We start from the raw sequence: 451,427 nt of genomic DNA, 5'->3' as shown, positions 1-451,427 counted from the left end.
GGTAGGCGTTTCATTGAAGACGTCGATCTGTCCGCCCATCAGGCCGGTGACCATGTCGCCGGAGCTCTTGTACGGAACGTGCAGGGCGCTGGCGCCGGCCAGGTCCATCAGGCCCTGCATCGACAGGTGCAGGACGGTACCCGTGCCCGAGGATCCGTAGTTCAGCGTGCCGGGCTTGCGCCGCGCGGCTTCCACCACATCGCGCACGCTATGCCAGGGCGAAGACTGGGGCACCATCATCATCAGCGGCACGGCATAGGTGCCGCAGATATGGTCGAAGCTGTCCGGCGTATAGCCGGTGTTGCGGATGGCGGGTTGGATGGCCTCCGGCCCCACCACGCTCAGGCCGACGGTGTAGCCGTCGCGCGGAGCCCGTGCCAGTTCCGACATGCCGATGGCCCCGCCCGCCCCGGCGCGGTTCTCGATGACGACCGCCTTGCCCAGCGTATCGGTCAACGCCTTCTGCAGGATGCGGGCCATGATGTCCGAGGTGCCGCCCGGGCCGAAGGGCACGATCATGGTCACGGGGCGGGCGGGGAAATCCTCCTGCGCGCGCGCCGCGGGTGCCGCAAGGCCGGCGAGCGCCAGCAGCGCGAAAGCGATGGGCGCGGCGCGAAATGCGCGCGGCCGGCGGCGGGGTGGGGCGGGAAATGGCATGACGTTGTCTCCGTGGATGTTGTTGGTTTCAGGCCGCGGGGGCGGCCGGGCGCTGCGATGGCGGATGGACGCGCCGCGCGGGCGGCGCGCGCTCTCAATAGACGGTGCTGTCGAAGTGCCGGGCGAGATTCGGCCGTATGGCCTGGACGAAGGCGGTGGCCTGCCGCATCATCATTCCCATGTCCGAGGCCACCGCCACGAAGCGATAGCCCAGTTCGAGGAAACGCCCCACCACTTCGGGCGTCGGGCCGACGATGCCGCAGGGAATGCCCACGGCCTGGCTTCGGCGGGCGACATCCGCGATGACCGCGGCGACTTCCGGATGCGTGATGTTGCCGATGTGGCCCATATTGGCCGACAGATCGCCAGGGCCCAAAAACAGCGCGTCCACGCCGGGAACGGCGGCGATGGCTTCCAGGTTTTCGATCGCCCGCGGCGTTTCCAGCTGGATAACGGTGAACACGGAGTCGTTGGCCCGCGCGCCGTAGTCCGGCGTCGTGCCATAGCCGCTGGCGCGATGCACGGCGGCGAAGCCGCGTATTCCCTGCGGCGGATATTTCGAATGGGCGACCGCGAGCGCCGCCTGCTCGGGGGTATCGATGAAGGGAAACATCAGCGTGCCGGCGCCCATGTCCAGCGCCCGCTTCACGCGCACCGGGTCGTTGGCCGGCAGCCGGACGATGGGGCAGGCCGGCGTGCCGGCGATCGCCTGCAGGGTATACAGCGCCAGCGCATCGTCCACGGGCACGTGTTCCAGGTCCAGCAGGAGCCAGTCGAAACCGGCCCGGCCCATGGCCTCTGCCGTACTGGTGGCGCCGGACATCAGCCAGGTGCCGAGCGGAACCCCCGGTTGGGCGAGCCGCTGGCGGAAAGGGTTGGAGAGCAGGTCGGGCGTGGTGGCCATGGATGCAGTCCTGATGGATAGCCGGGGTGGCGTGGATGGGATCGCGAGCGATGCCGAACGGCGCGCGCGGTGAAGCGGGTTGCCGGTGCGTGCGGTCGCGGTACGGGGAATGGCGTTCAGTAGATCGGGGGTTCGGGGGTCGGCGCGCTGCCTTGCAGGAATGCGAAGTCGCAGCCTTCGTGAGCCTGGGTGACCTGCTCCTGGTAAAGCCTGGCGTAGCCGCGGGCGTAGCCGCGTTCCGGCGGCCGCCACGCGGCGCGCCGGGCCTGCAGCTCCGCCTGGGACACGTCCATGTCCAGCCGCCGCGCGCCGATGTCCAGCGTGATACGGTCCCCGGAACGCAGCAGCGCCAGCGGACCGCCCACGGCCGACTCGGGCGAGATATGCAGGACGCAGGTGCCGTAGTGGGTGCCGCTCATGCGCGAATCGGACAGGCGCAGCATGTCGCGTACGCCCTGGCGCAGCAGTTTCTTGGGGATCGGCAGGTTGCCCCATTCCGGCATGCCGGGCGCGCCGATCGGCCCGCCATTGCGCAACACCAGCACCGTGTCGGCGTCGACGTCCAGGCCGGGATCGTCCATGGCGGCGAGCATGGCCTCGTTCGAATCGAAGACCAGCGCGCGGCCGGTATGGCGCAGCAACGCGGGTGTCGCGGCGGAGGGCTTGATCACCGCGCCATCGGGGCACAGGTTGCCGCGCAGGACCGCCAGGGCCATGCCGGATTCCGGGCAGTCCGGCGCGGCGGGCACCACGGGGTTATCCGGATCGCGGATCACGTCGTGATCCTGGCATTCGATGCCGGCGATGTTGTCGCCCAGGGTAAGGCCTGTGACGGTCAGGGCGTCCAGCGACAGATGGGACCGCAGCTTGTTCAGCAGGGCAGGCAGCCCCCCGGCATAGTGGAAATCTTCCATCAAGCGATTGCCGGAGGGGAAGAGATTGGCAAGCACCGGGACCTGCCTGGCGATGGCGTCCAATTCATCGAGTCCCAGCTTCAACCCGGCCCGGCCGGCCATGGCCGGCAGATGGACCGCCGCGTTGGTCGAGCCGCCCAGGGCCATATAGGCGACCGCGGCGTTGCGCAGCGACTCCCCGGTCAACAGGCGCGAGGGCCGCAGGTCTTCCCACACCAGATCGACGATGCGTTGGCCGCAGGCCCATGCCATGCGCGAGTGGGCGGCATCCATGGCCGGAATGCTGCTGGCGCCGGGCAGGGACAAGCCCATGGCTTCGACAATGGCCGTCATCGTGCTGGCCGTGCCCATCGTATTGCACGTGCCGGGCGTGCGGGTCATCTTTGCTTCCAGCGCGATCCATTCCCGCTGCTGGATGTTGCCCGCCGCGTATTCGTCCCAGTACTTGCGCGTATGCGTACCGGCACCCACGGTCTGTCCTTGGTAGCGGTCGTTCAGCATCGTGCCGGCGGGACAGAAGATGACGGGCAGGTCCATGGACAGCGCGCCCATGACCAGGCCCGGTGTGGTCTTGTCGCAGCCGCCCATCAGCACCGCGCCGTCCAGGGGCAGGCTGCGCAGCAATTCCTCGGCCTCGATGGCCAGGAAGTTGCGGTACATCATGGTGGTGGGCTTGACCATGACTTCGCCCAGGCTCAGCGCGGGCAGTTCCAGCGGATAGCCTCCCGCCTGCAGGACGCCGCGCTTGACGGCCGCCGCGCGCTCGCGCAGATGGGCGTGGCAGGGCGACAGTTCGCTCCAGGTGTTCAGGATGCCGATGACGGGCCGGCCCATGAACTCATCGCGGTTCAAGCCTTGCTGCTGCATGCGCTGGCGATGGGCGAAGCCGCGGATGTTGTCCGTGGCGAACCATCGCTGGCTGCGCAGGGAGTCGAGGGTCTTGCGCGTGTCGGAGCTCATGCGGTTCATTCCATTCTGATGTTGGCGCGTTTGACCAGTTCGCCCATGGCGGCGTAGTCCCTGCGCAGCAGTGCGTCGAATTCGGCGGGTGTGGACGAGAGGATTTCGTAGCCCTGCGCGGTCAGATTGCCGCGGAACCCCGGGTCCGCGAGCACGGCGCCCATGTCGCGGGCCAGGCGTTCGACGATCTCCGTCGAGGTGCCGCGCCGCACCAGGATGCCGTTCCAGACCACCGATGTGGCGTCGGCGATGCCCGCCTGCGCCATGGTGGGAACGCCCGGCAGCAGGGGCGACGGTTTGTCATCGGCGATGGCCAGGGCGCGCAGCTTGCCGCTGTTCACCAGGGCCACGATCGCGGGCAGATTGTGGAACATCATGGGAACGCGGCCCCCCAGCAGATCGTTCAGCGCTTCCGGGCCGCCTTTATAGGGAATATGCAGCAGGCGTATGCCGGCACGCAGCTGGAAAAGCTCCGCCGCCATATGCATGGTGTTGCCGATCCCGGCCGAGCCATATTCCAGTTTGCCGGGACGTTGCTTCGCGGCGGCGACCAGGTCGGCCACGGTGCGATAGGGCGTCTGCGCGCCCACGACCAGCACGTTGGGCATGCGATGCGTCAGCGTGACCGGTTGCAGGTCATCCAGCGGCGAATAACCCATCGACGGATAGATGTGGGGATTGATCGCCAGCGTGCTGGTGGACCCGAGCAACAGCGTATAGCCGTCGGCGGGCAGCCGCTTTGCCGCGTATGCCGAACCGATGTTGCCATTGGCGCCGGGACGGTTTTCGATGATGACGGCCTGGTGCAGGCGTTCGTTCAGCGCCTGGGCGAAAGGGCGGGCGAACTGATCCGCGGCACCCCCGGCCGGATACGGAACGATAAAGGTCAGGGCCTTGTCGGGATAGCTTCCCTGCGCCAGGGCGGACCGCCCCGCGCCAAGGCACAAGGCCGCGGCGGCCGTGGCGGTGAATTCGCGACGATTCATGCGGTGTCTCCTGTCTATTTTTTATCCCTTGCCGACGGGATCCATCCCGTCGGCCGGCCGGAAGGTGCCGGTACCATACGATGCGAAAGGTACCGGTACCATTTCGACATCGAAGTCTATAATGCGGCCCTCACGCCGTCAAACCCGACGGCATTCAAGCGGGGGACGCGTTGGCTCGCAGCAAGGCATCGGCGCACGATACGGAACAGGACAAAGACCCGGCCGCGCATGCCGGCCGGCGGAAGATCGCCCCCTATACCATTCATGACGTCGCGGCGATCGCGGGCGTCGCTTCCATTACCGTCTCGCGCTTTTTCAATACGCCGGACAAAGTGTCGCCGGCCCGGCGCGCGCGCATCGAGGCCGCCATCGCGCAAACGGGATTCGTACCCAGCCAGGTCGCGATGGGCCTGGCGTCGGCGCGTTCCAAGGTCGTCTGCGCGGTGATCCCAAGCATCGCGAACTCGGTGTTTTCGGAGACCGTGCAGGGGATGTCGGACGTGCTGCGTTCGTCCGGCTACCAGCTGCTGCTGGCCAGCAGCAACTATTCGACGGTCGAGGAAGAAGGCGCGGTGTGTGCCTTCGCGGGTTGGCGGCCAGCGGGGATGATACTGACCGGCCCGGCCCATACCGACCGCGTGGATGCCATCCTGCGCGCCGCCGCCTTTCCGGTCGTGGAGACCTGGGATGTCAGGCCCAACCGGCCTTTCCACCAGGTCGGCTTTTCGCATGACCAGGTGGGGTACGACCAAGCCATGCACCTGATCGAGCAGGGCGCCCGGCGCATCCGGTTCGTCAGGACGGGCATGCCGGAGGACTTCCGCGCGCAGCAGCGCGCACTGGGATATTCGCGCGCCATGGCCCGGCACGGGCTGGCGGCCGACGTGGAAACGCCGGACGAAACCGATCCCTTCGAAGCCGGCGCACAGGCGATGGCGCGTTTCGCGCGCGCCGGCAGGCGCACCCGTCCGCAGGCCATCATCTTCGCCAATGACAACATGGCCGCCGGCGCCATCCTGGCGGCGCCGGAATGCGGCCTGGTATTGCCCAGGGACTGCGCGATCGTGGGCTTCGGCGACTTTCCCATCGCGAAACGGCTTACCCCCGCGTTGACCACCGTGCATCCGGGCCGCTACGAGATCGGCAGCACGGCGGCTCGGCTGGTTCTGAAATTGATCCAGCGCGAAGCGGACGCGGACACCTTGTCCAAGCCGCAGTCGCATCATGTCGCCACGCAGTTCCTGGTGCGCGCCAGTTCCCGCGTGACGGGCCGTACGCCGAAGTCGAGCGCATAGGCCCTAGAGCAGCCGCTCGGCCCGGAACGGCGTGGGATCGACGAAAGGCCGCGCTCCCTCGATCATGTCGGCGATCAGCCTTCCGGTCACCGGCCCCAGGGTGAAGCCATGGTGCGCGTGTCCGAACGCGAACCACAGTCCAGGGTGCCGGGGCGCCGGACCGATGACGGGCATCATGTCCGGTGTGCAGGGCCGGCATCCCATCCACGGCGCGGCGTCCACACGCGGTCCCAGCGGAAACAGGCCGCGCGCGAAAGGCTCGACCGCCGCCAATTGGCGTGGCGAGGGCGGCGCGTCGCGGCCGGCGAACTCCGCGCCCGTGGTCAGGCGGATTCCACGCGCCATCGGCGCCAGCAGGAAACCGTTGTCCGCGTCCAGGACGGGATGGCCCAGCCGCGCGTCGCCATCGGCGGCGTAATGCATGTGGTAGCCGCGCTTGACGGCCAGCGGAAGGCGGTAGCCCAGCCGGCGGGTCACCACGTCCGCCCACGGTCCCAGGGCCACGACCGCCCGCGGCGCGCGCACGGCGCCCTGATCGGTACGTACCTGCCATTCGCCTTCCAGCGTGGCGGCATCGCCGGTCAGGATACGGCCGCCCAGCGACTCGAAGTGCCGCGCGTAGGCGGCGACCAGCGCATGGGGATCGGACACCGACTGGGCGTCGGTATAGCGCAGGCCGCCCGCCAGCGAGGGGCTCAACGCGGGCTCCAGCCGGCGCAGCGCCTGGGCATCCAGCGCTTCGAAGCCGACATCGAATTCGCCACGCCAGCGTTCGGCCACGCGGATCTCCGCGTCGCGCGCGGCGGCGCGGCGGAAGACCTTGATCCATCCCGTGGGCCGGATCAATTCCCGCGCGCCGGCCGCGTCCGCCAGGCTATGGTGCTCCGCCAGGCAATGTTCGATCAGCGCGGCGTACCGCGCCGCGATGGCCGCGTGGCGCGCCGGATGCGAATGGCGCCAGTACCGGTACAGAAAGGGCATCGACCTGACGAGGCTGGCGGCGTGATAGCGCACATCCGGGGCGCGATTGCCGGCGTACCGGATCAGGGCGCCGAGATCGCGCGGAAATGCATAGGGATAGACGCCTTCGCGCTGGATCAGGCCGCCGTTGCCGAACGATGTTTCGGTACCCGGGGGCTTGCGATCGATCAGGGCGACCGACTTGCCGCGCATCTGCAAATGCGCGGCGGCGCAGACGCCGACGATACCCGCGCCCAGGACCAGTACGTCGAACTTCATCGCGCTATACCGCCGACACGCTGTTGGCGGGCGGCGCGCCGTCGATCAGCGGCGGCGTCGTCACGATGGATCGCAGCTCGGGCCGCGCGGGCTTCAGGGAGGAGACATCGGGCACGGGGCGGCGCAAGGTCTCGATGGCGGCGAATGCCTGTTCCATGGCCTGCGCCGCGGCCAGCAGCGCATGATCGCCGCGGAAGCGCCCGACCGCCTGCAGGCCGAACGGCATGCCGCGATGGTCGCGTCCGCAAGGCAGGGCGATGGCCGGATGCGTGGTCAACGTGACCACGTAGGTCAGCGCCAGCCAGCGGTAATAATTTTCCTGGCGTTCGCCGTTGATGGTTTCCGCGTACAGCTTGGTCCACGGAAAAGGCGAGACCGGCGTGGTGGGCGACAGTACCAGATCGTAGTCCCGGTACACGTCCTGGAAGCGCTTGATCAGGCGCGTTTGTTCGGCCTGGGCCCAGGCGCTGTCCTTCAGGCTCATGGCCGCGCCCAGTTCGTAGTTGGCGCGGGTGTTCGGTCCCAGGCTGTCCGGATCCTTATCGTAGGCCTCGCCCATGCCGGCGACGAAGGCCTCGGCGCGCAGGACATCGAAGCAGCGGTGCGCGTCGCCGAGTTCCATGTCGACGGGATCGCAGGCGGCGAAAAGATGCCGCATGGTGGCGATTTTTTCGCGGAAGACCGCGCGGATGCCGTCGTCGACCGCGCACACGCCGAAGTCTTCCGTATAGGCCACGCGCAGCGTGCCGAGATCCGCCACGCCGGGCCGCAGGAAAGACAGCGGATCCAGCGGGTAGCTGAGCGGATCGCCGGCATGCATACCGGCGCTGGCGGCCAGTTGCAGGCAGGCATCGGCCACGGTACGGCCCATGGGGCCGACCACCGAGATCGGCGTCCAGCCCAGGGGCTTGCGTACGCTGGGCACGACGCCCGGCGAAGGCCGCAAGCCGACCACGCCGCATTTGGCGGCCGGGATGCGCAGCGAACCGCCGGTGTCGGAGCCCGTGCAGACCGGCAACATGTCGCAGGCCAGCGCGGCCGCGGAGCCGCCCGACGAACCGCCGGCATTCAGGTTGGGATCGAAGGGGTTGCCGGTCGCGCCCCAAACCGTATTGCGTGAATTGGCGCCGGCGCCCATCTCCGGCACATTGGTCTTCGCCGTCACGATGGCGCCGGCACGCCGCAGGCGCGCCACCAGTTCCACGTCCTGCTCCGGCACATGGCCGCGGTAGATGGCCGACCCGTAGGTGGTCAGCAGCCCGGCGGTGGCTTCCAGGTCCTTCACACCCAGCGGCAGGCCGTGCAGCAGGCCCAGCGGCTCGCCCTGCATGACGGCGCGCTCGGCCTCGCGTGCCGCGGCGCGGGCCTGTTCGTAGGCGGTCGCGGTGATGGCGTTGACGTAGGGGTTGACCGCATCGATACGGTCGATGCAGGCCTGCAGCAGTTCGACCGGCGATACCTGGCGCGCGCCGATCAGCCGGCGCAACTCCACGGCCGATAGCGCGACGAGGGAAGAAGTGGACGTCATGGAAGGTTCCGGATCGGGTTCGTCAGTCTGCCTTGATGTTCGCGCGCTCGGCGATTTCGCGCATCTGCGGCAGTTCTTTCAGGATCAGGGCCTCGCCCTGTTGTCCGTTCTCGAACTCCGGCTCGAAGCCCAGCGCCAGCAGGTTCTTGCGTACGTCGGGATTGGCCATGACGTTGGCCAGGGCCTGGCCCAGCCTGGTCTTCACGTCGGCGGGCAGGCCGCGCGGCGCGGCCACCATCAGCCAGGTATCCATCGCGACCTGCGGATAGCCCGATTCGGCGAAGGTCGGCACATCGGGCAGGAAGGTGGAGCGCTGCGGGCTGGAGACCGCGATGGCCTTGACCTTGCCGTTCTTCAGCTGCGGCAGCGCCGCGGAGACCGTATCCACGGAAAACGGGATCTGGCCGCCAATCAGGTCGGCCATGGCCGGCGCGCTGCCTTTGTAGGGGACGTGCGTCAGCTTGATGCCGGCCGCGGCGGCGAATGCCTCGCCGACGAAGTTGGCTGTCGTACCGCTGCCGAACGAACCATAAGGGGTGTCGGCGTGCGCGGGATCCTTGACGTAGGCGATGAAGGATTTCAAGTCGTTGACCGGCACCTTCGGATTGGCCAGCAGGATCAGCCCGGTGCGTCCCACGATGCCGATGGGCTCGAAACTCTTGACGGGATCGTAGGGCAGGTCGCTGCGTACCGCCGGATTGATGGTGAAGGTGGTACCGGAGCTGACCAGCAGCGTATAGCCGTCGGGCGCCGAGCGCGCCACATACGATGCGCCGATCACCGTGCCGGCGCCGGCACGGTTTTCGACGATGACCGTCTGGCCCAGTTCCTTGCCGAGCGCTTGCGCGAGGACGCGGCCGCTCACATCGGTGGCGCCGCCGGGCGGGAAGGGCACGATCAGCGACACCGGGTGCGTGGGATAGCCGGTCTGCGCGGCGGCCGGCAAGGCGGGCGCGAGCAGGCAGGACAAGGCCAGGCCGGCGGCAATACACGTGGAACGCATGTTCATGATGGACTCTGTGGACGTAGGGTGGATGTAAGGGCGGTCCTGCGGGTCCGCCTCAGGTATCGGCCGGGCTCGACCTGCCCCGGCTCAGGAAACGATCGAATTCTTCGGGCGGTACGAAGCGCCCGCCGGTGGTCCACACCAGGTGCGTGGCGCCGCGCATGGCCTGCGCCAGGCCGCGCGATGCCAGGTAGGCCTGCCCGGCCGGCGTCGCGCAAAGCCGCGCCGGCCCGCTGAAACCCGCCGCCGCGGACGGTTCGATGCGCAGGCCTTCGCTGTCGTGCAGGCGCGCGAGGTCCGTGAAGAGGACATCGTCGGCGACGGTATAGACCCCGTCCAGCCGCGTCGCCATGACGCCTGCCGCCAGCTCGGACGCACGCGGCACCGCCAGTCCATCGGCCTCGGTGCGATTGCTCAGGCCCACGTCGTACACCGAAGGCGTGGCGCCGGCCCCCGGCAGTTGGCCTGATCCCGCCATCATGCGGACCAGGAAGCAGGGCGATTGGGTCGGCTCGGCGAAAAAGCAGTGCACGTGCGGGCCCAGCACTTCCTTCAGGCCGAAGGCGATGCCGCCTGGCGCGCCGCCCACGCCGCAGGGAAGGTAGACGAACAGCGGATGCGCCGCGTCCACCGCGATTGCCGCATCGCGCAGCTGGTCGCGCAAATGCAGGGCGGCTGCCGCGTAGCCCAGGAACAGCGATGAAGAACGCTCGTCATCGACGAAATAGCCATTGGGGTCGGCCTGTACCCGCGCGCGGCCCGCGGCCACGGCTTTTTCGTAGTCGCCCGCATGTTCGACCACCGTCACGCCGCGCGCGCGCAGCCGCGCCTTTTTCCATTCCTTGGCATCGGCGGACATATGCACCGACGTCCGGAATCCCAACGCGGACGCGATCACGCCGATCGCCAATCCCAGGTTGCCGGTGGAGCCCACGGCGACCTGATGGCGCGAGAAGCTGGCGCGCGCCTGCGGCCCGGCCAGGACGCGATAGTTGTCGCCCGCCTGTATCAGCCCCTCGCGCAGGGCCAGCGCTTCGGCGAATTCCAGGACCTCGTGCACGCCGCCGCGCGCCTTGATGGAGCCGGCCACGGGCAGATCGTGGTCGGCCTTGATCCACAGCCTGCCTTGGGATTCCGGCAGGCGCAGCGCCGCGCGCATGCCGTCTACCGGCAGCAGGGCGGACTCGATCGCGCCCGCCGTTTCGTGCAGTTCGGGAAACAGGACGGTCAGCAGAGGGGCGAAACGGTCGAAGCGCGCGCGCGCCTGCCGTACGTCTTCCAGCGTGAAGGGGGATGCTTCGTTCGTATCCGCGCCAGCGGGTCGCGTCCACAGCAGGGGCCGCCCCTGGCGCAGGGAGCGCACGGGCTCGGAATCGATGGCAGGTGGGGCGATCATGGCGGCGCGGACAGCGTTGCAACAAGGATGAAACAAGCCAATGCTAGGGGCGGTCCTCCCGTGCAGCAATATCAAGGTTTAGAATGTTTCGTTGCGAAAAACGCAATCCACATCGTCGCCCCAATTCCCCATCGGACCCATCCATGAACAATCAGGTTCTCCAAGGCACCGCGCTGCGGTATTTCCTGGAAGTCGTGCGCTCGGGGTCCGTGACCGAGGCGGCGGAGCGCCTGGACGTCGCGCCGTCGGCGGTCAGCCGGCAGATTGCCCGCCTGGAACGCGAACTGAACACCCTGTTGTTCGAGCGGCGCGCGCGCGGCATGGTGCCGAACGCCGCGGGAGAGGTGCTGGCCGCGCACGCGAAACGCATGCAGCAGGACGTCGAGCGGGTGGCCGGGGACATCCTGGCCCTGCGCGGCCTGCGCCATGGGAAGGTGCGGCTGGTCAGCACGGAAGGCTATGCGTTCGACTTCATCCCGTCCCTGATCGCCACGTTCCGGCAAAGCTACGCCGGCATCCGCTTTTCGCTGGATGTGTGTTCGCAGCAGGACGTTCCGCGCCGCATCCGCGATGGCGAGGCCGATATCGGCCTGACCTTGAGCCTGACATCCGAGCGCGACATCCGCGTCGAGCTGCGCACGCCCGCGCCCGTCCTGGCCGTCCTCGCACCCGATCATCCCCTGGCGGGCAAGCGCACGCTGTCGCTGGCGCAGGTGGCGGCCTACCCGCTGGCGCTGCCGGACCGCGATTCGACCTTGCGCCAGTTGTTCGATATCAGCAGCAGCCGCCAGCAGTTGCGCTACGAGCCGGTGTTCGTCAGCCGGCATATCGATGCCCTGATCAGCTTCGCCAGCGCGGGGGGCGGCGTGGCGTTATGCGGGGAGCTGCCTGTCCGTGGACGGCTGCAATACGGCAGCGTGATCGCCGTTCCCCTGCGCGACCGCGAAATGAACGAGCGTCACTTCGAGGTGCAAACCCTGGCCGGGCGCATCCTGCCGGATGCGTGCAAGGCCTTTCTCGGCCATATCCGCGACGCCGTGCGCGCAGCCTAGGCCATGGACTGCTGCTAGTCCTGCGCCGGCTTGCTCGGCCTGGCCGGCAGGCCATCGACCACGGTGCGTCCGAACAGGATCGCGGCATGCACGGCTTCGCCGGGACTCACCACGAAGCCGCCTTCCGCGAAGCGGGGCACCTCGTAGCTTTCGCCGGCCTCCGGCGAAGAGGCGATGCCGACCAGGATGGTCGCGGCAAACATGGGCGAGCCGTTCGCCACGGCCGGGGGCCGGGCGATCTTGGCATTCAGGCGATAGCCTTTGTAGACGGTATTGTTTTGAAGCATGTGGCACCTCGCCATTTCAAGTGAATCGCGTGGGCGCCTGGACGGCGCCGACGCTGAAAACAATAAAGCCCTCCGGCGGGAGGGCTTCATGCCGGAACGGAGCGTCCCGGGATGTGCATGCAGCGGCTGTTTCCGCCTTGGCCAGGGGGAATGAAACCGGTGGGTCGTTCGGGGATGAAGCAGGGGGCGGTGCCGCTACGCATGGCGTTCTCCTTGAGACGGACGGCATGTCTTCATGCCAGGACGGATATCAAGGAGAGGATTTGTCAGGTCGGTATGTCGCGGAACGGGGCAAAATCGCGGTGCTTGAATGTCTTCCATCGACTATGGGCACTGGCGCGGCCGGCGTCAACACAATTATCGAAACAGTTGTACCAGCCGGGCAGGGTGCCGGTACGGCACGCATCGTACTAGGGCTGAGGTAAACCCGCGGGCGGCGCGTGCTGGCCTTCTTCCACGGTACGGCGCGTTACCTGGGGAGCGAGAATCTCGATGAACGCATAGGCGTACGCGCGCAGGTAATGCTTGCGGTTGAGCACGATGAAGGTCGTGCTGGCGGAGAACAGGTGGTCCACATTGATTGCCCGCAGTCCGCGGTCGCGCTTGGGATCGAAGACAAGTTCCGGCAGGACGCTGACTCCCAGGCCTTGCTCCACATAGGCCTTCACGACATCGGCATTCGTGGCCTTGAGCAGGGTCGGGGCCTGCTTGCCCAGGCGTTCCAGGGTGTCGAGCACGACCGAGCCGGTCTGCGACGGTTCGTACATCACGATGGAATAGCGGGCGATATCGTCGAAGGTGGGGCGCGGCACCTTGAGCAGGGGGTGTCCCGCGGCCACCAGCAGCAACCGCCGATACGTCTGGAACGGGATGCCGAACAAGTCGCCCTGGAGATCCCCGGGCGAACTGAGAATGCCGATGTCGGCCTGGCCCGCGCGCATCGTATCGGTGATCTGGCGCCCGCTCTCCGGGCGTATCGTGATGTGTACGCGGGGATAAAGATCCGCGAACTTCTTCAGGATCACGGGAAGCCTGAACCTTGCCTGCGCGTGACTGGCGGCGATCGTCAGCGTGCCGCTGTCATCGGCGCTGTGCGCGTTGGCAAGCTGCCGTATATCGTCGATCTCCATCAGGGCGCGGCGTGCCCGTTCGATGATTTCCCCGCCTATCGGCGTGATCGCGGTCAGCCGGTTGCGCTGGCGCGTGAATATCGTCAGCCCCAATTCTTCTTCCAGCAACCGGATCTGCGTGCTGACGCTGGGTTGGGAGACATGCAGCAGTTCGGCCACGCGCGAGACTTTCAGGTCGCGGCGGGCAACCTCGGTGATGAAGCGCAATTGCTGGAGATTCACGGAATTCCCTTGCCTTCCGGACCGTATATTCCAGGCCCAGTATAGGTTTTTCGAATAGCTAATAATATATAAATATTATGATTTATCGGGGGCGCTTGCTACCTTCCCGTCACGCCTTCGCAACGGCACTTTGTTAGAGCGCGGGCGGACAACCAATCAGGGAAGGTATGGACACCACTATCCCCAGCCCGCGCGCGGTGCTGGCCGTCGACATCGGCGGATCGTTCACCGACGCCGTACTGATGGTCGGCGCGAAGACGCACACCACCAAGGTACTTACCACGCCGCTGCAGCCGGAATTGGGCGTGCTGCAGGGCGCGCGGGAAGTCCTGGCCAAGGCGGGGCTGCCTGCCAGCGAAGTCGCGCTCTTCATCCTGGGCACCACGCTGGCCACGAACGCGCTGATCGAACGCAAGGGCGCGCGCACGGCCTTGATTACGACCGAGGGATTTCGCGACGTCGTCGAGATCGGGCAGGAAAACCGCTACGCGCAATACGATATCTTCCTGGAAAAACCGGTACCGCTGGTGCCGCGCGACCTGCGCTTCGGCATACCCGAACGTATCGACGTCCACGGCAGGACGCTGTTGCCGCTGGACGAGGCCGCGGTGCGCCGCGTCGCCTGCCAGTTGCGCGAGGCCGCGGTGGAAAGCGTCGCTGTATCGTTCCTGCACAGCTACGTCAATCCCGAGCACGAAGCCAGGGTCGGGCAGATCCTGGCTCAGGAGCTGCCGGATCTCTGGATCACGCTATCTTCCGACGTCTGCCCGGAAGTCCGCGAGTACGAGCGGACCTCCACCGCCTGTGCCAACGCCTACGTCCAGCCGGTCGTGGCGCGATCGCTGGGCGAACTCGACCGGCTGATGCGCGAAGCCGGAATGGGCTGTCCCATTTACCTGATGACGTCCGGCGGATCGCTGACCTCGCTGGAATTGGGCGCTCGCCAACCCGTCAAGCTGGTGGAATCGGGCCCGGCCGGCGGCGCCATCCTGGGCCGCAGGATCGCCGAGCAATGCGGCGAGCGCCACGTGCTTTCCTACGACATGGGCGGCACCACCGCGAAGATCTGCTTCATCGACGAGTACACGCCGCAGCTCTCCCGGACCTTCGAATTCGGCCGCATGTATCGCTTCCTGAAAGGCTCGGGCCTTCCCATCCGGATCCCGGTGATCGAGATGGTCGAAATCGGCGCCGGGGGCGGCTCGATCGCGCACGTCGACACGCTCGGCCGCATCCAGGTCGGGCCGGACAGCGCGACGTCCAATCCCGGGCCGGCCTGTTTCGGGCGCGGGGGAACGCACCCCACGGTGACGGACGCGAACTGCGCGCTCGGGCTGTTGGATCCGGCCCGCTTCGCCGCGGGCAAGGTCAACCTCGCGCCCGGCGCGGCGCGCGCCGCCATCGCGCGCGACGTCGCCGATCCGCTTGGAATGGGCGCCGAGATGGGAGCATTGGCGATCAGCGAAATCGTCGCGGAGAATATGGCGTGCGCCGCCCGCGTGCACGGGATCGAGTTGGGCAAGGATATCGAGCGCTACACGATGATCGCCTTCGGTGGCGCGGCGCCCCTGCACGCGGTGCAGATGGCCGCCAAGCTGGGCATCGACCGCATCATCGTCCCGGTGGGCGCAAGCGTCGGGTCGGCGCTGGGCTTCCTCTGGGCCCCGATTGCCTACCAGGCACTGCGCAGCCTCTATCAGTCCACGGATGGCATCGACCTGGATGCGGTGAACCGTGTGCTGGAAAGCATGTACCTGGAAGCCAGCGCGGCCGTGGAAAGCGCCGCCCCGAAAGGCAGCCGGCTCGAAACGCGCTGTGTCGCGTTCATGCGCTACCGGGGGCAGGGGCATGAAATCCCCGTCACCTTGCCGTCCACCCAACTGACGCCGGCGCTGGCCAGCGGCCTGGCCGAACTGTTCGAACGAGAGTACCGCGCGCTGTATGGCCGCATCATCCCCGGCGTCGGGGCCGAAATCCTGACCTGGACACTGACCGTATCGACCGGCCAGGCGGCCACGCAGGACGAGGACCGCCGTCCCGCCGGGATACGCAGGCCCGCGCCCTCGGCCTATCGGCCCGTTTTCGACACGGCGCTGGCGCGCGCGGTCGACATACCCGCCTTCGATCGCGAGGCCTTGTCCGTGTCGGACCACATCGACGGACCGGCCCTGATCGTCGAGGACCAGACGACCACCGTCGTTCCCGCCGGTTTCACCGCCCGGGTCGACGCCCGCCACTATCTGATCATCGACCGCGACCGATCGTCGAAGGCACAGCGAGGTGAAGCATGAGCACCCAGGACACTCGTTCGGCGACTGCCCTTATCCGCAATCAGATCCTTTGGGATCGCCTTATCGCGGTGGTCGAGGAGCAGGCCCAGACCATCATCCGCACAGCGTTCGGCGCGGCGGCGCGGGAAGCGGGCGACGTTTCCGCCGGCCTGTTCCTGCCCGACGGGCGGATGATCGCGCAGGCCGTCACGGGTACGCCGGGACACGTCAATTCGGTAGCCGAGTCGGTACGCCATTTTCTCGTGGAGTTTCCCGCCGACGGCATGCGGCCGGGCGATATATACATCACCAACGATCCCTGGAAGGCAACGGGCCATCTGTTCGACATCACGGTGGTGACGCCGGTTTTCCGGGGCGACAGCCTGATCGCCCTGTTCGCCTCGAACACGCATGTGGTCGATATCGGCGGGGTGGGCGTCGGTCCCGATGCCACGCAGATCTATCACGAGGGCCTGTTCATCCCGATCGCCAAACTGGCCGATGGCGGTGTGATGAGCAAGACGGTGCTCGACTTCCTGCGCGCCAATGTGCGGGATCCGGTGCAGGTGATCGGCGATGTCTACGCGCTTGTGTCCTGCAACGAAGTCGCGGGTAAGCGCCTGGCCGGCATGATGAGCGAGTATGGCCTGGAGACGCTCGTGCCCTTGGGCGAACACATCATCGCGCAATCCCGTGCCGCGATGCTCAAGGCGCTCGCGGACTGGCCCAAGGGGACGTGGCATCACGAAATGACGATCGACGGCTACGAGTCGCCGATCCACCTGAAGGCATCGTTGCAGCTGACGGACGCCGGCATCGAAGTGGATTTCACCGGCAGCTCCGGCACCGTGCAGCGCGCGCTGAATGTGCCGAAGTCATATACCGACGCATACACCTCGTTCGGCGTGCGCTGCATCATCGGCGGCGAAATCCCGAACAACGCCGGCTCCTTGAGCGCCGTCAAGGTCACAGCGCCGGAGGGCTCCATCGTCAACGCGCTGCCGCCGTGCGCGGTGACCTCGCGCGCCATTGTGGGGATGATGTTGCCCGATGTGATCTTCGGTTGCCTGCGCCAGGCGCATCCCGACCGGGTGCCGGCCGAGGGCGCTTCCAGTCTGTGGAACATCCGCCTGGTCGGCGGCCAACCCATGGCCGGCGCGCCCGCGGAGGACTTCCTCGCCGGCCGCCGGTTTACCCAGGTGTCGTTCACGACCGGGGGAACCGGGGCGCGGCCCAGGCAGGACGGACTGTCCACCACATCGTTCCCCAGCGGCGTCCGCAATACCGCGATCGAGATCTCCGAGACCATGGCGCCGGTGGTGTTCTGGCGCAAGGAATACCGGCCGGATTCCGGCGGCCCGGGCACCTTCCGCGGGGGCCTGGGACAGATCGTGGAAGTGTCGCATGCCGAGAATGTGCCCATGATCCTGGCGGCGACCTTCGACCGCATCAAGTTTCCCGCCCGCGGCGCACTGGGCGGGCAGCCGGGCGGAAGCGGAAGGGTGAGCCTGAAGTCCGGCAAAACCCTCAACGGCAAGGGACGCCAGTTGGTTCCCGCGGGCGACCGTGTCGTGATCGAAACGCCAGGAGGCGGTGGGATCGGCGATCCCCGCGAGCGCCCTCGCGACGATGTCGAACGCGATATCCGTCTGGGGTTGGTGAGCCGGGAGGCCGCTGAAAAGATCTACGGACAGTAATTCCCCGCCATGTAGGTGGCGGCACGAAGTTATCCAGCCTACCCATATGGGCCCATGCGGGCCCGCCGGAGTCGACCATGCCTCGTTTGCTGTTGATGATGTTGATTTGCCTGTGCTGTATCCCTGTCGCCAGCCGGGCCGGCACGTATCCGGAAAAGCCCGTGACCATCGTCGTCCCGTATCCGCCGGGCGGGGGCGTCGACTTCGTGGGACGCCTGTTGGCGACGGGCCTGTCGCGGCTGGGCCAGCCCGTGGTCGTCGAAAACCGCGCGGGCGCGGGCGGGACCATCGGCGCCGCCTTCGTGGCGCATGCGCGTCCCGATGGCTATACGCTGCTGGTGGGCGGGACGGGACCGCTGTCGATCGGGCCCTTGCTGACCAAAAACCTGCCTTATTCCCCGTCGAAGGACCTGGATCCGATATCGCTGGTCGTCCTGATCCCGCAAATCCTGGTCGTGCATCCCTCGCTTCCGGTCAAGAGTGTCAGCGAGCTGCTGGCGCTGGCGCGCGCCAAGCCAGGCTCGCTGACGATGGGTTCCGGCGGTATCGGGACCGGCCAGCATTTGGCCGGCGCCATGCTCAACAGCCTGGCGCATGTCGATATACAGCACATCCCCTACAAGGGAACCTCGCTGGCGGTGAATGACCTGCTGGGCGGGCATATCGACATGATGTTCGCCGACCCGTCCGTCACGCCCATGATCAAGTCGGGGCAGTTGCGGGCGCTGGGGCTTACCACGCCCAAGCGGTCGCCCCTCATGCCGGATCTGCCGACCATCGGCGAGACGGTGCCGGGGTATGCCATGCAGAGCTTCTATGCCATCACCGCGCCGGCGGGCACGCCCGCGGATGTCGTGGCCAAGCTCAATGGCGCGGTAGCGGCGCTGCTGGCGGAACCCGATACCCAGCAAAAGCTGGCGGCGGAAGGGATGATCGCGGCGCCCAGCAGCCCCGCCGACGCGCGCGCCTTCATCGCGCAAACCACCGTCCATGCGGCTCAGCTGCTCGGTATCGACACCGCCGATGCGCCGCATACCGCCATCAATTCTCCTGCCAAAGCCCCATGATGAAGAACGATACGCTGCTCGTCCACGCCGGTCGCGACCCCCAGGCCCATCGCGGCATGGTCAATACACCGGTCTATCGCACCTCCACGGTCATCTTCCCGACCCTGGCGTCCTATGAAGACCGCAAGAAGCAGGGCGACAAGTTCGTGCGCTACGGCCGGCATGGCACGCCCACGACCTACGCGTTCGAAGAAGCCATGGCGCGCCTGGAGGGCGGGCATAAGAGCCGGGTCGTACCCAATGGCCTGGCCGCCGTCGTGGCCAGCCTGACGGCGTTCGCGCGCCCTGGCGGGCATCTGCTGGTTCCCGACAACGTGTATACGCCGGCCCGCCGCTTCTGCGAGGGGCGCCTGGCAAGCTGGGGGGTGCGCACGGAGTTCTACGATCCGCATCTCGGCGCGCGGATCGCAGAGCGGCTGACGGCCGATACTATCGCCGTCTATTGCGAGTCTCCCGGCTCACAGACCTTCGAGGTCCAGGATATACCCGCCATCGCCGCGGCCGCCCACGCGCGCGGTATCCCCGTGATCGCGGACAACACCTGGGCGACGCCGTATTTCCTGCGACCCTTCGAGCTCGGCATCGATGTCTCGATCCACGCCGCCACCAAGTACATCGGCGGGCATTCCGACCTGATGCTGGGTGTGATCACGGCCGGTGCATCCCATTGGGACGCCGTCCACCGCGCGGTCGACGACCTGGGCTATAGCGTGAGTCCGGACGATTGCTACCAGGGCTTGCGCGGCCTGCGGACGCTGGGCGTTCGTCTGCGCCAGCAGATGGAGAACGCGCTCGCGTTGGCACGCTGGCTGCAGGCGCAACCCGAAGTGGCCGGCGTGAACTACCCGGCACTCGAAACCCATCCGGATCACGCGCTGTGGCGCCGGGATTTCAGCGGCGCCGCGTCGCTGTTTTCGGTCGAGCTGCGGCCGGACTTCGCGCCGCGGCTGGAGAAGCTGGTCGACAGCCTGCGGCTCTTCGGTATCGGGTCCAGCTGGGGCGGGTACGAGAGCCTGATCAATGTCGTCAAGGCGGGCGGTTCCCGCTCCGTCACGAAGTGGGCGCCAGCCGGACCGGTGCTGCGCCTGCACGTGGGCATGGAGGATCCGCAGGACCTGATGGACGACCTGCGGCGCGGTTTTGCGGCGGCGTCGGCCTGATTCCGGGCCGGCGTCGCAGGTGTTTCACGACATGCATTCACTCCAACGGAGACTCTCCATGAAAATTTCGCAGCGCTATCGCGGCCTGTGCAGCTTTGCCGTCCTGGCGGTTGGCCTGGCCTGCGCGCCGCAGGCTCACGCGGATCGCCTGGCCGAAATCAAATCGCGGGGCAAGCTGATCTGCGGCACGCAGAACGCTTCCAACCCGTATGCGTTCCAGGACGCCGAGACAAGAACATATGTCGGCTACGACGTGGATATGTGCAAGGCGATAGCCAAAGGATTGGGCGTCCAGCTGGAACACAAGGCCCTGTCCACCGAAGCGCGCATCCCGGAACTGAAGATGGGACGGGTCGACATGATCGCGGGCTCCATGGCCTATCTGCCTGAACGGGCGGCGCAGATCGACTATAGCCTGCAGTACCTGCAGGACGACATTCGCCTCCTGGTCAAGAAAAAGTCGGGCATTACCAAGCTGGCCGATCTGGCCGGCAAGAAGGTCTGCACGTCCAAGGGATCGAGCTCGTCGGCGGTGGCCCAGCGTGTCCTGACCAAATCCACGATGTTGAACTTCCAGGACGTGTCCGCGTGCTATCTGGCGCTGCAAAGCGACAAGGTCGAGGCCATGCCGGGCGGAGACCTGGGCTTGATCCGCTTTCGCATCGAATCGGAAAAAACCGGGGACCCCACCGTGCTGCTGGACGAGCCGATTTTTACCGAGCATATGGGGCTGGTCGTCAACAAGGGAAACCCGGATCTGCTCGCCGCGATCAACAAGATCATCGTAGAGATGGACCGCAGCGGCCAGCTGAGCGCGATCTACGACAAATGGATGGGCTCGGGCTCGCCGTATAAGTTGGTGCGCGCCTTCAAGGTCGAGCCTGTCGATCTCCATCAGCAGTAGAGAAAAGGCGGGCCGGCCCGGCCCGGATCGCTATGCAATTCGACTTCGCGTTTTTGATGTCGCATGACGTCCTCTCGGCCTTGCTGCTTGGGGTGGCGACCACGCTTCGGCTATTCGCCGGCGCGTGGGTATGCGGGTTCTCCCTGGCCATCGTCCTGGTGGGCCTGGGCATGATCCCGCTGCGTCCGCTGCGCCTCGTACTGCGGATATTCATCGAATATCACCGCAATGTGCCGACCGTGGTCCAGATCATGGTCTGGTACTTCGGCATGCCGGATATCCTGCCGGAAGGGCTGCGGCTTTGGATCAACCATGGCAACGGCGAGTTTTCCTTCGCGCTCGTCGCGCTGTCGCTCAACGCCAGCGCGTATATGACCGAGGACATACGATCGGGCTTCCGCGCCATTCCCGCCGCGCAGCAGGAGGCCGCGCGTTCGATCGGCCTGAGCGCGTTCCGTGCTTTGCGCTACGTGACATTGCCGCAGGCACTGCGTATCGGCGTGCCGCCGCTGGTGAACCGTTCGCTGATCCTGTTCAAGGACACCAGCCTGGCGATGGCAATCGGCGTGACGGAACTCACGAATCAAACCCGCGCCATCGAAAACCTGACGTTCCGGGCATTCGAGGTCTTCGCGGTGGCGACGGCCTTCTATCTGCTGGTCTCGCTGCTGTTGATGACATTCGGCGCCTGGTTCGGACGTCGATATCCGCCCACGTTCGGAAGGTGAGCGAAATGCTGGAAATTATTCACAAGTACGGAATGCTGCTGCTGATCGGCTCATGGCCGCATGGCCACCTGGGAGGCATCGCGGGCACGCTGATCCTGGCGGGATTGGGCCTGACGCTGTCCTTTCCGGTGGCATTGCTATTGGGCCTGGCGCGCACGAGCTCGTGGCGATGGATCCGATGGCCCGCCAATGCCTGGGTCTATGGCTTGCGCGGAATACCGCTCGTCATGATCATTTTCTGGGCCTACTACCTGTTGCCGCTGCTGATCGGCGATGCGATTTCGCCTTTCGCGACGGCATGCAGCGCGATCGTCGTCTACGAGGCCGCCTTTATGGCGGAGATCGTTCGCGCGGGCATCCAGGGCCTGCCCACGGGCCAGACCGAGGCGGCGCGCGCGGTGGGACTGACGTACGCCCAGTCCATGATCCACGTGATACTGCCGCAGGCGCTGGTCAATATGCTGCCGTCCATCGTCAACCAGTTCATCTCCACGATCAAGGCCACGTCGATCGTCTATGTGATCGGTGTGCAGGAGGCGACGTTCGCGGCGCAGGAGATCAACAGCGTCGAGATGACGCATGCGCTGTACACCTATCTGCTGCTCGCCTGCATCTACTTCACCCTCTGCTACGGCCTGTCCTTCGCGACCGCCGCGGTCGAGCGGCATTTCCGCCGGCGGCAATCCGTGCGCGCCCCGGCGTTGGCATGAGACAAACAAGGGGATGACAATGATCGAATTCAAGAACGTCGGGAAATGGTACGGTTCCTACCACGCGCTCGACGACGTGTGCGGGACGGTGGCCGACGGCGAGGTGGTGGTGATCTGCGGTCCGTCGGGATCGGGAAAGTCCACCCTGATCCGGACCGTGAATGCCCTGGAGCCCATCCAGCGCGGCTCCGTATGGGTGGGCGGCAAGGACGTGCATGCCAAGGGAAGCGACCTGAACATGCTGCGTGCCGGCATCGGGTTCGTCTTCCAGCAGTTCAACCTTTTTCCCCACCTGTCGGTGCTGGAAAACATCGTGCTTTCGCCGATCAAGGTCGGGGGCATGACACGGCACGCGGCCGAGCAATTGGCCCGGGGGCTGCTGGAAAAGGTCGGGTTGGCCGGCAAGGTGAACGCGATGCCCGCCAGCCTTTCCGGCGGACAGCAACAGCGCGTGGCGATTGCGCGCGCGCTGGCCCAGCGGCCGCCGGTCATCCTTTTCGACGAGCCCACCAGCGCGCTGGATCCGGAAATGGTGGGGGAAGTCCTGGCCGTGATGCAGCAACTGGCGTCGGAGGGAATGACCATGGCCATCGTTACGCACGAGATGGGTTTCGCCCGGGAAGTGGCCGACCGGATCTGGTTCATGGATGCGGGCAGGATCCTGGAGGACGCGCATCCCCATGCATTCTTCGCCAATCCCACGCATCCGCGCGCCAGGCGCTTCCTGTCCGATATCCTGCGGCCCGGCGCGCAGAACGATGGCGTCGAGAGCATGCCGGCGCAGCCGGCCCTGGCCATGCGCGGCGCGTTGGCCTGATATCCCGATTTTCCCCGGCTTCCATCCAGACGTCATGCACCCATGAAAACTTTTCCGAAACTGGACGCTGCCGCGCTGAAAGCGGCGCTGGCGCGCGTCTCCGACACAATGTCCCGGCATCGCGCGGAGATCGCCCTGCTGGACATAAGCGAAGAGGGCCAGTTCTGCCTGGGCCATTTGCTGCGCGCCGTGAATGTTCCATATAGCCGCCTCGAGCTGCTCATCACGCCGCTGGTCCCGCGCAAGAACTGTCCGATTGTCCTGATGGGCTCGGACAACGGGATCGTCCAGCGCGCGGCTGAACGGCTGTCCGCCCTGGGCTATGCGGACATCAGCCTGTTCCCGGGCGGCGTCGCCGCCTGGGCCGCGGCCGGCGGCGAGGTATTCGTCGGGGTCTATGTGCCGAGCAAGGCATTCGGGGAGTGGGTGGAAGCCCATTTCGACACGCCGCATATCGATGCCGATGCGCTTGCCGGCCTGCAGCAGGCGGGTAAGGACCTGATCGTGCTGGATCCCCGGACGGAAGCCGAGCATGCGGCGGGCCACGTGCCCGGGGCCGTCAGTTGTCCCGGCGCGGAGCTGGTCTATCGATTCGGCGACCTGGTTCCCTCGGCGCAAACGCTGGTCGTGGTGGCTTGCGGCGGGCGCACGCGCGGGATAGTCGGTGCCCAGTCGCTGATCAACGCCGGCGTGCCCAACCGGGTTGTCCACCTTGCCGACGGGAATCACGGCTGGCGCTTGTCCGGCCGCGAACTGGAGCGGGGATTCGCCGGACGTACGGCGGTAACCGCCGCCGGCGTGGCGGCGGCGCGGCCTCGCGCGGAGGCGGTGGCGCGGCGCTTCGGCGTTCCGACGGCCAGCGATGACGATTTGAAGGGATGGCTCGCCAATCCGGCAAGGACCACCTTCGTATTCGACGTCCGCACCCCGGCCGAATACACCGGCGGACATCATCCCATGGCCCGCAATGCGCCGGGCGGGCAATTGGTGCAGGCCAGCGACCAATGGCTGGGGACCCTGGGCGCTCGCGTGGTGCTGACGGATACCGATGGCATTCGCGCGACGACGACGGCACACTGGCTTTTGCAGATGGGATGGGATACCTATGTGCTCGAGGCCGCGTCCCCACGGGACCTGCCTTCCGGGGCGGTCGACGCGGGCGAGCCATGTGTCGGCAGCGTCGGCAGCGTCGGCAGCGTTGGCGCGGACGAAGCGGCCCGGGTGCAGCGCGAGCTGCGGGGCTCGTTCCAGGCCGTCCCGGAGATCGATCCCGCGGCCGCCCAGGTCGCGCTGAATGCGGGCGCCGTCGCGGTGTCGCTGGATCGCAGCGTGGATTACCTGGCGGCTCATCCTATCGGCGCGATGTGGGCCAACCGCGCCCGGCTCGATCGGCTGGACGACGCGATCGCCCAGGGACGCGGCCTGGTGTTATTTTCGGATGACGGGCGGGTTGCCCAACTCGCCGCCTTCGACCTGCTGCGCAGGCCGGGGGGCAGCGAGGCGGACATCCGGGTCGTGCGAGGCGGTCAGCGCGCCTGGGTCGCCGCGGGACTGCCGGTGGTGGGGTCGGATGACGATGCCCTCCCGGCCGAGGATCGCATCGATTTCATGCAATGGGCGCCAGGCCGCCGGGCCGGCAACAAGGATGCAATGAAAACCTATTTGAACTGGGAAAAGAATCTGCTGCGGCAAGTCGCCGCTGATGGCTTTCGATTCGGTCTTGACAGCCAGGCCGCACCTACCGCGACGCGCTAGCGTCGCCAACTTCCAAGGACGTTAACAATGACGATTAAATCCGAACGCCAGGCCCTCGTACAGGAGACGATGGGGGACCTTGAACGCATTCTCGGCAATGGGCAACCGGACCGCGCGACGCTGGAGCGCATCAGCGCGCGCCTGCAGTCGCTGGCGGAGCGCACGGATCTCTTTCCCACGGAGGAGTTCCCGGAGCCCACCAAGGAATCGGGCGCGACGTCCTCGCGCTACCTGCTGGCGCAGCAACCCGACAGCAATATGACGCTATACATCAACGTCATTATTCCGGGCAAGTCGACCAAGCCGCACGACCACGGCACCTGGGCGGTGATCGTCGCGGTCAGCGGCGAGGAACTCAATCGCATCTATCGACGCGTGGACGACGGCAGCGATCCGGAACATGCGCGGTTGGAGCAGGTCCGCGAATATGTGGTCAAGCCCGGGTCGCCCATCAACTTCCTGCCCAAGGATATCCATAGCATCCACGTGGACGGCAACCAGACGGTCCGTCACTTCCACCTGTACGGCCAGCCGCTGGAAACGCTGACGGACAGGCTGGGCTATGACCTGGATACCGGCAAAGTGTCCAACTACAACAAAAACTACATGCGCCCCACCGTGGGTCGCGACGCCTGATGCCGGACGGCGCACACTGAAGGAGTGCTGACATGATGGATGTCTGGGGAAGGGCTTCGTCCTCGAACTCGGCCAAGGTGTTCTGGACGCTCGACGAGCTCGGTATCGCCTATACGCTACGCCAGGCGGGTGGAGAGTTCGGCGGCCTGGATACATCGAACTACCTGGAGATGAATCCGAACGCCCGCGTGCCCACGCTGGTCGATGGCAGCCTGGTGCTGTGGGAGTCGAACGCGGTCGTGCGCTATCTCGCGGCGCAATACGGTTCGGCAAGCCTTTGGCCGGTGGCCGCGCGTGAACGCGCGGTCTCCGATAAATGGATGGACTGGGCGTCGATCAACTTCGGCCCGGCGATGTTCGCGCTGCGCCGCGGGCTGAAAGGGGAGCCAGCCGCTGCCGACGTGAACGCGCTGCGTGCACGCGTCGACGGCCTGGCGCGGATGCTGGACCATGTCCTCAGCGGAAGTCCCTATGCCGGCGGCGAGCGGCTCGGTATCGGGGATGTGGCGCTGGGGCCGCATGTCCATCGCTGGACCTTGCTGGATACGCCGCCGGATCATCTTCCCGCGCTGCGCAGCTATTACCTGAGGCTGTGCACCCATCGTGCCTACAAGCGGCATGTCGTCGATGCATTGACATGACATGGCGCCCATGCCTTCCGCGGTTCCTTGCGGGCGGCGGGAGGCATGGAGGGTGCGGACCTGCCTAGCCGGCGATGACCGCCTCGCCGCGGATGACCGTTCGATAAAGCACGCGTGCCTGTTTCGGGTCGACCTCCGATCTGAAGTGCATGGTGCAGCGGTTGTCCCACAATACGAGGTCGCCGATCTTCCAGACATGCTTCCACGCGTATTTCTCTTGCGTCGCATGCGCCCAGAGACGATCGAGCAGCCGTTCGCTTTCTTCATTGCTCATGCCGATGATGTAGCTCGAAGGCCAATCGCGGCGGCGGCCAAGATAAAGGGCAGGGCGCCCGGTCACGGGATGCTTGCGCACCAGCGGGTGTATCGGGCCCGGCACTTCTTCCGGTGTGGTGGGCAGTTTCACGGTGGGCCGCAGGATGCCCGCGCTGTTGCGGCTGGCATCGTGCAGTTGCTGCCTGCCTTGGATGGCCTGTTTCAGGTCGTCCGGCAATTCCTCGTAGGCAAGGTATTGATTGTTGAAGCTCGTATCGCCGCCGCCATTGACGGGCAGCGTAATGGCGTACAGCATGCTGCCGGCCGGCGGTACCTCGGCGTAGGAGTTGTCGGTATGCCAGACCACTTCGTAGCTGCCCAGCGTGCCGTTATCCTTGACCGGATCGCCGTTCTCGTCCAGGTTGGAGATCAGCGATACCCGGGGATCGATCGCGATGCGCTTGCCGCCGACGGTAAAGCCGCCCGCGACCTGGAATTTGCGCGCGGCCGGCTCCTTGGTTTCGCCGAAGATCGCCGCGGCATCCAGGAACGTGGTTTCCGGCAGCGCCTGGTCCCGCCACAAAAGCACGAGATGTTCCGCCCACGCTTTACGCAGCAAGGCCTTGGTGGCTTCGGGTACGGGTTGAGAGAGATCGACGCCACGAATTTCCGCGCCCAGCGCGGCGCCGGTGGGCACGACCTGGACATGTTCAGGCGCGTTGACTTGAGGGTTGGCCATGGCTGGCTCCTGTTTCGGTTTAGATGGCCCGGGATCCGCCGCCATCGACGGCCAGGCATTGGCCGGTGATGTAGGCCGATGCCGGCGACCCAAGGAAATAAATGGTTTGGGCGACTTCTTCCACCGTTCCCAGCCGCTTGAGCGGAATGTTCGCGGTACGAGGCGCCAGGAACTCCTGAAGGCTTTTGCCGGGCGCCCACTTCTGCTGTCCCGCTTCCATCTGGCTGGTCAATATGCCGCCCACGCTGATCACATTGACCCGGATTCCGTCACCGGCCAGCTCCAGGGATAGGCTCTTGCTGAGATTGATGACGGCCGCCCAGGCGACGCCGGATGTGACGACGCGCGGCGGCGGCTGCCGTCCTTTGATCGATGCCATGTTGACGATGCTCCCGCCGCCTGCCTGCCGCAGCAGCGGCAGGAATGCCCGGGTGACGCGTACCATGCCGAGCAGCTTCTGTTCGAGGGCGGACCGCCACTCATCGTCGCTGATCAGCGAGAAACGGCCCGGCGGCAGATCCTGTCCGACCGAGTCGACCGCATTGACGGGCCAGTGGATGCCGTCCGCTTCGCGCTGCGAGGATTCGCCGGCGTTGTTGACCAGCACGTCCACCTGGCGGAATCGCGCGTTCACCTCGGCGGCGAAGGCCCGTACCGAGGCGTCGTCGCGGATGTCAGCGGTCCTGGCCAGTACGGGCGTGCCGTAAGCCGATTCCAGTTCGGCGGCGGCGAGCGCGAGCGGGCCGGCCTGGCGCGCGCATAGCGCCAGGGACGCGCCTTGCGCCGCGAACAGGCGCGCCGCGGCCAGTCCGATGCCTCGGCTTGCCCCTGTAATGACGACTGTCTTGCCGGTCAGAACGCCAGCCATGGTGTGTCTCCTTGCCGCGTCCGCCGCGCTATTGCCTGCCGTACTGCGTGACGTAGGAAAATCCCGCCTTGCGATGCACGCCACGGCGGATCGCGTCGACCGGAACGACGTCGGCGGGCGACACACTGGCGAAGTTGATGTCCATGCCGTAGCGCTCGACCAGCCATGCGGCCTTCTCCTGGGCGTTCTGCAAACCCAGCTCGAACAGCAGGAACTCGTTCTTTCCCAGGCTCGCGATCTTGTCCAGGGCGGCGGGGTCCGCCTCGAAGATTTCCTGGATCTCCGCGCTTTCCAGGTAAACCTTGGACACGCCCAGTTCGACGTCGCGCAGAATCTGTTCGCAGATCTCGTCGGCATTGAAGGGGATGTCGACGTTCTTGCGTCCCATCTCCGTCATGACGGGAAGCCCCATGTCCAGCGCGCGGCGGATCAGGTCTTCGCGGTAGCCCGTTTCCAGCGGCGGCATCGTGTCTTCGCTCATCTCCACACCGGCGAAACCCAGGTCGCGCACCGCCTGCAGGAATTCGTTGACCTTGTCCTGGATCACGGCGACCTGGAAAGGGATGCCGCCGGGTATGACCGGGATTCCGTGGTCGTTGTAGAGGGCGATTTTGCGTCGTATCCAGGCTTCGGAATGGCGGTCGATAAGGCCGGCGTGATCGGTCAGCTTGGCGTAGTCGATCAGCGATCCGGCCACTTCGATCAGGTCCTCGGTCTGCCGCAGCGGGATGCAGGTTTCCGACATGACGATCATGCTGCGCGTCCGCGGCTTGGGGGGCAGGCGAGGCACTTCCAGCATGTGATAGGCAGTTTGCGGCATGGTTTCCTTACTCCAACGTGATGTGGTTCTCTTTGAAAACTTTGGTCCATTTGGCGCTTTCGGCATCTTTGCGAGCGGCGAATTCGCCAGGCGTGTCGCCGACCGGGTCGGCCCCGATGTTCGCCAATTCCTTGCGTACGCCCGGATCTTCCAGCGCCTTGACGACGGCGTCGTGCATCTTGTCGATGACGGACCGCGGCGTACCGGCGGGAACGGATAGGCCGAACCAGACCGATATATCGAAGCCGGGCACGCCGGCCTCGGCGATGGTGGGGATATCGGGCATGTAGGGCGAACGGCTTTTCGTGCTTACGCCCAGCGCCTGGATCTGGTGATTGCGTATATAGGGAGAGGCGGCGGGCGTGTTCAGGAACATCGCCGCGACCCGGCCCGTCATCAGGTCCGTCACGGCCGGCGGCCCGCCCTTGTACGGGACATGAACCAGCTCCAGGCCCGTCAGCGACTGGAAATAGAGCATGGCCAGATGCAGCGATCCTCCCACCCCCGAGGACGCGTAGTTGTATTCGCGCGGGTGCGCCTTCATCAGCGCCATGAAGGCCCGCAGGTCCTTGACCTTCAGCGTCGGGCTGACGACAAGCATCTCCGACGTTTCCGCGATGATGGATACCGGCTCGAATGCGCGGTCCGGATCGTAGGCCAGGTTCTTGAATAGCGCCTTGTCGATGGTGTACGTGGTGTTCAGCGTAAACAGCTGCGTGTATCCGTCGGGCCTGGCATCCGCGACCAGCTTGGCGCCGACACGGCCGCCGGCGCCGGCCCGGTTATCGATGATGATTTGCTGGCCGAGGATCTCGCCCATCTTTCGCGCGACCACCCGCGCCACTCCATCGATGCTGCCGGCCGCGGGGAAGGGCACGATCCACCGTATCGTTTGCGCCGGAAAGTCTTCGGCGCCTCCCATTACGCCGCGCGCACAACCCAGCAGGGGCAGCAGGCTCAGGCCCGCGGCCGCGGCGAATTGCCGTCTTGAGATCTTCATGGTTGTTGTCTCCGCTCGTTGATCTTTGGTCGAACTATAGAGATTCGCGGAGATACTGAATAGAATATCAATAGGCTATCGAGTGATATGCAAAATCCATCATCTGAACGGGACCCGGCATGCCGAAGAAATCCGCGGAAAGGCTGGAGCGCCGCCACATCGAAACCCTGGTGATGGTCGCCAGGCTCGGGTCCATCCACGCCGCCGCGCGCGCGCTCGAGCTGCCTCAGCCGCAGGTGACGAATCTGTTGCGCGATGCCGAGCTCATCGTCGGCCATCGCCTGTTCGAGCGCAGCCATAAGGGCTGCACGGTGCTGCCCGAGGCACGCGATTGGATCGGCAGCGCGATCTACGCGGAAAAAGCCCTGGGTACGCTGGATACCCTGAATACCTCGCACCGGATGCGCTTAAGGCTGGGCTGCATTCCGCGCGTCACGCATGTGTTCGTGCCGGCACTCTTGAGCGAGCTGGAGGGCATGGGCGACCACTTCCAGCTGGAGATCCTGGAAGGCACTTCCAATCAGTTCCAGTCCTTGTTGATGGAAGGCGAGCTGGATTGCTTCATCGGCCGGCGCCCGGCCGCCATGGACGAAGCGGGGGATCGCTTCGCAATGGAGACCTTGTACGAAGAGGCCGTGGTCCTGGTGGCGGGCAGGCATCATCCGCTGGCGAAGAAAGCCCGCGTGGAGCTGCGCGACCTGGCGGGATACTCGTGGATCCTGCCTCGCTCGCACAGCAGTTCGCGCAAAACCCTGAACGATATATTCGCGCGCGAAGGCATCGCGGCACCGACGGCGATGATCGCGTCGCTGTCGTTCCTGTCGCATCTTCACCTGGTCGCGAAAAGCGACTGCCTGTCCATCGCGCCCGATCGCGCCGCGCGGGAGTTCGAGGATGCCGGTTCGATCAGTATCCTGCGCACGCCGTCGAATTTCGGCGAGTACGCGATCGTGATGGCGCACCACCACACCATCCTGGATCATCCGGGCTTCAGGGAGTTCGCCGCGGCGGCCAGGCGTGCCGCCGAACGTATCCGGACGCGGCGCAATCGCAGATAGGCGAGGGGGCTCGGGCCGGTAGACCAGCCCGTTGCGGCCGCGCCGGCATGGTCCGTCGCGGCCCGCCGGGGCCCTTAGGCCAGCGCCCGGCCCAGCAGATCCAGGGTGTGGCGGTTCGCTTGCGAGGCGGACTCGGGCTCGTAGGGCGGCTGGCCGCTACGGGCGAAGCCATGGCCGGCCTTCGGATAGACCAGTACATCGAGATCCTGCGCCTGCCGCTTGCGTTGCCGGATCTCGTCGGCGTAGCGCGCGGGAACGCGCTGGTCCAGCGCCCCGAAATGAAAGGCACTGGGACAGGCGATCGCGGCGGTTTCGTCGAAATACTCGTCCAGGTCGATGCTGTAGTAGCCGATGGATGCGTCGGGGGCGGCCCGGGCGGCCGTCAGGAATGCGATCTTCCCGCCCAGGCAGTATCCGACCAGCCCTACGCGGCCGTTGCTGGCGGGATGGCGCCGGATGTGTTCCATGCATGCGACCGTGTCCTGGATGGCGGCATCGAAATCCATTTTGGCGTACAGGGCCCGGCATACCTGCTGCGAGGCAGGGGTGTATTCGAGGTAGGTGCCCGGTGCCTGCCTCCAGTACAGATCGGGCGCCAGCACCAGGAAGCCCGCGTCGGCGAACTGCTGCGCGGTGGCGCGAGCCCACCCGTTCACGTTATAGGCTTCCGCCAGAAAGATGACGGCGCCATGCGCGCCCGTCCCGGCGTTGCGCGGTTCAACCAGCCAGGCCTGGAATGTTCTGCCATCCTGGGCGGTAATGTCGATAAAGCCAGCCATGTATGTTCCTCCTTGCCGCGGCCGATTATTGCCTGGATCCGGGTGCCGAAAACGTGTATCCGTCGCGCTTCAGCTGGTCGAGCAAGCCCTTTTCCCATTCCAGATAGCGCCGCATGGCGTCCTTGTTGCCCTGGCGCCGGTCGTGCATCCAATAAAGCGTGTCGATCCTGTCTTCCTGCGCCAATGCGTCTTCGTCGGCACCGGCGACCGCGTATCCCGCATCCTTCCACGCCTGCATGCCGCCACGCACAATGCGCACCTGCCGTTCGGGATCCGGCGCGGATTCCCCCAGGTCGATGGCGGCGAGCTCCGCCGCGCTGCCGTCGTGCGAGAACAGCACGAGCGAGCGTTTCCCTTGCAGCAATGCCCGCACCGGGCCCAGGTTCGCCCGGTTGGCCCAGATCGACCCTGCCGGATGCGCCTGCAGGTAGTCCGCGCTGCGGTCGAAACTGACCGCGACCGCCCCGGCACGCATGGCCAGCGCGGCATCCTGGGGACTGATGAACACCAGATGCCGCGCCTCCCGCATGGCCCCGGCCTGCGACTGCACCGTCACGCGGGCCGCTTCGTCGGCGCTTTTGCTGCCAGCGTTCCGCAGCGCTTGCGCCGCCGTATCCGGCTGGGGCGCCTGTCCGGCGTTGCCTTCGTAAACGAAGGTGTAGGCATCCCAGTTCATGCAGCGCAGCCAATGGCAGATGACCGCGGCGCGGGTTCCGTCCGTGTCGATCAGGACAACCCGGGCGCCCAGCGTGCCCAGCCATCGATCGGTGGCCTGCAGGAGTTGTCCACCCGGCGCATGGCGCGCGCCGTTGTAATGGCCTTCGGCGTATTCCTCCGCCGTGCGTACGTCCAACAGCAGGGTGGTCCGGGAGGAATCGGCGACCCATGCCTGGAGGGTGGGCTGGTCCAGTTGCGTGATCCGGTGGTCGTCGCGGATGCGCTTCGCGCGCTGGCTCGCGCGCCGTTTCGTTTCGTCCGTGACAAGCTCGTAGCCCTCGTGCAACCCCGCTTCCAGGGCCAAGCCCGCCAGCTTCCAGCCGTGATTGCCGTCGGCCAATGCCACGACCCGGTTCGGCACGCCGGCATTGATCAGCGACTGCGCCCCGATGATGCCGCGGGTTCTACCGCCGCAGGCGACCACGACCAGGGTCTCCGGTGACGAAACGATATCGTCGAATCGATACACCAGTTCCGCGCTGGGGCAACTGACCGCCCGCGGAACGTGGTTGGCCGCATGCTCGTTGACGGTGCGGGGATCCAGAATGCGCACGTCCGCCTGCTTCTCCAGCAGGGCGGCCAGTTCTTCGGGACGGATACGCGGCGTATGGAAGTGCTGTTCGACCCATTCCCCGAAGGCCTTGCTGGCGACGTAGACCCCTTGGAACAGCTGGTGGCCGGCATCTTCCCAGGCGGCGACACCGCCCTCGAACACGGCAACGTCGGTGTACCCGATCGCCTGCAGGCGGCGCGCCGCGCGCGCGGCAATCCCGCCGCCATGGTCCACCAGGATCACGCGGCAGTTTTTCCGCGGCACCAGCGTGGGCGCCTGGAGTTCGAGCACACTGTAGGGGATATTCACCGCCAGGAGCATGTGCCCCATCCCGAACTGGCCTTCCTCGCTGACGTCGATCAGGGCCAATTCGGCCCCATCGCTCAGCATGGCCGACAGATCGGACGGCGATACGGATCGCAGGGTTTCTTGCTCGGAAAGAGACGAGGGCATGCTCGGATAATCCTTGTGTGTCATGGATCGATCTTGATGTGGGCAGCCTGGATGACGTTCGCCCACATGGTCTGTTGTTCGTGCAGATAATGTTCGAACTCCGCCGGCGTTCCACCGACGGGTTCTACGCCGATCTCGGACAGCGCCTCCTTGACCTCGGGTTCCCGCAGGGCCTCGTTGACGGCCGTATTCAGGATCCGGACGATCGGATCGGGCGTTCCCTTCGGCGCCATCAGCCCATACCAGGAGGGCGCATCGAAGTTGTCCAGGCCCGCTTCCTTGAACGTCGGGACATCGGGCAGCGCCTGCAGCCGATGCGCGCCCGACACGGCGAGTGCCCGCAGCTTTCCGGCCTTGATCATGGGCACGACGGAGGAAGCGGTATTGAAGATCATCTGCACCTGGCCGCCGATCAGGTCGGTCACCATCTGCGCGCTGCCCCGATACGGGATATGCGCCATGTCCAGTCCGGTCCGCAGTTTGAATAGCTCGCCGGCCAGGTGCACGGAGGTACCCACCCCACCGGATGCGAAATTGATCTTTCCCGGGCGCTGTCGAACATAGTCCATCAGCGAAGCGAGATCGGTGGGCGGAAACTGCGGCGACGTCACCAGGATCACGGGGGTATCGCCGATGTGCGCGACGGGGACCAGATCGCGCAGCGGCACATAGGGCAGGCCGGGCATCAGCGAGGGGTTGATCGACAGGGTGACCTGGCCCAGCAACAGCTTCTGGCCGTTCGGTTCGGCGCGAATGACGTATTCGTTGGCCGGATTGGTGGAACCGCCCGGCTTGTTTTCGACGATGAAGGTTAGTTTGAGCTTCTCGCCCAGTTTGGCGCTGATCAGACGCGCCACACTGTCGCTGCCGCCGCCGGCGCTGAAGGGGACGACGACAGTGACCGGTCCCGCGGGGTAGGTGCCCGCGATTGCGTTGCCGGCGCCGGTGGATGCCACCATCAGCGTGGCGGCGAGGATGTTGTGAACGATACGTCGCACGATGCTTGTCTCTCTCCGTTCCAGGGCTTCGGCCCCTGTGTGGCTATGCGGGGCATCCTAGCATCGGCGCCGGATTGTTAATAATAGGGATTTATGAAATAAAATCAGGAAAACTTATAGAAAGGTCGCGCGATGAACATCCAGCAGCTCAGGTATATCTGCGAGGTATCCCGGCATGCGTTGAAGGTGTCGAAGGCGGCGGAGGTACTGCATACCTCGCAGCCCAATATCAGTACGCAAATCAAGCTGCTGGAGGACGAGCTGGGCATGACGATCTTCCAGCGGCAACGCCGCCGCCTGGTGGGCATCACCCCGGATGGGCAGAAGGTCATCGAACGCGCGCAGCGCATCCTGTCCGAGGTCAACGAGATCAAGGCGATCGGCGGGGAACAGCAACTGGAAAACAGTGGCACGCTGGTGATCGCCGCCAGCCACACGCAGGCACGATTCCGCCTGCCAGCGGTGCTTCAGCGATTCCGCGAGGGCTATCCCGACGTGCACATCAGTATCCGGCCCGAAAGCGGCAAGGCCATCCAGGACGCGCTGGTGGCGGGATCCGCCGACATTGGCATACTGAGTCAATGCAAGGATGGGGATACCGAGCTGGTCTACATTCCCTTCCAGACATACCAGCGCATCCTGCTCGTGAACCAGGGGCATCCGCTTTTGCGCAAGAAGAAGGTCAGCCTGCAGGACATCATCCAGCATCCGATCGTGCTGTATGAACCCTCGCAAACGGCCGAGACCTTGATGCGCACGCTCAGCCAGGTGCCTCCGCCCGGCCCCGCCTTGCTGAAGGCAACCAACGCGGATGTCGTGAAGGCTTATGTGGAACACGGCCTGGGCGTGGCCGTGGTGCCGGATCTGGTATTCGACCCCGCGCGCGACCTTACCTTGAAGGCCATTTCGGTAAGCCATCTGTTTCCGGCGAGTACGACCTATGTGGCCGTCAGCCGCAAGCATCATCTCAGGCGGTATGCCTATTCGTTCATCGAGACGCTGGCTCCCCAGGTGACGCGCACGGTGGTGGAGCGCGCGCTTACCGCGCGGCGGACCAGGCGTTACGCGCCCGGCACGTAAGGCCGCGATGGCCGCGCGATGTGCCTATTCGCCCGGCCGCAGCAGGCTCATGCCATAGGCCAGGCCCCCTGGCTGCCCGAAATTCGACAGGGTATCGAACAGGGCGGGCGCCCGATCCGCCGGCAGCCGATCGTGGACCAGATCGAAGAACTTCCGTTCCAGATGCTCCCACCGCATCGGGTTTTCGATGCTGCCGAATGCGTGGGGAATCGAATGAACGGCCTCGTGCCCGTCGTCGTCGACGATTTCCAGTCGCGCGGAGGTGCGCGTCTGCGTCGTATCGGCGATAAGCTCGACCTTGCCGGCCAGGGACTGCAAGGCCGGGTCGGATATCCTTTCGTCGCCGAAATCATGCATGGAGCCGGGATATCCGCTCAGGCCCAGGGCAATGCAGAAGCGCAGGCTGAATTTCGCCTCGGCCGATGTCCGCGCCGTCGCACGTCCCGCGATTTTCAATGCCAGCGGATGTATGTGGGCGCGGATGCCGCGCAGGCGCTGCGGGGCGCACTGGCGCGATAGCGCCCGCGCGGCATCGATGGCCGCGTGGGTCAATTGGCAGGAAGCATAGGGCTTGAAACTGTTCCTGGAAACTTCCCAGGGCGGTTCGGACAGGCCCTGGACCGCATGATCGAGTGTCAGTCCGTGGTCCTGGAGCAGTGTCTGGACCAGGCCGTCCGGTCCGTCCAGGATGCCGAGGGGGCCCTGCACGGATGCGTGGGCCAGATCGGCGGCCAGCACCGCATCGGATGCGGCCCGGCCGGCATTCAGCGGCTTGGCCATGGAGCCGAACGAACGGGTGAATCCCGTGGCCTGGGAGGCCGCGAGCGCGATCGCATGGGCTGCCGTGACGGGATCGAACTGCCGCGCATGCGAGATGGCGGCCGCGGCGGCAACGCGTCCGAGCACGGGCGTGGCATGCCAGCCCTGGCGCGTCAGCCGCTCGCCCAGGCCCTGGCTGCCCAGCCGCGCCCCGGCCTGGAAACCTACCGCGAAGCCCGACAGCAGGCGATCTTCGGCGATGCCGTGCGTTTCTCCCACGGCGAGCAGCGCCGCCCACAGGGGGCCGCTGCCGTGCAGAATGGAAGGCACATGGGTGTCGTCGAAATCAAGGATGTGCGAGAACACGCCATTGCCCAGCGCCGCATCCGCCGCACTGGCCTGGCCGCCCGTCAATAGCGTCGCCGCGCCGCGCCGGTTGTCCTGTCTTTGTTCCAATGCCTTCGCCACGGCGGCGGCCTGCGCGTCTCCGGCGGCACCGATACCGACGGCGAACCAGTCCACCAGGCATAGGCGGGCCTGGTCGACAGCGGAAGCGGGGACGTCCGCCACGGCCGTCCCGGCCGCGAATTCGGCGAACTGCCCGATAAGCGTGGTTGCGTTCATTGGCCGACCGAAATGCCTGCGGTTTTGATGATGGGTTCCCAGAACTCGCGGTGGGCGCGAATGCTCCTGGCGAACTAGTCCGGTGTCGAGTAGAGCGGGTCAGCCCCATTTTGCCGCAGGAACGATACGAATTCGGGATCCGTCACGATCTTCTTGATTTCGGCGTTCAGGCGTTGCGCGATCTCCGCAGGCAGGCCCGCCGGTGCGAGCACGCCGGCCCACACCGTGATGTCGCCCTGCTTGACGCCGAGGTCCAGGAGGGTGGGTACGTCCGGCAGGACGGCCGACCGCGCCGCGCCGGTCGTCGCCAGGGCTTTCAGCTTGCCGGCCCGGATCAGGGGAAGCGCCGATGGCAGCGTGGCGAACATGGCATCGACATGCCCGCCCGCGACGTCAGCCATGGCGGGGCCGCCGCCCTTGTAGTGCACGTTGATGATATCGAGGCCTTCGGACTTGCGGAAAACCTCGGCGGTAAGGTGATTGGTGCTGCCGGCGCCCGACGACGCGAATGCCACCTTGCCCGGCTTGGCGCGCGCGCGCTTGACCAACTGGGCGAAGTCTTCCTGATCGGACTGCGGGGTGACCAGTACCGCCGGAAAGTCGACCACCTGCGAAATGGGGGTGAACGACCGGTAGGTATTGTAGGTCAGGTTGTGGTACAGCACGGGACACACCCCGATTTCGTTCGCGGTAGCGAACAGCAGGGTGTAGCCGTCGGGTGCGGCGCTGGCCACATGGCCGGTGCCGATGGTGCCCGACGCGCCGCCCCGGTTCTCGACAATGACCGTCTGCTTGAGCGCCGCGCCCAGTTTCGTCGCCAGCGGGCGCGCGACGAGGTCGGCCAGTCCTCCGGGAGGAAACGGGACGACGAGCGTTATCGGCTTGGTCGGATAGGACAGCGCCGGGCCTTGAGGCGAGTCGGCGGTCCCGGCGGCCGCCGCGGCGAAGGCCGCCGCGCAGAACGCCGGGGCCATTGCACAAGCCAGTTTGGCGGATAGCTTCATTATGTCTCCACTGTGATGTGTTTTTCTTGTGTATCGGCAGGGGGAAACATATCAGCTCGCCCGCCAGCGGAATAATATTTGTTTATTAAGAAATATAAGAGACGGCTATAAGTCTTCAGGCCGTACGCGGATCGGGGCGTCCCGCCGCCCGGGGGGCTATTCCGCCCGCGCATAGGCCGATGAGATATCCGAATTGGACGCGTACCGGGCGCGCTTCCATACTCGATCGCTGGATCCCGCCTCCCGCGCCCAGCCTTTCATCGGACCCGCACGCCATGCAAGACACCGCTGCCGCCGCGGCCGCCTCGTCGATCGCGCCCTATATGGACATCGAGGCGGTCATCCGCCCGACGCCCCGCGCTGACGGCAAGCACATCGCCTACCTGAGCGACGCCAGCGGCACGCACCAGATATGGACTCGCCCGCTGGAGGGCGGGGCGGCCCGGCGCTTGACGGACATGGACGAGCCGGTGGGCACGCTGGCGTACAGTCCCCGTTCGCATGACCTGCTGTTCACCACCGACTGCGGCGGCGACGAGCGGCACCGGTTCTGGCTGCTGCGCGACGGCGATCGCACGCCCGTCGCCCTGACCGACGATCCCGCCACGGTGCACGCCTGGGGCTGCTGGTCGCCCGACGGCACGCATATCGCCTATAGCGCGAACGCGCGGTCGAAGACGGATATGGACGTGTACGTCATGGATGTGGCCACACGCGCGGCCACCCGTGTGCTGGTGGCGTCGGGCTATCGGGATGTGCTGGCCTATTTCCCCGACGGCGAATCGCTGCTGGTCAGGGATTGGTCGGGCGGCCCGCACGACCAGGTCCTGCAGCGCGTGACGATCGGGACGGGCAGCGTGGAGAACCTGCTGCCGCATACGGGGCGCGCGGAATACCGTGCCGCGCGCATGCGCCGCGACGGCAGCGGTTTCCACGTATTGTGCGACCAGGACAGCGACCACTTCCGCATCGGCTTCGTCCCGGCCGACGGCGGCGCGGTCCAATGGCTGGTCGAGGAAAGCGGCAAATCCATCGAGGCCATGGCCGTCGCGGGCGATGGCCATTTGGGCTACGTGGTGAACGACCACGGCTGGCATCGTCTCTGCCTGCGCGATGCGGCCGGCGGGCAGGACCGCCGCATCGAAGGGCTGCCGCCCGGGATCGCCGGTTCGCTCGCCTGGATCCCCGGCACGGATACCCTGGTTTTCCCCTACGAGGGCGCGCGCACGCCGCCGTCGATCTGGACCGCGCGGGCGGCCGACGCCCAGGCCGCGCCGCTGGTGGTATCGGACGCGGGCACGCTGTCGCCCGCGGGTTTCATCGAGCCCGAGGTGGCCCTTGCGACCAGTTTCGACGGCCTGGGCGTGCCCTGTTTCGTCTACCGGCCCGCGACGCCGCCGCCGCCCTCGGGCTATCCGGCGATCGTCATCGTGCACGGCGGGCCTGCCATGACCTGGTCGTCCAACTTCCGCGGCGACGTCCAGTACCTGGCCAGCCGCGGCATCATGGTGGTCGCGCCGAACGTGCGCGGCTCTACTGGCTACGGCCGGCGGTACCACGAACTGGACGACAAGTACCGCCGCATGGATAGCGTGCGGGACCTGCACGCGGTGCGCCAGTGGCTGGACGGCCGCGCCGACGTGGACCGCGACAGGGTCGGCCTGTTCGGCCGCTCATATGGCGGATTCATGGTACTGGCCGGGCTGACCGCTTATCCCGGCAGCTGGAAGCTGGGGGTCGATTTCTACGGCATCGCCAATTTCCATACCTTGCTGCAAACCACCGGCCCGTGGCGCCGCGACCTGCGCGCGGCCGAATACGGCGACCCGCGCGCCGACGCGGAACTGCTCGCCGAAATCTCGCCGATACACCGCATGGACCGCCTGCAGGCACCGCTGCTGATCGTGCACGGCATGGACGACCCGCGCGTCACGCCGGGCGAGAGCGAAATGCTTTATTCGGTCCTGCGCGGCCTGGGCAAGCCGGTGCAATACCTGCGCATTCCGCACGAAGGCCACGGCTTCGGGCGCCGATCGAACCGCCAGGCGGTCTTCGCCGCTTTCGAAGCCTTCCTGGACCAACACCTGTAGCTCCCCATTTCCCGACGCAAAGGACATCTCGATGACATCCCTGGACCAGCTCTTACCCTTTTTCGACGAGCACACCGGCGCGTTCGCGGCCTTGAGCGACAGCGTCTGGGAGACGCCGGAGATCGCCTACACCGAATTCCGCAGCGTCGCCGCCCACACCGAGACGCTGCGCCGGTACGGCTTCCGCGTCACCGAGGATATGGGAGGCATTCCGACCGCCGTGATGGGCGAGGCGGGCGAGGGCGGCCCGGTCATTGCCATCCTGGGCGAATACGATGCGCTGCCCGGCCTGAGCCAGGTGGCCGGCGCGACGGAGCACAAGGAAGTGCACGCCAATGGACACGGGCACGGCTGCGGGCACAACCTGCTGGGCTCGGCCTCGCTGATGGCCGCCGCCGCCGTCAAGGCGTGGCTGGCCAAGACCGGCAAGCCCGGCCGCGTGCGCTACTACGGCTGTCCGGCCGAGGAGGGCGGCGCCGCCAAGGCCTTCATGGTGCGGGCCGGCTGCTTCAAGGACGTGGACATCGCCATCAGTTGGCATCCGGCCGCGATGACCCGCGTGGACGAGGCCCAGTCGCTGGCGAACACGCGCATGGACTTCCACTTCACGGGCCGCGCGTCGCACGCGGCGGCCGCGCCGCATCTGGGACGCAGCGCGCTGGATGCGGTGGAGCTGATGAACGTCGGCGTGAACTACATGCGCGAGCACATGCCCTCGGATGCCCGTATCCATTACGCGATGCTCGACAGCGGCGGGATCGCGCCCAATGTGGTGCAGGCCAGCGCCAAGGTGCGCTATGCCATACGCGCGCGCGACCTGCCCGGGATGCTGGCGCTGAACGAGCGCGTCAAGAAGGTGGCGCAGGGCGCGGCGCTGATGACGGAAACGCACGTCGAATACAGCATCATGAGCGCGCTGTCGAACATGCTGCCCAACAAGCCGCTGGAAGCGGCCATGTACCAGGTCATGCAGCGGCTGGGGCCGGTGCCTTTCGATGCGCAGGACATGGCATTCGCCGCCAGCATCCAGGCTACGCTCAGCGAAGAGGACATCAGCGCCGCGTACCGGCGCGCGGGGGTGGAGCCGCGCGCCACGCCGCTTTGCGACTTCATCGTGCCCATCGAGGCCAAGGGCGAGCTGATGATCGGCTCCACCGATGTCGGCGACGTCAGCTGGGTGGTGCCGACGATCCAGGCGCGCGTGGCGACGCAGGCCATCGGCACGCCGGGCCATTCCTGGCAGGTGGTGGCGCAGGGAAAATCGCCCGCCGCGCACAAGGGCATGGTGCACGCGGCCCGCATCATGGCCGGCACGGCGCTCGAAGTACTGACCGACGAAACGCTGATGGCCAGGGCCAAGAAGGACCATCAGGAGCGGACGCAGCGCATGCCCTATGTGTGCCCGATTCCGGATTCGGTCAGCCCGCCGATACAGCCCCGGCCGTCCAAGGCTGCGTAAGTCGTCAACCATAGGCCATCGGCCATCGCACCGTGCCGCCGGCGGGGGGCACGCAAGCAGAACACGCCATCAAGGGGATTTCCATGGCAAGAAAATTCGGGGCCGGCGCGCTCCTTTGGATACCGGTACTGTTGCTGTCCGCGGCCGCGCAGGCCGCGACGCCGAAGTCGGCGCTGGTCATGGCGTGGAATATCGATGCCATCAGCACCTTCGATCCCGCGCAGATTGGCGAGGTGGTCACCGGCGAGCTGATGGACAACATTTGCGATTCGCTGGCGCAGTTCGATCCCAAGGATGCGTCCAAAGTGATTCCGTCGTTCGCGCAGAGCTGGGACGTGTCGCCCGATCGCATGCAGATTACCTTTCACCTGCGCAAGGGGGCCAAGTTTCCCTCCGGCAATATCGCCACGGCGCACGATGTGGAGCAGGGCATGCGCCGCGTTGTCAAGCTGGGCTTCGGCAATGCCGCCGCGCTGACCGAATACGGTTTCAGCAAGGACAACGTCGACCAGCGCATCGTCGCCACCGACGATGACACGCTGGTGCTGAAGCTGGACAAGCCGTATCCCACCACGCTGGTACTGCAGGCCATCGCGGCGAACCGCGTATCGGCGGTGCTGGACATGAAAACCATCATGTCCAAGGCCCAGAACAATGACATGGGCAACAAGTTCCTTACCACCAACACCGCCTGCATCGGCCCCTACCGCCTGGTCAGCTGGCATGCCGGCGAATCGGTGGTGCTGCAGGCCAACGATGACTACTGGGGCCCCAAGCCCGCCTTGAAGCGGATACTCATCCGCCATGTGGCGGAGCCCGGCACGCAGCGCCTGCTGCTGGAAAAGGGCGACGTCGACGTGGCGCGCGACCTGGGTGCGGACGACCTGGCCGCGATGGAGAAATCCAAGGACCTGTCCATCCGCAAGGTGCTCAAGCCGCAGCTGGTGCTCTGGACGTTCAATACCGCCGATCCGATCTTCGCCAATGAGAAGGTCCGCCTGGCCATGCGCTACCTGGTGGACTACGACGGCCTGGGCAAGACCGTCATGGCCTACATGGGGGTACCGCGGGCCAGCTTCGTGCAACTTGGCGCCACCGGCGCGCTGGACGCCAAGGCAGGCGAGCCTTTCAAGCTGGACCTGGCCAAGGCCAAGCAGCTGCTGACCGAGGCCGGCTACCCGAACGGCTTCAAGGCCTCGGTCTTGATCGGCACGCTGCCCTATGCATCGCCGGTCGCCGAAAGCGTGCAACAGAACGCGGCCAAGGTGGGGGTGACGCTGACGCTGGAACGCATGGCCAATAGCCAGTTGTTCAGCCGTATCCGCGGCCGCGAATACCAGACCGGCATGCAGGCGTGGCAAACCAGCGTCCCGGACGCCCACGGCAACGCCTCGCGCATGGTCTACAACCCCGACAACCGCGCCGAGGCCAAGCTCACCCAATATCCGGTCTGGCGTACGTCGTGGCAGGACAAGGGCATGAATGCGGAGGTCCAGGCCGCGTTGCTCGAAGGCGACCCCGCCAAGCGCAACGCCATGTACGCCCGGTTGCAGGAAGAGTGGATGCAGAAGGGGCCGATCGCCGTCATGTTCCAGACCTATGACGTGGCCGGCGTACGCAAGGAGGTCCACGACTGGACCTGGAACGGCTTTCGCGTCTATTACGACAGCGCGTCGAAGTAGGGGGGCGCATGACGACGGCAACGCCGCCACTCGCCGAACCGCAAGCTCCGCGGCAGCCGCGGCGCCCCGATCCCGTCCAGGCGCGCAAGCGCCTGCTGGCGAATGCCCGGGCCGCGGGCCGCACGCTGCTGTCGGTGTGCATCACGCTGCTGGGACTGGCCGCGCTGACGTTCTTCATCGGCCGGCTGCTGCCGCTGGATCCGGTCGTCGCGGTGCTGGGGGATAACGTCACCAAGGAAGCCTATGACGCGATGTACCACCAGCTCGGGCTGGACCAGCCGCTGATCGTCCAGTTCGGCTCGTACCTGCACGGCATCCTGACGCTGGACCTGGGCACGTCGCTGACCACCGGCAAGCCCGTGCTGCAGGATATCGCGCGCGTGTTTCCCGCCACGCTGGAACTGGCCAGCGTGGCGGTCCTCATCGGGACCGGGCTGGGCATTCCCGCCGGCGTCTTCTCGGCGATGTATCGCGATACCTGGCTGGACCACCTGGTGCGCGTCATCGGGCTGCTGGGCCATTCGACGCCCAATTTCTGGCTGGGCCTCATGGGCCTGGTGCTGCTGTACGGCACGCTGGGCTGGATCGGCGGGCCGGGACGCATCGACCTGGCCTACGAATTCGACCTGGCGGATGGCACCGGCTTTTACCTGCTGGACGCGGCGCTGTCCGGTAGCTGGGATGTCTTCGCGAATGTGTTCAGCCACATCGTCCTGCCGGCGTCCATCCTGGGATTCAGCGCCATGGCGTATATCAGCCGCATGACCCGCAGCTTCATGATCGAGCAACTGGGCCAGGAGTACGTGGTCACGGCGCGCGCCAAAGGACTGTCCTGGGCGCGTACCGTGTGGATACACGCCTTCCGCAATGTCGCCGTCCAGGTGGTCACCGTGGTCGCGCTGTCGTACGCCTTCCTGCTGGAAGGCGCCGTACTGATCGAAACGGTCTTCGCCTGGCCCGGCTTCGGGCGCTACCTGACCAATGCGCTGTTGGCCGGCGACATGAATGCCGTGGTCGGCTGCACCCTGTTGATCGGCCTGATCTTCGTGGTCCTGAACCTTCTTTGCGATCTGCTGTACCGGATCGTCGACCCTAGAACGCGGTGAGGCCCGCCATGCACACCAAGACCGGCGGCGCGCCGCCGCGCGCGCGATTCTCGGAATGGATAAGGGCGCCGATCCCGCGCTCGCCCTGGCATGCCCGCGTCCAGCAGGCATGGCTGCGGTGGCGCCGCCTGGCGGGCAATCCCCCCGCCATGATGGGCTTCTGCGTGATCGTGGCTTTCGTGCTGATCGCCATCCTGGCGCCGCTGCTGGCCACCCACGACATCTATGCGCAAAACCTGGCCGCGCGCCTGCAGGCGCCCTCGGCCCGGCATTGGCTGGGCACCGACGAGTTGGGCCGCGACGTATACAGCCGGCTGGTCTACGGCACCCGCATCACGCTGTACATCGTCGGCCTGACCGCGGTCATCGTCGCGCCCGTCGGCCTGCTGGCGGGGACCGTGGCGGGCTACTTCGGCGGCTGGGCGGATATCGTCATCATGCGCGCGGTCGACATTTTCCTGGCCTTCCCCAGCCTGATACTGGCGCTGGCATTCGTCGCCGCGCTGGGACCCGGCATCGAGAACGCGGTCGTGGCGATTTCCCTGGCCTCCTGGCCGCCCATCGCCCGTCTGGCCCGCGCCGAAAGCCTGGCGATACGCAAGTCGGATTTCATCGCGGCGGTGCGGCTGCAGGGCGCATCGCCGGCGCGCATCATCCTGGGCCACGTCGTCCCCATGTGCCTGACATCCGTGGTGGTGCGCGTGACCCTGAACATGGCGTCCATCATCCTGACCGCGGCGGGGCTGGGCTTCCTGGGCCTGGGTGCGCAGCCGCCCAGTCCGGAGTGGGGCGCCATGCTGTCGTCCGGCCGCCAGTTCCTGATGACGGCGTGGTGGATCGCCGCCGTCCCGGGCTGCGCCATCCTGCTGGCCGGGCTGGCGTTCAATCTATTCGGCGACGGACTGCGCGACATGATGGATCCCCGCAATGGCTGACACGCTGCTGGAAGTCGAAGACCTGAACGTGCGCTTCGATAGCGCGCGCCAAAGCCACCATGCCGTGCGCGGCGTTTCGTTCGCCATCGGACGCCAGAAGGTAGGCATCGTCGGCGAATCGGGCTCGGGCAAATCGCTGACGGGCCGCTCGATCATGAAGCTCGCCCCCAAGGCCGCGCGGATCGAGGCCGGCAAGATCAACTTCGACGGCATCGACCTGCTGGCCGCCTCGGAAAGGCGCATGCGCGCCGTACGCGGCAACCGGATCTCGATGATCCTGCAGGACCCGAAGTTTTCCCTGAACCCCCTTATGCGGATCGGCCACCAGATCACCGAGGCGTACCGGCTGCATCATCGCGCCAGCGCCGCGCAGGCGCGCGTCAAGGCGCTGCAGATGCTGGAATCCGTGGATATCCGCGATCCGGAGCGCGTGTTCCGGCAGTATCCGCACGAGGTCTCCGGCGGCATGGGCCAGCGCGTCATGATCGCCATGATGCTGATCCCCGAGCCCGACCTGATCGTCGCCGACGAGCCGACATCGGCGCTGGACGCGACCGTGCAGCGGCAGGTGCTGCGCATCCTGGACGACCTGGTCACGCGGCGGGGCGCGGGACTGCTGTTCATCAGCCACGACCTGAACCTGGTGGCCGATTTCTGCGATCGCGTGCTGGTGATGTACGCCGGCCAGATCCTGGAGGACATTCCCGCCAGCGCACTGCGCCACGCGCGCCATCCCTATACCCGGGCCTTGCTGGACTGCCTGCCGCGGCTGGACCGCAAGGTCGATACGCTGGCCACCGTGGCGCGGGATCCTGCCTGGCTGCTTCCGGTGCGGCCCGCCGGCGAGGGGCGCGCATGATACGGCCGGGGGAACGCATCGTCGAGACGATAGGCCTGCGCGTGGCGTTCGGCGAAGGCGAGGATGCCAGGACGGTGGTCGACGACGTCTCGTTCCAGGTGCTGGCAGGGGAGTCCTTCGGCCTGATCGGCGAATCCGGTTGCGGCAAGTCCACGCTGCTGCGTGCCATCGCCGGCCTGAATGCCGATTACCACGGCTCTATCCTGCTGCGGGACAAGGAAGTGGGGCGCGCGCGCGACAAGGCGGTCTACCGCTGCACCCAGATGGTGTTCCAGGACCCCTACGCGAGCCTGCATCCGCGCAAGATGGTGCAGCAGGCGCTGCTGGAGCCCCTGGTTATCCATGGCATGGACCAGCGCCAGGCGCGCGTCGACGAGGCCTTGCTGGCGGTCGGACTGGGCCCGGCATTCCGCTACCGCTATCCGCACGAACTGTCGGGCGGGCAGCGCCAGCGCGTCGCCATCGCCCGCGCGCTGATCATCGAGCCGGAAATCCTGCTGCTGGACGAACCCACGTCGGCGCTGGATGTGTCCGTGCAGGCGGAGATCCTTAACCTGCTGAAGACGCTGCGCGCGCAGCGCGGCCTGACGTACATCATGGTCAGCCACAACCTTGCCGTCGTCGCCCACCTGTGCGATCGGGTCGCCGTCATGGACCGCGGCCGCCTGATCGAGGAAATGAGCGAGGACGATGTCCGCCATGGCCGCGCGCGCGAGCCGTACTCCCGCGCCTTGCTGAACGCGAACATGCCATACCATGGCGCGGCGGCGGATAGCGCGGCCTAGGGCCTGTTGACACGGGAAGGAGCCCCGCGCCGGCAGGGTCCGGGGCGGCAGGCCATGCGCGGAACCCCAGCGGCTATGCCGCGGCGCCGATCCAGTCCTCCGACTGGCGCCGCGCCAGGCTGGCGCCGACGGCGGACCAGAACCGCTCGACCACGGGCCGGCTGTTCGCCAGCGAACGATAGATACGGATTTCGGCGTCCAGCGTCCACGAGCCATCGCCCGCGGCGACCAGCGTGCCGGCGTCCAGCTCGGCCCGGACCAGGCTTTCCGCGATCCACGCCGCACCGGCGCCGGTCAAGGCCATGGCCTTCAGCCCGGCCCCCACGGCGTTCTGGTAGACCGTTTTCAGCGGCAGCGGGCGCTGCGCCAGCACCTCGCGCAGCGCATTGCCCAGGAAGGCCGAGGGGCCGTAGCTCAGATAGCGGATGGCCGGCCCGTCCTTGCGTATGGCATGCACCGGTTTGCCGTCGCGATCCGGGACGCTCACGGGCAGGACTTTTTCGTAGCCCAGGCTATGGAAGGGGTAGCTTGCGGCATCCATGCCCAAGGGCACCAGGGGATGCGCGTAGGTAAGCAGGAAATCGCTTTCGCCGCTGGCCAGGCTGGCCACGTTCTCGGCCATCGGGGTATGGGCGTCGTTGAGCCGCCAGCTGAAACTGCCGCAGGCATCGCCCAGCGATTGCACCCAATTGGGGAAAAAGGTCAGGGACAGGGTGCTGAGCATGGAAAACGACAGCACATCTTCCACCACGGTTTCCTGGCGCCCGATCTCCGCCCGCGTCGTCTGCAAAAGATGCAGCAATTCACGCGCGCGCGGTAGCAGGTCTTCGCCGCTGCGGCTAAGCCGCACTGGCGTGACCGTGCGGTCGAACAGGCTGACCCCCAGCCACTGTTCCAGTTGCTGGATGCGCCGGCTCAAGGCCGATTGGGTGACATGCCGCAGGCCCGCCGCGCGCGAAAAGCTCTGCGTCTCGGCCACGCTCAGAAAATCAGCCAGCCATTTCAATTCCATGCTGCGCCCTTGGATTGCCCCGTCGAGCCGGATGGTGGACGCCACGGCCCGCGGAGGAGCCACAGGGCGTCCCGGAGCCGGGCCGCAGGGTTTCTTATCGGGTGATTATGAGCGACAACGCCGCCGTTGAACGCCAGGGTTAACCCGGCCCCGCGCGAGCGGTCCCCAGGCCATCTATAAGCTTTCCTCATTCAAGGATTGGGCGAATTGGATTGATCCGCCGGAGTGCCCTCCCTACAGTACCGCCTATTCCCCCATCACGAGGGGACGCGCTAGGAGGCCGCGACGATGCTGCGTTTCGATCCGAATCTTCGATGGATGTACACCGAGCTGCCCATGCTGGAACGGTACCGCGCCGCCGCGCGCGCGGGCTTCCAGGGTGTGGAGGTGGCCTTTCCCTACGAGTATCCCGCGCGCAAGATCGCCGGATTGCTGGACGAGAACGGCTTGCGGCTGGTGCAGGTGCTGACGCCATGCGACTGGGCCGCCGGCGAACGCGGCATCGCCGCCTTGCCCGGGCGCGAGGATGACTTCCGCCGCAGTGTGGAAACAGCCGTCGCCTACGCGATGCAGGTCGGCAAGCCCATGATCCACGCGATGGCCGGTAATGTCCCCCCGGGAACGGAACACGAGCGCTGCCGCGAGACCTTCCTGCGCAACCTCGATTACGCGGCCGCGTTGCTGGAGCGCGAAGGATTGACCCTGATCCTGGAACCCTGTTGCCGCGCGCGCTTCGCGGACTATTTCTACAGCCGTATCGAGCAAGGCGTGGCCCTGATAGAAGCGCTGGGCCGGCCCAATGTGAAGCTGTGCTTCGACACCTTCCATGTGCAGATGGAGGAGGGCAATCTCACCAATACGCTGAAGCAGGCGTGGCCCCACATCGGCCACATCCAGATCGGCAATGCCCCGGGGCGCCATGAGCCCGGTACGGGGGAGATCCATTTCCCCTTCTTCTTCGCGCAGCTGGAAGCGCTGGGGTGGGACCGCTGGGTCGGCTGCGAGTTCGAGCCCTCCGGCCCCACGGACGACTGCCTGGAGTGGGGTGCCCCCTACGGTATCCGCCGTCCCGCCTGAATCCGATGTCAACCTTTCCGCCGATGGATATCCCATGCTGACCGCCCCCGATAACGACCTGCTGACGCTCACCGGCCCGGACCAACCCATGGGCCAGTACTTCCGACGCTATTGGCAGCCTGTCGCGCTCTCGCGCGAACTGCCCGAACCCGATGGCCCGCCGGTGCGCGTGCAGGTCATGGGCGAAAAGCTCCTGGCTTTTCGCGATACGCAAGGACGGGTGGGGCTGGTGGAACCCGTCTGCCCGCATCGCGGCGCGGACCTGTACTACGGACGCAACGAGGACTGCGGCCTGCGCTGCGTATTCCATGGCTGGAAGTTCGGCGTGGACGGCAAAGCGGTGGACTTGCCCAATGTCGCACCGGATTCGAACTACCACAAGACCATGGCAATCAAGGCCTATCCGACCCGCGAATTCGGCGAGATCGTCTGGGCCTATATGGGGCCGCGCCCGGATGACGGACGGCTACCCGAGGTGCCGATGCTGGAATTCGGCACCTTGCCGGCCAGCCGCCGCTACGTGACCAAGAAGCGGCAGGAATGCAACTGGGCGCAAGCCTTGGAAGGCGCGCTGGACACGTCCCACTTCTCGTTTCTGCACATGCCGGCGCCGGGCGTGCCCTCCAATGAGAACGCCGACGCGCCGGCCGATGAAAGACGGCTGGCCTGGATCCGGCGCGATCCCATGCCGAAATTCTCGATCCTGGATCACGATGTCGGCTTCGTGGTGGGCGGCGCGCGGCGCGCCGACGGACAGGATATCTACTGGCGCACGGCCCAGTTCGCGCTGCCGTCGCACAGCACCACGCCGTCGACACTGCCCGGCGAAAACTACTTCGGCTACACCTTCGTGCCCATCGACGACCACGCGTGCTGGATCTACACATACGTGTGGAATCCCGAACGCGACCTGACGCAGGAAGAGATCCACCAGCTCAAGAGTGGGCACGGCGTGGTGGCGGAAGTCGATGAACACTTCATTCCGCTGCGCAACTTATCCAACGGCTACCTGCTGGACCGGCAGGAGCAGAAGCACAAAACCTATACCGGGGTGCGCGGCGTGGCCGAACAGGACGCGATGATCCAGGAAAGCCAGGGCCGCATCGCCGATCGCACGCGCGAGCACCTGACCGCGACGGACGCCGCCATCGTGCGCTTTCGCCGCACCCTGATCGCGGGGGCGCGCGCCCTGGCGCAGGGTATCGAGCCGCAGGCGCCCTGGCGCCACCAGGCCTACCGGCTGCGATCCGGCAGCTGGATCGCGGCGCAAGGGCGGTCGTTCGAAGACATCATGCAGGAACGCTTCGGCAGCGTCACCGGCCACATCGACCAGGCCTGCGCCTGAAACCGTCAATGCATTGCCGCGAACGCCCACAGAGGCGTCGCATCGTATTCACCCCGAGGAGACAACATGAAAACCCTGATACGTGGTCTTTGCGCCGGCCTGGCGCTGGCCTTCAGCGCCTGTGCCGCCGCGGCCGGCTATCCCGACAAACCCATCCGGCTCATCGTGCCTTATGCGGCGGGCGGATCGACCGACAGCACCGCGCGCCTGGTCGCCAAAGGGTTAACGGAGCGCCTGGGCCAGCCGGTGATCGTCGAGAACCGGGCCGGTGCGGGCGGCATGATAGGCCAGGACCTTGTCGCGAAGGCGCCGACGGACGGCTACACGCTGCTGTTCAGCGCGGCCGGGCCGCTGGTGGTGACGCCGCACGCGTATGCGAAGGTGCCCTATGACCCGGTACAGGCTTTTACGCCGATCACGCTTGTCGCCAAGGCGCCGCTACTGCTGGTGGCCAACCCCAAGCTGGGCTTCAAGACCGTGCAGGACCTGATCGATGCGGCAAAGAAGAATCCGGGCAAGCTTACCTACGCATCCTTCGGGACCGGCAGCGCCGCCCACCTGGCGGGCGAGTTGTTCAAGTCCCTGGCCGGCGTCGACATGGTCCACGTGCCGTACAAGGGCAGCGCCCCCGGACTGGTCGATGTCATCGGCGGCCAGGTCAATGTGATGTTCGATGTGCTGGTGTCGGCGCTGCCGCAGGTGCAGGCGGGCAAGCTCGACGCCCTGGCGATCACGCTCGCCCAGCGCTCGCAACTCGTTCCCAACGTGCCTACCATGCAGGAGGCCGGCGTAAAGGGATTCGAGGCGGGTACGTGGTTCGGCCTGCTCGGCCCGGCCGGTATGCCGCCCGATGTCGTGGCGCGGCTGGCGCACGCGACCGACCTGGTGCTGGCCGATACGGCATTGCAGAAGGAGCTGGTCGCGCAAGGCGCGGAGGTTGCCGGCGGTTCCTCCGACGATTTCCGCAAGTTCTTCCTGTCCGAATACGACAAGTGGGGGCATATCGCGCGCGCCGCCGGCATCAAGGCCGGTTGATCCGCAGCATTCATTACCGTGACCGGCATGACCATGGAATCCCGATTGAAGCTTCGCATCCGCGCCATCGCGCAGGAAGCGTCCGGCATACACAGCTATGAACTCGTGGACGATGGGGGCGGGACGCTGCCGCCCTTCAGCGCGGGGGCGCACGTGACGCTGCATCTGCCGTGTGGCCTGTCCCGCAGCTATTCGCTGACCAATTGCCCGGCGGAGCGCCATCGCTACGTGATTGCCGTGAACCGGGATACGCACAGCCGGGGCGGCTCGCGCTACCTGCATGAAACGGCGCGCGTCGGGCAGGCACTGCAGGCCGATCCCCCGCGCAACCTGTTCGAGCTGGTTGAAGAAGCGCCGGCGTCCGTTTTCATCGCCGGGGGCATCGGCATCACGCCCATACGCTGCATGATCCGCCGCCTGGAAACGCTGGGCCGAAGCTGGCGGTTGCACTACTGCGCGCGCCATCCCGGCGCGGCCGCCTATGTGGACGAACTGCGCGAAGACCCCCGCGTGCAACTGTATTTCGATGCGGGCGATGTGCCGCGGCGGCTGGATATCGCGGAGGCCCTGGCGCAACTGCCGGCCGACGCGCACGTCTATTGCTGCGGGCCGGGCGGGATGCTGCGGGCATTCCGCGAGCATGCCGCCGCGTTGGCGCCGGGGCGGGCGCACGCCGAACAGTTCGCGCCGGATGAGGCACCGGCCGCGGCGGGCGGCTATTCGGTCCGTCTGGCGCGCACGGGCCGCACGGTGCCGGTCCTGCCTGGCCAAAGCATTCTCCAGGCCTTGCTGGAGGCGGGCGAGCAGCCGCCCCACGCCTGCTGCCAGGGTGTGTGCGGCAGTTGCGAAACCGCCGTGCTGGCCGGCCGTCCCGATCACCGCGACCAGGTCCTGAGCGACACCGAGAAGGCCGCGGGCGCGAGCATGATGATTTGCTGCTCCGGGAGCCTGGACCCGGAGCTGGTTCTCGATCTCTAGCGCCTCCCGCGCGGAGGCTTTCATATCCCCCGGGGCGGCCGAGTGCCGCCGCGGGCCAGGATGCCACTCGACACATGAAGGAAGAATAGCCACCATGAAGGCGCATCGCATCGCGGTCATCGCGGGTGACGGCATCGGACAGGAAGTCATGCCCCCTGGCGTACGCGCCGTGCAGGCCGCCGCGCGGCTGCACGGTATCGAACTGTCGTTCGATGTCCACGACTGGGGATGCCACCAGTACGAACGCATCGGCACGTGGATGCCGTCGGACTGGAAGGCCCGGCTGGCCGGTTGCGACGCCATTTATTTCGGCGCCTGCGGATGGCCGGCGACGGTGCCGGACCATGTGTCGCTGTGGGAATCCCTGCTGCAGTTCCGGCGCGAGTACGACCAGTATGTCAACCTGCGGCCGGTGCGCCTGATGCCGGGCGTGCCTTGTCCGCTTGCCGGACGGCAGCCCGGCGAGATCGACTACTGGGTCGTGCGGGAGAACACAGAGGGCGAATACTCATCGGTGGGCGGCCGCCTGTTCCCCGGCACGGAAAGGGAGATGGCCTGCCAGCAGTCGACCTTTACCCGCAAGGGCGTGGATCGCGTCATGCGCTTTGCGTTCGACTTCGCGCGCGCCAGGCCGCGCCGCCGGCTGGCATCGGCCACGAAGTCCAACGGGATCGCCATCACCATGCCGTTCTGGGACGAGCGCTTCGCGGCGATGGCGGCACGGTATCCGGACATCGCCACGGAGCAGTATCACGTCGACGCCATGACCATCAAGATGGTGCTCGATCCGGCCCGCTTCGACGTCATCGTGGCGTCCAACCTGTTCGGGGATATCCTTTCCGATCTGGGGCCAGCCACCGCCGGCACCATCGGCATCGCGCCTTCCGCGAATATCGACCCGGAGCGCCGCTTTCCTTCGCTGTTCGAGCCGGTGCACGGATCGGCGCCGGACATCAGCGGCAAGGGCGTTGCCAACCCGATAGGCCAGATCTGGGCCGGCGCGATGATGCTGGAGCACCTGGGGCACGCGCTTGCCGCCGCCGATCTGCTGCGCGCCATCGAACGGGTACTGCGCGACGGACCGCGCACGCCGGACCTGGGCGGAAAGGCGTCGACCCAGGACGTGGGCGCGGCGGTTTGCGATGCCCTGGCCCAGGGTGCCGATGCCTAGCGAGCCTGGGACATGAATTCGTGCATGAAGTCCATCAGGCTGGTCGCGGCCGGCGACAGGCTGCGACTGCGCTTGGTGAACAGCGACACCTGCCGATGGATGACCGGATCGCGCACCGGCACGCCCGCGAGTCCATACGCGGTAAGCAGTGGCGTCGAATACGAAGGCAGGGCTGTCAGGCCGTGACCCCACTTGACCATGCCCAGCGCGGTCGTCAGATAGGACACCGAATGACGCGGATTCAGGGTCAGCGACTTGGACCACGCCAGCAGGTCGGCCTGCAGCCGCACGGTGAAGTCCAGCGGCAGGCTGATGAAGGGATGGGCCAGGGCCTGGGTCCAGGTCACGCGCTTGCGCCCCGTGAAGGGGTGGTCGGCGGGGCAAATAAGCTGGATGCGGTCCTGGAACAGGCGTTCCTGGACCAGGCCGGTTGGCGTCGGCCGTTGCGGCGCTATGCCGAAATCGGCTTCATCGGCCGCCACGCGGCTCAGGACCTGTTCGTTGGGCAGGTCCAGCATCCGCACCGCGATGGCGGGATAGCGCTGCCCGAAGGCGGCCAGGATCTGCGGCATCAGTGCCTGTCCATACAGCAAGGTGCACGCCACCACGACGCTGCCGCGCTGCCGTTCGTGCAGTTGCAAGGTGCTGCTGACGGCGGTATCCAGATCGTCCACCACCTTGACCGCGAGCGGATAGAACTCCGCGCCCATGGTGGACAGCTGCATGCGGCGGCTATTGCGGTCCAGAAGCCGGAAGCCCAGCTCGCTTTCCAGGTCCCGCAACAGCAGGCTGAGCGCGGACTGCGTGACATACAGGCGCTTGGCAGCCTCGGTGAAGCTGCCGGCGTTGACCACATTGATGAAGGCCCGCAACTGCTTGATGGTGATGTTCATGGGTAAGGCAGCTCCGTCTGTACGGCAGGTCATTGCATTCGACACCCGGCGTGCCCGCAAGCATGCCATTAATTCCACAAGGAGCAAGACGTGAAACTACTGAGCTACATGCATGAAGGACAAGCGGGTTGGGGCGTTCTCGACGACCGCGGGCAGGTCATGGACGGCATGGCGCTGACCGACGGCAAGTATCCGTCCTTGAAGTCGCTGCTGGCCGCGGGCGATGCCACGCAGGCGCTGCGTCGCGCTGGCAGCGGAGGGCCGCGCATATCCATGGAGGGCCTGCACCTGCTGCCGGTGATCCCCGATCCGGGGAAGATCCTGTGCGTGGGCCTGAACTACGAAGACCATCGGCGCGAAACCAACCGGGCGCCGACCGGCGAACCCACCTTGTTCCTGCGCGTGGCCAGTTCGCAGATCGGTCACGGGCAGGCCATCGTGGTGCCGCGCGCCTCGCGGCAGGTGGACTACGAGGGCGAGATCGCCATCGTGATCGGCCGTTCCGGCCGTCACATTCCGCCGGCGCGGGCATGGGACCACATCGCGGGCTATGCGCCGTACAACGATGTTTCCGTAAGGGATTGGCAGCAGCACACCACCCAGTGGACGCCGGGCAAGAACTTCGATTCCACCGGCGCCTTCGGGCCATGGATGACGACCCGCGATGAGATCGCCGACGGCGCGGAACTTAGCCTGACCACCCGGCTGAACGGACAAGTCATGCAGCATGCGACTACCGCGCAGTTGATCTTCGATATCCCGCGCCTGGTGCACTATGCTTCGAGCTTTACCACGCTGGAGCCGGGCGACGTCATCGTTACCGGAACCCCGGGCGGCGTCGGCTTCAAGCGCAACCCGCCCGTCTTCCTGAGTGCCGGAGACGTGGTGGAAGTGGAGATTGCGGGCGTCAGCTGCCTATCGAACACGGTGCGCGACGAGGAGCCAACCGCGCCGGCGTGAGCCGGCACCGCATGCGGTCGGACAGGCGGGCGGGCCGAAGGCCAGTTTCAGCGCAAGGCGCGATCGTCACTATTGAGGCGTTCGGAAAAGAAATCCAGGAATGCGCGGATCTTTTTCGGCATGCCTTTGCGGCTTAACACCATGGCGGTCGCGTGCATGGAAGGGCTTTCCCAGTTTTCGAGCACGCGCCGCAGCCGGCCGGCGCGCAAATCGTTCCCGCACATCAGATTGGGCAGCATGCACATGCCGACATGGCCAATGGCCATCTCGCGCGCGATCGAAATATTGTTGACCACCACCTTCCCATGGATGGTGGCGAAGCGGTGGGTCGCTTCGTTGCGCAGCGTCCAGATCCCGTCCAGGCGCTGTTGCACCGTGATAATGCAGTCGTGGCGGTGCAGATCGTCGACGGCCAGGGGCACGCCGCGGCGCGCCAGATACTCCGGGCTGGCATAAACCCCGCGGGTCAGCGTGGCCAGCCGCCGGTAGATCAGGTCCGTATCCTTGATCGGACCGAGCTGTATGGTCAGGTCATAGGGTTCTTCACGCAGGTCGACGGTGCGGCTGTTGACGTCCACTTCCAGTTCGATCTCTGGGTAGGCCTGGACGAATTCCGCCAATGCCCGGCCTATCCACGACATCCCGAAGTCGATCGGAATGCTGACGCGCAGGACGCCACGCATCTCGCTTTGCAGCGTCAGGGAGTCGTTGCGCGCCTGCTCCACTTCATCGACCACCCGGCGGCAATGCTCGTAAAAGCGCGCGCCGATTTCGGTGGTCGTCAGTTTGCGCGGGCCTTTCTTCAACAAGGCCGTGCCGACCTGGCGTTCCAGCTCGCTCAGCTTGCGGCTGATCGACGATTTGGGAAGGCCCAGCTCCGCGGCCGCGCGCGAAATGCTCTGCGCGTTCACCACTTCATAGAAAAGACGCAGCGAGTTGAGATCGAGTCTTTCTGCCATATCCGGAGAAGTGGAAAGGATGCCAGACAGAGGAGGCCGGACGGTCGGAGCGAGGAATACTCCGACGAAACAGCCTGGCCGGATAGCCGTTCATCGCGGATGAGACCACATCCGGCATGCCGCCAGCGTTCCACGGCTGGAACGCCCGTCCCGATTTCGCGGCTATCCCCAACCGCGGGCCTATCCTACCATTCACAGACTCACCGGGCGCCGACGGCCACGCCGGCGATCGCGGCGGGACAAAAATATAACGGAGACAAGCATGAACGGACGTGCACTATCGCGCCGGGCGCTGCTGCGGACCGCGTCGGCCCTGGGGCCGGCGGCCATCCTCGGCGTGGGGTCTTTGGTCAGTCCCGCGCGCGCCCAGGCGCCCCTCAAATGGGCCAACCTGACGCCGGGTTTCACGACCTTGCTGACCGACTATATAACGGTAAAGCAGCTGGCCAGGGCAAACGACCTGGTCTTGGGAAAACCCACCTCATATACCGCGGTCAGCACGTACTACAACGACTTTGTTGCGGGAAATTACGACGTGTGCATAGGCAGCTGGGATACGTTCGCCTCCCGCTACCTGGCCGGCGTGCCGCTGCAATATGTCTGCTCCGTCACGACGGGCAACATGATCAATATCGTGACCCGCGCGCAGGCGGTGCGAGGGTTGCAGGACCTGCGCGGCAAAACCGTTGCGGCGCCGCAATCGACCGGCACATACAGGATGATGCGGGCCGTCATGCAGGAAATCGACGGTATCGATCTGGAGAAAGTGGCGACGGTCCAGAACGTCGACAATCCCGCGGCGTCCGTTACCCTGGTCATGGCGAACCGTGCCGATGCGGGCCTGTCGTGGGAGCCCAATGTCTCGGCGGGGCTTCAGCGCATGCCCGATATGCGGGTGCTCTATAGCGCTGGCGAGGCGTTCCGCCGGAAATTGCACCTGGATCTGCCTTACTTCGGCGTGGCCGTTCGCAAGGATGCGATCGCCCGCGATCCGGGCTTGGTCGAACGCTTGAACCGCGCTTTCCAACAAAGCATCCAGGGCATTACCACGCACACGGACGAGGCGGTCAAGATCGCGGGCGGCAACTCCGGCGCGTCGCCGGAAGTCCTGAAGACCGCCATCGATTCGAGGCGGCTGGAGTTCAAGCACACCTCCATGCAAACCGAAGAGGGGCGTCGCTCGATACTCGTCGCCAATGAATTCCTCAAGCGCAGCGGCGCCTTGCCCGCGATGGTCGATAAGGAGTTCTTCGCATCATGAACCAGGTCGACATTCCCGCCGGGCAACGCGTGAAGCCCATTACCCGTCCCGCATCCATGGCAACCCGCGCGTCAACCCTGGCCCCCAAGCCGGAGAAGCGCGACCGGCGCGATCTGAAGGCCTTGATCTGCGTCGTCGTTCTGCTGCTGGCCGCGATGGAGGTGGCAAGTCGTTACGTGCCGGACTACATCATGCCGTCGCCCGAGGCGATCGCGAAGGCGCTGGCCGGACTTTTCGGCTCGGACCTGATCCACGTGGCGATCACGCTGGCGCGCCTGGCCGCCGCGATCGTCTTCGCCGCGCTGGCGGGCGTGATCGTCGGGCTGCTGATGGGAACGTCCAGGCGTGTCGGACCCTACCTGAAGGCGGTCGTCATTATCGATACGGGGATCCCGGCGCTGTCGTGGATGCTGCTCGCCGTGTTCTGGTTCAAGGACCCGGAGGCGCGCATCTTTTTCATCCTGGCGGTCATCCTGCTGCCGTTCTATGCGTTGAACGTCTACGAGGGCGTGAGGGCGCTTTCCACGGAATGGGTCGACATGCTGGAAAGCTTCCGTCCCTCGCGTTGGCAGATGCTGCGCTTCCTGGTGGCGCCGCACATCATTCCGTATATTTTCCTGACCACGAAATCGGTGATCGGATACGCCATCCGCATGGTGATCTTCGCCGAACTCGTGGCCTCGGCCGTCGGCATAGGCTCGCGCATGAGCTTTGCGCAGTCCACCTTTCGCATCGACCAGGTAATGGCGTGGACTTTCCTGCTCGTGATGCTGAACCTGGTGTTCCAATGGCTGGCCGGGTGCGCGGAGCGCCGCTTCCTGGGCTGGCGCAAAGAGGCGCAGGTGCGATGATGAACGATATCCGGAACACAATCATCGCCCTGCGGGACGTCGTCAAGCGTTTCGGCAGCCATACCGCCATCGATCACCTGACGATGGAAGTCCGCGAGGGCGAAACGGTGGCCTTGCTGGGCCAGACGGGCGCCGGCAAGAGCACGGTCATGTCGCTGCTGATGGGAACCGCCACGGCCGATGCGGGCTCGGTGCATGTGGCTGGCGTGGACCCGGCGCTGGACTTCAAGGCACTGCGCGGAAAACTGGCCGTGAGCTTCCAGACGGACCGGCTGCTGCCGTGGCGCACGGCACAAGAGAACGTCGAACTGGGGTTGCTGCTGCTGGATGTTCCGAAGAACCAGGCACGGCAGCGGGCGAGGGAATGGCTGACGCGCGTCAAGCTGCAGGACGCCTGCGAAAAGTATCCCGTCGAGCTGTCGGGCGGAATGCGTCAGCGGGTGTCGCTGGCGCGGGCGCTGGCGGTGGACCCCGCCCTGGTCCTGCTGGATGAATCCTTCAGCCAGCTCGACCACGTGACTTCGCAAACGCTGCGCCGCGATTTCGCGGAGATCATCAGGGAACAGCGCAAGACCTGCGTCTTCGTGACCCACCGCATCGAGGACGCCCTGGAAATCGCCGACCGCGTGCTGGTCCTGGCGGCGCCCGCGCGGGTTTGCCTGGAACTATCCATCGATGCCGCGCAGCGGGCGATCCCGGCGTGCATGGCCGACATGCACGCAAGAATCGAATACGCCATCGGGGGCCACGTCGCGCCCGGGCAGCCCGCGCCCCGGCGCGCTACCGAATCCGCGCACCAAGTCCCAGGCACTGAATCCGTCAGCACTGAAACAACAGCGAGTATCCGATGAACATGAACACTGAAGACATCATTGTCGAGCATGTCGAGGGTTGGTTGGAAATCACCCTCAATCGTCCCGAGAAGCTGAACTCCCTGCGCGAACAGACCGCGCAGGAAATCATGGATGTCCTCAACGAAGCCGAGTCGGCGCGCGGGATCGCCGCGGTAATCGTGAAGGGCAGCGACAAGGCGTTCTGCACCGGCATCGACACCAGCGAGTTCACCATTGCCGACAACGAATATTTCGACTTCTACCGCAAGCGGCGGCGCCTGCGCAAGGTCAACCGGCTGTTCCGCGAGTTGCCCACGTACTCCAAGCCCATTATCAGCGTCGTCGAAGGCTATGCCCTGGGCGGCGGCCTGGAGCTTGCCTTGGTCGGGGACCTGGTCGTGGCGGGGGCCAACGCCAAGTTCGGCTTGCCGGAGATCCGCCTGGGCCTGATGCCGGGAGGCGGCGGCACGCAGACCTTGCCGCGCCTGGTCGGGCCCGCGCTGGCCAAGGAGCTGATGTGGACCGGCCGACGCCTGAGCGCCGCCGAAGCGCGCGAGTACCGCCTGGTCAACCATATGACGGAGGCGGGCCAGGCGCTGGACAAGGCCCGTGAACTGGCGCGCACGATAAGCGGCAATGCGCCTTTGTCGGTGATGTTCACGAAGGCCATGATCGACCGCGGCATGGACCTGCCGCTGGCCGAGGGCATGGCAGCGGAAGGCGACGTGTCCTTCATGCTGTATTTCACGCGCGATCGGGCGGAAGGCCTGTCCGCCTTTCGCGAGAAAAGAGCGCCGGATTTCCGAGGAGAGTGAAAGCATGAAGAAAAGGGATATGGTGATCGCCGGCTACGCGGAAACGCCGGTCGGGTTCAAGACGGGACGCAGCGCCTACGACCTGGCCGGCGAGGCCCTGGATCAGCTGCTGGAACGCACGGGCATCGACAAGAATGAGATCGACGGGCTGTCGGTCACCACCGCCTTGTCCGAAGCCCAGAACCCGTTCTTCGCCGTCTACATGACCGAAGCGCTGGGCCTGACGCCGACGTGGCTGAACTATGGCGGCATGGGCGGCTGCTCCGCGACCGGCGGCGTGGCGCGGGCGATGTCGGCGATCCGCGACGGCATGTGCACCCTGGCCGTCGTCATGTCGGCCGACGCGCCCAGCAGCGACTGGCGCTCCAATTACGGCGCGTACCGCGGCGAGTTCCAGGATCCCCCCGGCGTCCAGGGCCCGCCCGCCAGCTTCGGCCTGCTGATGAGCCGCTACATTCATCAATATGGCCTGGATCCCCAGGCGCTGGGCAAGATTGCGGTAACGCAGCGCGCGCACGCGCTGCACAATCCGAACGCGCTGAAGAAGTTCCAGAAGCCGCTGTCGATGGAGGAATACATGCAGTCGCGTGTGATCTCCGATCCGCTGCGGGTACTGGACAGCGTGATGTTCTGCGATGGCGCCAACGCGTTCATCGTGACCAGCGCGGCGAACGCCAGGCGGCTCGGTCTAAGGAACATGGTGTATCCGGTGGCGTACGGCGAAGTCACGAACTTCAACGGTGCCGACCCGGTGGCCGACATCACCCAGACCGGCTTCGGCAGGATCGGCCCGGAGGTGCTGCGCAGGGCGGAACTCGCGCCCAAGGATGTGCGGATGTTCCAACCGTACGACGACTTCACCATCGCCGTCATGATGCAGTTCGAGGCCTTCGGCTTCTGCGAACGCGGAGAAGGCGCTGCCTATACCCTGCGCACCGACCTGTCCTTCGACGGCGAGCTGCCCTTGAATACAGGTGGGGGCCAGATCTCGGCCGGCCAGCCGGGCCTGGCAAGCGGTGGATTGAATCTGGCCGAAGCCGTGCGCCAGATGTTCGGCGAGGGCGGCAGCCGCCAGGTAAAGGACCCGTGCAACGCATTGGTCACCGGCATCGGCGTGATTCCCTACGGCCGCAACTGGGGCACCAGTTCGGCCATGGTCCTGGAGGCATGACTACCATGAACGACAACATAGCCGCGGGCTCGCCGGCGCGTCCCATACCGAAACAAGGCGTCTACGTGGACACCCAGCCGTTCTGGGACGGCATCGCGCAGGGCAAGCTGGTGCTGCAGTATTGCACCGTCGCCGGACGTTTTCAGCACTACCCCAAGCCGGTCAGCAGCTACACAGGCCGGCGCACCCTGGAATGGCGGGAAGTATCGGGGAAGGGCACCATCTATGCCGCCACGGTGGTACGCATTCCGGGGCCCGGCGTGGAGGGGCGCATACCCTTATGCGTCGCCACGGTGGAGCTCGACGAAGGCGTGCGCATCATCGCCAACCTGTTGGGTTGCGATCCCGCCGAGATGGCGGTGGGCAAGCGGGTCAAGCTGGCGGTCGACCATCTTGCGCCAGGGCATCCCTATCCGGCGTTCGAACTGGAATAAGGCGACGTCATGCGGCTCGAACAATTCCTGGCAGCGCATGCGCTGCGCTTTCCCGGCAAGACGGCGGTGAAATGCGGTGACCGGTCCCTGACGTACGCCGAACTGCTGGCCACCTCCCGGTCGCTGGCCGCGGGCATGCGGCGAGCGGGAGTAGGGCCGGGCGATCGCGTGGTGGTTTACCTGCCCAACTGCATCGAGATCGCGCAGGTGCTGTACGCCGCCTTCTGGCTGGGGGCGTTGGTCATTCCGGTGAACACGCGCAATACGCCACGCGAGCTGGCGTACTTCGCGCGGGATAGCCAGGCCTGCATGCTGGTATTCCATGCGGACGACGCGCCGGCCATCGACGCCCTGGGCGACGGGTTGCGCGGCCTGCGCCGCGTCGTCGTGGACGGTGCCGCGCACGACGCGCAAGCCCTGGCGACGCTGATGCGGCCGTCCGACGAGCGCCTGCCCGATGTGCCGCTGCATCCGGACGATGCGATGATCCTCTATACCTCGGGCACGACGGGCCAGCCGAAGGGCGCGATCCTGACGCACGCGAATTTCGTTATCGGCAATGCTTTCATCAACGCCGTGGAATGGGGCATTACCTCGGATGACGTCTTCCTCGTCACGACGCCGCTGGCCCACCGCACCGGTCTGGCGCGGCTGATGAACTCCATGGGCCTGGGCGCGACCCTGGTGGTGATGGAACGCTTCGATGCGCGGCAGGCCGTGGACATCATCGAGCGCGAGTACGTCACGGCCGCCGGCATGGTGCCCACGGTTGCGCGCATGCTGATGCCTATCCTGGAAGAACAGGCATCGCGCTGCGCGACCCTGCGCCACATCATCGTCACGGGCGAGGCCTTCCCGATCGAGCTCAAGCGCCGGATGATAGAGAGGCTGCCTGGCGCCCGGCTGCATTCCTTTTTCGCCATGACCGAAGTCGGATCGGTCACCGTCCTCAATCACGAGGAGCAGTTCACCCATCCCGGCTCGGTGGGCCGCGTGACGCCCGGCGTGGAAGTCAAGCTGGTCGACGAGCGGGGGCAGCGGGTGTCCGTGGACGACGTCGGTGAAATCCTGGTGCGCGCCGGCGAGGCCGGACGCTTCACGACCATGCGTGGCTACTACGGACGGCCCGAGGCGACCGCGGAAACCATCGTCGACGGCTGGGTGCATACCGGCGACATGGGCCGCTTCGATAGCGACGGCTATCTGTATATCGTGGATCGCAAGAAGGACATGGTGCTGAGCGGCGGCTTCAATATCTACACCAAAGAGGTGGAACAGGCGCTGGCCGAGCATCCCGCCGTGGCCGATGTGGCGGTGGTCGGCGTGCCGGACCCCATCTATGGCGAGGCAGTGGCCGCGTTCATCGAACTGTGCCCGGGCGCGACGCTCAGCGTGGAGGCTGTCCAGGCGCATGCGCGCGAACGGATCGCCAGCTACAAGAAGCCCAAGCATGTCTTCTTCGTCGAGGCGCTGCCGCGCAGCGGCGTCGGGAAAGTGCTGAAACGGGATCTGCGGGAAATCGCCCTGTCCAGAATGGTGCAAGCCGCATGACGCTCAGAACCGAAACCGACGGGCAGGCGGCTTTCCGCGCGGAGGTGCGGGCCTGGCTGCGCGAACATGTGCCGGCATCCTTGCGTCATGCGACGTTTCGTCCCTCGCCGGAACAGGCGATGCAATGGTACCGGACGCTGTCGCGGCGCGGCTGGATCGCCCCGCATTGGCCACGCGAACACGGCGGGATGGGGGCCACGCCGATGGAGCAGTTGATCCTGATGGAGGAGATGGCGCTCGCGGGCACGCCCGACATCCCCACCCAGGGGCTGAACCACATCGGACCGCTGCTGATCTCGCGCGGTACGCCCGCGCAGCGGGCGCGGCACCTGCCGGCCATCCTGGCGGGCGACGCGATCTGGTGCCAGGGCTATTCCGAACCCGGCGCGGGCTCGGACCTGGCCAGCCTGTCCACGCGGGGCCAGGTACGTGACGGGCACCTGGTCATCAACGGGCACAAGATCTGGACGACGTGGGGACATCATGCGGACTGGATGTTCGCGCTGGTGCGCACCTCGAATGAAGGCAGGCCCAGGGACGGGATTACCTTCGTCCTGATCCCCATGGCTACCTTCGGCATCCGGCGGCGTCCCATACGCACCATCGCCGGCGATGACGAATTCGCGGAGGTATTCCTCGACGACGTCGCAGTGCCGCTGGACAACGTGGTGGGTGAAGTGAACCGGGGTTGGGAAGTGGCAACGGCGGTCCTCAGCGAAGAGCGTCTGCGGATCGGCTCTCCGGCGCAGGCGCTGCGGGCCCGTGAACGGCTGCGCATGATGCTGCGCGCCGCGCCGGCGGCCCAGGTGCCGGCCAGCGTGCGCGAAGAGGCGGCGTTGGCCGAGGTCGAGGTGCAGGCCTTGTGCGCGGCTTACCTGGAGGCGGCCGAAGCCGCGCCTGGAGAGGCGCGGGAAGGCGGCGTGGACAGCGCCTATTTGAAGCTGCTGGCCACGGACACCGTGCATCTGCTGCTGGATCTGGCGCGGCGTGTCGCCGGCCCGGGCGCGGCGCTGCGCGATCCCTCGCGCCACGGCGAGGACCTGCTCGACGCCACGCAGATGTTCCTGCAGGCCCGCCGCCTGGGTATCTATGGCGGTAGCAGCGAGGTGCAGCGCGGCATTATCGCGACTCGGGTACTGGACCTGCCGGCCGCGGGGAGCAAGCGATGAACGGGGAATACGCCGCGCAGCTGCGGATGATAGGCGAGAGCGCCGCGCATTTCGCCGCCGGCCAGGGCGGCGCGGCGGCGGCGCGTGCCGTCCAGGAAGGCGGTACGGCGTGGGATATGGCCGCCTGGAAAGACATCGGCGCCCTGGGCTGGTTCGGCATCGCCGTGGGGGAAGAGCAGGGCGGCCTGGGCCTGTCCGCGCCCGCGGCAGTCGTGGTCGCCCAGGAGGCCGGGCGCGCGTTGATGATGCCGCCGGTGGCGTCGGGCATTGCCGTCGCGGCCATCCTGGCCCAGGCCGGCGATGCGCCAGGGCGGGTCCTGGAGGACGTGCTTGCCGGAAATATCCTTGCCGTGCCGGCACCGGTGGCGGCGGCTGAAGACGGGGCGCGCGGCGCCACGCTGGTCCCGGACGCGGGAAGGGCGACGCATTGGCTGCTGGCCGCGGAATGCGAAAGCCCTTTCGAGGCCCGGCTGATCGCCAGGGGCGCGCCGGGAACGCAATGCGAGACGCGCCCGGCCGTGGATGGGACCGGGCTGGCCGACATCCGGGTCAGCGCGTCCGCTTGGGGGGACGCGCCTGTCATGCTGGATCGGGCACACGGTCCGGCCGCATGGCGGGAGGGCCATCACCTGCTATGGCTGCTGGACGCTGCCTATCTGAGCGGCCTGACGGAAGCCGCGCTTGAGCTGGCGCTGGAATACATGCGGCTGCGCCGGCAGTTCGGTGTGCCCGTCGGCAGCTTCCAGGCCTTGCAGCATCGCGCCGCGATGTGTCATGTGGACGGCAAGGCCACCCGTGCCCTGGTCCACGAAGCCGCGCAGGCGTGGGGTGGGGCACGGCAGGGCTGGGCGGCGGCGGCCGCCTACCACCGCGCCGCGGCGTCCGCCCTGCGCGTGACGAAGGAAGTCATCCAATTCCATGGCGCCATCGGTTTCGCGGATGAGCACGACGCGGGCCTGTTTCTGAAACGCGCGATGACCGTGGGCGCGCGTCATGGACGGGACGTTCGTCAGGTACTGATGGGCGGGATGGAGTAATCCTCCGGGGATCCGGAGCACCCGTCCTTCGCGGTTGGCCTGGTGGCCAAGGCAACCGCGATTCCGCATCGGCGCTCGGTGCGCGGTGCGCCCCCATTCCGCGCCGCGCGCTGCCGGGCCCGGCCGATCTCAATGCGCCGCCCGATGGCCGCCGCCGGGACATCCCAAACCATTTTCCCCAGCATCGCCGCCTATGGGCGGCCCCGCTGCACGAACGGCGTCGTTTTCCGCTGATGCTTTCCCGTGGCCCCACCACGATTCCGCGAGCGAGTGTATGATATATTACGTACGATGTAAGATATAACGGTACAGACGATAAATTAGATTGGATAACTATCCCTTATCGCAACTTATCGTTGGTGATGCAGCCCGGAGATGCGCCGACAGGCGAGGGACCGCCGAGGCGCCTTCACCACGTACGGTTTTCCCATAGAGATTGCCCATGGCCATTACCGAACTGGACGTGCACGGCGCCGCCGACGCGTTGTTGCGCGAGGGCGAGCGCCCGACCATCGAACGCGTCCGCCTGAAACTGGGACGCGGGTCTCCCAATACCATCACTGGCTTTTTGAACACCTGGTTTGCCGGCCTGGGCGAACGCCTTGCCGGCGCCCGCGACGCCACGCTGCCGGACCCGGTGGCGAAACTGGCGCAGGAAGTCTGGCGCGCGGCGATCGAGCAGGCGCGGCGGCAAGCCGAGACGCATCAGTCCGAGGCGGCCGCCGAGCTGGCCAGGGAACGCGATCGCCTGGCGGCCATGGAGGAAGAGCTCCACCAGGGCCAGGAACGCTTGCAGGCCCGCGAGGCCGACCTGGAATTGGGTTTGCAGGCATTGCGCGAACAAGTCGTGGCGGCGCAGGACGCCGCCTACACCGCCACGGTCCGCTTGCAGGCCGAACAGCAGCAACTGGCCGGGGCGCGCGATTCGCTTGCGCAGGCGCGTGCCGAGGCCGAGTCCTTGCGCGGCCAACTCGTCGATATGCAGACGCATCAGGCGCGGTCGCTGGCCGACGCGCACGATAGGCATGCGGCGCAAGAACGCAGATGGTTGAATGACCTGGATGCGGAGCGCCAGCTCACCAAGCGACTGAATGCCGAGCTGGAGCGCACGCGGCAGGCGGCGGACCGCGATCGGCAGGCCGCGGAACAGGAAAGGCAGGGCGCGGAACGGCAGAGGCAGGCGGCCGAGCAGGCGCGTGGCGAAGCGCAGGCCCAGGCCGCGGAGCTGCAGAACGAGTTGCGCCGCGCGTTGCGGACGGAGACTTCGTTGCGCGAGGAACTGGCCGCCACGACGGCGCGCCTGGACGCGGCGGAGACCGCCGCGGGCGTGAACGAAACAGCCGCCGCGCGGCGCGAAGCCGATCTGCTGCGCCAGGTTCGGGACCTATCCGCGCAGTTGGCAGCCAGGGAGAAGCAACTGGACGAATGGGCCCGATCCCTGGCGCCGCGCCGGGCCGCGCGCCGCGATACCAAGCCGCAGGCCGGCTGATACGGCGCGGGTGCTTCGCCTGCCTTCTACCGATGGGTAATGAACTTGGTGACCAGATAGCCATCGAAGGTCTCGGCGCCGCCTTCGCTGCCCATGCCGCTGTCCTTGACGCCGCCGAACGGCATTTCCGCCGCGCCGCTGCCATAGTGATTGATGTTCACCATGCCGGCTTCCAGCGCATTGGAGGCCAGGGTCGCCGTCCTTAGCGACTCCGTGAAGACGTAGGAACTCAGCCCATACGGCAGGGCATTGGCCAGCCGTATGCCGTCCTCGAACGTATCGAAGGGCGCCACGGGCGCGATGGGGCCGAAGGGTTCTTCATGCATCAAACGCGCATCGGCCGCGAGGCCCGCGACGACGGTCGGCGCGAAGAACGATCCGCGCGTACCGATGCGGGCGCCGCCCGTCAGCACTTCGCCCTTGCGCTGCCGCACGTCTTCCATGAAGCCTTCCATCGCGGCGACGCGGCGGTCGTGCACCAGCGGCCCCATGTCCACGCCGTCCTCCAGGCCGTCGCCCACCTTCAGCGCGCGCGTGACCTCGACGAACCGCGCGACGAAGCGATCGTAGGCCTTGCGCTGCACAAAGAAGCGCGAAGGGGATATGCAGACCTGCCCCGCATTGCGCATCTTGAATCGCGCCAGCAGGTCGGCCGCCCGGTCCAGATCGGCATCGTCGAACACGAGGACGGGCGCGTGGCCGCCCAGCTCCATGGTCATGCGTTTCATGTGGCTGGCCGCCAGCGCGGCCACCTGCTTGCCCACCACGGTGGAGCCGGTGAAAGACACCTTGCGCACGATGGGCGAGCGGATCAGGTAGCCGGATATATCGGCCGGCACGCCCCACACCAGGTTCAGGCAGCCGGCCGGCAGGCCCGCGTCGTGCAGGGCACGCACCAGCGCGATGACGCCGCTGGGGCTGTCTTCCGGGCCTTTGATGATGAGCGTGCAGCCGCTGCCCAGGGCCGCGAAGACCTTGCGCGAAGCCTGTCCGATCGGAAAATTCCAGGGCGAGAACGCCACGCACACGCCCACTGGTTCGCGCTGCACGAACTGGCGCACATCCGCCTGGCGCGGCGGGATCACGCGGCCGTAGATACGGCGGCCTTCCTCCGCGTGCCAATCGGCGTGTTCGGCGCTCTTATCGGTTTCGGCCAGTGCCTCGGACAGGGGTTTACCCTGGTCCAGGGAGATATTGCGGGCGATCTCGCCGACACGCTCGCGCAGCAGGTCGCCGGCCTTGCGCAGGATGGCCGACCGTTCCAGGGGCGAGGTGCGTTTCCAGGTCTCGAATGCCTTCCGCGCGGCGGCCAGCGCCTGGTCCAGGTCTTCCGTGGTGGCATGCGGCAGGTGGCCCAGGACTTCGCCATTGGCGGGATTCGTCACGGGCTGCGTAGTTCGCCCGTCGGCGGCGATAAAGCGCCCGTTGATGTAAAGGGCCGGATGTTCGTACATCGTTGTGTCTCCTGTTGTTTCGCGGCGCCTGGAATGCGACGGGCTATGGTAGCAACGGCGCGACGGCGCCGATTTCTTTTTGGGAACGCCACCGTTCTCGTTTGGAAAAACCGGCCCCCCGCGGTGCCGCGGGCCGGATAGCGGGACGGCACGCAGGCGGGCGTGCCGCGGCGGGACCCTTGCCCGGCGGAGAACTGCGATGTTCCAAAAATTCAATGCGCCCGCCCGTGGCATGGCCATAATCTTGCGTGGTATCCGGTCCAAGGCCGGATGCCACGGCAGCCGGCGCAACGCGGCGCCGAAAACAAAACAAAATGGAGACATTCATGGGCCCGATCCGCAAGCTCAAGCACCTCTTTGCCGCCGTGGCGGCCGTTGCCGGCGTGGCGCTGGCACACCCCGCATGGGCCGACTACCCCGACCGTCCGGTTTCGGTCATCGTCGGATTCCCGGCGGGCGGCTCGGCGGACCCCTTCGCGCGGCTGTTCGGCCAGGAGCTTTCCAAGAAATGGGGGCAGCCCGTCGTCATCGAGAACAAGGCCGGCGCCAATGCCCTGATCGGTACCGGCTATGTGGCCAAGGCAGCGCCCGACGGCTATACGCTGCTGGTGGCGCTGGGCAACCATACGATGAATCCGGCGATGTACAAGGGCATGCAGTTCGACACGTCCAAGGATTTCGCGCCCATCGCGCTGCTGGCGCTGGCGCCCAACGTGCTGGTGGTTCGCAACAATTTCCCGGCCAAGGACTTCAAGGAATTCCTGGAGGTGCTCAAGCGCAACCCGGGCAAGTTCACGTATGCGTCTTCCGGCAATGGAGGGACACCCCATCTGGCGGGGGTGCTGTTCAGCCAGAAGACCGATACGTCCATCCTGCACGTGCCGTACAAGGGCGCGGCGCCGGCAATCGCCGACCTGATGGGCGGCACGGTGGATATGTCCTTCGCGACGCTCAGTTCGGCGCTGCCGCAGATCAAGGCAGGCAAGATCCGCGCGCTGGCCATTACCTATGACAAGCGCGTGCCGCAGTTGCCCGATGTGCCGTCGCTCGACGAACTGGGCGTGAAGGGCGTCAACATCGCGACGTGGTACGGCTTCCTGGCGCCGGCCGGCACGCCGCCCAAGGTGATCGAGAAGATCCATGCGGACCTGGCGGAAATCGCCGCGCGCCCGGCGGTGCGGGAACAACTGACGACCATGCTGGGATCGGTGGTCATTTCCGAAGGCCCGGCCCAGTTCCAGCAGCGCATCGACAGGGAACTCGGCGAATGGGACGCGGTGATCAAGAAGGCCGGCCTGGCGCTGAACTGACGCCCCGCCCGCGGCATGCCGCCGCGCCCGTGGCGCCGCCCTTGCGCGTCATGTTCCTGCCTGTGTTTCCACGATTTACGGTGAGAGGTCCGCGTGTCCATCCTACAGTTCCTGACCAAAGTGCATTTCGATTACGGTAGCCGGCGCGAATTGCCCGGCGAGCTGGCGCGCAACGGCGTGCGGCGGCCCTTGTTCGTGACCGACAAGGGCCTGATCGCCGCCGGGGTATTCGCCATGGCGATCGAGCCTTTGGGCGGGGCCGGCGACGCGCCGGTCTTCGACGATACGCCGGCCAATCCCACCGAAGACGCCGTCGAGGCAGGCCATGCGATGTTCGGCCGCGAACGCTGCGACGGCATCGTCGCCATCGGCGGCGGTGCCTCGCTGGACCTGGCCAAGGCGATTGCCGTGATGTGCGGCGATCCCGCGCCCTTGTGGGAATACTGCAACCGCCATCCCAAGCCACGGCCGGTAGCCGCCACGCCGCCGCTGATCGTGCTGCCCACCACGTCGGGCAGCGGCAGCGAAGTCGGCCGCTCCGCGGTCATCATCTTCCGTAACGGTATCAAGGCCGGCGTGGGGTGCCCCAATGTGGTGAAGGCCGCCATCTGCGATCCCGAACTCACGCTGGGACTGCCGCGCTATATGACGGCCGCGACCGGCATGGATGCCCTGACGCACTGCGTCGAAACCTTCTGCTCCCCGGTCGTCAATCCGCCGGCCGATGCCATCGCGCTGGACGGCCTGAAGCGGGTGTACGCCAATATCGAACGCGTGACCGCGGACGGCAGCGACCGCGACGCCCGCTGGCACATGATGATGGGCGCCCTGGAAGGCGCGATCTGCTTCCAGAAAGGACTGGGCGCGGTGCACTCGATGTCGCATGCATTGGGGGCGCTGAACCATCATCACGGTACGCTCAACGCGATCCTGCTGCCGCACGTGATCGGCTACAACCGCGAGTGGCTGGCCGGCAAATTGCCCGCCTTGCGCCAGGCCATGGGGTTGGCGGACGACGCGGACCTGGCACGGGTATTCCTGGACTTGAACAGAAGGCTCGGCCTGCCTTCGGGCCTGAAGGCGCTGGGCGTGGACCCCGCGATCTTCGATGCCATCGCCGATGCGTCGCTCGCCGACAACGCCCACAAGACCAACCCGCGTCCGCTCGCCAAACAGGACTATCTCGACTTGCTGGCGGCGGCGTACTGAGCGCCGCGCGGCTTTCAGGCCGCGGGGGCGCGCAGGACTTCCACCAGTTCGTCGACCGCCTGGTCGCGGTCGCGGTTGTGCCGCACGCAGACATACAACTGCCGCTCGGCCCAGTCGTCCTCCAGCCGCAGCCATACCAGGCCCATATCGACCAGGTATTTGCTGGCGATCGATTCGGGCAATACCGCCAGGCCCAGGCCTTCCTGCACCATGCGGCAGCGCGCCTCGAAGTTCGAGACTTGCAGCCGCACGTTCGGCGGCCGCGACACCGACTGATCGACATAGGCAAGGAACTGGTCGTAGGAATGGCGCGGGAAATAACCGACCAGGTCGTAATCGACGGCGTCCTCCAGGTGGACCGCCTTGCGGTCGGCCAGCGGATGGCCCAGCGGGACCACCAGGCCGACCCGGTCGCGGATATACGGATGGGACACCACGCCGGGCGCCGGGTGGCGGCCGTGATAGATGCCGATATCGGCCCGGTCTTCCGCCACCATGCGGGGGATTTCGTCGCTATAGCATTCCAGTAGATCCACGCTGACTTGCGGGTTCGCGCGCAGGTAGCGGCCGATCTGCGACGGCAGCATGACGAGAATGGGCGAGGGCAGGCTCGCCAGGCGTATCTTGGCCATGCCGTCCACGGCATAGCCCTCCACCGCGGCTTCGGCCAGGTGCAGGCTGCGCAGGATGGCCTTGGCGCGCTGGTAAAGCAGCATGCCCGCGGGCGTCGGCTCCACGCCGCGCCCGTGCCGGTGCAATAGCACGCGGTTCAGATGGCGTTCCATGTCGGCCACCCGCTTGCTGGCTGCCGATGTCACAAGGCTTTGGCGTTCGGCGGCCCTGGACAGACTTTTTTCCTCCACCGCCGCGACGAATATTTTCAGGGCTGGTATGTCCAGGCCGCTCATGTTGTGCTCCCCCACCGATATGCCGGCGATGGGCCGGCAAGGCGCACCAGTGTAGCCGCCGCCGCGTTTTCGTACCGCGTCGCGCGGGGGGCGTTTCCGCGCGCTTTGCGGGCGGAGCCCTCCGGCCTGGGTCACACACCGCGCGTACAATCCCTGTTTCCAAAAACCGCGGGAGCGATCGTGTACGGACGGTTGGTGGGCATTATCGGTATGTGCTTCAGTGGCGTCCTGCTGTCGCTGGGAACGACTAACATCGCGCGAGCCGCATCCTTCGATTGCAAAAAGGCGTCCGGCAAGGTCGAGCACGCGATCTGCGATGACCGGAACCTTGACTGGCTGGACCAGTCCATGGGGTTGCTCTATGCCGACGCGCGGGCGAGTTCGACCGACGAAGCCGCTGCCGCCTTGCGGCGCGACCAGGTCGAATGGCTGAAGGCACGCAATGCCTGCGTTGCGCTGCCGAATGGGGTGGACGATTGCTTGAAAGGGCAGATGCAAACGCGCATCGCCCAGTTGGATGACGCCAAGAAGCGCGCCCAGGCATCGCTGGACCGGGTGCTTGCGAAGATTCCCTCGGATCCTGTGGCCGCCGCGAATGCCTTACGCCGCTACCATGTGGGATTGAGCGCGGCCTGGATGCTCTATCTGCACAAATTCGTGCCGGCCGCCGGGGTTACCGCCGCGGAAGCGCGGCAGAACCTGAAAATCGCCCAGGCCGCGCTGGCCGATGAACCCAACGTGTCGGCCATCATGGAAGACATGGAGAAGGACAAGGGCGCGAACTCCGGCATCTATGTGCTGACGATGCTCAGGCTGCATATCGAGCGCGCGGGCTATGAACCGCCGCGAGCGCCGGTGCATTGCTTCATTTTCGCGCGCCAGGACGAAGCCTACGATGCCTTCGGTCCGTTCTACGGATCTTCGCAGGACGCCGCGGCGCCCATCTGCAGTCCGCAAGGAGACCTGTTCGAACAACCCGCCTGGAAGACGCTGGCGCAGGCGGTCAATCCGGCGCTGGCCAAGGCGACGCCGAAGCAGGGCACATTGCGTTTTTCGAGCTTTGCGCAGTGGAACATTCTGGCGCTGCGCGCTACGGTGTCTCCGCGCGATTTCCTGAAGCCGCCCAAGGGTGGGGCGAAGGACGCTGCCGGCGACAGCCCGGAGCAGCAGATCCGCGACTGGACCGACAACGATAGCTGGCCGCAAGCCCAGCGCGACCAGGCGTTGGCCGCGGTGGCGGCGACCGAAAAGGCGACGGCACAGTGGCTGCAGTCGCAACGGGGCTTGTCGCCGGATGAAGCAGCGAAGGCTGCCCATGCCATTGTGCAGGAATGGCTGGATCAACGCGTTTCCTACATGCAGGAAGCCGGGGGCGGCTGATTCGGGGCAGGCGGCCGTCGGGCGCTTGTTCCATGGCCCACCGGTCGCGGATATACGGATGGGACACCACGCCGCGCCGTCGTGCCGCGTCACGCGGGCGGTTCGCCGATGTGCCAGGCGCTCAGGGATGCCTCGATGCGTTCGACCTCGGCGGGCGTCATGCCCGCTTCGTCGTAATAACGCTGCCGCTGCGAGACCACCGCGCGCACGCGATCCAGGATGGCGCGCGCCGCGTCCTCGCCGCGCAGGCCGAAGCGGCGGTATTCGGTCAGGCAATTCTCGAACGAGCTTACCCGGCCCTGCGCGCCCACGTGCAGATAGTGGCGGGCCGACCCTTCCTGCGTGGTGACGTCGAAAAGCGGCGCCAGGCGATAGGTGTCGGCGTTCTCGTCCTTCAGAAAGCCGATGTTCTTCAGATGATCGTCGGTGTTGTGCACGGCGACATTGAGCATCATGCGGGCATACAGCTCCTGCAGGTCGCGCACCGGATTGGACGAAATGCGGCGGATGACGTCAGCCAGCCGCGCATAGGAAAACGTCGCCTTGCCGCGGGGCCCGTCCAGTTCGCGTTTGCCGATCGAGACCGACGGGCTGATCAGCGCCGCGCCGCTCAGGAAGTGCCGCCGCGCGACGACGGGGCTGCTGCCGTCCTTCGGCGGCAGCAGGTCGCGGTCGAAGCGGTGGGTCAGCAGGACCGCGCCCAGGTGGGTTTCGACCAGGCGGATGTGCGGCACGGTCAGCCCGATATCGCGGGCCATCCGCAGGTTCGCATATTCCACCCGCTGGCGGTCGTAGGATTCGCCCCGGCGCGGAAACTTGGCGATCCACATCTCGCCGCGGTCGTCGCGCACGATGGTCTTGGGGCGGGCGCCGCCGATGTCCCAGGAGCTGCCCAGCAGATCGCGGTAAAGCCCCTTGGGCTGGATACCCTGGTCGATGTCGGCGATCAGGTCCGCCAGAGAGTCGACTTCCGCGATTTCGGGCAGCCGGTACACCTTGCGCATATTGGGCGTCAGCAGGCGTGCGCTGAAGAAGAGGGCGCCCACGCCCATGCCGCGGCCTTTCAGCAGGACTTCGTCCTCCGGCACGCGGGCGCCGGCGTTGTCCATGCGCATGACGTTGCGGCCCCAGGCGTCCGGCGCGGCGTCGAAGATCGCACCCAGGGTTTCGTAGCGGCTGGTGGTGCTGAACGTGGTGGCGGAGTCCGCCAGCGGCAGGTTCAGCGGATCCAGCGGAAAGGCGCGCGGATCGTTCACATAGGAACGCACATAGGTGAACTGCGCGAAGAAGCTGTCTTCCCCGGCATCGTCCAGCGTCAGGACGCCGCACAGCACGGCTTCGCCGCGGATATCGACGTAGACGAAAAGCTCGCTTTCCACGTCCTTGGGCTTGCGCTTGCTCATGGCGGGCGAGGGCCTTAGAGGGTGTCCGGATCGGCGCGGTGGGCGTGCGGGGCCTTGCGCGAGCCTCGCGCCGGCCTGCGCACGGCATCCAGGCGCTGGCCGACCTTATCCCGTTCCGGATCGGCCAGCTGGAACAACTGCTCGCTGAAGCCGTACTGGAGCAGGGCTTCGAACAGGAGCGCGGCCGAGACGCCGCCATCGCCCTTTTCCAGCCGGACGATGGTGGAACGGGAGACGCCGATGCGCTCGGCCAGCGCGGCTTCGGTTTCGGCGCGGCGCAGGCGCGCGGTGCGCAGATTCGCGCCGACCTGGGCCAGGGCCTGGGCGGCGTCGAAGGTGGGCGCGATTTTCTTTTTCATGTATCAATAATAATACTTTTCATCGGATTATGTACTATTAATGATTCAAGGCCGCTTCAGCCGCTGACTCATTAAAAAGACATAAATCGCACAAATGTACTATTAATGATGCATCGTACCGGGTCGGGGCGCGCCGCTGCGGGCGTTTCGCCGCCGCCATGCGGCCCGCGCGATCATTGCGGCGCGATCTTCGCGTCCTTGATGACCTTCGCCCACTTCGTCGTTTCGGACTGGATGAATGCGGCGAACTCCTCCGGTGTGCCGCCCGCGGCCTGGCTGCCCGAATCGACGATGGCCTTGGCGACTTCCGGGTCCTTCAGTATCGCGTTCAATTCCGTGTTCAGCCGGTCGATGATGGGCCGCGGGGTGCCGGCGGGCGCGATGATGCCTTGCCAGTTGTACGACTCGTAGCCGGGCAGTCCGGATTCCGCCATGGTGGGCACGTCCGGCAGGACTGCCAGGCGGCGCGAGGCGGTCACGGCGATGGGCCGGACTTTATTGCCCTGGATGGCCGGCAGGGCCGCGTAGCCCATTTCGAACATCATGGTGATGTGTCCGCCCATCAGGTCGGTGGAAGCCAGGTTGCCGCCTTTGTAGGGTACGTGCGTGATTTCGATGTGGGCCTGCTCGGCGAACATTTCGCCGGACAGGTGGTGCGCGCCGCCCACGCCCGAGGACCCGAACGTCAGCTTGCCGGGCTCCGCCTTGGCCAGGGCGATCAATTCCCCCAGGTTCTTCGCCTTGACGGAATTGTTGACGCTCAGCACCAGCGGGCTGTTCTCGATCAGGATGACCGGCGCCAGATCCTTGGCCGGATCGTAGGGAATGCTCTGCATGAGGCTGGGGTTGACGGCCAGGGGGGCCAGGTTGCCCGCGCCGATGGTGTATCCGTCCGGATTGGCGCGCGCGATGAAGGTGGTCCCCACCACGCCGCCGGCGCCGGCGCGGTTCTCCACGATCACCGACTGCTTCAGCCGGGGTTCCAGCTTGGCCGCGATCAGCCGCATGCGCGTGTCCGCGAAGCCGCCGGGGGCGTAGGGGATCACGATGGTGATGGGCTTGGCGGGCCAGTCTCCGCTGCCTTGCGCGCCTGCCGGCGCGGCGTGGACGAGCAGCGTTGCGGCCAGCCCCGCGGCGGCCAGGATGTGTTTTGCGTATGCCTTCATTGTGGATGTCTCCCGTGGACGTCGAAGTCGTCATGCCGTGGTGTATTTATCGTCGTTCGGCATGCTGTAAGGATTGTGCCTGGAATTCACGGTGGCATCCCGCTTGCTGCCTCCGGCCCATCGCCGGTAGCGCCGGCGATCCGGAACAAACCATGGATTCAGGAGTACGCAATGGCTAAGGAATTGAAAGATGTATCGGTGGCGGTCCTGGCGGTCGACGGGTTCGAACAGGCGGAATTGACCGAGCCCTGCAAGGCGATCGTGGCCGCGGGCGGCCGCGCCGTCATCGTATCCAGCAAGCTCGACCCCATCCAGGGCTTCAAGCATACGGACAAGGGCGAGACGGTGAAGGTCGACCTGACGTTCAGCGATGTCGACGCCGAGCCGGAGAACTTCGATGGCGTCATGCTGCCCGGCGGCGTGGTCAACGCCGACGAGATCCGGCGGCATCCCAAGGCGCAGGACTTCGTGCGCCGCATGGACGCGGCGGGCAAGCCTGTGGGGGTGATCTGCCACGGCCCGTGGCTGCTGATATCCGCGGGCCTGGTGAAGGGGCGGACCCTGACGAGCTGGCCATCGCTGCAGGATGACCTGCGCAATGCCGGCGCGACCTGGGTGGACAAGGAAGTCGTGGTCGACCGCAACTGGGTCAGCAGCCGCAAGCCCGACGACCTGCCGGCATTCAACCGGGAATTTCTAGCGCTGCTGGCGAAGAGCGCGCACGCGCACCCCGCTTGACCGGCGTGGACGAGGCCGCGGGTCGTTGCGATGCCGCGGCCGCGGGAGCGCCGGCAAGGAAATGCAGCAGGCGCCTTTCGTCGGCATCCAGCCCGCGCGGCGCGGCCGGTGCCGCCGCCCGCGCGGGCAATTCGCCCGCCAGATAAGCGTCGACGACACGCGGGTGGATATAGCACTTGCGGCAGACGGTGGGGGTGTTGCCCAGCCGCTTGGCGACGGCCTTCACCACCTCTACCACGTTGCGCTTGGCTTCGGCCTGCGTGGTCCACGGCCGTTTGGCCAGCTCCGCCAGGGCCAGTACCGATCCGGCCCAGGTGCGATAGTGCTTGGCCGTGAAGTCCGCCTGGCCGGCTTCGCGCAGATAGTCGTTGACGCAGCCGGAATCCACCACCCGCACCTTGCCATCCGCTTCACGATAGGTGAAAAGCTCGTGGCCGGTAATCTCCATGCAGCGCTTCACCACGGAGGCGATGCGGCGGTCGTTGACCGTGACGTCGTGTTCGATGCCGCTCTTGCCCTTGAAGCGGAAGCGGATGCGATCGCCCGCGACCGTCGTATGCCGGCGGCGCAGCGTCGTCAAGCCGTACGAACCGTTGGCGCGCGCGTAGGCGGGCGAGCCGATGCGGATCAGCGTGGTTTCCAGCAGGCGTACCACCACCGCCACGACCTTGTCGTGCGTCAGGCCGGGCCGGCGCAGGTCGCGCTCTACCTTGCGGCGGATGCGGGGCAGGGCCAGGGCGAAGGAAGCCAGCTGCTCGTACTTGTTGGCATCGCGGACGGCATGCCAGGACGCGTGATAGCGGTACTGCTTGCGGCCGCGCGCGTCGCGGCCCGTCGCCTGGATATGGCCCGCGGCGTCCGGGCATATCCAGACGTCCGTATAGGCCGGCGGAATCACCAGCGCGTTGATGCGGGCAATGACTTTCGGATCGCGTATGCGCTTGCCGCGGGCATCGAAGTATTCGTAGGTGCCGCCGGCCACCCGCCGCGTGATGCCCGGACCGTTGTCGTCGACATAGATCAGCCCGGCGATGGCGCAGCATGCGTCCTGCGCGGGGGCAGGTTCGGATGCGGCGTTCCTGGGGGTCGGCGATTCGGATGTGGCGAGCAGCATGGCAGGTTCCATCGAGGCAGCCTCGCCGAGCAAGCCGCATGCCCGGCACGGATGGGCGCCGCCGTCTCCGGCGCCTGCTATCCGCGCGGCGCGTCGCCCGCATCCAGCCGCAGCGACGGCGGTCGGGCCAGCGCCCGCCCCTTGGCGACCGCGCGCAGGGCATAGGCGATGGCCCCCGAAAACGCTTCGTCGTACCAGGGATTCATGCCGCTGGTGGCGACGACGATGCCGTCGACGATGGCGCTGCCCCATACCCCGGCATCGCCCGCGCGCAGCCGGTGCGGCGCCACGGTGCCCAGCGTGTGCGTGTCCCCGCCCAGGCGCCAGGCGGTGCGGGCCTTGGCCCTCGCATACGCCGCATAGTCCGCGTCCCAGCCGTCGCGGTCGCCGACGGCGTGCTCCAGCAGGATCGCCTCTTCGAATGTCGCCTCCCAGGGTTGCAGGGCGGGGTTCATGATCACGATATACAGGATGCCGCTTTCCCCGACGGCGGCGTTGCCCAGCGCCGCGTCGATGGAGGGCAGCACCAGCGCGACGGCCTGTTCGGCGGCGGCGCGGTCGAGGAAGAAGGGAAAGCCGTCGTGGGAAGCCTGGGGGGAGGGAGATTGCATGATGTCCTCGTGGTCGGTGGCGCGCGGTGAAGCAAAGCGCATGCCTTGCGCATGCCCATGCCTGGATCGCATGAACCGTCCCCGCGTGTGGCGGGTCGTTTGGGCAGCGGAACGCTTGACCCGCTAGATTCCTTACTTTAAAGTAAGGAATCTAAGATTCTGGGAGCGCGCCATGACTTCCGCGACGATCACGTCGAAGGGGCAAATTACGATTCCGATCGATGTCCGCAATGACCTGGGCGTGGGAACCGGCGACAGGATTGAGTTCGTCCTGAACGAGACCTCGGGTCGCTACGAATTGGTGCCGGCGACGACGGCGGTGACCTCGCTGAAGGGGCTGGTGTCGAAGCCTTCCAAGCCGGTGTCGGTGGACGACATGAACGCCGCGATCGCGGCACGCGGGGCCGGCAAGCGATGATCGGTCTCGATACGAATGTACTCGTCCGATATATCGCTCAGGACGACGCCACGCAATCGGCAAAGGCGACCGCGCTGATCGAATCCCTGAAGGAAGACTCGCAGGGGTTCGTGACACACGTGGTACTGGTCGAGGTGGTCTGGGTGCTCTCCAGTCTGTACTCGGCGGATCGCGGCCAGATCGCCAATGTGGTGGAAAATATTCTTCGAACCAAAGTGCTCTCGGTGCAGAGCGCGGAAACGGTTTGGAAAGCGCTGCGCGTTTTCGCCTCTTCGAAGGCCGATTTCGCGGACTGCCTTATCGAGCGTGTCTGCCACGATGCGCATTGCGACTACACGGCAACGTTCGATCGCAAGGCCGCCAAATCGGCCGGACTGCGATTGATCGGGTAGCGCGTCCGGCGCCCATGCATGGGCTGCCGGCACCGGCGATTCATGCCAATATGGCTACCTGATTGCTGTTTCACGCGAGGCTAACCATCATGCTCGAACGCAAGGATCTGCGGCATATCGCCCAGGAGACGCTGCGCCACTACCAGGAACGCGCCGACGCCTTCCGGGCGGGCACGCAAGACCACGATGTCAGCCAGAACATCGCCGCGCTGCTCACCAATATCCAGGGCAAGCCGCCTTTCCGCATCCTGGATTTCGGTTGCGGGCCGGGGCGGGACCTGCGCGCCTTTACCGCCGCTGGCCACCAGGCCATCGGTCTGGAAGGGCTGGCGGAGTTCGTCGAGATGGCCCGGGCCGCCTCGGGCTGCGAGGTCTGGCAGCAGGATTTCCTGGCGCTGGACCTTCCGGCCGCATATTTCGATGGCATCTACGCCAACGCGTCGCTGTTCCACGTGCCGTCCCAGGAGTTACCGCGCGTGCTGGCCGAGCTGCGTGCCGCCCTCAAGGACGGCGGCGTGCTTTTCGCGTCGAACCCGCGCGGCAATAACGAAGAAGGCTGGAACCGCGGCCGCTATGGCGCGTACCACGACCTGCAAAGCTGGCGCCGATACGCCGAAGCCGCCGGCTTCGCCGAAATCACGCACTACTACCGTCCTACCGGCTTGCCGTTCGAGCAGCAGCCCTGGCTGGCCAGCGTTTGGCGGGTCAGTTAGCGAAATGCCGGTCGCAGACCGCGATGAAATGATTGATCGTGGGCGTGGACTTGTCCTCGCGCCATGCCAGCCCCACGGAAAGATCCGGGGACTGCTCGCGGAAATCGCAGTAGGTGACGCCCGCCAGCGGCAGCATCGATTGTGAACGCGGGACAGGGGCGAAGCCGCGGCCGGCGGCCACCAGGGCCAGCGAGGCATGCATGGTCCGCACCTCGAAATAATCCAGGGGCCGGACGTCGTGGCGATGGAAGAAATCGCGAAACAGGCTCTGGGTGCTGCGCCGGACATCATGGCTGGGATAGCCGATCATGCTGCGGCCGTCCAGGTTTTTGACGGAAACCCGGCCGTTGCGGTCCAGCCCCCATTCGGTGGGAACGGCCACGGCGTAGCGCTCGGAAAACAGCCGACGCGTGCGCAGCGAACCGTGATGGATGGGTTCGCGTACCAGGCCGATGTCGATGGTGCCCTCCAGCAGCCGGCTGACCTGTTCCGTGGTGGTGTATTCCACCAGGTTCACGCGCCGGCGCGGGTCGTGCGAGAAATAATCGCGCAGCAGGGCAGGAAGGAAGGTATAGGTGTGCGCGTGCAGCAGGCCAAGCGTCAGCGTCAGGCTGTCCTTGTCGCGCGCGGCGTTGACCACTTCGCGGCATTGGTCGACGTCGCGAAGAATGGCGCGCGCGTGCTCCAGCAGCGCCTCGCCCTCGGCCGTCAGGCTTACCGAACGGGTCGTGCGGACCAGCAGCCTGCTGCCCAGCTCCGCTTCCAGTGCCTGGATGTGTTCGCTAAGGGGCGGCTGGCTGATTCCCAACCGGCTGGCGGCCCGGCCGAAATGCGTTTCCTCGGCCACCGCGACGAAATACCGCAGACGCTTGAGGTCCATGATTGATCCGGATATGCCTATTAATCGACGGTCGAAACTGTATTAGACGCTAATAATCGCCGCCGATAAACTCTTGCTCACACGGTCTGACGAAAGACCGGATCGAGGCGAGGATGACATGCGAATTGTGAGATTGACGGGGGTGATCGGCGCGGAGCTGCTGGATGTGGACGTCTCCAGGGCGCTCGCGGCCGGGGAGGTGGCGGCAATCCGCCAGGCGCTGCTGGACCACCAGGTGGTGTTCTTTCGCGACCAGCAACTGACGCCGGAACAGCACATCGCCTTCGCGCGATATTTCGGTGAAATCAGCATGACGCCGGTCTACCACACGCTGCCTGAATATCCGCAGATCATGCCGGTGGTCAAGGAGCCGACGGACAAGGACGTCATCGGCGATACCTGGCATACCGACGAGACATACCATCCGACGCCGCCGCTGGGGTCCATTCTTTACGGGCGGGAAGTGCCGGACGTCGGCGGGGATACGCTGTGGTGCAATCTGTATCGTGCCTATGACACCCTGTCCGACGGGATGAAAGAGATGCTGGGCGGGATGCGGGCGGTGCACAGCAATAATTTCCTGTCCGCCAATTCCCAGGCGCGCAACGCCACGCGATCGACCAAACTGCGCGAAGACGTGGGCGTGATCGACAGCGTGCATCCGGTCGTGCGCACGCATGAGGAAACGGGGCGCAAGTGCCTGTTCGTGAACCATCCGTTCACGTATTCCTTCGAAGGCATGACGCGCGAGGAAAGCCTGCCGCTGCTGCAGTTCCTTTACCAGCACAGCGCCAGGCCGGAGAACACCTGCCGCTTCCGCTGGCGCCAGGGTTCGATGGCCTTCTGGGACAATCGCTGCACCATGCACTACGCCATCAACGATTATCCCGGGCAGCGCCGGGCCATGCACCGGATCACGATCCAGGGCACGGCCCCCAGGTAGACCCGCGCTTTGCGCGGCGAGCGCCCACGCAGAGGGGCGCACACATGTACAAGCCACGCCAGTGGCAACAAGGAGACAGCAAATGAAGCGACACGCATGGCTGGCCGCCGGGCTGGCGGCATGGACGTCGATGGGCGCTGCCCACGCCGGCGAGGGCGCCGCCAAGTGGCCCGCGCAGCAGGTAAACCTGGTCGTCGGCTACGCGCCGGGCGGTACCACGGACATCATCGCGCGCGCGGTGGCCAGCGTCCTGACCGAGCAATCCGGCCATCCCTTCGTGGTAGAGAACCGGACGGGCGCCAACAGCAATATCGGGGCCGAGTTCGTCAAGCGCGCCGCGCCCGACGGCTATACCTTTTTCGTGGGTTCCACGGCGAACGCCATCAACCGCACGCTCTACGCCAACCTGAACTACGACATCGCCGCCGACTACCGCGGGGTGGCCTTGCTGGGTACCGTACCCAACGTGCTGGTGGTCAATCCCAAACTGCCCATCCACAACGTGCAGGAGTACATCGCCTATGCCAAGGCGCATCCCGGCAAGCTGACCTGTGCGTCTTCGGGAACAGGGTCGGCCATCCATATGTCCTGCGAACTGTTCAAGATCCAGACCGGCACCCAGATCCTGCACGTGCCGTATCGCGGCAGCGGGCCGGCGATGACGGACCTGCTGGGCGGCCAGGTCGACTCCATCTTCGATAATCTGCCGACCGAACTGCCCAATGTGCAGGCCGGCAAGCTGCGCGCGCTGGGCGTCACCACCGCCCAGCGTTCGCCTTTCGCGCCCGACATCCCCACGCTGCGCGAATCGGGGCTTCCCGATTTTTCCGTGGAATCGTGGTTCGGCCTGTTCGCGCCCAAGGATACCGACCCAGCCATCGTCGACAAAATGAACGCCGCGCTGAACAAGGCGCTGGCCAACGCACGGCTGCAGGGCATCTACAAGCAGTCCGGCATTACGCTGCCGCCGCCGCCCAACAGTCCCGCGCAGTTCGGCACGTTCGTGCAAGGCGAGGTGACGCGGTGGGCCGACGTGGTCAAGCGTTCCGGGGCGCACGTGGATTGATCATGGCGCACAGGATCACGCTGATAACGGGCGCCAACCGGGGCATAGGGCGGGCCACCGCCGAACGCCTGGCGCGCGATGGCCATCATGTCATCGGGCTGGCGCGCCATGCGCCGGCGGACGGTTTCCCGGGCGAGTTCCACGAGGTCGACCTGGCGGACGCGGCCCGCACCGCGGAGGTGCTCGCCCGCATTACCGCCGCGCATCAGGTCGATCACGTCGTCAACAATGCCGGCCTGACCACATCCAGCACGCTGCAGGAAACCACGCCGGCGGAACTGGACCGCATCCTGGCACTGGGGCTGCGCGCGCCGATGCAATGCGCGCAGGCCTGCCTGCCGGGAATGATTGCCAAGGGCAGGGGCGCCATCGTCAATATTTCCAGCCGCGCCGCGCTGGGCATGGCGCGGCGCACCGCCTACGCGGGCGCCAAGAGCGGCCTGATCGGCATGACGCGCACCTGGGCGCTGGAGCTGGGCCGGCACGGTATTACGGTAAACGCGGTGGCGCCGGGACCGGTGCTGACCGAGCTGTACCGGAACAACAATCCCATGGACGAGGAGGCCGCCCGCGCGCTGGCCGAGCGTATCCCGCTGCGCCGCCTCGGGCAGCCGGAGGACATCGCCGGAACGATTGCTTTCTTCCTGTCCGACGACGCCCGTTTCGTGACGGGGCAGGTGCTGTACGCCTGCGGTGGCCTGTCCGTGGGCAGCGCGCCGATCTAGTCCGCCGTCTCGCACCGCAACCGGCCGGTGTCAGGGGCGCAGCAGCGCCACCAGGCCGAATAACCCGGCCAGGGCAGGGACGCTCATCAGCAGCACGAGCACGGCCGCGGTGGCGCCAACCACCGTCCACAGCGTGCGATTGGATCCCAGCGCGCGCGAACGGCGTCCGGTATGGCGCAGCAGGCGGACGACGAAAATCAATCCGACATTGCTCGCGACCAGGGCCAGGAAGGCGAAGGTGCGGGCGTAAACCTGCGTCTGGCCCTGCGCCAGCAGGACGGCGTACACGGCCAGTACCGCGATGGCCGCCAGAATGCCGGCCGCCACGCCCTGCGCCAGCGTGCGGTTCGACAGCAGGCGCGCGCCGGCTCGTCGCGGCGGAACGCGCATCAGGTCTTCGCGCGCCGGTTCGTTTTCGAAGACGACCGAGCAGACGGGGTTGATGATCAGTTCCAGGAAGACGATGTGGACCGGCGCCAGCATCGGCGGCCAACCCACGAAAACCGGGACCATGGCCGCGGCGATCATCGGGATATGGACGGCGACGGTGTAGCTGATGGCCTGGACGAGATTGGCGTAGATGCGCCGTCCCAGCCGGATCGCGAAGACGATGGGGGCGAAGTCGTCGCGCAGCAGGACGAGGGACGCCACCTCGCGCGCCACTTCGGCGCCGCGCAAGCCCATGGCGATGCCGATGTGCGCGGCCTTCAGCGCCGGCGCGTCGTTGACGCCATCCCCCGTCATGGCGACCACCTGGCCGCTTTGCCGCAGCGCGTTGACCAGCCGCAGTTTTTGTTCCGGCTTGACGCGCGCGTAAGTGTCGACGTGGCCGATGGCCTCGTTCAGCGCCGCGTCGTCCATGGCCGCGACTTCCTGGCCGGTCACGATGCGGGTGGCGTCGATGCCCACCTCGGCGGCGATCGCCCGCGCCGTGGAGGGGTAATCGCCGGTGATCATCACCACGCGGATGCCGGCCGCCCGGCATTCCGCGATCGCGCCCGCGGCCTCCGGCCGCACCGGGTCCAGCAGGCCGACCAGCCCCACGAAGGTGAACGCGAAGTCGTGCTGCTTGTCCGGCCAGCCGGCTTCGGCGTGGCGCGCCTTGGCCACGCCGAGCACCCGCAGTCCCCCGGAGGCCATCCGCGCGGCCTCGTCCAGGACTTCGCGGGTTTCCCGCGGATCCAGATGGCAGAGGTCGCACACCGCTTCCGGCGCGCCCTTGCAGGCCACGGCGTGACGGCCCGGCTCGCGGGTGCGCCATGCGTGCGACATGGCGGGCAGCTCCGGCGTCAGGGCGTATTCGTGATCGAGCAGCCAATCCGCGTGCAGCCGTCCGGTGCCGGCAAGGCCGGTGCGGCCGGCTTCGTGGAAGGCGATCTCCATGGGATCGACCGGTTCGATCTCGCTGGCGAGCACCAGGTACTCGATCAGCTCGTGGAATGCCGGCTCGATGCGTGGCGTCGCCGGGTCGACCACCTGTCGCTCGCCATGCGCGGCGAGCACCCGCACCGACATCCGGTTCTGCGTCAGCGTACCGGTCTTGTCCACGCACAGCACGGAGGTCTGCCCCAGGGTTTCGATGGCGCTCATGCGGCGCGTCAATACGCCTTCGTTGGCGATGCGGCGCGCCCCCAAGGCCATGAAGACGGTCAGGATCACGGGGATTTCCTGGGGCAGGATGCCCATCGCCAGCGTGACGCCGGCCAGTATCCCGGCCAGCCAGTCACCGAAGCGCCAGCGGTAGGCCAGGACCAGCATCAGGCACAGCGCGACGGCCACCACGGCGAAGCGGTTGACGAAAGTCCTGGTTTCCCGCTGCAGCGGCGAACGGGCTTCCTGGATGCCTGTCAGCGATTTGCCGATGCGGCCCAGCGCCGTATCGGCGCCGATCGAGTCGACGATCATCCTGCCCTGGCCCTGCACCACCATGGTTCCGAAAAAAAGCCGGCCGAAGGAATCATCCGCGTTCCGCGTCCCCGGCGGCACGGACTTGGTCACCGGCACGGACTCGCCGGTCAGCATCGACTCGTCCACGCTCAGTTCATGCGCCTCCGCCACCACGCCGTCGGCGGGCACGCGCGCTCCTTCGTCGACAAAAACCACGTCGCCCGGCACCAGATCGGCGGCGGAGACGAGCCGCCGTTGACCGTCCCGCAGTACCTGCGCGCGCGGGGCCGACAGCTCGCGCAGGGATTCCAGCACCCGGGCAGTGCGATGGCTTTGGAACACCGTCAGCAGGACGATGGCGACCACGAACACCAGCAGCGTCAGCGCTTCGGTGACGTCGCCCAGAACGAAATAGACGCTGCTCGCGGCAAGCAGCAACAGGAACATCGGTTCGGCAATCACGTCGCCCAGCGCGCGCAACCAGGTCCGCCGTGCCGCCGACCCGACGACGTTGGGCCCGTAACGGGCGCGCCGCTCGTCGGCCTGCGCGGTCGACAGCCCGCGCAGGCCATCGGCGGGAGCGGCCGGCGGCAGCCGCCCGCCGGGCAGGACACCGGCGTCGGAAGGAGGGGAGGAAGAGGTCTGCATGCGGGCACCGGTCGGCGCGCGCGCCGCGCGCTGGCCTTCAGGATGATCGTGGCCGGACGGCCGGGCGTTGACCTGTGTCAACTTGACCCATATCAATGAACGCCGGCGGCGGCACCGGTAGAGTGGGGGCATCTTTCTGGAGACCGATATGTACCGAAATATCCTCGTCGCCGTCGACGGCAGCACGTGTTCCGAGCGTGCGCTGGATCACGCCATTTCGCTGGCGAAATCCGAGCACGCCAGCCTGCTGGGCGTGTATATCGTGGAGTATCCCAGTTCCATGTACTCGTCCGCCTTCATCGATGTGGAGCCTTTCCACGACGCCATGGTGACCGAGGCACGGGCGGTATTGGACAAGGTGCAGGCGAAGATGCGCGACGCCGGCGTGACCGGCCAGGTAAAGATGGTGGACGCCGGTGTGCTCAGCGGCACCATCGCCGAACAGATCGAGAGCACGGCCAGTAGCGCCGGTGTGGATCTGGTGGTGCTGGGTACGCACGGCCGCCGGGGTTTCCAGCGCGTGATGCTGGGCAGCGTGGCGGAAAGCTTCGTCCGCCTGGCGACCTGCCCGGTGCTGCTGGTCCCGCATCGGGACTCGCCGGATTCTCCTCCGGCGCGGTAAGGTCGCTTAGAATCCCGGCAGTCAGGTGTCCGAGGTAATTTCGATGGCCGGTGAATTCATAGACGTTCTGCTGGTGGACGACCACACGGTGGTGCGCAATGGCGTCCGCCTGATGCTGAGCTCCGCCACCGACATCCGCGTTACCGGCGAGGCCGAGAACGCGGTGCAGGCGCTGGAGCGGGTCAAAAGCGCGGACTTCGACGTCGCCCTGATCGACATCGCGCTGCCCGGCAAGAACGGCCTGGACCTGCTGCAGTCGCTGCGCGCAGAACGGCCTGGCCTGGCCGTTCTGGTGCTGAGCACCTACGCCGAGGACATCTACGCCGTGCGCGCGCTGAAGCTGGGCGCCGCCGGCTACCTGACCAAGGACAGCCCGACCTCCACGCTGATCGACGCGGTGCGCAAGGCGGCCGCGGGCGGCAAGTACGTCAGCCCTTCGCTGATGGAACGCTTCGCCCTCATGATGGGAGGCGGCACCTCGGCCTCGCACGAGGCATTGTCCAATCGCGAGCTCGAAGTGCTGAAGATGATCGCCAAGGGCGAAAGCGTGACACGCATCGCCGAGGTACTGCATCTAAGCCCCAAAACCGTCACGACATACCGTGCCCGCATCCTGGAAAAAATGGGCGTTCGCAGCAATGCCGAACTGGCGCGCTATGCCGCCGAGAACGGCCTGCTGATGTGATTCTTTCAATCGGCCTGCGGGCCGGTTGCGCATTTGACACCCCGTGTAGGGGCCGTCCTACAAGAAGTGTCCATGGAATGCCGATATCCGGCATGCCCATCCGTCCGGACAATGCTTCTTCAAGCAAGGCATGCCTTTCACGCGCCTGTTCACGGCGCGCAGTCCGATAGGCGGCGCTTTCCCGCATCAGTTTCCGATCCTCCTCCCGCCGTCCGGCGGGCGGCATGGTCCCGTTCAACCCGCATTCCTGGAGAAGGCGCTTGCGCCTCGCGACATGGACGTCCTACGCCATTTCATCGTCAGCCAACCGCTGATCGCATTGTTCATCACGATTTCACTGGGTTACCTCGTCGGGAAGATACGTGCCGGGACTTTCGTCCTGGGAGGTATCGCCGGCACGCTGCTGGTCGGCGTCATCGTCGGCCAGCTTGGCCTGATCAATTTCGACCCCGCCCTTAAGACGGTGTTCTTCGCCTTGTTCATCTACGCGGTCGGCTTCCAGGGCGGACCGCAGTTCTTCCATGCGCTGAACCGGCGTTCGCTGAACCAACTGGTGTCGGCTTTCGTCATGTGCCTGATGGGTCTGCTGTGCGTGCTGCTGGCCGCATGGCTGTTCGGCCTGGATCGCGGGATGGCGGCCGGCCTGGCGGCGGGGGGATTGACCCAGTCGGCCATCCTGGGCACCGCCGGAGACGCGCTGGCACGGCTTGGCCTGCCTGCCGCTGTGACAAGCACCATGCAGACCAATGTGGCCGTGGGCTACGCCGTCTGCTACATATTCGGTTCGCTCGGGCCGATCATCATGGTGACGTGGTTCTTCCCATGGATCATGAAATGGGATATCCGCGCCGAGGCCGTCAAACTGGCCAGGACCTTGTCGGGCGGGCGGCTGGAACTGGAAGCCGGCCAGTTCGACGCCCTGCAGCACATCGTCACCCGGGTCTATGCGGTGGCCCCGGGCGACAAGGCGGTGGGAAAGACCGCCATGGCCATCGACGCCGAACTCTCGGATGCCGCCATCGAGGCCGTATGGCGCGAGGGAATGCCCCTGGATCTGAAAGACGATACGGTCATCCAGGCCGGCGACCAGGTCGCCGTCACGGGCCGCGCGTCGCTGATCGGCGCGATGGCCGGCATGCTGGGCGGAGAAATCGCGCCGCCGCGGCAGCAGTTGGTCGAAGAACGGCGCGAGATCATTCTGACCAACCCCGCGCTGTGCCACCGGGAGCTGGGCGATATCCATGACCATGCCAGTATCCAGTCGCGCCATGGTGTGTTCCTGACCGCCGTGCGGCGCATGGGCGAAGAGTTGCCCGTGCTGCGCAAGCTGACCCTGCAGCGCGGCGACGAATTGCATTTCGTGGGGACTCCCAAGGACCTGGATCGGGTCCAGTCCAGTCTTGGCTACAAGATCAGCGCGGGCGCCGTCACCGATTTCGTGTTCTTCGGGATAGGCATGACCCTGGGCATGCTGATCGGCATGATCCAGTTCAAGCTGCTGGGCGTGCCGGTGTCCATCGGCAGCGGCGGCGGCTGCCTGCTTTCGGGCCTGCTGTTCGGCTGGCTGCGCAATGTCCACCCGCGCTTCGCCGCGCTGCCCGTGGGGGCGTCCACTTTCCTGCGCGACTTCGGCCTGGCCGTGTTCGTGGGCATCGTCGGCATCACCGCCGGCCCGCAGGCCCTGGCGGCCATCAGGCAGTACGGCCTGACGCTGTTCTTCCTGGGCGTGGGCGTCACGATCATCCCGCAGATCCTTACCTTTTTCTTCTCGTACTACGTGCTGCGCATCCGCAATCCCATCGAGGCCCTGGCCTGCGTGGCCGGCGGGCGCAGCGCCAACCCGTCGTTCGCCGCGCTGCTGGCGAAAGCGGGCAATGCCACCCCGGTGGTCTCGTTCACCGTGACCTACGCCGTGGCCAACGTCTTCCTGACGCTATGGGGCCCGGTGATCGTGGCCCTCGTTTCCAAAAATGCCGCCTGACCGGCGGCCTATCCATCGCGTCGCCGCAGGCGCGGCGACACTTAACTTCCAATGGACGACACATCATGCTAGATCTGGATATCGCCAAGCTCTCTGCCTTGAGCCCGTTCGAACTCAAGGACCAGCTCGCTGCCGCCGCGTCCTCTGATGCCGAGCGGCTGATGCTGAATGCCGGACGCGGCAATCCGAATTTCCTGGCGACGCTGCCGCGCTACGCATTCCTGGCACTGGGAGAGTTCGCCATGCAGGAAGCGGCGCGTTCCTACGCCTACCTGGACAGCGGGTTCGGCGGCCTGCCCGAGGCGCGCGGCATCGTGCAGCGCTTCGAGGCCTACGCCTCGCACCACGCGACCGGCGAGGGCGTCATCTTCCTGCGCAAGGCCATCGCCTACGTGAAAGACCAGTTGGGGCTGGACCGCGACGCCTTCCTGGTAGAGATGGTGGCGGCCTTCCTGGGGTGCAATTACCCGACTCCGCCGCGCATGCTCCGGCATGTGGAGGAAATCGTCAAAGCCTACCTGGCGCAGGAGATGTTCGGCCCGATCCCATGCAGCGGCGATTTTTCGCTCTTCGCGACGGAAGGGGGAACGGCGGCGATGACCTACATCTTCCAGAGCCTGGCGGTGAACAAGCTGATCCGGCCTGGCGACCGGATCGCGCTGGCCACGCCGATATTTTCGCCGTACCTGGAGATCCCGGCGCTGGCCGAGTACGACCTGGATGTGGTCGACGTGCGCATGGACGAACATGCCGACTGGCAGTTTCCCGAAAGCGAAATGGCCAAGCTGCTGGATCCCGCCGTCAAGGTGTTCTGCCTGGTCAATCCCAGCAACCCGCCGTCGAACAAGCTGTCCAATGCGACGCTGGACGCGCTGGCCAGGCTCGTCGCCGACGCCCGCCCCGATCTCATCATCGTGACCGACGATGTCTACGGCACTTTCGCCGACGATTTCGTGTCGCTGTTCGCCCGCTGCCCGCGCAATACGCTATGCGTGTACTCGTTTTCCAAGTTCTTCGGCGCCACGGGATGGCGGCTGGGCACGATAGGCTTGCATCGGGACAATGTGCTGGACGCGGCGCTGGCCAGCCAGCCGGAGGACGAGAAGCAGGCATTGGCACGCCGATACAGCTCGCTGACGGCCGAACCGGCGGCGCTGCGCTTTATCGACCGCCTGGTGGCCGATAGCCGCGCGGTCGCGCTCAACCACACGGCCGGGCTATCGGTGCCGCAGCAGTTGCAAATGGCACTGTTCGCGCTGAACGGCCTGATGGATCGCGAGGGACGCTACAAGACGGCGGCCAAGCAACTGATACGCAAGCGCTACCAGACGCTGTATGGCAGCATGGGTATCGAGGTCCAGCGCGGCCCGAACGACGTCAACTACTACACGCTGATCGATCTGCAGGAGCTGGCCGGAAAGATCTACGGCTCGGCCTTCGAACAGTGGTTTGTCGAGCGCGATCTCGGCATCCGCTTCCTGTTCCGCCTGGCTGAAGAGACCGGTGTGGTGCTGCTGCCGGGCAACGGGTTCGAAGTCGTCGATACCTCGGCACGGGTATCGCTGGCGAACCTGACCGAAGTGGAGTACGCGTCCATCGGCAAGTTCACCCGCCAGGTGCTGGACGAGTACTTCAAGGACTTCGTGGCGGCCGTCGGCATGCCGGCAACCCTGGCCCCGTAGAGGGGCAGGTCGCGGCGGGCGGGTGCCAACCGTTACCCGTCCGCGCGCGCAGGGGCATAACCGCAAGGCGCCGCGCCGCACACGCATGCGGCGCGGCGCATTTATTTGCCGGGCGCATCTGGATGCGCCGGTGCCGGCACCCGCGGCGGCGCGGCGCGGACCGCCGGGACCTTGCGTACGACCAGGCCTTCGCGTGTGACCCCTTCGGTGATGGGCGGGTCGGTGTAGCGGGTTGCCGCCAGATAGATTGTGAAGACACAGCCCGCCAGCACGGCGGCCGGCCCCGCCATGAGGATCCAGGGCCACGGTTCGCGGTACCAGGGGCGGGGTGGCGGGACCGGGGTTGCTCTCATGGCGGGGCCTCCTGGCGGGCATGGCGGACCGGCAGGGCCGGATGGCAGGGGCTTGGCGGGCATCATTGCGGAATGAAGAAACTGGCGGCTTCGTCGGTGGCGGGCGCGGCGCCGTCGGTACCGGTGCCGCGCGCGTGGATGACGATACGATGGGCCCCCGGGGCGGCGCCCGCCGCCGGGGCGCGCGCGACGACCGCCACGATCTTGTTGTCCAGGGCGTCGACCCGTACGGTCGTGCTGCCGTCCGGCAAGGCCAGCGCCAGCCCGTCCAGGCCGTCGGCGGATAGCGCAAGCTGCACGGGCGAGCCCGATGTATTCATGAATTGCAGGCGGTAAACGTTCTCGATCATGCCGCCCGCGACCTCGCGGCCCAGCACGCCGCGGTCGCGGATGACGTCCATGCGCAGCGACGGGCGCAGCCACAACGCCGTCATCAGGGCGACGACCAGGCCGGCCAGCAGCGTTCCGTACACCATCGTGCGAGGGCGCAGCAGCCGCCGTATGGCGGCACGGCGCGAGAGCCCTTCGTCGACGGCGCGCTCGGATGCGTAGCGGATCAGCCCGGGGGCGTACTGCATCTTCTTCATGACGTCATTGCAGGCGTCGACGCAGGCGCCGCAGCCTATGCACATGTACTGCAACCCGTCGCGGATATCGATGCCGGTGGGGCAGACCTGCACGCACCAGTGGCAGTCGACACAGTCGCCCAGGCCCAGGGCGGCCGCATCGGCATGGCGGGAGCGGCCGCCGCGGGGCTCGCCGCGCCGCTTGTCGTAGGTGACGACGAAGGTGTCCCGGTCCACCATCACGCTCTGGAAGCGGGCATAGGGGCACATGTATTTGCACACCGACTCGCGCAAAAAGCCGGCGTTGCCCCAGGTCGCGACGCTGTAGAACACGATCCAGAACCACTGCCACGGCCCCAGCTGCAAGGTGAACAGGTCGTGCGCCAACTGCCGGATCGGCGCGAAATAGCCGATGAACGTACTGCCCGTCCACCATGCGATACCCAGCCACAGCGCGTGCTTGGCCGCCTTCAGCCGCAGCTTGCGGGCCGTCCATGGGCCCTGGTCCAGCCGTTGCCGGGCGGCGCGGTCGCCTTCGACCTTGCGTTCTATCCAGGCAAAGATCTCCGAATAGACCGTTTGCGGACAGGCATAACCGCAGAACAGCCGTCCCGCCAGCGCGGTGAACAGGAACAGGCCAAGCGCGGAGATCACCAGCAGGACGGCCAGGTAGACGACGTCCTGGGGCCAGAGGACCAGGCCGAACAGGTAGAAGCGGCGCGCGCCCAGGTCGAACAGGACGGCCTGCCGGCCGTCCCATTGCAGCCAGGGCAGGCCGTAGAACAGGGCCTGTGTCAGGAAGACGAAGACGATGCGCCAGCTGGCGTAGGGGCCGGTGACCGCCCGCGCGTAGATCCGGGCATCGGCGACGCTCATGGCTGGCCCGGCGTATTGGATTGCCGCCACACCCAGGCGGTCAGGATGCGGATCTGCGCCGGCGTCAGCACGCCTTCCTGCGCCGGCATGCTGTTGTCGCGGCCATTCAGGATGGTGGCTTCGATCGTGCGCTGCGAACTGCCGTACAGCCAGACGTCATCGGTCAGGTTGGGCGCGCCCAGGGCCTGGTTGCCTTTGGCGTCCGCCCCATGGCAGGCCACGCAATAGGTGCCGAATGCATCCTTGCCGCTGAACACCCGCGACTTGTCCACGCCCAGGCCGGACAGGGACCGCACGTAATCCGCGATATCGGAGGCGGTGCGGGCATCGATGACGCCGTTCCAGGCCGGCATGACGCCGTGCCTGCCCTGGGTGATGGTCTGCAGGATGGTCTCCGGCGACCCGCCGTACAGCCAGTCGCCGTCGGTCAGGTTAGGGAAACCGGGCGCGCCCTTGGCGTCCGAACCATGGCATTGGGCGCAGTTGTTCAGGAACAGGCGCTGGCCGATCTCCATGGCCCGGGTATCGCGCGCGATGTCGGGCACGGGCATGTTTTCGTAGCGGGCGTACAAGGGCCGCGTGGCCGCGTCCTGCGCGGCGCGCTGGCGCTGCAGGTCGTCGGCGCTGGTATAGCCCAGCGTGCCGCCGTAGTGTCCCAGGCCGGGGAACAGCACCAGATAACCCACGGCGAACAGGCACATCAACAGGTACATGACCGTCCACCAGCGCGGGACGGGATTGTTCAGTTCGGTCAGGTCGCCATCCCAGACATGCCCCGTGCTGGTCGGCTCGTTGGCGGGCGCCTTGCCCAGCCAGCGGCGCTGGGTGTACAGCAGCCAGAGGCACCAGACGATGCCGGTCATGGCGACGACGCCGACGAAATAACCCCAGACGGGCGTGGTGAAGTCACTCATGGCGGTTTCCCATGCCGGATTGCGGCGTCGTGCATTCGTCGGGCAAGGCGAAGGGCAGCAGCGCGGCGTCCCGGTTGGCGGCCTGGCGGCCGCGGGACCAGGCCCACGCGATGATGCCCAGGAAGGTGGCCATGGATATGGCCGTCACGATGGCGGTCAGATAGGCCATGGTTCAGTCTCCGTTGGCGGATGCAGCCGGCGCGGCGCTCTTGCGGGCGGCGACGCCCAGTTCCTGCAGATAGGCCACCAGGGCGTCTTCTTCGGTCTTGCCTTCCAGCGCCTTGGGGGCGTCGGCGATGTCCCGGTCGGTGTAGGGCACGCCCAGCTGGCGCAATGCCCGCATGCGGTCCGCGACGTTCTGTCCGGCCAGCGGTGCGGTGCGCAGCCAGGGGTAGGCGGGCATGTTGGATTCCGGCACGACGGCGCGCGGATCGCGCAGGTGCTCGCGGTGCCAGGCGTCCGAATAGCGCCCGCCCACGCGCGCCAGGTCGGGCCCCGTGCGCTTGGAACCCCACAGGAACGGATGGTCGAAAACCGATTCGCCGGCCGTGGAGTACGGTCCATAGCGCTGGACCTCGGACTGCAGCATGCGTACCTGCTGCGAGTGGCAGCTGACACAGCCTTCGCGGATATAGACGTCGCGCCCCATCAGGCGCAGGGGGCTGTAGGGCTGGATGCCCGCCTCGGCCTCCGTCGTCGAATGCTGGTGGAACAGCGGAATGATCTGCACCAGTCCCGCCATCGACACGACGACGACCGTGGCGACGATCATCAGGCCGATATTTTTTTCCAGCGTGTGGTGCGAAAAGAAGGATTGCTTGCCGGTGCTCATGGTCGATCCTTCAGGCGGCGGTGGTGGTGGCGACGGCCGGCTCGGCCAGCGGTACGGCGACGGGCTGCGGCGCGGGCTGCGGGATGGCGGGATCGACGGCGGTGGCCTTGCGCACGGTCATCCAGGTATTCCAGGCCATGACGAGCACGCCGGCCAGGAACATCGTCCCGCCCAGCAGGCGGATCAGGTAGTACGGGACGCGGGTCTTCAATTCCTCGACGAAGCTATAGACCAGCGTGCCGTCCGGGGCGGTGGCGCGCCACATCAGACCCTGCTGGACGCCGGCGGTCCACATCGCCGCGATGTACAGGACCACCCCCAGCGTGGCGACCCAGAAGTGCAGTTCGATGGCACGCACGCTGTACATGGTCTCGCGGCCGTAGAGGCGGGGGATCAGGTAGTAGAGCGAACCGAAGGTGATCATGGCGACCCAGCCCAGGGCGCCGGAATGCACGTGGCCGATCGTCCAGTCGGTGTAATGGGACAAGGCATTGACGCTGCGGATGGACATCATCGAGCCTTCGAAGGTCGCCATGCCGTAGAAGGACAGCGCGGTCACCAGGAACTTCAGAATGGGATCGGTGCGCAGGCGGTGCCAGGCACCCTGCAGGGTCAGGATGCCGTTGATCATGCCGCCCCACGAGGGCGCCAGCAGCACCAGCGAAAACGTCATGCCCAGCGACTGCGTCCAATCCGGCAGCGACGTATACAGCAGGTGATGCGGGCCGGCCCACATATAGGTAAAGACCAGCGCCCAGAAGTGGACGATGGACAGGCGATACGAATAGATCGGCCGGCCCGCCTGTTTCGGCACGAAGTAATACATCATGCCGAGGAAGCTGGTGGTCAGGAAAAAACCCACGGCATTGTGCCCGTACCACCACTGGACCATGGCGTCCTGCACGCCCGCGTAGGCGGAATAGGACTTCCACATCGTCACCGGCAGTTCGACGTTGTTGACGATGTGCAGGATGGCGATCGTCAGGATGTAGGCGCCGAAGAACCAGTTGGCCACATAGATGTGCTTGACCTTGCGCTTGACGATGGTGCCGAAGAAAACGATGGCGTAGGCCACCCACACCAGGGTGATCAGGATGTCGATCGGCCATTCCAGTTCCGCGTATTCCTTGCTGCTGGTCAGGCCCAGGGGCAGCGTAATGGCCGCGGCCACGATCACCGCCTGCCAGCCCCAGAACGTGAACTCGGCCAGCCAGCCGCAGAACAGCCGCGCCTGGCAGGTGCGCTGGACGACGTAATAGGACGTGGCGAACAGGCCGCAGCCGCCGAAGGCGAAGATCACCGCGTTGGTGTGCAGGGGGCGCAGCCTGCCATAGCTCAGCCAGGGGATGTCCAGGTTCAGGGACGGCCAGATCAGCTGCGCGGCTATAAGCACCCCGACGGCCATGCCGACGATGCCCCAGACGATGGTCATCAAGGCGAAGCGGCGAACGACGCCATAGTTGAATGTCGCCGTCGTTGGACTGTCACGCATGATTTGTCTCCCCCTTGGTTTCCGTGGCGCCATGATGGTGCCGGCCGCGGGGAACCGGCTTGACCTTGGTCAATCCCGGTGCGCGGGAATCGGCCGCCGGGGCGCCGTGTCGCGCGCGCGCGTCAGTCGTCGTCCGGCAGGCGGTCCGCGATGCCGTCGGTGTCGTCGTATTGCCCGGTCAGCACCGCCCAGGCCAGGAAGCCCCCGATCGCCGCGACGAACAGCAGGGACAGAGGCAGCAGCAATACCAGGATGGTCATGGCGTTCCCACCGCCGCGCCCGCGCCGCCTTCCGCCGGCGCGCCCGATGCACGGGACCGGGCCGATGCATGGCCGTCGATCCAGCGGCCATGCAGCCGCCACGCGTTGCCCGCCACCGCCAGGGACGACACCAGCATCGTGACCGCCGCCAGCCACGGCGTGACCCAGCCCAGGGCCGCCAGGGGCATCATCAAGAGATGGAAGGCCGCGCTGCCGTAGAGGTTCTGCATGGCCTTGCGCGCGGCCATGGCCTGGATGGCGCGGATGTCGGCTTCGTCGGCACAGGGCAGGGCGCCGATGGCGGCGTCGGCGCTGGCCATGACCGCCGGTACCGACATCGACAGCGCGCAGGGGCAGCTGATCACCAGCATCGCGACCGTGACGGGCAGGAAGCGGCCGGGGTCGAGCCAGATCCAGACCAGGCCGGTGGCGAACGTGGCGGCCAGTTGAACGGTACAGAACTGCGCCGCGCGGCGGTCGGCGTACAGGGTAAGCGTGGCACGCGTGCGCCGCAGCGGGTCGTTGCGGCCGCCTGCGCGCGACTGGCGCGCGCACAGCGCCAGGTAGCGCGCCGTCAGCAGAAAGGCGACGAACATCGTGACGGAATCGAAGTACACCGCGCCGTCCCCGGCGATCGTGGCGTGGACGCTGGGTACGAAAGCGGCCGCCATGCCCGTGGCCACCGGCAGGTCCATTCCGGGCCGCCCCTGCCATAGTCGTGTCGCCGCGCCGTGCCATAAGGGCCAGGCGGAATAGACCAGGACCGGCAGCGTCAGCGCCAGGCTGGCCCAGTTCATCAGCCCGATGGCCCAGTCCAGGGTCGCCAGATTGCGCGCCGGCAGGTCATCGTGGCGCACGTAGGCCGGCCACGCCAGCATCATGACCTGCATCATGACCAGCCAGGCCAATCCCAGCCGCAGCAGGGCGTGGCGGCGGACCTGGCGGTCCGCCGGCGACAGCCCGGCCGGGATGGAGAAGATGGAGTAGGGACGCATGGCTGCAGCGTACGCCGGCCGTCCGGCCGCGACCTTGACCTGGGTCAATGCGAGAACAGCACCGGGACGGTCATGGCTTCCATGATCTCCCGCGAGGCGCCGCCCAGCACCCATTCACGCATGCGGCTATGTCCGTACAGGCCCATCACGATCAGGTCGCAACTGTGGTCGGAAGCGGCATTGAGGATGGCGTTGCCGATGCCCACCTCGCTCGTCTCGCGGATCAGCATCCTGGGCTCGCGATAGCCCTGGGCACGGAACCAGGCCGGCAGGTCGTCGGCGACCGTCTGGCGCGCCCGCATGGCGTCGGATTGCGCGTCCAGCGTCAGGACGAAGGTCTCCTCGGCTTTTTCGATGAAGGGTGCGGCATCGGCGAGGGCACGCGCCGCCTCGCGGCCATGGTCCCAGCAGAACAGGATGCGATTGCCGACCGTGCTGTATTCCCCGGCGTAGGGCACGACCAGGACTGGCCGGCCCGCGCTCATGACGATGGTTTCCACCAGATAAGGATCGACGATGGAATCCGTGTCCGTGTTGTTGGCCTGGCTGAGGACCAGCAGGTCGGCGCAGCGCGCGTGCAGTGGCAGAACCTGCTCCGGGCGGCCGTCCGGCGTGCGCCATTGGGCCGCGACGTTGCCGGCGGCGTCGACCCGGCGATTGAATTCGGTATGGCATTTCTCGCGGTCCGCCGCGCGTTGCTGCAGCATGACCTCGTAGACCCCGCTGGGGATGACGCTTTCGTCCAGGGTGTCGCGCGGCCACACATAGGCGACGTATATGCCCAGGACCTCCGCCCCGAAGCGCTGCGCCAGCGCCAGGGTGGTGGCCGTGCGGGCCGGGCAGGCCTGGTCTTTCTCGATGTGCAGCGCGATGCGTTTCAGCATGATGGTTCTCGCTTTTGGATTTATCGTGTTTATCGACAGGCTCGCCCTCAGGCCGTGACCTCGGAGCGGATGGACAAGAGATTCTCGACGGCTCGCACGCCCGGCACCGACCAGCAGGCGCGCTCGGCGGCGGCCTTCTCATGCCAGGTGGAGACGTGGCCCTCCAGGACAGCCGTCTCGCCGCGGATGGCGACGTGGATGCCGGCCGCTTCCAGCTCCGCGTCGCGGCGCAGCGCGGCCTGTATCGTGCGTTCGACGTTGTCGGGACGAACCTGCCGCAGCAGTTCGATCTGGTTCGTAATCCCCGTCACCCCGGACAGCTTGCGTACCGCCATTTCCGCGGCCATGCGCTGGAAATGCCAGGAGACCCTGCCGGTAAGCGTCACCCAGCCATGCTGCACGGTGACCTGGATGTCCTGTTCCGGTATGCCGGCGCTCCATTTGATGATGGAAAGCGCGCGCTGGGCGATCTGGTCGTCGTCCACGTGCTTGTCGGCCGCCCGGCGCACGGTGACTTCGAGCGCGATCCCGCGCACGCCCCGCACCTTGCGGACGATGTGTTCGATATCGAACCGTTCCGCATAGGTGTCGACGTGCCCGGACAGCGTCACGATGCCGTTGGACGCGGAAACGCCGACATGCGCGGCATTCACGGCGGGGTCGGCCTCCAGCGCATCCAGCACCCGCTGGCGCAGGGATTCGTCGGCGTTTCTTTCTTCCTGATTCATGGTCTTGTCTCCCGGGGCGCCCGCCTGGCCGCTTTACGAAATCTCGATGCGGCGCGTGCCGTCGCCGGCCTTTTTCGGCAGCGTCAGCTTGAGTACGCCCTTGTCGTACACGGCCGTGACGTGGTCTTCATCGATGCTGGTGGCGAACGAGACGGCGCGCTGCATCTGGCCCCAGTAGCGCTCGCTGCGCACGACGCGATCGCCATCCTTGACTTCTTTTTCGGAGGATTTCTTGGCGGAGATGCGTACCTCGCCGCCGTCGATGTCGACCTGGATATCCTCCTTGTTCATGCCGGGGATCTCGGCCTGGAGGACGTACTCCTTGTCGTTCTCGGTGATATCGAGGTCCATGCGGGGGCCGTCTTCCGCCAGGCCGCGTATCGGGCGCAGGAATCCTTCGAAGGCGTCGGCGAACGGTTCGGCGGAGAAGGGGCTGTAACGAGTGAGTCGGCTCATGGTTTGCTCCATGTTGGGTGTAAAGGTTGGGCCGTCGCTACACGACGGTCAGATGGTTGACGACGGAGGTCACGCCCGGCACCGCCCATGCCGCCCGCTGCACGGCATTGCGTTCGTGCCAGCTGCGGGTCGTGCCCGACAGCGTCACTTCGCCGCCATTTACATGCAGGCGGATGTTGCCGGCTTCGACTTCGGCGCTGCGCCGCAGGGCCTGGTCGACGCTGGCCCTGATATCGCCGGACTGGACCCGGTGCCGCAATTCGATCAGGTTGGATACGCCGGTGACGCCGGCCAGCCGCCGCACGGCGCTTTCGCAGCCCATGCGCTGGTGGTGCCACTCCACCTCACCGCTCAATGTCACCCAGCCCCGTTCGACCTTTACCTTGACGGCGTCGGCAGGCAGGGAGGCATCCCAGGCGATAAGATCCAGCGCGCGCTTGGCCAGCTGGTCGTCGTCGGTGGGGCTGGCCGTGGGCGGGCGGACTTCGATTTCCTGCGCGATCCCGCGCACGCCCTTGACCCGCTGCGCCGCGCGCTCGGCGTTGTACTTTTGCGCGTAGGCGGAGACGTGCCCGGTCAGGGTGGCGATGCCATCTTCCACGGCCACGCCGATGTGGGCGGCATCCAGGCTGGGGTCGAACTCGAGTTCTTCCAGGACACGCTTGCGCAGTTCCGCGTCGTTCATGATGGCCTCCCGTACGGGGCTTCGCGATGAAGCCTTGCGTTCATACTCGTGCGAGACGCGCGGGTATGCCTTGACATTGGTCAAGTTGCATCGGGGATGGGAAACGGCCGCGGAACGAGCCCGTCGCGGGGCTCGTACTTAAGGACTAATCCGGGGCGCCGGGCGCCACGCGCACTACGATCCCCGCAGGATCGTCACGCGCAGGCCGGGACCGAAATCGCCGCCCGCCGGGCGCATTTCGAAGCGCAGGTTCAGTCCATGGTTGCGGGCGATGCGGCGGGCGATCGATACCCCCAGGCCGCTGCCGGATTCTTCGTTGCCGGCGGCCCGCAGGAAGCGGTCGCCGATGCGCGCCAGCACTTCCGGCGGCATGCCCGACCCCTGGTCGTCGACGTGGATGCGCGACGCGGTGAAGGACAGGCGCACGCGCGAGTGCCGCGGCCCATAGCGGACGGCGTTGTCCAGCACGTTGCGCAGCATGATCACCAGCGCATCGGTGTCGCCGGCGATGGGCAGCGGCGCTTCGCCGTTTTCGGGCCATTCGACCTCGATCTCGATATCGCGCCGGTTGGCGATCCACAGGCAGTCGCCGACCGCCTGCTCGGCCACGCAGCGCCAATCGATCTCGCCGCCGAAGCCCAGGTGCCCGACGCTATCCAGACGCGCCATGGTCAGAAGCTGGGCCACCAGGCGGTCCAGGCGTTCGAGCCCGCGCGTCACGCTGGCCTGCGCCTGGCGGCGCTGCGCGGGATCCTCGGCGCGCTGCGCCACATCCCATTGCGCGCGCAGCGCCGCCAGCGGCGTGCGCAATTCGTGGGCGGCGTCCGCCGTCAGGCGGCGCTCCTGTTCGATCAGGGAGGCCACCCGGGCCAGCAGGCCATTCATGGCCTGAACCAGGATCCTCAGCTCGCCGGGCGTATCGCGCAGAGGCAGCGGGCTGTCGTCGTCCGGATCCCGCCGTTCGAGGCGATGCGAAAGATCCCGGACCGGCCTGATCGCGCGGCGCACGGCGACGATCAGCAGGACGATCAGCACCGGCAGGCTGACGAGCAAGGGCAGGATTTGGCTGGCGATATAGGAGACGATCAGATCCTTGCGTTCGCCGAGCCGCTGTCCCACGGCCACGCGCGTGCCGCTGGCCGGATCGTTCAGGTAGAACAGGCGCCACGATACGTCGTCGACCACGCTGTCGAAGAAGCCCTCGCGCGTGCCGTTGCGGGGGAACTGCTGCGCTTCGGGATCGGCCACCAGCGGATCGCCCGCGCCACGCCACACGGCCAGGGACCAGTCCTGCAGCTCCGCGGCGCCGAGATCGCCGGGAAGCACCATCTTCAAGGGTTCGGGCGAGGGCGCCGCGTCCGCGGGCAGCAGCCTTGCCACCGCCAGCGCCTGCTGCGCCAGGCGCAGCATATCGGTGTCGTACAGTTCGTTGATTTCGTGTTCCGCGCGCCAGTAGGTACCGGCGATGGTCAGCAGCCAGGCCACGGGCGCGGCCACGAGCACGGCGACGATGAGTCGTTGCTGCAAGGTCATGAATCGATGTCCACCTGTCCCAGCGCGTATCCGGAGCCGCGCAGGGTGCGGATGATCTTGGGATGTATCTTTTTGCGTACGTGGTGCACGAAGACGTCCAGCGCGTTGCTTTCCACGTCCGCGTCCCAGTCGTAAAGCCTTTCGCGGATGAACTCCCGCGTGAGGACGCGGTTGGGATGGGTCAGGAACAATTCCAGCAGCAGGGCCTCGCGGCTGGAGAGGTCGACGCGGCGTCCTTGCCAGTACACCTCATGGGATGCGGGATGGTATTCCAGATCGCCATGCCGCCAGACGGGTTCGGGCTTGCCGGCCTCGCGCCGCGTCACGGCGCGCAGGCGCGCCGCCAGCTCGTCCAGCGCGATGGGTTTGATGAGGTAGTCGTCGGCGCCCGCATCCAGCCCGGCGATGCGGTTTTCCACCGCATCGCGTGCCGTCAGGACGATGATGGGCAAGGCGCGGCCGGCTTCGCGCCAGCGCCGCAGCAGGGCCAGGCCGTCCTCGCCGGGCAGGCCGAGATCCAGCACCACCGCGTCGTAGCGGACGACGCGCATGGCCTGATCGGCTTCCTTGCCGCTGCCGAACCAATCGACCGCATAACCGAGCAGTCGCAAACCGTTTTTTATACCGTCCCCGAGTAGCGGATCGTCTTCGATGATGAGTATTCTCATTCATATTCCTGGAGCCGCGAGCCTGCTCAGCTTAGCATCGCGGCGTCCGTTAATTTTCGATTAATGTTCGGCGCCTATGCTGCGCCGCACAGTATCGGAAACCATACATGCATTGCCTGGATATTTTGATGCCGCGGCGCAGGACACCACGTGGCGCTGGCGCATCGCCGACAGCGACGGTCGGGCGAGCGGATGCCGCCGCGCTGCACGTGCATCATTTGAACGACCCTTTGCGCGAGCGCGTCGAGTCCTATATCTGCCAGCGGTACCGGCAGCGATATGGGGCCAATATAACGGAATCGCTGCCGGTGCTCGTCAGCCTGCAGGCCGACGGCGAGATCCTGGCCGCGGCGGGCTATCGCGATGCCTATTTCCCGCTGTTCCTGGAACGATACCTGTCCGCGCCGGTGGAGCGATACCTGGGCGACGGCGGCAGGCCGGTGGCGCGCCATCGCATCGTCGAGGTGGGGCATTTCGCCGCGATGCGGCCGGGCGCCGGGCGGCGCCTGGTTCCCTTGCTCGCGATGCACCTGCACCAGCAGGGCTATGAGTGGGCCGTCAGCACGCTGACCTCGGAACTGCATCATCTGTTCTCGCGGATGGGGCTGGCGCACCGGTCGCTGGCGCTCGCCAGCGAGATGCGGCTGGATGCGGGCGAACGCGCGGACTGGGGCGACTACTACGCGCACCGGCCCGAGGTCTTCGCCGGGCACCTGAAGACCATACTCGAACGCTTCCGGGAGCACGGCGCATGAAGGTCGAGGATTTTTTCGCGCTGCTGGCCGATGCGCGGCGCGCGGCCGACACGGCGCTGGTCACGGAGGCCGGCGACCTCAGCTACGAAACGCTGAATCGCCGGGTCGAGGCCCATGCCGGGCGCCTGGCCGCCCTGGGCGGCGGCGCCGTGGCATCGCTGATGGACAACGGCGCCGACTGGGTGGTCCACGACCTGGCGTGCCTGCGCGCGGGCCTGGTGCATTTGCCGCTGCCGCCGTTCTTCACGCCGGCGCAGCTGCGGGCCGCCATGTCGGCCGCCGGCACCTCCACACTGGTAACGGGCGCTTCGATGAAGGACGCGCTTGCGGCGCTGGATCCCGGCGAGGGCGAGTCCTGGTCGGACACGCTGGGCGTGTATCGGCCGCGCCTGCCCGCCGTACCCGCACACCCGGGCACGGCGAAGATCACTTTCACGTCGGGATCGACGGGCAACCCCAAGGGCGTCTGCCTGGGCGCGCGGGAAATGCTGGGCGTGGCGGCCGGTGTCGCGGCGGCCACCGCGTCCCTGGGCATCCGGCGGCATATGACGGCCTTGCCGCTTCCCGTGCTGCTGGAAAACATCGCTGGCGTCTATGCCCCCTTGATACAAGGCGCGGCCATCGTCGTGCATCCTGGCGCCCGTGTGGGGCTGCGCGGCTCGTCCAGTTTCGATGCGGCGGCCTTTCACGGCGCGCTGCAGGCCTGCGGCGCCGAAAGCGCGATCGTGCTGCCGCAGATGCTGCGCGTTTACGCCGGCTGGCTGGCCGCGACCGGCGCGAAGGCGCCCGCGGGCCTGCGTTTCATGGCCGTGGGCGGGGCCGCCGTCGGGGCGCCGCTTCTGCTGCAGGCCCGCGCGCTGGGCCTGCCCGCCTATGAAGGCTACGGCCTATCGGAAGCCTGTTCCGTCCAGACGCTGAACCTGCCCGGCGCGGACAGCCCGGGATCCGCCGGGCGGCCGTTGCCGCATGCCGGCGTGCGCATCGCCCCCGACGGCGAAATCGAGATCGCCGGTACCCATGCGCTCGGCTATCTCGGCCAGCCCCCGGCGGCCGACGCATGGCTGCGGACCGGCGACCTGGGGCATATCGACGACGCGGGTTTCCTGCACATCGAAGGCCGGAAGAAAAACGTGTTGATCACCGGCTTTGGCCGGAACGTGTCGCCCGAATGGGTCGAGCTGCAATTGGCCGGCCAGCCCGGCATTGCGCACGCCGTGGTGCTGGGCGAAGGCCAGGCCGCGCTGGGCGCGGTCCTCTGGCCGCTGCCGGGCACCGATGACGCCACCCTGCAGGCCGGCGTGGACCGGGCGAACCGGCTGCTTCCCGATTACGCCCGCATCGGCGCCTGGATGCGTGCCCGCGCGGAGTTTTCCTTCGCGTCCGGCATGGCCACGCCGAACGGGCGGCCGCGTCGCGATGCCATCGCGGCCCGGCACGCCGATCTTTTCCTGGACGTACACCTGCACCCTTAGCCCCGAGCCATCATGCCGTTCTTCGAAAAACTGGTCAGCGATACCGGCGCCAGCCGCGACGCGCTGGTGCACACCCCCATCATCCAGGACTGCCTGCGCGGACAGGTCACGCTGCCCGCGTATGCCGCCTTCCTGCGCGAGGCCTATCACCATGTCCGGCATACCGTCCCGCTGATGCGGGCCTGCCGCGCCCGCATGCCGCCGCGGCTGGACTGGATGCACGAGGCGCTGGACGAGTACATCCAGGAAGAGCAGGGCCACGACGAGTGGATCCTGAACGATTTGCGCGCGCTGGGCGAAGACGCCGATGCGATCCGCGAGAGCGACCCGGGACCGGACACCGAGGTCATGGTGGCCTACGCCTATGACACGATCGCCAGGAACAATCCCGTCGGCTTCTTCGGCATGGTTCACGTCCTGGAAGGTACCAGCGTGGCCCTGGCCCTGAATGCCGCCGACCGCATCCAGCAAGCCCTCGGATTGCCCGCGGCCGCCTTCAGCTATCTGCGCTCGCACGGCACGCTGGACCGCGAACATACCCGGCACTTCGCCGAACTGATGAACCGGCTGGACGACCCCGGGGACCAGGCGGCGGTGCTGCACGCGGCGCATATGTTCTACCGCCTCTATGGCGCGATCTTCCGCGGCCTGCCGCGCGCGCAGGAAGGGAGCGCGATCCAATGAGGCCGACCGACGCATCGGTGGTACTGACCGGCGCGGCCGGCGGCCTGGGCAGCGCGATCGCCCGCCAACTGCTGAACGAGGGGGCGCGCGTGCTGCTGGTCGGGCGCACGGCCGAGCCGTTGCTGGCGCTGGCGCATGCGCTGGCCACGGGCTCTTTCGACCGGTGGCGCGTGGATGCCCTGGTCGTCGACATCGCCACCGACCAGGGCCGCGCCGCCCTGATCGATGCGGCCGCCGCCCGCCAGTGCAATGTGCTGATCAATAACGCCGCGGTCGCGGCATTCGGCAGGGCGCAAGACCTGCAGGCGTCGCACGCCCGGCAGGTCGTGGAGACCAACATCCTGGCGCCCATGCTGCTTATCGCGGGCATGCTGCCGCAACTGCTCTCCCGCAAGCAGGCGCAGATCGTCAATATCGGCTCGATCCTGGGCAGCCTGGGCGTGCCCGGATTCTCCGCCTATGGCGCCAGCAAGGCGGCGCTGCGCGTCTATACCGAATCGCTGCGGCGCGAACTGGCGGACACCCCCGTGCGGGTCCAGTACTACGCGCCGCGGGCGATCGACACGCCATTCAATTCGAACGAGGTGCGCGCGTTCAACCGGGCGACCGGCTCGCGCAGCGATAAGCCCGACACGGTGGCGCGCGACCTCGTGCGGATGCTGCGCGACGAGACGCCCCAGCGCTACGTGGGCATGGTCGAAGCCCTGGCCGTGCGACTGAACAGCCTTTTTCCCGGATGGATGGACGGCGCCTTTGCCAAGCACCGCCGCGCCTTGAAACCTTCCGACCCAACTCCCGGAGCCTCTTCATGATTCGACGTTTCCTACGGGCCGGACTGGCGGCCACCCTGTTGGCCGCCGCTACGCTGGCAATGAGCCTGCCGGCGCGGGCCGAGCCGGCCGACCTGGACCAGGGCATCCGCACGCTGCAGAACGACTGGGCCGTCATCCAGTACAAGACGCCGCAGGATGACCGCGCCGCCAAATTCGAAGCCTTGTCGCGGCAGGCCCATGCATTGACCGAGCGCTATGCCGCCCGGGCGGAACCGCACATCTGGGAAGGCATCATCCTGAGTTCCTGGGCCGGCGCCAAGGGCGGACTTGGGGCGCTGGACCTGGCGAAGCAGGCCAAGGCGGAGTACGAGACGGCGATGAAGATCGACCCCAAGGCCCTGGATGGCTCGGCCCTCAATAGCCTGGGCGTCCTGTACTACAAGGTCCCGGGCTGGCCCATCGGATTCGGCGATAACAAAAAGGCCGAGGCGCTGTTGCAGCAGGCATTGGCGGTGAATCCGAACGGCATCGATCCGAACTACTTCTATGCCGACTATCTCGTCTACAGGAACCGCAAAGCCGAGGCGATGCCGTACCTGGAGAAAGCGCTCAAGGCGCCGCCGCGGCCGGGACGCGAGCTCGCCGACGAAGGCCGCAGGGGCGAGATACAGGCGCTGATGGCGAAGATCCGTTCCTGACGGACCCTTCGCCGCCGCCGTTCGCGCGGTGTTGACCCATATCAAGGCGGGGGCGAGCGCGTCCGATAGAGTGGAAACAGGCAATCCGGCCGTGTGTGGACGCGGGCCGATGCCTTTTCCGAGGGGGCGCTATGTACGACAAAATCCTGGTGCCGGTCGACGGCAGCGAGACCGGCAGGAGGGCGCTGGAGCAGGCCGCCAGGCTGGCCACGCTATGCAAGGCGAAGATCCGCCTGCTTCATGTACTGGATACGCTGCTCTATAGCAACGGGTTCGAGCGGCCGGAGGTCTATGTGCATCAGGTGCATCCCTCCATGTTGCGTACGGGACATCGCATCCTGACCGAGGCACGGCATTTCCTGGAACAGCGCGGCGTGCCCTGCGATTGCCATCTGGAGGAATGCGACGACCGCCGCGTTTCCGAAATCATCGTCGACCACGCCCGGCAATGGGGTGCCGACGTGATCGTCATGGGCACGCATGGACGCCGGGGCGCCAACCGCCTGTTGATGGGCAGCGACGCCGAACTGGTCGCGCGCACCGCGGCCGTGCCGGTGCTGCTGGTGCGCCTGCTGGAATCGGAACAGGCGGCGCCGGCCGGGGCATCGGCCTGATACGGCGCTGCCGGATCAGCGGGCCGCGCTCGGCGGCACCAGGACGGCCGCGCCGACCAGGCGCCCGTCGCGCAGGTCGGACAGGGCGCGATTCGCCTCCGCCAGCGGATAGGCCGTCGTATGCATGCGGATCGGGGCGGTGCCGGCGAAGCGCAGGAATTCCTCGCCGTCCTTGCGTGCCAGGTTGGCGACGGAAACGATTTCCCGCTCTTCCCACAGCAGGCGATAGGGGAAAGCCGGGATGTCGCTCATGTGTATGCCGCCGCACACCACGCGGCCGCCCTTGCGCACGGCCGCCAGGGCCGCGGGGACCAGGGCGCCCACGGGCGCGAACAGGATGGCCGCATCCAGCGGCCGGGGCGGCATCTCGTCCGAGCCGCCGACCCAGCTGGCGCCCAGGTCCCGGGCCAGCGACTGCGCGGCCAGGTCGCCAGGCCGCGTAAACGCGTAGACCGTCCGGTCCTGCCACACGCACACCTGCGCCAGGATATGGGCCGCGGCGCCAAACCCGTACAGTCCGATATGCCGCGCATTGCGCGCTGCCCGCAGGCAGCGCCAGCCGATCAGCCCGGCGCACATCAGCGGCGCGGCCGCCACGGGATCGTGCAGTCTGGCCAGGGGAAAGACGAAGGCGGCGTCGGCCAGGGCATGCGTGGCGAATCCACCGTCGAAGGTATAGCCGGTGAACAGCGGCCTGTCGCACAGGTTTTCCTGCCCCTGGCCGCAGTACGGGCAGTGTCCGCAGGTATGCGCCAGCCAGGACACGCCCACGCGCGTTCCCGGCGCCGGCGCCGTCACGCCCGGGCCCAGGGCGTCGACGATGCCGACGATCTCGTGTCCGGGAATGATGGGCAATGCCGGATGCGGCAGATCTCCATCCACGACATGCAGGTCCGTGCGGCAGATGCCGCATGCCTCGACCCGTATGCGCACCTGTCCCGCCGCCGGCTGGGGCAGGGGCCGCCGTTCCTGGCGCAGCGGTTCGCCGCGCGCATGCAAGACCATCGCTTCCGCTTCCATATCGACTCCCGGACGGATGCCGCCGCAAAAAATAAGCCGGAAAACAACGATACCCAGGCTACCGCGCGAACGGTCGGCGTCGTTGACCTGGATCAACACCGCCCGGCGGCCTATGCGCGAAGGTAGGCCCATGAAGCGGGAGGGTGGGTCGAACCGGCGGGCGACCAACGGTCTGTCCGCCTGGATCGGGTCCGGAGAGGAATACAAGATGAGCATCAGGAATCTAAGGGCGCTCTTCCACCCCACTTCGGTGGCGGTGGTCGGTGCATCGGAACAGCCGTATTCCGTCGGCGCGCGGGTCTTTTCCAATCTGCTCGAGGGCGGCTACGGCGGCGCTATCTACGCGGTCAATCCCAAGTACTGCGTGGTGCGCGGCGTACCGTGCCACCGCGAGATCGCGGAACTGCCGGCCGCGCCGGACCTGGCCATTCTGTGCACGCCGGCGGCCAGCGTTCCGGGCCTGATCGCGCAACTGGGCGCCAAGGGCACCAAGGCCGCCATCGTGCTGAGTGCCGGGCTTTCCGCGCAGGGTGGCGCGGGGCAGCCCGATCTGCGCCAGGCCATGCTGGACGCCGCGCGGCCGCACCTGCTGCGCATCCTGGGCCCGAACTGCCTGGGCATGCTGACACCCGGCCTGGGACTGAACGCCAGTTTCGCCCCCACGATGGCGCTGCCCGGGCGGCTGGCCTTCGTGTCGCAATCCGGCGCGCTGGCCACGGCGGTGCTGGATTGGTCCAACAGCCGGAACATCGGCTTTTCGCACTTCGTCACGCTGGGCGATAGCGCCGATGTCGATCTGGGAGACCTGCTCGACTACCTGGCCGACAGCCCCGAAGCCAACGCCATCCTGCTGTATGTCGAATCGGTGACCGCGGCGCGCAAATTCATGTCGGCGGCCCGGCGCGCCGCGCGCAACAAGCCCGTGGTCGTGATCAAGTCGGGCCGGGTGCCCGAAGGCGCGCGCGCGGCGGCCACGCATACCGGCGCGCTGGCCGGCTCCGACCTGGTGTACGACGCCGCCATCCGCCGCGCGGGCATGCTGCGCGTGGACACCACGGACGAGCTGTTCGATGCGGTAGAGACCCTGGCGCGCGCACGGCCGCTGCGCGGCGACCGCCTGGCCATCATGACCAACGGCGGCGGCGCGGGCGTCATGGCGACCGACGCGCTGGTGCTCGGCGGCGGCAAGCTCGCCAGCCTGGAAGCATCCACCCTGCAAGCCCTGGACGCGGTGCTGCCCGCCACATGGTCGCATGCGAATCCGGTCGATATCGTCGGCGACGCGCCGGTCAGCCGATATGTCGATACCATCGATATCCTGCAGCGCGACCACGGCAGCGACGCGGTATTGTTCATCCATGCGCCGACCGCCATCGTCTCCAGCGAGGACATCGCGGCGGCCATGCAGCCGCATATCGTGGGGGCGCCGCGCAATGTATTCGCGGCCTGGCTGGGCGGCGACGCCGTGGCGCATGCGCGCAGGCGCTTCCGCAAGGCCGGTATCCCCACTTACGACACGCCGGAACAGGCCGTAGGCGCGTTCATGCACGCCGTGCAGTATCGGCGCAACCAGGCACTGCTGATGGAAACGCCGTCGCAGGACGGCCGCGCGGAAAACCGCAATGTGGACCTGGCCAGGACCGTCGTCGCCGGCGCGCTGGCGCAAGGGCAGACCCTGCTGCCGGACGCCGAGGCGAAGGCGGTACTCGCGGCCTACGGCATCCCTGTCCTCGAAACGCGCATCGCCCGCGATGCCAGCCAGGCCGCCGCGCACGCGGAGGAACTGGGCTTTCCCGTCGTGGTGAAGATCCTGTCGCCGGCGATTTCCCATAAGTCGGACGTCGGTGGCGTGGCGCTGGACCTGGACACCGCGGGCCACGTGCGCCTGGCGGTCGAGTCCATGACGCGCCGGGTCGCATCCCTGCGGCCCGACGCGCCGATCGAGGGATTCATGGTCCAGAAGATGGTGCGTCGTCCGCAGGCCCACGAATTGATCGTCGGCGCGGCGGTGGACCCCGTTTTCGGCCCCGTGGTGCTGTTCGGGCAGGGCGGTACCGCCGTCGAGGTGCTGGCGGATCGCGCCGTGGGCCTGGTGCCGTTGAACGAACCCCTGGCCCGGGACATGGTCTCGCGCACCCGGGTGGCCAGCCTGCTGGCCGGCTATCGCGACCGGCCCGCCGTCGACCATGAAGCGCTGTATCGCGTGCTAACGCAGGTGTCGCAGCTGATGTGCGATCTGCCGGAAGTCGAGAGCCTGGACATCAATCCCTTGCTGGCGGACGCCCAGGGCACGATTGCCCTGGATGTGCGCATGCGGGTGCGCGCCCATACCGGCGCCGCGGCCGACAGGCTGGCGATCCTGCCCTATCCCGCGGCCCTGGAACAGTGGGCGCAGTGGGGCGGCTCCACCGTACTTATCCGGCCCGCCAGGCCGGAAGACGAGGACTTGTACCGCGGCTTCTTTCTTTCGCTGACGCCGGATGACGTGCGTCATCGCTTCTTCGGCATGATCCGCCAGTTGCAGCATCGCGAGCTTGCCCGCATGGCGCAGCTGGACTACGACCGCGAAATGGCCTTCGTGGCGATCCGGCGAAGCGCCGAAGGGCAGGAGACCATGCTGGGCGAGGTTCGCGGCGTCGTCGATCCCGACAACGAATCGGCCGACTTCGCGCTGATGGTCCGCTCGGACCTGAAGAACCGCGGTCTCGGAACCCTGCTGATGACACGCCTGATCCAGTATTTTTCGGGCCGGGGGACTGGCCGGCTGGTCGGCACCGTGATGGCGGACAACAGCGGCATGCTGGAGCTGGCTCGCCGCTGCGGCTTCATCGCCGAACCGCATGGCCTGGGCGAGGAAATCCGCATCGCGCTCACGCTGAACGCGCCCGCGGGGACGCCGGAAAGACAGGATCCGGCGCCGATACCGCAGGTGGCCTGACAGGGAAAGGGCCCCGAGGGGGCCCTGGCCGGGGTTACTTGACGATGGTGACGGGTATCTGCGCCAGGTGCAGCGTCTTGGTCGTGATCGACCCCAACCACAGTCCGGACGTCGCGCCCAGCCCGCGCGAGCCCATGACGATCTGGTCGCATTTGTTCTGCTCGGCCATGGCAACGATGGTCTCCGCGATATGCCCCACCTTGATATGCGCCGTATATGGCACACGGGCGTCGTCCAGCATCGCCTTGGCCTTGGCCAGCATCGCCTCGCCTTCTTCCTGGTGGTATCTGTGGATCGTTTCCTTGTCGATGAACAGATGCACGGTGCCGGATACGATGGGGATCTGCACGTTCAGCAGATGCAGGGTCAACGGCTCGTACTGCTTCGTGTGCCTGATGACATAGGACAGCGCCCGCAGCGCGTTGTCCGAGCCGTCGATGGGGACGAGAATGCAGCTCATGGAATCTCCTTGGGGGGGCGGGCCCGGCGGGGCCGGGCATGGGGGATCGGGGGCGGCGAAGCGGGGCGTGCGGATCGGCCCCAACGCGGGCGGCTCAATGCGGGCGGTTCAATGGATCGCGACGGGGTCGTGTCCCGCCCCCGGGGCCGCGTTCCGCTCGGCGTCGTAGGCATTGCGCAGCATGCGCTCGGCAAGCGCCAGCGCGCGCAGCGCATCGTCGACGCTGGCGCCGGAGGCCAGCACGAAATGCACGGCCTGGGATGCCAGATGGGCGACGTCATACGGTTCTGCTTTCATGTCATGTCCTCCGTGTAGTCCTTGCAGTGTCGGCCGTGGCGCCGGCCTGCCGATTGACCTACATCAAACGGGATCGCCGCGGCGATGGCTACTAATGGCCGAGAACGTATTCGCCGGGCGCATCTCCAAGGACGGTGTCGGGGGGATAGGCGGGCGCGGGTCCCCTGGCGCCGGAATGCCGGGCCAGCCACGCTTCCCAGTGCGGCCACCAGGACCCTTCGACCAGCTCGGCCTGGCTGGTCCATTCCTCGGGCGGCAGATAGCGCGCGCCCTCGCGGCGCACGCTCCAGCGGAAATAGCGGTGCGGCCGGTCCGGCTCGCTGACGATGCCTACGTTATGGCCGCCGGAACACAGGATGAACGTCAGGTCGCGATGGTTCAGGAGGTGCAGCTTGTAGACCGATTCCCAAGGCGAGATATGGTCGCGCTCCGTGGCAACCGCCAGCATGGGAACCCGGATGTCCGCCAGCGCGACCGGTTGGCCGCGCACGCATAGCCGGCCCGCGGCCAGATCGTTGTTCAGGTACAGGTGGTGCAGGGTTTCGGTATGCATCCGGTAGGGCAGGCGCGTGATGTCGGCGTTCCAGGTCATCATGTCGGTGATCTGCAACTGGTGCCCCAGCAGGTAATCCCGTACCAGCTTGGACCAGATCAGGTCGCGCGAATTCAGCAGCTGGAATACCCCGGCCAGTTGCTTGCCGTCCAGATAGCCCTGCTGCCACATCAGGGCATCCAGGCAGGCGACGCCGCTGGGGCTGATGAACAGGCCCAGTTCGCCGGGTTCCTCGAAATCGGTCTGCGCGGCCAGCAGGGTGATGCTGCGCAATAGCGGCCGCCGTTCGTGTTCGCGGGCCAGCGCCGCGGCCCCGATGGCCAGCAGCGTGCCGCCCAGGCAATAGCCCACCCCGTGCACGCGCCGTCCCCCGCTATCCTGCGAGGACTGCCGCAAGGCGGTCAGCAGGCCGTCGTGGATGTACTCGTCCATGCCCCAATCTCGGGCCTCCTCCTTGGGGTTCTTCCATGACACGGCGTAGACGGTATGGCCATGGTCCACCAGGTAGCGGATAAGGGAATTGTGGGGCGACAGGTCCAGGATGTAGTACTTGAGCAGCCAGGACGGCACGATGACCACCGGCTCGCGCCAGGTATCGGCGGTGCGCGGCGCGTACCGGATCAGTTCGAACATCTCGTTGCGGAAGATCACCGCGCCCGGCGTGGCGGCGATCTCCTTGCCGACGCGATAGACCTCGCGGTTGCTGGCCGAGGTCCCCGGAGCGCAACCGGATAGCAGGTCGCAGGCGTCGGTCCAGAAGCGCCTGGCGCCATGCAGCAGGCTCATGCCCTGGGTCTGCGACATGGCTTCCAGGACTTCCGGATTGGCGAACCAGAAATTGCTGGGCGACATCGTGTCCAGCAACTGGCGCCCGATGAAATTCATGACCTTCTGATGATGGGGGGCGGCTCCGCTGACGCCGTGGGTGGCGGCATCCCAGCTGCTTTCCACCCGCTGGAAGGCCGAACGCCACTGCGCATAGGGCCAGGTGTTCCAGTCCTCATGGCGGAAGCGCGGATCGGGCCGCCGATGGTAGTGCTCGAACTGGCGGGCGGCTTCGGCCGGCGACTGGCAGGCCGCCTGCCACAGGGACAGCTGCTTGCCGGGCGAAATGGCCAGGTGCATGGCCCAGTCCATCCAATCGAGGTAGATCCCCAGCGGAGACACGCCGCCCACGGTGCGCGCGACGGCGGCATGGCTCAGGCGGTCCAGGCCGCGCCACGCGGGTTCGGCGGGCGGCTCCGGGCAATGGACGGACGCGTCCGCCGCGGGCAGGGCGGGGGCTTTCCGGCCGGGCCGGCGCGATGGCGCGAGCGGCGCCGCCGCCGTGGCGCCGGCAATCCCGGTCTCGTTCATCGGGGACAATTCCTTGGACATCGCGCCACCTTGCGGATCTGGATATGGCTCGATGCTAGGGCCGCCGCGGCGCGGGCGTATTGATATAGCGCAAGAGGGCCATCCGCCCCCGGCCAGCTTGACGCACGTCAACGCGGGGTGCCCCGGCGCGGTCTAGTGTGGCCGGATGCGGGCGGCCGATGGCGCAGCCCGCCGGCAAACCACGGAGGATCGGCCATGACGCAGAGAATCGCAATGATCACGGGGGGGATGGGAGGACTGGGCCAGGCCATCGTCTCGCGCTTTCACCAGGCCGGCCATCGCATCGTCGTGACGGTGTCGCCGGGCAACGACCACGCCACGGCCTGGCTGGAGGCGCATCGCCGCAACGGCATCGAAGTCAGCGCCTATCAGGTCGACGTGGCCGACTATGACAGCTGCGTGGCATGTATCGAACGCGTGCGCAGGGAAGTCGGCGATGTCCATATCCTGGTGAACAATGCCGGCATTACGCGGGATGCGACCTTGCGCAAGATGGCGCAAGCGGATTGGGACCGGGTCATCCGCACCAACCTGGATTCCGTCTTCAACATGACGCAGCCCCTCTTGGCCGGCATGGTGACGAACGGATGGGGCCGCATCGTCAATATCGCCTCGGTCAACGGCCAGCGCGGCCAGTACGGCCAGGCCAACTACGCGGCGGCCAAGGCCGGCATGCACGGTTTCACCATGTCCCTGGCCCAGGAAATGGCCAGGCATGGCGTCACCGTCAACACCATATCGCCCGGCTATCTGGCGACCAGGATGGTGACGGACATGCCCAGGGAAGTCCTGGAAACCAAGGTGTTGCCGCTGATCCCGATGGGCCGCCTGGGCCAGCCGGAAGAAATCGCCGCGCTGGTCAACTTCGTCGCCTCGGACGACGGCGCCTACATAACGGGGGCCAATCTGGCGATCAATGGCGGGCTCCATATGCAGTAGGAAATCCCCATCCTTTATCGCCCCGCGACGGATCGGCAAGGTCTCGCTTAGAATGCCGGTGACGCATGATGTGCCCGCTCGGCGGGCGCTCGACAGTCCACCCCAAGCCGGCGCAACGAGGCGAATGAAAGATCACATATTGGAAAGCCAGACGATGGATTGGCTGATCGGTTCGGCCACCGAAGCCATCGTTATCGCGGATACCGCGCACAGTATCGTTCTGGCCAATGCCGCCGCCGCCACGCTATTCGGCCATCCCGCCGCCGCCATCGTGGGGACCGCCATATCCGTCCTGCTTCCCGACTGGCCGGCGCTGGACGGCACGGCCGGTGGCCAGGATCCCGGCCCGGCGAAGGGCGAAGCGCGGGCAGGGGTGTTCGAATTGCCGGCGCGGCGCCACGACGGCAGCGCGTTTCCGGTGGAAATATGCGTATCGCCGCTGACCACCCATTGGGGGCTGCGGCTTTGGATGGTATCCATCCGGGATATCAGCTCGCGCAAGCAGGCCGAACAGGGCTTGCGCGATAGCGAGGCGCGGCTGCGCGCCGTCTTCGACACCGCGGTCGACGCGATCATCACCATCGACGACCGCGGGCGTATCGAACGCTTCAATCCGGCCGCCGTGCGCATCTTCGGCTACACCGAGGCCGAAGTCCTGGGCCGCAACGTGTCGATGCTGATGCCCAATCCGCATCGCGACATGCACGACGGATACCTGGGGAATTACCTGCGCACGGGCGAGAAGAAGATCATCGGCATCGGCCGGGAAGTGGTCGGCATGCGCAAGGACGGCAGCGTTTTCCCGATGGACCTTTCCGTGGCGGAAATGAACGTCGCCGGCAGGCGCATGTTCACCGGCATGGTCCGCGACATCACGCAACGCAAACTCGCCGAAGAGCAATACGCGCAACTGCTGCGCGAAGTCACCAGCGCCAACGAGGAGCTGACCAACTTCGCCTACATCGTTTCGCACGACCTGAAGGCGCCGCTGCGCGGCATCGGTTCGCTGGCGAACTGGCTGGTGGCCGACTACGCGGACCGCCTGGACGACGAGGGGCGCGAGCACCTGCGCCTGCTGATCGGCCGCGTGCACAGGATGAGCGGCCTGATCGACGGCATCCTGGAGTATTCGCGCATCGGGCGGATCAAGGAAGCCCGGGTGCGGGTGGATCTCGACGTCCTGGTGCGCGAGATCATCGACCTGCTGGCGCCCCCGGACCATATCCGCATCACGGTCGAGCGCCCGCTGCCGGTCATCGTCGCCGAACGCACGCGCATGCAGCAGCTCTTCCAGAACCTGATTTCCAACGCCATCAACTACATGGACAAACCGCAGGGGACCATACGCATCGGCGTCGAGCCGGCCGGCGGCCGCTGGCGATTCTCGGTGGCCGATAACGGCCCGGGTATCGATCCGCGCCACCACGAGCGGATATTCCAGCTGTTCCAGACTCTGGCGCCGCGCGATCGGGTTGAAAGCACCGGCGTGGGGCTGACCCTCGTCAAAAAGATCCTGGAGATGTACGGTTCGGATATCTGCGTGCAATCCGCGGTCGGGGCCGGTGCCACATTCCTGTTTACATTGCCCATGACGGGCGGGGACACGAACATAAACGAATCCGGAGTCAATACATGAAAACGCCTTCCAAGCCGGTATTGCTGGTCGAAGACGATACGGTCGACGCAATGACCGTGAAGCGCGCGCTGAAGGAAATCAATGTCCTCAACCCTCTGGTCCGTTGCGAGAACGGCGAAGAGGCGCTGGACTATCTTCGCGATCCGGCCAACGAGCGGCCCTGTATCATTCTGCTGGACCTGAATATGCCGGTGATGACCGGCATCGAGTTTCTTCATGTGATCAAGGCCGATGAACAACTGCGGCGCCTGCCGGTGATCGTGCTGACCACCTCGGAAGAGCAGCAGGACAAGGTCAACAGCTTCAACATGAGCGTGGCCGGCTATATGGCCAAGCCGGTCGACTACCGGCAGTTCGTCGAAATCATGCGCTCCATCGATCTTTACTGGACGATCAGCGAACTTCCCTGATCGACCGTGGGGAGGCGGCCGGCGCCGCTTCCCAAAGCGAACCAACATGGGCAACACCACTATCCGGGTACTGCTGGTCGAGGACGATGCGGTGGATCGCATCGCATGCCGTCGCGCGCTGTCCGCCGATCCGGTACACCGGTTCGAGGTCGCCTCGGCCGAGACGGGCGACGAGGCAATGCGCTACCTGCAATCGCATCGCGTCGATTGCATCTTGCTGGATTACCGCCTGCCGGATCAGACCGGCCTGGAATTCCTCGGCAGTCTGGCCGACGGCACGGGCGAGGTTCCCCTGCCGGTGCTGGTCCTGACGGGCGAAGACAGTACCGGCGTGGCCGTCGACATGATGCGCCACGGCGCGCGCGATTATCTGTACAAGGATACGGAGCGGCGCTATCTGCAGGCCCTGCCGGCCGCCATCGAGCGCATGCTGCGCGCCCAGCGGCTGGTGGAGGACAAGCGGCAGGCGGAGGCGATGTTCCGCACGCTGGTCGAACAGATCCAGGCCATTACCTATGTGCGTGGCCTGGACGGCGACGGCGCCCTGCGCTATATCAGCCCGCAGGTCGAAGCGCTGGGGTTTTCGGCCGAGGAATGGCTGTCCGATCCCGGTGTGCCGCTGGCCGCCATCCATCCGGCGGACCGTGCCAAGGCAGCCGCCGCGATCGCGCGCAGCAGCGCCGACGGCAGCCCGCTGCGCGTGGAGTACCGGATGATCGGCAAGAACGGCAGGGAATCCTGGTTCCGCGACGAGGCCGAAGTGGTCCGCGATTCCACCGGGCGGCCGCTGTTCCAGCAGGGCATCCTGATCGACATCACGCAAAGCAAACTGGCCGAGGAAGCGTTGCGTGAGTCGCGCGAGGCATTGCGGCGCCTGGCCGCCCACCAGGAAAACATCAAGGAAAGCGAACGCAAGCGCATCGCGCAGGAAATCCACGACGAACTGGGCGGCCTGCTGACGGGTATCAAGGCCCACGTTTCGGTGTCCCTGGAGCGCGGCGTGCGGGCGGGCGCCAAGGCCGATCCCCTGCTGGAAGAAGCCGGACGCCTGACCGAGGACGCGATCCAGGCCGTGCGCCGGGTCATCAACGATCTGCGCCCCAGCGTGCTGGACCAGCTCGGCGTCTGGGAGGCCATCGAATGGTACTCGGGACAGGTTGAATCGCGCTTCGGGCTGGTATGCGATTGCAGCATCGCGGAATCCGCGCTGCAGGCGCGCGTGGATCCGGACCGCAGCATCATGCTGTTCCGGGTGGTGCAGGAGTCGCTGACCAACGTCGTGCGGCACGCCGATGCCTCGCTGGTATCGGTGCATGCCGCGGCCAAGGACGACGTCGTCACGGTGGAGGTTCGCGACGATGGCAAGGGATTCGCGCCGGACAGGCCGGCCAACCACCATTCCTGGGGAATCCAGGGGATGCAGGAACGTACCCGCCACTTCGGCGGGCAGCTGACCGTCTCCAGCATCCCCGGGCAGGGCACGCGGGTTTCGCTGCGCCTGCCGCTGGAGCCCCACGACGCCGCGTGATCCGCTCCTAGCGGTAGACCAGTACCGGTATCGAGCAGTGCGTCAGCACCTTCTGGGTGACGCTGCCCAGCACCAGCGCCTTGACGCCGCCGTAGCCGTGCGAGCCCATCGCGATGACATCGCAGTTGGCTCGCCGGGCCGTTTCGATAATGGCTTCGTACGGCTGCTCGTGCTCGACCTGCACGACATCGCACGCCACCCCTTCGCGCTGGGCCAATTCCCGCGCCGTTTCCAGCATGCCGCGGGCGCGATCGCGCTGGTATTTGTCGTACTCATCCTTCACCCGTTCGATCTGCTCGGCCTCGGCCGATAGCATGTGGAAGGGTTCCGTTGCCGTGAACAGGGTCACTTTGGCCTGCATGTCGCGGGCCAGGGCCAAGGCATACCGCAGGGCGCGCGAGGCGCCTTCGGAGCCGTCGATGGGAATCAGCAGATGTTTGAACATGAGTAGCTCCAGGCGGGTTGACGGAGTGCGACTTCGCATACTTTCGCGCCGGGCGGGGCGCGGTTCCTTGATCTCCGTCAAGATGTGCGCCGCCTAGAGCCGCTGCGCGGGCGGGGTTTCCCGCCCCGGGCAGCTCGGGCCCAGCGGCGACGGCATCGACGGATCGGGACGGAATACCGTCAGCCCCTTCGCGCCGGCGTGCCAGGCGTGCAGGAACAGGCGGCCCACGTCGCCCGGGGTGGAATTCGCCGGCAGCGGCACCGTCTTCGAAATCGCGGCATCGACCCAGGGCTGCAGCGTGGTCAGCATGGCCAGATGGTCTTCAGGGCGGATTTCCGCGGATTGCAGGAAATGCGCGGGCAGGGGCGCGGCACGGCCGTTTTTCAGGCGCTGCCACAGGCGCCAGGCCGCGTTCTCGGCCACGACGGTGCGCGGCGCTTCCCGGCCAAGGTGCACCTGCCGGGTATAGCGCCAGGCATAGGGCGGTTCGATACCGCTGGAGCAATTGTCGAAGAACGCGACGCTGACGCTGCCGGCGGGGGCGAAGGACAGTAGATGGCTGTTGCGCAACCCGTGACGGCGGATCGCGGCCAGAACGTCCGGCGGAAAAGGGGGCCGTGGCGGCGCGGTGTCCAGGAAACTTTCCGGCCGGTAGCAGGGAAAGGCGCCGCGCTCGCCGGCCAGCTCGGCGGAGGCCAGGTAGGCGTGATCGCGCATGCAGCGGGCGATCTCCGCGGCAAGCGTCCGGCCTGCCTCGTCATCGTAGCGCAGCCCCATCATGAGCAGCGCGTCGCCCAGGCCCGTCATGCCGATGCCGATGCGCCGCTTGGCGCGAGCCTCGGCCGCGTGCTCGTCCAGCGGCCATCGCGTCAGGTCCAGCACATTGTCCAGCAGCCGGACCTGCACGCGGACCCGGCGGCCCAGTTCGACGAAGTCGTACACGGCGCGCGCGCTCAGGCCGAAGGGATAGTGCACGTAGCGCGACACGTTGATCGGTCCCAGCACGCAGCTGCCATAGGGCGGCAGCGGCTGCTCTCCGCACGGATTCGTGGCCCGCAGCGTCTCGATGGCGTGCAGATTGTTTGCCGCATTGATCGTATCGACGAACAGGATGCCGGGCTCGCCGCTGTGCCAGGCGGCGCGGGTCAGCCTGTCCCACACCTCGCGCGCCGGCACCGTGGCATGCGGCCGGCGGCCGTCGTCATCGGGCGCCGCGCCGGCCATGCCTGCTACGGATACCGGCGGCGACGGATGGCGCAGGGTCCAGGCCTCGTCGCGCTCCACCGCGCCCAGGAACGCATCGGTGGCGGCCACGGATACGTTGAAGGTCTGCCACCGCCGCCTTCCTTGCTTGGCATCGATGTACTCCAGCAGGTCCGGGTGGTCGCAGGCCAGCACCGCCATCTGCGCGCCGGGCCGGCCATCGGGATGGAGCTGGGCGCGGCAAACGGCGTCATAGCGGTCGATGACGCCGCACGGGCCGCCGTGCGTGGCGTTCTTCGGCGGTACCGGCGTGAAGTCGTAGCCGATGCCGCCGCCCATCGCCAGGGTCCGTACCGCGCGGTCCAGCGCGGGATCGACGGCGGCCGGGAAGGGCAGGCCCGGCATCGCGGCCGGCTGCACGAAACAGTTCACCATCGTGCCGTTGCGCGCGGTGCCGGCGTTGGCCATGATGCGTCCGGCGCCGATGGCGCCGCGCATGAAGTGATAGGCGTAGAGCGCGGCGTAGCCGTGCCGTTGCGATGCCTTTTCCACGGCGGCCAGCGCCGCGGCGACGCGCTGGAAAGTCGCCGCCCGGCTGGCTTCGCCGGGCAGGGCGTAGCGGTCGCGAAAGACCAGGTCGGAGAGCTCGGCATCGTCCGTCATGGCATCACCATCGGTGAAGCGTCGGAAGACCATCTTAGGTGGGACGTCGAGCGGCGCCTTGACGTGCGTCAAGACGGACCGGCGTGCCGGCTGTCTATGCTGTGACATCAGGCGCGGCTTCGATGGAGGCACATCATGCCCTATGCAACCAACGCGGATCTGCCTCCACCGGTACGGCACGCCTTGCCCGGCCACGGCCAGGACATCTACCGGGCGGCCTTCAACCATGCCTACTTGGCCCATGCCGGCGACCCGCGCCAGGAAGAGGCGGCGCACCGCATCGCGTGGGCGGCCGTCAAGCGTGCCTATGTCAAGGTCGGCGACGCTTGGATCGCCCGTTCCGATGCCTGAACACCCGATGCCATCCGCGGTCATGCGCCGTTCCAAGCCTGACCGCGCCCATCCGCAGGAGTCCGCCATGCCGGTTCAAAACAGTGAAATCGCCGCCATGTTCGACCAGCTGGCCGACCTGCTGGAAGTGTCGGGCGAGAATCCCTTCCGGGCGCGGGCCTATCGGCGGGCGGCGCGTACCGTGGACAGCCTGCCGCGCAACGTCGGGGCGATGATCGCCGAGGGCCAGGCGCTGTCCGAGCTGCCGGGCATCGGCAAGGACCTGGCCGCCAGGATCGCCGCCATCGTGAAGACCGGGCATTTCGATGTGCTCGACCGGTTCGCGCAGGCGATGCCGGGCGACGTCGGCAAAATGGTGGCGCTTCCCGGGCTGGGCCCCAAGCGCGTGAAACTGCTGTGCGATACCTTGCATATCCGCACGCTGGACGATCTGCGGCGGGCCGTGAAGGCCGGGCAACTGCGCGACGTGCGCGGACTGGGCGCGGCCGTGCAAAGCAAGCTGGCCAAGGCCCTGGAGCAGCCGGTGGCCGAGCAGCGTTTCAAGCTGTCGGTCGCCGAGGAGGAAGCCGAAGCCCTGGCCGCGCATTTGCGCGGCAACGGGCGGGTCGTGATCGCGGGTAGCTATCGACGGCGGCGCGACACCGTGGGGGATCTGGATATCCTCGTCACCTCCGCGCATGGCGCGGCGGTGGGCGACCGGCTGATCGCCTATGAAAACGTGGCCGAGGTCCTGGCCCACGGCCCGTCGCGCACGACCGTCGTCCTGCGCTCCGGGCTGCAGGTCGACGCCCGCGCGGTGCCCGGCGAAAGCTACGGCGCCGCGCTGCTGTACTTCACCGGCTCCAAGGCCCACAACATCGCCTTGCGCGCGCTGGCCAGCCGGCAAGGCTGGAAGCTGAACGAATACGGGCTGTTCGACCAGGATAGCGCGCGCATCGCCGGCGCCACCGAAGAGGGCGTCTACGAGGCGCTGGGCATGGCGTATATTCCGCCCGAGATGCGCGAGGACCGCGGAGAAATCGCGCTGGCGCAGTCCCGCTCGCTGCCGCGCCTGGTCGCGCTCGAGGACCTGCGCGGCGATCTGCACGTGCATTCGGACTGGACGGACGGCACCGCCGGCATCGCCGAGATGGCCGCCGCGGCGCGCGCGCGCGGCTACGCCTACATGGCCTTGACCGATCACAGCCGGCGCGTGGCGATGGCGCATGGCCTGCGCCCCGCCGACGTGGCGCGGCAGATCCGCGAGATCGATGCGCTGAACGCATCGTTCAGCGGGTTCCGTATCCTGAAGGGCATCGAAGTCGATATCCTGAAGGACGGCAGCCTGGATCTTCCCGATTCCATCCTTTCGCGCCTGGACCTTGTCGTGGCGGCCGTCCATTCCTTCCTCGACCTGCCGCGCGAGGCGCAGACCGAACGCGTGCTGCGCGCCATGCGCCATCCGTACGTGTCCATCCTGGCGCATCCCACCGCGCGCCTGATCGGCGAACGCGAGCCCTGCGCGCTGGACATGGATCGCATCACTTCGGCGGCCGCCCATTCGGGATGCATCCTGGAGATGAACGCGCAGCCGGGCCGGCTGGACCTGAACGATGTCCATGCGCACATGGCGCGCAGCAAAGGCGCCAGGCTCGCCATATCCAGCGATGCGCATTCGGTGCACGATTTCGCCTGCATGCGCTTCGGCGTGGACCAGGCGCGTCGCGCCTGGCTGACCGCCGCGGATGTCGTCAATACCCGCAGCCTGGACGCACTGCTGCCCTTGCTCAGGCGCAGGCACGGCCCCGCGCCGGTGGAAACACGCGGCGCGCGCCAGCGCCGCGCGGCGTAAATGGCGCGGCGCGGCCCGCCCGGTATGGCATGACGGCCCGAATGGCGGGAGGCCGTCCGCTCAGCGCTGCAGCAGCACGTAGGGCAGCCACAACGCCGCCAGGATAAGGGCCAGGCCCAGGCCGATGCGCGCGCCGAAGCGCGGGCCGCCACCGGCCAGGGCCGCGACCAGTTTGCTGATCGAATTCGTGGTGATCGCGAGCAGCACGGGCAGCACGATATGGCCTGGTTCGAGTGCCCCATTGGCGTAGAGGGAAAGTATCGATCCGGCCGCCACGTGCACGTCGGCGATGCCCGTGAGCGCGGCGATGACGTTCACCCCGGGCTCGCCCAGGCCGCTGTTGACGTAGACCACCAGCACCGTCACGCCCGTCAGCAGCACGGCGACCACGATGGCCTGGACAGGGTCGAAGGCGCGGCCTTCGGCGGCGGGCGCGGCCGCCTCCGTCTCGTCGCGATAGCGCAACAGGCTGACGACGGATACGGCGATGGCCGCGGCGAGGCCGCTGAACAGGGCTGGCGCCAGCGCGCCGAGGGCATAGGGGAAGACGGCCAGGACCACGGCGATCAGGAAGACGAAGGTGGCGACGTTGGAGAGCGACGCGCCCGATACGCATGCGCCGGACAAGGCCGGATGTTTCTTCGACCGGGCGCCCATCGTCGCGATCGTGGCGATACTCGAAATGAAGCCGGACACGAAGCCCGACAGCGGCAAGCCCAGGCGCGGGCCGCCCACGCGCAATCCCACATGGCCGGCCGCCTGCAATGCCAGGATCAATGTCACCAGGCCCCAGAGGCGGCGCGGGTTGACGCCCAGCAGCAGCGGTTCGGCGCGGTCGGGCATCAGCGGCAGAACGATCAGCGCCGCGCCGGCCAGCAACAGGCCGTCGCGCAGTTCGGCCGCGGTCAGCAACTCCTGGGAAAACCGGTGCAGGGGCTCGCGCAGGAACAGCAGGCCCGCCAGGACGACCGCGCCCGCCGCGGAAATCGCCGGCCGCTCGATGGCGTTGACGCCCAGCAGGTAAGTCGCGAACAGCGCGACTTCGGTGGTGATGCCGATGTCGCCCGACTTGTCCCGCAGATAGGACGCCACGCTGAGCGCGACGATCAGCACCGCGCCCACGACGACCAGGGCGGGCGCCAGCGCCTGCGCCAGCGCCGCGGTCACCGCCGTGACGGCGAAGCTGCGGATACCGGCATACCCCTGGTAGCCGCCGTCGCCCTTGCGCCGCTCGCGCTCGATGCCGATCAGCAGACCGCATCCCAGCGCGACCGACAGGCCGATCAACATTGTCCCGGTCATGCCGTCCACCCTGGAAAAGCCGGCCTTAGTCCCCCTGGAGGGCCGGTCCCCAAGTATCGCAATGTCCGGAAAGCCGCCGTTGACGCAGGTCAACGTGTCCCGCACCGTGCGGCCGGCCGGCAGCGGCGCCATCGGGGCGTTGCCTTGAATGGCGCCGCTGCCGGCGGGACGCACGGTCAGGCCGATTTCATCAAATGCTTGCCGATGACCAGCTGCTGGATCTGCGTGGTGCCTTCGTACAGGCGAAGCAGGCGCACGTCGCGATAAAAGCGTTCGACCTTGTAGTCGCTGATATAGCCCGAACCGCCGTGGACCTGCACGCCGCGGTCGGCGACGCGGCCGACCATTTCGGTGCTGAAAAGCTTGGCGCAGGCGGCCTGCATGCTGACTTCCGGATCCGTGGCGCCGAACGGCTTGGCGTCGTAGCGCCGCGCGGCCTCGCGCACCAGCGACCACGCGGCCAATAGTTCCGCCTGGCTGTCGGCCAGCATGGCCTGGACCAGCTGGAAGTCGCCGATGCGTTGGCCGAACTGCTTGCGTTGCTGCGCATAGGCGATGCTTTCGCGCAGGATGCGGTCGGCCATGCCGCAGGCGACGGCGGAGATGTGCAGGCGGCCGCGGTCCAGCACTTTCATGGCGGTCTTGAAGCCCTTGCCGGGCACGCCGCCGATGATGTTGGCGGCCGGCACGCGCACATTGTCCAGATTCACGTCGCAGGTCTTGGTGCCGCGCTGGCCCATCTTGCGGTCGGGCTTGCCCAGGGTCAGGCCGGGCAGGCCGGCGGGAACGATGAAAGCCGTGATACCGCCGGCACCCGGGCCTTCGGTTCGCGCCATCAATGTGAACGCCCCCGCGCGGGGCGCGTTGGTGATGAAGCGCTTGGTGCCGCTGAGCAGGTAGTCCTCGCCGTCCTTGACGCCCCGGGTCTTGATCGATGCCGCGTCCGAACCGGCGTCCGGTTCGGTCAGGGCGAAGGAGACCACCAGGTCGCCGCTGGCGATGCGCGGCAGGTAGCCGGCTTTCTGTTCGTCGGTGCCGTCCATCAGGATGCCCTGCGAACCGATACCGATATTGGTGCCCACCACGGACCGGAAGGCCAGGGCGGTGTGGCCCAGTTCGTAGGCAACTTCGCACTCCTGTGCCAGGCTCAGGCCGATGCCGCCGTACTCCTCGGGGATAGAGAGGCCGAACAGGCCCAGTTCCTTCATGTCGTTCACGATCCCGGCGGGGACTTCATCTTGGTCCTCGACCTCGTCCTCGGCGGGCATCAGGCGTTCCCGCACGAAGCGCTGGACGCTGTCCTTGAGCAGCTGGAAGGTCTCTTGATCGAGCGGCATGGCTTCTCTCCTTGTAAGCCACGTATTATTTTCCCAAGCCGACGGCTTGACAATCCCAAAGAATGCGAACAGTCTGTCAAAGCAGACTTGACAATAAACGCCTATCAATCACCCCATATGGACGCTCATTCCCTGGCGCTGTTCGTCGATATCGTGGAGGCCGGCAATCTCAGCCTGGCCGCCCGCAATATGAAAATGAGCCGCGCCAATGTCAGCTATCACCTGGCGCAGATGGAGAAATCCGTCGGCATGCAGTTGATGCGGCGCACGACACGCCGCGTCGAGCTGACCGAAGTCGGCCAGCGGCTTTATCGGCATGGCCGCGTCATCCGCGACGAAGTACTGGCCGCCCGCGAAACCGTCGCGGCTTTCGGCAAGGGCCTGCACGGCGCCTTGCGGCTGAGCCTGCCCACCGGTTTCGGGCATATGGTGATGTCGGACTGGCTGATCGAGTTCAAGCGCCTTTATCCCGACATTTCCCTGGATGTGTTGTTCGACAATCGGGTCGACGATCTTCTGCGCGAGGAAGTGGATGTGGCCGTGCGCGTCATGTCCGACCCCCCGCAGCAGATGGTCGCGGTCGAATTGGCGCAAGTCCGCTACGTCGTGTGCGCGTCCGCCGACTACGCGCGCGTCCACCCGCTGCCCTCGAACCTGGCGCAACTGGCGGACATGCCCGTGATTACCTCGGCGGTGGCCGGCCGCGACCTGCGCGTGTCCGCCTATCAGGGCGCCGAGCGGCGCGAACTGACACTGCACCCGACGCTGGCTTCGGAAAACTTCCAGTTCCTGCGCGAAGCCATCCTGGCCGGCCTGGGCGCGGGCCTGGTGCCGGACTATGTCGTCGGGCCCGATGTGGCGCAAGGGCGGGTGGTCACCGCCTTGCAGGACTGGCGCCTGAGCGTCTTCGGCACGCGCATGTTCCTGTTGCGCATGCCGGACCGCTACCAGACCCTGGCGACCCGTACGCTGGTCGATTTCCTGGTCGCGAAAGCGCGCGCATGGGCGGCGTAGGGGCCGCCATTCGCCGGATCCGGCACGAGGTCGCCGTCAGCCGCCAAGGTCACAGCGCCAGTTGCAACGGCGCGCCGTCGGCCGCCGGGACCGCGCAGCAGATCAGCGCTTCGCCCTGCGGCACGTCGAACTCCGGACGGGTCGGGTAGGCCACGGCTCCCTGCACGATACGCGTGCGGCAGGTGCCGCAGTTGCCTGCCCGGCAGCCGAATTCCGGTGCCAGGCCGCGCTGTTCGGCTACCTCCAGCAAGGAGCCGTCGCCCGCATTCCAGCGCGCTTCCTTCGCGGAATCCACGAAAATCACGGGCACCGATTTCGTGGCGGGCTGGCTTGCCGGCTGGGTGTCCGCCCGTGCATGCGCATCGCCCGTGCGCGCCAGTGACGATGCCCCGAAGGCTTCCGCGTGGATCCTGGCGTCCGGCACGTTCAGCGCGCGCAGTCCGTCATAGAGCGACTGCATGAACGCGGCCGGCCCGCACAGGTAGAAGTCGTAGTCGTCGAACGGCAGCCGCGCGCGCAGCAGGTCGATGTCGATGCGGCCGGATTGGTCGTAGTCCTCGCCCAGCCGGGCCTGCGTCGTGTCGCTGAGCAACCGGAAAACCTGGACATGGCCGCCGCCTTGTTCCCGCAGCACGGACAACTCGTCCGCGAACGCGCGTTCGGACATGCTGCGCGCCGAATGGAAGAACCACGTGGGCCGTACGCGCTGCTTGCGTTTGCCTTCGTAGACGATGTGCCGCAGCATCGCCAGCATGGGCGTCACCCCGATGCCGGCGGCCAGCAGCACGGCCGGGCGCTTTTCGGCGGCGTCGATCGTGAAGGCGCCGGCGGGCGCCCGCGTCTCGATGATGTCGCCGACCTTCACGTTATCGTGCAGATGCCGCGAGACGACGCCGTCGCGCTTCACGCTGATGCGGTAGGCGGCGTCGGAGGGCGCCACGGACAGGGTATAGGTGCGGGTCAGCGGTTTTTCCTGGCCGGCAGGCGTGATCCGGATCGGCAGGAATTGGCCGGCGCGGTGGGCGACGACGCCGGCGTCGTCGGCCGCCTGCAGATGGAAAGAACGCACGACGCTGCTTTCATCGACGATATGCGTCACCCGAAAGGGGCGCCAGCGATCGGCCGCCGCGGCGGCGCGCAGGCGTCCGGCAGCCTCGCTCCAGTCGCCCGTCAGCAGCGAGCTCGGCGAAGCGCCGTCTTCCTTCGTGGCCCAGCGCAGCGGCAGCGCCTGCTCGCGCCGGACGATGACGTCGGGGAAGAAGCGCCACAACCGTTCGGCGCCCTGGAAAGCGGCGATTTCCGGCGAGTCCACGATCACTTCGGCGCGGCCCGTCATCTGCAGCAGTTCGCCGGTGTCGAAGTCGGCGAAGGTCACCCCGGCCAGCGGATTGACCATGAAGTTGCCCAGCGTATTGAAGAACAGGTTGCCGGCGAAATCGGGAATGGTCATGCCGCCATCGGCGTCGAGCCGCACGAAGCCCGGCTTGCCGCCGCGGTGCGACACATCGACCTGCCGTCCCTGTTCGGGAAGATCCGCATAGGACGCGACAAAAAAGGCGTCCGAGCGGCCGATCAGGGCGCGCGCGCGCTCGTCCAGGGTGGAAAGCGTTTGCGGCGCGACCGGCGACGGCACGGCGGGGTCCCGCGTGAAGGCCAGGCTGCGCTGCTGGATGTAGCGGGGGCAGTTGCCGAAGCTGTGCACCACGTCGATATGGGAAATCCCCTGCGCGCCATGCCGCAGCACGCCGTTCATGCGATTGCGCCGGCGCGTGGCCAGGTCGATGCCCAGCAAGCCGATCGCGCTGCCGTGGGAAAGGCCGGCATCGGCCGGATCGGCGGGTTCCCGTGCAAGGGAAAGGTCCAGGCGACGAGGATCCGGCGAATTCAGGAACCCCGGCTTCCCCGCCCGCAGGGTGGCCCAGACGGCGCCTTCGGCGTCCACGCTACCCAGTACCACGAAGGGCAGCTGGGCGAAGAATTCGCGGTGCTGGTCGGGCATGTAGTCGCGGATGAAGCGGCGACCGACATCGTCCATTTTGGCCAACACGCCGATCTGCGATTGCAGGGCGAGTTCGCCGGCATGCCAGGGTAGGGTAGACATGGAAGCTCCTTTGTGTACGGGCCGGTCGCCACCGATAGGCAGGATCCCCGTTGCGCAGGCGGGGCGAGGCCGGAGGCGGGCCGGCCATCGCGGGGAAACGGAACGCTCAGGCGGCCAATCCGACCGGGGTCTTCTGGAAGTCGACGAAGCCGGGCAATGCTTCCACGCGCGCCAGCCATTCCCGCACGTTGCGGTAATCCGCCAGGTCGACGAAGCCTTCCGGCGCGCGGGCCGTGTAGCTGTACAGCGCCACATCGGCGATGGTGGGATGGTCGGCGGCGATCCAGTTCCTGTCGGCCAGCGCGTCGTCCATGCGCTTGAGGACGACGTGGGCGCGGGCGATGGCGGCATCCGCGTCCAACGTTGCCGCGAACACGGTCACCAGGCGCGCAGCGGCCGGGCCGAAGGCGATGTCGCCGGCGGCCACCGAGAGCCAGCGCTGCACGGCGGCGGCTTCGGCGGGCGATTCCGGCAGCCAATCGGTCTTGCCGAGCTTCTTGCTGGCATACACCAGGATCGCGTTGGAGTCGGGTACCGCCACGTCGCCGTCGACCAGGACGGGCACCTGGCCGAACGGGTTGATCTTCAGGAAATCGGCATGCTTGTGCGCGCGGCTGGCGAGGTCGACTTCGATCAGTTCCACAGGCTGGCCGATCAGCGACAGGAACAGGCGGGCGCGGTGGGCATGGCCGGAGAGCGGGTGGTGGTAGAGTTTCATGGCGGGTCCTTTGGTTGCGTTTTTCGCACGTAATGTCGTGCTGGAACGAATCATAGGAGGGCGCATTCCCACGAAAACCCCCCGCCGACAGAAGGCATTCTTCTTAAATTTGCAATAATCGCCACGAATCGACCTGGAAACCGCCAGGCAGGACATGGCGGCTGGATCGGCCCCCGAAACCGCCGGAGCGGACCCGTCAGCTCAATTGAGGGACTTGTCGCCCCGCAAACGGTCGATCGCCAGGTCCAGGAAGGCGCGGACCTTCTGCATCGCGTGGCGGCCTTCACGATGGATCACGTGGATCGGCAATGTCGGCTGCTCGTAGTCGGCCAGGACCACGCGCAGCTTGCCATCCCAGAGTTCGCCCGCCACCTGATAGGACAGCACGCGGGCCAGCCCCAGCCCGGCCACCGCGGCGGCGATCGCCGAGTCATTGGTCGAGGTCGCGAAGCGCGGGGTGAAGCGCAGCGGCCTGGTTTCACCTTCTTCCTGGAAGCGCCATTCGGCCAGCGCGTTGACCGCGGTGGTCTGGATCAGCGTGTGCGAAAGCAGGTCGGCGGGCGTGCGCGGCGTGCCGTGTTCCTGCAAATACGACGGCGATGCGCATACCACCCGCCGCACGCGGCCCACGGGGATGGCCTGCAGCGACGAGCTGGGCAGCTCGCCGATGCGCACGCCGACATCGACGCCTTCGTTGATGAGATTCACATTGCGGTCCAGGAACAGGCTCTGGACGTCGACCTCGGGATAGCGTTGCAGGTACTCGACCACGATGGGGGTGACGTGGCGCGCCCCGAACAACACGGGCGCCGTGACGACCAGATCGCCGCGCGGGGCGGCGTGCGTGCCCGCCGCCGTCAGTTCCGCTTCTTCGATCTCGTCCAGGATGCGCTTGCAGTTCTCGAAGTACGCGGTACCGGTTTCGGTGGGGCGAACGACGCGGGTCGTGCGCGTCAGCAGCCGCACGCCCAGATGGGCCTCCAGTTCGGTGATCACGCGGCTGACGACCGACAGCGACACATCGAGCTTGCGCGCGGCCGCCGTGAAGCCGCCGCTCTCGACCACGGTGACGAAGGTCTTCATGCCATGTAGCCGGTCCACGCGTTGCTCCGCAAAATTGGGGTCCGGCAAGTATATGCGCGCGTGGCGCGGCCGCTGTCTTAGCGGCCGCAGATATCCAGGATGGCCAGCATGTAAACCCGGATGGCATCGAGATAGTCGGGGATGTCCACCCGTTCGTCCGGCATGGTGTTGTACTTGCCGCCGGGTCCGCAAACGATGCCCGGCATTCCCAGGCGCTGGTAGAAGTGCGCCGCGTCCGTGCCGTAGAAGGCGGGCGGGCGCAGGGCGCCGGTCGGCTGGTCCGCATGGCGCACGGCACGGTAGGCGTCGTTCACGGCCCGCACGATGCGCGATTGCGGGTCCACCTGGAAAGGCAGCATGGTCGGCCGGTTATCGCTGCGGTTGATCGAGACGCTGGCGCGTATGCCGGGGAACATGCCTTCCATTTCGTCCAGCAGGCCGCGCAGGTCCGCCATGACGCCGTCTTCCGTCTGGCCGGGCGCATAGCGCGCCGATCCCTGTATGCGCACGAAATCCGCGACCTGGGGGGCACGCCATTCCAGCATCTCGCGGCCCAGCCCGCCGCGCATGACGCCTACGTTGGCGCGGTTGATGGAGCGGTGCTCCGGCCCGGCCGCGCCGGAAAACGTCATCGCATTGATGCGCGGCACCAGCCAGCAGCCCGCCGCGATGGCGTCGGCGGCCTCCTCGCGCTTGGACAGGTGACGCGTGCTGCCGGTTATCTCGATCACGAACACAAAGGACCCGGCATGCATGGTCAGCGCCTGGACATCCGTGGGCTCGGCATTGATGAAGTAATCCGCCGCCACCCCTTGCTCGATGGCGGCCACGCTGCCGATACCGCCTTGCAGTTCACCCACCACGTAGGTCAGCACGACATCGCCGGGCAACCGCACGCCCTGGTCGATCAGGGTCTTGACCGCGCAGTAGTACGCGGCATCGCCGGCCTTCATGTTCGAGACGCCGATGCCGTAGATGAAGGCGTCGTCGTACAGTCCGCCCCAGGGATCGACCGTCCAGCCCTCGCTGACGGGATTGGTATCCAGATGGCCATTGAACAGCAGGCTGGCACCGGGCCCCGCGCCCGTGCCGCGCCAGCGGCCGATGGCGTTGACGCGGCCGCCGGGCACGGGGGTCAGTTCGGCCTGCAGCCCGATGGCGTTCATGCGGTCGACCATGAACTCGGCGAGCTCGCGCTCGCCCGGCGTGGCGCTGTAGCTCTTGAAGCGGATCATTTGCGCCAGGAATTCCAGGCTGGCCTGCTCGTCCAGGGCGGCAATCAGTGCGGCGTGTTCCATGGCGGCTTATTCCGTGGCGTACAGCTTGCGTTCCAACCGCGTCAGGCGTCGCGGCCCGTCCGACTCCACCAGCACGGTCTCGCTGAATGCGAGTCCCTTGGCCGAGGTGTACATATGAAAAACCATGCCGGCCTGCAGCGTCCAGTCGGCATGCGGACCGAACACCCGCGTGAAGTCGCTGGAACGCACCGGCTGCTGCGAGTAATAGCCCAGCGTATAGCCCGTGATGTTCTCGTAGGTGTCGCGCAGGCCGGCCCGCACCACGCCGTCGCGCAGCAGGGCGTCGATGTCGCGCGCCGAAGCGCCCGGGACCATGGCGGCGATCTGCGCGTCCTGCAGCGCCGCCAGGCGTTCGGCGGTCTCGCGTTGTTCGTCGCTGGGCCTGCCCATGACGACGCTGCGCATCAGGCGCGCGCTGTAACCGCGAAAGCGCGGCACCAGTTCGATGTGCAGGACGTCGCCCGATTGCATCGGCGTGTCGTGCAAATGCCCGTGCAGGAAGCCCCAGCCCTTGCCGTAGGTGATCGGCCCGACGTGGCCGGGCAGGGCGCCCAGCTCGATATAGCGGCAGGCCGCGTAGGCCGCCAGGTCGCGGCCGCTCATTCCCGGCCTGGCGCGTTCCGTCATCTCGCGCATCGTCCGGTCGGCGATGGCGCTGGCCTGTTCGATGTGGCGGATCTCCAGCGGCGATTTGAGCAGGCGCAGTTCCCAGGGTACGTTGGTCATGTCCACGAAGGCCGCGCCGGGCAGCGCGGCCTGGAGCCGGCGGTAGACATCCACGGTCATGCCATGGCTGCCGAAGTCCATGCCCAGCCGCACGCCGGTGCCCCAGCGCCGCGCGATCTCCGTGGCCAGCAGCGCGACCGGGTCTTCCGCGTCGGCGTAGCCGACATGCTGGTCGAACCACGCCGTTTCCAGAAAGGGCGCCGCGTCCAGGCTGCGCAGTACCATCAGCGGCTCGCCCTCCAGGGGCACCAGGCACGCGCGGTAGTAGCTGATGGACCTTTCATAGCCGGTGAAGTAGGCCAGGATCTCGATATCGTCCAGCAGCATGACGTCGGCGGACCGCTCCCGCATCGACTGCCGCAGCCTTTCCAGGCGATCGAGAAACTCGGCGCGGTCGAAAAGCGGAATGGCGGCGGTCATGCTTGCTCCTTGCGTTGCAGGAAGTTGCCCGCGGCCAGCGCGGCGGCGGAGAAGACGATCAGCAGCGCGCTGACGGCGGCGATGGTCGGGTCGAGCTGGAACTGCACGGCGTTCCATATCCGCACCGGCAGGGTCTGCTGTTCGGGCGAGGACAGGAACAGCGCCACCAGCAGCTCGTCGAACGAGCTCAGGAAGGCGAAGATCGCCGCGGCGGCGATACCGGGCGCGATCAGGGGCAGGGTGATGCGCCGCAGCGCCACCAGCCGGCTTGCGCCCAGGCTTTGCGCGGCCTGTTCCAGGCGGATGTCGAAGGCCTGCAGCGTGGCCGAGAGGATGATGGTCGCGACCGGGATCGCCAGCGCGACGTGCCCGATGATCATGCCGGCCAGCGCCGGAATGCCGGCGGACGAAAAAAAGAAATACACCGCGATGGAGGTGATGATGTGGGGCACGATCATCGGCAGCAGCACCAGCGCATACACCAGCCGCTTGCCGCGGAAGTCCATGCGTACCAGCGCCAGCGCCGCCGCCAGGGCCAATAGCACCGCGCACAGCGTGGACGCCAGCGCCACGCCCAGGCTCAGCCGCAGCGAGGCCATCCAGCCCGGGTCCGACAGCACGGCGTCGAACCAGCGCCACGATATGCCCGTGGGGGGAAAGGACAGGTAGTCCGACGGGCTCGCGGCCAGCGGGAAAATGATCAGGATGGGCAGCACCAGGAAAAGTAGCACCACGGCGCCGACTATCCTGATGAACCAGCCGGGCATGCGTTCCTTCATCGCTGCTTCGCCCTGAAAAGATGTTCCATGCCCACCACGCGTTCGTACACGAAGAACGCCACCAGCGTCAGCGCGAGCAGCACCGTGGCCAGGGTGGAGGCGAACGGCCAATCGAAATAGGTTTCCACCTGCTGCTGGATGATCATGGAAATCATCGCGTCGCGGTCGCCGCCCATCAGCGCCGGGGTAATGAAGAACCCCAGGCTCAGTATGAAGACGATCAGGCCGCCGGCCGCCACGCCGGGCATGCTCAAGGGCAGGAAAATCCGCGTGAAGGCGGACAGCCGGCTCGCGCCCAGGCTGTGCGCCGCCCGCAGCAGCGAACTGTCGATGCCCCGCATCACGCTGTAGAGCGCCAGCACCATATACGGCAGCAGTACGTAGGTCATGCCGAGCAATACCGCGAAGCGGTTGTACATCAGCGGGATCGGCGCATCGACCGCGCCCAGCCTCACCAGCAGGCGATTGAGGATCCCATCGGTTCCCAGCAGCACCATCCAGGCATAGGTGCGCACCAGGATGCTGGTGAAATAGGGCACGATGACCAGGATCATCAGCAGGCCGGCCGTGCGCGGGCGCAGCGCGGACAACAGATACGCCAGCGGATAGCCCAGGACCAGCGTGCAAAGCGTGGTCATCAGGCCGATCTGGAAGGTGATCCAGATGATCTGCAGCCAGACGGGTTCGGCAAGCAGGCGCCCGTAGTTGGCCAGGCCGATACCGTGGTGCGGGCCGGCCAGGCTGCGCGCCAGCATGCCCAACAGGGGATAGACGAAGAAGATCGCCAGGAAGATCAGCGCGGGGGCCAGCAATAGCCAGGGACGGCCGCGCGGCGCGCCCGCATCTTGCGAGGCCGCCGTGCGCGCGATCCGCCCGGACGGTTCGTTCATGGCCCCCGTCGCATCCTGTCCGGACGAGCGGACGGGCGGGTTCATGCCGCCCTCGCATCGCCGGCCAGCAGCCAGCCGTCTTCGCGGGCCCATTGCACCTCGACCTGTTGTCCCGGCTCGAACAGCGGCGCGCCGTGGCGATTGGCCTCCTGCACCTGCAAGGTGGCGCCGTCGGCCGTGCGCACGAGGCGCCGGGTGGCATGGCCCAGGTAGATCAAATCGGCCACATTGGCCGGCAAGCGGTTTTCCAGGCCTCCCGGTGCGCCGGGCGTGGCCACGCGCAGCTTTTCCGGGCGCAGGACCAGCGTGGCGTCGGTACCCGCCCGCAAGGACGGCGTGCCGGGCACGGATGCGGTGCTGCCGTCGGGCAGGCGCACGATCGCGATGCCGTCCGCGCCAACCTCCAGCACCCGGGTCTCGATGAAGTTCGATAGTCCGACGAAATCCGCCACCCAGCGCGTGGCGGGCCGGTCGTACAGGTCGGACGGGCTGCCGATCTGTACGATGCGCCCGTGCTGCATCACCGCGATGCGGTCCGACATCGTCAGGGCCTCTTCCTGGTCATGCGTCACATATACGACGGTCGCGCCCAATTCGTTCTGGATACGCTTGATCTCCAGCTGCATGTGTTCGCGCAGCTTCTTGTCCAGCGCCCCCAGCGGCTCGTCCATCAGCAATACCCGGGGGCCGAATACCAGCGCGCGGGCCAGCGCCACGCGCTGCTGCTGGCCGCCGGACAGCTGGCGCGGATAGCTGCCGGCCTTGTCGGGCAGGTGCACCATGTCCAGTGCCTGGCGTACCAGGCGCTCGCGCTCGGCGCGCCCCACACCGCGCATCTCCAGCGGAAAGGCGATGTTCTGGCGCACCGTCAGGTGGGGAAAAAGCGAGTAGTTCTGGAAGACCACCCCCAGGTTGCGCTGGGCGGGCGCCATGCCGTTCATCGACTTGCCGTCGATCAGGATCTCGCCGGAGGTCGGATCGGTGAAACCCGCGATCATCATCAGCGTGGTGGTTTTGCCCGAACCGCTGGCGCCCAGCAGGGTAACGAACTCGCCCGGCTGGATTTCCATGTCCACGTCGCGCACGACGGTGGAGGCGCCATATTGCTTATGGACGGCGCGCAGCGACAGGCCCGCGCCGATGCGCGGCCGCGCGCGCGTATCCCCGGCCCCCGTGGGCGAGGGCGGTGGTTGAGTGTTCCGCATGATGGTGTCCCGACGCGCGCTCAGGCTTGCAGCACCCAGGCCTGCCAGCGCTTGCCAACCTCGGCAAGATTGGCCTGCCACCAGGCGTAATCCATGTCGAAGGAATGGTCGTAGTGTTCCGGCACGCTGGGCAGCTTCTGCGCATCCTCGGGCTTGATCAGCGGCAGGGCGGCGCGATTGGTCGGACCGTAGGCGATGTAGCGGGTCAGCTCAGCCTGCACCTTGGGCTGCAGCGCGAAGTCGATGTACTTCTGGGCGTTCGCCGCGTTGGGGGCGCCCTTGACGATGCCCAGTCCCTGGACCTCCCGCCGCGCCTGGTTCCATTCGATGGCCAGCGGCGCGCCCTTGTCGATCAGGTCCTGCGCGCGTCCATTCCACACCGCGCCCAGCACCGCTTCCTTGCGTTCCAGCAGTTGCGCGGAAATCGCGCCGGTTTCCCACCACTTGACCACGCCCGGCTTGACCTTGGATAGCGAGGCATACGCCTCGTTCAGATCGATCGGGTAGATCTTGTCCATGGGCTTGCCGGCGGCCAGCATCGCGAACTCCAGCGGCACCGAACCGGCCGACTGGCTGGCGATGGTGCGCGGGCCGGGCCAGGCTTTCAAGTCCCAGAATTGCGCCCAGGTGGTCGGGTGATGGTCCTTCGAGTAGGCCTGGGTGTTGTAGACCAGCACCGTGGCGAAATACAGGCTGCCCACGTAATTGGGCTTGCGTACCGCGTCGTAGATGTCCTGCGGCCGGGTGTAGGTCATCTTGTCGTAGGCCAGCGGCTGCAGGATGCCGTCGGCGTCGAAGGCCACCATGCTGGGCAGGCCGATGTCCACCACGTCCAGGCCGCCGCGGCCGGATTGCACCATCGCCCGTACCTGTCCCGCGCTCGCCGTCTGCAGGACGACGTCGATGCCGGTCGCCTCCGTGAAGGGCGCATGCAGGGCTTTCTTCATCGCGGCATCGTAGGCGCCGCCCAGGCTGCGCACGATGACTTTGCCGCGATCGGCCGCCCGCGCCAGGGGGGCGCCGAGGATCACGCCCGCCGCGGCGGCGCCGGTTTTCAGCAATGTCCGGCGCGTGCGCGAAAGCGACGGCGGGATCGTGGGTTTTTCGGTCATGGTACTTCCCCTTGTCGGTTTATGGACCCGCTCGAAACAACCGTCCGCCCGCCAGCGGGAGGACGGTGTCCGATCAGGCGTTCGCGCGCGCGCTGCCGGCCGCGTCGAACGTGGAGCGGTACGCGAACAGCGCGGCCGATCCACCCGTGTGCACGAAGACGACGTTCTGGTCGTCGCTGAACTTGCCGGCGCGGATCTGCGCGATCAGGCCGGCCATACCCTTGCCGGAATATACCGGGTCCAGCAGGATGCCTTCCAGTTCGGCGGCCAGGCGCACCGCTTCGATCATGCCCTCGGTGGGCACGCCGTAGCCCCCGCCCACGTGGCCGGCATCCACCATGACGGCCTCGCGGCGGATCGAATCCGCGGGCAGTCCCATGTAGTCGCGCGTCGCCTGTACCAGCTTCCAGACGTTGTCTTCCTGTTGCTGCTGCGCCGCGCGCACGCTGATGCCCATCACGGGAATACCGCTGTTGCTGGCCGCCAGGCCCGTCACCAGGCCCGCCTGGGTACCGGCGCTGCCCGTGGCGTGCACGACGCAATCCAGCCGCAGGCCCATTTCGAAGGACTGCGTCAGGAGTTCCTGGGCGCAGGCGACATAGCCCAGGGCGCCGACGGGGTTCGACCCCCCGCCGGGAATGACATAGGGCTTGTTGCCGCGCTCGCGCAGTTCGGCGGCCAGGTCTTCCATTGCCTTCTGCATGTTGGTGCCCGCCGGCAGGCGCGCGACGATCTCGCCGCCGAGCAGGCGGTCCAGCATTACATTGCCGGATTCTTCGTAATCCTCGCCGCCGTCGGCCACCCGGGATTCCAGCAGGATCTTGCATTGCAGGCCGAAGCGCGCCGCCGCGGCGACGGTCTGGCGGGCATGGTTCGATTGCACGGCACCCTGGGTAATCAGCGTGTCCGCGCCTTGCGCGAGGGCCTCGGCGACCAGGAATTCGAGTTTGCGCGTCTTGTTGCCGCCCGTGGCCAGGCCGGTGCAGTCATCGCGCTTGATGAAGATGTTCGGGCCGCCCAGATGGCGGGACAGATTGGGCAGGGGTTCCAGGGGCGTCGGGAAATGTCCCAGGCGTACACGCGGATAGGCGGCAAGATGCAGCATGGATGGCGATCGCAGCGAAAAGGAAAAGGGTGCCGTTGGACGGCGGTCTCGCGATGCTTGCCCGACAGCCCGGGCCCATGCACCGTATGCCTGGAAACCGCGTGGGCGGTGGGAAATGTCGCGCGTCGTCGAGGTTACCGGAGCGCCGGGCCGGGCGCCCAATGCTATATTTTCTGGCCCTTATGCTTTTTTTGCATGAGGCCCCGGTTGCATGCGGTCTACCTATGAAGCTGATCTGGCTGGAAGATTTTCTTGCGCTGCTGCAGGCGGGCACGTTCTCGCGGGCGGCGGCGATGCGCAACATCACCCAGCCGGCTTTCTCGCGCCGCATCCAGATGCTGGAGGACTGGCTGGGTGTCAGGCTGATCGACCGCGGCAGCGCGGGGCTGCGGCTGACGCCGCTGGGCGAACGCTACACGCACGAGTTCCGCGCGCTGTTGATGCAGGCCACCGAGCTGCGCAACCGGATCCAGTCGGAGCATCATGGCGTCCGGCGCGCCCTGGTCGCGGCCCAGCATACGCTGACGATCACCTGGCTGCCCGGTCTATTGCGCCTGGTGCAGCGCGAGGCTCCCGGCGTGGAGCTGGGCGTGGACTCGCAGGACCGGGGCGAGAGCATCGCCCGCTTCGCGTCCGGCGAGGCCCAGCTGCTGCTATGCCTGGAGGCCGATACCCCGCTGCAGGCATCCATGCCGCATACCGCGCGCCTGGATCTGGGCCATGAACGCCTCATCGCCGTCAGCGCGGCCACCGCGGCCGGCGCGCCCGTGCACCGTCCGCACGCGCGGCGTTCCGTCCGGCTGCTGGGCTATCCGGCCCATAGCTTCATGGGTACGATCCTCTACAAGCACTGCCTGCCGCCCCTGATGGACCGCTACGAAGTCCGCATCGTGCAGGAATCCGGCTTCGTTGCGGGCATCAAGGAAATGGCGCTGGCCGGCATGGGCATGGCCTGGCTGCCGGAACGCCTGATCGCGCGCGAGCTGGCGATCAAGGCCCTGGTGATGGTAGGGCCGGAGCTGCCCAGGGTAGAGGTCCCGGTCTCCCTGTATCGGGCGGGCCGCGTGCCGGAACACGGCGTCGTGGATGAAATCTGGGCGCTACTGCAAGCGCACTATCCGCCGGCGGAGCCGCGCGAAGACGGATAGGAATACCGTCAGGCCGACAGCCTGCCCTGGATTTCCGCCATGGTATTCGGGTGAGATCCTTCGCCGGATTCAGGATCTTTCGCGCCGGCGGGGCGTCGCGGGGAGCGCGGGTTCGGGGATCCATGCGCGGTGGATGGGCTGGTCGAGTTTCAAGGATCGCGCCTGGCCATGGCGGCCGGCGGCCACGCCGGGGTAAATGCGCTTGCGCCAAGCAAGGGGAGCTGCCTACCATGGCGTCCTTCGCACCTGTCCATCGTCCGTTTTATGTCCACGCCCTTGCCCCGTCTCCAACGCCAGAATGCCAATCGGGAGCGCATTCTGGGCGCCATACGCGAGGCCGCGATCTCCGCGTTCGACCAGCATGGCTTTCGCGGCACGTCCACCCAGGACATCGCGACGCGGGCAGGGCTGTCCAAGCCGCAGCTGCACTACTACATCGTGAGCAAGGAAGCGCTGTACCAGGAGCTGCTGCAGGACGTGCTGCACGGATGGTCGGCGGGCTTCGTTTTCGAGGACCCGAATTCCGACCAGCCCGCCGACGTGCTGCGCGAGTACATCCGCAAGAAGGTGGATTACTCCCTGGACTTCCCCGCGCTGTCGCGCATTTTCACGCGCGAACTGCTGGACGGCGGCCCGAACCTGGGCCGGTATTGGCCCATCGCCCTGGCGTCGATCAACCAAAAGGTCGCCGTGATCGAGAACTGGATGCGTACCGGCCAGATACGCCGCACCGACCCGCGCCTGCTGCTGATCAATATCTGGAGCATGACCCAGCACTACGCGGACTATGACATCCAGGTCCGCATCATGCTTGGCGTCGCGCCGGGCGCGCCGATGGACCGCGAGCCGATAGTGCGGTCTATCACCGATATGGTGCTTCGCTGCTGCGGTTTGGTGCGTGACTGAAACGGGCGTGGCTCCTCTCCCTGGGTAGAAATCTGGCATAGGGTTTGCTTATTCTGACCAAGTGGTCAAACCATTTAGTCAAAAACTGAGCAATGCCTGTTTCCGCCGATGCCTACCCGTTGAATCTGGTCGTGCGCGAGGTCACCGACCTGACGCCCGAGATACGCGCCTATCGCCTGGCAGCGGAGGACGGTGGCCCCTTGCCGTCATGGGAAGCGGGCGCCCACCTGGCGTTCAAGCTCGATGACGGACTGGCGCGGGCGTATTCGCTGTGCGGCGATCCGGACCACGGCGGCTGCTACGACATCGCCGTCAAACGGGAAGACCTGGGGCGCGGCGGCTCCCTGGCGATGCATCGCCGGGCGGGTCCGGGCGCGCGGCTGCGCGCCAGCCTGCCCCGCAACCATTTCGCCCTGGCGAGCGATGCGGGCTGCCATCTGTTGCTGGGAGGCGGCATAGGCGTGACGCCGCTGCTCGCCATGGCGCGCGTCCTGCATCGCGCCGGCCAGCGTTTCCAGCTCGCGGTGTTCTGCCGGTCCGAGCAGCACCTGCCGCTGCCGGCGGATTGGCGCGAGCAACCCTGGGCCGGTGCCGTGCGCCTGCATTTCGACGCGCCGGAGGCGCCCCAGAAACTGGACTTGTCGGCCCTGCTCGATGAGCTGCCGCCCGATGGGCACGTCTATTACTGCGGTCCGGAAGGGTTCATGCAGGCCGTGCGCGCGCGCAGCGGCCATCTTTCCGACGCGCAAAGGCATAGCGAATCCTTCGGCGGGGCCTTGCCTGCCGAGGCGGGCAGGGCCCCGCCGGCGTCCCCGTCCCCGGTGGAGCTGGTGCTGGCACGCCAGCAACGCAGCATTTCCGTGGCCCCCGGCGAGACGCTGGCGCATGCGCTGCTTGTCGCGGGCGTGGCGCTGGACACGGTATGCGAACAGGGCGTCTGCGGTTCATGCGTCACACGCTATCTGGATGGCCTGCCCGAGCATCACGACAGCTGCCTCGATACCGATGAACGCCGCGAATACGTGGCCCTGTGCTGCGCGACGTGCGCGTCGCCCACCTTGGTGCTGGACCTATGAACACGCCCGTGTACCTGCATGGCCTGCGCTTGCCCGCTTGGCTGGAGGCGCCCCGCGACGCCGCCGGGCTGACCGACATCTCCATCGCCGGCGGGCGTATCGCTGGCTTGTTGCCGAGCGCGCTCCACGCGCCGCAAGAGGCCTGGCAAGCGGCAGGTGCATTGGCCTTGCCCGCGCTGGTCGACGCCCATACCCACCTGGACAAGACTTTCACCCGCGCCCGCCTGGGCGATGTGCCGCCCGGCCTGTTGAATGCGATCCAGGCGATGATGCGTGACCAGTCCGTGTGGACCGAAACAGACGTGCGCGAGCGGGCCGGGCAGGGCCTGCAATGGGCCTGGGAGGCAGGCGTCGGCCGGCTGCGCACGCATTGCGACTGGCGCGAACCCACCGGCCGCGTGCCCATGGCCTGGCCGGTCCTGCTGGAGCTGGCGGAGCAATGGCGCGGCCGGATCGACATCGATTGCGTGAACCTCGCGCCCCTGCCTTACTACGCAAGCCGCGACGAGGCCTGGCGCCTGGCCCGGCGTATCGCGCGGGATGCGGATTATGCGTGCCTGGGCGCGTTCGTGCACACCAGCAACTGGCAGGCGGATGCGTTGGGGCATCTGGTGCGGGCCGCGGCCGATACCGGGCTGCGCCTGGACCTGCACGTGGACGAAGAGCTGGCGCCGGAGGCCGTGGGCCTGACCACCGTGGCCCGGCTGGCGCGCGAAACCGGCATGCAGGGGCGCATCGTATGCGGACATGCCTGTGCCCTGGCGGCCATGCCACGCGACCGGGCCCTGCGCATCCTGGATGACGTCGCCGACGCCGGCATCCGGCTGGTCTGCCTGCCGGCCACCAATCTCCTGTTGCAGGACGCGAGGACCGGCCATACGCCGCGCATGCGCGGGCTGACGCTGGTGCAGGAGGCGCGCGAACGAGGCATACCCGTGCTGCTGGCCAGCGACAACGTGCAGGATCCGTTCTGCGCCAGCGGCAGCTATGACCCGCTCGACGCGTTGGGCCTGGGCGCGCTGGCGGCGCAACTGGGCGACGTTTTCGACGATTGGTCGCAAGCCGTCTGCCGCCGCGACTGGCTCGACGCCGGCGCGGGCGCCCCGCTGCGCGCGGGTGACGCGGCGGACCTCATCGTTCTTCCTTCCTCCAGCCGGGCCGGTTTCCCGTCCCGCGCCTGGCCACGCCTGGTGCTGCGCCGCGGCGTGTTCGTTTCTTCCGTTTCCGCGGATATGCCGCGCGAAGCGCCGTATCCGCGAACGCCAGCGGACCACATCCATTGAATCCATAAGGGGAACTCCGTCATGTCCAAGTTTCGTCCCGTTCTTTCCGGCATCCGCATAGGCATGGCGGCGTGCGCGCTGTCGAGCGCGGCGCAGGCCGCGGACTTCACGTACATGACGAACTGGTACGCGCAGGCGGAACACGGCGGCATGTACCAGGCCCTGGCGCAGGGCCTCTACGAGAAGGCCGGCTTGAACGTCACCATCAAGATGGGCGGGCCGCAGGTCAATACCGTGCAGATGATGGCCGGCGGCCAGGCGGACTGCGTGATGGGTTCCAGCGACCTGCAGATGCTGCAGACGCGCGCCAGCGGCGTGCCCGTGGTGACTGTCGCCGCGTGGCTGCAGAAAGACCCGCAGGCATTGATCACACACGAGGACGTGACCCGCTTCGAGGACCTGAAGGGCAAGACCATCCTGATCGGCGGCGGCGCCTACCGCAATTACTGGCCCTGGCTCAAGGCCAAGTACGGGCTGACCGATGCGCAGGCGCGGCCGTATACCTTCAATATCCAGCCCTTCATCGCCGACAGTAACGCGGCGCAGCAGGCGTATATCACTTCGGAACCGTTCGCGGTGCAGAAGGCCGGCGTCAAGGCCAACGTGTTGATGTTCGCCGACCATGGCTATCCGGCGTATGCCTCCACGGTTACCTGCATGCAGGACACGGTGGCCAAGCGTGCGAAGGACATCTCGGCTTTCCTGCGCGCGACCGCCGAAGGCTGGAAGAGCTATCTCGCCGATCCGGCGCCGGGCAACGCGCTGATCAAGAAGGCCAATCCCAACATCACCGACGAGCAGCTCGCCTTCAGCCTGGCACGCATGCGCGAGACCCAGCTGGTGACGAGCGGGGACGCCGCCACCCAGGGAATCGGCACCATCACGCAGGCGCGTGCGCAGGCCAGTTATGACTTCCTGGTGCGTTACGGCTTGCTGGATACCTCCAAGGTCAAGGTGAATGACGCCTATGACCTGCGGCTGGTGCAGGCCATCCATGTCCTGCCCTGAGCCGAGCGCCCGGAGAAACGCCGACATGTCAGCCCTGCCCGCAACGCCACGCGCCGGCGCGGCGCCCGCCGCGCCCGCCATCGAAGTCCTGTCGGCGGAGATGACCTATCCCAACGGCACGCGCTCGCTGGAGCCGGTCGACCTGAAAGTCGCCGAAGGCGAGTTCGTGACGCTGCTGGGGCCGTCGGGCTGCGGCAAGAGCACGTTGCTGAAGATGGTCGCGGGCCTGCTCGAGCCTACCGATGGCCGTTTGCTGCTCTGGCGCCAGCCGGTTTCAAAACTGGCGTCGACCGGCCGGCGGCTGGCCTTCGTTTTCCAGTCTCCCACCCTGATGCCCTGGGCGTCGGTGGAGGCCAATGTCCGCCTGCCCCTGGACCTGGCGCGCATGCCGCGCAAACAGGCCGACGGGCGGGTGGCGGAGGCCCTGGAGCTGGTCGGCCTGTCCGGCTTCGCCCAGGCCTTGCCGCGCGCATTGTCCGGCGGCATGCAGATGCGGGTGTCGATCGCGCGCGCCCTGGCGACCGATCCCGACCTGCTCCTGATGGACGAGCCGTTCGGTGCGCTGGACGAGATCACGCGCATGAAGCTCGATTCCGATCTGCTGGCGCTCTGGCAGCGCAAGAAACTGACGGTGTTGTTCGTCACGCATTCGATCCATGAGGCGGTGTTCCTTTCCAGCCGCGTCGTGGTAATGGCGGCGCGGCCGGGCCGCGTCGTGGAGACGCACGCCATCGATGAGCCTTTCCCCCGCAAACCCGAGTTCATGGTCACCACCACGTTCAGCCGCTACGCGAAGACGCTGCAGGAAAGCCTGCTGCGCGCAAGCGGCGCCCATGAGGAGCGGATATGAGTACTGCCGCCGGCGCGTTCCGGTCTTCACGCAAACATATCGCTTACCCCCTCATGGTGGGCATCGTCCTGGTCGGCCTATGGCAAGCCTTGGTGTCGGCCCTGAAGCTGCCCGCCTACCTGGTACCGTCGCCGGCGCTGATGGTGCAGACGCTGTACGTCAACTGGCAGCCGCTGGGCCTGGCCCTGCTGTCCACCTTGAAGGTCACGGTGCTGGCTTTCCTGCTCGCCACGGTCGCGGGCGTGCTGATCTCGTTCGTATTCGTGCAGAGCAGGGCGATCGAGACGGCCTTGTTCCCTTATGTCGTGCTGTTGCAGGTAACGCCCATCGTGGCGGTGGCGCCGCTGATCATCATATGGGTCAAGGATCCGGTGCTGTCGATGGTGCTCTGCGCTTCGCTGGTGGCGCTGTTCCCCATTATTTCCAACACCACGCTGGGACTGCGTAGCGTCGATCCGGACTTGGCCAGCTACTTCAAGCTGAACCAGGCCACGCGCCGGCAAACCCTGCTGCGCCTGCGGATCCCGAGCGCATTGCCCTATTTTTTCGGTGGCTTGCGCATATCGAGCGGGCTGGCGCTCATTGGCGCCGTAGTGGCGGAGTTCGTGGCCGGTACGGGCGGGATGGGGGCGGGCCTGGCCTACCAGATTCTGCAAGCCGGCTATCAACTCGACATTCCGCGCATGTTCGCCGCGCTGTTCCTGATTTCCCTTGCCGGCATCGCGCTGTTCGCCTTGATGTCCTGGCTGTCGCGGCGCGCGTTGCGTAGCTGGCATGCGAGCGAACACGAGCAGGAATAGCCGGCCCCCTCTTAATTTGGAGTCATTCTCATGCTAGATGCGAACTCGGTCGCGCAGGCCTGCGCGGCGCTGCCCGGGCAGTTGCCGGACCTGGATTGGATCACCGAGCCGATCAAGGTGAACCGCTTGTCCAGCGATTTCGCGTGGTTCAGCCCCGTGCTCAAACGCACGCTGGCCGGCAAGCGCGCGGACCTGGTCGTGCGTCCCCGCACCGAAGCGGAAATCCGTCTGGTCGTGGCGGCCTGCGCTCGCGCCGGCGTGCCCATCACCCCGCGTGGCAGCGGTACGGGCAACTACGGCCAGTCGACGCCCCTGCAGGGGGGCGTGGTGCTGGATCTGAGCGCCTATGGCCAGCCGCTGTGGGTGCGCGGCGGCGTCGGCCGCGCCCAGGCAGGCGTGAAGTTGGGCGACTTCGACCGCTATGCGCGCGAACACGGCCAGGAACTGCGCTGGCTGCCCTCCACCTACCGCACGGCGACGCTGGGCGGCCTTTACGGCGGTGGGTTCGGCGGCGCGGGCTCGATCACCTATGGGCCGGTGGCGGCGATCGGCAATGTGCTGGGCGTGCGGGTGATGACCATCGAGCCGGAGCCCCGCGTGCTGGAGCTGCGCGCCCCCGATGCGCTGCTGCTGCATCACACCTACGGCACCACGGGGATCGTCCTGGAGCTGGAAGTGGCGCTGGCGCCGGCGCAGGATTGGCTGGAATGCATCGCGATATTCGATGATTTCGAAAACGGCCTGCGCTTCGCCGATGACGTGGCGCGTTCGCCTGGCCTGATCAAGAAGGAAATCAGCTTCCTGGGCGCGCCCATCCCGGCGTATTTCAACGCCTTGTCGGACAGCCTGCCCGAAGGCTGCCACGCCGTCATCCTGCTGGTGCACCCGGCGTCCGAACAGGGCATGCTCGAATGCCTGGCGCGGCGCGGCGGGCAGTTGTCCTATCGAAAGACGGCCCAGGAAGCGCAAGCCAGCGCGCGCCACCTGATCGAATTCACCTGGAACCACACCACGCTGAATGCCCTCAAGCACGACAAGAGCCTGACCTATATCCAGAGCGCCTTCGATCCGAACCGCTATGTGGAACAGGCACTGGAGATGGAGTCGAAGCTGGCGGGCGAGGTTCTCATGCACCTGGAGTTCCTGCGCAACCGCGAGGGGCAGCTGACTTGCAGCGGCCTGCAGATCATCCGTTATCGCTCCGACGAGCGCTTGCAGGAGATCATGCAGATACACCGGGACCATGGCGTCGGCATCAACAACCCGCACGTCTACATCGTCGAGGACGGCAAGCAGGGGCGCGTGAATCCCGACATCGTGGCCATGAAGGCGCGCATCGATCCCGATGGCCTGCTCAACCCCGGCAAGTTGCGCGGTTGGGAAGAGCATACCGCCCGGGCGGCGGCGCCTTCGGCTTGAGGGGAGGCGAGCCATGTCGAGATTGACGGTGCAATCCCCGGAGACGCTTTCCATGCATACGCGCGATGGCGTACGCCTGGATGCGGACGTCTACCGGCCGGTAGGCAAAGGGCCTTATCCGGTGTTGCTGATGCGGCAGGCCTATGGCCGACGCATCGCCTGCGCGATCTGCTACGCGCATCCCGCCTGGTACGCGTCGCAAGGCTATATCGTGGTGGTGCAGGATATCCGTGGCCGTGGGACTTCCGAAGGCGAGTTCCTGATCGGCGAACACGATGCGCAGGATGGCGCGGATGCGGTCGACTGGGCGGCCGGCCTGCCGGGTAGCAACGGCCGCGTGGGCATGTATGGTTTTTCGTATCAGGGCTACAACCAGCTGATGGCGGCGAGCGCGGCCGGGCCGGCCCTGCGGGCCATCGCGCCGGCGATGACGCCCTGGGATTCGCGCGAGGGTTGGGCCTGGAAGCAAGGGGCATTGCGCTTGCAGAGCACCCTGGGCTGGGCCACGCAACTGGCGTCGGAGACGGCGCGCCGGCGCGGCGATGCGCAGGCCTATGCCGAACTGATGGCCGCCGCGCGCGCCTTGCCCTTGAACGAAGCCGTCACCGCCTGGCCCCGCTACATGCGTCAGCATGCGGATCTTACCCACTACGCGCGATGGCTGGAGACGCCGGCCGACGATCCGTACTGGCAACGCATTTCCGCTGCCGCGCACGCAGCCGAGATCGCGGCGCGGCGGATACCCACCTTCTTCATCGGTGGGTGGCATGACCCCTACAACGAGACCGTGCTGCAGGCGTACCGCGACCTGAGCGCGCTCGGCGCCGGGCCCATGCGTATGGATATCGGCCCGTGGGCGCACTTTCCCTGGGCGCGCAAGACGGCCGGCGTGGACTACGGCCCGGATGCCGAAACCGATATCGACGCACGGCAGGTGCGCTGGTTCGACCGGTGGCTCAAGGACATCGACAACGGGATCGACGTCGAGCCCCCGATACGGTCCTTCGATCTGGGGCGTAAGTGCTGGCGCGTTTTCGACCGCTGGCCGGATCGCGTGTCGCGCTGGGCGCTGGCCGGCAACGGCCTGGCGGCGTTGCGCGTGGGCGATGGCCGCTTGCTGCCCGACGGCGAACCATGGCCGGAAACGCCAGGCCATGACAGCGTCGTCAACGATCCGTGGCGCCCCGCGCCTTCCGCCGGCGGACCCTACGGCACGCCGCCGGGTCCGGTGGACCGGCAGGCGGTGGATCAGCGTCCGGACGTCATGACCTTCGATTCCGCCCCGCTGGATGCGCCGTTGGACGTGGCGGGGAAGGTCTCGGCCGTTCTGTACCTGAGCTGCGACCAGGCCGACTTCGACGTGTCGTGCAGCTTGAACCGGATCCAGCCGGACGGCCGATCGCAAGTGATCGCCGATGGCTATGCGCGTGTGCGGGAGTGGCGGCCGGACGCGCCGGTGAACGTGGCGATGCATGCGGCCTGTGTGACCCTGCAGAAGGGAGAGTCGCTGCGCGTGGCGGTGGCCGCGTCGGCGTATCCGGCCTATGCGGTGAATCCTGGCACCGGCGCCGACCCGGCATCGGTGCCGGCCGTGCGGATGCCCATCACCACGCTGTCGGTCCACTATGGGCCTGGCAGGCAATCCGAAGTCCGGCTGATGCTGGGCACCCCCCTCGATGCAAGGAGTGCGCCATGACGGCCACGCCATCGACCTGCTCCGTGCCCAGCCGGCTCTGGGTGGAAATGACGTCTCCCCAGTTTTCTCGCCTGCCGGCGGACACGGTAGCCATCCTGCCGGTCGCGGCGATCGAGCAGCATGGTCCTCACCTGCCTGTCTACGTGGACGCCTGCCTGAACGCCGGCGTGGTGGAGCGCGCCATGTCTTTGGTGGCGCCAGAGGTTCCTGCTGTTTTCCTGCCCATGCAGGCCATCGGCAAATCGAATGAACACCAGGCGTTCCCGGGCACGCTGACCCTGCGCGCGGAAACGCTGATCGCGCTGCTGACCGATATCGGCGAAAGCGTGCACCGGGCGGGCCTGCGCAAACTGGTGCTGTTCAACTCCCACGGTGGCCAGCCGCAGATCATGGATATCGTCGCGCGCGATCTGCGCGTGCGCCTGGGCATGTTCGTGGTGTGCGCCGCGACCTGGAGCTTCGGCTGGCCGGATCGCGATGCCTTCAGCGAGACCGAGCGCATCCATGGCATCCATGGGGGCGGCAAGGAAACCTCGATGATGCTGGCGTTGCGGCCGGACCTGGTGCGCATGGAGCTGGCGGGTGATTTCACGCCCGCCAGCGTCGCCATCGAACAGCGGTACAAGCATCTGCGCGCCGAAGGCAAGGTCGGCTTCGGTTGGCAGGCTCAGGACCTGCATCCCGGCGGCGCGAGCGGCAATGCGCTGGATGCGGATGCCGGACGCGGCGCCGCGATCGTCGAGCATGCCGCGTCGGGCCTGGCCGAGTTGATCGCCGAAGTCCACGCCTATCCGCTCGATGCGATCAGGAGCATGCCATGACGTCGCACGATGATCTGATCGCCCTGGGCAGCGCCCGCGGCAACCAATGGCGCGTGTCGGCGACGCACGCCAGCCTGGTACGCGAACCGCGGCCCGCCAGACCCGTGCGCTTGCCTGCCCAGCCGCAATCCCTGACCGTGGATCTCGCGCGCAGCGCGCTGGTCGTGATCGACATGCAGAACGACTTCTGTCATCCGCAAGGCTGGCTGGGCGCGGTGGTCGGCGTCGATGTCACGCCGGCTCGCCAGCCTATCGCGCCGCTGGCCGCCTTGCTGCCGCGCGCGCGGCGCGCGGGCATGTCGGTGCTGTGGGTCAACTGGGGCAATCGTCCCGACCTCATGAACCTGAGCCCGTCCGTCGTTCACGTCTACAAGCCTTCGGGCCAGGGCACAGGCCTGGGCGATCCGCTGCCGTCGCGGCCCGATCGCGTGCTGGAGGCGGGATCGTGGGCCGCCAATGTCGTGGAAGAACTGCGCGTCGAAACGTCGGACATACGCGTCGACAAATACCGCATGAGCGGATTCTGGGACACGCCGCTTGACGCCATCCTGCGCAATCTGGGCGTCACGACCTTGTTCTTTGCCGGCGTCAATGCCGATCAATGCGTGCTGGCGACGTTGATCGACGCCAACAGCCTGGGCTACGACTGCGTCTACCTGGACGATTGCTGCGCGACGACGTCGCCGGATTTCTGCCTGCAAGCCACCCGCTACAACGTGCGCCAGTGCTTCGGTTTCACCGCCACGAGCACCGACCTGCTTCAAGGATAGCCATCGTGATTCCCAAGGCCATCAGAAAAACCATGGACCAATGTCCGGCTTATCGCATCTCGGCCGGGGACACCAACTACTTCGCCCTCATCTTCGATGGCGAAGGCGAGGGCTGCGACCTGGTCGCCGTGGTGGAGATCTTCGAACCCGGTGGCCGTACCCCGCCGAACGTGCATGCGCGCGCGCATGAGATGTTTTTCATCCTTGCCGGCGAAGGGCGGGCCTATGCGGACGGCGCCGTGCTCGATTTGCGCCAGGGCGACGCCATGCTGGTCAGGCCAGGGGCTCATCACGCGGTGGAAAACACGGGCAGCGGCAAGCTGTACTGCCTGACCGTGATGGCGCCCGACGAGGACTTCGCCGCCCTCATACGCCGCGGTGTTCCCGTCAGTTTGACCGAAGAGGACCATGCCGTCCTGCGCCGTGCACCGTCCGCACGCGCGGCGTTCCGTCCGGCGGCTGGGCTACCCGGCCCATAGCTTCATGGGCACGATCCTCTACAAGCACCGCTGCCGCCCCTGATGGACCGCTACGAAGTCGCATCGTGCAGGCATCCGGCTTCGTTGCCGGCATCAAGAAAACGGCGAGACGGGTAGGGATACCGTCAGGCCGATAGCCTGCCCTGGATCTCCGCCACGGTATTCGCGGTGAGATCCTTCGGGATCTCGGCGAACAATCTGTCTCGCAATTCCGGATTCAGGATCTTTCGCACGCGTCCCAGGACGCGCGGCGGCGCGGCGATAATCAGCCGGCCGTGCGGGTCGTTCCTGACGTGGCAATCCAGCTCGTGGACGAAGCGCGCCACGAACTCCTCTTCCGTACGGTCGTGAAGGTCGGGGGACTCTACCGCGCTGCGCGGGAAGCCCAGCGAGGCGGTCACGCGGCCCGGCCGGTCCGTGCCAAGTTCATGGGTGGACGCGGCGCTGCGCTCGTAGGCGGCGACGGTGCGCAGGCACAGGTTCGCGGCGTCCCCGTCGTTGCGCAGGATCAGTCCTCGCGCGCCATCGCACAGCGCCAGCCATGCGTGCTTGGGAATGGCGATTTTCCACATTCTCGATCTCCGGAGTTGCGGGTGGACGAAATTCATTGGGCAGAAACCTCCAGACAGTCAGCCCACGACCAGCCGGTTTACCACCGACGTCACGCCCGGCACCGACCAGGCGGCGCGTTGCGCGGCGTCGCGCTCATGCCAGCTCTGCACGCCCCCTTGCAGGGTGACCGCGCCGCCCGACACATTGAGGGTGATATTGCGGGATTCGATTTCGGCGCTGCGCTGCAGCGCACGGTCGATGCTCGCCTTGACGTCGACCGCCGACAGATGCGGCTTGATCGCGATGAGGTTGGCCACGCCGACCACGCCGGAAAGACGGCGAACGGCGCTTTCGCAGGCGGTGCGCTGGTATTGCCAATCCACCGTGCCGGACAAGGTCACCCAGCCGTTCTGCACCTTGACCTTGACCGCGTCGGGCGGCAGGCTGGCGTCCCAGGCGATGACATCGGCCGCCCGCTTGGCCAGTTTGCCGTCGTCGGTCAGGGCCGACGAGGGGACGCGGACGGCGATTTCCTCGACGATGCCGCGCACGCCCTTGACCCGCTGGGTGGCGCGCTCGGCGTTGTATTTCTCCGCATACGAGCCCACATGGCCGGCAAGGGTCACGATGGCATTCTGGACCGTCACGCCGATGTTGCGGGCGTCCAGGCTGGGGTCGAAGTCCAGTTCATCCAGGACGTGCCTGCGTAGTTCGGTGTCCAGCATCGCTTGCTCCTGTCACGGTCGTCATGGCGGATGCCATGGCCGTAATCTCGCGCTTTCGACCACGGCCATTCTTGATTTGGGTCAATCGGGGGCCGGGTGGAGGATCGGCGCCCCAGGTGATTCCGCCATAGGTAGCCATCCGGTCCCGCCGGCGCGGGCGGGCGGCAAGCAAGCCATCGAGGCCAGGACTACTTCCAGAAGATGTAGCGTTTCTCCAGCAGATTGACGATACCGAAGAACAGCAGGCTGGCCGCCGAGGCGACGAAGATGGCCGACCACACCTGGACGAAATCGATCTGCAGGACGGCCTGGAATATGGTCCATCCCAGTCCTCCGGTGGCGCCCAGCATCTCGGTGACGATGGCCACGATCATGGCCCGCACCGTGGACACGCGCATGCCGGCGGCGGTCAACGGTATGGCGGCCGGCAGCCGCAGCCGCCACAGGATCGCCGCGCGGTCGGCGCCGAAGCTGCGCATCAGGTCCACCGCGCGCTGGTCCACACGGTCCAGTCCCGCCAGGGCATGCAGGAACACCGTGAAGCCCACCGCCAGGGCCACCATGACGATCTTCGATTCCGGGCCCATGCCGAACCAGAGCAGGATCAGCGGCGCATAGGCCACCACCGGTACCGAGTTCAGCGCGGTGGCGATGGGCAGCACGACGCCGCGCGCGCGCGGGAGCATGGTCAGGATGATGGCCAGCAGGATGCCCGCGGCAGCCCCGAGCAGGAAACCGCAAACGGCTTCCATCACCGTCATGCGAGCCGCGGCCAGCAATAGGGCGTGCTGGTCCGCGACGGCGGCAAGAATGCGGCTGAAGCGGGGAAGCACGTATTCCGGCAGGTTCAGCAGGCGTGCGCACAGCTCCCACAGCACGGCCAGTCCCGCCAGTCCCAGCACGGCGCGCCGGGCCGCGCGCGTCGGCCTGGGCAATCTGATAGTCATAGCTCGGCCCTCCAGAAGACCACTTTATGCTCGGCCCAGGCCACCAGCCCATAGAAGGACGTGCCCAGTATGCCGGCCATCAGGATGGCCGCCCACAACGCGACGAACTGCTCGTTGTACATGGCTTGCAGCAGCAGCACGCCCAGCCCCGTGGTGTCGCCGAACCATTCGCCCGCGATGGCGCCGAGCAGGCTGAGCGTGCACGCCAGCCGCAGCGCGACGAAGATCTGCGGTAGCGCGGCGGGCAGTTGCAGGCGCAGCAGCAACTGCAGCGGCGTGGCGCCGAAGCTGCGCAGCAGATCCAGCTGGCGCCGGTCCACAGCCTCCAGTCCCTGCAGGGTGTTCACCGTGACCGGGAAGAAAGTCAGGTAGAAGGCGATCAAGGCCTTGGCCAGGATGGTGTTGCCGAACCACAGCACGACCACCGCGCCGAAGGCGATCACGGGGATGGTTTGCGAGATGATGAAGAGCGGGAATACCAGCTCGCGCAGCAGCCGCACGCGATGGAAGATCACGCCATTGACCACGCCGACGACCGCGCCGGCGGCATAGCCCAGCACGGTTTCGGACAAGGTGCGCAGGAAGCTGCCGGCATAGGTCGCGGGCAAGGCGGCGATGGCCTGCAGGATGGACGACAGGCTGGGCAGGTAGTAGGGCTTGATGCCGCCCACGCGCACGACCAGCTCCCACAGCACGCCGACGGCCACGATGCCGGCGGCGCCGCGCAGCAGCACGGCCGCCGCCGAGCCGGCGCGCGGCTGGCCCGTCTTCATGGACGCCGCTCCGCCACCGGGATGGCCTGCAGGAAGCGGCTATCGAAGGCCTTGGAGACGTCAACCGGCTTGCTGATCACCTTGTTGGTGAGCAGGAACTCCTCTGCCTTCTGCATCGCCGCCGGATCGATCCAGAACAGGCCTTCGGTCTTCGCCTTGCCCGCCGTCATCAGACGGTAGGCCTCGGTCAGCATGAATTCCTGGTGTGCCCGGTCCAGCGTGGGCGCGACCTTCATGACGATATCGACCGCGTCTTTCGGATGGGCCATGGCCTCGCGCCAGCCGCGGATGGAGGCTCGCAGGAAGGCCTTGACCAGTTCAGGCTGCTCCTGCGCCGTCTTGGTGGACACGATCAGCGTATCGCGAGGAAAGGTGATGCCGTAGTCTTCGGCCTTGAACATGCGCAGGTTCTGCTCGCCCACGCGCTGGCGAATCGTATAGAGCTCGTTGTACCAGGTGGCGGTCACCACATCGACATCCCCGTTGACGAAAGGCGTCACGCTGACCTGCTGCGGCTGAATATCGACCTTGCTGCGATCGACGCCCTGGTTGGCCAGCATCCCGAATAGCACGTATTGGGCGCCGGTGAACCAGGCGGTGACCTTCTTGCCCTCGAACTCTTTCAATGTCTTCGGGCCGTCCTTTTTCGTGACGAACACGAAGGGCGTGATCTGGTGCGACACGCCCACGGCGACAATGGGCATGCCCTTGTCGATCGCGGCCATGACGCTGTCGGTGCCGCCCGACAGGCCGAAGGTGTCGGCGCCGGTGGCCACCAGATTTTCCGTCAGCAGGTTCGGACCGCCGGGATTGATGGTCAGATCGATGCCTTCTTCCTTGTAGTAGCCCTTGGCGAGCGCGTAGTAGAAGCCGGCGAACTGCGTCTGCGGCAGCCACTTCAGCCGCAGCGTCGCCTTGACGGGTTCCTTGGCGGCCGGCGCGGCCAGGGCGGGCGCGGCCAGCCCGAACGTGGCCGCCCATGCCAACAGGGTAAACAAGCGCTTGGTCTTCATCGTTTTATCCCCTTGCGTTCAAAAAGGCCGCGTGCCCGCGACCGTTGTCCGGTGCATGATGCGTCGGTACCGGGTATCTTCGTAAGGCGTGGCGCAGTGCATGGTGCAGCGGTTGTCCCAGATGATCAGGTCGCCCTGTTGCCACTTGTGCCGATACGTGAATTCTTCGGAGATGGCATGCCGGTTAAGCTCCGCGAGCAGGGCCTCGGCTTCCTCTTCGGGCAGGTCGTTGATCTGCTTGACGATGTCCTGGCCGACGTACAAGGACAGGCGGCCCGTCACGGGGTGCGTGCGCACCACCGGATGCACGACGTCGGGCGTGCGCGCCTTCTGTTCCTCGCTCAGGGGCGTGCGGTCGGCGAAAGCCTTGCCGTAGTAGCCGGCGTAGGAATGCGTGGCGGTCAGGTGGCGTATGCGCGCCTGTATCCCGGCGGGAAGCGCCTCGTAGGCCAGGTGCATGCTGGCGAAAAGCGTGTCCGCGCCTTCGGGCGGGACTTCGACGGCGTAGAGCAGCGAGCCCATGCTGGGTTCGGCCACATAGGACAGATCGGAATGCCAGTTCCAGCCTTCCTTGTGGTTGCCGATGGGCTTGCCCTGTTCGGTCACGTTGGACAGGACATAGATCTCGGGCAACCCGGTGGTAAGAAACTGCTTAAGCACGTGGGTCATCAGGTCGCCGAAGCGGCGGCTGATGTCGACGTGGCGCTGGTTGCTCAGCGCCTGCCCGCGCACCAGGATCAGGGAGTGGCGGTCCACTTGCCGCACCAGCTCGTCCACGGCGGCGTCGCTGTCCGGCGTGGACAGGTCCAGTCCCAGCACTTCGATTCCAAATCCAGCATGCAGTGGGCGCGTCTGTAGCATCATGGGCCTCCAGTAGTGGCCGGGGCGTCCCGGCCGCATCAGAAAAGAACTGCTATCGCTTGTATGAGGGATCGTTGCGGTCCAGTTGCCGCACCAGCGCCGGCCATTCCCGTTCGCCGGCCACCAGGATGTCGCCTTCGTTGCGCCAGAACTGGCGCGCGGCTTTTTCGCACACGTCGTGGTCCGGCACGACGATGGGCCCCGCGCCGCCCGCCACCGCGGCCTGCATGGCGAGCTGGATGCGCGCGGCGCGTTCGAAGTAGTACAGCAGCATGAAGGCTTCGCCGGGCGTGCGCCCGAGCGTCAGCAGGCCATGGTTGCGCATCAGCATGACGGGGTGTCCGCCCAGGTCGGCCACCAGCCGCTGCCGTTCGTCCAGGTCGATGGCCACGCCTTCATAGTCATGGAAGGCCTGGTGGCCGTAGAAGCGCATGGCGAACTGCGACAAGGGCAGCAGTCCGTCGCGCTGGGCCGATACCGCCACGCTGGCATCCGAATGCGTGTGCAGCACGCACATCGCATCATGGCGGGCCTGGTGGATGGCGCCGTGGATCACGAAGGCGGCCACGTTGACCTCGTGCGGCGAATCGCCAAGCTTGCGGCCCTGCGTATCGATCAGCACCAGGCTGGAAGCGGTGATTTCTTCGAACAGCATGCCATAGGGGTTGATCAGGAAGCGGTCGCCCGGACCGGGCAGCCGCAGGCTGATGTGGTTGTAGATCAGGTCGTCGATCTTCAAGGCGGCGACCAGCCTGTAGCAGGCGGCCAGCGCCACGCGGGCTTCCCATTCCGCGGCGGGCATGCCGGCGGGGCAGGGCGGCGCGGCGCTATCCGTAGCGCGGCCGCCGCTCATGCCTGTCCCTGGGCCGTTCCGGCCGCGGTGAATGATTTCATGCTTTCTTCCTCGATGGCAGCCAGCAGCGTGCGCTTGAGTTCGATGAATTCGGGCGAGGTGACGATATCGGGCAGGCGCGGGCGCGGCAGGGAGACCTTCTGCTCCAGCTTCACACGGCCGGGTCGTGCCGTCATGACCAGTACGCGATCGCCCAGGAACAGGGCCTCGTCGACGTCGTGGGTGATGAACAGGATGGTACGGCGGTGCTTCTGCCAGACATCCAGCAGCCAGCGCTGCATCATGCTGCGCGTCAGCGCGTCCAGGGCCCCGAAGGGCTCGTCCAGCAGCATCAGGTCGCGCTTGAACATGAATGTGCGCATCAGCGCGACGCGCTGCCGCATGCCGCCGGACAGTTCGTGCGGGTACTGCTTTTCGAAGCCGGCCAAGCCGAACTCCGGCAGCATTTCCAGCGCGTCGCGGCGGGCGTCGGCGCGGCGCACGCCTTCCAGCTCCACGGCCAGGATGGCGTTGTCGATGACGCTGCGCCAGGGCAGCAGCAGGTCGCGCTGCGGCATGAACGACACCTTGCCCAGCAGATCGCGCGCGCGGCACGGTTTGCCCAGGAATTCCACGCGGCCGCCCGCATCGGGTTCTTCCAGCCCGGCGACGATGTTGAACAGGGTGCTCTTACCGCAGCCGCTGGGGCCCACGACGGTCACGAATTCGCCCGGAGCGATGTCCACTTCCAGCTGGCTCAGGGCCTGGACCGCGCCGAAGGTCTTGGATATCCCGGAGAGCGCCAGCAACGGTTGCGCGGCCGCGCGTCCTGGCGCGACGGCCGCCCGCGCCGGATCGGTCTGCGCGTGCGGTGCGGCGGCCCCGTCCGGCACGGGGGGAGACGCCTGCAAGGCGGATCGGATGGCGATGGTCATGGCGCTTCCTCTGTTGCAAGGTCCGCGAGTACGTCGGCCAGCACCCGCGCGCCGGCATGCAGGTCCTCGGGCTTGGCGTACTCGGTTTCGTTATGGGTGATGCCTTCGCGGCACGGCACGAAAATCATGGCCGACGGGCAGATGGCATGCAGGTAGCGCGCGTCATGGCCCGCGGCCGAAATCAGGTCGCGGTGCGGCAGCGCCAGCGCGTCGGCCGTCGTGCGGATCCGCGCGCGCAGGGTCTCCGGAAAGACCAGCGAATCCGCGGCCGACAGGCGCTGCACCTGCACGGCGCAGGGGCCGGCGTGTGCTTCGCAGATTGGCGCGACCAGGGCCGACAGGCGCGACAGCTCGTCGCTGTCGGGGTGGCGCAGGTCTATGGAAAACACGACCCCGCTGGCCACGACCGATGGCGCGCTGGGCTGGACGTCGAAACGGCCCACCGTGAACTTCACGATGTCCTGGCGATCGTGCAGCGCCGCCGCCAGTGCCTGCACCATGGCGGTGGCGGCCAGCAGCGCGTCCTTGCGTTCGGCACGGGTCGACGTGCCGGCGTGCGCGGCTTCGCCCTGCACGCAAACGCGGAACGTGTGCTTGCCCTGGATGCCGCTGACCACGCCGATGGGCAGGCCCTCGCGCTCCAGGACGGGCCCTTGCTCGATATGCGCTTCGATGTAGGCATGCACCGCGCCGCCCAAGGGCCGGTGCGGCAGGTGGCCCAGCAATCCCGACGCGGCGTCCAGGGCTTCGCCCACCGAGATGCCGTCGGCGTCGCGCGCCGCGCGGGTCTCGTCCAGGGTTCGCTGTCCGGCGAAGACGGCCGAACCCATCATGCCGGGCGCGAAGCGCGAGCCTTCTTCGTTCATCCAGGCCACCACATCGATGGCGCGGCGCGGCCGCAGGCCCGAGGCCTGCAGCGCCTGCACCGCCTCCAGCGCCGCGACGACGCCATAGACGCCGTCATAGCGGCCTCCGGTGGGCTGGCTGTCCAGATGGGATCCGGCAAGCAGCGGGGCCAGTCCGGCTTCGCTGCCCGGCCAGCGCAGGAAGAAGTTGCCCACCGCGTCGCGGCTGGCCTGCAGCCCCAGCGCGGCGCCCCAGTCCGCCATCAGGGACTGGGCCTGCGCATCCTCGGGCGACAGCGCCTGCCGATTGACGCCGCCCGCGGCGGTGGCGCCGATACGCGCGAGCGCGTCCAGGCGGCTCATCAGCCTCCCCGGATCGATCCAGGCGGATGGCGGTCGCGTGCGGATCGTCATGTCAGGACGTCTTCATGATCTGCGCGGGCGCGGAGCGCGGGTCGCGGGGCAGCCATTTGCCTTGCTCGGCGGTGGCGAGGAAGTCGGCGACGAACTGATTGAACAGGGCCGGTTCTTCGAGATTCAGCGTGTGGCCCGCCTTGGGCAGGACCAGCAGTCCGCAGGCCGGTATGGTTTTCTTCATGAAGATGCCCGGCTGCAGGCAGTGGTCGTCTTCGTCGCCCACGATCACCAGGGTGGGCAGCGTCATTTGCTTCAGCCCGGCCTCCAGGTCGTAGATCGAAGGACGGCGCGCCTGTACGCCGCGCATCGTGTTCGCGGATCCCGTGGCGTCGTGCTCGGCCAGCTGGCGCGCGAATTCCTGCCACCCGCGCGGATCCTTCAGCTGGAAAATGATGCGCGAGGCGGCCTCGGCATAGGTCCCGGCGAACACGGCGGAGCCCAGTTGCTCGAACTTGTCGGCGACATCGCAGGACACCTGGCGGAAGTACTCTTCGTATTGCTTTTCCGCGCCGTAGCCGGCGCCGGCCACCACCAGCGATAAGGCGCGGTCGGGATGGCGCAGGCCGAAATGCAGGACCGCGAAGCCGCCCATGGACAGCCCGACGGCATGGACCTTCTCCAGGCCCAGGCCATCCATCACATCCACCATGTCGTTGACGGCGATCTCCTGGGAATAGCTGTCCACCGACGCGGGCACGTCCGACGGCGCGTAGCCGCGGGCGCTGTAGGTAATGCAGCGATAACGGCGCGAAAAATAGCGCATCTGCTGCTCCCAGCTGCGCCAGTCGCCGCCGAACTCGTGGACGAACAGGATGGGCGTGCCGCTGCCCGCTTCTTCGTAGTGCAGCTTGTAGCCGTCGCGCGTGGTAATGGTGGGCATGCCTGGGTTCCTAGAAAAGATCGGTTGCGTGGGGCTGCCGGCGGGCCTGTTCGACCATCTCGGGCAAGAGCTCGCAGAAGCGGTCGGCCCAGGCCTCCGGCACGGTCAGGCTGATCTTGACGAAGCGGTCGCCGAAGCGCTTGGTGTGGTAGGTGCCCTGGCGGATCATGACGCCCTGCGTCTGGAAGGCGGCCACCAATGCTTCGGGCCGGATGCCGGCGTCCACCGTTTCCATCACCACCAGGTTGGCCTGCGACGGATAGACGGGCAGGTGCAGGCCCGGGATGGCGGCCGCGGCCCGCGCGACGGCGGCCTGGTTGCGCCGTTGCCGGCGCTGCACCTCGGGAAACCATTCGGCCTTGGTTTCAAGGCCCGCGATCGCGGCGCGCTGCGACAGCACATTGCTGCCCAGGTTGTTGGGCGGCGCGCTCGCAAGCTGTTCGATGATGTCGGGATTGGAAATCACCGCTCCCAGCCGCATGCCCGCCAGGCCCAGCCACTTCGAGAAGCTGTAGGTCATGACGGTCTTCTCGGGGTAGAAGCGATACGCCGGCGTATGCGCGTCGGCGAAGTGGAAATACGTGGCGTCGTGGATCAGGTAGGCGTCGACCGAGCGCGCGATCTCGGCAATCTCGCGGATCTCGTCCTCGGTATGGCAGGTGCCCAGCGGGTTGTTGGGATCGACCAGATAGATCGCGGCGGTATCCGGGCCTACCGCCTCGCGCAGCTGCGCGGGCGTCAGCTTGTAGTGCTGGCTGGCGTCGTAGATAGGCAGTTCAACGACGCGCGCGCCGGCCTGCCGGGCGAAGTGCATGGGCCAGGCCCAGCTGGGGTCCGTGGTGACGAAATCCTTGCCCGGCCGGCATACGTGGCGGCATACGCTGTACAGGGCCTGGACGGCTCCGTCCGTGACGAAAGCGCAGGCGTCCGGCACGCCCGCGTCCTGGACGATCAGGCGGCGCAGCGTTTCGAAGCCCGCCGGCGGCGCATAGGCGTGGTAATCGCCGCGCGTCAGCGCGTCCATCACCGCCCGCAGCACGGCCGGGTGCGGCTCGAAATGGTTGGTGTTCTGCCCCAGCCACATTAGGCCCGGCGTGTTGCAGAGACGATCGAAATAGGCGTTTCTCAGCTCGAAGCTGCGCATGGCCCGTTCTCCTCAGATGATGGAGCGGCGCGATGCGATGCCACCGTCGATGGTCACGATGGTGCCGGTGATGTAGCCGGCGCGCTCCGAGGCGAGCCAGACGATAAGGTCGCCAACCTCTTCGGCCGACGCCGGACGCTTGCCCGGGTACTTGTCGAAGAGTTCTTCCCATCGGCTTTCGTCGTCGTACCAGTCCAGGGCCCGCCGCTTCATCAGCTTGACCATGCGATCCGTGGCGACGGGGCCGGGGTTCACCCCCACGACGCGTATCCCGTCGTCCAGGCTGCGTCCCCCCAGCGCGCGGGTAAAAGCCATCATCGCGGCGTTGCCGGTGGTGCCGACGATGTAGTCCGCGTCCGGGTTCTCGCCGGAATTGCCGATGTCATTGACGATCACCCCGCCGCCGCGACGCTTCATGTGCGCATAGAGCTCGCGCGACAGCGTCACGTAGGAAAAGATCTTCATGTCCAGGCTGTCGCGCCAGATCTGGTCCGACAGCTTGTGCAGCGGGCCCGCCGCGGAATCGGCGGCGTTGTTCACCAGGATGTCGACCTCGGCGCAGCGCTGCGCCAGCGCCAGGGCGTTTTCGTTCACCGCCAGATCCATCGGGTGGATGTGGACGGTCACGTCATAGGCGTCCGTCAGCGCCGCGCGCGCCGCCGCCAGGCCTTCTTCCGAGCGGGCGGCCAGATGCAGGGTGGCGACGCCCTCGCGAGCGAAGCTTTGCGCGGTAGCCAGGCCGATGCCCTTGGAGCCGCCGGTGACCAGCGCCGATTTCCCTTTCAAGCCCAGTTCCATCTGTCCTTCCTGTCCGCTTGGGTGTCTGTGTGTGGATGCTGGCTTGCATACATTAAGTAGAGCCAGCACTGCAAATTCCGGTTCGGCGGGGGAACGATCTTTGCGCCGCCGTATCCTTGGCAATGCAACATCCATGCCAGTTTTTTGTTTAGGTACGGGGAGTTGAGCGGCTTTTCGTGCTTCAAAGCAGTGCACAACATGGTTCATGAACGCCACGATATCGTGCATACATGATGGTGGTTGTTGTATGCAAGAGTGGCTATAATGGCGCGGTGGCGAGTACAGGTCGACGTGTTCCGGTCGGCTGGCGCCGGTCGAACGACTGTCGATCGACAGAATCAGGGGCGGCCGCAGGCGCGGGCCGCGGCGGCCATCGGCCCTAAGAGCGAAGGATCTTCAGTGAACTCAGCACTCCTGGATCAGGAAGCGGCCCAGGCCGCCGAGAATGACGCGCCGGCCAGCCGGTCGGTGCGTATTCAACGGATACTGGAAAGCGAGATCTTCTCCGGTCATTTGGCGCCCGGCGCGCGGCTCGACGAGGTGGAACTCGCGGCCCGCTTCCGCGTGTCCCGCACGCCGGTGCGCGAGGCCCTGCGGCATCTGGCCTCCGCGGGCTTGATACAGATACGCCCCCGTCAGCCCGCCGTCGTCGTCGAGCTGCCCGCGTCGCGCCTGATCGAAATGTTCCAGGTCATGGCCGAACTGGAAGCCTTGTGCGCCCGCATGGCCGCGCGCCGGATCTCGGCGTCGCAACTGGCGGCCCTGAGCGCGCTGCATGATGAATTGATCGAATTGGCGAAGACCGACCGGGTAGCGGATTTCTACGAAGTCAACCGGCGCTTCCACGAGACCATCTACGAAGCCTCGCAAAACGAGTTCCTTGCCGAGCAAACGCGCGCCCTGCGCAATCGCATAGGCGCCTATCGCCGTCTCGTCACCCAGAAGCCCAGCCGCCGCGCTGCCACCCTGACCGAGCACGACGACGTCCTGCGCGCCATCGCCACCGGCAACGAAGAAGCTGCCGCGGACGCGATGCGCGGCCACGTGAATCTGCTGGGCGAGAAGCTGCTGGACTTTATCGCGCTCTTTCCCAAGAGCGGGCGGTAACGAGGTCGGGCGGCGCGACAGCGCCATCGGGATGGCAGCCTTCGGATGTGAGGCCGCGAGCCCGTCCGGCGCCGGTCATTCTTCCGCCTACCGATGTGCGACGTAGACCCCGCGCCGCCGTTCAATTTCGGGGACGATGAGCGTATCGTGGACATACGATGTCAGGCGCCGACCCGATCATTGGCCGGCTATCGCCGCATAACGCAGCGCCTCCCGAAGCGAGGTGGACATGCCCATGCGAGTCCTCCGGATACCTCTCCCTCGGGGGGTATCGCCGGCATTGTGCGAGACGGCACGCCTCGCATCTTTTAGCGAAGAGGGCGTGGCCGCCGTTCTCGCCTCCCAAAGCGCAATCCCCTGGATGATCCCGACCCCATCGCGCCCACGCCGGCGCGCGTCCGGGGCGTTGGCGGCTTGTGCTGGCGTCATGTCGTGGCGCCAGTCAGCTCGTATGCGGCGGCAAGACATGGTTCCTATTTGCGGGAAGTTCTTGTAGAGCCTCCGGGGATGTGTATCCGGAGCTCCGGAAGTGCAGGAGACATTCCATGAAAGATAAAGCGACAGAGACCCAACGACTGGACCACCTGTTTGCGAATTCCGCCGCGCGGATGGACCGTTGGCGGGACCTGAATGCCAAGGTCCAGGTCTGGGCGGCGGAACTTCGGGCGGGCAAGCGGCAGGACAGCACGCCAGTACAGGAAGCGCTGGCCGCCGTGCGTCCCATGGAAAGCTATTTCGCCTATCCGGGCGCGCACTTGCTCCGCATACTGGATGAACGGATAAGCGAAGGCGATGCGATGGCGGCCGCGCGGCTGATCCTGAGGATGAGCAATGCCTTGTTGTCGGGAAGGTATCGCTACGACAGCGGCGAATGGGAAGCCGCGGAGGAAACGCCCGAAGACGTCCCTGATCGCATGCCGCCGGGCCTGGGCGGGGGCGGCCCGCGGCGTCCGTACTTCGAAACGATGTTCGTGACGCCGGCGCCGGCTGCCCGGCTTGCCATGCTGGCACAGGAAATCCGTCATTTGCGGCGGCCCGACGACGCCATGATCTACGAGCCGGTCATGGTGGGCAGCCTGGAGGATGCCTGCCTGGCCGCTGTCCTGAATGGCAAGATCGAGGCGGTGGTCATCTACGATGGCATACCGGTCCCGTCCCAGCATGACGTGCCTTTGCTGCGGGACTTCCTGGATGTCTACAAGCATCTGGACACGTCTTCGACCGCGCCGCAGGAGGTCGGTGTCAGGCTGGCCCGGTTGCTCAAGGGTATGCGTCCGGAACTGGATATCTATCTGTTGACCGACAGAAAGGTCGAACAGCTGGCCGGCGATCGGGCCGCATCGATGATCCGCAGGGTGTTCTACGAGGTCGAAGAACCCATGGAGCTGCATCTGAATATCCTGGAAGGGATACTCGAGCGCTACGCCACGCCGCACTTCGACAACCTGAAGCGTTACGCGATGCGGCCCATCGGCACCTTCCATGCGCTGCCGATCGCGCGCGGAAAGTCCATCATCAAGTCCAACTGGATCCGGGATTTCGGCGAGTTCTATGGCTTGAACCTATTCCTGGCGGAGACATCCGCCACGACGGGAGGCCTGGACAGCATGCTCGAGCCCACCGGCAACATCAAGCTCGCCCAGGAAAAGTTCGCGCGCGCGGTGGGCGCGGACCATGTGTTCTTCGTGACCAACGGCACGTCGACTTCGAACAAGATGGTCTACCAGGCGGTGACCCGGCCGGGCGACATCGTCATCGTCGACCGCAACTGCCACAAATCGCATCACTACGGCATGGTCCTATCCGGCGCGCAGCCGTTCTATGTCGAGGCCTTCCCGATGATGGAGTACTCGATGTACGGCGCGGTGCCGCTGCGCACCATCAAGCAGGCACTGCTGGATTTGAAGGCGGCCGGCCGGCTCGACCGGGTGGCGATGATCACGCTGACCAACTGCACCTTCGATGGCCATATTTACAACACCCGCCGGGTGATGGAGGAGTGCCTGGCCATCAAGCCGGACCTGATCTTCCTGTGGGACGAAGCCTGGTTCGGCTTCGCCCGCTGGTCGCCTTTCCTGAGACCGCGTACGGCCATGGGCGCTGCCGCGGCGCTGGAACAGTGGCGCGACGATCCCGCCGCGCTGAAAGCCTGGGAGGCGCAGGCCCAGGAATTGGGCGAGGACCTGGATCCGAAAGATCCCGGCCTGCTCGACCGCAGGCTCGTGCCCGACCCCCGCAAGATCCGCATACGTGTCTATGAAACGGATTCCGTACACAAATCGATGTCGAGCCTGCGGCAAGGTTCGATCGTTGCCGTCCGCGACGAGGACTACAACCGTCATGTCTCGGCCTTCCGCGAGGCAGTGTTCATCCATGCCTCGACCTCGCCCAACGCGCAGATTATCGGCTCGCTGGACGTCGCGCGCCGGCAGATGGAGCTGGAAGGCTACGAACTGGTCATGCGGTCGATCGAAATCGCGCTGGCGATCCGAAGGGAAGTAGCGCAGCATCCGCTGATCTCGAAGTATTTCAGCGTGCTCGGTGCCGACCGGATGGTCCCGCGGGAGTTCCGGGAATCCGGCTTCGTCGACTACCTCGAACCGGGCGCCAACTGGTTTACCGCCGCGAAAGCGCTGATGGACGATGAGTTCTGCCTGGACCCGACCCGCTTGACGCTCGTATGCGGCACGGCCGGCTACGACGGCACGGCTTTCAAGAACCTGCTGGCGTCCCGCTACAACATCCAGCTGAACAAGACCTCGCGCAATAGCGTGCTGCTGCAAAGCAATATCAACAATACCCGCAGCGATGTAGCGCTGCTTATCAAGGTCTTGCTCGAGATATCGGAGGAGATCGAGGCCAGTCTGAAGGAAGAAGGCGATGCCGGGCGCGCCGCCTTCGCGGCCAGGGTCAAGAGCCTGATGGAAGACGTCCCGAACCTGCCGAACTTCAGCCGTTTCCACGATGGCTATCGCGACGATCCCGCCGGCGCCACGCGCGAGGGGAATATGCGAACCGCCTTCTTCGCGGCCTACAACGAGGACGAATGCGAGTACCTCCCGCTGGCCGGCAAAGCCTTGGATGACCGCCTGCGCGACGGGCCGGAACTGGTTTCGGCGAACTTCGTTATTCCCTATCCGCCGGGCTTTCCGATCATGGTGCCAGGGCAGATCATCGATGCCGACACGATCGAGTTCATGCGCAAGCTCGATGTGAAGGAGATCCACGGCTACAACGCCACGCGAGGAATCAAACTGATCAAGCCTACGGCCATCGAGCGGGTCGACCGGGCCAGCTAGGCCGCCGGATACGCCTGTCAGCCATGCACCCGGCCCCCGCGGCCGGGACCCTGTCCAGAAAATCAAGGAGAAATGGTCATGGAATGGTTCTTCGGCTTCCTTAAGGCAAATCCCTACATATTGTTGTTCTTCACGGTCGGACTGTCGGTCTGGCTGGGGCGGCTCACCATCAAGGGATATGGTTTGGGCATGGTGGCGGGCGCCGTCGTCGTCGGGGCGATCCTGTCGATCTGGGCCTCGACCTATGGCATCAAGCTGCAGCTGGACAACTTCGTTCGGCTGCTTTTCTACTATCTGTTCATGTACGGCGTCGGGCTGCGGGTCGGGCCGTCGTTCATCAACAGCCTGGGCCGTGACAGCCTGCGCTTTACCTTCCTGGCGGTGCTCGCGCCTGTCCTCGGCCTGGCGATCGTCGTCCTGGGGGTTATCTGGGCGGATCTGCCGGTGGGTGCGGCCGGCGGCATCCTGGCGGGCAGCCAGACGATGTCCGCGGCGATAGGCTCGGCGGAGCAAGCCATCGTTGACGGCGTCGTCACGCTGCCGCCCGGGACGACGCCGACGGCGGCTACCGGCATGATCGCGCTGTCCTACGGCATTACGTACATCTGGGGTACGGTGGGCATCATTCTGATCGTCAAATACCTTCCGCGCTGGTGGGGCCTGGACGCGAAGGGCGCCGCCAAGCAATATGAAGCGGAGGTGGGCGTAAGGAATGTCGACGAGGCCGGGTTGTCGGGCTACCGCGCCGGCGGATTGCGGGCATACCGGCTCGAGAATCCGGAAGTCGCGGGCAAGAGCATCAGGCAGTTTCGCGAAACCAATCCCGAGTACCGGGTAGCCAACGTCAGGCGTGGCGACGAATCCCTGGGCGCCGATCCCGAACTGGTCCTGCGACAAGGCGATGTCGTGGCGCTTGGCGGGCGCCTGGAATCGCTGACCGGGAAGATGGGATTGCTGGGCCCGGAAGTCCCCGACCAAAAGGCATTGAGCGTTCCCATGGACCAGGCCGAGATTCTCGTCACCTCCAAGGACGTCGTGGGCAGGACGCTCAAGTCCTTCCGCGACTCCGACATTGCCGGCCAGGTACAGCTGACCAAGATCGAGCGCTCGGGGGTGCCCATGCCGATAGGTCTGGAGACCACGCTGAAGCGGCGCGATGTGCTTTTCATCACCGGCCTGAAGCCGGCCGTGCAGCGGGCCGGGGAGATCTTCGGGATCGTGGCCCGGCCGAGCACGGCAACCGACTTGCTGACGCTGGCCGCCGGCATGATCCTGGGCTTTCTGATCGGCAAGATCGAGTTTCCCGCCTTCGGCAGCAAGGTGGGCCTGGGCAATGCCGGCGGCTTGCTGGTGTCCGGCATCGTCGTCGCATCCTTATCGTCGCGTCTGCGTTTTTTCGGCAGCACGCCCAATGCGGCGCGCAATATCCTGGAGGATCTTGGACTGGTCGTGTTCGTCGCCATCGTCGGCCTGAACGCCGGCTCGACGCTACTGGAACAATTAACCGGCGCAATCGCGCTGAAGATTTTCCTTGTCGGCTTCGTTGCCTGTACCGTGCCGCCATTCATCGTCTGGGCAATCGGCTACCACGTGTTCAAGACGAATCCCGCGGTATTGATGGGGGTGACGGCGGGGGCGCGCAGCCATTCCGGCCCATGTCGGGAGGCGGCGAAGGAAATCGATAGTTCCGTGCCCTGGATCGGATTCCCGGTGGCGTATGCGGTCTCCGGCGTACTCCTTACCATCTTCGGCTATTTCGCGATGGTTCTGGCGCACTAGGCGTTACATCACCGGCCAGGAGGCGCCATGTCATTGGACTGGATCGGGACGCTGCTGCGCGGATCGCCGGAACTCGCGATGTTCGTCGCCGTCCCGGTGGGCTATGTCCTGGGCAATATCAAATTCGGTTCGTTCTCCCTGGGCACCGTGAGCGGCGCCCTGATCGCGGGCCTGGTCATCGGGCAGGCCCACGTCGAGATCAACCGCGAGTTGCGCTGGAGCCTGTTCTATCTGTTCCTCTTCGCCAATGGCTATTCGGCCGGGCCGCAGTTCTTCCAGGCCCTCAAGCGGGATGGCCTCAAACCCATGGCCCTATCGATCGTGGTTACCGTGGTGGCCGTCGCCGTGGCCCTGGGGATGGGGCGCCTGCTGCGCCTGGATGCCGGCATGACGGCGGGCCTGTTCGGCGGCGCGCTGACGCAATCATCCGTCATGGGTACCGCGACCGGCGCCATCATGGACCTGCCGATTCCGGCGGACATGCAGAAGCTGCTGGCAAGCCATGTCGCGGTTGCCGATGCCTTGACGTATGTGTTCGGGGCGATCGGTCCCATCATTTTCCTCAGTGTGGTGGCTCCCAGGATCTTCCGCATAGACCTGCGCAAGGAAGCCGCCTTGCTGGAGGAGCAATACGGTATCAAGACCAGCGTCGAAGGCGTGCTTTCGGGGTACCAGAAGTTCGCGGCCAGGGCCTACCTTGTGCAACCCAACGCGGCCTTCAACGGCAAGCGCGTGGACGAGTCCGAGCACGCCTGTCCCGGGTATCGCTATTTCGTGGAGCGATTGCGCAGGGGGGACAGCGATATCGAGGTGCGGCCTGACGCCGTGCTGCTGCCGGGCGACGTGGTCGTCGTCCATGGCCGTACCGAAGCGATGGTGACGGTGGGACCGATGTTCGGCAAGGAACTGCACGAACCTTCGCTGCTGGATTTTCCGGTAGAGATTCTAAGGGTCATGATAACCAGCAAGGCGATCTGCGGACCGACCCTGAAGGACCTCGTGGAAGGCAAGATCCTGGATCTGCGCGGCGTCGGCATGCGATCGCTGACGCGTGGCGGCCAGGATATACCGTTCGGCGCATCGACCCGGCTGAACCGCGGCGACATCGTCGAATTGGTGGGGCCCATGCACGCCGTCGAACGGGTCGCCACCGAAATGGGGCAGCCATTGCGTCCTGCCACGTCGACGAACCTGTCCATACTGGGATTCGGCATCCTCATCGGCGCGCTTATCGGGCTGCCTTACCTCGACATCGGTGCCTTGAAGCTTACCCTGGGCGCCAGTGTCGGCGTCCTGCTGGCCGGTTTGCTGTTCGGCTGGCTGCGCACGGTACGACCCAAAATGGGAGAAATACCGCAGCCCGCACTGGACTTCATGATCACTTTTGGACTGGCGGCCTTCGTGGCGGGGGCGGGATTGCAGGCGGGGCCTGAGTTTGTCCGCGCCGTCAAAGAGCTGGGCGTGGGGCTTGTGTTGGCCGGCATGGCCGTCACCGTGACGCCGATGCTGGCGGCATTGTTGGTCGGCCGCTACGTGCTCAAGATGAATCCCTTGCTGCTGCTTGGCGCCCTGGCGGGGGCGCAGACCTTCACCGCGGCATTGGCGGCGCTACAGGAAAAGGCCGGAAGCCGGATACCGGTTCTGGGCTACACGGTCCCATATGCCACTTCCAATATTCTTCTGACGACGTGCGGGGCCGTCATCGTGGCGCTGGTGTAGGCCGCGATGCGCGGATGCCGCCTTGCCCCGGGTAGCCTGCCGAAGATCCGCTATTGCCCCGCGATCCATCGAGCGATCCCGGGCCAGCATTCCTTCAGCGTGCGGCCGCCCATGAAAAGGCCGATGTGGCCTCCGGGTACGGTCTGCGAGACGATGCGCTGCGCGGATGTCCCGATGTACTTGCGCGCGTCGAGAACCTGCTCGGGGGTGGTGATATCGTCGGTCGCGCCTGCCAGCAGGTATGTCGGGCAGCTTATGTCGTGAAGGTTCAGTTTGCGGCCCAGGCCGACGAAGGTGCCCTTGGCCAGGCGATTTTCCTGGAAGATCTGCTGGATGACCTGCAGATACCAGCGGCCGGGAAGATCGAGCGGGTTTTCATACCACCTTTCGAACGCCTCTTCCTTGGCCAGGTACGCCGGGTCATCGATATGCTCGTAAAGGTCGACGTGATCCTGCAGGTAGTGTTCCACGGGATGCATGTTTTTCCATCCGCGCAGCATCAGCCGCCCCTGCATCAGGCCGCCTCCCAGGGCAACGAGCTGCTCGTAGAAGGAGAGGGGGGATTCGTGCACCATGCGCCTGATGGGACCGTTGCCGGCGTCCGTATCGATGGGCGCGCCCGCGAGGACCAGTGCGTTCACTTTCTCCGGAAACCGCGCCGCGATCATCGCGGAGGTCCATCCCCCCTGGCATAGCCCTACCAGGTTGACCCGCCCGCCCAGATCGTCGATCGCGACGACGAGTTCCGCGAGATAGTTGTCGATTTCCAGGTCCTTCATATCGGGCGTCGCCGACTTCCAGTCGGTCAGCGCCACATGGCCGATACCGTTGGCGAGCAGCGTCTCGATCAGGCTTTGTCCCGCCCGATAATCGGCGATCATCGCAGTGTGCCCGGCGTAGGGCGCGTTCACCAATGTCGGAATGCCGGCGTTCGTCCTGCCGTAGTCGCGCAGGATCATCGTGCGCAGATCCAGGCGGACCTGGTTGCGCGTCGCGAGCCGGGGACGAAGCTCGGCGTGGATCTTGATCTCTTCGTCGATGAACTTAATGTTCTTCGCGTAAAGGTCGCGCTCCTCGTCGAGCAGTGCCTTGGCCATCGCCATCGGCCAGAAGGCGGGTACGCTCAGCAGCGAGAGCTCGGAAGACTTGACCGAGGATTTGTTCGCCATCGCGTGCCCCTCTGGATTCGAGCCGCCCATGCGGCGGCGACCATGCCACTATCGATGCGCGGGGCCGGCCAGGACTTGATCGATATCAAGAATGGCGCGACGGGGCACCCGCGAGGTTAGCCAAGGCGTTATTCAAGGCTTTATCCGAGGCGTTATCTCAGGCGCTATTTAAGGCGGACGGGTGCTGCCTGGCTCGCGGTCTCCCGCGTGGCGGCGATCAGGACGCCGTCGTGGAACAGGGCTGTCACCGTGCCGCCGCCCTGGCTGGCATCCTGCTGGAAACGCACCTGCCAGCCGTAGATATAGCTGCCGGGATTGTCGAGATCCGTCGCCCAGCCGGTGCTCAGCCGATAGCCGGACTCGCCGCCGCTCGCGGCACGCGCCGCGGCGGCATTTCCGCCCAAGGCGCGGATGCCTTCGGCCACCTGGGCGTCGGTGGGACGCGGACCGTAGTCCGCGGAGTCGAGGTCCGACATGCTCGGCGTGGAGGAGCAGGCCACAAGGGCGGCGAACAGGCATGCGCTGGCGACGAAACGGATAAGCGTCTTCATGGGGCTTTCGGAGGCGATTCGTGGTCGGTGGATCCGAAAGGGTAACCGGTTCTCGCGCGATTGTGATCACGCCTGGCCGCAGGTCACCAGGTACGCACTGATGGTGGATTGCACCGGGCCGTCGCCGAACTTCGGCCGCAAGGCCTGCGCGACCTCGTCGGTGACGCGCTCCACGGCGCCCGGGGCGCGCGCCTCGATTTCCCCGCGCAAGGGCGTTCCCTGGCAGAAGGCCTGCGCGACCACGTGAACGGACGGCGCCTCGGCGTTGTGCCGGATGGATTCGATCTCGATGGCCTGGAACCCCGCTTCGCGCAGATCGGCGCGCAGCTTGTCCGGCTCGCAATAGCCATGAGGCGTGCGCGACATGAAGCGAGTGGGATTGTCCGGAAACATCCTTGCCAGCGCGTCTTCGATCGCTTCCGCGATGGGGTTATGGCGCAGGGAATCCCATGCGGAGAAGACATACCGCCCATCCGGTCGCAGGACGCGGCGGGCTTCGCGATGGCCCTGGACCTTGTCGGGATAGAACATCACGCCGAACTGGCACGCCACGACGTCGAAGGCCGCCGCATCGAACGGCAGCGCCAGGGCGTCCGCCTGTTGCCACGTCATGCGCGGATCATTTGCCAGGCTTGCCTGCGCGCGTTCCAGCATCGGGGGATTGAGGTCGGACGCGACGATGCGCGCGTCCGCGGGCAGGCGATCCGCCATCGCGCGTGTAAGGGCACCCGTGCCGGCCGCGATCTCCAGGATGTCGCGAGACCGTATGCGGGCCACGCGGTCCGCCATGTCGTTGGCGTAAGGCTCGAACAGCAGCGGCACCAGCAGCCGCTCGTAGGTTTCCGGAATGTTGCCGGCGAAAAGCTTGTCGTTCTGCATCATGGCCATGCTCCGATGAACGGGCCACCCCGGCCAGGGGTCGACGCGGCGCGCCGGCGATTCCTAGCGTAGCGCCGGCGCGGCCTCGGCGGCAGGCCATGCGGGACCCGGGCTTTCCCTAGGCAGCGGCGGACCGGTGCGGCGGACGGGCGGATTGCTCCAAAGTCATGATGCGCGGCGTGGCGCCGGCCTTATTCGATCTTGATGCCGGACGACTGGATCAGCCGCGTATAGGAAGCCCGTTCTTCGTCGACCAGGGCCTGCAGGTCCTGGGGGCTGCCCGGCAGCGGGACGTTGCCCGTCGATATCAATTGCGCGCGCAGCGCCTCGCCGGTCAGCGCCTTGCGCATGGCCGCGTTGATGGCGGAGACGACTTCGGGCGGGGTGCGCGCGGGCGCGAACACGGCGAACCAATTGCTCGCGGTAAACCCCGGCACGCCGCCTTCGATGACCGTGGGCAGATCCGGCAACAGGGCTTCGCGCGTGGTGCCGGTAGTCGCCAATCCCGTCACCTTGCCGGATTTGACCAGGCTCAGGACGGTGGGCACGGAATCGAAGAGCAGGTCGATGTTGTTCCCGGCCAGGTCGGTCAGGGCGGGCGTGGTGCCCTTGTAGGGGATATGGCGCAGCCGAATCCCCGCCGCCTGCTGGAAGGCCGCCGCGGCGAGATGGGTGTTGGAGCCATTGCCGGCCGACCCGATGGTCAGTTCGCCGGGCTTCTGTTTCGCATGCGCGATCAGGTCCGCCAGCGTCTTGTACGGCAGGCCGGGACGCGCCATCAGCACATAGTCGAAGCGCGCCACCGATCCCACCGGCATGAAGTCCTTGCGCGCATCGTAGGGGAGATTGCGCATCAGCACCGGGTTGATGACGAAGGTTGCCGCGCTGCCCAGGAACAGGGTGTATCCGTTGGGCGGGCTGGATGCGGCGGCCCGAGCCGCGATGGCGCCGCCGGCGCCCGGACGGTTCTCGACGATCAGCGGCTGGCCCAGGGGGCCGGCGATTTCGGCAGCCAGGGCACGGGCGATGAAATCGCTACCGCCGCCGGGAGCGAACCCCACGAGCAGCCGCGGGGGATGGTCCGGAAAAGCGGCCTGCGCGCGGGCCACAGGCGCAAGAGAGGTCAGGGCAAGCGCGGCCAGCAGCCTGCGACGCTGTAAGTCCATCATGTGGGTTGTCTCCGTAATCGGTCGGCGCGATGGAACCGGATTCTTATGCGTGAGCGGGCGGGGAGGGCGCGTCGGGCGCGGTATAGGCGGCCCCGCCGCGGAATAGGTCGGCGATCTGCCCGGGCGCGTAGCCCAGCTCCGCCAGGACCGTGGCGGTGTGCTCGCCGATGTGCGGCGCCGGCAGCCGCACGGCGGGATCGAAACCCGTCATGCGAATGGCCGGACGGATCTGCCGTATCGTGCCCTGCGTCGGATGCCGGTCCGTCTGCACCAGCCCGACGTCGCCCAGGTGCGGGTCGGCCAGCAAGGACTCCAGCGTGTGGCACGGCATGCAGGGGACGTCGTGCTTCAACAGCAGCTCGACGATTTCATCCGTCCCGCGCTGCGCGAGCAGCTCGGCGCGCACGGCAAAGAACTCGGCGATATGCTCGATCCGCGACAGCGAGGTGGCGAAGCGCGCGTCGGCGGCCAGATCCGGGCGCCCCAGCGATAGGAACAGCTTTCGCACCTGGTCATCGGTATTGGTGGTGATGCAGACATGGCCGTCGCGCGTGCGTACCGGTCGCGCGTTGGCGTCCAGCAGGCGGCGGTCGCCCAGGCGGTCGGTGGGGGGCTGGAAGCTGTGCCCGTACAGGTGCTCGCTCAGCAACAGGCCGGCGTAGCTTTCGAACATGGGTACCTCGATGACGCGGCCGCGGCCGTCGCGCTCGCGGGCGAACAGCGCGGCCAGGACCGCATGCGCGACCATCAGTCCGGCGGTACGGTCGATCACCACATAGGGCACGTAGCGGGGTTCGCCGTCCGCGCCGGCCAGCAGGCTCGCCAGCGCGGTGCCGCCTTGCAGGATGGAGTCGTATGCGGGCCGGCCGGCATATCGGCCGTCGCTGCCGAAGCCGGCGATGCCGCAGTACACCAGATTGGCACGGCGCGCGCGCAGGGTATCCGCGTCCAGGCCCAGGCGGCCGACCGCCGCGTTGCGCATGTTGTGCAGGAAGACATCGGCGGTGTCCACCAGCTTCAACAGTGCGTCGCGCCCGGCCGATTGCTTCAGGTCCAGCGAAATACTGCGTTTGTTCCGGTTCATATGCATGAACTTCCCGGACATGCCCGGTGTCCTGGAGCGCCCGGATATCCATCGGATGACGTCGCCGGACTTTTCCTCCAGCTTGATCACCTCGGCGCCGTAGTCCGCCAGTACCTGGGTGCAGTAGGGGCCCACCACCGCGGACGTCAGGTCCACCACCCGTATGCCGGCCAGGGGCATCGCCGTATCGGCGGGCGCCGGCGTCGTCTCCGTGTTCTTCATATATAGTTGATTTAGTCCACTAGATAGTTTAGTTTATCAACTACTTTGAAGAACCACCAGAGTCCATGCGTACACGAATCACCACCTTGCTGGGTATCGAACATCCCATCGTGCAGGCGGGAATGAGCTGGGCCTCGTCCAGCGCGGCGCTGCCGGCGGCCGTCTCGAACGCCGGCGGCCTGGGCGTGCTGGCGGCGGGACCGTTGCGGCCGGACGATTTCGCGAGCGTGCTGGCCGGGCTGGCCGACGCCACCGACCAGCCCTACGCCGTCAATATCCCCTTGTACCGGCCCGGCGCCGCCGACATCCTGGACGCGATGCTCGCGCGCCGGGTTCCGGTGGTGATCGCGTCGCAGGGCAGCCCCAAGGCCCATCTGCAGAGGTTCCACGATGCCGGCGCCGTCTGGATACAGGTCGTCGCCACGCTGGAGCACGCCAGGAAAGCCGCGGCCGCGGGCGTGGATGCCCTGGTGGTGGTCGGCGCCGAGGCCGGCGGCCATCCGCCGGCCAGCGAGGTCTCCACCCTGGTATCCGTCCGGCGGGTCCTTCAGGAGGTCTCCATCCCGGTCATCGCCAGCGGGGGCGTGGCCGATGGGTGGGGCATCGCCGCCTTGCTGGCGCTGGGCGCGGAAGCCGTGCAGCTGGGCACGCGTTTCCTGCTGACCGAAGAAGCGACGGTGCATGCCAACTACAAGGCCGCGGTGCTGGCCGCCGATGTCCACGATACCGCCCTGGTGGGACGCCGAGACCTGCCCATACGCGGCCTGCGCAATGCCTTCGCCCGCGCGATCTTCGACGCCGAACGCGACCAGCTGGCCCAGGAAGACTACGTCGCCCTGTTCAAGGGCAGCACGCTCAGGCAAGCCGCGCTGGACGGCGACGTCGAGTGGGGCAAGGTCGAACTGGGCCAGTCCGCCGGCCTGGTGGCGCGTATCGAACCGGCCGCCGCCGTGATGGCGCGGCTGGTGCGCGAGCTGGACGACGCCACCGCCCGCTTGCAGACAATGGCCCACTGAATTCCCTCCCTTCCTCCCACGAATCAGCCGCCCCCCATGGAACATCTGCTTATCGAAGACCGCGGCGCCGTCCGCATCCTGACGCTGAACCGGCCGGAAAAGCACAATGCCCTGAATACACGCCTGACCCAGGAACTGCTCGACGGCCTGTACGACGCCGATCGGGCCGACGGCATCAACGCGGTCGTGGTGACCGGCGCCGGCAAGTCGTTCTGCGCCGGCGCAGACACCGGCGAGTTCTCCGCGCTGACGCCGCAGGACCCGCGGGCGGTCAGCGCCAGGGCGGACCTGACGACCCGCCTGCACCTGGCCTTTTCGCAAATGAACAAGCCGGTGATTTCGGCGGTGCGCGGAAACGCCCTGGGCGGCGGCGCCGGCCTGGCGATCGCCTGCGATATGTGCGTGATGTCCGAGACGGTGCGCTTCGGCTATCCCGAGCTCAAGCACGGCATCGTCGCCGCCGTGGTCATGGCCAACCTGGTCCGCCAGGTCGGCCGCAAGCAGGCGTTCGAACTGGTGGCGCTTGCCGAGCCGCTGGACGGACGCGCCGCGTTGGCCTGGGGCCTGTGCAATCGCGTCGTGCCGGACGACCAGGTCCTGGAGTCGGCGCTCGAACTGGCGCGCAAGGTCGCGGGCTGGAGTCCCATCGCCATGGCCACCACCAAGCGCGCATTCCATCGCGCGGCCGACCTGGGCCTGGGCCAGGCGCTGGAGGTCGGGCGCGACGCCAACGTCATGATGCGCGGCTTTCGCAAGGACAAGGCATGAGGCCGCTGGAGGGCATTACCATCCTGGACCTGTCGCGGGTCCTGGCATGCCCCTTCGCGTCCATGATCCTGGCCGAGCTGGGGGCCGAGGTCATCAAGGTGGAACAACCCGGAACGGGCGACGAAACGCGGGACTTCGAACCCGTGGTGCATGGAGAGGCGGGCGACGTGTCGGCCTACTACATGGCCTTCAACCGCAGCAAGCAATCCATTACCGTCAATCTGCGTTCCGCCGAAGGCCAGGAAGTCGTGCGCGGCCTGGCCGCGCGGGCCGACGTCCTGCTGGAAAACTTCCCCGTCGGCACGATGAAGAAATACGGACTGGACTACGCCGGGCTGGCCAGCCGCAACGAGCGCCTGGTCCACGTCAGTTGCACGGGCTTCGGCATGACGGGCCCCTACGCCAGGCGCAAGGGCTACGACACGGTATTCCAGGCGATGTGCGGCATCATGAGCCTGACGGGCGAGCGCGGCGGCGGTCCGGTCAAGCCGGGCCTGCCGGTGGCCGATCTGAGTTCCGGCCTGTGGGTGTGCATCGCCATCCTGTCGGCCCTGGCGGGCCGCGAGAAAACCGGCCGCGGCTGCCATGTGGACTTCTCGATGTTCGACGGGCAGGTGGGGCTGCTGTCCCTGGCCGCCGCCCGCTGGTTCACGCTGGGCGAGGTGCCCGAGCGCCTGGGTACCGAACATCCCGGCCGTATCCCGTCGGCGGCATTCATCTGCGCTGACGGCAGGTGGGTACAGATAACCGGCAGCGACCAGCATTGGGCGCCCTTGTGCAACCTGTTGGGCCTGGAATCCTGGGCCGCCGATCCCGCGTTGGCGCGCAACGCCGATCGCCTGGCGCGGCGGGCAGAGGTCATGGCCGGCCTGCAGCGGGCGATAGGCCTTCTGGACCGCGACGAATTGTGCCGCCGTTGCGATGCGGCCGGCGTACCGGCGGGCCCCATCCTGCAGGTGGACGAGGTGCTGGCCAACGAACACGTGGCCGCGCGCGGCATGGTGGTGGATTTCCCGCATCCGCTGGTCGGCCGCTTCCGCGGGCTGCGCGTGCCGCTGCGGTTCGACGGCATGGACGATCCGCGGGTGGGACGGCCACCGCTGCTGGGCGAGCACACCGACGATGTGCTGCGCGCGAAGCTGGGCCTGGACGACGCCGAGATCGCGCGGCTGCGCGGCGCGGGGGCCATCTAGACACGCAGCGACGCGCGCCGATAACGATAAACGACAGGAGACAAAAACATGAACACACGACGCCGTATCGGGCTGGCCCTGGCGCTTTGCATGGCGCTGCCCGGCGCCAGGGCGGCAGACAACTATCCTTCCCATGCCCTGGTGCTGGTCAATCCCTATGCGGTGGGCGGCCCGGCCGATCTGCTCGGACGGGCCCTGGCCAAGGAGCTGGGAGACGTTCTGGGGCAATCCGTCATCGTCGAGAACAAGCCGGGCGGCGGCGCCAGCATAGGCGCGGGCTATGTCGCCAAGGCCGCCCCCGATGGCTACACCTTGCTGCTCGGGACGGCGGCCGCGCATACGGTCACGCCGGCGGCGACCAAGGTCCCCTACAAGGGAATCGAGGACTTTACATTCGTCGGCATGGTGGCGAACGTGCCCAACATCCTTACCGTCTACCCCTCGGTGCCCGCGCGGGACCTGAAGGCCTTCGTCGCACTGGCCAGGTCGGAGCCCGGCAAGCTCAATTACGCCTCGGCCGGCATGGGGAGTTCGCCGCATATCGCGGCGGAAATGTTCAAGTACTACGCCAAAGTGGATCTGGTCCACGTGCCTTACAAAGGCGCGGCGCCGGCGGTCAACGACATGGTGGCGGGCACGGTCCCGGTGGGCTTGCTGAATATCTCCGCCGTGCTGCCTTTCATCAAGGCGGGCAAGCTGCGGGCGCTGGCTTACGCGAACAAGGAGCGTTCACCGGACCTGCCGGACGTACCGACGTTCGCCGAGGACGGTCTTCCCGCCATGGTGTCGGGAAGCTGGTACAGCCTGGCCGTGCCCGCCGGTACCCCGGCCCCGATCGTCGACAAGCTGGCGAATGCCCTGAAGACGGTGCAGGAAAGGCCAGGGTTCAAGAAGATCCTGGCGGCGCAGAACGCTATCGCGATGCCCCAGGAGAAGCAGCAGGCCACGGACTACATCCGTGCCGACGGCAAGCAGCTCGCCGAACTCGTCAAGGCGACCGGCATGAAACTACAGGATTGAAGGACTGCAATGCGCACGCTACCCGTATTCGAAACCCTGCATCTCGACGTTGACGGCGGCTCGGGCATCGCCACCCTTAGTCTGAATCGCCCCGAAAGCCGCAATGCGCTGAACGTGCGGATGTGCCATGAACTGACCGCGGCGTGCGAAGCGCTGGAGGCCGACGAGGCCGTGCGCGTGATCGTGCTGCGGGCGCGTGGCGTGGCTTTCTGCGCCGGCGCGGACTTGAAGGAAAGGCAGGGCATGAGCCCGGCCGAGATGGTGGCGCGGCGCGTGGATGGCTTTACCGCCTACGCCGCGCTCGAAGCCATGTCCAAACCGCTGATCGCCGCCGTGCACGGCGCGGCTTTCGGTTCCGGCTGCGAGATCGCGGCGGCCTGCGATTTCGTCCTGGCGAGCACGCAGGCCGTGTTCAGGTATCCGGAAGTGGGCTGGGGGACGGTAGGCGCCACGCAACGCCTGCCGCGCATCGTCGGCCGTCGCATGGCCAAGGAACTGCTGTTCACCGGCAGGGCGGTCGACGCGCAGGAAGCGCTGCGCCTGGGACTGGTCAATCACGTGTATGACCCGGACGAATTCGATGCCGCCATCGCCGGGACGGCCGAAGCCATCGCGGCCGCCAATCCGCTGACCGTCCAATTGACCAAGCAAAGCATCGACCAGGGACTGGACACCACGCGCGAAGGCGCCATGGCCGTCGAGTTGCTGGCCATCCAGCGCAACCTGCGGCACAGCGATTGGCGCAAGGCGATTTCCGGCTTCGGCGCGAAAGGAGCGAACGATGCGGCTTCTTGACGATCGATGCGTGCCCGTGCCCACGACCTTGGCGCGGGTCCTGGACGCGACGGCACAGGAACGGCCGGACCAGGAGGCCTACGTCGGGCCGGACGAACGCCTGGCATGGACCCAGCTGCGCCAGCGCAGCCGCCGCCTGGCGGCCGCGCTGCACCAGGCGGGCATCGCCAAGGGAGACCACGTCGGCGTGATGCTGGGCAACTCCGGGCTGTGGATCGCCGCGTTCTTCGCCTGCGCCTCGATCGGCGCGGTCACCGTTCCCGTGAACACCCGCTTCAAGACCGAAGAGCTGCGGTTCTGCCTGAAGCAGGCGGACGTGAAACTGCTGATCTACGCGGACAGTTTCCTCGGCATCGACTACACCGGCCTGCTGCGCGAGGTCGAACCGGCCATCGACCGCGCGCTGCCCGGCGCCGCGCTGCCCCGCTTGCGCGCCGCCGTCATGGTGGGCGAGGGCGAAGCGCCGCCCGGCGTGCAAACCTTGGCGGCCTTTCTGTCCGCGGGACAGTCGGTCCCGGAGCAAACCCTGGATGCCCTGGCCGCGGCCGTGACGCCGGACGATACCCTGCTGATCCAGTACACCTCGGGAACGACGTCCTTTCCCAAGGGGGTGATGCTCAGTCATCGCAATATGCTTGGCGACGCCGCATCGGTGGCGCGCCGCCTGGGGGTGACGGCCGACGACCGCTACTTCAGCATCCGGCCGTTCTATCACGTCGCCGGCAGTACCCTGTCCGTGCTGGTGAGCCTGGTGACGGGGTGCTGCCTGCTCAGCCTGCCCAGGTTCGACGTCGCGCAAACGCTGCGCATCCTGGAAGCGGAGCGCTGCACGATGACCTCGGGCAACGACACGATCTTCCTGATGATGATGGGGCACGCCGACTTCGATCCCGATCGCCTTTGCCTGAAAGGCGGATGGGCCGCGGCCGGGCCGGAGGTCATGCAGAAGATCCGCGATGTGATGCGCGTGCCGGATATCTGCAATGCCTATGGGCAGTCCGAGGCGTCGCCCAACGTACTGGTAAGCGATCGCGCGGACGCATTCGAGCTGCGCCGCGACGGCTACATGCTGCCGCATCCGGGCGTGGAGGTGCGCCTGGCGGATCCGGACACGGGGGCCGTCCTCCCGCCCGGTACGGCGCCGGGCGAAATCCAGGTGCGCGGCTGGAACGTCATGCGCGGCTATTACAACCTGCCCGAAGCCACTGCCCGGGCCTTTACCCCGGACGGCTGGCTGCGTACCGGCGACATGGGCGAACAGCGCCCGGACGGGCGCACGCGCATGGTGGGACGACTCAAGGATATGTTTCGCGTCGGCGGGGAAAATGTCGCGCCCGCCGAGGTAGAAGAGGTGCTGCACGGCCACCCCGCGGTGCAGATGGCGCAGGTGATAGGCGTTCCGGATGCCCGGCTGGGCGAAGTCGCGGGCGCCTTCGTGCTTCTGAAGCCCGGGCAGCACAGCAGCTGCGAGGAATTGCTGGCGTGGTGCAAGGCGCGCTGCGCCAACTTCAAGGTGCCTCGCTATATGGCGCTGGTGGACACCTTCGAGAACATCGGGATGACGGGCAGCAGCAAGGTGCAGAAGAACAAACTGCGCGAATACGCCGTCCGGCTATGGAAGATCGAACGCGATACGGTGGCATCATGAACGGTCTCGATGATAACGATGGCGCCATGGCGGCGGCCGGCCCGCACAAGGGCGGCAAGGCCGTGGCGCGGCGGCATGCCGGCGAAGCCGCCTCGCGCGAGGACGACGGCCGCGCCGTGGTGCTATGTGAATGCTTCGCCCGCGACGGGCTGCAGCACGAGCCCGATTTCCTGCCTACCGACACCAAGATGGCGCTGGTGGATGGCTTCGCGGAGATCGGATTCGCCCGCGTGGAAGCGACCTCCTACAGCAATCCCAAGGTCATCCCGCAGTTCGCCGACGCGACGGACATGCTGCGCGGGTTGCCGCGCCGCCCGGGCGTCTTCTACAAGGCGACCTGCGCGAACGTGCGCGCCGTCGAGCGCGCCGTCGCCGATGCGCGGGCCGGTTTCGGCGCCAACGAGATCAGCCTGCTGGTATCGGCGACGGAGTCGCACTCGATGAAGAACCTGGCACGCAGCCGGGCGGACCAATGGACCAACATTCGGGAAATGGCCACGGCGGCCGGCGGCCGTTTCCGCCTGATCGGAACGATTTCCATGGCCTTCGGCTGCCCCTTCGAAGGGTATGTCAACCCCGGCACGGTGATCGACGACGTGGGGCGCATGCGCGATGCCGGCGTGCGGCATGTGACGCTGGGCGACACGACAGGCACGGCGACGCCGGTCACGACCCGGGCGCTGTTCCGCCGCATGCGGGCGGAATATCCGGACGTCGTGCCCATCGCCCATTTCCACGATACGCGCGGCACCGGGCTGGCCAACTACGTAGCGGCCCTGGAATCGGGCGTGCGGCATTTCGATTGCGCCTTCGGCGGTGTCGGCGGCCATCCGGCCAAGGTGAAGTATGGCGGCGGCCATACCGGTAATGTATGCACGGAGGACCTGGTGGACCTGTTCGAGAACATGGGGGTAAAGACCGGCATCGATCTGGACAGGCTGCTGTCAACCGTGCAAGCCTGCGAGGACGCGCTGGGCAGGACATTACTGGGGCGGGTGTCCCGCAGTGGGCTGAATCCCCTGCGGACGGCCACGCACTGACGCCCGTCCGAACCGCTGGCGGAAGAGGATAGCGCCGTCCATCCATTAGACTTCGCCGCACGACTGGAACTCGCACGACCATGAGCACCGAAACCGAGACCTCTCCGAAAAGTTCATCCGCCGCCGGCACGTCCGCCGCCGCCAGGATGCGCGCGCGCAATTTCAAGGAACTGATTTCCTTCCGCCTGAACATGCTGGCCAGCACCTGGAGCCGGCTTGCCGCCGAAACCAATCAACGCGATTTCGGCCTGGATCCGCGCGAATGGCGCATCGTCGGCATGCTGGGCACGCATGCGCCGATGTCCCTGCAGGGGCTGGCCCGCGAGGTCAACCTGGACAAAAGCCAGGCCAGCCGCACGGTGTCGGAGATGATCGAGCGCGGCCTGCTGCAGCGGGAATCGGACGAGAGCGACGGACGCGGGGTGCAACTGAGCCTGACGGCACAGGGCAGGGCGCTGTATCGCAAGGTGTTCCCGCGCGCCGTCAAGCGCAACGAAGAATTGCTTTCCGTCCTTAGCGAAGAGGAGCGGGCGGTGTTGGACCGCGCGCTGGATGTGCTGACTTCGCACGCGCAGAAGACCCTGGCGAAGTCGCGCCAGGCCGCGGGACGGACGCGCGGAAATTCGTGAAAGCGCGGGCGCGGAGGTCGGCGACGGTCGGTCGCCTTGCCCCGCGCCCTGGTGCACGCGGCCGATCAGTGCCGCGACGAGAGAATGGCGCCCAGCAGGAAGCCGACGCCGGCGGCCACCGCCACGGTGGCGACGGGATTATTGGACGCGCAGTCGCGCATCATATTCAGCGCATCGCCATAGGACTCCTGGGTGCGTCCGGCCAGCTCACGCGCCTTGCCTTTGATCTGCGTGCCGGCGTCCCCGGTCATTTCACCGATGGCGTCCTGCGCCTTGCCTGCCCATTTCTGCGCGGTACCTTCCGTTTTTTCCAGCATCGTCGATCTCCTTTCCAATCAGACTTCAACAATCACCCCGTCATCGCGGCGGGGAGGCGCGATGTCGGGTACAAGCCTGACAAGCAGCAACGGGCGTGCCGGCCGGCAGGAGGGCGGCCGCGCAATTGAAACAAATTCAACTGCCGTAGTCGCCGGCGGCTTCCGGCTGGTACAGGATCCTGGCGATAGTGCCCTCGTGCACCAGGCGGTCGGGCCCTTGCCATTGGATGGTTTCGCCTTCGCGGCAGCCGAGTAGGCTAAGGCCCAGCGGGGACAGCACGGAGATATGCCCATGCGCGGCATCGGCCTCGGCGGGGTAGACCAGGCGCAGCTCGAGGTCGCGGCCCGTCTCGTCGCGCAACTGGACATGCGAGCGCATGGTGACAAGATCCGGCGGGGCCGCGTGGCCGGGCAGGGTGGGCGCCATGTCGAGCAGATCGTGGGCGCCATGGGCGGCGTCGATATGGCCGCGCGCGGTCAAGCGCGCCAACAGGCTGGCGAGACGGGCGTAATCCAGTTCGGTCAGTACGCGGTCGTGGATGGGGGCGGGCATGGAGCACTCCTGTAGGGTCGTGCGCCGCACGGTGATGCGGCATGGCTTCGCGCGGGCGGGGCCCGACGACCTGGAGGAATGCGCTTGGAAAGGGTGCTGCGGGTCGCCGGGCTTAAGCTTGTGCGGCAAAAGCCGCCGCCGGTCCGGTCTTGTGGCGCTGGTGCGGGCGTGCGCACGCCGACCCGGTCCGCTGGCGCGGGCCGGTGCCGGTAATGAAGGTGTGCGCGACATGCCTGGAAAACATGCGGACCATTCTAGGCCAACGGGGGGGAACCGTCCAATGCAGGCCCCGCGCGCCACGGCCCGCGTCTTTCGCGGGGGGCGGGCCGAGGGGCGGAGGCAAGGTCGCCGATCAGTCGGTGGAGCTTTCCATATCGACCACCAGCTTGCCCCGCGCCGCGCCGGATTGGATGACGAGATAGGCTTCGCCCACATCGTTCAGCGTGAAACGCCTTTCGTCGAGGATCGGGGCCAACTGCCCGGCCTCGATCATGCGGGTAGCCTGCTCCAGGATCTCGCGGCAATGCTCGATGCCTTCGCCTGACAGCAGCGCCGGCAGGATGAACACGCCGGAGTAGCTCGCTTCCTTGAACGACAGCGGTGCCAGCGCGTGCGTGCCCCACCCGAGGCAGCTGACGACATGCCCGAAGCGCCGAACCGCCTGGAAGGACGCATCCAGCACCGGGCCGCCCACGGTGTCGTAGACGCGATCGAAGCCGCGGCCGCCGGTCAGGCGCTGCACGTAGTCGCGGACCGGTTCATCGCGGTCGATGAAGGTCGCGCCCAGGCGCTCGATGACGTCGCGGTTGTGTTTCGACCCGGTTGCATAGACATGGGCGCCCAGCGCGCGTGCCAGCTGGACCGCGACATGCCCCACGCCGCCCGCGCCGCCCTGGATAAGGACGGTATCGCCCGTGGCGACGGCCATCCGGTCCACGATGCCTTTCCACGCCGTGATCAGGACGGCGGGGAGGGCGGCGGCCTGTCGCATGGAAAGATGCGCCGGCTTGCGCGCCAGTAGTCCGGCGTCGACGGCGGCATATTGGGCCAGCGTACCCTGTCGTCCTCCCGCCCCGCCGGCCATGCCGTAGACCGCGTCGCCGGGCCGCAAGCCGGTGACCTCGGCGCCCACGGCTTCGACCGTGCCCGCCAGGTCCATGCCCAGAATCGCGGGCGCGGGTTGGTGGGCGTGCTCGGCCTGGCCGGCATGGATCTTCGCGTCCAAGGGATTGATGCCGCTTGCCGCGATGCGTACGAGCACATCGCGCGGTCCGGCGACGGGCATCGGAAGATCGGCGATGCGGAAGGGCGCGCCGTGCGTTTCGAGGACGGCGGCTTTCATAGTGGTGTTCATCCGGTTTCTCCTGGAAGGTATGGGCCGATTGTGGTCCATTCCATTCTGAATTGGTATAAACGCGGATGAACCTTAGTCATTCATTTTTGTATGGGCCCCAGTATGGAATGGAGCGACCTGAGAATCTTCCTGGCCATCGCGCGCGCCGGCACCCTGGGCGGCGCCGCCCGCGTCCTGGGCCTATCGCAGCCGACGATGGGACGGCGCCTGCGTGCGCTGGAACTGGAGCTGGGCTGCAGCCTGTTCCAGCGGACCGCCGACGGCCTGGTACTGACCGACGAGGGCACGACCGTCCTGGAACACGCGGAGCGGATGGAAGAAGAGTCGCTCGCGTTCCAGCGCCGCCTGGCCGGGGCCGACGTGCAGTTGGACGGCATGCTGCGCGTGTCGTCGTCCGACTGGTTCGGCACTTGCATGCTGGCGCCCGTGCTGGCGGAATTCAGCCAGCGGCATCCCAAGGTTTGCGTCGAACTGGTCAGCGATGCCCGCATGTACAGCCTGCCGCGCCGGGAGGCCGATATCGCGTTCCGGATCCAGCCGTTCCAGGAGCCGGAAGTCGTGTCGCGGCGGCTCATGCACATCCCGTATGCGGTCTACGCCCGGGCCGATAGGGCGATCGCGCCCACCGATGAGGGCGCGGATGCGCGGGTCATCACGATGGACACGGCTTTCGGGAATATGCCGGACGTGCTGTGGCTGACGCAGGTGTGGCCGAAGGCGAGGGTGGCGATGCGCAGCAACAGCCGTCTCGCGCAGGCGGAGTTCTGCCGCCAGGGTGCCGGATTGGCGGTGCTGCCCATACCGCTGGGTGACCGCGTTCCCGGCCTGGCCCGCGTGGAAACAGGCCTGGCGCCGCCCGGGCGGGACACCTATCTGGGCTACCACCGCGACCTGCGCCGGCTATCGCGGCTGCGCGCATTGCTCGACCTGGTCATCGAGCGATTGGCCAACTAAGGCCTGGTCGTGGATGCGGGCGGCCAAGGAACCCGATGCCGTGTTCCCGGTCAAACCCGCGCGCTCATGCACCGTGTCCACGAATTTATCCCATGGCTACCCTAGAGGCTTACAACCAGGCGCTCTTCCTGATGATCGACGCCACGCCAGCCACGCCGGCGTGGCTGATCAAAGCGGCTTTGATCTGCGCCCAAGACCTGATCTACCTGATTCCGCTCATGCTGGCGATGATGTGGCTGTCCGGCGACGACCGGCAACGCGAACTGGCTTTGCGCGTTTACGCGGTCACGCTGCTGGCGCTGGGCGCCAATTCAATAATCGGCCTTCTTTGGCCGCATCCGCGACCGTTCATGATCCCGCTAGGGCATACCTTTCTTCGGCATGCCGCCGATCCGTCGTTCCCCAGCGACCACCTGACGGTGTTCTGGGCGGCGATGCTGACGCTGTACTTCGGCCAGCGCCGATGGACCGCCGGTCTGCTGCTGGCGGGAGGCGTGGCGGTCGCCTGGGCCCGCGTCTTCCTGGGCGTGCATTTTCCCTTGGACATGGCCGGGGCGGTGGCGGTCTCCAGCATCGCGTATGTGGCGATCGTTCCGCTGTGGCGAGTCCGCGGCGCGGGCCTCACGCGGTCGGCCATCGCGCTATACCAGACGCTGTTCGCGCGGCCGATCGGCCTGGGCTGGCTGCGACGCTGACCGCGCGATAGCCTTATGATAGGTTGTTCCTTTGGCGGTAGAACCTTGCGAAACGTCGAAATCACACATCTGCGCTACTTCGTGGCTGTCGCCGAAGAGCTGAGTTTCAGCCGCGCCGCGACGCGGCTGCATATGTCGCAGCCGCCGTTGTCCCAGCGCATCAAGGCGCTGGAAGACGAACTTGGCGTCCAGTTGCTGGCGCGCAATCGCCGCGACGTGCAGCTGACCGAAGCCGGCAAGATTTTCCTGAACGAAAGCAGGTACATCCTGGAATATCTCGGCCATGCCGTCGGCGCGACGGTCAAGGCAGGCAGCCGGGATGCCGGAGGCCTGAAGATCGGCTTCGTCACCTCCGCGCTGATTCATCTCCTGCCATTGATCAAGGCGCGCCTGAGCGCGCGGTTCCCCGATGTCCAGATGATCGTGCACGACATGTCTTCCAAAAGCCAGGTGGAAGCATTGCTGCACGAGGAACTGGACATCGGCGTCATCCATTCCTGTCCGACCGTCGCCGGGCTGAACAAATTCCCGATCTACTCCGAGCCTTTCGTCCTCGCTTTACCGCACGGACATGAACTCGCCGGCCTGCCATGCATCGAGGCGGCGGATCTGGAAAAACACCCTTTGATCGGCTTTTCGCGGGAAGCCTCTCCCTCTTTGCACGACGCGCAGATGGCCTGCTGCCTGGCGAAAGGCGTTCGGCCCCACCTGGTGCACCAGGCCCGTACGCCGCTGGCGATTTTCCAACTGATCCAGCTGGGCATGGGGATTTCGCTTGTGCCCAAGGCGTATTCGCGGGCGACGTATCCCGGCGTGGTCTTCAAGGACCTGCGGGAAAGCGCCGGCCATCTTCACCTGTACGTCGTGTGGAAGGACGGGGTGAAGTCCGGCTTGACCAGAAAGGTGATAGACGAAGTCATGCTGCACCGGTTTTCCGAGCTGGATTGATTCCAGCATCGGCGACCGGCTCCGGACTTATCGACTTATCGGTGTATCGGCTTATCGGTTTCCCGCGTCGGATTGCTGCCGGTACACACGCAGCGCGAATGCAGCAATGGCGTCGGCCATGGCCTGTGGCTGCTCGGGGGCCATGGCATGCCCCGCACCGCGGATAGTCTGTACCGTCACGCGTTCGCCCAGGTATGGCTTCATGACATTGGGTACCACCACCGCATCGTACTCGGCTTGCAAATCCAATATGGGCACGCGGTCGCCCGCGGAGAAATACTCGTCGATGGGTGTGACGCGGCGCGCGTGGCTCTGCGCGTCATGCGCCTCGGTGTACCAGCCATCGAGCCAGACCCGGGGATCGCTTCCGGGGGCAAAGAATGCCCGCCGCAGACAGTCGATGCGGGTCTCTTCCGGCAGGCTGTAGTCTCCCGCGCCATCGATCGCATCGCGAAGCCGGGCGTAGGGTTGCTCGTTCGAGCCCGGGGGCATTTTTCCCGCGGAAGCGGCCGCCATGACCACGCCGAGGACCAGATCGGGACGATCGGCAGCCAGCATGCGCGCCGGCTGGCTGCCCCAAGCATGGCCGACGATCACCAGGGGGCCGGTGTTTTCCTGGTCCAGCACCGCCGCCACATCCGCCGCGAAATGATGCAGGTCCAGTGCATCCATGGGCCCCCGGCTCTCGCCGATACCCCGCGGCTCGGGACGCAGCACCCTGAAGCCGGCGCGCGCCAGGAGCGCGGCAACGGTGTCGTAGTCCCGTCCGGACCGGGCCAGGGAGGGAAGTATGCAGATGGCCGGGCCGGCTCCTTGGACGGCATATTCGATACGGACATCCGTACCGGCGGTCGCCGGGCGGTATACGACGATCTTGCGCTCGGCAGCGCGCACGCGGGTTTCAGTTCGGGACATCTGCATTTTCGGAGTTGTATGGCATTGGAGGAAGAGGGCGGGTGCCCCCGTCACCGCGGGCCCATCGGGGGTCGGCTGGACGGCGGGCGCTGGCATGCCTGCCTGTTCACCCCCTAGTTGATCTGGATATGGGCTTCCTTCGCGAGCTTCGATACCTTGTCGTGCTCGTCCTGCTGCACACGTGCCAGGTCGCCGGGGGAACTGTCCACGACGTTGAACATCATCGCGTCGAAGGTCTGCGTGGCTTGCGGGGCGTGGGTCGCCTTGCCGATTGCGGCGGACAGTTTTTTCACGATGGCATCGGGCAGGCCGGCCGGTCCCCAGATCCCATACCAAGATGAAAACTCAAACCCTTCCACGCCGCTTTCCGCCACGGTCGGAACATTCGGGAGCTTATCCGCCCGCGTCGAACTGGTGATCGCCAGTGCCTTGAGCTTGCCTGATTGCACGAACGGGTAGACCCCGGGCATGGGGGAAACCGCCGCAGTGACGTGTCCCGCCATGACATCTGTCAGCTGCGGAACGGCGCCGCGATAGGAGATGATCTGCATATTCAATTTCAGATCGCGGTTGAGCATCTCCTCCGTAAGATGGCTGGAAGTCCCATAACCGGAGGTCGCCCAAGTCAGATGCTCGCCGCTTTTTCTTGCATGTTCCTGCAAGTCCTTCAGCGTGTTGAACGGCGAGCCGGGCTTGGTGACCACCAGCAACGGTACCGTCCCGATGCGGGCGATGGGCGTAAAGTCCTTCAGCGCATCGTATTTCGCATGGGTATCGACCAGCGGCAGGTAGATCTGGCTGGAGGCATGCAGCAGCAGCGTGTAACCGTCGGGATTGGCGCGCGCCACATGCTCGGATCCGATCATGCCCGAGGCGCCTGGCTTGTTTTCGACGATGACCGGCTGGCCCAATTCCTTCTGCAACTGAGCCGTCACGATCCGCGCGACCGTGTCGACCGAACCGCCGGGCGTGTACGGAACCACCACGGTGATGGGCCTATCCGGATAGGCCTGCGCCATCGACGCCAGGGGCATGGCTGCAAGCGCGGCGGCAACCAGCATTCCCGTCAATCCTGCTATTTTCATTTGTGTCTCCTCGGAGCCGCGATGCGGTCTTATGTTCTGAATGGCGACGTGCAGCTGGACTGTAGGAGCTGGCGGACGCGCGGTCCAATATCGTCTGTAACCCACAGTTATCGTCTTCGCGAATAACCGTCGAACGCCCGGTGGGGGGGAGCCGGCGGCGGTCCCTATCCTGACATAAATGTAATCATGCGCCGCCACCGATATGGCACCATCTTCCTCGTGACATTGACCGCCACAGCCGCGTGAACGGCAGGCGCCATGTGCAGGGATGGGCCCGGCAAGGCAGCGTGCGGTCGCTTTGTGGGAACCTTATGCCGGGGCCGAATTCAAGGCGGACTTTCGTGAAGGCGCTCGGGGCGGGCGCGCTGTTAAGCGGTATGGGCCTGGGCCGCGCGTCGGCGGCGGTCGATAGCATCGGCGAACCCGGCGTATTGGCAGGCACGCGGTTCGACCTTTCCGTTGAAGAGGCCAGCGTCGATTTCACCGGTACGCGGCGGACGGCGCTTACCGTGAATGGCGGCATACCGGGCCCCATACTGCGCTGGCGCGAAGGCGATACGGTCACCCTGCGCGTGCGCAACCGGTTTCGCGCAACCACGTCGATCCACTGGCACGGCATTGTCCTGCCGGCCAATATGGACGGCGTGCCCGGCCTGAGCTTTCACGGCATCGAGCCGGGCGGCATGTACGTTTATCAGTTCAAGGTCAGGCAAAACGGCACCTACTGGTATCACAGCCATTCGGGCTTCCAGGAACAGTCCGGCGTATATGGTCCGCTGGTCATCCAGGCAAAGGATCCGGAGCCCTTTACCTACGACCGGGACTACGTGGTCATGCTGTCCGACTGGACGGACGAAGATCCCGAAAACATTGCCCGGAAGCTGAAGAAACAATCCGACTACTACAACTTTCATAAGCGCACGCTCGTGGACTTTGTCCATGACGTCAGATCCAAGGGCTGGGGGGCCACCGTCGACGATCGGATGATGTGGGCCGAAATGCGGATGAACCCGACGGACCTGGCCGACGTCAGCGGCTACACCTATACCTATCTGATGAATGGCAGGGCGCCGGAGCCAGGCTGGACGGGTATCTTCCGGCGCGGCGAACGCGTTCGCCTGCGTTTTATCAATGGCTCTTCGATGAGCTATTTCGATGTTCGCATTCCCGGCTTAAAGATGACGGTGGTCGCCGCCGACGGTCAGTATGTCAAGCCGGTAAGCGTGGACGAGTTCCGGATCGCCGTGGCGGAAACCTTCGACGTATTGGTCGAGCCCGCCGGGGAAGACGCATACACCATTTTCGCGCAGTCCATGGACCGTACCGGCTACGCCAGGGGCACATTGGCCATCGCCGAAGGACGGGCCGCGCCTGTGCCGCCCATGGATGCCCGTCCCTTGCTGACCATGGACGATATGGGCATGGGAGGCATGGACCACGGCGCCATGCAAGGCATGACGGGCACCGAGATGGCGGGCATGGACCACGGCAAGGGGTCGGGCGCGGAGGGCGGCAGCCAGATGCAAAGTATGGATGGCGGCCAGATGCAGAGCATGGACGGCGGCCAGATGCAGAGCATGGACGGTGGCCAGATGCAGAGCATGGACGGTGGCCAGATGCAAAGCATGGACGGTGGCCAGATGCAGAGCATGGATGGCGGCCAGATGCAAGGCATGGACGGTGGCCAGATGCAAGGCATGGATCACGGGCAAATGAACGGCATGGGCGATATGCAGGCCCATCCGCCAACGGAGAATGGCAATCCGCTGGTCGACATGCAGGCCATGGATCCTGTGCCCAAGTTGGACGATCCCGGCATCGGACTGCGTGAAAACGGCCGGCGCGTACTGACTTATGCGGATCTGCACAGCACATTCGAGGACCCCGATGGGCGCGAACCGGGCCGCACGATAGAACTGCACCTGACAGGCCATATGGAGAAGTTCGCGTGGTCATTCGACGGCGTCAAGTTTTCGGACGCCAAACCCATTCCGCTGAAGTACGGCGAGCGCGTCCGGATCGTGCTGGTGAACGACACGATGATGAGCCACCCGATCCACCTGCACGGGATGTGGAGCGACCTGGAGGACGAGCAGGGCCGCTTCATGGTACGCAAGCACACCATCGACATGCCGCCCGGTTCCAGGCGCAGCTACCGCGTCACGGCCGACGCGCTGGGCCGATGGGCCTACCATTGCCATCTCCTTTATCACATGGAGATGGGCATGTTTCGCGAAGTGCGGGTGCAAGAGTGAAGGACATCGGAATGGTGACGATCTGCCGTAAAGCCGGCCTCGCGACCGCCATGGCTGCCGCGCTTGCCGCCGTCGTCCCGGGCGCGGCATCGGCGCAGTCCGACAGCCCGACACAAAGCCGGACGCCCATCCCCGTGCTGACCGATGCCGATCGCAAGGCCGCGGCGTTCGACTCCGGCGGGCATGTGGTCCACGACAAGGGAATCAATTACCAGTTCCTGTTCGACGAGCTGGAGTGGCAGGATGCCAAGGACGGAAGCGCCCTGAACTGGGACTTCACCGGCTGGGTGGGCGGCGACGTCGACCGGCTTTGGCTGCGCTCGGAAGGGGAGCGTACCAATGGCAAGCTGGAACATGCGGAAGCGCAGGCACTATGGGGCCATTCCATCACGCCCTGGTGGGATCTGGTCGGCGGTGTGCGCCAGGACTTCAAACCCGGGCCCTCGCAGACCTGGGCCGCCTTCGGCATCCAGGGCCAGGCGCTGTATAACTTCGAATCGGAGATCACCGGCTTTGTGGGCGACAGCGGCCAGACCTCGCTGCGCCTGAAAGGGGAGTACGACATACTCATCACCAACCGGCTGATCCTGCAGCCGATGGCCGAAATCAACTTCTACGGGAAAAACGACCCGGGCCGGCAAATGGGCGCCGGCCTGGGGAATTCAGAGGTGGGCTTGCGCCTGCGCTACGAGATCCGGCGCGAATTCGCCCCGTATATCGGGGTTACCTGGAATCGCTCGTACGGCAACACCGCGGATTTCGTGCGCGCCGACGGCGGCAGCCGCAACGAAACCCGGTTCCTGGCCGGCGTACGCATGTGGTTCTGACCGATGGTGGGGGGTCTACAGGCTAAGCTGTATCTCCATCGGTCCGCTGCCGCGTTCTGCCGCTTTCTTTCTTGTTTCATTCCTTATATTCAAATCCGAACCATGGCTATCGTTCGCAATACCTTCAGCGCCGTCGTGCTTATCGCGGGCCTCATCGCCGGCAATCCGGCCCAGGCGCATGCCAAGCTCGTTTCCAGCTCGCCGCAGGCGCAGGCGCAGGGCCCCGCGCCCAAGCAGATCGAGCTGCATTTCTCCGAATCGCTCGTGACCCAGTTCTCGGGCGCGAAGCTGATGATGACGGCGATGCCTGGCATGGGGGCACATGCCCCGATGGCCATGGGAGCGCGGGTCTCCGGCAGCGACGATCCCAAGGTGATGATCATCACGCCGGCGCAGCCCCTGCCGGCCGGGACCTATCGCGTGGAGTGGCGCGCGGTTTCCTCGGATACGCATCCTGTGACCGGAAGCTTCTCCTTCCAGGTGAAGTAGGTCGATGGAAGACGGCCTTAACGTCTTTCTTCGCTTCGCGCTGTACCTGGACCTGACCCTGCTCGCGGGCCTGCCGCTGATCTGCATGGTGGGTTTTCCCAGGGAATCCGGCCAGGTCGCGACGGCGATCGGACTGCGCGGGCTGCTGATGGCCGCGACGGGCGCTGGCCTGGGCCTGTCGCTGTGCCATATGGTGATGCTGGCGATGGTCATGAGCGGCGCTTCCAGCCTGGACGAATTGGGTCGCCATATCTTTTCCATGATGATTACCGCCACCGACCTCGGGATCGCCTGGGCCGTGCGCATGGTGTCGTTGATGCTCGTCGGCGTGCTGGCCGTGTTCGGTCGGCAGCGGCGGGCAGGATGGCTGACGCTCGCGGCCGCTCCCGGCCTGGTGTCGCTCGGGACCATCGCCTGGAGCGGCCACGGGGCGATGGACGAAGGCGGACGTCGGTATCTGCATTTCACGGCCGACATCGTGCATCTGATCGCCGCGGCCGCGTGGATCGGCGCGCTGGCGACGTTTGCCCTGCTGCTGCGCCCCGGTCAACCGGCGTCGCCCCTGCAACTGCGCAGGCTGCAAGCGGGACTATCGCGCTTTGCGTGGATCGGCACCGCCATCGTCCTTGCCCTGGTGGTGACCGGGGTGGCGAACTACCTTCTGATTGCGGGCCCGCGGGTTTCCGGCCTGATCTCGACGCAATACGGCCTGCTGTTGCTCGCGAAACTGGCCCTGTTCGCGCTCATGCTGGCGCTTGCCGCGGCAAACCGGTATCGCCTGACGCCGATGTTGGCGCGCACGCTGGGTGCCGGGCACCCGGCCGCGGCGCTGTCCGCGCTGCGCAGAAGCGTGGCGTTGGAAACCAGCGCGGCGCTCCTGATCCTGGCAGCCGTTGCCTGGCTCGGTACGCTGGACCCGTCCCAGGCCATGACGTCGCCATTGCCGTAGTCAGATCCGCGGCTGCGCGAGGGCAGCGGCGCTGTCCGGGTCGCCGGTCCGCGCCGGCGTGGACGGGCGAAGGCGCGATAGCGTGAAGCCGACGATGGTGCGGCCCGCTTCGGAGTGGGCGAAGACACGGCCGCCGTGCATCCGCGCGATGGCGCGCACGATGGCCAAGCCCAGGCCATGCCCTTCGGAGCGACCGGTACGCGCATCGTCCACCCGATAGAAGCGGTCGAAAATCCTGGGCAGGGCGTTTGGCGGGATGGCCTCGCCGGCGTTGACGACCCGGATCTCGACGTCCGTCAGCGATTCCATGCAGGTAATTTCCAGCGCTGTGTGCGCGGGTGACGCCTTGATCGCGTTGGCGATCAGGTTCGAGAGCGCGCGGCGCAGCAATCGCGGGTTGGCCCGCACCCGTGCATCGCCTGCCTGGCGCAAGGTCAGACCTGCCTCTTGCAGCGCGGCTTCATGATAGTCGGCGACATGGCGGATCTCGGCGGCGATCTGGACCTCCCTCAGGTCCCGGGCGAGTTCCCCGCCGTCCGCGCGCGCCAGGAACAGCATGTCGTTGATCAGGGCCTTCAGGCCCACCAGTTCCTCCAGATTGGATTCCAGGACTTCGCGTAGCTCATCATTGGAGCGGTCCGATGCCAGGACTATCTCGGTCCCGTTGATCAGGGTCGCCAATGGGGTACGAAGCTCGTGCGCCACATCGGCGTTGAAGCCCTCCAGTTGCCGATACGCCGCCTGCAATCGATCCAGGGTGCTGTTGAAGGCAATGGACAATTCGCGTAGCTCCCGGTCTATTCCCTGCACCGGCAACCTCAAGTCCAATTGTTCGGGCTGGACGCGCGCGGCCTGGTGGGAAAGCCGGTGTACCGGTGCCAGGCTGCGGCGAACCGCCCAGGCGCCCAGCAGGGCGGAGGCCCCGACCCAGAACACGCAGATCGCCGCGAGAACCGAGGCAAATCCATACAGGAAATCCGCGCTGGGCTGTGTATCGATGGCGACCGTGAGCAGGGCATCGGGGGCCGCCTGCGACCGCACCGGCACCTGCAACGCCCGCATCCGCGCTCCGGTCGCGGTTTCCAGAAGCACCTCGCGCCCGCGCGAGGGCTGTATCGATCGCGGAGGGACGTCGCCATACAGCACCCGGCCGTCCGTATCCATGAGCCAGACTTTCAGGTTGGGATGGCCAACCAGGATGTTGTCCAGGGTGCCTTTCAGCGTCCCCAGCTCTTCCGGCGTGCTCTGCATGCCGATCAAATGGTCGATCAGCTCCAGCTTGCCCGCGACCTCGGCCATTTCGCGGCGTTGCACCTCGTATTTCAGCGCAAGAAAAAGCGTGTATCCCGCGATGCTGGATACGCAGAGCGCGATGGCCGCCAGGAACAAGGTGAGGCGGCCGCTGATGGAAGTGACGCGGGGGGGCTTCATGCGTCGCCGTGCTTCAGTACATAGCCCTGGCCGCGCACCGTGTGAAGCAGCTTGACCTCGAACGGATCATCCAGTTTGGCGCGCAGGCGGCGCACGGCCACCTCGATGACGTTCGTGTCGCTGTCAAAGTGCATATCCCAGACCTGCTCGGCAAGCGTCGCGCGGGATACGACTTCGCCCTGGCGGCGCAGCATCAGCGACAGCAACACGTACTCCTTGGCGGTCAGATCCAGGCGCGTGCCGCCGCGCTGCGCCTTGCGCCGCAGGACGTCCAGCTCCAGGTCCGCCAGTTTCATCAACGTCGCTTCGTGGCTGCGGCCGCGTCGCAGCAATGCGTGCACCCGGGCCAGCAACTCCGAGAACGCGAAGGGCTTGACCAGGTAATCGTCCGCGCCGCCTTCCAGCCCCCTGACACGGTCCTCGACTTTGTCGCGGGCCGTCAGCATCAGCACCGGTGTGTTGCCCGCCTGGCGTACGTCGGCCAGGACTCCGAAACCGTCGAGCCCGGGCAGCATCACGTCCAGGATGATCAGGTCGTATCCGCCGGCGAGCGCCTCCCGGCGCCCGGCCAGCCCGTCACGAACGACCGTCACCTGGTAGTTCTGCTCGGACAGGCCTTTTCGAAGGTGATCCGCAAGCTTGTGTTCGTCTTCAATGATGAGTAGCCGCATGATGCGCCGGAACCGCAACGGAAATGATGGCCATTATCCCGCACCATCGCGCGGAATCCGTGTCCCGCATTCTTCGGCGCGGCGGCCGGTGGAATACCGGCCGCCGCTTTCCACAGGGCTAGAACCGCATGGCCAGCTTGAGCACCCCCGACTGCTGGCGGTTACCGCCGCCAAACTGCGCGTCGTAGCTGATGCCCGCCGTCGTATTGCGGGCGATTGTCATTTCGGCGCCAAGTCCCAGCACGGCGGCGTCTCGCGCGATGGGAACACCCGCCACAGAGAACGTCGTGCCGCCGTCGAATGCCAGCACCTGGGTGGGATTCACATCGCCCATCGCGTGGCGCCAGCCCAGCGAGGCGGTCAGGCGGCCCGGCGCGCGGCCGGACTCGAACTTCCAGGCGCCGCGCAGTCCCAGCGTGGTACTGGTCACGTCGTCGGTTTGTCCGTTGCCGCGCAGCGCGGCGGTACCGCCCGACTCCGTGAAGCCGCGCGTGCGCAACTGGTTCCACGCCACGCCCGCGAAGGGTTCGATGGAGTAGGCGTCGCCCAACGGCAGGTTGTAGCCGAGTTCGGTGAATACCTGCGTCGACGAGGCGTGATAAGAAGCGTCCAGCTGCTGATTCAGGCTTCCCACCGCCACATCGCGTTTCGTCTCGATGTCGTGCCAGGTGTAGGCCGCGCCAGCCGTAAAGCGGAAATCGCCGGGACCGGCGCGGAAGTTCTTCCCGCCGAATATCGTCGCCGTATAGCTGTCGATATTGGTCCGTGACGATACGTTGGCAATCGAGCTATGGCTGCCTGTGTAGCCGAGCGCACCGCCCAGTCGCCAGCCGCCGCCCACGGCGCCGTCGCCGCCGACGAATAGCCCGCCGTCCGATTGGCTTACGCGTGACGCGTTGCCGTCGCTGGCGAACGTGCGCCAGTTGCCGAACACTTGCGCCCACACCGGGTACGCGCCGCCTTGCGGAAGGGCATCGGGCGACGAAGCACCCAATTGGGCGGTCGGCCGTCCGGCAGTCGCCGGCGCGTCCAGGTTGCCGCGCAAGTGCGCCATCGGGAGCGTGCGAACGGTGTCGCCCAGGCTTTGCAGCACACTGGCGGTGCTGGCGTACGCTTCGCCGGAAAGCATGTTCAGGGCGGAACGCGCCTCGTCCGGCGACATGGTCAGGACCGCGGCCGCCACCTGGCTGGCGCCGGTGCCGCTCGCGCCGGAGTTGGCCAATGCGCCGCCGATCCCGGTCGACGTCGAGCCGTTCGCCGCCGTCGCGCCTGCGGGCGACGTGTTGGCACTTCCGGCGGCGGGCGCCTCGTTGTCCAGCGCTCCACCCACGTTGCCCTGGTTGCCCGTATTGCCGACGCTACCGATCGGCACGCCATTGCGCGACAGCGTCAGGTATGCGTTCCTGGCGTCGTAGGAAAGGGTGGGGGTCAGGAACGCGTAGGCGGTCGAGGCGCCGGTGAATCGGCCCTGTATGCCGCCGTCCGCAGTCAGGATGTTGTAGGTCGTGAGCGGGGCATAGTTGCCGTCGGGGCCGATGTGCGCCACGCTGCCGTCCAGGTAGGCGATGCCGGTGACGTGGATGTGGTCGCTCGCGCTGCTGGCCGGATCGGCATGGACGCGATAGACGGTGCCCTGGGCAAACGTAAGGTCGCCGTTGATGGTTAGCGTGCCGATGGGCGATGCGTCATTGCCCGGCGACAGCACGGCGGTGGGTTGCAGGGTGGTGCTGCCCAATTGGCCGACGCCCGCCAGCACGACTTCGGGGGCGATCAGCACGGGACCGTTCAACTTGCCATTGAGTTCCAGCGCGCCGTCGGCGATGAATATGGCACCCGTCAGGCCGCTGCTGTCGCCGTTCAGGATGATCGATCCCGGGCCGGTCTTGACGAAGCCGTTCGTGCCTTGCAGGGCGTTGTCGATGGTATCGACGAACTGGCCGGAGGCATAGGTGCCGTCGCCGACGACGATCGCCGGCGGGCTGCCGCCGCCGGATACCAAGGTAATGGGAGCGCCTTGCACGTGATAGCGGTCGGTGGCGAACTGAAGTCCCGAGGCACGGACCGGACCGGCGCCTCCATCCACGGTGACCACGCCGGGCGCGCCGGTGAAAATGGCGTAGCCGCCGTCGGGCAGGGGCCCGGTGGCATTGCTGGGGCTGTTCCAGTTTGCGCTTGTGGCGGTCCAGGTGCCGCTGCCGCCGCCCGCACGGGTGGCGGACGCCACGCCGTTGCCGTTCCACAGGTTGGTGGTGTTCGGGCCCAGGATAAGGTTGATCTGCTTGTCGCCGGTCAGCGTCTGGATGGTGGCGGCGGGTTGCGAGACCCCGGTTACCGGCCCCAACGACAGACCGCCGTTCAAGGTGCCGCCGTACGACAGGATCCGGTAATACCCGAACGTCGTTCCCGGCGTGTTGACCGATACATTCAATGTGGTGTTGGCAAGGGTGACGTTGTCCCGGACAGTGATGTTGTCGCCGGTGCCGGACTGCGTAATCGGCGGGCCCGCGAAGCCGGTCTCGAAGTCGAACACGGCGTTGTTCATCGATAGGTTGCCGTTGACGACGAGGTTGCCGTTGGAGACGCCGGTCGGCGTGCCGACGGGATACCCGGGCGCGACGCGGGCGTTGCCTGTCACGTTGAGGTCGCCGTTGATCGAACCGAAGCCCGAGACGGTGCCACTCGAGTTCGCATTCACCGTCCCATCGATCGCGACACCCGCTCCGCCACCATTGCCGCCGATGACGAGCGTGCCGCCGTTGACGTCGACTCCGCCGGGAAAGCTGGCCGAGTTGTCGAACACCCGCGTATCGCCGGACGAGACGGTCAGGTCGGCGGCCATCGCGCCGCCGCAGGAGTACGCGCTAAGTGCGATCGTCGCCTTCAGCCACTTCTTTGTGCCATACATCCATGGATCCTCCAGATATCGGCCAACAGTCGGCGTCCCGGCGTTGCTCGATGGCATGCGAGCGTTGCCTCCCGACCGATTGGCCTGCGTTAACGGATGAGCTCCGCAAAAAATCCGCAATGTATACCGCTTTATTCGCAGTACAAAGCATTTAGGCAGCGGATACCATCCAGTTAAAGGAAGATACTTAATTAGGGTGCATCTAAAGATGTATGAAATGGTCGTCGGATACCATCCGCTGCCGCTTCTGTTGCATCTCGATTCGCGAATGCGTGCGGAGGCCGATCGAGGGGTAGGGCGGCGGTCCGGCCCGTGCGGCGGCGAGGATGGGGTACGACTTACGAGCGCGGGGGTAGAGGGGCGGCGTTATGGAGGCCCTGCCACGGCGCCGGCGAGCGGCCGGTCAGGCTCGGCTCACTCTGGCCAGCCATGTAAGCACGTCAGCCAGATCATCGAATTCGTCCAGGCTGCGCGCGGGTATGCCGGAGTGGGAGGATGCCGCCATGGCCGCCAGAGCGCGGCCTGGTCCCAGTTCCAGGAAGGCGGTGGCGCCCGCCTCGACGCAGGCCTGCAGGCAGGCGTCCCAATGGATGGTCTGCTCGACCTGTTGGGAGAGCTTGACGATGCCGGCGTCCAGGTCGAGTACGGCGGCGCCATCGATGCCGCTGATCAGCCGGACGCCCGGCGCGAGCCGGGCCGCACGCGGCGCTGCCAGCAACCGGGTTGCGAACACACCGGCGGCGCCGGCCATGAAACGCGTGTGCGAGGCCACGGCGACGTCGATGCCGGCCACGTTGGCGGCGCCCGCGCGCGTGGCCTCGTCGGCGATCAGGCCCAGCGCCGCGCGTGTGCCGCCGATGACGTATGCGTCGCCGGGATTCACGATGGCGGGGGCGGCGTCGCGCCCCTCGCAAAGCCGCGCGATGCATGGGGCGGCAAGGCCGCGCACGAACAGCATACCCTGCAGGCCGGCGCCCGCCGTCTTCGCCGCCGCGCTCATTGCATCCGCGCGCGCGGCGGCAAGCGCCAGCGTGGTCTCGGGATTCCATACCCCCGCCACCCCCCACGCGGCCACTTCGCCCACGCTGTAGCCGGCCAGGCACAGGCGCCGCGGCAGGGCGTCGCGCAGCGCGGCGTGCGCGGCCAGTGCCTGTAGCGTGCACAGTACCTGGGCGGTGCGGTTCTCGAATAAATCGTGGGTGCCGTCGATCACGAGCGCGCGGGGATCGCGCCCCAGCAGCGTGGCGGCAAACGCGAACAGCGGCTGTGCCGCGGGCAGTGCCGCCGTCACGCGGAACATGCCCGCATGCTGCGTGCCCTGGCCGGAACACAGCAGCGCCAGCGTCATGGCAGGCCGTGCACGAAAAGACTCATGGCGAGCAGATCGGCCGAGCCGCCGGGACTCAGGTTGCGCGCCACGAAATCGCGGTGCGCGGCCTGCGCGGTCGCGCGCCAGTCCCGGTGCGCGATACCGCCCCGCTGCATGAAACGGCGCGCGGTGTCCTGCGCGTAGCGCAGCCCTTCGGCACCACCGCGATGCAGCAGATTGGTGTCGTCGACGGCCGCGATCAGCGCGAAGCAGGCATGCACGCGCATGGCCTCTTGATCGTCCGGCGCGATCAGCGCGGCTTCGCGCAAGGCGGGCACGCCGATCCGGTACACGCTGGGAAACCCCAGCGCCGCTTCGGCGCGCGCGCCGCCCGCCCCGTAGCGATGCGCGGCGACGACACCATGGCTGTCGGCCGGACGCGGTCCGGCGCCGATATCCGCCCCCCAACGGCGCGCGACCACCGCGCCCAGGCTTTCATCGCCGGTGCCGCGCACCGCGGCCGCCGCGCTCAGCAGGCCCATGCCGAAGATCGCGCCGCGATGCGTATTCACGCCGGCCGTAACGCTCATCATGGCGTGTTCCGCGCGTACGCCGATCCTGCGCAGGGTGGCCATGTCGGCGCCATGCGCCGCGGCCCGCGCCAATTCGGCGAAGTAGGGGCGCAATGCCTGCGCGCTGCGGCGAAACGTATGCACGTCCATGTCCGCGTGGCTGCCGCGGTCGACGTGGCTGACCAGGCCGGGCTTGGGCCAGGTCTGCACCTCCAGCCACAGGCACCGTTCAGCGTGCGCGGCGATATGCTGCGCGGGATCGAAGGGCCACCATGCGGGCAGGTGCGCGGCGGAGGGTAGGGGCAGGCATACGGCTTCCATTATTCAAGGTTCCAGCATGTGGGCGACCTGCGCGCGACTCGCCAGTGCGAGTCCGGCCGGTGTCTTCAGGATGACTTGCGAGGCGTCGCCGCGCAGTTCGCGCCAGTTGGCTGCCGTGCCATCCGCGAAGATGACCTCGCCGTCCACGCGCATGGGCGCGGCGGCATCGGTACGCGCCACCGCGTCCAACAGCGAGGCCAGGCGCGGGCCGCGCGGCGCGGACCATGCAAGGTCCAGGTCGGATTCATCGGTCACGTAGGATAGGCCGGTCAGATGTTGCCAGGCGAGGCTGCCGAACACTTGCACAAAGATTTCATGATCCGCCGCGATACGTACCAGGGTGTAAAGGTGCTGATGCCAGGCGGCCGGAGCCGTCGAAATCGCCTGTTCCAGCGCGGGCAATCCGGCGACGCGGGCGATGTCGCGCTCGCGCACCCGCAGCGCGATGCGTGCCTTGCCGGCGGAGGGAGGGAAGGGCAGGCCTACCGCGACGCCGTCGGTCTCGTGCGCGGACCGGCGCCGCGCGATCAGCGGCCAGCCGCGCGCCGCCCAGGTATGCGACAGCGCATGCCGCGCCAGCCATGCCTGATCGCGCAGCAGGGACGACCACGCCTGCGGATGCAGGTAGACCAGCGCGTGGCGCTGGCGCCAAGCCTCACGCGGCGGCGAGGGCGGCGTCATGGACACGCGCGGCAATATCGGCCGCTTTGGGTCGGCCGCCGCGTTCACGGCCGGCCTGGTCTCGGGTATCCGCGCTGGCGGCATCGTGCAGCGCCCGGATGACCTGGTCCGCCAGGCTCGCCGCGGGGTCCAGTACGGCGGCAATGGCGCCCGTGCGGGCCAGGTTATCCAGTCCAGGCGCGAACACCGGCGTGGCGCGCGCCTTCTCTTCAAGCACGGCCAGGGGCAGCTTGGTCACCCGCGCCATCGATGGCAGGTCCATCACCGCGGGATCCGCGCCCGGCAACGCCAGCAGCGTACGCGTGGCGAGCGCCGTGGCGATGAAGGCGCCTGCCGCCGTATGGCCATAGAGCAGGCCAACCGTATGATGGCCGCGCGCGTCGGCGTAGCACAGGCAGGTGGCCAGGTGCGCAAGGAATTGGCTCAGGCCCAGCATTTCGTCGCGCTTGCTCATGCGTTGGCTGTCGCTGTCGACCAGGACCAGAAGCGGGGCGGGCTGCTGTTGCCGCACGATGTCCAGCACGCGTTCGGCAAGCAGCAGCGCCTGGTCCACGCCGACGGCGGCACGGCCACTGACGCCGATGACCTGCGCACGGCCGGCCTGGCCCAGCTGGCCCGAACCGCTCAGCAGCGAGTCTTCCACGACGACGTCGTGCCCTCCGGGAAAAAGCGAGGATAGAACCTCATTCAGCAACATGGCGGGCCTCCTTCAATGCACCGGCGAGTTCGACGAATGCGTCATGCGGAATGTCGGGGATATCGACCCGCGGGTCCACGCCCAGCACCTGCCAGGCGTCGCGCGCATCCGCGCAGTTGCCCAGCTCGCGCAGCCGCGCGGCCAGCCGGGCGTGGGTGCGCGCGAGGTGGGCGAAATCCAGTTCCGGCGCTTGCGCGATAAGACGCAGGGCGGCGGCGCGGAAAGCGGGCACCGTATCGTCGGCATACGCGTCCACCGCGCCGAGCAGGTAGCGGTGCCGGCCGCCCATCGTGCGCCAGATCAACGGCCGGTCCGACGCGTCGAATTCCCCCGCGCCGCGATTGGTTTCGATGACTTCCGGACCCGAAACGCTCAGGCGCCCCTGTTCGGAGATGGCCAGTCCGGAACAGCAGCCCGCGATCAGGCTGCCGCCGCCATAGCAACCCGCGCGGCCGCCGATCAGGCCGATCACCGGCACGCCGGCCATGCGCGCATCCAGCAGCGCACGCATGATTTCCGCGATGGCCAGCTCGCCCGCATTGGCTTCCTGCAAGCGCACGCCACCCGTTTCGAACAGGATCAGCACGGGCGTCCTGCGCACCGCCGCCGCGCGCAGCAGGCCGGTCAGCTTGGCGCCATGCACTTCGCCGAAGGCGCCTCCCATGAACTTGCCTTCCTGGGCCGCGATCAGCACCGTATTGCCGTCCAGCTTGCCCGCGCCGACGACCATGCCGTCATCGAATTGCTCGGGCAGGTCGAACAAGGCCAGGTGAGGGCTGGTCTCGCGCGCCTGCGGTCCGACGAATTCCACGAAGCTGCCGTCATCCAGCAGGGCGTTCACGCGCTGGCGGGCCGATGCTTCGTACCAACTGGCGTCGCCGGCCAACGCCGGGCTCGCGGCGTTCGGATGTGCGATGTCGCTCATGGCTGGTCTCCCGCCATGGCGCGCAGCGCCTGCGCCAGTCTCAGGCTGACCATGTCGGGCCGCGCGCCGCCGTCGTTGATGGAAAAACGCAGTCCGCCGGCAGCGCCGCGGGCCGCGAAATCGGCTACCACGGCCTGCCACACGGCATCGAAGCCGGTGACCGGCGTGCGGACGTCGACCTCGCATTCATCTTGCGGCAGGACCCGCTCGACGAGCACTTCCAGGTTGCCGGAGGCGACCACGCCGACAATGGCGTTGTCGCGGGCCGCCGTGGCGGGCCGTTGGCCCGCATGCCGGAAATTCAAATGTTCCATTGTCTATCCTCACCAGTTCCTGAAGCGCGCGGGAGGCGCATATAAACCGCCGGACCAGCGCACCAGGTCTTTCACGGAACGGGCGGCCAGCATGTTGCGGTTGGCGTCCAGCGGATTGATGCCCAGGTCCTCGGGCCGCTGGATGATGCGCCTTTCGCGCAGCCGCTCGACCATGCGTTTGTCGCGCCCGCGGCCTACCGGGGTATAGCCGGCGACGCCGCGGATCGCATGTTCGCGTTCGTCGGCATCGCGGCACAGCAGGAGGTTGGCGATGCCTTCCTCCGTGACGATGTGGCTGACGTCATCGCCGTAGATCATGATCGGCGCCAGTTCCAGCGACAGTTTTTCGGCCAGCACGAGCGCATCCAGGTGCTCGACGAAAGTGGGCGCGTTTTTGTCGCCGAAAGTCTCGCCGATCTGCACGACCAGCTTGCGGCCGCGCCGCAACGCCGCGGGTGCATCCGGATCCGCTTCCTGGCCCGCCTGCAGCCATGGCGCGCTGGGATGCCGGCGGCCGCGTGCGTCGCTCCCCATATTGGGAGCGCCGCCGAAACCGGCGATGCGGTTTGCCGTCACGGTGGACGAATGGCCCTGCAGGTCGATCTGCAGCGTCGATCCAATGAACATGTCGCACGCGTACAGCCCGGCGGTCTGGCTGAACGCCCGGTTCGAACGCAGCGAGCCGTCCGGGCCGGTGAAGAAGATGTCGGGGCGGGCACGGAGGTAATCATCCATACCCACCTCCGAGCCGAAGCAGTGCACGCTTTCCACCCAGCCGGACTCGATCGCGGGGATCAGCGTCGGGTGCGGGTTCAGTGCCCATTGGGCGGCGACCTTGCCTTTCAGGCCCAGCCGCTCGCCGTACGTGGGCAGCAGCAACTCGATGGCGGCGGTGTTAAAGCCGATGCCGTGGTTCAGGCGCCTGACACCATAGGGCGCGTAGATGCCCTTGATCGCCAGCATCGCCGTCAGGATCTGGGTCTCGGTGATGGCGGCCGGGTCGCGCGTGAACAGCGGTTCGACGAAGAAGGGCTTGTCGCTCTGGATGATGAAGTCCACCCGGTCGCCGGGAATGTCCACGCGCGGGACCCGATCGAGGATTTCATTGACCTGGGCGATCACCACGCCGTTCTTGAAGGCGGTGGCCTCGACCACGACGGGCGTGTCCTCGGTATTGGGACCGGTGTACAGGTTGCCGTCGCGATCGGCGCTGACCGCCGCGATCAGCGCCACCTGCGGCGTCAGGTCCACGAAATAGCGCGCGAACAATTCCAGGTAGGTGTGCACGGCGCCCAGCTCGATCTTTCCGCCAAAGAGCAATTGCGCGATGCGCTGGGACTGCGGACCCGAATAGGCGTAGTCCAAACGTCTGGCGATACCCTTTTCGAATACGTCCAGGTGTTCCGGCAGCACAATGCCTGATTGCACCATGTGCAGGTCGCGCACCACGCTGGTGTCGACGGCCGCCAGCGCCTCGGCCAGCAGGTCCGCCTGCTTCTGGTTGTCGCCCTCCAGGCACACGCGGTCGCCGGGCCTGATCACCGCTTCCAGCAGCGCGGTGGCGTCCACCGCCTTTACGCGCTTGCCGTCGGCAAGGTGGGCGCCTGCCTGCACCCGCGACAATTTGCCGCTCCTGGCTTTATCCCAATCGGGCATCTCGATTTCTCCACAAACGCGGCCCCGCGAACGGGGGCCGTCATCGGCAAGTAAAATCTTAGGCCCGTAGGGCAGGGTGATTTATGAAGATATCAGCCGGGATTTAGCGGGTTTCATAATGCCGCTTAGCGTATGGCACCGGTTTCCCAGGATTTCGCAGCGCAAAGGCTTCCATGATGCGTCCGCTTTCGCCAGAACTATTGCGCAGTTTCGTTGCCGTCGTGCAGGCGGGCAGCTTCACGCTCGCGTCCGACCGGGTCAACCTTTCTCAGTCCACGGTCAGCCAACACGTACGGCGCCTGGAAGACATCGTGGGGTGCCCGCTGCTGGAACGCGATACCCGCAATCTGCGCATGACGCGCCAGGGCGAATCCCTGTTTCGCTACGCGCGCGACATCCTGGACCTGATGGAACAGGCCTTCAGCGCGGTCAGCGGGCCTGCGCTGAACGGCCGGGTAAGGCTGGGGATGTCCGAGGATTTCGCCTCGACGCGGCTGACCGAGGCGCTGGGCAGTTTCCAGCAACGCAACCCGGACGTGGAGCTGCACATCGCCACCGGCATGAGCGGCGACCTGTTCCGCGAACTGGACGAAGACCGCCACGACCTGGTGTTCGCCAAGCGCATCAGCGGCAGCCAGCGTGGGCAGATCGTGCGTACCGAACGACTGTATTGGTGCGTGGGACCGCAGTCGCCCATCACCGGAGGAGAGGCGATACTGCCGCTGGCCCTGCATCCGGAGCCCAGCGTGTCCCGCACGCGCGTCCTGGAAACCCTGAAGGCCATGGGGCGCGAATACCGGATCACCACCGTCAGCAGCAGCGTGGCCGTGCTGAAGGCCGCGGCCATGGCCGGCCTGGGCATCAGCGCGTTCGCCGACTATGTCGTACCGGACGGCCTGGTGCGATTGCAGCACGGCATGCCGGAACTGGGTTTCCTGGATTTCGTCATAGACCGGCCAGCGGCCGCATCGCACGCCGTCCTGGCCCTGGAAAGCACGCTCAAGGCGGCGGCGCTGGATCTGTAGGCCAGTTTGTCGGGATGGGCCGCGATGGCGCTCCGGAATTGGTCCGGGCGCAGGGGTGGCGCCCGGTCGCTGCGTGTATCAGCGCAGGCGCTTCCCGTTTTCATCGATCACGACTTCACCATCCTCTTTGGTGAACGGGCCTCGCTGAGGGTCTTCCAGAATGTCGAGGACAACTTCAGAGGGACGGCAAAGCCGGACACCCTTTCCCGTCACCACGAACGGTCGGTTGATCAGGATGGGGTGCGCGAGCATGGCGTCCAGCAGGGCGTCGTCGCCAAGGGCAGGGGAGTCAAGACCCAGCTCGAAGTAGGGCGTGCCTTTTTGTCGAATGGCATCCCGGACGGTCAGTCCGGCGAGAGTAATCAGGCTAACAAGGCCGGGGCGATCCGGAGGCGTTTTCAGATACTCGATGACTTGCGGCTCGACGCCGGAATTGCGAATCAGCGCGAGGGTGTTGCGAGACGTGCCGCAGTCGGGGTTATGGTAAATCGTAACGGTGCTCATGCCGGACTTCCTTGGGACGGTAATGTAGCGTTGCTTTCAATAAATGCCGCAACTTCCAGGGCGGTGGATTTGGCGGTGCGCATGATGCCGACCAGGGTCGCGGAGGCGAATCCGGTCCATTCTCCGTAGCCGACCAGCCACAACCCAGGGACAGCGGTGGATCTTGTGCCGTCGACCTCGACCTTACCGGTCGCATCGACAATTCCGAGTGTCTTCAGGTGCTTTAGCGCCGGGCGGAATCCGGTGCACCAAATAACCGCGTCGACGAGCGAGCGCTTGCCGTCCGGCCACACAACCCCTTCAGGATAGAAGCTGCGGAAGGGACGTACGGCGTGGAGAACATCGCGGTCCCGTGCTTCCTTGACCGGGGAAACCATGACGATGTCGCCCAGGCCCCCAGGCGGCTGATCAAGCCTTTGCCCTGATTGCAGCGCTTGCCATCGTGCGGTTGCGCGTTCGAACAGCACTCTGCCGTCGACATCGTCGGGCAAGAAGCTCGGCGCGGCCTCGGTGACCCAGGTGGTTTCGGCGACCGTCGATACCTCGGCAAGGATTTGTGCGCCAGAATTCCCGCCGCCGACCACGATGACGCGCTTGCCCGCGAATGGAGCCGGACTTCGATAGTGGGCGGAATGCAGCTGCTCGCCGCGATACACGCTCGCACCTTCGATGGAGGGAATGTACGGATTGCTCCAGGTGCCCGTGGCACTGACGACCGCTTGGGCAAACCAGGGCCCTCGATCCGTCTCGACGATGAAGCGCTTTCCATCGTGGTGCACCTGGTCAACAGTCACGGGGCGCTCGATGTGAAATCCATAGCGCTCTTCATATCGGGTCAAATAGTCCGTGACATCGATGCGGCTGGGATAACCGGGTTTTGCCGGCATGGGCCACCCGGGTAGAGAGCTCCACTGCGCGGGTGAAAACAGGCGCAGCGAATCCCAGCCATGCTGCCAGGCACCGCCGGGGCCAGGCCCCGCGTCCAGCAACACGAAGCTCAGCGACGTCCTTTTCAGAAAGTAGGCCACCGCGAGCGCGCTTTGTCCTGCGCCAATCAGCACCACATCGACGCGCCGGTGGGATGGTTCGCGGCTCATTCTTCGCCGTCGCTAACGGTAATGGACGCGCTTTGCGGCACGCCGCTGCAGCACTCGGCGGTCAAGTAATCCACCAGCCCGTACATCAGCTCAATGTTGGCGCGGTACCGCGAATATCGGCCTTCCTGGGCAACGGTGAGCAATCCCGCGTGGGTCAGCGCCTTCAAATGAAAGGAGAGATTCGTGGGCGGTATCGCGAGCTGATGCGCAATTTCGCCGGCGACGCATCCCATGGGAGCAGCTCGCACAAGCAGCCGGAAGATATCCAGCCGCACGCCGGAGGCCAGTGACTCGAAAACGGTAATGGCAGTGCTTTTCTCCATACAGCGATCATACAACTGTAGTTGTATTGTTCAAGTATTCGGCTTTCTCTGTCACGGCACCGGCCGAGACCGATTATCGGACTGATCTGAACCGCATAATGTATATTATGTAAAGTCGCATTATTGGCTGGGATCGACTCTCGGCTTCATACTCGCCATAGGCGGCCATCAGGACCTGGTCGCGGTACCGCCCTGCTGACCAGGCCGGCCAGCAGGCTGCGTGAGCCGGCAGCCGGGCGCCTGGCCGGCCCCCAGCCTTACTTCGACGCCGTGCAGTAGTTCGGATCCTTGAGCGTGACGGCGGCGACTTGGCCGTTGTCCAAGAGCTGGACATAGGGGCATTTCATGCGCTTGCCCTTGATCTCGACGGTCTCCATCTGCACTTTCTCGGAATACTCGTGGGATATGTCTCCATTGCGGGTATCGCGCAGGTAGACCTCCATATGCACACGTTCCCAGGATTCGGGCGGATCGGCGTCGCATTCAGACGGGTTGCGCGGCAGCAACCGGTCACCCGCGTTCCAGGTGACGTCAGGGTATTCGACGTGACCATCACGATAGGTCGGCATCACGTAGCAATAACGGATTTTGCCGTTGGTCCGCACAGGCTGGAAAAAGCTCTCGCCCTGCTCCACCTGGACCAGTTCCTTGCCCTTCCATTTCGCGATGGTTACGTAGTGATCGCAGCAACTGCCGCGTTGGAAATCCCACACCAGCTTGTTGGCGGTATCGAAGTTGGGCGACGTCATTTGTTCCATGGTGGCGCTGACGTCGTCGAACTTGCCCGTCGCGGGCTCGTAGATCCATGCGCTGGTGGGGATATTGGGACCGGCGGGCAGGAACTGGGCCAGCGTCAGATCCGGCCAGCCATCGAAATTGATGTCCGGTGTTTCCGGCACGAAGATGCGGCACGTGCCGACCGAATCGGTGGGCAGCGCCTGCACCAGCCTGCCGTCCTTGTACAAGCGGATCTGGGTCACATGCGGCACGTCGGTGGCGCAGGCGCCGCCAGGGTCGGGCATGCGGTCCGCGGCCAGGCGGATTTCATAAGGGAAGGCATGCGCCCCCGGCGCGGGGCCCAAGGTCACGGGCAGACTGCGCTTGCCATCGGGGCTGGCCCAGGTTCCCGTCCAGCCGGCGCCATTGGGGCGCATCTCCCAATGCCCGGTCACGGGCTTGTCCTTGCCGGCGGCGGTCTGGTCGTATTCCTGCATGCCCACGCCATTGGCTTGCCAACTGCCCTCGAGCCGCAACTTCAATATCTTGTTCGAATCGCAAGGCTCGTAGCAGTAGTTGCCGGACACGTGATCGGCGACACGCTTGAATTCGACGCGGATCTTGCGACTGGAGATCGTGCCCTGATAAGACGCCGACCAGGCAGGGAATTCGACAGCCGGCGATGTGGGCATGGTCGTCGTCGCGGCCGGAACGACGGGAGGAGCAGCAGCCGGCGCCGTAGTCGGACCCGTGGCCGAGGCCGGAGCCGGCACATGGGCGTGAGCTGCCGCGCCCTGCGCCTGTGCACGCGCGGCCGGCATTGCCAGCATGGCGGCGGCCAACAGCATCAGCCGGGCGCAACGGCCGGCGCGGCGTATCGAAGCTAAGTCCCGCCCGGAACGGCGGCGAAAAATCGGGCTGCTCATGGTGACTCTTATCTTTGCTTTGCGGTTGAGCATGGGGATATATCACGCCGCCTTTGATGAGAGTTCGACAAATTGTCAGCGTTGCTGCGGACCGCGCCCGCATGCAGGCTGCCGCGTCCGGTTCGTCGGCCAACACCGCGCTGCGGCGCAGTCGCTTTCTAGCTGCTGAACCCTTCTGGGAAACCGCGCCCGTATCTCGGCTGTCGAACTGCGCCGAAGCGGAACTATGGGCTCGCAACAGCCCGATTCGGCGCTTATTGAATGCAGACGCAGTTACATTTTCTTCGCTGATGAGGGTGCCCGTTCGGCAATCCCGGAAATAGAATTCACACTTTCGAGCTTCGCGAAACATTCCATGATCCGCCGTACCCTGTTCGCCTGTTCCGCCGCCCTGGGTTTCGTCCTGCTAAGCGGTTGCGTCTACCACCCGCCCGCCAACCAGATGGACCGCTACGCGAAAAGTATGGTCGGTCATAACCTGAACGAGGTCACCTCGCGGTTCGGCCCCGAGGATCACCAGGGCGGTTCGGCCACCTATCCCAACATCGGCACCCCACAAAACCCCCGCTACTCGCACGCCTGGAGCCGATACGGCTCTACCCAGCACCAGCGCTTCGTCCAGACCGGAACGGCGTCGACAGGCAGCACGCTGGTTGGGGTGCTTCCTGCCGGTGGCGGCCAAGGCCAGACCCCGATCTACCAGGAAAATACCGCGCCAACGGGTTATTACACCCAAGAAGGCGAAACCTGCATCATGACCTTCATCACCGACGCCCATAAGACCATCGTGTCCTCCTACCTGCAAGGCGGCTACTGCGACAAGCTGTTCCTCGGTGGCGATCGTTAGCGGCTGTCACGCTGCGCGTTCGGTCTCTTTCCGGGCGGAATCAGGACGCGCCGAATCTTTCGAGATACAGATCGCGGACCCAATCGATGAACACGCGCACGCGGGGAGAAATCTGCCGGTGGGACGGGTAAAGCGCGCAAATCGGCAGCGTCGGGCACGCCCATTCGGAGAGTATCTGCACCAAGCGCCCGGCCTTCAGATGCTCCTCCAGCCGGAAGCGCGGAACCTGGATAATGCCGCACCCGCTAAGCGCGGCGGTTGTATAGCATTCGGCTTCGCTTACCGAAAGCCAACCGCTCGCGGTGTACTCCCGCACTTGTCCATCGACAATGACAGAAAACGGATACTTATAGTCATTGCCTCGCGAGAAGAAACCGATGCCCTGATGCTGTTCCAGGTCGCGCGGATGCTCGGGAACCCCATGTTTCTCCAGGTAGGCCGGGCTGGCGCAAATGATTTCAGGCAATTCGGCGAGCTTGCGGACGACCAGGGAAGAATCGCGGGGCTGCCCCGCCCTGACGACACAGTCGATACCCTCCTTTACCAGGTCGACCAGGCGGTCGCCGCTACTCAGCTCAATATCGATGTTGGGATAGCGCTCCCTGAACTCCGCGATACGCGGAAGAATGACCATCGTGGCGTGCGCGCCGTGAACATCCAACCGTAGCGTGCCTTGCGGGTTGGTCAGGTAGGTCGCGACGGACGATTCGGCATCTTCCAGGTCGTCCAGAATCCGCTTGCATCGCTCATAGAACGCCTGGCCGTCCAACGTGGGCTTGACCTGGCGCGTGGTGCGATCCAACAGACGCACGCCCAGCCGGCTCTCAAGTTGCTTGATCGCGTGGGTCGCGGTGGCGCGCGGCATATTCAACATCTCGGCGGCTTGGGTGAAACTACCCAATTCCACAATCCGATTGAACAGTTGCAGAGAAGAAAGGCGGTCCATAGTGAATAGCTTTATAAGGCTAGACGCACAATCGGTCCACCTGGCATCTCTACATCGTGCGCACGGCGCCGGGATCGCCCCCGCCGGCAAAGACCTGGCTGCCGAAAAAGACCGAGACGCTTACGCAGTCAGGCTTTTGATCCGTTCGGCAGTAAAGGGCATATCGCGGAGCCGTTTCCCCGTCAAGGCATAAACCGCATTGGCGACCGCGGCGCCCGTCATGGGGACGCCGATTTCACCCGCCCCCGACGGATGGTGGCCACTCTCCACGATTCGCACGGAAATCTCCGGAATCTCGTGGATGCGCAGCGGCTCATAGTCGTAGAAATTGTTCTGTTGAATCTGCCCCCGGTCTACCGTTATGCGTTCTTTCAAGGCGCCCGAAAGGCCGAATATGATGCCTCCCTCGGTTTGCGCGACCAGATTGTCCGGGTGTATCGCGATGCCCGGGTCCACAGCCGCCCAGAAACGATGAACCCGGATCTGGCCGGATTGCTTGTCTATCGATAGCTCGGCGACGCCGGCGCCTATCGTCTCCTTGTAGCCGGCAAACGAAATGCCATGAGCCCGCCCCGCCGGCGCGTTGCCGAACCCGGACATTTCGACCACCGCGTCAAGGACCGCGCGGCCGCGCGGGCTTTTGGAGAGCAAGCGCCGCCGGAACGCGACGGGGTCGGTATTCGCCGCTTCAGCCAGCTCGTCGATGAAGCATTCGCGAGCGAAACAGTTCGGCCCCCAGCCTATTCCCCGCCATGCCGACACCCGGGTACGCCGTTCGAGAATGACATGATCGGACAGGAAGTCCGGGATGTCGTAATCGGCGCTTTCCGTTCCTTCCATAACCAGAATGTCCCGGCCCTTTGCCCCCGCCCACCGGGAAGGCGCGGCATATTCCAGGATGGACGGACTGGCGACCCGATGATGGAAGGTCGCCACGTTGCCGGCGGAATCCAACGTCGCTTCCAGCCGGTGCGCCGTTGCGGGACGAAGCCAGCCGTTCTTGACATCGTCTTCCCGGGTCCACATAAGCTTTACCGGCCGGCCCATGTGTTTGGACAAAATCAACGCATCATGCAGGTTGTCCCGGGCGAAGAAGGTCCGGCGCCCAAAAGCGCCGCCCATCTGCATCGCGTGGAAACGGATGCGATCAGGCGTAGTCTGCAACGCTTGCGCGGCCGCCGCGATCGAAAGCGATTGACTCTGCGTTCCCAGCCAGACTTCGGCCCCCTTGCCATCGCTGTCAACCGCGGCTATCGCGTTCAGGGGCTCCATCTGCGCGTGATACGTGTGCTCGGTCGTGAAGATGGCCTGGACACGTCTACGCCCAGGCGCGGCGAGGGCGGCGCTCGCATCTCCCCTGCCCGCCCAAGGCATCGCGCGGCGCGTTTTGTCGTTGACTGCCGTCACGGTAGCGGCCAGATCTTCGACGCTGTTCGCCGTCCGGAAGGGCGAGGACTCGGTCCACCGAACGTTCAGCAGCTCGCGGCCTTGCAGGGCGGTCTCCCAGTTATCGGCGATCACCGCAACCGAGCCGCGCAGCCGGATGACATCCCGCACACCGGCAAGGGCGCGCGTTTGCGCATCGTCCACCGCGACGGGGCTCTCCCCTTCCACCGGTGCGTGGAGTTGGGCGGCGTACACCATGCCCGGCAGCCGCACGTCCATGGAATAAACGGCTTCACCGCGGACTTTGCCCGGAATATCGCGGCGTCCGGGATTGGTGCCGATCAGTCGATAGGCGCCGCGCGCTTTCAGATCGGCATCCGTGACTGGGGGCACATCGCTCACGATGCGAGGGATTGCGGCGACTTCGCCGAAGGACAGGCGTCTTCCCGTAGGCGAATGAACCACCCTGCCCGGCTCGGTGGCTACCTCTCCGACAGGTACATCCCATGCCTGTGCGGCGGTATATATCAGGACACGCCGGGCATTGGCGCCGGCGCGTCGCATGATGTCGAAGTAGCCTTGGACCGAAGAACTGCCAGCCGTGAACAGTATCCCGCCGGTATTCGGATTGCCGTAAACGGACCCTGCGTCCTGGTCGACCTGCCGAACGATGACCCTGGTCCAATCAGCATCGAGCTCCTCGGCAAGAATCATGGGCAGCGATGTCATGACGCCTTGGCCCATTTCCGTGGAGGCAAATCGTAGGGTGACTTTGTCGTCCCTGCCGATGGTCACCCATGCATTGACGGCCAACGGTTCGGCGCCGGGAACGGACGCGGCGGCTCGTACGACCTGGACCGCGCCACCGGCCAGGACCGCGAAACCCAGGGCTCCGGTGGCGCCCAGGAAATTCCGGCGCGACATGCGGACAACGTTGTGCACGATTACTCTCCCTGCGCAACGCGCTGGATGGCCCGAACGATGCGGGGATATGTGCCGCAGCGGCACAGATTTGCCGCCATCGCATCGATGATCTCTTCGCGGGTAGGCCGCGGATTGCTTTGCAGAAGCGCCGCGGCGCGCATGATTTGCCCGGACTGGCAATACCCGCATTGCGGTACTTGCTCCGCAATCCAGGCGCGCTGAAGCGGGTGGTCGCCGTTGGCCGACAACCCTTCGATCGTCGTCACGGCGTGTCCCGTTGCGGCGTCCAACGGCGTTTGACATGCATAGACCGCTTCTCCGTCCAGGTGCACGGTGCATGCGCCGCACGCGCCGGCGCCGCAACCGAACTTGGTCCCTGTCAGGCCCATATGCTCGCGCACAACCCACAGAAGCGGCGTGTCCGGTTGCGCCGACACGTTGACGCTACGCCCGTTGATGATCACTAGAGCCATGATGTTTTTTCCCGTATGCGGTTAAGAGAACGCATGCTTCAACGCAACGTGCCCAGATAGTCCACAAGTGCCTCCCGTTCGGCCTGGTTGGGCACGTTGACCATCATGCTGGTGCCCGGTACGGCCTGGCGCGGATTCCGCAGATAGCGGTCCAGGGTTTCCTTGGTCCAGACCACATCCGAACCCTGCAAGGCTCCCGAGTAGCGCGCCCCCTCCATTGCCCCCGCGCGCCGGCCAAACACCCCAAACAGACTTGGGCCGATGGCGTTCCGGGCGGGCTCGATCGAATGGCAGGACGCGCAACGTTGCCGAAACAGCCGGTCTCCTCCGAGCGCCTGGGCGTTGCCGGCGGCGGGCCACGATAAAAGCGCCAGGGAAGCGAGGACGGCGGGAGCGCCAAGCCATCGTACGGACATGAGTGAATCATTTTTCAGGCAGATGTAAGGAGTCGCTAGGCTATCAGTTGAGCCGCAAAAGAAAATTATTGGTGCTTGCAAACACTGTTCAAGCGCTGTCAATAATCCCTGAGAGGGCTCGCAGTGTCTTGCAACGCGCGGCATCGCAATCCTGCGTCATCGCCTTGCGGGCGCCTATCCACTCGCTATGTGTCCAATGCGCGCGAAGACGATATATTCGCGGCGTCGACTTGCCCGCATGACGCGGGTAAACGATTGGCCACGCAAGGAATCCCCAATGTATCTGTCGCCCACCGATCTCGATTACTTCCTGGCAGTCGTCCGCCATGGGCATTTCGGCCGGGCCGCGTTGGAGCAAGGCGTTACCCAGCCCGCCATCACGAAAGCATTGAGGCGCCTGGAGAACACCGTCGGCGTCGCACTCTTCGAACGGGGCGCCCACGGCGCTCGCCTGACCAGCGAAGGCCACATCTTCCACGAGCATGCGCGGCGCGTCAGCCTGCAGCACGCCGAACTTGCCAAGCTCGCGGCGGACCTGCGGGCCAACCATAGCGGACTATTGCGGATCGGGCTGACCAACCCGGCGGGCGACAGCAATACCGTGCGTGCCCTTGCCGAATTGATCCGCAATCGCCCGGGCCTGCGCATCAAGCTGACGATAGGAAAGTCCGACTCGCTCAACGCAGCCGTGGAAGCGGGCGACCTGGATATGGCGGTCGTTCCCTGCCCTTTGGGAACCACATTCAGTTGCGAACAGGAAACGCTGGGACAGGATGCGGTCGTGGTCGCGGCTCGCGCCGGCCATCCGATCTTCCGCGCCACGCCCATTTCGCTCGCGGCCACCGGGGCCTATGCCTGGGTCATGCCGAGCCGGGATAGCGGCGCCCGGAAAGCCGTCGCGCAATTGTTCGAGGCAGCGGGCCTTGCCGAGCCCACGGTGGCCCTGGAGGCCGAGTATGTCTCGGAAACCGCTTTGGGCATGGTCGCCGCCACCGACCTGCTCGCAGTGGCGCCTTTGCTAAACCTCAGATCCTGGGCCGCCATGGTCATGACCGTCCCCCTGCCCGGCTTTCCGTTGACCCGCCGCCTGGTGCTGTTGAGCAGACGCGGCGGCCACTACTCCGCCCTGATGGCTTCGCTGCGCGACCAACTGCTGCTTGCCTACAAGGCGCCCGCCTAGCCCGGCCGCTTCGTGGGATTTACCCTAGTCATTCCTGGCGGGAATCGAATCCGGTACGCGCGGGAATGAAGGATTTCTCCTGTCCTCATATATTCCCGGGTATTCAGAGAGAAAACCACGGGGATCATCTTGGCGCCGCCGAATATCGTATTGATTGTGGCCGACAACCTCGGCTGGGGCGAGTTGGGATGCTATGGCGGCGGAGCCCTGCGCGGCGCGCCGACGCCACGCATCGACGCATTGGCCCGGCAAGGCCTGCTGTTGCAGAACTTCAATGTCGAAAGCGATTGCGTGCCGACCCGGTCCGCGCTGATGACGGGGCGTCATCCCATCCGGACAGGAAGTCTGCAGAGCGTGCCGCCCGGCCTTCCGCAAGGGCTGACGCGCTGGGAAATCACCCTGCCGGAAATGCTGAAGAAGCAGGGCTACGCCACCGCCCACTTTGGCAAATGGCATCTTGGCGATATACCTGGACGCTATCCGTCGGACCGCGGCTTCGATGAATGGTTTGGCATACCGCGCACCACCGACGAAAGCCAGTTCACCTCCACGGTCGGGTTCGATGCCGAGGTGGCGGACATCCCATACATCATGGCCGGCAAGGCCGGAAAGCCATCGGAAAAGATCAAGGTCTACGACCTGGAATCCCGCCGGGGCATCGACGCCGATCTGGTCGAGCGCGCCGTCGCGTTCATGAAGGACAAACACGACCGCCGCGAGCCTTTCTTCCTTTACCTTCCTCTGATCCATCTGCATTTCCCCACCCTTCCCCATCCCGACTTCGCGGGCAAATCGGGTAACGGCGACTTCGCCGATGCCATGATCGAAATGGATCACCGCGTCGGCCAGATTGTCGATGCGTTGGACGAACTGGGCGCCGCGGAAGACACGCTGTTCATTTTCTGCAGCGATAACGGCCCCGAGTTCCGGGCCCCCTATCGCGGTACCGCGGGGCCATGGCGGGGAACGTATCACACCGCCATGGAAGGCAGCCTGCGTGTGCCCTTCATCGCGCGCTGGCCCGGCAGGATCAGGCCCGGCCGGACCAGCAACGAGATCATGCACGTGACGGACATCTTCACCACCCTGGCGCGGGTGGCCGGCGCCGAGGTCCCGGCTGACCGCCCCATCGACGGTATCGATCAGTTGTCCTTCCTGACGAGCGGCGACGACCACCCCAGATCGGCCCGCGAGGGCTTCCCGTTCTACATCAAGCAGGAACTGCGTGCCGTCAAATGGCGGGACTGGAAACTCCATTTCTATTGGGAGCCCGAGGTGAACGAAGGCAAAGGCAAACTGGAGTCGCCTTACCTGTTCAACATCACCCGGGATCCCAAGGAAGAAACCGATGTGCTTGTTTTCAACACCTGGGTCATGGGACCAATTTTGAAACTCGTCAAGGCATTCAATGACAGCGTGAAGGCCTTTCCGAACACGCCGCCCGGGCAGGAGGACTGAGCCATGCGCCAACACCATTTTCCGAAAAACGCGAAGGCGACAGTGTCGAAGCTTTCCAGAATGCTGGCCAATGGCTGCCTCGCGGTGGCCATGGTCACGGCAGCGGCCGCGGCGCGAGCCGAGCCGGCGTGGCCTGACGAAAAGCCCATCACCTGGGTCGTCGGTTTCAGCGCCGGCGGATCGGTCGATGTCATTACTCGCGCGGTCGCCCAACAGGTCAGCGCCACGCTGAAGCAAAACGTCGTCGTCGAGAACAAAGCCGGCGCCGCGGGAGCGATCGCCCTTGCGTCGGTGGCCAGGGCCAAGCCTGACGGCTATACCTTGATCACGGTTCCCGGGCCCATCCTGCGCGAAGATGACGGGTTGGAGATCGGCGAAAAGCTCGTCGGGGTGGCTACCCTGGCCGAGGGCGCGGTGGTCATGGTCGGCGCCGCGAACGGGCCTGCCGATTTCAAGCAGCTCCGGGCCGCCATCGAGAAGACGCCCAACGCCTTCACCTATGCGAGCTCCGGGGTGGGCACGGGCCAACACATCGCCGGCGCGATGTTCAACCTGGCGCTGCAAGCGCAGATGGTGCATGTGCCCTACAAGGGCGGCAGCCAGGCCTTGGCCAATGTGATGGGCGGACAGGTCACCCTGGGATTCCTGGGCGTGTCCACGGTCCTCCCGCAGGTTCTGGACGGCAAGCTGATCGCATACGCGGTCACCTCACCCAATCGCGTCGCCAGCCTGCCTGACGTCCCGACGTTCGAGGAAGCGGGTATTGCCGGCTTCAATCTGACCCAGTGGTACGTCGCGGCGATGCCGGCCGGAACGCCGGAGGCCGTCATCCAGAAATTCAGGCGAGCGGTCGACGACGCACTGCGGACGCCGCAGATTCTGACGCTGCTCAAGGCGAGCGGACTGGATGCTCCCGGCAAGGAAGCCCAGGACCCCACCGCGTTCGCCCGTGCCAGCATCGAACAATCCCGCATGATCGCCAAAAAAGCGAACATCACCCTGCAGTAGCCCGGCATACCACGCGTACCAGCGCAACGACCGCGAAATCCGAACGGGGCGCTTGATGTCCCATGACGAAGATGACACCCTCCAGACGCCCCAATTTCATATTCATCCTGGCCGATGACCTGGGCTATGCCGATCTCGGCTGCACCGGGGCCCTGGACGAGCGCAACAGGCCGGCGGATATCTCGCCGAACCTGGACCGGCTCGCGGCCGGCGGCGTGCGCTTCACGCGTGGATACTCCAACTCCGCGGTGTGCTCCCCCACCCGTTTTGCTCTTATCACAGGCAGATGGCAATACCGGCTTCGCGGCGGCTCCGAAGAGCCCTTGCCGACGGTCATGCGTGACGACAAGGTTTTGGGGCTTGCGCCGGAACACCCGACGCTGCCTTCCCTATTGAGGACGGCGGGATACGACACCGCGTTGATAGGGAAATGGCATCTGGGCCCCCCACCCCATTTCGGCCCCACGAAATCCGGATACGACTATTTTTTCGGCTTCCATGCCGGGGGCTCCGATTACTTCGCGCATTGCGATCCGCGCGGCAGGCCGGACCTATGGGAAAACGACCAGGCGATCGAACGCCAGGGCTACCTTACCGATCTGTTGAGCCAGCGTGCCTGCGACTACATTGCGGCCGCCGACGATTCGCGGCCCTTCCTGATCAGCCTGCACTACAGCGCGCCGCACTGGCCCTGGCTGACCCGCGAGGACGCCGAAGAATCCCGGCGCATCGCCGGCATAGGCAAACACCTGGACGGCGGCTCGATACGCACGTACCAGCGCATGATCCACCACATGGACGAAGGCGTGGGCTGGATTATTTCCGCCCTGGAAAAGAAAGGCATCCTCGAAGATACCTTCATCGTTTTCACCAGCGACAACGGCGGGGAGCGCTTTTCCAACAACTGGCCCTTCGTGGGCCAGAAGATGGATCTGCTGGAGGGCGGCATACGGGTGCCGGTATTGGCGAGCTGGCCGAACGGCCTTCCCGGCGGCGTGCTCAGCAGCCTGCCGCACATGACCATGGACTGGACCGCGACCTTCCTGGATGCCGCCGGTGTCGAGGCGGCGCCAGGCTACCCAATGGACGGCATATCGCTGCTGCCCCTGCTGCGCGGCGGTACGTCCGTCGAGCGCGACCTTTGCTGGCGTATGAAACATCGCGACCAGCGTGCGCTGATCCGGGGGAATTGGAAGTATCTGCAGGTGGAAGGCATACCGTACCTTTTCGATCTGTCCAAGGATGAGCGGGAACGCGCCAACCTGCGCGACCGCGAACCCGGAAAACTGGCTGAATTGATGGAGGCTTGGCGCGTGTGGGACGCCAGCCTGCCGCCCATACCGGAGGACGCGCAAGCGCATCTGGTCTTCGACAAACGGCAGTTGCCGCAGGCGACGTTCTAGGCCTGGGTCGCCCCGCGTTCTTCCAGGGGCGCCGGCCGGCCACACGCCGCGTCCCGTAGCGGCAGCTACCGCAGCGGCAAGCCGCCATTCGCGAAGCGCTGTCGCATGTCATTCCGCGCGAGCAACTGAATTTCCCGCCGACCTGGCTTAGGCCGCCAACACCGTGCTTCCACCGATTGCGGGGACGGACCCGTCGCGCCACACTGCGTGAATGAACATCCGGCAACTCGTTTCGTTCGCGCGCGTGGCGCAGCTGGGCAGCTTCGCCGCCGCGGCCAAGGCCCTGCACGCGACGCAATCGACCATTTCGACGCGCATACGCGAGCTGGAAACCACCTGGGGCGTCGAGCTGTTCGACCGCTCGCACCACGGACTGCAATTGACGGCCAAGGGCGAGGAGATCCTTCCCTGGGCAAAGCAGATCATCGCCCTGTCCGAGCGCATCAGCTTCCATCTGGGCGAACCGGAGGCCATCGCCGGGCTATTGCGCATGGGTGTGGCCGGGCGCATTGCCCATACCTGGCTGCCGCGGCTGATCGCCGCCATCCGCGCGCGCTATCCGCGCGTCCGCTTCGAAATCCGGCTTGGCTTGACGGCCCCCTTGCTGCAAATGGTGCGATCCGGCGAGCTGGACATCGCCTTTGCCGGCGCGCCCATCACCGATCCCACGCTGGAATCGGTGTCGCTTGGCCATGACGAATTCGTATGGATGGCTTCGCCGGAACTGGAGCTGCCAGTCGAAAGCACGTTGACGCCCGCGGATCTGGCGCAGTATCCCATCGTCGGCCTGTCGCAGGCCTCGCCGCACTACCCCGCGATCGCGCAGTGGTTCGGCGCGGCGGGGGTGGAATACAACCCCTTGATCTCCTGTAGCGACATGGGGGTGGCGGCCAAGCTGATCGCGGCGGGCCTGGGCGTGGGGCTGCTTCACCGTGCCTCGCATCGGAACGAGGTGTTGGCCGGGCTGTTGACCGTGCTGGACACGTCGCCCGCCTTCCCACGACTGGAATTCGTCGCCGTGCACCAGCGCGGCAATACCAGCCCGCTGGTCACGGCCGTGGCGCTGCTCGCGGCCGAGGCCAGCGACTTCCCGCGGGAAGCGATGCCGCCGGCCTGAACAGCCCTGCCGGCATCAACGCGCGGCGGTCTTGATTCCCGCCTTCTGGATGACCTGCGCCCACTTGGCGCGCTCGCCCGTCATGAACTCGCCAAAGGCCGCCGGCGTCATGCTTTGCGGCTCGGTGCCGATGCCGATCAGCTTCTTCCGGATATCGTCGCGCGCCAGGATCTTGGCGGTTTCCTTGCTGAGCATATCGACGATGGCCTGCGGCGTGCCCGCGGGCGCCACCAGGCCATACCAGACCGTCACGTCGTATCCCGGCAGGCCCTGGGAAGCCACCGTCGGAATCTGGGGAACCATGGGAGACCCATGCGCGCCGGTCACGGCCAGGCCGCGCAACTGCCCGGACTTCACCATCGTCGCGGCGGTCGGCATATTGTCGAAGATCAGGTCCACGCGCCCCGCCACCACTTCGCTCACCGCTTGCGGTCCGCCCTTGAATGGCACATGGGTCATCTCGATGCCGGCCATGGATTCGAACAACTCGGCCGACATATGCGGCGACGACCCCGTGCCCGCGCTGCCGTAGAACAGCTTGTGCGTCTTGCCGTAGGCGATCAGCTCTTGCACATTCTTGACCGGCAGCGACGGATTGACCAGCAGGATGTTCTGGATTCCCGCCACCAGCGAGATCGGCACGAAGCTGCGCGCGGCGTCGTACGGCAGGTCGTCCTGCAGGGCGGGATTGACCGCCAGCGCCGAGCTGGACCCCATCAGCAGCGTGTAGCCGTCCGGCGCGCTGCGCGCCACGACGCCGGTACCCAGCGCGCTGCCGGCACCCGGGCGGTTCTCCACGACGACGGGCTGGCCCAGGTCCAGGGTCATCTGTTCGGCCAGCGTGCGCGCCAGCACGTCGGACGTGCCGCCCGGCGTGAACGGAACGATGATCTTGATGGGCCGCTCGGGATAGGCGCCGGCGTGCGCCGTTCCCGCCCATCCCAACGGAAGAATTAATGACAACGCCGCCAGCAGGCGCGTGCCGATGCCACGCATCGCGCAGGAAATGTCCATGGAATACCCCTTGTGTCGTTATCCGGAAGGCCGGTGTCCATGTCCCCTCGCCTTCGCCGCTGACGGCTCTATACAGCTTTTTATGGCGGTCCGCGCATCAACCGTGATATGAGCGGCGTCCTTCATCGCGCAGCCACAGCCGCAGCAAGTGCCGCTTGCGCTCCGGTTCGGGATAATCCACGAACCCCGTGCGGCGATGCCCGCAACGCCGATTGTCGACGATCTGGATCTGGCCGCGTTCGAAGAAGAACTCACGGTTCCAGCGTTCTTCGCGCATGATGGATTCCAGCGCGTCCAAGGCTTCGAAACCCAGCGGATCCAGCTCCTGCCCTGCCAGGTGATAGCCGCTGAGGGTCTGATGGCGCGACAGCTTGCAGTTCAGCCATTCTCCGTCATAAGTGAACAGCGGACGGCTCAGCACCATCGGATCGCCGGGATAGTGTTCGCGCTGGCGGTTCGCCAGGAACGGTTGGTACAGGCGCTCGATGAGTTCGATGGGATGCCGCTTCAGCATCTCGTTGTAGACCGAATAGAAACTGACGATGCTGTTGATGCCGCCCGCCATGGCCGGATGCAGGCAGAACAAGGCCACATAGTGCGGCGGGCATAGGTTGTAGTTGTTGTCGGTATGGAAGTTCTGATCCTTGCTGGTCGTGTCGCCGCGCACCGAGGTGCTGTAGGCACGGCCCTGGTCCTTCACGTCGTAGATCATCTTGCCGTCGAAACTCTGCGCCACCGGCCGGGCCACCATCTGCCCCAGCATCCAGTAGATGGCGCGGTTTTCCTCTAGCGAATACCGCTGCACCGGCACCTTGTCCAGGATCACGAAGCCGACGCCGTCCTGCAGGATTTCGCGGGCGCGGCGCATCATGGCCATGCAGCGCGGCATGTCGAAATCCGTGGGCGTCAGCAGCAGGGTGGGCAGCGGATTGCGGCGCAAAGACTCGACGAAGGCGTCGATTTCGGCCAGGCCATCGTCGCCGATATGGATGATGCCGTCATCCGGCGCCAGCGTGTCGCGCTCCCAGACGATGGGCCCATCGAGCGGCGTGTCGCGTATCGGCGGCCGGCCTGGCGCCGACGTGTCGAGTATGGTGACTTCCTCGCCTTCGGCAAGATCCCGTGTGCGTTCGACTTGCATTTCCATGAATGCGTTTCCCCTTGGTTGCGGTTCGTGGGGAAGTATAGGAACGCAGGCGTGGCGGCAAAAACGAATAATTCCGTCGCGGCGGCGACGGGAAATCCGATATCCGGGATTACCATAGGCCGCGGCGCGCGCAAGAAAAAGCCCGCACGGCGTCGCGCTCTCGCGGGCCGGCCCGGCCGCGCACGGAACGGACTACAAACGGACGACAGCGACCCTCGCAAATCATGGTGGACAGGACCCTAACCGTAAGGCGCGACAAGCTCGGGTGCGCTTTCGGTCGCAGACGCCATTGCGAGACGAGCATTGGCTGGCCCCCGGCGCCATCCATCGATGGCATCACTGATTACCCGCGAAATTCACCATTTCAATCATCCGCGGACCGCGATTAGTCTTCGTTGCAGCAGTACGCCGACAAGAATCGAGAAGCCCTTCAGGCTTCCATGCCGGAGACAACATGTCCGCGCCAAATCCTTCCACGTCCTCGCTGGATGCGCTGACGCTCAAGCGCACGGAAAGCACGCCCTGGGTCCAGCTGGCCCTGGGCATGATCGCGATGCTGGCGATCTCCAGTCCCCAGTACGTATGGGCCCTGTTCGTCCAACCCATGCAGGCGTCGCTCGGAGTGTCGCTTTCCGCGCTGCAGGTGACCTTCGCGCTTTTCAGCATCTGCCAGTGCGGCATCGGCCCTCTCCACGGCGAGCTGGCCGCCCGCGTGTCCTCGCGCACCTTCGTCATCATGGGCGGGGTGCTGGTGGGTCTTAGCTGGGTCAGTTCCGCCTACGTCACGTCGCTGCCTATGCTGTACCTCACCTATGGCGTCCTGTCCGGGATCGGTACGGGCTGGGTCTACGTCGCCGTAGTCGAACTGATGGTGCAGTGGTTTCCCCGGCGACGGGGCTTCGCCGTCGGCATGGTGGCCGGCTGCTACGGCCTGGGCGCCATCGTCACCACGTTTCCGATCGCCGGCAGCCTGCGCGACAGCGGCCTGCAGGACACGCTGGTCATGTTCGGGATCGTCCTGGCCGCCATCATCGTCCTGGCGGCGCTGGGTATGAAGCGTCTCGAATCGCCCGGGCGGCAGTATGCCGGCCACGGGCCCGTTGCGCCGGACACGGCTGCAACGGGCTACACACCCAGCCAGATGCTGCGTACCCCCCTGTTCTGGCTGATGTTCGCCATCATGGCGATGGTCGCGACCGGTGGTCTGATGGCGATTTCCCAGCTGGGGGCGCTGGCCTCCCATTTCGGCATCACGAACACGACGCTCGTGCTGGGCATGGCCGCCCTGCCCCTGGCCTTGACGCTGGATCGCGCCGCCAACGGATTGACCCGGCCGTTCTTCGGTTGGGTGTCGGACAGGATAGGCCGCGAACCGACCATGCTGCTGGCCTTCCTGCTGGAGGCCTTGTCCATATTCCTGCTGCTCAAGCTCGGAACCCATCCCGTCGCCTTCGTCGTGCTATCCGCCGTGGTCTTCTTCGGCTGGGGCGAGATCTATTCCCTGTTCCCCTCGCTGCAGGCCGATGTGTTCGGTACGCGCCACGCCGCGCGCAATTTCGGCTACCTGCTGATCGCGACCGCCGTCGGTTCGGTGCTGGGCGGTCCCATCGCCGCCCTGCTTTTCGAGAAAACCCGGTCGTGGGACATCGTGTTCCACTGCATCATCGCGCTTGACGTCGCGGCCGCGCTGCTGTCCATTCTGGTGCTGAAGCCGATGCGCGTGCGCTGGATGGCCGCCGCGCGACGCGCCGGACCTCCCCGAACCTGATACAAGCGCCGGACTACGGAGACATCCATGCAACACAGCGATCCCCTGCATCTGACCCGGACCGTCCTCGAACGCGTCGCCAATACACCCGACCCGCGTTTCCGGCTGTTGATGACGACCCTCGTCACCAAACTGCATGAGTTCATCCGAGAGGTCGACCTGACGCCCGAGGAGTGGATGGCGGCCATCGAGTTCCTGACGGCCACGGGCCAGACCTGTACCGACAAACGCCAGGAATTCATTCTTTTGTCCGATACCTTGGGGGCGTCCATGCAGGTCGTCATGTTGGCCCAGGCCCGGGCCTCGGCCTCGGTGCCCGAGGGAGTCGCCGCCACGCCTGCCACGGAGGCTACCGTCCAGGGCCCGTACTACTGGGAAGGCGCGCCCGAGCGCGAACTGGGCAGCAATATCGCCGAAGGCGTGCGCGGCGAGCCCGCGTATTACCACGGCCGGGTCACGGACACCGCCGGGCGGCCCCTGGCGGGTGTCCTGCTCGATATCTGGTCCGGCGACGGCGAAGGCGTCTACGACATGCAGGTCGCGGGCCAGAACGAAATGCTGGCGCGCGCGCGTTTGCGCACCGACGCGCAGGGCCGTTATGCCTTCTGGTCCATCCGGCCGAGCTACTACCCCATTCCCATGGATGGCCCGGTCGGCAGGATGGTCCAGGGTTTCGGCCAGCATCCCAACCGGCCCGGCCATATCCACTTCAAGGTGTCGGCGCCGGGCCACGTGGATATCACCACGCATATCTTCGTCGCCAATAGCCCGTACATCGAATCCGACGTCGTTTTCGGCGTGCGCGACAGCCTGATCGTCGAATTCCAGCCGCATGCCCCCGGCCGCGCGCCGGATGGCCGCGAGATGAAGGCGCCGTTCTGGACGGCGGAATACGACTTCCGGCTGGCGCCTGCCCGGGCATGACTGTTGCTGTTTCCCGCCATCGCATTGACCCTGTTTGGCGATGGCACGCATGGAAACTGCTTCGAAATCACCATTGGAATGCCTGCGTCCCGGCACGACCCCGGATCCTCTGGGGCGTTTCGGGACGTTGTGCGCCGCCGCCGGCCGCACCCGCGACGCCGTGGAAATCGGCTCGATATTCCAGGACATCGCCGGTGGCCTGACGCACACGGTACCGACACCCGGTAGCGGCCGCACATTGGCACGCTGGCGTGTCCTGGCCGACATCGCGGCCAGCAGCCTGCCGCTGGTCAAGCTGGTCGAGGGGCATCTGGATGCCGTCGCCATCCTGCATGAATTGAACCTGTGGAGCGAGGTTCAGCCGCGGGATATATGGGCTGTGTGGTGCGCCGAGCCGCCCGGCATGCGCGTGGCCGCGGTGATCGACGACACCGAGGTTCCATGCCGCGCGCGCGTGTCCGGAATCAAGCCTTGGTGTTCCGGAGCGGCCAGCGTGACACGCGCGCTGGTCAGCGTGTGGAACCCGCGCGGGCAGCCCTGCCTGGCGGCGGTCGACATGGATGCCCCCGGTGTACGGCTTGGCGAGGGTTGGCACGCGGTCGGCATGGGCCCCACGGCAAGCGTCGATGTAGAGTTCGATAACGTTCCGGCAGTCCTGATAGGCGAGCCGGGAGCCTATGTGCAGCGGCCCGGCTTCCTGCACGGCGCGGCCGGCGTCGCGGCCTGTTGGTATGGCGCCTGCGCCGCCATCGCCGAGGCGGTACGGCGGGGGGCGCGGCGCCGCCCGGACGACGCACACGCCCTCGCCCACTTGGGCGCCATCGATATCAAGCTCGCACAAGCCGCCTCGCAGATGCGTTCCTGCGCCGCCGCCATCGACGCCGATCCCGGCCAGCCTCATGCGCGCGCGGTGTGGCGGGCCCGGCTGGCGGTCGAGGATGCGGCGCAGGCTGTGCTGGAACGGGCGCCGCGCGCGCTGGGTCCCTCCCCCTTCTGCAAAGACCCTTCATTGGCCGGCCTGCTGGCCGACCTGCCGATCTACCTGCGCCAAAGCCATGGCGAGCGCGACCTGGCGGCACATGGCCGCGCATTGATCGAGGCCACGGAGACCGCGCCATGGACGCTCTGATCGACCGGGCCATTCGCGGCACCGGGACATCGGAAGCGCGTTGGCAAGCCTGGCTGGACCGCAATCCCCCGCGCCCCATCGATCCGCGCGGCCTGGCGCAGCCGTCCGGAACCTTGCACATCGTCGCCCCGCATCCGGACGATGAGATCCTGGGTTGCGGCGGGATCATGCGGGAGGCCTGGCGAGCCGGTGTGCCGCTGAGCATATGGGCCGTCACCGATGGAGAACGCAGCCATCCGGACTCCCGCACATGGCAACCCGCCCCGCTGGCTCGCGAGCGGATACGCGAAAGCGCCGCCGCATTGGCATTGATCGCGCCCGGCGCCAGCCGCCATCGGCTCGAAGTGGCCGACGGAAGCGTGGAGGCGTTCGAAAACGACATCGCGGACCGCCTGGCCGCCGCGATCAACCCGCGCGACACCGTGATCGCGCCGTGGCAATGGGATGGCCATCCCGATCACGAATCCGCGTCGCGTGCCGCCTTCCGCGCCGCGCGCGCGCAAGGCGCGCGTTTCCTGGAAGTGCCGATATGGGCCTGGCATTGGATGGATCCCGACACCGGCGCGTTTCCCACTGACCGCGCGCGCGCCGTCCGCCTGGGCGACGAGACACTCGCCCTGAAACGGCGCGCGGTGCAATGCTTTCGTACGCAGTTGGAGGCCGACTCGTCCACTGGCAAGCCGCCGGTGTTGACACCGACCATGCTGCAAAGGGTGGATCGCCGCTTCGAGGTGATATTCCAATGAACCGATTCGACACGCTGTACAGGCAGTGCGCCGATCCATGGCAGGTACGGGCATCCTGGTACGAACAGCGCAAGCGCGCCGTGCTGCTGGCCGCCCTGCCCCGGCAGCACTACGGCCGGATTCTGGAGCTGGGCTGCGGCAACGGCGAGATGACGCGCGGCCTGGCATCGCGATGCGACGCGCTTGTCGCCATCGACGGCTCGGAAACGGCGATCGCATTGTGCGCCCTTGCCCTGCGGCAGGAGGGTATAGCCCATGTACGCACGCATGTCGCGCAACTGCCGGACGAATGGCCGTTGCGACCAGACGAAAGCTGCGAGCTGGTCGTTGTATCGGAACTCGCCTACTACATCCCGGACGCCGGGTTGGCGGCTTTCCTTCAGCGATGCCACGACGCGCTCGCGCCTGGTGGCGAATGGGTCATGTGCCATTACACCAAGGATTTCGACGATCGCGAGCAGCCCACATCCGAGCTCCACGCCCGTGTCGACGACGTGGGCGAACTGACGCGCGTCATCGCCTACCGGGACGAACGCTTCCAACTCGATATTTGGCGAAAACCCAATAAGGAAACCGCATGATAGGCGTTTGCATACCCGCCCATAACGAGGAGGACACCGTGCAGGCTTGCCTGGCCTCCATCCGCAAGGCATGCATGCACCCGGGCTTGAAGGGTGAACGGGTGGTGGCCGTGCTGGTGCTGGACAGCTGCACGGATCGCACCGCCGAATACGCCGGCCCATCGCGGGTGGCGCAATTGCGCGTGGCCTGCCGCAACGTCGGCCAGGCGCGTGCGGTCGGCGCGGATTACCTGATCGCGGCGGGCGCCCGATGGCTGGCCTTCACGGATGCGGACACCACCGTATCGACGTCGTGGCTGGCGGATCAGTTGTCCCTTCAGGCCGCCGCGGTGTGCGGAACGGTCGGCGTGGCGGATTGGACGGGGCATGGCCGGCATGCGCACGAGGCCAAGTGGCATTTCCAATCGGCCTATCGCGATCGCGATGGGCACCGGCACATCCACGGCGCCAACCTGGGCATCGCCAGCGATGCCTACCTGCGCGCCGGCGGTTTCCGCGCGCTTGCATGCCACGAAGATCGTGACCTGGTCGAACGCCTGGAACGGGCCGGCGAGACCATCGCCTGGAGCGCCCTGCCGCGCGTATCCACCAGCGCCCGTCCCTATTCCCGCGTTGCCGAGGGCTTTGCCGCGGCGTTGCGGGAGGGCTGGGACAGCGACGAGAAGGCGGCGTGACGTCAACGGTCGCCCGGTCGCCGCGGACCTGAGCATCGGCCCTCTCCACACGCTTGACTTGTAGTAGTTGTGATCGCTACTATCAGTCAACGCCAAGGAGAGCATGCGCAACATGGGCCACGACACCTACATCGAGGAATTGCGTCAGCGGCGGGAGAAGGCATACGGCATGGGCGGCGAAGACCGCCTGGCAAAACGGCGGGCCCAGGGCGTACTCAATGCCCGGGAACGCCTGGATGTGCTGCTGGATCCCGACAGCTTTTTCGAGTCCGGCCTGCTGGCCACCTCTTTTCGCCCGGAAGCGCGCGACAAGACGCCGGCGGACGGCAAGATCGCCGGGTTCGGCGCCATTGATGGCCGTCCGGTGGCCGTGGTGTCGAATGACTTCACCGTGATGGGGGCCTCCAGCAGCGTCGTTAACGGCAAGAAGATCAAGCACGTGCGGCAGGTGGCCAACGATTCCGGCATGCCGCTGGTGATGCTGGGCGAGTCGGCGGGCGCCCGCATGCCCGACCGCATGGGCGCCGCCGGACGCGCCATCCTGGGCCAGGACCCGCTGGAATACCTGCGCGATCGCCGCACGCCCTGGGTGTCGGCGCTGCTGGGCAGTTGCTACGGGTCGTCCACCTGGTATGCCTGCCTGTCGGACTTCGTCGTCATGCGCAAAGGCGCCACCATGGCGGTGGCCAGCAGCCGTGTCACCGAACTGGCCATCAAGCAGGCCGTGGACGCGGAGGAACTGGGCGGCTGGAAGCTGCACACGGCCACGACCGGCATCGTCGACGTCGCGGTGGACAGCGACGAAGAGGCGCTGGACGCGGTCAAGCGCTTCCTCGCCTACCTGCCCAGCCACAACGGCGAAGCGCCGCCCGTGGCCCCCGTGCCCGCGGGATCGGACGACGCCATGGCGGATATCCTGGATGTCGTGCCGGATTCGCGCACCCAGACCTACGACAGCCGCGACGTCATCCGCCGCCTGCTCGATCGCGACAGCCTTTTCGAGCTTAAGCCGCGCTTCGGCAAGTCGATGGTGACCTGCCTGGGCCGCGTCGCCGGAAAGACCGTGGGCGTGCTGGCGAACAACCCCAAGTTCAAGGGCGGCGCCATCGACGTCGACGCCTGCGCCAAGGCCACGAGCTTCCTGGTGCTGTGCGACTCCTTCAACATCCCCATTGTTTTCCTGGTGGACCAGCCCGGTTTCCTGATCGGCCTGGACGGCGAAAAGCGGGGCGCGCCCGGCCGCATCATGAACTGGATGAACGCGCTGTCCCAGGTGACCGTGCCGCGCTTCGTGGTGACCCTGCGCAAGAACTACGGCCAGGCCTATCTGAACATGGGCGGCGGCCGCAACAGCGACGAGGCCGCGGCATGGCCTTGCGCGGACTACGGCTTCATGGACCCCGGCACGGCGGTCAATGTTCTGTATGGCCTGCGCTACGAGGACACGCCGGAGGAATTCAAGCGCCGGGTCGACGAGATCAACCAGGACAACGCGCCGTGGGCGCTGGCCGGGCTTTACGAAGCCAAGGACGTTATCGATCCCCGCGATACGCGCACCTATCTATCGCGCCTGCTGGAGATTTATACGCGCAAGCCTTCCCGCGGCGTCGGGGCCCATCGCCTGTCCAATTGGCCCACCAGCTACTGACCGCCAACGTCGCCCCGGAGGCCCCATGCCACCGTCATCCATCGCCGCCATCCTGGCACAGGCCCGCCGGGACGGACGCCCTGCCCTGGACGAGCCGCTGGCCAAGCGCGTGCTGGCCGAATACGGCCTGCACGTACCCCAATCGGCCGTCGTAAAAACCGGCGAGCACGTCCGGGCGGCGCTCGAACATCTTCAAGCGCCTTTGGCGCTTAAGCTGGTGTCGCCCGATGTCCTGCACAAATCCGATTTCGGCGGGGTCCGCCTGGGGTTGAGCCAGGCAAGCGAGATCCAGGTCTGCATGGACGACATGGCATCGCGCTGCGCGGCGGCCGGCTTCCGCCTGGACGGCTTCCTGCTGGAAGAAATGGCGCCGCCCGGCCACGAAATCGTGATCGGCGGGTTCCGCGACCCGTCCTTCGGCCAGATCATCATGCTCGGCCTGGGCGGGGTCTTCGTGGAGATCCTGCGCGACGTGGCCTTCCGCATCTGCCCGATCACGAACCTGGATGCGCAGGAGATGCTGGACGAGCTGCAAGGCGCGGCGCTGCTGCGCGGGGCCCGCGGAGGCGCGCGCGTACCCGATGCCGTGATCACCGACGCACTCCTGGCCATGGGCGGAGAGAACGGCCTGTTGACGCAGGCGGCCGACAGTATCGGCGAACTCGATATCAATCCCCTGATCGTCTCGGCGCATGGCGCGGTGGCGGTCGATGCACGCCTGATCCTTACCCCGGAGACGCAACCGTCGTGAGCGCCGACCTGCACCACGCCCCCCGGGATCTGTCGCGCGATGGATTCGGCGCCTTGTTCCGCCCCGCCACGATCGCCGTGGCAGGCGTATCGGCCAGGAGCGCTGGCCAGGGCAACAAGTTCATCCAGCGGCTGCGCGCGGCGGGATACGCGGGCGCGATTTATCCCATCCATCCCACGGAAACCCGGCTGGAGGGCCTGCCTGCCTACCCTTCCCTGGCGGATACCCCGGAACCCATCGACTACGCCTTCATCGCCATACCGGCCGAAGCCGTGCCGCCCCTGCTGGCATCGGCCCGGCATCGCGTGCGCTTCGCGCAGGTGATGTCCAGCGGCTTTGGCGAAGGCGGCCGCGGTGGCGCGCTGCGCGAGGCGCTCGCGCAAGCGGTACGCCAGGGCGGCATGCGCCTGCTGGGTCCCAACTGCATGGGCATCTATTCGCCGTCCGGCCGCGTCACCTTTACCGATGGCCGGATGGGGGATGCCGGCACGGTCGGCGTGCTCTCGCAAAGCGGCGGCCTGTCGATCGATATCGTTCGCAACGGGGAATACCGGGGCCTGCGCTTCAGCGGCGTCGTATCGCTGGGCAATTGCCTGGACGTGGACCCCGGCGACCTGCTGGAGTATTACATCGAGGATCCCGGTACGCGGGTCATCGGCGCCTATATCGAAGAGATCCGCGACGGGCGCCGGTTCTTCGACCTGTTGCGGCGTGCCCGGGCACGCAAGCCCGTCGTCCTGCTCAAGGGCGGCCGCACCGGACAAGGCCAGCGCGCCGCGGCCTCGCACACGGGGTCGCTGGCCAGCAACGACCAGGTGTGGCGCGCGCTGGCGTCGCAGACCGGCTCGATCCTGGTGGATACGATGGAGGACTTCATCGATGCCCTGGTCGCCCTGGAACACGAGGCGGATCTCTCCCCTTCATTCGATGGCCGCGTGGTGCTGTTCGGCAATGGCGGCGGCGCCAGCGTGCTTGCCGCGGATGCCTTCGGCCGCGCGGGCATAGACGTGCCCGAACTGCGGGCCGGCACGATCGCCGCCTTGCAGCGGCTGGGGATTCCGTCCGGCGCGGGCCTGGAAAATCCGCTGGACGTTCCCGCGAATATCCTGGATCGCGATCATGGCGCGCTGGCGCGTGGCATTCTGGCCGCGGTGGTGGAAACGGAACGGCCCGGCGCGGTGATCGCCCACCTGAACCTGCCGGTCATCCTGGGATACCGGCAAGGCGCGCTGATGGACGAACTGGTGCATGCGGTGATCGAGCTGAAAGCGGCCTTGCCCCAGGACGTCAGGCTGTTCCTGGTGCTGCGATCGCCGGGCCAGGCCGATCTGGAAACGCTGCGCCAGGCGTATGTCCACCAGGCCATGCGTGCCGGCATCCAGGTTTTTCTCGGTTTACCGGCGGCCGCGCGGGCATTGGCCGCGCTGCGCGACTACCGGCGCTTTCGCGACACGCGGCCGGCCTGACGCGCCGCCGCCAAAGGTAAACGAGCCCGCGGCACAAGCCTGGCCGCCCGGCCGTACGGCACTTTCAGGCTGAGGAGACAAGAGATGAAAAAAACCATTCTTGGATTGCTGGCCTGTCTTGGTGCATACACGCTGCAGGCCAGCGCGGCGCCGCCCGTGATCAACAAGGAAGTGCAGTTCATCGTGCCCGCCAGCGCGGGGGCGGCGCTGGATTCCGTCGCGCGCAAGCTGCAGGAAATGCTGCTGGCCAGGAAGCTGGTCACCGACATGATCGTGCTGAACCGGCCCGGCGCGTCCAGCCAGGTGGCCCTGAACGTACTGGACCAGCATCCCGGCGACCCGCACTACCTGATGACGCTGGCCACCTCGATCGTCAACAACCACTACCTGGGCAACATCAAGGTCTCGTACAAGGATTACACGCCCATCGCGATGCTGCTGGACGGTTATGTGGGCGTTCTGGTGCGCGCCGATTCGCCGTTCAAGACGGCGATGGACCTGGTATCCCATCTGAAGAAGAACCCGGGCGACCTGAATATCGCCATTGCCGCGACCCTGGGCAATGACGTGCATGTGGGCGTGGCCAAGCCCCTGATGCGCGCCGGTGTCGATATCTCGCGGCTGACCTTTGTGCCCTTCAAGTCTTCGGGCGAGTCCATCACCAATCTGATCGGCGGCAATGTCGATGTGGTCGGCGCCACCACGCCGACCATCATTCCGGCCCTGCAGACCGGCAAGGTACGCCTGCTGGTCATCGGGTCGCCCCAGCGGCTGCATGGGATATTGCGCGATACGCCGACCTGGAAGGAACTGGGCATCGATGTGGTGACATCGTCGCCGCAGGGCGTGATGGCGCCCAAGGGCCTGACGCCGGCCCAGGTCAAATTTTGGGAATCCGCCCTGAAACAGGTATCCGATACCCCTGAATGGCAGGAGTTCCTGGAACGGAACCAATGGGCGCCGCGCTACCTGGATGCCCGGGACACCGCCGATATGCTGGCCTCCGAAACGCAGAGCGTGCAGGAAGTCCTGAGCAAGCTGAAGGTGAAGAAGGCGCAGGGCGGCTGAGGCCGGTCATCACGCCTGCGGCGGCTGCCCGTTCGACGCGCTGAGGCCGCCGTCCACGGGCAGGTTGACGCCGGTCACGAAGACGGCGTCGTCGCTGGCCAGGAAGGCGATCACGGAGGCGACTTCCTCCGGCTCGGCGCCGCGGCCCAGCGGGATGCGTTCGGCGAATTTCTCCATCAAGGCATGGTTGGCATACATGTCCTTGGTCAGGTCGGTGCGGGTCAGGCTGGGACACACGGCATTCACCCGCACGCCATCGCGGCCATGATCCATGGCCAGTGCGCGCGTGAAGTTGGTCACCGCGCCTTTCGCGGCGTTGTAGAAGCTCATGCGCCAGTCTCCGCCGATGCCCGACACCGACGAGACGTTGACGATGCAGCCGCGTGACTTGATCAATTGCGGCATGGCGGCGCGGCAGCCATGGAAGACCCCGTCCAGGTCCGTCGCCATGACTACGCGCCAGTCTTCGGGAGACGCCTCGGTCACGGTGCCCTCCACGGCAGTGCCGGCGTTATTGACCATGACATCGAGCCGGCCGAAGCGCTTCACGGCGGCGCGAATCAGGTTTTCCACCTCGTCCAGGCGGGCAACGTCCGCCGTCTGGACCAGCACTTTGGATTCTTCCAGCCCGTCGGCGGCCTGTCGCAGTTTGGATTCCGTCCGTCCGGCCAGGACGACGCTCGCGCCCTCCTGCGCGAAACGGCGGGCGGTGGCCGCGCCGATGCCGGATCCCGCGCCGGTGACGACGACTACCTTTCCAGCGAATCGATTCATGATGCTCTCCTGTCGGGTTGGCTGACGGGACCTTGCCGCAAGCGGCATACCTCGCCGCCCAGGGCAGCGCGGGTAAACCACTAGCCCGAAAGACCTTCGATGCCCTTCCCAGGCCAGCCACCCGCTGCTATGGTATTTTGCATTCAAAATTCAAGATGCCAGGAGCGAGACCCCCGATGCTGCGACTCGACTTCCATCCCGCCGGCCGCCATTTCCTTCAAATCCCCGGCCCCAGCCCCGTGCCGGACCGGCTGCTGCGCGCCATGAGCTATCCCACCATCGACCACCGCGGGCCGGAGTTCGGCGCGCTGGGGCTGGAAGTCCTGCAAGGCATCCGCAAGATCTTCAAGACGCAGCACCCGGTGGTGATCTATCCGGCGTCCGGAACGGGCGCTTGGGAAGCCGCGCTCTCCAACACCATGAGCCCGGGCGATCGGGTCCTGATGTTCGAAACAGGCCACTTCGCCAGCCTTTGGAAGAAGATGGCCGATGGCCTGGGCCTGGATACGGAATTCCTGGGGCTGCCCGGCACGGAGGGATGGCGGCGCGGCGTGCAGCCGCAAATGATCGAGGATCGCCTGCGCGCCGATACCGGCCACCGGATCAAGGCCGTCTGCGTCGTCCATAACGAAACATCGACCGGGGTCACTTCCGACATCGCCGCCGTGCGGCGCGCCATCGACGCGGCCGGACACCCTGCCCTGCTGATGGTGGACACCATCTCCGGCCTGGCCTGCGCCGACTACCGCCACGACGAATGGGGTGTCGACGTGTCGATATCGGGTTCGCAAAAAGGCTTGATGCTGCCGCCCGGCATCAGCTTCAACGCCGTCTCGCCCAAGGCGATCGAACGCAGCCAGCAAGGCGGCCTGCCGCGCAGCTTCTGGCGCTGGTCGGAAATCCTCGAAAGCAACAAGACGGGCTACTGGCCGTATACCCCCAGCACGAATCTTCTGTACGCGCTGCGCGAAGCCCTGGAGATGATCCTCGCGGAAGGCCTGGATGCCGTGTTCGCGCGTCACCAGCGTCTGGCGGCGGCCTGCCGCGCGGCGGTCCGGGCCTGGGGCCTTGAGATCCAGTGCATCGAACCGGAACGCTACTCGCCGGTGCTGACCGGCGTCGTGATGCCGGCCGGCGTGGACGCCGACGCGGTGCGCCAACTGATCTACGAGCGTTTCGACATGTCGCTGGGCACCGGCCTGGGCAAGGTCAAGGGCCGCATGTTCCGCATCGGGCACCTGGGCGACTGCAACGACCTGACGCTGATGGCAACGCTGGCCGGCTGCGAGATGGGCCTGAAGCTCTCCGGCATCGCGCTGGCCGGCAGCGGCGTGCAGGCGGCCATGGACCTATTGCAGGACAGTTCGCAGGAACGCCGGGCCAAAGCAGCCTGACGCCGGCCGGGGCGATCGCCACCCAGAGGGCGACGCCGCGTGCGCGGCCAACCATCACGGAGGAGACCATGATGCAAAGAAGCAAAGCGCGTAGCGCGATAGCCCTGGCCATGGCAGCGCTGCTGCCGGCGGCCGCCTGGGCCTGGGAGCCGACCAAGCCGGTCGAGATCATCGTGCCGTTCAGTGCCGGCGGCGCGTCCGACCAGATGGCCCGCACCATCCAGGGCATCGTCGCCAAGCACAACCTGATGAAGCAGCCGCTGGTGGTCGTGAACAAGGCAGGCGCCTCCGGGGCCGAAGGGCTGATGGATACCAAGGCATCGGCCGGCGATCCCAATAAGCTGCTGGTGGCTTCTTCGGCCCTGTACACCGTGCCTTTGATCAGCAAGCTGCCGTTCAACTGGCGCGACCTGTCGCCGGTCGCGATGGTTGCGGTGGACGAGTTCGTCCTGTGGGTCAACGCCAAATCGCCATACCAGACGGTCGACCAGTTCATCGCCGCCGCCAAGGCGAACAAGCTGAAGATGGGCGGCACCAGCTCCAAGCGCGAAGACCAGATGATCACCGCCATGGTGGAACACGCCACCGGCGCCAAGTTCATCTACATCCCCTACAAGGGCGGCGGCGAGGCGGCCACGCAGCTGTCGGGCAACCATATCGACGCCAACGTCAACAACCCGGCCGAATCCGTGGCGCAATGGCGCGCCGGCGAACACCGGGCACTGTGCGTTTTCGCCGAGCAGCGGCTGTCCTACACCCAGAAGGTGACCGAGACGCAAAGCTGGGCGGATATCCCCACCTGCAAGGAAAAGGGGCTGGACGTCCACTACGAGATGCTGCGCATCTTCCTGTTGCCGGGCAAGGCCAGGCCGGACCAGGTGGCCTACTACGTCGACGTCTTCAAGAAGATCAGCGAGACGCCGGAGTGGAAGCAGTACCTGGAACGTTCCGCGCTGAAGCCCGAGCTGCTGACCGGAACCGCCCTGACCCAATACCTGGAGAAGGACGAAAGCATGCACAAGGACATCATCAAGTCCGCCGGCTTCTAGGCATTGCCGGGCGCATGGCGCGCCCGCGCGGCGCGCCCCAGAAGGAGCACGAACATGATGGAAGCGCAAGAGCAAGAGCGGCCCGCCAGCCGCGCGGTGGTCTCGTACATGGCCATGGAACTGGCCGTCGCCGGCCTGCTCGCGGCATTGGCGGTGACGGTGATCTGGAGCAACTACAGCATCGGCGCGGGCTGGGCGGACGACGGTCCGCAGGCAGGCTATTTCCCGATGCGGATCGGCATCATCATTCTCGTCGCGACCGCCGCCGTGGCGGTGCAGGCCCTGCGCAGGCACGACCTGCGCCCGTTCGTGCGCGTCGACGAGCTGCGCCAGGTGTGCGTGGTCCTGGTGCCGCTGGTGATCTACGTGGGCCTGATCCGTTTCCTGGGCATCTACGTCGCCTCCGCGCTCTTCGTCGCGGCCTTCATGCGCTGGGTGGGCAAGTATCCCTTATGGAAAGGACTGCCCCTGGCCGTGGCCATCATGGCGGTCCTGTTCTGGGTATTCGAAATGAAGTTCCTGGTGCCGCTGCCCAAGGGACCGCTTGAAAGCCTGCTCGGCTACTAGGCGCGGCCGCGCCCGGCCGCGCGCAGCGTCGCGCGCGACGGGAAAGCAATACAAAACGCGGCCGCTGGGCAGCGCCCGCTCGGAGGACATCATGCAAGAACTATCCGCGCTCTGGGACGGCTTCGGCGTCGTCCTGTCCTGGGGCAACGTCGGCCTGATGATGGTCGGCATCCTGCTGGGCATCGTGGTGGGCGTGCTGCCCGGGCTGGGCGGGCCCAATGGCGTGGCGATCCTGTTGCCCCTGACCTTCTCCATGCATCCCACGTCGGCCATCATCCTGCTGTCGTGCATCTACTGGGGTGCCTTGTTCGGCGGGGCGATCACATCCATCCTCTTCAACATCCCGGGCGAGGCCTGGTCGGTGGCCACCACCTTCGACGGCTATCCGATGGCGCAGCAGGGCCGCGCCGGACAGGCCCTGACGTCGGCCTTCACCGGGTCGTTCTTCGGGGCGCTGGTCGGCGTGCTGCTGATCACCTTCCTGGCGCCGGCGGTGGCGCGTTTCGCGCTGCGGTTCGGCCCGGCGGAATTCTTCGCGGTCTACCTGCTGACCTTCTGCAGCTTCATCGGCATGGGCCGGGAGTCCAAGCCCAAGATCATCATCGCCATGGGCATCGGCTTCGCGCTGGCCGCCGTCGGCATGGATACCGTGTCCGGGGACCTGCGCATGACTTTCGGCTCCTCGGAACTGCTGCGGGGCTTCGATTTCCTGGTGGCGGTCATCGGCCTGTTCGGCATCGGCGAAATCCTGCTGACCATGGAGGAAGGCATCGCCTTCAAGGGCAAGAAGGCCGCCATCGACCTGAAAGTCGTCTTCAAGACCTGGGCGGGGCTGCCGCGCTATTGGCTGGTGCTGCTGCGCTCCGCGGCCATCGGCTGCTGGCTGGGCGTCACGCCTGGCGGGGCCATCGCGGCGTCGTTCATGGGCTATGGCGTGGCGAAGAAGTTCGCCAAGGATCCGGACTCTTTCGGCCAGGGCAATGTCGAAGGCGTGCTCGCGCCGGAGACCGCCGCGCATGCCGCCGGCACCAGCGCCCTGCTGCCGATGCTGGCCCTGGGGATTCCCGGCTCGGCGACCGCGGCGGTGCTGCTGGGCGGGCTGATGATCTGGGGCCTGCAGCCCGGCCCGCTGCTTTTTTCCGAGCAGAAGGACTTCGTTTGGGGATTGATCGCCAGCATGTACCTGGGCAACCTGGCCGGCCTGTTCGTGGTGCTGTGCACCGTGCCGCTGTTCGCCGCCATCCTGCGCATCCCGTTTTCCATCGTGGCACCGATGATCCTGGTGGTATGCGCCATCGGCGCCTACACCGTGCATAACGCGGCTTTCGATATCTGGCTGATGCTGGTGTTCGGCGTGGTCGGCTATCTGTTCAAGAAACTGCAGTACCCGCTGGCACCGCTGGTGCTGGCCCTGGTGCTGGGCGACCGCGCCGAAGACGCCTTCCGGCAGACCATGCTGATATCGTCGGGCAGCCTGAGCGTGTTCTGGTCCAACGGCCTGGTGGGCAGCATCGTGTCCCTGGCGCTGGCCGCCCTTTTCTGGCCGCTGATATCGGCGGCATTCTCGCGCCTGCGCAGGCACCGCGACGCCCTTTCGCCACGCTATCCATGACCACCGCTCCCTCTCCCATCCTGCCGCAGCCCGTGCGCCTGGTGCCCTACGCCGCCGGCGCCGCCCCCGCGCTGGCCACGCGGCTGCGCAAGACCTTGCGCGGCGACGTGCTGTTCGACGGCGCCAGCCGCGGCCGCTACGCCACCGATGCGTCCATCTACCAGATCACACCCATCGGCATCGTCGTGCCGCGCGATCAGGCCGACCTGGCCGCCGCCCTGGACATTGCGCGCGACGAAGACATACCGGTGCTGGCGCGCGGCGCGGGCACCAGCCAGTGCGGCCAAACGGTGGCCGAGGCCTTGGTCGTCGACACCAGCAAATGGCTGAACCAGGTCGTGGACTTCGATCCGGACGCGCGCACCGTGACGGTCGAGCCCGGCATCGTTCTCGATCATCTGAATGCCTGGCTCAAGCCGCATGGCCTGTGGTTTCCGGTCGACGTATCGACCTCGGCGCAATGCACGCTGGGCGGCATGGCGGGCAACAACTCCTGCGGCTCGCGCTCGATCGAGTACGGCAACATGGTGCACAACGTGCTGTCCATCGATGCCCTCCTGGCCGACGGTACCGAGGGGAATTTCGGACCGGTGTCGCGGCTGGCCGCCGCGCCGCGCCTGCGCGGCATCCTCGAAGGCGTGCGGGCGATCGCGCTGCGCGAGCGCGAAGAGATCGCGGCGCGCACGCCCAAGGTGCTGCGCCGCGTGGCCGGCTACAACATCGATATCTTCGATTGCCAGAACCCGCGCGCCTATACCGACGATGGCGAGGCCAACCTCGCCCACCTGCTGGTGGGGTCGGAGGGCACGCTTGCCTTCACCCGGCGGCTGACCTTGAAGCTGTCGCCCTTGCCCGCCCACAAGGTGCTGGGGGTGGTGAACTTCCCCACCTTCTACCAGTCCATGGACGCCGCCCAGCATCTGGTCCGGCTGGGGCCGGTGGCCGTGGAGCTTGTCGACCGCACCATGATCGACCTGGCGATGGACAACCCCGCCTTCAGGCCGGTGATCGAACGCGCTTTGGTGGGACAACCCCAGGCCATCCTGCTGGTGGAGTTCGCCGGCGACGACAGGCAGGCGCTGGTGCGCAGCCTGCGGGACCTGACGGAGATGGTCGCCGACCTGGGCCTGCCGGGCGCGGTGGTCGAAATGACGGATGCCCAGGCGCAGAAGGCCTTGTGGGAGGTCCGCAAAGCGGGCCTGAACATCATGATGAGCATGAAGGGCGATGGCAAGCCCGTGTCCTTCATCGAGGATTGCGCGGTGCCCCTGGAGCATCTGGCGGAGTACACGCGCCAACTGACCGAAGTATTCCATCGCCACGGCACCGAAGGGACCTGGTATGCCCACGCCAGCGTCGGTACGCTGCACGTGCGCCCCATCCTGGACATGCGCCGCGACGGCGGCGCGCGCATGCGGGCCATCGCCGAAGAAGCCGCCGAACTGGTGCGCCGCTACAAGGGCGCCTATTCCGGCGAACACGGCGACGGCCTGTGCCGGGGGGAATGGGTCAGCTGGCAATACGGCCCCCGCATCAACCAGGCCTTTCGCGAGATCAAGGCCTTGTTCGATCCATCCAACCGCTTCAATCCGGACAAGATCGTCGACCCGCCGCGCATGGACGATCCGGCGAATTTTCGCTTCCCGCCTGCCTATCGGGTAAAGCCCTATGCGCCCGCGCTGGACTGGTCGGCCTGGGACGTCATGCGCGACCCCATGACCGGCCGCGAATCGCCGCCGGGCAGCGCCGGCGATCCCACGGCCGGTCTGGCCAAGGCCGTGGAGATGTGCAACAACAATGGCCATTGCCGCAAGTTCGACGCGGGCACCATGTGCCCCAGCTACCGGGTCACCAAGGACGAGCAGCATGTGACGCGCGGGCGCGCCAATACGCTGCGGCTGGCGATCAGCGGACAACTCGGCATGGAGGGCCTGGCCAGCATCGCGGTCAAGGAGGCGCTGGACCTGTGCGTTTCCTGCAAGGGATGCCGGCGCGAATGCCCCACCAGCGTCGACATGGCCAAGCTCAAGATCGAGGCGCGCCGGGCCTGGACGCAGGCGCATGGCCTGCGCCTGCGGGATCGCGCGATCGCCTTCCTGCCGCGCTATGCGCCGCTGGCCGCCCGCCTGGGCTGGCTGACACGTCTGATCGACCGCTCTCCCTCGCTGGCGCGGCGGGTCAAGCACGGCCTGGGCGTGGCGACGCAACGATCGCTGCCGCGCTTTGGCGCCTCTTTCCTGGCGGACGCCGCGCGCGATGGCCGGGGCGCTAACTCGGCTGCCACAGGTATCGCGCCCCACCCCGCCCCAGCGCACCCGGCGGCGGCGAATACGGCTTCGGGCGACACCGCCGCCACGCGCGAAGTGCTGCTGTTCGTCGACACGTTCAATAACTACCTGGAGGCGGCCAACGCGCGCGCGGCGCGCCAGGTACTGGAAGCAGCCGGCTATACCGTGCGCCTGAACGCGCGCCCCGGCGAGCGGCCCCTGTGTTGCGGCAGGACCTTCCTGGCCGCCGGGCTGGTGGACGAGGCCAAGGCCGAGGCGCGCCGGCTGATCGATGCGCTGTCGCCCTATGTCGCGCGGGGCGTGCCGATCGTGGGCCTGGAACCGTCATGCCTGCTCACGCTGCGCGACGAGTTCCTGAACTACGGCTACGGCGATGCCGCGCGGCGCCTGGCGGAATCGGCCTTCCTGTTCGAGGAATTCCTGGTGCGCGAGCATCAGGCCGGACGGCTATCGCTGCGGCTGCGCGCGCCGGCGCGGCGACACGCCCTGGTGCATGGACACTGCCACCAGAAAGCGTTCGATGCGGTTCAGCCTGTCAGGACCGTGCTGGGCTGGATTCCGGGATTGGAGGTTTCCGTCATCGAATCGTCCTGTTGCGGCATGGCGGGCAGCTTCGGCTACGAGGCCGAGCACTACGCCGCGTCCCAGGCCATGGCCGAAGCCGCGCTCTTGCCGGCGGTGCGGGCCGCGCCGCCGGACAGCTGGATCGTCGCCGATGGCACCAGCTGCCGGCACCAGATCCTGGATGGGACCGGGGTAGAATCCTTGCACGTCGCGCAGGTGCTGGCGGCCGCGCTCGATCCCGACCCGTTGCCTTCGGGACGGCAGGACGTGGCGGCCTGACCGATGATGGCGCGCGAGCCAGTCCATCCGGATCCGCCATGTACACAGACCAGGAAACTTCTCGGGCCACGCCGCTGCTTACACCGGTGGAAAGGGCGATTCTCCACGATTCGGTCACCGAACACCTGCGCAACTTCATCATCGAAGGCGTCCTGGCGCCGGGCATGAAACTGAACGAGCGCCAGCTGTGTGAAACCCTGGGAATTTCGCGCACGCCGTTGCGCGAGGCACTGAAGGTCCTGGCCGCCGAGGGCTTGATCGAGATTTCGCCGAACCGCGGTGCCGCCGTGGCGCGCATGTCGGAGGCGGAAATCCGCGAAGCCTTCGAGGTACTCAGCGGCCTGGAGGCCTTCTCCGGCGAACTGGCCTGCGAACGCATCACCGACGAGGAAGTCGCGCAGATCCGCGCCCTGCATGCCGCCATGCTGGAATGCCGCGCGCGCGGCGACCTTCCCGGCTACTACAGCCGCAACCAGCAGATCCACGATCGCATCAACCTGGCCGCCCGCAACCAGGTGCTGCGGCAGACCTATCTATCGGTGAACCGCCGGGTACAGGCCCTGCGCCTGCGCTCCAACCTGAAAGCGCCGAAATGGGCCAGCGCGATCGAGGACCACGAACAGATGCTGGTGGCGCTGCAGGAGCGCGATGGTCCCCGCCTGGCACGCATTCTGCGCCAGCATCTGCTGGACAAGCGCGACGCCATCCTGGAACTCGGCCTGCCGCACTAGGCCTTCGGGCATGGGACTTTTCCAGGATCGCGCTACGGGGCCTGGACGATGCCGCGCACGTTCGCGCGCCGGATCGCGGCCTGCACCTCTCCGTGCGCGAGCGCGTTCTTGACGAAATCCGTCACCCAATCCTGGGCGGCCGCGCGGCCGAACGGCACGCCGATCGCGAAATGCTCCACGCCCCAATGTCCGGGCAGCAAGCGCGACCCGGGCAGCTTATCGCTCATTTCGAACAGAATGGCATTATTGGTCGCGAACCCGTCGATCCGGTTGGCGCGCAGCATCTCTACGGCATGGGCCAGCGTATCCACCGGTACATAGACCGCGCGGGGATAGAGGGATTTCAACTCGGTGGCGCTGGAGCTGCCCGCGCTGACGCCGATCCTGACACCGGTCTTGTTCAGGTCGTCGAGTATCCTGAGCCTTGAATTCGCCAGCACCAGGACGCTCTTTTCGACGTCCATGACCGGAGGCGAAAAATCCATCTCGCGGGTCCGCCCGGGCGTCGCGTTCGTGAAAGTGAAATCGGCCTGCCCCATTGCCACCGCATGCAGGGCCTCTGCGTTGTTCGGATAAACCTTGGGATCGAAGGGAACGCCCAGTTGCTTCGCGAACGCCTCGCCCAACTGATAGCCCACGCCACGCGGCGGCTGCTTGGGATCCGGCTGGACGAAGGACGTCGGGCTGCCGCGATACACCGCGACGCGCAAACTGCCGCTGGGCGCCAGGACCTGTTTGATCAAGCCCGCTTTCTGGTTCTTCCAGGCGGCGTTGTAGGCCTCCTGGGTGGAGTCGAAGGAGGAGCAACCTTGCAGCGCGGCCAGGACCACCAGGGCCGCGACGGTCGCATAACGCCTTGTGAACACAGGGTTTCCTTTTTTTTGGAGCTCGACAGGGATGGCAATTTAGCATCCCTATAATTGTCCGGATCGCTCCGCCGGCCTTTTCCAGGAATACCCATGCCCCAGCCACTCCGAATCGATGTTGTCTCCGACGTTGCCTGCCCCTGGTGCGCGGTAGGCCTGTCCTCGCTCCAACGGGCGCTGGCGAACCTGGGCGCGGAGGTCGATGCGCGGATCTTCATGCACCCCTTCGAGCTGAATCCGGACATGGGCCCCGAAGGCGAAGCCATCGTGGACTACCTCGGCAAGAAGTACGGCCGCACGCCGGAGCAGATCGCCGAAACGCAGGCCCGCATCCGCGAACGCGGGGCCGAAGTGGGTTTCGCCTTCGGGCCGCGTACCCGCGTCCACAACACCTTCGATGCGCACCGGCTGCTGTACTGGGCGGGCACCGCGGGCGAACAGCTGCCCTTGAAAATGGCGCTGCTGAAGGCTTATCACGGCGATGGCAAGGATCCCAGCAAGCACGATGTGCTGGTCGAGGCGGCCGAATCGGTCGGGCTGGACGGCGCGCAAGCCCGCGATGTCCTGCGAAGCGGACAGTTCGCCGACGAAGTCCGCGCCGAGGAGCAGGAATACATGGCCATGGGCATCCACTCGGTACCGGCCATTATCTTCAACCGCGAATATCTGGTCAGCGGCGGACAGCCGGTGGCAGCGTTCGAGCAAGCCATACGCCAGGTGCTGGCGGGAATGCCTGGTTGAAGGCGCGCATCGCCATGGGCCCGCGCGCCGCGGCTCCGCTCATCGCGCGCCGCGTGCCTGATGGACGAAGACCATACTGGGACGAAGACCACACTGCGCGGATGCCGGTATGGTAAGGTCCTTCGGCATTGCCGTGCTTATCGCCGCTTGTCGATAAGCCGGTCTCCAACTTGCTGACATGAGGTTGAAGTGAAAGCCGCCATTGCCTTGTTCGCTTTCTCGACGCTTGCCCTGGCGTCCTGTGCCCAGGCGCCGCTTGCGCCGAAGAATTCCGCCATCGCCGCCGCCGTCGCCTCGCCCGACCGCCCGGCCGCGGACGTCGACCGCGATGCGGAACGCAAACCCGCGCAGCTGCTGGCCTTCGCGGGCATCAAGCCGGGCGACCGCGTGGCGGACCTGATCCCGGGCGGCGGCTATTTCACGCGCATCTTCAGCAATGCGGTCGGGCCGACCGGGCATGTATACGCCGTGGTGCCCGCCGAGTTCGTCAAACTATCGCCCAAAGCGCTGGGCGCCGCGCAGGCGATCCCCACCGCGACGGCTTTCACCAACGTTACCGTGGTGGACGGCTCGCTCGCCGCCCTCGCGATACCGGAACCGCTGGACGTCGCCTGGACCTCGGACAACTACCACGATGTGTACGGATTCGTGGGCGCCGCCGCCGCCGAGCAAATGGATGCGGCGGTATTCAAGGCCTTGAAGCCGGGTGGCGTTTTCATCGTCGTGGACCATGTCGCCAATGCGGGCACCAGCGACACCAGCTCGAACACGCTGCACCGTATCGACCCCGAAACCGTCAAACAGCAGGTACTGGCCGCCGGCTTCAAGCTGGAGGCCGAAAGCAGCGTGCTGCGCGATCCGCGGGACACCCACGATGTCGCGGTATTCGCGCCGGCGGTTCGCGGCCAGACCGATCAGTTCGTCTTCAAGTTCCGCAAGCCCGAATCCAGGTAAGCGACCGGCAATGCCGCGTCACTCGGCGCGCGCGACTTCCCGCACCACGCCCGCGTCCACCAATGCCTGGATCCGCGCGCTGTCATAGCCGAATTCGGCCAGGATGGCGCGCGTGTCTTCACCCAGGCGCGGCGCCGCGCGATGGTAGCGCGCCGGCGTGGCCGAGAACTTCACCGGCATGCCGACCGTGCGTATCGCGCCGGCCTGCGGATGGGTCTGTTCCACGACCATGTCGCGCGCCAGCGTTTGCGGGTGGGACAGCGCCTCGCCCACCGAATGCACCGGGCCGGCCGGCACGCCGGCGCGGTCCAGCTCGGCCAGCCACTCCTCGGCCGGCCGCTGCAGCAGGATGGCCGAGATCAGCCGGGTCAGTTCCTCGCGGTTCGCCATGCGGTCGCTGTTAAGCCGGAACCGCGGATCGTCCAGCCATTGCGGTTGGCCCAGCGTCTGGGCGATGCGCGTCCAGTTCTTTTCGTTGGCGCCGCCGATGATGATCCATGACGTGGCCGTGGGAAACGCCTGGTACGGCGCGGTCAGCACGTGCGCGGATCCGCTGGGGCCGGGCGATACGCCCGAACCGAAGTAGATGGCCGCATGCCAGTACAGCTGCTGCAGGCTGGCCTCCAGCAAGGAGGTTTCCACGCGTTGTCCCTGCCCCGTGCGCAGCTTGTGCTGATACGCGGCCAGGATGCCGAACGCCGCCAACAGGCCCGCGTTGATGTCCGCCACCGAGTTGCCCGTGCGCAAGGGCGGACCGCCGGGCTCTCCGGTGATGCTCATCAGGCCCGAGAATCCTTGCGCGATCAGGTCGAAGCCGCCTTTGTCCGCATACGGCCCGGTGCTGCCATAGCCGGATACGCTGCAATAGATCAGGCCCGGGTTCTCCTTGCGCAGTTCCTCGTAGCCCAGGCCGAGCTTTTCCATGGTGCCCTTGCGGAAGTTTTCCGTAATGACATCCGCGTCGCGCAGCAGCCGCATCAGCACGCCTTTGCCTTCGGGATGCTTCAGGTCCAGCGCGATCGCGCGCTTGTTGCGGTTGAGCATCAGGAACGGCATCGATACGCCGTTGACCTGGGGATCCCGGTACTGGCGCGCGTCATCGCCGCCTTCCAGCTTCTCCACCTTGATGACATCCGCGCCCAGGTCGGCCAGCATCATGCCGCACGTGGGCCCGGCCATGATCTGCGAGAGCTCGATCACGCGCATACCGGCGAGCGCGCCCTTGCCGGGCGCCGACGTGTTTCGTTCTTCCATCGTTGGTCCTTCCTTGATCCCGGGTCGCTGTCCCGGATAGAGAGCCTCAGCGGCCGTTGAACCGGGGCGGCTGCTTGGCCAGGAAGGCGCGATAGCCGGTCCGGAAATCCTCGGTATCGAAGCAATCGAACGCTTCGTCGCGCTCGGCGTCCGTCAGCTCGCCACCCTGGAGGATCCTGCGCACGAACTGCTTGTGCCAGCGGGCGACCAGCGGCGCGCCCGCCGCGATGCGCTGGGCCGTGGCCCATGCCTCGGCCGCGACCTGGTCGTCGGCGACCACGCGCGTCACCACGCCCAGGCGCAGCGCTTCCTGCGCATCGAAGATCGTGCCCTCCAGCAGCATCGCGAGCGCCGCGTCCGCACCCACCAGTCGCACCAGCGGCGTCAATTCCGAATACGACATCACCAGCCCGAGGTTCTTGATCGGTACGCCGAAGCGCGAGCTGGCCCCGCAGATGCGCACATTCGCCAGGCTGGCGATTTCCATGCCGCCCCCAACGCAGATGCCGTGGATCTGCGCGACCACGGGATGGCGGCATGCGCCGATGGATTCGATCGTGCGCCGCATGATGGCGCCATACTCGCGCGCCTGCTGCTTGTTGGAGCGCGAAGTCTCGAATTCCGAGATGTCGTTGCCGGGCGAGAAAGCCTTTTCGCCGGCGCCGCGCAGTATCACGCAGCGCACCTCGTCGTCGGCGGACAGGGCCTGGAAGGTGTCCCCCAGCAGGCGCCATGCGTCGACCGTCAAGGCGTTCAGTTTGGCGGGGCGGTTAAGCGTTACGGTGACGATCCCACCGTCGCGCTGGATCAGGATGGGGGATTCGGCCGATGCCGCGGATTCGGTCATGATGCGCTTCCTGTTTCGAACCGGTTCATTGTTTGGCCTGGGCCTTGGTCAAGCCCAGGCTGCTGGTCAGCCGGCCATACTTGGCCCATTCGCTGTCCACGTAGGCGCGGAAGGCCGCCGGCGTATCCGGGCCACCGCCCACGTCCATGCCCTGGTCGTTCAGCTTTGCCCGCACGGACGGATCCTTCAGCGTCTGGGCCAGGGCCTGGTCCAGCCGGTCGAGCACGGGTTTGGGCAGATTGCCCGGCGCGAGCACGGCATACCACTGCACCACATCCACGCCCTTGACGCCCGCTTCCGCCAGCGTGGGCACGTCGGGCAGGCGCGGACTGCGCTGCGAGCCGGTCACGGCCAGAGGCCGCAGTTTGCCTGCCTGCACCTGCCCGATAACGCCCGGCAGCGTGTCGAAGTTCAGGTCGACCTGCCCGCCCAGCAGGTCGGCGACCGCCTGGCCGCTGCCTTTGTAGGGCACGTGGATCATCTCCACTTTTTCGATCTGCGAGAAGCGCGCGGCGGTCAGATGCTGAGGGCTGCCCATGCCGGAAGACGCGTAGGTCAGGCTGCCCGGCTTCGCTCGCGCCGCCTTCACCAGATCCTGCACCGTCTTGAAGTCGTGCTTGGTCGGATTGATTGCCAGGACGTTGGGCACCGAGCCGATATAGCGGACCGGGGTGAAGTCCTTGATGGGGTCGAACGATGTGGGCAGGACATAGGGGGCTGCCACCGTGGATTGCATGTTGGCCAGCAGCAGCGTGTAGCCGTCCGGCGGCGCCTTGGCCACCATATCCGCGGCGATCAGGCCGGACGCGCCGGGCTTGTTTTCGATGATGATCTGCTGGTTCAGGATGGCGGACAGACGCTGGGCCACGATGCGGGCCGATACGTCGGTGCCGCCTCCTGGCACGAAGCCCACGTACAGGTGTATCGGCTTGTCCGGGTATTCCGCCGCGGCAGGGAATGCCTGTATCAACGTCAATGTGCTACCGAGCGCGGCAAGCGCTTTTTTCCACATGAGAGTCTCCTTTGGCATGGCGCCGCCCGTAACGGCTTGGTCTATGATTCGGGCTGACCTGGTATTTTTCTGGAATTTGATATTTGGTATACCAGACACCAGCCTACCGTCAAACCTGGCGCTTCACACCTATGGCAAACCCTGATTCCGTCCTGGCTGACCCGGCCATGCCATCCGAGGGACTGGCGATCCACCACCCCACCCTGCCCGCTGTCGTGGCGGACCGCCTCCGGCAACTGATCGTCAATGGGACCTTGCGGCCCGGCACGTGGCTGAACGAGCGGGACCTGTGCGATCTGCTGAAGGTGTCGCGCACGCCGTTGCGCGAGGCCTACCGCATCCTGGCGTCGGATGGCCTGCTCAGCATCCAGCCCAAGCGCGGCGCGATGGTGATCGAGTTATCGCGCGAGGACATCGAGAACACCTTCGACGTGCTGAGCGTGCTGGAAGGATTGGCCGTGCGGCAGGCCGCGCAGCGCGCCACCGATGCCGAGTTGGCGCACATCGGCCAACTGCACCGGCGCATGCTGCAGGGCTACGAGGCGCGGGACATCGCCACCTACTTCGAAGCCAGCATGGGGACCCACATCGCCATCAGCCGCGCCGCCCATAACCCGGCACTGGTCGCCAGCTACGATCGCCTGAACCTGCAGGTCCAGGCCCTGCGCTACAAATCCAACCTGGACCCCGACGAATGGGCCGCCGGCGTGGCCGACCACGAAGCCATCGTGCAGGCGCTGCTGGTCCGCGACGGCGAGCGCGCGGAACAACTGATGCGCGAGCACCTGTATAGCAAGAAGGCCTACAACCTGCGGTGATGCCAGGCGGTGCGCCGCCCCGCGCGCGGCGCGATGCCTGTATTCATGCGCCTTTACGAGGCGCGAGCCGACGTTGGCGGTTTTCCAGTGCACCCGCCGAGGCGGCCTTCAGCAGGCGCTGAAACGACGGGCATGCCGCGTGGCTTGGCGCGGGGCACACCGCGGCATGCCGCAGGCCCTCGATCATCGCCTTCAACTGCTTGACCATGCGCTCCAGTTCGTCGGCCTTGGCGGCAAGCATGGCGCGATCGATATTCGGTTCTCCTCCTGGCGTGAACATCGTGCGGATTTCGTCCAGCGAAAACCCGGCAGCCTGCCCGAGGGCGATCAGCGCCAACTGATCCAGTACCGCCGGTGAAAATTTGCGCCGGCCGCCCTTCTCCCCCAGTGCATGGATCAGGCCCTTGCGCTCGTAGTACCGCAGCGCCGACGCTGCCACGCCAGATCTTTTGGCGACCTCCGAAATATCCATCGCACCCCCCTTGACTTGAAGTTGACTTCAACTTCTAAGATGCCTTCATGACATCGGAAAGTCAATCTTTCACGGAGATCGCAATGCTTCCCTTAAAGCTCCTGGGACACATCGCCCTTATCGGGATCGGCGCCACGGCCATCATGGACGCCTGGCTGTGGCTTCTGGCGCGCCTGGGGGTATCTATCGCGAGCTTCGCCATGGTCGGCCGCTGGATCGGGCACCTGGCGCACGGCCAGTTCACGCATATCGCCATTGCCAAGGCAGCGCCTGTCCGGGCTGAGCTCGGCCTGGGCTGGCTCACGCACTACGTCGTCGGCATCGTCTACGCGGCGTTACTGGTTCTGCTTCAGGGCCAAACGTGGCTGCGGGAGCCGACGCTCCTGCCGCCGCTGGTCTTCGGAATGTTCAGCGTGGTGGTCCCGTGGTTCCTGATGCAGCCCGCGATGGGCGCGGGTGTCCTGGCCCTGAAGACCGCGACACCGCTGAAGAACTGCCTGCGCAACCTGGCCAACCATACGGTCTTCGGCATCGGCATGTACGCGGCGGCGATCGTCTTTGCGCCGGCTGCCGCCTGAATGCGCGACGAAGGCCGCATTCCCCGCAATACCCTCACTGCTATCGGAGCATCTCACATGAGCAACATCGCCATCATTTATCACAGTGCCCACGGTCATACCGAGCACATCGCCCACCATGTGCACGCCGGCGCGTCCGACATCGACGGCATCGTGCCGCACCTGGTCAAGGCGGAGGACATCGCCCTTACGCCGGACAGGCTGGTCGAGTACGACGGCTTCATCTTCGGCTCGCCGACGTACATGGGTGGCGTCTCGGGGCCGTTCAAGGTATTTATGGACGCCACCGGGCGCCTCTGGCGCACCCAGCAGCTCAAAGGCAGGCTCGCGGCGGGCTTTACCGTTTCATCGCTGCCTTCCGGGGACAAGCAATCGACCCTGCTGTCCATGTTCGTCTTCAGCATGCAGCACGGAATGCTCTGGGTCGGCAATCCCATCCTGCCCGAACAGCACAGCGGCGTACCGTACGACGAAGCGGCGAATCGGCTCGGCTCATGGTCGGGGCTGATGGCTCAGGCCGGACACGCGGCGCCTGCGGATGCTTTCGTATCCGGCGACATCAAGACCGCCAGGATGTTCGGCCGCCACTTCGCCGTCAGCCTGAGCCGCACGATGGCCATCGCCTGACGCGCCCACGGCGAAGAGCCCACGCAGGAGAGCCCCCATGCTTCCCAAGAAATTTGCCCCCGCCCTGTTCGCCCTGATTCTTTCGGGCCTGATGTCGTTGCTCGTGTCCGGCATTTCGACCTACCGGGCCGCCGGCTTCGCCGAGAGCTTCACCGCTTTGTGGATCGGCGCGTGGCTGACCGCCTGGCTGATCGCCTTTCCCGTGGTGCTGGGTGTCGCCCCCCTCGCGCGCCGCACGGTATCGCTGCTGGTCGGCGACCGATGACGGACGGCGGACAGTCAACCCAAGCCGGCTCACCCGCCTCTCGGCAGCGATCGTTCCCATTTCACGATCGCGTCGACCACCGCCTGGGGCGCCTCCGGTACCAGCGCATGGCCGGCTCCGGGTATGACCACCATGGTCACGCGCTCGCCGAACTCGTCCTTTACCTCGTTGCGCGTGGCGGCCGGCTTGAACGGATCGTCGCCTGCCTGGAGGTCCAGCATGGGTACCTTGCCGCCTGACCACCAGTCCGACTGCGGGGTCGCCTTGCCCGCCAGGCGCTGGCTTTCGTTGGCTTCCGGATACCAGCCGCGCAGCCAGACGCTGGCGTCGTGTCCTGGGGCGAAAAAGGCGAAACGCAGCGACTTCAGGCGTTCCGTGTCGGGCAGCGACAGGTCCGCGCTGCGGTCCACGTGTTCGCTCAAGCCCGGCGGATACTTCTTCGCCGCGGCGGCCACGATGACGACGCCGCGGACCAGTTCGGGATGGTCGACGCTCGTGGTGCGCGCCACCCAGTTGCCGAAGGCGTGCCCGACGACGACCGCCGGTTGTCCGGCCTGGTCGCGGATGACGGCCGCGATATCGTTGCCCAGGTCGTGCAGCGTAATGCCATTCATCGGTCCCGTGCTCGCGCCGATCCCGCGCGGCTGCGGACGCAGCACGCGATAGCCGTCCTTGGCGAGGCGGCCGGCAATGTCGTCGAAGTCTTCCGCGCCGCGGCCCCGTGACGGCAGCAGCACCAGCGGCCTGCCCTGCCCCTCCACGATCACATCGATCCGCACATCCGGAGCCGCCTGGACCATCACATGATGGCGGGCGGCGTCCGCGTCCGCCGCGCGGGCTATCGGGATATTCACGCAGGCGCACGCAGCCGCGAGCGCCAATGCCGCTATCGATATCTTCATTGCAGTCTCCGTGCTCGCAAGGTTGGCGGATCGAAGCGGGCTTAATGCGGGCGTGGCGCCTTGGGCTCGACGTTGCGGTCTATCCACGCCAGGATCAGGTCGGCGATCTGCAGGTTGTTCTTGTCCTGCATCATCATGTGCGAATTGCCGTGGATGCCGATCGCCGGCAGGCTCAGGAAGTCACCGTTGCCGCCGGCCGCCTTGAAGGCCGTAATGAAGTCCTGGCAGGCCTTGAAGCGCGGCGCCCAGCGGCTCGACTCCTGGATGTGGTCGCCGAAGACGACCAGGATGGGAATTCCGACCAGCGGTGCGGCTTCCGACACCTTAGGGCATTCGCCGGGCTCCACGGCGACGATACCCGCGACGCCCTGCTTGTCCAGCGCGGCGGTCTGGAACGGATAGATGCCCGATTGCGAGTGGCTCATCAGCACGGTGCCCTTGAGCTTGATCGCGAGTTTCGACAAATCAGGCACGGTCGGATTGGGCGTGGGCAAGGCGGCCAGCCAATCGGGGACCATCTGCTGCCACAGCATGGCCTGCGCCTGCACCGGAAACTGCGAGTCCTTGTACGCCTCCGGATACTTCGGCCCGAAACGGAATATGCTCCAGGCCGCCTCGTGGCCGGCGGCGAAGACGGCGGGCAACGAGTCGGGCGCCGCCTTGCCGAGATGAACGGCATTGATGGCCGAGATATCGGTTGCGGAACGGCCGCGTCCCGCCTGGTCGATGACGTAGGTCGAATAGCCCTTGCGCACGAAATACTGGCTCCAGCCCATTCTGCCGTCGGGCGTGGTTTCCCAGGTCTTGCCGGTCAGGCAGCAGCCATGAATCAGCGTGATGCCGTAGCGCCGCGCGTGCTCGGGGATCTGGTATTGCACGTACATCTGATCGACGGTGACCGTACCGTGCGGATCGTATTTGGGCGTCAGCGATAGCGTGTCGGATGCCACCTCGCGGCCGCCGACGAAGAAACTGCCCTCGTCGGCGAGGACCAGCGGCGCTCGATGGGATGTCGATCCGGTGCCGGTCGCGGCGGCGGCGGAAAATGCGGTAACGATGAACAGGCCGGCGGCCAGCCTGGCAAGTAACCGGTGCAGGGGCATTGCGTTTACTCCACGAAATCTGAATACACGAAGGGGACGCGCTGTCCGGCTGCTGACGGCCGGATCTGGTTCGCGAAAAGCCCCCGCGGACAAATTTCGCCCGGAGAAGTTAATGTGTCCCGCCAATTACCGCAAGAGATACCGGGCCCTGTGAAAGACCCGTTTGAATCCATTCGTATCGCGCGCGCCGCCGAGGCCGCGCGGCGGCCCCGGCACCCCGGGCTACTCGCCCACGTGCGAAGCAGCTTGCGCGTTCACGGCGGCGAACACCTCGCGATACTTCTCCTGCCCCTGCTCGACCGCGAAGCGCAGCGGATATACGCGCTTGACCAGGATTTCCTCGGCATCCGGCTGCGTGGCGATGATCTGCATGACCTCGTCGATGAAATCCCGCAGCGGCATGGCGTTGGGGTCGGTCGCCTGGTGGTCTCCCAGCAGCGTGGTCTGCACATAGGGAGGCGCCAGCTCCATGACCCGCACGCTCGTATCGCGCAACTGATAACGCAGCGATTCGCTGAACGAATGGATGGCCGCCTTGGTGGCGCTGTAGGTCGGCGTGGCGGCCAGCGGCAGGAAGGCCAGGCCGGACGACACGGTGATGACGGTTGCCTGCGGCTGCTTCTTCAGCGTCGGCAGCAAGGCCGCCGTCAAGCGCAACGGCGCGAGCAGGTTCGTCTGGATGGTCGCCTCGGCCACCGACAGGTCGATGTCGTTTGCCGTCCAGTTCTCGGGCTTCATGATGCCGGCGTTGTTGATGACGACGTTCAGGGCCGGGTGCTGCTTGACGATATCGGCGGCGAAGCGGGCGATGTCGCCGGCGTCGGCCACGTCCACCGTGGCGGTCGCGATGCCCGGATTGGCGGCCGCGACTTCGTCCAGGGGACCTTGACGGCGTCCCGCGATAATGACCCGATTGCCTGCCTGGTGCAGCGCGCGCGCCAGGCCCTGGCCGATACCGGTTCCGCCGCCAGTGATAAGGATGGTATTGCCCGTGGTTTGCATGATGACGCTTCCTTTTAAAAGAGTGCGAATGCAGAATACGTGCAATACTCTCCTTTGGGAAGTAGGCACCCCTAGGTTCACTACTTACCAATAGGATACTATCGGCAGGCTGCGTCGGGCGCCCCTGTGGCGCCCGATGGGCACACAGCCATCTTCACAAAGGCATCACCGCATATGAGCAAGCACACCGCCACCGCACGCGACAAGCCGCTGGTGTTCACGTCACCCGACGGTACGCAAGCCACCCCGGAAGTCGACCGCCTGGTCCTGGCCGTCATCGGCCGCGTCGCCGACAAATGGACCTTGCAGGTGCTGGAGGCCCTGGACCAGGGCGGCGTGCTGCGGTTCAGCCAGGTCGCCCAGGCTGTCGGCGACATCAGCCAGAAGATGCTGACGAAGACTTTGAGGAAGCTGGAGGAAGACGGCTTCGTGACGCGCAAGGTCTATCCGGAGGTACCGCCGCGGGTGGAATATGCCCTGACGGACCTGGGCGCGAGCCTGTGCGCGGCGCTCTGTTCGCTATGGCAATGGGCGGAAACGCACTACGACAAGCTGCGTTCGTTCAGGGCCGACGGATTGCCCGATACGCCCGCCTCCGACTAGAAGCGGCCCGCCGCGCCGACATCGTCGGCGCTGCACCGGGCCGCTGGGCTGGCGCGCAGTCCCTCGGGACTGCCACTACGCGCGCGGCTTGCTGGCGGGCTGCCGGCCCGCCGCCCGCAGTATCAGCGCCGCGATCGTGTCCGGATGCGAAATCAGCGACAGGTGGCTTGCCTTGACCTCTATCGTCGTGGCGCCCATGCGCTTGGCCATGAAACGTTCCAGATCCGGATTGATGGTGCGGTCCTGCGTGGACACGGCGTAGAAGCTGGGCTTGCTGCGCCAGGCCGCCTGCGTTGTCTTGCCGGCCAGCAGCGGTTTGCGAAACGGCTGCTGGACGGCATACAGCACCATGGCCTTGGCGCGCGGCAGGTCTCCGGCGAAGTCGCGCAGGAAGGCCTCCTGGCTGAGCCGCCCTTCATCGCCGTCGAACACGATTCCCGCACTGGCCGGCGGAGTGGGATACTTCGCCGCGAGCTGGGCGTAGTCCTCGTCCGCATCCGGGGCGCGTGCCGCCACGTATACCAGCGAAGAGACGTTGGGATGGACGCCGGTTTCCGTCACCAGCATGCCGGAGAACGAATGGCCGACCAGCACCGTCGGACCATCCTGCCGTGCCAGCACCCGCTGCACGGCATCGACGGCCTCGGGAAAGGTCGTCAATGGATTCTGGACGGCCGTTGCATTCATGCCGGCAGCCTGCAGCCGCGCGATTACCTCGGTCCAGCAGGAACCATCGGCGAACAGGCCATGGGCCAGGACGACATTCCTGGCTGTTGGCGGCGCTGCTTGCGCCGAGACCCGGAGCCCGGGAAGAATGGTGGCCGCGGCCGCGCCGGCCAACGCCGCGGAAAAGGTGCGCCGATTCATCGTCATGGGTGACCTCGTTGAGTGCTGACGCGCAAAGGATACGGTCAAACACGCGCGCAAGACGTCACATTTCCGTTATACGCCGCACGTACCAATCCGCTGGACGAGGCCGGACGCGGCCGCGCCCGGACACGACGCCGGGCATGCACCGGTCCAGTGCCTGAAAGGCCGTGAAAGGCCGTGAAGGGGGGCCCTGAAGAGGGCCCTGGGAGCGGACAGAAAGGCCGCCGATCACGCCGGCGCGCGATCCGGATACAGCAGCACCGGCCGATCGGTCAGCCTGATGAAAGCCTCGGCGACGCTGCCCAGCAGCAGGCGCTGGACCCCTTTGCGGCCATGCGTGCCCATCACCACCAGATCCGCGTCCAGCTCGCGCGCGACGCGGTCCAGTTGCTCGGCCACGGTGTTGCCGCCGCTGGTGTTGTGGACCAGGCGGGTCTGCACCGGCACCCCCTTGCTGGAGACGGTTTTCGCGGCTTCCTTCAGGATGTCGCCGGTCTGGACATCGATGGACTTGCGCATCTCGGCCGGATCGTAGACCAGCGAGGTGTAGTAGTCGCTGGGATATTCCACCACGGACACGGCATACAACGTCGCGCGTTCCTGCGCCGCCAACTGGACCGCCTTATCCAGCGCGGCCCGCGCGGCCTTGCTGCCGTCCAGGGCGATCATGATATTTCGGTACATGGCGATCTCCGTATTCACGGTGTCCCCATCATGCCCGCGCCCGCGGCGTGCCGGTCTGATCTGCGTCAAGCGGATTGCCGGCCGGCGATGCGAGCCGGCCGGCACGGTGCCCTGCCCGACCCTGGTGCCCGCCTAGGACGCCTGGTCCAGGCGGAGCATCGCCGCCACGGATTCCGATATCGCGTCGGGATCGCCGCCGGCCTGCACGGTGCGCCAGGAAGGCGCGCCGCGATTTTTCCGCATCTGCATCATCAGGACCTCGGCGTCCGCATCGGAAGGGTCATGCCGGCGCCGGTCGACCCGCGCAAGGCGCAGATCCAGCGCGGCCTCCAGCCAGAGCCCGTCGAACGGCACGCCGGCGCGCGCGGCCACCTGGCGCAGGCTTTCCCGGTCTTCGGGGCGCTCGAAGGCCGCGTCGGCAATGACCGCGTGGCCCCGCGCCAGGGTGTCGAGCGCCTGTCGCGCCAGGGTGGCGTAGACCTGTTCGGACACCGCGGGCCGATACGCTTCGGGCGGCAGGCGGGCATTGGCGGCCACGCCATACAGGCGTTTGCGGATGCGGTCGCTGGACAACACGCGGGCTCCTGGCGCCTGTCCGATCCGATGGGCGATTGCCGCCGCCAGGGTCGATTTGCCGGTGCCGCTCAATCCGCCTATCGCGATAAGACGGGCCGGGCGCGCTTGCAGAAGGCGCAGCGCCAGTTGCCCGTAATCCCGGGCTTCGCCGAGCAGGTCGCGGCGCCGGGGCGCGTGCGCGTCGCGGGCCTGCGCGGCGATGACGTGGCAGCGGATGGCCGAGCGCAGCGCAAGAAAGTACGGCATCAATGGCAGGCCATCGGTTTCGTCGCGCTCTTCCAGATAACGATTGAAGACGAAGTTGGCCCATTGCGGCTGTCCGCGGTAGCGCAGGTCCATCAGGAGAAACGCAAGGTCGTACAGGACATCGACGGTGGCCAGTGCCTCGTCGAATTCCAGGCAGTCGAACAGCACCGGCATGCCGTCGACCAGGCAGATATTGCGCAAGTGCAGATCGCCATGGCAATGGCGTATCCGGCCGGCGCGCCCCCGGGCATCCAGCAACGCGGCGCAGTCCTGCTGCCGAAGGCGAAACAGGCGGTTCAAGACCGTGCAGCCCGCGGGCACGGCACTACCCAGCGTCAGGAATGCCAGCTCGTTGATGTCCAGTACGCGCCGCATGATGGCCGATCCGCGCGCATGGCGGGCAACGGGCGCGTCCTGGTGAAAGGCGGCGATGGCATGCGCCAGCCGCGTCATCAAGGGTGCCGTCAGGGCGCCGCGCGTGGCCATCCGGTCGAATAGCGTCTCTTCATCGAAACGCGCCATTTCGACCACGGCATCGACGAGTTCGCCGGGGCCGTCGAACGCCAGCGAGCCGTCGGGCTGCCGTGTGATCCGCCGTACCGCCAGATACAGCATGGGCGCCGTGCGGCGGTTCAATTCCAGTTCGCGCCGGCACGCGGCCAGGCGCAGCGCGGGCGTGGAGAAATCCACATACGGATAGCGCACCGCGCGTTTCAGCTTGAAGGCCCGATGGGAGGTCAGGAAGATCACCGAGATATGGGTTTGCACGGTCGCGATCTCCGCCGTTTCCCCATGCGTTCGGGGGCACCCCAGGAAATCCATCGTCGCGGATTGCGTATCCGGCTCCATGCGTGCGCTCCTGTCGTAAGCCATCGTGTTTGCCGGATGGTGACGCGGCCGCGCGATCGCCTATTGATCCTGGTCAACGGGAGCTTGCCGGACATCGCCATACTAGGACGGGACGCTGCGTATCAGCGAGGACCAGAGGCCGAACACGATGAAATCCGCGCTCCGGACCGGTATGGCGAGCGTGCTTGCCTGCGCGGCATTGGCCTGGTCGGGCCAGGCCGCGGCCCAGGCCATCCCCACGCCCGACGATCTGGCCGATGCCTACCGCCGGACGGTGCGGCAGCAATTGCATCCGCCATCCGATGACATACGGTACTACGCCACGAGCGCCCTGCTGATGCTGGGCAGCGCCGGCATCACGCTGAACGAGCCGCAATATCTGGTCGTGGTCGACCGCAGCCCCAATGTGCAGGCCATCCTGGTGTACTGGCTGGGTGCGCCTTCCATGCAGCGCCTGATCGGCGCATCGCCGGTATCCACGGGCCGTATCGGCCAGTTCGATCACTTCCAGACGCCCACCGGGGTGTTCGATCACTCCGTGACGGACGGCGACTTCCGGGCCGAGGGTACCAAGAACGAATTCGGCATCCGCGGCTACGGCAGGAAGGGCATGCGCGTCTACGACTTCGGCTGGCAACAGGCACTGCGCGGCTGGGGACGCGGCGGCATGGGCACGATGCGCCTGCAAATGCATGCGACGGATCCGGACATCCTGGAATCCCGCCTGGGCCGCGTGCAATCCAAGGGCTGCGTGCGCATTCCCGCCAGCCTGAACGTCTTCCTGGACCGGTTCGGCGTGCTGGATGCGGACTACGAGGCCGAGGCCCGCGCCGGACGGCCCTTGTGGGTGCTGTCGCCCGACCGCACGCCCGTGGACGGCGCCGGCCGCTACCTGGTGATCGTCGACAGCGGCCGCACGGCGCGGCCGCCATGGTCGCCCGCCCCGCGCTAAGGCACGGACACGACAGGAGATCCGCATGGCATGGGAGTCCGCATCGGAGGACGAACTATGGAATGGCCCGGTGGCGCGCGCGCTGGCATCCCTGGAAACCGATGCCGATGGCCTCGCGGCGGCCCAGGCGGAAAAGCGGCTTGCCGAGCATGGTGCCAATCGCCTGCTGGAACGACCCCGGCGACGTCTCGTACTGGAGTTCCTCAAGCGGCTGCGCAATCCGCTGGTCCTGACCTTGCTCGCGTGCGCGGCGGCGGCGGCCCTGACGCGCGAGCAGGCCAGCTTTACCATCATCGTCGTGATCGTGCTGTTGTCGGTGCTGCTGGATTTTGTCCAGGAGCATCGCGCGCTGATGGCCGCCGATCGCCTGCGCGACCGCGTGGCGTTGCGCGTGACAGCCATGCGCGACAAAGCGCCCAAGGACATCCCGGCCGCCGACCTGGTCCCCGGCGATGTGATCCTTCTGGAAGCGGGCGACCTGGTACCGGCCGACGCCCGCCTGATCGCGTCCCGGGATCTGTACGTCAACGAGGCCCTGCTGACCGGCGAACCCTATCCCGCCGAGAAGCGCTCGGACGATGCGGCCGATGGCCAGCACGCCGAGCGACTGGCGCGCGCGGACGCCGTCTTCATGGGATGCTCGGTCATCAGCGGGACCGCCCGCGCGCTCGTCCTGGCCACGGGCCGCGCCACGCAACTGGGCGCCATCGCGGACGAAATGCGGCGCGAGCCGCCGCCCACCGCCTTCGCGGCCGGCATCCGCGATTTCGGCATGCTGGTCATCCGGCTGACGGTCCTGCTTGTCCTGTTCGTACTGCTGGTCAACCTGCTCTTCCACCGCCCGCTGGTGGAATCCTTTCTCTTCGCCCTGGCCCTGGCGGTGGGCCTGACGCCCGAGCTGCTGCCGATGATCGTCTCGGTCACGCTGGCGCGTGGCGCGATACGCATGGCCCGCGAGCAGGTCATCGTCAAGCGGATGTCGGCCATCCATGACCTGGGCAGCATGGATGTCTTTTGCAGCGACAAGACGGGAACGCTGACGCAGGCGCGCATCGAGCTGGCCGGGGAATTCGATATCCGCGGCGAAGACTGCCGGGATGTCCTGCGTTGGGCCTATCTGAACGCGAGCTTCGAGACCGGGTTGAAGAGCCCGCTGGACGACGCCCTGCTGGCAGCCGCGCCGGCGGACCTGACGCAATGGCGCAAGATCGACGAAGTGCCTTTCGATTTCGAAAGGCGCCGCGTTTCCATCCTGGCCGAACAGGACGGCCGGCGCTATCTCATCGTCAAAGGCGCGCCGGAGGATCTCCTGATGTTGTCCTCCGGCTACCGGATCGCCGGCAGCGACGGGTCTCATGCCTTCGACGAACAGGCGCGCGCCACGGCGGCGGATACGCTCAAGCGCCTGGGCGAGCAAGGCTATCGCGTCCTGGGCGTGGGATGGCGCGAGGTAAACCCGGATCGGGACCATGCCGGCATCGCCGACGAGACCGCGCTGACGTTCGCCGGCTTTGCCGCCTTTGTCGACCCGCCCAAGGAAACGGCGCGTCCGGCGCTGGATGCGTTGTCCCGGCTGGGAATATCCCTGAAGATCATCACAGGCGATAACGAATGGGTGACCCGGCATGTCTGCGTTGCGTTGGGCATCCGCATCCAGGGCGTGCTGAACGGGCCGGACCTGGAGAAGCTGACCGACGAAGCGCTGTCCGCGCGGCTTGCCCGAACGACCCTGTTCTGCAGGGTGAACCCCGCGCAGAAGGCGCGCATTATCCGCGTCCTGCGCAACCGCGGCCATGTCGTCGGCTATCTGGGCGACGGCATCAACGATGCCCCGTCGCTGCATGCCGCCGATGTCGGCCTGTCGGTCGACGGCGCGGCCGACGTCGCCAAGGAGGCCGCCGCGATGATCCTGCTGAAGCAGGACCTGAACGTGCTGGCCGAAGGGGTGCGCGAAGGACGCCGCACATTCGCCAACATCATGAAGTACGTCATGATGGGCACCAGCTCGAACTTCGGCAATATGTTCTCGATGGCCGGGGCCGTGCTGATCCTGCCCTTTCTGCCGATGCTGCCCGTGCAGGTCCTGCTCAACAACCTGCTGTACGACACCTCGGAGATCGCCATCCCGCTGGACCGGGTCGATGAAAAGATGATCGCCAGGCCGTATCGCTGGGATATCCGCCAGGTGCGCGATTTCATGCTCGTCCTCGGCCCCGTCAGCTCGATGTTCGATTTCCTGACCTTCGGCCTGCTGTTGTGGGGCTTTCGGGCCAGCCAGGGCCTGTTCCAGACGGCGTGGTTCGTGGAGTCGCTGATGACGCAGGTGCTGGTGATCTTCGTCATCCGTACGCGGGCCCGCCCGTGGTCCAGCCCGGCGCATCCGGCCCTGGCCGCCACCGCGCTGGGCGTCGTCGCCCTGGCGGTGGCATTGCCCTACACCGCGCTGGGGGCGTGGTTCGGCTTCGTCCCGCTACCCGTTCCCCTGCTGCTGGCGCTGGCCGGTATAACCGCCGCCTACCTGGCCGTGGCCGAGCAGGCGAAGCATTGGTACTTCTCGCGCCGTCGGGGCAGGCGGCCGCGCCGGCAACGCGCCGCCTCGCACATGGGATAAGCACCCGGACGAGCCGGCCGCCGCATGACGCGCGGCCGGCCGCCCATCAGGCTTCGCGCGCTCCCTGCAACTCCGGTACGTGGCCTGCCGAGCCGTATTCCGAGAGCTGGTCGGCGACCCGCTCCACGCCATCGACCGAAGCCACCGCGTCGACCAGCCTTTGCCGTTCCGCGGCCAGGATGTGGCCGGTCAACAGCACGTTGCCGCCGGCGACATTGACGTCCACCGCGCCCGGGGTGCTGACGACGCGGCCGATGGCCGCACGCACCCGCTCGTGGATCTTGCGGTCGCTGGCCGGAACGCTGGCGGAGGCGGCATGACGGAGCCGGACGGCCACACCCTGGAGCCGGTCGCCGGTCCAGCGCGCTTTGCGGCGCACGAAGCGCGAGGTGTCCCGGGCACGGCTGGCGGCCCGGTCCCGCAGCACGCTGCGACGGCCGCGCCCCATGTCGGGGTCGAGGTAATACATGGCCGCGGCACCCAGCGCCGCCGCGACAAGGGTATCGATGAGATGGTTCTTCATGGCGTCTCCCGCGAGGTCGCGTGAAATGGCGGCCGTGTGCCGCCCCGAGAGGCAGGCGCAGCAACCGCGATGCCCGCGCAGGCGCGGCGTGCGCGCGTCTACCCTCTTCCGGCTTTCAACGACCTGTCCCGCGTACGAGTGTTGTTTCCCGCGCAGCATGTGGTCTTATGAGAAAACGGCTCGCCCTGGCGCGAGCCGTTTTGTTTGTATCCTCCGACCTGGTTAGCGATCGATCAAAACAATACATCGGAGACAACAATGAAAACCCGTAGAGCTTTCCTGAAAACGGCAAGCGGCCTGGGCCTCGGCTTCTGTTCCTGCGGCCTGCTCGACGCCGCGCGCGCGCAAGGTGCCCAGCCCGCGCGGCACCTGCCCATCACGGTCGCCGGCAAACGCGTCCGTACCGTCGACACCCACTCGCATTGCTATTTCCAGGAAGCCATCGACCTGATGGGCGCCGAGGCCAGGCAGGTACTCCCGCCGGTCAAGGGCGTGCCGGAACACTTCATCGCGGCCAGCCACAAGGACGCCGTGCGGAAGCGCCTGGCGGCAATGGACGCGATGGGCATCGATATGGAAGTGCTGTCCATCAATCCCTTCTGGTATCGCAAGGACCGCGACACCTCGGCCGCCATCGTCAAGATCCATAACACGCGCCTGGCCGAGCTATGCGCCGCCTACCCCAAGCGATTCGCGGCGTTCGGCTCGCTGTCGCTGCAATACCCCGACCTGGCCGTGCAGGAGCTGGAGACCGCGATCGGGACGCAAGGGCTGCGCGGCGCGGCCATCGGCGGCAGCGTGAACGGCGACGAGTTCGCCGACCCGAAGTTTCATCCGGTGTGGGCCAAGGCCGAAGCGCTGGGCGCCGTCCTGTTCATACATCCGCAAAGCACGCCAGAGCTGGCCAAGCGCCTGAAGGGCAACGGCTGGCTGTCGAATGTGATCGGCAATCCGCTGGATACCACCATCGCGCTGCAGCACCTTATCTTCGAAGGCGTGCTGGACAAGTTCCCGCGCCTGAAAATCCTGGCCGCGCATGGCGGCGGCTATCTCGGGTCGTACGCCCCGCGCATGGACCACTCCTGTTTCGTATCGCCGCAGAACTGCAATCCGGATATCGTCCTGAAGAAAAAGCCGACGGAATACCTGCGCCAGTTGTACTTCGATAACCTGGTATTTACGCCGGAGGCGCTGCGCCACCTGGTAGCCCAGGTCGGCGCCAGCCAGGTCGTGCTGGGCACCGACCATCCGATACCCTGGGAGGAACATCCCGTGGATCAGGTGTTCGCCACCCAGTCGCTGAACGACGCGCAGCGCGTCGCCATCCTGGGCGGCAACGCGCAGCGCCTGCTGGGGCTGCACCTGTAGCGCGTATTGCCGTCACGCCGCGCGGCGCGCGGTCCGCCCGCCCCGCGCCATCGCCCTGCGCCGCAGCAATGCGGCGAATGCGCGGCTGGCCGGCGATTGCGGCCGCCCGTTGTTGAACAGCAATCCGGGCGTGCGCATGGGCGTGGGATTCTCCAGCGGAATGGTGCGCAGTGCCCGATGCAGGGCCGTGGCGCCCGCCACGGCGATGGTCCCTACCTGCATGCGCGCGGCCAGGCCCAGCATGGCGGCGACAGAATTCATTTCCGCGATGATGGCCGGTTCGGCGCCGGCCGCCGCGAAGCATTCGTCCAACAACCGGCGCGTCGAGAAACTGGCCGGCAACAGGACCAGCGGTTCCCTGTGCAGCTCTATCACGCGCAGTCGCCGGCGCGCCGCCAGGGGATGGTGCTGTCCCACCACCAGCACCAGTTCCTCGTTGAACCAGGGTTCGAACTGCAAGGCGCTGGGCGATTCCGGTCGATATGCCACGCCGAAATCCAGTTTGCCGGCGTCCAGTTGCAAGGCGATGGCATCGGCGGGCAGCTCTTCGATGATTACCCTGACCGCGGGGCTGTCCTGCAGGAAGCGCGCTACGCAATCCGGTATGAATTCCAGGTTGAAGGTATGGGTGGTACCGACACGCACCTCGCCGATCATCGAAGCGCTATCGCGCTTGAGCTCGCCCAGTCCCATGTCGACCTCTTTCAGGGCCCGCGACGCATAGGCCAGGAAGGACTCGCCGGCCGGCGTCATCACCACGCGCTTGCCGATCCGTTCGAACAGCGGCTGTCCCACTTCGTCTTCCAGTTGGCGGACCTGGTGCGACAAGGTCGATTGGGTCACGTGTACCCGTTCGGCCGCGCGGGTGAAGTTCAATGATCCCGCCAGCGCGATGAAGTACCGCAGGTGCCGAAGTTCCATCGTTGTCTCCGTTTCTTATCGATGGCATCAATGATAAATCGCGAAATTAATCATTTCCATCTTCAAGAAGCGCCCGGTAGTCTGCTCTCCGGTCAAGCACAGCGACAAGGAAACGCTTATGTCCAAGGTGTTGGACGGCATCACCGTCATCGAACAGGGAACCTTCATTACCGGCCCGGCGGCCGGGATGCTGCTGGGCGACCTGGGCGCGAACGTCATCAAGGTCGAACAACCCGGCACGGGCGACCCTTTCCGCGCCTTCAAGGGCGGCCTGTACAGCCCTCACTACCAGACCTACAACCGCAACAAGCGCAGCATCGAACTCAATATCAAGGATCCCGGCGACGCCGCCGTCTTCGACGACCTGATCCGCGGCGCCGACGTCTACATCCAGAACTTCCGCCCGGGCGCGGCCGAGCGCATGAACGCCGGCCAGGAGCGCCTGCGCGCGCTGAATCCCCGGTTGGTGTACTGCGCGATCAGTGGCTTCGGCCAGACCGGGCCGGCCGCGGGCCGGCCCGCGTACGACACGGTGGCTCAGGCCGCCAGCGGCTTCCTTAACCTGCTGGTCGATCCCGCCCATCCCCGCGTCGTGGGACCGGCCATCGCGGACGCGCTGACGGGCTTCTACGCGGCCTATGGCGTGCTGGGCGCTTTGGTCGAACGCGCCCGCACCGGCGTGGGACGCGTCGTGGAGGTCTCCATGCTGGAAGCCATGTGCCACTTCAACCTGGACGCCTTCACGCACTTCCTCTCGGAAGGCGAAATCATGGACCCCTATAGCCGGCCGCGCGTATCGCAGTCCTACGTACTGGCCTGCGCCGATGGCGGCAGGATCGCCCTGCACATGTCCTCGCCGGAAAAATTCTGGCGTGGCCTGGCCGATGCGATGGAACGGCCCGACATCCTCGCCGATCCGCGCTTCGCCACGCGCGAGGGCCGCATCGCGAACCAGGAGGCGCTGATCGATATCCTCGGCGCCGTTTTCGCCGGGCGCACGCGCGACGAATGGTGCCAACGGCTGGCCGAACGCGATGTTCCGCACGCGCCGGTGTACGACACCGCCGAAGCCCTGCGCGACCCGCAGGCCCGCCATCTGCAATTGGAAGTCGAAGCGATGCATCCGTCGCTGGGACCCTGGCGCACGGTGCGTTCGCCCGTCAGTTTCGATGGAGAGCTTCCCACCGAGGTCTCGCCGCCGCCGCTGCTGGGTGAACACAACGCGCAAATCCGCGCCGAGCTGGCCCAGGCCGGCGCGACGACCTCCTGCAAGGATCCATCATGAAAATCGGCAAGGCGACCATTCCCCATACCGCGATCTGCACCTCCGACGAGCACACCATCGTGGTGCGCGGCGAGGACTTGTGCAAGGACCTGATCGGCCGGATCTCGTTCACGGATTACTTCCATTTGCTGTTGACCGGACGGCGGCCCGACGCCGCCGCCTCCGCCGTGCTGGACGCGACGCTGGTGGCCATCGCCGAACACGGCTTCGTGCCCAGCGTGCAGGCCGCGCGCATGACCTACGCCGCCGCGCCCGACGCCATGCAGGGCGCGGTCGCCGCCGGCCTGCTGGGCTGCGGGTCGGTCATCCTGGGCGCCGCCGAAACGGCGGGAAAACTGTTCGTGGAAATCCGCGATACGGCGCCGGCGCACGCGGACGACATCGATGCGGCCGCGCTGGCGGTGCTCAAGCGATACGCGGCGCAAGGCACGCCGATCCCGGGCTACGGCCATCCCCTGCACAAGGACCGCGACCCGCGCGTCGCGCGATTGTTCGAGGTCGCGCGCGAATGCGGCGCCAGCCTGGCCTATGTGGATATCGCCGAAGCGGTCGAAAAGCAGATACCCGCCGTCCTGGGCAAGGCACTCAAGCTCAATGTATCGGCGGCGATTCCAGCGGTACTGCTGGGTGCCGGCTTCCCCGTGCAGGCGCTGCGCGGCGTGCCGCTGCTGGCCCGCACGGCGGGCCTGATCGCGCATCTCTACGAGGAATTCCACCAGCCCTCGGGCTTCGCGTTGTCGTACCAGGCCACGCGGGAACTGCGGTACGACGGCGCCGTGCCGGCCGGATATGGCGTATCCGCGGCCTGACACGCGCGCCATGCGCCCCAGGGATCCGGGGCACCTATTCATAAGAACGGAGACAAGCACATGAAGCGAAGCCATCACGCATCGGCGCACGGCGCGCCCAACCTGGCCAGGCGTGGCCTTGCCGCGCTGGCCGTGGCGGCCGGGATACTTACCCTGGCGCCGCCGCCGGCGCGCGCCGCCGATTATCCCGATCATCCCATCAAGATGATCGTGCCCTTCGGCGCCGGCACCACGACCGATACGGTGGCCCGCATCGTCGGCGATGCCATGGCCAAGTCGCTCGGCCAGCCGGTCATCATCGAAAACCGCTCGGGCGCGGGCGGCTCGATCGGAACGGAGTATGTCGCACGCGCCCCCGCCGACGGCTATACGCTGGTCATGGGCACGGTCGGCACCCACGCCATCAACAAGGCGCTGTTCCAGCGCCTGGGCTACGATCCGATCCGCGATTTCGCGCCCATCGCGATGATCGGCTCCACGCCGACCTTGCTGGTGGTCAGCGCGTCGTCACCCTACCGCAGCTTGAAGGACCTGGCCGCGGCGGCGGCCAAACCGCCCGGTATCAGTTTCGCGTCCGCCGGCACCGGCACCTCGGGCCACCTGGCTGGCGAGCTATTGAAATCGCGCCTGGGAGGCACGATGGTGCACGTGCCGTACAAGGAAGGCAGCCAGGCCCTGACCGACGTGATGTCCGGCCAGGTGCAATTCATGTTCTACCACCCGATCGCCGTGTTGCCTCACATCAAATCCGGCAAGCTGCGCGCCCTGGGAACGTCCGGCAACCAGCGCAGCGCCTCGGCCCCCGACGTGCCGACCATCGCCGAGCAGACGGGCAGCGATTTCGACCTGGTGGCGTGGTTCATGCTGTACGCGCCGGCCGCCACGTCGCCCGCCGTGCTGCAGAAGCTGCAGGCAGCGGCCAATGGCGCCCTTACCGATCCGGCGATCGCCGCCAAGCTGCAGGGCCAGGGGGTGGAGAAGAGCACGGTATCCACGTCCGGCCTGGATGCCTTCGCCCGTGCCGAAGTGGCGAAATGGTCCGGCCTGGTCAAGCAGTCCGGCGCCCAGGTGGACTGACGCCGCGCCGGCCGGTTCCAGCCTGGGTCAGCGGGGATCGAAAAGCGCCGCCAGGCGCTTTTCGCGAAACCGCGCGATGACGAAGTCGATGAAGATGCGCGTCTTGGGCGCCAGCAGCTTCTTGTTCGGGTAATAGATGGAAATCGGCCCCCATACGGCTGACCAGCCCGGCAGGACGCGGACAAGTTCGCCATTGGCCAGGCCTGGCGCGGCGTGGGGTGTAGGCAGCAGCGCGACGCCATAGCCCAGTTTCGCCGCGGCGGCCATGGCTTCCGGATCGTCCAGGATGACGCGGGTACGGCATTCGGCCGCGGCTTCCTGGCCGTTGGCATTGCGCAGCGTCCAGGTGCGCAGCCGGCCGGTGGACGCGGACCTGCGCGCGATGCCATCCAGATCCGCCAGGTCTTGGGGATGCCTGGGCATGCGGCGCCGCGTCATATACGAGGGCGAGGCCACCGCGATCACATGGGCGATGGCCAACTGGCGGGCCACGACGCCCTGCGTCAGCTCGATGCCGCCGCCGATGGCCGCGTCGTAGCCTTCGCGCACCAGGTCCACCGGACGGTTGTCGAAGTGCCAGTCCGGAACGATGGCCGGATAGCGCGCCAGGAAGTCGCCCAGCATCGGCAACAGGTATTCGCGGCCAAAGGACAGTGCCACGCTCAGGCGCAGCACGCCCGACGGTTCGCCGTCCTGCTGGGCGGCCTGGGCAATCGCATCCTGCAGGCCGGCGAACGGCCCTGCCGCGTCGGCAAGAAAACGTTCGCCGCCCTCGGTCAGCGCCAGCGTGCGCGTGCTGCGATGGAACAGCCGCAGGCCCAGGTTCGCCTCCAGCCGCGCGACATTCTTGCTGACGGCGGCGGGCGTCAATCCCAAACTGCGCGCGGCGGCGGAAAAGCTGCCCAGCTGCGCGCTGCGGATGAACGATTCCATCAGGTTCAGGGCTTCCATGAGTGCACCGATTCGATAGTTTTAGTTGAAAATCCATCAACCGATTATGGACTATCGATTCCACCGAAGAAAGGGAATACTGGCCACACTTTCCCAACCCGAGGTCCACGACCATGAACTCCTCCCTCTCCTCCGCCCGCTCCGACGACACTTCGCGCAATGCCCCGCTCGCCGGCAAGACCGCGTTCATCACCGGCGGTGCCCGCGGCATCGGCGCGTCCATCGTCCAACGGCTGGCACGCGATGGCGCCAACGTGGTCTTCACCTATCGCGGCTCTGCCGAGCAGGCCCGCTCGCTGGCGCAGACGATAGAAGCCGGCGGCGGCCGTGCGCTGGCGCTACAGGCCGACGGCGCGGACCCGCAAGCGGTGGCGCTGGCGGTGGATGCCGCCGCGCGTGAATTCGGTGGCATCGACATCCTGGTCAATAACGCCGGCGCCCTGCTGCTGGGGCCGATCGAGAGCTTTTCCCTGGAGGATTTCGACCGGACGCTCGATCTGAACGTGCGCGCGGTGTTCGTGGCGTCGAAGGCCGTGCTGCCCCATATGCCGGATGGCGGCCGCATCATCAATATCGGCAGCGTCAACGCCGACCGCATGCCCTTCCCCGGCGGTGCCGCGTATGCGATGAGCAAGGCGGCGCTGCAGGGGCTGGTGCGCGGGATGGCGCGCGACCTGGGCCCGCGCGCCATTACGGTCAACAATGTCCAGCCGGGACCGGTGAATACCGACATGAACCCGGAAAGCGGCGAGTTCGCCGACATGATGCACGGGATGATGGCGCTGCCGCGGCATGCGCATCCTGACGAAATCGCCGGCATGGTCGCCTATCTGGCGGGCCCCGACGCCGCCTTCGTCACCGGCACCAGCCTGACCATCGACGGCGGCTTCGGCGCCTGATCGCCATGCGCCCCGCCGGCGCGCACCGCATCGCCCCGGCGGGTATGCCAATTGCTCAAGGCCAAGGTTCATTCCCCTTCCTGAGCGAGGCTATCCATGGAATCCACCACTTCGTATCCGTCGGGTTCGCCGGCATCCCTGGGCAAGCGCGAGTCCTTCGGCTCCGCGGTTTCCTGGGGCGCCGTCCTGGCGGGCGCCTTCGTGGCGGCCGCCACCTACCTGATGCTGCTGCTGGCCGGGGCGGGCTTCGGGTTCGCCTCCATGTCGCCATGGGGCGATGACGGCGCATCGGCCAAGACCCTGGGGATAGGCCTCATCATCTGGCTGGTCGTCATCCAGATCATTTCCGCCGGCCTGGGCGGCTATATCGCCGGACGGATGCGCACCAAATGGGTCGACGTCCATTCCGACGAAGTCTATTTCCGCGATACCGCCCATGGCTTCCTGGTATGGGCGGTGGCCGCGGTGGTCAGCGCCTTCCTGTTGGGATCCGGCGTATCGTCCGCGGTCAGCGGCGCGGCCAAGGTGGGGGCTGGCGCAGTATCCGGCGCCGCCGGCGCGGCAACGGCGGCCGCGGCGGCCGGGGGTAACGGCGGCACGTCCGCCATGCAGGGACCGTCGGCGCAGTATTTCGTCGATAGCCTCTTCCGCTCGGATCGGCCCGATGCCACGCAAGGCGATGCCGCCAAGGCGGAGGTCGGCCGTATCGTCGCGGTCAGCCTGGCCCGGGGCTCCATCACCCCCGAAGACAAGGCCTACGTCGCGCGCGTCATCTCCACGCAGGCCGGCGTCGATCAGGCGACCGCCGAAAAACGCATCGACGATACGATCAACCGTGCCAAACAGGCGGCGGACGACGCGAAGCAAAAGGCCCGCGAAGCAGCGGACGCGGCACGCAAGGCAGCCGTCGCGTTTGCGTTGTGGGCCTTTATCTCGATGCTGATCGGTGCGTTCTCGTCCACCTATGCCGCCACGCGGGGTGGCCGCACACGCGACGCTGTGCTGTGATCCGCTCCGCAGGCCGCGCGATCCGCCGATTGCGCGGCCTGCGACGGGATCCGACGATGGACATCCCATGAAACATACGTGGATGCGAACGCGACGGACGGATACGCTTAATCGCGCGCCAGGCCCGTCGCCCCGCTAGAAGCGCGGATCGTACAGTTCCAGAATGCCCGGCAGCGGATTCATCAGGCTCAGGTACACATGCTCGGTGCCGGCGATAAAGGGATCGATGCCGAATTCGCTTACGGCCTTTCCGCGTGCCGCCGTCCCCATGCGCGCGATGTCGTGCGCGCCCGACTGCACGGATTTCAGCAGCGTCGAAATCGCCGTGGACGAACAAGGCGGCACGACCCAACCGTCTATGCCCGGAGTGATATTTTCCGGCAGCCCGCAATGGGATGTAACGATGACCGGCTTGCCGGTGGCCATCATTTCGCGGCACGCGAACGAAATCGTTTCGATTCGATGCGACAGCACGAAACCGATGTCGATGGCGGCCAGGAACGGGCGCACGTCATCCAGGTCGCCCGCATAGGTGAAGTGTTCCTGCATGCTCAGGGCCCGCACTTCGTCCAGGTCCTCCGCCGAGGGGCGCGCGCCCGCGACCGCCACGTGGAATCGCCGGCGCAAGGGGTGCGGCAGTTCCGCCACCGCCCTGACCATATACATCCAGCCCTTGTAGTCCGACGTACCCGCATTGCTACCCAGGACGATGCGGTCCGGCATGTCCGAGCCGAAGTACTTTTCCCGCAAGGCGGGCCGGGCCGCTTCCGCGGGCGGCGTGAACCGGCGCGTGTCGATGCCATTGAACACCCGCGTTACACCCCTGCGCGCATAAGGGCTGCGCGCCAGCCGGCGCTTCACATGCTCGCACACGGCAATGACATGGTCGGTCCCCGCCAACATGCGCAGCCACGCGCTGGTCCCGCGAATCCGATGGTCATTGTGCTTGGTCAGCACGATCTTCGGACGCCGTGGCAAGGTCAGCGAGGCCAGAAGCACCAGGCGATGGTCGGACGATCCATTGACATGCACGATGTCGTACTGCTGTTCCCGCAGCAGTCTATTCAATTGGCGCAGCGCGGCGGGAACCTGATGCAGGCTGCTGGGAAATTCCTGGGCGTGCGTCCGGACCCCGGGCATTTCGCGGCCCATGCGCTCCAGCGCGCTGCGCGCCGGTGCCGCGATGCTGACGGAATGACGCTGCGCCAGCGCGGCTGCCAGGCGGGCGATATAGGAGGTATGTCCACCTACGCCGCGCGCGCGGTGGAAATTTGTATATAGGATCTTCATCGTCATGGGCCCGTTGTTGCCGTTCGCGTGCGCGCGCTTCGACATTGCGGCCGATGCTAGCTGTTTCGGATGAAGATTATGTTAAGGGCGATGGGCCGGGCAGCCATGTCGTTGGGTGTCGTCCCGTTTCTTATGGTGTCGGCTGGCCGGACCCGATTACGCGACGCGGGCGAGGTGCCGCATCAGCGCCGCATCGAACGCGGCGGGGTTTTCGATATTGGGAAGATGCCCCGCGCCAGGGATCATTTCCAGCACCGCGCCGGGAATGCGCTGCGCCAGCGAGGCCATTTCCGCGGGCAGCACCCCGTCGTTGTCGCCGCAGATCAGCGTGACCGGCAGATCGACCTTGTCCAGCCCCGGCCGGAAATCGAAGTCCTGCAAGGCCCGGCCGGTACCGACAAAGCCTTCGACCGGCGTCTCGCAGATCATGCGGTGGATGGCGCGAGCCTGCCCGGATTCGCGGAATCCGGCACCGAACCAGCGGTCGATGGTCGGCGAGGCCAGCGCTTTCATGCCCTGCCCGCGCGCCATTTCGATGCGTTCGTCCCAGGGCGCGGCGAAGGCCTCGGGACTGTCCGCCCGTGCGTCGCAGATAACGGCGCTGAGAAGGCGCGTGGGATGACGGGTGGCCAGGTCGAAGGCGATCATGCCGCCCAGCGACAGGCCGACCAGATGCGCGTGTGCGATATCCAGCGCGTCGAGCAGCCCGATAACATCGTCGCCCAGCTGGCGCATGCGATATGGCGCGGGCGATACCACGCTGGCGCCGTGCCCCCGGGCGTCATACGCGATGGCGCGATAGCCGGCCTGGCTCAGGCGGTCGAGCTGCCCTTGCCACATGGCGTGCGTCGTCATGACGGAGTGGCTGAACAGGACACAGGGACCGGCGTCCGGCCCCTGTTCGACGACGGCGAAGGGCGCATCGCCTACGGTAAGTGTGCGGGTTCGTTGCATAGGAAAATGGGATTCAGTCATTGGGTGAAAACGCAGTCGGGACCAGTGCCACCGTGGTCTGGCTGCCCAGCAGCGGGCCGTCCGTCTCGCTGGCCGCCTTGGCGGCCTTCCATTCCGGATCCGCACCGAAGGCACGCAGCGCCGCATCGCGGGCCTCGGCCGACGGATAGCGCGTCAGATAGTAGAAATCGTCCGGCGCGCCCGGTTCGGTCCAGCAATGCACGACCTCGATGCCCAGCCGCTTGAAGATGGGCATGGTATGGGCTTCGAAGCGCTGTTTCAAGGCCTCGGCCTTGCCGGGTTGCGCGGTGTACTTCTTCAATTCGTAGATCATCGAGACATCCTTCCTTAAGAAAAATCAATCAGCGGGCCGGCGCGCCCTTACGGCCCCGTCGCCACGGGCAGCCCCGGCGTCGAGCCCCATTCCGTCCACGAGCCGTCATAGACGCTCGCGGATACCGCGCCCAGGCGCGCCAGCGCAAGACGGATCACGCATGCGGTCACGCCGGAGCCGCAGGTGCAGATGACGGGCCGGCGCGTATCGATCCCGGCCTGGTCGAAGACGGCGCGCAGGCCCGCAGCGTCCAGCAACGTACCATCGCCTGCGTCGAGCAGGCGCGTATACGGAAGATTACAACTCCCCGGAATATGGCCGCCACGCAGGCCCGGCCGGGGCTCGGGTTCGTCGCCGCGATAGCGGCCCGGGCTGCGCGCGTCCACAATCTGCACGCCCTGGCGCGTCGCCGCCAGCACGTCGGCTTGCGTGCGGGCATGCGCCCACGGCGCATCGGCGGCATAGGGGCAAGGCGCCAACACCACCTCCCCGCCCTCGACGGTACCGCCGTCGGCACGCCATTTCGGCAAGCCCCCGTCGAGAACCGCCACCTGGCCATGCCCGTAGGCCTTGAACAGCCACCAGGCGCGCGGCGAGGTATGCATGCCGGCGCGGTCATACACCACCACGGCGTCGTCCCTGCCTATCCCCAGGCCGCCGGCCACCGCGCCGAAGTGCGCTGCCGGCGCCAGGGTGTGGGGCAAGCCGCCCGCGGGATCGGCGGCGGCATCCAGGTCCAGGAACACCGCGCCCGGGATATGGCCCTGGAGATAGCCGTCCCTGGGCGACGGCACGGTGGCTGCCATCGACCAGGATGCATCGATGATGCGCAGCCCGGGCGTGCCCAGGTACTCGGCCAGCCAGCGCGTATCGACGATGTCCGGCATTCGGGTCGCGCTCATTGTTCGACCTTGATGCCCGTGCGCTCGACGAAGGTACGCCATTTCTCCGATTCCTTTTCCATGAAGGCCTTGAATTCGGCGGGTGTATTGCCGCCTGGCTCGGCACCGATGTTCATCATCTTCTCGCGCAGTACGGGGTCTTTCAGGCCGGCCGCCACGACCTTGTAGATCCTGTCGATGACGGCCGGAGGCGTGCCGGCGGGCGCCAGCAACGCGCTCCACCCCTGCACGTCGAATCCCGGCACGCCCGACTCGGCGATCGTCGGTATTTCCGGCGACTGCGGAAAGCGCTGCATGCTGGTCAGGGCAATGGGACGCAGCTTGCCGGATTTCATCCAGGCCAGCGCGTCCGAATAATTGGCGAACGTGATTTGTACCTCGCCGGCCGCCGCGGCGGTGACCGCCGGCGCGCCGCCGCGATAGCGCACATGGGAAATCTTCGCGCCCGTCATGTATTTGAAGATCTCGCCGCTGAACTGCGTCAGCCCGCCCGCATCGGAAAAGAAGATCTGCCCCGGCTTCTGCCCGGCCAATGCGATCAGCTCCCGCACCGTATGCACCGGCAGCGACGGGTTGGCCATCAGCACCAGCGGATTGGTGTTCAGCAGCGTGATCGGCGCGAAATCCTTGACGCCGTCGTAAGGCACCTTGTAGATGTATTGGTTCAGGGTCTGCGGCGCGGCCAGGCCGAGCAGCAGCGTGTAGCCGTCCGGTTCGGCCCGCGCCACGTATTCGGTGGCCAAACTGCCGCTGGCGCCGGGCTTGTTCTCCACGATGATGGATTGTCCCAATCCCTCCTGCAGTACCGGGCTGAGCATGCGCGCCAGGATATCGGCGATGCCGCCGGGCGCGAACGGCACGATGATACGTATCGGCTTGGCCGGCCAGTCGCCCGCGCGGGCCGCCGGCAGGCAGGCCGCCATCAGTACGCACGCCGCCATGGCGGTCATCCGCCTGACGATTCTGTTCATGATTGTCTCCCCCGGACCGTTCAGGTCCGTTGTGTATCGTTATTGCCGGCCGGCGGCGCGGCTAGATGGGAAATACCAGCAGCGTGTCGATCCTGCGTGAATCCACCACGGCGCGTCTTTCCTGGAAACGCAGCCCCGCGTCGTCGCGGCGGATGACATCCAGGTATTTGCCCGTCGCGAAGAGCTCGGCGCGGCCGTCGTACATCGTGCGGTAAACGACGAAATTGCTGCGCACGGTCAGCAGGCCGTCGTCTTCCTGCAGGATGGTGGGCTGTCCGTTGACGTGGCAGTACACATGGCTTTCGAAGATATTGGCGATCTTCAGTGCCTTCACGCGATCCAGCAGCATGCCGCGTCCTTCGCAGTAGACGATGCCCACCGGGTAATTGTTGGCTTCGTTCTCCCGGGTGGTGACCTGGTAAATGCCATCGTCCACGAAAAAGTCGACCCAGTCGTCGACTCGCCCATCGTCCAGCGCATCGGCATAGCGCGTAAGCAGCGCGGCGACATCCGCGTGCGCCGCATGCCGGGAAGCGGCGGTACTTTCCTGTGCCAGGGCCGTCATTGCGCCGCCTCCGCGAATCCCATGATGTGTCGATACCCGTGCCAGAATCCGCGCACCGCGGCCTCGGTTGCCCGCGACGACTCGTTGGATTCGGCCACTCGTCCGCCCATTTCGATGAAGGCCGCGCGATCCGGGCTTCCGTGCGTACCGCGCTGCACGAACGAGTTGATGCAACCGTCCTCCAGCGCCACCAGGCCCGCCGCGCCCGTCAGGTTGGCCTGCATGATGCGCATTTTCTCCTGCTCCGGCGTATCGTCCTCGTGCCCCAGGAATATCCAGAACAGCTCGGTTTTGTCGACGCCGCGCGGCACGAAGAAGCGCACCGCCAGAGAGTTCAGCGTCAGCTGTATCACCAGCGTCGGGAAGACCGTCTGGATGCTGTGGGTGATGTTGTCGTCATAGGCATCCCAGGCCTGCAGCAGCGCCGGGCCGGCCAATTCGGAATCGTATTGCGCGGAATGCACCTTGGATTCCTGGTATTCCGCGGCGGGCGCCAGCGTGGCGCGCTTGGAATAGCTGATGTGGTGCCACTTCTTTTCCGACAGGATGATCCCGCCATCCATGTCCAGGCGATTCACGCGAAACGTCGTGTAGAACGTATGCAGCAGCGTCGCGTGGTAGGAGTCGCGCACGTTCTCCGCATACAGCTTCCAGTTGTTGTGGATCACCTGGCTATGCTTGCCCAACACCTTCAGCGGCTTATCCATGTTGCGCGCCAGGAAGGCGGATATCTTTTCGCCCAGGAATTGCCGCAGCGGTTCGGTGTCTTCCGAATGCGTGCCGAAGACGATGCCGCCGAAGCGCTCGATGCGCAGCGGCTCCAGCCGATGGCAGCCGGGATCGAAGTCCTCCGGCATGCCGCCCTTGCCACGCACGCCATTGCGAAAGGCCACGGTCTTCAACCGTCCATCCAGGCCGTAGTTCCACGCGTGGTAGACACAGGTCAGAGAATGCCGGTTGTCGTGGTCCTTCAGGCAGACCAGCGCCCCTTTGTGCGCGCAGCGGTTGATCATCGCATGCACCCGCCCTTCTTCGTCGCGGGTCACGATGATGGGCGTATCGCCGACCCAGGTCGTGCGGATGTCCCCCTTGGCGGGGATTTCCGCCTCCAGGCACAGGTAGTGCCATACCGGCCCGCGGAAGATCTTTTGCTGCTCCATGGCATAGATCTCCGGATCCGAGAATACCTGGAAGGGTACGCGCGTCACGCCGCCCTCCGGCCAGGACAACGCGGGGCGCTGGGCCGCCGCGGCTTCAGGTGCATCCATGTCTTCGTCTCCGTTTACGTATGGTGTGGACGCAAGCGTAAAGATCCGGGGTAGATTTCTCAATGACATGATCGTTATATTCAATATCTCGATTGGAGATAACGCTCGATGAACCTGGACGTCCATCTGCTGCGGGTATTCCTCGCCATTCACGAAACGCGCAGCGTCGGCCGATCGGCGCAAATGCTGGACATGAGCCAGCCCGGCCTGAGCACGGCACTACGGCGGCTGCGCGGACTGCTGGGCGATCCGCTATTCGTCAAGACCTACAACGGCATGGAGCCCACCAGCCGCGCCCGCGAGCTGGTCGCGCCCATACGCGGCATCGTGCAGGCGGTGGACAACGAACTGTTCGCCGTGCCGCAGTTCGATCCGGCGACCTCCACCCGCGAATTCCGTTTGGGCCTGACCGACATCGGCGAAGGTATCTACCTGCCCTTCGCCGTCCAGGCACTGGAAAGAAGCGCACCATCGATTTCGCTGCGGTCGATGTACCTGCCGCCGCGCGAACTGGAGGAAGCCATGGCAGCCGGCGACGTGGACCTGGCCTGCGGCTACTTCCCCGACATCACCAGCAGCCAGTTCCTGCATCGGCGCATCGGACTGCATTCCTTCGCGTGCATCATGCGCGCGAACCACCCCATACGGGATCGCGCGTTGACGATGGATCAGTACTTAAGCCTGAATCACGTCGAAGTAGAGGCGCCGGGGCGTAGCCTTGAGGTGTTCGAGAATTTCCTGCGCAAGAAGAAGCTGCGGCGCAAGGTGGTCCTGCGCACGCCGCACTTCATGAGCATCCCGGTCATTGTCGGCAGCACTGACGTCGTGGCGACGGTCCCGCAGGCCCTGGCGGACTTCTTCGCGTCCATGAAGGAATTGCGCCAGGTGGGGCTGCCGTTCCGGCCGCCCACGTTCCAGGTCAACATGTATTGGCATCGCAGCCAGACCAACGACCCGGGCAACCAGTGGTTGCGGCAGGTGATCACGGCGCAGTTGGAAACCTTGAAGGCACGCGCCTATCACCGCAATGGCAGGCCCGCGTCGGCCGTGTGAAGCCTCTGCCTGTCGCGGGACGGAGGGCCGGGTACCCAGACCGCCATCCGGCGCATCGCTTGATCGGCGCGAGAAGACGGGCCATACTTATGCACTTTGGAAATAAGCTTATTTCTAAACGAAATTAGGGGCCGCCATGATCCTCCGCCAGTTCTTCGACGCCGCGTCCTCGACATACACCTACCTGATCGCCTCGGGCATGGGCGGCGAGGCCCTGATCATCGACCCGGTGAAGGAACATTGCCAGCACTATGCGGTGCTGCTGCGCGAACTCGACGTGCGCCTGCTGCATGCCGTGGATACCCATACGCACGCCGACCACATCACGGCGCTCGGCGACCTGCGCGACGCGACCGGCTGCATGACGGTGATGGGCGAGCACACCCGGGCGGACTGCGTGTCGCGCCGCGTCGTCGAAGGGGAAATCCTGCGCGTGGGCGACATCGCGCTGCAAGGCATCTATACCCCGGGCCACACGGACGAATCCTTCAGCTTCGTGCTGAATCCCGGACGGCCGCATGCCGTATTCACCGGCGACGTGCTGCTCATCCGCGGCACCGGGCGCACCGATTTCCAGGGGGGCGACCCGCATCGTTCCTGGGACTCCATCGTCAACAAGCTGTTTCGCCTGCCTGAGGAAACCCTCGTGTATCCGGCGCATGACTACCGGGGCTGCACCGCCTCCTCCATCGGCGAGGAGAAGCGCTTCAACCCGCGCCTGGCCGGCAAGTCGGAAGCCGAGTACGTCGCCATCATGAATGGGCTGAACCTGCCGGCCCCGAAGATGATGGATATCGCGATTCCCGCCAATCTGGCCTGTGGCCACGCCTAGCCCCGCCGCGCCGGCCCGGCGGCACAAGGCTGCCGCCGGCTGCAACGGCTAGTTCTTTTCCGGCACGATGCGCATGATCAGTTCCACGCGCCGGTTGGCCGCCCTGCCCGCCGCGGTGTCGTTGCTTTCCAGCGGCTTGGTGTCCGCGTAGCCGACGGCGCGCAGGCGCTGCGGGTCGACCCCGTCATGCACCAGTTCGCGCAGCACCGAGGTCGCGCGGCTGCTCGACAGGTCCCAGTTGGACGCGAACTGCCGCGTCAGGATCGGGACGTTATCGCTGTGCCCCTCTACCGACACGGGGAATTTGCTGCGGTTGATCACGTCGGCCAGTTTCTTGATCAGCGGCACGCCTTCCTTGCTGATGGTGGCCTGGCCGGAGGTGAACAGCAGCTCGTTGCTGATGCGGAAGCTGATCGTCTGGCGGTTGACCTGCACGTCGACCGATTTGCCCAGGTCGGCCAGTCCCAGTTCGGCCGCCGTCGGCATTTTGACCGGCGCGGCCGGCTTTTCCAGCGGTTCGGTGGGCGCCGTCACGGTGGGTTCGGGCGGCGGGGGCTCCGGCAGGCGCGACCATTCCTCGGGGATTTTCGGCAGATCGGCCGCCCACGGTTCGACCGGGCCCGGCGGCAGCTTGGCCAGGCTGACCCCGGAAGCGACCTCAGGCGGCTTCGCCCCGGGGCCGGAGCCGATGCGCGTCAGCGCCAGCATGACCACGAACAGCGCCAACAGCAGCGTGATCAGGTCCAGGTAGGTCATCAGCCAGTTATCCGGTTCCTTGTCCAGGGTTTCCGGCACGTGCCAGCGCTCGTAGCGATTGCGGCGCAGGGTCTTGCTGCGCGCACGCTGTTGGCGCTCTTCCTCGGCCTTGCGCTGTATGGCGACGTCTATCCAGGACGCCCGCGAAGGAGTCGAACTCATGGCCGCGGCGAGCTCGTCCGGTTGCGCAGGGAGGCGGCATCGCCCAATCCCTGGCCGGCCAGGCTGGGCGCGGCACGCGAGGCCGCCGCTGGCGCGGGTGCGGCCTTGGGCGCCTTGCCCTTCTTGCGAGGCGGCTGCTCGCGGATTTCATCCTCGAAGCTCTCCATGAAGGAATTGAGCGTCTCGCGCACCATCGCCGGGCCGCGGCGCTCGCACATCATCGAGATGCCCTGCAGCACCATGTTCATCAGCACCAGCCGTTGCTCGGTACGGCGCTCCAGCTTGATGGCGATGGGCTTGCAGACCAGGTTGGCCAGCAGGATGCCGTAGAACGTGGCGATCAGGGCGATGCCCATTTGCTTGCCGATGACGTCCATGCCTTGCGAACCCAGCACGGTCATCAGGTTGACCAGCCCGATCAGCGTGGCCAGCATGCCGAAGGCCGGCGCGAAGCTGGCCATGGTGCGGAACATCTGGGCCTCGGCCTGCTCGCGGGCGCGCATGCGGGCGATGCGCCATTGCAGCAACTCGACGATCTGCTCTTCCGGCGTGTTGTCGATGATCAACTGGACGCCCGTGCGCAGAAAGGGATTGGTGACTTTCTGCAGTTCGCGTTCGACGTTGTGGACGTTGGCGCTGGCCCAGCTATGCGCCAGCGCGACCAGCTCGTCGATGTCGCGCTGGGTGTCCAGTTTTTCGTTGCGGAATACGCGCCGCAACAAGGGCACGATGCGGCGGACCTCGGTCATCGGATAGCCGATGAAGACCGCCGCCGCCGTCCCGCCCAGCACGATCCCCAAGCCGGGAAGGTTGACGAAGGCAATGGCGTCCGGCGACGAGGAAAAGATGGCGGTCGCCAGGGTCGCGATGGCGACGGCGATACCGATCAGGGTTGAAGCGTTCATTGTGGGGCCCAGGGAAGCCAGCCGGTCCAGGCCATCGGGCCTGCCGGATCCCGCACAGCTGACGGGACGGGATCCATTCTAGTGAGTGGACCGCGCGGGTAACGGTCGTAAAAAGGGGCGAAAAACCCCCGAAACCTGGCGGTTGAGGCCCGCCCAGGCGCGGATACGGGCCGTGGGGTTGGGCGATGGTGGCCAGGCGATGCCGCCACGGCGTGCCGGCCACGGCCGGGATTCCCGCGCCGGCGATGCAGGCCGCAAGTATGCGAAGGCCTATTCAGGCACGCCGAAATTCCTATTAAATATCATATTAATCAATATGTTATTTAAGATATATAAAGTAAAATCTTGGGTTCGGGCACGCGTAAGAATACGAATCGCGCGAACGGCGGCGGCCTCGGCCAATACCACCGGTAGCACTAGATTACGCCCGCGGGCGGGTCGGAAGAATCAGAATAAATCACCACTCTCCGCTCAAGGATGAAGCAATGGCTCAGCCTGATATCGATTCTCAGGTGGCAAGCGACGCACCCCTGCCCAAGGGCCTGACCCTGCAGAGCCTGGCACTGGCTGCCCCGAAAGGGCAAACCGCGTATAGCAACTCGATGGGTTATTACACCGGGTATGACGTCGGCGCCGACTTTCTCAGGCTGCCGAACACCTATTTTGAAAACCAGAATCAAGGTCTCTGGTGCTGGATCGCCGTCGCGTCCACGCTGGGTAACTTTTATGCCCAGGGATACCGGTATTCCCAGGCCTATCTGTACAACCGCATCATGAATACCTCGTGCAATGTGGCGCCTGGCACCGCCGCCCCTTATAGCACCTGCAATATGCCGGGCGACGCGACGGTCTCCATGATCAATGTAGGCATCTATTCCCAAACGGCGATCGACAGTCCCGGCCTGACCCCACTGCTGGGAGAGCTATACGAAGGCAGGCCATTCGTCGTCGTCCTGGAGATGCAGGTGCGGCCATCGGGAGACTGGTACCTGCACTGCGTCGTTATAGACGCTGCCTTTGTCCTTAACGGTTATAGCTACTGGAATGTTTGCGATCCTATCGAAGGGGTGAACCTCGTCCGGGTGAGCGTTTTTCCGCAAGGTTATCCGGGACGATGGGGAAACAGCGCGTGGTATCTGACCATGTTTTCCAAGCAGCCTGCATCGTGATGGCACCAACGTCCCGAAGGATTTTTCGATGAACTTCGTCTTTCCCATGCCCCCCGCCGGGGCGGCTGAATGCGTTACTACGTTCATTCAGAACGCTCTGGACGTACAGGTGTTCGAGCGGCTTCCCCGGCTCTTTCACGTCGATCTGGCCCTGGCCCGCATTTCACCTGCATTCCGGACCTATCGCCTGGATAAGGAAGTGTTGCAAGGCACCGAGACGGTCAGTGAAGCCCGGTTCATTGCCTGGCAGTATCTGCTTTTTTCGGCGAATTCGCCCATCACCGATCTGGGCGTGCTCGAAGAGGACGGGAAACTGGTCGTCTCTCATATGAGAGGCGATAGCACACTGGCCCAATCCGCGGTACAGGCGATGCGCCTGGCGGAAGCCGACGAAACGACGGACTCACAAGTGTATGAATTCAGGATGCTGCGCGTCCCATGCGTTCGTTTCGTCGGCGCATGGCTGCATCGCGAGGACGACGACATCGTGATTCCCATCGGACACACCTCGACACCCGGCCTTGCGGTCCACAAGTTCTATAGCGGCAAGGAGACGCTGGACTTATTGAAGGCCGAGCATGCCGCCGTCCTGCCGGCGGCTTTCGCTCATTCTTAACCGCGCCGCTCACCGTCCGGGTGGACGGACTACGTTGGACAACGCTTCGCCCCGGGCCAGTCTATCGATATTCGCCGCGATCAAGCCATATCGGCGCCACGGCAGGTCCACGGTCCAGGCCGAGGTATGCGGGGTGGCGATGACATTGGGCAGATCGAGGAAAGGCAAGGACGCCGGTTCGACGTCATCGTCGGCGCCCTTGGGATAGCGGTACCAGACGTCGAGGATGGCGCCGGCAATCACCTTGTCGCGCAACGCTTCGTACAGGTCCCGTTCGCGGGCGATTTCGGCGCGCGATACGTTGATCAATACGGCGTCGCGGCGCATGCGCGCCAGCGTGCCTGCGTGGAACATGCCGCGCGTATCTTCGGTCAAGGGACAGCAGATGACGACGAACTCCGCCGCCGGCAACGCCTCGCCCAGCTCGTGGGGCGCAAACACCCTGTCCACCAGGCCGGCGGGCGGCTGCGCGTAGCCGTCCACCGCCAGTACCCGCATACCGAAGGCGCGCGCCCGTGTCGCGATGGCGCGGCCGATGCGGCCCAGGCCGATCAGCAGCAGCGTCTTGCCGTAAAGTTCCGCGTGGGGCGGCCGGCTTCGGTACAGGTCGGACCAGCTGCGCGGTGTGAAGCGCGCGGCCAGGTCGCGCAGGCGGATCTGCCACTCCAGCATGGCCAGCGTCACGTATTCGGCGATCGGTATTTCGTGCTCGAACACATTGCAGACCGTCGCGCCGGGCGGCACGCTGGACATGTCGATGCCATCCAGGCCGGCGCCGGGCACATGCAACAGGCGGAAGGCAGGCGTGGCGCCCGGTGGCCGGCTGAAGCGCAGGGACACCACCACGTCATGCGGGCCGATTCGGCCATCGTGATCCGCCGCATGCGCGGCCTCGCGTGGCAGCGGCACGATGGCAGCGCCACACGTCAGGCGCGAAGCCAGTTTTTCGGCGTGCGTGGCGGCCTCGCCGACCAGGAATATATTCACTGCAGGAACCCCGTGGAAATCCATGGCACGGCGGCGATCACCAGCACGCCGATGAAAAGCGCCAGCATGTAGCCCGCGATGGCCCGCATCCCGGCATCGGGCGACGCCCGTCCGATGGCGGACGCCACGTAGTAGCCGACGCCGAACGGCGGCGCGAACAGCCCTATTCCCATGGAAAGGATGACGACCATCGCGTAATGCACCTCGTTGACGCCCGCCTGCTGGGCAATGGGAAATAGCAGCGGCCCGAAGAGGACGATGGCCGGCACGCCCTCCAGCACGCTGCCCAGCACGACGAAAAGCGCGATCGAGACGGCGAGAAAGCCCAGTTTTCCGCCGGGCAGTCCCGTCATCAGCGCGGCCAGGTCGGTGGAAAAGCCCGATCGCGTCAGGCACCACGCCATCGCGGTAGCCGTACCGATGATCAACAGGATAGCGCCGGACAACGCCGCGGTTTCCACCAATATGGGAACCAGCCGCGACCAGTCGCAGCCACGTTGCACGAGCAAAGCGATGAGCAGCGCATAGACGATGCCGATGGTGGAAACCTCCGTGGCCGTCGCCACGCCGTCGACCACCGCGAAGCGGATCAGGAACGGCAGCACCAGGGCCGGCAAGGCCGCCTGCAGCGACCGCAGGACGGCTGGACCGCCAGGCCAGGCCGCGCCGGCCAGGTCTTCCTTGCGATACCGCCGCCATACCACCAAGCACAGGGCGACCGCCAGCAAGGCGCCCGGCAGCAGGCCGCCGGTGAACAGCGCGGCGATGGACACGCCCGTCACGGAGCCGATGGTGATCAGCACGATACTCGGCGGGATGGTTTCGGTCTGTGCCGCGGTGGCGGCCAGCAATGCGACCAGGTCGCCCTCCTTGGCGCCACGTTTCTTCATTTCGGGAAACAGCGCGGGCGCGACGGCCGCCATGTCGGCGGCCTTGGCGCCGGATATGCCGGAAACCAGATACATCGCGCCTATCAGTACGTAAGCCAGCCCGCCCCGCTTGTGCCCGATCAGATTGGCAAGAAAACCCACCATGCGCCGGGCCATGCCCGTCATTTCGATCAGCAGCCCCAGGAAAATGAACAGCGGCACGGCCAGCAGGACCAGATGCGACATGCCTTCGTCCATGCGGCCGACCATGGTGACCAGCGGAACCCGCGTAGTCAGTGCAAGATAACCGAAGGTGGCCAGCCCGAATGCGAAGGCGATCGGCACGCCGGCAAATACCGTCAGGACCACCACGCCGAGGAAGAAAATCAGCAGGTTCAGTTTGCCCAGATCCGCGAATAGCGGCTGCCCCGTGCGGAATGCCAGCGCGATAAGCGCGACCGTGGCCAGCGCGGCCAGCGCCACCCGGCGGTTGGCGGCATGCGCCAGCCGCAAGGCGCTCGCCGCGAACATCAGGGCGACGCCCACCGGTAGCGCGGCAGCGCGCCAGCTTCCGGATAGCTCCAGCGCCGGCGTGGTGAAAGCCCCCTGCTTCCCGGCGAAATGAATGGCCGGCAGCAGAACCAGCACCAGGAACAACAGCGCCGCGCCGGCGGCCACCGCATCCAGATAGGCGCGGGTTTGCGGCCCGCATTTCGAAACCAGCGCGGTCATGCGCATGTGTTCGCCACGGTGCACGGCCACGGCCGCGCCCAGCGCCGATAGCCACAGGAACAGGATGGACGATGCCTCGTCGGTCCAGGTGATCGGCATATGCAAGGCGTAGCGCGCGACGATGCCGGTGAACAGGATGACGACTTCCGCAACGACCAGCAAGGCCGCCGGATATTCGACCAGCCAGCGCCACGCGCCGTCGGCCAGCGCCAGCGTCGCGCTGCGCCGCGGCACCGGGCCCGTGGCGGCATGCGCGGGCTTGGACGCATCGACACGCACGTCCGCATGCGTGCCCATGCGCGCCTTGGTCCGTGCGGCCCAGGGCGCGGTGCTCATGACAGCTTCCCGACCGCGGATTCCAACACCGCCCACGCCTGCGCGCCGAACTTGGACTGCCAGTCGGTATAGAAGCCGGCCTTGCGCAAGGCGTCGCGGAACGGCGCCGGATCGGCGTGGTTGACCTTCAGGCCGCGCTGCGCCAGGCTGGCGCCCAGCGAGTCGTTCAACTGGGCGATGTCGGCGCGCTGCTGCGGCGCGAGGTCGTTGAAGCCTTTGCTGACGATGGCCTGCAGGTCCGGCGGCAGTCCCTCCCATGCATCCCCGTTGATGACGATCCACGACCCATCCCAGATATGGTTGGTCAGGGAGCAGTATTTCTGCACCTCGTAGAACTTGGCGGTATCGGTAACCACCAGCGGGTTCTCCTGCCCTTCCACCACGCCGGTCTGCAAAGCGGTATAGACCTCGGCCAGATTGATGCTGGTGGGCGCCGCGCCCAGGGCCTTGAACAGCGAGATATACAAGGGACTGACCGGTACCCGGATCTTCAGGTTGGCAAGATCCTGGGGCTGCGCGATCGGGCGGCTGCTGGTGGTGATTTCGCGAAAACCGTTGTCCCAGATGCGGTCGACGGCATGCAGGCCCTTCTTGGCGAAGGCATCGCGCACGAAGGCGCCCAGCTTGCCGTCCATGGCGCTCCAGACCGACGGGTAGTCCGCGAAGATGAATCCCAGGCCGCTGATGGCGGCATGCGGCACCAGCGTGGACATGATGATGCCGCCCGTGGTGAACATCTCGATGCCGCCCGAATAGACCTGCGACAGCAGATCGTTGTCGCCGCCCAGTTGGCTGTTGGGGAACACGTTGATGTCCACCTGCCCCTTGCTTTGCTGCTTGATCCACGCGGCCGCTTCCACGGCGCGCTTGTGAATGGGATGGCTCGGCGGAAAGCCATGGCCGAACTTCCAGGAGAACGCCGCGGCGGCACGCGCCGCGGGCAAGGCGGCGCCCAGCGCGACGGCGCCTGCGGCCTGGATCAAATGTCTGCGGGTAATGTTCATCATGTCTCCAATACTGCGGCCATATCGGCTTCTATTAGGTGCTCCCGGGGTTCCGGGGCGTCAGGCTCGCCGCCGCGCCATCAGGCGGGACGTTCGCCGTCCCAGGCGGCATCCAGTATGCGCCGCACCGCCTCGACGGTGACCGGGCCGGGGTTGTAGCCCTCGTCGGTCTCCACGGTGATGCGGGCGGCGGTATCCAGCGCGGCGCGGTCCAGCCCGCTATCGGCCAGGCCCATCCGGATATCCAGCGAGCGTGCCAGGTCATGCAGGCCCGCGCCCAGGCTGGGCGCCCCGATGGCATCGGCAACGCGCCGCAGCAGCAGCGCGGCATAGGCGTTGTTGTAGTCCGCGACATAGGGCAGGACCAGCGTGTGCGACAGGCCATGGGCGATGTTGAAGCTGCCGCCCAGGACATGCGCCAGGCCGTGCTGCAGCGCGAAACCGCCGGTCAGGGCGACACCGCCCAGGTACGCGCCATACAGCAGTTCGGCGCGCGCCTGGACGTCGCCCGGCCGGGCAATGACACGAGGGGCCGCGCCTGCGATGACGCGCGCGCCTTCCACCGCCGCCAGTACCGTGACGGGGTCGACGGTGGGCACGTAGACGGCGTCGACGCAGTGCGCCAGCGCATTCATGGCACTGGCGGCACTGACGTCGGCCGGCAGGCCCAACGTGAGCAGTGGATCGTAGATCACGGTCGACGCCAGCATATTCAGGCTGGTGTGCATGCGCTTGACACCGTCGATGGTGATGCCGCAGAAGCCGGTCACCTCCGATCCCGAATAGGTCGTGGGGATGGCCACGATAGGCAGCGCGAGCTCCAGGGAAATGCCCTTGCCCAGGCCCACGGCTGCCCCACCGCCGACGCTGACGATGCAGTCGGCGCCCGCGTCGCGGGCGGCCTGCCTGCCACGGCGCGCCAGCTCGATCGGCACCTGCGAAATGGCTTCGGGCCACAGGCCGGCACAGCGATCGCCCAGCAAGGCCGCGACGCGCTCGCCCAGTCCGCTGCGACCGGGAGTGGTCACGACCAGCGCGCGCCGGGCATCCAGCCGCGCGACTTCGTCGGCGACGTTTTCGACGCCGCCTTCGGCGAAGACCACGCGGGAGGGAGTGGCGTTGTAGACGCCGCCAGGAGTTGCGAATTTCATGCTCTGTCCAGTTTTACGAGGATTCGGGGCGCTGCCTACCACTCCACGATGGTGCCGTCGTCCAGCACGGCGCCCGTGGCGTGCATGACCTCCTGCCTGAAGGGATGCTTGGCCGCTTCCGCTTCGTCGATCTCCACGCCCAGGCCCGGCGCGGTCGGTACCTCCCAGTAGCTGCCGACCCGCTTGAGCGGGGTGCGCACGACATCGTCGTACCAGGGGACGGCGCCGCTCATTTCCTCCTGGATCAGGAAGTTGGGCGTGGAGACGTCGTAATGCAGCGCCGCCACCCCGGCGATCGGGCCGTTCGGGTTGTGCGGCGCGATGCCGATCAGCTCCGCTTCGGCGACGGCGGCGATACGTTTGCCTTCGAGCAGGCCGCCGGTGTGGTTCAGGTCCGGCTGGGCCACGTGCACGGCCTTGCCGGTCAGTACGGGCATGAATTCGTTCAGGCCGACCAGGCGTTCGCCAGAGGCGATGGGACACGGGGCCCGTAGCGCGATTTCACGCAGCGCCGCGGTGTCGCCAGGCTGCACGGGTTCCTCGCAGAACATGGGTCGGTACGGGGCGAGTTCCTGGATAAACCCAAGGGACGCGGCGATGGAGCCGGGACGTCCATGGAAGTCGACCATAATGTCGACGCCGTCGCCTACGGCGTTGCGCACGGTTTCCATCAGTTTGCCGACGTGCTTTTGCGCGGCGATGGAAGATACGTGATTTCCATAGGGAATGAATACGACTTTGAGGGCGTCGTAGCCTTTCTCGACGACCTGCAGGGCACTATCGCGCAGTTTGCCGTGGTCGAAGGTTTCGTAGACGGATTTCATGTCGCCCAGGCCGAGGTGGGTGTAAAGCCGCACTTTGTCGCGCACGCGGCCACCGAGGAGGCGCCAGACAGGTACATTGAGGCTTTTGGCGTAGATGTCCCATAGGGCATGCTCGATGCCGCTGATGGCGGTGACGCCGATGATGCCAAGCTTGTAGTAGCTATGCTTGTGCATGGCGCGCAGGCATTGTTCGATGTCGCGCGGATCGCGGCCGATCAAGAGGGGTTCGAGGTCTTCGACCGTGCCGGTGACGGCGCGGGTTTTCCAGTTCAAACTGGCTTCGCCCCAGCCGTAGAGGCCGTCCTGGTCGGTCTGGACCTTGACGAAGATCCAGTTGCGCATTTCGGCGTTGACGACGATGGTGCGCACGCTGACGATTTTGATGGGCGGCCCGGATTCGGGCGCGGCGGCCTGCAAGGGCGTCATCGCTTATGTCTCCTGCGTTATGGGTGTAATGCTGGAGACGATAGGATTTGACGTCGAAAAGCTCCAATTCTTTTTTTGACTCTACTGAGTAGTTTTTCTTATCAGTGGGTGGTGGCTTGGGATGCGTGCCGGGGGTGGGGTTTGTTGTTGGGCCTCTTTGCTGCTGGCCTTTTTTTCTTGAGCCGTCCGGCGGGGGTGGTGCGTGCCGGCGCCGGCCCGATCGGGCGGTCCGGGGCCGCCGCCCCGGACTGCGACATCGCTCGTCTCGTTCGGCGGCCGTTCACTGCAAGTTTTCTTCCGGATGGCACCCGCGGCACGCCTGCCTTCGACTTCCGCTCGTCCGCCCTCAACGGGCCGGCGCCGGCACGCACCACCCCCGCCGGACTCCGGTGTCTTACAGGCACGGTTGCTGGGGCGGATTGGGTTCTTGCGCTACGTGGGTTGGGTTTCCGACCGATGGAAGATTTTTGATGCCCGTCGCTTCGCGGCCGCCCAGCGCGGCCACGAAGCGCCTACGTGGTGGGTGGATGCCACGGGTGTTGTTTGCAGGGACTTGCTGAACCGGACTTCGCATACCACCGGCTCTACTCATGCGGCGCCCTCTCCGCACCGGGATGCCCATGGCATGCAACCGGCGCGTAGCCGATCCGGGGCCGCGCTGGGCGGCTCCGGATCGGCGGGCATCACAAGGCCTTCCATCGGTCGGAAACCCAACCCACGTAGCGCAAGAACCCCACCCGTCCCAGCGGCGGCGATTGAGAGACAGTGCAGTCCGGCGGGGGAGATGGCTGTCGGCGACGGCCCGTTGAGGGCGGACGAGCGGATGTCGAAGGCAGGCGTGCCGCGGACGCCGCTCAGAAGAAAACCTGCAGTGAACGGCCGCCGAACGAGACGAGCGATGTCGCAGTCCGGGGCGGCGGCCCCGGACCGCCCGATCGGGCCGGCGCCGACAGCCATCTCCCCCGCCGGACGGGAAAAGAACTCCCCTGGCCGGATAACATCAACCCGGAAACCTACCGCACCTGCCGCCCCACCCGCTGCGCAATCTCCAGGAACACTTTCATCGCAGGCGAAACGTCGCCGGCATCGTACGCCACGCCCAGCGAGAGATAAGGCATCACACCGGACAGCTTGCGAAACACCACGCCGGGACGCGCCAGCATCTGGTGTTCCGATGCGATAAAACCGATACCGAAATCCGCCGCGGCCATGGCGATGATGGACTGTGCCGGCGTGGTTTCCAGGATGACCTTGGGACTGAATCCCTCCCCCTGGCACAGGCTGATGATATGGTCGTACAGCTGCGGCCCGATGGTGCGGGGAAAGATGATGAATTGCTCATTGGCCAGATCCCGCAACGCCAGCCGCCTGCGCCGGGCCAGCGGGTTGCGGTCCGACAGCACGATGTTGAATGCCGTGGTCGCGATGGTCTGGCAGGACAGCGCCGCGTCTTCCAGTGGCGGATGCACCAGGCCCAGCTGTATGGTGCGGTTGCGCAATGCCTGCTCCTGTTCGGCCGTCGTCATGTCGTGCACGACCATGCCCACGTCCGGCAGGCGGCGATTGAACTCGCGTACGATTTCGGGGAACACGATGTACAGGGCCGGGGCAGTGACGCCGATCGTCAACTGGCCGATTTCGCCCTTCTCGGTGCGGCGGGCCACGTCGACCGCCACATCCATCGTGCGCAGGATCTTGCGGACCTCATCGAGAAAAACTTCGCCCGCGCGCGTCAGCGATACGTGGCGTTTGCTGCGGTACACCAATTGGACCTGAAGCTGCTCCTCCAGCGCGCGCAATTGCTGGCTGAGTGCCGGCTGGGTCATGTGGCAGCGCACCGCTGCGCGATGGAAATGCAGCTCCTCGGCCAGGGCCAGAAAGCATTCGAGGCGGCGGCGGTCCATGACGGGCTCCGTTGACGGTGCCGCGATGATAGCAATTGGACCGGCGCTTCAGAACTGGAAGTAAATGAACTCGGTCCTGCCGAACACGCCGAACAGCAGGATGTAGTACGCCAGGCCGACGCCGGCCACAGTGTTCAGCGGCCCCGTGCGGGCCAGCCTGGACAGGCGTTCCGGCCGATAAGCCAGATGGAAATCGATGGCGAACAACAGGACCAGCGACATGACCAGGGCCAGGCTCTGGAAGGCCGATAGCCCCAGCGTATTGAAGGTGCCATACGAAAAGGCCCCAAAGGTACCCAGCCGGCCGAAAATCCGCAGCGCGTCGTGCAGCGAACCGGCGCGAAAGAATATCCACCCCGCCAGTACCAGCAGCAGCGTCCAGGCCCGAGCCAGTGCCGGCGTCAGTCCGGGCAGCGCTTGAGCCAGGCGCTGTTTCAGCGGCCTATCGCGGAACCAGCGCTCCACCACCAGCCCGAGGCCATGCAACGCCCCCCAGATGACGAAGGTCCATGCCGCCCCGTGCCAGATGCCGCTGACCACGAAGACGACAACGACATTGCGCGCCGCGACCCGGTCGCCGCCCCGGCTGCCGCCCAGCGGCATATACAGGTAGTCGCGGAACCACGAGGACAGCGAGATATGCCAGCGCCGCCAGAAGTCCGTCAGGGTCGATGAAAAATACGGCTGCCTGAAGTTCACCATCAGCTCGCAATCCATGATGCGGGCGGCCCCCCGGGCGATATCCGAGTAGCCGGAGAAATCGCAGTAGATCTGCACCGCGAACAGCACCGCGGCCAACGCGTGGTATCCGCCCGTGTAAGCGTCGGGATCCCCGTACACACCCGCCACGAAGGGCGAAATGACGTCGGCGATGCACATCTTTTTGAACAGGCCGTAGCCGATCAGCCAGCCGCCGCTGACCAGGTTGTCGTAGCGAAAAAAATGCGTGCGCCGGAACTGCGGCAGCATGTGCGCGCCACGCTCGATGGGCCCGGCCACCAGCTGGGGAAAGAACGACACATACTGCGCATACGTGATGAAGTTCTTTTCCGCCGGGATGCGGCGGTTGTAGACATCCAGGGTGTAGCCGACGGACTGGAAGGTGTAGAAGGAGATCCCCACCGGCAGGATAAGCCCCAGGGCATAGGACGGAATCTCGATGCCGAAGAATCCGGTGACGCCCACGATATTCGAGATCAGGAAATCCAGGTATTTGACCGTGCCCAGGATGCCGAGATTGATGGCCAGCGCCGCGATCATGGCCAGCCGGCGGATGCTCTGGCTGCGCGCCCGCTCCATCGCGAGGGCCGTCGTGAAATCGACGACGGTGGTAAAGGCTAGCAGGATGGCGAAGGAAGGACGCCATCCCATGTAGAACAGGTAGCTTGCCGCCAGCAGCACCAGCGGCTGTCGCCGCGCCGGCACCGAGAAGTACACCGCCAGGAAGACGATGAAGAAGGCAAAGAATTCGAAGGAATTGAATAGCATCAGTGCAGCACCCCGGATTCGGCGACCAGGCGCGCCAGGTCGCGGGTATAGGACGTGGCGCCAACGGGGTTCAGGTGCACGGCGTCGGAGTAATCCCTGGGGGGATACACCCAATAGTCCGGTCCGATGATGCGCATGCCGGGATGGCCGGCAACCACCGCGTCGCGGGAGGCATCCGCCGCCGGCGCGGCCGCCTGGGCGTGTTCCCGCATATTGCCGGGAACAAGGATCACGTTAAACCCATATTGCCTGGAGAGTCGGGCCAGTTCGTCGAGCACGAAGGATTTGCCCGGTATGGCGCGCGGGATGAACTCACCGGGCCGATCCGTGGCGATGGCGTAGTCGTCGGGCAGTTCCCCGCTGGGGAAAAAGCTTTGTCCGCTGATGAAATACCACCCGCGCTGCGCCAGCATCTTGTCCCGCTCGTGCCGGCCTTCCTCGTAGCGCTGGCGAAACCGGAAATGGCTGGTGGCCACGAATACCGTCAGGTCGCGCGGCAGATCGCGGAACGGGACCAAGGTATAAAGGATGGTCTCGTCGTCGCGCAGGTGATCCAGCAGCGTCGGCTTGGGTTTGTCGTCCCACGGGATGGTCAGGAACACGTGCGTCGGCACATTGCCCGCCGCCAGCGTTGCCTGCAGGATGGGCAGGATGCGGGCGTCGCCGGGCAGGCCCAGGTTGTATGAGCGCACTCCCGTCTGGAAATGGGCGTCGAATTCCTCCGGCCGGAATCCCGCCAGGGTCTTGCTGTTGCCGAATACCAGGATGCGCCAGCGATCCCCAGAAGAGAACAGGCGGGCCTTCGCAAGCGACTGGAACTTGGCTTCCAGCACGATATCGGCGCCAGGCCGGATCAGGGGAAAAGCCAGGTAGCACCAGTCCAGCACCACCCAGACGGTCGCCGCCATAAGAAGAAACCGTGCCACCGAGCGGACGCGTACGTTCGCGGGCCTGCCGGCTGCCACGCCTGCCGTCGAACCGCCGATGGCCCGCAGGGACTCTATGTTTTCTTCTTGCATGATGCGCGCGCTTCCTCTCGCGACACCGGTCGATGCCGCCGGGCCGACGCGGCGGCCATGCCGTATCGGGATGCTGAGAGGCGGATCCAGCCAGAGTGGCTTTACATTTTGTCAGGACTGCATTTCGGCAGCATCCTGGCACGGCGCCCCTCATCCTTTCCATCGGTCATTGGCACTAGACAGTTCCCTGGCTTTTTCGCGGCACAGGCGCACGAAGCTGTCCGCCGCCGCATTGGGCGATCGCATCTTCAGCGTGGTGGCACAGATCCGCCTCCGCGGACGGCTGCGGGCCCCGAACGGTACCCGCACCAGCCCTTTCATGTTGAACGACGCGGTGGTCGACCGTGGGAACACGCCGTATCCCAATCCGGCGCCGATCAAACCTATCATGGTGGCCACATTCTCGACCTCGTACGCGGGCACGAAGGAGTGGCCGCGCTTGAGGTATTCCTTGTCGATGATGTGGCGCACACCGCTGCCGCCCTTCTTCGCGACCTGGGAATGCGCGATAAGGTCTTCCCAAGTGACCGAACGTCTTGCCGCCAGGGCATGGCGCCGGGCGCATAGCACGACGAGGTCGTCCGTCATCACGTCGCGCTGGAGCAGGTCGTCGGCATCGTCCCGGCGCGGTGTGAAAGCGAGATCCACGGCGCGGGCGCGCACCAGGGCGATGGCCTCGTCGGAAAGCACATCGTAAAGGCGCAACTCGACTTCCGGGTGCGCCGCGGCGAATGCGCCGATGATATCCGGCAGGAAGCTGGCCGCCAGGGACGGCGCCATTGCCAGCGACAGCGTGCCGCGTTCGCCGGTCGCGTAGCGGCGGATATGGCTCAGGCCGTGCTCGACGCTATCCACGAGGCCGCGCGCGATCCCGACGAATTCCGTGCCGACCGGCGTCAGCGCCACCGTGCGCGTATCGCGGTCGAACAGACGGGCACCTATCGTCTCTTCCAGCCGGCGAATATTCGCGCTGAGCGCGGGCTGGGACAGATGCACGCGCGCGGCCGCCTTGCTGAAGCTCAATGTGCTCGTGACCGCCAGGAATGCATCCAACTGCTTGAGCGTGACACTCATAATTTAAATGAATAGGTATATAGAAAAATAAATATTCCCGAATCAAAACGACTTTACTACAGTGTCCTTCCACGACGCATTCCAGGAGACAGGCATGAGCGCCCAAGCACAACCCTCGCGCATGGATGGCACGATATCCGTGGTTCCCACAGGAGCAGCCCTGGGCGCCGACATCGTCGGCTACGACATGCGCCAGCCTCCCACCGAAGAACAGCTCGCCGTCATAGAGCAGGCCTGGGCCGACCATCTCGTCCTGCGCTTTCGCGGCAACCCCGGCCTGACGGGCGAGCAGTTGATCAGGTTCTCGAGCGCGCTAGGTCCGTTGGACAAGCGTCCCGTCAAGGGCTCGCTGCGCGGCGGCACCAACGACTTGCCGTTGGAGATCAATGTGATTTCCAACATCGTCGTCGACGGCAAGCCCATCGGCGGACTCGGTGCGGGCGAGGCCGAGTGGCATTCCGACATGACCTACAAGGATGTGCCGCCCAAGGCAAGCTGCCTGTACTCGCTCGAGATCCCGCCCTCCGGCGGCGGCACCAGTTTCGTCAATATGTACAAGGCCTACGATGACCTGCCTCCGGAGCTCAAGCGCCGCGTGGAGGGTTTGCGCTGCGTGCACGACGCCAGCATCAACAGCACGGGCGAACTTCGTGAAGGCTACGTGGCGGTGAACGACCCACGGCAGACGATCGGCGCCATCCATTCCGTGGTGAAGGTGCATCCGGTTACCGGACGAAAATGCCTTTTCCTGGGACGCCGGCGTAATGCCTATCTGGTGGGACTGCCGCTGGAAGAAAGCGAAGCCCTGCTGGATACGCTGTGGGCGCATGCCACACGTCCGGAAGCCAGATGGACGCAGGTATGGCAGGTGGGCGATGCCATCCTCTGGGACAACCGCTGCACCATGCACCAGCGCGATGCCTTCGACAGCGCGAGCCGTCGCCTGATGTACCGCACACAGATCGGCGAACGCCTGGCGGCGTAATACCGCCATGCCGTATCGGCAAAGGCCGGCGCACCCCACAGAGGGCGCCCGGGACACGGCTGGCGCACAGCGGCCGGAACAACGGAGGAGACGATATGGAACGGCACGGAACATGGGCACCGCCCGCGCGCCCCGCGCATGGAGCCGCGCGCCTGCTGGCGCGTGCCGCGCTGGGCGTGTGCATGCTCGGCCTTGCGGCGACGGCGCGGGCGGCCGAAGAGTACCCCCAGCATACGATCAACATGATCGTGCCCTTCGCGCCGGGCGGCCCGACCGACGTCTTCGCCCGCGTGCTTGCCGATAAGCTCGGACGCGAACTCGGACAGTCCGTCGTGGTGCTCAATCGCGGCGGTGCCGCCGGCAATATCGGCGTGGCCCAGGCGGCGCGCGAGACGCCTGACGGCTATACCATCCTCTTTGGCACCGCATCCATCGCGGTGGCCCCGGCGGTCTACAAGAAACTGGCCTATGACGCCCTGAAGGATCTGCAGCCGGTCGCGTTGGTCGGATCCTGTCCGGCGCTGGTACTGGTAGCCCCCGGCGGGCCGCCAACCATCGAGCAACTGGTTGCCACCTTGAAGGCGGCGCCAGGCAAGTACAGCTATGCCACGTCCGGCTACGCCAGCGCCACGCACCTGGTCACCGAGTTCTTCAATCGCAAGGCCGGCGTGGACGCCTTCGTGGTGCCGTATACCGGCTCCGGACCCGCGCACCAGAATATGATCGCCAAGCGCCATCTCTACACCTTCGAAACGGCCAGCTCGGCGATGTCGCTGGTACGCAATGGCTCCTTGAAGGCCATCGGCATCGCGGCGAATCACCGGTCGCCGGAGCTGCCGGACGTACCCACCATCGCCGAGGCGGGTATTCCGGGCGTGGATGCGTCCACCTGGAACATGGTGTTCGTGCCGGCGCAGACGCCAATGCCTATCGTCGACAGGCTCAACAAGGCCATCAATGCCGCCTTGTCCGACAAGGCGACAGCGGACAAACTGAAGAGCCTGGTCATTGAAGTCACGGCCGATTCCACCCCGGCTTCGTCATCGGCATACCTGCGAAGCGAAATCGATCGCTGGGCCGGCATCGTGCGCGACTCCGGCATCAAGGCGATGGAGTAGCTCGCGATGAAAGTCGAATACGTCGCGGTGCGGCAAGTGGCATTTCCGCTGACCGTGCCCTATAAGCTGTCCACGGGCGATAAAACGGTCTTCGACCCCTATCTCGTGGAAATCGTCGCGGACGGCGAAGTCGGCTGGGGCGAATGCATGGTGTCGGTGGGGTACACCACGGAATCGCGCGCGGATTCCTGGCAGGCCTTGCGCGATATGGCGGCCGTAATGCCGGGACTGTCGACGGCCCGGGCGCGCAGTGTGGTGGACGGCTACGCCCGGCGCCTGCCCGGCGTCTGCAGCGCCATGTATGGCGCGCTGGACATGTTATCGGGCCACGCGCTGCTGGACATGGCGCGGGATACCCATGTCCCGCTGCTGGCGCCTTGCCAGCAGGCCACCGAGCAAGGCCTGCGCGACGAGATCGCGCGGTTGACCGAGGAAGGCTTCCGCACCCTGAAGGTGAAGGTAGGTTTCGACTGGCGCCAGGATCTGGAGCGCGTACAGCGCATCCAACGCGTGGCGGCCGGCAGGGCAACCTTGCGCCTGGATGCGAATCGCGGATACACCGAGGCGGACGGCATCTCGTTTGCCAGCAGGCTGGACCCCGCGGGCATAGAACTCTTCGAACAGCCTTGCGCCTCCACCGATTGGCGAGCCAACGCCGCGGTCGCGGCGCGGTCCGCCGTGCCCATCATGCTGGATGAATCGATCTACGGCATGGAGGACATCGACAGGGCCTCGACCATCGGCAACGTCGGCTTCGTCAAGCTCAAACTAAAGAAGGTCGGGCAACTGGACGATCTGGCCGCGGCCCTGGCACGGATCCGCGCCTTGGGCATGTCGCCAGTGCTGGGAGACGGCGTATCGCTGGAAATCGCCTGCTGGATGGAGGCCTGCGTCGCCGTTTCCTCCATCGACAATGCGGGTGAAATGAACGGCTTCCTGAAGGCGCGCGACCGGCTGCTGGAGAACCCCTTGCCTTTCGCGCGAGGCGGCATCTGCCTGCCGGCCGGATACCGGCCCGTCGTCGACCGCGCCGCCCTGCGCGATCACACGGTACTGCGGGAAACGTTCAACGCGTGAGCGCGGTAACTTCCTTGTCATCCGTCTGTCATAGCATCGCCTTCATCCAACAGGGAGCTGGACGTGGACGCGATCGACAATGAACTGGTGCGGCGGATACACCGCGACCTGGCCGACCATTACGACGAAGAACTCGAACTGGAGCTGGAAGACCGCACTTTCGAGGAACTGCAGGGCGATCCGGCCCATATGCCGTCGGACGAGGAAAGAGCCTGGCGCCGCACCTACTTCCGCGAACTTTTTCGGTTGCAGGGCGAATTGGTCAAGCTGCAGAACTGGGTCGTGGCCACCGGCCACAAGGTGGTTATCCTGTTCGAGGGCCGCGATGCCGCGGGCAAGGGCGGCGTGATCAAGCGCATTACCCAGCGCTTGAATCCGCGCGTTGCCCGGGTGGCCGCATTGCCCGCTCCCAACGACCGCGAACGCACGCAATGGTATTTCCAGCGCTACGTATCGCACCTGCCGGCCGCGGGCGAGATCGTGCTGTTCGACCGCAGCTGGTACAACCGCGCCGGCGTCGAGCATGTCATGGGCTTTTGCAGCGATGACCAGTACGAAGAATTCTTCCGCACGGTGCCGGAGTTCGAAAAGATGCTGGTACGCTCCGGCATCCAGTTGATCAAGTACTGGTTCTCGATCACCGACGAAGAACAGCACCTGCGCTTCCTGGGCCGCATCAACGACCCGCTGAAGCAATGGAAGCTCAGCCCCATGGACCTGGAGTCGCGGCGGCGCTGGGAAGCCTACACCCGCGCGAAGGAAACCATGCTGGAGCGCACCCATATTCCGGAAGCCCCGTGGTGGGTGGTGCAGGCCGTGGACAAGAAGCGCGCGCGCCTGAACTGCATCAGCCATCTGCTATCGCAAATGCAATACCACGAGATCGAACGGCCCGGCATCGTGTTGCCCCCGCGCGAACGCCATGCCGACTATGTGCGCCATCCGGTACCGGCCACGATGATGGTGCCGGAGGTTTATTAGGGCGCCGGCCGCGGGCCCCTCCCCGCGATTCAGAAAAGCTTGAGCTTGCGCAAAAGCAGCAGCATCCCCAAACCGAGCAGCCCCATCAGGCTCAGGACCCACCAGAAGGCGCCCGGCGCCTGCAAGCCGGGAACGTCGGCCATGTTCATGCCGAAGATCCCGGACAGCAGTGTCCCGGGCATCAACAAGGCGGTCAGGACGGACAGCACCATCAGGTTGCGGTTCATCTGTTCGGCCATCTGCGACGCGATTTCCTCCTGCAGCAGCTTGGCGCGTTCATACAGCGCGTCAATGGTACCGGCCAGGCCGTGCAGCGCATCGATGACCTGCGCCACTCGATCCCGCGCGTCGCTGTCGGCCCAGTCGTGGCCCAGCGTGCACAGCCGCCCCAGTATGTTGCGTTCCGGATTGATATGGCGCCGGAACTCGGCCAGCTGGCGTCGTACGGCGCTCAAGGCGCTGCGGTCGGCCTGCTGCCGGTCGGACAGGACCGATGCCTCGATATCGTCGACTTCGTCGGTCAGGGCTTCGAGCTTCTCCAGGAAGCCCTCGTGCAGGCACTGCAGCAGGCCGGCCAGCAGGTCCAGCGTACAGCCGTAGTCGGTGCCCTCCTCGATCAGGCGGCGCAATCTGTCGGTGGATCGCAGGGCGCGCGTGCGCACCGTAATCAGCCGCGTGCCATCCAGGAAGAAATGCAGGACGCCCTTTTCCTCATCCTGTCCGTCGGCTTCCATCTTCAGGTCCACCAGCAGGCCGTAGACGCCGTCGTCCGAGATGTGCAAGCGAGGCCGGTCGTCGCGGCCGGCCAGGAACCGGCGTGCGGCTTCCGGAATGTCCCGGGCATGTTCCAGCCATTCGTGGATACGGCTGTCGGCAGTCTTCAGGTGCATCCAGGTGAACTGGCCGGGACCGGCGGGCGAACCGCCCAGGATGTCGGGCCAGTTCAGGCGCAGGGGTAGCCCGCCGCCGAAGCGGAACGCGCAGATCAGCCCGCCGGGGCCGGCGGCCAGTGTCAACAGCCGATTGCGGCTGGCCGGCGGATCTGTCCGGGTGGTGATATCCATGGCGTGACAGCGATACATGAGGGATGGACGACGGACGGTATCGTCCGCGCCGCGTGGCCTGGACGGCCATGCAGGCGCCCATCAATACCCGCGGCTCATGACGCCGATGTGACAAATCGCGAAAACCCCGTGTGCCGTCAGTGCACCGTCAGCTGCTCCCCGGTACCCTCGTCGCCGGACGGTGCGCGGGTCCAGGACCCGCCGCTCGTGACGACTTACAACAACAAGGAGACAGCGTGATGAGATCCGCTTCGCAATGGAGCATTGCCGTTCGCGGCGCGATGGCTGCCCTGGTCCTGGGGCTCGTGGCGGGAACGGCCCCGGCGCTGGCCGCGGAACCGGCGCAGCCCGGGCCCTTGACGATACAGTCGCAAGGCAGTTTCTTCGTCGGCGGCCGGGACGTGCATTCGGATACCTTGTCTACCGCGCCCGGGCGCGGGGCCGACGGCACGATCACCGTGGACCAGATGTACGTCAGCTACCAGATACCGCTGCATCCCCGCCGCTACCCCATCACGCTGATTCATGGTTGCTGCCTGACGGGCAAGTCATGGGAGACAACGCCCGATGGCCGCATGGGCTGGCAGGAATACTTCGTCCGCAAGGGTTATTCGACCTACACGATAGACCAGGTCTCGCGCGGGCGGTCCGCCTTCGACCCGTCCGCGATCAATCGCGTAAAGATGGGCCAGTCCGCGCCGGACACCCTGCCTGCGATCTTCGCCGCCGGGCACGAGGAAGCATGGACGGTGTTCCGTTTCGGCCCGGAATATCCCAAGCCTTATGCGAACCTGCAGTTTCCCCTGCAGGCCCAGGCGGAATTGTGGAAACAACTGGTCCCGGACTGGTTTGCCGCGCTGCCCAGCCCTAATCCCACCGTGCCGAATCTTTCGCGCCTGGCGCAGCGGCTGCACGGCACGATCCTGATGAGCCATTCCCAGGGAGGCGTCTATCCGTTCCAGACCGCGGCACTGAACACCAGCGGCATCGCCGGTATCGTGGCGATCGAACCGACGGTATGCCCGGCACCCACCGGCGACCTGAGTCCCTACACCAGGATGCCCATTCTGGTTGTCTACGGCGATAACGTCGAAATCGCCCCACGCTGGGCGCCGCGCCTGCAGAAATGCCGGGCGTTCATCGACGCCGTGGCGAAGGCGGGAGGCAATGCCAGGCTCGTCGAACTGCCCCAGGTGGGCTTTCATGGCAACTCGCATATGCTGATGCAGGACCGCAACAGCCTGCAGGTCGCCGACTGGCTGCTCGACTGGATCGACCGCAACATCGAAAAGACGTCCTAGGGCTGCGCCGGGCGCCGGTCCGACGCATGCCCGTCGCGCCCGATACACCGATGAAGGGAGACATGGCAATGCAACGACGTCATTTGCTGGGATTGCTGGCCGCCGCGCCATGGATGGCCGCGGCACGCGCGGCGGACGGGCCGATGCCGGTGGCGGTGAACCAGACCACCATCGAAAGCGGGCCTTTGTTGATCGGCAATCCCAAGGGACTGCGGGTGGTGCGCCTGCCGAATGGCCGGGCGGCGTCCGCGCAATTGGTTGCCGGCCAGGTCGATGCGGCGACCGGCAGCGAAACCCAGGCCACGCTTAGCGCGGTGCTGCAACCGCAATTGCGCATTATCCTGACGCTGGCAGAATGCCACTATCGCATGGTGGGCCGCCGCAGCGCCGGTATAGGGCGCATCGCCGACCTGCGCGGCAAACGCGTCGCGTACACACCGGCCACCTCATCGGAATATTTCCTGCGCGTCATGCTGCGTTCGGCCGGTTTGGACCTGGCCGACGTCACGCCGGTCAGACTGGAACCGGAGGCCATGCCGCCCGCGCTGGCGAACCGGCAAGCGGACGCCATGGCGATGTGGGAGCCGCACCCGCAGAACGCCATCGATCTGCTGGGCGAGGACGCCATCGTGATGGTCGATCCCGCCAAGCCGCCGCACGCCTATTTCGAACGGTTCAACCTGAACACCACCACGACGGTGCTCGACGACCCCCGCCGCCGTGGCGCGCTGGTGCGCGCGGTGCGGACCGTCGCCGAGGTCTCGCACGAACTTACGGCGAATCCGCGCAAGCACTGGCCCGCGCTGTCGCGTGCCGTGAACGCCCCGGTGGAGGTCATCGCCAAGGCATGGCCGCAGTTCCGCTTTCCGGCACGGCTGGACACCGAATCCCTGTTGACCGTGCTGACCGACATGGAACCCTGGGCCGCGAGCGTACAAAAGCGCGAAGCCCGGCCGCGCGCCGTGCTGGCCGGCATGATGGATCCCAGCGTGGCGCGAGAAGCGGGTCGATAACGCCTTAGGCCATCCGATGCGATCCGGGCCGCCTGGCCCGGCCCCGCGCCCGCGCCAGGCGCGGCCGCACCGCCCGGCAGGCCGACCGACGCGGCGCGGTCGGCTACTTAATCATGAAAAGCGCAGCGGTAGCCCCTGCGCATCGCGCCATGCGGCACCGCATGGATGTGCATCAACGCATGGCGCCCGCGCCCGCACCGGGCCGCCGCGGTCCGGCCTTCCCGGTTGTTTCGCCAGCTTTCGCGCTGTGTAATCGGCGCCGGCGCGACCGTCTCGTTCCGCGCGGACCGCGTCCACCCATGCTGTCGTCGTCAATTTCTGGATACGCCGAGGTACATCATGCGCAGCGCTTTGCATCGCCCTATCGCCCTTGCGATCGTTCTGTCGGCCCCCCTGGCCGCCCATGCCCAAACCGCCACGACCGACGGGTCAGCCACCGCCGTCGCCGCCGTCGCGGTCGAACAGGTCTACATCGCGAATACGACGAACCAGGAAATCGTATTCTTCGTGGAATCCGAGAACACCCAGCGCACGGAGTACCACCTGGCGCCCGGCGCGGCCGGTACGGTGCACGGCGAACCGGGCGATAAGTGGCTGAACATCGAGATGCAGGGCGGCGCCAATGGCAACGGCGCCCAGGCCCGGGACAGCAGCAGCGCAATGAGCCGATAACGCCGGGCCGCGGCGCCACCAGGGCGGATGAGGCTTGCGCGCGACAGCGCCCCAGATTCCGCGATGCCGGGCAAGCATGCCGTGCTATACAGACGCACCGCATTTCCCTCGCTCCGCATCATGTCCGCATCGATCGAAGTCTTCCTACTGTTCCTGCGCCTGGGGCTCACCTCTTTCGGCGGCCCGGTCGCGCACCTGGGCTACTTTCGGCACGAGTTCGTCGAACGACGCAAATGGCTGGACGAACATACCTATTCGGACATCGTCGCGCTCAGCCAATTCCTGCCCGGTCCGGCCAGCAGCAAAGTGGGCATGACCATCGGTTTGATGCGGGCCGGCTGGAGCGGCATGCTGGCCGCATGGGTGGCATTCACGCTGCCGTCGGCGCTGCTGCTGATACTTTTCGGCGTGGGGCTGGCCCGGTATAGTGGGCTCGCCGACTCCGGCATCGTGCATGGACTGAAGATCGTGGCCGTCGCCATCGTGGCGCAGGCGGTGTGGGGCATGGCCAGGTCGCTCTGTCCGGATAGGCCCCGGGCCATGCTGGCCATCGCGGCCACGCTGCTCACGCTGGTGCTGCCCACGGCGTTCAGCCAGATCGGGGCCATCGTGGCCTGCGGCCTGGTGGGCGCGACGCTGCTGAAAGTGCCGCCGCGGGTGCTGCCGTCGACGATGACGCTGCACGTCAGCCGCCGCGCGGGCCTGGTCGCGATCGTGCTGTTCTTTACGCTGCTGATCGCCCTGCCCCTGCTGGCGCCGATGTCGGATCGGACCTGGCTGGCACAGTTCGCCGGCTTCTATCGGTCCGGCGCGCTGGTCTTCGGCGGCGGCCATGTGGTGTTGCCACTGCTGCAATCCACCGCCGTCGGCAACGGCATGGTGTCCAACGCCGACTTCCTGGCCGGCTACGGCGCCGCGCAAGCCGTCCCGGGGCCGCTGTTCACCTTCGCTGCCTTCCTGGGGGCCGTCTCCAGCGGGCCGTTGTCCGGCTGGACTGGCGGCCTGGTCATGCTGGCGGCGATCTTCCTGCCCGCCGCGCTGCTGGTGATCGCGCCGCTGCCGTTCTGGAATCTCTTGCGGACCCGGCCCGGGGTGCAGAACGCGGTGGCGGGCATCAACGCCGGGGTGGTGGGCATACTGCTGTCCGCCCTGTACAACCCGGTATGGACCAGCGCCATCGGCACGCCCCTGGATTTCGGCCTGGCCCTGCTGTGCTTTTCGCTGCTGGTCGTCATGCGTTGGCCACCCCTGCTGATCGTCGCCATCGCGGCGGCCGGTGGCTGGCTGCTCGCCGCCATAGCCTGAGTCCCGTTTCAGCCGGCCCGCAGCTCCAGGCCGTTGCCTTCGGGGTCGCTCAGGTAAATGGACGTCGCGCGCCCCGACGCGCCGTAGCGTTCCGCGATTTCGCCGACCTCGACGCCATGGGCTTGCAGCTCCTGCCGCAGGGCCTGCACATCGAAGTCTGCCACCCGCAGGCATAGGTGGTCCATGTTGCCTGCCGTGCCCGTGGGTGCCTCGCCGCCGCGCCGGCCCAGCGTGCCCGCGACATCCACCAGGTCGATCAGCGAAGCGCCCGCGCGCAGGTGTACGAGGCCCAGGTCGTCCTGCCGGTGCGCGACCTGGCAACCCAGGACCTCCTGGTAGAACGCGATCATCCGGTCCATGTGCTTCACGCGCAGCACGACGTGATCGATGCCGGTTACTTGCATGCGCTTCTCCGCCTTTTTTCGGTACGAGCCGGGATTGTAAAAGTCGCGGCGCGCCAGCGGCCTATTCCGCGCATGCCGCCGATGCGGGCAGGACCACGCGCGGGGCGATCGGTGCGGATGCCTGGCGAATACGGGGCGATGGCGGCCCCGTATCGCGGCGGCGGACCTGTCGAAGCGTTGTGCCAAGCTGGGAAAGCGCTGGAACCGAGGCCATCCAATTCCTGAGAAAGTACTTTAAGTGTGCTGCATCCTGGCTGTCTACTCTTGAGAAAGTACTTTAAGTACAGCCGGTGGGCGCGCCCACACTTAAGACTTCACTTGAGGTTGGATAATTCATATTTTCATTTTATTTTCAATGAATTATGGACAATTATTAAAGTGAAATATCGATAAGGAAGGAACGGCAACCGCATTCGGCTGTCCGCAAAACTAGCTTCTACTGCGCCGTCACGGGCAATGGACCGCTGGACTTGCTGACCACCGGGGGCACCCATCTGCCGTTCAGCGCCTCGGCCTTGGGCGCATACAGCCGCATGGTCAGGTTGAACGCGCCCTTGGGAGCCGGCAGCCAGTTCGCCTCCCTGTCCTTGCCCGGGCTCTCGTTCTGGAAGTAAAGCTCCAGCGAGCCGTCGGCACCGTACTTGAACGGCATCCAGCTACTGACCGCGAATCGGTTCAGGCCGTTCGGCACCTGGAAGCCGTCCGCGTCGTAGAGCGTGATGGACCAGAAAGCGTAGGCGGGCGGCAGCTCGGCTGGGGCGAAGCGGATCACATACTTGTTGGCGCCATCCAGGGGGTGGCCTTCGCCGTCGGCGATGTTCAACGGATAAATCGCATCTTCCACCAGATTGGCGCCCAGTCCCTGTTGGGCAATGATGGCGCGTTTCAGGTAGTAGTCGCCATACACGCCCATCGTGGTCGTGTTCATCAGCCAGCCATTGCTGACGGGCGCCAGGTTCGACAGCTTCCACTGCATAAGCTGATGGGCGGGTTCCGGCGCCCCGGCCATGGCTTTGCGCGCCACCGGGTCCAGCGCGTCGAGATCCAGGCTTTTGCCGGCGTCGATGCCCAGCCGTTTCATCCTGGCCACGATGGGCTGGTCCGTCAGGTGCGGCGGATGCAGCTTCAGCAGTTCCGCCGCGTAGGCGAAGAATTTTTCGCCCGGCATCGCGTCGACCTGCACCTTGGGCGGCGTCTTCATATCGATGGCGGGATCGACCTTGCCGACGATGGTGCCGCCGTTGCCTCCCCATTGCGACAGCGGTGTGATCCGATAGCCGGCCTGGATCTTGTGAACCGCGTCGTAGTCCGCAGGGCCATCCGTCTTGGTACGGCCTATCACCAGGACGTACGGCGTGGGGGCATCGATCCTGGAAGTGCCCGGCGGCAGCTTGTACTCGTCGAACCGGTCGCGCAGATCCGGCCGCCAGTTCGCCTGGGCGACCAGGAAATGGCCGGCCTGGGTCCCCGTGGTGCGCCAGCCTGGCGAGGCGAACACGTCGGTCCACATATCCAGCATGGGCAGCAGGTAGTAGCGCCCGCCGGTATCCGGAACGGACACGACCACCGGCTCGCGCGTAAGGTCCAGGAAGGCCGATGAATACAAGGTATCGAAGTTCGGCCGCACGACCAGCTTCAGGTCGGCGGGCGGGAACTCCGGCCAATTCGAGATCACATTGGGGGGCGCGAAACCCGGCTTCTCGCCCGCCGACGCCACATTGGTCGACTGCCTGCGCGTGACATCCATCGTGACGATCGGATAGAAATACACGTAGGCGTCCAGGGCAATGGCCCGCGCTTCTTCTTCGGATAGTTTCTCGGCCCGCGCCGCCGTCGATAGCGCCGTCCAGGCGAGCGCCATGAGTAGTAAAGCCCATGCCCACGCGGGGCGCGCGTGTCGTCCCCGTACCACGCTATGCAATCGCATGGCATCCTCCCGGTTGAAAACAACCTCGGTTGCGGCAACCATCGGCGGGCAGGCATCTGCCGTCTTGCCCGCTGTTCGGATACGCGTGCGGTGGCACCGTCAGGCTCATCCCCGGATCGGGATATGCGCCCCGCAGGCGTGATAGACAGCGCTGCTGAGGATATGCCGGGTCCCCGGGGCGGACAATACGCAAACAGTCGCAGTCCGTGCGCAGGCACCGGCGCGGCGACGCGGCCGCCCCGGCGCCCGTCCAACGGGGATGGGGATGAATGGCGCAGCCCTGGGCCCGGTGGCAGGGCCGCCCCGGCTTCAGGGATGATCGAGCGGGCTGGGCCGGGCCTGGGTGCGCAGCTTGTAGATCCACACCGGATACCGCACCTGCATGCGGCCGTCGTTGAAGCCCGGCGTCAGATTCAATTGGGAAGCCGGGATCCACAGGTAGCCGTCACGGTCGATCCACAGCGCGTCCGCCCATACCAGCCGGTCGTCCTGGATCAGCGTGGAGATCTTGCCCTGCGGCGTAATGCGCAATATGCGGCGCTTGTCGGTATCGGTCGTGTACAGGTTGCCTTGGGCATCGATCGCCGTGCCGCCCGTGCTGGGCGTGTCGGCCCAGGCCAGCTCGACATGGGACGCGATTTCCTTCTCGGAGACGGCCGGATCGTTCAGCCAGCGCGTGGCCACCCGGGCCATCGGGCCGGAAGCAGGCTGGAAGTACAGCCACTGCCCGTCAGGCGAAACCTCCAGCTGGTCGGCGTGCACGCGCACGGGCTGGCCCTTGGGGTCGAGCACCGCGCGGCCGTCGGCACGCAGGGGGCGCATGGCCGTGGTGGCATTGTTGTTGTCCAGCACGCGCCGTGTGGCGCCCGTCCGCAGATCGAGCACGATCAATCCCGGCGCCCCGGCATCCGTCAGGTAGGCATGGTTGCCATTGAAGCGGACGTCGTCGACATAGCTGTACGGATGCACGGCCGCCGCAAGATCGTAGGTCTGCAGCAGTTGCCGGGTCTGCGGATCGAAGCGGAACAGGCGCGCCCCGCCCTTCACCGCCGGCTGGCCCATGCCGGGCGCCCCGGCATCGACGATCCACAACTTGCCGTCAGGCCCCACGCGCAGCGCGTTCACATGGACATACCCCGAGCCCACGGTGCCCGGGGCCCAGGTCTGCGGACCGTTCCAGCTGGCATCGGGAAAGGGATAGGGGCGGCCCTGGGCGTCGAGTTCGGCGACTTGCATGCCGGCGCTATCCGCCTGCGGATAGCTGACGAACACGCGTCCCTCGGGCGTCACCGTCACGCCATTCCAGACGCGCTGGCCCTGGAACATGGGCACCAGCGATTCATTGCTTTCCTGTCGTGTCGCGCATCCCTGGATGACGGCGATCGCCAGGCAGGCCGCCACGATGCGGGCCAGACTGTTCAAGGACTTTGCCAACGTCATTCGAATTCTCCTTAAACGGCGCGGGCGCGGCGCGCCCCCCGGATTGGACTCATCGGCACAAAGCCTCGGCGCGCGGTGGCGCGGGCCGTGCCGGCCATTGCCGTAGCAAATGACGGGCCTTTTGGAGGAGATGATGTAACAGAACGTTATGGACGGGACGGTTTCGCCGCGATAGGCCCTGGGCCCAGGGCCTTCAGCCGGGGACGAAGGCTAGCGGGAAGCGCCCCGCGGTGCCTTGCGGGTGGCAGCGCCGCGCGCCCCATCCTTGTCGGCCACCAGATCGACGCGCGTGGCCTGTTCCATCCAGGACAGCGCATCGACATAGGATAGGAAGCGATGCAGGTATTCGGGAGAGACCTCTCGCATCAGCGACAGCGTGCGATGCACGAGCAGGCTGGAATTCAGCGGGCCCGCGTTTTCCGGCACGCGCTCTTCAGAGTGCTTCAACTGCCGCCTGGCGCTGTAGCGCGACCAGGTATCGCGAAAGTAATCGAGCAGAGGCAGTTCCGGATATACCGCTGCGCCCTGCCCCCCGTCCGCGTCACCCGCCGCGCGGTCATCCGTGCGCGCTTCGCGCTTGCGCATGGCGATATAGCCTGTCAATTCGGCCAGCGGGCCGGCCCCGTGGCATGCCGCGGCCGGCGCGGCCGCACCGCCGGCGTCGCCGGGTTCGTCCCCGGCGGGCATCCGTCTCGCCTCCAGTTCCTTCCGGTAGGCCTGCAGGAGCTTTTCCAGTTTCTCGTCCAGCACGCGGCGCGCATGTCCATGCCGCACGGCCGCGCACCGCGCCATCGCTTCGATGAAACGGAAGCGAACCGGATCCAGGCGATCGGCGCCCTGCTCGCGCCATGCGGCCAGCAGCGCGGCGGGATCGCGGACGCTCGCGTCGCGGTGAGAGTCGTCCGTCACTGCCCGACCTTGCCCTCGGGGACCCGCGCGGCCTCGGACTGGCCGTGGTCCGCCTGTTTCTGCCCCGATAACCGGGGAACCGGCGCGATTTCGACACGCCGGTTTTTCGCGCGGCCCTCGGCATCGTCGTTCGACGCCACGGGCTGCTCCGCGCCGAAGGCCGCCGCAAAGACAGATCCGGGGTCGACGCCTTCGTCGATCAAGGCGCGCGTCACCGTCAAGGCCCGCTGGGCCGACAGGTCCCAGTTATCGGCGAAGCCGCGCGTGTTCCCACGCACCTGCTGGTTGTCGGTGAAGCCGCTGACCATCAGGATTTCGTCGCGGGTACGCAGGTAATCCGACAAGGGCTGCGCCAGGCTTTTCAGCACCTCGAGTCCCTCGGGCTGCAGTTGATTGGAGTTCAAGGCGAAAAGCACGCTGCCGCTGATACCGATGCGGCCGTTGACCAGCGTGACCCTGCCCGCGGCCAGCGGCACGGCCAATGCCTGTTCCAGTGTCTGGCGGCGTTGCGTTTCGGCCTGGCGCTGCTTGACCTCTTCGTCCAGCTTGGCCGAAAGCTGCATTTGCAGTCCGATCACGCCCACCAGTATCAGGACAAAAGCGCCCAGCGCCGCCGACATCAGGTCGCCGAAGACCGCCCAGGTCGGGACCGTGGGCTCGATGCCGCCGTCGATTTCTTCGCTCATGCCGCTTCGCTACCCGCTGCCGCCCGCTGCGCGGCAAGCTGTTGCAGGTCTTCGAGGATTTGCTTTTGCGACATCACGCTAAGGTCGATCGCTTCGCGGGCCTGCGCCACGTAGTAGGCCAATTGCTCGTCGCTGCGCGAGAGGGATTTTTCCAGCGCGCCTTCGATGCGCTGCAAATGCGCCATCAGCTTCTCGTTCGATTCGCCGAATGCCTGCACGGCCGCGCCGAAGGCTTCGCCCAGGCTGGCGACCTCTACCACACTGCCGGAAACCTGGCCGGCCGCGTCGGCCAGCTTGGCGGTTTCGGCTTCCAGCGTATCGGTGAACTGGCCGCCGACGCGGGCGAGCAGGTCCGCGGAGGTCGACACCAGCGCGTCCACGGCCTCCCGCTGTTCCGTGGATGCGCGGTTCACGGCATCCAGCAATGTGCCCAGCGTATCCAGCAAGCGGCCGCGTTCTTCCAGCATGGCGTTGTCGCGCACCATGCTGTCGGACAGCTTCTGGCGCAGTTCCGCCACGACATCCGCCGCGGCCTTCGGTGCTTCGGACGCGGCCTGCACCAGGCGCTCGATCTCGGCGATGGTGTCGCGGGCCCGGGCCTGCGTCTGCTCCGTAATGTCCAGTGCAATGCGGGACAGGGTCTCGCAGATCTCCTGCTGGCGGGCGGCGGTCTGCTCGCCCGTTTCGCGCCACTGCGCGTGCAGGCCGCCGGCGATGGCGTCGAGCTTGGCCGTCCAGGCGTCCAGCCGTTGCTGGTCGCGCGATTCGAGTGCCGCCTGCTGCCGGGTCTGCGCGTCTTCGACGGCCTGCAACAGCGCGCCCGAATGTTGCTGGACGTTATCCAGCAAGGAGGACGAATGCTGCTCCAGTCCTTGCCGCAAGGCCGAGGCATGGGCTTCTATCCGGTCCGCCAGGGAGGACAAATGCCCCTCTGCCTTCTCCATCAGCGAGGCGGAATGGGTGTCGGCCCGGCCCAGCAGGGACAGCGAATGGCCTTCGACCTTGTCCAGCACGGCGGAGGAATGTCCTTCCACTTTTTCCAGCAGCGCGGCAGAGTGCCGTTCGAAGGCGGCCGCGACCGCCGCGAGCGCCTGCTGATTGTCCCGCGCCAGCTGGCCGTTGGCATGCTCCTGACGGGACATCGCGTCGGTCCATGCCGCGCTCATGCCCGCGGTCGCGCCGTCCAGTTTGGCGGCCACGCCGTCGATCAGGCCGGCCGACCGTTGTTCGAAGGTATCGGCAAAGCGCTGCAAGGTGGTCCGCAGGTCGCCCGCCAGCGCATCGTTCGCCTGGCCGTGCCGCGCCAGCGTCTCGCGCCACAGCTCGCTTACCGTGGCAGCCGCCGTTTCGAATCGCGCCGACATCCCTTCCAGTTGCCGCTGGACGGCGTCGGCGATGGCATCGCGCTGCTGCGATGCCGCCTGCGTGATGGCATCGTGCTGCCGCCGGGTGGCCTCGGTGATGGCCTCGTGTTGCCGGTCCGTCGCGCGGGTAAGGGCATCGTGCTGGCGTTCGACCGCCTGCGTCACGGTCTCGTGCTGTTGTTGCACGGCGAGCGCGACCGCATCGCGCCAGGCGGCGGTTTCCCGCGCCATGCCGGCCATTGTGGCCTCTATCACCGGCTGCAAGGCCGTGGCGGCCAGCCGGGCGCTTTCGGCGGCGCTGTCCTTCAGCGTCTGCTGCACGGCCGCCGCCAGCCCCGTATAGGCGGCCTCGGTTTTATCGTGGAAGGCCTGCTGGCCGGAGCCCAGCCGTTCGTTCAGGGCGTCCTGGCCGGATGCCAGCCGCTGGTCCAGGGCGGCCTGCCCGGCGGCCAGCCGTTCGCTCAGCGCGGCGTGCTGGCGTTCCATCGCGGCCATGCCGGCGGCCAGATTGTCGTTCAGGGCCTGGTTGCGCTGCTCCATGCCCGCCATCATGGCTTGCAGGCGGTCGACCAGCAGCGGCAAGGTTTCGGCCTGCCGCTGCATCAGGCGGAAGGTTTCCTCCCGCTGATGGGCCAGCGTGTGGCCGCGCAGCGTGGTGGCGATGCGGGTGTCCAACTGCTGGGCCGCCAGTATCCGCTCGCGGCGGCACAAGGCCGACAGCAGCCCCAGCATGGCCGACGTGGCCACGCCGGCAACCGAGGTGCCGAAGGCGAAGCCCAGGCCCTGGACCGGTGCCGCCAGAGAGGCCCGGATGGCTTGCAGATCCGTGGCGCTCGCCAGGGCGTTGCCGGTGCCGCGCAGCGTGGCCACCATGCCCAGGAAGGTGCCCAGCATGCCCAGGAGCACCAGCAGGCCCACCAGATAAGGCGTCATCGACGGCCCCGGCAGTGCCACGCGCTCGCCCTCGATGCGCAGGCGCACCGGCCCCCGCAAGGCGGGATGCAGTTGATCGAGCCAGCCCGCCAGTCCCGCCGGCGCGTCGGACAGCCTGCCCAGCGCGTCGGCCAGCGAAGACGTCGCCTGCTGGTAGCGGCGCAGTTCCCACGTACCTGCCAGGTAGGTCACGCCGATCAGCGCCGTGACCGCAAGCGCCAGAGGGTTCGACCCGACATAGCCCGCGCCGATCCAGCCGATGACGGCCAGCCCGACGAGAAAAGCAGCGATATAAAGAATTCTGGTCATGACATCCCGGGTTTAGCTGGCGCGGAGCGCCGCGAGCAGGCCTTCGACAGGCTGAAAACGAATATCCAGTTCGGCGAGCAGTACGCCGCGCATATCCTGGCGAAAGACATCCAGCCAGGCGCCAGGCTTGGCGACCGCCGCCTGGCCGTTGGACTCCGCCTCGGCCAGGGCGGCCGCCTCGGCGCGGCGCAGGCGGTGGAAATGGGTTTCGAGCAGCCCTGGCACGGCCGCCAGTGCGTTGTGCTCGCGCGCGCCCAGCGCCTGTTCCATGATCGCGTCGACGGCGGCCAGTTGCGTCATGGCCGGCGTCCTGCCGGCCATCGCGGTGCGCAGCCGGGCGCGCAGGCCGGCGATGCCGGTTTCCATGGTCTGCTGCAGTGAAAGATAGCGTTGGCGATAAATGGCATAGTCGACGGGGGCCCTGGCTGGCGAGGCCGGCGCCAGGGCCCGGTTGCGCGGGTGGCTGTCCGCCCCCTTGGGCGCGCGGTTTTTTTCGGTAATGGCGTTGGCCAGCGCGGTCCGCACGCGGGCACACTCCTGCTCTTCGGCGCTATCGGTTTCGCCCGCCGCTTCGCCGGCCGCGGGTGGGTTGCTGTTCAGCACGGTGGACAGCGCGATCGCGTCCGTCCAGCCCAGCCAAAGGCTGAGCCGGTCCGCCAGGGACTGCCTGGGTTCCGAAACGTCGATATCCGTCAGGCGGGTAAGCAGGCGGACCAGGTTCGGTCCGCTCAGGCCGGTGCGCCGGGGGGCTGGATCCATAGCGCCGAATCAAAATCCGCCAGTTTACACGGCGCCTAAACGCCGGGGACAGGCACCCGTCTCTTCACCCCGGGGTGCCCGGGTGGCGGCACGGCTTTCCGCCGAAGCGGTATTAAATACATCGTAGTACGATATAATAACAGCGGACCGGCGACCGGTCCGTGCGCTGCCGTCGCCGTCGCGATACGTGCCCCCTTTTTCTCCTTATTACGCGCCGCCCCAGGCGCCGGACGCGCGCTTGCCCCCTTCCCGTCGAACTCCTGGAATCAACGTGCACGAAGCTAAATCCATGGGCGATTTCGCCGCCAGCGCCCGTCTGCTGCGCATCGCGGCGATCGCAGCGGTCATCGGCATGCTCAGTACGCTGACCGCGTACTGTTTGCTGCGGCTGATCGCTTTCTTCACCAACCTGTTTTTCTTCCAGACGGTATCGCTGCAGGCCCGATCGCCCGCCGACAATACCCTCGGGCTGTGGGTCGTCGTCATTCCGGCGGCCGGCGGCCTGATCATCGGCCTGATCGCCCGCTACGGCACGGAAAAGATCCGCGGCCACGGTATCCCGGAGGCCATCGAAGCCATCCTGTTCGGCAAGAGCAGGATGTCGCCCAAGGTCGCCGTCCTCAAGCCACTGTCGTCGGCGATCGCCATCGGCAGCGGCGGCCCCTTCGGCGCCGAAGGCCCCATCATCATGACCGGCGGCGCCATCGGTTCGCTGATCGCCCAGTACTTTCACCTGACCGGCGCCGAACGCAAGACCTTGCTGGTGGCGGGCGCCACCGCCGGCATGACGGCCGTGTTCGGCACGCCCATCGCGGCGGTCATGCTGGCCGTGGAGCTGCTGCTGTTCGAACTGCGGCCCCGCAGCCTGCTGCCGGTTGCCATCGCCTGCGCGGTGGCGGGCTTCTGCCGTCCCCTGGTGATGGAGGGCGGCGCGCTGTTCCCGCTGCAGACGGAGGTACTCGGCCCGGTCGGGCTGATCGCCTGCGCCATCGCCGGCGTGGTCACGGGTGCCTTGTCCTGGGGGCTGTCCACGTCGCTGTACAAGATGGAAGACCTGTTCCTGAAGCTGCCCTTTCACTGGATGTGGTGGCCGGCGCTGGGCGGCCTGGCGATCGGCATCGGCGGCTATTTCCAGCCGCGGGCGCTGGGGGTGGGCTACGACGTCATCGGCGACCTGCTGCACAACAATCTCGCCGTCGGCGTGGTCGTCGGCCTGATCCTGGTCAAGGCGGCGATCTGGGTGATCTCCCTGGCTTCCGGAACCTCGGGTGGGGTACTTGCCCCCTTGCTGATGATGGGCGCCGCGGTGGGCGCGGTGGCCGGCCCGTACATGCCGGGCGGCCAACCCGCCTTGTGGCCGATGATTTTCATGGCCGCGACGCTGGGCGGGATGATGCGCGCGCCCATCATGTCGGTACTGTTCGCCTTCGAGTTGACGCACGACATCAATGCCCTGTTGCCCTTGCTGACGGCCTCGGCCTGCGCATACGGGTTCACGGTGCTGGTGATGCGCCGCTCCATCCTGACGGAGAAAATCGCCCGGCGCGGCTATCACATCTACCGCGAATACGGCATCGATCCGCTGGAGCGCCACTTCGTGCACGAGGTCATGACGCGCGACCCGCGCACCGTCGACGCCGATACGCGGCTGCGCGACGCGCTGGAGACCTCCTTCGGCGCGCAACAGACGCATCGTGCATACCCCGTCGTGCGCGATGGCGCGCTGGTCGGGATGATCGAACGCGATACGCTGCTGCAAGGCCTGGCCAATCCGCAGGCCCACCGCATGGCCGACCTGTTCGGCGCGAATGTGCCCATCATGGCCCTGCCGGGCGAAACCTGCCGTACCGTCGCCAACCGCCTGGCGGTGCATGGGCTGGAACGCGTGCCGGTCGTGACGGACGCCCAGTCGCGGCGCCTGGTGGGCGTGATCAGCCGCAGCGATCTGGTCAAGCCGTCGCTGGCATTCTCCGAAGAGGAAGAACGCTACGAAACCTTCCGCCGCACGCCCCTGCACCGGCTGCGGCAACGGTTCGCGAAGGCACACCGCGCATAGGAACAGGCCGCCCCACTCAAGGCGAAGCCGCGGCACGCGGCGGTGCCGCCGTAGCGCCGACGACCGTCATGCCCTCCGCGGTCATGACCCAACCCCCACCCATCGCCTTGTACAGCTGCACCATCGAGGCGAACACGGCGCCCTGCGTCTGCGCCTGCGTCAATTGCGCATTGAACAGGCTGCGCTCGGCGTCCAGCACCTCGATATAGCTCGTGTACCCGCCCTCGTAGCGTAAGCGGGCCAGCCGCGCGTAGCGCCCCAGCGCTTCCACCTGGCGGCCCTGCACGACCAGGGCCTCGCGCGTTTTGCGCAAGCCGATGAGCGAGTCGGATACCTCCTGGAAAGCGACCTGGATGGCTTTCTCGTACTCGAGGAGGATCTGCTGGTGCTGCGCCTCGGCCTGGCGCACCTGGCCGCCGATCGCGCCGGCGGTGAAGATGGGTACGGTAACGGCACCGGCGAACGACCACACTCGCGATGCGCCGGTGAACAGGTTGGAGAATTGGCCGCTGGCCGTGCCGAAAGCCCCGGTCAGCGAAATGGACGGGAAATACAGCGCCCGGGCCGCGCCGATCAGCGCGTTGGCCGCGATCAGGTTCTGCTCCGCCTGCCGCAGGTCGGGCCGCCGCGTCAGCAGTTCCGACGGCAGGCCGGCGGGGATCTCCGGCAGCGCCAGCTGGTCCAGGACGCGATCGCGCGGCACGGCTTCGGGATTGCGGCCCAGCAGAATGGAGAGCGCGTCTTCCTGCTGCGCGATCTGCAGTTCCAGCTGCGGGATGGTCGCCAACGCGGCCTGGTATTCGGATTGGCTCTGCGCCAGCTCCATCTCCGACACTTCTCCGTAGCTGTAGCGCAGCGTGAAAATGCGCACCGACTCGGCGCGGCTGGCCGCCGTCGCATGGGCGATGTCCAGTTGCCGGTCCAGCGACACCAGATTGATATAGGACGACGCCACCGACGCCACCAGCGCCAGGATGGTCGCGCGCCGCCCTTCCTCCGTGGCCAGCAGCATGGCGCGCGCGGCCTCGGTCTGCCGGCGCAGCCGGCCGAAGACATCGAGCTCCCAGGACGCCGATAGCGTGGCCGAATACTGGTTGAATACCGGCCCGGTGTTCTCCGGCAGATTGGCCGAGCCGATGGGCAGCCGTTGCCTTCCGGCCTGCGCGTCCGCGCCCAATTGCGGGAACAGCTGCGCGCGCGTGGTTTGCAATTGCCCCAGATATTGCTCGATACGCGCCGCCGCGATTTTCACGTCCTTGTTCTGCGCCAACGCGGTGGCGATCAGGGCATCCAGCGCGGGATCCCGGAACTGCTGCCACCACAGGGTGTCCACGACCTGGCGGGCTTCGCCGTCGGCGAAGCGGAATGCCTGCGGCGTATCGACCTCCGGCCGCTTATAGTCCGGCCCCACCAGGCAGCCGCTCAGCAGGATGCACGTCACCAGCGAGGCGGCCGACGCGCGCATATCATTCCTCCTCCCGCTGCGCGGACGGCCGCAGCCCGGCACTGGCCGCGCCATGCGCGCCGGGAACCGGCGAGCCTCCGGAAGGCATGGGCGGGGAACCCTGCGGCGCCGGCGGCTCGGGTGCCTTGCTATCGTCGCTCTTGCGTTCCGAGAATTTCTCCAGGACGTAGAAGAACATGGGAATAAAGAAGACGGCGATGGCCGTCGCGCCCAGCATCCCGCCGATCACGCCGGTCCCGATCGAATGCCGGCTGTTGGCGGCGGCCCCGGTGGCGAGCGCCAGCGGCACGCAGCCCAGGATGAAGGCCAGGGACGTCATGACGATGGGACGCAGGCGTTCGTTGGCCGCCCTGACCGCGGCATCGAACACCGATGCGCCGGATTGGCGGTTCAATACGGCAAACTCGAAGATCAGGATTGCGTTCTTCGCCGCCAGTGCCACCAGCATGGTCAGGCCGATCTGGAAATACACATCGTTTTCCAGTCCGCGCAACAGCGTCGCCGCCAGCGCGCCGAACAGCGCGAACGGCACGGTCATCAGCACGCCCAGAGGCAGGCTCCATTTTTCGTACTGGGCCGCCAGGATCAGAAACACCATGACCAGGCCGAAGGCGAAGACCAGGACCGAGGTATTGCCCGCCTTCCTGGCCTCATAGGCTTCGCCGCTCCATCCCAGCGTGTAGCCGGATGGCAGCACCTGCGCGCCCGTTTCCTCCAGCGCCTGCATCACCTGCCCGCTGCTGAAGCCGGGTGCGGCATTGACGGTCACCTTGATGGCCGGAAAATTATTGAAGCGTGTCACCAGGTCCGGACCGGTGACGTAGCGCGTCCTTACCATCGAGCTGAGCGGCACCATATCGCCGGCCTTGCTGCGCACATAGATCTGCGACAGGTCCTCCGGCCGCAGGCGGTACGACGCATCTGCCTGGAGGATCACCTGCCAGAGCCGGCTGGACCGGTTGAACTGCGATACATACAGGGAGCCGAACATGGTCTGCATCGCGCTATAGACCTCCTCGACCGGGATGCCCAGTGTTTCGGATTTGTCGCGATCGACGTCGACCAGCAACTGCTGGGACGACGCATTGAAGGTGGAGGTCACGCGCGCCAGTTCCGGCCGCGCCTGCGCCTTGGCGATGTATTCCTGCACTATCGCGGCCATCTGGGCGATGGTGGCATCGCCCTGGCTCTGTATCCAGACTTCCGTGCCGCCGGTGGTGCCCAAGCCCGGGATCGAGGGCGGGTTCACGGGCAGCACGATGCCTTCCTGCACGCGCGACAGGGTTTCGTAGGCACGCAGCAATACGGCCCTGGCATTCTGCGTACGGATATTCTCCGACGAGTAGCGTTCGTCGAAGCTCTTGAAACCGATGAAGAATGTCGCGGCATTGTTCTTGTTCTGGCTATCCAGCAGGCTATAGCCGTCCACCATCGCCACGCTGCCCACGGCGGGTTGATCGAGAAAGTAATCCGTGACCCGCCGCGACACGGCCCCCGTGCGATCCAGGCTGGCCGCGTCGGGCATGATCACCTGGCCCAGCAGATAACCCTGGTCCTCCGGCGGCAGGAAAGAGGTCGGCAGGATGCGCATCATGACGACGGCCAGCGCCACCAGCCCGGCGAACACGATCAGCCCCACCGCCAGGCGCTTGATCATCCACTTCACGGCGTTGGTATAGCCCTCCGTCATCCGGCTGAAAAACCGCTCGAACCAGCGGAAAAACCCTTTCTTCTCGTGATGTCCCGGGCGCAGCAGCAGGGCGGCCAGCGCCGGCGAAAGCGTCAGGGCCACCACGCCGGAGATAATCACCGAGATCGCGATGGTGATGGCGAACTGTTTGTACATCTGGCCGGTGATGCCGCCGATGAATGCCACCGGGATGAACACCGCGCAGAGCACCAGCACGATGGCCACCACCGGCCCGGCGACTTCGTCCATGGCGCGTTTGGCGGCCGCTTTCGGGTCCAGCTTGTGCTCCGTCATATTGCGTTCGACGTTCTCGATGACCACGATGGCATCGTCCACGACGATACCGATCGCCAGCACCATGCCGAACAGCGTCAGCATATTGATGGAGAAATCCAGCGCCAGCATGCCGACACAGGTACCGACGATGGATACCGGCACCGCGACGATCGGGATCAGGGTCGCGCGCAGGCTCTGCAGGAATACGAACACCACGACCACCACCAGCACCAGTGCCTCGAAAAAGGTCTTGATGACATCCTTGATGGACGCGCGCGTGAACTCGGTGGTGTCCATCGCGATGCTGTATTCCAGGCCCTCCGGGAAGCTGCTCTTCAATTGGGCCAGCGTCGCGCGGACTTGCTTCGAAACATCCAGGGCATTGGCCCCCGGCTGCTGATACACCGCCATCAGGGTCGCGGGCTTGCCCTGGTAGCTGCTGCGGATCGAATAATCCTTCTGGCCCAGCTCCGCGCGGCCGATATCCTTGAGCCGCACGATCGCGGCACCGCTACTGGCCGCGCGGATGATGATGTTTTCGAACTCCGTCGGGTCCGTCAGGCGCCCACGCGTCGTCACCGCGAAGGATTGTTCGACCGGACCGGCGGTGGGCGACTGCCCGATGCGTCCCACCGCGAATTGTTCGTTCTGGTTCGTCACCGCCTTTTGCACGTCTGCGGCAGTCACTTTCAATTGCGCCATGCGGTCCGGCTTGAGCCAGATCCGCATGGCGTAGTCGGGCGTGCCGAAGATGGCCGACTGGTTGGCGCCCGAAATGCGCTTGATGGCATCCAGCACATAGATGTTGGTGTAGTTGGCGATATAGGTCGCGTCGTAGCGCTGATCGGGCGAATAGATCGCGAGCACCATCATGAAGGCGGAGGACTTCTTCTGCACCTGCACGCCCTGGGCCTGCACCGACTGCGGCAATTGCGGCAGGGCCAGGTTCACGCGGTTCTGGACATCGACCTGCGCCAATTCGGGATTGGTACCGATCTCGAAAAACACGTTGACGGTAAGGTTCCCCGTGGAGGAACTGGAGGAATTCATGTAGATCGAGTTGTCGGCGCCATTGACCTGCTGCTCGATGGGCGCGGCGACGTTATTGGCCACCACGTCGGCGCTGGCCCCCGGATAGGTGGCGCTGATGGTGATCTGCGGCGGCGTGATATCGGGATACTGGGCAACCGGCAACACCAGCATGGCGACCGCGCCCGCGATGGTGATGACGATGGAAATCACCGACGCGAATATCGGACGGTCTATGCAGAAGTGCGAAATATTCATTTCGCCCCCGGACCGGCATTCTTGCCGCTGCCTGCTGCCGTCGCCGCTGCGCCTTCCCCCTGCCCCTTCGTCCCGGCGCTGTCCGCGCCCCCCTGGCCGGCACCGCCGGCCGTGATTTTCAGCGGCGCATCGGGCGTGACGCGGATCGCGCCATCGACCACGATCTGCTCGCCCGGCTGCAGGCCTTCGGTGATGAACCAGTCATCCCCATGCCACGTGCCGACCTCCACCACCCGTTCGCGCGCCTTGCCGTCCTTGCCCACCACCCAGACGAAATGGCTCTTGGATCCCTGCAACACGGCCCGCTGCGGGACCAGAATGGCATTGGGACGGACCGCGCCGGACACGCGCGCCCGCACGAACTGGCCCGGGCGCAGCACGCCGTCCGGATTGGCGAACGAAGCGCGGACCAGGAAAGTTCCCGTCTGCGTGCTGAAGGCCGGATTGGCGAAGTCGATATGGCCGACCTGGGGGTACACGGACCCATCGGCCTGGATGATGGACACGTCGAACTGGCTGCGGGGCGGAAAGCGCAGCCGTCCCTTGTCGATCTGGTCGCGGTAAGACAGCAGCTCGTTCTCGGAAATGCTGAAGTTCACCCACATGGGGTCGACCTGGTAGACATAGGTCAGCAGGCTCTGCGAGGTCGCGGTGACATAGCTGCCGTCCTGCTGCCGCGCGAAACTGGATAGGCCGTTCAGCGGCGATTTGATGGTCGTGTAGCTCAGGTTCAGCTCGGCCGTCTGCACCTGCCCCTGCGCCGCGATGACGGCGGCGGCGGCCTCCTGCTCGTTGCCCACCGCATCGTCCAGATCCTTCTTGCTGATCGCATTCTGCGCGACCAGCGGACGCACCCGCGCCAGGTTTGCGCGCGTCACCGTCCAGCGGGCCTGCTGCTGGGCGAGCTGTCCCTTGGCCGTCTGCAGCGCGGCCTGGAAAGGCTTGGGATCCATCAGGAACAGCGTCTGGCCTTCGCGCACCAGATCCCCTTCCACGTAGACGCGCTTGTCCAGGAAGCCATCCACGCGCGCGCGGATTTCCACCTCGCGCGAGCTTTGCGTCTGGGCGGTGAACTCGAAATCGACGGGGGTATCGCGCTGCGCCACGGTCAGCACGGTCACGGCGACAGGTTCGCGCGTGGGCGCTTCGGGCGCCTTCTGGCATGCACTGGCCAAGGCCAGCAGCAACAACGATGTCGCGGAGATGCGCCTGTGCATGCGAACCTCGTCGAAGAGGCACTACGTACGCTGGACCGGTCCCCGGCCTCGCGGCCCGCGGGAAAGGAGCTTGCATCGCAGCATCAGGATACGCCGACTTGCACGACGGTTGCGCACCCGGCCGATCCGTACATCAAACGGTGGTGGCCCGACGGCTGAACGCGTGTCCTGGCCGCGGTGACGGCGCCACGGCCAGGGCGCGCGCGCCCTGGCCTGACGGCGCGCGGCGGCAAAGCCCTATCCGGCCGCCTTGGGCAACGTGGCGTTCGAACACACCCAAAGGATCCGCGCGTCTTCGTCGCCTGCCACGCAGGCGTGACCCATGGTGCTGTCGAAATAGCAGGAATCGCCTTCACCCAGCTCCATCGGTTGATAATGCTCGGTGTGCACGGTGACCTTGCCGTGCAGGACGTAGATGAACTCTTCGCCGGCGTGGTGCAGCATCGCCGGGAATGCCTTCAGCGTGCGAGCCTTGATGGTTGCCAGCAAGGGCACGAACTGTTTGTGCGCCAGTTCGGCGCACAGCACTTCGTAATCGTATTGCGCGGTGGCGTGTATCACCCCCTGCCCGCGCCGCGTCACGCTGCGGCGCGCTGTCGGGGCCGCCAGGGGTTCGTCGTTGAACAGTTCGCCCACCTGTATGTCCAGCCCTTGCGCCAGGGCGGCAATTTTTTCGTAGGTGGGCGACAGCCGGCCCTTTTCGATCTTGGACAAGGTGGACACGGAAATCCCGCAGCGCGCGCTGAGCTGCTGGAGGGTCAACTGGGCCTCTCGCCGCAGCCGGCGCAGCTTGCGCGACAGCAGGTTTTCCCCCATGGCGGGATCGTTTCCCGGCGTAGTAAGACCCGACGTGCCGCCAGGCGCGTCGGAATGCGTTCCGGCTTCCCTGGGCGCACGTTTCACCGCTCTATCCATAAAGGCTTCCGTACGACCGCGTCGTCCTCGTTTGCGCGCGGACGGGGACGCACGGCGGGTGAAAGGGAAAAGGGTGCCGCAATTCTAGCAAACGCCCATTTACTGCCTGATCCGACAACATCGGGATAATTATTATGAAATTGTCTTACTATTCATGTTTTTATCGGATACGATAATTTATCGCCATTCCGAAGCCCATGGGCCCGTTTTCCCCGAGGATAGCTTGCAGATATTCGACAGCGCCACGACCGCATCCCGCCTGCCCTTTGACCGGCTGATCCCCGCCCTGGAACGGATGTTCGTCCAAGGCTGCACGGTACCGCGCCGCCACAACCACATCCTGCGCGAAGGCGACGGCACGAAGGACAGCCTGCTTATCATGCCGGCCTGGCAGGACGGCTATCTGGGGATCAAGCATGTCACCATCTTTCCGGGCAACGGCGCGCAAGGGCTGCCCGGCCTGCATTCCACCTATACGCTGTACGACGCCGCCAACGGTGTACCCCTGGCCCTGATCGACGGCGACCAGATCACCGTGCGGCGCACGGCCGCGGCATCCGCCCTGGCGGCGTCCTTCCTGGCGCGGCAGGATGCCCATCGCCTGCTTGTCGTGGGCGCGGGGAACGTGGCCACGGCCCTCGCACCGGCCTACGCGGCCGTGCGCGATATCCGGCAGGTGTACGTCTGGGACCGCCATCCCGAAAAGGCGCGTGCCCTGGCCGACAGGCTGACGGCCGACGGATTCGACGCGGACGTCGCAATGGACCTGGACGCGGCGGTCCGTGAGGCGGACATCGTCACGTGCGCCACGCTCGCGCAACAGCCGCTGGTGCGGCGCGCGTGCCTGCGGGCCGGCACCCACGTCGACCTGATCGGCAGCTTCCAGCCTTTCATGCGCGAGTCCGACGACGCGACCTTCGCCGATACGTCCGTATTCGTCGACACCGAGGAAGCCCTGGACAAGGCGGGCGACCTGCTGTCGCCCATCGCCGCCGGCGTCTTCAGCCGCGACCGCGTGCTGGCCACGCTGGAGGCGCTGTGCCGGCGCCAGCATCCCGGGCGCCGCACGCCGGAGGAAATCACCGTCTACAAGGCCGTGGGCGCGGCCTCGGAAGACCTGGCCGCCGCGATGCTGGTGTACGCCGGCAGTTGATGCAAGGCCGGGTGTGCCGGGATGCCGCCTCGCGGCTTCGGCAGACGGTTTCAGTCGTACCAGTAAAGACGTAGAGGATTCGCCACCAGTATGCTTTCCAGCACGGTGGCGTCATCCGTATACGAAGGCAACAGGTCCACCAGCGTGCCGTCGTTCGGCACCTCGCGCACATTCGGATGCGGCCAATCCGTGCCCCACACGACGCGTCCGGGCGCGGCATCCAGGATACGCCGCACGAACGGCACGGCATCGGCATACGGTTGCGCCTGCCGGGACAGCCGCGCCGATATGCGCTCCGGCCCGCTGATCTTCACCCAGGCACGTTCATGCCCGAGCACATCCAGCAGGCTGGCCAACGCCGGCTGGTCCAGGCCGTCTTCCACCATGGTGCGCCCCATATGGTCGATGACGAACGGCACCGGCAGCGATTCCAGGAAGCCGCGTATCGCCGGCAGATAAGCGGCGGTGACGTGGACCTGGATATGCCATCCCAGCGGCGCGATGCGCGCCGCCATCGCCCTTACCTCCGCCGGGTCCGCCGACTTGCCCAGGTGCGGCATGAAGTTGTAGCGGACACCGCGCACGCCGCCCGCATGCAGCCGTCGCAGTTCATCGGTGGACACATCGGGCGCCACCAGCGCCACGCCGCGATACCGATCCGGCGCGCGCGAGATGGCGTCCAGCATCGCCCGGTTGTCGGTCCCGTGCACGGTCGCCTGCACGATGACCGCGCGCTCCACCCCCAGCAGGCGATGCAATGCCTGCAGCCGCTCGATGGGCGCCTCCGGCGGGTCATAGGCGCGATCGGCCGCATAGGGAAAGCGGGCCACCGGTCCGTACACGTGCACATGGGCATCGCAACTGCCGGCCGGCAAGGTGTACGCCGGCTTGCCGGGATGGGAATGCGGGGGTGGCACGGTTTTCATGTCGCCTCATCTTTTTCTGTTAAGCGCGGGATGCGGGCGAGTATGCGGGCAAGCGCCATCGGCATGGTTGCCTTGTGTCGCCGCGTCCGTTCTATTCCGTTTATGCGCCGACCGGCGTGGCGACGCCGTCTTCCGCCATCGCCGCCGCCAGGCGGGATATCTCGTCCAGCAGCTCGCGCGCGCCGGGCGACAGCTGCGCGCCGGTGCGCGTGGTGACGCCGATTTCGCGTCGCATGCCGTCCAGGGGAAAATCCAGCGTGACCAGCCCGCCCGCCTCGAACTCGTAGTGCAGCTGATGTACCGAGAGGGCTGTCAGCATGTCGGAATGCAGTAAAAGGCCGCGCAGCAGCGCCAGGTCCGCGGTCTCCACGGAAGGCACCAGCAGCGGCTGCCCCCGGCGGCGAAAAAAATCGTTGAGCTGGTCGCGCAGCGGGGTGGAAGCGCGCGACAGCACCCAGGGGTAGCGGGCGAGATCGTCGAAGCCGACCGGCCGCCCCGCCAGCGGATGGCCCGCGCGGGCGATCAGCACGATATCCTCGTGCAACAGCAGGCGGGTGCTTAGCGAAGCATCGTGCAGCGGCCGGAGCGCGCCCAGGATGAAGTCGACCTCGGCGCTCAACAGCCGGGCGCACAAGTCCCCATACGGGCTTTCCAGCGTGCGGATGCGCAGCCTGGGATGGCGTGCCAGCACGTTGGCGATGGCGGCCGGCAGCACGATGGTGCGGATCATCGGCAGCGCGCCGACGGTCACCACACCCTCCAGGGCGCCGTTCAAGGCGGCCATATCCGCCTGAATATTGCGCAGCTCCGCCAATACGCGCTTGAAGCGGACGACCCAGCGCTCGCCGACCGGCGTGGGTACCATGCCGCGCGCCGTGCGCTGGAACAGCCGCTGCGCCAGGTTCTTTTCGAGCTTGGCGAGCGACGCGCTGATGGCGGGCTGCGTCAGTCCGCAGGCATGCGCCACGGTGGACATGTGATGCACATCGGCGAGCAGGGCCGCGCTGGTCAGCCGCCGCGTATGGAACAGCGCCGCGGTCGCCGCGACGCCGCTTGCCCCGCCCTGCCCGCGCCGCAGCGCCAGGGCTTCGTCGCGCACGGCGTCCAGTTCCGCTTCGATACGCCGGGCACGCTCCAACACGGCCTCACCCGCGGCCGTCAACAGCATGCCGGTAGCCTTGCGCTCGAACAGCGCCACCCCAAGGCTGTGCTCCAGGTTGCCCACTGCGCGGGTAACCGCCGAAGAGGCCCGGAACAGCGCTTCGGCGGAGCGGCGCACGCCGCCGGCCTGGGCCACCGAGGTGAAAACGTGCAGATGATGCAGGCTTAGCCCGCCGTCGGCGCCATTGGGGTATTCCATGCTGTGCCGCACCACCGAAATAAAAATATTAGAACGGCGATCGTCGTACAAGGCAACCCGTCCGTCCACCATGCAGCCGATACTCGACGCAAATAGAAAGCGAGGTCGGAGACTACATGGATGCCCGGAAAAACCAAAGGCAGCGGTCGATCCCCTGCATACTGATGCGTGGCGGCACATCGCGCGGGCCATTCTTCAAGGCATCCGACCTGCCCGCCGATGTCGCCGCGCGCGACGCGGTGCTGCTGGCCGCGATGGGGTCGCCGGATAAGCGCCAGATCGACGGCCTGGGTGGCGCCCATCCCCTGACGAGCAAGGTAGGCATCGTCTCGCCTAGCGCCACGCCGGGAGTGGACGTCGATTTCCTCTTCGCCCAGGTGTCGGTGGCCGAACCCACGGTCGATACGACGCCCAATTGCGGCAACATGCTGGCAGCCGTCGTCCCCTTCGCGCTCGAAACCGGCATGCTGCAACCGCAGGGCGCCACCAGTACGTTCCGCGTGCTGACGGTCAATACCGGCATGCAATGCGACATCACGGTGCAAACGCCGCAGGGCCATGTCGCCTACGACGGCGACGCGCGCATCGACGGCGTGCCCGGCACGGCAGCGCCGATCTCGATCAATTTCCTCGACACCGCCGGCTCGGTATGCGACGGCCTGCTGCCTACCGGCCGCGCGCTGGACGTGGTGGAGCTCGACGGCCTGGGACGCCTGGAGATCACCTGCATCGACAACGGCATGCCCATGGTGCTGATGCGCGCCGCCGACCTGGGCCGCAGCGGATATGAAACCGTGGCCGAACTGAACGCCGACGAGGAATTGAAGCAGCGCCTGGAAGCGTTGCGCCTGAAGGCGGCCGCGCTGATGGGCCTGGGCGATGTGTCGCGCAAGCCCTTTCCGAAGATGTGCCTGCTGGCCCCGCCACGCGACGGCGGCAGCGTCTGCACGCGCTGTTTCATTCCGCACGTCTGCCATGAGGCCATAGGCGTACTGGCCGCGGTGACGGTGGCGACGGCCTGCGTCATGGACGACTCGGTGGCCGCCGGGATCGCGCGCACGCCGGCCGGCCAGGACAGGACTGTGTCGGTGGAACACCCCACCGGCGAATTCAGCGTCCAGCTCTCGCTGGATCCGGCCGATCCGCACAAGGTGGCGCGAGCGGCCCTGCTGCGTACCGCGCGCCTGCTGATGCGCGGTGAGGTGGAAGTCCCCGCCGCCGCCTGGCCCCCGTCCGCCTGAGCGGAAAGCGCGCCCGCGCAGGACACCGGGCCAAGCCGCGGCAGCGCGGACGAAAGGAACGGGGACGTCGAAGAACGCCCCGTCAATAAAGACATAAAGGAGACTCCATGACGATGACCCGACGCGCATTCGCGCTGGGCGGCGCCAGCCTGCTGGCCGCCGCGCTCACGCCGGCCGCCCGGGCGGCCAGCTTCCCGGACCGCCCCCTGCACCTGATCGTCCCCTTCGCGCCTGGCGGCAATGTCGATACGACGGCACGCGTGGTCAGCGCCGGGCTGACCCAGGCCCTGGGCGTGTCGGCGGTGGTCGAGAACAAACCCGGCGCCGGCGGCAGCATCGGCGCCGAGATGGTGGTGCGCGCGACACCGGACGGCTACACCCTGCTGGTGGCCTCCAATGGCCCGATGACGGTCAATCCCTTCGTGCAATTGCATCTGCCCTACGATCCGCTGCGCGACCTGGCGCCCGTGGGCATGGTGGGCTACGTTCCGCATGTGCTGGTCGTCACGCCCGGCCTGCCCGTCCATACCCTGGCCGAACTGTTCGCGCTTTCCAGAAAACGGCGCATCAACACCGGCACGTCTGGCGTGGGCAGCGCGACCCATCTGACCCTGATGCGGCTGAACGCCGCGGCCGGCGCGAACCTGGCCCACGTTCCGTATCGCGGCGGCGGCGCCCTGATCCCGGACCTGGTAGGCGGTACCCTGGACGCCACGATGACGGAGCTCTCCACCGCCCTGCCTCTGCACCGCGCCGGCAAAGTGCGCATTCTGGCGGTCGCGGCGACACAGCGGTCCGCGATCGCGCCGGATATCCCGACGATGATCGAATCCGGGGTCAAGGACTTCACCGCCTCCAGCTACGTCGGATTGCTGGCGCCGGCCAAAACGCCCACGGACACGCGGGAGCGGCTGCAGGGCGCGCTGGCGGCCAGCCTGGACATGCCCGCCGTGGCCGGCAAACTGCGCGATTCGGGCATGGAAGAAGCCACCGCATCGCAAAGGACCTCCGCCGGCTTCGCCGAATTCCTGCGCGCCGAATACGAGCGGTCCAGGGCGGCCGCCCAGCTCGCCGGCATCAAGCCCGAATAGCGCGGCCATGCCACGCCGCATTCCCGGGAGAGCACCCCAGTGAAGACGCTGAAGAAGCTATACGTGCAGGTCCTCATCGCCATCGCGTTGGCGATCCTGTTCGGCCTGCTGGACCCACAGGGCGCGGTCCGGATGCGGCCGCTGGGCGAGGGCTTCATCGCCTTGCTGAAGATGATGCTCGGGCCCATCATTTTCTGCACCGTGGTGCACGGTATCGGGCACATCAAGGACTTCCGCAAGCTGGGCCGGCTGGGGATCAAGACGCTGGTCTACTTCGAGGTGGTCAGCACCATCGCCATGCTGGTGGGCTTCACGGTGGTGAACATCCTGCGTCCCGGCGACGGCCTGCATGCGGCGGCGCTGGACGCGTCCGCGGGGCATGCCGCCGGCGTGATCAAGGCCGCCTCGGCCGACTTCACGCTGACGCACTTCCTGCTGTCCATCATCCCGCGCACGCTCGTCTCCGCTTTCGTCAGCGGCGATATCCTGCCGGTCCTCTTCGTCTCGCTGCTGGCGGGCACGGCGCTCAGCCTGACCGCCAAACCCGACTGGATCGCGCTGAAACTGATCGGCGAAGCGCAGACGGTCGTGTTCAAGATGCTGGGGTTCGTCATGCGCCTGTCGCCTTTGGGCGCCTTCGGTGCCATGGCCTCGGCCGTGGGCAGCTACGGCGGCACCACCCTGCTCTATCTCGTGCGCTACATCCTTACCTACTACGCCAGCGCGCTGATCTTCGTCTTCCTGGTCCTGGGACTGGTGGCGGCGCTGGCCGGATTGTCGATCTTCCGCATCCTGGCGCTGATCAAGGACGAAGCCGTCATCGCCATGGGCACGGCCGCCAGCGAAGCCGCCTTTCCCAGGCTGGTCTCCAAGCTCAGCCAGGCCGGCTGCGACGAGGCGGTCGTCGGCTTCGTGCTGCCGGCGGGCTATAGCTTCAATATCGACGGCGCCTGCCTTTACATGGCCTGCGGCATCGGCTTCATCGCCCAGGCCACCGACACGCCCTTGCCGCTGTCGCAGCAATTGGCCCTGCTCGCCGTCATGCTGGTCACGTCCAAGGGCGGCGCCGGCGCGGCCGGGGGCGCACTGGTCAAGCTGACCGCCACGCTGCAGTCCACGCGCGTCCTGCCCCTGAGCGGTGTCGGCCTGCTATTCGGTATCGACCGCATCCTGGCCATCGCCACGTCCACCACGAACGTCATCGGCAACAGCGTCGCCGTCCTGGTGCTGTCCAAGTGGGAAGGCATGTTCGATCGCGAGAAGTTCGACGCCTGCCTGCGCGGCCCATCGACGCGCGAGCCTGGCGACGCGCCGCATCCCGGCGTGCCGCGGCGCGATCTCGCCTGATCTTCGGATTATTACTCACCGGATACGCGGCGCCGCGATCCCTCACGACACATCGGAGCAAACCGCATGCAAGAACCCATCCGCAACGCCCCGCCCGCCGTGGCCATCGTCGGCTTCGGCGAAGTCGGCCCCATCTTCGCCAAGGCCCTGTCGGCGCAAGCGTGCCGCGTCGCCATCTACGACATCAAGCTGGAAACGCCGGCAACTCGCGCGCAGATCGCCGACCGCGCGGAAAACAGCGGTGCCCGCGCGGCGGCTTCCCTGGCCGACTGCCTGGCGGACGCCGAGCTGGTGTTTTCGGCCGTGACCGCCAGCCAGGCCGGCGCCGTCGCGGCAAGCGCCGCTCCGTTGATGAAGCCGGGCCAGGCTTTCATCGACCTGAATTCCGTTTCGCCCACGGTCAAGCAACAGAACAGCGCGCTGATCCAGGGCCATGGAGCGGACTACGTCGAATCCGCGGTCATGGCCCCCGTTCCCCCGCAAGGGGTCCGGGTGCCCATGCTATTGGGCGGACCGGCGGCGCGTGCCATTTCCGCACGGCTCAACGCATTGGGCATGCGCACCGAAGCCGTGGCGGACGACATCGGCCTGGCCTCCGCCATCAAGCTGTGCCGCAGCATCATGATCAAGGGCATGGAGGCCATGTGCGTGCAGTCCATGCTGGCCGCGCGCCACTTCGGCGTGGACGACCGCGTATTGGCGTCGATGGCCGCCAGTTTTCCCAGCGTCGGCTGGGATGACGGCTACGAAGCGTACCTGATCGGCCGCGTGACCGAACACGGGCAGCGCCGCTCGGAAGAAATGCGCGAGGCGGCCGCCATGCTGACGGAAATCGGGATGAATCCGGAGCTGGCCACTGCCATCGCCGATATCCAGGAAGCGCTCGCCCGCAAAGGCGCGTCCCTGCACGCGGAGCTGGATGCCAAGGGACGATTGCCACGCTGGCGCGAATTGCTGGCAGGATCGGACGCCGGCTGACGGCGTTTCGGGCCCTGCCGACGGCGCCATGTCAAACAAAAACCCGCGGAGCACGACGCTCCGCGGGTTTTTGTTGAACAGCCCGATGCGGCATCCGTCCGGATGCTGCCCGTGCGCAACGCTCAGGAACCGGCTCCCGTCGATCCACTGGTGTTGAATTGACGCACGGTGCCGTTGCTGTTGAAGAAAATATTCAGGTCGCGGTTGGGCTTCTTGGTTTGCGACTGCACCGCCGCGTTGCCCAGCGATCCCAGCCCGGGAATATATTGCGCGGCATCGGTCAGATAGTTCCTGCCGTTGATTTGTTCTTCGGAATAGGCCCAATAATCCGCGCCGTTGGCCTCTTCGTTCTTATACCTCGGCTGGCCGAACATCTGCGCCACGTCTGCCTTGGTCGTCTGGTTCGAGACCAGATGTTGCCTGAGGTAGGACATACTCATCTTATCCTCGCCGCCGCCATTCATATTGGCGCAGGCGGTCAGGGAGCAAAGCAGCACAGCGGCCGTCAATCCGCGAAAAGACATGTGGACTCCTGAAGGGGGGTTCATCTGTGTCGAAAACGGAGAGCACCTTACTGAATCTGACGTGACAACTCAAGTAACAATTCGCACACCATTGCACTTATCAAAATCGAGCGCCAACACCGCGGCAGATGCACAGCCGATGGCGCCAGCAAGCGCGGACTCTCCATGATGCGCGCATCGCCGATGCGGGCGGATAATGGCCTGGCCGCATCCATTCGACGATGACGGCGCGCGCCGATCGCCTGCGGGCGGCTGGTGCGCCAGACACAAGAACGACTTCGAGGAGACACACATGGACATCGTGAGACGCCGCCTTAACGCGGCAGCCCTGGGCCTTGCCGGCATCGCCGTTGCGCCCAGGATCGCCCACGCGGAAGATAAATGGCCGTCCAAACCGATCCGCATCATCGTCCCTTTCGCCGCGGGCGGTGCCAATGACCTGCTGGGCCGCGCCGCGGCCGAAGGCATCGCGCAATACCTCAAGGCCAATGTCATCGTCGAAAACAAACCCGGCGCCGGCGCGGTGATCGGCACGGACTACGTGGCGCGCGCGGACAACGACGGCTATACCTTCCTGATCAGCGGCGCGGGCGTGATTTCCAACAGCATGATCCGCAAGGTCCAGTACAAGGACAGCGACCTGGTACCCGTCGCCATGATCGGCCTGGCGCCGTCCGTGGTGATCGCCCCGGCGAACTCGCCTTACACCAACCTGAAGGACTTCGTCGACGCCTCGAAGAAAAGTCCGGGCGGCCTGCATTTTTCCACCGCCGGCACGGGCAGCACCCCGCATTTCGTGGAGGGCATCCTGACCACCGACTATGGCGCCAAGCTGGACCTCGTGCCGTACAAGAGCGGATCCGAATCGGTATCCGCCGTCATCGGCGGGCAGGTCGACGCGACGTCCGAGGCCAGCATCGTCGTGCTGCCGATGGTCCGCGCCGGCAAGCTCAAGGCACTGGCCTGCACCTGGTCCGAACGCATCAAGGCCTATCCCGAACTCTCCACGGCTGCCGAACAAGGCTTCCCGAAGATCAAGATCGCCCATTGGGCCGGCGTGCACGCGCCCAGGGGCACCCCGGATGCCATCCTGGACAAGATCGCCGCCGGCGTGGACCACGCGATGAAAGATCCCGCCAATGTCCAGCGCCTGACCGAACTGGGGATCGAACCCGTGGGGGGCACGCGTGCCGACTTCGTCAAGTTCTGCGAAGAGGAACGGGCCCGCCTGGGCGCCGTGGTCAAGGCGACAGGAATGCGACAGGATTCCTGATCGCCGCTCCTTCGGGATCGCCGGGCACCCTCGCGCGGCGACGCCCGACCCCTCGCACAAGGGGTTTTGCCCCTCTGCGGTGCGCGGGATGACCAGCCCTTCTTCACCGCGGGACCGGCTGCGCTCCGGGGCGTGTAAAAGCCGTGCAATGGGTTAAATTACGACTCCCACCAATAACTACTATTAACCATAACTACAAAAAAAGAAGATTTACCAGGAGCACTTTCATGGATATTTCCCGTCGCCGCTTCAATACGGCCGCATTCGGCATGGCCACCGTGGCCATCGCACCCAAGATCGCTTTCGCGGATGACAAATGGCCTTCCAAGCCCATCCGCATCATCGTTCCGTTCGCGCCCGGCGGCGCCAATGACCTGCTGGGCCGCGCCGCGGCCGAAGGCATCGCCAAGAACCTGAACGCCAATGTCGTCGTCGAGAACAAGCCTGGCGCCGGCGCGGTCATCGGCACGGACTACGTGGCGCGCGCGGACAATGACGGCTATACCTTCCTGATCAGCGCGGCCGGCGTTATCTCCAACAGCATGATCCGCAAAGTCCAGTACAAGGACAGCGACCTGGTACCCGTGGCCATGGTGGGCCTGGCTCCGTCGGTCGTCGTGGCGCCCGCCAGCTCGCCGTATTCGTCGCTGAAGGACTTCGTCGAGGCTTCCAAGAAAGACCACGGCCTGCACTTCGCCACCGCCGGCACCGGCAGCACGCCGCACTTCGTGGAAGGCATCCTGACGACCACCTACGGCGCGAAGCTCGATCTGATTCCGTACAAGAGCGGCTCCGAATCCGTGTCCGCCGTCGTCGGCAACCAGGTCGATGCCACGTCCGAGGCCAGCATCGTCGTCCTGCCCATGATCCGTGCCGGCAAGCTCAAGGCCCTGGCCTGCACCTGGTCCGAACGCATCAAGGCCTATCCGGAGCTCTCCACCGCGGCCGAACAAGGCTTTCCGGAAATCAAGATCGCCCACTGGGCCGGCGTGCACGCGCCCAAGGGCACGCCCGACGCGATCCTGGACAAGGTCGCCGGCGCCGTGGACGCGGCCATGAAGGACCCGGCCAACGTCAAGCGCCTGACCGATCTGGGCATCGAGCCCGTCGGCGGCACGCGCGCCGACTTCATCAAGTTCTGCGATGAAGAACGCGCCCGCCTCGGCGCCGTCGTCAAGGCCACCGGCATGCGCCAGGACTGACACGCCGCAGATACGGCAAGCGCTACGGAAAATCCCAGGCCTTCAGCCTGGGATTTTTTCTTGCCCCTTGCGCAAGGCTGCCCACCCCTGGCAAGCCGGGCGGCCGCTCAGTCGATCCTGATATTCACCGCCTTCACAATGCCCGCCCACTTCTTCAGCTCGCCATCGATGAAGGCACCCAGTTGCGCCGGCGTGCTGGTCTGCGGCATCGCCCCCTCTGCCTGGAAGCGCTTGCGCAGTTCCGGCGAGGCCATGGCTTGCGCGAGCGCCGCATTCAGTCTGTCGACGGCCGCTTCAGGGGTGCCCCTGGGCGCCAGCAGCGCGTTCCAGGTATTGATTTCGTACCCCTGGAATCCCGGCGTTTCGGCGACGGTTGGCACGTCCGGCAACTGGTCCGAACGCGCCTTCGTGGTGACGGCCAGCGCGCGCAGCGTACCGGCCTTGACCTGCGGCAGCGCCGCCGGCAGCGTGGCGAAGCTGAATTGCGTCTCGCCCGTCATGACGGACGTGTTGGCCAGCGCGCCGCCGCGATACGGCACATGAACGATATTGACGTGCGCCGCCTGCGCGAACATCGCGCCGGCCAGGTGCACGGGGGATCCATTGCCGCTGGATGCATAGTTCATTTCCCCGCCCCTGGCCTTGCACAGGGCGGCCAGCTCGGCCACATTGCGAGCCGGCAGCTTCGGGTTGGCGATCAGCACCAGGGGAATGGCCGCCACCATGCCCACGGGTGCGAAGCCGCCTTTCGGGTCATAGCCCAGCTTGTCCTTGTACAGCGCGGGGTTGATGCCGTGGCTCGCCACCGTCGCCATGAACAGGGTATAGCCATCCGGCGCTGCCTGCTGCACATAGGCGGCGGCGATGTTGCCCGCCGCGCCGGGCTTGTTCTCGATGATGATGGATTGGTTCAGGATCTTGCCCAGCTGTTCGCCCAGCGCGCGGGCCAGGATGTCCGTGGTGCCGCCGGCTGCGTAGCCGATGACGATCTTGATGGGCTGCTCCGGATACGCGGCGCGGGCGGCGGGCAAGCCCGCCAGAACGCCCGCCGCCACCAGCGCGGCCGCCAGGGTTTTCTTCATGCTGTGTCTCCTCGTTGTCATCGTTTTTTTGCTCGCGACAGGCGTGCGAGGTCCTGCGGGGCGACAGCCCCCGCATAGTCATCGTGGTTGAATCAAGCCGCCGCCGGGCCGCCGGGCGATGCCGGCGCGCGGCGGGTACTCAGGTGCCCGTAAACACCGGCGGACGCTTTTCCGCGAAGGCCTTGCGTCCTTCGCGATAATCGTTGCTCTCGAAGCAATCCAGCACCAGCCGCGTCATCGCGTCCATGTCGACTTCAGGGCCGATCCGTTGCAGTTGGCGGATCATCTTCTTGCCCGCCTTCAAGGTCAGCGGCGCGTTCGCGGAAATCGCCTGGACATAGTCCTCTACGGTGGCGTCCAGCGCATCGGCCGGTACCACTTTGTGCAGCAGCCCGCGCTCGGCGGCCTCGGCCGCATTGAATCGCTTCGCGGTCAGGAAGATCTCCAGTGCACGGGCCGCTCCGACCGCCGTCACCAGATTGCGGATGGCCGTCATGCGATAGCCCAGTCCGAGTTTGCCGGCCGGAATCGCGAACGAGCTGTCGTCCGACGCGATGCGCAGGTCGCAGCACAGGGCGATGTTCAGCCCGCCGCCGATGCAATAGCCCTTGATGCGCGCGAGCGTGGGCTTGTCATAGTCGTACAGCGCCAACTGCGCGGCCTCGGCCACTTTCTCGTACGCCAATACCGCCTGCTCTCCCGAGCGCATATTGTCGAACTGCGAGATGTTGGCGCCGCTGACAAAGGCGCGGTCGCCGGCGCCAGTCACCACTACCACGCGTATCGCCGGGTCTTCGTTCAGCGCCGCCAGGGCGACTGGAATCGCTTCCCACATCGCGACCGACACCGCGTTATGCCGGCCGGCATCGTTGAAGGTGATCCAGCCCGCGCCGCCGCGCTTCTCTACGATGATGTTGTCGGTAATGCGATCGCGCAGGATACGTTCGGTGCTCATTGCTGCTTTCCCTTGAGCAGCGCCTGGCGGCGCTGCATGCCGTTGATCAAGTGCAGGCGCATGGCCTGGCGGGCCGCCTCGCTGTCGCGCGCCGCGATCGCGTCGAAGATGCGGTGATGTTCGCGTTCGATCTGCGCCACGCGGTCCGTCCCGGTGCTGCCGTAGCGCAGCGTGCGCACGGCGTCGCCGATGGCATGGCCGAAATGCGCGAGCAGTCGCACGAAATACGGGTTATTGGTGGCCCGGCCCACGGCCATGTGGAAGTCCAGCGCCGTATCGGCGCCTTCGCGCCAATCGTCGCTGGAAGCATCCGCGATGATGAGCGCGGCGCGCAGGTGTTCCAGCTGCGCCTCCGTGCGCTGTTCGGCCGCCAGCGCCGCCGCGCCCGCTTCGATCTCCACCCGCAGCTGGTAGACCTGTTCCAGCGCATCCTCGCGCAGCAGGTCCTGCGGCAGGATCTCGAAGTTGCGCTGGCCCGTTTCCGACGTCACGAAGCTGCCGACGCCCCGGCGGGTCTCGATATAGCCGGACAGCTTGAGCCGCGCGATGGCCTCGCGCACGACGTTGCGGCTCACGCCGAACGACTGTGCCAGCTCCAGCTCGGTGGGCAGGCGCTGGCCGGGCTCGAAAGCCTGGCTCAGGATCTTCTGCCGGATCTGCTGGGCGATTTCGTCGGGCAGGTTGTCCGGGCGGGCCAGGCTGCCGAAGATCGCGTCGGAGGGAGTTTCGCTGCGGACCATAAGGGTGTTTGCCGGGTTGTGCGTCGAAGGCGCGATGGTGTCATATCGCGCCGGCCGCGCGCAAACGGGCGCGCCGCGCCTCGTCCATGCCCAGCCACGCCAGGATTTCGTCGGACTGCGCGCCGGTTTCCGGCGCCGCCCGCAGTTCCGGCGGCTCGGTGCCGCCGAAAATCACCGGCTGGCCCATGATGGCGATGTCGCCCTTGGTCGCATGACGCACCTGCCGCACCATGTTCAGGTGCCGGACCTGCTCGTTTTCGAAGGTTCCGTCCATCGACAGGATGGGGCCGCAGGGCACGCCGGCGGCATTCAGGCGGTCTATCCACTCCGCGCTGCTACGGGTGCGTGTGCGGGCGATGATTTCGCGATTCAGGTCCGCCCGGTTCTCCACGCGCGATCCAGCCTCGATGAAGCGCGGATCGTGCACCAGCGCCGGCAGTTCCAGCACTTCGCACAAGCGGGTGAACATTCCCGAGCCCATGGCGGCGATATTGATGTAGCCGTCCGCCGTCGGATAGACCCCCGTCGGCGCGCTGGTCGGATGGTCGTTGCCGGACTGCGCCGGCACTTCGCCATCGATCAGCCAGCGCGTCGCCTGGAAATCCATCATCCAGACCTGCGACTGCAACAGCGAGGTCTGCACCCAGCGCCCCACCCCGCTCTCCTCGCGCGCCAGCAACGCGATCAGGATACCGATCGCGGCGAACAGGCCGGCGCTCAGATCGGCGATCGGAATGCCCGCGCGCATGGGGCCGCGCTCGGCTTCGCCCGTGACCGACATCAGGCCGCCCAGGCCCTGCGCGATCTGGTCCAGGCCCGGCCGGTCCGCGTAAGGCCCATCCTGGCCGAAGCCCGAAATACTGGCATAGACCAGGCGCGGATTCACCGCGCGCAGGGACTCATAGTCGATCCCCAGCTTGGCCTTCACGGACGGGCGGTAGTTTTCGACCAGCACGTCGGCGCGCTTGACTAGCTCCATGAACACCGCCTTGCCTTCGGGGTGCTTCAGGTTCAGTGTCAGGCTGCGTTTGTTGCGATGGGTATTCTGGTAATCGCTGAACTTGGCCGCGCCCCCCGGCTTGTCGTCCTTGACCTCGCTGGGCTCTTCGATCTTGATCACGTCCGCGCCCCAATCGGCGAACTGGCGCACGGCGGCGGGGCCGGACCGTACCCGGGACAGATCCAGCACCACGAAGCGTTTCAAAGGGGCAAAAGCCAAGGGATGTCTCCTGTCGTGTTGTGCAAGCGTACCCATCGCCAGGCGCCACGCGCGGCGGATCGCTTCGGTCCAGGTATGCGCTACCCGGCCTTGTGTAGGATGTTGGACATCCTATCTATGCAGCCCCAAAGCAGCCATGGAGGAAAACCCTCATGTCGGTGGTACCGCGCGAAGCGCCGGGCGACGGTGCACCGCCGCGAGCCATGAGAAAAACTAAGGAAACATCCATGGACGCCGGATACGCGGAAATCGCAGAATGAAGGCGTCACGCTGCCCGCGCGCATCCTGCAAGGCGCGCGGCCGGCTATCTCCATGGTTCATTTCGCGCTGGCATCCGGCGTGAATCGCTAGCCCGGAAAGGGATGAGAACGGCGTCGGCTCCGGCCGGCTGCCACGTTTCCGGCGGACATCGTTCTGGAGGTTAGCCATGAAGACCTTGACCGTGGCCGGCGCCCTGCTGGCCCTGGCACTGGCGGGTTGTGCCATGCCGGATTCCGGCTCCCGCAGCAGCATGTCGCGAACGGAAAGCCGCGCCGCGGCGGACCCCGCGAATTACCACGCGAATGATTTCGGGGACCTGGATAACCAGCCCTTCGACGGTCGGTATTCGGCCAGTTGGTAAGTCGGAACCGCGCGCGAACCGGCCCGTCATGGCATACCTGCCGCACCAACGGGCCGGCCGGCGACCGCAATGCCCCTTCGTGGATTGCCCCGCGATTTATTCGATTCCGATATGGAAAGCCGCGAAAATATATATTTGACGCGGCCGGGTGCCAATCGCAACATAGTTCCCCCCAGGATGGCCGGCGCGCTCGCGCCCTTCCCGGAGGAGATACTTCCACAAGATGCAACCTGGCCGTGCCGGCAGCCGCGCGGCCTTACCGGATGAGTTGGCATGATCATCGATTGTCACGGACACTTCACCACCGCCCCCGCCGCGCTGGAAACCTGGCGCAAGCGCCAGATCGCTTCCTTCAACGATGGCACACCCGCGCCCCAGGCCTCGGAACTCCGCATCGGCGACGACGAACTGCGCGAAGCCATCGAGTCCAACCAGCTGCGCATCATGAAAGAGCGCGGCCATGACATCACGGTGTTCAGTCCGCGAGCCAGTTTCATGGCGCATCACATCGGCGACTTCCAGGTCTCGTCCACCTGGGCGGCCATCTGCAACGAGATGTGCTTCCGCGTCGCCTCGCTGTTTCCCGACCATTTCGTGCCCGCGGCCATGCTGCCCCAAAGCCCTGGCGTGGATGTGGCCACCTGCCTGCCCGAACTGAAACGCTGCGTGGAGGAATACGGCAACGTCGCGGTCAACCTGAACCCCGACCCTTCCGGCGGTCACTGGACCAGCCCGCCCTTGAGCGACCGCTACTGGTATCCGCTATACGAAAAGCTGGTCGAATACGATGTGCCGGCCATGGTGCACGTCAGCCAGAGCTGCAACGCCTGCTTCCACACCACCGGTGCGCATTACCTGAACGCCGACACCACCGCTTTCATGCAATGCCTGGATTCGGATCTGTTCAGGGACTTTCCCACGCTGAAGCTCGTCATTCCGCACGGCGGCGGCGCGGTCCCCTACCACTGGGGCCGCTTCCGCGGCCTGGCGCAGGCGTTGAAGAAACCCCTGCTGCAGGATCATCTGCTGAACAACATCTTCTTCGACACCTGCGTGTATCACCAGCCGGGCATAGACCTGCTGACGCGCGTCATCCCCGTCGACAACATCCTGTTCGCCAGCGAAATGATAGGCGCCGTGCGCGGCATCGATCCCGAGACCGGACATTACTTCGACGACACGCGCCGTTACGTCGTCGCGGCCGACATCACGCCGGAAGCGCGTTTCAAGATTTTCGAAGGCAATGCGAGACGCGTCTATCCGCGGCTGGACGCGCAGCTGAAGGCGCGCGGACACTGACCGGGCGGCCGGCTGCGCGGGGTATCGCGCCCGCGGGAACGGGCATATTGGCTTTCAACGCGTGACGGCACGCATCGCCCGATTGGGTTACGCTTGCCGGTTCACTTTCTGACAAGGAGATACCCATGGCTCAAGCCACCGCACGCCACATCCTGGTTCCGACGGAACAGCAATGCAAAGAACTGAAGACCGCCATCGAAGGCGGCGCGGATTTCGCCCAGGTCGCGCGCGAACATTCCCAGTGCCCTTCCGGCCGCGACGGCGGCAACCTGGGCACTTTCGGCCCCGGCCAGATGGTGCGTGAATTCGATGAAGTCGTATTCAGCGCCCCGGTCAAAGTCGTACAGGGTCCTGTAAAGACCCAATTCGGCTATCACCTGGTCGAAGTCACCGACCGCAGCTGAGCACGCGCGGCGACAGCTTACCGACCGCGGTCCAGCCATGGTCGGTCGAAGCTGGCGCCTCGTCCACGCGATTGCCGGACGGACTTGCCGGCTGGCAATCGCGCATGCGTTGCCCCCCTGCTCCCCGCGGATCGGCAGGCGCGCCGGCGCCGCGCATACCGCGCGGTAGAATTCCCGCCAGGCACCGACGCCCTATCGGCAACGGTCACGAGCGGGAGGGACACGCATGGTCGCCAAGAATACAGTCTGTCTTTGGTACGACGGCACCGCACTGGAAGCCGCGCAGTTCTACGCGCGCACGTTCCCGGATAGCGAAGTCCGCGCCGTCCATCACGCCCCCGGCGATTATCCTTCCGGCAAGCAGGGCAACGTCCTGACGGTGGAGTTCACCGTGGCGGGCATTCCCTGCCTGGGCTTGAACGGCGGCCCCATGTTCAAGCACACCGAGGCGTTCTCGTTCCAGATCGCGACCGATGACCAGGCCGAAACCGACCGGCTGTGGAACGCGATCGTCGAAAACGGCGGCCAGGAAAGCGCGTGCGGTTGGTGCAAGGACAAATGGGGCGTGTCGTGGCAGATCACGCCGCGCGCCCTTACCGCAGCGGTCACCGATCCCGACCCCGCCGCGGCCAAGCGCGCTTTCGACGCCATGATGCAGATGCGGAAAATCGACATCGCGAAGATCGAAGCGGCACGGCGGGGTTGAACGCGCCCGGGACGGCGACGCGCGGGGTATCGGCGTGCGCGGCGTTGACGCTTTGCCGCCGCGCCCGAAGCAAACGCGCGCCGCTGCTAGCGGACCACCTCTACCTGCAGCGCGTCCATCAGGACCGAAATAAAGTCACCGGCACGGTATTGGAAGCGGATCCGCAGCGTATCGCCGGCTTCGACGCGTACCGGCGTCCGCAGCGGAAATGACATGTAGCGGTTGAGCCAATCGATCGTCGATCCACGCTCCATCACCATCGCGAGTATGTTTTTGGTGATAAAGCGCAGCGAAGTGACCATACCGCTCCGCTCGATCGCCACCGTGCCCTCCCAGGCGATGTCCAGGGTATTGTCCAGCGTGAAATCGAGCACGCTATAGACCGCGGGAGCACCCAATTCGAAGGTACCCGGTTCATTTCCCGACAGCTCCTCCACCTGGATGATGGGTGCCTGGAAACCCTCGAAATCATAGGCCTTTTGCAAGGGCTGCACGGCCATCACCACCGCGGTCGGCACCAGGATCGGCAGGTCCGGTCCGAAGCGCTCGCGGTAGCGCCGCTTGAACGATTCCATCATCTCGACCTGCTTTTCCCTGAGCATGGCGACGTGCACCATCTCGCAGATCATGACATCGACAGGCTCCGGTGGCAGGTAGTCGAATGCATCGGCATGGACGACTTCGACCTTATCGCCGTTCGGATTCATGTCCAGGAAGCGGTTCGCCTCGGTCACCAGCTCGCGGTTGAACTCCACGCACCATACCTTGTCCGCCTTGGCAGCGGCGAACCAGGAGAGAACGCCGGTGCCCCCGCCCAATTCCAGTACCTTCGCGCCCGGCCTGACGACATGGTCGATGGCGGCCTTGAAGTTTTTCATCCGGTTCGCATCCATCAGCATGACGTGATGGTATTGAAGGGGAATGAACTGGCCCAGGTACTTGCTATGCTCGTCTTGCTCGGTGACCATCGACATTTCTTTCCACGCCTTTCGATTCAGGTGTCCAGGGAAACGCGGCACGCGTACGTCCCGGGTGCGGGCAGCACACCCGGTAGTTCGCCCAAGAGCACGGATCGGTTACGGCGACATGGAAATTTCTTTTTTCCGCGCTGGGTGACTACGCCCTGAACAGCGACGATTCGGACGTCAGGCTGTCTTCGATGAAGCGAATCAGCGCGTGCGCGGCGTCGTGGTCGGCGCCGGCTTCGCCGAATATCGCGATCCGGCAATCCGGAAGAAGGGGCAGGTTCTGCCCTATGTCCCGCAGGCCGGGATTGCGGCGCAGCGAAGACTGTCCAAGAATGGCCACGCCGGCACCGGCGGCAATGGCTGACTCGACGCCCAATAGACTGGTACAGGCATAAACCACCTCGCTGGTCCGTCCGATGCCCGCGAGCGCGTCGATGGCCATACGCCGATACGTGCATTGCGCCGGCAATGCCACGAGCTGCACCGGGCCGTCCTCGCTCCATTCGAAATCCTGCGCCGCCACCCACCTCAAGGGTTCGGTCCATAGCACCCTCCCGGCCGTATCGTCGTCGCCCTCGCGGTTCGCGACCACCAGATCGAGCGCGCCCGCGCGCATCTCTTTCAGGAGATCGGCCGACAGCCCGACCTGCACTTCGAGACGGACTTTGGGATGCGTCCGGCGGAAACGGGTCAGTACGCGCGGCAGATGGTCGGGCACGAAGAGCTCGCCGATGCCCAGGCGGATGGCGCCCGCCGCCTCGGCAGCGCGCAAGTGGGCGATCGCCGCATCGCTATCGCGTACGAGCCGGCGGGCATGGCCAAGCAGCAACTCGCCAGCCGGGGTCAGCGTCGTACGATGGGCGTTGCGCAGAAACAGAGGCTTGCCGAGCGCTTCTTCGAGCTTGCGTATCTTCAGGCTGACGGCCGACTGGGTGCGGCCGACGCTGCCCGCCGCCGCGGTGAAGCTGCCCTGGTCCGCTATGGCGAGGAAAGCCCGAAGACTGTCGAGTTCCAGCTGAGTCGTTGCCATGTCGGGCTCCTGCGTTGCGAGGCGCCAGTCTATCATTTACAGATCGAATGCTAACAATAAGAATTAGTCGTTTTGCCAATGCAAAGCCAGGCCGTATCGTCTCCTCTTTTGGCAAGAAAGGCAGGATCCGATGCGCGCCCATGTAATAACCGAATTCGGCAAGGCAGGCCGGTTGCATGACGATGTTCCGCTCCCGCGGCCGGGCCAGGGGGAGCTCCTTATTGCCGTGCAGGCATCGGGCGTCAACCCGGCCGACCTGAAGATCGCCGCGGGCCTGATGGGTCCGGCGGCACCCAGCCTGCCGGCCATCCTGGGCATGGACTTCGCGGGCATCGTGACCGAGGTCGGTCCGGGTGTGCGCGATTTCGCGGTCGGCGATGCCGTATACGGTTGCGCCGGCGGCGTCAAAGGACGGCCCGGCACGCTGGCCGAATTCGTCGCCGTCGACGCGCGACTCGTCGCGCCCAAACCCGCCCGGCTGTCCATGCGGGAGGCAGCCGCCCTTCCCCTGGTGTCCATCACTGCCTGGGAAGGACTGATCGACCGCGCCGCCTTGAATGTCGACGAAACCGTACTTGTCCACGGCGCGGCCGGCGGCGTCGGTCATGTCGCGATCCAGATCGCCAAGGCATTCGGCGCGAAGGTGTACGCGACAGCCTCCACACCCGCCAAGCTGGCCGTCGCACAGCGCCTGGGCGCGGAGCCGATTCCCTATCGCGATATGCCCGTGGAAGATTATGTCGCGCGCCATACGGGCGGCGCGGGCTTCGATGTGGTGTTCGATACGGTCGGCGGTGCTGTGCTCGAACAGTCCGCCTTGGCAACCCGGCTGTACGGGCGTCTGGTGAGCTGCGCCGCGTGGGAGCCCCACGATCTTGTTCCCATCCTGGGGCGCAGCCTGGATCTGATCGGCATTTTCATGTTGCTGCCCATGCTGACGGGCCAGGGTTTGGCGCACCATGGCGACATCCTGCGCGAGGTGGCCACGCTCGTGGATGCGGGCACGCTCGCGCCCCTGCTCGATCCGGTCCGGTTCTCCCTGGAAAACGCCGAGGCGGCCCACGCGCACCTGCACAGCGGACGCGCCATGGGCAAAGTCGTGATCGATATCGCGGACTGATCGGGCACGCCGCGGGAAGACCCGGCCGGCGATCGGCGCTTTCAATCGATCTTGATGTGCCGTTCCCGCGCGATGCGGGTATAGCGCTCGCGTTCGCTCGCAAGAAAGGCGGTGAACTGCGCCGGCGTCCCGCCCACCGGTTCGACGCCCTGCTTGAGCAGGAGCTCGCGCGTGTCGGGTTGCTTCAATACGGCGGCGATATCCGCCGCCATCCTGTCCACGACTGCCTTGGGCGTGCCGGCAGGCACGTACACACCCATCCAGTTCGTGAATCGATATCCCTTGAACCCCGGCAGTTCCGCCATCGCCGGCACATCGGGCATGGCTTCGGAGCGCTTGTCGCTGGTCACCGCCAGGACGCGCAGTTGTCCGCTCTTTTCATACGGGACGGTGGGCGGCATGCCGACGATGCCGATGGGAATGTGATTGCCCAGCAGGTCGGCGACCGCGGGTGCCGCGCCCTTGTAGGGCACATGCTGGATCGATGTCCCGGCCACCAGGTTGATCGATTCGCCGGCGAAGTTCATGGAGCTGCCATTGCCCGGCGTCCCGTAGGACATGGGCGTGCCGCTGCTTTTTGCCTGCGCCAGCAGCTCCTGCATGGTCTTCGCCTTGACGGAGGGGTTCACCGCGACGACCAGCGGCGTTTCGCCCGCCAGCGTCACCGGCTCCAGGTCGCGCTGGGGGTCGTACGGCATTTTCTGTCCGGCGATCGCGCCGACCAGGACTTCGGCGGGCGAGGCCACGAGCATCGTGTATCCATCGGGCGCGCTCTTTACCACCGCATCGGCGCCGATCAGGCCCGACGCGCCGGCGCGATTCTCCACGACGAAGCTTTGCCCAGACTTCTTCGACAATTGCTGCGCCAGCACCCGTGTGACGAAGTCCAGGCCGCCGCCGGCCGGATAGGCGACGATGACCCGTACGGGACGGCTGGGCCAGGAGTCCGCGGCCTGGACGGCCGCCGAGGCCAGCAGGCAGGGCAACACGGTGGCAAACAGCCGGAGCCTGCGCGCAGGGCTTGCCACATGGGCGATCCATTTCATGACTTGTCTCCTTATCTTCGTTATTGGCCGGCCTTGACTGCGCAAGGTCCGTCGTGCCCATTCGCCGTCCGATCGTGCGTGCCCGGCTGTTCCATGCGGGTCGCCGGGATCGCCGGCCCGATCGCCGATTTCTTTTCTGCCGCTTGCGTTCCGCGGTTCCCTCTACTGGAAGTCCGCCGCCGTCCCCGGCGCCGGCGTGAACCCCAGATCGCCGCGCGCGATCACCGCTTCGCGGCCGCCATTGGCGGCCAGCAGTTCCGCCTGGCGCGCCTTGGCGCGGCGGTCCACCTCCTGCGGATCGCACAGCGCGTACAGCCGTTGCCGGCATTCCTCCAGCACGCCGGCATGGCTCGGCTCGCCGGCCAGGTCGACGGTTTCGTCCGGATCGCTTTCCAGGTCGAACAGCTGCGCCGGATACAGCGCGTAATGCACATACTTGTAGCGTCCGTGCCGGATCGCGAACGCGCCCGAGGTCGAGCCCATGCCGTGGTATTCGGACAATACGGTGCGCTCCGGCTGCGCGCCGGCCGCGATATCCCGCAGGTCCACGCCCGGATGGGTATCCCGCACCGCGTCGAAATCGACGCCCACGCCGTTGACGATAGTCGGATAGCAGTCGACATGGCTGACGGGCGTATCGACCACCTTGCCCGCCGGCACGTGGGAACCGCGCATGATCAGCGGCACCCCCGCGATCTCGTCATACATGGTGGACTTGCCCCACAGCCCGCGCGCGCCCAGGTTGTCGCCATGATCGCTGGTGTAGATCACGCGGGTGCTGCCGGCCAGCCCGCTCTCGTTCAAGGCGCGCAACACCTTGCCGATGTTCTCGTCCAGGAAGGACACCAGCCCGAAGTACCCTGCCAGCGCGCGCTTCACATCCTGCGCGGATTCGAAGTAGTCGTCGTAGCAAAAGCTGTTGGCGTAGTCGTTCAGGTAGGGATGCCGGGGCCGCTGCTCGCGTGCGTACAGCTTGGGCATGGGCAGGTCCTGCTCCCAATAGCGGTAGTAGTGCTCGGGCGGCGCGGTCAGCGGGAAGTGCGGGGCGACGAAGGAAACGAACAGCACCCAGGGCTTTTCGCGCTGGCGTGTGCCCTGCTCGCGCAACCAGACCTGGGCGCGCGAACAGATTTCCCTGTCGTAGAACGTATAGGGCGTTTCCCCCGGCCCGGCCATGGCCGCCATTTTCTTGGCCCCGCCGCGGCGCGGCAGATCGTCCCGGATCAGGCCCATCAGGTCACCCTTGCCTTCCAGGATGTGCATGGGTATTTGTTCCTCGGTAAAACCGTGGTCTTCCCCGGGCTTGCGGAAATGCAGCTTGCCGATGGACACGACGTCATGGCCGCGTTCGCGCAGGACATGGTGCCAGCTGGGAACACTGCCGTCGTAGGCGTCGGCATTGTCCCAGAAGCCGATCTGGTGGATGTATTTGCCGCAGGCAAAACCGGCCCGGGCGGGAATGCAGACCGGGCTGGTCGTGTACGCCCCGGTGAAGCGCGTGCCCGAGGCCGCCAGGGCATCCAGGTTCGGCGTCTGCACGATGGGATGGCCGGAACATCCCATTACCTTGGGATTGTGTTCATCGGACATAATGACAAGCAAATTCTCCGGACCCATATTCCTCTCCACCGTTAGCGCTAAATTACTCTATTACTATATAGTATTAAAGCAATGGAACAAGATCAAGCCTCGATCGGCGCGGATTTGCAACGCCGGCTGGACCACTATGTGCGCCCCGGGATTCCCAAGTACATGGCGATGCGGGATGCGATCGCGCATGCCGTCGCCGATGGCTCATGGCTGCCCGGCCTGCGCCTGCCCACCGAACTGGAATGGGCGGCCACTCTGCCCCTGAGCATCGGCACGATCCAGCGGGCGCTGCGCATGCTGGTGGACGAAGGCATCATCGTGCGCCAGCAGGGCAACGGCACCTTCGTGGCGGGCCAGCCGGACGAATCCATGCATGCGCCGCTGCACTGCCGCTTCATCGACGACAGCGGCACGGGCTATCTGCCGGTCTATCCGAAGATCATGGATCGCTACGACGCGCAGGCGGCCGGCCCCTGGGCCGATCATCTTCGCTGCGCGCGCTCGCTATGCATCGAACGCGTCCTGGCGATCGGCGACGAGTTCTCGGTGTTTTCCCGCTTCTATGCGGACCCCCAGCGCCTCTCCGCCTTCCACAACCTGCCCTTGAAGAAGCTGGCCAACGAAAACTTCAAGGAGTTGATCATGCGCGAAACCGCGCAGGCGATCGGCCGCATGGACCAATACCTGTCGACCCGAAAGTTCGACGCGGCGATCTGCAAGGCCATCGGCGTGCGCGCGGGCACGACGGGACAGCGATTGGATATCCGGGCCTTTGTCGGCAAGGGCAGCCCGGTGTATTACCAGGAGCTTTTCATTCCGCCCAATGAACGGGTATTGCACCTGGCCCGTGACGGACGGGATCGGGGATTGGCTGAAGGCTAGGACCTGCCGGCGCCCGGCTGCGCCGGTCTCAGCGCGGTATCTGCTCCTGGCGCTGCAGCACGGTCGTATAGCTGAAGCGATCCGCCGGATGCAGGCTGACGGCGACCTCGAACAGCTTGTCCGATTGGTCGTAGTACTGGCGCACGAATTCCAGGGCATGGGCCCCGGACTCCGTCCCGAATGTCTGGGCGAGCGCCGGCGGCACGCCCACCGCGCGCACGGTCTGGCGGATCTCTTTGACGACGCGTCCGGTCGCCCGGCAGATCAGGTCGCACACCAGGGCCTGCTCGTCGTTTTCCATCGCATGGCGGATGCGCGTACCCATTTCCTGCGGCACGTAAAGATGGGACCACGCCAGCGGGTAATCGGGCGAAAGCGGATTGGAGCGCGAGGTCTGGATGTGCGTCCAGCGTGTACCCGGCGGCAGGCCCAGACGGGCGCCCAGGGCCATGTCGACGACGATGCCGCGCACGCTATGGACGACGCGGCGGGTGTCCGCGCCATACTGGACGAGTTCCTCTACCGTGGAAATGGTCGGGCCGTATTCGGTCTGGCGCGGCGTCGCGGCCTCGACACGAGTGCCCGCCCGCTTGCGCCGCGAAATCAGACCCAGGGTCTGGATGCGATCCAGCGCCATGCGCACCGTCCCGCGGCTGACCCCGTATTTGCTGGCGAGATCGATTTCCGAGGGCAAGCTGCCGCCCACGGGATAGACACCGCTGGCGATGTCCTTGATCAGCGTCCTGGTCAGTTCAGCGTAGCGCGGCTCCATCCGACGGTGCGGCCTTTTGATGCGTTTTCGACGCCGCATTGTATATCGCGAACTTGTGCACCGTGCCTCCGTGCGCGTCCAGCGCGACGGTCACGGGCATGTCGCGCACCTGGAATTCGTAGATGGCTTCCATGCCCAGGTCGGCGAAAGCCACCACGCGCGCCGAGCGCACGGCTTGCGACACCAGGTACGCCGCCCCGCCCACGGCGATCAGATAGGCGCCGCCCGCCTGCGCGATGGCCGCGGCGGCCTGCGCGCCGCGTTCCGCCTTGCCTATCGTCAGCAGCAGGCCCGTGCGCGACATCAGGGCCGGCATGAACTTGTCCATGCGGTTGGAGGTGGTAGGCCCGGCCGGTCCGACCGCCTCGCCCGCCACCGGGTCGACCGGCCCGACGTAATAGATGGCGCGGCCGCGCAGGTCCACCGGCAGCGGCTCGCCGCGTTCCAGCATATCGAGCAGCCGCTTGTGCGCGGCGTCGCGCGCGGTAAAGAGCGTACCGGACAGCAGCAGGGTTTCGCCGGCACGCCATTGCGCCACATCGTCCCGCGAAAGGGTATCGAGATCGACGCGGCGCCCCGCTTCCAGCGGCAGGGCATCCGGCAGCCCGTCCCACAGGGCGGGATCGGGAGGCTCCAGTCGCGCCGGGCCGGAGCCGTCCAGCTCGAACGAGACGAAGCGCGTCGCCGCGCAGTTCGGCACCATCGCCACGGCTTGCAGGGCCGCGTGCGTGGGGGCCTCGGCGACCTTGACGTCCAGCACGGTAAGGTCGCCGCCCAGTCCCTGCGCGCCGATACCCAGCGCATTGATGCGTTCGTAGAGTTCCAGCCGCAGGGCTTCGCCCGCCGTCCGGGCACCCCTGGCACGCAGCTCGTCGATGTCGACCGGCGCGAACAGCGCGCGCTTGGCGATGAACATCGCCTGTTCCGGCGTGCCGCCGACCCCGATGCCCAGCGTGCCGGGCGGACACCAGCCCGCGCCCATGCCGGGCAGTTGCGCGATCACCCAATCGGCGACCGAATCGCTGGGATTCAGCATGGTGTAGCGGGCCTTGACGTCACCGCCGCCGCCCTTGGCCGCCACCGTCAGGCGCAAGCCATCGCCTTCGACCAGCTCCACGTGCAGCACCGCCGGCGTGTTGTCGCGCGTATTCGTGCGCGCGCCCAGGGGGTCGCGGATCACGGAAGCGCGCAACGGGTTGTCCGGCAGGCCATAGGCGCGGGCGACGGCCCGGTCGGCAAGTGCCTGCAAAGAGGGCGTCGGCGTCCCCGGTTCGCCCCGCACGCGAACGTCCATGCCCAGTTGCGCGTAGACGTGGACCACGCCCGTATCCTGGCATATCGGCCGGTGGGCCCGCGCGCTGAGCCGGCTGTTGATCAGCAGCTGCAGCATGGCGTTGCGGGCGGCGGGCCGGGTCTCCGCGTCATGCGCCCGACGCAGGGCCATGACGAAATCGGCCGGATGGTAGTAGCTGACGAACTGCAATGCGTCGGCAATGCTGCTGACGATGTCTTCGGCGTGGATGTCGCGCATGGGAAAACGTGGCCTGAAGGAGGCGGCCGGCGGCCGCCGGACTGCGCTATTGCTTGGGAATGTGCGCCTGCTCGATGACGCCGGTCCAGCGCTTGACCTCTTCGGCGGTGAAGGACTGCAGCGCCGCGGGCGCGTATTGGGCGGGATCCAGCAACTGGATGCCCTGATCGCTCATCTTGCCCGTGAAATCCTTGTCCTTCAAGGCCTGCTGCCATGCGGCATACAAGGTGTCGATGGCCTGGCGCGGCGTGCCCTTGGGCGCATACAGTCCGTACCACGTGGACGCCTGGAAGCCGGGTACCGCGCTTTCCGCCACAGTGGGGACATTGGGAAACTGCGCCATGCGCGAGGTCGACGTCAGGGCCAGGGCGCGCACCTTGTCGCCCCGCGTCTGCGGCAGCGCGGTATTGGTCTGGTCGAACATGGCATCGACCTGGCCGCCCATCAGGTCGTTCATGGCGGGGCCGGCTCCCTTGTACGCGATAGGCGTAATCTCGATGCCCGCCTGGGCGGCGAACATGGCGGCCACCAAGTGCGACGTCGAGCCGACGCCGGCGTTGCCGAAGTTCAGTTTGCCCGGATTCGCGCGTGCATAGGCAACCAGCGACTTCACGTCCTTCTGCGGCGAGCCCGCGCCCACCAGCAACACCAGGGGGGTATCCGGAAAGCGGAAGACCGCCTCGAAATCCTTGACCGGGTCGTATTGCAGGCGCTGGTACAGCGACGGCGCCGCCGCCATATAACCGACGTGGCCGACCAGGAAGGTGTAGCCGTCCGGCGTGGACTTGGCGGCCTTGGCCGCGCCTATCGTGCCGCCGGCCCCCGCCACGTTTTCGATCAGGATGGTCTGCTTGAGCTCCTGTCCCACACGATTGGCGATATTGCGCGCCATGGCGTCGGTGGGGCCGCCGGCGGCGAACGGCACGATCCAGGTAATCGCGTGGGACGGATAGTCCGCGGCGGCGGCGTTGCCGGCCATACCCGCGGCCAGCGCCAGTGTGGCCGCGACAAGGCGAATCTTCATTGCTCCTCCGTGTACTTATATGTACATATCAAATTTAATGTATATACATATTATCCAAGGCCTCGCGGCGCTGTCAACGACGGACGCATCGGCCGTGGGCGTGTCCCGCGGGGAAGCGCCATGCGCGCCTGACGGCAGCGGGCGCCTGCCGCCCTCCCCCGATATGGGTGGGCGGCGGCAAATGGCGGTGAAGCGCCTGGCGGCGAGGCGCTAATTGCTCCTGGCGGCCGGCGCGGCGGGCCCGCGATCCGGCGCCCGACCGCGCAGCAGCGATTCCGGATGCGCCTGCAGATAATCCGACAGCGCGCGCAGCGAGCGCGCCGTGCGTCCGAGTTCCTGCACGGCGCGTTCGGTATTCGAAGCCAGGCCGGTTTCGGAAGACAGCATGGTGCTGAGTGCCGACAGCGACTGCGCCGCTTCGCGCAGCGCCGCCTGGGCCTGCGGCGCGACCTGCTTGTCCAGCCGGGTCATCAGGCGCGCGGCGCTGGACAGCGCGGCACGCACGTCCGCGCCGATCTGGTCGAACGGAACCTTCTCCAGCTTGGAGGCGATGCTGACCAATTGCTGCTGCAACTGGTCCAGATTGTTGGGCACCGTCGGAATCCTGGCGGGGATCGACATCTGGAATGTCGCGGGTTCCGCGTTCGGGAACACGTCCAGCGCGACATACAACTGGCCGGTCAGGAAGTTGCCCGTGCGCAGCTGCGCGCGCATCCCGTTGCGTATCAGGCTGTCCATCAGGATACCCGAGGGGCGCTGCGCGTCGGGTCCCATGTAGTCCTGTCGTATGACCTTGGCAATGCTCCCCAGGCGATCGGGATAGATCGTGCCGCTGATCAAGGCATAGAAGCGGTTGCGTTCCCTGTCCAGGTCCATGTCTATCGCATCGACCTGTCCCAGCGCGATGCCATTGAAATCGATCGGCGCCCCCACGCTCAGCCCACGCACGGACTGGTCGAACCGCATCTGCACTTTCAAGGCCAGGCTATCCGGCTTGGCGCGCGCGGACTGCTCGCTATCGTAGATGCGGAAATCCGCGTCGGCGGCAGCGACCGTGCGTGGGCCCTCGCCGATATCCTCGAACGCCAGGCCGCCCAGGGCAAGGGAGAGCAGCGATTGCGTGCGTACCTTCAGGCCATCCGCGCTCAAGGTAAAGTCGAAACCGCTGGCGTTCCAGAAGCGGGTGGCATCGGTCACGAAGCGGTCGTTGGGCGCGTCCACGAAGATTTGTATGTTCACGTCCTGGCCGTCGTCGCTCAGGTGATAACCGATGACCTGCCCGACGGGAATGCGGCGGTAGTAAACCGGAGACCCGATGTCCAGCGAACCCAGGTTGCCCGCGCGCAGGCGAAAGCGCTTGCCGGGACGATCCTGCAGGACCTCGGGCGGCAGCTCCAGGCCGGCAAATTCGGTCTTCGGACGCCGGTTATCGACCCGGCGCGGCGCGTCCACGCCGATATAGGATCCCGACAGCAGCGTGCCCAGGCCGGATACTCCGCTCAAGCCCAGGCGCGGCCGTACGACCCAGAAGATAGTGCCTTCCTGCGCGAGCGACGTGGCGTCCTTCGCCAGTTTCGCCGTGGTAATGACGTGCGAGCGGTCGTCGCTCAGCCGGATACTTTCTATCTGGCCGACGATCACGTCCTTGTAGCGGATCTGGGTCTTGCCCGCCTCCAGCCCTTCCGCGGTCTGGAACGTGATGGTGATGGTGGGCCCGGCCTCCAGCCAGGTACGCAGTACCAGGGCCCCGCCCGCGAGCGCGGCGACGATAGGGACGAGCCATATCCAGGAAATTCGCCGCTTCCTGCGTGTAATGGAAGCGTCGTGGATATCGGAGTCCTCGGAGGTGTCGGGGTCCGCCATTTTCCATCCCCCCGGCGCGCGCCAGCGCGCGCCATGGTGGCGGGCGCGGCCGCCGCGTGGCCGCCGCGCTCGACGATGTACGGGTTGCTACCCTCGCGAACGTGCGACCCTGCTATCGCGCCGCGACGTACTTCACGATCTCCTGGGCCGCGCCGGTGGTCCAGGTATCGATCAAGGCCTCCACGTTCTGCAGGCGGACGCCAGTTTCGCCCTCCGTGCCGGATTCCGTGATCTCCTTGCCCGCCCCGCCGCGCACGGCCGCGTACAACGTCTCGTTGGTCATGCTGTCGGTGATCGATGTTTCGATGGCGATGGTCGCGTCCTGCGGCCGCCCTCCTTCGATCGCCGCCTTGGCCCCGGTCACCAGCAAGGCTACGGGGATGTACTGGTAAAACGCCAGCGGCTGGTTCTCGCTGCCCACGGCGGTCACGGCGACACGGACCCGCGCGACGCCCGGGCCCGGCTTCTCCACCAGACGGACTTGCTGCCCGAGCTTCTGGCGCAGCGAGGTATCGGCATAGGTGCGGATCTGGTCCAGCGTCGCCATGGAGACTTTTTCCGTGGGCTGGGGCTCCGGGTAATACACCACGGGCTCGAGCAGGAGCGCGTTGTAGTTGGCGGGCGTGAACCTGGGATTCAGGTAAGAAAGGCGACGGCCGCCGTCGGGCGCCTCGGTCTGATGCATTTTCGAATATTCGTTGCCCAGGAAGCCGGATTCTTTCGGCGGGGCCGACGTACAGCCGACCATCGCCATCATTGCTACGCCGATACCCACTGCTTTGAACGTACCCATGATCACACCCCCTGCCATGTTGCCCAAGTGTTGAACGACTGGAACAGCAGCGCTTGATTGCGGCCCGCCATATCGGCAGGACAAATCATGAGATGCCGCGATAGCACGCACCGTAGCGTATGATGCCGCCGCCGCTATTTCCTGGCCTCGTCCATGCTTAGCGCATACAGGGCGATCCGCTGGATACTTGTCCACGTATTCTTTCCGTATGCCGCCGGACTTCACTAGCGCGATCCCAACGGTTTCCGCTAAAAAACAAGCTCGATCGGGCTACGCCGTTTCTCCCGCGCACGGCTGATTTCCTGGCGGCTCGGCGCTTCCGCTCAAGGTGGTTTGAGATGCATTACCGTCATCCGCGTATCGGCTTTGCCTTCGACATGCCGGACGACTGGGACCTCGACAGCGCGCGCATGTCCGATGAAGGCGTCACCGTCGTCCTGGGGCTGGGCGATACGCGTCTGCTGCTACAGGTCGGCCGGTCGCAGGGCAACGCATCGGCCCGGCTCCATTTGATGAAAATGCACCTGAAGTCGCTGCGTGCCAGCCACATCGGGCCCTGCCAGGCGCCGCGCTTCGGCCCGTCGCGCGACATCGTGGCGCTCAGCTTCTTCATCGCGGGGGACCAGCAACGCTGGATCTCCGTCAGCCAGGACGGCTACGACTATACGATCAGCCATACGGACGAATGGCAGGACGTCGCGGCCGCGGTGGACAGGCTGTGCGCCTCCTTCGTATTTCCCGCGCCCGCGCAGATCGCCAAGGCCTTGTCCCGGTCCGCACCGGGCCGCATGCCGGATCCCGCCGCCTTCGGCGCGACAGCCGCCTACCGCCACAAGCCCCCGGGCGAAGGCAGCGCGGGGGCCGTGGGCGGCGACGGACCTCCCCAGCCCCTATCGCTGTCGCCGGCGCGATTGTGGCAGCGTGTCAGCGAGCGGCTGCGCCGCTCGCGTGTGGCGCGGACTCAGGGATAACCGCAATGCGCCGGTACCGCCAAAACGACGGCGCGCGAACCGTTCGATGTTATAAGGTACGGGCCTGCCGCCGGTGCCCGAACGCGGCGATCCACCGCCGGCACCGGCCCGGACAAGGCCCAAGAAAGTCCTGATCGCTGACACCGCTTGTGATCGGGCGTCTCCGCGATCGGCACATATAACATCACGGAGACAAACACATGAAGCCTCTTTCGTCGATAGCGGCCGCATTGCTGGGCCTTGCCTTCAGCGCCGGCGCCGCGCAAGCGCAATCCCCGGCGGCGAACTATCCCGACCATCCCATCAAGCTCGTCGTCGGCTATGCGCCCGGCGGCGGCAACGACGTCGCGGCGCGGCTGATCGCGAAGGAATTGACGCCGATCCTGCACCAGACCATCGTGGTGGAAAACCGCCCCGGTGCCGGCACCAACATCGCTGCATCGTATGTCGCGCGGTCGGCGCCGGACGGGTATACCCTGTCCCTGTCTTCGACCGCGCTGGCCGTGAACGTCACGCTGTATCCCAAGCTGGACTACGACGCCGTCAAGGACTTCGAACCCATCGCGATCTTCGCCGAAGCCCCCAACCTGTTGATCGTCAATCCCAAGCTGCCCGTCAATTCCGTGGCGGACCTTGTCGCCTACGGCAAGAAGCACCCTGGCAAGCTGAATTTTTCCTCCGCGGGCAGCGGCAGCACCCAGCACCTTGCGGGCGAACTGTTCAAGACGAAGGCCGGCATCACCGCGACCCACGTTCCGTACAAGGGATCGGCGCCGTCGCTGACCGCCGTGATCAGCGGCGAATCCGATTTCACCTTCGTCAACATTCCCAGCAGCAAGCAGCTCATCGAAAGCGGCCAGGTGAAGGCGCTGGCCATCACCAGCGCCAAGCGCTTCCCCGCCGTGCCCGATATCCCGACCATGGCCGAAGCCGGCATCCCCGGCATGGAGGTGGCCACCTGGTATTCCATCCTGGCGCCGGCCGGTACCCCGCGTCCCATCATCGACAAGTTGAACAAGGCAGTGAACCAGGCCGTAGCGAATCCGGGGTTCCGCAAGCAACTGGAGGACCTCGGGACCGCGCCGATGACGGAATCGCCGGAATACTTCCAGAAATTCCTGGCCGATGAAATCGTACGCTGGCGCCAGATCGTTCAGCAGTCCCACGCAACGGTGAACTGAGCATCGCGAGGGGCCGCCGGGCCACGGCGGCCCGGCCAACGCGGGCGGTTGCGGGCATCATCCCGGTCTGCCGGGATGGTGGCGCATGCGACGCCCCGCGGCGCCGCCGGGCACCCATGCCCTGCGCCGTGCCGACGGCCCACGCAGCGTGTGCCGGGCCGCTACCGCTACCGCTACCGCTTCCGCTTCCGCGGAAGGCTACTTGGTCTTGGTGTTACCGCCCAAGCCGCCCAGACCGGCGGGGGCGGCGCCGGATTGCGAGGTGGCCCCGCTGCCGGACGACGGCGGTGCATTGTCCCCGGATTTGTTGCAGGCGGTCAGGGCGACAGCCATCATCAGGGCTGCAATGGTGGTCTTCATCGTGAATCTCCTTGCGTAAGCCGCTTGCGGGCGGCGTGCTGGACTGCCCGCAAGCTACATGCCCTTTGCTTACATTTCGCTGTGACCGCCCCCTTCCCGTCGGTTAGATGTCCCGGCCGGGCGATCCGCGTCGGTTAGGTGTCCCGGCCGGGCGATCCGCGTCGGTTAGGTGTCCCGGCCGGACAATGCGGCGAGGTCGATGGTCAACGTCGGGCGAAAGCCCTCTTGCTCGCCTTTCGATTCATAGCCCAGCGGGTTCGAAACGATGCGGCAACCATCCTGGACGTAGTCCACGGCATGGTGCAGATGGCCGTGCAGCCACAGGTCGGCCCTGGGAATGAGCTCGTCCAGGCTGTTGCAGAAGCCCGCCGTGCCGGGCGTCAAGCCATAGCGGGGATCGGCGCTGGAGAGGGTCGGCGCGAAATGCGTGATCGCGACGGTCGGGCCGTCGAAAGGCGTCGCCAGAGCCGCGTCCAGCCACGCCTGGCAGGCCAGGCCCTGCTCGCGCAGCTCCTCCGCCAGGAACGGACTGCCGCCGCGCGTGGTGCTCGCCTTTTCCAGATAGAAATTCGCGGCGCGGAACGCCTTGCCGCGCTTGTTCAAGACTTGGGTCAACGTATCGCCGGGCTTGACCATGGCGTCGAAATCGCTCCACAGCGTGGTGCCGACCATGCGCACGCCGTCGATCACCAGCGTTTCGCGTTCCAGCCATTGGATGCCCAGCCTGTCGCACAAGGCGCGCAGCCTTTCGTGGGCGGCGTCGAAATCCTGCGCGTCGTATTCATGGTTGCCGGGCAGGTAAACCACCGGAACCGGCCAGCGATCGCGCGGCGAAAACCGCGCCAGGCCGAAATCGTCGCCGGCGATGCGCGAGCCTTGCTGGTATGAACCGATGTCGCCCGCCAGGATCAACAGATCCGCGTCGGGGGCGGGCGTCGGCGTGAAGTCGGCGTTCGTTTCGAGGTGCAGGTCGGATAGCAGTTGGATCTTCATGCGGTTAGGGTACCGCATGCCGATGACGCCCCGCCCGCGGCCCTGGCGATGTTCACGCGCGCCGCAACGCGGGGATCCGGAAGCCGCCATGCATGCGCAGCGTCAGGGTCGCCAGCAGGACCAGATTCACGATATTCGCCGCCACGCCCAGCATGAACGCCGGATCGTAGCTGCCGTACCGGTCGTACAGAAAGCCGGCCACCCACCCGCCCGCGGCCATGCCCGAACCGGTCATCAGCAGCATCGACGGCACGCGCCAATAGGCCTCGTGCGGCGGGAAGATCTCGCGCATGGCCAGCACATAGGCGGGGATCAGGGCGCTGAATCCCAGCCCATAGGCGATCGATACGGCAAACAGCCCGAATTGCTGCTGCACGTACAGATACCCCGACACGGCGATCATCTGCATGAAAGAGCTGATCAGCGCCGTGCGCACACCGCCTATCCGATCCGAAACCAGCCCCCAGGCCTGCCGGCTCATGAAGGCCACCGCCAGCAGCGCGGAAAGCATGGCCGCGCCGACCGTGGCCGGCAATCCCCGATCGCTGCATAGCGCGACCAGATGGCCTTGAGGCATCGCCATCGGCACGCAGCACAGGAAGCCGGCGGCCGCGAGCATGACGAACACCGTGTTCGGGCGCATGCCCGCCACTTTGCCCGGACGCGCCACCGCCGCCGTGGTGGGGGGCGACGCCGCGGCCGGCGGCGGCCGCAGGAATACCAGGGCCAGGGTCGTCACCAGCGCCGCCTGGATCAGGCCGTAGCCCAGCATGGTGGTCCGCCATCCGAATCTGTCGATGACGGCTTCGAAGATCACCGGCCATACGACGCCCGCGATGTAGTTGCCGCTGGACAGCAGCGCGAGCGCCGAGCCGCGCCGCCGCAGGAACCAATGGCTGATATACACGTACAGCGGCGCATTCAGGCCGGCCAGGCCCAGCAGGCCGATAAATACGCCGTGCCCGACGTACAGCGCCCAGGGTTCCCCCACGGTGGAAATGGCCAGCCCGGTGCATACCGACAGCGCGCCGCCGATGACCGTCCAGCGTATGCCGAAACGATGGGCCACCCGGCCCATCAGCACGCCGCCGACCGCCGCGCCCAGCCACGCCAGCGAACCGCCCAGCGCCGGCACGGAACGGGCGCCGCCCATATCGGCGGCGATGGTCTTCAAGCCGACGATCGCGATCAAGGGGCCGCCGAAGGACATCCCCAGACAGACCAGCGCCATGGTCGCGACGATCCAGGACCGGCGCGAATCCAGCATATCGGCGGTACCGGCGCGACCGTCCGGCCGCGGCCAACCTTCTTCCCGGGTTTGGGACTGTGGGCGTCCCTGCTGTTTTGTCTCCATGGGCGCGACTATAACAATGCCATCCGCGGTAAGGGCCAATACCCAGGCCATCGCAAGGGGCCGGGCCCGGAAATTGCTGCTGCGCGCGCGCCGGCCTGGATGGGCAGACGAGCCCGATCGCCTGGCCTGGCGGCGCGGGCGCGGTGATATCCTAACCGGCCGCCCGATACCCAACAGCCTCGCGTAGTGCTTAGCAACGGAGCAAACAGGTGCCGCAGCAAGACACCCTACCCTCGACGCAGCTGGACCTGGACCGTTGCGCGCAAGAGCCGATACGAATTCCCGGCGCGATCCAACCCTACGCGGCGCTATTGTTGCTCGCGCCCGATACGCTGGAGATCATCACCCGCAGCGCCAACACTCAGGCGATGCTGGGCATCGCCTGCGAGACGGGGCAACGCCTGCCGCAGGTGGTCGGACGCGCGCCGGCCATGGAGGAACTGCTCCGCGCCCTGCGCGCCTGGCGCGACGTCGAAGACGGCGTGCTGTCGGCCACCGTGCACATCGGCGATCGCCAGTTGCACGTCTCGGGCGCGCGTACCGGCCAAGGGCTGCTGGTCGAGCTGGAACCCGACAGCGCCGAACAGGGCGTCACCCTGGATGCCCTTTATCCCCGGCTGCGCATGCTGCTGGACGATATCCAGCCCGCCGGCCAGCCGGAACCCATCCTGCAGCGGGCCGTCGTGGAAGTGCGCCGGCTGACGGGCTTCGACCGCGTGCTGGCCTACCGGTTCGACAGCGATGGTCATGGAACGGTGGTCGCCGAGGACGGCACGGGCGCCCTGCCTTCCTATCTGGGCCATCGCTTTCCGGCCTCGGACATTCCACCGCAGGCACGCGCCCTGTACTGCCAGAACCGCGTCCGGCTGATACCGGACGCCAACTACCAGCCTGTGCCCCTGGAACCGCCACTGATAGGCGCCGGACACGAATCCGTGGACTTGACGGCGGCCAACTGGCGCAGCGTGTCTCCGATCCACCTGGAATACATGCGCAACATGGGCACCGGCTCGTCGATGTCCGTGTCGGTCGTCATCGACGGCCATTTGTGGGGATTGATCTCCTGCCACAGTGCCGGCCCGCACCTGGTCGGACCGCAGGTTCGCGCGGCCTGCGAATTCCTTGGCCGCATCGTCGCCCATCACATCGGCGCGCACGAACGTATTTCAGAACATTCCCACCGCATCGAACTGAAGAAGATAGAAATCGAACTGGTGGAATTGCTGTCCCGCGCCGATACCCTGACCGACGGCTATGCGCAGCGCTCGCCAGCCTGGACCCGCCTGCTGGACGCCCACGGCGCGGCCCTGGTGTGGCAGGACGAAGTGCACACCATGGGCAACACCCCTTCGAAAGCGCAGATCCGCAAGATCGCCGAATGGCTGCACGGCAACAACGTGGAACAGGCCTATCACACGGATCGCCTGCCATTGGTGTGGCCCGAGGCCGCGCCGTTCGCCGAGGTCGCCAGCGGCCTGGCGGCCGCGTCGATTTCCGGGTTGCACACGGCCTACCTGATGTGGTTCCGGCCAGAGGTGATACGGACGGTGCAGTGGCGTGGCGACCCCCGCAAATCCGTCGACCCGGTATCGGGCCGGCTGCACCCGCGCAAGTCGTTCGAGCTGTGGCAGGAAGAACTGCGCGGGCGCTCGATGCCATGGCGCCAGTCCGAAGTGGACGCACTGGCCGATTTCCGTACGGTGGTGGTCAACCTGATCCTGAAACGCGCGGAAGAACGCGCCGAGCTCAGCGAACAGCTGCAGCGCAGCAATGTCGAACTGGAATCGTTTTCCTATTCGGTGTCGCACGATTTGCGCGCCCCCTTCCGCCACATCGCCGGATTCGCGGAACTTCTCAAGCAGCGCGAATCCGACCTGGACCCGACCTCCACGCGGTATATCGAGAACATCATGCGGGCGGCGGTGATGGCCGGCCGGCTGGTGGACGATCTTTTGCGTTTTTCGCACCTTGGGCGCGCCGCGCTGACGGTCTCCGAACTGGATTCGAACAAGCTGGTCGCGGAAGTACGCCAGGCGGTCGAACTGACGTTGCCGCACCGGAAAGTGCAGTGGCGCGTCGACGATCTCCCGCGCGCGTGGGGCGACGCGCAATACGTGCGGCAGGTCTGGTACAACCTGCTTGAAAATGCGGTCAAGTATTCCGGCAGCCGCCCCGAATCCATCGTCACGGTCACTGGGCAAAATTGCGGTACATTCACTCTGTTCAGCGTAGGCGACAACGGCGTGGGTTTCGATATGGCCTACGCGGGAAAACTGTTTGGCGTTTTCCAGCGGTTGCACAGACTGGAAGACTTCGATGGCACCGGCATCGGCCTGGCCCTGTGCAAGCGCATCGTTGAAAAACACGGCGGCTGGATCAAGGGTGAAGGCATCGTCGACCAAGGCGCGAAGTTCTCTTTCGCGCTGCCCAATCAATGAGTGTGTAGTGCAGTGACAGGTATGAAAGATCTACGGCCTATTCTGCTGGTAGAAGACAATCCGAACGATATCGAGCTGACGCTGACCGCGCTCAGGCAGTGCAACATCGCCAACGAGGTCGTCGTGCTGCGCGATGGGGCGGAAGCCCTGGACTACGTGTATCGCCGCGGCGCCCATGCGGCCCGGCCGCTGGGCGAACCCTCGGTCATCCTGCTGGACCTGAAGTTGCCGAAGGTGGACGGACTGGAAGTCCTCGAACGCATCAAGTCGGATAACGACCACAAGCAGATTCCCGTCGTGATGCTGACCTCCTCCAAGGAAGAAAAGGATCTGGTGCGCAGCTATCAGTCCGGCGTCAATTCCTTCGTGGTCAAGCCCGTCGAATTCTCGGCCTTCTTCGAGGCGATTCGCAATCTGGGCATGTTCTGGGCCATCGTGAACCAGCCCCCTCCGCCACGCCGCCGCGACGGCAAGCCCGCAAACAGCCGGGAACTGCCTTGATCCTGCTGCTGGAGGACAACGCCCTGGACGCCGAATTGATGATGCATCAATTGGCGGACGCGCTCCCCGACATTCCGGCGCGCTGTGTGCATGACAAACGCTCTTACGCCAGTGCTTTGGACGATGGCGATATCTGCCTGGTCATCTCGGATTTTTCCCTGCCCGATATCGATGGCTGGGAAGCCTTGTCCATGGCCATGCAGAAGCTGCCTGAGGTGCCGTTCATCTTCGTTTCCGGCGTTATCGGCGAAGACCTGGCCGTCAAGGCCCTGAAGAACGGCGCCACCGACTATGTGCTGAAGCAGCGCCTCGATCGCCTGGGCGGGGCTGCCCGGCGGGCGCTGTCGGAAGCGGAAGACCGCCACGAGCGGCGCCGCGTCGAGAAAGCCCTGCGCGACAGCGAAGCCCGCTTTCGCGCCTTGTCCGACTCCGCTCCCGCGCTGATTTGGGAAACCGACGTCGATGGCAGGGTGATCTTCGTCAATCGCCACTACGAATTCATGTTCGGCATCTCCTGCGACGAAATGCTGGGCCAGGGATGGCACCGTATCGTCTATGGAGAGGACCTGCCCGTACTGATGGCCGCCTTCGATAACGCGGTGGCCAGGCAGCAGGCGCTGCAGATCGAAATCCGCGTGATCGACGCACAGCAACGCCTGCGCTGGCTCGACTGCCGTGGCGTGCCGCGCTTTGACGAGACCGGCCGCTTCCAGGGGCTGAGCGGCACCAATGTGGACGTCACCGATGCCAAGCTGGCCCGCGACGAACTCGAAGGCATCGTGCAGTCGCGTACCGCCGAGCTGCTGCGTACCAACGAGCGCCTGCTGCAGGAGATGCGCCAGCGCGCCGACGCCGACGCGGCGCGGGAACAGGCCGAGGAACAACTGCGGCAATCCCAGAAGATGGAAGCCTTCGGCCAGTTGACCGGCGGCGTTGCCCACGATTTCAACAACTTCCTGACTGTCATCCTTGGCAACCTGGAAACCCTGGAACGCCAATTGGCGGGTGGCGTGCGTGCAATGGACATCCGGCGCGTCGAAACCGCCCTCAGCCACGCCAAGCAGGGGGCGCAGCGCGCCGCCGCGCTGACCCAGCGCCTGCTCGCCTTCGCCCGCCGCCAGCCCCTGCAGCCGCGCAGCGTCAACGTCAACGATCTCATCGCCGCGACGGCGGAGATGCTGACCCGCATGCTGGGCGAACAGGTGGATCTGCGCAATGACCTTCAGGCGGACATCTGGCCCGCGCACATCGATCCGCACATGCTGGAAAGCGCCCTGCTGAATCTGGCGGTGAACTCGCGCGATGCCATGCCGGACGGCGGGGAAATCGTCATCCAGACCCGCAACACGGTGCTGGACGAACGGACCGCGCAGGTGGATGCGGCACCGGGCGACTACGTGCGCATCAGCATCTCGGATACCGGTGTCGGCATCCCGGAAGACGTCATAGAAAAGGTGTTCGAGCCCTTCTTCACCACCAAGGACATCGGCGTGGGCACCGGCCTGGGATTGAGCCAGGTCTACGGCTTCGTCAAGCAGTCGGGCGGCTACGTGGGCATAGACAGTACCCTCGGCAAGGGCACGGCCGTCCATATCTACCTGCCCCGCCAGACCGCGACCCAGGTCACCAGCCACGAGAGGACGCATGACACCGGCTCGCCCGTGGCGGCGCGCGGCGAAAGCATTCTTGTGGTGGAGGACGACGAGGCCGTGCGCGCGCATTCGGCCGCGGCGCTGCTGGAGCTCGGGTATGCCGTCCACGAAGCGGGCGACGCGGCGACCGCGCTGCAATGCCTGCGCGAACGCGACGATATCGCACTGTTGTTCACCGACGTGGGCCTGCCCAGGGGAATGAACGGGCGCGATCTCGCGGAAGCGGCGCGCGCGGCCAGGCCGGGGCTGCGGGTGCTATACACATCCGCGTACGCGGAAGGCCGCCTCAGCCACGATGGCCGGCTGCCGCCAGGGGTCGCCCTGCTTCCCAAGCCCTTCACTTTCCCCGAACTCGCGCAACGTGTGCGCGAAATCCTGGACGATCCCGTAGACGGAGGTGGCGCGAAGGATGCGTCGATCGCGACGGATGTCCCGATCGCGACGGCCCCGGAGACGGCGGGCGATGCCTCCCTTGCCATGGCGGCAGACTCCCTCGCGGCAACCGCGGTCGATTCTTCCACGGCAACCGCCGTCGACGCCGCGACCGGCGAAGCGCGGGTACTGATCGTCGAGGACGACGACCTGGTCCGCGAGTTGACCGCGGATGCGCTGACCGAATATGGCTACCGGGTGGCCGAGGCCGGGACCGCCGCCCAGGCGCTGGCGGTCATGGATGGCGATGCATCGGCCGTCTGCGTGGCGATCGTGGATCTCGGCCTGCCGGATATGCCGGGACAAGAGCTGATATTGCGCCTGGCGCAGCGCCACCCTCACCTGCCCATCATCGTGGCGAGCGGCTATGGCCAGGTCGAGCTGCCCGGCGACATGCCGGAGCAAGCGCGCGTGTCCTTCATGCAGAAGCCATACGAACTGGACCGGCTGTTTTCCCTGCTGAAAGAGATGGGCGTCGCGCCCTGAGCCACTGCCTACTGGCCCTGCCGCTGCAACCAATCGGCCAGCGTGTCGAAAGCATCGCAGGCGCCAGCCACGGCTTCGTCGATTTCCTGCTGGCTGCGCACTTCATCGCGCAGGAAAGCCGTGAAGGCCTTCCACAGCGCGCCCAGTTCAGGGCCGTAGCCTTCCATGTAATGGAACGGCCGGTCGGGCCAGGCCTGCTGCAGGCGCTTGGCCATCATGCGACCGCCCAATTGCGACCCTTCGATGACATACATCACGCCTAAAGCGTAGGCGCGGGATCGGTCGATATCCGGGAGTTGGCCGCAAACCGGCACCGGCGGCACAACCACGCCGAGGCCGCGTGCCGCTTCGAAATCCTGCTCGATACGGGCGGACTTCCGCTGGCGCAGTTCGGGCTGCAGCGAGGACGGCCATTCGCGCGCCCACAATGCGGTCTCGACAGGCTCCAGCCAGCCCCGCAGCGCGGCAAGATACGCCAGATAGTCCGCGTAGCCGGCATCCGCGGAGCCGATACGCAAGGAGCTGTCCAGGCGTTCGTGGCGCGATTGCGTGGCGAGGCGTAAGGAAGCGTGAACGTCCATGGAAGAAACACCCGGGCTAAGCATCTGTGACATCCCGGCCATGATACCGGACGCGGGAGAACGCCCTGGAAGGCGGATTGACTGATATTGGCATATGCAAGTAAATTCACTGACACATCGCGCATGTGCTGGCGCCGCCATCCGGACGGCCCGCAACCATCGCGGGAGATCCGCATGAAGATACTTGTTGTCGGCGCCGGGGCTATCGGCGGTTATTACGGCGCGCGCCTGCTGCAGGCGGGCGCCGATGTGACGTTCCTGGTGCGGCCGCGCCGCGCCACGCTGCTGCGGGAAACCGGCTTGCGCGTAAAGAGCAGCCTTGGCGATTACGCGGGCCCGGTTCGCACCGTGACCCGCGATGCCGTACGGCCGGACTACGACCTGGTGTTGCTCAGCTGCAAGACCTATGACCTGGATGCGGCCATCGCCGATATCGCGCCCGCCATGCGCGGTCCGGCGGTTCTTCTGCCCTTCCTGAACGGCATGTCGGTCTATGACGCGCTCGACGGCCACTATGGACGCGACCGCGTGCTGGGCGGCGTGGCCTACATCGCCACCATGCTGGAGCCGGACGGCGCAATACGGCATTTCGGCAGCAACGATGTGGTGCAGGTCGGCGCCCGCTCGCCCTTTGCCCGGGCCATCGCCGAGGACTTTCACGCGCTGATCTCGCGCTCGCCCGGCAACCGCGCGATCGCGGCCGACATCGACCAGGCCTTGTGGAACAAATGGGTCATGCTGGCTTCCGGCGCCTTGATGAACTGCCTGATGCGCGGCACGCTGGCCGATATCCTGGCCACTCGCGACGGCCGCGCGCTGATGCGGCAGGCCATGGAAGAATGCAGCGCCGTGGCAGCCGCCGAAGGCCACCCGCTGGGGGATGAGGAGACGCAGCGCCTGTCCGCCCGCCTGCTGGACGAGACGTCGACGTGGGCGGCATCGATGATGCGCGATATCGGCCAGGACATGCCCAGGCTCGAAGCGGACGCCATCGTCGGCGACATGATCGTGCGCGCCGAACGCCATGGCCTGGCGGTGCCGCTGATCCGTGCGTCGTACTGCAATCTGCAGGTATACGAGCGCCAGCATGCCGTTGGCGAAGGCGCAACGGCGGCTGCCCGCTGACCCGCGGCCGGACGTGCGCCCCGGGTTGGCGCCCGAACATGCAAGGCGATGCGCCGCGTCCGATGCGACAATGCCGGCATGGCTACGCTTATCTGGTTCCGCACCGATTTACGCACACAGGATAATCCGGCACTTTCCGCCGCCCTCTCCGAGGGCGCGGCGTTCGCGCTGTTCATGCCCGCGCCCGGACAATGGCGGCGCCACGGCGACGCGCCGATCAAGATCGACTTCTGGTCGCGCAACCTGGCCGCGCTGGCGACGGGACTGGCCGCGCTGAACGTCCCGCTGAAATTCGCCGCCGTCCAGGATTGGTCGGAAGCGCCCGCGGCCCTGGCCGACTTTTGCCGCCGCCACGATATCCGTTCCGTGCACACCAACGCCGAATGGGGCCTGAACGAGCGCCGCCGGGACCAGGCCGTCGCGGCGCGCCTGGCCGGGGACGGCATCGCGTGGACGCAGCACCATGGCGCCACCCTGCTGCCGCCCGGCACCATCCTGACCGGCAAAGGCGAATGCTACAAAGTCTTCACGCCCTATGCCCGTGTATGCCGGGAACGGCTGGCGAGCGCGCCGCCCCGGCCCGCGCCGGCGCCGCGCGCGCAGGCCGCCATGCCCGCGCCGGCGGATGCCTTGCCCGACGCGCGCGCCATGCTGGGCGATGCCCCGCCGCCCACCGACGACCAACGCGCCTTATGGCCCGCCGGCGAGGATGCCGCGCAACGCCGGCTGGACGCCTTTATCGACGCATCGCTCGACGACTATCAGGACAAGCGCGACGTGCCGGGCGTGGACGGGACCAGCCGCCTGTCGCCCTATCTGGCGGCCGGGGTGATCTCGCCCGGCGCCTGCCTGCGCGCGGCCCTGGCGGCGAACCAGGGCGAAATCGATAGCGGCCGCGCGGGCGCGCGCACCTGGATCACGGAGCTGCTCTGGCGCGAGTTCTATCTGCACCTGCTGGCGGCCCACCCCGCGCTGTCGATGCATCGCCCCATGCGGGCGGAGACCGATGCGGTCCCCTGGCGCGAGGCGCAACAGGACCTGCGTGCCTGGTACGAGGGGCGCACGGGTTTCCCCATCATCGACGCGGCGATGCGCCAGTTGGCCGCCATCGGATGGATGCATAACCGCCTGCGCATGATGACCGCCATGTTCCTCAGCAAGAACCTGCTTCTGGACTGGCGCAAAGGGGAAGCGTGGTTCATGTCCCGCCTGATCGACGGCGACCTGGCGTCGAACAATGGCGGCTGGCAATGGAGCGCGTCCACGGGGACCGATGCCGTTCCCTACTTTCGCGTATTCAATCCGGAAACGCAGTCGGCCAAGTTCGATCCGGACGGACGCTTCCTGCGCCGTTGGCTGCCCGAACTGGCGGAGCTGGATAACCGCTCCATACACGCGCCGTCCGATGCGCAGCGCCAGGCTTGCGGCTATCCGCCCCGTATCGTCGATCTGCGCGAAAGCCGCCTGCGGGCGATCGAGGCCTATGCCGGCGTGTCGCGCGGCGTCACGACCCGGTAGATGACGGCTTGGCCCGGCGCGGCCGTCCCGGCTTGCCCTGCACCGGAATGCCCAGGCGCGCGGCGCGGCGGCGCAAGTTGGCGCGGTCCACGCCCAGTTCGCGGGCGGCGGCGCTCCAGTTGTTGCCGTGGCGGGCCAGGCAGGACTCGATCGTGGCTTGCTCCACGGCTTGCAGGGTCTGCTGCAATGGCAAGGCATCGGCGCCGGGGGCCTGACGCGCCAGGATGGCCGGCAGCGAATTCCCTAGCGTGGCGGACAGGGCCGCGGGCAGGCCTGCGCGCGGCGCGTCAGGCTGCTCGATATCCATATCGTCCGGCGTAACGGTCAGGATGCGCGGCCGTTCCGCATGCCGGCCCAGCGCCTTCAACACGCCGCGGCTGATCACGTGTTCCAGTTCGCGCACATTGCCCGGCCAGCCATAGTGCTGCAGGACGGCGTGCGCCTCAGGCTGCAGGCGCACCGCGCCCAACCCCAGGCGGGCGCGGTTCTCTTCGAGGAAGGCCCCGGCCAGCAGCAATACATCGCGGCCGCGTTCGCGCAGCGGCGGCACGCGCAGCGGGTAGACGCTGAGCCGGTGATAGAAATCCGCGCGCATGCGGCGGGCACGTACTTCCTCGGCCAGGTCGCGGTTGGTGGCGGCGATCAGGCGTACATCGACCTGGTGCTCGCGATCGGAACCGACGCGCTGCAACTGGCCGCTCTGCAACACCCGGAGCAGCTTGGCTTGCGCACTGAGCGGCAATTCCCCGACCTCGTCCAGGAACAGCGTGCCGCCGTGCGCCAGCTCGAACTTGCCGCGCCGGTCCTGGACGGCGCCCGAGAATGCGCCGCGGACATGGCCGAAGAGTTCGCTTTCGATGAGGTTGTCCGGCAAGGCGGCGCAATTGACGCTGATCATCGGTTTGCCCGCCCTGGGCGAGCCCGCGTGCAAGGCCTGCGCGACCAATTCCTTGCCCACCCCCGTCTCGCCGGTGATCAGCACCGTAAGCTCGCTGGCGGCGACCATCTCGACGTCCTTCGTCAAGCGGCGAAAAGCGCTGCTTTGGCCGGTCAGGCGACGCGATGGCTCGGCGGCCGCCAGGCGGTAGCTTTCCGCCCGTCGCCGTTCGTCCTCGGCGGTGACGGCCAGTTGCTCGATACGGGCCGCCACGGTGACGGTAGCCGCGGCCAGGCCGGCGAAGACATCCAGCACACCCAGGTCTTCCTCGGAAAACCGCCCTGCCTGCAATGCGTCCAGGGTCAGCAGGCCCCACTTGCGCTGACCGACCGCGATGACGCATCCCATGCAATCGTGTACGTGCAGCTCGCCGCCCTCCGCCACCAGTCCATCGTACGGATCCGGAAGGCCGCTATCCGGCGGAAAACGCATGGCACCGTCCGCCTCCAGCAAGGCCCGCAGGCGGGGATGCTGGTCCAGGCGGAACCGACGGCCCATCGCGTCGGGGCTAAGGCCCTCCATGGCCAGGGGAATCAGGGCGTCGCCCTCCAGACGCAGCAGGCCGATCGCATCGCAAGGCAGCAAGGCGCGCAGCGCGTCCAGCAGCCGGCGATAGCGCTCTGCCGGCGCGAGCTCTCGCGCCAGATCGGCCACCAGGGGAGTGATGGCGCCAAGCAGGGGATGTTGGGTGCGGGCGGGCATGGAAGGCGCGTGGGCGAAGATAAGCCGGTCGAAGGAGAAGACCGGTGCCGCCAGCATAACGCATCCGCCGGAAATTCCGGGTTTAGATGACTCGTATTGACATTTATAGAGTCAATAAAACTCTTTTATTTAATGCTTATTCCTGGCTGGACGACAGGCGGCCGGGCGGGCTGGATTGGCATGGATGTTGCATTGCATAAAACAGACTCGCGCCCGCGAGCCACAGACCCCGTAATTTCGTGGAAGCCATGAAACGAGGGGCCAATAAAGGAGTTCCACTGCCATGCTCGATTCGAACCAGCTCGCCATTATCCGTGCCACCGTGCCCCTGCTCGAAACGGGCGGCGAGGCACTGACCACGCACTTCTACAAGATCATGCTGGACGAATATCCGGAAGTACGGCCGCTATTCAACCAGGCGCACCAGGCCAGCGGCGCGCAGCCGCGAGCCCTGGCCAATGGCGTGCTGATGTACGCGCGCAATATCGATCGCCTCCAGGCCCTGGCGCCGCTGGCGACGCAGATCGTCAACAAGCACGTGTCCTTGCAGGTCCTGCCCGAGCACTATCCCATCGTGGGGACGTGCCTGCTGCGGGCCATCCGCGAAGTATTGGGCGCGGCCATTGCCACGGACGAAGTCATCGCCGCATGGGCGGCCGCCTATCGCCAACTGGCCGACATGCTGATCCAGGCCGAGGCGGCCGCGTATGACGCGCGCGAACAGGAAGCGGGCGGCTGGCGCGGCGCGCGGCCCTTCATCGTGACCCGCAAGGCCGCCGAGAGCGCCGAAATCACGTCGTTCTACCTGCGTCCGGCCGATGGCGGCGCCCTGCTCGCCTATCGTCCGGGCCAGTATCTGGGCCTGCGGCTGGACGTCGACGGCCAGGAGATCCGCCGCAATTACTCGCTGTCGCGCGCGCCCGACGGCAGCCAATACCGCATCAGCGTCAAGCGGGAGCCGGGCGGCGTCGCCTCGAACTTCCTGCACGACCGGATCGCAGAAGGCGATACCCTGGATGTATTTCCGCCCGCGGGAGACTTCGTGCTGCGCGAAGGCGACCGGCCGCTGGCGCTGATCAGCGCCGGCGTGGGAGTGACACCCGTGCTCGCCATGCTGGAAGATGCCTTGCGCGACGGCGAGCGGCCCGTGCACTTCATCCATTACGCGCGCAACGGCGACGTCCATGCCTTTGGCGACTACGTCGACCAGCTGGCCGCGCGCTATCCGCGCCTGCGTCATTACGTCTGCTACGAAGACGCCGAGGGCGCGGCACGCCGGCCCGACGCCGTGGGCCGGGCCCACGCGGAACAGCTGCGCCAGTGGCTACCCTTCCCCGCCGACCTGGACGCGTACTTCGTCGGCCCCCGGCCTTTCATGTCCTTCATGAAGAAAACGCTGGCGGCGCTGGGCGTGCCGGAATCGCAAAGCCGCTACGAATTTTTCGGTCCGGCCGGCGCGCTGTAGAACGCGCCGCGTCACCGCCCGGCGCGCGGGCCCTCGATGGCCCGCGGCAGCGGACGGGCGGCACGGATCAGCGTTTCGACGCGGTTTTGCGCGGTGCCCGTGCGGCGCGCCCCGTAGCCTTGCCGCGCATGCCCGCCGATGCGCCGGCATGCCACAGCCGAAGCAGCGTGCGGCTCTGCTCGCGCACCGTCTCCTTGACCAGCTCCGCGCGCGCGGAGTCGATTTCCTGCCATCCCAGCAGCGAGAGCGCGCCCCGCTTGGCCGTGTGGAATATCAATAATTGTCCGTGCAATGAGAAGACGCGCACCATGGTCCTGGGGTCGTCGACGGAGGTGCCGGCAATGCGCGCCACCAGTGCCATGCAGATGTCGTTCAGCGGCTTGCGCAAGCGCTCCTGCAGGATGTCGGTGGCGATCGGCGGTTCGTGGCCGGCCTGCTCGCGCGCGAAGAACAGCCGCTGGTCCGGGCCGCACGACGCGCGGAACATGCGATCGGCGATGCAGTCCTGGATACGGATGAAAGCGTCGATCAGCGCTTCGGTGTCCGACCCATCCGCCAGGACGGCGCGAGCCTGCTCCAGCGCCGGCTCGAAAGCGGCGCGCGCGCTATCGGCGATATGTTCGGCGCAGGCGCGATACAGCCCTTCCTTGCTTTCGAAGTAGTACTGCAACGCCGGGGCGTTGACGCCGGCATGCGCGGCGATGTCTCGCGTCGAGGCGCCGCCGAAACCCGACTCGCCGAAGCGTTCTATGGCCGCCTCGATGATGCGCAGGCGGGTTTCGTCGCCCCTTGCATAACCGCTGCCGGCGGGGCGCCGGACGCGCTTTGTGTCGTTCATGCCTGTCTCCCGGAGCGAGATCCGCGGTACGTCGTCCGCCGCACGTCATCTGTTCGTCAGGGAAAAATATAACACTTGATAAATTTCTTCCGCGCGATAAAAATATTCCACTTGTTCAAAATTCAACGCGCCCCATGCCCGTATCCGCAGGATCGCCAGATTCCCCGACCGCCCCGGCCGGCACACCAACCGCCGGCACCGCACCTGTCGGCACCGCACCCGCCGTGAGCGCGCCCGCGCCGCGGCCGCGCTCACGCAGCCGGCGCACCATCCTGCTGGGGGCCGGCGCGCTTGCCATCGCCGCCGCTCTTGCCTGGGGCGCCCACTGGTGGCTGGTGGGACGCTATATCGAAAGCACCGACGACGCCTACCTGCAGGCCGACAGCGTGACCATCGCGCCCAAGGTCAGCGGCTATGTGACGCAGGTCTATGTCGCCGACAACCAGGCCGTCCGGGCGGGCGACCCGCTGGTGCGGCTGGATGACCGCCAATACCGTGCGGCCCAGGACCAGGCACGGGCCACGGTCGATGCGCGCCAGGCCGACATCGAGCGCGCCCAGGCGGAAATCCGCCAGCAGAATGCCAATGTGACGCAGGCCGAGGCACAGGAACGCGTGGCGCGGTTGAACGCCAGCCACGCCGAAGACGAAGTGCGCCGCTACAGGCCGCTGGCCGCCACCGGAGCGGAAACCAGCGAACGGCTTTCGAGCCTGAGCAACCAGCGCGACCAGGCGCGCGCGACGCTGGCGGCCAACGAGGCCGCCGTCCAGGCGGCGCGGGCGCAGATCGCCGTCAGCGAGGCACAGATCGCCCAGGCGCGCGCGCAGCTGGAAGCGGCCCAGGCCAGCGCGCGCCAGGCCGACCTGGATCTGCGGGATACGGTGGTGCGCGCCACGCTGTCCGGCAATGTGGGCGACCGTACCGTGCGCGTGGGCCAGTATGTGCAACCGGGCACGCGCATGATGACGGTGGTGCCCGTCCAGGACATCTACCTGGAAGCGAATTTCAAGGAAACGCAGATCGGCCGCATGCGTCCGGGCCAGCCGGTGACGCTGCACATCGATGCCCTGCCCGGCCGGGATCTGGCCGGGGTGGTGGACAGCTTCTCCCCCGGCACGGGCGCCCAGTTTGCCCTGTTGCCGCCGGAGAACGCGACCGGCAATTTCACCAAGATCGTGCAGCGCGTGCCGGTGCGGATCCGCGTGGTCGCGGATGCGGACACGCGCGGGCTGCTGGTGCCGGGGCTGTCGGTAACCGCCGACGTCGATACGCGCAATGCCGGGCCGACGTCCAGCCAGGTGGCGGCTCGCCATGGCTGAAGCGCCCTCCGCTGCGGCCACGCCGGCGCACTCGCCCGCCGCCGAACCGCGCGCCAGCGCGGCCGATTGGATCGCGGTCGCCGGCGGGGCGCTGGGCGCGCTCATGGCGACGCTGGATATTTCCATCACGAACTCCGCCCTGCCGCAGATCCAGGGCTCCATCGGCGCGACCGGTACCGAAGGAACCTGGATCTCGACCGGCTATCTGATGTCGGAGATCGTCATGATCCCGCTGGCGGCCTGGCTGACGCGCGTCTTCGGGCTGCGCAACTTCCTGCTGGGCAATGCCCTGCTGTTCGCCCTGTTTTCCGTGATGTGCGGTCTTTCGCACAGCCTGCCGCAAATGATCGCCGGCCGTATCGGCCAGGGGTTTACCGGCGGCGCGATGATCCCCACCGCGCAGACCATCATCCGCACGCGACTGCCGCGCGCCCAGATGCCCATCGGCATGACGATGTTCGGCCTGATCGTGCTGCTCGGGCCGTTGCTGGGGCCCGTGGTCGGCGGCTGGCTGGCCGAGAACGTCAGCTGGACCTGGTGCTTCCTGGTCAACCTGCCGGTTTGCGCGGCGCTGGTGGCCCTGCTGTTGGGAGGCCTGCCGGCGGAACCGCCACGCTGGCCTGAATTCCGCAAGGCGGACTGGCTGGGCATCGTCGGCCTGGCCATCGGCCTGAGCAGCCTGACGGTGGTGCTGGAGGAAGGCCAGCGCGAGCGCTGGTTCGATTCCACGATGATCGTCACGCTGACCTTCGTGACACTGGCCGGCTTCGTGTTGATCGCCGTGTCGCAATTGACCGCGTCCAGGCCCATCCTGCGCCTGAGCCTGCTGCGCAATCCGCGCTACGCCAGCGTCATTCTCATTGTCGTGGCCGTGGGCGCCGGCCTGTATGGGGTTTCCTACCTGGTGCCGCAGTTCCTCAGCCTGATCGCCGGCTACAACGCCCAGCAATCCGGCGCGGTGATGCTGGTGGCGGGGCTGCCCTCCTTCCTGATGATGCCGCTCTTGCCGCGGCTGCTGGGCAAAGTGGACTTCCGCATCCTGGTAATCGGCGGCCTGCTGATGTTCGCGGGCAGTTGCCTGTTGGACGTCGGCTTGACGGCGCAAAGCGTGGGGCATGACTTCTACGGTTCGCAGTTCCTGCGCGGGATCGGCCAGATACTGGCGATGATGCCGCTGAACCAGGCATCGATGGCCGCCGTATCGCGCGAGGAATCCGGCGATGCGGCGGGCCTGTACAACATGGCGCGCAACCTCGGCGGCTCGGTCGGACTGTCGCTGATCGGCATCGTGATCGACCGGCGCAATACCTTCCACGACCATATGCTGCGCGAATCCCTGACGGCCAATTCGGTACTGGGCCAGGATCGTATCGCCGCGAATACGGCCAACTGGTTCTCGCAGACCGGCGACATGGCGTATGCGCACATGCGGGCGCTCGGCCAATTGGCCGCGCAGATCCAGCAGCAGGCCGCCGTGATGACCTATTCCGAGACCTTTTACCTGCTGGCGCTGGCCCTGCTCGCCTGCGTGCCGCTGGCACTGCTGCTGCGCACGCCGCGCGGTACCGGTACGCCCGGCGCCGGCCATTGAATGCCTATGTCACTGCGCAACCCCATGCCTTCCATCCCGCTTACGGCGAGCGACTTGCCCGCGAGCCCGACGATACGTTCCGCGGGCCGCGGCCGCCCGGTGCGCGCCGCGGCGATCGTCCTGGCCGGCGGCCTGGCGCTGTCGGCCTGCACGGTGGGCCCGGACTATCGCGGCGCCCCCGATGCCGCGCCGAATGCGGCAAGGCAAGCGGACTTCGTGCGCACGCCGCGCGACGCCGTCACCATCGGGCACGCGATCAGCAAGTGGTGGCTGGCGCTGAACGACCCTCAACTGGACACCCTGATCGACCAGGCGCTGGCGCACAACCCCGACGTGCATGCCGCGCAGGCGCGGCTGCGTGCGTCCCGTGCGCAATTGCAGCAAACCACGGCCAATGGCATGCCGACCGTGGATGCCCTGGGCGCCGCGGTACGCACGCGCTCGCCCGATCTATCGGCCTTGAGCCAGGGCAGCCAGGACGGCGGCAGCGGCTCCGGCGGTTCGTCGGGCCGAGGCCCCGTGCAGTTCTACACCGCGGGCTTCGACGCCTCGTGGGAACTGGACCTGTTCGGCGGCACGCGGCGCGCCGTGGAGGCCGCGTCCGCCGAGGCCGACGCGGTACAGGCGGACCTCGCGGACACGCAGGTGTCGTTGGCGGCCGAGGTGGCGCAAGCCTACGTCAGCCTGCGCGACGAACAGCAAAGGCTGGGCCTGGCCCAGCGCTCGGCCGAGTTGCAGCAGCGCATGCTGGACCTGACCGAACAACGCCGCGCGCGTGGGACGGCGGCCGACGTGGACATCGACCGGCTATCCACGCAGGTCTCGACGACACGCGCGACGCTGGTGCCGCTGGAAGCGCAGATCGATGAATCGCTGGACAGGCTGGCGGTACTGACGGGCCGCGAACCCGGCGCGCTGGACCAGGCGCTGGGCGCCCATGCCCCATTGCCCGCGCTTCCAGGGCAAGTCACGATCAGCGACCCCGCTGCGATGCTGCGGCAACGCCCCGATATCCGCGCCGCGGAACGCCGGCTGGCATCGGCCAATGCCCAGATCGGCGAGCACACGGCGGATCTTTTTCCCAAGGTCACGCTGTTCGGCGACATCAGTTTCAGCGCCTCCTCGCCGGGCCACCTGACCCGCAAGGAGAACTTCAGCTGGCTGGGCGTGCCCTATCTGCAGTGGAACATCCTGGATTTCGGGCGGACGCGCGGCGCCATCGACGCGGCCGAAGCGACGCGCGACGAGGCACGGGCGAAGTACGCGCACACGGTGCTGGCCGCCTTGCAGGATGCCAATACGGCCCTGTCCCGCTACGGCCATCAGCGCGAGCACCTGGTGCGGCTGCGCCAGGTGCGGGACTATGCCGAGCGCTCCGCCGAGCTGACCCGGCAGCGCTACAGCGCGGGCGTCGCCACGCTGATCGATCTGCTCGACACCCAACGCAGCGAATTCGCCGCGCAGCAGGATGTGGTGGCGGCCCAGGCGGAGCTGCTGCAGGACTTCGTGTCGCTGCAAAAGAGCCTGGGCTTGGGGTGGCAGGCCGGTTGATCCCTACCAGGCACGCGGCTCGACGCGTGCCAGGACGATGCCCGCGAAAGCGAAGATGCCGCCTTTCCTCTACGATGCCCATGCTGGCGGGACAAAGACGCCGCCCCCGCCGCTGAGGATGAGGATGGCCGATGGATGCCATGATGAATGCCATTCGGGAAAAGCATGGATAGTCTGGAAGTACGACCGAAGCTGGATGCGATAAGACCGCCCACCGCCATCGCGCGGCGGCACCCGCGCCAGGATGCGGCGCGAACCCCCTGGCGCACGATGCACTGCCGCCTGGCCACGGCTGGCGCGGCGATCGGCGCGCTTCTGATACTGGCCGGCTGTGCGACCAAGCGGCCGGAACCGGCGCCACGCGATCCCGACCGCATACGCGCGGACGTCGTGCGGCGCCTGCCGGCCGGCGTCGGCGATGCGGCGGGCTGGGCACGCGACATCCAGGTCGCCGTCACCGCCCAGGACATCCCGGCCACGCCCGCCAATCTATGCGCGGTCATCGCGATCATCGGGCAGGAATCCAGCTTTCGCGCCGATCCCGCCGTGCCCGGGCTGCCGAAGGTGGCGCGCGACGAAATCAACCGCCGCGCGGCCTCCATGCACGTGCCCGGCATACTGGTCGATGCGGCCCTGGGCATCAAGTCGCCCAACGGCAAAACCTACAGCCAGCGGCTGGACGGCGTGCGCACCGAGCGCGACCTCAGCGACATGTACGAGGACTTCATCGGCATGGTGCCGATGGGACGCCAGCTGTTCGGTGGGCTGAATCCCGTCCACACCGCCGGCCCCATGCAGGTCAGCATCGATTTCGCCGAGGCGCACGCGGGCGGGTATCCGTATTCCGTGCAGCAGGGGATACGCAAGGAAGTCTTCAGCCGCCGGGGCGGCATTTATTTCGGCACGCTGCACTTGCTGGGCTATCCGGCGCATTACGACGCCCTGCTATACCGCTTCGCGGACTACAACGCCGGCTGGTATGCCAGCCGCAATGCCGCTTTCCAGAACGCGGTCAGCCGCGCCACGGGCATTCCCCTGGCGCTGGACGGCGACGTGCTGCGGGAAAATTCCATCGAGCCCGGCGAAACCGAGCGTGCGCTGCGCGCGCTGCGTTCGCGCCTGGACATGAGCGACGACGCGATCCGGCGCGACCTGCGCGCCGGCGACCGCCTCGATTTCGAGGATACCCTGCTCTATCGGCGCGTCTTCGATATCGCTGACAAGGCAGCCGGCGCCAGGCTGCCGCGGGCCGTGCTGCCGCGCATTACCCTGCAAAGCCCGAAGATCACCCGCAAGCTCACCACCGCCTGGTTCGCCGAACGGGTCAACACGCGGTGGAAGCAATGCATGGAGCGCGATGGTTGAAAGGAACCTCGCATAGATTCGCGAGTTACCAGGCCCTAGGCGCGGCGTGCGGTATTCAGCGCCACGGCGGCCTTGATCAGCGCCTCCAGGGCCTTTTCGTCGATGCCATCGCCTTCGTGGAAATCGATGGCGCGCCGGGTATTGCCGTCCAGGCTTGAATTGAACAGACCCGCGGGATCGGCCAGGGCGGCGCCCTTGGCGAAAGTCATCTTCACGGCATTCTTGTAGGTCTCGCCGGTGCAGATAATGCCGTTGTGCGACCACACCGGCACGCCTCTCCACTTCCACTCTTCCACCACGTCGGGATCGGCCTGCTTGATCAGGGCACGGATGCGCGCGAGCATCGCGCCGCGCCAGTCGCCAAGTTCCTCGATCCTCGCGTCGATAAGGCGTGAGGGAGCGTCCTGCCTGCCACCTGTCTTCATGAGCGGTTCCCTGGATTTCATGGATGCATGGCCTTCGGAGGGTTTGCGCATGCGCGGATGACTCAAGCTGCCGTCTTGGGCGGCCAGCTGGGGGGCTCGATGCCGAATTGCTTCGCATACTCGGCATTCAACCGCTGCCAGCCGCCGAACTTCAAGGCATCCGGGCCGACCAGGCGGCCGATCGGCCGACCGGCAAGAAACCGGTCCAAGACGTCCAGGCAGATGTGCCAACCCGCGGCGCCCATCGAAATGAAACCACGGTCGATGTTGTGCCACAGGGTAAGCCGGGTGCCGCCGCCAGCCAGCGGTTCCAGTTCCCAGCGCATATCGTTGCCGCCCCAGCTGTATTGCAGAACCTTCGGCGCTTCGGCGCGCTTTACCTGCGTTTCGGTAATGTGCGGCGCGGGTGTGCCGACGGTGGAAAGCTGGGCCGTACCCATGGCGCCCAGGCTGCGGTCGCTATCGAAGGGCGCCCATGCGCGCAGGTGTTCCGGCTCCGTGATTGCCCTCCAGACTTTGTCCGGGGGATGGCGCAGGTCGCGGACAACGACGAGCGTCCACTTTTCCCCATCCTTATGGATTTCCGCACCGCCGGCGGGACCGGGCTCATAGGATTCACGGCTGCTCATGACTTTTCCTTTGGCAAAGGGGCTATTCAATAGGTCTCGCGCCGCGCGGGCGCCTGCCCGCGGCCTGCGATGGCATCTATTCCATCCTGTCCAGGTGCTGTTCCAAGGCATCCAGTTGCCGGGACCAGTAGCGCCGGAACGGTGCGAGCCATGCGTCCAGTTCCATCAGGGGCTCCGGCCGCAATCGATACAGCCGCCGCTGTGCCTCGATGCGCGATTCCACGAACCCGGCGTCGCGCAGCACGCGCAAGTGCTTGGAGACGGAGGGCTGCGACAAGTGAAGCTCGCGCTCGATGTCGCCGACGGAGCGTTCCGAGGACAACAGCAGACCGAGGATGGCGCGCCGATTGGGCTCGGCGACGATAGAGAAAGTGGATTCCATGGCAGATATATAACCCATTGCTTATATTACCGTCAAGGAATATTGTGAACACATGCGGCCGGACGCGCAGTGCCCGGATAACGCCGGAACACCCCGCCCGGACGTCCAGCGCGGCCTCTTGCATCGCCCGCAAATGCACGAAACCCAGCGTGTATCATGGCTGACCCCTATCGTCGCGCCCCCAGTTCCACGATGCACGTGCCCTCCTCCAGCCTGCCGCAGGAAGACTCGCCGGCCTATTGGCGCGAACAGGAAATGCTGCTCCTGCAACAGGTCATGGCCTTGGTGGGCAAAGGGCTTTCGCCTGACATCGTCCTGCGCGAAACCCTGCATCTGATGTCGGAACTGCTCGGCCTGAACCGGGGCCGGGTCGTCCTCCTTGAAGACCACGGCGAGATCTGCAGGATCCGCCACGCCTACGGCCTGACGAACGAAGAGATGGCGCGCGGGGTCTACCAGCCCGGCGAGGGCGTGACCGGCCATGTGATGGCGCATGGCCAGTTGGTGATCGTGCAGGACATCGACCGCGACGAGAATTTCCTCGCCCGTGCCGTCAAGCGCGAACAGCTGCCGGCCGGCCCGGTTTCCTTCATCGCCTTGCCCATCACCATCCAGAACCGCACCGTCGGCGTGCTGGCATGCCACCGCATCCGGATGCGGAACCGCTCGCTCGCCAACGACATTTCCATCCTGCGCATCCTGGCCACGCTGACCGGCCACCTGCTGCAATTGCAGGCCATGCTCGAAGCGAAGACCCGCGCGCTGCAGGAGCAGAACCAGATCCTTATCCACGCGCTGGAACACGACAGCGCGCGCTATGGGATCATCGGCACCTCGCCGGCGCTGCTGCGGGCAATCTCCGAACTGGAGCGCGTTTCGGAAGCGACAGCCAGCGTGCTGCTGCTGGGTGAGTCCGGGACCGGCAAGGAACTCTTCGCGCGTGCCCTGCACCTGGCCAGCCGGCGCAGCGACCGTCCCTTCATCAAGGTCAACTGCGCGGCGATTCCCGATACGCTGTTCGAATCCGAATTATTCGGCTACGAACGCGGGGCATTCACCGGCGCGAACCAGAGCCGCGAAGGGCTGTTCGAGCAGGCAAGCACCGGCACCATATTCCTGGACGAAATCGGCGAACTGCCCTTGACCATGCAGGGCAAACTGCTGCGCACCCTGCAGGAAGGCACCATCACCCGTTTGGGAGGCAAGCGCGAACTCCGGGTCGACGTGCGGCTGGTCGCGGCCACCAACCGCGCGCTCGAAGCGGAAGTCGCCCGCGGCCGATTTCGCCAGGACCTGTTCTACCGCCTCAACGTCATTCCCATTCGCCTGCCATCGCTGGCCGAGCGCAAGGGCGATATCCGGCCACTGGCGCTGCACTTCCTCAACCGCTTCAACCAGGCCAACCAGCGCAACGTCTATCTGTCGCCGCAGGCCTGCGCGCGGCTGGAGGCCCATGACTGGCCCGGCAATATCAGGGAGCTGTCGAACTTCATCGAACGGCTGGTCCTGCTGGCGGAAAAACCGATCATCGAGTCGGACGACATCGAGCGCTTCATGCCGCTGGCGCGGACCAGCGACGAACCGCCCTCCACGCCCGCCGATCCACAGTCCTGGGAGCCCTACGCGCGTCCTTATCTATCCAACGCTTCGCATACCGCGCAGCAGCTGGTCGACGCCGTGCGCAAGGCCGGCGGCAACAAGTCGCGCGCCGCGCAAATGCTCGGCCTGACGGCGCGCCAGTTCGCCTATCGCTGGCAAAAGCATTTTCCTTCGCCACCGTCGGAAAACTGAATTCCTCCTGACCACGAATGTCGACATTGTTAACAATGTCGACATTTCAATCGGTGCCGACGCTTGCCCAAATTGGTGTAGATGCCTCGGCACGTAGACAAATACCTATACCAATCAATAGGTTGCGGCGATCCTCAAAAGTTGGCACGGTCATTGCATTGATGCATTGCAGCGCCATCGCATCCGATCGGAGCGAGCGCGATCCTGGCATCCGTCGCCAGGCCCGCCAACAGGAGAATTGCTTTGACCACCGAAACCGCGTCCACCTATCTTCGCCCCATCGACCGCGAGGGCCTGCTCAAATTCGCTGCGGCCGGCCGCGAGAACCCTTCGCGCCGGGGCATGAACAAGGTCCACACGGTCATGCAGGGGCAGTTCCGTTCATGGAGCTACGTCGGCGATCACAACCCCGTGGTGGTCGACGAACCGGTACATCTGTTCGGTGAGAACACCGTGCCCGCGCCCGGCGAAATCGCCTTGTCGGCGCTGGGCGGGTGCCTGAGCGTCGGCATCACCGCCGTGGCGACCCACCGCAATGTCCGCCTTTCGCGTCTGGAGGTGTTCCTGGAGGCCGATATCGGCAACACGGCGGCCTGGGGCGCCGGCGGCGCGCAGCGCGAGCCGGCAGAGATGGGCTTCCAGGAAATCCGCGTCAAGGTACTCATCGAAGGCGATGCCCCGCGTGAGGAACTGGACGATATCGTCAAGCACGCCAACTACTTTTCGCCCGTGGCCAACACCATGCGCAACCCCGTGCCGTTCCGCATCTCGCTCGCGGATTGAGCCGGCGCCGCCCCGTTGATTTCTCGGAGTATGTGACCATGCATCCGGTTGAAATGCCCAGCGGCCGGCTGGATCCGGCCTGGTCGGACGACCAGGTCATCGCCGCCGTCACCCAAATCGCCGATGGGCCGCTCGCCGATGCCGCCCATCGCATCGACAGGGGCCATTACCCACTGGACGTCATGGCGTCCCTGGGCCAGGCCGGGGCCTTCGCCGCGCATCTGGACTGCGCGGGGCGGCGTGTCGGCCTGGCCCTGGACGCCATGCGCGCCATCAGCCGGCGCTGCGGATCCACCGGCTTTCTCACGTGGTGCCACGATGTCTGCGGCCTGTATCTGGAGCAGTCCGCCAATCCGGCGCTGACCGGCGAGTTCCTGCGCGGCCATATGACGGGGCGCACGTTCGGCGGCACGGCCCTGTCCAATCCCATGAAAGCGCTTGCCGGCATCGAAAAGATGCTGCTGCGCGCCGTCCGGGCCCCCGGCGGCTACCGCGTCAGCGGCGCGCTGCCCTGGGTCAGCCACATCGCGCCCGGCCAATATTGCGGCGCCATCGCCGGCGTGCATCGCGACGACGGCACCCCATCGCACGAGTTGATGTTCCTGCTGCGCCTGGACGACCGCGTCACGCTGCGGCAATGCCCGGAGTTCTCCGGCATGGAGGGCACCAGCACCTGGGGCATTCGCCTGGACGACTACTTCGTCGGCGAGGATGCCGTTATCGCCGATCCCGCCCGCCCCTTCATCGCCCGCATACGCGCCGCCTTCATTCTGCTGCAGGCGGGCATGGCCCTGGGCGTGGCGCAGGGCAGCCTGGACGCCATCGGCGAAGTCGAACCGGTACTGGGCCACGTCAATCGCTTCCTGGATGACCGTCCAGGGGAGCTGGCCGCGGAATACGACGAGCTCAACCAACGCGTCCAGCATCTGGCCCTTACGCCGTACGACGGCAGCAAGGAGTATCTGCTGGATGTACTGGACGCCCGCGCACAGGGCGCCGAGCTGGCGATGCGCGCGGCGCAGTCATCCCTGATGCACCAGGGCGCGCGCGGCTACCTGGCCGACGCGGCGCCGCAGCGGCGCATCCGCGAAGCGCAGTTCGTCGCCATCGTCACGCCGGCGCTCAAGCATCTGCGCTGGGAGATGGATCGACTATCCAAAGAGGAGATGCCCCAATGATCCCCGCCGGCGAACTGCCCTGGCGTCAATTTCTGTGCCGCGCCTGCGGACTGATCTACGACGAAGCCCGCGGCGACCCCGACAGCGGCCTGCCGCCCGGGACCCGTTTCGAGGATATTCCCGACGATTGGGCCTGCCCCCTGTGCGGCGTCGTGAAGGCCGACTTCGAGCCCTACGATGGCGCGTCGTCCGATGCCTGCCCGCCGCCGACCGCCCCCCAGCCACGCGCCCAAACGCCGGGGATCGTGATCGTGGGCGCCGGCATCGCGGGCTGGAGCGCCGCCGAAGCGGTGCGCGCGCTGGACCCCGCCATACCCATCACCCTGGTGACGGCCTGCGCCGGCGACCGCTATCACAAGCCGGAACTCTCCGTGGCGCTGGACCGCGGCGTCGACGCCGATGCATTGATACGCGAAAGCGGACCGGATGCCGCGCGGCGCCTGGGCGTCCGCCTGCTCGCCGGAACGTTTGCCGTCGGCATTTCCCCGGGTCCGCGCAAGCTGCGCACGACGCGCGGCACGCTGCGTTATGACCGGCTCGTCCTCGCGCAAGGTGCCAGGCCGGCACTGCCGCAGGCGCTCGATCCGGCCGTATGCTGGCGCGTCAATCACCTGTCCGACTGGGCCGCGCTGCGTGCGCGCCTGGCAGGCCGTCCGCGCCGTGTCGCGATCGCCGGCGCCGGCATGGTCGGCTGCGAGCTGGCGGAGGACTTCGCCCGCGCCGGACATGAGGTCATCCTGCTGGATATCAACGCCCTGCCGCTGGCCGGCCTGTTGCCGGCCCTCGCGGCCGAAGGGCTGCGCGACAGCCTGGCGGGGCTGGGCGTGCGCTTTATCGGCCAGGCCGGAATCGCCGGTATCGACGTGGTCGATGACGGTGCCCGACGCATCCGGTTGGCGGCAGGCGACAGTCTCGTGGTCGACGAAGTCGTCGCCGCCACGGGCCTGGCCACGGAATCGCGCCTGGTCCGCAATGCGGGGATCGCGTTCGACCGCGGCATCGTCGTCGACCCCGCCACGCTGCAGACCAGCACCGCGGACGTATACGCCCTGGGCGATTGCATCAGCATCGGCGGCATGCCCTGCCGATTCATCGAGCCCATCGCGCGGCAGGCCCATGCGCTGGCGCATCACGCGCTGCGGCGGCCCCACGATGGCTATGTGCACGGAGTCCCGCTGATCCGGTTGAAGACGCGGGCCTGCCCCGTCGTCGTGCACGGCGTGCCTCGCGCGGACGGCGAATGGCGCGTCAGTCATTCGACCGGCCAGGACCTGCGGATGGAGCAGTGGCACGGCGGCATGCTGGTCGCCAGGCTGGAAGCCAGACCCTCCGCGACGCGCGCCGCCGCCTGAACCGCCCCATATCCCTTTCCCACGCTGCCCAGAGGACATCCTGACCATGAAACACGAGAACCCATTCCGGCCCTACAGCGCCGACTCGACATTGGGCGCTTGCAGTTGCGGCCGGCACGCCAGCCAGCAGGCCCACGAGGCGGAACAGCGGCAGTCCCTGGTCGAGCGGCGGCAGGATCCAACCCTGATGTCCAACGACTTCATCGAGGCCGCGGCGATCCGCGCCCTTTTCCCGGTCGACGCGGTGCGCAGGCGCTTCCTGCGCGCGGTGGGCGCGCGCACCGCGATGGCGGCGATCGCCAGTGTCCTGCCGATCGGCGATTTCCAGGCCATGGCCGCGGAAGCGTCCGGCCCGCTGGAAAAGAAAGACCTGCGGATCGGCTTCATACCGATCAACTGCGCCACCCCGCTCATCATGGCCGACCCGATGGGCTTCTACCAAGGGCAGGGATTGAATGTCACGCTGCGCAAGACCGCCGGATGGGCCCTCGTGCGCGACCAGGTACTGAACCGCGAGCTGGATGCCTCGCATTTCCTGGCGCCCATGCCCCTGGCCATGAGCATGGGCCTGGGATCGACCGCCCAGCCGACACGGGTGGCGACGATCCAGAACATCAATGGCCAGGCCATTACCCTCGCGCTCAAGCATCGGGACAACCGCGATCCCAGGAACTGGAAGGGATTCAAGTTCGCCATCCCCTTCGAATACTCGATGCACAACTTCCTGCTGCGCTATTACCTTGCCGAGCATGGCATCGATCCCGACAAGGACGTGCAACTGCGCGTCACGCCACCCGCCGAAATGATCGCCAACCTGCGCGCCGGCAATATCGACGGCTTCCTGGGCCCCGACCCCTTCAACCAGCGCGCCGTCTACGACCAGGTCGGCTTCATCCACATCCTGTCGAAGGACATCTGGAACGGCCATCCCTGCTGCGCCTTCGGCGTGCCGCAGGCGTTCATCGAACAGAACCCGAACACCTTCGCGGCCCTCTATCGGGCAATCCTGCAGGCGGCCGCAACCGCCCACAAAGCGGAGAACCGGCCGGCCATCGCCAAGGCGATCTCCAGCCCGAACTACCTGAACCAGCCGGAAACCGTGATCCTGCAAGCCTTGAGCGGCCGCTACGCCGACGGCCTGGGCAACGTCAAGAACGAGCCGGACCGGGCGGACTTCACGCCCCTGCCGTGGTATTCCATGGCCACCTGGATGCTGACGCAGATGCAACGCTGGGGCTATGTGAAGGGAGAAGTCGACTACAACGCCCTCGCCGAAAAGGTATTCCTGTTGACCGACGCGCGCACGCAAATGAAGCAACTGGATGAACCCGTCGACCCGGGCGCCGCCAACGGCTATCGCAAGTTCACCGTGATGGGACGCGAGTACGACCCCGCCGATCCGGCCCGCTACCTGAATGGCTTCGCCATCAAGCGCACTTGAAGGGAACGGCGCCATGAAACCCTCGACCCGGATCTCAGCCGCCTTGCTCAGCGGCCTGTTGCTGCTGGTGCTGGTCGGCATCTGGCAGCTCGCGACCACCACCGGACAGGCCGCGCACGCGCCGGCCATGACGCCGGAGCAGGCGGAGTACGCCGCGCTGATGGGCCAGGCGCCAAGCGCGGCGGGCGGCGCCGCCAAATCCGACGGATTTCCAAGTCCCGCGCAGTTCGCGCAGGCGGCCTGGACGCACCTGAGCCATCCCTTCTACGATCGCGGCCCCAATGACAAGGGCGTGGGGATACAGCTCGCATGGTCGCTGTCGCGGGTCGCGGGCGGCTACCTGCTCGCCGCGCTGGTAGCCCTTCCCCTGGGCTTCCTGATCGGGATGTCGCCCCTGCTGCACCGCTCGCTCGATCCCTTCATCCAGGTCCTCAAGCCGATCTCGCCGCTGGCCTGGATGCCGATCGCGCTGTACACCATCAAGGATTCCTCGGTATCCGCGATATTCGTGATCTTCATCTGTTCCATCTGGCCGATGCTGATCAACACGGCCTTCGGCGTGGCCAACGTTCGCCGGGACTGGCTCAATGTCGCCCGGACATTGGAAGTGGGCCCGCTGCGCAAGGCGCTGCGCATCATCCTGCCGGCCGCGGCACCCACCATCGTCACGGGCATGCGCATCTCCATGGGGATAGCATGGCTGGTCATCGTCGCCGCCGAAATGCTCGTGGGCGGCACCGGCATCGGCTATTTCCTCTGGAACGAATGGAACAACCTGTCGCTGACCAATGTCCTCTTCGCCGTGCTGCTGATCGGCCTCGTCGGCATGGCGCTGGACCTCGCTTTCGCCCGCCTGCAGAAAAAGGTGACCTATGTCGAATAACGCAATGCGGCCGGCGGCGGCCTTCGTCGAAGTGGACGATCTCTCCAAGCGCTACCGGGCCGATCTCCCGCCGGTATTCGAGAACGTCGGCTTTCGCATCGAACGCGGCGAGTTCATCTGCATAACGGGGCATTCGGGTTGCGGCAAGAGCACCATCCTGAACATCCTGGCCGGCCTGGAAGAAGCCAGCAGCGGCGTGGTCATCGCCGGCGGCCGCGAGGTCAGCGGGCCGGGCCTGGACCGCGGCGTCGTGTTCCAGAACCACGCCCTCATGCCGTGGCTGACCGCCCGCGATAACATCGCCTTCGCGGTGCGATCGCGCCATCCCGACTGGTCCCGCTCACGCATCAGGGAACACGCGCAATACTTCCTGGAATTGGTGGGGCTGGGCAGCGCCGGCGAAAAGAAGCCATCCGAGCTATCCGGCGGCATGAAGCAGCGCGTCGGCATCGCGCGCGCGTTCTCGGTCGAACCCGGCATGCTGTTGATGGACGAACCCTTCGGCGCGCTGGATGCGCTGACGCGCGGCGTCATTCAGGACGAACTTTTGAAAATCTGCGCCGCGACGCGCCAAACGGTGTTCATGATCACCCACGACGTGGACGAGGCCATCCTCCTGGCCGACCGCATCTTCCTGATGAGCAATGGACCTCACGCGCGGCTGGCCGAAATCGTCCATAACACCCTGCCCCGCGCACGCACCCGGGACTCGCTGCACCACGAACCGCAGTTCTATCGGATCCGCAACCACCTCATCGACTTCCTGGTGCGCCGGTCGGCCGAGATCCAGGCCGAGGTGGAACACGGCGCCGCGCAGACCGGAACCACCCGCACGGTCAGTCCCGGCGCCGTGCCGGAAAACGTGGCGGACCTGGAATTGACCCGCACCGCCCGCGCCATCGGCACGGCGTGAGCGCCGGCCGCGTTGAACACGGTCCATGGCCGCAGCCCTTTCAGCCCCTTGTCCAGACACCCTTTTTCATTCACCCCGAAAGTCGTTTCCAGGAGTCTTTCATGATATCCAGCCGTACCCAAGTCACCGAAATGATCGTTTCCGCCAAGGTCCGCAAGGGACTCAAATGGGCGGATATCGCCAAGCAGGTCGGCCAGTCCAAGGAGTGGACCACCGCGGCCTGCCTGGGCCAGATGACGCTGGACAAGAAGCAGGCCGAAATCGTGGGCGGCATCTTCGAGCTATCGGACGAAGCCATCGCCTGGCTGCAGATCGTGCCGAGCAAGGGATCGCTGTCGACCGCCATACCGACCGATCCGCTGATCTACCGCTGGTATGAGATCGTCAGCGTTTATGGCAGCACCATCAAGGAACTGATTCACGAGGAATTCGGCGACGGGATCATGAGCGCGATCGACTTTTCGATGGATATCCAACGGCAGGCCGATCCCAAGGGCGATCGCGTCCAGGTGCTGCTGTCCGGCAAATTCCTGCCCTACAAGACCTATTGATCGCGGCGGGGCGCCGCGGCCCTGCCGCCCCTGGCGTTACACCCGGCCGCGCACCGACCAGTTTTCCGGGTCGATGCCGAACTGCAGTTCGGCGGCCGCGCGGGCGGCCGCCGCGTTCCCGTACCAGTGGTCGCCTTCGACGGAACGCGTCCGGTACGAAAAATAGCGCACCAGCAACACGCCATACCCGCATCCTTCGATTTCCACGGCATCGATGGTGGGGAAATCCGCGCATTGCACCTGGGCGAAATAGACATAGTGCTGGTCGTCCGGATCGACGGTCTGGTCCATGGCCTGGGCTCCGTTGCGCGGGGACTGCGCCACGCCGTTGCACGCTCGATGCGCCGATTATGACGGACAGGACCCGTGCCGGCCATCCCTCAGGCCGGCAACCCGGCCTGCCGGAGGCCGTCGCGCAGGACAGCCAGGTTCTCGGGTCGATGGATCGGCAGCCAATCGCCCAGATTGGAGACACGCAGGTCCGGACTGGCCGCTCGCAATTGCGCCGCCGCAAGGCGCGCGTCCTCGATCTGTCCCTGCAGCGCGCGGCTGGCGCCGATGACCGCCAGCGCCAGCATGAATCCCGGCAGGTCGCGCAGGGCTTTTTCCGCCCATGACGAGGCCTCGTCGAAGCGTCCGGCGAAAAGATGCCCGGTGGCGATGCCGGCCTGCATCCGATACATCTCCGGATCGAGCGGACTCAAGCGCATGGCACGCGTGAAGAACGCGATGGCCTCTTCGGTCTCGCCGTGCCACAGGCGCAGGAAAGCCCCCAGAAACCAGGCCGACGACAGGTTGGGATTGAGAACCAGGGCCCGGTCTATGAGCGCGATCCCGCCCGCCAGCTCGCCCGCCAGGTGCGCCAAGGCATGGCCAGCCCGCGTCAGCGCGACGGCGTCGCCCCTGCCCAGATCGATGGCGCGGCGCGCCAGCCGCGTCCCCTCGGCAATGTCGTCGGTGGGATCGGGCATCCAGCCATTGATCTTGCGCCAGCAATGGCACCAGGCCGCCATCGCATAGGCCGATGCAAAATCCTCGTCGGCGTCCATCGCCTGGTGAAACAGCGGTAGCGCCCGGTCGATGCATTCCCGGGATCCCCGGTGCACCTGGGCCATGCCGCGCAGGTAGTAGTCGTAGGCGTCCAGGCTGTCGGTCGGCTTGTGCGTCGCGCGCTCGATTTCGACCTGTTCGAGCTGCGGCGCCAGCGACCCGACCACGCTTTCGGTGATCTGGTCGTAAAGCGCGAAGATATCGTCCAGCACGCCTTCGAACCGGCCCGCCCAGTGATGGGTGGAGCTCGCGGCGTCCACCAATTGGCCGGTGATCCGCACACGGTTTTCCGAGCGCCGAAAGCTGCCTTCCAGCACGTAGCGCACACCCAGCTCGCGGCCGACCTGCTTCACGTCCACGGCTTGCGCCCTATAGGTGAAGCTGGAGTTGCGCGAAACCACGAACAGCCAGCGATGGCGCGACAAGGCCGCGATGATGTCTTCCACCACGCCGTCGGCCAGATAATCCTGGTCGGGAAGACCGCTCAGGTTGACGAAGGGCAGCACGGCGATGGACGGCCGATTGGGCAGCGCCGGGCCGGCCAGGACAGCATCCATACCGGACGCATCGGCGCCATGCGCCAGCTCCACATTCCTGACATCGGCCACGAAGCGGAATCCCTTGCGGGGCACCGTCCGGATCACGCGCTGCTGCTGGCCGTTATCGCCCACCGCCTTGCGCGCCGCGTTGATGTGGCTCGCCAAGGTCGATTCCGAGACGATGCGCCCCCCCCAGACGACGTCCAGCAGGTCGTCCCGCGTAACGACCCGCTCGCGGTTCCGCGCCAGGTACACAAGCAAATCGAAGACTTGCGGCGTGGTCGCCACCACCTGGGACGCCCGGGAGAGCTCTCGCCGATCGACGTCCAACGCGCAATCCTCGAACACCCACATGCCGCTTCCCGCTCCCGTAGACGAAGACTCAAACCCAAAACAAGGGAAATACAAGGTTTCGCCAAAGTATTCCACAGGGCTCCCCGGCATAGTGCATACACCGGCCGCCATGTGGATGACCGGGACAACGAACGGAGAACGAAATCATGAGAATCGTCGTCATAGGCGCCAGCGGCCTGATCGGAACGAACGTGGTGAACCGCCTGCGCCGGGCGGGCCACGAAGTCGTCGCCGCGTCGCTCAGCTCCGGCGTGAACATCATCACCGGCGAGGGCCTGGCCGACGCGGTCAAGGGCGCCGACGTGGTCGTCGACGTGGCCAACTCGCCTTCGTTCGAGGACCGGGCGGTGTTGGCGTTCTTCGAAACGGCTGGCCGGAATATCGCGGCCGCGGAAACCGCGGGAGGTGTGAAGCACCACGTCGCGCTGTCAGTGGTGGGGGCGGACCGCCTGCCGGACAACGGCTATATGCGCGCCAAAATCGCCCAGGAGAACCTGATCAAGGCTTCGGGCATCCCCTATACCATCCTCCGGTCGACGCAGTTCTTCGAGTTCGTCGACGGCATCATCAAATCCAGCGTCGACGGCGGTATCGCGCGCTTGTCGCCCGCCCTGGTCCAGCCCATCGCCGCGGATGAAACGTCCGCGGCCGTGGCCGACGTGGCGGTTCAGCCGCCGGTGAACGGCATGGTCGAAGTGGGCGGACCGGACCGTATTCCCTTGGACGAACTGGCGCGCATGTATCTGGCCGCGAAACAGGACAGCACATATCAGATCCTCGCCGACGTCCATGCACGTTATTTCGGCTCGGTCCTGAACGACCAGTCCCTGGTTACCGGCCCGGGAGCGCGGATCGCCCCGACCCGCTTCCAGGACTGGCTGCGCGCCGCGGTGGCACAGGCATAGATCGCCGGGCGACAGGCGCGGCAATCCTCGCGCCCAGTTGCTCCGCGGCTGGGACCCACGCCCGGCCTCCATTCCCCATCATGTCGATCAAGGAAGAACCATGACTACTTCGAAAACCCTGGCCGCCCTGCTTCTGGCATCGGGTATTTGCGCCAGTGCCCATGCCCAGCATCCTCCCGCCGCCGGCGCCCATGCGGCCGGCGCGGGTTCCGCCCATGGCCAGCCGGCAGCGCCCATGGCCGAGGTAAAAGCGTTGATGACCAAACAGCTGGCCGACTACCCGGGCAAGGAAGCGACGCTGCTGGAAGTCGACTATCCGCCCGGCGCGGTGGATCCGGTCCACCGTCACGACGCGCATGCCTTCGTCTATGTGCTGGAGGGAACGATCGTCATGGGTTTGCGAGGCAGCGAACCGGTGACGCTGACGGCGGGCCAGACTTTCTACGAAGGACCGAACGATGTGCATACCATCGGTCATAACGCCAGCCAGACCAAGCCGGCGAAGTTCGTGGTCCTGCTGCTGAAGAACAGCGGCTCGCCGGTGCTGACGCCGGTGGAGTAAGGCAGAACCCCTTATGCCCGCAGGGGATATCCGTGGGCTCCAATCAACATTCCAGGAATATGCTTAGGGTAAATTCTTAGTTAGCACGAGGGCAGGTCATCCATAGAATGGAGGCGTTGTAGACGCACTTCACACCAACTGTGAGCAGCTCACAGTTCGACCGAGACCCTGCCAGCATGCTCGAAGCCCGGATCCACGTCGCACCTTCCCCCGCAAACTCCACCGTGAGTTCCGGCGAGGACGCGTACGACCGCATCCGGCGCGACGTGCTGTCTTGCCGGCTGGCGCCCGGCGCCGTCGTGACGGAACCCGAATTGATGTCGGCCTACGGCATCCGCAAGACCAGTTGCCGCATCGCGCTGGTGCGCCTGGCTCACGAAGGACTGGTGCGCTCCAAACCGCGCAAGGGCTACCAGATCGCGCCGATTACCTTGCGCGACGTCGAGGAAGTCTTCACGCTGCGGGTGCAGGTCGAACCGCTTGCGGCCAGGCTGGCGGCCGGCCGCGTGGACATCGACCTGCTTCGGCGCCTGGAAGCGGCCTGCAGGGTGACGCATCCGGTCCTTCAGCTGAGCGACCAGATCGATGTGTTCATGGACGCCAACAAGGCCTTCCACCTGGCTATCGCGGCCGCTTGTGGCAACGAGCGGCTTTATCGCCTGCTCAGCCAGCTGATGGACGAAATGTCCCGTCTGGTTGCCCTGGGCTTCGGCGTGCAGCGCACCAAGCCCGAAATCAAGCACGATCACAATGCCATGATAGAGGCGTTGGCCGAGGGCGATGGCAAGCGCGCAGAAACGATCGCGCGCCGTCATATCGAGACGTTCCAGGAGATGACGCTGGAAAAACTCTACGCCAGCCTGACCCAGACCGGCGCGGCCATTCCGGTCCCCGCGAACCTTAACGGGAGCGGCCGATGAACCGCGCTTACCTGCAACCCGGCATCGGCGCCAGCGCGGCGCCCGGCGCCGCCCCCGGCGCGAGCGAACCTGTTCCGTCGAGCCGGTCCGATGCCCTCGATGTTCGGCACGTTTCCAAGCGCTTCGGCACGCTCGAAGCCCTGCGCGATATATCGTTTACGGTGGGCAGCGGCGAGATCGTCGCGCTGCTTGGCCCTTCCGGCTGCGGCAAGAGCACCCTGCTCAATATCGTCGCCGGCCTGGAACCGCACGATGGCGGCGAGATTTTCCTGGCGGGTCAACCGCTGGCCACCTACGACCAATGGCGCCACATGGCCTACCTGTTCCAGGAAGACCGGCTGCTGCCCTGGCGCAGCGTGCGCGATAACGTCGCCTTCGGCCTGGAAGCCGGCAATGTCGGCAAGGCCGAACGGCACCGCCGCGCCAATGCCGTGCTGGATATGGTGGGCCTGTCGAGCTTCGGCGATTCCTGGCCGCACCAGTTGTCGGGCGGCATGCGCAGCCGCGTCGCGCTGGCGCGCAGCCTGGTCATCGAACCCGCCGTGCTGCTGATGGACGAGCCTTTCTCCAAGCTGGATCCGCAGACGCGCACGCAAATGCACGAAGAGGTACTGCGCATCCAGGCAATGAAGAACATGACGATCCTGTTCGTGACGCATGACGTCGAAGAAGCGGTCGTCCTGGCCGACCGCATCGTGCTGATGGCGCCGCGTCCGGGCCGTATCCGCGAAATCGACACCGTGTCGCTGCCCCGCCCCCGCGCGCCCACCGATCGCGACGTCGCCGAACACACCCGCCAGCTGCGCATGAAGGTGCACGAATGAGCAAAGCCCTGCGTGGCCTTGGATGGCTGTTCCTGCAGCGCGCGGCGCTGACCCTTGTCTTCGTGGTGCTGTGGTCGCTGGCCGCCTCCCACGTCCCGGCCTTCGTACTGCCCGGGCCGGAAAAGGTCATCCAGGCGCTGGTCAACCTGACGCATTCGGCCAGCTTCACGCACGATGTGCTGACCACGCTGATGCGCATCCTGATCGGCTTCGCGCTGGCGACCGTGGTCGGCACGCCGCTGGGCCTGGCGCTGGGATCCAGCCGCGTGCTGGCGACCTTCTTCGACCCGTTGCTGGCCGTCATGAACACGGTGTCTTCGGCCATTTGGGCCGTCTTCGCGATCATCTGGTTCGGCATTTCCAACGCCACGACGATCTTCGTGGTATTCATGACGGCAATGCCGCTGATCCTGACCAACGTCTGGCAGGGCTCGCAGAACGTCGACAAGCTGCACGTGGACCTGGCGCGCAGTTTCCGCATGTCACGGGCACAGATACTGCGCAAAATCTACCTGCCCACCATCCTGCCCTACTTCTTCTCGGGTGCCCGCCTGGCCTTCGGTTTCGGCTGGCGGGTGTCGCTGGTGGCCGAGACGCTGGGTTCGTCCGACGGCATCGGCTATCGCCTGCGCCAGGCGGCCGATCTCGTGCAGACCGACCAGGTGTTCGCCTGGACCTTATTGCTGGTGGTGCTGATGCTGCTGTTCGAAGGCGGGCTGCTCAAGCCGCTGGAACGCCGGCTGTTCCGCTGGAAGCCGCTTTGACGCGCGTGTGGCCGGATCGATACCGATACCGCCCCGCGCACGACCCGAATGCCCGAACCCGATTGTCGATCGCCCGCCCTGCAACATCACTGACCGGAGTCCACATCATGCCATGGAGAAAATCCCTCTTTGCCGCACTGCTGGCCCTTGCCGCGCTGGCGGGTCCGGGCGGCGCGCACGCCGCCGACAAAGTGCGCATCGGCTACTGGAGCAGCGGCGTCAGCCTGGGCTTCGGCGCTGTCCTGGAAGCGACGCCTTTCCTTAAGCAGCAGAACCTCGATGTGGAATTCTTCCGCTTCCCGGACGTGAACGCGCCGCTGCGCGCGCTGGCGTCCAACTCCATCGACCTGGCCTATGGCGCCCCGGCCGCCGGGGTATTCAGCAGCGCCGCCGAGGGCGTGCCGCTGAAGGTGTTCGCCGCCACCCAGCCCGCGGATGTGCAGTTCGTCGTGCCGGAAGGCTCTCCCATCAAGTCGCTGGACCAGCTGCGCGGCAAGAAGGTCGGCATGTCGCCGGCGGGCAGCTCCGTCGCCGTGATCGCCGGCGCCCTTCTGGCCGGCAACCATGGGATCAAGCCCGACGATTTTTCGCTGGTCGGCGGCAACGAGTCGCGGCTGGCGCAGTTCCTGGTGCAGAAGCAGGTGGATGCCGCCGCGCTGCGGTCCGTGACCGTGGCACAGCTGACCGACCTGAAGGTCACCCGCCTGGGCAGCTTCGCGGAGGAATGGCGCAAGCTCACCAAGAGCGATTCCGTGCCCTATATCGGCATCGGCACGGTACGCAGCGAATACGTGCAGGCCCATCCCGAGGTGGTCGCGCGCGTGCTGGCCGCCATGCGCAACGCCCTGGCCTGGGCCCAGACGCACCAGCCGGAAGTCATCGCCATCCTGCAGAAATCCGCCAACCTGCCGGAGAACGATGCCAAGGTCTACGCCGGCCTGTGGAACGACATGTACCGCATATCGTTCGAACAGGCGGACATCGACACCCTCAAGCGCGAGCACCAGGTCTTCACGGAAACCGGCGTCATCAAGGGCGCGCTGAAGGACGACCTGTTCGTCACCGGTCCCTGGCAGCAAGCGAAATCCATCAAGTAATCCGTATCGCGTCATCACGCTTCAAAGGAGACGATCCCCATGAGTAAAACCATGAAAGCCCTGGTCCTGGACCAACACGGCGGCATCGAGCAGTTGCGCGTCGTCAACGATAAGCCCGTACCGGCGGTGACGCCGGGGCACGTCGTGATTCGCGTGCGCGCCTCGTCGTTCAACTACCACGACGTATTCACCGTCCAGGGCATGCCGGGGATCAAGGTGCCGCTGCCGGTGGTGATCGGCCTGGATATGGCGGGCGAGATCGTCGAAGTCGGCGAAGGCGTCGAAGGCTGGAAAGCGGGCGACCGCGTGCTGGTCAACCCCCTGAACAAAGCCAAGGGCCTGATGGGCGAAATGCTGGACGGCGGTATGGCCGAATACTGCCTGGTATCGGCGGGCCAGCTGATCGCCATGCCCGACAAGGTCAGTTTCGATGACGCGGCGGCGCTGCCGGTGGCGTACGGCACCGCGCATCGCATGCTGATCACCCACAACACGGTGAAGGCCGGCGACAAGGTGCTGATCCTTGGGGCCAGCGGCGGCGTGGGCACCGCCTGCGTGATCCTTGCCAAGCAGCTGGGCGCCGAAGTCATCGCCTGCGCCGGCAGCGATTCCAAGCTGCAGGCGCTGAAGGAGCTGGGCGCCGACCACCTGATCAACTACCGCGAAACCGATTTCTCCAAGTGGGCCATCGGCCAGTACGGCAAGCCCCAGCGCCGCAACTACGAAGGCGGCGTCGATGTGGTGATCAACTTCACGGGTGGCGACACATGGGTGCCCTCGCTGAAGTGCCTGAAGCGCGGCGGCACGCTGCTGGTGTGCGGGGCGACCGCGGGCCACGATCCCAAGGAAGACCTGCGCTACGTGTGGAGCTTCGAGCTGAATATCAAGGGTTCCAACAGCTTCTATGACGAAAACCTCAAGGCCCTGCTGGACATGGTCGCCGAAGGCAGCGTCGATCCGCTGATCGATCGCGCGGTGCCGCTGGAAAAGGCCGCGGAAGGCCTGGCCCTGATCCGCGACCGCGAAGTGCTCGGCAAGGTCATCGTCAATCCCTGAACACCATCGAATACGGAATCTCTCATGACCGAAAACGCTCTCCCCACCAAGGAAGACATCCAGGCGCGCCTGCTGCGCGGTCCCTATCACCAGTGGCTGGGCATCGAAGTCCTGTCGGTGGGCACCGGGGAAATCGAACTGAAAGCCAAGTGGCGCGAGGAATGGGTGGTCAATGCCGACAAGGGCTACACCCACGGCGGCATCCTGGCCGCGCTGGTGGACCTGACCGCCGACTGGGCCCTGGTATCGGGCACCGGCCGCGGCGTGCCGACCATAGACCTGCGGGTCGACTACCACCGCGCCGCGATGCCGGGCGATTTGACGGCCAAGGGCAAGGTCATCAAGTTCGGCTCCCAGGTCTCGGTGTCGGAAGCCCAGGTGTTCGATAAGGACGGCAAGCTGGTGGCCAGCGGCCGCGGCGTATATTCCACCGGGAAGTGATAACCCCCCCGAAGCGCTGCGCGCTTCCCCCCCAGGGGGGCGACGCTGGAGGACCGGCGGAGCCGGATCCTCGGCGTCCCCGATCGGCGGCATCTGTTTTTTTGGGTGGCGGAGTGGTGAGTTGTCCATTCCCGAAGCGCAGCCGCTTCCCCCAGGGGGGCGACGCTGGAGGACCGGCGGAGCCGGATCCTCGGCGTCCCCGGTCTGCTGCACCTGTTTTTTGCGTGAGGGTGTGGGGCCCGCGGCGCGCTTCCTGCGGTGGGGTGGTTGTTTCATGCGAGGCTGATGGCGGTTGGCGCCATGGATAAGTGAGATGCATATTCCCTATAACCTGGGCGACTTGATCGATCCTTCGGCGGATGCGCAGCGCATCGCGCTGATCGGCGTGGATGCCGAGCTGCGCGAATCGCCGTGTACCTATGCCGAGCTGGATGCGCTGGCGGAAGGTGTGGCGCAGGCGTTGCGCGAGGCGGGCTATGCCCCGGGCGAGCGCGTGGCGCTGCTGTCCGCGAATTCGGTGCGCTACGTCGCCACGGTTCTGGGCATCATGCGGGCGGGCCTGGTTGCCGTGCCGGTGAACTTCAAGTTTCCGGCGTCGACCATCGCTTATGTCCTGCAGGATAGCGGCGCGCGGTTGGCGTTCATCGACGAGGCGCGCCGTGCCAGCCTGCCGGACGGACTGCCGTCCGTCGCGATGGATAGTCCACAGTTCGACGATTTCCTGCGCCCGGGCAGGCAGGCTCCCTACCGGCCCGGGCCGGACGACGTGGGACTGATGCTGTACACGTCCGGTTCCACCGGCCGCCCCAAGGGCGTGCGCCTGTCGCATGCCAGCCACCTGTGGACGGTGCAGGCACGCCGCAAGGCCACGCCGCTGGACGACGAGCGCGCCTTGATCGCCGCCCCGCTGTATCACATGAACGCGCTGGCCCTGGCATTCCTGTCCGTGGGCAGCCATGCGACGACGGTGCTGCTGCCGCAGTTCAATGCGCAGGCGTACATCCGCTGCATCGAACGCTATCGCTGCACCTGGCTGACCGCCGTGCCGCCCATGATTGCCATGATGCTGCGCGAACGCGATCTGCTCGCCCGCACGGACCTGTCCTCCGTCAAGGTGATCCGCATGGGATCGGCCCCCGTCAGCGCCAGCCTGCTGGCGCAGATCCATGCCATGCTGCCCAATGCGCGGGTGATCAACGCCTTCGGCACGACCGAGGGCGGTCCCGTCGTGTTCGGCCCGCATCCGCAGGGGCTGCCGACACCGGCCACCTCGGTGGGCCATGCACATCCCGAGGTGTCGCTAAGGCTTGCCCCGGGCCCGGGCGACGGCCCCGACCAGGGCATCCTGCAAATGAGAAGTCCCGGCCTGATGCTGGGCTACCACCAGCGTCCGGACCTGGCCGAGCCGTTCACACCGGACGGCCACTACTCGACCGGCGACGTGTTCCGCCGCGACGCCGACGGCTTCTACTACTTCGTCGGACGCCGCGACGATATGTTCGTCAGCGGCGGCGAGAACATCTACCCCGGCGAAGTGGAGAAAATGCTGGAGCAGCATCCCGCCGTGCAGCAGGCCGCGGTCGTGCCCGTCGATGACGACATCAAGGGGCAAAAACCGGTAGCCTATGTCGTCCTGCGCGCCGGCCATACCGCTACCGCCGACGAAATCAAGCGCTATTCACTGGAGCACGCGCCGGCCTACCAGCATCCCCGCCATGTCTGGTTCGTCGATCACCTTCCATTGGCGTCGACCAACAAAATCGATCGCAACGAACTGCTGCGCGATGCCGCCGCCCGCCTGGGGCAAGCCTGAAACATCCCTTCTGCAAGGACTATCCATGCGTTTTTCCACTGTATGCGCCCTGGGCGGACTGGTCGCGGCGCTTGCGTCCGCGCCCGCCCTGGCCCTGGACGAAGTCACCGTCGCCCTGGCGATCCCGCCCGCCGTGCATGACGGCGCGCCCTATGCCGCCGCGGACGAACTGGGCTACTTCAAGCAGGAAAACCTGTCGGTCAAAACCATCGTGTTCCAGGGCGCCGGCGCGCTGCTGCCGCAGGTCGCCAATAAGCGCGTGACGTTCGGCTACCCGACATCCGAGCCGGTCATCTCCAGCTACTTCAACGGCAAGGACATCCTGCCGCTGCGCTACTTCTATAACGGCGTACCGGGCAACACCATGGAATTCGCCGTCCTGGCCGATTCGCCCGTGAAGACCCTGGCCGACTTCAAAGGCAAGGACATCGGCGTCGGCGCGCTGACATGGGGCACCATCCCGGGCGGCCGTGCCGCGCTGCGTACCGCCGGCCTGACGCCGGGCAAGGACGTCAACTATGTGGCCGTGGGCGCGCTGGCGGCGGGCTTCCAGGCGCTGAAGACAGGCAAGGTCGCGGCCCTGAATTTCAACAGCAGCTGGAACGACATGCTGGAAATGTCGGGCACGCCCATCCGGCGCATCGCCTATCCGCCCGTGTTCGCCGAAACGGCGGGCAACGGCTTCATCGCCCACGTGGACACCTTTCGCGACCATCCGGACCTGATGGTGCGATTCGCGCGCGCCTACACCAAGGCGCAGGTCGCCTGCGTGGCGAATCCCGAATTCTGCGTGCGGGCGTTCTGGCGCGCCAATCCGCAGTCCAAGCCGTCCGGCGACGAGGCGCAGGCACTGAAGGACCAGGCTACGCTGCTCAGCCGCCGCCTGCAGCGGGTGCTGTACACCCCCTCCGGACAGCCGCGCGTGCCGGGCTACTACGATCTGAAGTCCATCAAGGCCGGCATCCAGGCCATGGCCGCGGCCGGCGAGTACCCGTCGGCCAACGTGCCCGTGGAGCAGATTTTCTCGAACGAGTACATCAAGCAGATCAACGACTTCGACGCCGATGCGGTTCGCGCGCAGGCAAAGGCGGCCAAATGAGCACCACACCGGACGACGGCCAGGCCGCGCGCGCGGCACTGCGCGTGGAACCCGCGGACGCGCCGCTCGACGTTGCGCGCCGCATCCTGCTGAGCGGATTTCCACCCGGGCCGGTGACGGTGCGCGGCGAATTGCGGCATCCGGACGGCAGCCTGTGGCAAAGCGAAGCCACGTTCGACGTGGGCGCGGACGGCACGCTGGACCTGGACCGCCAGGCGCCGGTCGAAGGCGATTGGGACAGCGCCGATGCCATGGCGCTGGTCTGGGCCATGAAGCGCACGCGCGCGCCGGCAGAACCGGACCGCAGCGACGAAGTCGATACGCTGGCCATCGCCATCGATGCCGAAAGCCGTGGCGGCCAGGCGCGGGCGCACGCCACGCTGGTGCAGCGCTATGTCGTCGACGGCGTGACGCGGCGCGAGATCGCCGAAGACGGACTGGTCGGCACCGTATTCCGGCCGGCCGGTGCCGGCGCGCGCCCGGTCATCATCGTATTGAACGGTTCCGGCGGCGGCATTCCGCGGCAACGCGCGGCGCTGTACGCGGCGCATGGCTATACGGCGTTCGCGCTGGGCTATTTCAAGGCGCCGGGTTTGCCGGCGCATATTTCCCGCACCCCGCTGGAGTATTTCGAGCGCGCGCTGCACTGGACCCGCGCCAACCTGGACCCGGCCGGCGGCTTCGTCGCCGTTACCGGCCAGTCGCGCGGCGGTGAGCTGACGCTGCTGTTGGCGTCGCGCTTTCCCGACCTGGTCAATGCCGCCATCGCCTACGTGCCCAGCGCCGTGGTGCACGGCACGCTGCGCGCCGGCGCGCCCGGCGAGGCGCCGGATTCGCCCACCTGGACGTGGCAGGGCCAGCCCCTGCGCAACGTATGGCAGGACAACCCGGAGGTCGACTGGTCCGCCTTCGACCAGACCAGCGCCGACGGCAGCCCCGTGCGGCAGGCGGCCGCCTTCCATACCCCGCTGCGCCATCCGGCCTCCGTGGCGGCTTCCCGCATCGCGGTGGAACGTATCGCCGGGCCGGTCATGCTGATCTCCGGCACGGATGACGGCTTCTGGCCGTCCACGCTGTTCAGCGAACAGATCGCCGCGGCCCTGAAGCAGCACGACCATCGCTGGCCCGTCCAGCATATCTGCGGCCAGGGCGCCGGCCACGCCATCGGCCTGCCCAATGTGCCCACCACGCTCATCGCCAAGCCGCACCCGGTCGCCGGCGTCGTACTGACGGGCGGCGGGACGCCGCAGGCAAATGCGCACGCCAACCGGCAATCCTGGGACGCCGTGCAGCGCTTCCTGGCCGAGGCCGTCGCCCGGCATGGAGCGCAGGCATGAACGCCCACGCGGCACACCCCGATGCGCCAGCCTCCCATCCCGGCGCGACAACCGCGCAGCGGCAGGACGGATCGCCGTCCACCACGGCGGCCTTGAGCTTCAAGAACGTAGGACTGACCTATCCCACGCGGCGCGGCCGCATCCAGGCGCTGGCGGACATCGACCTGGACATCGCGCCCGGCGAGTTCGTCGCCGTGCTGGGCCCGTCCGGCTGCGGCAAGTCCACTTTGCTGAAACTGGCGGCCGGCCTGCTGCACCCGACGGCGGGCGATGTCCGCCTGGGCGGCGAAACGGTCACGCGCCCCAGCCGCCGGGCCGGTGTGGTGTTCCAGAAACCCAACCTGTTGCCCTGGAAGACCGTGCTGGACAACGTGCTGCTGCCGGCGCAGACCATGAACCTGCCGGCCGCGCCGGCCCGCGAACGCGCGCGCTCGCTGCTGGAGCTGGTGTCCCTGGGCGGCTTCGCCGCCAACTATCCCGGCGAGCTCTCCGGCGGCATGCAACAGCGCGTCGGCATCGCCCGCATGCTGCTGCCCGACCCGGACCTGCTGCTGATGGACGAGCCCTTCGCCGCACTGGACGCGCTGACCCGCGAGGCACTGACGCTGGAACTGCAGCGCATCTGGAGCACGCAGCGCAAATCCGTGCTGTTCATCACGCATAGCATTCCCGAAGCCGTCTTCCTGGCCGATCGCGTCGTGGTCATGTCCCCGCGTCCCGGCCGCATCATCGAAGACTACCGGCCCGACCTGCCCCGCCCACGCACCCTGGACACCCTGGGCGATGCGGCTTTCAATGCCGCGTGCCAGCACCTGCGCCGCCATTTCACCCACGCGCAAGCGGCCTGACCTTCCGATGCCCGCATCCTATCCATGCTGAAACGCCTAGACCTTACGTCCGTCCTCTATCCATTGATCAGCCTCGCCGTGCTGATCGCGGCATGGCATTGGTCCATCCGCGCGTTCGCCATTCCCGACTATCTGCTGCCGCCGCCCGGCGCGGTGTTCGGCGCCCTGTACGACGGCTTCGCCAGCGGCAGCCTGTGGCCCCATATCCGGGCCACACTGGCGGAATCCCTGGCCGGCTATGCCATCGGCTGCGGACTGGCCGTGCTGCTGGGCGCCCTGCTGGCGGAATCGCGCACCTTCGAGCGCTTCCTGTATCCGCTGCTGGTCGGCCTGCAGGCCATGCCCAAGGTCGCGCTGGGCCCCATCATCCTGGTGTGGTTCGGCTTCGGCATGTCGTCCAAGGTGGTGCTGGTGGCGCTGGTGTGCTTCTTTCCGCTATTCGTCAATACGATCAACGGCATCAAGCGCACCGATACGGAACTCCTCGATGCCTGCCGCGCGTTTTCCGCCAGCCGCGGCTATCTGCTGCTGCACGTGAAGCTGCCAGCGGCGGCCGGCGACATCTTCTCGGGCTTGCAGATAGGCGTGGCAATGGCGCTGATCGGCGCCGTGGTCGGCGAATTCCTGTCCGCGCAAGAGGGCCTGGGCTATCTGATCGCCTCGGCTTCGGTCAGCATGAGCCTGTCCACCATGTTCGCGGGCGTCGTGCTGCTAGCCGTCATCGGCCTGGTTGGTTCGATGCTGATGCGCCGCCTGCATCACCGCGTGGTGTTCTGGGAATCGCGCGGCGACGCCGACCGCTGATCGACATGGATGCCGAAGCCGGACCGGCCGGGTGCCAGGTCCGGCCGCAGCGTCAGCGCCGGGATGACATAGTCCCCGCCATTCTGCTTGCGGAAAGGAATGGGGGCGGTCTCCCGTAGGCTGTCCAGCCGCTCGCCCAGCGCTTCGCAGACCCGCGTGAAACCGGCCTCGTCGATGCGGTCGGTGCGGTAGATGACGTGGGGCGGCAGGACATCGAAACCCGGGAAGTACAGGATGCCATGCTGGATGGGGAACAGGATGTCGTCGATGGGGCCATTGATGCCGCGCGGTTCGTAGTGCGACTCCCACCCGCCCGCTGTCACCAGCAACATCGCCCGCTTGCCGGCCAGCGTGCCCTCGCCATAGCGGTCGCCCCAATGCGTGTCCGAGTGCTCGCCCACGCCATACGCGAAGCCGCAGGCATATACCCGATCCACCCAGCCCTTCAGGATGGCCGGCATCGAAAACCACCACAGCGGAAACTGCAGGATGACGACATCCGCCCAACGCAGCTTTTCCTGCTCGCGGGCGATGTCCTCGCGTTGCGTGCCGTTGGCGTATGCGCGGCTGGAATCCATGGAAGGATCGAAGCGCTGGCCCGGCATCCGGACCAGGTTGTCATCCGCATCCAGCTCGGACTTCCAGCCCATGGCATAAAGGTCGGAGACGCGGACCTCGTGGCCCGCGCGACGCAAGTGACGGACGGCGAAGTCCCTTACCGCGCCATTCAACGAACGCGGTTCGGGGTGGGCAAAAACGATAAACACATTCATGGGAAGACGCTCCATCGTGGATGCAGGAAAGATAGAGCTGTCCAAGCTATAGTAGAAATGAATTCTCGGAATTCCAGGTATTGCCATGGACAATTTCCTGCGCCGCGTCGACCTGAATCTGCTGGTCACGCTGGACGCACTCCTTACCGAACACAATGTGACCCGCGCGGCCGCGCGCCTGCACCTGGCGCAGCCCACGGTCAGCATCCAGTTGGCCAGGTTGCGCGAAATCTTCGGCGACCCCCTTTTGCTGCCGGGGCCGCGAGGCATGCGTCCTACCCGCCGGGCCGAAGAGCTGCGTGAGCCGCTGCGGCTGGCATTGGAAGCGCTGCGCCAGGCCGTGGCGCCATCGGAGCCTTTCGACCCTGCGCGGGCACGCCAGACCTGGCGCGTCATGGCTTCGGATTACGCGGAATCCACCATCGTCCTGCCCGCGCTGGCGGGGCTGCGCGAAGAAGCGCCGGGCACGCGCCTGGCGGTGCTTCAATTGATTCCGCCGGCATTGGCCCGCCAGGCCGAACGGGACCTGGATCTGGCCTTCCATATCGGCGAGGAGGCCCCGCCGGGCCTGCGCAGCAGGCTGCTGTTCACCGAACGTTATGTGTTGGCCGGGCGCCGGGGACACCCGCGGCTGAAGCGTCGTCCAAGCCTGGAACAGTTCCGCCGGCTGGATCACGCCATCGTGTCGTCGGATGGCGGCGGCTTCCAGGGCGTGACCGACAGCGCACTGGCTGAACGAGGCATGGCGCGGCGGGTTGCGCTATCCGTGCCCCACTTCCTGTTCCTGGTTTCAGCCCTGGCCGGCACCGACCTGGTCGCGATGGTGCCGTCCCGCCTGATGCGCGGCAATCCCGCGCTGCAAGCCGTCGAACCTCCCCTGGAGCTGCCCGGCTTCGACATGATGATGCTGTGGCACGAACGCGTCCATCGCGACCCGGCCCATCAATGGCTGCGCGACCGCATCGCCCGTTCCGTGTAAGCCTGCCTACTTCTTCGCCGGCAACGGATTCGCCACGTTGTCGAACGCGCGATCCAGGTTGTCCTGCGCCGCCGTCAGGCGATCGCGGGCGCTTTGCACCCAGGCGGTGTCGGCCGCCAGGCGCTGTTTGGCCTCGGCCAGCATGCGCGATACCTCGGCAGGCTGCGGGCCGCCCTGGCCCTTGCTGGAGGCAATCATGTTCTGCGCCGTCAGCACCTGGCGGAAGCGGGCCTCGTCCAGCGGCAGCTTGGCGTTCTCGGTGCCGTTGGCCTTGCCGGCCGCCGCGTAGATGCGCTGTGCCTCCGCATAGGGGATATCCGCGGGCTTCAGATTGTTCTGCCGGCCATAGGTGACCAGCTCAGACGCGAAATGATGGCCGATGCGGAACGGCACATTGGCGTCCCGCTGCAGCACATCGGCCAGTTCCGTGGTGGTGGAATAATCGGCATCGACTTCGGCCAGCGCGCGCTCGCGGTTCAGCACCAGCCCGCCCAGCATATCGTCCAGCTTCAGGTACATATCGGTGGCGGCATCCAGGGCATCCTGGGCCTGCCCGCGCTTGTAATCCGGCATGCCGGGCGTCACGTTATGCGCCACGACCAGGGCCGTCATCGCATCGCCCACGGTTTCGCTGGCCGCCAGGCGCACATCGTTCAGCGCGTAGGGATTGCGCTTCTGCGGCATGATGCTGCTGGTGCCGGTCAACTTGCCCTCGGTCAGCATCAGCCAGGGCTTAGGCTGGTGGTATTGCGTATGCACATCCTGGACGAAAGCGCCCACGCTCAGCGCCATCGTGCTGGCCAGGCTGGCGGCTTCCGCGCCGACGTCGATCTGCGAGAACTGCGCGGCATCGTAGGAGTTGTCGACCACGCCGTCGAACCCGAGCAGGTCGGCCAGGCGCTTACGGTCGATGGGGAAGCTGGAGGTGCCCAGCGCGGCGGCCCCCATGGGGCTGAGGTTGACCCGGGCATAGGCCTCGCGCACCCGGGCGGCATCCCGGTCCAGCACGCTGGAAAACGCCAGCAGGTAGTGGCCATAGGTGGTCGGCTGGGCTTGCACGCCATTGGTGTAGGCCGGCACGATGGCATCGGCGTACTTTTCCGCCAGCGCGTTGACCGACGCATGCGCCTGGTTCAGCGCCTCGTACAGATCCAGCAGGCGGTCGCGCAGCATGACGCGTCGCGTGGTCGCCAGGATATCCTGGCGGCTGCGCCCCGAATGCATCCGCGTGGCGTCCGGGCCGGCGATTTTGACGATCAGCGGCTCCAGCTGCAGATAATCCCCGGGCCGCTTGCCGCCCGGCTTATCGCCTTCCGCGATCACCTGGGCGATCGCCCGCGCCGTCTTCTGCCCGATATCGCGCGGGACGATGCCCTGCTCCACCGTCATCACAATGGAAGCCTTGTTGAACTGGCCCAACCAGAAAAAATTGTCATGCAGCCCGCTGGCGCCGCCATTCGCGGCATCGGCGCGCGCGCCGACCAGGGCCAGCGCCAGCAGGCTGGCAGCGGCAATACGTCGGAAACCGCCGCCGTAACGGCTGGCTTCGGGTTGGGCAACGGCCATGGGATCTCCTTCCTGTGCAGCGGGCCGGGCCGATGGCATGCCGGCCCGGAAAAGCACGATGATACCGTTGTCCCGGGCTGCCGTACCTAGGTTGGCCCAACCCGGTATTGGACGACGTCGGCCGCCTCGGCCAGCCGGTCGTACAGGCGGCGCGCGGCGGCATTGTCGCGGTCGGTCTGCCAATACACGCGATACGCGTCCCGGTCCCGGGCGGCGGCGATCGCGGCTTCCATCAATGCGCGCCCGGTACCGCTGCCGCGCGCCGCGGGCGCCACGTAGAGATCCTCGATGCAGCAATTCCAGCCGTCGGTCCAGCTGGCGCGATGGAACAGATAGATCACGAATCCTGTCGCCCGGCCCGCCGCATCCTCGTGGACCAGGCAGCAATGGTCGCCGCCGGACCCGGACACTCGCGCCCAGGTCGCCCGGGTGACTTCATCGCGCAGCTGCACGCCGTAGAAGTCCAGATAGGCCCGCCAAAGCGCCAGCCATTCGCCATGATGCCGCGGCGCGGCGGGCAGAATACGGCCGGGCGCGCTTCCCGTTCGATGGCCGCGATCCGGATCGCCGTGCATCGCTCACCCCCCGCTTTCCGGCATTTGCTCTCGTATGGCCGAGGAAATGGCCGTCAACCCGTCGCGCAACTGCTGTTCGCCCAACCACGCGAAGCCGATGCGCATGTAGTGACGCGGCATGTCGAACCAATGGCCCGGCCCGACATAGGTTCCGTGCGTCTCCAGCAGGCTGCGGTAGAAGCGGTCGAGATCGAACGACGCATCGACCTTCAAGCGGGGGAAGCAGACCACGCCGCCGGCGGGTTCCACCCATTCCATATAGGGCTCGCCTGCCATCCAGTCGCGCACGATGTCGCGATGCCGCAGGTTGCGCGGGTTGCTTCGCGCCAGCCAGCTGTCGCGCTGGGCCAGGACCGCCGCGCCCACGGCTTCATCCAGCACGGACCCGCAGATGCCGATCTGTTCCTTCGCGGCCAGGAAGCGCTCGTACAGGGTACGGTCGCGGGTGATAAGCCAGCCGGTCCGGATTCCCGGCGTTCCGTAGGCCTTGGATAGCGAAGACACCGAGACAAAACGTTCGCTGATGCTGGCCGCGGTCGGGTATGGCTCTGCATAGCTCAGGTCACGATAGGTTTCGTCCACCAGCACCAGGCAGCCGTGCCGGCGTGCGATGCCGTCCAGGCGCAACAAGTCGTCCCAGGACATCATGGTGCCGGTAGGGTTATGCGGGCAGGTCACGCTGATATACGCCGTGTCGGGCCGTATCGCGCGTTCGATGGCATCGATGTCCGTCCTGAAACCGCTCTCGAAGGACAGATCGACATAGCTGATGCCGCAGCCGATCGCCTTGGGCGTCTCGATATTGGTCGCGTAGTTGGGCCGCACCACGACCAGGTGCGCCTGCGGTGTCAGCAGCGAGGTGGCGACGACGAACAAAGCAGTCGCCGCGCCGGCACACACCAGGATGTCTTCCGGCCCGATATCCGCGCTGCCGCTGTGCCTTGCGATCTGCCCGCGCAGCGCGGGGTCGCCACGGTGCTCGCCATAGCACAGCGTCAGGTCCGAAAGATCCAGCCCGAATTCCCCCAGCTTGCGATCGGGTATCGCGCTTTCCGATAGATTGTTCCGGATCCGGCCATAGCCGAATTCCTCCGGCGATTCCGCTTCCAGCGCCATCCGCGTGTACTTCACGGCATCCCTCCAGGGCTCTCGATGAAACCGCGATCATGTCGCGAACGAGGCCGCCGGAACATCCTCCCCGGGGAGGAGGCGCAACAGGTTCGTGCCTGCATGCCCGTTAGCGTAAACGGCGTGCGGCAGCGCGATTCGTCAGCGACGCTCCAGCGTGTGCAGGAACAAAGACAGCAATTCCGACTGGGTCGAAATCTTCAGCTTGGCATAGGCATTCTTGCGATGCGTCTTGACCGTCGTGACCGAAATTCCCAGGTGCAGGCCGATGGACTCCGATGAATGCCCCTGCAATACCATCCGTATGACTTCCGCTTCGCGCGCACTCAATTCCGGCTTGCCGAAATTGTCGAAAGCGGCATCGATGTGGCTGTCGGGCGGCGTACCCGTCATGCCGCCGTGCCCGACCCAGTAGCGCCGTATCACGGCGGCGATGACCGGATGCAGCTCCCTCAGGCAATGGATGTGCACGTCGCTGAAGCCACCGCTTGCGCGCGGACGGAGCAGGCCGACTTCCGCCACCGCGTCTTCCCGCAGCGGCGCCAACGCCAATATTTCTTCGCGGTTGAGCGGCCAGCCCAGCGTGACGTAGCCGATCTCCTCTTGTTCCGACATTGCCACCGGCACGCCGGCCTGCCGCATGGGATCGCCGGCCTGACCGCCTGCCGTTGGACCGGCTGAAGGCCTGTGGCCGGTGGAAACCAGATCCCGTATGCGCATCACGCCCGACCGCAGCCCACCCAGATAGGCCTGGTAGCACGGATTCAATACGTAGGAGTGGCGCAGATAGTTGTCCAGCCCGCGCCGATATGCCGTTTCCTTGAAATCGTCATACAGCGCGACGGGTCGCCCCCTGCCCCGATACACCAGCACCGACACCATCTCGAAGGGGATGAAGGACAAGAGCGCGGCGAACAGAATGTCCAGCGATTGCCGCGTTCCTGCTTCGTCGATCAACTGGCTTATCGTTTCCTGGGATAACTCTGGCTTCATATGGCGATGTCCGGTCCGGCCAGGTCGAAATGCCCCGAAGCAGTGGCCGGGAATGGGGTCATGGCGGGGAGTGTATTCCGCAATCCCAATTGGGTTCTCAACAAATCGACGATCCGCTGCTGGCGATGCAAGGGCATCCGGTCAACGACACTCGCCACGCTGACCGCAAGCCTGATCCGACCGCCGGCCTCCCGCCAGGCCATACCGACACCTAGCGCCCCAGGCACTGCCGTGTTTCCCAGCGAAGCCCAGCCGCGCCGCCGGGTTTCCTCCACCAATCCCGCCAATTGCAATGCGGTCATGTCCCCGTAAAGGACCAGATCGGGCCGATTCTTCTCTATGACGCTTTCCGCCTGGTCCGCGGGCAGTGACGCCAGCAAGGCAAGCCCCGCTGCGCCGACGCCCAGCGGTTGCCTGTGCCCTTTGGTAACGACGAGCACCTGCACCGGATAACGTCCAACCTCCCGATGCACGCATAACGATTCGCTGCCCCGTCGCGCAACCAGGAAAACGGAATCACCCGTTGCATCGCTGATCCGGCGCAAGATCGGACGGTAGCGAGCCACGATGCCTGCATACGGATCGCGCCGTTGAAGATGGTGGTGAAAGATCGCATTCGGATCTGTGGGATGTGTCTCAATTCTGCGCATTTTCCGGCCCTTGTCGATCGGCTCCATAGCATTGGAGCCCACGCGCCGGCTGGCCGGCGCGCTGTACCTGAATTTCAGAACGAAAGGAGTCCCATGATGTACAGAAGCCGTGTGCGCAGATTGGCCGCCATCCTGCTGGGGGGCATGCTTCCAGCATCCTCTTCCGCGTGGAGCATCCCACCGGACACGTATCCGCAAAGCCCCATTACGCTGGTAGTGGGCTACGGGCCGGGCGGCGCGACGGACACGATAGCCAGGCTGATTGCACGTTCGATATCCGAAGACCTGGGGCAACCCCTGGTGGTTGAAAACAAAAGCGGCGCCAGCAGCAATGTCGGTGCTGAGTCGGTCGCCCGCTCGGCGGCCGATGGCTATACGTTGTATGTCGGCACGGTCGCCAACACGATAAATCGAACGCTCTTCCGCACCCTGAACTACGACTTCGTCCGCGATTTCACGCCGGTAGGCCGTATCGCCAATGTCACCAATGTCCTGGTGATCAAGGAGGGTTTGCCCATTTCGAACGTACGTGAATACATCGCCTATGCCAGGGAAAACCCAGGAAAACTTACGTGCGCGTCGTCGGGCATAGGGTCTTCCATTCATTTGTCTTGTGATCTGTTCAAAGTGCGCACCGGCACGGATATTCTGCACGTTCCATATCGGGGCGGGGGACCGGCGCTCAATGCATTGCTGGGCGGACAGGTCGATTCAATGTTCGATAATCTGCCATCGGCCCTGCCCCATATTCGCAGCGGGAAGTTGCGTGCCATCGGCGTCACGGCCGCCCGGCGCACGACGTTTGCTCCCGAAATCCCCGCAATCGCGACGGCTGGCCTTACCGACTTCGAGGTGGACTCCTGGTTCGGCTTGATGGCGCCCGCTGGTACGCCGCCTGCAATCGTGGCCAGGCTCAATGCAGCGCTGAACAAGGCATTGACCCGCGCCGATCTTCAAAACGCCTATGCCGACCGAGGCTACACAGTACCTGCCGGCGACAACTCACCAGAAGCGTTCGGCCGCTTCATCGATGCCGAGATAGGCAAGTGGCAGACCGTCATCCAAGCCGCCAACCTGACAGCGGAATAGCGGCCCTGAAAACGGAACGGTGTTGATCGCCGGATGCGTTACCAGCGAGGTCGCCGAAATATACGATCCCAGGAAACGGCTACCCTGCGTTGGTGTCCTGGTCCGCCCGCGCCGCCAGGGTCACGACCAATTTCCCGCGGTTGTGTCCTTCCTGCAGTTGGCGCTGCGCGCGCTCTATCTGGGAGAACTCAAAGACCCGGCTGACGTGCACGCGTACCTTCTCCCGATCGATCAGGTCGGCGATCTCCGCCAGTTGCCGTCCGTCGGGCCGTGCGGTGTAGCGGGCGGCGCGAGCGTTTTTCTGCTTCGCCCGCTCCTGGGAGGGCTCGTTCAAGGTAGAAACCAGCGCGCCGCCGTCCTTCAGCACATTCCAGGACCGTTCTTGCGTATCACCGCCGATAAGGTCGAACACGACGTCGACCGCCCGGACTTCTTTCTCGAAATCCTGGGTCTTGTAGTCGATCACGCGGTCCGCGCCCAGCGAGCGCAGGAATTCGGCGGCGTCGCCGGACGCCGTGGCGATGACCTCGGCCCCCTTGGCTTTGGCGAACTGCAGGGCAAAATGGCCGACCCCGCCCGCGGCGCCGTGGATCAGCAGGCACTGCCCCGGCTTGAGCCCACCGTGGTCGAAAATACCCTGCCATGCCGTCAAACCGGCCAGCGGCACCGCCGCCGCGGTAACGAAGTCCAGCGACAGGGGTTTGCGCGCGATGCCTTCCAGCGGCACCGTCACGTACTCGGCGTAGGCGCCCTGCCCCTGGCCGACAAAGGCGTATACCGCATCGCCGGGCTCGATGCCGGGCAGGCGCTGCCGGGTTTCCTCCAGGATGCCGGCGCAATCCCGGCCCAGGATGTACGGCAATCGATCGGCGCGTACCAACGGGTACTTGCCTTCCCGCGTCTTGACGTCGACGGGGTTCAAACTGGCCGCCTTGACGCGGATCAGGCCTTCGTTCCGCGCTGGCTCGGGCACGGTCACCCATTCTTCCTGCAGCACTTCCGGGCCGCCGAAGCGGTGGATACGATAGGCTTGCATGCGACTCATGGTGGCCTCCTCACGGCACGGCAAAAGCGGCCTGTCCCGCAAATGCTATGCCGCCGAGGCCGGAATGTACATGCCGCCCTGGAACGCCCCTCCGCCCTGCAAGCTCTTTCGCCCTGCAAGTCCCGTGGCCCTGCAAGCCCCTGTTGCCCCTGCAAGATCCCGCCAACCTGCAAGATCCTCTCTGCCCGCGAGACCTCTTGCGAGATCCCCCCGTCCCGCGAGCCCTTTTAAGCCGCCCGCTGGTAATACAGGTTCTGAGGATGCCGGGCCTCGGCAAAGAAGAACCAGCGCTCGGCCAGCAGGCCCAGGTACTGGATCACGAAAGCGGCCAGCAGGATGGCCACGGGCGTAGCCAGGGACGACGCGAACATGACCAGGATAAAGGGCACGACGAAGGCCCCCAGTACGAACCCCGTCTTCACCGTGGCCAGCATGGCCGGGCTCTTTCCGTGGAAAAACTCGCGCATATTGAAGGAGCTGGAGGTGAACCCCTGCGACTTCTGCACCAGTTTGTCAGAGCGGATGCCGGTGGCGCTTTGCAGTGTCGATTTGGGATAGAGACGCGCGTTGCGCGCCAGCGATGCCATGCGCGACATGCAGCCAGCGGCGATCAGGATGCAGGCACAGGGCCCCAGCACCGTGACCAAGGGCGGATAGGTTACCGCGGCGAGCAGCGCGGCCAGCGTGAAGCCGGACGCGCATCCCAGCAGCACGAAGTTCACCAGGGTGAAGGGGCTGGCCCATTCCTGCAGGAAACGCAGGCAGGCATAGATCATGGCGGTACACAGGAACAGCACGGCCGCCGCGCATACGCCCACAATGCCGATGGCCAGTGAATAACGCGGCGCCATGAGATGGGCCAGGCCGTACAGGAAGGTCACCAGCAGGAAGAAAGGCACGGCCAGGCACTCGCGCGACAGCCACGACGTGCGCCACATGCTGACGGCGCGCCACGCGCGTTCCGGATGCCCCAGGTGGAAGAAGGATGCCAACAGGCCCAGCGCGCCCAGCACCAGGGACACGCCGGCCCCGGCGACGAAAAACGCCGGTGGCGGCATTGCCAGGCCGCCCTGGGAAGCGGCGAGCTGCATCGCCACGAGGGCGATCAGCAAGCCCTGGGCAGCGCCGCAAAGCGTGGTCAAAAACACGACCGAAAATGGTGGCCGCATGGATACTCCTTGTCTTTATGGACGCCGCGCCTTGGCACGGGCGCCCGTCAGCAAATCATCATCGAACGAAAGGTAGGCGCCGCATCGGCGCCACGGCCCGCGGGGCAGGCCGGTCAACGCGGCGAAGCGGCGGCCGCCAGGTCCAGTTGCCCGCGCTCCAGCTGTGTCTCGATATTGCCGCCGGGCGCGGACGCGGCGGCCGATCCGCAGCCGCAGGACGAAGACCCGCAGCCCTGCGCTTCGGTCTTGCGTCGCGGCAAATAATGGTTCGCCGGCTTCGTGTCCCATTCCGGCATCAGCTGATACCCGCCGCGTTCGCGGATGGCTTGCGACACTTCCGAGTCCGGATCGTGGATATCGCCGAACAGGCGCGCCGAGGTCGGACAGGCCAGCACGCAGGCCGGTTTGCGGTCGCGTTCCGGCAGGGCCTGATTGTCGATGCGATCGGAACACAGGGTGCACTTGGTCATTTCCTTGCGCTGCGGATCGAGTTCGCGCGCGCCGTAGGGACAGGCCCATGCGCAGTAATTGCAGCCTATGCATTTGTCGTAGTCGACCAGCACCAGGCCATCGGATTCGCGCTTGTAGCTGGCGCCGGTCGGACAGACCGGCACGCACGGCGGATCCTCGCAGTGCAGGCAGGACTTGGGGAAATGGATCGTGTCGGTCAGCGGGAACTCGCCGGCCTCGTAGGTCTGGACGCGGTTGAAGAAGTTGCCGCTCGGATCCGCATCGTAGGCGCGTTCATCGGCCAGGCTCCCGGCCTCGCCCGATGTATTCCATTCCTTGCAGCTGGTCACGCAGGCGTGGCAGCCCACGCAGACGTTCAGATCGATCACCAGTGCCATCTGGGTCATGTCGTTTCCTTGCTTTTGTTCGGCGCCGCGCCACGCAGGCGGGCCAGGAACTCGCCCTTGCCGGCGAAATAGGTCTGCACCACCCGGGTCACGATATTCATGGATCCGGGCAAGGGCTTCATGGGCGCGAATTGCGGCAACGTGAAATCCGCGTCGGCTTCGGCCGGATAGATCCGCACGCGCAGGTCGTACCAGCCGGCCTGGCCCGTGATGGGATCGGAATTGGACACCCGGCCAGGCACGCCGTCCGTGCCGCCGGGCAGTTCGTCGGTGATCAGATGATTCAGCAGGAAGCCGCGGCGCGATTCGTTCGCGTCAGGCCCCAGGTTCCATGCGCCGGCGGCCTTGCCGATGGCGTTCCAGGTCCACACCGTGCCGGGCTCCACCGCCTCGCTGTAGCGGGCCATGCATCGCACCTTGCCCCAGGGCGATTCGACGTAGATCCAGCCGCCGTCCTCGATCCCCTGTGCCGCGGCGGTGCGCGGATTGACCATCAGGTAGTTTTCGCCATGGATCTGCCGCAGCCAGGCGTTCTGCGAATCCCAGGAGTGATACATCGCCATCGGGCGCTGGGTGACCGCGGCCAATGGGAAGGCCTGGGAGTCGGTAACGCCGCTTTCGATGGGCTCGTACCAGAAAGGCACGGGATCGAAATAGCGTTCCACGCGTGCGCGCAGATGGTCCGGCGGCTGGCGTCCGCGCGTCTTGCCTTGCGCGGCCAGGCGGAATTTCTGCATGACTTCCGAATACAGCTGCATCACGATCGGGGTGCCGAACTTGCGCATGCCCGTTTCCACCGACCACTTCAGGTAGGGGCCGTTGCAGTTGCGCATGTACTGCATCTCTTCGGGCAGGACATGGTGATAGAAGCAATTGTTCTCGGCATACTTTTCCCACTGGTGGGGATTGGGCTCGCCCACCAGGGCCTTGTCGCCGTCCTTGCCGCGCCAGCCGATCAGGAACCCCACGCCGGAATCCGGCGCCGTCTGGAAATTGACGATGAAATCCTTGTAGCCGCTGAACTTGGGCGTACCGTCCGGCCGCGTGAAGGCGGGAAGCTTCAGGCGGCTAGCCAGTTCGACGATGACTTCCTGGAAGGGCCGGCATTCCCCGGTCGGCGGGACCACGGGAATACGGACGGAATCCACCGGGCCGTCGAATTCGGAGATAGGCCGGTCCAGCATCGACATGGCGTCGTGCCGTTCCAGATAGGTGGTGTCCGGCAGGATCAGGTCGGCGAATGCCGTCATCTCCGACTGGAACGCGTCGCAAACGACGAGGAAGGGAATCTTGTATTCCCCGTCCTCGCGCTTGTCAGTCAGCATCCGGCGCGTCTCGACCGTGTTCATCGATGAATTCCAGGCCATGTTGGCCATGAAAATCATCAGGGTATCGATGGGATAGGGATCGCCGCGCCATGCATTGGTGATGACGCTGTGCATCAGGCCGTGGACGGCCAGCGGATATTCCCAGGAGAACGCCTTATCGATCCGCACCGGCCCGCCCTGCTCGTCGATGAACAGGTCTTCCGGCGCCGCGGGCCAGCCCAGCGGCCCGTTGGGCAACGGCGTATTCGGCTGCACGTCGCTGGCCTTGTTGGGCGGCTTGGCGGACGGCGGCACGGCGCGCGGGTACGGCGCCTTATGCCGGAAGCCGCCCGGGGTGTCGATGGTACCCAGCAGCGTCATCAGGATGGACATCGCGCGGATGCTCTGGAAGCCGTTGGAATGCGCCGCCAGGCCCCGCATGGCGTGGAAAGCGATGGGCGCGCCCCGCACGGATTCATGCGTGACGCCCCAGGCGTCGGTCCAGCGTATGGGCAACTGGATCTTCTGCTCGCGCGAGACCTGGATCAACTCGCCGGCCAGGCGGCGGATGGTCTCCGCGGGGATACCGGTGATTTCCGCGGCCCATTCCGGCGTACAGGATGCGGCGCGCTCGCGCAGCCGGGTGAAGGACGGCGCCACCGGCGTACCATCGTCCAGTACATACTGCCCGTCCAGCGCCGGCTCGGCGCCGGCGGCATGATTCACGACCGGGCGGTTGCTGTGCTTGTCCCACCACATGCGGTTCTGCGGGAACAGCGCGTTGACCTCCGGGCTGGCCGCATCCTGGACGAACAGGCCCGAGGTCTCGCTGTCCTCGCGCAGGTCGATCAGCTCGCCGGCGTTGGTGTAACGGGAAACGAATTCGTGATCGTAGGCGTCCTGGGCGATCAGTTCGTGGATCAGCGCCATGAATAACGCGCCGTCGGTACCGGGACGGATGGGAATCCATTCGTCGGCGACCGCCGCGTAGCCGGTGCGCACCGGGTTGATCGCGATGAAGCGGCCGCCGGCGCGCTTGAACTTGGATATCGCGATCTTCAGCGGGTTGGAATGGTGGTCCTCGGCCGTGCCTATCATCAGGAACAGCCGGGCGCGGTCCAGGTCGGGGCCGCCGAATTCCCAGAACGAGCCGCCTATCGTATAGATCATGCCCGCGGCCATATTGGCCGAGCAGAAGCCGCCATGCGCCGCGTAGTTGGGCGTGCCGAATTGCTTGGCGAACAGCCCGGTCAGCGCCTGCATCTGGTCGCGGCCGGTAAACAGCGCGAAGCGCCGGGGGTCCGTGGCGCGCAGATGAGCCAGCCGGGTTTCCAGCAGCGACAGGGCCTCCTCCCACGAAATCGGCTCGAATTCCGCCGTGCCGCGTTCAGCACCCGGCTTGCGCCGCAAGGGCTGCGTCAGCCGGGCCGGCGAGTACTGCTTCATGATGCCGGACGAGCCCTTGGCGCAGATCACCCCCTGGTTCAGGGGATGCTCAGGATTGCCGTCGATATAGCGGACTTCACCGTCCCGCAGGTGGACGCGGATGCCGCAGCGGCAGGCGCACATGTAACAGGTGGTCGTCTTGACTTCGAGATTCTCGCGCTGCGTGCGGTGCCCGTGCTCCATGCCGCGCCTCCTTATGCAATGGCTGGACCGGCACGCAGATGCCGGCCATTTGGGGAGCGATCATACGGAGGACCACGACCGGAGAAAAATCGCTATTTCGTATTCTAGTTATAAGCAAATCCGATATGGTTATATTAAACGGCCGAGGCGGCGGGCATTCGACCGCCCGCCGAAGCCCGGCGGGGGGCCGCCCCGCCGACGGCCGCCCTACTTGAATACCCCCGCGCCATTGTCTCCGTCCCCGCCATAGGGGCTGTCGCCGTAGCCTCCCTGGACCTCTATCCGGACGGAACTGGCGTCCACCTTGGATACGTCCGCCTTGTAATGCATGACCAGCGCGGGGAACAGCATCACGGCGGCAACCATGACAAGCTGGATCACAATAAAGGGGATTGAACCCCGGTAGATCTGCCCGGTAGTCACCGGCGCGATGGTGCGCCCGGTGACCTTGTCCCGGTAGGGATCCTTGGGCGCGACCGACCGCAGGTAGAACAGCGCGAAGCCGAACGGCGGATGCATGAACGAGGTCTGCATGTTCACCGCCAGGATCACCCCGAACCAGATCAGGTCGATGCCCATCTTCTCGGCCACCGGCCCGAGCAGCGGCACGATGATGAAGGCCAGCTCGAAGAAGTCCAGGAAGAACGCCAGCACGAAGGTCAGCACGCTGACCACGATCAGGAACCCCCACTGCCCGCCCGGCAGCCCGGTCAGCAGGTGCTCGACCCATAGGTCGCCGTTCACGCCCCGGAAGGTCAGGCCGAACACCGTCGAACCCACCAGGATGAACACCACGAAGCACGACAGCTTGGTGGTGGTGTCCATCGCCTGCTTGAGCAGGTCCAGCGTCAGGCGCCGGCGCGCCAGCGCCATGGCGATGGCGCCGACCGCGCCCATCGCCCCGCCCTCGGTGGGCGTGGCCACGCCGATGAAGATCGTGCCCAGCACCAGGAAGATCAGGAACAGCGGCGGGATCATCACGAAGGTCACCCGCTCGGCCAGCGCCGACAGCAGCCCCAGGCGCAGCACCTTGTTCACGATGGCGATCACGAAGGCCGTCAGCCCCCACAGCAGCAGGCTGAGCACGATGCGCTCGTCGGCCGGCGCCGTGTCGTTCTCCATCCATTGGCCCAGCGCCCAGGCCACCGTCACGGAAATCGCCATCAGTACCAGCAGCGAACGGCCCCCGCGCGTGCCGTTGGATTCGCGAAACCGCCGCGCCTCCTCGGGCAGCGCCGGCGCCGAGGCCGGCTTGATCACGCACATGATGGCCACGTACACGACATACAGCCCGGCCAGCACGAAACCCGGCACCATCGCCGCGCGATACATGTCGCCGATCGAGCGGCCCAGCTGGTCGGCCAGGATGATCAGCACCAGCGACGGCGGAATGATCTGCGACAGCGTGCCCGAGGCGGCGATCACCCCGCTGGCCAGGCGCCGGTCGTAGCCGTAGCGCAGCATGATGGGCAGCGAAATCAGCCCCATGGAGATCACCGACGCCGACACCACGCCCGTCGTGGCCGCCAGCATCGCGCCGACGAACACCACCGCGAAGGCCAGGCCGCCGCGTACCGTGCCGAACAGCTGCCCGATGGTCTCCAGCAGGTCCTCGGCCATGCCGGATCGCTCCAGCACCAGCCCCATCAGCGTAAAGAACGGCACCGCCAGCAGCGTGTCGTTGGAGATAATGCCGAACACCCGCTGCGGCAGCGCCTGGAACAGCGCCGGCGTCAGCAGGCCCGCCTCGATGCCGACCAACCCGAACAGGATGCCGTTGGCCGCCAACGCGAAGGCCACCGGAAAGCCCAGCAGCAGGAATACCACCAGGGTGGCGAACATGATGGGCGCCAGGTTGGCGATGAAAAAGTCCATCTCAGCGCCCCCCGTCGCGCGCGGCCGCGGCCAGCGCCGCCGCCTCGCGGGCCTGCGCCTCGCGGGCGATTTCCTCGGCCAGTTCTTCCTCGGCCGAGCGCGCGCCCTCGCGGCGCAGCGGGTCCTCGCCGCGGCCCAGCAGGAAAGCCACGCACTTGATCAAATGCGCGACCCCCGCCAGCACCAGCAGCGCAAAGCCCACCGGAATCAGCAGCTTGACCGGCCAGCGCACCAGCCCGCCCGAGTTCGAGGACTGCTCGCCGGTCAGCCACGACTCGGTGAACACCGGCCAGGACAGCACCAGGATCAGCACGCAGGCCGGCAGCAGGAAAAACAGCACGCCGAACACCTCGATCCAGATCTGCTTGCGCCGCGACAGGCGCGAGGACAGGATGTCCACCCGCACGTGCTCGTTCTTCAGACAGCACCAGGATCAGCACGCAGGCCGGCAGCAGGAAAAACAGCACGCCGAACACCTCGATCCAGATCTGCTTGCGCCGCGACAGGCGCGAGGACAGGATGTCCACCCGCACGTGCTCGTTCTTCAGCAGCGTATAGCCCGCGGACAACAGGAACATCGCCCCGAACATATACCACTGCAGCTCCAGCCACGCGTTCGAACTGGTATGCAGGACCTTGCGCACCACCGCGTTGCCGGCGCTGACCAACACCACCAGCAAGGTCACCCACGTCACCGCGCGGCCCACGCGCAGGTTTATCGCGTCGATCAGACGCGATAAGGCCATCAACCCCGTCATTGCGTTCCCCTTGTGTGTGTTCTGTCGCGCTGCGTTCAGCGGTCCTCGCCGTGGCGCCGCCACGGTGTCGCCTTGCGCTCGGCCCAGGCCAATGCGCCGAACAGCGCCAGGCCGATGAAGGCCAGCACGAACAGCGCGGCGAAAACCCGCACGGTATCGAAAGTGCCCTGCGCCGTCATGATCACGTAGCCCAGGCCGCTTTGCGAGGAAACGAACTCGCCGACGATGGCGCCGACCAGCGCCAGCGAGATCGCGACCTTCATGCCCGCCAGGATGGAAGGCAGCGCGCAAGGCAGCCGGACCTTGAAAAAGAAGTCGCGCGGCGATCCCTTCAGTACGCGGCCCAGGTCCAGGATGTCGCGCGGCACCGAGCGAAGTCCGTGCACGGTGTCCACGATGACCGCGAAAACGGCGATCAGGAAGGCGATGGCGATCTTCGGCTCGGCGCCCGTGCCCAGCCAGATGACGAAAAGCGGCGCGACCGCCACCTTGGGTACGCTGTTCAATGCCACGATCAGCGGCTGCAGCACGCTTTCGAACCATCGCGAGCCCACCAGCATCACCGCGACGGCCACGCCGCCCAGCACCGAGAGCGCGAAACCGGCCAGCGTGGTCATCAGCGTATAGGCGGCCTGCCCGGCATACCAGCCCGCGTCGTGAGCCAGCTCCACGCCGATCTGCGAGGGCAGCGGAAGCATGATCGGCTTGATGTGCAGCAGGCGCGCCGCCACTTCCCAGAGCGCCAGGAAAGCGACCAGCGAGCCGGCGCCGGCGGCCCCGTGCAACAGTGTGCGGGATGACGGTCTCATGCGCGCTGCCCCTCATCGATCAGGCCCATGTCCTGGAACAGGCCGCGGATGTGGCGGACATAGGCGCCGAACTCCGCGGACTCGCGCACGGCCAGGGGCCGGGGCCGCGGCAGGTCGATCTCCAGCGTCTCCACGATGCGGCCGGGGCGCGGCGAGAACACGATGACCGTATCGCCCAGGAAGACCGCTTCGGCGATGCCGTGGGTCACGAACAGCACCGTATTGCGGGTCTCCATCCAGATGCGCTGCAACTCGACGTTCATCTGGTCGCGCGTCAATGCATCCAGCGCGCCGAAGGGCTCGTCCATGAGCAACAGGCGCGGATCGTCGATCAGGGCCCGGCAGATCGCCGCGCGCTGGCGCATGCCACCCGACAGTTCGCTGGGATAGCACTCGGCGAAGTCCTGCAACCCGGTCAATGCCAAAAGTTCGCGGGCCTTGCCCGCGTAGCCGGCGACGGACTTGTGCGCGAACTCGATGGGCAGCAGCACGTTGCGCCGGATGCTGCGCCAATCCAGCAGGGCATCGCGCTGGAAGACCATGCCGATGCCATCCGGCGGGCCTTTCACGGGCCGGTCTTCCACGCGCAGATCGCCCGCGCTGATGGTTTCCAGGCCCGCGACGCAGCGCAGGAAGGTGCTTTTGCCGCAGCCGCTGGGCCCGAGGATGCTGACGAATCGGCCTGGCGGCAGATCGACGGAGATGGAATCCAGCGCGCGCACTCCGCGCTCGCCCGGATACCGCTTGCTGACGTCGCGTGCCGATACAGCCCAGCGGTTCATTGGGCCACCATGGCGTCGTAGCGTTCGGGGTGCACGAGGCCCTGGACATAAAAAGAGGCAGGATCGGCCCCGGCCCCGATCAGGCCCACCGATGACAAGGTCTTCACCGCCTGCGTCCAATCGTCCGGAACCGGAACGCCCATGCGGCCGCCCGCGGGCGGTTTGCCGAAGTACGCTTGGAGGGCGTCGATCTGTCCGCGCAGCACCTGCGGATCCAGGCGCGCCTGCGGCCGCTGCGCCATGATGGCCGCGACGGCCTCGTCCTGGTGTCCGGCCTGGATATATTCCCACGCCCGCGCCGTTACGCTGGCGAAGGCCGCGATCGCATCGCCGCGGGTCCGGAGCTTGTCCTCGCTGGCGAACAGGCCGAAGCTGGGCATGTTCAGGCCGAAGTCGGCGAAGCGCACGGCGGTCGAGGGACGTTTCTGCGATACCACGGGCAGGAAGAAGGGAATCGTGGAGAACGCCGCGTCCGCCCTGCCGACGGCATAGGTCGAGGCCTTGCTGGCGGCGTCCACGTTCACCAGTTCGACGTCGCCGCGCTTGAGCCCGCCCGCCGCCAGAAAAGCGTCGATAAAGGGCGCCTCCAGGGAGCCCGCGGTATAGGCGACTTTCCGCCCCTTCAGCGCGCCCGGCCCGGTGATGCCCGAATCCGCCGGCACCAGCAGGCCGATGTCGCTCTGCCGGGCGAACACGGCCACTGCCTTGACCGGCAGGCCCTTGTCGCGGGCGATCATCATGGACGCAAGCGCCGCGTGTCCCACATCGAAGGCATCGCTGGAGCCGACGATCTGCACCGTCGTCACCGAGCCGTTGCCGTCCTCCAGCGTGACGTCCAGGCCCGCCTGTTTGTACCAGCCCTTTTGCTGCGCCAGGTGAAAAGGCGCCTGTACACCCCAGGGCGTCCAGTCCAGGCGTACTTTCAGGGGTGTTGGCGTGGCTGCCGCGGCGGCGCCTCCCGCCGCCCAGAGGGCCAGGAAGGCCGCGCCGGCCAACAGCCGGCGCCATGCATATGGCTTGGTTGTCCGCATGAGATTCCCTTGGAGTGATGGACCCGCGCGCCTGCGACGGCACGCGGATCCGGATGATCCTGTTCCGGCGGAATACGCGGCCGGGGCCTAACCCGCGCGCCCCAGCCAGCGCTTGATGCGCGCCCACAGCACGTGAAAGAACATGCCCGCCGCATTGAACGACGCCTGTGCCGGCTGGGCGTCCGCCGTCCCGGACAGGCGCGCCGTGACATTGCTGCCGAAGTCCGCGATCATGCGGCCGACGAAATCCCGCACCAGTCCCGAACGCGAGAACTGCGCCAGCGGCCCCTGCAGCGAATAGGCCAGTTCGACCCGCACGCGCGCGGCATTGCCGCCCAGGTCTTCGACGCGATAGGCGACATCGCCGTTCGCCCGCGACCGGCTCAATGAGTCCTGGCCGGCACCACGCAGGACCGCCCGCATCGCCGCATCGTCGCGGTCCAGCCGCGCGGCGCCGTTGAAGGCCGCGCGCATCGGACCGAACTTGATCGAGACCGTGCCTTTCACGCGATCGCCCTGCTGTTCCTCGATGGCGGCCCCCGGCAGGCAGGCGGCCACGGCCGGCAGGTCCGTCATGAAAGCCCATACCCGCTCCGCCGGGAACGGTACGTCGAACATGCCGTCGATCTGGTTGGTCTTGCCCGCGCCGTGCGCCGCCGGGGTATCGGCCGGCGCGGCCGCGGCACGCGCGGCCACGGGCGGCGCGGATGCCGTGTCGGCCGCCGGACCACTGCCGAAGCCGGCCGCTTCGACCGGGGCGGTGGCCGTGTATGACTCGAACGCGGTCGGGCCAGCCGCCGCCGGCCCGGCCGCCGAGCCGCGACGCGCCGCCGCGCGCAGGCCCTGGACCTCCGCGTCGGGCGACTCGCGCAAATCGGCCAACACCGACATCACCGCCGCGACGATACCCATATAGCCGGTACAGCGGCACAGGTTTCCCGACAGCTCCACGCGCACCCGCGCCTCGTCGGCGTCAGGCAGGCGCAGCACGATATCGCGCGCCGTCGCCAGCATCCCGGGCGTGCAGTACCCGCACTGCAGCGCGTGATGGCGCGTAAAGGCCGCGCGCAGGCGGCCCATGACCGGATCGGCGTCGTATCCCTCGATCGTGGTGACCTGACGGCCCTCGCAGGCGACCGCAAAAGCAATGCACGAACGCACCGGGGCGCCGTCCAGCAGCACGGTGCACGCACCGCATACCCCATGCTCGCACCCCAGATGCGTGCCGGTCAGCCGCAGGCGGTCGCGCAGGAAATCGCCCAGGTGCATGCGGGCCGGCGCATCCTCGGCCACGCGGCGTCCGTTCACTTCCAGCGTTACTTGCGTCATGATTGCTGTCCTATGCCCGTGGCCTGTGCCAGGCAGCGCGCGACCGCGGCGGCATGCAACTGGCGATGCGGTTCATCCTTGTCCGGCATGGCTTGCGCCACTTCGCGGGCGATCGCCGCGGCATCCATCGCGGCGGCGCCGCCCTGCGCGACCCGCGCGGCCAGCCCGGACAGCAGGCGCGGCGGTCCATCCAGGGCGCCCAGCGCGATGCGCGCCTGGCCGCTGGCCGGATCGAACCATGCCGCGCAGCTGGCCTCGGCAAATTCCCCGGTCTTGCGGCAGAACTTGTAATACCCCCAGCGGGCACGGCTGCCGGCCACCGGCACGTGGACCGCCTGTATCAGTTCGTCTTCCTGCACGTCAACGGTATAAGCGCCCTGCATCAAGGCATCCGCGGCGACATGGCGCACGCCCCGCGGGCCGGCCAGTTCGATGCGGGCGCCCAGGGCGGTCATCGCCACCACCCAGTCGGCCGCCGGATCGGCGTGGGCCAGGCTGCCGCCCAGGGTGCCGCGGTTGCGCACCGCGCGATAGGCGATGCCGGCGGCCACCTCGCGCATCGGCGAATCGCGCAGCGGCGCATGCACGCCGTCCTCGATCTCCGCATGCGTGACGGCCGCGCCGATGCGCACCGTATCGCCGTCGCGGGTCACGCCGCGCAGGGCCTCCAGGCCGGAGATATCGATCACCATCGTTGGCCTGGCCAGGCGCAGGTTCAGCATGGGTCCCAGGGACTGGCCGCCGGACATCAGCTTGGCCTGGCCGGCATGCTCGCGCAGCGCGCCCAGTGCCTGTTCCACCGAAGCCGGCCGCATGTAGTCGAATTTCGCTGCTTTCATCGCTGTCTCAGGCTGCCTTGGCCTGGCCGGTTTCCTCGCGCGGGCGGCCTTGCGCGATGGCCTGCAGCACGCGATAAGGCGTAAGAGGGGTCTGTGCCAGCTCGGCCGCCCCCACCGCGCGCAGCGCATCGTTCACCGCATTGAACAGCACCGCCGGCGGCGCGATGGCACCGCCCTCGCCCATGCCCTTGGCGCCGAACTCCGTGTGGGGCGATGGGGTTTCGAAGTGATGGATACGCATGTGCGGGACTTCCGTCGGGCCCGGCAGCATGTAATCGGCCAGCGTCGAGGCCAAAGGCTGGCCGTTGGCGTCGTACGGCGTTTCTTCATAGAAGGCCGTACCTATGCCTTGGGCGATGCCGCCGATGGTCTGCCCTTCCACCACCATGGGATTGATCATCGTGCCGCAGTCTTCCACCACGACGTAATCCAGGATTTCCACGCCGCCCGTCGCGGGATCCACGGCCACCGTGGCGGCCTGGCTCGCATAGGTGAAGCAGCCGGTATCGACCTTCGGCTTGTAGCCCACCGTCACCTCCAGGCCCTGCGGATCGACGTCCGCGGGCAACAGGTGGGGCTTCAGGTACCACGCTTCGGCGACTTCGCGCATGGAGATCGCGCGCTCCGCCGTCCCCGCCACGGCGAAGCGGCCATCGCCGACGGCCACCTGCCCGGCCGGCACGCCCAGCAGATGCGCCGCGATATGGAGCACGCGCGGCAATAGCCGTTTGCAGGCCTGGGATACCGCGCCGCCGGACATCACCAGCGAGCGCGATGCATAGGTACCGGTGGAATACGGCGTCTGGCCCGTGTCGCCATGCAGCAGCTTGATGCGCGCCACCGGAATGCCGAGGATCTCGTTGGCGATCTGCGCGAACGTCGTCTCCATGCCCTGCCCGTGCGAATGTACGCCGACGCGCACTTCCAGGCCGCCATCCGGCGTGATACGCGCGGTGGCCTGGTCGAATCCCGGAATCACCGGCGTGCCCCAGGTGGCGAAGACCGATGTGCCGTGCGCCGCCTGCTCCGTATAGGTGGCCACGCCCACCCCGATCAGGCGGCCGTCGGGCTCGCCGCGTTCCTGGCGCTCGCGCACGCCCGCCGCATCTATCATCTCCAGCGCCTTGCGCAGGCTGGCGGGATAGTCGCCGCTGTCCAGATGCTTGTTGGTCACGTTGACGTAGGGCATCTGTTCCGGCCGGACCAGGTTTTCCAACCGGACCTCCCAGGGTTCGCGTCCCACTTCGCGGGCGATCGCGTCCATCATCAATTCGATGGCGAAACACACCCCCGTGCGCGCCACGCCGCGATAGGGCACAAAGCCCGGCTTGTTGGTGGCCACCGCGCGGGTCACGCAGCGATAGCCCCGGAAGGCATAGGGCCCCGGCAGGTTGCCCACCGCCTGGCCGGGCTCCAGGCCTATCGTGAAGGGCCACACCGAATACGCGCCACCGTCCACCGTCACGTGCGCGTCCAGCGCCAGCAGCCTGCCACGGCGGTCGGCATAGGCCGTCATCTCGTAATGGTGTTCCCGGGAATTCGCGCCGGCCGTCAGATGCTCGCGCCGGTCCTCGATGAAGCGGAAGGGTCGCCGGTACGTCTTGGCCAGCCAGGCCACGCAGAGCTCTTCCTGCTGCAGCACGCACTTGTAGCCGAAGGCGCCGCCCACGTCGGGAGAAATGACGCGAACCTGCCCCTGGTCCAGTTCCAGGCATTCGGCCAGGATGGTGCGGATCATGTGAGGCACCTGCGTGGCGCTGTAGACCACGAGCTGGTCGGCCTGGTGATCCCAGTGGGCCAGGACGGCCTTGCCCTCCATGGGTACCATGCACTGACGCGCCAGCCGCATCTTTCTTTTGACGACGACCTCGGCCTGCCCCGCATGCGCGTCGAAATCCCTGTCGGCGTTCAGCGTCACGAAGACATTGTCCCTCCACTGCTCGTGGACGAACTCGGCGGTGGCGGACTGGGCCGCGAACACATCGGCGTAGACGGGCAGATCCTCGTAGTCCACATCGATAAGCTCGATGGCGTCCTCGGCCTCCGCCCGGCTGGGCGCGAACGCCATGGCGACCGGCTCGCCGACGAAGCGGACCTTGCCGGCAGCCAGCGGCGGCTGCGCCGAGGATTGATAGGTCGGCAGTGTCGAATCCGCGACGATGTCACGGCAATCGGCCATGTCCTGGCGCAGGATGACGCAGCCGGCCACGCTATCGTCCGTGCGCACGGCGGCAATGCGCGCGTGCGCCAGCGGGCTGCGCAGGAACGCGACCTCGCTCAGCCCGGGCATTGCCATGTCGGCAACGAAATTGCCCTTGCCGTGCAGGTGACGCGCATCCTCCTTGCGCGGCACCCGCGCGCCCACACCTTCGGCCTTGCCTGCCCTGGCCGCCCCGCCATGTTCCGTGGTCATCCCTGTCCTCCGTGCCGCTTACTTGGACTGCGCCCGCGCCACCTCGGCGAACGTGTAGTTGTCCAAGGCGCTTTCGGCAACGCGGAACCAGCCCGCCTCGTCCTGCTGGAACTTCTTCCATCCCGGATAAAGTGCCTTGAAATCCGGGTTGTTGGCGGATAGCTCTTCCCACAGCTCCTGCGACGCCTTATACACCGCGTCCATCACTTCCTTGGGAAAATAACGTACCTTGGCGCCGCTCGCGATCAGCCCGCGCAGGGCCTGTGGATTGCGCGCGTCGTAGTTGGCCAGCATGCGCATCGTTTGCTCGCCCGCCGCGCATTCGTAGGCGGCCTTGTACGACGCCGGCAGGGACTCCCAGGCCTTGTCGTACACCATGGTGGTGATCGAGGCGCTGCCCTCGAACCAGCCCGGCGAATAGTAGAAAGGCGCCACCTTGTTGAAACCCAGCTTGGCGTCGTCGTACGGGCCTATCCATTCGGCCGCATCGATCGTGCCCTTTTCCAGCGCGGGATAGATATCGCCCGGCGGAATCTGCTGCGGAACCGCCCCCAGCTTGGAAAGGACCATGCCGCCGATCCCGCCGATACGCATGTTCAGGCCCTTCAGGTCGGCCACCGACTTGATCTCCTTGCGGTACCAGCCGCCCATTTGCACGCCGACGTTGCCGCACACGTGGTTGACGATGTTGTACTTCTTGTAGAGGGTACGCAGCTGCTCCAGCCCGCCGCCATAATGGATCCAGGCATTGTGCTGGCGGGCGTTCAGCCCGAAGGACAGACCGGTATCGAATGTCAAGGCGGTGTTCTTGCCGATATACGCGGTGCTGAGCACGTGGTTGCATTCCACCGTGCCGTTGCTGACGGCGTCCATGTTCTGCGCGGGCGGGACGATTTCCCCGCCCGGGAAGGCGCGGATTTCGAATTTTCCGTCGGTCAATTGCCCGACACGCTTGCAGAACTCGTCCGCCGATCCATAGATGGTGTCCAGGCTTTTAGGCCAGCTGGTGGACATGCGCCAGCGCACGGACGGATTCGATTGCGCGACCGCGGGCGCGGCGACGGCAGCCAGGCCCGCGCCCGCGGCGCCCGCGGCCTGAGTAAGGAAACGGCGTCGTTGCATAACTCTGACTCCCCTGAGACGTGGACCATGGTATGTGGCACGAGCATGCGATTCGCGCCAAAAAATATGTAAGTACACTGACTTGTTAGTCAGCATACTGAGAGAGTTTTCGAGTGTCAACGATGATTACCCGAGTATGAAGACGCATCCACCGCTCATGAAAACCCATGCGCCACGATGGTCCGCGCATGCACCCACCCGGCACATCGGCGCACCACCGCGATACCTAAAATACAGGGTTTTCCCCCTCGTACGGCATGGTGGTGGCATGCGTCGGCATGATGCCGCGCGCGCCCGCATGCCCACCCGGGAAATCCCTAGGAGCTTGCCGCTTTTTATGAGCAGTACACTGATGACAATTACTCAGCATACTGACGAGAAGGATATGAACTGGACCCGAATCGCATCGACGGACGCATTGGAAGACGATGAGGTCATGGCCGTGCAGGCCGACGGCAAGCCATTGGCGCTGTACCGCAGCGAGGGTGAATTTTTCGTCTCGGACAATGTTTGCACCCATGCGTATGCATTGCTGTCGGACGGCTATCTGGAAGACGGCTGCATCGAATGCCCCCTGCACCAGGCGCGCTTCGATATCCGTACCGGCAAGGCACTGTGCGCGCCCGCGACCGGCGACATCCGTGTGTATCCCGTCAAGGTCGAGGGTACCGACATCCTGACCGACGTCTCACGGTGACCCGCATGGCGCCCCCCGCCTCCATCGTCATCGTCGGTGCCGGCCAGGGCGGCGCCATGGCGGCCGCCGCCCTGCGTTCGTCGGGCTACGCCGGCGCGCTGGTCCTGGTCGGCCGCGAACCGCATGCGCCCTACGAACGCCCGCCGTTGTCCAAGGCCATCCTGCGCGCCGTCGAGGCCGAAGCCGCCGCGGCGATTCATCCCCCTGCTTTCTATGCGGGGCAGGACATCAGGCTGATCTCCGGCATGGAAGCGCTGGCGCTGGATCCCGCGCGGCGCGAGATACGCCTGGCGGACGGATCGGTGCTGGCCTACGACCGCTGCCTGTTGGCCACGGGCGGGCAGGCGCGCGAATTGGCGGCGTTGCCGCGCGGCACGCCCAACGTGCACTATGTCCGCACCCTGGATGACGCCCGCGGGCTGCGCGCCTGCCTGCGCCCCGGCGCGCGCATCGTTGTGGTCGGCGGCGGCTTCCTGGGCCTGGAAATCGCCTCCACCGCCCTGGATGGCGGTGCCGACACGACCATCGTCGAAAGCGCGCCGCGCCTGCTGCCCAACGCCCTGCCCGCTCCCTTCTCCGATTGGCTGGCGGCGCGCGCGGCGGCGACCGGCGCCAGGCTATGCCTGGGTACCGGTATCGCCTCCATTGCGTGGCATGCCGACGGCCGCACGCCGTCCGCGCTGGTGCTGGACAGCGGAGAAGCCCTGCCGGCGGACGCCGTCGTGGTGGCCATCGGCCTGCAGCCGGAAGTCGGGCTGGCGCGCGATGCCGGCCTGGACATCGACCCGGCGAATGGCGGCATACGCGTGGATGCGCATTGCCGCAGCTCCGATCCCCACGTTCTGGCGATCGGCGACTGCGCCAGCCAGCATCGCGATTTCCTGGGCCGGCATGCGCGCCTGGAGTCCTGGCAGAACGCCAACGAACAGGCACGCGTGGCGGCCGCCGCCATGCTCGATGCCGAGCCGCCGCTGCCGCCCTATCCCTGGTTCTGGACAGATCAGTTCGGCTGCAATATCCAGATGCTGGGAATGCCGGCGCCCGGGCTGGTCTATGCCTGCCGCGGCGCCGACAGCCCCGAATCGGAGACGCCCCGCCTGATCTGGCTGGGCCATCGCGACGGCATACCGGTGCACGGGGTCGCCGTGAACGCGGCGGCGGACCTGCGCCAGCTGCGCGGCCTGTTCGAACGCGGCATTCGTATCGACCCGGCGGGTTTCGCCGATGCGGGCACCGCCCTGAAACCCTGGATCAAGGCCTGCCAACAGGCCGCCACGCCGGCCTGACCGCCGGCGCTCGCGCATAGCGCAAGGAGTCTTACATGTACCAATCCCAGACCGTGATTGGCCGCACCGGCGCCGACAAGGACACCGGGCTGGCGCAATGCCATTGGCCCGAAGACGCCCTGCATGCCATCCCCGATTGGGTCTACACCAGCAACGCCATCTACGAACGGGAAATGGAGCGCATCTTCCGCGGCCGGACCTGGAACTACGTCGCGCTGGAGGCGGAGATCCCCAAGCCCGGCGACTACAAGCGCTCTTTCGTCGGCCCCACGCCGGTGGTGGTCTCGCGCGCCGACGATGGTTCGATCCACGTCTTCGAGAACCGCTGCGCGCACCGCGGCGCGGAGTTCTGCCGGAACCCGCAGGGCAATACCAAGGAATTCGTCTGCCCTTACCACCAGTGGTCCTATGACCTGAAAGGCAATCTGCAGGGCATCCCCTTCAAGCGCGGCGTAAACAAGGAAGGCGGGATGCCCAGGGACTTCCGCAACGAGCAGCATGGCCTGCGCCAGCTGCACGTGACGACGCGCCATGGGGTGGTTTTCGCTTCGTACTCGTCGGACGTGGAGCCCATCGCGGAATACCTCACGCCGGAAATCCTGGCCGACTTCGACACCGTCTTCCCTGGCAAGCCGCTGAAGATACTGGGCTACTACCGCAACGAATTGCCCTGCAACTGGAAGATGTACCACGAGAACCTGAAGGACCCCTATCACGCGACGCTGCTGCATTCCTTCCTGGTGGTATTCGGCCTGCTGGTGGCCGGCAACAAGTCCGCCATGCTGGTGGACGGCGCGCACGGGCGCCACGGCACGATGGCATCGGCCAAGAGCGAAGACAAGTACGCCAGCGTGAGCGAAGAGAACAAGAAAGAGATGCGCTCTTTTCACGATGGGCTGCGCCTGCGCGACGATCGCTTCCTGGAATACGTGAAAGAATTCGATTCGCCCTGGTCGGTAACCATGCAGACCATCTGGCCCAACCTGGTGGTGCAGCGCGAGATGAATACGCTGGGGGTACGCCATATCGTCCCCAACGGCCCGGACAGCATGATCATGCAGTGGACGATGTTCGGCTATGAAGACGACACGCCGGAAATGACCCGGCATCGCCTGCGCCAGGGCAACCTGATGGGGCCGGCGGGATTCCTGGGCCTGGAGGACAACGAAGCGATGAAGTTCGTGCAGGAAGGGGTGCGCCGATCCACCAGCGACCTGAATGTGCTGAAGCTCGAGTCCGGCAAGCTGGGGACCTCGAACACCCTGATTTCGGAAGCGGCGATCCGTTCGATGTATCGCTACTACCGCGAGGTCATGGCGCTTTGAACCGCGCGCGCACGCCGGCCGCGCGTGGGGCGCGGCCACCGGGCCACGGCGCCTTCGCCATCCATCGCCTTATGCAGAGACTTCCAGAATGAAAACGAATTTTGCCTATGCTCCGCGCCGCATCGAGCCGGCGCGCGCCATCGCGTTGCGCCAGGAAATCGAGGAATTCCACGCCGATTATTGCGCCGTGCTGGACGCCAACCAGATCGAAAGCTGGCCGGATTTCTTCACCGCGGACGGGCTGTACCGCGTCACCTCGCGCGAGAATGCCGATCGCGGGCTGCTGGTGGGCCTGGTCTACGCCGAGGGCCGCGACATGATGCAGGATCGAGCGGTGGCGATTTCCCGCACGCAGATGTTCGCCCCGCGCTATATGCGGCATCTGGTGACGAACACGCGCGTCCTGGAAGCATCGGACGCCGGCATCGAGGCGCAATCGTCCTTCCTGCTGACGCAAACCCTGGTGGAAGGACCCACCACGCTGCACCTGGCGGGCTTCTATCACGACGTATTCGTTCGCGTCGAAGGCGGGCTGAAGCTGAAAGAGCGCCAGGTAATCTACGACACGGAGATTCTGGCCAACGATCTGGTGTATCCGGTCTAGCGATAGGCTCTGTCCGGGGCGCCGGTCCCGGCGGCCCGCTGCGGAAATGGCCATGCCCTATGGCCGCTTTCCGCTTCAGCAGGCGGGCCTCAAAGGCCGGGCGCGGGGGATGCGATCGCGGCCAGCGCGTCGGCGCGGGACATCACGGTGGCGTACTTCTGTTCCATGTCGAACAGATTGGCCTCATGCGGACCGAGCGCGCGATCGCCAACGCAGTCCGCCACCACCAGCGGCCGGAAGCCGGATTGCATGGCGTCCACCACGCTGGCACGCACGCAGCCGCTGGTGACGGCACCCGCCACCAGCAGGGTCTGCACACCCCGCTGGGCCAGCCAGGCGGCGAGTCCGGTGCCGAAGAATGCCGAGGGCACGGTCTTCCGCACGATCAGTTCGCCGGCGCGCGGCGCCAGTTCGGACACGATGGCGCTGCGCGGATCGTGCTCTTTCAGGGTCAGCATGCCGGGAACCTTGATGCTGAAGATATTCGAGTCCGCGCCGTCGTCGGCGAAGACGATGCGGGTATGGGCGATGGGCCAGCCCTGCCGGCGTGCATGGTCCAGCAAGGGCACGGTGTTGGCGATGGCCTGCGGGATATTGCCGCCGCCGAATACGGCGGGATCGGCGAAGCCGTTGACCAGGTCGACGATCAGCAGGCCATAGGGCGGCCGCGGCGCCATCGTGGCGCCGAAGCCCTGGCGCCTGTAGGTTTGTTCTTTGCTTTCCATGCCTAGGCGTCCTCGTTCACCACCTTGCCATCCCGCACCACTTCCTTGCCGTCCAGCGCCACTGTGCAGCGGCGCAGCGGGATATCGATATGGCAGGCGGTGGTGCGCGAGCCGCCGGCCTCGTTGTTCGGTCCCAGCGAGAACAGGAAATTGCCTTCGTAGGCGCGCGCGTCCATGCCCAGCGTGGCCTCGCGGTCGTACAGCGAAAGCGTGCTCCAGTGCGCGCGCGGCTGCAGGCCCCAGCCGATATGCGAGATCGCGTAGGCTTCCGGATCGTCGAAGCTTTCCATATAGGTACGCAGCAGCTCGGCGTCCACGCCGCCTTCGATGCGCGTGGCATAGCCGTTTTCGACGGTAAGTACGATGGGTTCGCTGGCGTACGACTTCTGCGGCAGCACGATGTCGCCGCGGTCGATGACGATGGTGCCGTTGGCGCCGCCCTCGTTGGGAAAGGTCAGCACGAAGCCGCTGGGCCAGTGGTCCCAACGGCCCGGCTCGTCCACGAAGCCGTATTCGCTGATGGCGGGGAATTCGCCCAGGGGGCAGGCCAGCGAGGTCCCCGCCGCGGAGGTCACCGTCATCTGCCTGGCGGCAACCACCCGGCGCGCGGCCGCCTGTACGCGCGCGCGGTCCGCTTCGGTGGGCACCAGCCGGGCCAGCACCTCCGGCGGCTCGACCGCCAGCAGGATCTTCGTGCCGCCCTGCAGGATCTCGTGCTGTTCCGGCGAGAACAGCAGCGTCATCAGGTCCAGCACCAGGTCGCTGGCCTTCAGCGCCGCCATGGCCGCCTTGTTGCCCGTCAGCGGTGTGGTGCCCAGGTAGGCCAGCGCGTCGCGGCTCAGCGCTTTCGCGCCGTTGACCGGCGGCAGGTCCAGCCGGTTGACCACCGCGCCCATGTCCTGGCAGGCGATCAGCGCGGTGGACAGGGTTTGCGCATGCGTGGCCGCGCCGGTCAGGATCGTCACCGCCTGCCCGGGCTGCAGCTTCGATAGCGTCAGCACCTGTTTCCAGGCGCGGATCAGTTCATAGTCGCTTACTGGCATTGTCGGCTCCTTGCGATATCGATGGCGGCACCGGCCATGGCGCGATAATCGGCTGGCCGTGCCGCGCGCGTGTGCGCCCACCCACTATCTGGATTGCTCGCCGGGCAGGCGGGCCCCCAGGAAGTCGCCGAAGGCGGCGTAGAAGCCTTCTTCGTTGTCCCACGGGATCATGTGCCCGGCATCGGCGACGCGAACATGCGTCGTCCCCGGCTTCATGGCCTGGATCTCCGCGACGTCCTCGTCCCTGACGACATCGCCGCGCGCGGCCGTCACCAGCAGCAGCGGCACGTCCATCGCCGGCAGGTTGGCGTGGATGTCCTGCGTATGGAATTCCTCGAAGCTCTGGCGGATCGCCCGCTCGTCGCACGTATGCAGCCATTCCGCGCGCAGGCGCAGTTGTTCCTGCGTCCAGGTCGGGCAGAAGGCACGCATCTGCCCGGCGTCCATGCCGCGGCTGGCCTGGGCGATCGAATCCACGTACCACGGCAACTGGGCCGGATAGCCACGCCGCCCGGGGCCGGACACCGGCGGATCCACGGCCACCACGCGCGCCAGGCCCGCGGGACGCCGGCTGGCCGCGCGAATGGCGATACGGCCCCCCATCGAATGCCCCACCAGGCTGTACCGCGTCAAGCCCAGCGCACCCGCGAAGGCCACCACGTCATCGGCCTGGGCATCCAGTCCGTAGTCCAGCTGCGCCCCCGCCTGCGACAATCCGCGGCCGCGCACGTCCAGCACATAAGTATCGAACACCCGACCGAAGCGCTCGCCGACAAAGCCCCAGGTCGCCGCCGGGCTGGTAATGCCCGGAACGATAATGACCGCATCCAGCGCCCCGCCCCGCCCGTCCGGCCCCAGGCCGGCCCCGTCTTGCGCCGCGCCACCGGGCGCATAGCGCAAATAGTGCTGCCGTATGCCATTGGCATGCACATTGCCGCCATAGCAAAAGCTCGTCGATCCGCTCGTAGACATTCCATCCTCCATGGCGCGCCGCGCCACGCGTCGAAAAAACACCGCACCCAACCCAGACGCCGCCACTACAGCCCTACCGTTCCGTCACCGCGTCCCCTGGAACCTACATCACAGCCCCACGCAAAAAACCGCTGCCTCCCAATCCGGGACGCCGAGGATCCGGCTCCGCCGGTCCTCTGGCGTCGCCCCCTTGAGGGGGAAGCGCGGTAGCGCTTCGGGGGTGGGTTTATCAATACGCTCCCGAAAGCAGAGCCCCGGCGCCGGGAACCACTCTTTCCATATCCAATGCCTTCAGCATCGCGTAGGTGGTTGCGATGGCCGCGGTGATCACCGGCTTGCCGGTCATGGCCTCGACCTGCGCGACCACCGGCAGCGAGGGCATCTGCACGCAGGCCGACAGCACGATGGCGTCGGCGCGCGACAGGTCCATGCCGGTGACGATGCCGGGCAAACGCGACGGGTCGTGCCGGCCTACCTCCAGGTTGTCCGGGATTTCCAGCGCGCGGTGGTCCACCACCTCGTAGCCTTCGTTGGCAATGTAGTCGATGACCAGCTGCGTCAGCGGCTTCATGTAGGGCGCGACCACCGCGATGCGGCGCGCGCCGATCACTTCCAGCGCGTCGATCAATGCCCCGGCGCTGGTGATGACCGGCGCGTCGGCGCCATTGGCCGCCGTGTGCGCCTTCAGGCGGCTTTCGGACTGGCGGTGATAACCCGGTCCCATCGCCATGATGGCCACCAGGCAGGCATAACCCAGCACGTCCACGCGCGCGTCGCTCAGCTCCACGGCGCAGCGGTCGGACTCGGCGTCCATCGCGGCCAGCTCCTCCTTCACCACCTTCTTCATGCGCATGCGGCTGGAGTGGAAGGTAAAGCGTTCCGGCCGGATCTGCTGGCGGGCCAGCAGCATCGCCGGTATTTCGGTTTCCATCGTGGTGTTGGAGCTCGGCACGATCTGGCCGATGCGGTAGGTGCGTTGCATGGGTGGCTCCTGCGAGGCGCTGTGGCGATCAAAGCTTGAACAGGCGGCGGGCATTGCCGTGGCAGATCTTTTCGCGGACGCGTTCGTCCATGGGCGTTTCCTCGATGAAGCGCGCGGCGATGCGCGTCGATTCATAGGGATAGTCCACCGAGAACATGACCGCGTCCTCGCCCATTTCCGCGATGGCGCCGAGCAAGGCATGCGGCGAACATACGCCCGACGTGGTGATCACGATGTTGCTGCCGATGTATTCGGACGGCGGACGCTGCAGCGTGATGCCGTGGGAATACACGGCGAAGCGGCTGTCGAAGCGCCAACGCTGGAACGGCAGGCCTTCGCCCATGTGGCCGAGTATCAGCTTGATCCCGGGAAAACGGTCGAACACCCCGCCGAACAGCAGGCGCAGCGCGTGCGAAGCGGTCTCCACGCCCCAGCCCCAGGACGCCCCCACCAGCTCGGGATGGCCCTGGTAGGCATGCGGCACGATGTAGGGATCCACCGGATGCAGATACATCGGCACATCCAGCGCCTGCATGCACTCCCAGAAAGCGTCGTAGGCGGGATCGTCGTAATAGCGCCCATTGGTATGGCCGTTGACCAGGGAGCCCTTGAACCCGTATTGCCCGACGCAGCGCTCCAGTTCGCGCGCGGCGGTGACAGGATCGTGCATGGGCAGCACGGCGAAACCGCCGTAGCGATCCGGATGGCGGGCCACCTGCTGCGCGAGAAAATCGTTGTTCCGCCGCGCGCGCTCCAGCGCCACCGCGGCATCCGGCTCCGCCTGTACACCCGGGCCGGTCTGCGAAAGGATGACGTAGTCGATGCCCGCGTCGTCCATCTCGCGCAACCGCACCTCGTCGAAATCCTCCAGCCTGGCGGCGAGGTCCGCGAAGACCGCCGGGTCGATATGCTGCGAGAAGCTTTTCGTATAGTCCTTGAAGCCTACCGCTGTGTAATGCTCTTCGAAGGCGATCTTGCGCACCCTGGCCATGCCTGTGCTCCTCTTGGGTCCATTGCCGCGCCGGGATGTCCCGGCCTTATTTATCAGCATACTGAGTATGAGTCCGGCCCTCGCCCCTATGCCGCGAGCCTGGGCAAGCCGGGCGCTGCCCCGGACGGCCTCGAGGCCCCCGGGAACGAGACGTCAGTATACTGACTTTATAGTCAGCGTACTGACAAATTAGGGAAATCCTTGATACGCGGGTGCCGGGCGGGAAATCCGCGAACGCCCTGCTCTTGCGCAAGGCCGCGCGCGTATTTCCGGACGCTCAGGAGTGGGCGGCCCGGAGGGCGGGACCGCCCCTGCGTCAGAAGGCGCGCAGCTGCGCGCGACCGTACTGGTTATTGGCTTCGACCAGGGTGGACAACAGCTTCATGAACACCTGGCGATTACGGGGCGAAAGCGGTTCCAGCAGGCGTTGCTGCGCGCGCGCCATGCCGGCCTGCAGCAGGCCCATGATGCGCAGGCCCTCTTCCGTGATGACGGCCTGCCGCGATCGCTTGTCGTTGGGATTGACCCGGCGCTGCACCAGCCCCCGCTCCTGCAGGCGCTTGATGACATCCGCCGTGGTCGTGCGGTCCAGCCCCAGCTCCATGCCGATCGCGGTCTGGTCCATCCAGGGACTGAGCGAAAGCGCGGTCAACACGCCATACTGCACCGGCGTGATGTTCTGCGTGCGGCATTCCTCGAAGAACATCGCATAGTGGATCTGGTTCAGCCGCCGCACGAGATAGCCGGGCCGTGCCCAGAGCACCTGCTTGGCCGGCGCGAACACCGTATCATCCGGCGCCGATGCCGCCGGAGCGCTCCGCCTTTTTTTTGCTTTGGTCGGGATAATCGCGTCTGCCATGGATAAGGAGTGTGAACGGGCCGGAAAGTTGTTAGTACACTGAATATTACACCATCGCCCCCAGACCGTCCCTGCCCCCACGGCACCGCTATTTCGCAGGCACCTTGCCGTTGCTGAGATCCATGATCATGCGCGAAGCCAGGTACATGCGCGGCACGATGGTTTTGATTTCGATGTACTCGGCGGCGTTGGAATGCGCGCCGAAGCCGTTCACGCCCATGCCCTCGATGACGGGCCCGCGCGCTTTCAACGCGGCGAACGCGGCATCGGTACCGCCGCCGGCGGCGCGATCGACCACATTCATCGGCATCCCCAGCTCCTGGTAGATGGCCTTGCCATGCTCGGCCAATGCCCGCGACGCGGGCGTGGCTTCCAGCGGCGGGCGGCGCACCTCGAACTTCATGCTGACCTTGGACTCGGGCAGCAGCTTGTTCTTGATGCGCTCCTGCAAGGCCGCTTGCAGCGCGTCGAAGTCCGCCACGCGCAGCGCGCGCGCATCGGCCTGCGCGGTCGCGTTGCCCGGTATCACGTTGCGGTTGGTGCCGGCCTGCGCCACCGTCCAGTTCAGCTTCAGGCCTTCTTCCGGTTTGGACAAATCGTCCAGCTGCAGAATCTGGTGCGACAACTCGTACAAGGCATTGACGCCCCCTTCAGGCCGGGAGCCGGCATGCGACGTCCGTCCCGCCACCGTCAGGTATGCGGCGCCGATGCCGCTGGTGGCCAGGCGCAGGTCGCCATGCGTGCCGCCGCCCTCGAAGGAAAACACGGCATCCTGGTCCGACGCCAGCCGCGTGATGGTGCTGCGCGCGCCGGGGGAACTGATCTCCTCATCGCCGTTGAACAACACCGTCAGGGTGCCGAAGTCGTCGAACTTCAGCTTTTGCAGCAGGGCGACGGTATGGATGACCAGCGCGACACCCTGCTTGTCGTCGGCGATGCCCAGGCCGTAGGCACGGTCGCCGTCCACACGGAAAGGCTGGTCCTTCAGCATGCCGTTGCGATAGACCGTGTCCATGTGCGCGATCAGCATGATTTTCTTGCTGCCCTTGCCTTTGAACTCGGCGTGCACCATGGGTCCGATGACTTCGGGCGTATCCCCCATGCGGAAGACGTCGGTGGGCTTGATCACCTGTACCGACCCGCCCAACGCCTTGAGCTTGTCCGCGACCAGGGCGGCGATCTGCTCGACGCCTTCGACGTCCCGGCTGCCGGATTCGATACCGACCAGGTCGCGCAGGGTATCCAGCATGGGCTGCTGTTGCGCCTGGGCGGCATCCAGCACCTCCGCCACGGGAGCGGCATGGCTGGCGGCGGCGCCGAGGACCGCGAGGGCCAGCAGCGACGAGGCGGCGGCACGGCGGAACTGCAACGAAGCGAACGACATGGCGAATCCTCCTCCGGTGTTGTAGTCCGACGATGATAGACCGGCTTTGGCGCCTGGGAGTGGCGCCAGTAGACGCGGCGCCGAATGGAGTGCTAATCTGCCTCGAAATACCAAATTTCGTAAGCATCATCCCAACATTTAGGAAATATGGATATGCCAGATCCCATGGTCGCGCCGCTGGCCGGAATCACCGTCATCGAAATCTGCAACGTCGCCGCCGGCCCCTTCTGCGGCATGCTGCTGGCCGATATGGGCGCGGATGTCATCAAGATCGAACATCCAGAGGGTGGCGATACGCTGCGCAGCTGGCCGCCGATTTCGCAGGGCTATAGCGAGAACTTCGCTTCCCTGAACCGCAACAAGCGATCCGTCACGCTGAATCTGAAGGATCCCGCCGACGTCGAACTGGCCCGCGGCCTGATCGCCCGAGCCGACGTGCTTCTGGAAAACAACCGGCCCGGCGTCATGGATCGCCTGGGCCTGGGCTATGCGGCGCTGAGCGAGCGCAACCCCCGGCTGCTGTACTGCTCGATCTCGGCCTACGGGCAGTCGGGCCCGCGCGCGCAGGAAGGCGGCTTCGACCTGACCATCCAGGCCATGAGCGGCATCATGAGCGTGACGGGCGAACAAGGCGGCGCACCCGTCAAGTGCGGCGTGCCGGTGGCCGATTTTTCCGCCGGGCTGTATGCCGCATTCAGCATCGCCAGCGCGCTGCGGCAGGTGCAGGCGAGCGGCCAGGGCGCGCACATCGATGTCTCGATGCTGGGCGCGACGCTGGGCATCGCCGCGCTGCAGACCTCCGAATTCTTCGGCAGCGGCCGCGACCCGGTCAAACTGGGATCGGCGCATCCGCGCAACGCCCCCTATCAGGCCTTCCGCTGCCGCGACGGATACTTCGGCATGGCGGCGGGCAATAACGCCCTGTGGAAGAGCGTCTGCGCCGTCGTCGGCCGCGACGACTGGTACGCCGATCCGCGCTTCGCCGATACCAGCCTGCGCGCGCGCAACCAGCAGACGCTGCGCGAAATGCTGGAAGAGATCTTCCTGCAGCAGGACGCGGAACACTGGCTGGCGCGATTCCGCCAGGCCGGCGTGCCCTGCGCGCCCATCAATTCCTATTCGCAGGTGCTGGACGATGAGCAGGTGGCGCATATGGGCTGGGTCCAGCCGGTCGAGCTGCCCAACGGCGTCAAGACGCGCACCTTCGGCATGCCGGTGCGCTTCGACGGCCGCACCGCCACGATCCGCCAGCGGCCGCCCGGGCTGGGCGAGCACAACGACGAAATCCTGACAACCCTGCGCGGCGCGCCCCTGGCCACGGAGACGGCGAAATGAGCGGCCTGGTACGCATCGAACGCGACGATGCCGCGTTTCATATCCGCTTGAACCGGCCGGAAAAAATGAACGCCCTATCGGCGGAAATGGTCGAGGCCCTGATCGACGCCGTCGAACAGGCGCATCGGCAGGACGCCGGACTCATCACGCTGGAAGGCGAAGGCAGGAACTTCAGCGCCGGCTTCGATTTTTCCGATGTGGACGCGCAATCCGAAGGCGACCTGCTGCTGCGCTTCGTGCGCATCGAGACGCTATTGCAGTTGCTGCGAACCTCGCCCTGCCTGACGGTGGCCCTGGCGCACGGCCGCAACTTCGGCGCCGGCGTGGATCTTTTCGCCGCCTGCCGCCTGCGCTACGCCGACAAGGACGCCACGTTCCGCATGCCTGGCCTGAAGTTCGGCCTGGTGCTTGGTACCCGCCACTTCGCTGCCCTGGTGGGCGCCCAGGCAGCGCGCGCGCTGCTGGAAACCGCGGCCACCTTCGATGCCGCGCATGCCCGCGAGATCGGTTTTCTGCAGGCGATGGCGCCGCGCGACGAATGGGCCGGGCTGCGCGCCCAGGCCCTGGCGCGCGCGGCGGAACTTCCGCGGGCCAGCCGCGCGGCCCTCTACGACACGCTGGCCGACCGTGGCGCGGACGAAGACCTGTCGCGACTGGTGCGATCGGCCGCCGCGCCGGGATTGAAACAGCGCATCGCCGCCTACCTGGGCGCGCCGCGCTAGCCGCCCGAAGCGGACGCAATACACGGGACGCGAGACCCGAAGACACGAAGACACAGGAACAAGGCGCCATACGCCCGCCAGCCTGGCAACACGAATACACCGCGAGGAGACACCGCATCATGGGATCCGGCTTCAATCAACCTGACAAGCAGCGCACCCTGTCCGAACTGGCGGCGCTGATTCCCGACGGCGCCTCGGTCGCGCTGGGCGGCAGCTTCCTGCACCGGGGCCCGTTTGCCCTGGTGCGCGAATTGATCCGGCAAGGCCGGCGCGACCTGGAGCTGATCAAGCAATCGCCCGGCTACGACGTCGATATCCTTTGCCGCGCGGGTACCCTGCGCCGCGTGCGCGCCGGCATCGTGGCCATGGAAGGCAACTTCGGCCTGGCGCCGGGCTATCGCAAGGCCATCGAACAAGGCAAGGTGGAGCTGGAAGAACACGCCTGCGCCAGCCTGACCGCCGGCCTGCGTGCCGCCGCCTATGGCGTGCCCTTCATGCCCTGCGGCGGCCTGCATGGCAGCGACCTGCCCAGCCTGAACAACTGGGCCTGCCTGGACGATCCCTATGGCAGCGGGCAAAAGACCTGGGTCATACCGGCCGTGCGGCCCGACTTCGCCGTCATCCACGCCAGCGAGGTCGATGCCAAGGGCAATGTACGCGTGCGCGGCACCTATCACTGGGACCGCATCATGAGCCGGGCCGCGGGCAGCGTGCTGGTGGTGGCCGAGCGCATGGTCGACAGCGCCGTCTTCGAACGCGAACCCGAGGCCACCGTGGTCCCCTACTTCATGGTGCAGGCGCTGGCCGTCGTGCCGAACGGCGCGTGGCCGGGATCCTGCTGGCCCGACTACGCCATCGACTATCCCGCCGTGGAGCGATACATGGACACCACGCGCAGCCTGGACGCCCACATGGCCGAGGCTCCGGAAATCCAGGAGACCCTCCATGCGTGAAGCCTGGTCTCCGTTTTCGTACATCGTGATCAACCTGGCCCGCTTCATCCGGCCCGACGAGATCACATTCAGCGGCGTCAATTCCACCTTCCCCATGCTGGCCTGCCTGCTCGCCAAACAGGCCTACGAATGGGACTACGTCTATATCAACGTGGCCGGCGGGGTGGATCCGCGCCCCTCGCACGTGCCGCTGTCCAGCTCGGACCCGGTGCTGGCCGAACATTCCGCGTCCATCTTCGCCAACGAGGATTTCTACGACCTGTGCACGCGCGGGCGCATGGACCTGACTTTCCTGGGCGCGGCCCAGATCGACGGCGAAGGCTGCGCCAACAATTCCAGCATCGGCGACTGGCACCGCCCCAAGGTCCGCCTGCCCGGCGGCGGCGGCGGCGCCGTGATGCTGCCCACGGCCCGGCGCGCCTGCACCTGGCGCACGGAACATTCGACGCGCACCTTCGTCCCCAAGCTGGATTTCAAGACATCGTGGGGCGGCTTTCACGGCGTGGTCACGCCCATCGCGGTATTCGTCAAGCGCGACGGGCGCCTTGCCTTGCAATCGTGGCATCCGGAGGCCAGCCTGGAAGAGGTTCGCGCGCGCACCGGCTTCGAGTTCGACGCCACGGACGCGGCGCCGACGCAACCGCCCACCGAAGGAGAAGCACGCGCGCTGCGCGCGCTGGATCGCGACGGGCAGTTCGAACGCGACGCGGCCGTGCGGCTGCGCTGATGGGGAAGGCCGTGATCCGACAGCAAAAAGCCGCCGTGCAGAGCGACATCCCGGAAAGCAACCTGGTCGCGGCCTTGCGCCAGCGTTGGGCCGATCCGGCCAGGCGCCAGTCGCCCGCCCTGGTCCATGAAGACGAAACGCTGTCCTATGGCGAGCTGTCCGAACAGGTGGCGGGCATCGCCGGCTGGCTGCGCGAGCGCGGCGTGCGGCGCGGCGATTTCGTCGGTCTCGCGATGGCCCGTTCGCCGGCGCAGATACTCGCGCTGCTGGGGGCGCTGGCGGCCGGTGCCTGTCCCTGCCCGCTGGAACCGCGCATCTCGGCCGAAGAAACCCGCCGGCGCGTCGCCGCCGTGAGGTTGGCCTGGATGCTGCACGATGCCGCGCATGAAGAACTGGCCGCGGCGTGCGGCCTGCCCGCCGCCCGGCAGCTGGCCTGGGATCGCCGCGACACGGATGCCGCGCCGGGCTGGGACACCGGCGTCGCGCCCGGCGATCCGGCGCTGCTGCTGTTTACGTCCGGCAGCACCGGGCAGCCCAAGGGCGTCCTGCTGAACCAGCGCGGCCTGCTGAGCAACGCGCGCGGCGTCGCGGCGCACACCGGCTTGCGGCCGGACGACCGCCTGCTGCACGTCATGCCCCTGCATCACACCAATGCCATCAACAACCAGGTATTGGCGCCGCTCTACGCCGGCGCGGCGGTCGTGCTGGGCGGCCGCTTCCGCGCGGAAGACATGCCGGGACTGATGGCGCGCCATCGACCGACCATTATCACCGGCGTGCCCACCATGTATGCGCGCATGCTGGAGCTCGACTTCGGCGCCGCCGATCTGGCGCGGCTGCGCTTCGCGCGCTGCGGCTCGGCCCCAATCACCGAAGCCCTGCACCGGCGCATCGAGGATTTCCTGGGCTGCCCGCTGGTGGTTTCCTATGGCTTGTCCGAGGCCACCTGCACATCGACGATAAACCCGCCCCACGCGCGGCGCATCGGCACCGTAGGCACCGTCCTGCCGGGCCAGCGCGTCTTCCTGCGCCGCCCGGACGGCAGCATGGCCACGCAGGGCGCGGAAGGCGAGATCTGCATCGCCGGCGATAACCTGATGACCGGCTATATCGGCACCGCCGAGCCAGGCATCCGCGACGGCGTGTTGCGCACGGGTGACCTGGGGCGCTTCGACGCGGAAGGCTATCTGAGCATCACCGGCCGCATCAAGGACGTCATCATCCGCGGCGGCGAAAACATTTCCCCATCGATGATCGAACGGGCCCTGGCCGCCCTGCCCGCCGTGGCCGCCTGCGCGGTGGTGGGCGGGCCGCACGCCGACCTGGGCGAAGTTCCGGTGGCCTTCGTGGTGGCCAGGAACGGCGCCATCGACGAAGCATCGCTGCGCGGCGAAATGCTGCGCGTGCTGGGACGCATCTATGTGCCGGACCGCTTCATCGCCGTGGAGACGCTGCCGGAAAACGCGGTCGGCAAGGTGGACCGCGCCGTGCTGGCCGCGCGCTTGCGCGCGGAGGCGGCCGGGTAGCAGGGAGCACGCCGACACGGGACCGGAAAAGCAGTTGCCATGCCGCGTCAAAGAAACGCGGCGCATACACAAGCCCCCAAGGGGTACTGAAGGAGACTCATCATGCATCGACATTGGCGTACCGCCGCGGGCGCGATCGCGCTTGCCCTGTGTTCGGCCGCCGCGCCCGCAAGCGCGCAGACGGACAACTATCCATCCCGGCCCATCAAGCTGGTGGTGCCCTTCCCTCCCGGCGGCGCCAGCGACGCGGCCGGCCGCATCTATGCGCAGTACCTGACCGACAAGCTGGGGCAGACCGTGGTGGTGGAGAACCGCGCCGGCGCGGGCGGCGAGATCGGCGCGGACCACGTCGCCAAGTCGGACCCGGACGGCTATACCCTGCTGTTGGGAGCCCTGGGCAGCCATTCCATCCACGCGGCGCTGGGCGAAAGCCCATATAACCTGGGCAAGGCCTTCGTCGGCGTGTCCATGGCGTCCACCGTGCCCATGGTGGTCGCCGTCAACAGCAAGGTGCCGGTGAAGTCGGTGGCCGAACTGATCGCGCTGGCCAAGGAAAAGCCGGGGAAACTGACCTTCGGCTCCGCCGGCCCCGGCACGCCGCAGCAGATGGCGGTCGAGTTGTTCAAGGCGGACACGCATACCAACCTGCTGCATGTCCCGTACAAGGGCAGCGGCCCGTCGGTCGCCGCACTGTTGGGCGGCCAGGTGGATATCGTCTTCGAGACGTTGCCCGCCCTGCAGGGCAATATCAACACCGGACGCATCCACGTGCTGGCCGTCACCAGCGCCCAGCGCTCGCCCAGCATGCCGGACCTGCCCACGCTGCAGGAGGCAGGCGTGCGCGGCTACGACGTCACCAATGCCTACGCGGTGCTGGCACCCGCGCGCACGCCCAAGCCTATCGTGGATAAGCTGGCAGCCGCCATGAAGCAGGTCGGCGCCATGCCGGAGGTCCAGCAGAAGTTCCGCCAGCAAGGCGCGGAAGCCGTCACCACCACACCGGAACAGACCACGCAGATGCTGCAGGCGGAACTCAAGAAGTGGACCGCGGTCGTGCAGGCCGCCGGCGGGAAGGAGATCGCGAAGAAGTGAACGGAAATTCGCTGGTTTCGCGCGCCAGTTCGGCAATGGCGCCGACCAGCGGGTCCAGTACGTCGCGCTTGTGGACGGCGACGAACTGCACGGGGGGCAGCGCCGGCCGGGTCTCGATCAGGCGCAGCCGCCCGGCGTCCAGGTCCGCGCGGCACGAGCGCAAGGGCAGCAGGCTGACGCCCAGTCCCGCCATGGTCAGGTCGGCCAGCACCCGGACATTGCTGCACGACACCACCGGCTGATAGGAAGCCTGGCCGGCGCTGAACCATTGTTCGATCACGGGATAGTGATGCGATGCCTCCGACAGGCCCAGCACCGGCAGGTCCGCCAGCTCGGCCGGCGTCAATGCGTGGCGAGGCAGCGCCAGCCCCGGCGGCCCCATCCAGACAAATTCGTCGTAGCCCAGGGCCAGGCATTCCAGGCGCGCGCCCTGCACCGGTCCGGTCGCGATGGCCAGGTCCAGTTCGCCGCTGGCCAGGCGTTCGACCAGCGGCGTGGTCAAGGCGATCTCCAGCTGCACGGTGACGGCCGGAAAACGCTGGCGCAATGCGGCCAGCAACCGCGGCAACCAGGTCATCGCCACCAGCCCCGCCACGCCGATGCGAACGATGCCCCCCGCGCTGCCCGCATCGCCGATGTCGCGCGCGATGTCGGCGGCAAGCTCGACCATCCGGCGCGCGCGGGCCAGCAAGGCCCGGCCTCGCGGCGTCAGCACCGCGCGATGGCCGCTGCGGTCGAACAAGGGCACACCCAGGGAAGCTTCCAGTTCCCGCATGCGGGCGGATATCGTCGACTGGGTAGCGTGCATGGCCTGCGCCGCGCCGGCGAAGCTGCCGGTGTCGACGATCCTGATGAAGGTTTCCAATTGGCGTATGTGCATGCGCGCGCTCCGGATCGAAGGACTTTACATCGAAGTATCCGATGAAGTTGATTAAAAATAAATCGCTTTCTTCGATCAAACAGCCAGCCTAGACTGTATTCGAACCGTGCCCCCCGCCACGCATCGCACGGCCGAAAAAAATCTGGAGGAAGACATGGGCGCCATCGAACGCATTCTTGCCGAACATCACGACGAGTCCATCCGGGCCCGCGACACGCCTTTCGAGGGCCCCGTCGTCTGGCGCCGCGATACGCTGGCACCGGACGACGGGATCATCGCCCTGGACGCGGGCAGCCGCCGGGAGCTGGACGAACTGGTCGACACCCTGCGGCGCAATCCGCTGGCGACGCCGCTGCTGCACCTGGACGACTTCGATCTGCCCGCCTGCCGCGCGATGATGACGCGCGCGCGCGCCATCCTCGAACATGGCGTGGGTTTCGTGATCGTCGACAAGCTGCCCATGGACGACTACACCATCGACGAAGCGCGCGCCGTTTATTGGCTGCTGGCGCAGATGGTGTCGCGACCGGTGGCGCAGAGCTGGGACGGCAAAGTGATCTATGACGTGCGCGACATGGGCAAACCGCCCGGCAACGGCGTGCGGCCCGACATCACCAACGCCGAGCAGAACTTCCACACCGACAATAGCTATAACCTTTGCCCGCCGGATTACGTGGCCCTGCTATGCCTGCGGCCGGCCATGGAAGGCGGCATCAGCAGCATCGTCAGTTTCTATTCGGTCTACAACGAATTGCTGGCCTCGCATCCGGATCTGATCGAACGGCTGTACCAGCCCTACCTGTTCGACCGCCAGCGCGAACATGCGCCGGACGACGCCCGGCTGATCAGCCATCCCCTGTTCCAGGCGCACGAAGGCCGCACGCTGTGCCGCCTGTCGCACCGCCACGTCGTCACCGGATACGAGATGGCCGGACAGGAAATGGACGACCTGACCAAGACCGCGCTGTACACCCTGGAATCCATCATGATGGAGCCGCGGTGGTCGCGGGAATTTTTCTTCGAGGCGGGGCAGATCCAGATCGTCGACAACACGCGCCTGGGGCATCGCCGCACGGGCTTCGTCGACTATCCGGACGAGGACCGCAAGCGCCACCTGGTCAGGTTGTGGCTGCGCAACCGCGGGCGCAGGTTCTATAACGGCTGAGGCGCGACCTCGCCGCCATGCAGGCCGCTCGCCGTTGCGGGAACCGGCGCTGCGCGGGCGGCGGGCGGCCGCACCGCGATGGCGCCGGCGGACCGGCCGCGCCCGCTCAGGCGGCGCCGGCCTGCGCCGGCGGCCGATATCCCATCAATTCGGAAACCTCGGCGGCGCAGGCCGCCACCACCGGCGCCAGTTCGCGCATGCGCACGGCGTTCAGGCGTTCCAGCGGACCGGATATCCCCAGGGCCGCCACCGGTTGCGCCAGGCTGTTGAAGATGGCGACCGCGACCCCGCCCACGGTCGCCCGCCACTCGCCCCGATTGGCGGCATAGCCCTGGCGCCGTATCTTGCGCATTTCCTCTTCCAGCGCATCCACGGCCACCAGCGTCTTGGGCGTATGCGCCTGCAGCACGCTTGCGTATCGGGCGATATAGCCTTCCGGCTGATGCGCGAGCAGCACCTTGCCGGTGGCCACCGCGTACGCGGGAGCCCGCCCGCCCACATACGAATACGCCCGCACCGGCTGTGGACTGTCGATCTTGTCGATATAGACCACTTCGATGCCGTCCAGCAGCGACAGGTGCACGGTTTCGCCCGACTGTTCCGCCAACCGCGCCATTGCCCGCTGCGCCAGTTTGCGCACGTCCATCTGCGCCAGCTGGCGCGCGCCCAGCTCGAACAGCCGCACCGTGGCCCGGTATTCGCCGCTATCCTCGTCCTTCACGATGTAGCCGGCATGCGCCAGCGTCTGCAGGGTGCGATGGGTATTGCTTCGCGTCAGGCCCACCCTGGAGGCGAGTTCCTCGATGGTGCGGGGCCGATGATCGACCTCCGTGACGGCTTCGAGCACCATCAGCCCCTTCAATAGCGTCTTGTCCATAAGTCCGGTTTTATGACCCTTCAATGCGCCGCATCGGCTGGGAGGCACGGCGCGCGGAACCTTCGGTTGCTTCCCGTAACGGAACGCGCGCCTTTTATCCTGCCCTTCCAAGGTCGCAATGATGATCTTCATCAGCCCATCGATCAACAACTCCCCTTTGTCAGCTTACATCCCGCCCGAGCAGGCCGATGTCTACGTTACCCGCAGCGTCCTCGATCAGGCGGTGGCGGCGATCGAACGGGCCGGCGGGCCCCACGCCCCCGTGCCAGCCTCCGGCGGCATCGAACTGGATCCGCGGCTGGCCACCATACTCGATACCTACGTCCGCGATGCCCAACCCGGCGAAGACCGTGCGACGGCGCGAGCGCGGATCGAAACCGCCATTGCCCAGGGCAAGGAAGCCGCTTTGTCATTGAAAGGCCTGGGTCTGCTGACGGTCCCGCCCGTCATTCCGAACGTCATCAGCCTGGATCTGTCGGACAACCGGATATCCGAACTGCCCCTGCTTCCCTGCGATATCCAGGTGCTGCTGGTGGCGCGCAACCGGCTGCGTAGCCTACCTAACCCATTGCCGGCGCAGTTGGTCCAGCTGGATGTGTCCCACAACTACCTGGCCTCTCTGACGGAAACGCTATCGGACCGCGTGGTCCATGTGGATGCGCGGGACAATGGCCTGCTCGCATTGCCGAACCGGCTGCCGCGCGAACTTCGTGTACTGCACGTCACGCAGAACCGCGTGGATTTGACGCAAGCCGCCGCCGATCGACTCGCGAAACTATCGGCGCGGCGCGTTTACGATGCCGTGGCGGGGGCGCCCGCCGCCACCGCCCTGCGCGCGGCGAAGAAAATGAGCGGCCGCCAATGCGGCGCGAATCTCGATGCGCATTTCGTGCTTATCCCCCCGATCGAGACCGCTGCCTGACCGCCGCGCCGCACGGGTACGGCATTTCGCCGTCCCGGCCGCGCATCCCGGCCGCCTACAGACCGCCTACAGATAGGCAGCCGCGTCCAGGCTCAGGGAGGCCTTCACCGTGCGGCTGGTGTCATCGATAAGCAGTTCGGGCCGCTCCTCGCGTATTGCCTCGACGATCTTTCCCGCCGCCACGGACGGCGCCGTCTTGGGCGCGTCGAGCCTCGCCACCATGTCGGTATCCATATACCCGACGTGTACGCCCGTGACGCGGATGTTCTGCTCCTTGAGCTCCCGGCGCATGCCATTGGTCAGCGCCCACGCGGCGGCCTTGGAGGCGCTGTAGTGCGTAGAACCTTCGATCGCCAACCAGCTGAGTACGGAAAGCACGTTGACGAACGTGCCGCCGCCATTGCGGGCCAGGATCGGCGCGAAAGCGCTGCTGACATTCAGCACGCCGTAGAAGTTGACGTCGAACAGGCGCCGGATGCGATCCGGCGCATCTTCGCTCAGGGCCGTTCCGGGCAAGGAGATCCCGGCATTGTTGACAACGATTTCCACGTCACCGCAACGCTGGGCCGCTGCCCGCACGCTGGCGACATCGGTCACGTCCAGTTCGACCGGCACCACGCCGGGCAGATCGACGCTGCCCGGGTCGCGCGCGCCCGCATACACCTTGGCCGCGCCCGCTTGCAGCAGTGCCTGCGCGATCGCCTTTCCCAGCCCTCGATTCGCGCCGGTCACCAGCGCCACACGTCCTTTGATTTCCATGATTCACTCCGATAGATGTTAAGCGACATCTAATTAGATGTCAGGTATCATCTAAGTGTCAACGACTTTTTGGTGACCCGCCATGCGCAAATCCCGTGAAGAAACCGCCCGCACCCGCGCGCGCATCATTGCCGCCGCGGGTCAGGAGTTCCGCCGCAACGGCATCGCCGCGACCGGCCTCGCCGGACTGATGCAGGCCGCCGGGTTGACCCACGGCGGTTTCTACAAGCACTTCTCGTCCAAAGAGGAATTGGTCGCCGAGGCCTGCACGCAATCGATTAACGGCGTCCTGGACGCCTTGGTGGAACGCGTGGCCCAGGAGCCTCCCGCGCGGCGGCTGGACACCTTCCTGGCAGCCTACTTATCTGCCGCCCACCGCGACGCCCCGGAAAATGGCTGCGGCCTGGCCGCCCTGGGAAGCGAACTGGGCCGCACGGGCGACGCCACGCGCACGGCGACCACCCAGGCCTTCGAACGCATGGTCGACATCGTCATCCAGTATCTGCCGGACCCCAACGCGGCCGGCGCCCTGGCCCGGGCACGCACGATCGTCGCCACCCTGATCGGCGCCGTGGCCATGGCCCGCGCGGTCAACGACGTGGCCTTATCCGACCGCATCCTGGACGACACCCGCGCCAGCCTCGTGGCCATGGCGGGCGCAACGGCGGCGTAGCGCGATCGCCCATACCGCGTCGTCCGGACGCCCCACGGCGCCGCGGCGCCGGCGACGGGAAAGGATGGGCATGGCGCGTGCTGAAGCCCCGCCGATGCCGCCGGCAAGCGTACGCCTCGCGCCCGCGGGGGCAGCACAAGGACATCTCCCCAATGACCGAAGCCATCTGGTATGTGCTGGTCGGCGCCCTGCTGATCGCCATGGCGCTCGCCCGCAACGTGATATCGCGGCTGCCCATCACGGGCGCGATGATCTATCTGGCGGTCGGTTTTGCCATCGGCCCGGCCGGCGCCGGGCTGCTCGACGTCGATCTCTATCGCGACACGCATACCCTGCGCGTCCTTACCGAAGCGGGCCTGATCGTGGCGCTTTTCGCGATCGGCCTGCACCTGCGCGCTCCGCTCGGCCATCGCATATGGTCGCCGCCCTTTCGCCTGGCCTTGCCGGCGATGATCATTACCATCGCCCTGATGGCGGCCGGCGCTTACTTCGGCCTGCACCTGCCTCTGGGGCCGGCCATCGTCCTGGGCGCCGCGCTGGCCCCGACCGACCCCGTGCTGGCCAGCGAACTGCGGCCCCGCGAGGCCGGCGACGAGGATCCGCTGCGCTTTTCCCTGTCCGGCGAGGGCGGCGCCAACGACGGCGCGGCCTATCCTTTCGTATTGCTGGGCGTCATGCTCTGCGCCGTACCGCCCGAGTCGCTGGACCCGGCGTGGAAACTGACCGGCCGGCTGGCATGGGGCATCGCCGCCGCCGTGGCCATCGGCTGGGTGATGGGCACCGTCACCCAGACGCTGGTCGCCAGGCTGCGCATCCGCTACGCCAAGGCGCTGGGCTTCGAAGGCTTTCTGGCCCTGGGCCTGATGACGGCCTGCTATGGCGTGACGCTTCTGGCGCACGGCTACGGTTTCCTGGCGGTGTTTTGCGCCGGCGTGGCGTTGCGCCGCCGCGAGATGCGGGCCACCGGACAAGAAACGCCGCGCGAAGTGCTGCAGGACGTGCCGCGCGGCGAACGCCGCCAGGCGGCCAAGGACCCGCAATTGGCGCATGCCTACCTGGCGGAATCGATGATGGCGTTTTCCGTGGAAATGGAACGCATCGTCGAACTGGCGCTGATGCTGCTGATAGGCAGCGTGATCTCGGCGCATTGGCGCGAGATGCTGGGCTGGACGCCGCTGGCCATGATCGCCCTGCTGTTCTTTGTCGCGCGGCCGCTGGCGGTGCAGGCGGCGATGGCAGGCACCGGCGCCCCGTGGCGCGAACGGCTGGTCGCCTCCTGGCTGGGCTTTCGCGGCGTAGGCACGTTCTACTATCTGCTGTTCGCGCTGGAACACGCCACCGACCAGATCAAGCCCCTGACGCCCATCCTGCTTGGCGCGATCACGCTATCGGTCTTCGTGCATGGCGTCTCCGCCTTGCCGGTGCTGACCTGGTACTACCACGAAAAGCCGATCGAGGAATAGCAAACGGGGCGGCCGCCATGGCAACCGCCCCGTTCGTCCCACGCGTTTTTCCGGTCAGTCCGAGCCCAGCTGCAGCGAATTGGGCTGCCGCTTCTCGATATTCCACTTCAACAGCGCGGCGCTACGGTAGATGCCGTGGGCGAACTTGCTGTACGGCAGCGTCAGGAACAATGCCATCACCGTCCCCAGGTGAATGGCCAAGAGCAGGCCCATCGCGCCGGTATCGCGTCCGGCCAGCAGGCCCAGGCCGGTCAGCGAGATCAGGAACAGCAGCACGATGAAACCGCGGTCCATGGGGCGTTGGGCGACGTCGCCCTGTTCCGGGTGGCGGCGCAGGTTCAGCCAGAGCAGGCCCGCCGGCCCGATCAACAGGCCGATGCCGCCGAGGGTTCCCAGCAGCACGGGCGCGCTGAAGAAGGGATACGGCGCGTGATAGTCCAGCAAGTAGTGATACAGCGTGGCCACGCACGTCGCGGCGAAACACAGCATGAAGCCGTAGAACGTGAAGTGGTGGAAGCGGCGGCGCGCCAGCGTAAACGCGTCGTCGCTCTCGTTGCAGCCCTTGCCGTGGCCACCGTCCAGGTAGCGCAGGCGCAAGGCATCGTGCGCGGCCTCGGCCACGGCCGGTCCGCTTGCCTTGCCGGGCGACACATTGCGCCAGAAGCGCGTCACGCCTATGCCCAGCGCCAGGATGGCGAACAGGAAGACGACACCGAACATCAGCGCCAGCGTGTTATGCGGAAAAATGGCGTAGAAGTTGCCAGCCAGCGGCGCATGGATCAAGGAGCCGGCCGACGCCATGGCCAGGACCAGGAACAGGGCAAGCATCGCGGCGGTCGCCAGCGACAGGGTCAGGCCGTTACGCTTGTACAGCGAACCGAGCGCCGCGGGCCACGCGTAATCGGTGTAGGTCTGGACCCGCACCTTGGCCATGGCTTGCGGCACGTTGACGCCGAATTCATGCGGCGGCGCGTACTGGCATGCGTGCAGACAGGCGCCGCAGTTGTGGCACAGATTGGCCAGGTAGTTCACGTCGGCCTTGCCGAACTCCAGCCGGCGCGTCATGGCCGGGAACACCGCGCAGAAGCCTTCGCAGTAGCGGCAGGCGTTGCAGATCTGCATGACGCGCGCGACTTCGGCTTCGTTATCGGTGGTCGGCGCCTGCGCGCCGGCACGCACGAACTTGACGGGCGTTTCCTTCATGGCGCTGTGGCCCTCGGCCGTGCGGGCCGGGGCGACCGAGGCGTCGGGCGTAACGATGTGCATGGCGCCCGCCTGTTTGACGAGGGCTTCAAGCTGTTTCAAGGGCGGCTCCCATGGATGATTTCTTTCCGGCGGCCAGCGCCGCCTGCGTACCCGCGATCCGGCCGAACGCCGTGCCGATCGACATGCCGACCCCGGCGGTATACCCCTTGCCCAGCACGTTGCCGGCCATCATTTCGCCCGCGACGAACAGGTTGTCGCTGGGCTCGCCGTTGAAATGCACGGCAGCCTGGTCGTTCACCTTCAGGCCCAGATAGGTGAAGGTAATACCGGGGCGCAGCGGATAGCCGAAGAACGGCGCGCGGTCGATGGGCCGCGCCCAATGCGTCTTGGCGGGCGCTATGCCCTCGGTGTGGCAATCGTCCAGCTTGGTGTGGTCGAAGGTCCCGACGCGGCAGGCGGCGTTGTATTCGCGCAGCGTCTGCATGAAGCGCGCTTCGTCCAGGCCCAGCTTGCGGGCCAGTTCTTCCAGCGTGTCGGCCTGCGTGCCCGGGAACACCGGCGGCATGAAGCGGCCGACGGCCTTGGCATCGATGATCGAGTAGCCGATCTGGTCCGGCTGCCCCGCCACCAGGCGTCCCCAGATCGCATAGCGCTTGGGCCAGAAATCCTCGCCTTCGTCATAGAAACGCTGCGCATCGCGGTTCACCACCACGCCCAGCGAAACGCAGTCGATGCGGGTGCAGATACCGCCGTCATACAAAGGCGCGCGCGCGTCGATGGCCACGCAGTGCGATTGCGATGGATCGCCGATGATGTCCGCGCCCGCGTCCATCATGAATTTCAGCAGCACGCCCTTGTTGAAACGCGTGCCGCGGATCAGGAAATTGTCCGCCGGCCATTCGCCGCGCTCGTTCTGGCCCCAGGCCTCGCGCAGCCATTCGCGGTTCGACTCGAAGCCGCCGGCCGCCAGCACGCAGGACTTGGCCTCGATGCGCTCCTGGCCGACGAAGGCGGCAACGAAGCGGCCGTCGCGCAGCTCCAGGCGCTCGACCGGTGCGTTGTAGCGCACCTGCACGCCCAGCGCTTCGGCGCTGCGGTAGTAGGCGTTGACCAGGGCTTTGCCGCCACCCATGAAAAACGCGTTGGTGCGCGCCACGTGCAGCGCCCCGGACAGCGGCGGCTGGAAATTCACGCCGTGCTTGCGCATCCAGGGTCGACAGGTCGACGAGGCGCGGATCGCCAGGCGCGCCAAATGTTCGTTGGTGATCCCGCCCGTGACCTTCAGCAGGTCCTGCCAGAACTCTTCCTCGGGATAGGCTTCCACCAGGACATCCTGCGGCTCGTCGTGCATGCAGCGCAGGTTGCGGGTGTGCTGCGAGTTGCCGCCACGCCATTCCTTGGGCGCGGACTCCAGCATCAGGACGCTGGCGCCGGCCTCCCTGGCCATCAGCGCAGCGCAAAGGGCGGCGTTGCCGCCGCCGATAACCAATACATCCCACATGGCTTTCTGGCCCTCCTTGGACAGGTGCGGACTGTAGACCAGAAACCCTTCCCCCGTAAGGGCAAATATTT

Annotated in this window: 417 protein-coding genes and 3 pseudogenes (1 of these 420 cut by a window edge); 210 read left to right on the top strand and 210 right to left on the bottom strand. The window is 66.3% G+C overall.

Annotated features, from left to right (window positions below; genetic code table 11):
• The 4 genes from CAL28_RS15610 to CAL28_RS15595 all read right to left on the bottom strand — a co-directional run.
• Positions 1-657, bottom strand: partial view of a tripartite tricarboxylate transporter substrate binding protein gene (locus CAL28_RS15610; protein ID WP_094842224.1) — the 5' portion only. Its footprint begins 336 nt before the window's first position; 657 of the gene's 993 nt are visible here — the first part of the coding sequence; the start codon lies at positions 655-657; its stop codon lies beyond the left edge, outside the window.
• Between the two features lie 94 nt (positions 658-751).
• Complete coding sequence (locus tag CAL28_RS15605; RefSeq protein ID WP_094842223.1) at positions 752-1,561, bottom strand: HpcH/HpaI aldolase family protein; 810 nt, start codon at positions 1,559-1,561, stop codon at positions 752-754.
• Positions 1,562-1,677: 116 nt separating this feature from the next.
• Positions 1,678-3,435 carry an L-arabinonate dehydratase gene (araD, locus tag CAL28_RS15600; RefSeq protein WP_094842222.1) on the bottom strand — a complete coding sequence of 586 codons (1,758 nt, stop codon included), beginning with the start codon at positions 3,433-3,435 and terminating at the stop codon, positions 1,678-1,680.
• Between the two features lie 5 nt (positions 3,436-3,440).
• A complete protein-coding gene (locus tag CAL28_RS15595; protein WP_094842221.1) occupies positions 3,441-4,421 on the bottom strand; it encodes a Bug family tripartite tricarboxylate transporter substrate binding protein in 981 nt (326 codons plus the stop codon).
• 170 nt (positions 4,422-4,591) lie between these two features.
• Between CAL28_RS15595 and CAL28_RS15590 the strand changes: the two genes are divergently transcribed.
• On the top strand, positions 4,592-5,716 hold the full coding sequence (locus CAL28_RS15590) for a LacI family DNA-binding transcriptional regulator (protein WP_217906584.1): 1,125 nt from the start codon (positions 4,592-4,594) through the stop codon (positions 5,714-5,716).
• A 3-nt stretch (positions 5,717-5,719) separates the two neighbouring features.
• Here CAL28_RS15590 and CAL28_RS15585 read toward each other — a convergent pair whose 3' ends face one another.
• From CAL28_RS15585 to CAL28_RS15570, 4 genes are read right to left on the bottom strand one after another with little or no spacing between them, the layout of a single operon-like run.
• Positions 5,720-6,955, bottom strand: coding sequence for an NAD(P)/FAD-dependent oxidoreductase (locus tag CAL28_RS15585; protein WP_094842220.1), 1,236 nt, complete (start codon positions 6,953-6,955; stop codon positions 5,720-5,722).
• Between the two features lie 4 nt (positions 6,956-6,959).
• Positions 6,960-8,483 (bottom strand): amidase, encoded by a 1,524-nt coding sequence (locus CAL28_RS15580; protein WP_094842219.1) that lies wholly within the window; start codon positions 8,481-8,483, stop codon positions 6,960-6,962.
• A gap of 22 nt (positions 8,484-8,505) precedes the next feature.
• Positions 8,506-9,492, bottom strand: a complete 987-nt coding sequence (locus CAL28_RS15575; RefSeq protein ID WP_094842218.1) for a Bug family tripartite tricarboxylate transporter substrate binding protein — start codon at positions 9,490-9,492, stop codon at positions 8,506-8,508.
• A 52-nt stretch (positions 9,493-9,544) separates the two neighbouring features.
• Positions 9,545-10,885, bottom strand: a complete 1,341-nt coding sequence (locus CAL28_RS15570; RefSeq protein ID WP_094842217.1) for a D-serine ammonia-lyase — start codon at positions 10,883-10,885, stop codon at positions 9,545-9,547.
• 143 nt (positions 10,886-11,028) lie between these two features.
• Between CAL28_RS15570 and CAL28_RS15565 the strand changes: the two genes are divergently transcribed.
• Positions 11,029-11,937 (top strand): LysR family transcriptional regulator, encoded by a 909-nt coding sequence (locus tag CAL28_RS15565; RefSeq protein ID WP_094842216.1) that lies wholly within the window; start codon positions 11,029-11,031, stop codon positions 11,935-11,937.
• A gap of 14 nt (positions 11,938-11,951) precedes the next feature.
• Here the strand turns inward: CAL28_RS15565 and CAL28_RS15560 are convergent, their stop codons facing one another.
• Both CAL28_RS15560 and CAL28_RS15555 read right to left on the bottom strand, forming a co-directional pair.
• Entirely contained in the window at positions 11,952-12,224 is a 273-nt protein-coding gene (locus tag CAL28_RS15560) for a hypothetical protein (protein WP_094842215.1), read from the bottom strand.
• A gap of 410 nt (positions 12,225-12,634) precedes the next feature.
• Entirely contained in the window at positions 12,635-13,576 is a 942-nt protein-coding gene (locus tag CAL28_RS15555; protein ID WP_094842214.1) for a LysR substrate-binding domain-containing protein, read from the bottom strand.
• Between the two features lie 167 nt (positions 13,577-13,743).
• Between CAL28_RS15555 and CAL28_RS15550 the strand changes: the two genes are divergently transcribed.
• The 11 genes from CAL28_RS15550 to CAL28_RS15500 all read left to right on the top strand — a co-directional run bounded on the left by CAL28_RS15550 (position 13,744) and on the right by CAL28_RS15500 (position 25,961).
• Positions 13,744-15,867 carry a hydantoinase/oxoprolinase family protein gene (locus CAL28_RS15550; RefSeq protein WP_094842213.1) on the top strand — a complete coding sequence of 708 codons (2,124 nt, stop codon included), beginning with the start codon at positions 13,744-13,746 and terminating at the stop codon, positions 15,865-15,867.
• Positions 15,864-17,543, top strand: a complete 1,680-nt coding sequence (locus CAL28_RS15545; RefSeq protein ID WP_094842212.1) for a hydantoinase B/oxoprolinase family protein — start codon at positions 15,864-15,866, stop codon at positions 17,541-17,543. The genes CAL28_RS15550 and CAL28_RS15545 overlap by 4 nt, the downstream gene beginning before the upstream one ends.
• 77 nt (positions 17,544-17,620) lie before the next feature.
• Positions 17,621-18,610, top strand: a complete 990-nt coding sequence (locus CAL28_RS15540; protein ID WP_094842211.1) for a Bug family tripartite tricarboxylate transporter substrate binding protein — start codon at positions 17,621-17,623, stop codon at positions 18,608-18,610.
• The gene (metC, locus tag CAL28_RS15535) at positions 18,607-19,770 is read left to right on the top strand and encodes a cystathionine beta-lyase (protein ID WP_254926140.1); all 1,164 of its coding nucleotides are present in this window, start codon (positions 18,607-18,609) and stop codon (positions 19,768-19,770) included. The genes CAL28_RS15540 and metC overlap by 4 nt, the downstream gene beginning before the upstream one ends.
• A 58-nt stretch (positions 19,771-19,828) precedes the next feature.
• Positions 19,829-20,674 carry an ABC transporter substrate-binding protein gene (locus CAL28_RS15530; RefSeq protein ID WP_094842210.1) on the top strand — a complete coding sequence of 282 codons (846 nt, stop codon included), beginning with the start codon at positions 19,829-19,831 and terminating at the stop codon, positions 20,672-20,674.
• 32 nt (positions 20,675-20,706) lie between these two features.
• Entirely contained in the window at positions 20,707-21,402 is a 696-nt protein-coding gene (locus CAL28_RS15525; RefSeq protein ID WP_094842209.1) for an amino acid ABC transporter permease, read from the top strand.
• Positions 21,403-21,407: 5 nt separating this feature from the next.
• Entirely contained in the window at positions 21,408-22,112 is a 705-nt protein-coding gene (locus tag CAL28_RS15520; protein WP_094842208.1) for an amino acid ABC transporter permease, read from the top strand.
• A 19-nt stretch (positions 22,113-22,131) separates the two neighbouring features.
• Positions 22,132-22,929 (top strand): amino acid ABC transporter ATP-binding protein, encoded by a 798-nt coding sequence (locus CAL28_RS15515; RefSeq protein WP_094842207.1) that lies wholly within the window; start codon positions 22,132-22,134, stop codon positions 22,927-22,929.
• A 42-nt stretch (positions 22,930-22,971) separates the two neighbouring features.
• A complete protein-coding gene (locus CAL28_RS15510; protein ID WP_094842206.1) occupies positions 22,972-24,684 on the top strand; it encodes a rhodanese-like domain-containing protein in 1,713 nt (570 codons plus the stop codon).
• Positions 24,685-24,711: 27 nt separating this feature from the next.
• A complete protein-coding gene (locus CAL28_RS15505; RefSeq protein ID WP_094842205.1) occupies positions 24,712-25,320 on the top strand; it encodes an AraC family ligand binding domain-containing protein in 609 nt (202 codons plus the stop codon).
• A 32-nt stretch (positions 25,321-25,352) separates the two neighbouring features.
• Positions 25,353-25,961, top strand: a complete 609-nt coding sequence (locus CAL28_RS15500; RefSeq protein WP_094842204.1) for a glutathione S-transferase family protein — start codon at positions 25,353-25,355, stop codon at positions 25,959-25,961.
• A gap of 64 nt (positions 25,962-26,025) precedes the next feature.
• Here the strand turns inward: CAL28_RS15500 and CAL28_RS15495 are convergent, their stop codons facing one another.
• Genes CAL28_RS15495 through CAL28_RS15480 form a run of 4 tightly spaced genes read right to left on the bottom strand, consistent with a single transcriptional unit; the run spans position 26,026 to position 29,643 of the window.
• Positions 26,026-26,955 (bottom strand): TauD/TfdA dioxygenase family protein, encoded by a 930-nt coding sequence (locus tag CAL28_RS15495; protein ID WP_176464013.1) that lies wholly within the window; start codon positions 26,953-26,955, stop codon positions 26,026-26,028.
• 19 nt (positions 26,956-26,974) lie between these two features.
• Positions 26,975-27,823 (bottom strand): SDR family NAD(P)-dependent oxidoreductase, encoded by an 849-nt coding sequence (locus tag CAL28_RS15490; protein ID WP_094842202.1) that lies wholly within the window; start codon positions 27,821-27,823, stop codon positions 26,975-26,977.
• Positions 27,824-27,851: 28 nt separating this feature from the next.
• The gene (locus tag CAL28_RS15485; protein WP_176464012.1) at positions 27,852-28,643 is read right to left on the bottom strand and encodes a phosphosulfolactate synthase; all 792 of its coding nucleotides are present in this window, start codon (positions 28,641-28,643) and stop codon (positions 27,852-27,854) included.
• A gap of 7 nt (positions 28,644-28,650) precedes the next feature.
• Positions 28,651-29,643 (bottom strand): Bug family tripartite tricarboxylate transporter substrate binding protein, encoded by a 993-nt coding sequence (locus CAL28_RS15480; protein ID WP_094842200.1) that lies wholly within the window; start codon positions 29,641-29,643, stop codon positions 28,651-28,653.
• Positions 29,644-29,762: 119 nt separating this feature from the next.
• Between CAL28_RS15480 and CAL28_RS15475 the strand changes: the two genes are divergently transcribed.
• A complete protein-coding gene (locus CAL28_RS15475; RefSeq protein WP_094842199.1) occupies positions 29,763-30,701 on the top strand; it encodes a LysR family transcriptional regulator in 939 nt (312 codons plus the stop codon).
• A 74-nt stretch (positions 30,702-30,775) separates the two neighbouring features.
• Here CAL28_RS15475 and CAL28_RS15470 read toward each other — a convergent pair whose 3' ends face one another.
• Genes CAL28_RS15470 through CAL28_RS15460 form a run of 3 tightly spaced genes read right to left on the bottom strand, consistent with a single transcriptional unit; the run spans position 30,776 to position 34,201 of the window.
• Entirely contained in the window at positions 30,776-31,480 is a 705-nt protein-coding gene (locus CAL28_RS15470) for a dienelactone hydrolase family protein (protein WP_094842198.1), read from the bottom strand.
• Positions 31,481-31,505: 25 nt separating this feature from the next.
• A complete protein-coding gene (locus CAL28_RS15465) occupies positions 31,506-33,203 on the bottom strand; it encodes a rhodanese-like domain-containing protein (protein ID WP_176464011.1) in 1,698 nt (565 codons plus the stop codon).
• A gap of 20 nt (positions 33,204-33,223) precedes the next feature.
• Positions 33,224-34,201: a Bug family tripartite tricarboxylate transporter substrate binding protein gene (locus CAL28_RS15460; RefSeq protein ID WP_254926139.1), complete on the bottom strand. Its 978-nt coding sequence runs from the start codon at positions 34,199-34,201 to the stop codon at positions 33,224-33,226.
• Between the two features lie 132 nt (positions 34,202-34,333).
• On the opposite strand from CAL28_RS15460, the gene CAL28_RS15455 reads away from it, so the two are divergent.
• Positions 34,334-35,281, top strand: a complete 948-nt coding sequence (locus CAL28_RS15455) for a LysR substrate-binding domain-containing protein (protein ID WP_094842196.1) — start codon at positions 34,334-34,336, stop codon at positions 35,279-35,281.
• A 24-nt stretch (positions 35,282-35,305) separates the two neighbouring features.
• Here the strand turns inward: CAL28_RS15455 and CAL28_RS15450 are convergent, their stop codons facing one another.
• On the bottom strand, positions 35,306-36,664 hold the full coding sequence (locus tag CAL28_RS15450; protein WP_094842195.1) for an MmgE/PrpD family protein: 1,359 nt from the start codon (positions 36,662-36,664) through the stop codon (positions 35,306-35,308).
• A 74-nt stretch (positions 36,665-36,738) separates the two neighbouring features.
• Positions 36,739-37,668 (bottom strand): Bug family tripartite tricarboxylate transporter substrate binding protein, encoded by a 930-nt coding sequence (locus tag CAL28_RS15445; RefSeq protein ID WP_094842194.1) that lies wholly within the window; start codon positions 37,666-37,668, stop codon positions 36,739-36,741.
• A 275-nt stretch (positions 37,669-37,943) separates the two neighbouring features.
• Between CAL28_RS15445 and CAL28_RS15440 the strand changes: the two genes are divergently transcribed.
• The 7 genes from CAL28_RS15440 (at position 37,944) to CAL28_RS15410 (ending at position 46,584) form a co-directional block, all read left to right on the top strand.
• Positions 37,944-39,758, top strand: coding sequence for a S9 family peptidase (locus tag CAL28_RS15440; protein ID WP_176464010.1), 1,815 nt, complete (start codon positions 37,944-37,946; stop codon positions 39,756-39,758).
• Between the two features lie 31 nt (positions 39,759-39,789).
• Complete coding sequence (locus CAL28_RS15435; RefSeq protein WP_094842192.1) at positions 39,790-41,217, top strand: M20 family metallopeptidase; 1,428 nt, start codon at positions 39,790-39,792, stop codon at positions 41,215-41,217.
• 83 nt (positions 41,218-41,300) lie between these two features.
• Complete coding sequence (locus CAL28_RS15430; RefSeq protein ID WP_094842191.1) at positions 41,301-42,899, top strand: ABC transporter substrate-binding protein; 1,599 nt, start codon at positions 41,301-41,303, stop codon at positions 42,897-42,899.
• 8 nt (positions 42,900-42,907) lie between these two features.
• Entirely contained in the window at positions 42,908-44,005 is a 1,098-nt protein-coding gene (locus CAL28_RS15425; RefSeq protein WP_094842190.1) for an ABC transporter permease, read from the top strand.
• Positions 44,006-44,013: 8 nt separating this feature from the next.
• A complete protein-coding gene (locus tag CAL28_RS15420; RefSeq protein WP_094842189.1) occupies positions 44,014-44,940 on the top strand; it encodes an ABC transporter permease in 927 nt (308 codons plus the stop codon).
• Entirely contained in the window at positions 44,933-45,799 is an 867-nt protein-coding gene (locus CAL28_RS15415; protein ID WP_094842188.1) for an ABC transporter ATP-binding protein, read from the top strand. Before CAL28_RS15420 ends, CAL28_RS15415 begins: the two co-directional genes overlap by 8 nt.
• Entirely contained in the window at positions 45,796-46,584 is a 789-nt protein-coding gene (locus CAL28_RS15410) for an ABC transporter ATP-binding protein (RefSeq protein ID WP_094842187.1), read from the top strand. The genes CAL28_RS15415 and CAL28_RS15410 overlap by 4 nt, the downstream gene beginning before the upstream one ends.
• A 73-nt stretch (positions 46,585-46,657) precedes the next feature.
• Here CAL28_RS15410 and CAL28_RS15405 read toward each other — a convergent pair whose 3' ends face one another.
• A complete protein-coding gene (locus CAL28_RS15405) occupies positions 46,658-47,596 on the bottom strand; it encodes a LysR family transcriptional regulator (protein ID WP_094842186.1) in 939 nt (312 codons plus the stop codon).
• Positions 47,597-47,884: 288 nt separating this feature from the next.
• On the opposite strand from CAL28_RS15405, the gene CAL28_RS15400 reads away from it, so the two are divergent.
• The 5 genes from CAL28_RS15400 to CAL28_RS15380 all read left to right on the top strand — a co-directional run bounded on the left by CAL28_RS15400 (position 47,885) and on the right by CAL28_RS15380 (position 53,202).
• Entirely contained in the window at positions 47,885-48,673 is a 789-nt protein-coding gene (locus CAL28_RS15400) for a hydroxypyruvate isomerase family protein (RefSeq protein WP_094842185.1), read from the top strand.
• Between the two features lie 34 nt (positions 48,674-48,707).
• The gene (locus CAL28_RS15395; RefSeq protein WP_094842184.1) at positions 48,708-50,018 is read left to right on the top strand and encodes a Rieske 2Fe-2S domain-containing protein; all 1,311 of its coding nucleotides are present in this window, start codon (positions 48,708-48,710) and stop codon (positions 50,016-50,018) included.
• A gap of 66 nt (positions 50,019-50,084) precedes the next feature.
• Positions 50,085-51,053: a tripartite tricarboxylate transporter substrate binding protein gene (locus tag CAL28_RS15390; RefSeq protein WP_094842183.1), complete on the top strand. Its 969-nt coding sequence runs from the start codon at positions 50,085-50,087 to the stop codon at positions 51,051-51,053.
• A gap of 27 nt (positions 51,054-51,080) precedes the next feature.
• The gene (locus tag CAL28_RS15385) at positions 51,081-52,031 is read left to right on the top strand and encodes a PDR/VanB family oxidoreductase (RefSeq protein WP_176464009.1); all 951 of its coding nucleotides are present in this window, start codon (positions 51,081-51,083) and stop codon (positions 52,029-52,031) included.
• A 94-nt stretch (positions 52,032-52,125) separates the two neighbouring features.
• The gene (locus tag CAL28_RS15380; protein ID WP_094842181.1) at positions 52,126-53,202 is read left to right on the top strand and encodes a tartrate dehydrogenase; all 1,077 of its coding nucleotides are present in this window, start codon (positions 52,126-52,128) and stop codon (positions 53,200-53,202) included.
• On the opposite strand, the gene CAL28_RS15375 is transcribed toward CAL28_RS15380, so the two are convergent.
• Complete coding sequence (locus tag CAL28_RS15375) at positions 53,199-54,095, bottom strand: LysR family transcriptional regulator (protein WP_176464008.1); 897 nt, start codon at positions 54,093-54,095, stop codon at positions 53,199-53,201. The genes CAL28_RS15380 and CAL28_RS15375 overlap by 4 nt on opposite strands.
• 90 nt (positions 54,096-54,185) lie before the next feature.
• On the opposite strand from CAL28_RS15375, the gene CAL28_RS15370 reads away from it, so the two are divergent.
• Positions 54,186-55,055 (top strand): fumarylacetoacetate hydrolase family protein, encoded by an 870-nt coding sequence (locus tag CAL28_RS15370; RefSeq protein WP_094842179.1) that lies wholly within the window; start codon positions 54,186-54,188, stop codon positions 55,053-55,055.
• Between the two features lie 47 nt (positions 55,056-55,102).
• On the opposite strand, the gene CAL28_RS15365 is transcribed toward CAL28_RS15370, so the two are convergent.
• Entirely contained in the window at positions 55,103-56,014 is a 912-nt protein-coding gene (locus CAL28_RS15365; protein WP_094842178.1) for a LysR family transcriptional regulator, read from the bottom strand.
• Between the two features lie 262 nt (positions 56,015-56,276).
• Between CAL28_RS15365 and CAL28_RS15360 the strand changes: the two genes are divergently transcribed.
• The 10 genes from CAL28_RS15360 (at position 56,277) to CAL28_RS15315 (ending at position 66,625) form a co-directional block, all read left to right on the top strand.
• Complete coding sequence (locus CAL28_RS15360; RefSeq protein ID WP_094842177.1) at positions 56,277-57,275, top strand: ABC transporter substrate-binding protein; 999 nt, start codon at positions 56,277-56,279, stop codon at positions 57,273-57,275.
• Positions 57,272-58,126 (top strand): ABC transporter permease, encoded by an 855-nt coding sequence (locus CAL28_RS15355; RefSeq protein WP_217906583.1) that lies wholly within the window; start codon positions 57,272-57,274, stop codon positions 58,124-58,126. The genes CAL28_RS15360 and CAL28_RS15355 overlap by 4 nt, the downstream gene beginning before the upstream one ends.
• Entirely contained in the window at positions 58,123-58,977 is an 855-nt protein-coding gene (locus CAL28_RS15350) for an ABC transporter ATP-binding protein (RefSeq protein WP_217906582.1), read from the top strand. Before CAL28_RS15355 ends, CAL28_RS15350 begins: the two co-directional genes overlap by 4 nt.
• Entirely contained in the window at positions 58,974-59,774 is an 801-nt protein-coding gene (locus tag CAL28_RS15345) for an enoyl-CoA hydratase/isomerase family protein (RefSeq protein ID WP_217906581.1), read from the top strand. Before CAL28_RS15350 ends, CAL28_RS15345 begins: the two co-directional genes overlap by 4 nt.
• Positions 59,775-59,778: 4 nt before the next feature.
• The gene (locus CAL28_RS15340) at positions 59,779-60,945 is read left to right on the top strand and encodes a thiolase family protein (protein ID WP_094842176.1); all 1,167 of its coding nucleotides are present in this window, start codon (positions 59,779-59,781) and stop codon (positions 60,943-60,945) included.
• Positions 60,946-60,950: 5 nt separating this feature from the next.
• Positions 60,951-61,379 carry a Zn-ribbon domain-containing OB-fold protein gene (locus CAL28_RS15335; RefSeq protein WP_094842175.1) on the top strand — a complete coding sequence of 143 codons (429 nt, stop codon included), beginning with the start codon at positions 60,951-60,953 and terminating at the stop codon, positions 61,377-61,379.
• 9 nt (positions 61,380-61,388) lie between these two features.
• A complete protein-coding gene (locus CAL28_RS15330; protein ID WP_094842174.1) occupies positions 61,389-62,930 on the top strand; it encodes a class I adenylate-forming enzyme family protein in 1,542 nt (513 codons plus the stop codon).
• Complete coding sequence (locus CAL28_RS15325) at positions 62,927-64,099, top strand: acyl-CoA dehydrogenase family protein (protein ID WP_094842173.1); 1,173 nt, start codon at positions 62,927-62,929, stop codon at positions 64,097-64,099. The genes CAL28_RS15330 and CAL28_RS15325 overlap by 4 nt, the downstream gene beginning before the upstream one ends.
• Entirely contained in the window at positions 64,096-65,136 is a 1,041-nt protein-coding gene (locus CAL28_RS15320) for an acyl-CoA dehydrogenase family protein (protein WP_094842172.1), read from the top strand. The genes CAL28_RS15325 and CAL28_RS15320 overlap by 4 nt, the downstream gene beginning before the upstream one ends.
• Positions 65,137-65,578: 442 nt before the next feature.
• Entirely contained in the window at positions 65,579-66,625 is a 1,047-nt protein-coding gene (locus CAL28_RS15315) for a DNA-binding protein (RefSeq protein ID WP_094842171.1), read from the top strand.
• Between the two features lie 26 nt (positions 66,626-66,651).
• On the opposite strand, the gene CAL28_RS15310 is transcribed toward CAL28_RS15315, so the two are convergent.
• Positions 66,652-68,079 (bottom strand): NAD-dependent succinate-semialdehyde dehydrogenase, encoded by a 1,428-nt coding sequence (locus tag CAL28_RS15310; RefSeq protein WP_094842170.1) that lies wholly within the window; start codon positions 68,077-68,079, stop codon positions 66,652-66,654.
• Between the two features lie 326 nt (positions 68,080-68,405).
• On the opposite strand from CAL28_RS15310, the gene CAL28_RS15305 reads away from it, so the two are divergent.
• On the top strand, positions 68,406-69,389 hold the full coding sequence (locus tag CAL28_RS15305; RefSeq protein ID WP_176464007.1) for a Bug family tripartite tricarboxylate transporter substrate binding protein: 984 nt from the start codon (positions 68,406-68,408) through the stop codon (positions 69,387-69,389).
• Positions 69,390-69,482: 93 nt separating this feature from the next.
• Positions 69,483-70,598 (top strand): iron-containing alcohol dehydrogenase, encoded by a 1,116-nt coding sequence (locus CAL28_RS15300; protein WP_094842168.1) that lies wholly within the window; start codon positions 69,483-69,485, stop codon positions 70,596-70,598.
• A 14-nt stretch (positions 70,599-70,612) separates the two neighbouring features.
• Here the strand turns inward: CAL28_RS15300 and CAL28_RS15295 are convergent, their stop codons facing one another.
• A complete protein-coding gene (locus CAL28_RS15295) occupies positions 70,613-71,506 on the bottom strand; it encodes a LysR family transcriptional regulator (protein ID WP_094842167.1) in 894 nt (297 codons plus the stop codon).
• A 180-nt stretch (positions 71,507-71,686) separates the two neighbouring features.
• On the opposite strand from CAL28_RS15295, the gene CAL28_RS15290 reads away from it, so the two are divergent.
• The gene (locus CAL28_RS15290; protein WP_141218195.1) at positions 71,687-72,886 is read left to right on the top strand and encodes a lysozyme inhibitor LprI family protein; all 1,200 of its coding nucleotides are present in this window, start codon (positions 71,687-71,689) and stop codon (positions 72,884-72,886) included.
• 89 nt (positions 72,887-72,975) lie between these two features.
• Here CAL28_RS15290 and CAL28_RS15285 read toward each other — a convergent pair whose 3' ends face one another.
• The 3 genes from CAL28_RS15285 to CAL28_RS15275 all read right to left on the bottom strand — a co-directional run bounded on the left by CAL28_RS15285 (position 72,976) and on the right by CAL28_RS15275 (position 75,814).
• Complete coding sequence (locus CAL28_RS15285; protein ID WP_094842165.1) at positions 72,976-74,289, bottom strand: type II toxin-antitoxin system HipA family toxin; 1,314 nt, start codon at positions 74,287-74,289, stop codon at positions 72,976-72,978.
• Positions 74,290-74,303: 14 nt separating this feature from the next.
• The gene (locus tag CAL28_RS15280; protein ID WP_094842164.1) at positions 74,304-74,648 is read right to left on the bottom strand and encodes a helix-turn-helix transcriptional regulator; all 345 of its coding nucleotides are present in this window, start codon (positions 74,646-74,648) and stop codon (positions 74,304-74,306) included.
• Between the two features lie 173 nt (positions 74,649-74,821).
• Positions 74,822-75,814 carry a Bug family tripartite tricarboxylate transporter substrate binding protein gene (locus tag CAL28_RS15275; protein WP_094842163.1) on the bottom strand — a complete coding sequence of 331 codons (993 nt, stop codon included), beginning with the start codon at positions 75,812-75,814 and terminating at the stop codon, positions 74,822-74,824.
• 171 nt (positions 75,815-75,985) lie between these two features.
• On the opposite strand from CAL28_RS15275, the gene CAL28_RS15270 reads away from it, so the two are divergent.
• Entirely contained in the window at positions 75,986-76,552 is a 567-nt protein-coding gene (locus CAL28_RS15270) for a type 1 glutamine amidotransferase domain-containing protein (RefSeq protein ID WP_094842162.1), read from the top strand.
• Here CAL28_RS15270 and CAL28_RS15265 read toward each other — a convergent pair.
• Together CAL28_RS15265 and CAL28_RS15260 are read right to left on the bottom strand one after the other, a co-directional pair.
• Positions 76,497-77,666, bottom strand: coding sequence for a DNA topoisomerase IB (locus CAL28_RS15265; RefSeq protein ID WP_094842161.1), 1,170 nt, complete (start codon positions 77,664-77,666; stop codon positions 76,497-76,499). The two genes, CAL28_RS15270 and CAL28_RS15265, sit on opposite strands and share 56 nt — an antisense overlap.
• A gap of 77 nt (positions 77,667-77,743) precedes the next feature.
• The gene (locus tag CAL28_RS15260; protein ID WP_094844646.1) at positions 77,744-78,277 is read right to left on the bottom strand and encodes a hypothetical protein; all 534 of its coding nucleotides are present in this window, start codon (positions 78,275-78,277) and stop codon (positions 77,744-77,746) included.
• 172 nt (positions 78,278-78,449) lie between these two features.
• Here CAL28_RS15260 and CAL28_RS15255 point away from each other — a divergent pair, with 172 nt between their 5' ends.
• The 3 genes from CAL28_RS15255 (at position 78,450) to CAL28_RS15245 (ending at position 79,800) form a co-directional block, all read left to right on the top strand.
• Positions 78,450-78,695, top strand: a complete 246-nt coding sequence (locus CAL28_RS15255) for an AbrB/MazE/SpoVT family DNA-binding domain-containing protein (protein ID WP_094842160.1) — start codon at positions 78,450-78,452, stop codon at positions 78,693-78,695.
• Positions 78,692-79,087 carry a PIN domain-containing protein gene (locus tag CAL28_RS15250; RefSeq protein ID WP_094842159.1) on the top strand — a complete coding sequence of 132 codons (396 nt, stop codon included), beginning with the start codon at positions 78,692-78,694 and terminating at the stop codon, positions 79,085-79,087. The genes CAL28_RS15255 and CAL28_RS15250 overlap by 4 nt, the downstream gene beginning before the upstream one ends.
• Before the next feature lie 89 nt (positions 79,088-79,176).
• The gene (locus CAL28_RS15245) at positions 79,177-79,800 is read left to right on the top strand and encodes a class I SAM-dependent methyltransferase (protein ID WP_094842158.1); all 624 of its coding nucleotides are present in this window, start codon (positions 79,177-79,179) and stop codon (positions 79,798-79,800) included.
• Here the strand turns inward: CAL28_RS15245 and CAL28_RS15240 are convergent.
• Entirely contained in the window at positions 79,793-80,680 is an 888-nt protein-coding gene (locus tag CAL28_RS15240) for a LysR family transcriptional regulator (protein ID WP_094842157.1), read from the bottom strand. The two genes, CAL28_RS15245 and CAL28_RS15240, sit on opposite strands and share 8 nt — an antisense overlap.
• 118 nt (positions 80,681-80,798) lie before the next feature.
• Here CAL28_RS15240 and CAL28_RS15235 point away from each other — a divergent pair, with 118 nt between their 5' ends.
• From CAL28_RS15235 to CAL28_RS15225, 3 genes are all read left to right on the top strand, one after another.
• Positions 80,799-81,623 (top strand): TauD/TfdA dioxygenase family protein, encoded by an 825-nt coding sequence (locus CAL28_RS15235; protein WP_094842156.1) that lies wholly within the window; start codon positions 80,799-80,801, stop codon positions 81,621-81,623.
• 82 nt (positions 81,624-81,705) lie between these two features.
• Entirely contained in the window at positions 81,706-82,689 is a 984-nt protein-coding gene (locus tag CAL28_RS15230; protein WP_094842155.1) for a tripartite tricarboxylate transporter substrate binding protein, read from the top strand.
• Positions 82,690-82,691: 2 nt separating this feature from the next.
• Positions 82,692-83,414 carry an SDR family oxidoreductase gene (locus tag CAL28_RS15225; RefSeq protein ID WP_094842154.1) on the top strand — a complete coding sequence of 241 codons (723 nt, stop codon included), beginning with the start codon at positions 82,692-82,694 and terminating at the stop codon, positions 83,412-83,414.
• 30 nt (positions 83,415-83,444) lie between these two features.
• On the opposite strand, the gene CAL28_RS15220 is transcribed toward CAL28_RS15225, so the two are convergent.
• Entirely contained in the window at positions 83,445-85,949 is a 2,505-nt protein-coding gene (locus tag CAL28_RS15220; protein WP_094844645.1) for a cation-translocating P-type ATPase, read from the bottom strand.
• A gap of 148 nt (positions 85,950-86,097) precedes the next feature.
• Here CAL28_RS15220 and CAL28_RS15215 point away from each other — a divergent pair, with 148 nt between their 5' ends.
• From CAL28_RS15215 to CAL28_RS15200, 4 genes are all read left to right on the top strand, one after another.
• On the top strand, positions 86,098-86,571 hold the full coding sequence (locus CAL28_RS15215; protein ID WP_094842153.1) for a universal stress protein: 474 nt from the start codon (positions 86,098-86,100) through the stop codon (positions 86,569-86,571).
• A 43-nt stretch (positions 86,572-86,614) separates the two neighbouring features.
• Positions 86,615-87,256 carry a response regulator gene (locus tag CAL28_RS15210; protein ID WP_094842152.1) on the top strand — a complete coding sequence of 214 codons (642 nt, stop codon included), beginning with the start codon at positions 86,615-86,617 and terminating at the stop codon, positions 87,254-87,256.
• Positions 87,257-87,530: 274 nt separating this feature from the next.
• The gene (aspT, locus tag CAL28_RS15205) at positions 87,531-89,237 is read left to right on the top strand and encodes an aspartate-alanine antiporter (protein ID WP_094844644.1); all 1,707 of its coding nucleotides are present in this window, start codon (positions 87,531-87,533) and stop codon (positions 89,235-89,237) included.
• 65 nt (positions 89,238-89,302) lie between these two features.
• Positions 89,303-90,919 (top strand): bifunctional aspartate transaminase/aspartate 4-decarboxylase, encoded by a 1,617-nt coding sequence (locus CAL28_RS15200; RefSeq protein ID WP_094842151.1) that lies wholly within the window; start codon positions 89,303-89,305, stop codon positions 90,917-90,919.
• A 101-nt stretch (positions 90,920-91,020) separates the two neighbouring features.
• Here CAL28_RS15200 and CAL28_RS15195 read toward each other — a convergent pair whose 3' ends face one another.
• From CAL28_RS15195 to CAL28_RS15130, 14 genes are all read right to left on the bottom strand, one after another.
• Entirely contained in the window at positions 91,021-91,272 is a 252-nt protein-coding gene (locus CAL28_RS15195; RefSeq protein WP_094842150.1) for a hypothetical protein, read from the bottom strand.
• A gap of 62 nt (positions 91,273-91,334) precedes the next feature.
• Complete coding sequence (gene ccoG / locus CAL28_RS15190; RefSeq protein WP_440588435.1) at positions 91,335-92,750, bottom strand: cytochrome c oxidase accessory protein CcoG; 1,416 nt, start codon at positions 92,748-92,750, stop codon at positions 91,335-91,337.
• Entirely contained in the window at positions 92,711-93,628 is a 918-nt protein-coding gene (ccoP, locus tag CAL28_RS15185) for a cytochrome-c oxidase, cbb3-type subunit III (protein ID WP_094842148.1), read from the bottom strand. The genes ccoG and ccoP overlap by 40 nt, the downstream gene beginning before the upstream one ends.
• A complete protein-coding gene (locus CAL28_RS15180; RefSeq protein ID WP_094842147.1) occupies positions 93,621-93,797 on the bottom strand; it encodes a cbb3-type cytochrome oxidase subunit 3 in 177 nt (58 codons plus the stop codon). The genes ccoP and CAL28_RS15180 overlap by 8 nt, the downstream gene beginning before the upstream one ends.
• 3 nt (positions 93,798-93,800) lie before the next feature.
• Complete coding sequence (gene ccoO / locus CAL28_RS15175; RefSeq protein WP_094842146.1) at positions 93,801-94,460, bottom strand: cytochrome-c oxidase, cbb3-type subunit II; 660 nt, start codon at positions 94,458-94,460, stop codon at positions 93,801-93,803.
• 10 nt (positions 94,461-94,470) lie between these two features.
• Positions 94,471-95,952, bottom strand: a complete 1,482-nt coding sequence (gene ccoN / locus CAL28_RS15170; protein WP_094842145.1) for a cytochrome-c oxidase, cbb3-type subunit I — start codon at positions 95,950-95,952, stop codon at positions 94,471-94,473.
• A gap of 122 nt (positions 95,953-96,074) precedes the next feature.
• On the bottom strand, positions 96,075-96,212 hold the full coding sequence (gene ccoS / locus CAL28_RS15165; protein WP_094842144.1) for a cbb3-type cytochrome oxidase assembly protein CcoS: 138 nt from the start codon (positions 96,210-96,212) through the stop codon (positions 96,075-96,077).
• Positions 96,209-97,207: a P-type ATPase gene (locus tag CAL28_RS15160; protein ID WP_141218194.1), complete on the bottom strand. Its 999-nt coding sequence runs from the start codon at positions 97,205-97,207 to the stop codon at positions 96,209-96,211. The genes ccoS and CAL28_RS15160 overlap by 4 nt, the downstream gene beginning before the upstream one ends.
• 44 nt (positions 97,208-97,251) lie before the next feature.
• Positions 97,252-98,091: a universal stress protein gene (locus CAL28_RS15155; RefSeq protein WP_094842143.1), complete on the bottom strand. Its 840-nt coding sequence runs from the start codon at positions 98,089-98,091 to the stop codon at positions 97,252-97,254.
• Positions 98,092-98,138: 47 nt separating this feature from the next.
• Positions 98,139-98,819 carry a BON domain-containing protein gene (locus CAL28_RS15150; RefSeq protein WP_094842142.1) on the bottom strand — a complete coding sequence of 227 codons (681 nt, stop codon included), beginning with the start codon at positions 98,817-98,819 and terminating at the stop codon, positions 98,139-98,141.
• A gap of 33 nt (positions 98,820-98,852) precedes the next feature.
• A complete protein-coding gene (locus CAL28_RS15145) occupies positions 98,853-99,275 on the bottom strand; it encodes an Hsp20/alpha crystallin family protein (RefSeq protein WP_094842141.1) in 423 nt (140 codons plus the stop codon).
• Between the two features lie 37 nt (positions 99,276-99,312).
• Entirely contained in the window at positions 99,313-99,960 is a 648-nt protein-coding gene (locus tag CAL28_RS15140; RefSeq protein ID WP_094842140.1) for a BON domain-containing protein, read from the bottom strand.
• A 174-nt stretch (positions 99,961-100,134) separates the two neighbouring features.
• Positions 100,135-101,493, bottom strand: coding sequence for an ATP-binding protein (locus tag CAL28_RS15135; RefSeq protein WP_094842139.1), 1,359 nt, complete (start codon positions 101,491-101,493; stop codon positions 100,135-100,137).
• A complete protein-coding gene (locus CAL28_RS15130; RefSeq protein ID WP_094842138.1) occupies positions 101,490-102,161 on the bottom strand; it encodes a response regulator transcription factor in 672 nt (223 codons plus the stop codon). Before CAL28_RS15130 ends, CAL28_RS15135 begins: the two co-directional genes overlap by 4 nt.
• Positions 102,162-102,370: 209 nt before the next feature.
• On the opposite strand from CAL28_RS15130, the gene CAL28_RS15125 reads away from it, so the two are divergent.
• The 6 genes from CAL28_RS15125 (at position 102,371) to CAL28_RS15100 (ending at position 107,157) form a co-directional block, all read left to right on the top strand.
• Complete coding sequence (locus CAL28_RS15125) at positions 102,371-102,916, top strand: thermostable hemolysin (RefSeq protein ID WP_254926285.1); 546 nt, start codon at positions 102,371-102,373, stop codon at positions 102,914-102,916.
• The gene (locus CAL28_RS15120) at positions 102,913-104,388 is read left to right on the top strand and encodes an AMP-binding protein (protein ID WP_094842137.1); all 1,476 of its coding nucleotides are present in this window, start codon (positions 102,913-102,915) and stop codon (positions 104,386-104,388) included. The genes CAL28_RS15125 and CAL28_RS15120 overlap by 4 nt, the downstream gene beginning before the upstream one ends.
• A gap of 12 nt (positions 104,389-104,400) precedes the next feature.
• Positions 104,401-105,072 carry a TenA family transcriptional regulator gene (locus tag CAL28_RS15115; RefSeq protein WP_094842136.1) on the top strand — a complete coding sequence of 224 codons (672 nt, stop codon included), beginning with the start codon at positions 104,401-104,403 and terminating at the stop codon, positions 105,070-105,072.
• Positions 105,069-105,884: an SDR family oxidoreductase gene (locus CAL28_RS15110; protein WP_094842135.1), complete on the top strand. Its 816-nt coding sequence runs from the start codon at positions 105,069-105,071 to the stop codon at positions 105,882-105,884. The genes CAL28_RS15115 and CAL28_RS15110 overlap by 4 nt, the downstream gene beginning before the upstream one ends.
• Positions 105,881-106,543 (top strand): hypothetical protein, encoded by a 663-nt coding sequence (locus CAL28_RS15105; RefSeq protein ID WP_094842134.1) that lies wholly within the window; start codon positions 105,881-105,883, stop codon positions 106,541-106,543. Before CAL28_RS15110 ends, CAL28_RS15105 begins: the two co-directional genes overlap by 4 nt.
• A gap of 131 nt (positions 106,544-106,674) precedes the next feature.
• Positions 106,675-107,157: a universal stress protein gene (locus tag CAL28_RS15100; RefSeq protein WP_094842133.1), complete on the top strand. Its 483-nt coding sequence runs from the start codon at positions 106,675-106,677 to the stop codon at positions 107,155-107,157.
• A gap of 15 nt (positions 107,158-107,172) precedes the next feature.
• Here CAL28_RS15100 and CAL28_RS15095 read toward each other — a convergent pair whose 3' ends face one another.
• Positions 107,173-108,177, bottom strand: a complete 1,005-nt coding sequence (locus CAL28_RS15095) for a zinc-dependent alcohol dehydrogenase family protein (protein WP_254926138.1) — start codon at positions 108,175-108,177, stop codon at positions 107,173-107,175.
• A gap of 208 nt (positions 108,178-108,385) precedes the next feature.
• On the opposite strand from CAL28_RS15095, the gene CAL28_RS15090 reads away from it, so the two are divergent.
• Positions 108,386-111,115 (top strand): bifunctional acetate--CoA ligase family protein/GNAT family N-acetyltransferase, encoded by a 2,730-nt coding sequence (locus CAL28_RS15090; protein ID WP_094842132.1) that lies wholly within the window; start codon positions 108,386-108,388, stop codon positions 111,113-111,115.
• Positions 111,116-111,149: 34 nt separating this feature from the next.
• Here CAL28_RS15090 and CAL28_RS15085 read toward each other — a convergent pair whose 3' ends face one another.
• The 3 genes from CAL28_RS15085 to CAL28_RS15075 form a co-directional block, all read right to left on the bottom strand.
• A complete protein-coding gene (locus CAL28_RS15085) occupies positions 111,150-111,575 on the bottom strand; it encodes a universal stress protein (RefSeq protein WP_094842131.1) in 426 nt (141 codons plus the stop codon).
• 108 nt (positions 111,576-111,683) lie between these two features.
• Positions 111,684-111,872, bottom strand: coding sequence for a hypothetical protein (locus CAL28_RS15080; RefSeq protein WP_094842130.1), 189 nt, complete (start codon positions 111,870-111,872; stop codon positions 111,684-111,686).
• 91 nt (positions 111,873-111,963) lie between these two features.
• Positions 111,964-113,802, bottom strand: a complete 1,839-nt coding sequence (locus CAL28_RS15075; protein WP_254926137.1) for a PHA/PHB synthase family protein — start codon at positions 113,800-113,802, stop codon at positions 111,964-111,966.
• A 195-nt stretch (positions 113,803-113,997) separates the two neighbouring features.
• Between CAL28_RS15075 and phbB the strand changes: the two genes are divergently transcribed.
• The 4 genes from phbB (at position 113,998) to CAL28_RS15055 (ending at position 118,315) form a co-directional block, all read left to right on the top strand.
• Positions 113,998-114,741: an acetoacetyl-CoA reductase gene (phbB, locus tag CAL28_RS15070; protein WP_094842128.1), complete on the top strand. Its 744-nt coding sequence runs from the start codon at positions 113,998-114,000 to the stop codon at positions 114,739-114,741.
• A 124-nt stretch (positions 114,742-114,865) separates the two neighbouring features.
• Positions 114,866-116,377, top strand: coding sequence for a sensor histidine kinase (locus CAL28_RS15065; RefSeq protein ID WP_094842127.1), 1,512 nt, complete (start codon positions 114,866-114,868; stop codon positions 116,375-116,377).
• Entirely contained in the window at positions 116,374-116,787 is a 414-nt protein-coding gene (locus CAL28_RS15060) for a response regulator (protein ID WP_094842126.1), read from the top strand. The genes CAL28_RS15065 and CAL28_RS15060 overlap by 4 nt, the downstream gene beginning before the upstream one ends.
• Positions 116,788-116,833: 46 nt before the next feature.
• Positions 116,834-118,315 carry a hybrid sensor histidine kinase/response regulator gene (locus CAL28_RS15055; protein WP_094842125.1) on the top strand — a complete coding sequence of 494 codons (1,482 nt, stop codon included), beginning with the start codon at positions 116,834-116,836 and terminating at the stop codon, positions 118,313-118,315.
• 7 nt (positions 118,316-118,322) lie between these two features.
• Here the strand turns inward: CAL28_RS15055 and CAL28_RS15050 are convergent, their stop codons facing one another.
• Both CAL28_RS15050 and CAL28_RS15045 read right to left on the bottom strand, forming a co-directional pair.
• Positions 118,323-118,760: a universal stress protein gene (locus CAL28_RS15050; RefSeq protein WP_094842124.1), complete on the bottom strand. Its 438-nt coding sequence runs from the start codon at positions 118,758-118,760 to the stop codon at positions 118,323-118,325.
• 93 nt (positions 118,761-118,853) lie between these two features.
• Positions 118,854-120,626 carry an adenosylcobalamin-dependent ribonucleoside-diphosphate reductase gene (locus CAL28_RS15045; RefSeq protein ID WP_094844641.1) on the bottom strand — a complete coding sequence of 591 codons (1,773 nt, stop codon included), beginning with the start codon at positions 120,624-120,626 and terminating at the stop codon, positions 118,854-118,856.
• Between the two features lie 135 nt (positions 120,627-120,761).
• Between CAL28_RS15045 and CAL28_RS15040 the strand changes: the two genes are divergently transcribed.
• Both CAL28_RS15040 and polX read left to right on the top strand, forming a co-directional pair.
• The gene (locus CAL28_RS15040; RefSeq protein ID WP_094842123.1) at positions 120,762-120,977 is read left to right on the top strand and encodes a ChaB family protein; all 216 of its coding nucleotides are present in this window, start codon (positions 120,762-120,764) and stop codon (positions 120,975-120,977) included.
• 67 nt (positions 120,978-121,044) lie between these two features.
• Positions 121,045-122,808, top strand: coding sequence for a DNA polymerase/3'-5' exonuclease PolX (gene polX / locus CAL28_RS15035; protein WP_094844640.1), 1,764 nt, complete (start codon positions 121,045-121,047; stop codon positions 122,806-122,808).
• A gap of 60 nt (positions 122,809-122,868) precedes the next feature.
• Here the strand turns inward: polX and CAL28_RS15030 are convergent, their stop codons facing one another.
• Positions 122,869-124,242, bottom strand: a complete 1,374-nt coding sequence (locus tag CAL28_RS15030; RefSeq protein ID WP_141218193.1) for an MgtC/SapB family protein — start codon at positions 124,240-124,242, stop codon at positions 122,869-122,871.
• A 44-nt stretch (positions 124,243-124,286) separates the two neighbouring features.
• Positions 124,287-125,447 carry an acyl-CoA dehydrogenase family protein gene (locus CAL28_RS15025; protein WP_094842121.1) on the bottom strand — a complete coding sequence of 387 codons (1,161 nt, stop codon included), beginning with the start codon at positions 125,445-125,447 and terminating at the stop codon, positions 124,287-124,289.
• Between the two features lie 117 nt (positions 125,448-125,564).
• Here CAL28_RS15025 and CAL28_RS15020 point away from each other — a divergent pair, with 117 nt between their 5' ends.
• Positions 125,565-126,461, top strand: a complete 897-nt coding sequence (locus CAL28_RS15020; RefSeq protein ID WP_094842120.1) for a LysR family transcriptional regulator — start codon at positions 125,565-125,567, stop codon at positions 126,459-126,461.
• A 49-nt stretch (positions 126,462-126,510) separates the two neighbouring features.
• Here the strand turns inward: CAL28_RS15020 and CAL28_RS15015 are convergent, their stop codons facing one another.
• From CAL28_RS15015 to CAL28_RS14970, 10 genes are all read right to left on the bottom strand, one after another.
• Positions 126,511-128,562, bottom strand: a complete 2,052-nt coding sequence (locus CAL28_RS15015; RefSeq protein ID WP_094842119.1) for a 2Fe-2S iron-sulfur cluster-binding protein — start codon at positions 128,560-128,562, stop codon at positions 126,511-126,513.
• A 106-nt stretch (positions 128,563-128,668) separates the two neighbouring features.
• On the bottom strand, positions 128,669-129,280 hold the full coding sequence (locus CAL28_RS15010; RefSeq protein WP_094842118.1) for a glutathione S-transferase family protein: 612 nt from the start codon (positions 129,278-129,280) through the stop codon (positions 128,669-128,671).
• 201 nt (positions 129,281-129,481) lie between these two features.
• A complete protein-coding gene (locus tag CAL28_RS15005; RefSeq protein WP_094842117.1) occupies positions 129,482-130,381 on the bottom strand; it encodes a LysR family transcriptional regulator in 900 nt (299 codons plus the stop codon).
• Positions 130,382-130,440: 59 nt separating this feature from the next.
• A complete protein-coding gene (locus tag CAL28_RS15000; RefSeq protein ID WP_094842116.1) occupies positions 130,441-131,661 on the bottom strand; it encodes a M20 family metallopeptidase in 1,221 nt (406 codons plus the stop codon).
• Between the two features lie 6 nt (positions 131,662-131,667).
• Positions 131,668-132,807: a M24 family metallopeptidase gene (locus CAL28_RS14995; RefSeq protein ID WP_094842115.1), complete on the bottom strand. Its 1,140-nt coding sequence runs from the start codon at positions 132,805-132,807 to the stop codon at positions 131,668-131,670.
• Positions 132,804-133,586 carry an ABC transporter permease gene (locus CAL28_RS14990; RefSeq protein WP_094842114.1) on the bottom strand — a complete coding sequence of 261 codons (783 nt, stop codon included), beginning with the start codon at positions 133,584-133,586 and terminating at the stop codon, positions 132,804-132,806. Before CAL28_RS14990 ends, CAL28_RS14995 begins: the two co-directional genes overlap by 4 nt.
• Positions 133,583-134,521, bottom strand: a complete 939-nt coding sequence (locus tag CAL28_RS14985) for an ABC transporter permease (protein ID WP_254926136.1) — start codon at positions 134,519-134,521, stop codon at positions 133,583-133,585. The genes CAL28_RS14990 and CAL28_RS14985 overlap by 4 nt, the downstream gene beginning before the upstream one ends.
• A complete protein-coding gene (locus tag CAL28_RS14980; protein WP_094842113.1) occupies positions 134,518-135,681 on the bottom strand; it encodes an ABC transporter ATP-binding protein in 1,164 nt (387 codons plus the stop codon). Before CAL28_RS14980 ends, CAL28_RS14985 begins: the two co-directional genes overlap by 4 nt.
• A 20-nt stretch (positions 135,682-135,701) precedes the next feature.
• Complete coding sequence (locus CAL28_RS14975; RefSeq protein WP_094842112.1) at positions 135,702-136,793, bottom strand: ABC transporter substrate-binding protein; 1,092 nt, start codon at positions 136,791-136,793, stop codon at positions 135,702-135,704.
• 73 nt (positions 136,794-136,866) lie between these two features.
• On the bottom strand, positions 136,867-137,898 hold the full coding sequence (locus CAL28_RS14970; protein ID WP_094842111.1) for a D-cysteine desulfhydrase: 1,032 nt from the start codon (positions 137,896-137,898) through the stop codon (positions 136,867-136,869).
• A gap of 224 nt (positions 137,899-138,122) precedes the next feature.
• On the opposite strand from CAL28_RS14970, the gene CAL28_RS14965 reads away from it, so the two are divergent.
• From CAL28_RS14965 to CAL28_RS14910, 12 genes are all read left to right on the top strand, one after another.
• Positions 138,123-139,046, top strand: coding sequence for a LysR family transcriptional regulator (locus CAL28_RS14965; protein ID WP_176464006.1), 924 nt, complete (start codon positions 138,123-138,125; stop codon positions 139,044-139,046).
• 264 nt (positions 139,047-139,310) lie between these two features.
• The gene (locus tag CAL28_RS14960) at positions 139,311-139,952 is read left to right on the top strand and encodes a TetR family transcriptional regulator C-terminal domain-containing protein (RefSeq protein WP_094844638.1); all 642 of its coding nucleotides are present in this window, start codon (positions 139,311-139,313) and stop codon (positions 139,950-139,952) included.
• A 92-nt stretch (positions 139,953-140,044) separates the two neighbouring features.
• Positions 140,045-141,028, top strand: coding sequence for a PDR/VanB family oxidoreductase (locus tag CAL28_RS14955; RefSeq protein ID WP_094842109.1), 984 nt, complete (start codon positions 140,045-140,047; stop codon positions 141,026-141,028).
• Positions 141,025-142,311, top strand: a complete 1,287-nt coding sequence (locus CAL28_RS14950; protein WP_094842108.1) for an amidohydrolase family protein — start codon at positions 141,025-141,027, stop codon at positions 142,309-142,311. Before CAL28_RS14955 ends, CAL28_RS14950 begins: the two co-directional genes overlap by 4 nt.
• Positions 142,312-142,332: 21 nt before the next feature.
• A complete protein-coding gene (locus CAL28_RS14945; protein ID WP_094842107.1) occupies positions 142,333-143,319 on the top strand; it encodes an ABC transporter substrate-binding protein in 987 nt (328 codons plus the stop codon).
• A gap of 25 nt (positions 143,320-143,344) precedes the next feature.
• On the top strand, positions 143,345-144,169 hold the full coding sequence (locus tag CAL28_RS14940; protein ID WP_094842106.1) for an ABC transporter ATP-binding protein: 825 nt from the start codon (positions 143,345-143,347) through the stop codon (positions 144,167-144,169).
• A complete protein-coding gene (locus CAL28_RS14935) occupies positions 144,166-144,969 on the top strand; it encodes an ABC transporter permease (RefSeq protein WP_094842105.1) in 804 nt (267 codons plus the stop codon). Before CAL28_RS14940 ends, CAL28_RS14935 begins: the two co-directional genes overlap by 4 nt.
• Positions 144,970-144,999: 30 nt before the next feature.
• Positions 145,000-146,388: an FAD-binding oxidoreductase gene (locus CAL28_RS14930; RefSeq protein ID WP_094842104.1), complete on the top strand. Its 1,389-nt coding sequence runs from the start codon at positions 145,000-145,002 to the stop codon at positions 146,386-146,388.
• 13 nt (positions 146,389-146,401) lie between these two features.
• Positions 146,402-148,084 (top strand): CocE/NonD family hydrolase, encoded by a 1,683-nt coding sequence (locus tag CAL28_RS14925; RefSeq protein WP_176464005.1) that lies wholly within the window; start codon positions 146,402-146,404, stop codon positions 148,082-148,084.
• Positions 148,081-148,905, top strand: coding sequence for a creatininase family protein (locus tag CAL28_RS14920; RefSeq protein ID WP_217906580.1), 825 nt, complete (start codon positions 148,081-148,083; stop codon positions 148,903-148,905). The genes CAL28_RS14925 and CAL28_RS14920 overlap by 4 nt, the downstream gene beginning before the upstream one ends.
• Positions 148,902-149,675, top strand: coding sequence for a cysteine hydrolase family protein (locus CAL28_RS14915; RefSeq protein WP_094842102.1), 774 nt, complete (start codon positions 148,902-148,904; stop codon positions 149,673-149,675). Before CAL28_RS14920 ends, CAL28_RS14915 begins: the two co-directional genes overlap by 4 nt.
• A gap of 5 nt (positions 149,676-149,680) precedes the next feature.
• Positions 149,681-150,154: a cupin domain-containing protein gene (locus tag CAL28_RS14910; protein WP_217906579.1), complete on the top strand. Its 474-nt coding sequence runs from the start codon at positions 149,681-149,683 to the stop codon at positions 150,152-150,154.
• Positions 150,155-150,279: 125 nt separating this feature from the next.
• On the opposite strand, the gene CAL28_RS14905 is transcribed toward CAL28_RS14910, so the two are convergent.
• The 12 genes from CAL28_RS14905 to CAL28_RS14850 all read right to left on the bottom strand — a co-directional run bounded on the left by CAL28_RS14905 (position 150,280) and on the right by CAL28_RS14850 (position 160,876).
• On the bottom strand, positions 150,280-150,726 hold the full coding sequence (locus tag CAL28_RS14905) for a baeRF12 domain-containing protein (protein ID WP_176464004.1): 447 nt from the start codon (positions 150,724-150,726) through the stop codon (positions 150,280-150,282).
• A 57-nt stretch (positions 150,727-150,783) separates the two neighbouring features.
• Positions 150,784-151,431 (bottom strand): BON domain-containing protein, encoded by a 648-nt coding sequence (locus CAL28_RS14900; RefSeq protein WP_094842100.1) that lies wholly within the window; start codon positions 151,429-151,431, stop codon positions 150,784-150,786.
• Between the two features lie 188 nt (positions 151,432-151,619).
• Positions 151,620-152,378: an ABC transporter permease gene (locus CAL28_RS14895; protein WP_094842099.1), complete on the bottom strand. Its 759-nt coding sequence runs from the start codon at positions 152,376-152,378 to the stop codon at positions 151,620-151,622.
• A complete protein-coding gene (locus CAL28_RS14890) occupies positions 152,375-153,151 on the bottom strand; it encodes an ABC transporter permease (RefSeq protein ID WP_094842098.1) in 777 nt (258 codons plus the stop codon). The genes CAL28_RS14895 and CAL28_RS14890 overlap by 4 nt, the downstream gene beginning before the upstream one ends.
• Entirely contained in the window at positions 153,148-154,164 is a 1,017-nt protein-coding gene (locus tag CAL28_RS14885) for an ABC transporter substrate-binding protein (RefSeq protein ID WP_094842097.1), read from the bottom strand. The genes CAL28_RS14890 and CAL28_RS14885 overlap by 4 nt, the downstream gene beginning before the upstream one ends.
• A gap of 18 nt (positions 154,165-154,182) precedes the next feature.
• On the bottom strand, positions 154,183-155,028 hold the full coding sequence (locus CAL28_RS14880) for a TauD/TfdA dioxygenase family protein (protein ID WP_254926135.1): 846 nt from the start codon (positions 155,026-155,028) through the stop codon (positions 154,183-154,185).
• 49 nt (positions 155,029-155,077) lie between these two features.
• A complete protein-coding gene (locus CAL28_RS14875) occupies positions 155,078-155,878 on the bottom strand; it encodes a class II aldolase/adducin family protein (protein ID WP_254926134.1) in 801 nt (266 codons plus the stop codon).
• Positions 155,875-156,792, bottom strand: coding sequence for an ABC transporter ATP-binding protein (locus CAL28_RS14870; RefSeq protein ID WP_094842096.1), 918 nt, complete (start codon positions 156,790-156,792; stop codon positions 155,875-155,877). The genes CAL28_RS14875 and CAL28_RS14870 overlap by 4 nt, the downstream gene beginning before the upstream one ends.
• The gene (locus tag CAL28_RS14865; protein ID WP_254926133.1) at positions 156,789-158,000 is read right to left on the bottom strand and encodes a M20 family metallo-hydrolase; all 1,212 of its coding nucleotides are present in this window, start codon (positions 157,998-158,000) and stop codon (positions 156,789-156,791) included. Before CAL28_RS14865 ends, CAL28_RS14870 begins: the two co-directional genes overlap by 4 nt.
• A 52-nt stretch (positions 158,001-158,052) precedes the next feature.
• Positions 158,053-158,934, bottom strand: a complete 882-nt coding sequence (locus CAL28_RS14860) for an alpha/beta fold hydrolase (RefSeq protein WP_094842094.1) — start codon at positions 158,932-158,934, stop codon at positions 158,053-158,055.
• A gap of 10 nt (positions 158,935-158,944) precedes the next feature.
• Positions 158,945-160,078 carry a pyridoxal phosphate-dependent aminotransferase gene (locus CAL28_RS14855; RefSeq protein ID WP_094842093.1) on the bottom strand — a complete coding sequence of 378 codons (1,134 nt, stop codon included), beginning with the start codon at positions 160,076-160,078 and terminating at the stop codon, positions 158,945-158,947.
• A gap of 12 nt (positions 160,079-160,090) precedes the next feature.
• Positions 160,091-160,876 carry an SDR family oxidoreductase gene (locus CAL28_RS14850; RefSeq protein ID WP_094842092.1) on the bottom strand — a complete coding sequence of 262 codons (786 nt, stop codon included), beginning with the start codon at positions 160,874-160,876 and terminating at the stop codon, positions 160,091-160,093.
• 399 nt (positions 160,877-161,275) lie between these two features.
• Here CAL28_RS14850 and CAL28_RS14845 point away from each other — a divergent pair, with 399 nt between their 5' ends.
• The 4 genes from CAL28_RS14845 to aspT (CAL28_RS14830) all read left to right on the top strand — a co-directional run bounded on the left by CAL28_RS14845 (position 161,276) and on the right by aspT (CAL28_RS14830) (position 168,780).
• Positions 161,276-161,983, top strand: a complete 708-nt coding sequence (locus CAL28_RS14845) for a GntR family transcriptional regulator (protein ID WP_254926132.1) — start codon at positions 161,276-161,278, stop codon at positions 161,981-161,983.
• A 545-nt stretch (positions 161,984-162,528) separates the two neighbouring features.
• A complete protein-coding gene (locus tag CAL28_RS14840) occupies positions 162,529-165,282 on the top strand; it encodes a decarboxylase (protein ID WP_094842090.1) in 2,754 nt (917 codons plus the stop codon).
• A gap of 78 nt (positions 165,283-165,360) precedes the next feature.
• Positions 165,361-167,061 (top strand): aspartate:alanine exchanger family transporter, encoded by a 1,701-nt coding sequence (locus CAL28_RS14835; protein WP_094844633.1) that lies wholly within the window; start codon positions 165,361-165,363, stop codon positions 167,059-167,061.
• 27 nt (positions 167,062-167,088) lie between these two features.
• Positions 167,089-168,780, top strand: a complete 1,692-nt coding sequence (aspT, locus tag CAL28_RS14830; RefSeq protein ID WP_094842089.1) for an aspartate-alanine antiporter — start codon at positions 167,089-167,091, stop codon at positions 168,778-168,780.
• A gap of 50 nt (positions 168,781-168,830) precedes the next feature.
• Here the strand turns inward: aspT (CAL28_RS14830) and CAL28_RS14825 are convergent, their stop codons facing one another.
• From CAL28_RS14825 to CAL28_RS14805, 5 genes are all read right to left on the bottom strand, one after another.
• Positions 168,831-169,949, bottom strand: a complete 1,119-nt coding sequence (locus CAL28_RS14825) for an alpha/beta fold hydrolase (protein WP_094842088.1) — start codon at positions 169,947-169,949, stop codon at positions 168,831-168,833.
• Positions 169,950-170,113: 164 nt separating this feature from the next.
• Positions 170,114-170,500 (bottom strand): hypothetical protein, encoded by a 387-nt coding sequence (locus tag CAL28_RS14820; RefSeq protein WP_094842087.1) that lies wholly within the window; start codon positions 170,498-170,500, stop codon positions 170,114-170,116.
• A 66-nt stretch (positions 170,501-170,566) separates the two neighbouring features.
• The gene (locus CAL28_RS14815) at positions 170,567-171,382 is read right to left on the bottom strand and encodes a class I SAM-dependent methyltransferase (protein WP_094842086.1); all 816 of its coding nucleotides are present in this window, start codon (positions 171,380-171,382) and stop codon (positions 170,567-170,569) included.
• A gap of 188 nt (positions 171,383-171,570) precedes the next feature.
• A complete protein-coding gene (locus tag CAL28_RS14810) occupies positions 171,571-172,548 on the bottom strand; it encodes a Bug family tripartite tricarboxylate transporter substrate binding protein (protein WP_094842085.1) in 978 nt (325 codons plus the stop codon).
• Positions 172,549-172,591: 43 nt separating this feature from the next.
• Positions 172,592-173,854, bottom strand: a complete 1,263-nt coding sequence (locus CAL28_RS14805) for a CaiB/BaiF CoA transferase family protein (protein WP_094842084.1) — start codon at positions 173,852-173,854, stop codon at positions 172,592-172,594.
• 65 nt (positions 173,855-173,919) lie between these two features.
• Between CAL28_RS14805 and CAL28_RS14800 the strand changes: the two genes are divergently transcribed.
• The 8 genes from CAL28_RS14800 (at position 173,920) to CAL28_RS14765 (ending at position 181,963) form a co-directional block, all read left to right on the top strand.
• Positions 173,920-174,870, top strand: coding sequence for an NAD(P)H-dependent flavin oxidoreductase (locus tag CAL28_RS14800; RefSeq protein WP_094842083.1), 951 nt, complete (start codon positions 173,920-173,922; stop codon positions 174,868-174,870).
• A 36-nt stretch (positions 174,871-174,906) separates the two neighbouring features.
• On the top strand, positions 174,907-175,638 hold the full coding sequence (locus CAL28_RS14795) for an enoyl-CoA hydratase/isomerase family protein (RefSeq protein WP_094842082.1): 732 nt from the start codon (positions 174,907-174,909) through the stop codon (positions 175,636-175,638).
• Entirely contained in the window at positions 175,635-176,831 is a 1,197-nt protein-coding gene (locus tag CAL28_RS14790; RefSeq protein WP_094842081.1) for a CaiB/BaiF CoA transferase family protein, read from the top strand. Before CAL28_RS14795 ends, CAL28_RS14790 begins: the two co-directional genes overlap by 4 nt.
• A gap of 48 nt (positions 176,832-176,879) precedes the next feature.
• Entirely contained in the window at positions 176,880-177,851 is a 972-nt protein-coding gene (locus tag CAL28_RS14785; RefSeq protein ID WP_094842080.1) for a Bug family tripartite tricarboxylate transporter substrate binding protein, read from the top strand.
• Positions 177,852-177,860: 9 nt separating this feature from the next.
• On the top strand, positions 177,861-178,646 hold the full coding sequence (locus tag CAL28_RS14780; protein ID WP_094842079.1) for an enoyl-CoA hydratase/isomerase family protein: 786 nt from the start codon (positions 177,861-177,863) through the stop codon (positions 178,644-178,646).
• On the top strand, positions 178,633-180,294 hold the full coding sequence (locus CAL28_RS14775; protein WP_094842078.1) for an AMP-binding protein: 1,662 nt from the start codon (positions 178,633-178,635) through the stop codon (positions 180,292-180,294). The genes CAL28_RS14780 and CAL28_RS14775 overlap by 14 nt, the downstream gene beginning before the upstream one ends.
• Positions 180,291-181,334, top strand: coding sequence for a hydroxymethylglutaryl-CoA lyase (locus CAL28_RS14770; protein ID WP_254926131.1), 1,044 nt, complete (start codon positions 180,291-180,293; stop codon positions 181,332-181,334). Before CAL28_RS14775 ends, CAL28_RS14770 begins: the two co-directional genes overlap by 4 nt.
• An 80-nt stretch (positions 181,335-181,414) precedes the next feature.
• Positions 181,415-181,963, top strand: a complete 549-nt coding sequence (locus CAL28_RS14765) for a MarR family winged helix-turn-helix transcriptional regulator (protein WP_094842077.1) — start codon at positions 181,415-181,417, stop codon at positions 181,961-181,963.
• 65 nt (positions 181,964-182,028) lie between these two features.
• Here CAL28_RS14765 and CAL28_RS14760 read toward each other — a convergent pair whose 3' ends face one another.
• The 3 genes from CAL28_RS14760 to CAL28_RS14750 form a co-directional block, all read right to left on the bottom strand.
• The gene (locus tag CAL28_RS14760) at positions 182,029-182,280 is read right to left on the bottom strand and encodes a CsbD family protein (RefSeq protein WP_094842076.1); all 252 of its coding nucleotides are present in this window, start codon (positions 182,278-182,280) and stop codon (positions 182,029-182,031) included.
• A gap of 136 nt (positions 182,281-182,416) precedes the next feature.
• Positions 182,417-182,833, bottom strand: a complete 417-nt coding sequence (locus CAL28_RS29785) for a GreA/GreB family elongation factor (RefSeq protein WP_176464003.1) — start codon at positions 182,831-182,833, stop codon at positions 182,417-182,419.
• Positions 182,834-183,185: 352 nt separating this feature from the next.
• Entirely contained in the window at positions 183,186-184,187 is a 1,002-nt protein-coding gene (locus CAL28_RS14750) for a zinc-dependent alcohol dehydrogenase family protein (protein ID WP_094842074.1), read from the bottom strand.
• A gap of 102 nt (positions 184,188-184,289) precedes the next feature.
• Between CAL28_RS14750 and CAL28_RS14745 the strand changes: the two genes are divergently transcribed.
• From CAL28_RS14745 to CAL28_RS14735, 3 genes are all read left to right on the top strand, one after another.
• Entirely contained in the window at positions 184,290-185,141 is an 852-nt protein-coding gene (locus CAL28_RS14745) for a LysR family transcriptional regulator (RefSeq protein ID WP_094842073.1), read from the top strand.
• 92 nt (positions 185,142-185,233) lie between these two features.
• Positions 185,234-185,836 carry a phosphatase PAP2 family protein gene (locus tag CAL28_RS14740; protein WP_094842072.1) on the top strand — a complete coding sequence of 201 codons (603 nt, stop codon included), beginning with the start codon at positions 185,234-185,236 and terminating at the stop codon, positions 185,834-185,836.
• A gap of 45 nt (positions 185,837-185,881) precedes the next feature.
• A complete protein-coding gene (locus tag CAL28_RS14735) occupies positions 185,882-186,784 on the top strand; it encodes a LysR substrate-binding domain-containing protein (protein ID WP_176464002.1) in 903 nt (300 codons plus the stop codon).
• 51 nt (positions 186,785-186,835) lie between these two features.
• On the opposite strand, the gene CAL28_RS14730 is transcribed toward CAL28_RS14735, so the two are convergent.
• Together CAL28_RS14730 and CAL28_RS14725 are read right to left on the bottom strand one after the other, a co-directional pair.
• Positions 186,836-187,699 (bottom strand): alpha/beta fold hydrolase, encoded by an 864-nt coding sequence (locus CAL28_RS14730; protein WP_254926130.1) that lies wholly within the window; start codon positions 187,697-187,699, stop codon positions 186,836-186,838.
• Positions 187,700-187,812: 113 nt separating this feature from the next.
• Positions 187,813-188,784, bottom strand: a complete 972-nt coding sequence (locus CAL28_RS14725; protein ID WP_094842069.1) for a Bug family tripartite tricarboxylate transporter substrate binding protein — start codon at positions 188,782-188,784, stop codon at positions 187,813-187,815.
• 311 nt (positions 188,785-189,095) lie between these two features.
• On the opposite strand from CAL28_RS14725, the gene CAL28_RS14720 reads away from it, so the two are divergent.
• The 4 genes from CAL28_RS14720 (at position 189,096) to copD (ending at position 193,304) form a co-directional block, all read left to right on the top strand.
• Positions 189,096-191,039 carry a copper resistance system multicopper oxidase gene (locus CAL28_RS14720; protein ID WP_094842068.1) on the top strand — a complete coding sequence of 648 codons (1,944 nt, stop codon included), beginning with the start codon at positions 189,096-189,098 and terminating at the stop codon, positions 191,037-191,039.
• Positions 191,040-191,050: 11 nt separating this feature from the next.
• Positions 191,051-191,866: a copper resistance protein B gene (locus CAL28_RS14715; RefSeq protein WP_141218192.1), complete on the top strand. Its 816-nt coding sequence runs from the start codon at positions 191,051-191,053 to the stop codon at positions 191,864-191,866.
• A 102-nt stretch (positions 191,867-191,968) separates the two neighbouring features.
• A complete protein-coding gene (copC, locus tag CAL28_RS14710; RefSeq protein ID WP_094842066.1) occupies positions 191,969-192,355 on the top strand; it encodes a copper homeostasis periplasmic binding protein CopC in 387 nt (128 codons plus the stop codon).
• Between the two features lie 4 nt (positions 192,356-192,359).
• Positions 192,360-193,304, top strand: a complete 945-nt coding sequence (gene copD / locus CAL28_RS14705; protein WP_094842065.1) for a copper homeostasis membrane protein CopD — start codon at positions 192,360-192,362, stop codon at positions 193,302-193,304.
• On the opposite strand, the gene CAL28_RS14700 is transcribed toward copD, so the two are convergent.
• The 10 genes from CAL28_RS14700 to mdcA form a co-directional block, all read right to left on the bottom strand.
• Positions 193,305-194,735 carry a heavy metal sensor histidine kinase gene (locus tag CAL28_RS14700; RefSeq protein ID WP_094842064.1) on the bottom strand — a complete coding sequence of 477 codons (1,431 nt, stop codon included), beginning with the start codon at positions 194,733-194,735 and terminating at the stop codon, positions 193,305-193,307.
• A complete protein-coding gene (locus CAL28_RS14695; RefSeq protein ID WP_094844631.1) occupies positions 194,732-195,406 on the bottom strand; it encodes a heavy metal response regulator transcription factor in 675 nt (224 codons plus the stop codon). The genes CAL28_RS14700 and CAL28_RS14695 overlap by 4 nt, the downstream gene beginning before the upstream one ends.
• Positions 195,407-195,524: 118 nt before the next feature.
• On the bottom strand, positions 195,525-198,311 hold the full coding sequence (locus CAL28_RS14690; protein ID WP_094842063.1) for an autotransporter family protein: 2,787 nt from the start codon (positions 198,309-198,311) through the stop codon (positions 195,525-195,527).
• Between the two features lie 403 nt (positions 198,312-198,714).
• Positions 198,715-199,659, bottom strand: a complete 945-nt coding sequence (locus CAL28_RS14685) for an acyltransferase domain-containing protein (protein ID WP_094842062.1) — start codon at positions 199,657-199,659, stop codon at positions 198,715-198,717.
• Positions 199,656-200,513, bottom strand: a complete 858-nt coding sequence (gene mdcB / locus CAL28_RS14680; RefSeq protein ID WP_094842061.1) for a triphosphoribosyl-dephospho-CoA synthase MdcB — start codon at positions 200,511-200,513, stop codon at positions 199,656-199,658. Before mdcB ends, CAL28_RS14685 begins: the two co-directional genes overlap by 4 nt.
• Positions 200,514-200,516: 3 nt before the next feature.
• Positions 200,517-201,194: a malonate decarboxylase holo-[acyl-carrier-protein] synthase gene (gene mdcG / locus CAL28_RS14675; RefSeq protein WP_176464001.1), complete on the bottom strand. Its 678-nt coding sequence runs from the start codon at positions 201,192-201,194 to the stop codon at positions 200,517-200,519.
• Entirely contained in the window at positions 201,169-201,891 is a 723-nt protein-coding gene (locus CAL28_RS14670; protein WP_094842059.1) for a biotin-independent malonate decarboxylase subunit gamma, read from the bottom strand. The genes mdcG and CAL28_RS14670 overlap by 26 nt, the downstream gene beginning before the upstream one ends.
• Complete coding sequence (locus CAL28_RS14665) at positions 201,878-202,816, bottom strand: biotin-independent malonate decarboxylase subunit beta (RefSeq protein WP_094842058.1); 939 nt, start codon at positions 202,814-202,816, stop codon at positions 201,878-201,880. The genes CAL28_RS14670 and CAL28_RS14665 overlap by 14 nt, the downstream gene beginning before the upstream one ends.
• Positions 202,813-203,130: a malonate decarboxylase acyl carrier protein gene (gene mdcC, locus CAL28_RS14660; RefSeq protein ID WP_094842057.1), complete on the bottom strand. Its 318-nt coding sequence runs from the start codon at positions 203,128-203,130 to the stop codon at positions 202,813-202,815. The genes CAL28_RS14665 and mdcC overlap by 4 nt, the downstream gene beginning before the upstream one ends.
• Positions 203,131-203,139: 9 nt before the next feature.
• Positions 203,140-204,786, bottom strand: a complete 1,647-nt coding sequence (mdcA, locus tag CAL28_RS14655; RefSeq protein ID WP_094842056.1) for a malonate decarboxylase subunit alpha — start codon at positions 204,784-204,786, stop codon at positions 203,140-203,142.
• Between the two features lie 176 nt (positions 204,787-204,962).
• Between mdcA and CAL28_RS14650 the strand changes: the two genes are divergently transcribed.
• The gene (locus CAL28_RS14650) at positions 204,963-205,811 is read left to right on the top strand and encodes a LysR family transcriptional regulator (protein WP_094844630.1); all 849 of its coding nucleotides are present in this window, start codon (positions 204,963-204,965) and stop codon (positions 205,809-205,811) included.
• 78 nt (positions 205,812-205,889) lie between these two features.
• Here the strand turns inward: CAL28_RS14650 and arsC are convergent, their stop codons facing one another.
• The 4 genes from arsC to CAL28_RS14630 form a co-directional block, all read right to left on the bottom strand.
• Positions 205,890-206,315 carry an arsenate reductase (glutaredoxin) gene (arsC, locus tag CAL28_RS14645; RefSeq protein WP_094842055.1) on the bottom strand — a complete coding sequence of 142 codons (426 nt, stop codon included), beginning with the start codon at positions 206,313-206,315 and terminating at the stop codon, positions 205,890-205,892.
• Positions 206,312-207,412 (bottom strand): ArsO family NAD(P)H-dependent flavin-containing monooxygenase, encoded by a 1,101-nt coding sequence (locus tag CAL28_RS14640; RefSeq protein ID WP_094842054.1) that lies wholly within the window; start codon positions 207,410-207,412, stop codon positions 206,312-206,314. The genes arsC and CAL28_RS14640 overlap by 4 nt, the downstream gene beginning before the upstream one ends.
• Complete coding sequence (locus CAL28_RS14635; RefSeq protein ID WP_094842053.1) at positions 207,409-207,735, bottom strand: ArsR/SmtB family transcription factor; 327 nt, start codon at positions 207,733-207,735, stop codon at positions 207,409-207,411. The genes CAL28_RS14640 and CAL28_RS14635 overlap by 4 nt, the downstream gene beginning before the upstream one ends.
• A gap of 257 nt (positions 207,736-207,992) precedes the next feature.
• Positions 207,993-209,378: an XAC2610-related protein gene (locus CAL28_RS14630; protein WP_141218191.1), complete on the bottom strand. Its 1,386-nt coding sequence runs from the start codon at positions 209,376-209,378 to the stop codon at positions 207,993-207,995.
• 226 nt (positions 209,379-209,604) lie between these two features.
• Here CAL28_RS14630 and CAL28_RS14625 point away from each other — a divergent pair, with 226 nt between their 5' ends.
• A complete protein-coding gene (locus tag CAL28_RS14625) occupies positions 209,605-210,225 on the top strand; it encodes a hypothetical protein (RefSeq protein WP_141218190.1) in 621 nt (206 codons plus the stop codon).
• 40 nt (positions 210,226-210,265) lie between these two features.
• Here CAL28_RS14625 and CAL28_RS14620 read toward each other — a convergent pair whose 3' ends face one another.
• The 5 genes and pseudogenes from CAL28_RS14620 to CAL28_RS14605 all read right to left on the bottom strand — a co-directional run bounded on the left by CAL28_RS14620 (position 210,266) and on the right by CAL28_RS14605 (position 214,370).
• Positions 210,266-211,171, bottom strand: coding sequence for a LysR family transcriptional regulator (locus CAL28_RS14620; protein WP_094842050.1), 906 nt, complete (start codon positions 211,169-211,171; stop codon positions 210,266-210,268).
• Positions 211,172-211,291: 120 nt separating this feature from the next.
• Entirely contained in the window at positions 211,292-213,481 is a 2,190-nt protein-coding gene (locus CAL28_RS14615; protein WP_254926283.1) for a xanthine dehydrogenase family protein molybdopterin-binding subunit, read from the bottom strand.
• A gap of 20 nt (positions 213,482-213,501) precedes the next feature.
• A complete protein-coding gene (locus tag CAL28_RS30215) occupies positions 213,502-213,747 on the bottom strand; it encodes a (2Fe-2S)-binding protein (RefSeq protein WP_369597694.1) in 246 nt (81 codons plus the stop codon).
• 30 nt (positions 213,748-213,777) lie between these two features.
• Positions 213,778-213,954 (bottom strand): annotated as a pseudogene (locus tag CAL28_RS30210) (2Fe-2S iron-sulfur cluster-binding protein); the annotation flags it as partial.
• A 38-nt stretch (positions 213,955-213,992) separates the two neighbouring features.
• Positions 213,993-214,370: a c-type cytochrome gene (locus CAL28_RS14605; RefSeq protein ID WP_176463999.1), complete on the bottom strand. Its 378-nt coding sequence runs from the start codon at positions 214,368-214,370 to the stop codon at positions 213,993-213,995.
• A gap of 277 nt (positions 214,371-214,647) precedes the next feature.
• Between CAL28_RS14605 and CAL28_RS14600 the strand changes: the two genes are divergently transcribed.
• The 5 genes from CAL28_RS14600 (at position 214,648) to CAL28_RS14580 (ending at position 220,536) form a co-directional block, all read left to right on the top strand.
• On the top strand, positions 214,648-215,550 hold the full coding sequence (locus tag CAL28_RS14600; RefSeq protein ID WP_176463998.1) for a LysR family transcriptional regulator: 903 nt from the start codon (positions 214,648-214,650) through the stop codon (positions 215,548-215,550).
• Positions 215,551-215,679: 129 nt separating this feature from the next.
• The gene (locus CAL28_RS14595) at positions 215,680-217,008 is read left to right on the top strand and encodes an arylsulfatase (RefSeq protein WP_176463997.1); all 1,329 of its coding nucleotides are present in this window, start codon (positions 215,680-215,682) and stop codon (positions 217,006-217,008) included.
• 42 nt (positions 217,009-217,050) lie between these two features.
• Positions 217,051-218,016 carry a Bug family tripartite tricarboxylate transporter substrate binding protein gene (locus CAL28_RS14590; protein ID WP_176463996.1) on the top strand — a complete coding sequence of 322 codons (966 nt, stop codon included), beginning with the start codon at positions 217,051-217,053 and terminating at the stop codon, positions 218,014-218,016.
• A 71-nt stretch (positions 218,017-218,087) separates the two neighbouring features.
• Entirely contained in the window at positions 218,088-219,419 is a 1,332-nt protein-coding gene (locus CAL28_RS14585) for a sulfatase family protein (protein WP_094844629.1), read from the top strand.
• Positions 219,420-219,630: 211 nt separating this feature from the next.
• Positions 219,631-220,536: a LysR family transcriptional regulator gene (locus tag CAL28_RS14580; RefSeq protein ID WP_094842043.1), complete on the top strand. Its 906-nt coding sequence runs from the start codon at positions 219,631-219,633 to the stop codon at positions 220,534-220,536.
• Positions 220,537-220,551: 15 nt separating this feature from the next.
• Here the strand turns inward: CAL28_RS14580 and CAL28_RS14575 are convergent, their stop codons facing one another.
• Together CAL28_RS14575 and CAL28_RS14570 are read right to left on the bottom strand one after the other, a co-directional pair.
• Positions 220,552-221,550, bottom strand: coding sequence for a Bug family tripartite tricarboxylate transporter substrate binding protein (locus CAL28_RS14575; RefSeq protein WP_094842042.1), 999 nt, complete (start codon positions 221,548-221,550; stop codon positions 220,552-220,554).
• A 97-nt stretch (positions 221,551-221,647) separates the two neighbouring features.
• Positions 221,648-222,697, bottom strand: a complete 1,050-nt coding sequence (locus CAL28_RS14570; protein ID WP_094842041.1) for a TauD/TfdA family dioxygenase — start codon at positions 222,695-222,697, stop codon at positions 221,648-221,650.
• A gap of 454 nt (positions 222,698-223,151) precedes the next feature.
• Between CAL28_RS14570 and oxlT the strand changes: the two genes are divergently transcribed.
• The 10 genes from oxlT to CAL28_RS14515 all read left to right on the top strand — a co-directional run bounded on the left by oxlT (position 223,152) and on the right by CAL28_RS14515 (position 233,452).
• On the top strand, positions 223,152-224,465 hold the full coding sequence (oxlT, locus tag CAL28_RS14560; protein WP_094842039.1) for an oxalate/formate MFS antiporter: 1,314 nt from the start codon (positions 223,152-223,154) through the stop codon (positions 224,463-224,465).
• A gap of 27 nt (positions 224,466-224,492) precedes the next feature.
• Positions 224,493-225,389: a dioxygenase family protein gene (locus CAL28_RS14555; protein WP_094842038.1), complete on the top strand. Its 897-nt coding sequence runs from the start codon at positions 224,493-224,495 to the stop codon at positions 225,387-225,389.
• A gap of 49 nt (positions 225,390-225,438) precedes the next feature.
• On the top strand, positions 225,439-226,518 hold the full coding sequence (locus CAL28_RS14550; protein ID WP_141218188.1) for an acyl-CoA dehydrogenase: 1,080 nt from the start codon (positions 225,439-225,441) through the stop codon (positions 226,516-226,518).
• Entirely contained in the window at positions 226,506-227,264 is a 759-nt protein-coding gene (locus CAL28_RS14545; RefSeq protein ID WP_094842037.1) for a PIG-L deacetylase family protein, read from the top strand. Before CAL28_RS14550 ends, CAL28_RS14545 begins: the two co-directional genes overlap by 13 nt.
• On the top strand, positions 227,261-227,845 hold the full coding sequence (locus CAL28_RS14540) for a class I SAM-dependent DNA methyltransferase (RefSeq protein WP_176463995.1): 585 nt from the start codon (positions 227,261-227,263) through the stop codon (positions 227,843-227,845). Before CAL28_RS14545 ends, CAL28_RS14540 begins: the two co-directional genes overlap by 4 nt.
• Positions 227,842-228,519: a glycosyltransferase gene (locus CAL28_RS14535; protein WP_094842035.1), complete on the top strand. Its 678-nt coding sequence runs from the start codon at positions 227,842-227,844 to the stop codon at positions 228,517-228,519. Before CAL28_RS14540 ends, CAL28_RS14535 begins: the two co-directional genes overlap by 4 nt.
• A gap of 103 nt (positions 228,520-228,622) precedes the next feature.
• Positions 228,623-230,167, top strand: coding sequence for an acyl-CoA carboxylase subunit beta (locus CAL28_RS14530; protein WP_254926129.1), 1,545 nt, complete (start codon positions 228,623-228,625; stop codon positions 230,165-230,167).
• A gap of 25 nt (positions 230,168-230,192) precedes the next feature.
• Positions 230,193-230,918, top strand: a complete 726-nt coding sequence (locus CAL28_RS14525; protein WP_094842034.1) for an acetate--CoA ligase family protein — start codon at positions 230,193-230,195, stop codon at positions 230,916-230,918.
• Complete coding sequence (locus CAL28_RS14520) at positions 230,915-232,384, top strand: CoA-binding protein (RefSeq protein ID WP_094842033.1); 1,470 nt, start codon at positions 230,915-230,917, stop codon at positions 232,382-232,384. Before CAL28_RS14525 ends, CAL28_RS14520 begins: the two co-directional genes overlap by 4 nt.
• 84 nt (positions 232,385-232,468) lie before the next feature.
• Positions 232,469-233,452, top strand: a complete 984-nt coding sequence (locus CAL28_RS14515; protein WP_094842032.1) for a tripartite tricarboxylate transporter substrate binding protein — start codon at positions 232,469-232,471, stop codon at positions 233,450-233,452.
• Between the two features lie 9 nt (positions 233,453-233,461).
• Here CAL28_RS14515 and CAL28_RS14510 read toward each other — a convergent pair whose 3' ends face one another.
• Positions 233,462-234,226, bottom strand: coding sequence for an SDR family NAD(P)-dependent oxidoreductase (locus CAL28_RS14510; RefSeq protein WP_094842031.1), 765 nt, complete (start codon positions 234,224-234,226; stop codon positions 233,462-233,464).
• A 176-nt stretch (positions 234,227-234,402) separates the two neighbouring features.
• On the opposite strand from CAL28_RS14510, the gene CAL28_RS14505 reads away from it, so the two are divergent.
• The 6 genes from CAL28_RS14505 to CAL28_RS14480 all read left to right on the top strand — a co-directional run bounded on the left by CAL28_RS14505 (position 234,403) and on the right by CAL28_RS14480 (position 242,710).
• Positions 234,403-235,620 carry a pyridoxal-phosphate-dependent aminotransferase family protein gene (locus tag CAL28_RS14505; protein ID WP_094842030.1) on the top strand — a complete coding sequence of 406 codons (1,218 nt, stop codon included), beginning with the start codon at positions 234,403-234,405 and terminating at the stop codon, positions 235,618-235,620.
• A gap of 68 nt (positions 235,621-235,688) precedes the next feature.
• Entirely contained in the window at positions 235,689-236,669 is a 981-nt protein-coding gene (locus CAL28_RS14500) for a Bug family tripartite tricarboxylate transporter substrate binding protein (RefSeq protein ID WP_440588388.1), read from the top strand.
• Positions 236,670-236,723: 54 nt separating this feature from the next.
• Positions 236,724-237,236, top strand: coding sequence for a tripartite tricarboxylate transporter TctB family protein (locus CAL28_RS14495; RefSeq protein ID WP_369597672.1), 513 nt, complete (start codon positions 236,724-236,726; stop codon positions 237,234-237,236).
• Positions 237,237-237,327: 91 nt separating this feature from the next.
• On the top strand, positions 237,328-238,848 hold the full coding sequence (locus tag CAL28_RS14490) for a tripartite tricarboxylate transporter permease (RefSeq protein WP_094842028.1): 1,521 nt from the start codon (positions 237,328-237,330) through the stop codon (positions 238,846-238,848).
• Positions 238,845-241,979 (top strand): FAD-binding and (Fe-S)-binding domain-containing protein, encoded by a 3,135-nt coding sequence (locus CAL28_RS14485; RefSeq protein WP_094842027.1) that lies wholly within the window; start codon positions 238,845-238,847, stop codon positions 241,977-241,979. The genes CAL28_RS14490 and CAL28_RS14485 overlap by 4 nt, the downstream gene beginning before the upstream one ends.
• A gap of 38 nt (positions 241,980-242,017) precedes the next feature.
• Positions 242,018-242,710 carry a GntR family transcriptional regulator gene (locus CAL28_RS14480; protein ID WP_094842026.1) on the top strand — a complete coding sequence of 231 codons (693 nt, stop codon included), beginning with the start codon at positions 242,018-242,020 and terminating at the stop codon, positions 242,708-242,710.
• A gap of 32 nt (positions 242,711-242,742) precedes the next feature.
• Here the strand turns inward: CAL28_RS14480 and CAL28_RS14475 are convergent, their stop codons facing one another.
• Positions 242,743-243,576 carry a transporter substrate-binding domain-containing protein gene (locus CAL28_RS14475; protein WP_176463994.1) on the bottom strand — a complete coding sequence of 278 codons (834 nt, stop codon included), beginning with the start codon at positions 243,574-243,576 and terminating at the stop codon, positions 242,743-242,745.
• Between the two features lie 93 nt (positions 243,577-243,669).
• Here CAL28_RS14475 and CAL28_RS14470 point away from each other — a divergent pair, with 93 nt between their 5' ends.
• The gene (locus tag CAL28_RS14470; protein ID WP_094842024.1) at positions 243,670-244,317 is read left to right on the top strand and encodes a DsbA family oxidoreductase; all 648 of its coding nucleotides are present in this window, start codon (positions 243,670-243,672) and stop codon (positions 244,315-244,317) included.
• Positions 244,318-244,506: 189 nt separating this feature from the next.
• Positions 244,507-245,271, top strand: a complete 765-nt coding sequence (locus CAL28_RS14465; protein ID WP_176463993.1) for a class I SAM-dependent methyltransferase — start codon at positions 244,507-244,509, stop codon at positions 245,269-245,271.
• An 18-nt stretch (positions 245,272-245,289) separates the two neighbouring features.
• On the opposite strand, the gene CAL28_RS14460 is transcribed toward CAL28_RS14465, so the two are convergent.
• Genes CAL28_RS14460 through CAL28_RS14450 form a run of 3 tightly spaced genes read right to left on the bottom strand, consistent with a single transcriptional unit; the run spans position 245,290 to position 248,384 of the window.
• A complete protein-coding gene (locus CAL28_RS14460; protein ID WP_094842023.1) occupies positions 245,290-246,525 on the bottom strand; it encodes a CaiB/BaiF CoA transferase family protein in 1,236 nt (411 codons plus the stop codon).
• 46 nt (positions 246,526-246,571) lie between these two features.
• Complete coding sequence (locus tag CAL28_RS14455; RefSeq protein ID WP_094842022.1) at positions 246,572-247,372, bottom strand: enoyl-CoA hydratase/isomerase family protein; 801 nt, start codon at positions 247,370-247,372, stop codon at positions 246,572-246,574.
• Between the two features lie 25 nt (positions 247,373-247,397).
• Positions 247,398-248,384, bottom strand: coding sequence for a Bug family tripartite tricarboxylate transporter substrate binding protein (locus CAL28_RS14450; RefSeq protein WP_254926128.1), 987 nt, complete (start codon positions 248,382-248,384; stop codon positions 247,398-247,400).
• 131 nt (positions 248,385-248,515) lie between these two features.
• Here CAL28_RS14450 and CAL28_RS14445 point away from each other — a divergent pair, with 131 nt between their 5' ends.
• Positions 248,516-249,202, top strand: a complete 687-nt coding sequence (locus tag CAL28_RS14445; RefSeq protein WP_094842020.1) for a GntR family transcriptional regulator — start codon at positions 248,516-248,518, stop codon at positions 249,200-249,202.
• A gap of 43 nt (positions 249,203-249,245) precedes the next feature.
• On the opposite strand, the gene CAL28_RS14440 is transcribed toward CAL28_RS14445, so the two are convergent.
• Entirely contained in the window at positions 249,246-249,674 is a 429-nt protein-coding gene (locus CAL28_RS14440; RefSeq protein ID WP_094842019.1) for a helix-turn-helix domain-containing protein, read from the bottom strand.
• Positions 249,675-249,757: 83 nt separating this feature from the next.
• Between CAL28_RS14440 and CAL28_RS14435 the strand changes: the two genes are divergently transcribed.
• Genes CAL28_RS14435 through CAL28_RS14425 form a run of 3 tightly spaced genes read left to right on the top strand, consistent with a single transcriptional unit; the run spans position 249,758 to position 251,144 of the window.
• Positions 249,758-250,252, top strand: coding sequence for a DUF2938 domain-containing protein (locus CAL28_RS14435; protein WP_094842018.1), 495 nt, complete (start codon positions 249,758-249,760; stop codon positions 250,250-250,252).
• Between the two features lie 57 nt (positions 250,253-250,309).
• Positions 250,310-250,879 (top strand): flavodoxin family protein, encoded by a 570-nt coding sequence (locus tag CAL28_RS14430; RefSeq protein WP_094842017.1) that lies wholly within the window; start codon positions 250,310-250,312, stop codon positions 250,877-250,879.
• A gap of 37 nt (positions 250,880-250,916) precedes the next feature.
• Positions 250,917-251,144: a DUF2798 domain-containing protein gene (locus CAL28_RS14425; protein WP_094842016.1), complete on the top strand. Its 228-nt coding sequence runs from the start codon at positions 250,917-250,919 to the stop codon at positions 251,142-251,144.
• A gap of 29 nt (positions 251,145-251,173) precedes the next feature.
• On the opposite strand, the gene CAL28_RS14420 is transcribed toward CAL28_RS14425, so the two are convergent.
• The 3 genes from CAL28_RS14420 to CAL28_RS14410 form a co-directional block, all read right to left on the bottom strand.
• A complete protein-coding gene (locus tag CAL28_RS14420) occupies positions 251,174-252,046 on the bottom strand; it encodes an alpha/beta fold hydrolase (protein WP_094842015.1) in 873 nt (290 codons plus the stop codon).
• A gap of 41 nt (positions 252,047-252,087) precedes the next feature.
• Positions 252,088-253,149 (bottom strand): esterase, encoded by a 1,062-nt coding sequence (locus CAL28_RS14415; protein ID WP_217906577.1) that lies wholly within the window; start codon positions 253,147-253,149, stop codon positions 252,088-252,090.
• 222 nt (positions 253,150-253,371) lie between these two features.
• Positions 253,372-254,151 carry an SDR family oxidoreductase gene (locus tag CAL28_RS14410; RefSeq protein WP_094842014.1) on the bottom strand — a complete coding sequence of 260 codons (780 nt, stop codon included), beginning with the start codon at positions 254,149-254,151 and terminating at the stop codon, positions 253,372-253,374.
• A 174-nt stretch (positions 254,152-254,325) separates the two neighbouring features.
• Between CAL28_RS14410 and CAL28_RS14405 the strand changes: the two genes are divergently transcribed.
• On the top strand, positions 254,326-254,754 hold the full coding sequence (locus tag CAL28_RS14405; RefSeq protein ID WP_094842013.1) for a winged helix-turn-helix transcriptional regulator: 429 nt from the start codon (positions 254,326-254,328) through the stop codon (positions 254,752-254,754).
• A gap of 75 nt (positions 254,755-254,829) precedes the next feature.
• On the opposite strand, the gene CAL28_RS14400 is transcribed toward CAL28_RS14405, so the two are convergent.
• The 3 genes from CAL28_RS14400 to CAL28_RS14390 all read right to left on the bottom strand — a co-directional run bounded on the left by CAL28_RS14400 (position 254,830) and on the right by CAL28_RS14390 (position 257,979).
• The gene (locus CAL28_RS14400) at positions 254,830-255,627 is read right to left on the bottom strand and encodes an alpha/beta fold hydrolase (protein ID WP_094842012.1); all 798 of its coding nucleotides are present in this window, start codon (positions 255,625-255,627) and stop codon (positions 254,830-254,832) included.
• Positions 255,628-255,852: 225 nt separating this feature from the next.
• Entirely contained in the window at positions 255,853-256,308 is a 456-nt protein-coding gene (locus CAL28_RS14395) for a universal stress protein (protein WP_094842011.1), read from the bottom strand.
• Between the two features lie 132 nt (positions 256,309-256,440).
• Complete coding sequence (locus CAL28_RS14390; RefSeq protein WP_217906576.1) at positions 256,441-257,979, bottom strand: AAA family ATPase; 1,539 nt, start codon at positions 257,977-257,979, stop codon at positions 256,441-256,443.
• Positions 257,980-258,127: 148 nt separating this feature from the next.
• On the opposite strand from CAL28_RS14390, the gene CAL28_RS14385 reads away from it, so the two are divergent.
• Both CAL28_RS14385 and mgtA read left to right on the top strand, forming a co-directional pair.
• The gene (locus CAL28_RS14385) at positions 258,128-258,931 is read left to right on the top strand and encodes a L,D-transpeptidase (protein WP_141218187.1); all 804 of its coding nucleotides are present in this window, start codon (positions 258,128-258,130) and stop codon (positions 258,929-258,931) included.
• Between the two features lie 25 nt (positions 258,932-258,956).
• Positions 258,957-261,542, top strand: coding sequence for a magnesium-translocating P-type ATPase (mgtA, locus tag CAL28_RS14380; protein ID WP_094842009.1), 2,586 nt, complete (start codon positions 258,957-258,959; stop codon positions 261,540-261,542).
• Positions 261,543-261,588: 46 nt separating this feature from the next.
• Here mgtA and CAL28_RS14375 read toward each other — a convergent pair whose 3' ends face one another.
• Entirely contained in the window at positions 261,589-262,065 is a 477-nt protein-coding gene (locus tag CAL28_RS14375; protein ID WP_176463992.1) for a BON domain-containing protein, read from the bottom strand.
• Positions 262,066-262,323: 258 nt separating this feature from the next.
• Between CAL28_RS14375 and CAL28_RS14370 the strand changes: the two genes are divergently transcribed.
• On the top strand, positions 262,324-263,433 hold the full coding sequence (locus CAL28_RS14370) for an amidohydrolase family protein (RefSeq protein WP_094842007.1): 1,110 nt from the start codon (positions 262,324-262,326) through the stop codon (positions 263,431-263,433).
• A 12-nt stretch (positions 263,434-263,445) separates the two neighbouring features.
• Here the strand turns inward: CAL28_RS14370 and CAL28_RS14365 are convergent, their stop codons facing one another.
• Positions 263,446-264,354 (bottom strand): LysR substrate-binding domain-containing protein, encoded by a 909-nt coding sequence (locus CAL28_RS14365; protein WP_094842006.1) that lies wholly within the window; start codon positions 264,352-264,354, stop codon positions 263,446-263,448.
• A 118-nt stretch (positions 264,355-264,472) separates the two neighbouring features.
• Between CAL28_RS14365 and CAL28_RS14360 the strand changes: the two genes are divergently transcribed.
• From CAL28_RS14360 to CAL28_RS14350, 3 genes are read left to right on the top strand one after another with little or no spacing between them, the layout of a single operon-like run.
• On the top strand, positions 264,473-265,639 hold the full coding sequence (locus tag CAL28_RS14360; protein ID WP_094842005.1) for a CaiB/BaiF CoA transferase family protein: 1,167 nt from the start codon (positions 264,473-264,475) through the stop codon (positions 265,637-265,639).
• Complete coding sequence (locus CAL28_RS14355) at positions 265,636-266,448, top strand: citryl-CoA lyase (protein WP_094842004.1); 813 nt, start codon at positions 265,636-265,638, stop codon at positions 266,446-266,448. Before CAL28_RS14360 ends, CAL28_RS14355 begins: the two co-directional genes overlap by 4 nt.
• Before the next feature lie 60 nt (positions 266,449-266,508).
• Positions 266,509-267,525, top strand: coding sequence for a Bug family tripartite tricarboxylate transporter substrate binding protein (locus CAL28_RS14350; protein ID WP_094842003.1), 1,017 nt, complete (start codon positions 266,509-266,511; stop codon positions 267,523-267,525).
• Between the two features lie 27 nt (positions 267,526-267,552).
• On the opposite strand, the gene CAL28_RS14345 is transcribed toward CAL28_RS14350, so the two are convergent.
• Positions 267,553-268,476 (bottom strand): LysR family transcriptional regulator, encoded by a 924-nt coding sequence (locus tag CAL28_RS14345; RefSeq protein WP_094842002.1) that lies wholly within the window; start codon positions 268,474-268,476, stop codon positions 267,553-267,555.
• 113 nt (positions 268,477-268,589) lie between these two features.
• On the opposite strand from CAL28_RS14345, the gene CAL28_RS14340 reads away from it, so the two are divergent.
• On the top strand, positions 268,590-269,375 hold the full coding sequence (locus CAL28_RS14340) for an SDR family oxidoreductase (RefSeq protein ID WP_094842001.1): 786 nt from the start codon (positions 268,590-268,592) through the stop codon (positions 269,373-269,375).
• A 96-nt stretch (positions 269,376-269,471) separates the two neighbouring features.
• On the top strand, positions 269,472-270,383 hold the full coding sequence (locus tag CAL28_RS14335) for a hypothetical protein (RefSeq protein WP_217906575.1): 912 nt from the start codon (positions 269,472-269,474) through the stop codon (positions 270,381-270,383).
• A gap of 135 nt (positions 270,384-270,518) precedes the next feature.
• Here the strand turns inward: CAL28_RS14335 and CAL28_RS14330 are convergent, their stop codons facing one another.
• From CAL28_RS14330 to CAL28_RS14300, 7 genes are all read right to left on the bottom strand, one after another.
• Positions 270,519-271,718, bottom strand: coding sequence for a glycosyltransferase (locus CAL28_RS14330; protein ID WP_254926127.1), 1,200 nt, complete (start codon positions 271,716-271,718; stop codon positions 270,519-270,521).
• A gap of 111 nt (positions 271,719-271,829) precedes the next feature.
• Complete coding sequence (locus CAL28_RS14325; protein ID WP_176463991.1) at positions 271,830-272,627, bottom strand: alpha/beta fold hydrolase; 798 nt, start codon at positions 272,625-272,627, stop codon at positions 271,830-271,832.
• 13 nt (positions 272,628-272,640) lie between these two features.
• Positions 272,641-272,961, bottom strand: coding sequence for an NIPSNAP family protein (locus CAL28_RS14320; protein ID WP_094841999.1), 321 nt, complete (start codon positions 272,959-272,961; stop codon positions 272,641-272,643).
• A 47-nt stretch (positions 272,962-273,008) separates the two neighbouring features.
• Positions 273,009-273,863 carry a sulfurtransferase gene (locus CAL28_RS14315; protein WP_217906574.1) on the bottom strand — a complete coding sequence of 285 codons (855 nt, stop codon included), beginning with the start codon at positions 273,861-273,863 and terminating at the stop codon, positions 273,009-273,011.
• Positions 273,860-274,834, bottom strand: a complete 975-nt coding sequence (locus CAL28_RS14310; RefSeq protein WP_094841997.1) for a Bug family tripartite tricarboxylate transporter substrate binding protein — start codon at positions 274,832-274,834, stop codon at positions 273,860-273,862. The genes CAL28_RS14315 and CAL28_RS14310 overlap by 4 nt, the downstream gene beginning before the upstream one ends.
• A gap of 61 nt (positions 274,835-274,895) precedes the next feature.
• Positions 274,896-275,399, bottom strand: coding sequence for an aromatic-ring-hydroxylating dioxygenase subunit beta (locus CAL28_RS14305; RefSeq protein ID WP_094841996.1), 504 nt, complete (start codon positions 275,397-275,399; stop codon positions 274,896-274,898).
• Positions 275,396-276,667 carry an aromatic ring-hydroxylating oxygenase subunit alpha gene (locus CAL28_RS14300; protein ID WP_094841995.1) on the bottom strand — a complete coding sequence of 424 codons (1,272 nt, stop codon included), beginning with the start codon at positions 276,665-276,667 and terminating at the stop codon, positions 275,396-275,398. The genes CAL28_RS14305 and CAL28_RS14300 overlap by 4 nt, the downstream gene beginning before the upstream one ends.
• A gap of 108 nt (positions 276,668-276,775) precedes the next feature.
• On the opposite strand from CAL28_RS14300, the gene CAL28_RS14295 reads away from it, so the two are divergent.
• Together CAL28_RS14295 and CAL28_RS14290 are read left to right on the top strand one after the other, a co-directional pair.
• Entirely contained in the window at positions 276,776-277,720 is a 945-nt protein-coding gene (locus CAL28_RS14295; RefSeq protein ID WP_094841994.1) for a LysR family transcriptional regulator, read from the top strand.
• A 136-nt stretch (positions 277,721-277,856) separates the two neighbouring features.
• Entirely contained in the window at positions 277,857-278,552 is a 696-nt protein-coding gene (locus CAL28_RS14290) for an MBL fold metallo-hydrolase (protein WP_094841993.1), read from the top strand.
• A 48-nt stretch (positions 278,553-278,600) separates the two neighbouring features.
• Here CAL28_RS14290 and CAL28_RS14285 read toward each other — a convergent pair whose 3' ends face one another.
• Together CAL28_RS14285 and CAL28_RS14280 are read right to left on the bottom strand one after the other, a co-directional pair.
• A complete protein-coding gene (locus CAL28_RS14285; protein ID WP_094841992.1) occupies positions 278,601-279,470 on the bottom strand; it encodes an OmpA/MotB family protein in 870 nt (289 codons plus the stop codon).
• Positions 279,467-280,375: a motility protein A gene (locus tag CAL28_RS14280; protein ID WP_094841991.1), complete on the bottom strand. Its 909-nt coding sequence runs from the start codon at positions 280,373-280,375 to the stop codon at positions 279,467-279,469. Before CAL28_RS14280 ends, CAL28_RS14285 begins: the two co-directional genes overlap by 4 nt.
• A gap of 485 nt (positions 280,376-280,860) precedes the next feature.
• On the opposite strand from CAL28_RS14280, the gene CAL28_RS14275 reads away from it, so the two are divergent.
• Together CAL28_RS14275 and CAL28_RS14270 are read left to right on the top strand one after the other, a co-directional pair.
• Positions 280,861-281,544, top strand: a complete 684-nt coding sequence (locus CAL28_RS14275; protein ID WP_094841990.1) for a hypothetical protein — start codon at positions 280,861-280,863, stop codon at positions 281,542-281,544.
• Positions 281,545-281,572: 28 nt separating this feature from the next.
• Positions 281,573-282,160 carry a hypothetical protein gene (locus CAL28_RS14270; protein ID WP_094841989.1) on the top strand — a complete coding sequence of 196 codons (588 nt, stop codon included), beginning with the start codon at positions 281,573-281,575 and terminating at the stop codon, positions 282,158-282,160.
• 9 nt (positions 282,161-282,169) lie between these two features.
• Here CAL28_RS14270 and CAL28_RS14265 read toward each other — a convergent pair whose 3' ends face one another.
• From CAL28_RS14265 to CAL28_RS14225, 9 genes are all read right to left on the bottom strand, one after another.
• Positions 282,170-283,147 carry a 2-hydroxyacid dehydrogenase gene (locus CAL28_RS14265; RefSeq protein ID WP_094841988.1) on the bottom strand — a complete coding sequence of 326 codons (978 nt, stop codon included), beginning with the start codon at positions 283,145-283,147 and terminating at the stop codon, positions 282,170-282,172.
• On the bottom strand, positions 283,144-285,045 hold the full coding sequence (locus CAL28_RS14260) for a TRAP transporter large permease (protein WP_094844620.1): 1,902 nt from the start codon (positions 285,043-285,045) through the stop codon (positions 283,144-283,146). The genes CAL28_RS14265 and CAL28_RS14260 overlap by 4 nt, the downstream gene beginning before the upstream one ends.
• 35 nt (positions 285,046-285,080) lie before the next feature.
• Entirely contained in the window at positions 285,081-286,091 is a 1,011-nt protein-coding gene (locus CAL28_RS14255; protein WP_217906573.1) for a TRAP transporter substrate-binding protein, read from the bottom strand.
• A gap of 77 nt (positions 286,092-286,168) precedes the next feature.
• The gene (locus CAL28_RS14250) at positions 286,169-287,239 is read right to left on the bottom strand and encodes a maleylacetate reductase (RefSeq protein ID WP_094841986.1); all 1,071 of its coding nucleotides are present in this window, start codon (positions 287,237-287,239) and stop codon (positions 286,169-286,171) included.
• 35 nt (positions 287,240-287,274) lie between these two features.
• Complete coding sequence (locus tag CAL28_RS14245; protein WP_217906572.1) at positions 287,275-288,489, bottom strand: enolase C-terminal domain-like protein; 1,215 nt, start codon at positions 288,487-288,489, stop codon at positions 287,275-287,277.
• Between the two features lie 1,013 nt (positions 288,490-289,502).
• Positions 289,503-290,393, bottom strand: coding sequence for a LysR family transcriptional regulator (locus tag CAL28_RS14240; protein WP_094841985.1), 891 nt, complete (start codon positions 290,391-290,393; stop codon positions 289,503-289,505).
• A gap of 48 nt (positions 290,394-290,441) precedes the next feature.
• The gene (locus CAL28_RS14235) at positions 290,442-291,881 is read right to left on the bottom strand and encodes an MBOAT family O-acyltransferase (protein WP_094841984.1); all 1,440 of its coding nucleotides are present in this window, start codon (positions 291,879-291,881) and stop codon (positions 290,442-290,444) included.
• Positions 291,881-292,900: a hypothetical protein gene (locus tag CAL28_RS14230; RefSeq protein ID WP_094841983.1), complete on the bottom strand. Its 1,020-nt coding sequence runs from the start codon at positions 292,898-292,900 to the stop codon at positions 291,881-291,883. Before CAL28_RS14230 ends, CAL28_RS14235 begins: the two co-directional genes overlap by 1 nt.
• A gap of 150 nt (positions 292,901-293,050) precedes the next feature.
• On the bottom strand, positions 293,051-293,974 hold the full coding sequence (locus CAL28_RS14225) for a LysR family transcriptional regulator (protein ID WP_094841982.1): 924 nt from the start codon (positions 293,972-293,974) through the stop codon (positions 293,051-293,053).
• Between the two features lie 94 nt (positions 293,975-294,068).
• Here CAL28_RS14225 and CAL28_RS14220 point away from each other — a divergent pair, with 94 nt between their 5' ends.
• The 4 genes from CAL28_RS14220 (at position 294,069) to ppk2 (ending at position 298,135) form a co-directional block, all read left to right on the top strand.
• Positions 294,069-294,959: a TauD/TfdA dioxygenase family protein gene (locus tag CAL28_RS14220; protein WP_094841981.1), complete on the top strand. Its 891-nt coding sequence runs from the start codon at positions 294,069-294,071 to the stop codon at positions 294,957-294,959.
• 95 nt (positions 294,960-295,054) lie between these two features.
• Positions 295,055-296,077 (top strand): Bug family tripartite tricarboxylate transporter substrate binding protein, encoded by a 1,023-nt coding sequence (locus tag CAL28_RS14215; RefSeq protein ID WP_094841980.1) that lies wholly within the window; start codon positions 295,055-295,057, stop codon positions 296,075-296,077.
• A gap of 6 nt (positions 296,078-296,083) precedes the next feature.
• Entirely contained in the window at positions 296,084-297,154 is a 1,071-nt protein-coding gene (locus CAL28_RS14210) for a mandelate racemase/muconate lactonizing enzyme family protein (protein WP_094841979.1), read from the top strand.
• A gap of 63 nt (positions 297,155-297,217) precedes the next feature.
• On the top strand, positions 297,218-298,135 hold the full coding sequence (gene ppk2 / locus CAL28_RS14205; RefSeq protein WP_176463990.1) for a polyphosphate kinase 2: 918 nt from the start codon (positions 297,218-297,220) through the stop codon (positions 298,133-298,135).
• A 29-nt stretch (positions 298,136-298,164) separates the two neighbouring features.
• Here ppk2 and CAL28_RS14200 read toward each other — a convergent pair whose 3' ends face one another.
• A complete protein-coding gene (locus CAL28_RS14200) occupies positions 298,165-299,199 on the bottom strand; it encodes a CorA family divalent cation transporter (protein ID WP_094844617.1) in 1,035 nt (344 codons plus the stop codon).
• A gap of 239 nt (positions 299,200-299,438) precedes the next feature.
• Here CAL28_RS14200 and CAL28_RS14195 point away from each other — a divergent pair, with 239 nt between their 5' ends.
• The 4 genes from CAL28_RS14195 (at position 299,439) to chrA (ending at position 303,490) form a co-directional block, all read left to right on the top strand.
• A complete protein-coding gene (locus CAL28_RS14195) occupies positions 299,439-300,500 on the top strand; it encodes an esterase (protein WP_254926125.1) in 1,062 nt (353 codons plus the stop codon).
• Positions 300,501-300,568: 68 nt separating this feature from the next.
• Complete coding sequence (locus CAL28_RS14190; protein ID WP_176463989.1) at positions 300,569-301,513, top strand: ABC transporter substrate-binding protein; 945 nt, start codon at positions 300,569-300,571, stop codon at positions 301,511-301,513.
• A gap of 339 nt (positions 301,514-301,852) precedes the next feature.
• On the top strand, positions 301,853-302,185 hold the full coding sequence (locus tag CAL28_RS14185) for a hypothetical protein (protein WP_094841977.1): 333 nt from the start codon (positions 301,853-301,855) through the stop codon (positions 302,183-302,185).
• A 120-nt stretch (positions 302,186-302,305) separates the two neighbouring features.
• Complete coding sequence (gene chrA, locus CAL28_RS14180) at positions 302,306-303,490, top strand: chromate efflux transporter (RefSeq protein ID WP_094844615.1); 1,185 nt, start codon at positions 302,306-302,308, stop codon at positions 303,488-303,490.
• Between the two features lie 8 nt (positions 303,491-303,498).
• Here chrA and CAL28_RS14175 read toward each other — a convergent pair whose 3' ends face one another.
• The 7 genes from CAL28_RS14175 to CAL28_RS14145 form a co-directional block, all read right to left on the bottom strand.
• Positions 303,499-303,894 carry a VOC family protein gene (locus CAL28_RS14175; RefSeq protein WP_094841976.1) on the bottom strand — a complete coding sequence of 132 codons (396 nt, stop codon included), beginning with the start codon at positions 303,892-303,894 and terminating at the stop codon, positions 303,499-303,501.
• 436 nt (positions 303,895-304,330) lie between these two features.
• The gene (locus tag CAL28_RS14170) at positions 304,331-305,755 is read right to left on the bottom strand and encodes a DUF1254 domain-containing protein (protein ID WP_217906571.1); all 1,425 of its coding nucleotides are present in this window, start codon (positions 305,753-305,755) and stop codon (positions 304,331-304,333) included.
• 375 nt (positions 305,756-306,130) lie between these two features.
• Entirely contained in the window at positions 306,131-307,261 is a 1,131-nt protein-coding gene (locus CAL28_RS14165) for an SMP-30/gluconolactonase/LRE family protein (protein WP_094841975.1), read from the bottom strand.
• A 210-nt stretch (positions 307,262-307,471) separates the two neighbouring features.
• Complete coding sequence (locus CAL28_RS14160) at positions 307,472-308,170, bottom strand: DUF2894 domain-containing protein (protein ID WP_176463988.1); 699 nt, start codon at positions 308,168-308,170, stop codon at positions 307,472-307,474.
• Positions 308,167-308,856, bottom strand: a complete 690-nt coding sequence (locus tag CAL28_RS14155) for an OmpA family protein (RefSeq protein WP_094841974.1) — start codon at positions 308,854-308,856, stop codon at positions 308,167-308,169. The genes CAL28_RS14160 and CAL28_RS14155 overlap by 4 nt, the downstream gene beginning before the upstream one ends.
• Positions 308,853-311,462 (bottom strand): DUF802 domain-containing protein, encoded by a 2,610-nt coding sequence (locus CAL28_RS14150; RefSeq protein WP_094841973.1) that lies wholly within the window; start codon positions 311,460-311,462, stop codon positions 308,853-308,855. Before CAL28_RS14150 ends, CAL28_RS14155 begins: the two co-directional genes overlap by 4 nt.
• A 12-nt stretch (positions 311,463-311,474) precedes the next feature.
• Complete coding sequence (locus CAL28_RS14145) at positions 311,475-312,221, bottom strand: DUF3348 domain-containing protein (RefSeq protein ID WP_094841972.1); 747 nt, start codon at positions 312,219-312,221, stop codon at positions 311,475-311,477.
• A gap of 289 nt (positions 312,222-312,510) precedes the next feature.
• Here CAL28_RS14145 and CAL28_RS14140 point away from each other — a divergent pair, with 289 nt between their 5' ends.
• Positions 312,511-314,277, top strand: a complete 1,767-nt coding sequence (locus tag CAL28_RS14140) for a chloride channel protein (protein ID WP_094841971.1) — start codon at positions 312,511-312,513, stop codon at positions 314,275-314,277.
• A 16-nt stretch (positions 314,278-314,293) separates the two neighbouring features.
• On the opposite strand, the gene CAL28_RS14135 is transcribed toward CAL28_RS14140, so the two are convergent.
• The 4 genes from CAL28_RS14135 to CAL28_RS14120 form a co-directional block, all read right to left on the bottom strand.
• Complete coding sequence (locus CAL28_RS14135) at positions 314,294-315,742, bottom strand: efflux transporter outer membrane subunit (RefSeq protein WP_094841970.1); 1,449 nt, start codon at positions 315,740-315,742, stop codon at positions 314,294-314,296.
• Position 315,743: 1 nt separating this feature from the next.
• The gene (locus CAL28_RS14130) at positions 315,744-318,995 is read right to left on the bottom strand and encodes an efflux RND transporter permease subunit (RefSeq protein WP_094841969.1); all 3,252 of its coding nucleotides are present in this window, start codon (positions 318,993-318,995) and stop codon (positions 315,744-315,746) included.
• Positions 318,992-320,212, bottom strand: a complete 1,221-nt coding sequence (locus tag CAL28_RS14125) for an efflux RND transporter periplasmic adaptor subunit (RefSeq protein ID WP_094841968.1) — start codon at positions 320,210-320,212, stop codon at positions 318,992-318,994. Before CAL28_RS14125 ends, CAL28_RS14130 begins: the two co-directional genes overlap by 4 nt.
• 237 nt (positions 320,213-320,449) lie before the next feature.
• Positions 320,450-321,115: a helix-turn-helix domain-containing protein gene (locus CAL28_RS14120; RefSeq protein ID WP_217906570.1), complete on the bottom strand. Its 666-nt coding sequence runs from the start codon at positions 321,113-321,115 to the stop codon at positions 320,450-320,452.
• Between the two features lie 235 nt (positions 321,116-321,350).
• On the opposite strand from CAL28_RS14120, the gene CAL28_RS14115 reads away from it, so the two are divergent.
• Positions 321,351-322,280 carry an ornithine cyclodeaminase family protein gene (locus CAL28_RS14115; protein WP_094844612.1) on the top strand — a complete coding sequence of 310 codons (930 nt, stop codon included), beginning with the start codon at positions 321,351-321,353 and terminating at the stop codon, positions 322,278-322,280.
• Positions 322,281-322,330: 50 nt separating this feature from the next.
• Here CAL28_RS14115 and CAL28_RS14110 read toward each other — a convergent pair whose 3' ends face one another.
• Positions 322,331-323,206 (bottom strand): amidohydrolase family protein, encoded by an 876-nt coding sequence (locus CAL28_RS14110; RefSeq protein ID WP_094841966.1) that lies wholly within the window; start codon positions 323,204-323,206, stop codon positions 322,331-322,333.
• A 100-nt stretch (positions 323,207-323,306) separates the two neighbouring features.
• Positions 323,307-324,566 carry a LysR substrate-binding domain-containing protein gene (locus tag CAL28_RS14105; RefSeq protein ID WP_094844611.1) on the bottom strand — a complete coding sequence of 420 codons (1,260 nt, stop codon included), beginning with the start codon at positions 324,564-324,566 and terminating at the stop codon, positions 323,307-323,309.
• A gap of 116 nt (positions 324,567-324,682) precedes the next feature.
• Between CAL28_RS14105 and CAL28_RS14100 the strand changes: the two genes are divergently transcribed.
• The 4 genes from CAL28_RS14100 to CAL28_RS14085 all read left to right on the top strand — a co-directional run bounded on the left by CAL28_RS14100 (position 324,683) and on the right by CAL28_RS14085 (position 329,223).
• Complete coding sequence (locus tag CAL28_RS14100; RefSeq protein WP_094841965.1) at positions 324,683-325,807, top strand: 4-oxalomesaconate tautomerase; 1,125 nt, start codon at positions 324,683-324,685, stop codon at positions 325,805-325,807.
• 107 nt (positions 325,808-325,914) lie between these two features.
• Complete coding sequence (locus CAL28_RS14095; protein ID WP_254926124.1) at positions 325,915-326,898, top strand: Bug family tripartite tricarboxylate transporter substrate binding protein; 984 nt, start codon at positions 325,915-325,917, stop codon at positions 326,896-326,898.
• A gap of 39 nt (positions 326,899-326,937) precedes the next feature.
• Positions 326,938-328,245 (top strand): cation:dicarboxylate symporter family transporter, encoded by a 1,308-nt coding sequence (locus CAL28_RS14090; RefSeq protein ID WP_094841964.1) that lies wholly within the window; start codon positions 326,938-326,940, stop codon positions 328,243-328,245.
• A 66-nt stretch (positions 328,246-328,311) separates the two neighbouring features.
• Positions 328,312-329,223: an NAD(P)-dependent oxidoreductase gene (locus CAL28_RS14085; RefSeq protein ID WP_094841963.1), complete on the top strand. Its 912-nt coding sequence runs from the start codon at positions 328,312-328,314 to the stop codon at positions 329,221-329,223.
• A gap of 122 nt (positions 329,224-329,345) precedes the next feature.
• Here the strand turns inward: CAL28_RS14085 and CAL28_RS14080 are convergent, their stop codons facing one another.
• The gene (locus tag CAL28_RS14080; protein WP_094841962.1) at positions 329,346-329,747 is read right to left on the bottom strand and encodes a hypothetical protein; all 402 of its coding nucleotides are present in this window, start codon (positions 329,745-329,747) and stop codon (positions 329,346-329,348) included.
• A gap of 292 nt (positions 329,748-330,039) precedes the next feature.
• On the opposite strand from CAL28_RS14080, the gene CAL28_RS14075 reads away from it, so the two are divergent.
• Together CAL28_RS14075 and CAL28_RS14070 are read left to right on the top strand one after the other, a co-directional pair.
• Positions 330,040-331,020, top strand: a complete 981-nt coding sequence (locus CAL28_RS14075) for a tripartite tricarboxylate transporter substrate binding protein (RefSeq protein WP_094844609.1) — start codon at positions 330,040-330,042, stop codon at positions 331,018-331,020.
• 227 nt (positions 331,021-331,247) lie between these two features.
• Positions 331,248-332,222 carry a Bug family tripartite tricarboxylate transporter substrate binding protein gene (locus CAL28_RS14070; protein ID WP_094841961.1) on the top strand — a complete coding sequence of 325 codons (975 nt, stop codon included), beginning with the start codon at positions 331,248-331,250 and terminating at the stop codon, positions 332,220-332,222.
• 107 nt (positions 332,223-332,329) lie between these two features.
• Here CAL28_RS14070 and CAL28_RS14065 read toward each other — a convergent pair whose 3' ends face one another.
• From CAL28_RS14065 to CAL28_RS14050, 4 genes are all read right to left on the bottom strand, one after another.
• Positions 332,330-333,304, bottom strand: a complete 975-nt coding sequence (locus CAL28_RS14065) for a Bug family tripartite tricarboxylate transporter substrate binding protein (RefSeq protein WP_094841960.1) — start codon at positions 333,302-333,304, stop codon at positions 332,330-332,332.
• Between the two features lie 139 nt (positions 333,305-333,443).
• Positions 333,444-334,259, bottom strand: coding sequence for an enoyl-CoA hydratase (locus CAL28_RS14060; protein ID WP_094841959.1), 816 nt, complete (start codon positions 334,257-334,259; stop codon positions 333,444-333,446).
• Complete coding sequence (locus CAL28_RS14055) at positions 334,256-334,999, bottom strand: FadR/GntR family transcriptional regulator (RefSeq protein WP_094841958.1); 744 nt, start codon at positions 334,997-334,999, stop codon at positions 334,256-334,258. Before CAL28_RS14055 ends, CAL28_RS14060 begins: the two co-directional genes overlap by 4 nt.
• Positions 335,000-335,039: 40 nt before the next feature.
• Positions 335,040-336,218 (bottom strand): CaiB/BaiF CoA transferase family protein, encoded by a 1,179-nt coding sequence (locus CAL28_RS14050; protein ID WP_217906569.1) that lies wholly within the window; start codon positions 336,216-336,218, stop codon positions 335,040-335,042.
• Between the two features lie 427 nt (positions 336,219-336,645).
• Between CAL28_RS14050 and CAL28_RS14045 the strand changes: the two genes are divergently transcribed.
• From CAL28_RS14045 to CAL28_RS14030, 4 genes are all read left to right on the top strand, one after another.
• A complete protein-coding gene (locus tag CAL28_RS14045) occupies positions 336,646-336,840 on the top strand; it encodes a hypothetical protein (protein ID WP_094841956.1) in 195 nt (64 codons plus the stop codon).
• A 273-nt stretch (positions 336,841-337,113) separates the two neighbouring features.
• The gene (locus CAL28_RS14040; protein ID WP_094841955.1) at positions 337,114-338,139 is read left to right on the top strand and encodes an amidohydrolase family protein; all 1,026 of its coding nucleotides are present in this window, start codon (positions 337,114-337,116) and stop codon (positions 338,137-338,139) included.
• A 125-nt stretch (positions 338,140-338,264) separates the two neighbouring features.
• A complete protein-coding gene (locus tag CAL28_RS14035) occupies positions 338,265-338,543 on the top strand; it encodes a peptidylprolyl isomerase (protein ID WP_094841954.1) in 279 nt (92 codons plus the stop codon).
• A gap of 226 nt (positions 338,544-338,769) precedes the next feature.
• A complete protein-coding gene (locus tag CAL28_RS14030) occupies positions 338,770-339,249 on the top strand; it encodes a VOC family protein (protein ID WP_094841953.1) in 480 nt (159 codons plus the stop codon).
• Positions 339,250-339,335: 86 nt separating this feature from the next.
• Here CAL28_RS14030 and CAL28_RS14025 read toward each other — a convergent pair whose 3' ends face one another.
• Together CAL28_RS14025 and CAL28_RS14020 are read right to left on the bottom strand one after the other, a co-directional pair.
• A complete protein-coding gene (locus CAL28_RS14025) occupies positions 339,336-340,217 on the bottom strand; it encodes a methyltransferase domain-containing protein (protein ID WP_094844608.1) in 882 nt (293 codons plus the stop codon).
• 148 nt (positions 340,218-340,365) lie between these two features.
• Positions 340,366-341,283 carry a LysR family transcriptional regulator gene (locus tag CAL28_RS14020; protein WP_094841952.1) on the bottom strand — a complete coding sequence of 306 codons (918 nt, stop codon included), beginning with the start codon at positions 341,281-341,283 and terminating at the stop codon, positions 340,366-340,368.
• Positions 341,284-341,377: 94 nt separating this feature from the next.
• Between CAL28_RS14020 and CAL28_RS14015 the strand changes: the two genes are divergently transcribed.
• On the top strand, positions 341,378-342,367 hold the full coding sequence (locus CAL28_RS14015; protein ID WP_094841951.1) for a zinc-dependent alcohol dehydrogenase family protein: 990 nt from the start codon (positions 341,378-341,380) through the stop codon (positions 342,365-342,367).
• Positions 342,368-342,408: 41 nt separating this feature from the next.
• On the opposite strand, the gene CAL28_RS14010 is transcribed toward CAL28_RS14015, so the two are convergent.
• Both CAL28_RS14010 and CAL28_RS14005 read right to left on the bottom strand, forming a co-directional pair.
• Positions 342,409-343,413 carry a Bug family tripartite tricarboxylate transporter substrate binding protein gene (locus tag CAL28_RS14010; protein ID WP_094841950.1) on the bottom strand — a complete coding sequence of 335 codons (1,005 nt, stop codon included), beginning with the start codon at positions 343,411-343,413 and terminating at the stop codon, positions 342,409-342,411.
• A gap of 162 nt (positions 343,414-343,575) precedes the next feature.
• Positions 343,576-345,030: a sulfatase-like hydrolase/transferase gene (locus tag CAL28_RS14005; RefSeq protein WP_094841949.1), complete on the bottom strand. Its 1,455-nt coding sequence runs from the start codon at positions 345,028-345,030 to the stop codon at positions 343,576-343,578.
• Positions 345,031-345,084: 54 nt separating this feature from the next.
• Between CAL28_RS14005 and CAL28_RS14000 the strand changes: the two genes are divergently transcribed.
• Positions 345,085-345,885 carry a GntR family transcriptional regulator gene (locus CAL28_RS14000; RefSeq protein WP_094841948.1) on the top strand — a complete coding sequence of 267 codons (801 nt, stop codon included), beginning with the start codon at positions 345,085-345,087 and terminating at the stop codon, positions 345,883-345,885.
• A 28-nt stretch (positions 345,886-345,913) separates the two neighbouring features.
• Here the strand turns inward: CAL28_RS14000 and CAL28_RS13995 are convergent, their stop codons facing one another.
• From CAL28_RS13995 to CAL28_RS13975, 5 genes are all read right to left on the bottom strand, one after another.
• A complete protein-coding gene (locus CAL28_RS13995; RefSeq protein WP_094841947.1) occupies positions 345,914-346,657 on the bottom strand; it encodes a GntR family transcriptional regulator in 744 nt (247 codons plus the stop codon).
• Positions 346,638-348,188, bottom strand: coding sequence for a fumarate hydratase (locus tag CAL28_RS13990; RefSeq protein ID WP_094841946.1), 1,551 nt, complete (start codon positions 348,186-348,188; stop codon positions 346,638-346,640). The genes CAL28_RS13995 and CAL28_RS13990 overlap by 20 nt, the downstream gene beginning before the upstream one ends.
• Positions 348,189-348,234: 46 nt before the next feature.
• Entirely contained in the window at positions 348,235-349,212 is a 978-nt protein-coding gene (locus tag CAL28_RS13985; protein WP_094841945.1) for a tripartite tricarboxylate transporter substrate-binding protein, read from the bottom strand.
• 210 nt (positions 349,213-349,422) lie between these two features.
• Positions 349,423-351,075 (bottom strand): PqiB family protein, encoded by a 1,653-nt coding sequence (locus CAL28_RS13980; protein WP_094841944.1) that lies wholly within the window; start codon positions 351,073-351,075, stop codon positions 349,423-349,425.
• Between the two features lie 112 nt (positions 351,076-351,187).
• Complete coding sequence (locus CAL28_RS13975; protein WP_094844607.1) at positions 351,188-351,868, bottom strand: DUF3313 domain-containing protein; 681 nt, start codon at positions 351,866-351,868, stop codon at positions 351,188-351,190.
• Between the two features lie 338 nt (positions 351,869-352,206).
• Here CAL28_RS13975 and CAL28_RS13970 point away from each other — a divergent pair, with 338 nt between their 5' ends.
• Together CAL28_RS13970 and CAL28_RS13965 are read left to right on the top strand one after the other, a co-directional pair.
• Entirely contained in the window at positions 352,207-352,839 is a 633-nt protein-coding gene (locus CAL28_RS13970; RefSeq protein WP_094841943.1) for a hypothetical protein, read from the top strand.
• 200 nt (positions 352,840-353,039) lie between these two features.
• Positions 353,040-354,020, top strand: coding sequence for a Bug family tripartite tricarboxylate transporter substrate binding protein (locus CAL28_RS13965; RefSeq protein ID WP_094841942.1), 981 nt, complete (start codon positions 353,040-353,042; stop codon positions 354,018-354,020).
• 198 nt (positions 354,021-354,218) lie between these two features.
• Here CAL28_RS13965 and CAL28_RS29775 read toward each other — a convergent pair whose 3' ends face one another.
• The 3 genes from CAL28_RS29775 to CAL28_RS13955 form a co-directional block, all read right to left on the bottom strand.
• Positions 354,219-354,380 carry a hypothetical protein gene (locus tag CAL28_RS29775; RefSeq protein WP_176463987.1) on the bottom strand — a complete coding sequence of 54 codons (162 nt, stop codon included), beginning with the start codon at positions 354,378-354,380 and terminating at the stop codon, positions 354,219-354,221.
• A 165-nt stretch (positions 354,381-354,545) separates the two neighbouring features.
• Positions 354,546-355,373, bottom strand: a complete 828-nt coding sequence (locus CAL28_RS13960) for a metallophosphoesterase (RefSeq protein ID WP_094844606.1) — start codon at positions 355,371-355,373, stop codon at positions 354,546-354,548.
• Positions 355,374-355,425: 52 nt separating this feature from the next.
• Positions 355,426-356,640, bottom strand: a complete 1,215-nt coding sequence (locus tag CAL28_RS13955) for an MFS transporter (RefSeq protein ID WP_176463986.1) — start codon at positions 356,638-356,640, stop codon at positions 355,426-355,428.
• Between the two features lie 296 nt (positions 356,641-356,936).
• Here CAL28_RS13955 and CAL28_RS13950 point away from each other — a divergent pair, with 296 nt between their 5' ends.
• The 3 genes from CAL28_RS13950 to CAL28_RS13940 are packed head-to-tail and all read left to right on the top strand — an operon-like array spanning position 356,937 to position 362,236.
• Entirely contained in the window at positions 356,937-359,165 is a 2,229-nt protein-coding gene (locus CAL28_RS13950) for an ATP-binding protein (protein WP_094841940.1), read from the top strand.
• A gap of 21 nt (positions 359,166-359,186) precedes the next feature.
• Entirely contained in the window at positions 359,187-359,666 is a 480-nt protein-coding gene (locus CAL28_RS13945) for a response regulator (protein ID WP_094841939.1), read from the top strand.
• Positions 359,663-362,236: a response regulator gene (locus CAL28_RS13940; protein WP_094841938.1), complete on the top strand. Its 2,574-nt coding sequence runs from the start codon at positions 359,663-359,665 to the stop codon at positions 362,234-362,236. The genes CAL28_RS13945 and CAL28_RS13940 overlap by 4 nt, the downstream gene beginning before the upstream one ends.
• 8 nt (positions 362,237-362,244) lie before the next feature.
• On the opposite strand, the gene CAL28_RS13935 is transcribed toward CAL28_RS13940, so the two are convergent.
• Positions 362,245-362,817 (bottom strand): biliverdin-producing heme oxygenase, encoded by a 573-nt coding sequence (locus CAL28_RS13935; protein ID WP_254926123.1) that lies wholly within the window; start codon positions 362,815-362,817, stop codon positions 362,245-362,247.
• Between the two features lie 174 nt (positions 362,818-362,991).
• Here CAL28_RS13935 and CAL28_RS13930 point away from each other — a divergent pair, with 174 nt between their 5' ends.
• Together CAL28_RS13930 and phrB are read left to right on the top strand one after the other, a co-directional pair.
• Entirely contained in the window at positions 362,992-363,942 is a 951-nt protein-coding gene (locus tag CAL28_RS13930) for a 2-dehydropantoate 2-reductase (RefSeq protein ID WP_094841936.1), read from the top strand.
• Positions 363,943-364,020: 78 nt separating this feature from the next.
• The gene (gene phrB, locus CAL28_RS13925; protein WP_094844605.1) at positions 364,021-365,460 is read left to right on the top strand and encodes a deoxyribodipyrimidine photo-lyase; all 1,440 of its coding nucleotides are present in this window, start codon (positions 364,021-364,023) and stop codon (positions 365,458-365,460) included.
• Here the strand turns inward: phrB and norR are convergent.
• Positions 365,447-367,099 carry a nitric oxide reductase transcriptional regulator NorR gene (norR, locus tag CAL28_RS13920; RefSeq protein WP_094844604.1) on the bottom strand — a complete coding sequence of 551 codons (1,653 nt, stop codon included), beginning with the start codon at positions 367,097-367,099 and terminating at the stop codon, positions 365,447-365,449. The two genes, phrB and norR, sit on opposite strands and share 14 nt — an antisense overlap.
• A 283-nt stretch (positions 367,100-367,382) precedes the next feature.
• Between norR and hmpA the strand changes: the two genes are divergently transcribed.
• Complete coding sequence (gene hmpA, locus CAL28_RS13915) at positions 367,383-368,564, top strand: NO-inducible flavohemoprotein (RefSeq protein ID WP_094841935.1); 1,182 nt, start codon at positions 367,383-367,385, stop codon at positions 368,562-368,564.
• A 67-nt stretch (positions 368,565-368,631) separates the two neighbouring features.
• Here hmpA and CAL28_RS13910 read toward each other — a convergent pair whose 3' ends face one another.
• Complete coding sequence (locus CAL28_RS13910; protein ID WP_094841934.1) at positions 368,632-369,402, bottom strand: CerR family C-terminal domain-containing protein; 771 nt, start codon at positions 369,400-369,402, stop codon at positions 368,632-368,634.
• A gap of 134 nt (positions 369,403-369,536) precedes the next feature.
• Between CAL28_RS13910 and CAL28_RS13905 the strand changes: the two genes are divergently transcribed.
• From CAL28_RS13905 to CAL28_RS13890, 4 genes are all read left to right on the top strand, one after another.
• On the top strand, positions 369,537-370,721 hold the full coding sequence (locus CAL28_RS13905) for an HlyD family secretion protein (protein WP_094841933.1): 1,185 nt from the start codon (positions 369,537-369,539) through the stop codon (positions 370,719-370,721).
• The gene (locus CAL28_RS13900) at positions 370,714-372,312 is read left to right on the top strand and encodes an MDR family MFS transporter (RefSeq protein WP_094841932.1); all 1,599 of its coding nucleotides are present in this window, start codon (positions 370,714-370,716) and stop codon (positions 372,310-372,312) included. The genes CAL28_RS13905 and CAL28_RS13900 overlap by 8 nt, the downstream gene beginning before the upstream one ends.
• Positions 372,313-373,863: an efflux transporter outer membrane subunit gene (locus CAL28_RS13895; RefSeq protein WP_254926121.1), complete on the top strand. Its 1,551-nt coding sequence runs from the start codon at positions 372,313-372,315 to the stop codon at positions 373,861-373,863.
• A gap of 165 nt (positions 373,864-374,028) precedes the next feature.
• A complete protein-coding gene (locus CAL28_RS13890) occupies positions 374,029-375,228 on the top strand; it encodes a DUF1615 domain-containing protein (protein ID WP_303396615.1) in 1,200 nt (399 codons plus the stop codon).
• A 35-nt stretch (positions 375,229-375,263) separates the two neighbouring features.
• On the opposite strand, the gene CAL28_RS13885 is transcribed toward CAL28_RS13890, so the two are convergent.
• The 3 genes from CAL28_RS13885 to CAL28_RS13875 all read right to left on the bottom strand — a co-directional run bounded on the left by CAL28_RS13885 (position 375,264) and on the right by CAL28_RS13875 (position 376,682).
• Complete coding sequence (locus tag CAL28_RS13885; protein WP_254926120.1) at positions 375,264-375,674, bottom strand: DUF1801 domain-containing protein; 411 nt, start codon at positions 375,672-375,674, stop codon at positions 375,264-375,266.
• Between the two features lie 41 nt (positions 375,675-375,715).
• Positions 375,716-376,282, bottom strand: a complete 567-nt coding sequence (locus CAL28_RS13880; protein WP_094841930.1) for an SRPBCC family protein — start codon at positions 376,280-376,282, stop codon at positions 375,716-375,718.
• A gap of 76 nt (positions 376,283-376,358) precedes the next feature.
• Positions 376,359-376,682: an ArsR/SmtB family transcription factor gene (locus CAL28_RS13875; protein WP_254926119.1), complete on the bottom strand. Its 324-nt coding sequence runs from the start codon at positions 376,680-376,682 to the stop codon at positions 376,359-376,361.
• Positions 376,683-376,820: 138 nt separating this feature from the next.
• Here CAL28_RS13875 and CAL28_RS13870 point away from each other — a divergent pair, with 138 nt between their 5' ends.
• The 8 genes from CAL28_RS13870 to cynS all read left to right on the top strand — a co-directional run bounded on the left by CAL28_RS13870 (position 376,821) and on the right by cynS (position 385,556).
• The gene (locus CAL28_RS13870) at positions 376,821-378,455 is read left to right on the top strand and encodes a sigma 54-interacting transcriptional regulator (protein WP_440588386.1); all 1,635 of its coding nucleotides are present in this window, start codon (positions 376,821-376,823) and stop codon (positions 378,453-378,455) included.
• 243 nt (positions 378,456-378,698) lie between these two features.
• Entirely contained in the window at positions 378,699-379,238 is a 540-nt protein-coding gene (locus CAL28_RS13865) for an OsmC family protein (protein ID WP_094841929.1), read from the top strand.
• A 38-nt stretch (positions 379,239-379,276) separates the two neighbouring features.
• Positions 379,277-380,416 carry an acyl-CoA dehydrogenase family protein gene (locus CAL28_RS13860; RefSeq protein ID WP_094841928.1) on the top strand — a complete coding sequence of 380 codons (1,140 nt, stop codon included), beginning with the start codon at positions 379,277-379,279 and terminating at the stop codon, positions 380,414-380,416.
• Positions 380,413-381,768: an FAD-dependent oxidoreductase gene (locus tag CAL28_RS13855; protein WP_094841927.1), complete on the top strand. Its 1,356-nt coding sequence runs from the start codon at positions 380,413-380,415 to the stop codon at positions 381,766-381,768. Before CAL28_RS13860 ends, CAL28_RS13855 begins: the two co-directional genes overlap by 4 nt.
• Before the next feature lie 46 nt (positions 381,769-381,814).
• Entirely contained in the window at positions 381,815-383,209 is a 1,395-nt protein-coding gene (locus CAL28_RS13850; protein WP_094841926.1) for a CmpA/NrtA family ABC transporter substrate-binding protein, read from the top strand.
• Positions 383,210-383,222: 13 nt separating this feature from the next.
• On the top strand, positions 383,223-384,092 hold the full coding sequence (ntrB, locus tag CAL28_RS13845; RefSeq protein WP_094841925.1) for a nitrate ABC transporter permease: 870 nt from the start codon (positions 383,223-383,225) through the stop codon (positions 384,090-384,092).
• Entirely contained in the window at positions 384,082-385,005 is a 924-nt protein-coding gene (locus CAL28_RS13840; RefSeq protein ID WP_254926118.1) for an ABC transporter ATP-binding protein, read from the top strand. The genes ntrB and CAL28_RS13840 overlap by 11 nt, the downstream gene beginning before the upstream one ends.
• Positions 385,006-385,106: 101 nt before the next feature.
• Positions 385,107-385,556: a cyanase gene (gene cynS, locus CAL28_RS13835; RefSeq protein ID WP_094841923.1), complete on the top strand. Its 450-nt coding sequence runs from the start codon at positions 385,107-385,109 to the stop codon at positions 385,554-385,556.
• Between the two features lie 36 nt (positions 385,557-385,592).
• Here cynS and CAL28_RS13830 read toward each other — a convergent pair whose 3' ends face one another.
• Both CAL28_RS13830 and CAL28_RS13825 read right to left on the bottom strand, forming a co-directional pair.
• A complete protein-coding gene (locus CAL28_RS13830) occupies positions 385,593-385,847 on the bottom strand; it encodes a hypothetical protein (protein WP_094841922.1) in 255 nt (84 codons plus the stop codon).
• An 89-nt stretch (positions 385,848-385,936) separates the two neighbouring features.
• Complete coding sequence (locus CAL28_RS13825; RefSeq protein ID WP_094841921.1) at positions 385,937-387,499, bottom strand: winged helix-turn-helix domain-containing tetratricopeptide repeat protein; 1,563 nt, start codon at positions 387,497-387,499, stop codon at positions 385,937-385,939.
• Positions 387,500-387,645: 146 nt separating this feature from the next.
• Here CAL28_RS13825 and CAL28_RS13820 point away from each other — a divergent pair, with 146 nt between their 5' ends.
• The 13 genes from CAL28_RS13820 to CAL28_RS13760 all read left to right on the top strand — a co-directional run bounded on the left by CAL28_RS13820 (position 387,646) and on the right by CAL28_RS13760 (position 399,969).
• Positions 387,646-388,404 carry an SDR family oxidoreductase gene (locus CAL28_RS13820; protein ID WP_094841920.1) on the top strand — a complete coding sequence of 253 codons (759 nt, stop codon included), beginning with the start codon at positions 387,646-387,648 and terminating at the stop codon, positions 388,402-388,404.
• A gap of 100 nt (positions 388,405-388,504) precedes the next feature.
• Positions 388,505-388,966, top strand: coding sequence for a cupin domain-containing protein (locus CAL28_RS13815; RefSeq protein ID WP_094841919.1), 462 nt, complete (start codon positions 388,505-388,507; stop codon positions 388,964-388,966).
• 224 nt (positions 388,967-389,190) lie between these two features.
• Positions 389,191-389,886, top strand: coding sequence for a GntR family transcriptional regulator (locus tag CAL28_RS13810; RefSeq protein WP_254926117.1), 696 nt, complete (start codon positions 389,191-389,193; stop codon positions 389,884-389,886).
• Entirely contained in the window at positions 389,883-390,710 is an 828-nt protein-coding gene (locus tag CAL28_RS13805) for an ABC transporter ATP-binding protein (protein ID WP_094841917.1), read from the top strand. Before CAL28_RS13810 ends, CAL28_RS13805 begins: the two co-directional genes overlap by 4 nt.
• Positions 390,707-391,474 (top strand): ABC transporter permease, encoded by a 768-nt coding sequence (locus tag CAL28_RS13800; RefSeq protein ID WP_094841916.1) that lies wholly within the window; start codon positions 390,707-390,709, stop codon positions 391,472-391,474. Before CAL28_RS13805 ends, CAL28_RS13800 begins: the two co-directional genes overlap by 4 nt.
• A gap of 107 nt (positions 391,475-391,581) precedes the next feature.
• Complete coding sequence (locus CAL28_RS13795) at positions 391,582-392,571, top strand: ABC transporter substrate-binding protein (protein ID WP_094841915.1); 990 nt, start codon at positions 391,582-391,584, stop codon at positions 392,569-392,571.
• 51 nt (positions 392,572-392,622) lie between these two features.
• Positions 392,623-393,627, top strand: coding sequence for an SDR family NAD(P)-dependent oxidoreductase (locus CAL28_RS13790; RefSeq protein WP_217906616.1), 1,005 nt, complete (start codon positions 392,623-392,625; stop codon positions 393,625-393,627).
• Between the two features lie 24 nt (positions 393,628-393,651).
• Entirely contained in the window at positions 393,652-394,068 is a 417-nt protein-coding gene (locus CAL28_RS13785) for a PaaI family thioesterase (RefSeq protein WP_094841913.1), read from the top strand.
• Positions 394,069-394,381: 313 nt separating this feature from the next.
• Positions 394,382-395,881 (top strand): class I adenylate-forming enzyme family protein, encoded by a 1,500-nt coding sequence (locus CAL28_RS13780; protein ID WP_094841912.1) that lies wholly within the window; start codon positions 394,382-394,384, stop codon positions 395,879-395,881.
• A 25-nt stretch (positions 395,882-395,906) separates the two neighbouring features.
• The gene (locus tag CAL28_RS13775) at positions 395,907-396,980 is read left to right on the top strand and encodes an ABC transporter substrate-binding protein (protein ID WP_094844599.1); all 1,074 of its coding nucleotides are present in this window, start codon (positions 395,907-395,909) and stop codon (positions 396,978-396,980) included.
• On the top strand, positions 396,977-398,317 hold the full coding sequence (locus CAL28_RS13770; RefSeq protein ID WP_094841911.1) for an acyl-CoA thioesterase/bile acid-CoA:amino acid N-acyltransferase family protein: 1,341 nt from the start codon (positions 396,977-396,979) through the stop codon (positions 398,315-398,317). Before CAL28_RS13775 ends, CAL28_RS13770 begins: the two co-directional genes overlap by 4 nt.
• The gene (locus CAL28_RS13765) at positions 398,314-399,165 is read left to right on the top strand and encodes an ABC transporter ATP-binding protein (protein ID WP_094841910.1); all 852 of its coding nucleotides are present in this window, start codon (positions 398,314-398,316) and stop codon (positions 399,163-399,165) included. The genes CAL28_RS13770 and CAL28_RS13765 overlap by 4 nt, the downstream gene beginning before the upstream one ends.
• A 24-nt stretch (positions 399,166-399,189) precedes the next feature.
• A complete protein-coding gene (locus tag CAL28_RS13760) occupies positions 399,190-399,969 on the top strand; it encodes an ABC transporter permease (protein WP_094841909.1) in 780 nt (259 codons plus the stop codon).
• Here CAL28_RS13760 and CAL28_RS13755 read toward each other — a convergent pair.
• Positions 399,924-400,742 carry an NAD(P)H-dependent oxidoreductase gene (locus CAL28_RS13755; RefSeq protein ID WP_176463985.1) on the bottom strand — a complete coding sequence of 273 codons (819 nt, stop codon included), beginning with the start codon at positions 400,740-400,742 and terminating at the stop codon, positions 399,924-399,926. The two genes, CAL28_RS13760 and CAL28_RS13755, sit on opposite strands and share 46 nt — an antisense overlap.
• Positions 400,743-400,827: 85 nt before the next feature.
• Between CAL28_RS13755 and CAL28_RS13750 the strand changes: the two genes are divergently transcribed.
• Positions 400,828-401,721 (top strand): LysR family transcriptional regulator, encoded by an 894-nt coding sequence (locus tag CAL28_RS13750; RefSeq protein ID WP_094841907.1) that lies wholly within the window; start codon positions 400,828-400,830, stop codon positions 401,719-401,721.
• 6 nt (positions 401,722-401,727) lie between these two features.
• Here the strand turns inward: CAL28_RS13750 and CAL28_RS13745 are convergent, their stop codons facing one another.
• The 5 genes from CAL28_RS13745 to CAL28_RS13725 form a co-directional block, all read right to left on the bottom strand.
• Complete coding sequence (locus CAL28_RS13745) at positions 401,728-403,287, bottom strand: argininosuccinate lyase (protein ID WP_094841906.1); 1,560 nt, start codon at positions 403,285-403,287, stop codon at positions 401,728-401,730.
• 86 nt (positions 403,288-403,373) lie between these two features.
• A complete protein-coding gene (locus tag CAL28_RS13740) occupies positions 403,374-403,862 on the bottom strand; it encodes a GNAT family N-acetyltransferase (RefSeq protein WP_094841905.1) in 489 nt (162 codons plus the stop codon).
• Between the two features lie 3 nt (positions 403,863-403,865).
• Positions 403,866-404,993 carry an aminotransferase class I/II-fold pyridoxal phosphate-dependent enzyme gene (locus tag CAL28_RS13735; protein ID WP_094841904.1) on the bottom strand — a complete coding sequence of 376 codons (1,128 nt, stop codon included), beginning with the start codon at positions 404,991-404,993 and terminating at the stop codon, positions 403,866-403,868.
• 138 nt (positions 404,994-405,131) lie between these two features.
• Complete coding sequence (locus CAL28_RS13730; RefSeq protein WP_094841903.1) at positions 405,132-405,983, bottom strand: helix-turn-helix transcriptional regulator; 852 nt, start codon at positions 405,981-405,983, stop codon at positions 405,132-405,134.
• On the bottom strand, positions 405,980-406,660 hold the full coding sequence (locus CAL28_RS13725; RefSeq protein WP_094841902.1) for an IclR family transcriptional regulator domain-containing protein: 681 nt from the start codon (positions 406,658-406,660) through the stop codon (positions 405,980-405,982). Before CAL28_RS13725 ends, CAL28_RS13730 begins: the two co-directional genes overlap by 4 nt.
• A gap of 66 nt (positions 406,661-406,726) precedes the next feature.
• Between CAL28_RS13725 and CAL28_RS13720 the strand changes: the two genes are divergently transcribed.
• Complete coding sequence (locus CAL28_RS13720) at positions 406,727-407,722, top strand: tripartite tricarboxylate transporter substrate binding protein (RefSeq protein WP_369597670.1); 996 nt, start codon at positions 406,727-406,729, stop codon at positions 407,720-407,722.
• A 79-nt stretch (positions 407,723-407,801) separates the two neighbouring features.
• Here the strand turns inward: CAL28_RS13720 and CAL28_RS13715 are convergent, their stop codons facing one another.
• The 14 genes and pseudogenes from CAL28_RS13715 to CAL28_RS13650 form a co-directional block, all read right to left on the bottom strand.
• Positions 407,802-408,767, bottom strand: a complete 966-nt coding sequence (locus CAL28_RS13715) for an NADP-dependent oxidoreductase (RefSeq protein WP_094841900.1) — start codon at positions 408,765-408,767, stop codon at positions 407,802-407,804.
• Positions 408,768-408,994: 227 nt separating this feature from the next.
• On the bottom strand, positions 408,995-409,936 hold the full coding sequence (locus tag CAL28_RS13710; RefSeq protein WP_094841899.1) for a dimethyl sulfoxide reductase anchor subunit family protein: 942 nt from the start codon (positions 409,934-409,936) through the stop codon (positions 408,995-408,997).
• A gap of 113 nt (positions 409,937-410,049) precedes the next feature.
• Positions 410,050-410,793 (bottom strand): 4Fe-4S dicluster domain-containing protein, encoded by a 744-nt coding sequence (locus tag CAL28_RS13705; RefSeq protein ID WP_094841898.1) that lies wholly within the window; start codon positions 410,791-410,793, stop codon positions 410,050-410,052.
• Positions 410,790-413,729, bottom strand: a complete 2,940-nt coding sequence (locus tag CAL28_RS13700; RefSeq protein ID WP_094841897.1) for a molybdopterin oxidoreductase family protein — start codon at positions 413,727-413,729, stop codon at positions 410,790-410,792. The genes CAL28_RS13705 and CAL28_RS13700 overlap by 4 nt, the downstream gene beginning before the upstream one ends.
• 207 nt (positions 413,730-413,936) lie before the next feature.
• Complete coding sequence (locus tag CAL28_RS13695; RefSeq protein WP_094841896.1) at positions 413,937-415,604, bottom strand: TRAP transporter large permease; 1,668 nt, start codon at positions 415,602-415,604, stop codon at positions 413,937-413,939.
• A 1-nt stretch (position 415,605) separates the two neighbouring features.
• Positions 415,606-416,025: pseudogene (locus tag CAL28_RS13690) on the bottom strand (TRAP transporter small permease subunit); the annotation flags it as partial.
• A gap of 16 nt (positions 416,026-416,041) precedes the next feature.
• A pseudogene (locus CAL28_RS30310) lies at positions 416,042-416,362 on the bottom strand (TRAP transporter small permease subunit); the annotation flags it as partial.
• A gap of 35 nt (positions 416,363-416,397) precedes the next feature.
• Positions 416,398-417,171: an ABC transporter permease gene (locus tag CAL28_RS13680; protein WP_094841895.1), complete on the bottom strand. Its 774-nt coding sequence runs from the start codon at positions 417,169-417,171 to the stop codon at positions 416,398-416,400.
• Positions 417,168-417,953, bottom strand: a complete 786-nt coding sequence (locus CAL28_RS13675; RefSeq protein WP_094841894.1) for an ABC transporter ATP-binding protein — start codon at positions 417,951-417,953, stop codon at positions 417,168-417,170. Before CAL28_RS13675 ends, CAL28_RS13680 begins: the two co-directional genes overlap by 4 nt.
• Positions 417,950-418,984 carry an ABC transporter substrate-binding protein gene (locus CAL28_RS13670; RefSeq protein WP_094841893.1) on the bottom strand — a complete coding sequence of 345 codons (1,035 nt, stop codon included), beginning with the start codon at positions 418,982-418,984 and terminating at the stop codon, positions 417,950-417,952. The genes CAL28_RS13675 and CAL28_RS13670 overlap by 4 nt, the downstream gene beginning before the upstream one ends.
• A gap of 87 nt (positions 418,985-419,071) precedes the next feature.
• Positions 419,072-420,313 (bottom strand): xanthine dehydrogenase family Fe-S subunit, encoded by a 1,242-nt coding sequence (locus CAL28_RS13665; RefSeq protein ID WP_094841892.1) that lies wholly within the window; start codon positions 420,311-420,313, stop codon positions 419,072-419,074.
• A complete protein-coding gene (locus CAL28_RS13660) occupies positions 420,310-421,152 on the bottom strand; it encodes an FAD binding domain-containing protein (protein WP_094841891.1) in 843 nt (280 codons plus the stop codon). The genes CAL28_RS13665 and CAL28_RS13660 overlap by 4 nt, the downstream gene beginning before the upstream one ends.
• 7 nt (positions 421,153-421,159) lie before the next feature.
• Positions 421,160-423,565: a xanthine dehydrogenase family protein molybdopterin-binding subunit gene (locus tag CAL28_RS13655; protein ID WP_094841890.1), complete on the bottom strand. Its 2,406-nt coding sequence runs from the start codon at positions 423,563-423,565 to the stop codon at positions 421,160-421,162.
• Between the two features lie 18 nt (positions 423,566-423,583).
• Positions 423,584-424,687 (bottom strand): TRAP transporter substrate-binding protein, encoded by a 1,104-nt coding sequence (locus CAL28_RS13650; protein WP_094841889.1) that lies wholly within the window; start codon positions 424,685-424,687, stop codon positions 423,584-423,586.
• Positions 424,688-425,072: 385 nt separating this feature from the next.
• On the opposite strand from CAL28_RS13650, the gene CAL28_RS13645 reads away from it, so the two are divergent.
• The 4 genes from CAL28_RS13645 (at position 425,073) to CAL28_RS13630 (ending at position 428,599) form a co-directional block, all read left to right on the top strand.
• Positions 425,073-425,384, top strand: coding sequence for a non-heme iron oxygenase ferredoxin subunit (locus tag CAL28_RS13645; RefSeq protein ID WP_094841888.1), 312 nt, complete (start codon positions 425,073-425,075; stop codon positions 425,382-425,384).
• Between the two features lie 5 nt (positions 425,385-425,389).
• Positions 425,390-426,670 (top strand): NAD(P)/FAD-dependent oxidoreductase, encoded by a 1,281-nt coding sequence (locus CAL28_RS13640; RefSeq protein ID WP_094841887.1) that lies wholly within the window; start codon positions 425,390-425,392, stop codon positions 426,668-426,670.
• 35 nt (positions 426,671-426,705) lie between these two features.
• On the top strand, positions 426,706-427,995 hold the full coding sequence (locus CAL28_RS13635; RefSeq protein WP_094841886.1) for an aromatic ring-hydroxylating dioxygenase subunit alpha: 1,290 nt from the start codon (positions 426,706-426,708) through the stop codon (positions 427,993-427,995).
• A gap of 88 nt (positions 427,996-428,083) precedes the next feature.
• Complete coding sequence (locus CAL28_RS13630) at positions 428,084-428,599, top strand: aromatic-ring-hydroxylating dioxygenase subunit beta (protein ID WP_094841885.1); 516 nt, start codon at positions 428,084-428,086, stop codon at positions 428,597-428,599.
• 89 nt (positions 428,600-428,688) lie between these two features.
• Here the strand turns inward: CAL28_RS13630 and CAL28_RS13625 are convergent, their stop codons facing one another.
• The 7 genes from CAL28_RS13625 to CAL28_RS13595 form a co-directional block, all read right to left on the bottom strand.
• Complete coding sequence (locus CAL28_RS13625) at positions 428,689-429,324, bottom strand: N-carbamoylsarcosine amidohydrolase (protein ID WP_094841884.1); 636 nt, start codon at positions 429,322-429,324, stop codon at positions 428,689-428,691.
• Between the two features lie 2 nt (positions 429,325-429,326).
• Entirely contained in the window at positions 429,327-430,367 is a 1,041-nt protein-coding gene (locus CAL28_RS13620; protein ID WP_094841883.1) for a 2,5-dihydroxypyridine 5,6-dioxygenase, read from the bottom strand.
• An 84-nt stretch (positions 430,368-430,451) separates the two neighbouring features.
• Entirely contained in the window at positions 430,452-431,339 is an 888-nt protein-coding gene (locus tag CAL28_RS13615) for an alpha/beta hydrolase (RefSeq protein WP_094841882.1), read from the bottom strand.
• A 229-nt stretch (positions 431,340-431,568) separates the two neighbouring features.
• Entirely contained in the window at positions 431,569-432,321 is a 753-nt protein-coding gene (locus CAL28_RS13610) for a maleate cis-trans isomerase family protein (RefSeq protein WP_094841881.1), read from the bottom strand.
• Positions 432,322-432,349: 28 nt separating this feature from the next.
• The gene (locus CAL28_RS13605; RefSeq protein WP_094841880.1) at positions 432,350-433,312 is read right to left on the bottom strand and encodes an amidohydrolase family protein; all 963 of its coding nucleotides are present in this window, start codon (positions 433,310-433,312) and stop codon (positions 432,350-432,352) included.
• Between the two features lie 316 nt (positions 433,313-433,628).
• The gene (locus CAL28_RS13600; protein WP_094841879.1) at positions 433,629-434,096 is read right to left on the bottom strand and encodes a MarR family winged helix-turn-helix transcriptional regulator; all 468 of its coding nucleotides are present in this window, start codon (positions 434,094-434,096) and stop codon (positions 433,629-433,631) included.
• Between the two features lie 163 nt (positions 434,097-434,259).
• A complete protein-coding gene (locus CAL28_RS13595) occupies positions 434,260-435,555 on the bottom strand; it encodes a M20/M25/M40 family metallo-hydrolase (RefSeq protein WP_094841878.1) in 1,296 nt (431 codons plus the stop codon).
• Between the two features lie 153 nt (positions 435,556-435,708).
• On the opposite strand from CAL28_RS13595, the gene CAL28_RS13590 reads away from it, so the two are divergent.
• The 6 genes from CAL28_RS13590 (at position 435,709) to CAL28_RS13565 (ending at position 441,910) form a co-directional block, all read left to right on the top strand.
• Positions 435,709-436,890: a CaiB/BaiF CoA transferase family protein gene (locus tag CAL28_RS13590; RefSeq protein WP_254926116.1), complete on the top strand. Its 1,182-nt coding sequence runs from the start codon at positions 435,709-435,711 to the stop codon at positions 436,888-436,890.
• Positions 436,887-437,612 carry an enoyl-CoA hydratase/isomerase family protein gene (locus CAL28_RS13585; RefSeq protein ID WP_094841877.1) on the top strand — a complete coding sequence of 242 codons (726 nt, stop codon included), beginning with the start codon at positions 436,887-436,889 and terminating at the stop codon, positions 437,610-437,612. Before CAL28_RS13590 ends, CAL28_RS13585 begins: the two co-directional genes overlap by 4 nt.
• A 119-nt stretch (positions 437,613-437,731) precedes the next feature.
• Entirely contained in the window at positions 437,732-438,565 is an 834-nt protein-coding gene (locus CAL28_RS13580) for a CoA transferase subunit A (RefSeq protein ID WP_094841876.1), read from the top strand.
• Positions 438,558-439,292, top strand: coding sequence for a CoA-transferase subunit beta (locus tag CAL28_RS13575; RefSeq protein WP_094841875.1), 735 nt, complete (start codon positions 438,558-438,560; stop codon positions 439,290-439,292). Before CAL28_RS13580 ends, CAL28_RS13575 begins: the two co-directional genes overlap by 8 nt.
• Positions 439,293-439,303: 11 nt before the next feature.
• Positions 439,304-440,818: a class I adenylate-forming enzyme family protein gene (locus tag CAL28_RS13570; RefSeq protein ID WP_254926115.1), complete on the top strand. Its 1,515-nt coding sequence runs from the start codon at positions 439,304-439,306 to the stop codon at positions 440,816-440,818.
• A 102-nt stretch (positions 440,819-440,920) separates the two neighbouring features.
• Positions 440,921-441,910, top strand: coding sequence for a Bug family tripartite tricarboxylate transporter substrate binding protein (locus CAL28_RS13565; protein ID WP_094841873.1), 990 nt, complete (start codon positions 440,921-440,923; stop codon positions 441,908-441,910).
• Here the strand turns inward: CAL28_RS13565 and CAL28_RS13560 are convergent.
• Positions 441,852-442,790: a LysR family transcriptional regulator gene (locus CAL28_RS13560; protein ID WP_094841872.1), complete on the bottom strand. Its 939-nt coding sequence runs from the start codon at positions 442,788-442,790 to the stop codon at positions 441,852-441,854. The genes CAL28_RS13565 and CAL28_RS13560 overlap by 59 nt on opposite strands.
• Positions 442,791-442,944: 154 nt before the next feature.
• On the opposite strand from CAL28_RS13560, the gene CAL28_RS13555 reads away from it, so the two are divergent.
• Positions 442,945-443,955, top strand: a complete 1,011-nt coding sequence (locus tag CAL28_RS13555; RefSeq protein ID WP_141218185.1) for a TauD/TfdA family dioxygenase — start codon at positions 442,945-442,947, stop codon at positions 443,953-443,955.
• A 106-nt stretch (positions 443,956-444,061) separates the two neighbouring features.
• Here CAL28_RS13555 and CAL28_RS13550 read toward each other — a convergent pair whose 3' ends face one another.
• On the bottom strand, positions 444,062-444,832 hold the full coding sequence (locus CAL28_RS13550) for an IclR family transcriptional regulator (RefSeq protein ID WP_094841870.1): 771 nt from the start codon (positions 444,830-444,832) through the stop codon (positions 444,062-444,064).
• Between the two features lie 118 nt (positions 444,833-444,950).
• On the opposite strand from CAL28_RS13550, the gene CAL28_RS13545 reads away from it, so the two are divergent.
• Entirely contained in the window at positions 444,951-445,754 is an 804-nt protein-coding gene (locus CAL28_RS13545; protein WP_094841869.1) for a hypothetical protein, read from the top strand.
• A gap of 66 nt (positions 445,755-445,820) precedes the next feature.
• Here the strand turns inward: CAL28_RS13545 and CAL28_RS13540 are convergent, their stop codons facing one another.
• Positions 445,821-446,513, bottom strand: a complete 693-nt coding sequence (locus CAL28_RS13540) for an SDR family oxidoreductase (RefSeq protein ID WP_094841868.1) — start codon at positions 446,511-446,513, stop codon at positions 445,821-445,823.
• 82 nt (positions 446,514-446,595) lie between these two features.
• On the opposite strand from CAL28_RS13540, the gene CAL28_RS13535 reads away from it, so the two are divergent.
• Both CAL28_RS13535 and CAL28_RS13530 read left to right on the top strand, forming a co-directional pair.
• On the top strand, positions 446,596-447,186 hold the full coding sequence (locus CAL28_RS13535) for a TetR/AcrR family transcriptional regulator (RefSeq protein ID WP_094841867.1): 591 nt from the start codon (positions 446,596-446,598) through the stop codon (positions 447,184-447,186).
• 152 nt (positions 447,187-447,338) lie between these two features.
• Complete coding sequence (locus CAL28_RS13530) at positions 447,339-448,649, top strand: cation:proton antiporter (RefSeq protein ID WP_094841866.1); 1,311 nt, start codon at positions 447,339-447,341, stop codon at positions 448,647-448,649.
• Positions 448,650-448,703: 54 nt separating this feature from the next.
• Here the strand turns inward: CAL28_RS13530 and tcuB are convergent, their stop codons facing one another.
• Both tcuB and tcuA read right to left on the bottom strand, forming a co-directional pair.
• Positions 448,704-449,954 carry a tricarballylate utilization 4Fe-4S protein TcuB gene (gene tcuB / locus CAL28_RS13525; protein ID WP_440588384.1) on the bottom strand — a complete coding sequence of 417 codons (1,251 nt, stop codon included), beginning with the start codon at positions 449,952-449,954 and terminating at the stop codon, positions 448,704-448,706.
• On the bottom strand, positions 449,941-451,356 hold the full coding sequence (gene tcuA, locus CAL28_RS13520; RefSeq protein WP_094841864.1) for an FAD-dependent tricarballylate dehydrogenase TcuA: 1,416 nt from the start codon (positions 451,354-451,356) through the stop codon (positions 449,941-449,943). Before tcuA ends, tcuB begins: the two co-directional genes overlap by 14 nt.
• Positions 451,357-451,427 lie beyond the last annotated feature (71 nt).

It is taken from the genome of Bordetella genomosp. 11, from assembly GCF_002261215.1.
Classification (GTDB): domain Bacteria; phylum Pseudomonadota; class Gammaproteobacteria; order Burkholderiales; family Burkholderiaceae_B; genus Bordetella_C.
This window is presented reverse-complemented; position numbering and strand designations above follow the sequence as displayed.

What these genes read in the sequence shown, in the direction of transcription:
- CAL28_RS15605 (WP_094842223.1), bottom strand. Translation starts at nt 1,561, where the DNA reads ATGGCCACCACGCCCGACCTGCTCTCCAACCCTTTCCGCCAGCGGCTC.
- araD (WP_094842222.1), bottom strand. Translation starts at nt 3,435, where the DNA reads ATGAGCTCCGACACGCGCAAGACCCTCGACTCCCTGCGCAGCCAGCGA.
- CAL28_RS15595 (WP_094842221.1), bottom strand. Translation starts at nt 4,421, where the DNA reads ATGAATCGTCGCGAATTCACCGCCACGGCCGCCGCGGCCTTGTGCCTT.
- CAL28_RS15585 (WP_094842220.1), bottom strand. Translation starts at nt 6,955, where the DNA reads ATGAAGTTCGACGTACTGGTCCTGGGCGCGGGTATCGTCGGCGTCTGC.
- CAL28_RS15580 (WP_094842219.1), bottom strand. Translation starts at nt 8,483, where the DNA reads ATGACGTCCACTTCTTCCCTCGTCGCGCTATCGGCCGTGGAGTTGCGC.
- CAL28_RS15575 (WP_094842218.1), bottom strand. Translation starts at nt 9,492, where the DNA reads ATGAACATGCGTTCCACGTGTATTGCCGCCGGCCTGGCCTTGTCCTGC.
- CAL28_RS15570 (WP_094842217.1), bottom strand. Translation starts at nt 10,885, where the DNA reads ATGATCGCCCCACCTGCCATCGATTCCGAGCCCGTGCGCTCCCTGCGC.
- CAL28_RS15565 (WP_094842216.1), top strand. Translation starts at nt 11,029, where the DNA reads ATGAACAATCAGGTTCTCCAAGGCACCGCGCTGCGGTATTTCCTGGAA.
- CAL28_RS15560 (WP_094842215.1), bottom strand. Translation starts at nt 12,224, where the DNA reads ATGCTTCAAAACAATACCGTCTACAAAGGCTATCGCCTGAATGCCAAG.
- CAL28_RS15550 (WP_094842213.1), top strand. Translation starts at nt 13,744, where the DNA reads ATGGACACCACTATCCCCAGCCCGCGCGCGGTGCTGGCCGTCGACATC.
- CAL28_RS15545 (WP_094842212.1), top strand. Translation starts at nt 15,864, where the DNA reads ATGAGCACCCAGGACACTCGTTCGGCGACTGCCCTTATCCGCAATCAG.
- CAL28_RS15540 (WP_094842211.1), top strand. Translation starts at nt 17,621, where the DNA reads ATGCCTCGTTTGCTGTTGATGATGTTGATTTGCCTGTGCTGTATCCCT.
- metC (WP_254926140.1), top strand. Translation starts at nt 18,607, where the DNA reads ATGATGAAGAACGATACGCTGCTCGTCCACGCCGGTCGCGACCCCCAG.
- CAL28_RS15530 (WP_094842210.1), top strand. Translation starts at nt 19,829, where the DNA reads ATGAAAATTTCGCAGCGCTATCGCGGCCTGTGCAGCTTTGCCGTCCTG.
- CAL28_RS15525 (WP_094842209.1), top strand. Translation starts at nt 20,707, where the DNA reads ATGCAATTCGACTTCGCGTTTTTGATGTCGCATGACGTCCTCTCGGCC.
- CAL28_RS15520 (WP_094842208.1), top strand. Translation starts at nt 21,408, where the DNA reads ATGCTGGAAATTATTCACAAGTACGGAATGCTGCTGCTGATCGGCTCA.
- CAL28_RS15515 (WP_094842207.1), top strand. Translation starts at nt 22,132, where the DNA reads ATGATCGAATTCAAGAACGTCGGGAAATGGTACGGTTCCTACCACGCG.
- CAL28_RS15510 (WP_094842206.1), top strand. Translation starts at nt 22,972, where the DNA reads ATGAAAACTTTTCCGAAACTGGACGCTGCCGCGCTGAAAGCGGCGCTG.
- CAL28_RS15505 (WP_094842205.1), top strand. Translation starts at nt 24,712, where the DNA reads ATGACGATTAAATCCGAACGCCAGGCCCTCGTACAGGAGACGATGGGG.
- CAL28_RS15500 (WP_094842204.1), top strand. Translation starts at nt 25,353, where the DNA reads ATGATGGATGTCTGGGGAAGGGCTTCGTCCTCGAACTCGGCCAAGGTG.
- CAL28_RS15495 (WP_176464013.1), bottom strand. Translation starts at nt 26,955, where the DNA reads ATGGCCAACCCTCAAGTCAACGCGCCTGAACATGTCCAGGTCGTGCCC.
- CAL28_RS15490 (WP_094842202.1), bottom strand. Translation starts at nt 27,823, where the DNA reads ATGGCTGGCGTTCTGACCGGCAAGACAGTCGTCATTACAGGGGCAAGC.
- CAL28_RS15485 (WP_176464012.1), bottom strand. Translation starts at nt 28,643, where the DNA reads ATGCCGCAAACTGCCTATCACATGCTGGAAGTGCCTCGCCTGCCCCCC.
- CAL28_RS15480 (WP_094842200.1), bottom strand. Translation starts at nt 29,643, where the DNA reads ATGAAGATCTCAAGACGGCAATTCGCCGCGGCCGCGGGCCTGAGCCTG.
- CAL28_RS15475 (WP_094842199.1), top strand. Translation starts at nt 29,763, where the DNA reads ATGCCGAAGAAATCCGCGGAAAGGCTGGAGCGCCGCCACATCGAAACC.
- CAL28_RS15470 (WP_094842198.1), bottom strand. Translation starts at nt 31,480, where the DNA reads ATGGCTGGCTTTATCGACATTACCGCCCAGGATGGCAGAACATTCCAG.
- CAL28_RS15465 (WP_176464011.1), bottom strand. Translation starts at nt 33,203, where the DNA reads ATGCCCTCGTCTCTTTCCGAGCAAGAAACCCTGCGATCCGTATCGCCG.
- CAL28_RS15455 (WP_094842196.1), top strand. Translation starts at nt 34,334, where the DNA reads ATGAACATCCAGCAGCTCAGGTATATCTGCGAGGTATCCCGGCATGCG.
- CAL28_RS15450 (WP_094842195.1), bottom strand. Translation starts at nt 36,664, where the DNA reads ATGAACGCAACCACGCTTATCGGGCAGTTCGCCGAATTCGCGGCCGGG.
- CAL28_RS15445 (WP_094842194.1), bottom strand. Translation starts at nt 37,668, where the DNA reads ATGAAGCTATCCGCCAAACTGGCTTGTGCAATGGCCCCGGCGTTCTGC.
- CAL28_RS15440 (WP_176464010.1), top strand. Translation starts at nt 37,944, where the DNA reads ATGCAAGACACCGCTGCCGCCGCGGCCGCCTCGTCGATCGCGCCCTAT.
- CAL28_RS15435 (WP_094842192.1), top strand. Translation starts at nt 39,790, where the DNA reads ATGACATCCCTGGACCAGCTCTTACCCTTTTTCGACGAGCACACCGGC.
- CAL28_RS15430 (WP_094842191.1), top strand. Translation starts at nt 41,301, where the DNA reads ATGGCAAGAAAATTCGGGGCCGGCGCGCTCCTTTGGATACCGGTACTG.
- CAL28_RS15425 (WP_094842190.1), top strand. Translation starts at nt 42,908, where the DNA reads ATGACGACGGCAACGCCGCCACTCGCCGAACCGCAAGCTCCGCGGCAG.
- CAL28_RS15420 (WP_094842189.1), top strand. Translation starts at nt 44,014, where the DNA reads ATGCACACCAAGACCGGCGGCGCGCCGCCGCGCGCGCGATTCTCGGAA.
- CAL28_RS15415 (WP_094842188.1), top strand. Translation starts at nt 44,933, where the DNA reads ATGGCTGACACGCTGCTGGAAGTCGAAGACCTGAACGTGCGCTTCGAT.
- CAL28_RS15410 (WP_094842187.1), top strand. Translation starts at nt 45,796, where the DNA reads ATGATACGGCCGGGGGAACGCATCGTCGAGACGATAGGCCTGCGCGTG.
- CAL28_RS15405 (WP_094842186.1), bottom strand. Translation starts at nt 47,596, where the DNA reads ATGGAATTGAAATGGCTGGCTGATTTTCTGAGCGTGGCCGAGACGCAG.
- CAL28_RS15400 (WP_094842185.1), top strand. Translation starts at nt 47,885, where the DNA reads ATGCTGCGTTTCGATCCGAATCTTCGATGGATGTACACCGAGCTGCCC.
- CAL28_RS15395 (WP_094842184.1), top strand. Translation starts at nt 48,708, where the DNA reads ATGCTGACCGCCCCCGATAACGACCTGCTGACGCTCACCGGCCCGGAC.
- CAL28_RS15390 (WP_094842183.1), top strand. Translation starts at nt 50,085, where the DNA reads ATGAAAACCCTGATACGTGGTCTTTGCGCCGGCCTGGCGCTGGCCTTC.
- CAL28_RS15385 (WP_176464009.1), top strand. Translation starts at nt 51,081, where the DNA reads ATGACCATGGAATCCCGATTGAAGCTTCGCATCCGCGCCATCGCGCAG.
- CAL28_RS15380 (WP_094842181.1), top strand. Translation starts at nt 52,126, where the DNA reads ATGAAGGCGCATCGCATCGCGGTCATCGCGGGTGACGGCATCGGACAG.
- CAL28_RS15375 (WP_176464008.1), bottom strand. Translation starts at nt 54,095, where the DNA reads ATGAACATCACCATCAAGCAGTTGCGGGCCTTCATCAATGTGGTCAAC.
- CAL28_RS15365 (WP_094842178.1), bottom strand. Translation starts at nt 56,014, where the DNA reads ATGGCAGAAAGACTCGATCTCAACTCGCTGCGTCTTTTCTATGAAGTG.
- CAL28_RS15360 (WP_094842177.1), top strand. Translation starts at nt 56,277, where the DNA reads ATGAACGGACGTGCACTATCGCGCCGGGCGCTGCTGCGGACCGCGTCG.
- CAL28_RS15355 (WP_217906583.1), top strand. Translation starts at nt 57,272, where the DNA reads ATGAACCAGGTCGACATTCCCGCCGGGCAACGCGTGAAGCCCATTACC.
- CAL28_RS15350 (WP_217906582.1), top strand. Translation starts at nt 58,123, where the DNA reads ATGATGAACGATATCCGGAACACAATCATCGCCCTGCGGGACGTCGTC.
- CAL28_RS15345 (WP_217906581.1), top strand. Translation starts at nt 58,974, where the DNA reads ATGAACATGAACACTGAAGACATCATTGTCGAGCATGTCGAGGGTTGG.
- CAL28_RS15340 (WP_094842176.1), top strand. Translation starts at nt 59,779, where the DNA reads ATGAAGAAAAGGGATATGGTGATCGCCGGCTACGCGGAAACGCCGGTC.
- CAL28_RS15335 (WP_094842175.1), top strand. Translation starts at nt 60,951, where the DNA reads ATGAACGACAACATAGCCGCGGGCTCGCCGGCGCGTCCCATACCGAAA.
- CAL28_RS15330 (WP_094842174.1), top strand. Translation starts at nt 61,389, where the DNA reads ATGCGGCTCGAACAATTCCTGGCAGCGCATGCGCTGCGCTTTCCCGGC.
- CAL28_RS15325 (WP_094842173.1), top strand. Translation starts at nt 62,927, where the DNA reads ATGACGCTCAGAACCGAAACCGACGGGCAGGCGGCTTTCCGCGCGGAG.
- CAL28_RS15320 (WP_094842172.1), top strand. Translation starts at nt 64,096, where the DNA reads ATGAACGGGGAATACGCCGCGCAGCTGCGGATGATAGGCGAGAGCGCC.
- CAL28_RS15315 (WP_094842171.1), top strand. Translation starts at nt 65,579, where the DNA reads ATGGCCATTACCGAACTGGACGTGCACGGCGCCGCCGACGCGTTGTTG.
- CAL28_RS15310 (WP_094842170.1), bottom strand. Translation starts at nt 68,079, where the DNA reads ATGTACGAACATCCGGCCCTTTACATCAACGGGCGCTTTATCGCCGCC.
- CAL28_RS15305 (WP_176464007.1), top strand. Translation starts at nt 68,406, where the DNA reads ATGGGCCCGATCCGCAAGCTCAAGCACCTCTTTGCCGCCGTGGCGGCC.
- CAL28_RS15295 (WP_094842167.1), bottom strand. Translation starts at nt 71,506, where the DNA reads ATGAGCGGCCTGGACATACCAGCCCTGAAAATATTCGTCGCGGCGGTG.
- CAL28_RS15285 (WP_094842165.1), bottom strand. Translation starts at nt 74,289, where the DNA reads ATGAGCAAGCGCAAGCCCAAGGACGTGGAAAGCGAGCTTTTCGTCTAC.
- CAL28_RS15280 (WP_094842164.1), bottom strand. Translation starts at nt 74,648, where the DNA reads ATGAAAAAGAAAATCGCGCCCACCTTCGACGCCGCCCAGGCCCTGGCC.
- CAL28_RS15275 (WP_094842163.1), bottom strand. Translation starts at nt 75,814, where the DNA reads ATGAAGGCATACGCAAAACACATCCTGGCCGCCGCGGGGCTGGCCGCA.
- CAL28_RS15270 (WP_094842162.1), top strand. Translation starts at nt 75,986, where the DNA reads ATGGCTAAGGAATTGAAAGATGTATCGGTGGCGGTCCTGGCGGTCGAC.
- CAL28_RS15265 (WP_094842161.1), bottom strand. Translation starts at nt 77,666, where the DNA reads ATGCTGCTCGCCACATCCGAATCGCCGACCCCCAGGAACGCCGCATCC.
- CAL28_RS15260 (WP_094844646.1), bottom strand. Translation starts at nt 78,277, where the DNA reads ATGCAATCTCCCTCCCCCCAGGCTTCCCACGACGGCTTTCCCTTCTTC.
- CAL28_RS15255 (WP_094842160.1), top strand. Translation starts at nt 78,450, where the DNA reads ATGACTTCCGCGACGATCACGTCGAAGGGGCAAATTACGATTCCGATC.
- CAL28_RS15250 (WP_094842159.1), top strand. Translation starts at nt 78,692, where the DNA reads ATGATCGGTCTCGATACGAATGTACTCGTCCGATATATCGCTCAGGAC.
- CAL28_RS15245 (WP_094842158.1), top strand. Translation starts at nt 79,177, where the DNA reads ATGCTCGAACGCAAGGATCTGCGGCATATCGCCCAGGAGACGCTGCGC.
- CAL28_RS15240 (WP_094842157.1), bottom strand. Translation starts at nt 80,680, where the DNA reads ATGGACCTCAAGCGTCTGCGGTATTTCGTCGCGGTGGCCGAGGAAACG.
- CAL28_RS15235 (WP_094842156.1), top strand. Translation starts at nt 80,799, where the DNA reads ATGCGAATTGTGAGATTGACGGGGGTGATCGGCGCGGAGCTGCTGGAT.
- CAL28_RS15230 (WP_094842155.1), top strand. Translation starts at nt 81,706, where the DNA reads ATGAAGCGACACGCATGGCTGGCCGCCGGGCTGGCGGCATGGACGTCG.
- CAL28_RS15225 (WP_094842154.1), top strand. Translation starts at nt 82,692, where the DNA reads ATGGCGCACAGGATCACGCTGATAACGGGCGCCAACCGGGGCATAGGG.
- CAL28_RS15220 (WP_094844645.1), bottom strand. Translation starts at nt 85,949, where the DNA reads ATGCAGACCTCTTCCTCCCCTCCTTCCGACGCCGGTGTCCTGCCCGGC.
- CAL28_RS15215 (WP_094842153.1), top strand. Translation starts at nt 86,098, where the DNA reads ATGTACCGAAATATCCTCGTCGCCGTCGACGGCAGCACGTGTTCCGAG.
- CAL28_RS15210 (WP_094842152.1), top strand. Translation starts at nt 86,615, where the DNA reads ATGGCCGGTGAATTCATAGACGTTCTGCTGGTGGACGACCACACGGTG.
- aspT (WP_094844644.1), top strand. Translation starts at nt 87,531, where the DNA reads ATGGACGTCCTACGCCATTTCATCGTCAGCCAACCGCTGATCGCATTG.
- CAL28_RS15200 (WP_094842151.1), top strand. Translation starts at nt 89,303, where the DNA reads ATGCTAGATCTGGATATCGCCAAGCTCTCTGCCTTGAGCCCGTTCGAA.
- CAL28_RS15195 (WP_094842150.1), bottom strand. Translation starts at nt 91,272, where the DNA reads ATGAGAGCAACCCCGGTCCCGCCACCCCGCCCCTGGTACCGCGAACCG.
- ccoP (WP_094842148.1), bottom strand. Translation starts at nt 93,628, where the DNA reads ATGAGTGACTTCACCACGCCCGTCTGGGGTTATTTCGTCGGCGTCGTC.
- CAL28_RS15180 (WP_094842147.1), bottom strand. Translation starts at nt 93,797, where the DNA reads ATGGCCTATCTGACCGCCATCGTGACGGCCATATCCATGGCCACCTTC.
- ccoO (WP_094842146.1), bottom strand. Translation starts at nt 94,460, where the DNA reads ATGAGCACCGGCAAGCAATCCTTCTTTTCGCACCACACGCTGGAAAAA.
- ccoN (WP_094842145.1), bottom strand. Translation starts at nt 95,952, where the DNA reads ATGCGTGACAGTCCAACGACGGCGACATTCAACTATGGCGTCGTTCGC.
- ccoS (WP_094842144.1), bottom strand. Translation starts at nt 96,212, where the DNA reads ATGACCATCCTGGTATTGCTGCTGCCTCTGTCCCTGCTGTTCGTCGCG.
- CAL28_RS15160 (WP_141218194.1), bottom strand. Translation starts at nt 97,207, where the DNA reads ATGCGTCCCTACTCCATCTTCTCCATCCCGGCCGGGCTGTCGCCGGCG.
- CAL28_RS15155 (WP_094842143.1), bottom strand. Translation starts at nt 98,091, where the DNA reads ATGCTGAAACGCATCGCGCTGCACATCGAGAAAGACCAGGCCTGCCCG.
- CAL28_RS15150 (WP_094842142.1), bottom strand. Translation starts at nt 98,819, where the DNA reads ATGAATCAGGAAGAAAGAAACGCCGACGAATCCCTGCGCCAGCGGGTG.
- CAL28_RS15145 (WP_094842141.1), bottom strand. Translation starts at nt 99,275, where the DNA reads ATGAGCCGACTCACTCGTTACAGCCCCTTCTCCGCCGAACCGTTCGCC.
- CAL28_RS15140 (WP_094842140.1), bottom strand. Translation starts at nt 99,960, where the DNA reads ATGAACGACGCGGAACTGCGCAAGCGTGTCCTGGAAGAACTCGAGTTC.
- CAL28_RS15135 (WP_094842139.1), bottom strand. Translation starts at nt 101,493, where the DNA reads ATGACCTTGCAGCAACGACTCATCGTCGCCGTGCTCGTGGCCGCGCCC.
- CAL28_RS15130 (WP_094842138.1), bottom strand. Translation starts at nt 102,161, where the DNA reads ATGAGAATACTCATCATCGAAGACGATCCGCTACTCGGGGACGGTATA.
- CAL28_RS15120 (WP_094842137.1), top strand. Translation starts at nt 102,913, where the DNA reads ATGAAGGTCGAGGATTTTTTCGCGCTGCTGGCCGATGCGCGGCGCGCG.
- CAL28_RS15115 (WP_094842136.1), top strand. Translation starts at nt 104,401, where the DNA reads ATGCCGTTCTTCGAAAAACTGGTCAGCGATACCGGCGCCAGCCGCGAC.
- CAL28_RS15110 (WP_094842135.1), top strand. Translation starts at nt 105,069, where the DNA reads ATGAGGCCGACCGACGCATCGGTGGTACTGACCGGCGCGGCCGGCGGC.
- CAL28_RS15105 (WP_094842134.1), top strand. Translation starts at nt 105,881, where the DNA reads ATGATTCGACGTTTCCTACGGGCCGGACTGGCGGCCACCCTGTTGGCC.
- CAL28_RS15100 (WP_094842133.1), top strand. Translation starts at nt 106,675, where the DNA reads ATGTACGACAAAATCCTGGTGCCGGTCGACGGCAGCGAGACCGGCAGG.
- CAL28_RS15095 (WP_254926138.1), bottom strand. Translation starts at nt 108,177, where the DNA reads ATGGAAGCGGAAGCGATGGTCTTGCATGCGCGCGGCGAACCGCTGCGC.
- CAL28_RS15090 (WP_094842132.1), top strand. Translation starts at nt 108,386, where the DNA reads ATGAGCATCAGGAATCTAAGGGCGCTCTTCCACCCCACTTCGGTGGCG.
- CAL28_RS15085 (WP_094842131.1), bottom strand. Translation starts at nt 111,575, where the DNA reads ATGAGCTGCATTCTCGTCCCCATCGACGGCTCGGACAACGCGCTGCGG.
- CAL28_RS15080 (WP_094842130.1), bottom strand. Translation starts at nt 111,872, where the DNA reads ATGAAAGCAGAACCGTATGACGTCGCCCATCTGGCATCCCAGGCCGTG.
- CAL28_RS15075 (WP_254926137.1), bottom strand. Translation starts at nt 113,802, where the DNA reads ATGTCCAAGGAATTGTCCCCGATGAACGAGACCGGGATTGCCGGCGCC.
- phbB (WP_094842128.1), top strand. Translation starts at nt 113,998, where the DNA reads ATGACGCAGAGAATCGCAATGATCACGGGGGGGATGGGAGGACTGGGC.
- CAL28_RS15065 (WP_094842127.1), top strand. Translation starts at nt 114,866, where the DNA reads ATGAAAGATCACATATTGGAAAGCCAGACGATGGATTGGCTGATCGGT.
- CAL28_RS15060 (WP_094842126.1), top strand. Translation starts at nt 116,374, where the DNA reads ATGAAAACGCCTTCCAAGCCGGTATTGCTGGTCGAAGACGATACGGTC.
- CAL28_RS15055 (WP_094842125.1), top strand. Translation starts at nt 116,834, where the DNA reads ATGGGCAACACCACTATCCGGGTACTGCTGGTCGAGGACGATGCGGTG.
- CAL28_RS15050 (WP_094842124.1), bottom strand. Translation starts at nt 118,760, where the DNA reads ATGTTCAAACATCTGCTGATTCCCATCGACGGCTCCGAAGGCGCCTCG.
- CAL28_RS15045 (WP_094844641.1), bottom strand. Translation starts at nt 120,626, where the DNA reads ATGACGGACGATGCCGAGCTCTCCGACCTGGTCTTTCGCGACCGCTAC.
- CAL28_RS15040 (WP_094842123.1), top strand. Translation starts at nt 120,762, where the DNA reads ATGCCCTATGCAACCAACGCGGATCTGCCTCCACCGGTACGGCACGCC.
- polX (WP_094844640.1), top strand. Translation starts at nt 121,045, where the DNA reads ATGCCGGTTCAAAACAGTGAAATCGCCGCCATGTTCGACCAGCTGGCC.
- CAL28_RS15030 (WP_141218193.1), bottom strand. Translation starts at nt 124,242, where the DNA reads ATGGCGCCGCTGCCGGCCGGCCGCACGGTGCGGGACACGTTGACCTGC.
- CAL28_RS15025 (WP_094842121.1), bottom strand. Translation starts at nt 125,447, where the DNA reads ATGCCGCTCGATCAAGAGACCTTCCAGCTGCTCAAGGACAGCGTCCAG.
- CAL28_RS15020 (WP_094842120.1), top strand. Translation starts at nt 125,565, where the DNA reads ATGGACGCTCATTCCCTGGCGCTGTTCGTCGATATCGTGGAGGCCGGC.
- CAL28_RS15015 (WP_094842119.1), bottom strand. Translation starts at nt 128,562, where the DNA reads ATGTCTACCCTACCCTGGCATGCCGGCGAACTCGCCCTGCAATCGCAG.
- CAL28_RS15010 (WP_094842118.1), bottom strand. Translation starts at nt 129,280, where the DNA reads ATGAAACTCTACCACCACCCGCTCTCCGGCCATGCCCACCGCGCCCGC.
- CAL28_RS15000 (WP_094842116.1), bottom strand. Translation starts at nt 131,661, where the DNA reads ATGGAACACGCCGCACTGATTGCCGCCCTGGACGAGCAGGCCAGCCTG.
- CAL28_RS14995 (WP_094842115.1), bottom strand. Translation starts at nt 132,807, where the DNA reads ATGACCGCCGCCATTCCGCTTTTCGACCGCGCCGAGTTTCTCGATCGC.
- CAL28_RS14990 (WP_094842114.1), bottom strand. Translation starts at nt 133,586, where the DNA reads ATGAAGGAACGCATGCCCGGCTGGTTCATCAGGATAGTCGGCGCCGTG.
- CAL28_RS14985 (WP_254926136.1), bottom strand. Translation starts at nt 134,521, where the DNA reads ATGAACCCGCCCGTCCGCTCGTCCGGACAGGATGCGACGGGGGCCATG.
- CAL28_RS14980 (WP_094842113.1), bottom strand. Translation starts at nt 135,681, where the DNA reads ATGCGGAACACTCAACCACCGCCCTCGCCCACGGGGGCCGGGGATACG.
- CAL28_RS14975 (WP_094842112.1), bottom strand. Translation starts at nt 136,793, where the DNA reads ATGACCGAAAAACCCACGATCCCGCCGTCGCTTTCGCGCACGCGCCGG.
- CAL28_RS14970 (WP_094842111.1), bottom strand. Translation starts at nt 137,898, where the DNA reads ATGCTGCATCTTGCCGCCTATCCGCGTGTACGCCTGGGACATTTCCCG.
- CAL28_RS14965 (WP_176464006.1), top strand. Translation starts at nt 138,123, where the DNA reads ATGAAGCTGATCTGGCTGGAAGATTTTCTTGCGCTGCTGCAGGCGGGC.
- CAL28_RS14960 (WP_094844638.1), top strand. Translation starts at nt 139,311, where the DNA reads ATGTCCACGCCCTTGCCCCGTCTCCAACGCCAGAATGCCAATCGGGAG.
- CAL28_RS14955 (WP_094842109.1), top strand. Translation starts at nt 140,045, where the DNA reads ATGCCTGTTTCCGCCGATGCCTACCCGTTGAATCTGGTCGTGCGCGAG.
- CAL28_RS14950 (WP_094842108.1), top strand. Translation starts at nt 141,025, where the DNA reads ATGAACACGCCCGTGTACCTGCATGGCCTGCGCTTGCCCGCTTGGCTG.
- CAL28_RS14945 (WP_094842107.1), top strand. Translation starts at nt 142,333, where the DNA reads ATGTCCAAGTTTCGTCCCGTTCTTTCCGGCATCCGCATAGGCATGGCG.
- CAL28_RS14940 (WP_094842106.1), top strand. Translation starts at nt 143,345, where the DNA reads ATGTCAGCCCTGCCCGCAACGCCACGCGCCGGCGCGGCGCCCGCCGCG.
- CAL28_RS14935 (WP_094842105.1), top strand. Translation starts at nt 144,166, where the DNA reads ATGAGTACTGCCGCCGGCGCGTTCCGGTCTTCACGCAAACATATCGCT.
- CAL28_RS14930 (WP_094842104.1), top strand. Translation starts at nt 145,000, where the DNA reads ATGCTAGATGCGAACTCGGTCGCGCAGGCCTGCGCGGCGCTGCCCGGG.
- CAL28_RS14925 (WP_176464005.1), top strand. Translation starts at nt 146,402, where the DNA reads ATGTCGAGATTGACGGTGCAATCCCCGGAGACGCTTTCCATGCATACG.
- CAL28_RS14920 (WP_217906580.1), top strand. Translation starts at nt 148,081, where the DNA reads ATGACGGCCACGCCATCGACCTGCTCCGTGCCCAGCCGGCTCTGGGTG.
- CAL28_RS14915 (WP_094842102.1), top strand. Translation starts at nt 148,902, where the DNA reads ATGACGTCGCACGATGATCTGATCGCCCTGGGCAGCGCCCGCGGCAAC.
- CAL28_RS14905 (WP_176464004.1), bottom strand. Translation starts at nt 150,726, where the DNA reads ATGTGGAAAATCGCCATTCCCAAGCACGCATGGCTGGCGCTGTGCGAT.
- CAL28_RS14900 (WP_094842100.1), bottom strand. Translation starts at nt 151,431, where the DNA reads ATGCTGGACACCGAACTACGCAGGCACGTCCTGGATGAACTGGACTTC.
- CAL28_RS14895 (WP_094842099.1), bottom strand. Translation starts at nt 152,378, where the DNA reads ATGACTATCAGATTGCCCAGGCCGACGCGCGCGGCCCGGCGCGCCGTG.
- CAL28_RS14890 (WP_094842098.1), bottom strand. Translation starts at nt 153,151, where the DNA reads ATGAAGACGGGCCAGCCGCGCGCCGGCTCGGCGGCGGCCGTGCTGCTG.
- CAL28_RS14885 (WP_094842097.1), bottom strand. Translation starts at nt 154,164, where the DNA reads ATGAAGACCAAGCGCTTGTTTACCCTGTTGGCATGGGCGGCCACGTTC.
- CAL28_RS14880 (WP_254926135.1), bottom strand. Translation starts at nt 155,028, where the DNA reads ATGATGCTACAGACGCGCCCACTGCATGCTGGATTTGGAATCGAAGTG.
- CAL28_RS14875 (WP_254926134.1), bottom strand. Translation starts at nt 155,878, where the DNA reads ATGAGCGGCGGCCGCGCTACGGATAGCGCCGCGCCGCCCTGCCCCGCC.
- CAL28_RS14870 (WP_094842096.1), bottom strand. Translation starts at nt 156,792, where the DNA reads ATGACCATCGCCATCCGATCCGCCTTGCAGGCGTCTCCCCCCGTGCCG.
- CAL28_RS14865 (WP_254926133.1), bottom strand. Translation starts at nt 158,000, where the DNA reads ATGAGCCGCCTGGACGCGCTCGCGCGTATCGGCGCCACCGCCGCGGGC.
- CAL28_RS14860 (WP_094842094.1), bottom strand. Translation starts at nt 158,934, where the DNA reads ATGCCCACCATTACCACGCGCGACGGCTACAAGCTGCACTACGAAGAA.
- CAL28_RS14855 (WP_094842093.1), bottom strand. Translation starts at nt 160,078, where the DNA reads ATGCGCAGCTTCGAGCTGAGAAACGCCTATTTCGATCGTCTCTGCAAC.
- CAL28_RS14850 (WP_094842092.1), bottom strand. Translation starts at nt 160,876, where the DNA reads ATGGAACTGGGCTTGAAAGGGAAATCGGCGCTGGTCACCGGCGGCTCC.
- CAL28_RS14840 (WP_094842090.1), top strand. Translation starts at nt 162,529, where the DNA reads ATGAAAGATAAAGCGACAGAGACCCAACGACTGGACCACCTGTTTGCG.
- CAL28_RS14835 (WP_094844633.1), top strand. Translation starts at nt 165,361, where the DNA reads ATGGAATGGTTCTTCGGCTTCCTTAAGGCAAATCCCTACATATTGTTG.
- aspT (WP_094842089.1), top strand. Translation starts at nt 167,089, where the DNA reads ATGTCATTGGACTGGATCGGGACGCTGCTGCGCGGATCGCCGGAACTC.
- CAL28_RS14825 (WP_094842088.1), bottom strand. Translation starts at nt 169,949, where the DNA reads ATGGCGAACAAATCCTCGGTCAAGTCTTCCGAGCTCTCGCTGCTGAGC.
- CAL28_RS14820 (WP_094842087.1), bottom strand. Translation starts at nt 170,500, where the DNA reads ATGAAGACGCTTATCCGTTTCGTCGCCAGCGCATGCCTGTTCGCCGCC.
- CAL28_RS14815 (WP_094842086.1), bottom strand. Translation starts at nt 171,382, where the DNA reads ATGATGCAGAACGACAAGCTTTTCGCCGGCAACATTCCGGAAACCTAC.
- CAL28_RS14810 (WP_094842085.1), bottom strand. Translation starts at nt 172,548, where the DNA reads ATGATGGACTTACAGCGTCGCAGGCTGCTGGCCGCGCTTGCCCTGACC.
- CAL28_RS14805 (WP_094842084.1), bottom strand. Translation starts at nt 173,854, where the DNA reads ATGAAGAACACGGAGACGACGCCGGCGCCCGCCGATACGGCGATGCCC.
- CAL28_RS14800 (WP_094842083.1), top strand. Translation starts at nt 173,920, where the DNA reads ATGCGTACACGAATCACCACCTTGCTGGGTATCGAACATCCCATCGTG.
- CAL28_RS14795 (WP_094842082.1), top strand. Translation starts at nt 174,907, where the DNA reads ATGGAACATCTGCTTATCGAAGACCGCGGCGCCGTCCGCATCCTGACG.
- CAL28_RS14790 (WP_094842081.1), top strand. Translation starts at nt 175,635, where the DNA reads ATGAGGCCGCTGGAGGGCATTACCATCCTGGACCTGTCGCGGGTCCTG.
- CAL28_RS14785 (WP_094842080.1), top strand. Translation starts at nt 176,880, where the DNA reads ATGAACACACGACGCCGTATCGGGCTGGCCCTGGCGCTTTGCATGGCG.
- CAL28_RS14780 (WP_094842079.1), top strand. Translation starts at nt 177,861, where the DNA reads ATGCGCACGCTACCCGTATTCGAAACCCTGCATCTCGACGTTGACGGC.
- CAL28_RS14775 (WP_094842078.1), top strand. Translation starts at nt 178,633, where the DNA reads ATGCGGCTTCTTGACGATCGATGCGTGCCCGTGCCCACGACCTTGGCG.
- CAL28_RS14770 (WP_254926131.1), top strand. Translation starts at nt 180,291, where the DNA reads ATGAACGGTCTCGATGATAACGATGGCGCCATGGCGGCGGCCGGCCCG.
- CAL28_RS14765 (WP_094842077.1), top strand. Translation starts at nt 181,415, where the DNA reads ATGAGCACCGAAACCGAGACCTCTCCGAAAAGTTCATCCGCCGCCGGC.
- CAL28_RS14760 (WP_094842076.1), bottom strand. Translation starts at nt 182,280, where the DNA reads ATGCTGGAAAAAACGGAAGGTACCGCGCAGAAATGGGCAGGCAAGGCG.
- CAL28_RS29785 (WP_176464003.1), bottom strand. Translation starts at nt 182,833, where the DNA reads ATGCCCGCCCCCATCCACGACCGCGTACTGACCGAACTGGATTACGCC.
- CAL28_RS14750 (WP_094842074.1), bottom strand. Translation starts at nt 184,187, where the DNA reads ATGAACACCACTATGAAAGCCGCCGTCCTCGAAACGCACGGCGCGCCC.
- CAL28_RS14745 (WP_094842073.1), top strand. Translation starts at nt 184,290, where the DNA reads ATGGAATGGAGCGACCTGAGAATCTTCCTGGCCATCGCGCGCGCCGGC.
- CAL28_RS14740 (WP_094842072.1), top strand. Translation starts at nt 185,234, where the DNA reads ATGGCTACCCTAGAGGCTTACAACCAGGCGCTCTTCCTGATGATCGAC.
- CAL28_RS14730 (WP_254926130.1), bottom strand. Translation starts at nt 187,699, where the DNA reads ATGTCCCGAACTGAAACCCGCGTGCGCGCTGCCGAGCGCAAGATCGTC.
- CAL28_RS14725 (WP_094842069.1), bottom strand. Translation starts at nt 188,784, where the DNA reads ATGAAAATAGCAGGATTGACGGGAATGCTGGTTGCCGCCGCGCTTGCA.
- CAL28_RS14720 (WP_094842068.1), top strand. Translation starts at nt 189,096, where the DNA reads ATGCCGGGGCCGAATTCAAGGCGGACTTTCGTGAAGGCGCTCGGGGCG.
- CAL28_RS14715 (WP_141218192.1), top strand. Translation starts at nt 191,051, where the DNA reads ATGGTGACGATCTGCCGTAAAGCCGGCCTCGCGACCGCCATGGCTGCC.
- copC (WP_094842066.1), top strand. Translation starts at nt 191,969, where the DNA reads ATGGCTATCGTTCGCAATACCTTCAGCGCCGTCGTGCTTATCGCGGGC.
- copD (WP_094842065.1), top strand. Translation starts at nt 192,360, where the DNA reads ATGGAAGACGGCCTTAACGTCTTTCTTCGCTTCGCGCTGTACCTGGAC.
- CAL28_RS14700 (WP_094842064.1), bottom strand. Translation starts at nt 194,735, where the DNA reads ATGAAGCCCCCCCGCGTCACTTCCATCAGCGGCCGCCTCACCTTGTTC.
- CAL28_RS14695 (WP_094844631.1), bottom strand. Translation starts at nt 195,406, where the DNA reads ATGCGGCTACTCATCATTGAAGACGAACACAAGCTTGCGGATCACCTT.
- CAL28_RS14690 (WP_094842063.1), bottom strand. Translation starts at nt 198,311, where the DNA reads ATGTATGGCACAAAGAAGTGGCTGAAGGCGACGATCGCACTTAGCGCG.
- CAL28_RS14685 (WP_094842062.1), bottom strand. Translation starts at nt 199,659, where the DNA reads ATGACGCTGGCGCTGCTGTGTTCCGGCCAGGGCACGCAGCATGCGGGC.
- mdcB (WP_094842061.1), bottom strand. Translation starts at nt 200,513, where the DNA reads ATGGAAGCCGTATGCCTGCCCCTACCCTCCGCCGCGCACCTGCCCGCA.
- mdcG (WP_176464001.1), bottom strand. Translation starts at nt 201,194, where the DNA reads ATGACGCCGCCCTCGCCGCCGCGTGAGGCTTGGCGCCAGCGCCACGCG.
- CAL28_RS14670 (WP_094842059.1), bottom strand. Translation starts at nt 201,891, where the DNA reads ATGTTGCTGAATGAGGTTCTATCCTCGCTTTTTCCCGGAGGGCACGAC.
- CAL28_RS14665 (WP_094842058.1), bottom strand. Translation starts at nt 202,816, where the DNA reads ATGAGCGACATCGCACATCCGAACGCCGCGAGCCCGGCGTTGGCCGGC.
- mdcC (WP_094842057.1), bottom strand. Translation starts at nt 203,130, where the DNA reads ATGGAACATTTGAATTTCCGGCATGCGGGCCAACGGCCCGCCACGGCG.
- mdcA (WP_094842056.1), bottom strand. Translation starts at nt 204,786, where the DNA reads ATGCCCGATTGGGATAAAGCCAGGAGCGGCAAATTGTCGCGGGTGCAG.
- CAL28_RS14650 (WP_094844630.1), top strand. Translation starts at nt 204,963, where the DNA reads ATGCGTCCGCTTTCGCCAGAACTATTGCGCAGTTTCGTTGCCGTCGTG.
- arsC (WP_094842055.1), bottom strand. Translation starts at nt 206,315, where the DNA reads ATGAGCACCGTTACGATTTACCATAACCCCGACTGCGGCACGTCTCGC.
- CAL28_RS14640 (WP_094842054.1), bottom strand. Translation starts at nt 207,412, where the DNA reads ATGAGCCGCGAACCATCCCACCGGCGCGTCGATGTGGTGCTGATTGGC.
- CAL28_RS14635 (WP_094842053.1), bottom strand. Translation starts at nt 207,735, where the DNA reads ATGGAGAAAAGCACTGCCATTACCGTTTTCGAGTCACTGGCCTCCGGC.
- CAL28_RS14630 (WP_141218191.1), bottom strand. Translation starts at nt 209,378, where the DNA reads ATGAGCAGCCCGATTTTTCGCCGCCGTTCCGGGCGGGACTTAGCTTCG.
- CAL28_RS14625 (WP_141218190.1), top strand. Translation starts at nt 209,605, where the DNA reads ATGGGCTCGCAACAGCCCGATTCGGCGCTTATTGAATGCAGACGCAGT.
- CAL28_RS14620 (WP_094842050.1), bottom strand. Translation starts at nt 211,171, where the DNA reads ATGGACCGCCTTTCTTCTCTGCAACTGTTCAATCGGATTGTGGAATTG.
- CAL28_RS14615 (WP_254926283.1), bottom strand. Translation starts at nt 213,481, where the DNA reads ATGTCGCGCCGGAATTTCCTGGGCGCCACCGGAGCCCTGGGTTTCGCG.
- CAL28_RS14605 (WP_176463999.1), bottom strand. Translation starts at nt 214,370, where the DNA reads ATGTCCGTACGATGGCTTGGCGCTCCCGCCGTCCTCGCTTCCCTGGCG.
- CAL28_RS14600 (WP_176463998.1), top strand. Translation starts at nt 214,648, where the DNA reads ATGTATCTGTCGCCCACCGATCTCGATTACTTCCTGGCAGTCGTCCGC.
- CAL28_RS14585 (WP_094844629.1), top strand. Translation starts at nt 218,088, where the DNA reads ATGACACCCTCCAGACGCCCCAATTTCATATTCATCCTGGCCGATGAC.
- CAL28_RS14580 (WP_094842043.1), top strand. Translation starts at nt 219,631, where the DNA reads ATGAACATCCGGCAACTCGTTTCGTTCGCGCGCGTGGCGCAGCTGGGC.
- CAL28_RS14575 (WP_094842042.1), bottom strand. Translation starts at nt 221,550, where the DNA reads ATGGACATTTCCTGCGCGATGCGTGGCATCGGCACGCGCCTGCTGGCG.
- CAL28_RS14570 (WP_094842041.1), bottom strand. Translation starts at nt 222,697, where the DNA reads ATGGAAATGCAAGTCGAACGCACACGGGATCTTGCCGAAGGCGAGGAA.
- oxlT (WP_094842039.1), top strand. Translation starts at nt 223,152, where the DNA reads ATGTCCGCGCCAAATCCTTCCACGTCCTCGCTGGATGCGCTGACGCTC.
- CAL28_RS14555 (WP_094842038.1), top strand. Translation starts at nt 224,493, where the DNA reads ATGCAACACAGCGATCCCCTGCATCTGACCCGGACCGTCCTCGAACGC.
- CAL28_RS14550 (WP_141218188.1), top strand. Translation starts at nt 225,439, where the DNA reads ATGGAAACTGCTTCGAAATCACCATTGGAATGCCTGCGTCCCGGCACG.
- CAL28_RS14545 (WP_094842037.1), top strand. Translation starts at nt 226,506, where the DNA reads ATGGACGCTCTGATCGACCGGGCCATTCGCGGCACCGGGACATCGGAA.
- CAL28_RS14540 (WP_176463995.1), top strand. Translation starts at nt 227,261, where the DNA reads ATGAACCGATTCGACACGCTGTACAGGCAGTGCGCCGATCCATGGCAG.
- CAL28_RS14535 (WP_094842035.1), top strand. Translation starts at nt 227,842, where the DNA reads ATGATAGGCGTTTGCATACCCGCCCATAACGAGGAGGACACCGTGCAG.
- CAL28_RS14530 (WP_254926129.1), top strand. Translation starts at nt 228,623, where the DNA reads ATGCGCAACATGGGCCACGACACCTACATCGAGGAATTGCGTCAGCGG.
- CAL28_RS14525 (WP_094842034.1), top strand. Translation starts at nt 230,193, where the DNA reads ATGCCACCGTCATCCATCGCCGCCATCCTGGCACAGGCCCGCCGGGAC.
- CAL28_RS14515 (WP_094842032.1), top strand. Translation starts at nt 232,469, where the DNA reads ATGAAAAAAACCATTCTTGGATTGCTGGCCTGTCTTGGTGCATACACG.
- CAL28_RS14510 (WP_094842031.1), bottom strand. Translation starts at nt 234,226, where the DNA reads ATGAATCGATTCGCTGGAAAGGTAGTCGTCGTCACCGGCGCGGGATCC.
- CAL28_RS14505 (WP_094842030.1), top strand. Translation starts at nt 234,403, where the DNA reads ATGCTGCGACTCGACTTCCATCCCGCCGGCCGCCATTTCCTTCAAATC.
- CAL28_RS14500 (WP_440588388.1), top strand. Translation starts at nt 235,689, where the DNA reads ATGATGCAAAGAAGCAAAGCGCGTAGCGCGATAGCCCTGGCCATGGCA.
- CAL28_RS14495 (WP_369597672.1), top strand. Translation starts at nt 236,724, where the DNA reads ATGATGGAAGCGCAAGAGCAAGAGCGGCCCGCCAGCCGCGCGGTGGTC.
- CAL28_RS14490 (WP_094842028.1), top strand. Translation starts at nt 237,328, where the DNA reads ATGCAAGAACTATCCGCGCTCTGGGACGGCTTCGGCGTCGTCCTGTCC.
- CAL28_RS14485 (WP_094842027.1), top strand. Translation starts at nt 238,845, where the DNA reads ATGACCACCGCTCCCTCTCCCATCCTGCCGCAGCCCGTGCGCCTGGTG.
- CAL28_RS14480 (WP_094842026.1), top strand. Translation starts at nt 242,018, where the DNA reads ATGTACACAGACCAGGAAACTTCTCGGGCCACGCCGCTGCTTACACCG.
- CAL28_RS14470 (WP_094842024.1), top strand. Translation starts at nt 243,670, where the DNA reads ATGCCCCAGCCACTCCGAATCGATGTTGTCTCCGACGTTGCCTGCCCC.
- CAL28_RS14460 (WP_094842023.1), bottom strand. Translation starts at nt 246,525, where the DNA reads ATGGAAGAACGAAACACGTCGGCGCCCGGCAAGGGCGCGCTCGCCGGT.
- CAL28_RS14455 (WP_094842022.1), bottom strand. Translation starts at nt 247,372, where the DNA reads ATGACCGAATCCGCGGCATCGGCCGAATCCCCCATCCTGATCCAGCGC.
- CAL28_RS14450 (WP_254926128.1), bottom strand. Translation starts at nt 248,384, where the DNA reads ATGTGGAAAAAAGCGCTTGCCGCGCTCGGTAGCACATTGACGTTGATA.
- CAL28_RS14445 (WP_094842020.1), top strand. Translation starts at nt 248,516, where the DNA reads ATGGCAAACCCTGATTCCGTCCTGGCTGACCCGGCCATGCCATCCGAG.
- CAL28_RS14440 (WP_094842019.1), bottom strand. Translation starts at nt 249,674, where the DNA reads ATGGATATTTCGGAGGTCGCCAAAAGATCTGGCGTGGCAGCGTCGGCG.
- CAL28_RS14435 (WP_094842018.1), top strand. Translation starts at nt 249,758, where the DNA reads ATGCTTCCCTTAAAGCTCCTGGGACACATCGCCCTTATCGGGATCGGC.
- CAL28_RS14430 (WP_094842017.1), top strand. Translation starts at nt 250,310, where the DNA reads ATGAGCAACATCGCCATCATTTATCACAGTGCCCACGGTCATACCGAG.
- CAL28_RS14425 (WP_094842016.1), top strand. Translation starts at nt 250,917, where the DNA reads ATGCTTCCCAAGAAATTTGCCCCCGCCCTGTTCGCCCTGATTCTTTCG.
- CAL28_RS14420 (WP_094842015.1), bottom strand. Translation starts at nt 252,046, where the DNA reads ATGAAGATATCGATAGCGGCATTGGCGCTCGCGGCTGCGTGCGCCTGC.
- CAL28_RS14415 (WP_217906577.1), bottom strand. Translation starts at nt 253,149, where the DNA reads ATGCCCCTGCACCGGTTACTTGCCAGGCTGGCCGCCGGCCTGTTCATC.
- CAL28_RS14410 (WP_094842014.1), bottom strand. Translation starts at nt 254,151, where the DNA reads ATGCAAACCACGGGCAATACCATCCTTATCACTGGCGGCGGAACCGGT.
- CAL28_RS14405 (WP_094842013.1), top strand. Translation starts at nt 254,326, where the DNA reads ATGAGCAAGCACACCGCCACCGCACGCGACAAGCCGCTGGTGTTCACG.
- CAL28_RS14400 (WP_094842012.1), bottom strand. Translation starts at nt 255,627, where the DNA reads ATGACGATGAATCGGCGCACCTTTTCCGCGGCGTTGGCCGGCGCGGCC.
- CAL28_RS14395 (WP_094842011.1), bottom strand. Translation starts at nt 256,308, where the DNA reads ATGTACCGAAATATCATGATCGCCCTGGACGGCAGCAAGGCCGCGCGG.
- CAL28_RS14390 (WP_217906576.1), bottom strand. Translation starts at nt 257,979, where the DNA reads ATGGAGCCGGATACGCAATCCGCGACGATGGATTTCCTGGGGTGCCCC.
- CAL28_RS14385 (WP_141218187.1), top strand. Translation starts at nt 258,128, where the DNA reads ATGAAATCCGCGCTCCGGACCGGTATGGCGAGCGTGCTTGCCTGCGCG.
- mgtA (WP_094842009.1), top strand. Translation starts at nt 258,957, where the DNA reads ATGGCATGGGAGTCCGCATCGGAGGACGAACTATGGAATGGCCCGGTG.
- CAL28_RS14375 (WP_176463992.1), bottom strand. Translation starts at nt 262,065, where the DNA reads ATGAAGAACCATCTCATCGATACCCTTGTCGCGGCGGCGCTGGGTGCC.
- CAL28_RS14370 (WP_094842007.1), top strand. Translation starts at nt 262,324, where the DNA reads ATGAAAACCCGTAGAGCTTTCCTGAAAACGGCAAGCGGCCTGGGCCTC.
- CAL28_RS14365 (WP_094842006.1), bottom strand. Translation starts at nt 264,354, where the DNA reads ATGGAACTTCGGCACCTGCGGTACTTCATCGCGCTGGCGGGATCATTG.
- CAL28_RS14360 (WP_094842005.1), top strand. Translation starts at nt 264,473, where the DNA reads ATGTCCAAGGTGTTGGACGGCATCACCGTCATCGAACAGGGAACCTTC.
- CAL28_RS14355 (WP_094842004.1), top strand. Translation starts at nt 265,636, where the DNA reads ATGAAAATCGGCAAGGCGACCATTCCCCATACCGCGATCTGCACCTCC.
- CAL28_RS14350 (WP_094842003.1), top strand. Translation starts at nt 266,509, where the DNA reads ATGAAGCGAAGCCATCACGCATCGGCGCACGGCGCGCCCAACCTGGCC.
- CAL28_RS14345 (WP_094842002.1), bottom strand. Translation starts at nt 268,476, where the DNA reads ATGGAAGCCCTGAACCTGATGGAATCGTTCATCCGCAGCGCGCAGCTG.
- CAL28_RS14340 (WP_094842001.1), top strand. Translation starts at nt 268,590, where the DNA reads ATGAACTCCTCCCTCTCCTCCGCCCGCTCCGACGACACTTCGCGCAAT.
- CAL28_RS14335 (WP_217906575.1), top strand. Translation starts at nt 269,472, where the DNA reads ATGGAATCCACCACTTCGTATCCGTCGGGTTCGCCGGCATCCCTGGGC.
- CAL28_RS14330 (WP_254926127.1), bottom strand. Translation starts at nt 271,718, where the DNA reads ATGTCGAAGCGCGCGCACGCGAACGGCAACAACGGGCCCATGACGATG.
- CAL28_RS14325 (WP_176463991.1), bottom strand. Translation starts at nt 272,627, where the DNA reads ATGCAACGAACCCGCACACTTACCGTAGGCGATGCGCCCTTCGCCGTC.
- CAL28_RS14320 (WP_094841999.1), bottom strand. Translation starts at nt 272,961, where the DNA reads ATGATCTACGAATTGAAGAAGTACACCGCGCAACCCGGCAAGGCCGAG.
- CAL28_RS14315 (WP_217906574.1), bottom strand. Translation starts at nt 273,863, where the DNA reads ATGAGCGCGACCCGAATGCCGGACATCGTCGATACGCGCTGGCTGGCC.
- CAL28_RS14310 (WP_094841997.1), bottom strand. Translation starts at nt 274,834, where the DNA reads ATGAACAGAATCGTCAGGCGGATGACCGCCATGGCGGCGTGCGTACTG.
- CAL28_RS14305 (WP_094841996.1), bottom strand. Translation starts at nt 275,399, where the DNA reads ATGACGGCCCTGGCACAGGAAAGTACCGCCGCTTCCCGGCATGCGGCG.
- CAL28_RS14300 (WP_094841995.1), bottom strand. Translation starts at nt 276,667, where the DNA reads ATGGATGCACCTGAAGCCGCGGCGGCCCAGCGCCCCGCGTTGTCCTGG.
- CAL28_RS14295 (WP_094841994.1), top strand. Translation starts at nt 276,776, where the DNA reads ATGAACCTGGACGTCCATCTGCTGCGGGTATTCCTCGCCATTCACGAA.
- CAL28_RS14290 (WP_094841993.1), top strand. Translation starts at nt 277,857, where the DNA reads ATGATCCTCCGCCAGTTCTTCGACGCCGCGTCCTCGACATACACCTAC.
- CAL28_RS14285 (WP_094841992.1), bottom strand. Translation starts at nt 279,470, where the DNA reads ATGAGTTCGACTCCTTCGCGGGCGTCCTGGATAGACGTCGCCATACAG.
- CAL28_RS14280 (WP_094841991.1), bottom strand. Translation starts at nt 280,375, where the DNA reads ATGAACGCTTCAACCCTGATCGGTATCGCCGTCGCCATCGCGACCCTG.
- CAL28_RS14275 (WP_094841990.1), top strand. Translation starts at nt 280,861, where the DNA reads ATGGCTCAGCCTGATATCGATTCTCAGGTGGCAAGCGACGCACCCCTG.
- CAL28_RS14270 (WP_094841989.1), top strand. Translation starts at nt 281,573, where the DNA reads ATGAACTTCGTCTTTCCCATGCCCCCCGCCGGGGCGGCTGAATGCGTT.
- CAL28_RS14260 (WP_094844620.1), bottom strand. Translation starts at nt 285,045, where the DNA reads ATGGGCACGCATGCGGACGTGCGTGTCGATGCGTCCAAGCCCGCGCAT.
- CAL28_RS14255 (WP_217906573.1), bottom strand. Translation starts at nt 286,091, where the DNA reads ATGATGAACATTACCCGCAGACATTTGATCCAGGCCGCAGGCGCCGTC.
- CAL28_RS14250 (WP_094841986.1), bottom strand. Translation starts at nt 287,239, where the DNA reads ATGAAATTCGCAACTCCTGGCGGCGTCTACAACGCCACTCCCTCCCGC.
- CAL28_RS14245 (WP_217906572.1), bottom strand. Translation starts at nt 288,489, where the DNA reads ATGACGCCCTTGCAGGCCGCCGCGCCCGAATCCGGGCCGCCCATCAAA.
- CAL28_RS14240 (WP_094841985.1), bottom strand. Translation starts at nt 290,393, where the DNA reads ATGGACCGCCGCCGCCTCGAATGCTTTCTGGCCCTGGCCGAGGAGCTG.
- CAL28_RS14235 (WP_094841984.1), bottom strand. Translation starts at nt 291,881, where the DNA reads ATGCTATTCAATTCCTTCGAATTCTTTGCCTTCTTCATCGTCTTCCTG.
- CAL28_RS14230 (WP_094841983.1), bottom strand. Translation starts at nt 292,900, where the DNA reads ATGCAAGAAGAAAACATAGAGTCCCTGCGGGCCATCGGCGGTTCGACG.
- CAL28_RS14225 (WP_094841982.1), bottom strand. Translation starts at nt 293,974, where the DNA reads ATGAGTGTCACGCTCAAGCAGTTGGATGCATTCCTGGCGGTCACGAGC.
- CAL28_RS14220 (WP_094841981.1), top strand. Translation starts at nt 294,069, where the DNA reads ATGAGCGCCCAAGCACAACCCTCGCGCATGGATGGCACGATATCCGTG.
- CAL28_RS14215 (WP_094841980.1), top strand. Translation starts at nt 295,055, where the DNA reads ATGGAACGGCACGGAACATGGGCACCGCCCGCGCGCCCCGCGCATGGA.
- CAL28_RS14210 (WP_094841979.1), top strand. Translation starts at nt 296,084, where the DNA reads ATGAAAGTCGAATACGTCGCGGTGCGGCAAGTGGCATTTCCGCTGACC.
- CAL28_RS14200 (WP_094844617.1), bottom strand. Translation starts at nt 299,199, where the DNA reads ATGGATATCACCACCCGGACAGATCCGCCGGCCAGCCGCAATCGGCTG.
- CAL28_RS14195 (WP_254926125.1), top strand. Translation starts at nt 299,439, where the DNA reads ATGAGATCCGCTTCGCAATGGAGCATTGCCGTTCGCGGCGCGATGGCT.
- CAL28_RS14190 (WP_176463989.1), top strand. Translation starts at nt 300,569, where the DNA reads ATGCAACGACGTCATTTGCTGGGATTGCTGGCCGCCGCGCCATGGATG.
- CAL28_RS14185 (WP_094841977.1), top strand. Translation starts at nt 301,853, where the DNA reads ATGCGCAGCGCTTTGCATCGCCCTATCGCCCTTGCGATCGTTCTGTCG.
- chrA (WP_094844615.1), top strand. Translation starts at nt 302,306, where the DNA reads ATGTCCGCATCGATCGAAGTCTTCCTACTGTTCCTGCGCCTGGGGCTC.
- CAL28_RS14175 (WP_094841976.1), bottom strand. Translation starts at nt 303,894, where the DNA reads ATGCAAGTAACCGGCATCGATCACGTCGTGCTGCGCGTGAAGCACATG.
- CAL28_RS14170 (WP_217906571.1), bottom strand. Translation starts at nt 305,755, where the DNA reads ATGGCGCTCGCCTGGACGGCGCTATCGACGGCGGCGCGGGCCGAGAAA.
- CAL28_RS14165 (WP_094841975.1), bottom strand. Translation starts at nt 307,261, where the DNA reads ATGACGTTGGCAAAGTCCTTGAACAGTCTGGCCCGCATCGTGGCGGCC.
- CAL28_RS14155 (WP_094841974.1), bottom strand. Translation starts at nt 308,856, where the DNA reads ATGAGCGAAGAAATCGACGGCGGCATCGAGCCCACGGTCCCGACCTGG.
- CAL28_RS14150 (WP_094841973.1), bottom strand. Translation starts at nt 311,462, where the DNA reads ATGACCAGAATTCTTTATATCGCTGCTTTTCTCGTCGGGCTGGCCGTC.
- CAL28_RS14145 (WP_094841972.1), bottom strand. Translation starts at nt 312,221, where the DNA reads ATGGATCCAGCCCCCCGGCGCACCGGCCTGAGCGGACCGAACCTGGTC.
- CAL28_RS14140 (WP_094841971.1), top strand. Translation starts at nt 312,511, where the DNA reads ATGGGCGATTTCGCCGCCAGCGCCCGTCTGCTGCGCATCGCGGCGATC.
- CAL28_RS14135 (WP_094841970.1), bottom strand. Translation starts at nt 315,742, where the DNA reads ATGCGCGCGTCGGCCGCCTCGCTGGTGACGTGCATCCTGCTGAGCGGC.
- CAL28_RS14130 (WP_094841969.1), bottom strand. Translation starts at nt 318,995, where the DNA reads ATGAATATTTCGCACTTCTGCATAGACCGTCCGATATTCGCGTCGGTG.
- CAL28_RS14125 (WP_094841968.1), bottom strand. Translation starts at nt 320,212, where the DNA reads ATGCACAGGCGCATCTCCGCGACATCGTTGTTGCTGCTGGCCTTGGCC.
- CAL28_RS14110 (WP_094841966.1), bottom strand. Translation starts at nt 323,206, where the DNA reads ATGAAAACCGTGCCACCCCCGCATTCCCATCCCGGCAAGCCGGCGTAC.
- CAL28_RS14105 (WP_094844611.1), bottom strand. Translation starts at nt 324,566, where the DNA reads ATGGAATACCCCAATGGCGCCGACGGCGGGCTAAGCCTGCATCATCTG.
- CAL28_RS14100 (WP_094841965.1), top strand. Translation starts at nt 324,683, where the DNA reads ATGGATGCCCGGAAAAACCAAAGGCAGCGGTCGATCCCCTGCATACTG.
- CAL28_RS14095 (WP_254926124.1), top strand. Translation starts at nt 325,915, where the DNA reads ATGACGATGACCCGACGCGCATTCGCGCTGGGCGGCGCCAGCCTGCTG.
- CAL28_RS14085 (WP_094841963.1), top strand. Translation starts at nt 328,312, where the DNA reads ATGCAAGAACCCATCCGCAACGCCCCGCCCGCCGTGGCCATCGTCGGC.
- CAL28_RS14080 (WP_094841962.1), bottom strand. Translation starts at nt 329,747, where the DNA reads ATGTCTTTTCGCGGATTGACGGCCGCTGTGCTGCTTTGCTCCCTGACC.
- CAL28_RS14075 (WP_094844609.1), top strand. Translation starts at nt 330,040, where the DNA reads ATGGACATCGTGAGACGCCGCCTTAACGCGGCAGCCCTGGGCCTTGCC.
- CAL28_RS14070 (WP_094841961.1), top strand. Translation starts at nt 331,248, where the DNA reads ATGGATATTTCCCGTCGCCGCTTCAATACGGCCGCATTCGGCATGGCC.
- CAL28_RS14065 (WP_094841960.1), bottom strand. Translation starts at nt 333,304, where the DNA reads ATGAAGAAAACCCTGGCGGCCGCGCTGGTGGCGGCGGGCGTTCTGGCG.
- CAL28_RS14060 (WP_094841959.1), bottom strand. Translation starts at nt 334,259, where the DNA reads ATGAGCACCGAACGTATCCTGCGCGATCGCATTACCGACAACATCATC.
- CAL28_RS14055 (WP_094841958.1), bottom strand. Translation starts at nt 334,999, where the DNA reads ATGGTCCGCAGCGAAACTCCCTCCGACGCGATCTTCGGCAGCCTGGCC.
- CAL28_RS14045 (WP_094841956.1), top strand. Translation starts at nt 336,646, where the DNA reads ATGAAGACCTTGACCGTGGCCGGCGCCCTGCTGGCCCTGGCACTGGCG.
- CAL28_RS14040 (WP_094841955.1), top strand. Translation starts at nt 337,114, where the DNA reads ATGATCATCGATTGTCACGGACACTTCACCACCGCCCCCGCCGCGCTG.
- CAL28_RS14035 (WP_094841954.1), top strand. Translation starts at nt 338,265, where the DNA reads ATGGCTCAAGCCACCGCACGCCACATCCTGGTTCCGACGGAACAGCAA.
- CAL28_RS14030 (WP_094841953.1), top strand. Translation starts at nt 338,770, where the DNA reads ATGGTCGCCAAGAATACAGTCTGTCTTTGGTACGACGGCACCGCACTG.
- CAL28_RS14025 (WP_094844608.1), bottom strand. Translation starts at nt 340,217, where the DNA reads ATGGTCACCGAGCAAGACGAGCATAGCAAGTACCTGGGCCAGTTCATT.
- CAL28_RS14020 (WP_094841952.1), bottom strand. Translation starts at nt 341,283, where the DNA reads ATGATAGACTGGCGCCTCGCAACGCAGGAGCCCGACATGGCAACGACT.
- CAL28_RS14015 (WP_094841951.1), top strand. Translation starts at nt 341,378, where the DNA reads ATGCGCGCCCATGTAATAACCGAATTCGGCAAGGCAGGCCGGTTGCAT.
- CAL28_RS14010 (WP_094841950.1), bottom strand. Translation starts at nt 343,413, where the DNA reads ATGAAATGGATCGCCCATGTGGCAAGCCCTGCGCGCAGGCTCCGGCTG.
- CAL28_RS14005 (WP_094841949.1), bottom strand. Translation starts at nt 345,030, where the DNA reads ATGGGTCCGGAGAATTTGCTTGTCATTATGTCCGATGAACACAATCCC.
- CAL28_RS14000 (WP_094841948.1), top strand. Translation starts at nt 345,085, where the DNA reads ATGGAACAAGATCAAGCCTCGATCGGCGCGGATTTGCAACGCCGGCTG.
- CAL28_RS13995 (WP_094841947.1), bottom strand. Translation starts at nt 346,657, where the DNA reads ATGGAGCCGCGCTACGCTGAACTGACCAGGACGCTGATCAAGGACATC.
- CAL28_RS13990 (WP_094841946.1), bottom strand. Translation starts at nt 348,188, where the DNA reads ATGCGCGACATCCACGCCGAAGACATCGTCAGCAGCATTGCCGACGCA.
- CAL28_RS13985 (WP_094841945.1), bottom strand. Translation starts at nt 349,212, where the DNA reads ATGAAGATTCGCCTTGTCGCGGCCACACTGGCGCTGGCCGCGGGTATG.
- CAL28_RS13980 (WP_094841944.1), bottom strand. Translation starts at nt 351,075, where the DNA reads ATGGCGGACCCCGACACCTCCGAGGACTCCGATATCCACGACGCTTCC.
- CAL28_RS13975 (WP_094844607.1), bottom strand. Translation starts at nt 351,868, where the DNA reads ATGGGTACGTTCAAAGCAGTGGGTATCGGCGTAGCAATGATGGCGATG.
- CAL28_RS13970 (WP_094841943.1), top strand. Translation starts at nt 352,207, where the DNA reads ATGCATTACCGTCATCCGCGTATCGGCTTTGCCTTCGACATGCCGGAC.
- CAL28_RS13965 (WP_094841942.1), top strand. Translation starts at nt 353,040, where the DNA reads ATGAAGCCTCTTTCGTCGATAGCGGCCGCATTGCTGGGCCTTGCCTTC.
- CAL28_RS29775 (WP_176463987.1), bottom strand. Translation starts at nt 354,380, where the DNA reads ATGAAGACCACCATTGCAGCCCTGATGATGGCTGTCGCCCTGACCGCC.
- CAL28_RS13960 (WP_094844606.1), bottom strand. Translation starts at nt 355,373, where the DNA reads ATGAAGATCCAACTGCTATCCGACCTGCACCTCGAAACGAACGCCGAC.
- CAL28_RS13955 (WP_176463986.1), bottom strand. Translation starts at nt 356,640, where the DNA reads ATGCTGGATTCGCGCCGGTCCTGGATCGTCGCGACCATGGCGCTGGTC.
- CAL28_RS13945 (WP_094841939.1), top strand. Translation starts at nt 359,187, where the DNA reads ATGAAAGATCTACGGCCTATTCTGCTGGTAGAAGACAATCCGAACGAT.
- CAL28_RS13935 (WP_254926123.1), bottom strand. Translation starts at nt 362,817, where the DNA reads ATGGACGTTCACGCTTCCTTACGCCTCGCCACGCAATCGCGCCACGAA.
- CAL28_RS13930 (WP_094841936.1), top strand. Translation starts at nt 362,992, where the DNA reads ATGAAGATACTTGTTGTCGGCGCCGGGGCTATCGGCGGTTATTACGGC.
- phrB (WP_094844605.1), top strand. Translation starts at nt 364,021, where the DNA reads ATGGCTACGCTTATCTGGTTCCGCACCGATTTACGCACACAGGATAAT.
- norR (WP_094844604.1), bottom strand. Translation starts at nt 367,099, where the DNA reads ATGCCCGCCCGCACCCAACATCCCCTGCTTGGCGCCATCACTCCCCTG.
- hmpA (WP_094841935.1), top strand. Translation starts at nt 367,383, where the DNA reads ATGCTCGATTCGAACCAGCTCGCCATTATCCGTGCCACCGTGCCCCTG.
- CAL28_RS13910 (WP_094841934.1), bottom strand. Translation starts at nt 369,402, where the DNA reads ATGAACGACACAAAGCGCGTCCGGCGCCCCGCCGGCAGCGGTTATGCA.
- CAL28_RS13905 (WP_094841933.1), top strand. Translation starts at nt 369,537, where the DNA reads ATGCCCGTATCCGCAGGATCGCCAGATTCCCCGACCGCCCCGGCCGGC.
- CAL28_RS13900 (WP_094841932.1), top strand. Translation starts at nt 370,714, where the DNA reads ATGGCTGAAGCGCCCTCCGCTGCGGCCACGCCGGCGCACTCGCCCGCC.
- CAL28_RS13895 (WP_254926121.1), top strand. Translation starts at nt 372,313, where the DNA reads ATGCCTATGTCACTGCGCAACCCCATGCCTTCCATCCCGCTTACGGCG.
- CAL28_RS13890 (WP_303396615.1), top strand. Translation starts at nt 374,029, where the DNA reads ATGGATAGTCTGGAAGTACGACCGAAGCTGGATGCGATAAGACCGCCC.
- CAL28_RS13885 (WP_254926120.1), bottom strand. Translation starts at nt 375,674, where the DNA reads ATGAAATCCAGGGAACCGCTCATGAAGACAGGTGGCAGGCAGGACGCT.
- CAL28_RS13880 (WP_094841930.1), bottom strand. Translation starts at nt 376,282, where the DNA reads ATGAGCAGCCGTGAATCCTATGAGCCCGGTCCCGCCGGCGGTGCGGAA.
- CAL28_RS13875 (WP_254926119.1), bottom strand. Translation starts at nt 376,682, where the DNA reads ATGGGTTATATATCTGCCATGGAATCCACTTTCTCTATCGTCGCCGAG.
- CAL28_RS13870 (WP_440588386.1), top strand. Translation starts at nt 376,821, where the DNA reads ATGGCTGACCCCTATCGTCGCGCCCCCAGTTCCACGATGCACGTGCCC.
- CAL28_RS13860 (WP_094841928.1), top strand. Translation starts at nt 379,277, where the DNA reads ATGCATCCGGTTGAAATGCCCAGCGGCCGGCTGGATCCGGCCTGGTCG.
- CAL28_RS13855 (WP_094841927.1), top strand. Translation starts at nt 380,413, where the DNA reads ATGATCCCCGCCGGCGAACTGCCCTGGCGTCAATTTCTGTGCCGCGCC.
- CAL28_RS13850 (WP_094841926.1), top strand. Translation starts at nt 381,815, where the DNA reads ATGAAACACGAGAACCCATTCCGGCCCTACAGCGCCGACTCGACATTG.
- ntrB (WP_094841925.1), top strand. Translation starts at nt 383,223, where the DNA reads ATGAAACCCTCGACCCGGATCTCAGCCGCCTTGCTCAGCGGCCTGTTG.
- CAL28_RS13840 (WP_254926118.1), top strand. Translation starts at nt 384,082, where the DNA reads ATGTCGAATAACGCAATGCGGCCGGCGGCGGCCTTCGTCGAAGTGGAC.
- cynS (WP_094841923.1), top strand. Translation starts at nt 385,107, where the DNA reads ATGATATCCAGCCGTACCCAAGTCACCGAAATGATCGTTTCCGCCAAG.
- CAL28_RS13830 (WP_094841922.1), bottom strand. Translation starts at nt 385,847, where the DNA reads ATGGACCAGACCGTCGATCCGGACGACCAGCACTATGTCTATTTCGCC.
- CAL28_RS13825 (WP_094841921.1), bottom strand. Translation starts at nt 387,499, where the DNA reads ATGTGGGTGTTCGAGGATTGCGCGTTGGACGTCGATCGGCGAGAGCTC.
- CAL28_RS13820 (WP_094841920.1), top strand. Translation starts at nt 387,646, where the DNA reads ATGAGAATCGTCGTCATAGGCGCCAGCGGCCTGATCGGAACGAACGTG.
- CAL28_RS13815 (WP_094841919.1), top strand. Translation starts at nt 388,505, where the DNA reads ATGACTACTTCGAAAACCCTGGCCGCCCTGCTTCTGGCATCGGGTATT.
- CAL28_RS13805 (WP_094841917.1), top strand. Translation starts at nt 389,883, where the DNA reads ATGAACCGCGCTTACCTGCAACCCGGCATCGGCGCCAGCGCGGCGCCC.
- CAL28_RS13800 (WP_094841916.1), top strand. Translation starts at nt 390,707, where the DNA reads ATGAGCAAAGCCCTGCGTGGCCTTGGATGGCTGTTCCTGCAGCGCGCG.
- CAL28_RS13795 (WP_094841915.1), top strand. Translation starts at nt 391,582, where the DNA reads ATGCCATGGAGAAAATCCCTCTTTGCCGCACTGCTGGCCCTTGCCGCG.
- CAL28_RS13790 (WP_217906616.1), top strand. Translation starts at nt 392,623, where the DNA reads ATGAAAGCCCTGGTCCTGGACCAACACGGCGGCATCGAGCAGTTGCGC.
- CAL28_RS13785 (WP_094841913.1), top strand. Translation starts at nt 393,652, where the DNA reads ATGACCGAAAACGCTCTCCCCACCAAGGAAGACATCCAGGCGCGCCTG.
- CAL28_RS13780 (WP_094841912.1), top strand. Translation starts at nt 394,382, where the DNA reads ATGCATATTCCCTATAACCTGGGCGACTTGATCGATCCTTCGGCGGAT.
- CAL28_RS13775 (WP_094844599.1), top strand. Translation starts at nt 395,907, where the DNA reads ATGCGTTTTTCCACTGTATGCGCCCTGGGCGGACTGGTCGCGGCGCTT.
- CAL28_RS13770 (WP_094841911.1), top strand. Translation starts at nt 396,977, where the DNA reads ATGAGCACCACACCGGACGACGGCCAGGCCGCGCGCGCGGCACTGCGC.
- CAL28_RS13765 (WP_094841910.1), top strand. Translation starts at nt 398,314, where the DNA reads ATGAACGCCCACGCGGCACACCCCGATGCGCCAGCCTCCCATCCCGGC.
- CAL28_RS13760 (WP_094841909.1), top strand. Translation starts at nt 399,190, where the DNA reads ATGCTGAAACGCCTAGACCTTACGTCCGTCCTCTATCCATTGATCAGC.
- CAL28_RS13755 (WP_176463985.1), bottom strand. Translation starts at nt 400,742, where the DNA reads ATGAATGTGTTTATCGTTTTTGCCCACCCCGAACCGCGTTCGTTGAAT.
- CAL28_RS13750 (WP_094841907.1), top strand. Translation starts at nt 400,828, where the DNA reads ATGGACAATTTCCTGCGCCGCGTCGACCTGAATCTGCTGGTCACGCTG.
- CAL28_RS13745 (WP_094841906.1), bottom strand. Translation starts at nt 403,287, where the DNA reads ATGGCCGTTGCCCAACCCGAAGCCAGCCGTTACGGCGGCGGTTTCCGA.
- CAL28_RS13740 (WP_094841905.1), bottom strand. Translation starts at nt 403,862, where the DNA reads ATGCACGGCGATCCGGATCGCGGCCATCGAACGGGAAGCGCGCCCGGC.
- CAL28_RS13730 (WP_094841903.1), bottom strand. Translation starts at nt 405,983, where the DNA reads ATGAAGCCAGAGTTATCCCAGGAAACGATAAGCCAGTTGATCGACGAA.
- CAL28_RS13725 (WP_094841902.1), bottom strand. Translation starts at nt 406,660, where the DNA reads ATGGAGCCGATCGACAAGGGCCGGAAAATGCGCAGAATTGAGACACAT.
- CAL28_RS13720 (WP_369597670.1), top strand. Translation starts at nt 406,727, where the DNA reads ATGATGTACAGAAGCCGTGTGCGCAGATTGGCCGCCATCCTGCTGGGG.
- CAL28_RS13715 (WP_094841900.1), bottom strand. Translation starts at nt 408,767, where the DNA reads ATGAGTCGCATGCAAGCCTATCGTATCCACCGCTTCGGCGGCCCGGAA.
- CAL28_RS13710 (WP_094841899.1), bottom strand. Translation starts at nt 409,936, where the DNA reads ATGCGGCCACCATTTTCGGTCGTGTTTTTGACCACGCTTTGCGGCGCT.
- CAL28_RS13705 (WP_094841898.1), bottom strand. Translation starts at nt 410,793, where the DNA reads ATGACCCAGATGGCACTGGTGATCGATCTGAACGTCTGCGTGGGCTGC.
- CAL28_RS13700 (WP_094841897.1), bottom strand. Translation starts at nt 413,729, where the DNA reads ATGGAGCACGGGCACCGCACGCAGCGCGAGAATCTCGAAGTCAAGACG.
- CAL28_RS13695 (WP_094841896.1), bottom strand. Translation starts at nt 415,604, where the DNA reads ATGGACTTTTTCATCGCCAACCTGGCGCCCATCATGTTCGCCACCCTG.
- CAL28_RS13680 (WP_094841895.1), bottom strand. Translation starts at nt 417,171, where the DNA reads ATGAGACCGTCATCCCGCACACTGTTGCACGGGGCCGCCGGCGCCGGC.
- CAL28_RS13675 (WP_094841894.1), bottom strand. Translation starts at nt 417,953, where the DNA reads ATGAACCGCTGGGCTGTATCGGCACGCGACGTCAGCAAGCGGTATCCG.
- CAL28_RS13670 (WP_094841893.1), bottom strand. Translation starts at nt 418,984, where the DNA reads ATGCGGACAACCAAGCCATATGCATGGCGCCGGCTGTTGGCCGGCGCG.
- CAL28_RS13665 (WP_094841892.1), bottom strand. Translation starts at nt 420,313, where the DNA reads ATGACGCAAGTAACGCTGGAAGTGAACGGACGCCGCGTGGCCGAGGAT.
- CAL28_RS13660 (WP_094841891.1), bottom strand. Translation starts at nt 421,152, where the DNA reads ATGAAAGCAGCGAAATTCGACTACATGCGGCCGGCTTCGGTGGAACAG.
- CAL28_RS13655 (WP_094841890.1), bottom strand. Translation starts at nt 423,565, where the DNA reads ATGACCACGGAACATGGCGGGGCGGCCAGGGCAGGCAAGGCCGAAGGT.
- CAL28_RS13650 (WP_094841889.1), bottom strand. Translation starts at nt 424,687, where the DNA reads ATGCAACGACGCCGTTTCCTTACTCAGGCCGCGGGCGCCGCGGGCGCG.
- CAL28_RS13645 (WP_094841888.1), top strand. Translation starts at nt 425,073, where the DNA reads ATGAACTGGACCCGAATCGCATCGACGGACGCATTGGAAGACGATGAG.
- CAL28_RS13640 (WP_094841887.1), top strand. Translation starts at nt 425,390, where the DNA reads ATGGCGCCCCCCGCCTCCATCGTCATCGTCGGTGCCGGCCAGGGCGGC.
- CAL28_RS13635 (WP_094841886.1), top strand. Translation starts at nt 426,706, where the DNA reads ATGTACCAATCCCAGACCGTGATTGGCCGCACCGGCGCCGACAAGGAC.
- CAL28_RS13630 (WP_094841885.1), top strand. Translation starts at nt 428,084, where the DNA reads ATGAAAACGAATTTTGCCTATGCTCCGCGCCGCATCGAGCCGGCGCGC.
- CAL28_RS13625 (WP_094841884.1), bottom strand. Translation starts at nt 429,324, where the DNA reads ATGGAAAGCAAAGAACAAACCTACAGGCGCCAGGGCTTCGGCGCCACG.
- CAL28_RS13620 (WP_094841883.1), bottom strand. Translation starts at nt 430,367, where the DNA reads ATGCCAGTAAGCGACTATGAACTGATCCGCGCCTGGAAACAGGTGCTG.
- CAL28_RS13615 (WP_094841882.1), bottom strand. Translation starts at nt 431,339, where the DNA reads ATGTCTACGAGCGGATCGACGAGCTTTTGCTATGGCGGCAATGTGCAT.
- CAL28_RS13610 (WP_094841881.1), bottom strand. Translation starts at nt 432,321, where the DNA reads ATGCAACGCACCTACCGCATCGGCCAGATCGTGCCGAGCTCCAACACC.
- CAL28_RS13605 (WP_094841880.1), bottom strand. Translation starts at nt 433,312, where the DNA reads ATGGCCAGGGTGCGCAAGATCGCCTTCGAAGAGCATTACACAGCGGTA.
- CAL28_RS13595 (WP_094841878.1), bottom strand. Translation starts at nt 435,555, where the DNA reads ATGTCGTTCGCTTCGTTGCAGTTCCGCCGTGCCGCCGCCTCGTCGCTG.
- CAL28_RS13590 (WP_254926116.1), top strand. Translation starts at nt 435,709, where the DNA reads ATGCCAGATCCCATGGTCGCGCCGCTGGCCGGAATCACCGTCATCGAA.
- CAL28_RS13585 (WP_094841877.1), top strand. Translation starts at nt 436,887, where the DNA reads ATGAGCGGCCTGGTACGCATCGAACGCGACGATGCCGCGTTTCATATC.
- CAL28_RS13580 (WP_094841876.1), top strand. Translation starts at nt 437,732, where the DNA reads ATGGGATCCGGCTTCAATCAACCTGACAAGCAGCGCACCCTGTCCGAA.
- CAL28_RS13575 (WP_094841875.1), top strand. Translation starts at nt 438,558, where the DNA reads ATGCGTGAAGCCTGGTCTCCGTTTTCGTACATCGTGATCAACCTGGCC.
- CAL28_RS13565 (WP_094841873.1), top strand. Translation starts at nt 440,921, where the DNA reads ATGCATCGACATTGGCGTACCGCCGCGGGCGCGATCGCGCTTGCCCTG.
- CAL28_RS13560 (WP_094841872.1), bottom strand. Translation starts at nt 442,790, where the DNA reads ATGCACATACGCCAATTGGAAACCTTCATCAGGATCGTCGACACCGGC.
- CAL28_RS13555 (WP_141218185.1), top strand. Translation starts at nt 442,945, where the DNA reads ATGGGCGCCATCGAACGCATTCTTGCCGAACATCACGACGAGTCCATC.
- CAL28_RS13550 (WP_094841870.1), bottom strand. Translation starts at nt 444,832, where the DNA reads ATGGACAAGACGCTATTGAAGGGGCTGATGGTGCTCGAAGCCGTCACG.
- CAL28_RS13545 (WP_094841869.1), top strand. Translation starts at nt 444,951, where the DNA reads ATGATGATCTTCATCAGCCCATCGATCAACAACTCCCCTTTGTCAGCT.
- CAL28_RS13540 (WP_094841868.1), bottom strand. Translation starts at nt 446,513, where the DNA reads ATGGAAATCAAAGGACGTGTGGCGCTGGTGACCGGCGCGAATCGAGGG.
- CAL28_RS13535 (WP_094841867.1), top strand. Translation starts at nt 446,596, where the DNA reads ATGCGCAAATCCCGTGAAGAAACCGCCCGCACCCGCGCGCGCATCATT.
- CAL28_RS13530 (WP_094841866.1), top strand. Translation starts at nt 447,339, where the DNA reads ATGACCGAAGCCATCTGGTATGTGCTGGTCGGCGCCCTGCTGATCGCC.
- tcuA (WP_094841864.1), bottom strand. Translation starts at nt 451,356, where the DNA reads ATGTGGGATGTATTGGTTATCGGCGGCGGCAACGCCGCCCTTTGCGCT.